The sequence below is a fragment of the Clostridium sp. LXY-7 genome (assembly GCF_056172015.1).
In genome coordinates this window covers 57,672-500,774 of sequence record NZ_JBLLJL010000005.1, presented here as the reverse complement: position 1 = coordinate 500,774, position 443,103 = coordinate 57,672, and the positions used below count along the sequence as shown (strand labels likewise).

The following is a 443,103-nucleotide window of genomic DNA, read 5'->3' as shown; positions in this document are numbered from 1 at the left end:
TCAATGGAAAATTCACATTATTATAAATATTAATAATTAAATAAATATTTATAATATAATAAATATTTATTTAATTGCTAATATTTGATAATATCATTATAGGATGGAGGGATAAAACATGTTATTAATTGATGTTAAAAATACTAATCCATACTTTAATTTAGCCATGGAAGAATACTTTCTAAAAAATTTTAGTGAAGATATTTTTATATTGTGGAGAAATGAGCCAGCAATAATAGTTGGCAAAAATCAAAATACCATTTCAGAAATAAATATAGATTATGTAAAGGAAAATTCAATTCCCGTAGTGAGAAGACTCACAGGTGGGGGAGCAGTTTTTCATGATTTAGGCAATATAAATTTTACTTTTATTTCTGTTAATGATAATGGAAGCTTTAATAACTTTAGAAAATTTACCCAGCCAATCATTGATGTATTAAGAACTTTAAAGGTTAATGCAGAATTTTCGGGAAGAAATGATTTGACTATTAATGGGAAAAAATTCTCAGGTAATGCTCAATGTAATTATAAAAATAGTGTTATGCATCATGGAACTCTGCTATTTTCTTCAGAAATTAAAGATTTATCAGCTGCCTTAAAGATAAAGCCTATGAAAATTCAAGATAAAGGAGTAAAATCAACCGCTAGTCGTGTTACAAACATAAGTGAATATTTGATAGAGTCTATTTCTGTACTTGAATTCAAAGATATGATTATGAAATATATCTCAGAATTAAACCAAGATAATATATCATATGAGCTAACGGAGAAGGATATGCATGAAATAAATAAATTAGTTGAAGATAAATATAGTACTTGGCAATGGAATTTTGGAAATTCACCTAAGTATGAACTTTTAAATGAAATTAAATACCCTGGTGGACATGTTGAATTTAATATCAACGTGGAAAAAGGTGTAATAAAAGATATAAAAATATTTGGTGATTTTTTTGGAAAATGTGACATAGAGGATATTGAAAAAAATCTAATTGGAATAAAGCATAAATCAGATGATATAAGAGAAATATTAGGAGGATTTGATATACAAGATTATTTCCTAGGAGCATCCGTTGATGAATTAACTAAGGGCATCATGGGTGAAAGTTAAACAATATTCAGCTTGGATATCTATATAAATTAATACTTATTTTAAATCATAACTAAGTTTAGTTAGCGAGACCTTTAATACAATGGGTATTCATTGTATTAAAGGTCTTATTTTATATATTATTAGGATGAAAATTAAGATATAGAAAACCCTATTAACAATTTATACTAAAAATTAAATAATTTATCATAAATTGTGGATAATATATTACGAATGAGGTAAAATTGTGGATAAATAAAAGAATATATTTAAAGATAGGACCGAAGATAAGACAGTATTTAGACAGTTATATGTAGTATATAATTGTTTTATATCACAATAAAAATAAGTACATTCTTAAGACACTACGTAATACTATAGTGCTTGAGTTGAATTTTAGGGGGTAAGAGTATGAGTAAAATAGATGAGTTATATGAACATTTTGAAAACTTAAAGAAAGATGAAGAATATATCAATTTTTTTAACTCTTTTGCCCATGAAAATCTACGTTCTAATCCTGAATATATGAAAGAAACCTTAGAAAAAGTTGTAGAGATATCTAAGGAATGTAATTATAGAATGGCCTATGCTTATGGAATGCTTTATATAGGTTGGTATTACCATGATAGATCAGATTATAATAATGCATTAGAATATCATATGGAGACAAATGCTATTTTCAATGAAATTCAATGTATTGACGGAATTATACTTAGTTATAATGCTCTGTTAGCAGATTACACCAAAATAGGATATTTAGACTTAGCTATAGAGAGTGGAATAAAGGGCATTGAGATAGCAGAAAAATATAATAAGAGGGAAGGCTTTATGAGCATATCTATTAACACCATGGTGTCATATATGGAATGTGGATATTATGAAGAAGCCTTAAAGTTATCCCAAACTTTAAATAATTTACCTTACGAAATAAATGTTTACGCTAAGCTTGTAATATACACTACTATGGCAGAGATTTATTTAAAAAATGGAGATATTGAGATAGCGGAGAATAACAGTAAACTTGCTTACGAATTAGCTGAGCAGACTGATAGTAACTTACATAGAGCTGAAGTGTTAATAATAATAGGTCAAATACATTTCGAAAAAGAACAACATGAAGAAGCAAAAAAGTGTTTTGAAAGAGCTATGGAAATTTCAGTGAAAATTAGAGATATAAGTACCATTATTAAATTGCTAATAAGTTGGGGTAAGTGCCACGGAAAGATAGGAAATTATGAAAGTGGTGAAAAAAAATTAAAGGAAGCATTAAAATATGCAGAGGAAAGCAATTCTCAAATATCATTAAGAGATATTTATCTTGAATTGAGCATTATTTATAAATGTGATAAAAGATTTGAAGAAGCATATAATGCTCAGGAAAAATATATTAAGGTGAAGGAAAAAACCTTTAGTAATGGAAGTAAGTATTGGTTTAAGGAGTTAAAAAGTAGAAATATAGTACAACAAGCTATTGTTTATAAGGAATTATATAGTCAAATTGATGTTATCTCTAAAATAGGAAAGAAGTTAACTTCAGATTTAAGAATGGAAAATATTCTTAGAACTATTCATGATGAGATAAACAAGCTAGTTAATGCAGAAGTAGTAGGTATAGCACTATATGATGAGATTGAAGAGGGCTTAGACTATAAACTGTTTGTAGATAAGGGGGAAAGGGTTGAATTAGGAACTATAAAAATCAACGAAGATTCAAGCTTTGGAGTATATTGCTTTAATAACAAAGAGTTTATAAGAATAAATGATGCATCTACAGAATATAAGCAGTACTTACAGAAGATAAGGACTGGAAGAAACAGAGATAAGTCAGAGTCAAGTCAATCTTTAATTTTTTCTCCTCTAATTGTTGAGGAAAGATGTATAGGCATATTCACAGTGCAGTGTTATGAGAAAAATGCCTATAATATAAATGATTTAAATACTGTAAAAACCTTATCATCTTATATAGCTATAGCTATTGAGAATGCTTTACTATTTGATGAAGTAGAGTATATGGCTACTCATGATAATTTAACAGGACTTTTAAGCCGTACAGAGATATTAAAAATAGGAGAGGAAAAATTCCAAGGATTAAAGCTAGGAGATAATCTATCTATACTAATTATGGATATTGATTATTTTAAAAGAATTAATGATACTTATGGACATGGTACTGGTGATTATATATTAAAAGAGATTGCAAATAATATTAAGCTATCTGTAAGAAAACATGATTTAATAGCAAGATATGGAGGCGAAGAGTTCCTAATTATTCTACCTAATACGTCTAAAAAAGAGGCTTATAATATTGCAGAAAGGATAAGAAAAAAAATTGATGAGTGCAAATATGATTATCACAAGGCAAAATGCATTAAAATAACCTCAAGCTTAGGAGTTTATAAATTTGATGATAGAGTTAATTCTTTTTATGAAGGAATTAATCTTGCAGACATTGCGTTATATAAAGCAAAAGATTATGGAAGAAACATAACTATTTGTTATAAGGAAAAATAAAATATCTAATGTAAAATAAATAGGATCTATGAGCTGCAACATTACTATTATGTGGATGATTTACATAATAGTAATGTTGCAGTTTTTTATATTATGCTAAAATAGTGCCGTTTTGAAAAATAAGTCGTATATTTTACAGGAAGCTAAATATATGAAAATTTATTCTTTTAGATAAATCACATATAGATTTATTTAAACTTTACGATGGGAGATGAGACTTATGGTATTTAGCAGTATTACTTTTCTTTATTTCTTTTTACCGGCACTAATTATTATTTATTATATTGTGCCTAAAAAGCTGAAGAATTTAGTTATGCTTATTGGAAGCTTAACATTTTATGCTTGGGGTGAGGTTAGATATATTTTCATAATGCTAGTATTGTCCTTGGTAGATTATATTTGTGGAAGGAATATAGATAAGTATCTAGATAATGCAAAAAAGAGAAAGTTATTTATGCTTATTGATGTAGGAGTAAACCTACTGGTGTTATTTTTCTTTAAATATGGTGATTTTTTTATAGTTAATATTAATTCTATGTTAGGAGTGAATATTCCAATCTTAGACATGCCATTACCTATAGGTGTTTCTTTCAATACCTTTCAATCTATTTCTTATATTATAGATGTGTATAGAGGAACCACTACCTGTGAAAAAAGCTATTATAATTATTTAACCTATACAACCCTGTTCCCGCAAATAATAGCAGGGCCCATTGTCAGGTATGTAACTGTGGAGGAAGATTTAGATGAGAGGGAAATAAAGGTAGATAATTTTTCACAGGGATTAAGGAGATTTATTTTAGGGCTAGGTAAGAAGGTCTTAATAGCAAATAATCTAGGGGCCTTGTGGAATTCAATTTATATAGGAACTATAACGGATATGAGTGTATTGCTTTACTGGATAGGAATAGTAAGCTTTGGCTTTCAAATATATTTTGATTTTAGTGGATATTCAGATATGGCTATAGGAATTGCAAAATTATTTGGGTTAACTTTTGATGAAAACTTTAATTATCCATATATAGCTAAAAATATTACAGAATTTTGGAGAAGATGGCATATAACCTTAAGTTCTTGGTTTAGAGATTATGTGTATATACCATTAGGAGGCAATAGGGTTAGCCGGGGGAAATTAATTAGAAATTTACTTATAGTTTGGACGCTAACAGGATTCTGGCATGGAGCATCATGGAATTTTATGCTTTGGGGATTCTATTTTGCAATTATATTAATACTGGAAAAATTTGTTTTATTGAGGTGTTTACATAAAACTCCAAGAATATTTCAACATATATATACTATAGTATTACTTATCATAAGCTGGGTGATATTTTCATTTGAGGATTTAGAAGTGATGAGAGAATATTTTAGTGGAATGTTTGGATTAAATGGAGTGAGTTTTTTTAATGATCTAACTCTATATTATATTACTAGTTATTTTATTATGTTTATATTAGCGGGAATTTTTTCAACTCCTATATTTAAAGGGGTATTATATAGGTTGGAGCACAGTAGTAGAAAAGTTACCATGTTTTTTGCAGCCATGATATATGTGTTTATATTTTTAGCCTCCACTGCTTACTTAGTTAATAGTACCTATAATCCATTTTTATATTTTAGATTTTAGAAAGTTCTTAAAAGTAATCATTGGCTAATTAATTATTTTATTTCACATGTATTAAGGAGGAATTTGCATATGGACAAAACATTTTTTAAGATAATTATGGGGGTGTGGGGAGGAATAATAGTACTAAATATCTTAACACCTAAGAATTCATTTTCACCCCTAGAAAATAGATTTCTAGCAAAGTTACCAGCATTTAGTGTAGAAGCTTTAGTAGATGGCAGCTTCATGCAGAAAATGGATGATTGGATTAATGACCATTTTGTGGCAAGGGATATATGGGTGGCTGTAAAGAGTGATATGGAAAAAGGTATAGGGAAGAAAGATAATAATGGAGTATTTTTCAGTGAGGATAGGCTAATAGAGGATATAAAACAACCAGATATGGAAATAGTTGATGCAAATATCCAAGGTATAAAGAAGTTTGTTGAGTCTAATAAAATTCCATCCTACTTAATGTTAGTGCCTTCTACTAGTGGAGTATTAACTCATAAACTACCCAAATATGCACCGACTTGGAATCAAGAAGAGTTTATTAGTGAGGTAAATAAAAGGTTAGAAGGAATAGTTACGCCTATTCCTATATATGATACTTTATATGAAAATAGGGATAAAAATATTTATTATAGAACTGATCATCATTGGACAACAGATGGAGCATATCTAGGTTACAAAGAAGTAGAAAAAATAATGGATTTGAAACCAAAGGATATTTCAGAATTTAAAATAGAGGAAAAACCCAATAGCTTTTATGGGACTCTATACTCTAAAGCAGCATATACACATATAACTCCAGATGTAATAAAAACCTATAATCTTAGAGAAATAGAGAAGTTTACAGTAATAGGTTCTGAAGGAGAGAAGGAATATGATTCTATGTATTTTGATAAGTATTTAAATGAGAAAGATAAGTATTCCTACTTTTTAGGAAGTAATGAGGCCTTAGTAAAGATTAAAACTAATAGTACTACAGGAAAGAAACTCTTAATGTTTAAGGATTCTTATTCCCATTGCTTTGCACCTTTTTTAACTGAGGATTACTCGGAGATAACCTTAGTAGATTTAAGATATATAAACATGAATATAGATGATTTAGTTAATATAGAGGAATATAATCAAGTCTTATTTCTATATAGCATAGATGTATTTTCACATCAGAAAAATCCTTCGAAACTAAAGTTTTTTTAATGGTAATTAGAATGGGATATTTATATAGTAACAGTACAATATTAGTTAGTAGAAAACCTATTATTGAGGGAATTATTGATGATAATGCAAATATAGCTAATTATTTAGGTGTATAATATAGATATAAATTCTAGCATCTAAAGTATAACAAAATAAGAAGAGCTCAAATGTATATGAACACATATATTTGAGCTCTTCTTATATTTCAATTGAGTAGATTCTTTTGTAATTACCCTTTACATTAGTGGATTGTTTATTTAAAATATAATTAGAAGTCTAATAGTTAGAAGTCTAATTATTAGACTTCTAACAAGATGGATCTAAATTAATAGTTAAATAAAGTGATATTATAGGGGGATATAAATGAAAAAATTGCATGCAGCCTTAATTAGGGCATCTAAAGAACATAGAAGAAGAGCATCTAGTGAATTTACTAAATATGGCATAACCGATGGACAACCAAGGATATTAAATTTTTTAGCAGAGAATGATGGTTGTATTCAAAAAGAGGTAGCAGATAGCTGTAATATTGAACCAGCAACAGTGACTAGTATATTAGCAGGTATGGAGAAGAGTGGATTTATATATAGAAGTTCAAACTCAGAAGATAGAAGAGTATTAAATGTATATTTAACAAGTGAAGGCAAGGCAGCCCAGACTGTTGTTAAAAGGGTTTTTAGTGATTTAGAAGATAAATGTTTTCAAGGTTTTAGTGAAGAGGAGAAAGACCAAGCTATTAATTTATTAAATAGAATATATGAAAACATTTCAAGGGAGAATGAAAGTAGATGATTAAGTTATTTAGATATCTAAAGGGAAGTGCAATACTTTATGCAATTATAGCACCTATTATGATGTGCATAGAAGTATTTATGGATTTAAATCAACCAAGATTAATGGCGAACATTATTGATGTGGGCATAGCTAATGGAGATTTAAACTATGTATTAATGGTAGGGGGAAAAATGATACTAATCGCCTTTATTGGATTAATAGGAGGTGCTAGTTGTTGTATTTTTTCTGCTATGGCATCTATGAGTATGGGAGGAAATTTAAGACAAGGTATATTTGATAAAATACAAACCTTGGCTTTCGGGGATATAGATAAGTTTAAGACAGGATCTTTAATTACAAGACTTACTAATGATGTAACCCAAGTGCAAAATATGGTGCTTATGGGCCTTAGAATCATGGTAAGGGCTCCCCTTATGTGCATAGGTGGAATAATAATGGCATTTTCCTTAAGTAGGCAGCTATCCAGTGTATTTTTAATAATTATTCCTATAATTTTTATTGGAGTAGTTTTTATAGTAAATAAGTCAGTTCCTATGTTTTCAAAAGTTCAAGAGAATATAGATAAGGTTAATTTGGTAATGAGAGAGAGCATTTTAGGCATGCGTGTAGTTAAGGCATTTAATATGGAGGAAAAGCAAAAGGAGCGTTTTAAAGATAGTAATGAGGAGCTTATGAATAGTAGTATAAAAGCTCAGAATACAACAATATTGCTATGGCCCCTTATAACATTAGTTATGAATTTAACTGTGGTTGCAGTATTATGGTTTGGAGGTAATTTAGTAAATATAGGTGGTATTGAAACTGGAAAGATAATGGCATTTATAAATTACCTTATTCAGATTATGAACTCCCTTATGATGGTTATTATGATAATAATAAATCTTTCTAGGGCTAAGGTGTCAGCAAAGAGGATAAATGAACTCTTAGATTCTACTCCAGCTATAAAATATAATCATGAAGGAATTTATATAGAAAATTATGATGTAGAATTTAAAAATGTACATTTCAAATATAATCCAAGTGGAGAATGTGTACTTAAAAATATAAATTTTAAGGTTAATGAAGGACAAGTTGTGGGGATTATTGGAGCTACAGGTAGTGGTAAAAGCTCACTAGTTTCGCTCATTCCAAGACTTTATGATACCACTGAAGGAAGGGTATACATTGGCGGAGTGGATGTAAGAGAGTTAAATATTAAAGAGTTAAGAGAAAATATCGGCATAGTGCTTCAGGAAAATATCTTATTTTCTGGGACCATAAAGGATAATATTAGCTTTGGAGTTATAGAAACTACCGAAGAAGAACTTAAGCAGGTATCAATAGATGCGCAGGCATATGAATTTATAGATGGCAAAGAAGATGGATATGGGAGCATAGTGGAACAGAGGGGAAAGAACCTATCAGGGGGACAAAAACAACGTCTATCAATTGCTAGAACTCTTATAAAGAATCCTAAAATTCTCATATTAGATGATTCAAGTAGTGCTCTTGATATGGCAACAGAAGCAAGGCTTCAAAGAGCTATAAGAGAGAGAATGAAAGGAAGTACTCTATTTATAATAGCTCAAAGAATTACAGCAGTTATGGATGCAGATCAAATAATAGTATTAGATGAAGGTGAAATTAGTGGGATTGGAAATCATGAAGAACTACTAAAAACTAATGAAATATATAGCAGTATTGCGGTATCACAGTTGGGAGAGAAGGTGGTATAGATGGCAGATAATAAAGGAAACTTAAATATACATAGACCAGGTGGAGGACCAGCCCAATTATTTAAACAAAAGGAAAAACTTAAGAATCCTAAGGGTACAATTAAAAGACTTATCGGGTACTTAATTCATAAAAAAGCAGTACTTATGCTAGTATTTTTTCTTACATTAGTAAGTACTATAATAACCATTGTAGGGACTAGATTAAATGGATATACTGTGGATAATTTTATTCAAACTGGAGATATGAAGGGTCTAGCATTTATTTGTATAATACTTCTTTGTATTTATTTTGTGAGTATTTTCTCTACCTACTTTCAAAATAGAATAATGGTGGGAATTGCCCAGAATATTTCAGCAAACATAAGAAAAGACTTGTTTTCAGGTATGCAAAGACTTCCACTGAAATACTTTGATACTCATTCTAGTGGAGATTTAATGAGTAGACTTACCAATGATATAGATAATATAAATATAACCTTAAGTCAAAGTGTAACTCAGTTTTTTTCAGGAATTATAAATGTAATAGGTATGTTTATAGCAATGTTATTATTAAGTCCTATTTTGACATTAATATCAATGATAACTGTACCTTTTATGTTTTTGGTTACAAAGCTTATAGCTAAAAATACTCAGGGATATTTTAAAAGTCAACAGAGAGAACTTGGAGAACTCAATGGTTATATAGAAGAGATAATTTCAGGTGAAAAAGTAGTATTACTATTTTCTCAAGAAGAGCAAGTAAAGGAAAAGTTTCACAATATTAATAAAAGGCTTACCAAAAGTTCCATGGTTGCCCAGGGACTTTCAGGAATTATGGGGCCTATGAACAACTTGATAAATAATATTTCCTATCTACTTATAGCGGTTAGTGGAGGATACTTAATTATAAATGGTATGAATATAACGGTAGGGGTAGTATTCAGTTTTCTACTGTATATGAGAAGCTTTACTAGACCAATCAATGAAATATTAAATCTTTTTAACACCATACAATCTGCCTTAGCTGGAGCTGAGAGAGTATTTAAAATAATGGATGAAAAAAAAGAAATAGATCTAGAAAATGCTCAGGAGATAAATAATATAGAGGGAAATGTTGAACTTAAGGATGTTAACTTTTCTTATATAGAGGGTAATAGAGTATTAAAGGATGCTTCTCTTAAGGCTAAATCTGGGGAAACCATAGCTATTGTAGGACCAACAGGTGCAGGAAAAACCACTATAATTAATCTCTTAACTAAATTCTATGACATAGATAGTGGAGAAATATTAATAGATGGTAAGGATATTAAAAATATAACTAGAAATAGCTTGCGTAATAATATTGCTATGGTGCTTCAAGATACTTTTTTATTTTCAGAGAGTATTCGTGAAAATATAAGGTATGGAAGGCTAAATGCTAGTGATGAAGAAGTAGAGAAGGCAGCAAGAATGGCTCATGCCCATGGATTTATAAAGCAATTACCTGAAGGGTATAATACTGTGCTATCAGATAATGGAGGAAATTTATCTCAAGGACAGAGACAGCTATTGGCTATAGCTAGAGCTATATTATCTAATTCCTCAATCCTTATATTAGATGAAGCTACGTCGTCTATTGATACTCGTACAGAGGTCTATATTCAAAAAGCAATGCTTAATTTAATGAGAGGAAAGACTACATTTGTTATAGCCCATAGGCTTAGTACTATAAAAAATGCAGATACCATTTTAGCTGTAAGTGGTGGAAAGATAATTGAAAGAGGAACTCATGATGAGCTATTACAAAAGAATGGATTCTATGCTCAGCTTTACAACAGTCAGTTTAATAAAGGATTAGAGTTATAAATTTAATTAAATCTTAGAATATATGTTATGGTTAAAGTGAGATTTGTGGTAAAATATTACGTATAATAGTAAGACAGTACTAATTTATTGAAAGGAAATATGAGGATGAAGATGAAGAAAAGAATAGTTTATATAATTCTAGTAACCATAGCCATGTTATTTGTAGCCTGTGGTCCTAAAGTTGAGAATGAGGATAATAAACCAGGAATAGGTACTGAAAAACCAGTAGTAGATAAAAAAATTGGAGATTATGTGAAATTTAAAGAAAATGAAAAGTTCTTCTACAAGGGAGAAAATATGGAATATGCAGAGTATGTAACTTATGTAGATTATACAGAGGGAGATAAGGTTCAACTAAGAGAAAATAATGGCGGAACAGAGATAGTATCAGTTTTAGAAATCAAAGATGGAGAATTAAGACAGGTATTTAGTAGAAGTGAATGCTACTATAGAGAAAATTTTCTTTCTAAAAAGGGTGAAGAAACTGAAGTATTATTGAAAGAACCATTAGTTAAAGGTACATCATGGAATTTATCTGATGGAAGTAAGAGGTATATATCTAATGAGAATGTGGAAATATCAACCCCTAGTGGAACTTATAAAACCTTAGAAGTAACAACAGAGCTAAAAAATGGAGAAAAAAATATACAATATTATGCTCTTGATAAAGGTTTGGTAAAATCAGTAATGGACACTGAAAAGATGAAAGTTACATCACTTTTAGAAAAGATTGAAGAAAATAGTAAGTTCAGTAGTTCAGTTAGATTCTATTATCCTAATATTGATGATTATAGTTTATTCTATAAGAATATTGATATGGAATTCAAAACTAATGATATAACAAAGTCAGCATTTGAAAATATATTCAAGTCATTTCCAGAAGAAAATAAAGGTGTTTTAATGAGTAAAAATGCAAAGATAAATAGCCTTTATTTAAATGATGATGGTATGCTATATGCAGATTTTTCTAGTGAATTTATCAAGGAGATGAATGCAGGGTCAGGCTTCGAATCAGCTATTCTTCAAAGTATAGTTAATACATTAGGTGGATATTATGGAGTTGAGAAGGTATATTTAACTGTTGATGGTAATCCTTATAACTCAGGACATATATTGATGGAAAAAGGTGAAGCTTTTACAGTTGATTTATCTAATACTACTGAAGCAAAATAATGACTAAAATAAAACCCTTCAGCTTAGCTGAGGGGTTTTTTATATATTTTATTTTAAAAGAGAATAATTACTACAATATATACATAATTTTTACAGTATTGCTAAATAAATAATTAATAAATATTTGATATAATTATTTATTTAACATATAAAGTGTGTATAACTTTATATGTTATAATAAGATAATTCTATAATTTTAGAACCTAGTATAAAAATTGTGGAGGTGTAGTTGTGTTAACAATAATTTCTTCAGCAAAAACTTTGGATTTTAAAAAGCAATCTATAGTTAAAGAAAGTACTATACCAAACTTTCTAAAAGAGGCATTCTACTTGGCAGATGAACTAAGTAATTATTCTGCTGAGGAATTAAGCTCTCTCATGAATATGAGTATAAAACTAGGGCAAGCTAACTATAATCGATATAGAGATTTTAAACTTAACTATCATGAAGAAGGTAAACAAGCTATTTTTAGCTTTAATGGTGATATGTATAAAACTTTGGATATTTTTAGTTATAATAAAGAACAAATTGAATTTATTCAAAATCATTTAAGAATATTATCTGGGTTATATGGAGCTTTAAAGCCACTGGATATTATCAAGGAATATAGATTAGAAATGGGATTAAAGCTAATAACTCCAAAAGGAAGAGATTTATATGAGTTTTGGAGTAAGAAGATAACAGAAGAATTTAGGATAGAAATTTTAAGACATAAAGAGAAGTCTATTTTAAATTTAGCTTCAGAGGAATATTCTAAGGTTATTAACAAAGATGAATTAAAGGATATAAATTTTTATAATATTATATTTAAAGAAAAGAATGGTGAAGATTACAAAATAGTAGGCACATATGCTAAGAAAGCTAGAGGGCTTATGGTATCCTATATAATGAAAAATTCTATAGATTCTGTAGAAAAGGTAAAAGAATTTAATGAAGCTGGATATGTATATAGAGAAGATTTAAGTTCTGTGGATAATTTAATATTTGTAAGAGAGTAATAATGATAACTAAGTATACTCAATAATCCATGAGAAGTGAAATTCTATAGAATTTCTTCTTCTAAGATTATTGAGTATTTTCATTTGAAGCTATACACAATATAGATTTGATTTTGAAGCATGAATTTATTTTAGGCTTTGTTTTAGAATAGTATTGATAATATGAATTAAGGGAAGTCATTTTTCAGACTTCCCTTAATTCATATTTTAAAAATATTCTAAAACAAATTTCGCTTAACACCCCTTAACCATACCTATTTTTTGCTTACAATTAATTTAAAATGTTTCGAAAAATATTCAGTATTCTCAATGTTATAATATTCAGTTTCCTCAACAGGGATTTTCACAAAGTTATAATCCTTAAAGTATTTCTTTATATCATCTATATCCACATAAAAATGAGGAACATCTTGTTCAGTATCATGTTCACTTCTTAATATAGTATTATTATCAATACGTTTATTCGGGTCAGCATTCTGATATGACAATGCATTTTTAGAATTTAACGTAACAAATAATTCTCCTCTATTTTTCAACACTCTCGTAATTTCTTCAAGTGACTTTATAAACCCTTCAGTGTCGGTATGGTAAATTACATTATATGCCATTATGCAATCGAATGTATCATCAGCAAATGGTAAATTAAGCATATCACATAATCTTGTGTTAATTTCCAGTTCTTCTTCCTCCGCCCACTTTTTCAAATGATTAATTCCGTCTTTAGATAAATCTGTAGAGTGAACCTCAAAACCTTTCTTTCTAAAATAGATGGAATGTCTTCCTAATCCGCAACCTAAATCAAGAAATTTGTCATAACCCTTTGATTTCCATGATTCAGCCAAATAACATGACTCAATCGTTGGGATTAACCAATAGTCACTTGTATTTTTACTCCAATTCCAAGCCTTTGATTCAATCATAGTGCTTATCCCCCAAAAACAAATTATTCTATTTTAACCCAATTTAGTTGACAATTCGAAACAATTGTGTACTAAATTATAGATTATTTACACACTAAATTATAACATTAATTTCTATATAATGTATATAATTAAACAAATATTGGTTCTCTTTCTTTATAATCAGCTATTTTTGTATAAGGATGGGCTACATTGCATTGAACCATAAAGTTTTTAATTTTTGCATAAAAATCCTATTGACACAAATCATAAATTGTACTATATTATAAATATAGACACCCCCACGGGGGGAGGGAGGTACAACATGAACGATGAAAAGAAAAAAGCATTGCAAAGTTTAAAAACATGTAAAGGTCAAATTGAAGGAATTATTAAAATGGTTGAAGATGGTAGATACTGCATAGATATTTCTAATCAAATAATAGCTTCGCAGGCATTGTTAAAGAAAGCTAATAAATGCATTTTAAAGCAACATATGAACCACTGTGTTAGATCAGCTTTTGAAGAAGGACATAATGCAGAGGAAAAGATAGAAGAGCTTGTAAATATACTAGATAAATTAATTGATAAATAGGAGAGGGTGAATATGAAAGAAAAAATATTAAGAATAGAAGGCATGACTTGTGCTGTTTGTGCAAGAAGTATAGAAAAAGTTGTTGGAAAGAAAGATGGAGTGGAAGAAGCTTCAGTAAATTTAGCAACTGAGAAGTTGAAGGTTAAATATGATGAAAGTAAGCTAAATTTAGAAGATATAATAAAAAGTGTAGAAAAGGCTGGTTTTAGAGCCTTTGATGATAGTACTGAAATGGTGCTTCAAGTAGAGGGTATGACCTGTGCTTCCTGTGCTAGAAATGTTGAAAAGGTAATAAAAAAATTTGAAGGCATAGAAAAGGCGGAAGTAAATCTTTCTACAGAAACTTTAAAGTTAAGTTATGATGTTAGTAAAGTTAAGCTTGGTGACATAAAAAGAGCTGTAGATAAGGCTGGCTTTAAGCTGGTAGAGAAAGAGCAAGAAGATGTTCATCAAAAGAAGAAAGAGCAAGAAATTAAAAATATGAGAAACAGGCTTATCTGGTCTGCTGTATTCACAATTCCACTACTGATAGTAACTATGGGACATATGGTGGGAATGCCATTACCTATGATAATAGATACACATCATAATCCATTAAATTTTGCATTGTTCCAACTAATTCTTACTACTATAGTAATGATAATAGGTAAGAATTTCTTTAAGGTAGGATTCAAAAATCTTATAAATAGAACTCCAAACATGGATTCCTTAATATCAATAGGAACCTGGGCAGCATATTTATATGGAATCTTTGCTATATACCATATAGCGAATGGTGATACTAGTTACACTATGCAATTATATTTTGAGTCAGGAGCTACAATTTTAACTCTTATAACTTTAGGAAAATATTTAGAAACATTAACTAAAGGTAGAACTTCTGAAGCTATTAAGAAGCTTATGGGTTTAGCACCTAAGACTGCTACAGTTATAGTAGATGGACAGGAAAAGGTTATTGAAATTCATGAAGTTCAAGAGGGAGATATTATAGTTGTAAAGCCAGGAGAAAAATTACCTGTAGATGGAGAAGTTATAGAAGGATATACATCTATAGATGAAAGCATGCTAACTGGTGAAAGTATTCCAGTTGAAAAACATGAAGGAGATAAGGTATTTGGAGCAAGTATAAACAAAAATGGAAGAATTAAATATAAGGCTACCAAGGTTGGAAAAGATACAGTAATAGCTCAAATAGTAAAATTAGTAGAAGAAGCTCAGGGGTCAAAAGCTCCCATTGCAAAAATGGCAGATATTATTTCAGGCTATTTTGTGCCAACAGTTATAGGTCTTGCAATATTATCAAGTTTAGGTTGGGCAATATCAGGAGAAGGAACAGTATTTGTATTAACAATATTTATATCAGTTCTAGTAATAGCGTGCCCATGTGCTTTAGGATTAGCTACTCCTACAGCTATAATGGTAGGAACTGGAAAAGGCGCTGAGAATGGAATATTAATTAAAAGTGGAGAAGCTCTAGAAACCACTCATAATATAAATACTATAGTTTTTGATAAAACAGGAACAATAACTGAAGGTAAGCCAAAGGTTACGGATATTGTAACTAATACCTATAAAGCTGATGATATATTATTATTGGCAGCTTCAGCAGAAGTTGGTTCTGAACATCCATTAGGAGAGGCTATAGTAAAAGAAGCTATGGATAAAGGATTTACTTTAAAGGATATTTCAGATTTCAAAGCTATACCAGGTCATGGTATAGAGGTTGTCATAGATGGAGAAAAACTTTATCTAGGTAATAGAAAACTTATGAATGAGAAGAATATAACTTTAGGGGATTATGAATTAAAGTCAACAGAATTAGCGCAACAAGGTAAAACTCCAATGTTTGTAGCTAAGGAAGGAAAACTTATAGGAATAGTTGCTGTAGCTGATACGCTCAAGGAAAATAGTAAGAGAGCAGTTGAAAGTCTTCATAAAATGGGCATAGAAGTAGTTATGCTTACAGGTGATAATAAAAACACTGCAGCTGCCATAGGTAAAGAAGTAGGAATAGATAGGGTAATAGCTGAGGTATTGCCTCAAGATAAAGCAAATAAGGTAAAAGAACTTCAAAATGAAGGTAAGAAGGTTGCTATGGTAGGAGATGGAATAAATGATGCTCCAGCCTTAGCCATGGCTGATATAGGAATTGCTATAGGATCAGGAACCGATGTAGCTATAGAATCTGCTGATATAGTCCTTATGAGAAGTGATATCATGGATGTTATAGGGGCAATTCAATTAAGTAAGCAAACCATAAGAAATATAAAACAAAACCTATTCTGGGCATTTGGATATAATGTTCTAGGTATACCAGTGGCAATGGGTGTATTACACATCTTTGGAGGACCATTATTAAATCCTATGCTAGCAGCTCTTGCAATGAGTTTTAGTTCAGTGTCAGTATTATTAAATGCACTAAGATTAAAGCAATTTAAAACTAGGTATTAAAAAATAAATATTAAAGATAAAGGAGAGATTATTATGAAAAAAATAATTACTATTGAGGGAATGTCTTGTATGCATTGCGTGGGAAGAGTAAAAAATGCATTATCTGGATTAGAAGGATTATCTAATATAGAAGTAGAAAAGGGTAAGGCTGTAGCTGAGGGATCAGTTAGCAATGAGGTTATTAAAGAAGCCATAGAAGACTTAGGATTTGAAGTAGTAAATATTGAAGAATAAATTTAAAGCATCTTTGAAAGATACTTAACAATTTATTGATTATTTTGATAGTGAATTTTTGAAGAACTGAAGTAAGTATTAGGTTACTCAAATGCATAAATATGCAATATGAGTAACCTATTTTTTATAAACTTATCATAACACGAAAGTTTTACCATTTATAAGTGGAGTGAATATGGTATTGCACCATCTTTCCATAGCAGTTTCAAACCATTCTTCTTTATAAAATTTGTTGTGCTGGCATGCTATAAAAAGAATTACTCCAAGCGCAAAAAAAGCTTCTATATAACATATTGGTACTTCTGTTTTCATTTCTTTTTCATACGCATTTTTTACACATCTTCGTAGGTCTTTATCATTAATGGCAGACAGCATTGTTCCTATATCCATATAATAGAATCCAACACCTGATAATGAAAAGTCAATCGGTGTAATTCCATTGTCTGCGGTTAATATCATATTGGACAGTGATAAATCAGCATGAACAATTCCTAGCATATTAGGCATTTTGGATAATTCATCCATTCGCTTCTGTATAATTGCAGCAGCGTCTAGAACTATATTTATATGCCTGCTATTAATATGATCATTACTTTCTATCACTTTTAATTCTTTGTTAATCTTCTCTAAAATCTGTTGTTTATACTGATACCTTTTCGCCTTGTAATTCATTTCTGGTAAATATAAATTTCCGTTATCATCAATTTTTACAGTTTTTGAAGCTCTATGTAAATTTGCTATCATTAAACCGATTTTCTGCGCTATCTCACATGTTATTTCGGTATCAGATAATGTCATCCCCTGTATCCATTCCAGGACAGTGACTGGCGTTTTATCTGTTAAAATACTTACTAATAGTTCTTTATTATTCCTAACTGGTTTCTGCAATTGAAAATCTATATTTTTTTGCAGATAATCCAATAAAGTCATTTCACTTTGTATATAGTCTTGCTTTTCATCTTCATTTGACAGTATTCCCAAAGAGTATCCATCAACTGGTTTGTGTATTCTTAAAACATATTGTTTTTTAATATCTTCAATTTTATATGTAATATTTTCATTATGACGTAGAAACATAATTTTAGGATTTTTAAAAGAATAAAAGCTTAACGCTTCTTGAAGTAATTTATCCATTTGGTCCTCCTTGTTATAATTATTGATTATTTATAGTTATATTTTACCAAAATGAGGAATTAATACTAGACTTTAAATTCAGCTTATAATATAGCTTATAATTAATTGTAGATAAAAGCTTCTTCATTTTTGAAGAAGTTTTTTTATTTTTAAGAGTTATATAAATAACCGATATATTAACTTATAGCTATAAAATGCTTTTAATGTGAATAGCTGCTCACAGAGTCTTGTTACTTTCTAAGAGTGCTTTTACAATTCCAGCATAATTCGGTTTAGAAAAAAACAAAATATATATTACAGTTGTAGGATGTTAGTAGCTAAGATATAATTAGGTAAATTAAGATCTAGGAGAGTATTTCATTAGTAAGGACTTTATATGAAGGAGGATATATTGTGGAAGTTAAATTAATAGAACTGTCTATGGAAGATGGACAAGAAGTGTATGATTTTTTATCTAGATTCGAGGAATATGAGAATGGTTTTTATAATCCCATAGATAATATTCCATATGAGGATTTTAAAATTTTTTTGAAGGATAATATAAAGAACTCTAAGGGCATAGATTTAAAAGAAGGATATGTACCTCAAACCATATATTGGTTAAGTGTAAATGGAAAACTAGTAGGGATTGGTAAGCTAAGGCATTATTTAAATGAAGCCTTATTAAAAAGTGGAGGACATATAGGTTATGGAATTCTTAAAAGTGAAAGAGGGAAGGGCTATGGAAATTTAATTCTTCAGGAACTTTTAAAGAAAGCAAAATATATAGGGATAGATAGAGCGTTAGTAACTTGCAATGAAGATAATTTAGGATCTAGAAGAGTAATAGAAAACAATAATGGAGTACTAGAAAGAATAAAAGATGGCACTTGTTGTTATTGGATAGAGAAAGTTTAACTACAAAGATGTATTAGGGTATATTTAAAAATATTTGTAATTAGCTATTTATTTACAACTTAAAAAGTGTTAAGATTTAAGTTCGAGCACTAAATTTTAAAGATTTAGACATGATTAGAAAGATGATATGTTAGTAGATGTATATTTTGTGGTATATCCGTCAGCATAACCTAGTAATAGAAGGTATTACTAGGTTATGTCATGTTGTCTACAATGAAATATTAGCGGCACATCTTTGACCTGTTATTTTATTTAAAATGTCTAAAAGGATAGGAGGATAAGATATGATCGAAATGAAAGGCATAACTAAAACCTTCAAAATAAGCAAAAGAAATGCTGGACTTAAAATGGCAGTAAAATCATTATTAAAGAGAGAATATGAAGAAGTTAAAGCATTGGACAATGTATCTTTTAATATTAAAGAAGGAGAAATGGTAGGATACATAGGGCCAAATGGTGCAGGAAAAAGTACTACTATCAAGATTATGAGCGGTATACTATATCCAGATGCAGGGCAGTGCACTATTAATGGAAGGATTCCTTGGAAGGATAGAATTAATCATGTAAGGGACATCGGAGTTGTCTTTGGACAGAGAAGCCAGTTATGGTGGGACGTGCCTGTAGCAGACTCCTTTGAATTGTTAAAAGATATTTATAAAATACCAGATAGTAAGTTTAAAAATAACCTTAAAATGCTCACAGATTTACTTAATATAGAAGATATCATTAAAGTACCAACAAGGCAGCTAAGCCTTGGACAACGAATGAAATGTGAAATAGCAGCCTCATTACTTCATAGTCCTAAGATTTTATTCTTAGACGAACCCACCATTGGACTTGATGCAATTTCAAAAATTGCAGTTCGAGATTTTATAAAAACCATCAATAAAGAAAATAAAACCACTGTAATACTTACAACTCACGATACTCAAGATATAGAAGCTCTTACTAAAAGAATTGTACTCATTGGAAAAGGTAAAGTTCTATTAGATGGACATTTAGATGAGCTTAAACAAAAGTTCAGCAGATATAGAACCATAACCATAGATTATTCAGGAAATTTAGAGAAGCTTCCTAAAGGATTAAAAATTATAGAAAAATACGCAGGACATATAGTAATTTCTGTAGACACAGAAGTTATTTCTATTTCCAAGGCAATAGGTATTTTAGCAGAAAAGATTGAATTAATAGACTTCAGTGTAGATTCTATTACCATGGATGAAGTGGTGGTAGGGCTTTATAAGGAGTATCAGATATGAGAGGATATATATCTTACTTTAGAATTAGATTTATTCATGGACTCCAATATAGGGCAGCTGCCTATGCAGGAATTGCAACTCAATTTGCTTGGGGATTTATGTATATCATGATGTATCAAACCTTTTATAAGAGCAATCCACAAATGGCACCTATGGAATTCTCACAACTTGCTAGCTATATATGGCTTCAGCAGGCATTTCTGGCACTGTTTATGACTTGGTTTTTAGATAATGAAATTTTTGATTTAATATCTAAAGGAAATGTATCCTATGAATTATGTAGACCTTTAGATATTTACAACATGTGGTTTGCAAAGAGTTGTGCAGGTAGATCATCAAAAGCATTATTAAGATGTTTTCCCATACTTATAATTGCACTTTTATTACCAGAACCTTATAGATTCACTTTGCCTAGTTCACCACTAAATGGAATTTTATTCATTATAGCTATGATTTTAGGTTTTATTGTAGTGGTAGCTTATTGTATGTTTGTTTATATTCTTACCTTTTATACTATTTCTCCTATGGGAGTGAGAATAGCATTAGTTATGACAGCAGACTTTTTTTCAGGAGGATTAGTTCCATTACCATTTTTACCACAATGGCTTACTAAGTACATTGATTTATCTCCTTTTGCAGCGATGCAAAATGTTCCCTTTAGAATTTATAGCGGAAATATGCATTTAAATGAAGCAATGACAGCTATAGCATTACAAATTTTATGGGGAATATCATTAGTTGTTTTAGGTAAACTTTTAATTTCTAAAACTCTAAAACGAGTAGTAGTACAAGGAGGTTAATAATGAAACTATATATGAAATATTTTTCAATTCATTTAAAGTCAGCTATGGAATACAGAACTTCCTTTATACTTACATCTATAGGACAAGGACTTACTACATTTTTCTCTTTTCTTAGCATGTATTTCTTATTCGATAGATTTGGAAGTATTAATAATTACACATTTAATGAAGTGTTATTATGTTTTAGCACTATATTTATGTCCTTTGCTCTAGCGGAATGTTTTGGGAGAGGCTTTGACTCTTTTTCTACCATAATATCTAATGGAGAGTTTGATAGAATTATGGTAAGACCTCAAAATGAGATATTACAGGTAATTGGTACAAAAATTGAACTTACAAGAATTGGGAGGCTGATACAAGCTCTTATTATATTTATATATGCAATTATAACCTGTGGAGTGAGTTGGAATGAAGGAAAGGTATTGACTTTGATTCTAATGATAATAGGAGGAGTTTGTCTTTTCTTTTCTCTCTTTATGATATATGCAGCCATATGTTTTTTCACTTTAGAGGGGCTTGAATTTATGAATATCTTTACTGATGGTGGAAGGGAACTTGCTCAATATCCACTGGACATATATAAAGAATGGGTGGTAAAATTCTTTACTTATATAGTTCCATTAGCTTTTATAAACTATTATCCATTTATATTTCTCATAGATAAATATAATGGAAATAGCTTATTTTATATGTTATCTCCAATGGTATCAATATTATTTGTAATACCAAGCTTTATATTTTGGAAATTTGGAGTGGCTCATTATAAATCAACAGGGTCATAAATAAGTATAAGATTTGGAATTTGAAATAATATTAATTCCAAGAAAAAATATGGGCTATCTTAAAATGATTATTAACGTCATTTTAAGATAGCCTTTAATAATAGATAGGTTTGATAATAATATATAGTTTAATATTAACAATTACTCTAAACAAATTCTAAAAATATTAAAATAGATTATAAAGTACATTTACAATAAAACAATGTTATGATACCATGAAATTATGGCATATTTATACAAATTTTTACTTTAATGCATATAATTTGGGGAAAAGGGTGATCATGATGAAAAAAGAGTCATATGATGTATCGGATATAGTTGGAATTCCGTTTAGATGTGCACCATGGTATTCAACATTAATAGCAGTTCAAAAAATTGCAAATGGAATAATTCCAACTTTGCAAGTAATAGTAACTGCTAAATTTTTAGATACTGCAATAGCTATTGTTAGTGGAAATAAAGTGGTTAATGAAATATTTATTCCTTTAGCTTTAGTAGTATTACTTATTGGATATGATTGGATTGCATCACAACTTATAAAGCTTGTGGAAATAAAGTTGGAGCTTAAACTTAGAGAGAATTTTAGAGTTATTATTACTGAAAAGAGAGCTAAGCTTAAATACAAACACATCGAGAATAAGGATACTTGGGACTTAATATCGAGAGTAGCTAAAGAACCAGAGATTCAATGTAAAAATGCCTATAGGGATTTATTAGATATGATGTCTATGATACTACAAATTGTGGGTCTATTACTTGTATTAGTTGCTCAAGTATGGTGGGCAGCTTTACTGATAGTTGGGATTTCTCTACCTCTCTTTGTGGTGGCATTAAAGGGGGGAAAAGCAACCTATGAAGCAAGCAGAGAAGTATCTAAGTATAAGAGAAAATATGAATATTTAAGAGAAGTATTGACTGGAAGAGAAGGGGTAGAAGAAAGAGCACTTTTTGGATATACTGAAAAAGTTAATGATAGATGGGAAGAGCAATATGAGCGTGCAAGAAAAATAGAATATAAAACTGAGTTAAAGTGGTTTATAAAGATGAAGACTAGTAGCATAATAACAGCCATAATCTCTATAGGTATTGTTATAGTTCTTATAAACCCTGTATTAAATGGATTATTAACAATTGGTATGTTTATTTCCATAGTTAATGGGGTTTTTGGACTCATTCAAATGATGTCTTGGGGACTTAGTTATAGCGTTGAACAATTGGCAAAAAATAAAGAATATTTGAAAGATTTAACGAATTTTTCACAGCTAGATGAAAGTGAAGGAGCTATAGATGAACCTTCTAGAGAGAGTTTACAATTGAAATCTCTGGAATTTAAGAAAGTGTCTTTCAAATATCCAGGTATGGATAATTATATTTTAAAAGATTTATCTTTTATTATTAGAGAGGGAAAGCACTATGCTTTTGTAGGGGTTAATGGAGCTGGAAAGACCACTATAACTAAACTTATAACTGGATTATATGAAGATTTTGAAGGTGAAATATTAATAAATGGGAAAAGTATTAAAGAGTACAAACATAGTGAATTAAAAGCATTAAGCTCGGTGGTATATCAGGATTTTGCAAAATATTTTATTTCTTTTAAGGATAATATTGCTTTAGGAAATGTCAATAGTTTAGATGATGATTTAGATACTATAAATATGAATACAGCTATAAAAACCATGGAGATGGAAGATTTAATTGGAAAATTACCTAAGGGAATAAATACACACCTAGGGAAGATTAAGAGTGATGGTCAAGACATATCAGGAGGGCAATGGCAAAGAATAGCCATGGCAAGAAGTATTATTAGCTCAGCAAGTCTTAGAATATTGGATGAACCTACTGCTGCTCTTGATCCCATAAGTGAAAGTAATATTTATGAACAGTTTGAAGAGATAAGCAGAGGGGGAACTACAATTTTTATAAGCCATAGATTAGGGTCTACTAAGCTTGCTAATGAGATTTTTGTTATTGGTAATGGAGCCATAGTAGAAAAAGGATCCCATGAAGAGCTTATGGTGTTAAATGGAGCTTATGCAGAGATGTATGAAAGTCAAAGGAGCTGGTATTTATGATAAGGGAGAATAAAAAAGAAGATATATCCTTTTTAAAAATAATGTCTAAAGTTATACCTATGGCCTTTTGGGCATGTCCTGTTTACTTCATAGTTTGGAATGTAGTGAGCATTTTTCACGGAGTATCTCATGGATTTAACACTTTTATGACTCAGAAACTTTTTGATGTAGTCACAGAAGGGGTCAATAAAGGTGGGACAAGTCAAAGAATAATATTATGGGCAATTGCCTTAGGACTAGCCTTAATATTGTGTCAAATATTAAATGGGGTTGGAAACTTCATGTTTAGCAATCAGGAAAAGATGATGGTTAGGCATGTGGGAAAAAAGATAAATGAAAAAGCAGGGAGATTAGATCCTATTGCTTTTGAAGATACAAAATATTTGGATGATATCAATAAAGCTAATGAAGGTATGCTAAATAGCGGATTTTTGGTATTTATAATTACGAGCATCTTTACTTTTTATCTTCCATACTTTCTTTTTATGGCAATATATCTTTATAGTTTAAAACCAATTTTAGCACTATCCTTAATATTAATATTTATTCCAGTTGCTTTAACTCAGCTAATCAGGGTCAAGGTGTTTGGAAAGCTAGCTGATGAATCAGCGCCTATAAGGAGGGAATATGAATATTATGAAAGGTGCATAGTTGATAGAGAATATTATAAAGAAACTAGGCTTTTAGGAGCTTTCAAATATTTTAAAGATATATATATTCTATCTTTAAACTTGCTTAATAAAAAAATATGGTCAGCGGAAAGAAAATCAAACCTCATGGAATTAGGTATGAAAATTATAACACTTTTGGGGTATGTGGGAGTACTTTATCTATTATTCGATTCACTTATAAAGGGAGATATATCACCAGGTGCTTTTGGAGCTATATTTTCATCTATAGGGCTAATGTTTGGAATAATGGAGGAAATAATATGTAGGCATATAGGTACTATCACAAGAAATATCGGAACTGTGAAAAACCTTGTAAGATTTCTTGATATGCCAGAGAGAAGTGGAGAGGAAGTAAAAATCCAAGGAATTCCTAATATATCAATACAAGATGTTTCTTTTAGTTATCCAGGATCAGATAAGAAGTCATTAAATGGAATAAATTTAGAAGTTAAATCTGGAGAAACTATTGCTATAGTTGGAGAAAATGGGGCAGGGAAAACTACATTAGTTAAACTTATTACAGGGTTATATTTACCAACAGAGGGAAAGGTATTTATAGGGGGAGCAGATACTAGTAAAGTATCACTTAAATCTTTATATGGAAATATCTCAGGGGTATTTCAAAAGTATCAGAGATATAAGATGACCCTTGAAGAAAATATTGAAATAAGTTCCTTAAATAATAAAGGTCAGTTAACCAGTGAGGATAAAAAGGAAGCTATACAGAAGGCTGCAGTAAATGCAGATTTAGAAATCGGTGAAGAAAAGTTTCCTGAGGGCTATGAGACCATGCTCTCTCGTGAATTTGATGGGGTAGATTTATCTGGTGGACAATGGCAGAGGATAGCTATTGCAAGGGGTTTTTATAGAGGACATAACATGATAGTTCTAGATGAACCAACAGCTGCTATAGACCCTGTGGAAGAAACTAAGATATACAGCAAATTTGCTGAAATGTCTAAAGGAAATACATCTATAATAGTTACCCATAGGTTAGGTTCAGCAAAAATAGCAGATAGGATAATAGTTATGGATAAGGGTGGGATAGCTGAAATTGGAACTCATGAAGAGCTTATAGAAAATATGGGTAAATATGCAGAGATGTATAATGCACAAAGTAAGTGGTATGTTGATGAGGTAGCGGCTAGTTGTTAATAAAATGAATTAATTGCATAAGGATTATACAATAGAGGTTTGTTATGAACAAACCTCTATTTTTTAAGTAATGTACAAGATTATAACTTTGAAATAAAATTAATTATAAAATATTATTGACTTGTACCTTGGGGATAATTTTATAGTTAGATTAAGGGTTAGCTAACTAGTAAATTATATGGAGGATTATATATGAATATTAAGATCGTATCAGAGATTACAAAATTAACTAAAAAAGCAATTAAATATTATGAACAAGAGGGATTAATAAGTCCAATAAAAAATGAAGAAAATAATTATAGGGAATATACTAGTGAAGACGTTATTATTTTAAACTTAATTGGGGCATTAAGACTTTTAAATATTTCAGTGAATGATATTAAGAGGATAATAAAAGGAGAGTGTAGTATTGTCGAATCTCTCAATACAGAATTAAAGAGAATAGAAAGTAAAATTGAAGAACTAGAAAATAATAAAATGGTTATTAGTATGGCAATGAAAAGAGCTAAAGTAGATTTTAACTCTATAGGAAATGATATTAAACAGTTAAGTTATAGTGTAAAGCATAAAGAAGAATATGTTAAGGATAAGATTATAGAAGTTTTTCCAGGAACATTTGGTGAAATCATGGTGCTTGGATACGAACCATTTTTAAATGTAAAAATAGATAGTGAAGAGAAAGAAAAGGCATGGGCTAGACTTGTAGAGATATTAGATAATCTTGAGGAATATAATGATGAAGATAACATATTTAAGGATTTTACCGAGGAGAAATTAGAACAATTTAAGATTCAAAACAAAGCAAACAGCAACCATTTTACTAAGATTTTAAATAGAGAAAAGGAGGCTTTAGAAGAGTATAAAAATTCTATGATAACTTTCGTAAAAAATATTAAGGAGAACCCGAAATACAATGATATTTTTGAAGGAACTTATAAAAATTCAAAGATGATGATAGCCTCTATTGGAATGGATAATGAGGATATTGAGAAGTGTTTTTTAGTTTTAAGTGAAGATTATAGAGAATATAAGAAGGTTATAGATGAGGTTATGAAAGAAGTAGATAAAGTACTTCTAAAAGAATATGGAATAACTCTAAGGGAATTTTGGAAAATTAACTAATAAGAGATGAATAAAAAATTTTGGCTTTGTTTTAATATATAGTTCTAATATCAACAACCATTTAAAACAAAGCCAAAATTTATATAAGAAAAGGCGTAGATTATTTTCTATAAATTCAATTTACTAAGTATTAAATTGAAATTTTTTACTTAAATTATATATAAATGAAAAAGTATCTCTAATTAAGAGATACTTTTTCATTTTATAGGGTTGTTTAACATTTGAACAACCTTATAATATCATATATCGACAATTAAATGCATAAAAATACACGGAAAGTACAGGGTGATTTATAACTTTATATAATAGTGAAAGGGTAGTGCTATTATATAACTAATATATAAGGAATTGTGCATTTCTTAAGGACGCATGAAAGTTTCTAGGTAAAGTGATTTTTTATAGTTATACTATAATATTTTGAAAAGAATATAAAACTGTATATGGTATTGAAAAATAATACTACTGTGAGTATAGTTAAAATAACAGTAATTTCAGAATAGTTTATAGTTTATAATGTAAAGTTTAAATTAAGGATAGAACTTCATAGAAGTTTTATTGATAATTCTATATTTTACATTCTATATTAATGAAGGGGGTTTTAAGCAAATGAAATGGGCAATAATTGCCACATGGCCTATGGCTTATGAGGGTGTATGTAAAGGAGCAGATATATTAAAAAATGGAGGAAATGCTCAAAATGCAGCAGAAGCAGTAGCTATAGATGTAGAGGATAATCCAGAATTTACATCAGTTGGTACAGGTGGGCTTCCAAATGAAAAAGGAGAAGTTCAACTGGATGGTGCTTTTATGGATGGAGATACTCTAGCAGTAGGAGCTGTAGCAGGAATGAAGGGTTTTAAAAATCCTATTAAAATTGCAAGAGCACTTATGAAAGAGAGATTCAACAATTTCTTGGTAGGAACTGGTGCTGAGGATTATGCAGATAAAAATGGCTTTGAAAGAGCTATACTACTTAGTGAAAAAGGAAAAGAAGAATGGTTAGTAGGACATGAAAAGGTTAAAAAAGGTCTTTCAGCATACGATGGACATGATACTGTAGGAATAGTAGCTCTTGATGAAACAGGAACTATTGCTTCAGCAACATCTACCAGTGGATTATTTATGAAAAAAGAAGGGAGAGTTGGTGATTCACCACTATTTGGTAGTGGATTATACGCAGATAGTGAAATTGGAGGTGCTACAGCTACTGGAGTAGGTGAAGATATAATGAAGGGATGTTCTAGTTTTTACATAACTTGCTTAATAAAAGAAGGAAAATCACCACAAGAAGCTGCAGATGAAGCTGTGAGAAATCTTCATAATAGATTAGTTAAAGCTGTTGGAAAAGCGAGAGATATATCAGTGGTGTGTTTAGGTAAGGATGGTTCTTATGGTGCATCTACTAATATTGATAGCTTTGAATTTGTAGTGGCAACTAGTGATATGAAGCCAACAATCATTAAAGCAAAATCTATACTAGAAAGTTAAGCTATATAAGAGAGTAGAAAAAGATATCTATTTCTACTCTCTTAGAGAAACTTGGAGGTGTTTTTATGATAGTAGAAATTTGTGTGGATTCTATGATTTCAGTAGAAGAAGCTAGCAAAGGAGGAGCCCATAGAATAGAGCTTTGTGCCAATCTAAATATAGGAGGAACAACTCCTTCATATACTCTTATGAAGCAAGCTAGAAAGGAATTTGAGGGTTATGTCCATGCTTTAATTCGTCCAAGATCTGGTGATTTTTGTTACGATGAATATGAAATGGAGGAAATGATATACTCTGTGGAAATAGCAAAAGAGTTAGGTCTAGATGGAGTTGTTATAGGAATACTTTCTCCTAATGGAACTTTAGATAAAGAAAAGATGAAAAGTCTTATAGCAGCAGCTCGACCTATGAAGGTAACCTGTCATAGAGCTTTTGATATGACAAGAGATTTAAAACAAGCCCTTATGGATTGTATAGAACTCGGCATAGATTACATTCTAACCTCTGGAGGAGAAAATAGTGTAATTGATGGCTTACATAACCTTTGTGAATTAGTGAAGGAGAGTAAAGGAAAAATTCAAATCATGCCTGGAGCAGGAGTGACTATAGATAACGTAGAGAACATTGTAAGGGCTACCGGAGTTGAAAATATTCATCTATCTGCAAAGCATATTTTAGAAGGTCCTATGGATTATAAAAACTCTAGGATATCTATGGGAATTAAAGGTGTAATAAATGAATATGAAAGAGTATATACTGATAGAGGCATAGTTAAAGAAATAGTTAGAAGAGTGCAATCTTAGCCTGCAAGGGAATACTTCATTTATTACTTGAGAAGTATGCCAAATACATAGGAAGATCTTCACTAAGGCCCACAGGAGGTATTTGAATTGAATTTTGAAATTTCTATGAAGTATGGTGAATTTATTAGCAAACTATGCAAAATAAGGTTATAATCTATTTAGAGTAATTTAAAAATTAACTTTAAGGGGGAATAATAATATGAAAAGCGTAAAAGGAACTAAGACAGCAGAAAATCTAATGAAGTCTTTCGCTGGAGAGTGTCAGGCAAGAACTAGATATACTTATTATTCTAGCACTGCTAAAAAACAAGGCTATGTACAAATAGCTAATATTTTTATGGAAACTGCAGAACAAGAAAAAGAACATGCTAAGAGATTCTATAAATTCTTAAAGGATGATCTTGCAGATGAGGCTGTAGAAATTCAAGCTGGTTATCCAGTTGCTCTTCATGATGATACTGCTAAAAATTTAAGAGCAGCAGCTAATGGAGAAAATGAAGAATGGTCTGAGCTATATCCTACATTTGCGAATATTGCAGAGGAAGAAGGATTCCCAGCAATAGCAGCGGCATTTAGAAAAATTTCTGAAGTTGAGCAAAGACATGAAAGAAGATATAGAAAATTATTAGAGAACATAGAAAATGGCACTGTGTTTAAAAAAGATGAAGCTGTAATGTGGAAGTGTAACAACTGTGGATATATTTATGAAGGCGCTGAAGCACCTAGTACTTGTCCAGCATGTATACACCCACAAGGATATTTCGAAGTTTTTGTAGAAAATTATTAAAAATAATATATTAATAAAATCAAAGGTAGGTCCGTAGGGGCTTACCTTTAATTTTATAACAGATATCATAAATAACATATTAAACATAGAAGCAATATATGATGAAATATAAAATTTGACACAAGTAAACATATATGCTAACATTGATTTTGTGGACGTTATATAATTTAATATACAATTGTATATTAAGACTTATAAAATAATTTAATATTCATAGGAAATAGGTTCAGTAATACTTAGTATTGTTGATTAAAAGGGAAGTTGGGTGTAAATCCCACGCGGTCTCGCCGCTGTAAGAGAGGAGTTTCCTTCTATTATGCCACTGTTTGTAAGAATGGGAAGGCAGAAGGAAATTATGATACTTGAGTCAGAATATCTGCCTGTTTTTTGCGCTGTAGCTCTACGAGTGATAGGGAGGTGTATATGATGGTATATTTGTGTGCATATTCATGACCCTTTAGCTAATTGTAGTTAAAGGGTTTTTTATTTTTAAGATATAGTAACTTTGGCTAATTTTTGATATATAAAAGCTGTATTAAGAATATTTGCTTAGTATAACAAAAAAAGAGTCATAATATTATGTATAAATTAGAATTTGAATATAAACATAAGCATAGTTACAGATTCAATATTAAAACCAGTGTTCATAGATGTTGGTAAAAGTTCAGATTTTTAGTTTGGGAATCCCATTAAATAGAAAACTGGCTGGTTTACCAATAAAATTTATTTAGAGCAATGCTCAGCATCAATGATGAGTATAAGCAGGAAATGTATTTAAAAATTTATTTGAAGAATCCCCTTCTACATGTGAATTATAGATAAAAAGTGTTTATAAATTATATATAGTTAAGAGCATAGCTATATATCAAAATATTGAAAATCTGTTTAATTAAAGTGTAGCTTTATTAAAATTAATTTAGAGGTAATTTTAATAACTAGGTTATTTTCATCTATTTATATTTAAAAAAGTTTAAGTTTTATAGTTTAGGGATTCACCTGTAATAAAAACTTAGAATTTTTAACAATAAAATTATTTAGAATAATACTTAATAGCAGCAATATTAAGTATATGGCACGAAATATTTTTTTCGGTTTATAATAGGAGCCCCCCTTCTATATGTAGATTATATATAGTGCTTATAAAAACATTAGTAATGAATGGTGAAATAATTTATTATTGATATATTACTTAATAAAAATTTAATTTTATTAAAGAGTTTATATTAAATTAATGGAGATAAAACAAGAAGTTACAAATTTAAATAAAGAACCTAATTGTTAGAAAAGGTCCACATGAAAAGGTTAGAGCAAGATAATGAAGAAGAGTTAAACATTGTTAGGAATATATGGAAATTTTTATATAAGGAGAATGTTAAGGAGTGTTTCTTAATTCATTAAAAGAAACTTGGCACTTACATTGGCTCAATGGAGAGACTCCTCATATTAAATATTCCTAACAATGATTTATATATATCAATACATAACTTGTAATAAAAAGCAATTATTTTATAGTATATTTAAATTAGCTAGTTAAAAAGGGAGATTGATTATGAGTATAGCAATAATGGCGTGTAGAAAGCTTGTAGGGAAATGTTCAGGAATAGGATGTTTCAATGCATATAATAATTCTACAGCAGCCTTTGAAATATATGGGGATAATAGACCAAGCCTTGCAAGCTATTTTTATTGTAGTGGTTGTAAGGAAACTTTGTCTGGAGATGAAGACTGGAATCACAAAATAGAGCAATTGAAAAAAAGAGAGGTTGATATAATTCATCTTGCTCTCTGTATAAAAGTAGAATGTGATAATTATGAAAAGCATGAAAAAATGCTAGAAAAGGAAGGCTTTAAAATAGTTCATGGAAGCCATTAATAATTAGCCCGTAATAAGTTTTATATATATCAATTATATCAATTAAGTCAATAATATAGCTCATGGTTATAGGTAGCCATGAGCTATATTATTTATTTGAAGAACTAATTTACAAAAATTGCAATTAAAGGTACAATTAATTTACAGCGGTATAAATACAATATGATATGAATGTTAGTGAAGTGTATATATGAGAATTTCCTATATTAAAGTTTAATGGGAGTGTGAAAAATGAAAAAGCTTACCACTAAAAAAATCATATTATTTGCAATTGGACAGCTCGGATGGTCAATTTTATCAGATATAATAATGAACTGGTTAGTGTATTTTTATCAACCAGACAATATATCACAAGAAATAATTCCAATTTTTATACCGCAAGGACGCATAATATTAGATGTTACGACTATTATAGATTTAATATGTATATTAATCTTCACCTCTATAGCTAATATAGATTTTTCAGAATTAGGATATAGACTAACAGTAGCATGTGCAGCATTCTTTTGCTTAGTAAGAAGGCTTAGTTTATTACTATATAATGAGAAATATGTAATGAAAATAGTGGGAGGAATAAGTTATGAAGGGCTATAAGTTAGCTTCAAATATGCTACTAGGTTGTGCCACTTCAGCGACTCAGATAGAAGGTGGAGATAAGAATAATAGCTGGTATCAGTGGTGTCAACGTGGAAAAATAACTGATAAATCAAGCTGCTATAGAGCAAATGAACACTGGGAGAGATACAAAGAAGATATCGATTTAATGGCCTCTATGGGTATGGAAGTATATCGTATGGGATTAGAGTGGAGTAGAATTGAACCCATTGAATGTGTCTTTGATTATGATGCTATAGCTCACTATAGAGAAGAATTATCCTATCTTATAGCTAAAGGAATTAAGCCTCTGATTACACTTCATCATTTTTCTAATCCATTGTGGTTTGAAGATAATGGGGCTTTTGAAAACAAAGATTGTGTAAGAAGCTTTGAAAGCTATGTGAACTTTGTAGTAGAGCATTTAGGAGATTTATGCAACGAATGGATTACTATAAATGAGCCTAATGTATATGTTGCTAATGGTTATGTTTTTGGCACATGGCCACCAGGGAAGAAAAGTATATTTACGGCTCTCAAGGTAGTTAGAAATTTAACTCTTTGTCATATATCCAGCTATAAGCACATCCATAAAATCCACAAAGAAAAGGGATTTAAAGGAGAAGCTATGGTAGGATTCACAAATCATTTAAAAGTTTTTACACCTTATAATTCTAAGAGTATCTTTAATAAATTATCTAGTAGAGTAGTGGAGTATATGTTTCAGGGTGCCATAACTAAAGCTATGTCCACAGGTGAGTTTAAATTTCCTATAGGCTTTGGAAGTCCATTAGGAGTGGGAAAATACTATGATTTTATTGGAGTAAATTATTATACTCGTGGTACGGTTAGAGGTTTTAAAAATGATGTAATGCTAAATACTTCCCAAAGTTATCTGAACTGGGAAATATACCATCAGGGAATAAGTGAAGTGATTAAAGAGCTATACAAAAAGTATGAAGCTCCTATATGGATTACTGAAAATGAAGCCTGTGATTGTAAGGACAATTTTAGAGTAAAGTATATCTATGACCACATCTATGAACTACAGCAATTAGAACTACCAATAGAGAGATATTATCACTGGAGTTTTATGGACAACTTTCAGTGGTTAGAAGGAGAAAGTGCATGTTTTGGATTAGTGGAAGTAGATTATGAAACTCAAAATCGCACTATAAGAAAAAGTGGAGAATTTTATTCAGAGATAATTAAGAATAAGGGTGTTACAGAAGAAATGATAGGAAAATATTTGTAATATAAAGGCTATCCTAAAAGTATTGAATTTTAATGCTTTTAGGATAGCTATTATTTTTAGATACAGCTTTCAGAGATTAATACTTGCTTTTTATCTATTCTTGAATTATAGAGAAGTCCTAATACAATAAATATCCCACCTACTATTTTTCCAGCAGATAGATTATTAGTAGTTATGAAGTCTATTATTACTCCAGTAAAGATTTGACCTATAAAAATAATTAAAGTAAGGTAGAAGGAGGAAACCTTTGGAGTTATAACAGAAGATAAAGATACCACTATAACTCCTAAAAAACCACCCATATAAACCCAAAGGGGAATAGATAAAAGATTTAAATTTCTTAGGCCTAAAAGTTCCTCACTTATAATGAGAGCCAAAAGGGAACAGGTTAAGCCAACTATATAGTTATAAAAAGTAGATTGAAACAATCCTATTTTATCTGAAAGCTTAAAGTTTATAATCCTCTGAACTACTATGGCAACACCTGCTAATATTGAAAATAAAATATAAATTAAATACATAACATCCCTCCTAAAATAGAGTCATTATAATGACACCTACACAGATTAATAATAGACCAAAGATTTTTTCTTTTTTAAACTTATCAACTTTCATACCAAGAAGTCCATAATGATCTATTATAATAGAAGTCACAGATTGGCCAAGAAGTCCCAGAGCAACAGTAAGTGAAACTCCTATATTTTGAAAAGCAACATTGGTGAAAAGTACCACGAAGATACCTATAGCACCACCACAATAAAAATATAGTGGTATGGCTTTATTGAAAGTAACCTTATATTTTTTTACTATTAAAATAAATATAATACATATGAGTCCAACTATATGGATTATAACTGATGAAGTATAATTACCAGTAGCAGTGCCTAATACTCCATTGACTAACACCATAATAGAGATTAAAATCCCTATAAAGCCTGCATATAAGTTATACATAAAAAATCCCCCTTAAATCTTATATATTTAATTTAACATAGATTATATATATTTGATTAGGACATATGTCATAATATAAATAAAGTGTGAAGCACTTTATTTCAGGTAAAAGTGCCGTAGGCATAGGTAAATACTCACTGCGTTCGTGGTAAGGCGTCACTTTGTGACAGGTAAGGAGCAACCGAAGGTTGCAGGAAAGGTGGAAAATCAGGAAAGCTGATTTTATATTTTAAAGCCACAAAGTCGAAATATAACTGCTTTTGTCTATGCAAAAGCCCCCTTTACCTGTGAGCTTTGCGAACTCCTTACCTGTGCAAAAGGCACTCCTTCCCTGCGAACAAAGTGAGCCTCTTACCTGCAACCTACGGTTGCCCTTACCTAAATAAATTGCTTCACATTTTATTTAAAGGAGTTGTTAATATGAAGAAAATAAAAAATGAAGAGCTATTAAAAAAATATATTAAAAGATATAAAATAAATGAATTCTTTTCTAATGATATGACACCTTATATGGAGTTAATTATGTTTAATAGGAATGAACATATTTGTAGAAGAGGAGAAAAAATAGAGTATCTTTTTTTCTTGGTGGAAGGTAAGACAAAGATATATAGGGATTTAAATAATGGTAAGTCTTTATTAATTTGTTTTAATTCTCCCTTAGTTATCATGGGAGATGTGGAATTCTTAGAACAAGATATAACGGATTCAAATGTTCAGACAATTATAGAGAGTTATTGTATAGCTATAAATTTTAATTATATTAGAAAATTTGCCCTTGAGGATTGTGAGTTTTTAAAGCTTATATGTAAAGGATTAGGAAATAAACTTATTAGAAGTACTAACAATAGTTCTATTAATCTTCTTTATCCTCTTGAAAATAGATTAGCTAGTTACATATTAGCATTTTTAGACTGGGAAGAGAGCAGTGACTGTGGAAGAGCAATTTTTGAGGGGAATTTAACTCAGACAGCAGAATTATTAGGGGTAAGTTATAGGCATTTACATAGGATATTAAATAAGTTTTGTGAGGAAAAAATACTTGTGAAGAATCAAGGTTATTATGAAATTTTAGATAAGATTAGATTAGAGAAATTAGCAGGAGATGTATATAAGTAAGATTTAGCATAAATTATATTTTAGTATTAAACTTGTAATTTATGGATAAATATGTAGTTAAAATTAAAAGATATGGTATAATTTAAGATAATAATGGCAATTTATTCAATAGAGTGCTTTTTATTATAAGGGGATGGTGTGATATTATGACTTTTAAAGAAGCCTATAAAAGAGTAGAGCGGTATGGCATATTTTTTATTGTTTTTAATATATGCTTTGCAATACTTGTATTTTCCTTAAACTATGCAATACCATTTGTTTTAAGTGCATTTATGGCACTATTGTTATATCCTATATCTAGAGTATTATATAATAAAACTAAAATAAATAGGGACTTAATAAACATATTTTGTATTTTACTTACTTTTGCCATAATGATAAGCTTTTTAACTTTAATTGGATATGGAATATTTTCAGAGGCCAAGGATTTAGTTATAAAGGTATCAATATTAAATATTGATGTAGAAAGTATATTTGAAAAATTTAATAGTATAAAAGAAAATACAAAGCTATTACCACCAGATGTGATAAATATAATAAATAATCAAATAGAAATGATGATAAATAAGGTTGGAGTAGTAAGTGCTACATTAGTTAATACCATTATAAAGCTGATAGCCTCAATCCCTATGGGTTTGATAAACATATTAATTACAATAATAGCTACATTTTTACTGTTGAAGGACTTTGACTATATAAAGAGAAAATTTTTAAAATCTGAGATGAATAGAAGAAATAGCATTCCACTAACCTTATTTAAGAGAGCTAATGAGTTTTTAGCTAAGTATATTCAAAGCTATACTATTATTTGGACTATGACCTTCATTGAAGGGTTAATAGTATTTAAAATTTTAGGTATAAAGTACTGTTTTACATTGGCAATTATAGCAATGATTGCAGATATTCTGCCAATTATAGGAGTTGGATTCGTATTCACACCCATTTCTGCCATATATTTTTTAATGGGTGATTATGTTAGAGGAATTATAGTTATAATTTGCTATATTATTATTACTGTCATCAGACAAATTGTAGAACCTAAGTTGTTAGCTGCTTCTTTGAAAATTCATCCATTAGTAATATTAGTCTGTATATATGTAGGCATGAGAAGCTTTGGAATCATGGGAATGATATATTTGTTATCTTTTGTGGTGTTCTTCAAAATATTAAGAGAAATAAATGCTATATGATATAAACATAAGTTTAGTATTATAATCATGAGTTAATATTATAAACAATATAATAAATAAGTAAAAAGTCATACACTATTTAGTATGGCTTTTTTATTTTATAGATTATAAGTGAAAATAAGAATACAAGTAGGGTTTATAGGTTAAATTATCCTTGTAAAACTAAAATTACTCAGAAGTAATATGAAAATAAATACTAAAGAGGAGGCATGTTAATGCTAAAGTTATTTGCATATTTAAAGATATATATATGGTCTATTTTAGCAGTTATAATATTTTTATTTTTCCAAACTATGGCTGATTTGTACTTACCTAATTTAATGTCTAATATTGTTAATAATGGTATGTTAAGGGGAGATACAGCCTATATTTGGAGAGTTGGAGGCTTTATGCTAGTCATTGCAGCAGGAAGCGCTATTTGTGCAGTTATAGGAAGTTTTTTAGCTTCAAAGGTTGGAATTGGTTTTGGAAGGGACATAAGAGAAAAGGTATTTGCAAGAGTTGAGAGTTATTCATTAAATGAGTTTGATAAATTAGGTACAGCATCATTAGTTACAAGAACCACTAATGATATCACTCAGGTTCAAATGGTGGTAGTTATGATGCTTAGGATGATGATTATAGCACCTATTACAGGTATAGGCGGGTTAATTATGGCATTATCTAAAGATAGAAAATTGGCTATTATATTAGCTATATCCATACCAGTGCTTATTATATTAATAATTTTAGTTGCAAGAATCATTGTACCATTGTTTAAAGCAATACAGAAAAAACTAGATAAGTTAAATTTAGTGGCTCGTGAAAACTTAACAGGTATTAGGGTAATTCGTGCTTTTAATCGTATTGAAGATGAGAAGGAGAAGTTCAATGAAGCTAATGTGGATTTGACAACTACATCTATTAAAGCTAATAAAATCATGGCTATTTTGATGCCAGCTATGATGCTTATTATGAATTTAACCAGTGTAGCTATCGTATGGTATGGAGCAATCTATGTAAATCAAGGCACATTACTGATAGGAGATATGATGGCATTTTTACAATATGCTATGCAAATTATGCTAGCATTTGTAATGCTTTCTATGATGTTTGTAATGATCCCAAGGGCTCAAGCCTCAGCAGTTAGAATAAATGAAGTATTAGATATGGAATCAGAAATAAGTGATCCTAAAGAAGTTATAGAAGATAATTCTAAGCGAGGATATGTGAATTTTAAAGATGTAACCTTTAGTTATCCTGGAGCGGAAGAACCCGCTCTTAAAAATATATCCTTTAGCACTAAACCAGGAGAGATAATGGCCATAATTGGAGGTACAGGTTCAGGAAAATCTACACTAATTAGCTTAATCCCAAGATTCTATGATGTTGATTCAGGAGTTATAGAGGTAGATGGAGTAGATATTAGAAAAATGAATCAGGAAACTTTAAGAGAGAAAATTGGATTTGTTCCTCAAAAGGCTGTACTTTTTTCAGGAAGTATTTCAGAGAATATTAGATATGGAAAAGAAGATGCTACAGAAGAAGAAATATTCCATGCTGCTAAAATAGCCCAGGCTACAGAGTTCATAAATAGCATGAATGAGGGATATAATTCTGAAATTTCTCAAGGTGGTGGCAATGTATCAGGAGGGCAAAAGCAACGTCTTTCTATAGCTCGGGCACTAGTGAGAAAACCTGAAATATATATTTTTGATGATAGTTTTTCAGCCCTTGATTTTAAGACTGATGCAAAGCTTAGAGCAGCCTTAAAGAAAGAGACTATAAATTCTACAGTAATCATAGTGGCACAAAGAATTAGCACGGTGATGGATGCTAACCGTATTCTCGTTTTAGATGAAGGAGAAATTGTTGGAATGGGAACTCACAAGGAATTATTAAAGAACTGTGACATCTATAAGGAGATAGCATCTTCACAGCTTTCAGAGGAGGAGTTAGCATGAGTAGTGGAGATAAGGTAAAGCCACAAGGTGGACATATGGGTCATGGTAACACAATGGGAAGGCCAGTGGAGAAGGCTAAGGATTTTAAAGGTACCTTAAAGAGATTAATAGGTTACCTAAAGCCTCAAAGGAAAAAGTTTATCTTAGTTTTTGCATTAGCTATATTGGCTACAGTTTTTAATGTGTTCGGTCCCAAAATAATGGGAGAGGCTACTAATATATTAATAGATGGACTAATGAAGAAGGGAAGATATTTCATGGATCTTCAAAAGGCCAAAGAGCTAGGGGATATGGCAGCACTTCAAAGTTTATCTTCTATTCCGGTACCAGAAGTAAACTTTAATAAAATATGGTCCATTATAGTGTTTCTTATAGTGCTGTATGTATTAGGTTCAGTATTTAACTTTATTATGGGATACATTATGTCTGGAGTTTCACAGAATACGGTTTATAAAATGCGTAATGACGTCAATAATAAATTATCAATATTGCCATTGGAGTATTTTGATGGTCGTACTAATGGAGAGATATTAAGTAGAATTACCAATGATTTAGATAATGTGGGAAATACTCTTCAACAGAGCTTAACTCAATTAATTACGTCTATGGTCACAATTGTAGGAGTAATAGTAATGATGTTGTCCATTAGCCCAACAATGACATTAGTAGCTTTGATTACTTTGCCACTCTCTGCCATAATAACTATTTTTATAGCTAAGAAGTCACAGAAGTTTTTTTCTGAGCAACAGAGCTCTTTAGGAGAATTAAATGGTCATGTGGAAGAGATGTATACAGGACATAAGGTGGTAAAGGTTTTTGGACATGAGGAGAAGGCTATTGATGAGTTTAAAAAGATCAATGAAGAGTTGTATGAAGCAGGTTGGAGAGCTCAGTTTGTATCCGGAATTATTATGCCACTGTTGAATTTTATAAGCAATTTAGGTTACGTATTTATATGTGTTATAGGTGGATTCTTGGTGACTAATGGAAGGATACAAATTGGAGATGTTCAGTCCTTTATTCAATATGCAAGGCAGTTCACTCATCCTATAATTCAAACAGCAAATATTACTAATGTTATTCAGTCAACAGTTGCATCGGCAGAAAGGGTATTTGAAGTACTTGATGAAGAAGAGGAAATAGCAGATAGTCCAAATGCTAAGGTGATTGAAAAGCCAAATGGAGAAGTAGTATTTGATCATGTTAAATTTGGATATACAGAAGATGCTATTCTTATTAAAGATATGAATATAGATGTAAATCCAGGAGAAACGATAGCTATAGTAGGACCAACAGGAGCAGGAAAAACTACGCTAATAAACTTACTTATGAGATTCTATGAGGTGAATGATGGGAAAATATTAATAGATGGAATTGATATAAGGGATATAAGTCGTGAGGATTTGAGATCTATGTTTGGTATGGTATTACAGGATACTTGGTTATTTAATGGTACCATAAGGGATAATATAGGTTACGGAAAAGAGGGAGCAACAGAGACCGAAATTGTGGCAGCAGCGAAGGCAGCTCATGCCAATCATTTTATAAGAACATTACCTAAAGGTTATGACACAATACTAAATGAAGAAGCATCAAATATCTCTCAAGGACAAAAACAACTTTTAACTATTGCTAGAGCAATACTTGCAAACCCATCTATAATGATTTTAGATGAGGCTACAAGTAGTGTGGATACTAGAACAGAGATATATATTCAAAAGGCTATGAATGAACTGATGAAAGGGAGAACTAGCTTTGTAATAGCTCATAGATTATCAACTATAAAAAATGCAAATTTAATTCTAGTTATGAATAAGGGTAATGTAATAGAAAGTGGAACTCATGAAGAACTATTAAAAAAGGGTGGTTTCTATGCAGAGCTTTATAACAGCCAGTTTGCTAAAAATAATACGGAAGAAGCATTATAAATGCTACTGTAGTTACAGTGTGATTCACATCTAACTTATGATATTGTAACATTCTACCTTAAGCTTATATATAAGACAGGAAATTAAATAATTACTTAATTAGATTCATATCTTTATACTGAGGATATGAATCTAATTTATTTGAATGAAATAAATGAAATTAACTTATATTTTACATGCATTTTTGTATATAAATAAGATGTTTATTTAGAAAATATTATAAAAATGATTGTATCAGTTAATGTAATATCAATTATTAGAAAAATGAATAAATAACATTTTGACATGCATATACAAGAATACAATAATTTAGTTATACATATTTTAATAAAAATTAAACAAATTAACAAAAAGTCGATAAATTTTCAAAAATAAATTAAGGTGCTCAATAATTCACATAATAACATAGGATTAACAATAGAAACAGGTAAAAAAAGCAATAATGTGGGTTTTAAACTATGAATGTATATTGTGTAGAATCATAACATAATTATTATGTAGTTATATTAATTCTAAAGGGGGTTATTCTGTGAAAAAGAAAATTGCACTATTGTTATCAATTTTAATGATCGGATCCACAGTATTAATAGGTTGTGGAAAGAAAAATGATGATACTAAAGATCAAGGTTCTACAAATAATCAAGATGTAATAAAAATAGGAGTTTTTGAACCACTTACAGGAGCTAATGCAGGTGGTGGAGAATTGGAACTTGAAGGAATTAAACTTGCAAATGAACTTTATCCAGAAGTTTTAGGAAAGAAAGTAGAACTTGTAGTTGCAGATAATAAATCTGAAAAGGTTGAAGCAGCAAATGCAGCAGCTAAACTTGTAGAAAAGGACAAGGTAACTGCAATTATAGGAAGCTGGGGAAGTTCATTATCAATGGCAGCAGGGGATGTAGTAAAAAAGGCACAGATACCAGCAATGGGGACATCTTGTACAAACCCATTGGTTACTCAAGGCAATGAGTATTATTTTAGAGTATGTTTTATAGATCCATTCCAAGGTACAGTAATGGCTAATTATGCACATTCAAAATTAAATGCAAAAAAAGTTGCTATTGTTCAAGAAGTCTCAAGTGATTATTCAATAGGTCTTTCTAAGTACTTTGTAGATGCTTTTAAAAAGCTTACTGGAGATGACAAGGCTATAATTGATATTGCTAACTACAATACTGGAGATCAAGATTTTACAGCTCAACTTACTAACATAAAATCTAAAAATCCTGATGCAATATTTGCTCCAGGTAATTTCACAGAATCAGCACTAGTAATTAAACAAGCTAGAGAACTTGGAATAACCTGTCCAATTATTGGAGGAGATACTTGGGAAACTCCTCAGTTTATAGAAATTGGTAAAGAGTCAGTAGAGGGAATAACTTTATCAACATTTTTTGCTACAGAAAAACCAATAACAGAGGAATCTAAAATATTCTTAGATGCATATAGAAAAAAGTACAATAAAGAGCCGGCAGCAGTTACAGCTCTTGGTTATGATGCTTATCTTATATTAATAAAAGCTCTTGAGCAAACAGGGGAAGTTAATTCAGTTAAGCTTAGAGATACATTAGCAAACATAAAGGATTTCCAAGGCGCAGCAGGAGTAATTAATTTTGATGAGAATAGAAATGCTGTAAAGGATGCAGTAATTAAAGAAGTTAGAGATGGAAAATTTCAATACTTAGACGTTGTTAAACCATCTAAATAAATATAAATATTATGGGAGAGCATTGAATAGTCATTGTTCTCCTAATTTTAAAGATAGAAAGAGGGGAACCAAATGGCTTTAGATATAACGTTTAGTATGCTTTTACAACACCTTGCCAATGGGATATCATTAGGAAGCTTATATGCTTTAATAGCTATAGGATACACCATGGTCTATGGAATACTACGACTTATAAACTTTGCACATGGAGATATATTTATGATGGCAGCATATTTTGCTTTCTATGGAATAGCTACATTTGCAATGCCATGGTACTTAGCGCTTCTAACAGCAATTATAATAACAGGAGTTTTAGGAGTTACCATTGAGCTTGCAGCTTATAGACCTATAAGAAATGCACCTAAGATTTCCATATTAATTTCTGCTATTGGTGTGTCATTTTTACTTGAAAATTTAGCTATAGTTGTATTTGGTGGAGTTCCAAAACCATTTCCACAGATTGAACTATTTACTAAAGTAATCAATATTGGTGGGATTACTTTTCAGAGGTTAACTATTATTATTCCAGTAATTACTATATTGTTATTGTTGGCATTATTATATTTAGTTAATAAAACTAAGATAGGAATGGCCATGAGAGCTGTTTCTAAAGATTATGAAACTTCCTCTTTAATGGGAATAAATATAAATAAAACTATTTCTATAACTTTTGCAATAGGTTCCATATTAGCAGCTGTAGGAGGCATAATGTGGAGTTCTAAGTTTCCTAATATTATGCCACTTATGGGAGTTATGCCAGGACTTAAGTGCTTTATAGCAGCAGTAATTGGAGGAATAGGAAATATTAAAGGGGCGGTACTAGGTGGTTTTGCATTAGGAGTTGGAGAAATCATGTTAGTAGCATTTATGCCAGCTCTTGCAGGCTACAGAGATGCATTTGCTTTTATATTGCTTATTGTCATATTGTTATTTAAACCCACAGGCATTATGGGCGAAAAAATTGCAGAGAAGGTGTAAATATGGGAAAGAACAAGAAAAGACGAAATTTAATATTAAACCTAGCTCTCATATTAGTAGTTATGTTAATTGTTCTATTACTTAATGGAACTGACGGAAGTAATGGCTTATTAGATTCATATAAGTTAAGAATCTTAAATCTTTGTGCTATAAATGTAATCTTGGCTTTAAGCATGAATCTAGTTAATGGATTTACAGGCCTATTCTCCTTGGGACATGCTGGTTTTATAGCAATAGGAGCTTATACTACTGCAATATTTACTATGTCGCCAGCAGTAAAAGAAATAAATTTTTTTCTTAAGCCAATGTTTGCTCCACTTGTAAATATTCAGACTCCATTTATAGTGGCACTTTTAGTTGCAGGATTAATATCTGCATTTATTGCCTTTTTAATTGGATCACCAGCATTAAGACTTAGGGGAGATTATTTGGCCATAGCAACCCTCGGTTTTGCAGAGATTATAAGAGTTGTAATCACTAATGCTCAGTCAGTAACTAATGGAGCCTTAGGACTTAAGTCTATTCCAACAAATACTAATTTATGGTGGACAACTATTTTAGCCATAATAACGGTTATATTTATAGCGTCACTTATAAATAGCACCTATGGGAGAGCTTTAAAAGCAATAAGGGAAGATGAAATAGCAGCAGAGAGTATGGGAATTAATCTATTTAAGCATAAAACTCTAGCCTTTGTTATATCTGCTTTCTTCGCAGGAGTAGGCGGAGGATTGCAGGCTAATCTATTAGGTACAATAGATCCAGCTATGTTTAAATTTACCCTAACCTTTAATATATTACTTATAATTGTACTTGGAGGAATGAGCAGTATTACAGGAACAGTTATAGCTTCCTTTGTAATTACTATAGCTGGAGAGCTATTAAGATTTTTAGATGAAAGCATTAACTTAGGATTTGTTACTATACCAGGAGTTCCAGGACTTAGAATGGTTGTATTCTCAGCACTTTTAATGGTAGCTGTATTATTCTTTAGAAATGGATTGATGGGCAATAAGGAGATTACTTGGGACAAGATATTTAACTTCTTTAAGAATCTGAAGAATTCCAAATGGACTAAAGGAGGTAAGCAACGTGGAAGTATTGAGAGTTAATGATATAACTATGCAATTTGGAGGATTAACAGCTGTAAATGAATTTGATTTAAGTTTAAATCAAGGAGAAATTGTGGCGCTAATTGGCCCTAATGGGGCAGGAAAGACTACTGCCTTTAATATGATAACTGGAGTATATAGTCCTACAAAAGGAACTATAAATTATGATAAGGAGTCAATTAATGGGCTAAAACCTGACTTGATAACTAAGAAGGGTATAGCTAGAACTTTTCAAAACATAAGACTTTTCAAGGAACTCACTGTATTTGAGAATGTGCTTATAGCTAACCATCTGAGAGTTAAAGCCAATTTTATAGAAGCTATAATATTAAAATTCTTCCCAGGAACAAGAGCTAATAAGGAAGAAAAAGAAATGAGGAAAAAGACCACAGAACTTTTAGAGAGAGTAGATCTTATAGATTTAAAGGACGAAAAAGCTAGTTCGCTTCCCTATGGTAAGCAAAGACGATTAGAGATTGCCAGGGCACTTGCTACAAATCCTAAAGTGTTACTTTTAGATGAGCCAGCAGCAGGCATGAATCCAAAAGAAACTGAGGATTTAACCACATTTATTAGAGAAATAAGAGATGAATTTAAGCTTACTATTCTTATGATAGAGCATCATATGCACTTAGTTATGGGAATTTCAGATAGAATTTATGTGTTAGACCACGGGGTAACTATTGCTAAGGGAACCCCTCATGAAATCCAAAATAATCCTAAGGTGATTGAGGCTTATTTGGGGGTGAGTGAAGATGCTTAAGGTAAATAATTTAGTTGTGAGCTATGGTGGAATAGAGGCACTAAAAGGTATTGATTTAAATGTAGAGCAAGGGAAAATTATAACACTAGTTGGAGCTAATGGAGCGGGAAAAAGTACTGTGCTTAGATCTATAGTAGGGCTTGTTAAAAAGAAGAGTGGCTCTATAGATTATAAAGGGAAGGACTTATCTACAATTAAAACTCAACAACTTTCAAGTATGGGTTTAACTCTCGTACCAGAAGGAAGAAGAATTTTTAGTGATTTAACTGTAGAGGAAAATTTAATCTTAGGTGCATATTCAAGAAAGGATAAGGAAGAGATTAAAAAGGATATAAAGTGGGTATATGAATTGTTTCCAAGATTACAAGAAAGGCAGTGGCAGCTTGGCGGTACTCTTTCAGGAGGAGAGCAACAAATGCTTGCAGTAGGGAGAGCTCTTATGTCTAGGCCTGAATTATTAATGATGGATGAGCCTTCCTTAGGGCTAGCACCTCTTATAGTTAAGGATATATTCTCTATAATACAAGAAATAAATAAAAAAGGAGTAACTATTTTATTAATAGAGCAGAATGCAAATTTAGCATTAAAAATTGCTGATTATGGCTATGTTCTTGAAACAGGTATAATCAAAATGCAGGGAAAAGGGCGAGATTTATTAAGTAATGAAGACATAAAGAAGGCATATCTAGGAGAAAGCGTATAAATGTAAAATAATGTAACCACCCCTAGGGTCATACCATATAATGGTATGACCCTAGGGGTGGTTACATTATTTGGGATATATTTTAAAGGGATGTTGTTATACTATTAATAGAAATATCATCAACTTGGAGGATGTCATTATGGGTGAAGCTATAGCATTTGGAATTATTGGATTTATATTGTTAATATCTCTTATAGTCATGTTATTAATAAGAAATCTAGCCTTTCGTGAACTAGTTTTAGGCAAGAAGAAGGATAAGAATATAATGTTTCAAATATTGAGAAATATGAAATCTTGCACGTTAGAAGAGTATGAAGCTTTAGATTTGAAACCAGTACAGGTTACTAGTGAGGATGGATTTAAATTAAAGGGCTATTATCTAGAGAATGAAAATTCTACAAATAAGGGTATTATAATTCTTCATGGATATACAGCTAACCATTATAGATCAACTCAATATGTAAATTTTTTAATAGAGAGGGGATTTAATATCTTGCTTGTGGATTCTAGAGCTCACGGAGATAGTGAGGGCTTATACGTAACCTATGGTGAGAAGGAAGTAAAGGATTTGGATTTATGGGTAGAATTGATGAAGAGTAAATTAGGTGAGAAAGCGATTATTGGAATTCACGGACATTCTATGGGAGCAGCTACTGTACTTATGTATCCCAAAATAGGGGAAGAAAAAATAAGTTTTATTATTGCTGAAGCTCCATATTCTACAGCAGGTGGAATTATGAAATATCAATTTAAAAAGGTAAGAATTCCTGCAAAAATTATGTATAGATTAGTTAATTTACATATAAGAAGAAAGTGCGGATTTTCAATGGAGAAAATAAATCCTGTGGAAGTAGTAAAAACTAGTAAAATTCCAACACTATTTATTCATGGAACTTTAGATCGGACAATACCTTGTGAGATGACTTTAGATATGTATAAATGTAAAGTTGGAATAAAGAAGTTACTTATAGTTGAAGGAGGATCTCATATCAACTGTTATTCTTTAGCTAAGAAAAAATATGAAATTGAAGTAGATGATTTTTTACAAGAAATACATATAATCTAAAAAAATAAAATCTATAGTAATATTGAGAAATTTTATGTAATATAGTGTAACAATATAATATATATGTCTAAACATGGGTGAGTGTAAGGTAATTACTTTTCGTTAAATGGAATTTATTTTTAAAGAAATTTATAATTAATATGTAATTTTAGTTTTTAATATACTAAGATAAATATTTTAATTATGAAGGTTGGGTTTTATATGGATTTAGGAATTATCATAAGCTTAATAATAGGATTTGGAGCTATTATTTTGGGGTTTACATTAGAAGGTGGAGCATTACATGCGTTATTTGAACCTACGGCAGCAGTTATTGTTTTTGGAGGTACAATAGGTGCTGTAGGAGTATCATTTCCTATGAAAACTATAAAGAAAATACCACATGCTTTGAAATTAGCCTTTACTCCACAGAAAAGAGATATTGATTCTCTTGTAGAATTAATGAAGGAAATGGCTATTAAAGCTAGAAAAGAAGGACTTCTTAACTTAGAGGCTTACGTTCAAAACACGTCAGTGGATCCCTTTATTAGAAAAGGACTTCAGATGGTGGTAGATGGTATTGAACCACATCTTATTAAAGGTTCTTTAGAAATAAAGGTTGAAAATATGTCTAATAAACGTAGAGAAGAAATTGCTGTATTTGATTCAGCTGGTGGATTTTCACCTACTATGGGAATTATAGGAACTGTAATGGGTTTAGTTCAAGTTTTAGGGAATCTTACAAACCCAGATGAGCTTGGACCTAAAATTTCAGTAGCCTTTATAGCAACTCTATATGGAGTTGGTACTGCTAATCTTTTGTGGATTCCAATTGCTAACAAATTAAAGGCTCTAGAAAAGGATGAAATACTTGAAAAAGAAATGATTATTGAAGGATTGTTGTTAATTCAAGAGGGGGTAAACCCAAGTGTATTAGCAACAAAATTAGAGAGTTTTATGGAAAAACAAGAAAGTGAAAAAGATAATATAAATTAATTTTATAGATAGGGGAAGACATCATGAAAAAAATTGAGGAAAAACATGAGAATAATGAAAGATGGCTATTAACCTATTCAGATTTAATAACTTTACTTATGATTTTCTTTGTAGTTATGTATGCAACTAGTAATTTAAATGCTGAGAAATATGAGAGAATGTCTAATTCTTTTAAAGGCGTTTTTGGAGGAGGAGAAAACATAGTTGGTATAGGGGGCGGTAGTTATTCTAGTAGTGAAGAGATTGGTTTAGTAGAAAAAGCTCCGAATCTATTGGACGAGCTATCCAATGTAAAAACAGAGGTAGATAAGTTGATTAATGAATCAAGTTTAAATAGTGTCATGTCTACAAAGGTAGAAGAAAGAGGACTTGTAATTAGTTTTACTGACAGAATGTTTTTTGAAAGTGGAAAAGCAGATACTACAGAGAAAATGAGAGCAGAATTAGCTGATGTTTCTAAAATATTAAAGGGAATGAGTAATTACATCAGAATAGAAGGTCATACAGATAATGTTCCAATAAAGAACTCACAGTTTGAATCTAATTGGCAGCTTTCAGCGGCCAGAGCAGCAAATGTGGTAGAAGATTTGGCTGATTTAGGGATTCCAGCAGATAGACTTTCTGCTATTGGATATGGAGAATATAAACCAATTTTCTCAAATGATACAGAGGGTGGTAGAAGTAAAAATAGAAGAGTTGATATAGTTATATTAAATTCAAAATCTACAGCTTCAGAGAATAAAAAATAGCAAAGGAACTGCTATAGCTATAGTAGTAGCCCCTATAAAGTATGAACATATATTATAATATGAGATAGTTAAATAATAAGATGGTGTCTACTGTTAACAACTTTTTCATAAGTGAATATAGTGCAAAAAAAATCTATACTTGATATACTTAAATAAGGCATTCCTTACTGTTTATTTGGATGCCTTAAGGAAAAGCTCAGTAAGTACCAGATTAGTAGGGGTGATGGAATGAAAATTGGGTTAGTGTTATCAGGTGGTGGTGGTAAAGGAGCCTATGAATTAGGTGTTTGGAGAGCCATAAAAGAACTAAAGCTAGATAAATATATTAAGGTAATTTCAGGTACTTCTATAGGCGCTTTTAATGCGGTACTGTTTGCACAGGATGACTTAGAGAGAGCCGAAATGCTGTGGGAAGAAGTCACTATAGAAAAGCTTTTACCTATTAATAATAAGGAAATAATAAAAAAAGGTATGGCTATAGCTGTAGGTATAAAGAGCTTAAACTTAGTAAAAAAGTACATGCCTAAGAAATTAGAATCTGGAGATGTACCACGAGAAGGGGTATGTGACATACTGAATAGCTATATTGATATAAAAAAGATGAAAGAATCAGGAAGAATATGCTATGCGGCATGTACAGAAATGCCAGATTTTACTCCAAAGTACTTTAGAATTAATGACTTTGAAGAAGAAGAGGGAAAAAGTGCAATTTTAGCGTCTGCTTGTCTACCATTAATCTATGAAAGTGAAGAGATTAATGGTAAGAGATATATAGATGGAGGAATGATTGATAATACACCTATTCAACCAGTATATGGAGAAGGCTGCGATGTAATAATAGTAGTATTACTTTCGAAAGAGGCAAATGTCAAAAGAAGTTTATATCCTAATGCTAAGATTATAGAGATACGTCCAAGCATAATGAAAGAGGGGGTTTTAACAGGAACTCTTAATTTATCGGAGGAATCTAAAAAACAAAGAATTCTGCAAGGTTATGAAGATTCTATGAATTTATTGGGACCAATAATGTATATGGCAAATGCTCAGTATGAAGATGAATTACAAAGAGCGCAGGAAGAAAAGAAAAATAACTCCTGGTGGAACGTGAAGAAAAATAAGATAAAGGAAGTGCTTGTTAAAGATAAGGAAAGTACTAAAGAAATATCCCGATAAAATAATTAAGAATGGAGAAAATACATGAACTCATAAGTAATTGCGGAGTTTTAAATAGTTTTAGCTACTGGACAATTCCTATAAGTTTATTAATAGAAGATAATAATGGAAGTTTAAATCTTTTCACCATAGAGGATTTAAGTCATAGAGTAGTGACTCCAGAGGAACATAAAAGGATATGGATTAACAAGTGTCAAAATTATTTAAGAGAAGAGAAAAGCAGTATTTAAATGGAAATATTTAAATACTGCTTAATTTATAACATCATATTATATTAAATTTATGTGATTCATAGAATAGAACTACCATAAGATTTTGATACATATATGATATTTTTATATTAAATTATTAATTTTTGTTACCCATTTCTATTTATAAATAGGTTGCTACTTTATACAAAAACTTAGAATTAAAATTCACAATATACAAATACTATTATAGCATAGGGTATTAAAAATATTATTTATTAGTAATTGGTGGTAGACCAGAAGCTTTGTTTACATCCATAGTGAACATTATCCCTTTAGCAGGATCATCAATATGTGTGGTGTCTTTTATAGCTGTAATTATAGCATCTGATTTTTCTTTATCAATAAGTATCATAACTATTTCCTTTTCAGGTTCAAGAGACATTGAGAAAAAGGTACTATGTTCATGTGAGCCAGCTCCCCTTGCATTAATTATGGTTGCACCTCTTGCACCTGCTGCAACAGCAGAATCTACTACTTCCTCAGCAAGTCCTCTATCTACTATAGTGAAGATTACTTCATACCCCATATTATCAATACCTCCTATTTGTGGTTTATCACTACAAATTTTACAACTTCTTAGACCTAAAACTTTATTTAACGGTAAAGAAAAAGCTATACCATGATTAGGTTTATTTAAATGAAAATCTTCAATTAGGACCTGATGAAGCTTATTTTCAAGTTCATTTTCTGAGACTATTAATACTATCTCTTTTTTTATTTCATTAAGACCCAATAGATCTAGAAGATGGCTCTTGGCAGTACCTTTTCCTAGAAAAATAGTTCCTCCTGATATCCCAATTTCTTTTGCCTCTTTTAAAACTTTGCTACCTGTACCTAAGTTTACAACGATAATAAACATGGTATATCCCTTTTTAACTGCAGCTAGTTTCAATTGATTCAACTCCTTTTTTTATAGATTTGCGTTTATATATTAAGCCTAAAATTTGTATGGCAATTAAAGGTGTTAATGCTACTAAAGCAATTATACCAAAGGCATCAATTAGTACATTAGCACCATCAATAGCTTCAGCGGCACCTTGAGCAAAGGCAAGAATGAACGTTGCTGTCATTGGACCTGAAGCTACTCCTCCTGAATCAAAGGCAATACCAACAAATATTTTAGGCACAAAGTATGACATAGCTATAGCTAGAAGGTATCCTGGTAAAAGATAATGCCATAATTTAATCGCAGGTACCATAATTCTTAGCATAGAAAGAGCAACAGCGAATGCAACTCCTATTGATAATGTATATAATATAACTTTTTTCTTTATATGTCCACTAGTAACATCTTCAACTTGCTCATTTAAAACATAAACTGCGGGTTCTGCAAATATTACTGTAAAACCGAGAATAAAACCAATAGGTATAAGAATCCAATTGTGTTCAAGAGAGGCAACAGCATGGCCTATAGCGCTTCCTGCTTCCATAAATCCTGCATTTACTCCAGTAAGGAACAAAACTAAACCTATAAATGTATATAGTAGGCCTTTTAAAGTTTTAATAAATTTCTTTTTTGATATCTTTAAAAAGAATATTTGGAATATACAAAACATGAGCAATATAGGCAATAAAGCTATTGCTACATTAAAAAATTCATGAGGAATTTCCTCTATAAAATGACGGAATACACCTTTAGTAACTGTAGAATCATAAGCTAAAGTTCCAGTTAATTTATCAACTTTGGATAATATACTCATAATAAGCACTGAAATTATAGGACCGGTGGAGGCGATTGCGGTTAATCCAAAGCTATCTTCTTCAGCCATTTTTCCACCTTTTACAGAAGAAACTCCTAAGCCTAGAGCTAGTATAAAGGGTACTGTCATAGATCCAGTTGTAGCTCCTGCTGCATCAAAGGAGATGGCCAGAAATCCAGAGGAAGAGAATATAGCTAATAAGAATATTCCTCCATATAGGATAGTTAAAATTTTAGACATTGGTATGTTAAAGATTATTCTCATTAATCCCAATACAAGTAATGCACCAACGCCAATTGAAACTACAATTAGTAGAATAGTTTTTGAGATTGCGCCTGAAGTTACTCCGCTTACTTGTAATGCTAAAACTTGTAAATCTGGTTCTGCTATAGTGATAAGGAATCCAAGAATGAATCCAAATATAACTATTAAATATATTTTCTTACTTTTTGCAAGAGATTCACCCATAAGAGAACCCATAGGCTGTATACCTATATCAGCTCCAAATAAAAATATAGAAAGTCCAATTATTACAAATATTGCACCAATAATGAATCGTAATATTAGATCTGTGCCTATAGGGGCCACAAAAAAATTAAGAATTAGCACTATGAGCGTAATTGGAAGTACAGCGAAAGTAACTTCTTTAAATTTGTTAATAAGTACGTTCAAATAGTATCAGCTCCTTTATATACTAAATAATAATTAAATATAAAAAATTTGTTTTAAATAAAGCATTTATATAGAATTTCCTATTAAAGATGGATTAACTTTAGGTCAGCGTAGGATCTGTTATTTCAACATCTTTATTTTTAGATTTTCTTTTATATAGTATTCCTAAAAGCTGAATGGCAATTAGAGGGGTTAAAGATACTAAAGCGATAATCCCAAAGGCATCGATTAATACACTAGCACCCTCAATAGCTTCTGCTGCACCTTGAGCGAAAGCTAAGATGAAGGTTGCAGTCATTGGCCCAGAAGCTACTCCTCCAGAATCAAAGGCAATACCAACAAAGATTTTAGGTGTGAAATATGACATAGCTATAGCTAATAGATATCCTGGTAAAAGGTAATGCCATAATTGAATCCAAGGCACCATTATTCTTACCATGGAAAGAGCTACAGCAAAAGCAACTCCAATTGATAACGTATACAGTATAATTTTCTTCTTTATATGACCACTAGTGACATCTTCAACTTGTTCATTTAAAACGTAAACTGCGGGTTCCGCGAATATAACTGTAAATCCAAAAATGAAACCTATAGGAATAAGAATCCAATTATATTCTAGGGATGCTACAGCAAAGCCTATAGCACTTCCTGCTTCCATAAAACCTGCATTTACTCCAGTTAAGAATATAACCAAACCTATAAATGTATAGAGCAAACCCTTTAATATCTTGATAAATTTCTTCTTTGATAGCTTAAAAAAGAATATTTGAAATATACAGAACATTATTAATAAAGGGATTAAAGCAAGTGATACATCAAACAATGCTTTAGGAAATTGATCTATAAAAGGGTATAAAATACCGTTTATTTCTGTAGAGTCATATGCTAGAGTTCCGGTTAGTGTGTTAACTTTAGCTAATATGCTCATTATAAGTACTGATATGATAGGACCAGTTGAGGCTATTGCGGCTAATCCAAAACTATCTTCTTCAGCTGCTTTTCCACCTTTAACGGAGGAAACTCCTAAGCCAAGGGCTAGTATGAAAGGAACTGTCATAGAACCTGTTGTAGCGCCTGCTGCGTCAAAGGATATGGCTAGAAATTCTGAGGAAGCAAATATTGCTAATAAAAGTATTCCTCCATATATTACGGTTAAAAGTTTAGATATAGATATGTTAAATATAATTCGCATCAATCCTACTACGAGTAAGGCTCCTACTCCAATTGATACTACGATTAGTAGACTAAGCCTTGATATAGCACCAGAGGTTACACCGCTTACTTGCCATGCTAACACCTGCAAATCTGGTTCCGCTATAGTTATAAGAAATCCAAGGATGAATCCAAATATTATTATTATATATAACTTCTTACTTTTTGTAAGAGAGGACCCCATGAGAGAACCTATAGGCTGTATTCCTATATCAGCTCCAAATAAAAATATACTAAGACCAATTATTACGAGTATAGCTCCTAGAATAAATCTAAATACTAAATCTGCTTCTATTGGCGCAACAATAAAATGAAGAATCAATACTATAATTGTAATAGGAAGTACAGCTAATGTAACTTCTTTAAATTTATTTATAAGTACATTCAAATATTATCAGCTTCCTTTCTATAATGAAATTTTCTAATCAGACACACTTATTATAGCCTAATAATTATAGTTATGTAAACAGAATCAGTTCATATTTAAGAAAATTTAAAAAATATTCATTATTACTACTAATAGTGGACTAGTGATAAAAAAATATAATTTTCTACAATATATAGTATTCATTACAATTTATAAATAGACTTATTTATTTGCTAAAATATTAAATAATGAAATTTTATATTATATATTATTCATCGAATATATTATAAATATTATATTATATATTATTCATATTATATGGATTTATTGCATATATAATAATCGAATAATGTTAAGAGTAATTGAAAAAATAAATATTTATCCTTATATTTCCACGTATAAATTGCAATAAATATATTATAATTAGTACAGTTGAGAAAGATATATACTATTTCTATCAGATTAGAGCTATATATGTAATATGTATATAGGTGCGATTAACTAATATAGAATTGAAATAAAGTAAACATAGAGGTTATAATTAAAAAAGAGTTAGTAAAGGAGACAATATTTTATGAAAAAAGAAAACATACATAGAATATTTATAACTACATTTATTATAGTGTGCTTCAGCTTTATTAAAGTGCTTGGAGCAGACCATTTATATAGATTTATGCATAACGATCAAGATGCCCTTGTTATAGGAGAAATAAGACATGTTGATGAAGATATTATTACTGTAAATGTGAGCAAGCAAATTACAAGTATTAAGGACTTAAATACACCTCCTATTAAGCAAAGTTCTATACCAGATAAAATAAAAATTGAAGATGTTGAGAAATATGCCCTGTTTTATGGAAGCACTTCTAGTGATGCTAGACCTAAAAAAGGTGATTATGTGTTAGCGTCTATCAATAAAAAAGGTAAAAATTTCAAATGGGCATGGGGAGTTTATAAGATAGATTCTACTGACCATAAAAGTCTTAACATACTTTCTGCTAAAAATGATTATGGTGCTAAAAAAGAAGCAGTTGCTATAAAAACTTTTGTTAATAGTGATGGAAAGGCTACCGAATTCGCCTTTGATAGTAGTAAGGTGTATTGCGATGGTGAGGTGATTTATGATTCAAGTAAGGACAAGTCTCTTATCTCTAATGGTGAAGAAAATTCAGAGGTGGAGTCTACAAGTAAAGAGGATGCGGATAAGGGAAATATTATATTTGGTATAAAAGAAGAATTAATCATATTTGTAGTATGTGTAGGTATAATAATGGGTGGAGTATACTATTTTAGACAGAAGAAAAAATTGTAAAATTTTAGTTTTTACTTAAATTATAGATAAAAAGATTAACTAGCTTTTAGTTAGTCTTTTCGTTATATATATATGTATATATTTTAGAGTAAAATAAATACATATATGGTATAATACTATAAAACTTTATAGTTAAGAATTATCATTAGAACTAAGGAGTGATACCCATGATTAAAAAAATTCTTTTATTAGGTAATACAAAATTGTATGAAAAAAGTATTATAGTAGAAAGGGAAGAGTTAGAATTTATAGAAGAAGTGGTACAAAATCTACATGATACCATTATAGATTTTAAAAATAGATATGGGGTAGGAAGAGCAATTGCAGCACCACAAATAGGAGTATTTAAGCGAGTAATATATATGTATATCAACAAACCAATAGTATTTATCAATCCTATATTAAGTTTTCCCGATGATGAGGTTATGGAAGTATTAGACGACTGCATGTCTTTTCCTGAATTACTAGTGAAAGTAAAGAGATATAAGAGATGTACAATTAGATTTAAGGATATGGATTGGGAAGATAATGAAATGGAGTTAGAAGGAGACTTATCAGAATTATTACAACATGAATATGACCATCTAGATGGAATACTTGCTACAATGAGAGCTATTGACGATAAAGCTTTATATTTAAAAAATGAATAGGAATTTTAAGCAGAATTATATTTAATAAGAGGAATTTGATAGATAGAATATATGTGGAGGTATTATAGATGGTAAAATCAAACTTAACCATAGAGCAAAAGAAAGCGGATATAGATTTATACATAATTATTATTACAACATTTTTGATTCTTGGAATCTTTATGATATTTCAGACCCAAGCTATAACTTTTGCAAAAGATAAAAATATCGGCATATTGATACGAACGGCAGCAATGACTTTTATGCAATTTGGGATTGCAGGTTTAGGAATTACTATTGTGGCTATTTTTAGGAAAGAAAGTTTTTTTAATTATGGGCTTAAATGGAAAAACTCTGTATCATCAATTTTTCTTTCTATATTAATGTTTGTGCCAAATGTTGTATTTAGCTTTGTAACAGGAACAGCAATTAGATATTCTCCTTTTCAGTCAGTATGGATGACAAAGGAAGTTTTATCAAATAGATTTCCTGTAAACATAGTGGGAATACTGATGATTGCTGTGGCGTGGGGATTTTTTGAGGGATTCAATTATGTAGTGATCAGTGAAAAAATTAATTTACGCTATCCTTCCTCAAATAAGTGGTTCAATAAAGGTGCTATTGTTTGTGCTATTATATGTATATTGATTCATGGAATAATTGGCATAACACCTGAAAATATCATTGAAGCAATTACAGTTTTCATTATTATCTATGGAATGTTAATGGTAAAAGAATTTACAGGCAATGCTTGGGGATGTGTATTTATATTTGTTTTTTTATGGAATGCATTTTAACATAGAATCTTATTGAAAAGGAGAATTTAGTAAATAGAGTCATAAACTATTTTTACTAAGATAATGTATGAGAAATAGAAATAAAGTATCAGTAATAATTATTACAATTATAATATTATGTTTTAGTCACATTATAGCATTTGCAGCAGATCACTTATATAGATTAATGCATAATGACCATCATGCACTTGTTATAGGAGAGGTAATGGAAATCAAAGAAGGATTTATTACTATAGATGTAAGCAAGCAAATCATAAGTTCCAAAGATATTAATTCCCCTCCCATAGATCAAATTTCAATAAAAAAGATTATAAATGTTGAAGAGGTTGAAAATTATTCTCTATTTTATGATAAAAAAGAAGTTGAAAGCAAGCCACAAAAAGGTGATTATATATTAGCCTCTATAAATAGAAGTGGAAAAGATTTTCAAAGTGCATGGGGAATTTATAAGTTAGATTCAGAGGATTATAAAACTCTCAATGTACTTTCTCCTAAAAATGATTATGGAGCCAAAATGGAAGCTGTTGCTATAAAAACCTTCGTTAATAGTGATGGAGTAGCTAATGAATTCAGTTTTGATAGAAGTAAACTATACTATGATGAAAAATTGATTTATGATTCAGCTCAAGATATGTCCTTTATTGAGAGTGATAAAGGAAAACAAGAAGCCAATGCTATTAGTAAAAACGAAGCAGCTAAGGGAAATGTAATTTTTGATGGTGATGAAAAGTTAGGGGTATTAATAATATGTCTATTGCTAGTAATAGGGGGAGCATACTACTATAAGAGAAAGAGAAGAAAAAAATAGTATTTCAATAAAAGAGATAACGATTAATTGTTATCTCTTTTATATATTAGATTTATATTGCCGTGGAAATGATTATGATTTTATAGCTATAAGATTAGAGTTTAAAGGGAAATAAGGCTGTATATAGATTTATTTTTATAGAAATCTATATAAGCCTTATAGAAATTATTAGAGTAGTGAAATATTATTTTCTTCACAATCCTTAATAATTTCATCTGTCCATACAGAAGATTGAACTTCTCCTACATGAGCTTTTTTTAGAAAAAACATACAAATTCTTGATTGTCCAATACCACCGCCAATGGTATATGGAAGCTGCTTATTTAATACAGATTGATGGTATTCTAAAATTTTTCTATCAGTACAGTCGGATACTTCTAGTTGAGCATCTAGTGCATATTCATCCACTCTGATGCCCATAGAAGATACTTCAAAGGCTCTTTCTAATACTGGATACCAAAAGACGATATCTCCATTTAAGCTCCAATCGTCATAGTCGGGAGAACGTCCATCATGTCTTTCACCTGAGTTTAAGATTCCACCAATCTCCATAATAAACACAGCACCATACTTTTTAGCAATCTTATTCTCTCTCTCTTTTGGACATAAATTAGGATATAGGTCCTCAAGTTCTTGAGAAGTAATAAAGGTAATTTCATCAGGTAATATAGGTTTTAAATTACGGTAGGTTAAGTGTAGATATTGTTCAGTAACCTTAAAAACGTCATAAATTTTTTTTACTACAGTCTTAAGGGTAGCTTTATTGCGCTGTTCTTTTAAAATGATTTTTTCCCAATCCCATTGGTCTACATACATAGAATGGAGATTGTCTAAAGTTTCATCTCTTCTTATAGCATTCATATCTGTATAGAGCCCTGTATTAGGTAAAAATTTATATCTTTGCAGCGCCATCCTCTTCCATTTAGCTAAAGATTGTACAACTTCTACTTTTTCATCTTTTATATCTAAGGCATCAAAGTTCACAACCCTTTCAATGCCACTGAGATTATCATTAATACCTTTTCCGCCCTTTACAAATATAGGTGCAGAAACTCTAGTTAGAGTTAAAGCTTCCGATAGATTTACTTCAAAAAAATCCTTAATTTTTTTTATTGCTATTTCTGTTTCAATAAGATTTAAACTAGGACAATAATCCTTTGGTACAAAAGTAGTCTCACACATAATAAATCCTCCTAACTATTATTAAATAAAAAAAACCTCTCATCCCTTTAATAAATAAAGGGACGAAAGGTAAAATTCCGCGATACCACCCAAATTAGCTGAAAAGCTCACTCATTAACAGTACAATAAAATACTGCTGAATTTTTAACGGTATTATTCCGCCTAAGCCTACTTTCAAAAAGATTTTGGTTAGGTACTCAAAGATGTTCTTCACTAAAGCTTTCATTATGGGACTTTCACCTACACCCACTCGCTGAGAATTTCTACTAAAGTTACTCTTCTTGTCATCGTAGTAAAGTATTAAATTAGTATCTATCATATTACGAAACAACAAGCATGTCAATAGATATAAAAAAAATTATAGTATTTTTATTGTATATGTCGATGTAAAAGTAAATATATTACATGTAAAATAATGTATAATAGTCATTAGAAATATAAAGTTTTGAGGTGAGATTCTTGAATAATAAAGAAATCATAGAGAAAAGTAAAGTATATGAGCTTTTTAGAGAATTTTTTGACTTAGAGATATTAAATTATTTTCTTAAGGATAATAGTCGTAGACAAGTGAATGATTATAGATATATAGCTAAGATAGAAGCTTCAAATGGTAATGGATACATATTAAAGATGTATAGTAATAGTTATAATTACTCTGAAAAAGTGGAAGGGTGGGCATATTTTACTAAAAAGTTATATGAGGAAGGTTTAAATGTGCCTATATTTTATAAAAATAAGTCAGGAAGATATAGTACGGAATTCATAATAGACAATCGTAAATATTTAGTGTGGTGTGAACAGTTTTTACCATATGAAACCTTAGAAGAGGATTTTGATAATAAGTCAACAAAAGTTAAATATAGTTTTCATTATACAATAGGAGGTTTTGTTGGGAGAATCCATACCATATCTAAAAATAATAATATAAAGGCTTCATGGAATGGTGCTATGGTATTGTTTGATACATTTTGTAAAGATGATAAATATGATGAGAATTATGAAAATGCAAAAGAAATATATGATAAATTTATAAACGTAGAAAGATATTTTAGCATAATGGATGAAATATGGAAAATCTATAATAAAAAACGAGATTATCTTAAAAATGTATATGAGGAATTACCAAAGGGAGTAGTCCAAGGAGATTTATCACTTAATAATATTATGGTAGATGAAGAAGTTAATCCAATAGCTATAATTGATTTTAACCAAAGTGGAAATGATGTGTTTGTCAATGAGATGATGCGTTGGGCAGTGTATTTATGCTTTGAATGTTTTGACAGTCTAGATAAATATGAAGGATTCAGACAATATCTTAAAGGATACAGAGAAAATTATAAATTAAACCAAAAAGAAATTATGTGCATTAATACCCTTTATAATATAATAAGAGCTTTTACAATAGTGAGGGTTGGTATTATTAATGGATATGAAGAGCAAAAGATAATGAAAAAATACATGAGGAATTATTATTTATTAAAGATGAGTTAGAAAGAAAATTGGAAGATATCTTATAATCATACAATTGTCTAAAAGATGGTTAATATTCCTAGAAGATTAAACTCCCATAGAGTCTATATATTTTTATATTTATAACAATATGTGTTTAACAAATTTAGAGATTATTTAGGAGGAAAATGAGGTGAAAAAAATAATAATAAGATTAAAAGGATTATTGTATATCTAGGATTAGCTGTCTTACTTTGGGGAGCAATTATTCCTAAGTTAGAAGAAGTTTGGATTGAAAGAGAACGTCAGGTTGAAATGGTGAATACAAGTCTCTATGGTAAAAATTTTAGCGAAGATTTTAAAAAAATCAAAGAAATACTTAATATTTCGAGGAAGTTAAGGGTAAAAGAATTTCAAATAGATTATGAGAAAGATGGAAGAATGAGGTGGGTAAGATATGTTTTAGTAGAAGAAGAGAAAAATAAAAATATAGTACACAATGTAAGTCAGAGAGGGAATAAATATGTGATTCACCCCCAAATATTTGATGACAATAAATATGAAAATTTAGTTAGTGAAGAAGAATATTTAACATGCTTAAATTCTATAGATTTCAATGCCCTAAGACAAGAAAAGGAGTATGAATACTACACCATTACTTACTCTGGAAATATGAATAATGTTAAAACGCAAACTTCAGATAATTATATTGTAAAAGATGGAAAAATCATAAAGTTAAAAGAGAATGAAGTACCTAAGGATGGATATATATTTTATTTATTTGGAAATGTGAGGGGAGGAAATAGTAGTTATGGAGCAGCGGAGAAAAGACATTATATTTTTTCAAGCAGTAAATTTGAATAAAGATTAAGTGAGGGATTAGTTATGAGAAGTGCGGTTTCTATTGATATGCAGGGGACTTTAGGAGGAAGCGGGATGGATGATGCCAGCAATTTTTCATTTTACTCATTTGCACCAGAAGCCATAAGGTTATTAAATGAAAATAATATTTTGACTATAGTTACTACTAATCAAAGTCGTATAGGTAAAGGGTATTTAACTTTAGAAGATTTTAATAATAAGGTTGAGGAATTAAAAATAGAGCTACTTAAAGAGGGAGCAATTTTAGATGGAGTATATTGCTGTCCTCATGTAAAGGGGGATAAATGCTTATGTAAGAAACCGTTAAAAGGATTAATTGAACAGGCTCAAAAGGAGTTAGATATTGACCTAGAAAAAAGTTTTGTAATTGGTGATATGGGGATCAGTGATATTGTTATGGCTAAGAATATAGGAGCTAAAGGGATTTTAGTCCTTACTGGATGTGGACAAGAGAGTCTTAGAGAATATAGGCACACATGGAGTGAATACGAGGCGGATTTTGTAGCAGACAATGTGTTAGAAGGGGTTAAATGGATATTAAAGCAGAAGGAATCTAATTGTGATGGAAAATAATTATATAAATTTGACATATAAACATAGATTATAATATAAAAAGCCTTAAATCGACAGATATATGAATTATAGAAATATATATAGTTCATATATCTGTCAATTTTATTGGCTTACCATGCGATTTGTGGTAAAATAAGGTATAGAAAAGATTAAGTTAAGAACATAATTGAACAAGTGGATTTTAATATATAGTAGTTATTAAAAATTATAATATATATAAATGATTCTATTGTTCTTAAACATAAAATTATTGAGGAGAAAAGAAATGGGTAAAATATATTTTATTAGACATGCTAAACCGGATATTTCAATACATGATGATTTAACAAGACCCCTTACATCAGAGGGTGTAGAAGATAGTAAAAAGGTTATGGAATTTTTAGTGGATAAAAATATTACGAAGGTTTATTCCAGTCCATATAAAAGGGCTGTAGATACAATAAAAACTTTTGCAGATGAGGTAAATTTAGAGATTAGAGTTATTGAGGAGCTAAGGGAGAGAAAAGTGGGCAATGAATGGATTGAAGACTTCTATAATTTTTCTAAAAAACAATGGGAGGACTTTGAATATAAATTGCAAGATGGTGAGAGTTTAAGAGAAGTGCAAGAGAGAAATATAAATGCACTAAGAAGAATACTAGAGGAAAGTAGTGAAGATAATATTGTAATAGGAACTCATGGTACTGCACTATGTACAATTATGAATCATTATAATAGTGATTTTGGATATAGTGAATTTGATAGAATAAAACATATAATGCCGTGGATTGTATGTGCTGAGATTAAAGATAATGGTATAATATCTTTAGAGGAATTTATACTATAGTAATTCTGATAAAGGAAGTTAACTTTATGCTATAGGTAGTCTTAATATAATATGCTTAAGAGGAGGAGTAATTATGAAAAGAAAAACTAAAATTATCTTAGGGATTTTATTGTGTGCATGGATTATAGCCTTTACCACTGATTATTCATTGGCAAAAGATAATAAGCCACCTGCTTTTGCTATTCCTCTTGTGAAGTATAAAGATGGTGGGTCAGCAGAATATTATGGATTTGGATATAAGGTTAATAAGTATATGACTATTACAACTGAAAGAGGAATAGAGTTAGTTAGAGTAGACTTTGGAAGTTGGTTTATGAAATTTGAAAAGTAGTATTTAGATAACTACATGAAGAAATTTAAAGTAATTTAAGGATATATGAGAGTAGAAGGGTAAAATACTATCTACTCTCATATTGGTTATAAATAGAAAAATGTAGCTTCAGTAATGATATTTTATCATTGGCTTTGTTTTAATATAGTGTTGATAATAATATGTAGCTCTAAAATCAACAACCATTTAAAACAAAGTTATATCATTAAATATCAGAATATTAAGTGGATTATGAGGTGATGAACTTGTTAAATTATACAGATAATGATATAGAGAAAATTATTTTATCTATATTAAATGTAAAAAACATTGAAATTAAGTCCGTAGGAAATCACCATTTAAAAAGGCATTTAGTGTATGAATTCTCTTTGGATAGTAGGAAAAAATATATATTTAAACTGTATTATAAAGATAGAAGGAGAAGTAGAGAAATAGCTAGTTTAAGGCTACTTGAAGATAGTGATATCATGTGTCCTAAAATATTTAGTTATGGAATTTTAGAGGATGATAGTCAGTGGCTTATAACGGAATGTATTCAAGGAGAAATACTGGATAATATTATTGAAAAAATCACTGAGGACAATAATGTGGAAATTTTTCAGCAGATGGGTGAAGAATTAGGAAGATTACATTCATTTAAGACCTTCAACTTTTTCGGTGAATGGAATGTTAATGGAAAAAGTATAAGCAATATAACAAACTATTATAAAAATTTTGTTGGATCTATAGAAAAATCTATAGATATTATAGAAAATGCAGATTTACCTAATAAAGAATTATTGATTCTTGCAATAAAGGAAATAAGAGATAAATACTCATTAATTAATATAAATATTACTTCAAGATTGGTTCATAATGATTTTGATGGGAGAAATATATTAGCCATAAAAACTAAAGAAGGATATAGATTAAATGGGATAATTGATTTTGAAGGAGCTTATCCAGGAAATCCAGAAGAAGATTTTATATCACTTTATTTTAAATACTTTTTAAACCACAGTGAATATGAAAAGGCGTTTTTTGAAGGGTATAGAAAGTTTATGGATATAAAGGATGATTTTTATGACAGATTGAGATTATACATGTTAACTTTTATAGTTGGAAACTGTAGCTGGGCTTATGTACAAGCACCAGGCTACTATGAGGATAATATAAATTTCTTGAAAAAGTTAATTTTAGTTGGTAATAATAAAGTATAATGAAAATAAAAAACATATTTTAAATTGGAGGCATCATATGGAAATTAGAAAAGGCTCCATGGAAGAACTAAAAGAAATAATGAATATAATTTAAGAATGCTAGAGCTTGTAGTCTATATGAAAAACTTGGATACAGTAGTTGTGGAATTATTGGGTTTAGAAAAGGTAGTTTTATGTGTTATGAAAAAGCACTGATTTAAAGTAGATTTTATTAGAGTCTATTAATATCAAAGGACAAAGAAAAAATAATTATATAATGTTACTTAAGGGTGAACTTCATTATAACAAGGAGTTGAGAATATGTTTAAGAAAAGAGATAAAAGAGAAGAAGAACTTAAAGTAGAGCTTGTTACTGTAGGAGAAACTAACAATTATTATCTAATACCTTTAATAAAAGGATTGTTTGATTCAGAGGAAATACCTTATTTTATTAAAGGAGAACATCTTATAAATATGATATCACCTCTTGATACAGTGGAAATTCAAGTGCATTCAGCTTATGTAGAAAAGGCACAGGAACTTTTAAAGGAATTTCAATTATAAAATATAAATATGATTAAACCAACAAAAAAGATATATAGATGAGAAAATAAAAATTTAAATTAGAGGGTTATTATGAAAGTAAAACATATAACAAAAAATCAAGCAAGAAAATTTATTTTACTTAAGCAAGGGCTTATAGGTGAATACTCTTTTCAAGGAGAAAAGGGAGTATGTGATTATATTAAACAGGCCGGATGTATTCAGTTTGATCCCATAGATGTATGTGGAAAAAATCCAGAATTAGTACTTCAATCAAGGGTAAAGGATTTTACGCCACAAATGCTATATAAGCTTTTATATGAAGAACGAAAGCTCATTGACCATTTTGATAAAAATATGTCTATATACTCTGTTAGTGACTGGCCCTTTTTTAAACGCAATAGGGATAGAGCTAAAGAATGGAAAAGGAGTAGAGAGGACATTGAAACTGTTGTTGATGATATTAGGAGCTTGATTAAAGAGAAAGGTCCACTATGTTCTAGTGATATTAATTACAAAGAAAAGATTGACTGGGGTTGGGCACCAACTTCTCTTTCAAGAGCTGCATTAGAAGTCTTGTATTTTCAAGGAGAGCTTGTTATTCATCATAAAAAGAATACAAAGAGGTACTATGACTTTGTTGAAAATCATATACCTTCTAAATTATTAAATGCCGAAGAGCCAAATAAAGAGGACAGTAAATATTATGCTTGGCATGTAGCTAGGAGAATAGGATCAATAGGGTTATTGTGGAATAAGGCTTCAGATGGGTGGCTTGGAATAAATGGATTGAAGTCAAAGGAACGCATAGAGGCATTTCGAAATCTATTAGAAGGTGGAGAAATTGTGGAAATACAGGTTGAGGGTATAGAAGAATCTCTATATATAAATAAAGGAGATGGAAAACTCTTAAACACTGTAATAAAAGATAAGTATCTAATGCCACGTACAGAATTCATTGCACCCCTAGACAATATGCTGTGGGATAGAAAGCTTATAAAGGAGTTATTTAACTTTGAATACAAGTGGGAGATTTATACTCCAGTAGCTGAAAGAAAATATGGATATTATGTGCTTCCAGTATTAAATGGGGATAGATTTGTGGCAAGAATAGAAATTATAAAAGATAAAAAGAATAAATCGTTGATGGTTAAAAATCTATGGTGGGAAGAAGAGGTAGAATTAACTTCGCAGCTTAAGCTAGACCTTCAGGAATGTATAGAAAGGTTTGGAAAATATCATCAGTGTAAGATTTGCAATATGGATAAGATAAGAGATAAATAAAAGCATGGAGCTATGGATTTAATCCATAGCTCTGTGCTTTTATTTATCTTAGTTATTCATGCCAGTATATATAAGAATAGCATCTCTTAAAAATTCAGCCCCACCAGGTTGATGTTTATCGTAGAATGCAGTAAATCTCTCATCAGCTACATACATTTGAGCAAGGCCAGCATGTGCCTCTTTGCTATAACTATCCCAAGTGAAGCATAGCCACTTACGATGTAAGTCTGCTGTTTTTTGTGCAAGTTCACTTGATGGATCACCTGTTTTAAAGGCTTCTTTTAAGGTTTCAAGCACCTCTGCTCCTAGAGCCTCAAATTCTTTAAATTGCTCCTCAGACATGTTTTTAAATTTTTTATTAGATTTATTAACTGTGTCATTACCGTATTTTTCTCTTATTTCCTCACCATATTTCACTTCATTGTCATCTATCATCTTTTGTTTAAATCCTTCAAATTTTTCTTTATTAGTCATTGTAATTCTCCCCTCGGTTAAAGCTATGGTTTTATTCACATTAGCTATTAACAAATTAAGTTGTTTTCGTTTATCAAGAAGCTTTTCACGATGATCTTTTAATGCTTCCAATCCATCAAAAGATGCTGCAGTTATAATATCCTTTATATCCTCTAGGCTTATGCCAAGTTCTTTGTAAAAGAGAATCTGTTGTAATCTATCAACCTCAGCTTGACCATATATACGATATCCTGAAGAGTTAATTCTTGCCGGCTTAAGAATTCCTATTTCATCATAATATCGAAGGGTTCTAGTACTTATACCTGCTAATCTTCCAATTTTCTGTATTGTATATTCCATGTTTTCACCTCCTGATAAACTTATAATACAGGTTTACGTAGCGTGAATGTCAATAGTTTAATTAAAAACTTTTTTAATTATGAGCATAATTCTAGAAAACTTTATGAAGGAAAGAATGCTATAGAAAAGTTTAATAATAGTTGACATTTTACAAAATAGTGAATATTATATTATTAATAGAATAAAAGTTAATCCATTGAAGAGGAGTAGTAATTAAATTTAGCTTCGTTAAAGAGAGTTAGGGATGGTGGAATCCTAGCATGAAAAAGTTTAATGAATGGACCTTAGAGGAGTAAAGGGAAATCTTTTGGAGAGTACTGGTTATCGTGGGCTGCACGTTATAGCAGATAGAGTATGTTAGTACTTGAAGTTGAGTGGCATATAGTATGTGTATAAACTTTTAGTACTTAAGGTATTATGATTTTGACTTGTACTATTTTTTTTATGTATTAAGTTAAATAAAGAGATTTTTTCTTTATAACAGCATCAAACCTTAAGTTAGTAAAGCTTAAATAACTTAGTTTATTTTATACATATGATGCAATTTAGGTGGTATCGCGGATAAACTCCGTCCTATTGATTTAGGACGGAGTTTTTTGTTTTTTAAATATCCTTTAAATACTAAAAATCCAGGTGTTTTGAGAGGATAAAATACATTATAAAATAACAAGGAAATCAAGGGGGTGAGTAATATGGCATGAAAGTATAGCTTAGAAAAAGATGAAATTAGTCAGTGGAAAAATGTTAAAAATTTTAGGAGGAGAATAGATATGAATACAAATAATAAAATAAGAAAGTTAACAATGAATGGATTACTTTTAGCTATAGGTGCATTATTGCATCAAATTACTCCAGCTTTAGGACTTCCTATGCAACCTGACTTTGCACTTTCAATGCTATTTATAATAGTAATGCTAAATAAGGAAGATTATAAAATTTCTCTAGTAGCAGGTATAGCAACTGGAATTTTTACTGCTATGACTACAAAATTTCCAGGAGGACAAATTCCTAACCTTATAGATAAGTTAATAACAGTAAACTGTGCGTATCTGTTGATGATTTTTCTTATAAAAATAAAAGCTGTGAATAAGTTAAGTGAAGAAAAACAAAATTACATAATAGCTTCTGTAATATTGCTTATAGGTACGATTATAAGTGGGATGCTATTCTTGTTATCAGCACAAGCAATAGTGGGTTTACCGGCAGAATTTACGGCTCTATTTACAATTGTAGTACTACCAGCAGCAGGGATAAATTTAGTAGCTGGAATGTTCTTATATAAGGTGGTAGCTCTATCTTTAAGAAGGGTAAATTATTCTTTAAAAGAATAGCTTGAGGGGGAATTTAAGATGAAGAAAGATATAATATTAACGGGAGATAGACCAACAGGAAAATTACATTTAGGCCATTATGTGGGCTCTTTAAGAAATAGAGTTCAATTACAAAATACAGGACAATACGAAACCTATGTACTAATTGCAGATCAACAAGCTCTTACGGATAATGCGAAAAATTCAGAAAAAATAAGACAGAGTTTAATAGAGGTGGCGCTAGATTATTTAGCAGTTGGAATTGATCCTAATAAATCAACAATAGCTGTACAATCACAAATACCAGAGCTAAATGAATTAACTATGCATTATTTGAATTTAGTTACAGTATCTAGATTGAAGCGAAATCCAACTGTAAAGGATGAGATTAAACAAAGAGATTTTAATAAAAGCATACCAGCTGGCTTCTTTATTTATCCCGTAAGCCAAGCAGCGGATATAACTGCCTTTAAAGCTACTGTTGTTCCTGTAGGTGATGACCAATTACCAATGATTGAGCAAACTAGGGAAATTGTAAGAGCCTTTAATCAATTATATGGAGAAATACTAGTAGAACCAAAAGTTATGTTGCCAGAAGGAAGCATCTGTTGTAGATTACCAGGCATAGATGGAAAAGCTAAAATGAGCAAGTCTTTAAATAATGCAATATATTTATCAGATGATGAGGACACTATAAGAGAGAAAGTAATGAAGATGTTTACTGATCCTAATCATTTAAGAGTTGAAGACCCCGGAGAAGTAGAGAATAATCCAGTGTTTATGTATTTAGATGCCTTTTGTAAGGATATATCAACATTAGAAGAAATGAAGAGTCATTATAAAAGAGGCGGCTTAGGAGATATGAAGATAAAGAAATATTTAAATGAGGTTTTACAAGCGGAATTAGAACCTATAAGAAAAAGAAGAGAAGAGTTTGCAAAAGATATACCTAGTGTATATAAGATATTGAGGAATGGTAGTGAGAAGGGGAGAGAGGTAGCAGCTCAAACCTTAAAAGAAGTACGAGCTACAATAGGAATAGAGTATTTTCAAGGAATAAATTAAAATGTCTTTTAAATTAATTAGTTTAATAGTATAGTTTAAGTAAATGTACTTTCAAAAAGGAGATATACTTATGATTACAATTAATAAGCTATTAGCTAATGATTTATCTGGACTTAGTGATGAAGAACAAGAGTATGCTATAAAATTTAATGAATCTCTTAGAGTGGGCTTAATAGATGAGTTAGTAGAGGATGTAACCCTTAAAATGATAAAGGCATTAGAAGCTAATAAAGATGAATTTAAAGATATGGTAGGAGATATTATAATTCATGGGTGCAAAGGATTAAAAGATATGAGTACCCAACAGCTTTTGGATTTATATCTTGAAAAGAAAAGTGAAGAGGAGTTTGTAAATTTAATCGAAAAGATAACCTAAAAAACATCTGGACTTCTAGATGTTTTTTATTTGTGATTAACTATAAATGAAGCATGTAATATCAAGTTAAAAATAATAGAATGTAACATATAAATTTTTTTAATCATATTGACAAAGTAACAGAAAGGTATATAATCATATACAATACAAATAAATGCCGTGAAAAGGAAAGTACCTTTAAAAATACTTTTACAGAGAGCTCCAAATGGTGAGAAGGAGCAAAGGATATTGAAGAGAAAATGGCCTTGGAGCTTTGCACCGAGATTTTAAATTTAGGCTGCAACGGATTCACCCGTTATAGTGATAGGGTATAATCATAAAGCTTTATGACGTACTTGAAGAGGCTTATGCTGCAAAGTATAGGTGAATTAGGATGGTAACACGGATATAACTTTCGTTCCTAGAGATAAATTCTCTTAGGAATGGAAGTTTTTTTTATTTGTCTTAATCTAAATTAATTTAAAGGTTAGATAATAACCTTACCTTTAGAAAAAAGAGACTAATTAGAGTGAAAAATCAGGAGGTAGTTAAGATGAATATTTTAATTGGAGGAGCTTGGCCTTATGCTAATGGATCTTTGCATATAGGCCATATATCAGCATTATTACCAGGAGATGTTATAGCTAGATATTATAGAACAAAGGGAGATAAGGTGCTGTATGTTTCAGGCAGTGATTGTCATGGAACTCCAATAGCCTTAAGGGCTAAAGCTGAAAATGTATCACCAAAGGATATCACAGATAAATATCATGATGAGTTTAAACATTGCTTTGATAAGTTAGGATTTTCATATGATTATTACTCAAGAACAGATGATGATTACCATAAACAACAGGTTCAAGATATAGTTAAAAGTTTATATGAGAAAGGATTAATCTATGAAAAAGAAGTAGAACAGCTCTATTGTGAGCATTGTAGCCAGTTCTTGCCAGATAGATATGTGGAAGGGGTATGTCCAAATTGTCAGAGTATTGCTAGAGGAGATCAATGTGATAACTGTTCTAGTTTATTAGATCCACTAGAGTTATCAAAGAGAAAATGTAAACTTTGTGGTAATGAGCCATTGGTTAAAGGGACAAAACAATTATATTTTGCTCTATCTAAATTTGAAAAGGAGTTAAGAAGTCATTTAAAAATTTCAAAAACTAAGTGGAGAGTAAATGCCATTAACAATACTGAAAGATATTTAAATGAAGGATTAAAAGATAGAGCAATTTCAAGAGATTTATCATGGGGGATAGATGTACCAATTGAAGGTTATGAGGATAAAAAGATTTATGTTTGGATAGATGCTGTGCTAGGTTATTTTACACTAAGCAAAAAATGGGGAGAAGAAAATAATAGAAATTGGGAAGAGTTTTGGGATGATAATAGTGTATCTTACTATATTCATGGGAAGGATAATATTCCTTTTCATTCTATAATATTGCCAGCATTGTTAGATGGAATAGATTATAAAAAGTTACCAGATAGAATTATTTCAAGTGAATATGTAACTCTTGAAGGAAAGAAAATATCCACCAGCAATAATTGGGTCCTTTGGATTCCAGATATAATTGGAAGGTATAATATTGATGCCTTAAGATATTTTTTTATAATAAATGGGCCAGAGAAAAGAGATACAGATTTTTCTTGGAGAGAATTTGTAAATAGCAATAATAGCGAGTTATTAGGAGCTTATGGGAATCTTGTAAATAGAACCTTAGTTTTTGTGAAGAAGTATTTTAATAGTTCTATTCCAAAAGGAAGACCAGAAGAAAAGATTCTCAATAATATAAAGGAATTATATATAAGAGTTGGAGAATATGTTGAAAAGGGAGATTTAAAAATAGCTATAGAGGAAATCTTCAAATTTATTAGGAGTATGAATAAATATTTTGATGAAAAAACACCTTGGATAAGGGTAAATAATGAAAATAGTTGTAGTAACACCATTTTTAATTGTATATTTGCCATAATAAATATTGCCAATTTATTAAATCCATTCCTGCCATTCTCTTCAGAAAAAATTAAGTCATGGCTAGGATATACTGAAGATGGATGGAAGTGTATAGAAATAGAAGGTGGAAATAGTATTGGTGATTTTGAATTATTATTTGAGAGATTAGATAAGAAGATTATAGGAAATGAAATTGTAAGGTTGAATAAAAATTTATAATATATAAGTTCCAATTAAGTTTATACATTATACAAATAGCTATATCATAAAAATTAAATTAAATAGAACTTCATATTATTACTGGCCCTCTGTGTAAGTTCAACTAGAGATTCATTTGCTTCGCATGAATCTAAGTTTACACTTATCAACCGTTTCGAAACCTTGATTTACTAAGGCTCTATTCAAGCAAAAAGCTAAAAGACAACAACTCGCTTCACTCGAACAAGTTGTCTTTCTTAACGCTTTTTACTTTCATACAGCCCAAGTAAATCTAAGATTTCTGCAAATGGTATTCACAGCAATAATATGAAGTTCAATTTCAATATTTTATAGAATAAAAGCCTATTTGTATAATGTCTAATTAATATGAATTAGCATTATTATAATATATAAGTTGTAATTGAATTTCTATATTATACAAATAGATTTGGCTATAAAATTAAGGGACTAGAACTTATATTATTTAAATTTTCTGAATAAGTGGTATAATTAAGTTTAAGATGAAAAAATTATAATAAAATGAAAATCATAGTAAATACCGAGATTACATAATAAATAATAATTTGTTGGAGGGATGACTATGTATGAATATAAATATGTATCCACAACACTAGGAGGATTTTTTATTGAAGCTGAACATCATAAAACTATAGATAAGCATGCAAAAAATGGTTGGAGATTAGTGCAGATTGTTCCTATGTATTATAATGCTCATGGGAAGCCTACAGAATATGAAATAATCTTTGAAAGAGAGATTAGTGAATAGCATAGGAGGAGTTATGTATGAGTTATATACATGTGTATACAGGAAATGGAAAAGGAAAGACTACAGCAGCCTTTGGTGTGGCAATAAGAACACTATTTAATGGTGGAAAGGTTTATGTAGGACAGTTTGTTAAAGATATGAAGTATAGCGAAACGGAATTAGAAAAGCATTTTCCTAATATAATTATAGAGCAGCTTGGAGATGGATGTTTAATAGATAGAAATCCTACTGAAAGGGACAAAGATTTAGCTAAAGCTGCTTTAAATAAAATGAAGGATATAATCAGTGGCGGAGAATATGATTTAGTTATTTTTGATGAACTTACTATAGCCTTGTATTTTAAATTTCTAACTATAGAAGAAGTGCTTGAAACCTTAAAGCATAATCATGAGAAATGTGAAATAATAATCACTGGAAGATATGCACCGCAAGCGCTAATAGACGTAGCTGATTTAGTAACTGAAATGAAGGAGATTAAGCATTACTATACCCAAGGAGTGTTATCAAGAAAAGGTATAGACTGTTAGGAGAGTGTGAAGATGAAATTAAAGTTAATTAACTGCTCGGTGCAGTTGAAACAATCTGATAGCAGATTGTGCCGAGCTAATATATAAAAAATTTGTTATCAGTATTAACTGCACCTTTATAACTATTAAAATATAAAGGAGTGTAGTTTATGAAACTAGAAGATTTAAAAAAAATTTGGATAGAGGAAGAAAAACATTCATTTAAAGGGTGGGATTTTTCTCATATAAATAACAGGACTGAAGAAGAGGGATTGCCTTGGGATTATAAAAACATAGTTAAGCTAAATATGGACAGTGAAAAGCTAATGCTGGATATGGGCACAGGGGGAGGAGAGTTTCTTTTAACCTTGGAACCAACCTCAGGAAAAACCTATGCCACAGAAAGTTATCCTCCTAATATAGTTTTAAGTAAAGAAACGTTGACGCCCTATGGTATTGAAGTTATGGCTGTAAATAATGATGAAGAGCTGCCTTTTGAAGATGACTTTTTTCATTTAATTATTAATAGACATGAATCATTTTCATTAAGAGAGGTTAATAGAATATTGAAAAAAGATGGTTTATTTATAACTCAGCAGGTAGGTGGAACTAACAATGATGAAATGAGTAAATTTTTATTAGGTCAGTGTCCTAGTATAATAGATAATTGTTTGAACCTAAGGAGAATTATAAAAGAGGCGGAAGAAAATGATTTTGAAGTATTGGGGAGTGGAGAGTATTTTCCTTATACACGTTTCAGGGATATAGGAGCCCTTGTGTTCTATGCTAAAATCATAGAATGGGAATTTCCAGAGTTTTCAGTAGAGAAATGCTTTGATAAGTTAGTAGAATTACAAAAAATTCTTGAGAGACAAGGGTATGTAGAGGCTAAAGAACATCGATATTTTATGGTAGCAAGAAAGAAGTAGTTCTTGAATACAAATTAAATTATATATAAAAAGAGTACCCGAAAATAATATTTTCGGGTACTTAATTTTATTTTGTAACAGGTGCATTAGCTTGTACTGGTTTCTTCTGAGTTAAAAATGCTATGTATTTTATTAACACATAGGTTACGATTAACACTGCAACGATCTCTTGAAATTTTACAACATATTTTAAAAGTTCTATACCTTTTTCTGCTTTAATTAAGAATCCATTAGTACCTTTCATTGCAATTGCACTAATTACCATTGGGAAAGTGAAAGCAGCAAAGCTTGGATAAAATTTTAACTTTAGAAGCTTTGGTAGATATAGTAAAACTCCTAAGTATAATATCAGCGATAACACAGCTAAGAATCCCACAATGTATATATTTTTATCGCTGAAAGAGTTTAAATATGCTGCTAAGCAAAGACTAGCTGGAGCAGCGAAAATTACTGTAGTAGGAAGTGCTGGTTCTGGAATACCTTTTACTACAATTGTCCTATAAAATAAAATAGGCAATAGAATGATAAAGGATATAAAGGAAAACCCAAAGAAGATTTGTCCTATATTAGCAAGTTTAAAAGCTGGAGCTGTTATTCCTGCTGCACCTATTCCTACATATACAACAAAGGTACTTGGAAATAACTTTTTAATGTTAAATCCTGATACAAATTTCACTGTATAGAATAATATAAGACCAATATGAATCAAAACACCAATAATCCATATGATACGTGCAATACTAAAAGACATATCCTTAAAATACACAGATAAAAGCATGATTCCCATTGAGTAAGTAGGAAACACACTAGCAATTACAGGATTATTCAACTCTTCTATGACACCTTTAGTGCAAAGAGAAATTTTAAAGGTAAGTAATAGTAGAATTATTGCTGATAATAACCCCAAAAAGTTCTTATATATAAGTCCATAGGAAACCAAAAGATTTCCTAGTGCTGCTAGAGATAACATAACTCCAGCTATGGGTAATGGTATTTTTTTTATAAATTCAACCATAGAATTACCCTACCTTATCCATCAATATTTTCAATATTTAATTCTCTAACTATGATTTCAGCAGCTTTTTCTGCCATTTCACCTGTGAATTTTATACATTGAGCTTTGTGTTCACCGGATGCCATGTCCATTCCTTTTGTTTGAACACTACAACATAGACATTTGTGTCTTTGTCTAAAAGTATCTTGAAGCTCATAAGCTAATTCTAATGCCTTTACACTCCTAGGATCTTGAGGATTACTTCCCTTAGTTCTTCCAAAGAAATATCCAAGACATAACACAGCTCCACTAACTGCTCCACAAGTACACTTTGATTTACCAATACCTACTGGGAAACCTGATGCCATAGCAATCATTTCATCTGGCATATCAATTTCAAAGTTCTTCTTAATAGATGATACTATTGCTTCTGAACAGTAGTATTCTCCCTTTCTGAAATGCTCTTCAGCATCTGCCTTTACATTTTTTACACTTATTTTGTTCACCATAAAAATTGCCCCCTTATATTTAATTCTATTCTAACCCCACACAAGTATACCATGGTAAAGGAAGGCTAGTCTAATTGATGTTTTAAATAGAAGAACGTTATATATTACTTCTACAAATAGATACCTTCGTAATAATACACAGTTTAGATCAACGGTATATAAAAACATAGATAAATGTAAAAATATTAGATTAATTAGAACTTCATATTATTACTGTTCAACTTAAATAAATTATAAGAATGTCTATTTGTATTATGTAGTTTTATTATTGAAACTTATATATAATATAAAGAAGTATAATCCCTTTAGAAAGAGGAATATCATTTATAAATTTATATAGGAGGAGTAGTGAATTGGAAGATATTAAAGAATTAAGAGAAAATATTGATAGAATAGATAGAGAAATTATAAGTCTTTTTGAAGAGCGAATGGAAATAGTACTTAAGGTAGCACAATATAAGAAGGCGAATAATATTCTTATATTCAATGAAGCTAGGGAAAAGGAAGTTATTGAGAAAAATCTTCAAAGGCTGAAAAATAAAAATCTTGGTAAATTCTGTGAGAAATTTTTACAAGAAATGATGGATGTTAGTAAGGAGTATCAAAGACAGGTATTGGAGAAGTGATAGCATGGAATGTTTTGGATTGATAGGAGAAAAATTAGCACATAGCTTGTCTCCAGTTATACATAATAGAGTTTTTAAAGAGTTAAATATAAGGGGAACATATAACCTTTTTTCTGTAAAGAGAGAAGATTTTAAAAAGGTAATAGAAAGCTTAAAGATTCTTGGAGTTAAAGGTGCAAATGTAACAATCCCCTACAAGGAAGACATAATTAATCAATTGGATTATATATCTCCAGAAGCTAAAGCTATTGGGGCAGTGAATACTATTCTAATCAAAAATGGAAAAGCTTTAGGATATAATACAGATTATTATGGCTTTGGTAAGATGCTGAAGAGAGAGTGTGTTCAGATTCAAGGAAAGAGCTGTTTTGTATTAGGGGCAGGGGGAGCAGCTAAGGCTGTTGCACAATTTTTAAAAGATAGTTGTGGAAAAGTGACAATCGTATCAAGAAATGTGGAAAGTGCACAAAATTCCTTTAAAGAATATAATATCATTGATTACAAGGAACTAGAGAGTATAGCACAGGGAGATATAATAGTGAATACAACTCCTTGTGGCATGTACCCAAAGATAGAAACCATAGCTGTCAGTGATACAGTAATTAGAAAGTTTAACACTGCAGTAGATATAGTATATAATCCACTGGAAACCGTATTTTTAAAACGAGCTAAGGCATTAGGATTGCAGGTTGTGGAAGGGCTGTATATGTTGGTAGGTCAAGGGTTAAAAGCAGAAGAAATCTGGAATGACATAACTATTGATGATGAGTTAGGAGAAGTAATATTTAAAGAACTTAAAGAAAAATTAGAATGAATATATATAATGTAGATTATTACAGGGTTCTAATAAATTGTTTTGTAATTTACTTATAGGGAGAAATAATAAATGAAAATAATATTGATAGGTATGCCCGGATGTGGCAAAAGTTCTATAGGAAAAGAACTCGCTAAAAAACTTTCTATAGAGTTTATAGATATGGACAAATATATAGAAGAGAATAGTAATAGTACCATAGAAGAATTATTTTCTCAGGGAGAGGATAAGTTTAGAAATGAAGAAACTAGAGCTTGTAGAGATCTAAGTGGATTTGAAAATGTAGTTATAGCATCTGGTGGCGGGGTAGTTAAAAGAGAAGATAATATGGCGTATTTTAAAGAATTTCATATAGTTTTTATAAATAGACCTTTAAAGTTGATTCTGGGAGATGTAGAAATAGATACTAGACCTCTCTTAAAAGGTGGAAAAGATAAGATCTATAATTTATATAAAGAAAGAAGAGAGCTTTATGATAAATATGCTACTATTGAAGTAATAAATGATAAGGAAATTAGTAAAATTGTAAATAATATTATAGAAGTTATGAATTATAATCAAGGAAACTAAGGCATCTTCAAAAAATAACTAGTCAGCATACTTCGTATATTGACTAGTTATTTCTTCAATATGTCTAATTTGATTTATTAATAAGAATAGTATTGAATTAGCTATAAAAAGCTATTTTATTAGACTTAAGTAGAGAATATGTATAGGTTTTACTTAAACTATGAAATAGTTTTTTCTAATAGATTATTATAAAAGTTATCAATAATATATATTTCGTTATGATAGCCAATTGTATTTTTCATACACCTATAGCCTATAATTCTTTTAATTGGATTAAGATTATAGTATTTAAGCAGTGATTCGCCATAGGTAAGCTCCTCTGAAAATTTATATGTAGTTATGTTAGCAGAGGAGGTTTCTAATAAGTCATTAGTTAGCTTACCGCATAAATGAATAATAGCTTTGGGACACTTTGTTTCTATAGATTTAAGTATTCTTATTAAACTATATTTATATACAGTGTTAAAGATTTCAAGTCCTATTACATCTATAGTAGCCACGGGATCACCAATAGATAATATTTTAGCACCATTTCTATAAGCTAATATAGCATATTGAATTATGAGTTCCTCAATAGAATGTAATAACTCATTAAAATTGCTTTGTTGGTATTTTAAGAATTTAAGAACTGAAGACAATTCTAATAAAGAAGTTATTACTGTGAAAGGTCCTTCTATGCGATAAATAATATTTTCATCTCTTAAACTATTGACAGCTCTAAGCATAGTTGAAGTTCTTTGAGTATTAAGATTAAAAATCCTAGGAATAGAGATTATATTATCAAAGGCATATTTCTTTAGGTTATTACAATCAAAGGATAGGAATATTTTTGAAAGCGATAGCTCTTCTTCTAGATTATTAGAAAAGGGTAGCTTAATCCAAACATCCTTATTATTTTCTTTTATGGATAAACTCAATTTGGCAATATTTTTACTATTGTAATATAAATCATCAATAGAGTTTATTCCTAAAGCTTCTATTTGATTTTTTTCAATAGGTTTATAAGTATCAATATTACATATAAAATTTTTCACAAACTCACCACCAATGTGTTAATATAAAAATAAATATTTCCTGTAAATTTTGAATTATTATTTTAATGACATAATCAGTTGATTTATTTTCAAAATCTAAGTGTAAATAAAATATATAATAAGACAATCTTATTATATATTATCTTAAAAATGACATAAATGTCTACAATACAAACACTTGTAATACAGAATATAGCTGATTAATTACAAAAAATAACTTTGAATCATTAATATAAATCTTCAGTACATACCTAAATAACTAGAATGGTGTTAGAAATAGTTTAATATTCATTATAAGTATATAGCTTTTTTATATAAATAACCACTACAAAAACTATTTCAACTATATTGGCTTATCTTTGCTTATTATTGTATTATAAGATGAATAAAGTTAATAAAGATTTAATATATATCCTGTTGCTCTAGAGAATTATTCTATATCTTGTAAGGTTAATGATATGGTGATAATATATATTACAGCTAAGGATAGCAATGGATTTAGCTATAGATATGAAGCAGGGAGATATGCTATAGGAAATAATGGGGGATTAATTCTTTGCCAGTGGATAACATGAGGGAATTTGAAATAAAGTCATAGAAAAATAATTAAATATTATTTGTATATGCTTAACAATAGGGGTTAGGCGTTTCTACGGGGGGCCGTAAACTTCCTCGCTACGAATGTGTAATTAGTTTCATTTTTTATAGATAATTAAGACATAATATATTTATTTTAATTTAAAAACTATATAATAAGTATAAAGTATATATGTTAATATTTATAAATTTGATTACATGTTCCTAAGCAAAATCTGCTTAGGAATTTTTTTGTAACTTTTTAAAAAATAATGAAACCATATAGGGATTATATTATTTAGTGTAATAATTAGAGACTATTCTAAAAGTTATTCTAGAAGGATGGCTTATATTATATAAATTTAAGGGGGAAAATTATAATGGAAATTTTAAAAAATAGAATTACTAGAGATGGAAATGTGAGAGAAGGAAACATATTAAAGGTGGATGGTTTTTTAAATCATCAAATGGATATTAAGCTTTTAAATGAAATAGGAAAAGAATTTAAGGAAAGATTTAAAGAGGAGAACATCGATAAAATTCTTACAATAGAAGCTTCAGGAATAGGAGTTGCGGCTATAGTTTCTCAATATTTTGACTATATTCCAGTGGTTTTTGGAAAGAAGACAGAGAGTTTAAATTTAGATAAAGAAGTATATGAGAGTGAAGTCCATTCTTATACAAAGAAGAAAGATTACAAGGTTAGGGTAGGGAAAAATTTCTTAAAAAAGGGTGAGAAGATTTTAATTATAGATGATTTCTTAGCTAAAGGATGTGCAGCAAGTGGATTACTGGATATAGCAGCTCAAGCGGAAGTAGATATAGTTGGAATTGGCATAGTTATAGAGAAAGGTTTTCAAGAGGGAAGAAAAGTATTAGAAGAAAAAGGGGTTAGGGTAGAATCCTTAGCTATAATTGATAAAATGGAAGATGGAAAGGTATATTTTAAATAAATTATGGAGTAATTTATTTAGTGAATTGGCTTCGCCAGTGAATTGCAACCTACGGTTACAGTGAAGTGCGCCTTTAGCGCAGAGGGTTGACTTCGTCAGAGAGAAAGTAAATCTCTTTCTGAAGGTAGTAAGTAGCTCTCTGTGAACAACATGAGTAATTCACTGTGAGTGAAGGAAACACTTCTCTGTGCCTGTGTCACAATTCACTGCGACTATAGGTCTAGATTATATAAATATAATCTAGATTATTTTAATTCGCCAATAAGATTACCGTCTTTGTCAAAAGATAGGTCTATTGTTTGAGTTTTGGTTTCTCCATTTTTAAATTTTGTGATTATAGTAACAGTGTCTCCAATGAGATCTTCATAATTTAATTCACCATAAGCCATTACAATATCAAAGGCTTTCTCAGAAGGAATCCAAGAAATGGGAGATCCTGCTTTAGCTACTACAGAACTTCCTTTTATTTTATATTTAGAAGAGCTCTCTTCATAATCAGCTTTGCTTCTAATATTAATTTTAGTGGCTATAAATTTTCCATTATCTCCATCTTTAGTTTCAAAATGAAGTCCATAATCATCTAAAGTAAGAGGCTTATCCTTAAAATACTTATTTTTATATTCATCAAAAGTTCCTGAATTCCAAAGCTTAAAAAACTCTTCGCGTAATTCGTCTAAGCTCATACCAGTTATATTATGAGACATTAAGTCTATGGAACATACATAGATTTCACCTTGTGATAGCATAAGTGAATATTTATCTGCATCAAAATATTCTAAAGTTCCATTGGATGATGAATAAGTTATACTTTCTACATTGTCACCTGATACAATAAATCCACCATCAAAATCATAGCTAGCTTCATAACCTTTGTAAACCTCTCCATTATCATAAGTGAAGGTATTAAGAGCTCCTCTTTGTATTTTACCAAAGGGCATTTCTACTTTTGTATTGGCAGTTAAGGTTAGGGTTTTAGTATTAGTTATGTCCATTGCTTCAGAACCATTGTGTTCAGCAGCATAGGCAGTAATAGTAAATAGATTACTGGATTTATTATTTACACCATTTTTTTTGCTTAAATTACTATCTTGTAGAGTATTTTTTTTAAGATTAGCAGGTAATAGAATTCCAGAAAACAGAATTATTATTGCTAAAGTGCAGCAAAGGGCATATTTAAAAAAATTTTTATTTAGGTTCGGAATTTTGAGATACATTTTATTTTCAATTTCTTTTTGAGGTAAATTTTCTTGTATCTTATTCCAATAATTAGGTGTTTCTTTGCTATATTTAATAAGAGCTTTTTTAATTTTCTTTTCTGACCATATATTCATAATTCATATTTCCTCCATTAAGTATTTTTTTTAATTTTTTAATAGCAGCTTGATATCTCCAAGTTACAGTTCCCATAGGTATATCTAGTATTTCGCTGATTTCTCTGAATTTTACTCCAGATAATAAATGCAATAGCACAATTTCTCTACTGGAAGCATCTAAGTACTCTAAAGCTTGCTCAATATCTAGCTTATAACATATGATTTCATCAATATTTGTATCATCTATGAGGGTATTACTTTCTTGACCAGATTTTGACATAAAGTCGGTATATATTAAATTTTTTCTTTTTCTTAAACTATCGATAGCAACATTTCGAGTTATTCCTAATATCCATGCCTTAGAGTTCTCTCCTTTACGAAAAGTATTAGCCTTAGTTAGCAATTTTAGAAATACCTCTTGAGAGCTATCTTCAGCTAGCTCTTTATCTTTTAATATGATTAATGAAAGACAATATACCTCTCTATGAAAGCAATCATATAGGGCTTTTAGTGCATTAACATCTCCAGTAGCTAGACGCAAAATATATTTTTCAGTATTAATTTTAATCATGCCTTTCTCCTCCTACAATTGATATACGTTTCATATAGGTATTTTTATGGAATATTTTAATGAAAAAAATTTTACGTAGATTATAATGATACATAATTTTATAATTAATAGCTATCTAAGGAATATTATAAGAGTTTTCATAATAGTAATTCATAAAATATAAATATAGTTTAAGGATATCTTATTTTGCAACTAGAAATGTTTTAAAATATGATGAAAAGTTATTCTATTTTATCTATATAAATTATATAATTGAATTCAGATAGTAATTTTCATAATAATGAATAAAATTGCAAATAAAATTTAGTATTAAATATAGGGGGAGTATTATGAGGAATTTTAAACAGTGGGAAAATATTACTATAGACGGTGTAAATAGATTGAGCAAAAGAGGAGGTTTTAATAAATTTCCTTCTAAAGAGAAAGCAATGACTAATGAAGTTAAGTATACTCATGGACATAAGTGCTTAAATGGACAGTGGAAATTTCTTTTTTTAGAAGCTCCAGAATACTCTCCTGAAGGATTCTTTAAGGAAGAATTTAATATTGAGGAATGGGATGATATCATAGTACCTGGTAACTGGCAGCTTCAGGGATATGGAAAAATGCATTACTCAGATTTATGGTATAATTTTCCGATAAATCCTCCCTTTGTGCCTACTGCAAACCCTACAGGAATATATAAGAGAAGTTTTTATGTATCAAAAGAATGGTTAAAAGAGAGAATTATATTAAGATTTAATGGAGTGGATTCTGCATTTAACCTGTGGATTAATGGAGAAGAAGTGGGCTATAGCAAGGGTGCAAGAAATGAAAGTGAGTTTGATATAACGGAATTTCTAAGAAGTGGAGAAAATCAATGTACAGTTAGAGTATATCAGTGGAGTGATGGGACATACCTTGAAGATCAAGATATGTGGTGGTTAAGTGGTATATTTAGAGATGTAGAACTTTATATAGAGCCTAAAATTGGAATAGAAGATATAACTATAGTTGCAGATTTAGATAAAGAATATATAAATGGGATTTTGGCTATTAATACTAAATTGAGAGGAGATAATATAGAAAGTTTAGGACTTACCATAGAATATAAATTGATTCATAAAAATGGAGCAATCATATTATATGAAGAAGAAAAGGTATGTTCTGAAGATATAAGCTTTAACAAAACTATAGAAGCTCCTCTTAAATGGACTGCTGAAACTCCAAATGTATATACACTTTTAATCACCTTAAAAAGAAATGGCAATATAGTGGAGGTAATACCGCACAAAGTAGGTTTTAGAAAGATTGAACTTAAAGGTGAAGTATTTACAGTAAATGGAGTAGCTATTAAATTCAAGGGTGTAAATAGACATGATTATAGCCCTATAAATGGTAGAGTGGTAGCTAGGGAAGAGATAGAGCAGGATATTATACTCATGAAGCAGCATAATATCAATGCTATAAGAACAGCTCACTATCCTAATTCAAGATGGCTATATGAATTATGTGATGAATATGGAATGTATGTAATTGATGAGGCGGATTTAGAATGTCACGGCTTTGAGCTTACAGGAGAGTATAATAAGATAAGCGATGATGCTTCTTGGGAAAAGGCTTATGTAAGCAGGCTTGAAAGAATGATTGTGAGAGATAAGAACCATCCTTGTATAATCATGTGGTCCTTGGGTAATGAGTCTTCTTTTGGTCATAATTTTAGGGCTATGGCTAAAAGATGTAGAGAAATGGATGCAACAAGACTTATCCATTATGAGGGAGACTTTGAAGCTGAGTGTGTGGATGTGTATTCCACCATGTATACTTGGCTTGAACATGAGGATTCTAAGAGATTACTAATGGATGAAATAGTGAAGAATAGTAAAAAGCCTCATATATTATGTGAATATTGTCATGCTATGGGAAATGGTCCAGGAAATTTAAAGGAATATCAAGAATTATTTTATGCTTACGATAAGTTACAAGGTGGTTTTGTATGGGAGTGGTTTGACCATGGAATACAGGAGACTCATGTAGATGGAAGAGTTTACTATAAGTATGGTGGAGATTTTGGAGATGATCCAACTAATGGTAATTTTTGCGTGGATGGATTAATCATGCCAGATAGAACACCATCACCAGGACTACTGGAGTATAAAAAGGTTATTGAACCAGTGGAAACCCAAGCAGTAGATATAAAAAATGGTTTAATCAGAATAATAAATAGATATGATTTCTCTACCTTAGATCATTTAGATTTAGTTTATTCTGTGGTAAAAGATGATACCATTTTAGAGAGTGGAACCATAGACATAAAGGGAATCAAAGGAAGAGATACTAAGGATATAAATATAGGATATAATAAAGAATTTCACGTAGAAAAGGGAACAGATTATTATCTTAATATAAGTTATAAACTAAATATAGATACACCATGGGCTAAGTCTGGGTATGAACTTGCTACTGCTCAATTTAAGATACCTGTTCAATGTGAAGAAGTATATGTAAAAAAGACTGGATATTTAAAGGTTGAAAATCAAGGATATAAATTAATTGTAATTGGTGAAGAATTTAAAGTGATCTTCGATAAGGTTAAGGGACGTTTAATTGAAGGCTATAGAGATGGGTATAAAGTTATTAATGAAGGGCCGGCATTAAATTTCTGGAGAGCTCCTATTGATAATGATATGTATCTTTTAGAAGACTACTATAAGAAATACTTTGTACATTTGTGGCATGAAGTGGTAGAGGATTTTAGGTATGAAGTAATGGAAAACTATATAGTGATTAATGTAGCTACCATGAATGGAACTACTAATTCTGCTTGGTATTATAGTTCTAATTATGAATATAAGATTTATCCATCAGGAGATATTTTATTTGCAGTAAAGGGGATTCCAGCAGGCAAAATGGAAAATGCTCCTAAGATGTTACCAAGAATAGGAGTAAAGGTAAATATAAACAAGGATTTATATAAGGTGCAGTGGTATGGTAAAGGTCCAGGAGAGAGCTATGTAGATTCTAAAGAATGTAATTTAATAGGAGTTTATAAAAATACTGTAGACGAACTATTTACTAATTATGTTAAACCACAAGAGAATGGCAACAGGACAGAAGTAAAATGGGTATCCCTAAATAATGATAGGGGAGTGGGCCTTATGGCGGTAGCTGAAGATAAGTTAAATTTCAGTGCTATGTATTATGAAACTATTGATTTAGAAAAAGCTAAACATACTATAGATTTAAAAGAGAGAGACTATATAGTTCTAAATTTAGATTATAAACAAAATGGTCTTGGAACGAACTCTTGCGGGCAGAATCAGCTAGATAAATATAGATGTAAATTTGAGCCATTTAATCTATCTATGAAAATTAGCTTATACAACAATAAAGAGATTTCAGCTATAGCACTAGCAAAGGAAAGTATATTCTAATATAAGTGCAGGTGTAGATGGAGGAGTTATAAAATGACTAATGAAGTTTTAAGAGTGATAAAAGAGAGAAGAAGTATAAGAAAATTTAAGAGTGAACAATTAAAGAAGGAAGAGTTAGATGCCATACTTGAAGCTGGACTTTATGCGCCTAGTGGACACAATGACCAGCCTTGGCATTTTACTGTGATTCAAAATAAAGATTTATTAAACAAAATTAGTGTAATATCTAATGAAGGTATGAGAAATTCAGGTATAGATTGGGTGGAGAAGTTAGGTCATAAAAATAGAGATATATTTTATAACGCACCAACAGTAGTAATTGTATCAGGAAGGCAAGGAGCTTATTCACCACTATCAGACTGTAGTGCAGCCATTCAAAATATGCTAATAGCCGCTGAAAGCATAGGTATTGGCTCATTGTGGAATGGACTTGTAGAATATTTCTTTAATATGAAGGAAGCAGAAGAGTTATGGTTGAAGGAAGGATATAGACCTTACTATGCAATAGCACTTGGGTATAAGGATTGTGAGCAGCCAAAAGCACCTAAGAGAAATGAACATACTGTATCTTATATAATTTAATTTTTTAGATGTTATTCCGAGAGAATAGTGAAAGCTAGGTTTATATTAATATAGAATGGAAAAATGTTGAAGATAAGAAGGTCTACAAACCTTCTTATTTTTTACAATTATTTTAAAAAAGTTAAGTATTACTAAACTAAAATTTCACCATTAAAAACATTTCAAGGCTTTATTCAAAGGATTCAATAAAAATCGAAAAAATAATATAAATGCATTTTATTTTATTATTAGTTTAAGTAAACAAATATATAATTAGTATTACTAAACATTAAAAATTTTATTATAAACAGGTATACTATAAACCTTGATAAACACATATATTTATTAGAAATATTTATTTTATTAAATATATAAAATTTTTCAAAAACCTATTGATTTATTTAGAAAAAAACTATAAAATAAGATTGTTTGTTTAGTAAATATAAACCCATAGTTTAGATATAATACACTATTAATATAGGGGGTGATGTAATGCAAATAGGAGAGAAAATTAGAAGACTGAGAATTGAAAAACAGTTAACACAGGAAGAACTTGCAAATAGGTGTGAGTTATCTAAAGGATTTATATCTCAAATTGAAAATGATCTAACGTCGCCATCCATAGCAACGCTTATGGATATTCTTCAAAGTTTAGGAACTAATTTAAATGAATTCTTTAGTGAAGAGCCCAATGAGAGAGTTAAATTTACAGATGATGATATGTTTGAGAAAGAGGATGAAGAGTTAAAATACAAGCTGAAGTGGCTAGTTCCAGATGCACAGAAAAATGATATGGAACCTATAATGCTTATATTACATCCACAAGGACAATATAAAGAAGAAGAGCCCCATGAAGGTGAAGAATTTGGATATGTACTGGCAGGTACAATAAATCTCCATTTAGGGGACAAAGTATATAAGATAAAAAAGGGTGAGAGCTTTTACTTTAAGCCTAAGGCTAACCACTACATATCAAATCCAGGCAAAACAGAGGCAAAGGTTATATGGGTGAGTACTCCACCGTCATTTTAAGGAAAAAGAGGTGTTACTTTCATGGAAAACATAATTGAAATTAAAAATATATCTAAGCAATTTGAAGAGCTAAAGGTCTTAGATAATATTAGTTTAAATATAAGAAAGAACGAATTCGTTACCTTGTTAGGACCAAGCGGATGTGGAAAGACTACCACATTAAAAATTCTAGCAGGATTTGAAACTTGTGATGAAGGTGAAGTTATATTTGAAAATAAAAAAATAAATAATCTCCCATCCTATGAAAGACAGATAAATACAGTGTTTCAGAAGTATGCCTTATTTCCTCATATGAATGTTTATGAGAATATAGCTTTTGGATTAAAGATAAAAAAAATTTCTAAGGATAAAATTGACATAAAGGTTAAAGAGGTTTTAAAGTTAGTTGCATTAGAGGGGTTTGAAAAGAGAAAAATTGAATCCTTAAGTGGAGGGCAGCAGCAGAGAGTAGCTATAGCTAGAGCTATTGTCAATGAGCCCAAGGTATTACTTTTAGATGAACCATTAGGAGCATTGGATTTAAAGTTAAGAAAAGAGATGCAAATAGAACTTAAAAAGATTCAGAAGCAATTAGGAATAACATTTATATTTGTAACTCACGATCAAGAAGAGGCATTAACCATGTCTGATACAGTGGTGGTAATGAATAAGGGTGTGATTCAACAGATGGGTACCCCAGAGGATATATATAATGAACCTATAAATAAATTTGTAGCTAGATTTATAGGTGAAAGTAATATATTTGATGGCGTAATGCTTGAGGATTTTAAAGTGAAATTCTGTGGAAGAGAATTTGAGTGTGTTGATAAAGGTTTTGAGAAAAACGAGGATATAGATGTAGTTATAAGGCCAGAGGATATTACAATGGTAGATGCTGAAGGTGCTGATTTAAAAGGTATTGTAAAATCTTCAGTTTTTAAAGGGGTTCACTATGAGTTAGAGCTAGAGGAGAACGGGCGTAGCTGGATACTTCATAATACTAAAAATGCTAAGGTAGGTACAGAAATAGGCATGGATATATATCCAGAAGATATTCATATCATGAGAAAATCAGGTGATGAGTAATGAAAAAGAAATCTTATTTTGCATATCCATATGTGATATGGAGTGCGTTATTTATAATAATACCACTACTATTAATAGTATTTTTTAGTATAACTGAAAAAGTTGGAGGAGAAGTTGTATTTTCTCTAAGTAATTTTCAAAAGTTAATGGATCCCCTTTACATAAAAGTATTCGGACGTTCAATATGGCTTGCGTTTTTATCAACAGTTTTATGCGTAATCTTTGGATATCCAATAGCCTATATAATTTCAAGGAAGCCAGAGCATAAAAAAGGAATATTAATAATGTTATTCATACTTCCAATGTGGATGAATTTCTTATTAAGAACCTATGCATGGATGGCAATACTAGGTAAAAATGGGTTATTAAATACATTATTAACTACTATAGGATTAAATTCTATTAATATTCTATATACAAATACAGCAGTACTTTTAGGTATGGTATATAATTTTTTACCTTTTATGGTACTACCTATATACACTTCTTTATTGAAGATAGACCAAGATTTGATAAATGCTGCACATGATTTAGGAGCTAGTAGTACGAAGGTATTTACTAAAGTAACTTTTCCACTAAGTATACCAGGAGTTGTTTCAGGAATAACCATGGTATTTATGCCAGCAGTTTCAACCTTTGTAATTTCAAGGCTTCTTGGTGGAGGGCAATATATGTTACTTGGTAACTTAATAGAACAACAGTTTACTGTGGTAGGAGATTGGAATTTTGGTTCTGCCATATCCATAGTAATGATGATACTTATATTAATCTCTATGGCCTTAACATCTAAATTTTCAGATGGCTCAGAGGAAAAGGGTGGTGGATTAATGTGGTAAAGAAGATAACCTCAAATATATATATGATTTTAGTATTTGTATTTCTATATGCCCCCATATTTGCAATGGTTTTATTTTCTTTTAATGATTCGAAATCCATGGCGAAATGGGAAGGCTTTACCACGAAATGGTATGCACAACTTTTTCATAATCAGGCTATTTTATCTGCCCTAAGAACTACTGTATTTGTAGCAGTGGTGGCATCTATTATAGCTACAATTATAGGAACTATAAGTGCTATAGGAATACATAAGATGACTGGAGCAAAAAAAGCTATAATGTTAAATGTGAATTATCTACCTGTTTTAAATCCAGATATAGTTACAGCAGTAGCATTAATGACACTTTTTGTGTTCATCAATGCAAAACTAGGTTTAATTACTATGCTGCTTGCACATATTACCTTTGATATACCTTATGTTATATTATCAGTATTGCCAAAACTTAAGCAATTGCCTTCTAATATTGAGGATGCAGCTATGGATCTAGGTGCAAAACCTATGTATGCTTTAAGAAAAGTTATATTGCCTCAGATAAAACCAGGCATAATATCAGGCTTTTTAATAGCATTTACTATGTCTATAGATGACTTTGTTATCAGTTTTTTTAATACTGGAAGTGGAGTTTCTAATCTTTCTATTGAGGTATATTCTATGGCAAGAAGAGGAATAAAGCCTGAAATAAACGCATTGTCTACATTGATGTTTGTTGCGGTATTAATTTTATTGCTACTAGCTAATAGGAAGCAGCTAGTTAATAAATAATAAAAATTTGTGAGGTGGTTAATTTTGAAAAGTGTAAAAAAATATATTTCCTTAGGAGTTGCAGCTATAATCACAGTATCTCTATTTACAGGATGCGGCTCTAAATCATCTTCAGATGTCCTTAATGTGTATAACGTAGGAGACTATATTGATGAAGAGCTTATAACTAAATTTGAAAAAGAAACTGGAATAGATGTGGTATATGAAAAATATGATACTAATGAAATAATGTATCAAAAAGTAAAAAGTGGTGGTTCAAAATATGATTTAGTATTTCCATCAGATTATATGATAGAGAAGATGAAGAATGAAGGGCTAATTCAAAAAATAGATTATGCTAACATACCTAATTATAAAAACATAGATGAGAAATTTAAAAAGCAAAGCTATGATCCAACAGATGAATATTCAGTTCCATATTTTTGGGGAACTTTTGGAATACTGTATAATAAAACTATGGTAGATGAGCCAATAGATAGTTGGGATATTCTTTGGAATGAAAAATATAAAGGGCAAATATTTATGCTAGACTCTGTAAGGGATACCATGGCAATATCATTAATGAGATTAGGATATTCTCAAAATACCACTAATGAAAGTGAATTAACTAAAGCAAAAGAAGAATTAATAAAACAGAAACCATTAGTGCTTGCTTATGGTAATGACGATATAAAAGATAGAATGTTAGGCGGGGAAGGTGCTATGGGTATAGTATACTCAGGTGATGCACTAACTTTAATGGCACAAGATGAAAATTTAGCTTATGCTATACCTAAAACAGGAACAAATAAATGGGTAGACGGTATGTGTATACCTTCTGATGCAGAGAACAAAAAAGAAGCTGAACAATTTATTAATTTTATGTTAGATGCTGAGAATGCTAAGAAAAATATAGATTATATAAATTATTCTACACCTAATAGTGCTGCATTAGAATTGTTAGATAAGGAAACAAGGTCAAATCCTGTAGCTTATCCAGCAGATGAAATCATGGATAAAAGTGAATCTTTTATTGATTTAGGAGATAAAATAAAATTGTATGATGATATGTGGCTTGAAATAAAGTCTAAATAATAGTTGAAACTGGACTGCAAATTAATTTTGAGATAATGATTTGTAGTCCAGTTTTAATTTTATTTTAGAGATATGAATTACATATTGAAACAGAGCTAAGTTTTAATATGTGATAAAAATCTCTTAGCTTTAATTATGGAAAATTAAATATAATACATATATAATAAACCCATAGGATTTAATTGGAGGGAAAATAACTATGGTTAAAATAGGACAAGTTATAGAATTACAGGAAACTAAGAAAATAAAGGTTCAAAAAGGTGGAACAGTTACAGTGAGAAAAGGTGATAGAGCTCAAGTGTTGAGAAAAGTAGATGAAGGAACAGGAGAGATTTTATATCTTACTGGGGAGGCAAAGGGGAAAAGTCAAATTATAAGAATTGATGTAGATGATAATATAGATAGTGAAGGAATTGCTAAAAAGATAATGGAAATGCTAAATAAATAGACTCAATACTGAAATAAGCGTAAAAATTAATTATAGATTATTGCCCTGAAAACCATTTGTAGGGTAATAATCTATAATTTATATTTAGTATTAATTTTAATATGAATTATTTAAAACACATTAATTTAAGGTAGTAATTGAAATTCATAACCTTCTGCTTTGGCTTGTTTAATCACATCATCAAGTATATTTGTATTAGTTTTTGATACTGCATGTATAAGAAGAACTGCCCCAGGATGAAGTCCATTTAATATAGTGGTTTTTGCTTTAGCAGAATCAGGTTGATTATTAACATCCCAATCATGATATGCGAAGCTCCAAAATATAGTTTTATAACCAAGATTTTTAGTCATTGCTAAGCTCTTCTCAGAGTATTCCCCCATAGGAGGTCTAAAAAATTTAGGAATCTCTTTTCCAGTAATTTCTTTGAATTTATTTTCTACGTCAGTAAACTCTTTATTAAAACCTTCTTCACTATGAGTAACGCTAGGCATAGAAGGATGATGATTTGAATGATTTCCAACAATATGGCCTTCATCAACCATTCTTTTAATTATATCTGGATTATCTCTAAGATAAGGTGAAGTTACAAAAAAGATTGCTTTCACATCATTAGCTTTTAGAATATCAAGAATTTTAGGAGTATATCCATTTTCATAACCTTCATCAAAAGTTAGATACAATATTTTTTTGCCTGTGTCTCCAATATAAAGAGCATCATATTTAGCTAAATCAAACCCAATTTTAGTGTTAATCTCAGGAGTAACATGTGTTTTATTAGGCTTAAACCACCAACTTATCTTAGTGTTGTTTAAATTAGAGGCAGCTATCTTAGATGGTACTTCAGGATTATTATTGACTTTATCAAAATTATTTGTACTGCTATTATAACTTTCAGTTGAGGCATTATTCTCGTTGTCCCCAGGTGTAAAGTTATCCATATCAATGTCATCCATAACTTCACTTTCCTCTGGGATAGCTGGGGTAGTATTAATTACGGACTTATCTTCAACTTCAGAATTAATACTTCCTAAAACCGATTGATTTTTGGAGGCAGAACATCCAAAAAATATTGAAGATGATGTAATAGTAAGCATTATAGCTACGGTTGTAATAAATTTATTTTTCATTTCCTTCCTCCTTGTAAGTAGTTATATAGTTAATAGCTTCATAAGGATACTATATTAGAAATATTGTATCCAATTAAAGCTTAGGAAAGTTTATCGACGACTGTACACCAAGTTATCTCCACATTGAAGAAGAGGTTTTATAGTGGTAGCCATCAAATAAAAAAATAAAAATCCTATATACATATAATACGTTTATTCATGAAAAAAATACTACAAAAAAAGAGATTTTTTCCGCAATATTAGCAAATTATACCATAGTTATATATTTTAAACATATTATCCCGTGAAAGATTCATATTGAACTTGGATATCCGTAAAATAGACCATAATTTTCAGATTACTTTGGACTTTAAATCTATATATTAATATAATATAAATAGTGACATTATATTAACAATTGTAATGGAGGGAATTATGGAAGAAATATTAGGTATTAACAAAAAAGTACTTGAAAGTAAAAAAGGGATTTTTACAGGAGAGGAGATAAATCAGCAACCAGAGGTATGGAATGAAATATTGGATAGCTTAGAAAGTAATAGGGAAAGTATATCAAAATTTATAGGGAATTTCTTAAAACTTCCTAATAAACGAATTATATTGACTGGGGCTGGAAGTTCAGCTTTTGCTGGGGAAGTTGTTTCTCCACATCTAACAAAGTTACTAGGGCTTAAAGTAGAGGACATAGCAACTACAGATATAGTTGCGGCTCCAGAAAATTATCTAGTTAGTGATATACCTACATTATTAATCTCTTTTGCAAGGTCAGGGAATTCTCCTGAAAGTGTAGGAGCTGTAAATTTAGCAGAAAAGCTAATCCATAATCTATACCAGATAGTTATTACATGTAATAAAGATGGAGCACTAAGTAAGAAGTGTATTGGTAATAAGAAGAATTTACTACTGCTTATGCCAGAAAAATGCAATGATAGAAGCTTTGCTATGACAAGTAGTTTTTCAACCATGGTATTAAGCTGTATGGCCATATTCCATATAAATGAATTAGAAAGCTTAAAGAAAGATATTAAAAGGCTAGGGTTAAATGTGGAGGAATTTATAAAGAAAAACTGCAAGGAAATAATGGAGAAATCAAAGGAGAGTTTCGAAAGGATTGTTTACTTAGGAGGAAATGCCTTAAAGGGAATAGCGAGAGAAAGTGCATTAAAGGTATTAGAACTAACGGCAGGGCAAGTTAATGCTGGGTATGATACTCCTCTTGGATTTAGACATGGTCCAAAGTCTGTAATAAATTCAAGAACAGTAACAGTGTTTTATTTATCAGACAATTCATATTCAAGAGCATATGATATAGATTTAATTAAGGAAATGATGCCTGAAAGAAAAGGAAACAAGATATTTATTATAGGCAATTCTATACCAGAAGAGGTTAAAAAAGATGTGGATTACTATATTGAATTAGAGAGCCGAGAATATAGTTTAGATAGTGAAATATATTTACCCTTACAGCATTTAATATTTGGACAACTACTATCTTTCTATAAATCATATTCATTGGGGATAACACCTGATAATCCATGCCCAACAGGAGAAGTTAATAGAGTTGTAAAGGGCGTAAATATTTATCCATACTATAAATAACATAAAGAAAAATAAATATTATAAAAGGGGGATAAATTATGGCATTACAATCTACAAAAGATATGTTAATTAAGGCTCAAAAGGAGGGGTATGCAGTACCAGCCTTTAATATACACAATTTAGAGACTATACAAACAGTGCTACAGGCTGCAGAAGATTTAAAATCTCCAGTGATATTGGCAGCTACACCTTCCACAGTTTCTTATGCAGAGAAGGAATACTTATTAGCTATAATTGAGGCTGCATCTAATAAAGTTAATGTACCTATAGCCTTTCATTTAGATCATCATGAAAATGTAGAGGATATTAAGGAAATTATAAGGCTTGGATGTAGGTCAGTTATGATAGATGCTTCTAAATATAACTTTGAGAAAAATATAGAAATAGTAAAAGATGTAGTAGATTTTGCTCATAACTATGGAGCCACTGTGGAAGCTGAACTTGGGAAATTAGGGGGAATAGAGGATGATTTAGAGGTGGATGAAAAAAATGCCTTTTTAACAGATCCTAAAGAAGCTAAAATCTTTGTTGAGAGGACAGGAGTAGATTCATTAGCTATAGCCATAGGAACTGCTCATGGACTATATAAAAGTGAACCAAAGCTTAATTATACAATATTAGAAAAAACAAGGGCATTAGTAGAGGTACCATTAGTTCTTCATGGAGCGTCAGGAGTTCCATATGATTCGGTTCAAAAAGCTATTTCATTAGGAATTACCAAGGTTAATATAGCTACAGAGCTTAAAATTCCATTTTCAGCAGCTATTAAGGATTATTTTAAGGAGCATCCAGAAGCTTCAGATCCGCGTCATTATTTTATACCAGCTAAAAAAGCTATGTATGAAGTAGTAACTGAGAAAATAAAAATGTGTAAAAGCGAAAACAGGGCATAGGTAAGAACTATGATTACTATAATAACTTTTAATCCAGCTATAGACAAGCTATACAATGTGGACAACATTAATATAGGTGGAGTGCAAAGGGCAAAAAAGGTGATATCCACTCCAGGGGGAAAGGGAATAAATGTAGCTAAAGTTTGTAAAACTCTAGGTGAAAGTGTGGTATGTGTAGGTTTTTTAGGTGGACATAATGGAGCATATATAAAAGAAGAGTTATTAAAGCTAGGAGTACAGACTAGATTTACGGAAATTCAAGGAGAGACTAGAGTGTGCTTAAATATAGTGGACAATAGTGGTAAAAGTACTGAAATATTAGAAAAAGGACCTATTATATCGGGAGAAGATTTAATAAGATTTGAAGAGAGATTAATAGAATTATTAGAGCATACCTCTATACTAGTGGCATCTGGAAGCTTTCCACAAGGAATTCCAAAAGATTATTATTTAAAAATAGGTTATCTATGTAAAGAACGAGGTATTAAATTTATTTTAGATACCAGTGGAAACTCTCTCAAGATTGCATTAAAGAGTAATCCCTTTTTAATAAAACCAAATACAGATGAGCTGAGGGCTTTAACTAATATGGATATAAAATCTAAGAAAGATGCAGTAAAAGGAGCTGCACTTTTATTAGATCAAGGGGCTACAAACGTGTGTGTATCTCTAGGAGCTGAAGGCATGATACTTGTAAATAGTGACAATGTATATGAGGTAGAAATTCCAACTATCGAAATAGAGAATACTGTAGGTTCAGGTGATGCATCTATAGCAGGTTTTGCTTATGGATTTTTAAATAATTATGATATAGAAGATATCTTAAAGCTTAGTAATGCCTGTGGTATGTCCAATAGTTGTAATGAAAAAACTGGATGTGTGAATATAGAAGAAGTAGAGAATTTTATGAAATATATAAGGGTCAGCAGAAAAAATTAGATTTGACATTTAATATATTTTATAATAACATTTAAATTAAGATAGATTTCAATAAAAATAAATGAGGTGCTGTATGAGCGTGTTAGTATCTAAATAGATAAATTTAATAATTAAATAAATCTTTAAATGGGGTATAAACATACCTTTGTTTGCTATGGATTTATTTAAATTAATCTATGAAGATACAATTAGCTAAAGAGTACCATGTAAATATATAGAGATGGTTTTGACTATCTTTATTAGAATACCTTTGAATAGTTTTACTATTTAGAGGTGTTAGGTATGAATTTTAAGCTGTGGAGTATCCATGGCTTTTTTTGTTTAGTTATATTCAAGAGATAAATAGTAATTGTACTATTGTTTTATTTCAAATACCTTAAGAGATCTATCTTAGGTATCTTCATAGAATGACCAAGTGATTGTTTTAAAAATTTAATTTCTATAGAAGGAGAGAAGAAGCTTGAATATAAATACATTTGAAAAATTACAATATAATGAATTAAAGGAAATGATAAAGTTTTATTGCGTAAGCAGTTTAGGAAAGGAATTGATTGATAAATTACAGCCAACTAGTAATTTAAAGTTAGTAGATAAGAGACTAAGTGAAACCAGTGAGGGAAGAGTAATTCTAGATATGGTTAGTCATATTCCATTAGAGGGGATATTTAATATAAAAAATAGTATAGATAGTATTGAGAAGGGTGTTATAGCTCAACCAGAAGAACTTACTATTATTTGTAATTTCTTAAGAGGATGTAGAAAAATAAAAGATTTTATGAAAGATAAAGCCTACTATGCTCCAACCTTAGGTAGCTATGGTGAATCTATAACTGAATTCAGAAGTATAGAAGAAGAAATAGAAATCTCTATAAGTGGTTCGAGAGTTGATTCCAATGCTAGTAAAGAATTGAAAAGAATAAGAAGACAGATAGACAATACTGAGGATAAGATACAGGAAAAGTTAGAGAAATTCTTACAGAGTAGTTCAAATAAAAATTATATACAGGAATTCTTTATTAGTAAAAGGAAAGATAGGTTTACTATACCTATAAAAGCATCATATAAGAATCAAGTAGAAGGAACTATTGTGGAAGCATCATCTAAAGGATCTACCGTATTTATAGAGCCTATTTCTATATTTAAATATACAACAGAGTTATCAGTGTTGAAATCGGAAGAAGCTGTTGAGGAATATAAGATACTAGCTTATTTAACTAATCTTATTTTTGAAAAACTTAGAGAAGTTAAAATAAATATAGAAGTAATAGCCGAATATGATATGATTTTTGCTAAAGCAAAATATAGTAAAGCTAATGATGGTATAAAACCTAAAATAAATACTCATGGATATATAAATATAGTTAAGGGGAAACATCCACTTCTAAAAGGCGATATAGTACCATTAGATTTTACCATAGGTGAAGAATACAGATCTTTAATCATAACAGGACCTAATGCTGGAGGGAAAACTATAGTATTAAAAACCGTAGGTATTCTAACTTTAGCAATTCAAAGTGGGTTTCATATTACAGCTAAAGAAGGCACTGATATGTCTATATTTGAAAAGGTATTTGTGGATATAGGAGATAATCAGAGTATAGAAAACTCCTTGAGCACCTTCTCATCTCATATGAAGAATTTAGCTGAAATAATTAATACCAGCAATAAATCAAGTTTAATATTATGTGATGAGATAGGTAGCGGAACAGAACCTAATGAGGGAGCAGGTCTTGCTATAGCTATCTTAGAGGAGTTTTATCATAAGGGATGTATAACTGTAGCTACCACCCATTATGGAGAGATAAAGAATTTTTCTCAAAGTCATGAGGATTTCGAAAATGCAGCAATGCAGTTTGAAAATAATACTCTAGAGCCATTGTATAAGTTAGTAATAGGTAGGTCCGGAGAGAGTAATGCTCTATGGATATCTAAAAAAATGGGTATAAGAGATTCCATACTTGAAAGAGCAAAGGGATATATAGATAACAAGGAATATAACCTCCAAAGAGTTAAAGAAAGTAAGGTTAAAAAGAAAATAGAGAATATTGATGAGCTATTATTAGATAACAAACCCATTGAATTTAACGTAGGAGATAAGGTATTGCTCTTGGATTATAATGATAGTGGGATAGTGTATAAACCAGAAGATAAATTTAATAAGGTAACGATTTTCTACAAGAAAGAGTTCATTGAAGTACCTACAAATAGAGTGAAATTAGAGTTAAAAGCGGAAGAACTATATCCAAAAGGATATGACTTAAACACCTTATTTGTAAGTTATACTGAAAGAAAGCTTGAGAGAGACATTGAAAGAGGCTCTAAAAAAGCCCTAAAGAAGATTCAAAAGGAAATCAGAAATAGAAATAATTAAAGCTAATAAAGAAATTTATACAGCTATAGAAGGTTACTAAAATAATTTTGAGAATGGCCTGCAATATTACTACCCTGAAATCAGTTCAGGATAATAATATTCAGGCCTATTTCAATGTTTATTTATAATCGCATTTATATTTCCATTTTATTTTTGACAAGGATTTTCCAGTTAAATTATACTTCTCCTTGTCAAGGATTAATAAGACTTTTCTTTCTTGAAAAGGTAATAGTTTACCATCTATAGGAATTGATTCAAAGAGATTTTTCCCAAAAATCACGTTAAATTTATCCTCAAGTTGTAAATATAGATTGGAAACTTCACTTAAGATTTTGTCAGTAGAATTGTAAAAATATCCATCTATTATTAAGTCTTCACCTTTGGTATAGATATGATTTACTAATAAATTTAATGAATCATCTTGAATATGAAAATCATTACTATAATAGTTAATAGAATTTACATCTTTTGAGGCTAAAACTGTATGAAAATTACTGAATACCATTAATAAGGACATCATTGCTATGAACCGTATATGTTTAAACTTCATTATAACACCTCCACATATATTCTTTAGATTAGTATTAACTAACATGTGAAGAAATATTATATGAAACTATAAAGGGGAAGGCCTATGAAAGAGAGCGAGTCTCTGCTTTCATAGGCCTGTTATGTTTAAAAAATTATTAGCTATTTAAGTTTTTCTATACAACCATCTACTAAAAGTTTATCCATTAAGAATCCTCTACTACCATTTAGTTCTAGGTAGTAAAAATCTGTATTGGCATCATAGGTATAAAATTTAGCTTCAACATTAGCTTTTCCTTTAATATTCAAAGTAATTAGAGGAGTAGAAGTAGATACTTCTTCAGCTATTTGTGTTTTTATAGAAAGAGAGTTTAATCCATCTAAGAAGGGTGAAATAGTATCTTTTTCTATAGCTTTATCATTTAATGTGTAAGTGGTGGTGATAGTTGCTTCATTTCCATTTATTGGTGGAGTTTCAACATGATTTAAAGTTAAGATCTTAGTTCCTAATTCCTTAGTTGAAATAGATACACTAGTTATATCTGTTTCCTTTAAACCAAAAGGAGTCTTATTTAAATAGTCATAGGTTTCATTACATATTTCTTTTGCATAGGTTGTATACATGGTATAGATGTTATTATCATTCTTAAATGTAAAGCCAGTAATATCATCGCCTAAAGTTCCAAGTTCCATGGTGTAGGAATTACTGCTATCTGAAATAATAATCTCTGCAAAAGGAATGTTCAGTCCATATTTATCCAAATTATCATTGTTTTTATCAACTACATCTATAACAGATAATCCTGTCAATTCTCCAATCAAATCAGTTATATATGTTAAATCTACAAGTAGATTATTTGCTTGGGGAGATTTAACTGTCCATATCCCATTTTTAAGAGTGCTGTCTATAGTTTCACCATTTGAATATTTAATAGAAACACGATTTACATCGTTAATATCTAAATTAGAGGTTAAAACAGTGATATCTCGTACATTTGATAAAAGTAAAAACACATTATTTATGTTTTCAGAAGAAGCTGCATATATTTTATCTTCATCTCCCAATTTTACATAATAACTACTTCCATCTAAAATTTGATTTCCAATTAAAAGCTCTCTTTTAGAGTTATCATTTAAGGTAAAAGAAATCTTTTTTACGGGATTAGTTAGTCCATATTGTGAAATATCATCAGCCTTCTCACTGATAACTTTAGTGGCAGGTAATGTAGAAAAAGTACTTAAGGCACCAGTTACAATGTCTTGCTTTAATGGGTAATCTACATTTTTTGCAATCCAGTTATCATCTTTCTTTTCAAGAGAGAGGGTGTTATCACCCTCAATATAATCAATGGCATTAATTTTAGTATAATCAAAGGTAAGTACGGATATAGAAGCCGGTGTTTCTTGATTTTCATCAGGGGTTTCAGGAGCCTTGTATTTTAGGGTAAGAAAATAAGTCCAGCCAATTATTATAAGTAGTCCTAATAAACCAAATAGCATTAAGGTTTGCTTTTTCATTGGATACCTCCTTGTATATCTATAGATGTCTACGTTTATACCACACTATAGCACCAGAAGCAATAATAATTGTTGGTATTATAAACATAGAAAGTAATGCTAAGGTATAAACCTGACCTTGATTTACAGTGATAATATCAGGTGAAATATCTTTAGCTCTTATGGTAATTTTATCTTCACGCTGACTTAACCAGCCTATGGAGTTCATAAAGAAGTCTAAATTACCACCCTTAGTTAATGATATGGACTGAGAGTCAAGAATATCGCTAGAAGATACCACAACCAACTCAGTTAATTTATCACTATTTTCTATTTTTTCTGTGACAGCCACAGCTAGATTAAAAGGTCCATCTACATCCCCAGATTCTTTTTCAAAGGTATTAATTTCTAATCCAGATTTAGCATAAGCAGAATTACTAGTAGTTAAAAGTGACTCTATATTTAACGAAGAACGAGTTATGTCCTCTGTTTTTATATATTGAGAAGTTGGTGATAATACTGGCAGTCCAGAAGTTATAAGAGGACTTACAATACTATGGTTGCCATAATCCGGAATAATATTACTAGGTAGTTTATAAATCATAGAGTTATCTCCTTCTATGACTAATCTATTATCTATAGATATTCCATAATGAGCAAGAAGGGTAGAAAAATTAGGTAGAGTTTCATTTACATATCCCATAGCCATGAAAGTTTTTCCACCATCACTTAAGTAATTTTGTAATATACCTAATTCATCTGAGGACAAATCTCTTTGAGGAGAATTAACAATTAGTACATCATCTTTTCCATATTTCCACTCTTCCCCATTAAATAAATCTAAATCTACAATTTCATAGTTTTCATTGCTAAGAGCATCTTGAATCTCACTAGGCAATTCAGGTTCATTATGACCACTTAAAATATAAGCCTTAGGTAGATTGTTTGTGGTCACATATTCAATGGCAGAGGTTAGCTTTTGCTCAGCCTTTATACCTTTTATTTGACCAGTAGAGTAATCTATTTCATAAAGATCGTATTGATTTATAACTTTGAACCTATTTCCAGAATCTACTATTACACTGCCAGAGGAAATCTCACTACCATCTTTTGAGTATTGCTTAACAGCTGCTGGACTTACTACAGGATCTACATTCTTAATTTTTATTTTATCTGAAGTTGATTTATATTTTGAAAGAATTTCTTCAATATCGCTGTTTTTATTTCCGGTTTCCATAACAGTTATAATATTTATGTCGCTAGTTAGGCCTTCCAATAATTTATTTGTATCTTCAGTTAAAGAATAGATCTTATTCTTTGTTAAGTCAAACTTTATATCAAGCTTTGTAAGCATTAAATTTGAAATAATTATAATTGCTAACAATATTATAGTGGTGGCACTTACAAGAGAGCCATGTTTACTTTGCTTTGTTTTAAAAGAAGTTTTAATATTCTTGCTCATATCTTTAAGAAAAACCTTAGACTTCCTTGATTTCTTTTTTTCAGCACCCATATTACTTGAATCTGTACTATCCTTTAAAAGTGAGACAGTAGACTGTTCCATATTGGTAATTGGAGGATCAAGAGTTGTATCTTCCTCTAGGTTTAATATCTCTTCTTTTTCAGGAGATGGATTATCATTAATATTTATTTTATCATTATCAGTATTCATTATATTACCTCCTTAACTCCATTTTCTTTTCTCTATGGTCTTAATGGTCAAAAATATCATTACAAAAATAAATGATAGATAATAAAAAACATAGGTTAAAGAAATAATACCTTGAGCAAAATTTTGGTTTTTACTTATTAATGAGAACCATTGAAGTACATTAGTTATAATACCTTCAAACCAAATTTTATTTATGAAGAATAAAACAATACTAACCGTTGAACTTATCACTGATATAGAAATAGAAATAACATAATTTTTAGTTGATTTAAATATCAAAAGACCAACTATAGCAATTAAAACTATTATGAATATAAGTCCAGAAGTAGAGTCTTGAGGTAATGTAGAAGATATTGGCTCTAAGAACCAAATCACAAGTAAGGTACCAAGAGTAGCTACAGCAGAGGCAATTTGGTTCTCAGTAAGGCTGGAAATAAATAAGCCTAGAGAGATTAAAGAACTGCCTAAAAGAATAAATCCTAAGTAACTAGAGATAAGTTCAGATAGAGATATGCTTCCGAAGAAACTCAAAATTATAGGATATATTATGGTGCATAAGGTTCCTAGCAAAAATAATGTAACTGCAGCAAAATATTTTCCACATACAATTGAACTTATACTTTGGGGTGAGGTGAATAGAAGTTGAGCTGTTTTATTTTTCTTTTCCTCAGATAATAACCTCATTGTGAATATTGGTACCATAAATAAAAATATTATAACTAAATCATATAACACATAGTTAAAAGAAGAGTTATTATAAAGTAAGTTATAGGATACAAAATATAGTCCAGTAAAAAATAAAAAAACTGTTAAAAATATATAAGCCATAGGGCTTTTAAAATAGCTTTTAAGTTCTTTCTTAAATAAAACATGCATAAAAATTTTTCTCTCCTTTACTTAGTAATTTGTAAAAATAGGTTTTCAAGGTCAAGATTGTTTTTATGAAGCATTAGAAGGGGAAGCTTGTTCTTACTAAGTTTAAAGAATAGTTCTTCTCTAATATCTTGGTTTTCTTTTACTTCAATTTCAAAATCTAGGCACCCTTCTTCTAGGCTACCTAATGGGGTAAAATCAGATAAAGAGGGGATGGACTTAAGTACATTTATTATAGAGGAGTCATCACCCTTAACACGAATTACTATTTTATTTCCTTCAGAGAGTTTTTTCTGTAAATCTTCCTTAGTACCCATGGCAACCATTTCGCCCTTATTTATAATAAGGAGCTTATGACATATTTCTTCCACTTCAGAAAGTATGTGTGAACTAAGAATTACCGTCCTATTCTTACCTATATTTCGAATGAGCTTTCTTATTTCAACAATTTCTTTTGGGTCTAGGCCAACTGTGGGTTCATCAAAAATTATAATTTCAGGATTTCCGATTATAGCTTGAGCGATACCAACACGTTGCTTGTATCCTTTGGATAGATTTTTAATAAGTCGTCCACGGACATTTAGAATGTTTACAGATTCCATGACTTCATCCAGCGTTTCTTTAATATCTTTTTTAGGAACTTTCTTTAATTCGCAAACAAAGTGCAAATATTCTTCCACCGTCATATCTGCATATAAAGGGGGAAGCTCAGGAAGATATCCTATTTTTCCTTTTATCTTGTCTCCTTCATCAACTATGTCATGTCCATCTATGAACACATTTCCACTAGAAGCAGATATGTAGCCTGTTAAAATATTCATGGTGGTTGATTTACCAGCGCCGTTAGGACCTAGTAATCCTAATATTTCACCTTCCTCAAGTGTGAAGGACAAGTCTTTTAATACGGTCTGGTTTCCATAAGATTTTACAAGATTTTCAACCTTTAGCATGACAAACCTCCTATTTATAATTATTTTTTAAACATGCCGTAGCATTATAATTAAGTATGAAGCATGAATATGTCAATTTGTTGTCAACCTAGTGAATAATTTATTAATGGAATATTACCAAAAAGGGCACAAAAATGTACTAAATTGATATCATCATGAAATTAGCTTACATATTATTACTACGAATACAATCTTCCTGCAAATGGTATTCGTAGCAATAATATTGTAAGCCAATTTCAATACGGATTAATTCAATACATTTTTCAATAACATAAAATAATTTAGAAAGGTTATTTTTTTCTGTAGTCCTTATATTTTACATCGTGCTTTTTGCACATTTTCATTACATCTTCAAGTAGTTCCTCATAATTAATGAGATGTTTAACAGAGAAAGATTCAAAGGTGAGATTGCTACCATAGGAGGAAGTTTCAGTATAGAAAATTTGGATACCATAAGAGGCAGCGGTATTTCTAGTGTCAACCTGAACTTCGCCAATGGATATTAACTCTATGGTATTCCAGTTATAGGTTATATCAGGTACATCACTTCCAATAGATTTAAAGCCTATACCACTTTCAGAAATATATATCTTATTATTAGATACAGAACTAAATTGAAAAGCAGAGAAGGTAACAAAAATTATCTCAAATAATATAAAAATTGTAATGACACTTCCATCTATATTAGGATTTATGAAAATGTAAAATATAGAGAAGGCAATACATCCTAGTAGTGCCCAGCAAATATGTTTAACAAGAATTTTTTTATCTGTTAAATATATTTTTTCATTAAAAATCATTGTATCCTTTGGCTCGTCAATATCTTTAGAGATATTGGAAAAAAAGTCACTATGAGCTTTATTATCATTAGGATCATAATGATATACCCTCTCTAAGAATTCACTCCAGCCATCTTCACTAGACAAGATAAATTCAGGTTGAGATTTACAAGAATAATCCTCATGTTTTTTTATGCAGTTAATCACATCTAACACATGGATCTTAGCCAATTCATGTATTAAAGCAATAACATTATACTCAGCTAATTTTGCTCTAGCTTTATCTTTAAATTGGCATATTTTTATGGAGATGGTTTCTCTGTCGCTTAGTGGATTACCTGTATTTAAGGTTAACCAATAACTATCGATAGATTGTACAATATTTTTGTCATCAACAGAAAAATGCCAAGAACTTTGTTTTTCTCCTAGTTCATTTTGAAATTTTTGAGTATTATGAAGATCCATTGCAGTCATATCTAAGATATCACTATTATCAATTACTATAAATTTAGGAAAGAATATATCACCAGGAACTACTTTGCCAATCCCCAATATATCATTACTTACAATAGTAGCACACCCCAATTTAGTATCATGTTTCAATATAGACATAAGAATCCTCCTAATTAAATTTTAAAATGCAGCTTAAAATCAGGAACAATCTAAAATTAAACTTAATATTTGGTTTTATATAAAATAGAATTTATATAAAATATTACAAGTTAATTATAACATAAATGGGTAAAGAAGAGGTTTTTTCTTTACTATTAAGTACATAATAAAATAGTTAATTTGTTGTAAATAACTAAATTTTAATTGAAATATAAAAGTGTATGGGTACAAAATATGATAAACTAAAAATTGTTAAAGTGTATTGACCTCTAGGTAAATTCGTGTAATAATCAAATTATAGAAGCTTTTAAATATTCAACATATTTAAATAAAATAAGCGTATCGATACAAATAGGCGGTGAATTTATGACATCAATTAAAAATGCAGTAATTATAAATGATATGTCAGGATTAGGAAGATGTTCTTTAACTGTTGCAATTCCTATAATCTCAGTATTGGGAATACAAAGTTGTCCTTTTCCTACAGCCATATTATCTTGTCATACTGGATATGATAAATTTTCTTTTTTAGATTTAACTGAAGAAATGCCCAAGTATGAAGATGTTTGGAATAATCTTCAAATAAACTTTGATTGTATATATAGTGGTTTTTTAGGATCAGAGCGGCAAATTGATATAGTTATGGACTTTATAGACAAGCATCCAGAATCTCTTGTAGTAGTAGATCCTGTAATGGCTGACGATGGCTTAATATATGCCACCTATACTGAAGCAATGTGCAATAAGCTTAAGAATTTAGTGAGTCTAGCAGACCTAGTAACTCCTAACATTACAGAATGCTGTATTCTAACAGGAAAAAAATATAATCCAGAGGAGTTTACTATGGAGTTTTTAACTCATTGTGCTATGGATATTTCTAATATGGGTCCTAAAAAGGTTGTTATAACAGGAATAGTAAAAGGCGATGAAATTTGGAACTTAGCTTATGACAAAGAGGAAGATAAGAGCTTTATAGTTAAAGCTCCTTATAATCATAAGTCTTATTGTGGTACAGGAGATATTTTATCTTCAATTATCTGTGGAATGGTTTTAAATGGTGCAGAGCTTAAGCAGGCTTTAGAAAAGGCATGTGACTTTATACATAAATCAATTAACTATACTTGTAATTTTAATACAGAACCTAGAGAAGGAATAATATTCGAACCATTTTTAAAGGAGCTGATTTTATGATGAGTAATAATTCAAAGAAACTGAAACTTTTAGTATTAACTGCACTATTTGCAGCTTTTATATGTGTAGCCACAACTATATTCCATGTGCCAACTGGACTTAATCAAGGATATATTCATATAGGGGATGCTTTTATATATTTAGCAGCATGTATTTTACCTATGCCCTATGCCATGGCAGCCGCAGCTATAGGAGCAGGTTTCGCAGATATATTATCTGGGGCTATGGTATGGGTAATACCTACTATGCTTATTAAGCCAGTATTAGTAGTATTTTTCACTTCTACTAATAATAAGATTTTGACTAAGAGAAATATTGTTGCAACTATACTAGCCGGTATTGTTGGATTATTAGGATATGGTGTATTTGGTGGATTTATGACTGGCAGCTTTCTTGCTATGTTTGCAACTTTAGCTTTTGATGCCATTCAACCAATAGGCAGTGCAATAATATTTGTAGTAATGGCATATGCATTAGATAAGATTCATATAAAAAATTCATCAACCTTATCACTAGAAAATTAACTTATAAATAACTTAAATAAATAATGGGAAGGTGAGAGTTTTGACTATACTATATACTGTGGAAAAGGGGTTTTATGTTAATATAACCAATAGATGTCCATGCAGATGCAGTTTTTGCATCAGAGAAGAAGGAGACAGTGTTGATGGAAGTGAAAGCTTATGGTTAGAGCATGAGCCTACAACTTTAGAGGTTATAGAGGAATTAAAGAAATATAATTTATTAGAGTTTAATGAATTGGTTTTCTGTGGTTATGGTGAACCGCTAGTTAGGATAGATCAGGTTATAGAGATTTGTAAATATATACGTTCCATAAGTCCTATTAAGATAAGAATTAATACTAATGGATTATCAGATCTTTTACACAATAAACCTACAGCATCCATGCTAAAGGATTTGGTTGATGTTGTTTCTATCAGTTTAAATGCACCTACAAAAGAAAGATATGCTGAGATATGTTCTCCTAAATTCGGTGAGAAATCTTTTGAGGCATTATTAGAATTCTCAAAAGAAGCAAAGAAAAATATTAAGGAGGTACATTTCTCAGTAGTGGATGAGCCCCTTTCTGAAGGTGAAATTGAAGAATGTAAAAAACTATCAAAAGAATTGGAAATTCCTCTTAGAGTTAGAATGAAAGCTTAATATATAAGTTATAATTAAGTTTCTAAGTTATACAGGCATATAATAAATTTGAATTTAAATATATAGATTTCAATAATGAAACTACATTATATAAATAGGTTTTTATTTTATGAAATATTGAAATTGAACTTCATATTATTGCTGTGAATACCATTTGCAGGAACCTTAGATTTACTTAGGCTATGTGAAAGCAAAAAGCGTTAAGAAAGACAACCTGTTCGAGTAAAGCGAGTTGTTGTCTTTTAGCTTTTTGCTTGAATATAGTCTTAGTAAATCAATGTTTCGAAACGGTTGAGCAGTAATAATATGAAGTTCTAGTTAATTTAATTTTTATAATATAGCTATTTGTACTAAAAAGAGGATGTGACTCAAAATGATTTTTAATCATTTTGAGTCAACTATTTCTAAAGATAATTTATTTCTTAATAATTAGGTGTTAATTAATTCCTACTGAAGTAAATGAATTGATTACAGCTTGAGCTTCTGTTGAATTAGCACCATATAAATCTTTTGCAGCTTGTACTAGACCCAATCTAGCTTGTGAAAAATTTGTGTTAGAGTTAAAATATACAGTCAATGCTCTATAGTATATATTAGCAGTTTTCTCACATCCTATAGATTGTGCAACAAGAAATGCAGCTTTATTTGGTATTCCGGAATTAATGTGAACTCCTCCCCAGTCTCCAGCTTGAGTATTGGGAAGATTTTTATAGTTGGTCATATGAGCAGGTTGATTATAAAGTGTTGGATTAGCTAAACTTCTTAATGCATCACCTGGTGTATTAGGAGTATAAACTTCATCGCCTACTACCCAATCTGATGAATTAAAGCTCCATTGACCACCGTTTTGAACATTATATTTGTCATAGGTTTGTACTAGGACTCCTAAAATATCTGACATGGATTCATTTAGTGCTCCTGGTTGATTAGCATATACTAAATTAGCACTTGATTCTGTTACTCCATGAGTCATTTCATGAGCTACTACATCTAGATCTCCAGAAAGTGCTTTAAACACAGATCCATCACCATCACCATAAATCATCTTATATCCATTCCAATAAGCGTTGTTATATTTTGAACCATAGTGAACAACGGAATCTATAGACATACCATTTCCATCTATACTATTTCTATTAAATAAATTTTTATAGAAATTATAAACGACTTCAGCATAGCTATGAGCACTTACAGCAGCTTTGTCAGTAAAGGTGGTTGTAGAGCTTGTAACTAAGGTGCCTGTTTCAGTATTTTTATTATTAGCAGTATAGGTCTTAATAGTTCCAGACATGGCTTTACTTACATCTTTTAATTGATATTGACTACCAGATTGATATACATTTAAAGATCTAGAAGTTCCATTGACAGCAACACCTGTGCCTGTAGTAGCGCCATCACCTCTTAATTTACTTATACTATCTATAATATCTCCACTATATACATCAACGAAAATTTCCCAACTACCTATTTCTGGCTCCTCATATACGATATTAACTTTATATACTTCATAGGCAGCTTGTCCATTAAAATATACATATTTTTTAGCTACAGGAGTTTCACTCAACTCAGTAAAACTTTTTGAAAGTTTAGCTTTTTCTATAGCATCTTTTTCATTTAGTGGAGCATTGCTTTTTTTAACTATACTATTTATTCTATTTTCAAGAGTACCTGTCATTCCACTTATAACTCCATCCTTGTTAAAATGAATAGTTATAGTCTTTCCATAAACTAATTTTCCATTGAAGGTTTGTTGTAATTTCATATGAGTAAACCCAAGATTATCTTTTTCTATTTTAATAGGGCTAAATCCATTATTTAAATTCTTCATATCAAATAAAGAAATATTATCATCTAAAAATTTAATAGCGCTATCAAAAGAAGTACTAGTTTCCTTTGATAAAATTCCGGTAACAAATAACTGCATTCCATTGTCATTTTCAAAATAGGAACTATCTTTTCCATCACTAAGCTTTTTGAATTCCTGTAAAATAGCAGATTTATTTTTTGTAGGAACTGGAGAAGCATTAGTGTCTACATAATGAAATGAAACTGTTGTAACCAAGGCCAAAGATGCTAAGATGGAAATTAATTTTTTCTTCATAAAAACACCCCTTTTAAAATTTAGTATACTTTCATTGTAGTAAGGGGAATAGTAAATAGACACATTTACTTTTTATCAAAATCTTTATAATTATTTATAAAAAAGTTAATTTATTACACATAATATTCTATTTCTCTTAAGATTTTAAAGAAAAATGTAAATGAATAAATTTACATTAATTTTTATAAATTTATGATTCAAACTACATATATTTAAGCCTATTTGTATAATGTAGTTTCATTATTACAATCTATATAATTAAATTTATTCATGTTATTAGATACACTTCTGTTCAAGTTTGATACAAAACTTTTTATGCTAGAATCAATTCTTACAATTTTCTTAAGACTTTCTTAAAGTACTCTTAAACCCCTTATAAAATCAAATTTGTTACTATATAATGACTTTAGTAATAAAAAATATGAATCTGTAAAACAACAGAAATTATATGGATACAAAGTAATAAAAACTATGAGGTGAAAAGATGGCAGTAGTATTAGAGCTGAAAAATGTTAGTAAAACTTTAGGAAAACGAAAAATTGTTGATAATGTAAGTTTTGCAGTAAATTCCGGTGAAATATTTGGATTTTTAGGACCAAATGGAGCTGGTAAAACCACTACAATTAAGATGATTACAGGACTTTTAAGTATAGATGAAGGTGAAGTTTTCATCAATGGAAGTAATGTTAAGAATAATTTTGAGAGAGCATTAAAGCATGTAGGTGGTATTATAGAGAATCCTGAGATGTATGGATATTTATCAGGACGTGATAATCTTGAGATTTATGGAAGGATGCATGGAAAGGTTTCAAAAGAAAGGATAGATGAAGTAGTTAAAATAGTTAAGCTTGAAAATCGTATTGATGATAAGGTTAAAAAATATTCTTTAGGAATGAGACAAAGACTTGGAGTAGCCCAAGCATTATTACATAAACCAAAACTACTTATTCTCGATGAACCTACTAACGGTCTAGATCCTATGGGGATAAAAGAGTTAAGGGATAACCTTAGATATTTGGCTGAAAAAGAAGGGTTAGCAGTACTAGTTTCAAGTCACCTTTTAAGTGAGATGGAGCTAATGTGTGACAGATTTGGAATTATAGATAGTGGAAAAATAATAGATATTAAAACCTTAAAAGACATTAAAGACAATAATTCAGATATCAATACTTATTCTTTAGACGTAAATGAGGTAAACAAAGTAATAGAAATTATAAAAGATAATGATAATAACATAATAATGGAAGAGTACCAAAGTAAACTAAGATTGCGATGTTCTCGTGAAGAAATAGCTAAGATAAATAGGTATTTAACCGAAAAGGATATTTCAGTATACGAGATATCTATTGTATCAAAAACCCTTGAGGATGAATTCATGGAGATAACCAATGGGTCAAAAGGGCAAATATCTTAGTTAAAGGAGAAGGAAAATGGGAAAAATAAATGGACTTATAAAAAATGAATTGATAAAACAATATAAAAAAGTCAGCGTTAAGGTTATAGTAATTTTAATACTACTTTCAAGCTTACTACTACCCTTTGGAGTGAAATTTTTACAACAGTTGGGAAATGATGATTGGTATATAGAAAATTATAAAAATCAAATTTCTTATTTAGATATGAATATGCAGAGCATTGAAAATAGTAATAAAAAAGGAGATATGCTTCAGAAACGTTATTATGAGGCAGAAAAGAAACAATATAACCTATTAATAGATAATAAGATATCCTACGAGGATTGGAGATCTGAGAGTGCGAGTCAATGGGTTGAAAAAGAGACAGAGAGTATAGCTATTGAAGCTATGTTAGATGGTTATGACAAAGAGACTATATTAACTCATTCCTATTCATTAGCTGAAGAGGATGTTACTAGATATTTTGAAATGCCAAAGGAAGAACTTCAGGGAACTCTAGACAAGGTAAATAAAGAAAAGACATCCATAGAGGAAGCAATAATAAAGAATGATTATATTAAATTTTTAGATAGTAGTATAGCATTATCTAAAGAATCAATTGAGCAGCAGAAAAAAGAAATAGTAACTATGGAAGAACAGCTTAAAAATGAGCCACAAAATAAAGAGCTAGGAAAAGCTATAGAGAGTAGTAAACTACAATTGGCAATGACAGAGGAACGTTTACAGGCTACTCAATACAGATATGATAATAAAATTCCTTATGACAATGGAGATTGGAGAAACTTAACTATTAAAGACTTAGCTTATAACATTGATTCAAAGGGACAACCTGTTTTAAGTGAAGAAGAATTTAATCAACAATATATGTATCAAATAGGTAAAGGAGTTACCTATGAAAGCTATAAGAAAACCTATGAGGAAAACCAACAGAAAATAAATGAAAGCATAGCTTTAGATTGGCATAGTTTAAAAACCGATGTACCGCAGATTGATTTTCATAAGGATGCAAGAAGCTCTGTAGATACTATATATCTTATATATGTATCAGTAGCTATAATACTATGCGTTATAATAGCTGGAGGAATTGTTTCATCTGAATACTCCACTGGAACCATAAGACTTCTTATGATAAGACCAGTGACAAGATGGAAAATACTTTTCTCAAAATTATCAGCAGTATTTATCATAGGATACACAACTCTTATCTCCACTGTACTACTAGTTATATTTTCAAGTGGACTCTTATATGGTTTTGGTGGATTTTCCACAAAAATTCTAGCATATAGCGGCGGTGCTATAGTAGAAAAAAGCTATCTTATATCTATTATACCTAAGCTTTTATTTTCAAGTATCAGCTTAATATTCATAATAGCATTAGCCTTTGCTATATCTACTATAATTAAAAATACGGCACTAGCTGTAGGACTAACTATTGTGATGTATTTAGGTTCTTCACCAGCTACTTTGGTTATGGCAAACTTAAAAATGACATGGGTTTCTAAAACTATATTACCATATATGAATTTATCATCTTTCCATATGAGTCCATATTATGCCAATATGCTTAAAGAGCAGTATAATGTTATATTAAATCCTAATATGGGAGCAATACAGCTAGCTATATTAGCTGTAATATTAGTTGCAATATCTTTTGTTATATTTGTAAAGAAAGATGTTAAAAACTGATATATAATTAGCCAGTTTAATTGTCCAATTTTTTTAGCTGTGTTAATAAAAGGACTTTTCATATGATAAATGAAAACTTACTAAAAGCAAGGCAATACTCCCCCGTAAAAAGCCTTGCTTTTACTTTTCTTTATATTTTATGAATAAAACTTAAGAGTTTAGCATTAATATGTGATATAATACAAAAAAATGGAGAGGGGAATTGATATGAGTGGATTTACTATGGACAATATTTTATTATTGTTAGTTGGATTAGGATTATTAATGTTAGCTATAAAATTTTTAAAAGGAATTTTTAAAGCAATTATAGCTATAATTCTCATTTTAACAGTGGGAATATCTGCATATAATATATTTATAGCAAAGAAACCTATAAGTTACGAGATAAATAGATATAAAACAGACTTTGCTTACACTAAAGAAGTAAAAAATATATCCTCAGAAGCATATAAGGCCATAGATGAAATAAAAGAAAATAAATCAGTGGATGAGAATATAAATACACTTATGGCTTTAAGGGAAAGGGCTAATTTACTTGAGCATAGTGAGGAAGCTAATTTTATTCACAATAGGTACATGAATAGCTTAGATGGGGTAATTTTAGCATCTAAGGGGTATGCTACTGCAAAAGGTGCAGAGGAGCAAATTAATAAACTAGAAGGACTTACTAAGGAATTAAATATTGGATTTATGGATCTGATTATGGGTGGAAATAATACGCAGTAGGCATAGATAAGCGCAGCATATACTTGCAGTGAAGTATGCCAGAGATGTAGAGAATAGGCTTTGCCAGTGAATGTTTTGAGAGAGAAAAGCGAGGGATTATATGCAATCTCCGGTTGCACTTCACTAAATAAATTGCTTCACGATTTATTTAAAGTTTCTCGTATTTTTATCAATATAAACTTTGAGAGCTCGAATGCCCCAGAAACATACAGAGATTATAGATATACAAGTTAGTATTGTAAATATAGGAACTAGAGAATACATTACTCCTAAAACCATAACATAAACCTCCTTTAAAATATATCTATATTATAACATGGAGGAAGATGGTTTCAAATAAAATCATAAATATGAAATATTATACATTATTTATAAATGTGTATTAAAATTCTTAAAAAATATATAAAAAGTTCATTGACTTATCGACTGATTTATAATAACATATGCTTAAGTTAATAGTAGATGCTTCTATATTAAAAGGGAGTAGTAATAAATGTAGTATCAACACTACGGCGACGCAAGTTCCTGGTACTATATACCTTAAAAGGTTACAAGACTTTTAATATAATCTTCATGAAATTTGGGGATTATATTAAAGGGCTTGTTTTTTTTGTTATCAATTATTGGGAGGAGTTTTAAAATGAAGCAAGTTTATAAAAAATCTAAAGAAGAATTAATGAAGTTATTAACTACATCAGATAATGGATTAACCAAAGAGGAGGTAGAAAGAAGAAGAAGTGAATATGGTTACAATGAACTAGAAGAGAAGGCTAAAAAAACAGTGTTTAAAGTATTTTTAGAGCAGTTTAAGGATTTGTTAGTATTAATACTTATTGGAGCTGCTACTATATCTATATTTTTAGGACATATTGAAAGTGCAATAGTTATATTTGTTGTAGTAATTCTAAATGCCATCTTGGGAACCGTACAGCATGTTAAGGCAGAAAAATCACTAAGTAGTTTAAAGGCAATGTCTTCGCCCATAGCTAAGGTATTCAGAAATGGTGAGAGGCTAGAAATTCCATCAAAGGAGTTGATAGTGGGTGATATTTTATTTTTAGATGCAGGTGATTTTGTGGCTGCAGATGGTAGAATACTTGAAAATTATAGCCTTCAAGTGAATGAAAGTTCTCTAACAGGAGAAGCAGAAAGTGTTATAAAGATCCAAGATGTAATAAAAGAAGATAATGTACCCATTGGAGATAGAAAGAATATGGTATTCTCTGGAAGTCTTGTAACCTATGGTAGAGCAAAGATTCTTGTTACTAATATAGGTATGACTACTGAAATTGGTAAAATTGCAGAACTTTTAGAAAATACTAAAGAAAAGAAAACCCCACTACAGATTAATTTAGATAAATTTAGTAAAACCCTTGCCATTATAATATTGTTTATAAGTGCAGGAATTTTCTTATTAAATGTATATAGAGGAAGTGAATTTATTGACTCCTTCATGTTTGCAGTAGCTCTTGCAGTAGCAGCTATTCCAGAGGCATTAGGATCTATAGTTACTATAGTTCTAGCACTAGGTACTCAAAAGATGGCTAAGGAAAATGCTATCATAAGAAAACTTCAAGCAGTAGAAGGATTAGGTAGTGTTTCTGTAATTTGTTCAGATAAAACAGGAACACTAACTCAAAATAAAATGACTGTTAAAAAATTATATGTAGATGGTAAAGAAATTAATCATGATGAATTAGATAGATCCATTGAGCTTGAAAACAATCTATTATTAATGAGTATATTATGTAATGACTCAGTAACTCTAGATGGCAAGGAGATGGGTGATCCAACGGAAGTCGCACTAGTAAATTTAGCGGATATATATAAACTAGATGAATTAAAGATTAGAGAGGAATATCCAAGATTAAGTGAAATACCCTTTGATTCAGATAGAAAGCTCATGAGTACAACTCATAAAATAGGTGGAAAAAATCTGTTATTTACTAAGGGTGCTCTTGATGTAATTATTGATAGAGTAATAAAAATAGAAGATGAAACTGGCATTAGAGAGATAACTAAAGAAGATAGAAAACAAATTGAGAGCATAAACGAAAAGTTTTCTAAAGCTGGTCTTAGAGTTTTAGCATTTGCATTTAAGAGAATGGAAAAAGTAAAAAATATTGGATTAGAAGATGAAAATGATTTAGTGTTTATGGGATTAATTGCTATGATGGATCCTCCAAGAGAAGAGTCAGCTAAGGCGGTGGAAGAGTGTATAAAGGCTGGAATCAGACCAGTTATGATAACTGGAGACCATAAGATAACGGCTTCAGCTATTGCTAAGCAAATAGGTATATTACAAGAAGGTAGTATGGCAGTAGAGGGAGCGGAAATAGATGGATTAAGTGATGAGGAACTTAGGGAAAAAGTAGAGGGCATATCAGTATATGCAAGAGTTTCTCCAGAGCATAAGATTAGAATAGTTAGTGCGTGGCAGGAAAAAGGAAATGTTGTAGCTATGACTGGCGATGGTGTTAATGATGCTCCTGCACTTAAACAAGCTGATATAGGAGTTGCTATGGGAATTACAGGTACAGAAGTAGCTAAGGATGCTGCATCTATGGTACTTACTGATGATAACTTTGCTACTATTGTAAAAGCTATATCTAATGGAAGAAATATATATGCCCATATTAAAAATTCTATTAAGTTTTTGCTTTCAGGAAATACAGGTGCAGTATTATCAGTATTATATGCATCCTTAGTAGCATTACCAGTGCCTTTTGCAGCAGTGCATCTATTATTTATAAACTTACTTACAGATAGTCTTCCAGCTATAGCTCTAGGAATTGAGCATCATAGCGATGAGATTATGAAAGAAGCGCCTAGAGATATAGATTCTCCAATATTAACTAAGAAATTTGGACTTACTATATTATTTGAAGGATTGTTAATAGCAATAGCTTCAATGACTGCTTTCCACATAGGAGTGAAAACTGGAGATAATATGGTAGGAAGCACTATGGCTTTTGGCACACTATGCCTATCTAGACTAATTCATGGATTCAATAGTAGATCTAAAGATGCTAAGTTCTTCTCAAATAGATATTTATGGATAGCCTTTAGTATAGGATTAGTATTTTTAAATTTAGTATTATTATTGCCGGGATTACATGGGGTTTTTGAAGTGGCTAGCCTTACTTGGAAACAATATTGGACTATATATGGCTTATCATTAGTTCCATTTATAGTGATACAAATAAAAAATTTATTTAATAAATAATTTTTCTAATTTCAGCAATAATAAATATGAAGCTTAATTTTAGGCATATGTAATAAAATAGACAAGAATACTGACTAGTTATTTTTTTGAATATGTCTCATTGAAGAGAGGAGAAAATTATGAGAAAATTACCAAAGGGAATGCATGAAGAAGCTGTTGAGGTAACAAAAAACATGCTTTCGCAGTATAGGGGTATGGAAGAAATAGAAGTTATGGCAGGAATAGAGCCTAAAGAAATTGAAGAAATTCATGAGAAAAAAGTAAAGCAAGGTAAATTAAAAAGATAGAATTAAAAATATAAGGATTTGTTTTAATACAGTGTTGATAATGAACTACATATTATTACTCACAGCTTTGCATAAGTTCACCCATCCGGGTACAGGCAACTAGAGATTCCTTTGCTCTGCAGGAATCTAAGTAAATCTAATCTTCCTGCAAATGGTTTGCTTCGCAATAATATGTAGTTCTAAAATCAACACTTGTTTAAAACAAATCCAAATATAATAATTAGAGACATAGCTATCTGAAGAGAAATACTAAAGATATTACTTAGCGCTCAAATAAATTTCCAAGTCCACCTAAGATACTTCCTTCATCTTTGCCATATTTTCCACCAGACATAGGCGCCGCGGCAAATACCTTTGATGCAAGTCTACTAAATGGTAAGCTTTGAATCCAAACTTCGCCAGGGCCAGTTAAAGTAGCAAAGAAAATTCCTTCTCCACCAAATAAAGTGTTTTTAATTCCACCTACAAATTGAATATCATAATGAATGTGTTGAGTCATGGCAACTAAGCAACCAGTGTCTATTTTTAAGGTTTGCCCAGGAGCTAATTGTTTCTTTATTATAGTCCCACCTGCATGAACAAAGGCAATTCCATCACCTTCAAGCTTTTGAAGTATAAAACCTTCTCCGCCAAAGAAACCAGTACCAAGTTTTCTCTTAAAGTCAATTCCTACGCTAACACCCTTAGCTGCGCATAAAAAAGCATCTTTTTGACATATTATTTTATTACCATACATAGAAAGGTCCATAGGAATAATTTTTCCAGGATATGGGGAAGCGAAGGCAACTTTTTCTTTTGCCACGCCACTGTTGGTAAAGGCAGTCATAAACAGACTTTCACCGGTAAGAACTCTCTTAGCAGCACCACCTAACTTACCCCAGAGACCTCCATTATCACCATTATTTGAACTGCCATCTCCAAATATAGTTTCCATAGTTATGCTATTATCCATCATCATCATAGCTCCAGCCTCTGCAATGACGGTTTCCCATGGATCTAGCTCGATTTCTACGAATTGCATATCATCACCGTATAAATTAAAATCAATTTGATGAGAATTCATTTTTTAAGTCCTCCTTAGATAATGTATTTTATTTTAGTATAACAATTCCACAAATGTTAGTAAATTAAAAATAATCTGTAGATAATCTAAATAAATAGACATAAATTCTAGAAGTAATTAGATTACACAGAGCAGTGAAAATTTTAGAAATAAAAATAAAAGAGCTCATTACTCTTTTATTTTTGTGCTTTTATAGGAAAATATAATTCAGGAGTTTCCTCAGTGATAACCTTAAATTCAAAACCTAAATCTTTATAGTATTTAATTACATCAGGTAGTGCTATACAGGTATTTTTATGAGTATAGTCACAGTGCATTAATAGTATTATAGGATATTTTGATACTGTAGTTGAAGTGGCCTCTTTATATAATTTGTAGGGACTGGTTTTACAATTAAGACCATCAGACATATAGGCATTCCAATCATATATCTTAAATTTTTCACTATGAAGCTGATCTAAAAACTCTTCACTTAAGCGTTTTGTGCTACCGCCAGGAAATCTTATTACATTATATCTTATTCCTGTTATGTCATAGAGTTCATCTTGACATTTCTTCATTTCATCAATAAATTTTTTCCTACTAGAATATATAGTTTTAAAGTTATGAGTATAGCTATGAAGCCCAATATTATGCCCTTCATCTTGAATTCTCTTTATGGCTGGCTCAAAGCCTTCAATTTGATTACCTATTATAAAAAAGGTTGCTTTCACATCATATTTTTTTAATATATCCAAAATTTTATAAGTAACTACACTGGGGCCATCATCAAAAGTCAAATAAATGATTTTTTCACTAGATGACAATTCCTTAGTTGAAGTCGGTACACCATAAGCAGGAATAGATGAAAATATAAAAAAACTATGGATAAGAAGTAGAAAACAAATAAATTTCAAAGTAAATTTAACACTTCTCATTTTTGACCTCCTAAATTCAGCTATAAGAAATAAAAACGTTATTAAAATTAGTTTGCTTTAATTTTATAGAAATATAGGTGGTAATTCATAACAAAATTAAAAATAAAAAATATTTAAATATATGAGTTGTAATAAAGTTTCTACATTATAAATTAATTGATATGAGCTTCATATTATCCCTGCTCAACCGTTTCGAAACCTTGATTTACTAAAGTTCTATTCAATAAAAAATCTAAAATACAACAACTCACTACGTTCGGACAGGTTGTATTTCTTAACGATTTTTTCTTTTATAGAGCTTAAGTAAATCTAAGCTTTCTGCAAATGGTATTCGCAGTGATAATATGAAGCTCAATTTCAACAATTTATTAAACATACTTGTAATATGAATTATCTTTATTGCAACTTATATATATGAAAAATACAATAGGAAATTGACAGAAAGTTATCTATTTACTAAATAATATTCCAGTAGTAAAATGAAATTATACATAATCTTTATTATGAGAATTAAATCCCATAATCGAGATTAAATATATTCAAAAAATATATGAAAACCTAATTGTAAGGAGTTTCTAAACAAAAGGGTGGTGGATATATAACATTCCTATGGTAGAGTAACCATAGGCTTAGTTAGTTGTAGCTTAGTATGGTGATTTATGCCTTACATACTAAACTAATGCAAGATTATTACACCAACACTTTGTGCTGGTGTTTTTTATTGTAAATAAATGTAACGACCCCTGGGGTGATTACATTTTATGGGATGACCCCAGGGGTCGTTACAAATTATTACAGGAGGATGTAGTTGTGGAAAAGAGAATTGCGGTGATAGGAATAATTGTAGAAGAAATAACAATGGCAAGGGAAGTAAATGATATATTGCATGAATTTAATGAGATTATTGTAGCTAGAATGGGAATACCTTATAAGGAGAAAGAATTGAGTGTTATATCCATTATAGCTGATGGGTCAGTAGATGAGATATCAGCCATGACTGGAAAGCTTGGAAAATTAAGTGGAGTATCAGTGAAAGCTGCTATTACTAAGAAATAGTTGAGGAATATGGAAAGTAAATTATTAATTAATGAAATTATTGAAAGATATGTGCCGAGGGAAGAGAGACGTGAATTAGAAGATTTTATTCGTTCTTTAGAAAGAATTATTACTAATAATAGGGGGATTTAATAAAATGATAGAATATAGTGCTGAGGATTTTATAATTAATAGCGAGATAATTAACTGTATAGAGGAAGGTAAAGAATTAGCAAAGGATAGAAATGTGATAAATAGTATATTAGATAAAGCTAAACTTGCCAAAGGTTTTACTCACAGAGAGGCGGCAATACTTCTTTCTGTAGAGGATGAAGATATTTTAAAGGACATGTTCAAAACCGCTAGAGAAGTAAAAGAAACTATATATGGAAAGCGTATAGTTATGTTTGCTCCATTATATGTTGGTAATTATTGTGTTAACAATTGTGTATATTGTGGATATAAGCACTGTAATGAGGAATTAAAAAGAAGAAAGCTCAGTATGGATGAATTAAAGGATGAAGTAAGAGTTCTTGAGAGTCTTGGACATAAGAGAATTGCCCTAGAAGTAGGAGAAGATCCAGTGAACACTCCTCTTGAATATGTGTTAGAATGCATAAAAGAAATCTATTCACTAAAATTTGATAATGGTGCTATCAGAAGAATTAATGTGAATATAGCTGCAACTTCAGTAGAGGATTATAGAAGATTAAAAGAAGCTGAAATAGGAACCTATATACTTTTCCAAGAGACATACCATAAGGAAACCTATGAGATAATGCATCCTAATGGGCCTAAACACAATTATAATTATCACACTACTGCTATGCATAGAGCAAGAGAAGCGGGAATTGATGATGTAGGTATTGGGGTACTTTATGGATTATACGACCATAAGTATGAAACCATAGCTATGCTTATGCATGCCGAAGAATTAGAGAAATCTACAGGAGTAGGTCCTCATACTATTTCAGTACCAAGACTTAGAGCAGCTGAAAATGTAAGTTTAAAGGACTATCCACATTTAGTTAATGATGAAGATTTTAAAAAGGTAGTAGCAGTGTTAAGACTTGCAGTACCATATGCCGGAATGATTTTATCAACTAGGGAGGAAGTAGGATTGAGAGATGAAATAATAGCCCTAGGAATTTCACAGGTTAGTTCTGGTTCTTGTACCGGTGTTGGTGGATATGCTGAGCATGAAAAATTTGCAGATGAAAAACCACAGTTTGAAGTTGGAGATCAGCGATCACCTATAGAAATACTTGAGAGTCTTATGGAGAGTGGCTATGTTCCAAGTTATTGCACAGCTTGCTATAGAGAAGGTAGAACTGGAGATAGATTTATGGCATTGGCCAAAAGTGGACAGATTAATAATGTATGCCTAAGTAATGCGTTACTAACATTGCAGGAATTTATTGAGGATTATGGAACAGATAGAACAAGAGAATTAGGGGAAAAGATAATAAAGGATAACTTATGTACTATACCAAATGAAAAAGCTAGAGAAGTAGCAAGAGAGAGAGTAGAAAGAATTAAAAATGGCGAAAGAGATTTAAGGTTTTAGAAAGTGTGGGAAAAACTATGATGGATACACCAAGAGCTAATAGACTTCATATAGGTATATTTGGAAAGAGGAATGCAGGTAAATCCAGTGTGATAAATAGTATTACTAATCAAAATATAGCTTTAGTATCAGAGGTGAAAGGAACTACCACAGATCCAGTATATAAAGCTATGGAGCTACTACCAATAGGACCAGTAGTAATTATAGATACTGCTGGAATTGATGATGTGGGCCATATTGGTGAACTAAGAATGGAAAGAACTAAAGATGTTGTAGATAAGACAGATATAGCACTTTTAATTTTTTCATTTGAGGATTTAATTGAGAAAAATAATGATTTATCTTTAGAACTACAGTGGTATGGATTTTTAAAAAAGAGAAATATACCAGTGATAGGAGTAATAAATAAGAGTGATGTTGCGGTCAATGAATACATCATTGAAGAAAAGCTTCAGGAGCTAAAAAAGAGCTTCAATATAAACTTTATAGATATTAGTGCTAAAAAGAGAAAAAATATAGAGGAACTTAAGAAACTTTTAATTAGTAATGTGCCTAGCGATTATGAAAGAGAGAGCATTTTAGGTGATATAGTTAAGCCAGGTTATAGGGTTTTATTAGTAGCTCCTCAGGATATTCAGGCGCCGAAGGGAAGGCTTATTCTTCCACAGGTACAGATTATTAGGGATCTACTAGATCATAAGGCTATACCCATAACTGTAACTTTAGATAATTTAGAAGAAGGATTGAGCATATTAAATGGAAAGCCAGATTTAGTTATAACAGATTCCCAAGTATTTGGCATAGTGAACTCTAAATTGGAGAAGTCAATACCCTTAACCTCTTTTTCAATTCTCATGTCAAGATATAAAGGTGAACTTGAGGAGTTTATTACAGGGGCCAAAGTAATAAGTACTCTGAAGTCAGGAGATAAGGTGCTAATAGCAGAAGCCTGTACCCATCATTCACTAAAAGGTGATATTGCTAGAGAAAAGTTACCTAAATGGATAAGAGAGAAATATGGAGAAGTACAAATAGAAAATTTTACAGGAAAAGATTTTCCTACTAACTTAAATGAATATAGAGTAGTAATACACTGTGGAGCATGTATGCTTAATAGAGCAGAGGTATTATCTAGAATAGAAAGATGTAGAGAAAATAAAATACCTATAACTAATTTTGGAACTGCTATTGCAGAGCTAAATGGAATTTTGGATAGAGTAATTGCTCCTTTAAAGTAAAAGCTTTGTTTTAAATGGTTGTTGATTTTAGCGCTACATATTAAAATAAAGCCTAAATAAAAAACTTAGGGGTTATACAATTATTTGATTAGCTGATAGATGATAGAAAGAGTATCATAAAACCAAAATTTACAAAGTGTATATTTATGGTAATATAATATTGTAATAATGTTTCCTGATTATGAAACGTTAATAATCTCTTTCCTTTGAGCTCAACATAAGTTGAGCTTTTCTATTTTATAGAAACTTTGAATATCAAGGGTGCAATATTAAAACATTGTTAAATATCTTGAAATTAAGAAAAAAATAACATATAATTAAATTATATTAACCTATAAAGTTTTCACTACATCAGGTAAGGAAAAGAAAAATTTTATTTACTATGTTTCTTGAAATCTAAAAGGTTGGTTAAGAAATTAGTTATTATGCTGTAGACAATACATTTGTATACAGCTTATCATAGGAGTTTTATTCGTATAAGGGGAGATATATCAGGATGATTTTAAAAATCACTATGATATAATCTTCCCTTTGTGTTTTTTAAAACAAACCAATCATCTACTCAACCATATTTAATGTTTACTTCATCTTCTTTCATATTAATAAACATATTCCCTACAATTTCACTTTCATGTTTTAAATGTAATAGATAGACCAATTATTAAATTAAGTAATTTATTTTATATAAGTTGTGATCAAGTTTCTACATTATACAAATAGGCTTTCTTTTATAAGCTATTTAAATTGAACTTCATATTATTACTGTGAATACCATTTGCAGGAACCTTAGATTTACTTAGTTTCTATGAAAGTAAAAAGCGTTAAGAAAGACAACTTGTTCGAGTGAAGCGAGTTGTTGTCTTTTAGGTTTTTACTAGAATAGAGACTTAGTAAATCAAGGTTTCGAAACGGTTGAACAGGAATAATATGAAGTTCTAATTAATATTATTTTATATTTAAGCCTATTTGTATAATGTAGTTTCGTTATTACAATCTATATATTATAATGATAATCATTATCAGTACGGTGATTGATTAGGCTATTTTTTTATGAATGGAGCAGAAAAACTTTCATATAGATAATATACTACATACAAGTGATATTTTCATATAAGGGAGAAGGTTTTATGGCTAGTTCAAGTGAGAAGATGGATTCAAAGGATTTGATTACTACTGGGGTATTTTGTGTGTTATTTTTTATAGCTACTATGGCTGGAGGTGTGCTGTTTGCGCCTAATCCTGTGCTGACTTTTGTCATGCCTGTATCGGTGGCTATTTTGACGGGACCTATTTATATGCTACTACTTCAGAAGGTGCCAAAGAGAGGGCCTATGATTATTCTTGGTATTATTATGGGAATTATGCTTTTTTTTACAGGTATGTTTTGGATATGGGCTGTTGTGTGCGCTGTTCTGGGTTTTGTGTCAGGTGAGATTGCAAGGGCAGGGAATTTCAAGAATTTAAAGCTGAATACCATAGCATTTATGGTATATTCTCTCAATCCTATTTCATCTTATGTGATGTTGTGGCTAGACAGACAATCATATGTGAATTATTTGGTAGGTAAGGGGACAGAGACTGAATATATGGAAGTGATGGTGCAACATGCTTATGGATTGGTGCTTCCAGCTATGGTGGTAGGTACTTTGGTGGCTTCTTATATAAGCGCTAGTTTAGGTAGGAAGTTAGTGAAAAAACAATTTGCAAAAGCAGGTGTTGTGTAATGGATATGATTTCAATAATGGATGGAGGCTCTAAGAGCCAACCTATAGAATTAGACCCAAGAACCAAAATTTTTGTTTTGGTTCTTTGTAATGTGATCATTTTTTTATCTCCAAGTATGCGATATGAGATGGTACTGATTTTTTCTGCTTTGATGTTTAGTGTTTTGTGTGGTGAGTATAAGTTTGTACTAAAGATGGGGATTGTCTATGTGATTTTAATGGGGATACAGCATTTAGCGGCTCTTTATTTACCTATAGGCGGGAAGATTTTCATAGTGACTTTTACAGCCTTTGTGAGAAAGCTGTTTCCTTGTGCTATATTGGGTAAGGCTTTGATCGCTAGTACAAAAGTCAATGAGTTTATGGCTGCTATGAATAAACTTAAAGTGCCTAAGAGTATTTTGATACCAATGGCAGTTACTTTAAGGTATTTTCCTATGGCTATGGATGATATTGGGAATATTAAAAATGCTATGAAGATTAGAGGAATTTTCCCGTCTGTTGGTGGATTTTTGAGAAGACCAGAGGAAACTATAGAGCATGTGTATGTACCTATGATTGTATCAGCATCTAAGATTGCTGATGAGATGTCACAGTCTGCTATTGCTCGTGGGATTGATAGTCCTACTACCCGAACTTCTTTAAAGGAAATAGGCTTTAATATAATGGATATAGTGTGTAGTGTTTATTTTTTAGGGCTTTTGATAAAAGTTTTAATGTAGGTGATGAATATGATAAGGATAGAAGATGTTACATATACATATAGTGGTAGTGAAGGTAGGGGAGTCCAGCACATAAACTTAGACATAGCTAAGGGAGAGTGTGTACTCTTTTGTGGAAAGAGCGGCTGCGGAAAAACTACTATTACTAGGTTAATCAATGGTTTGATTCCGCATTTTTATAGTGGAGAGCTAAGTGGAAATGTGTATTTGGATGGAGTCAATATTAGAGATGCAAAGATGCACGAGATTGCTAGTAGAGTAGGGTCTGTGTTTCAAAATCCCAAGACTCAGTTTTTTAATGTAGATGTTAGTAGTGAGATAGCTTTTGTCATGGAAAATTTGTCTTATCCTATAGCAAAACTAGTGGATAGAGTCAATGGTACAGTAGCTGATTTGGGACTAGAGGAGCTTTATGATAGGAGCATTTTTAAGATGTCAGGGGGAGAGAAGCAAAAGATAGCTTTTGCTTCTATATATGCTCTTTCACCTGATGTATATGTACTAGATGAGCCTTCTTCCAATTTAGATATACAGACTATTGAAGAGATTAGACGAATACTTATGATGTTAAAGTGTCAAGGGAAGACTGTAATTATTGCAGAGCATAGACTGTATTTTTTGAAAGATATAGTAGATAGAGTGGTGTATATGGAAGATGGAGTTATTAAAGACGAGTACAGTGGCAATGAGTTCTTTATGCTAAGTCAGCAGGATAGAGAGCGGTGTGGGCTTAGGCATTTGGATTTGAACAAAGTGGAGTTAGGGGCTAATTTGAAATCGTGTGGACATGTTTCTTTAGAGGTGAAGGGGCTGGAGCTTCATTATGGAAAGACAAATATAATGAAGGACATCAATTTTCAGGTATCAAGTGGTGAAGTAATAGGAATTATAGGTAACAATGGACAGGGTAAATCTACTCTGGCAAGAGCTCTTTGTGGTATAGATAAAAAGTCTAAGGGCAGCATATGTTATGATGGTTCTAATACCAAGCCTAAAGATAGGTTGAAGTCTTTTTATATGGTGATGCAAGATGTAAATCATCAGCTATTTTCAGATAGTGTGGAGAGTGAGTGTGCCCTTGGATATCAGTGTGAATGCCATTGCAGTATTGAAGATGTGCTGAAAGAGTTAGATTTGTACAAGCATAGAGAAAAGCACCCTATGGCTTTGTCCGGTGGAGAGAAGCAAAGATTGGTGGTGGCCACTAGTATACTTTGCAATAAGGATGTGATTATTTTTGACGAGCCTACCAGTGGGTTAGATTTTAACAATATGGAGAGAGTGTCCGCACTTATTGGAAAATTATCAGAGGCAGGGAAGATAGTTTTCGTGATTACCCATGATTATGAACTGGTGGCTAGTACCTGCCACAAGGTTATAGAGTTTAGAAATAGAAAAATAAGTGATATATATGAGGTGAGTCCTAGTAATCATAGGAAACTTAAGGAGTTTTTTATTGTTTAAGTGGAATTTACTACTATTAAAAGGAGTAGTTGGATGAGAAGAATGGATGCTGATGAGCAGTTTTTTAAAGGGATGTTGAGAAGTGTAATTGATAAAGGAGATGCAGTGATATACAATATAGCTCCTAATATGGGATTTGGGAATATGATTAGCTACAATCCTATGGATGGGATAGAGATTATTTATAATGATTTTACTATGTACGGTTCTATGAAAAAAGGCCTTGAGTTAGAAAAGAAATGTATAGAAATTAATTATTGCCTTGAAGGTCATATGGAAGCAGAACTAGTAAACAATAAATATGTATATATGACTAGTGGAGATATTAGCATATTTGGATACAATGTGGATATACTCAATTTTAGTTTTAGTGATAAACATTGCAAAGGTATTACGGTGATGCTCTATTTGCCAGAGGCTGTTAAGAGTCTTAACACTTTTTTACAGACAAATGAATTTAGGGAAGAGGACTTTTTTGATTTTATTTTTGAATCAAATACATGTATAGTGAGTCATGGAAATGAAGGACTAGACAATATATTCAAGGCCTTTTACGCCATACCAGTAGAGTATAGAAAGCATTTTTTAAAGATAAAGGTAGCGGAGTTAATTCTTCATTTAATGTCAGAGGCTGAGGATACTACTACAGAAGCTGTGTATTTTCAAAAAAATTATGTAGATAAAATCAAAAAAGCCAGAAGGATACTTGTAGATAATTTGGATAGAAAGATAACCCTGCCTGAGTTAGCAGATATGGTAGGAACCAATGTAACTAATTTAGAAAAGGGATTTAAGGGTGTATATGGGAATACTGTGTTTAACTATATAAAAAAATATCGTATGCAAAAAGCTATGGAATTACTTATCGAAAGTCAATATACGGTGCTTGAGATTTCTCTTTTGTGTGGATATGCCAATAGTAGTAAATTTGCTAAGAATTTCAAAGCGGTTTATGGTATGACCCCGTTAAAGTATAGAAATTCTATGAAATAAACGACATTGAATATCAATATCAATATGATTTTGAAACGGGCTATTTTTATCTGTGAAGAGCTGAAAACTTAATGCTGATTAAATATACTAAAGGTACCACTAGTGTTGATTAACAATAAGGTACCATGAAAAAGGTATTAAGAAAGAAGGTAATGGAATGAAAAAAAATACCCGAAAGCCTTTGAAACTTTTGTTTACTTGGGCCGGCAAGGAGAAGTACAAGCTATATGGAGCTATGGCCCTAGGACTTGTAAGTGGAGCATCTATGATGGTGCCTTATATGGGCATATATAGGATATTAGAAAGTTTATATTTAGGCCATTTTACTAGAGAGGTAATGATTAGCTACAGTTTAATTATATTTTTAGGTGTATTAGTGCGAAATGTATTTTTATCTATGGGAATCAGACTATCTCATAAAGGAGCCTACAATGCTCTGTATCAGGTTCGTTGTATGGTGATAGAACATATATCAAAGGTAGGTTTAGGAAATTTAAATGAAAAAGAGTCTGGAGATATTAAAAGAGTTATCAATGATGATATTGAAAAGTTAGAGCTGTTTTTAGCTCATCACTTGCCTGAGCTTGTGATGTATGCCTCAGGACCTATTGCGGTGTTTGTATATTTATGTACAGTTAATTGGGTATTGGCATTGGTATCTTTGACACCTATACCTATTATCGCATTAATACAGGTATATATTTTTAAGAAAATGAGCAATGAGGGAGAAAATCTAAGTAGAGTCATGGGTAATCTAAACTCCACTATGATAGATTATATTGGTGGTATGAGACTTATTAAAGCCTACAACTTAGGTGAGGATTCTTATACTAAGTTTGCAAATACAATAGATGAACATAGTAGTTTATGGAAAAAAATATCCTATACTGTAGGACCTCCATTTGCCACATTTATAGTCATATTGGAGAGTGCTGTTGCATTTTTAATACCAATAGGTGGTTATAAGCTTATTCAAGGCACTTTACAAGGTGGAGAGTTTATATTGTTTGTTTTTGTGGGATCTATGTATTTAGTAGAGTTAAAAGCTTTGATGGAATTAGGTTCTAGTTTGTCACAGGTGCTTAAAGGTATTCACAATATTATAGAAGTATTAGATATACAAAAGTTAGAAGATACACAAAGACCATTTCCTAAAAAACATGATATTGAATTTAAAAATGTAAGTTTTTCTTACGATAATAAAGTAAATGTACTAGAAAATGTAAATTTTCGTATTAAAGATGGAGAGAAAATAGCAATAGTAGGGCAATCAGGTGCAGGGAAAAGCACCATTATTCAGTTACTGGCTAGATTTTATGATATTAAAACTGGAGACATACGCATAGGTAATGAAAATATAAAGGATATTGGATATGGAAACCTACTAGAGAATATTTCTATAGTTTTTCAAAAGCCATTTTTGACTAGACAAAGTATATTTGAGAATATCAACATGGGCACAGAGGCTACTCTAGAAGAAGTGAAGGAGGCGGCTAAGAAAGCTCAAATACACGACTTTATAGAGAGTTTACCTCATGGTTACAATACTTTGGTGGGTAACTACGGCTCTAGATTAAGCGGTGGAGAGAAGCAAAGGATAGCTATAGCAAGGGCTATTTTGAAAGATGCTCCTATACTTATATTGGATGAAGCAACATCAGCGGCTGATCCTGAAAATCAGTATGAAATAGATATAGCTATTGATAATTTATGTAAAAATAAAACTGTACTTATAGTAGCTCATAGGTTAAATATTGTAAATAAATGCCATGGTGTAATGGTGGTAGAGGATCATACAGTAAAAGCACTAGGTACTCATAAAGAAGTGTTTAGTACAAACAGTTATTATCAAAAAGCTTGGACTGATTACAATCAAGCACGGAATATATCCTATGGATTGAAAGTAGGTGAGGATGTTGAATAGTAACAATTATATGAAAAAGGGAAGAAAATTTTATACAGCTATGGCTTTAAACTTATTAGAAGGTATATTATCAGGCTCTAGTATTGGAGTTATATTTATAGCTATACAATCCTTGTTTGAAAACAATCTAGATTTGGATAAATTGGTGAAATTGAGTATTGCTATAGGATGCATTTATCTTATTAGAATTGCTATTTATAGTTTGGGATATACTCAAGGTCATGTAGGTGGAGCTGATATGACTAGAGATATTAGACTTTTTTTAGGACAAAAGATGAAACAAATTCCACTTTCTAATTTTTCTAAGAGAAAGAGTGGAGATTATATAAATATTGTGACTAGTGATGTAAATAACTATGAGTCTATCCTCACTCATAAAGTAGGAGATATACTTAAAAATTCTACTTTGATAACTTTAATGATAGTCTATTTAATGCTGCATCATTTCCTCATTGGAACAATATGTTTAGTAGTGGCTTTAAGTATTATTCCGGTGATGCATTTTTCTATTAAAGTAGTATCTAAATATGGTAAGCTTAAAAATGAAATATTAGCAGAAAATGTTAGTGATGTAGTGGAGTATATTGCTGGATTACAAACATTTAAGGCATATAATATGGCAGGTGTAAAGAATAAAAAAACTAGAGAATCGTTAAAAGATATTAGTAATATAAGCTACACTTATGAAGCTAAAGTTATACCAATAGGAAGTACATTTAATATGTTGTTAGGACTTCTGATGCCAATATCTATCATATTAGCAGGAAGAGCTGTGATAGATGGAAACTTAGCACCCAGTCAGCTAGTAGTGCTGGTAGTTATACCTATGTATTTGGTTAAACTTTTGGGAGTGGTATTTATAGATTTAACATCTTACAAAAATTTAGTTATATCTAAAAAAGCAATTGCAAGTTTAGTAGATGAAAAAGAGATATTGGATAGTGGTGAAGATTTTTCTCCGAAAGGATATGACATAGATTTTGAGGGTGTAGATTTTGAATATGAAAAAGGTGAGCCAGTACTTAAAAACGTTGGTTTCAAAGCCGAAGAAGGTAAGCTTACGGCTATAGTAGGGGACTCAGGTTCAGGGAAATCCACTATTCTAAATCTTATATCTAAATTCTATGATCCTAAGTCAGGAGATATATCTATTGGAGGAGTTAGTATCAAAAATAAAAGTCCAGAGAAGATTTTAGATTTTATATCTATGGTAGATCAAGATGTATTTTTATTTCATGAAACTATTAAAAATAATATTAAATTTGCTCGTCCAAAGGCCACAGATAAGGAAATTATAGAAGCTGCTAAAAAAGCAAATTGTCATGATTTTATACAAAAGTTAGAAAAAGGATATGATACAATCATAGGTGAAAATGGAAACCAACTATCAGGTGGAGAGCGTCAGCGTATATCTATTGCAAGAGCTATACTGAAAGATAGTCCAATACTTTTGTTAGATGAGGCCACTGCATCTTTGGATATAGAAAATGAGTTAGCAGTTAAAAAGGCTATACAAAATCTTTTAAACAAGGATAGAACAGTGATTATGATAGCTCATAGTTTATCGGTAATACAAAATGCTGACAAGATATTAGTATTATCAGATGGGCGGATATTAGAGAAAGGGACTCATCAACAGCTTATTGAAAAGAGAGGAAAATATTATAATATGATAATGAGTGAGGAAAAGCTTCAGCACGGGGATATGATATCTTAAAGCTGAAGAATAATTCAAAGTGAGAGTCAGATGTGAATCTGGCTCTTTTTTTAATATAATCAGTTAATTAGCATAAAGTTTTTTCCGTTGCTCTATTTCAATATGAAGCTTAAAAATCACAATTATATTAAAACAAAGCTGTTTTTTAAAATCTTTATTAGCCCTAAGGTTTATTGACTTGTATATATAAGGTAGAAGGGTGAATAGGAGGATGGATATGAAGTATAATATTTTAGGTTTTAACCAATTAGGTGCTATGGAATTAGGATTAAGTACTGATGATTTATTGATACTTAGATGGTTCATCGATTTTAAAGAAACTGGTGCTATGAAGAGAAAATTCATGGAGAAAGAGAATAAATGTTGTTATTTAGTGAGCTATAAGAAAATTATTGAGGATTTACCTATTTTGGTTAAGGACTGCAAGGTTAAGGAGCATAGAGAAGAAGGCTTCACTGCAAGTGCAGAGGAGCGACTTTTTAATGCTCAAAAACAGAAGCTAAAGAGGATGTTTCAAGGAAATCTAGGTAACCTTTTAATTAGACATGTGGAAAGGGACAGCAAGGGAACCTTTTTATATGTTTATATCCATGAGGAGAACTATGAAAAACTACTAATGGGTAATGAGGTATCTATTAAAGGAGGTAAAGATGAGGATATGCCATCAATAGAGGGTGAAAAATGTACTACCCTTAGTACAGATTTAACAGTAGAGGATGATAAAAAATGTATTGAGGGGCAAGTCAAAGTTGACCAAACAAAGATTATTCTATTAGAAAATAACTCTATTATAGATAATAATAATATATATAGTCAGGTTGTCACCTATCTCAATGAAAAGTGTGAAAGTAATTTTAAAGTACACTCAAAGAAAACTAGGCTTTTTATAAGAGCTAGAGTTAAGGAGGGCTTTTCTTTTGAAGATTTTAAAAGGGTTATCGATAAAAAATCTGATCAATGGAGAGGAACTATCTATGAGAAATATCTAAGACCAGAAACCTTATTTGGAAATAAATTCGAAGGATATTTAAATGAAAAGAAGAGAAACTTTTATGGTTCAAGTAAAGCAGGAATCACTAGAGAGAATATTAGCAAAAGTAAGAGCTCAAAGTTCAACTTTGAAGGAATCAACAATTTATAAGTGTGAAAGCTGTAAAGATACTGGTTAGAGGAATTTATTAAGCTATTATTCAATATACTTTACTAGAAGTATTATGGAGTAGGTAGCAGTAAATGAATTTTAAAGATTGGAAGAGTGAAGATGTATTTCCTGTGATAGTTGGCATAGAAGTAATTTTATTATTTTTAATTGTAATTTATATAGGTTATGTTGGAGATAATAATAAATCTACTTTTGTTATGGGAGCAGTGTTAAATTATGAAGAATTTCATGAAGAAAAACCTAATGAAAATACACCAGAAATAAATGAAGAAAAATACTTTCGACCTTCTAAACTTCCCATTATAAATGATAAAAAAATAACTTGGAATTTTCTTGATAGTTATAATAAGAAAAAGATAAATGATATAACTATCCCATTGGATATGGTCAAGGATCCAGAGGAACTAATAATTAACTATTTTAGTATTCTAAGAGAAGCGTCAAATTACGAAAAAGGTAAGAATGCTGGATGTGGGACCATAGGAAATGTGAAGATTCCTTATCCAATAGCCTATAATTTTTTATCTTCTTCTTATAAAGAGAAGTTAAGTTATAAAGATTATTTAGATTCCTTTAAAAACATATTGCATATTAATTTAATAAGGTTAAAGGAAGTACCTACTAATGATAAATATCCTAATGACAAAGCATATTTTATAGAAATTGAGACTATAAAAGGCTCTGAGGAAGGCATAGGAAATTTTGCTTATTATTACGGATACGTGTATATAGCTAAGGAAGGACAAGGATATAGAATCTCACATGTGGACTTATATGGAGAGGATTATTTGTGCGCACCATATCATAGATGGGATTATATAGGAGAAGCTGTGGTTGATATCAAATATGGGAATTGGTGTAAATTGGTTAAAGAAAGAGGTAAAACAGAGGAAGATGATTATGTAAAGAAGGTTTACTTCAAGGGAACTGATGGAGGGGATTATTATATAGAGTTTTATAAGCTTACCAATGACTATGATGTTGAAGTAGCTCAGTATAAAAAGGATAAGAATGGACAGTGGCAACTTATAAAACTAGATCCAGAAAAATGTCTAGAGAAGAAGGATAGTAAAGTTTAAAGGTGGCATAAGTTTTAATATTATATTGATAATGAACTACATATTATTACTCACAGCTTTGCATAAGTTCAACTAGAGATTCCTTTGCTATGCAGGAATTTAAGTTTACACTTAAACCGTTTCGAAAGCTTGATTTACTAAGGCTCTATTCAAGTAAAAAGCTAAAATACAACAACTCGCTTCTCTCGAACAAGTTGTATTTCTTAACGCTTTTTGATTTCATAGAACCTAAGTAAATCTAAGCTTCCTGCAAATGGTTTGCTTCGCAATAATATGTAGTTCTAAAATCAACACTATATTAAAACAAAGCCTAATATTAAAATCAATACTAAAAATAAAACATTATTACTCCTATAATCATAATGGATATATCTGCGAAGATATGTACTAACCATGAATTACTAATACTCTTTGTTTTTGTATTTATGTAGTTAAAGATAATACCTCCTAGGAATAGTCCTAAGAGAGCTAATAGGGTCAAGCTAAGATTGAACCAAGATTTAAAAATAGCTACATGATATATAGAAAATAATAGTGCTGAAAACACATAGGAGATAATCTTATAGCCCTTATCATACAAGGTTAGAAAGATAAACCCTCTGAAGAAATATTCCTCTAAAAAGGAGTTTACAAAGGTAATATATAAGGCTACAAAGGGAAAGGTCATAGGAGTGACACCTGAAGAGGTCATTAAATCTTTAGAAATTAAGTCTAAGTCAATATAAGACTTTAGAATAAAGTAAGCAAGTAATATAATAGAAAATACACTTAATCCTAAAATAAAGCCTAGAGATAAATGTTTTTTATCTGTCCTAATTTTCAAAATTCCTAACATGCTAGTTTTAGAGATAAACATAAAATATAAGGCAGGTACAAAAGCAAAAAGAATAATTTTTAATAGTGTTGTATATAGGTAGCTAAGAGAAGTAAATTGAGAAACAACATAAAAAATGCTACAACATAAGATGGACAAAATATATATAAATTTAATATTTCTTTCCGTCATGGAATAACCTCCTTAAAACCCTTTTGGAGTATTTTCATTTATTAACTCTTTAGCTTTATTTGAATAAATACAATTTCAGGTTTATTAAATATTCTAAAAGGAAAAGTACTATTTCCAAGCCCTCTGCTTACTATCATGTTAGTACTATTCATAGAATATACCCCTTCATAATATTTTGGAAAGAAACCTTGATTGGGTGCAATTAATCCACCTATGAAAGGAAGCCTAATTTGTCCACCATGGGCATGACCACATAGTACTAAATCCATATTATATTTCCAATAGATTTTGAATACCTCAGGTTGATGAGAAAGAAAGATTTTATAACCATCATGTTGAGAAAATTCTTTTAGAACTTCATCTAGCCGTATATTACTATATTTTATATCGTCAATTCCACTGATTAGTATAGGATATTTCCCATTTGAAAGCTTAATTATATTTCCATTTAAAACCTCTACTCCGCAATCTATTAAAGTTTGTTTAATTTCGTCTTGTTTATTAGCAAACCACTCATGATTACCAGTAACATAATATACTGGGGCTATTTTCATCAGTTCTTTACCTATGTTTTCTACGTAAGCTAAGTCGAAAAATCTTCTATCAAGTATATCGCCAGTTATAACAATTATATCTGGACAGCGGTTTTTCACCATATTTACAAGAACTCTATTATCTTTGCCAAAGGACTTAGTATGTAAGTCAGAGAGATGAATTATACTAAAGTTATCTAAGGTTTTTCTAGTGTTTATCCGAACTTTAGATACTTTTAAGTCATTGTTTTGAGAATAAAGAAATTTAAATAAAAATATTATACCAAGGCTTATAGAAAACAATATAACGCTTCTAATATTCATAGCATACTCCTAAAAAAATAATATATATAAGTTGTAATTAAGTTTCTACATTATACAAATAGGCTTAAATATAAAATTAGATTAATTAGAACTTCATAAAATAAAAACCTATTTGTATAATGTAGTTTTATTATTGAAATCTATATATAGTATATCACTATAGAATGAAAACATTAACAGTAATTTTATTAACTATGCGAGATAAAATAGCTCTATTTTAATATAGTGTTATTTTAAAACTATATTAAAACAGAGCTAATAATTATTGATAAATAGGAAGGGCGTTAGATAACTATGAACTTTAACAGATATTAGAATACAATGTATCACCATGTATGTTATTATAAAGTAGTGTTTCAATAAAATATTTATCATGAGAAGAAATTTCTATGGATATAGAGCTTGTCCATGAGATATTAAATAGTTGTTTCTCATAATTTAGAATTAGAGTATCTTCATCTAAGTTGAAGTCATGGATATTAATCCATTTAACTAAGTCTCCATCTAATATAACTCCATCTACAGTTATATCTAAGTAAGATATTCCTTTAAGCAGGTCACTGCAAATCCATAGAAAGCCTGAAAAAATGTAAAAGGATGATAAAATACATAGTTGATAGAAATAAATATTAGGAGATTCAAGATTAGATACATTAAATGATTTCAATACAGTATAAGTCTCTATATTAATATTATATTTCCAGAGTTCTAAAGCTATAGCAGGGGTTACAATGAGAAGCATAAATAGAATTCTAAGTATAATATTTTTGGATATAGAATTGTGTATACTATAAATAATATCAGTATTTAGAAGCTTTCTTGATACTAATCTTAAAATGAAGAAAACCTCTACAGCTATAAATAAATAACTTAAAAAAATCATCAGATAGGAAGAATGTAGTAAGTTTAACATAATATCAACTCCTTTGTTATAAGTGCTTCATAGCTTGTCCTAATTAATAAAGAGAATGCAATGGTATTAAAAATAATAATATTGCAGTTCATTTCAATATTGAATTAAAATTATACTATGGCATTGAAAAGTATAAAATCATTATAAAGGTAAATGTAAAATATTTCCATAAACAATTTAGTCATATATTCGTCAAATAATTAAGAGGATTAAAATGATTTATGGTGGAAAACTACAAGATAAATATAATTAGATAAGAGGGTGTATTATGGCGAAGAAAAATAGCAGAAATAATCAATTATTAAATAAGGTAAGAGAAGATACTTCTCCTAAGATATATGGATTAATATTAAAATTAGTTAATGAAGATAGGGAAGATTTAGCGGAGATTGTAGTAAAAATAGACTATCTGTTAGAGTATGCTAGCAACTGCATAAAGCATAGAGATTATGAAGAAGCAAGAGAAGTTCTAGATAAAGCTAAGGATAGAATGGATAAGTTGAAGAATGAGAGGATTGACGTTGAATATCTAGAGTATTTGTATGAAGGAATAGATAAGAAGTGTAAATAAAATTTAATTAAAAACAGAATTATCTGTTATTATGACATATTTAATTAGTTAAAAACTTTGGCATTAATTATAATGAACAAAGTTTTTTTTATTTGACTTTGTTTTAATGTTGGGAATACTTTCTTTCAATGTTCCATTTAATGATGTATAATATAGAAAATATATGTGAATAGGGAATAATATGTAAGAAGTTCTTGATATGAAGGAGGAGAATATGAAGAGAATAGTATGTACATTTTTATGCTGCTTCATTATACTCATTGGAAGTATAATAGAAGTTAAGGCAAGTGAGAGTAAGGAAATGAGAGGGGTATGGGTAACTACGATTTATAACCAAGACTGGCCAAGTATAGGGTCACGGAACAATGAACAGTTACAAAAAAATGAGATTATACAAATATTAGAACAGGTAAAAGATACAGGGCTTAATGCCATAATGGTTCAAGTAAGACCTATGGCAGATGCTCTATATAAATCCAATATAAATCCGTGGTCAGATGTACTAACAGGTGTACAGGGAAAAGATCCTGGTTATGATCCATTAGAGTTCATAATAGAAGAAGCTCATAAAAGAGGAATAGAGGTGCATGGATGGTTAAATCCTTATAGAATAACCACTAGTGGCACAGATTTAAATAAATTAGCTCCTAATCATTTTGCTAGACTAAATCCATATACTGTGATGGAGTATGAGAAAAAATTATATTACAATCCGGGATTACCAGCTGTTAGACAACATATAGTGGATACCGTAGCAGAGATAGTTAAAAATTATGATGTAGATGGAATACATTTTGATGATTACTTTTATCCAGGTTCAAAGATTGATGACAGTTCTGCCTATGCATCATATGGTGGTGGAAAAAACATTGGGGACTTTAGAAGAGATAGTGTAAATCAGATGGTTAAGTCTGTATATGAAACTATAAAAAGTATAAAACCTAAAGTAGAATTTGGAATAAGTCCAAGAGGAATATGGAAAAACAAGTCAAGTGATCCAACAGGTTCTGACACTAAGGGAGGACAAAGTTACCATGATATATATGCAGATACTAGGACTTGGATAAAAAATGGTTGGCTTGATTATGTAGCGCCACAAATCTATTGGCAAATTGGCTATAATATAGCGGATTATGCTAAACTTGTTCCATGGTGGAGTAATGAAGTTGAAGGTACCAAGGTAAAATTATATATTGGACAAGCTATCTATAGACAAACTGTAGCTGTGGAGATGGATCAGCAAATTAATTTAAATAGGAATTACTCAAATGTAAATGGAAGTATACATTTTTCTTATAGAGATATTAAGAACAACACCCAAAGGGTTAGAGAGAGATTAAAGAATTTATATAGTCATTTTGCTCTACCGGCTTCAGATGTTAATGTTAAAGGAATAGCATATCAAGGTCATCTTCAAGATATAGGCTGGCAAGGATGGAAATATAATGGAGAATTAAGTGGAACTACAGATCAGAGTAAGAGATTAGAGAGTATAATGCTTACCATAAATAATGACCTTAAAGACGCTAATGTACTCTATAGGACTCATATACAGGATATTGGGTGGCAAGATTGGAAGCAAAATGGAGAATTAAGTGGTACTGTAGGCCTAAGTAAAAGAATTGAAGGGATAGAGATTAAGCTAGAAAATGCTCCAGGATATAGCGTAGAATATCGAATTTATGTAGAAGGTCTAGGATGGCAAGGGTGGAGAAGAGATGGTGAAACTGCTGGTACTGAAGGGCAATCAAAAAGATTAGAGGCCTTGGAAATAAGGTTGGTTAATAAATAAATTGAAAAGTAATTTAAATAAACGGGAATAAGTGGCATAATTACTGGTATAGCTAGTGAGAAAGACAGCAAACTGTGTAAATGAATCCTCATTATGGTGTTAAGTGATAATTTCTTCAAAGTATGAAAGAATCTCTTAACACTAATGGAAGGAATGATTATCACGGGCTAAGGCTGTCTTTTCTTTGTATAATGTAGAGATTTAATTATGACTTATATAATTAAAAGGGTAATCAGAAAATAGTGTGAAAAGAGGATTAAAAAGTACCTTCTTCTATTGCTTTGATTAGTGTTGAAAAATCAGCTCCATAGATTTCCTCATACACCCATTCATATCCATTTTGTTCCTATTTTGGAGATTGATCAGGTAACATTTTTCCAAAAGCAACTTCCGTAGTCTCAGCTAAGAATCTATAATCAAATTCGCTCTCATGCATATCAATAATTTTAAAACTTGGTAGGTTAAGCATATTTGTTGTCATTATTTCATTTTCCTTTTGCAACATTTTAGACAATAAACAAAAAGCATTACTTGTGATTAGAGTAATGCTTTTTTATGTTCAGTCTTTAACTTTTCACGTTTGAATTTGTTGTTCAACCGTCATTCCATCGCTGTTCCTCTCTATTACGGTGGAACAATTTTATATACTTTTTACTTGTTTCTCAAAGTACTCATTTTGCAGAAGCCCCATATGAATTATGTCATGCCATTCACCATTTCTAAATAAACTTTGTCTACTATTTCCTTCCTCTTGAAAACCGATCTTAGTGTACAATAGAATAGCTCTATCATTAAATGAAAATACTTTAAGAGAAACTCGATGAAGATTCATTTCGTAAAAAGCGAAATCCAGCAGTAATTTCAATCCCTCTGAACCATAGCCTTTTCCCCAATATTCCTTTTCCCCGATGTCGATAATACATTCAGCATTTCTATTTTTATAATCAATATTGATTAATGATACAATGCCAATTGGTGTTTCATTTCCTTTTTCAACAATGATGTAGCTTTTGGCTGTATGAGATCCCAAAATAACATGATCTACAAATTCTTTAGTTGCATCCATCGGATAAACATCCAAGGATGGATTGGTGGAATGCATAACTTCTATATCATTTCTCCACTTGTGGTAAAGTTCTGTATCTTCCTTTGTCATCTTTCTTAATCTCATTCTTGATGATTCAAACAACATTACGATCACTCCTTATTTTGCAGATTTGGATTAATTAATTTTTCTAAAGAGAAAAGTAAGACGGATAATTGATCCTTTACTTTTGTTTGTTCATGTCCAAGTTGAAACGTGTCCAACATTAAACCGTTTATAAACGATATGAGATACCTAGCAATAGAACGAGTAGATTGTTGAGGTCTAAATTCTCCTTTACGCATACCTTCATTTAATACTTCTTCTATAGCTTCAGTAGTTCGATTGTAGCGTTCAGAAATGTAAGGGAAATTATCTTTATCATTTGCGTAATTAGATGATAAAAAGAATTCCGCCATTGCATAGAGTAATGTTTGGTCAATTGTCTCAATATAAAATTGCTGTTCTTCAACCCAGTTTTTTAATTGTAGCCATAGTGAACCTTCATCAGATGGCACAAAATATTGAATGTCTTTTTGGTCATCATATTTTAATACCTCGATAAAAACGTGTTCAATATTATCAAAGTAACTATACAATGCACCTCTTGATATTCCAGCTTTGTCCATAATATCTTGCATAGATGTGTGAACAAATCCTTTCTCGATAAACACCTTCTTGGCTGCTTCTATTAATTCTTTTTTTCTCTCTTTTTTATATTCTTCGCCAACTTTTGGTGCCATAAATCCACCTCCATAACCATTGACAAAAGGTGTATAATAAAATATACATCATTGTCGTTTTATATTATAAATTATACCGACACCAGTGTATATTTTCAACCCTTTATATTATTATTTTTGTATATTTCCAATAGTTATGGAATTTATCTTGTAAATAAAATAGAGCAATAAGTCATAAAAAATTCACATTCTAATAAAAACGAATGTGGTTAAATTGGTAATTCCTTTGGGTTGATTTAATAATTTCATCAGTAGTACTCGCTAAAATTTATTACTTCCCAAAATTCTATTTTGTTTCTATAATATATTTTTCTACATGATAATCGGAATTAGTGCTATATGAACATTAGTTAAATAAAATGAGTTTCCACACTAAAATCCGAATACCCAATTAAAATTAATAATAAAATCATTGAACTATTTCAGAAGTTCATACGTTATACTGTTGAAGGGAATAATAAAAGAAAAATAGAAAGCTGAGGAAATTAGGGTGAAGGAAATAGATTATATTGAAGAAGCTAAAAGTGGAGATAAAAATGCCCTTAATACCTTAATTATAAATAATTATCCACTATTAAAAGGATATTCAATTAAGCTCACTGGAAATGTAGATGATGCAGGGGATTTAGTCAACGACACGGTAGTAAAGATTATTTTAAATATACACAAATACAAAACTACAGGAAGTTTTTCTAGTTGGATGTTAACTGTTGCAACAAATATATATAGGGATAAGCTTAGAAAAATGAAAAGAGAAGAGATAAGGGACGATATAGATATGGTTTCTACTTCTTCTATAGAGGAAAGCGTAATAAATAAATTAAAGATAGAACAGGTATTAAAGCTGTTACAAGAAATTCCTTATGAAAAAAGATCGGTCTTTATATTAAAGCATTATTATAACTACAAATATGAAGAAATTTCTCAAATACTTGGATGTCCAGTAGGTACTGTAAGATCTAGATTACATTACACTGTAAAATATTTATTAAAACATCTTGAAGAAAATAACTAGTTTTTTAGATGTTTAAACAGGTTAGGAGTAGATAATTAGAATGAATAAGAATGAAACATTTAGTAAAAATCAACAGGATAATTTAGAGAAGAATTTTATAGATAAATTTTATGAAGAAGAATATGATAAGGCGTTATTAGAGAAACATAGTGAAGAATTTATAGGATTTGAAAAAAAAATATACACAACTATGGAAAATTTAGAGATAAATGTGGATGATTTGGAACTACCTGTGAATGTTTCTGCTCAACTGTCAAAGGGATATAAGTTAGTTGAAAAGAAAATGGGGATTATAGATACTTTAAAATTTCTATCTCTAGCCATGGTGATGTTTAGTATTGTATTTTTAACCATAGTCTTATATCCATCAATTACAAAAGTTTATCTTGTAATAGGATTAATTTCTCCAATAGCTATGTTTGGAGTTTATAGTACAGTTATAAAAGGAAGTGATGAATATGAGTAATGAACTTCAAATGGTTTTTATAGGAATACTTATTGTTGTATTACTAATACAAGGAACTTGGGTGTTCTATGATGCTAGAAAAAGAAAAATTAAGTACTTCTGGTTTTGGGGAATGATTTGCTTAATAAATATTCCAAGCAATATAATTATATATTTATTGGTGCGCAGAAATGTAGAGAAGAAAAGAGAAATAAAGGGATACTAAGATAGAAATACAATTTAAAATTCACTGAACATTTAATACCTACTTTTACTCTTAGGGTGAAAGTAGGTATAATACTTTTATAGGAAGGAGATGAGAATCATGAAATTGATTTCTTGGAATGTAAATGGGATAAGAGCCTGTGTGCAAAAGGGGTTTTTAGACTTTTTTAAAGAGATAGATGCAGATGTATTCTGTATTCAGGAGAGCAAATTACAAGAGGGACAAATAGATTTACAGTTAGAGGGATATCATCAATATTGGAACTATGCAGAGAAAAAGGGGTATTCAGGAACAGCTATATTTACTAAACAGGAGCCTATTTCGGTTAGCTATGGAATAAATATAGAGGAACATGATAAAGAAGGTAGAGTTATAACCCTAGAATTTGAGGATTTCTATATGATAACCTGCTATACACCAAACTCTCAACAGGAGTTAGCTAGGTTGGAGTATAGAATGAAATGGGAGGATGATTTTAGAAGCTATATAATAGAACTTGACAGGGTTAAACCTGTGGTACTATGTGGAGATTTAAATGTTGCCCACAAGGAAATAGATTTAAAAAATCCTAAAAGTAACACTAAGAATGCTGGTTTTACTCCAGAAGAAAGAGAAAAATTCACGAAATTTCTAGAAAATGGATTTATAGATACCTTTAGATACTTCTATCCAGACAAAGAAGGAGCATATTCTTGGTGGTCTTATAGATTTAATGCAAGAAAGAACAATGCGGGATGGAGAATTGACTACTTTACTGTATCTAAAAAATTAGCAGATAGATTAGAGAGTGCACATATCCATACTGAGATTATGGGATCTGATCACTGCCCAGTGGAGCTTATACTTAAATAATATTGAAGTAAAAAATCAATAAGTATTTATAATAAATATGAAAATAAATGATGAGATATGAAAAATAACTCATCATTTTCTTTTGGCATTGTTTTAAATGGTTGTTGATTTTAGAACTACATATTATTACTCACAGCTCTGCATAAGTTCAACTAGAGATTCCTTTGCTCTGCAGGAATCTAAGTTTACACTTAAACCGTTTCGAAAGCTTGATTTACTAAGGCTCTATTCAAGTAAAAAGCTAAAATACAACAACTCGCTCCTCTCGAACAAGTTGTATTTCTTAACGCTTTTTTCTTTCATATAGCCTAAGTAAATCTAATCTTCCTGCAAATGGTTTGCTTCGCAATAATATGTAGTTCATTATCAACACTATTTTAAAACAAAGCTTTTCTTTTAATTTATATGAAGCCCAAACCCTGAAATGTATAAATATTAATAGGTTAAGAAAACATAAAGTTTTCATAAAATCTTATTATATTTAAAAACAGTATGTTAAAATTTACATATAGGAGTTAATTATTTATATATGTTTAAAACAAAGCAACCATGCGAAGAATCAACAGAGGGTCAAGTTGATTTTTTGAATATCGCAATAAGAGAAAGGAGAGCTCTGATATATGGAATACAATAGATTAAATATAAATTCAAAAAAATCGTGGTTAATAGCACGAGGAATAACTACTGTCATTATAACTAGTATTTTATTCATAGGAAAATGGTTTTTAAAGAGTAAGCTTGATTTTCAATGGGTAATTGATTATGAAATTTACATTAACATAGGTATAGCAATAATTATGATTATTTTATTGTTGAATACTTTTTTATATCCCATTATAGAATATAAGCAGTGGAAGTATTTAATAACAGATGATAAGGTGGATTTTACTGAAGGAATTTATAGTACAAGCAGAATAATAATTCCCATTATAAGGATTCAACATATAAAAGTGGAGCAAGGACCTATAAATAGAATATTTAACTTAGCTAATATACAAATTGTTACAGCTGGTGGAAGTCATATAATACCTAATATAGAAATGGAAAAGGCAGAAGAGATAAGTGAGTATCTAAAGAATAAAATAAGAAAAAAGGTGGAAGGTAATGAACAATGTAGAGAGAATTAATAGAAACCATTGGACATACATTGGAAAAGAAATAGTGTCGTCTCTATATGAATTTATTATTTTCCTAATACTAATTATTAAAAAGGTTCAATGGTATTATATAGCAGCAGTATTAATACTTATGGTGTTATACTCTATTGTAAAATGGAGAAAGACTTTGTTTTATATAAAAGAGGATACTTTAGTTTATGAATCAGGGATTATTAATAGTAAGAAGGAAGAAATACCTATTAGTAAAATAACCACAGTGGATACTGAGCAGGGTTTACTGAATAGAATTTTCAAGGTGTGTAAACTTAAAATTGATAATGGAGCTGTAGGAGAAGGCAAGGCAGAGTTAAAATTCACTTTAAAAACTACTTTAGCTGAGGAGTTTAGAGAAGCTTTATTAAAAAACAAAGAAAATACCTATACTGTAGAGGAAGATAAAGAAAAAAGAGAAATAAAATATATAAAAGCATCTTTTAAGGATTTAGCAATATATGCACTAACTCAAAATAAATTAGGGTGGATACTAGGGGGAGCCTTCGTAATATATGGTAAAGTAGAAGATGTTTTAGATGATAAAGCTAAGGAATTCATATCAAATAAATCTGCAGATATGATTGGAAATCTAGAGAATACAGTACTAAATAATGAATCTATGGCTTTAATAATTGGAGGTATATTGCTTTTAATAGCATTGGTATATATAATCATAACTCTTATATCAATAGCTATAGTTTTCATAAGGTATAATGACTTTAAAATATATAAAGAACAAGGGAAAATATATATAGAATATGGGTTAATTACTAAAAGGAAGTATTCCTTACCTATAGAAAAGATAAATGCATTAAAGTTAAATCAAAGTTTTTTTCAGCAGCTAATAGGAATTTATAATATTGAAGGAATTATAGTAGGATATGGCGATGATGATGATAAAAAAGCAATCATATATCCAGTAGCTAATAGAGCTTTAATGACTTATATCATAGATGAATTAATGCCAGAGTTACATTTTCAGGGAAATACTTATAAACCGCATAAAAAAACTATTAGTAAATTTATTATAAAGAGAGTTTTAATAACCATACTTATACTTATTCCTCCAATGTATTTTTTGAAAATAATGCCCATTATATGGAGGATCATCGTAATAGTTCTAGTTGTATTATGGCAGATAATTTTGGGTTATAGAAACTATAAAAATACATCTATGGGAATAAGCAGTACAACTATAGTGATGACTAGAGGCTCAAGAACAAAAACAACTCATATCATCAAACAAGATAGCGTACAATCACTTAGTAAAAAACAAAACTTTCTACAAAGAGGTATAAAAGTTTCTAATTATAATGTTGACTTATGTACTAATACTTTTGGAGAAGTAGTAACTGTAAAACATTTAGATGAGAATATTATAGAAGAATTAGAGGAGAATTTAGTATTGTAGTAATACATTAAAAGTATAGCTAACATTTCTGTAAATGAATTATTTGGACATAGTATTATTTTCTATTGCCAATGGGGATTTAAAGAAGAGTCTATTTTAGAAATCTACTGAGATGTTTAAAATAGACTCTTCTTTACTTTTAAATTATCTTAATATTGAACATTTTTTAAGCGTAATCCTTTTGCTTGAGCAATTGGACCAGCTTCAGATCTTTTAAGTTGTTCTAATATTTTTACAACATCAGCTGGTTTTAGGTCACCTTTACCAACTTCTATAAGAGTTCCAACTAGGATTCTCACCATATTTAACAAGAAGCCATCTCCATTGATTTCTATATCTATAACACCATCTTTTTCTTCAATTTCTATGTAATTAATAGTTCTTACAGTGGATTTATTACTTTTTTTCAAGCTAGTATAACTCTGGAAATCATGAGTTCCAATGAGAAATTCTGCTCCCTGTCTCATAGAAGTTAAATTTAGTTCTTCTTCTAAATGATATACAAACTTTCTATTAAATACGTTTCTAAATTTACTATTATTTATGGTATACACATAGGTTTTAGATTTTGCATTATATCTTGCGTGGAATCGTTCATTAGTATCATTTAATGATTTAACTACTATATCTTCAGGTAAAAATTCATATAAATAATCTAGTATAGCATCATTTGTTAATGTGCAATTAGTATGAAAATTTGCTATGTAATTTTCAGCATGAACTCCTGCGTCAGTTCTTCCACAACCGACTACTTGAATCTCTTCACCGGTCATCTTTGAAAGTACTGCTTCTAATTTATCTTGTATAGTTGATGTGCCTTCTTTTTGCTTTTGCCATCCTTTATATCTAGTTCCATCATATTCTATTACCATTTTTAAATTTCTCATATATGTCCACCTTTAATTTAAATTTTATTTCTAATAAAAGAACTTAAGCCTTATAAAGTCTATCATATATCTTAAGTTTTACACAATAGTTTAATTATATACGTTACATTGAAATAAAGCTATAGGGAGGTAAATATCCATTTGGACAAGAGTAATTATTATAATTTGAATTTATAGGTTGATTTATTTAATTAAGTGATATATAGTTTAATTAAGTAATTACTTAACTAAAAGGTGGATTTATGAAGGAAATAATTAATATCTTTAAGGCACTGTCTGATGAAACAAGAATGAAAATACTAATTATCATATCCAAGAGATGTATATGTGCCAAAGGAATTGCAAAACATCTGCAAATCTCAGAAGCAGCTGTATCTCAACATTTAAAGATTCTTAGAGATGCTGAAATTATCTTTGGAGAAAAGCGAGGATATTATGTACATTACACTGTGCAGAAAAAGAATTTGTCGAAAGTAATAAATATTATTAAAGAGATAAATGGAGAAAGTATTTTAAGCAAATATACATATAAGGTGGACATACCATTTGTTTGTAAGGTTCAGTGCAAAGGCAGCAACAGATGTTGCAATAAAAAATATGAGGTGTAAAAAAGTAAAAGTTTAGTATTAAAACATATCTAATTACTTTTTAATATGCCTAAATAAAAGGAGCGTTTAAATATGAAAATTTGTGTACCAGTTAATGAGAATAAGGGGCTAGAAAGTATGCCATACAATCATTTTGGCTCTGCTCCAATGTTTCTAGTGTATAATGATGAAACAGAGAAACTAAAAGAGATTAATAATGGAGATCTACATCATGAGCATGGTATGTGCCAACCTATAAAAGCTGTTGGTGGAGAAAATGTTGATGTGGTTTTAGTAGGTGGCATTGGAGCAGGAGCAATAAATAAGCTAAATGCTCAAGGAATAAAAGTATATAAGGCTTGCAATGGAACAGTAGAAGAAAATATTAAGCAATTCAAAGAAGGTAATTTATCAGAACTTTCAGTGCAAAATGCTTGCCAACATCATGATTGTAGCCATTAATCATTAGATATTTTTTCATAATGGTATTAAAAACTGCAATATTGTTGCAGTTTTTTTATAGTTACTTTATTTTTAGATAAATCATAATTCAATAGAATACTGTAAAAGCTTTTCGCCAGTATCTTTAGAAATAATAGTGTTTTTCAAGATACCACCATTTTTTTCTATAATTTTCTGGGAGCCAATATTGTCATCACTACAGGTTAGTAAAACTATATCTATATTATGAGTCTTTGCTATGGGCAATATGAGTTCTAATATTTTGGTGCCATATCCCATTTTCCTATATTTTGGTAAGATATCATAGCCAATATGGCCACCTTCTTCCATGTTCTTTGCTCCCAAGTAATGTCTTAATATAACAGTACCTAAAATATCATTATTATCATTTACTAGCCACCACTCTGTAATTGGAACATAGCCTTCAGGTAGTCCTATACCCATAGATAAATCCTCTAAATCTTTAATATAGGTTAAAAAATCAAAATCCTCAGTAAAGTATTCATTTGTAAAAGTATCTTCTTCATAATCACTATAAATCTTAATCATATCCATAAAATTATTTTTAAGTTCAAATTTAGGTTTTACTAATTTAACCATAGCAGAACCCCTCCCTATTACAATAAACATTATTTAAGATTCTCAACTTTTATCATCCCAACATAAAAATAAATAAACAATATAAGATTCCATCCTAAATAATATACAAATAATACAAAAAAATCAATTATAATTTAAATATTCAATAAAATAATTATAATAGAATAATATGTATTTTATGATATGAATATGTTAATATAAGGTAAAGTTAAGGAGGGGTTAGTATTATGAAGAAGACTTTTAATGATTACTTACTAGGATTCAAATATTATATTCCAGTAATAATTCTAACTATACTAATGAGAGTGTTAAATGAAAAGTTAGGGGTAGCTATAGTAGACAAAGAAAATGTTATTAAGAATTTATTGGGTTATATAAATATACGGAGCTTAATAAATATAATCGTTGCTATATTTTTATCATGCTATGCAACTTTAATTAGTAAGAAAGTTGTGAAAATGGAAACTATAAATCAACTACAGTGTGTTAAAGAGGCTTTAAAGCTGTATTTCAAGGTGCTAGTAATGACAGTTTTAGTAATTATCATTTTCATACCAGTTTTCATAATAGGTATGCTAGCCACTAGATTCGGAGTAATAGTAACGGTTCTATATTTCACCATGTTAATTGGAATTGTGGTATATATTTATTGTCTAATTCCTATAGGGATTTATTATAAGGATATGAAGATTATAGATTGCTTTAAATATAGCCTTAAGATAATTGATAAATATGGATTTCAAATATTAGGATTTAGTATCTGTTTTGGAATAATTACAGGATTAATTAATGTGCCAATTACCTTTATGGTTAAGGCTTGGGAACTTTCTAGCATATTCTCAATAATCATAGATGTGATTCTTATGAATATACCTATTATTTATACTATAAATATATTAAATCAAAATGAAAATAATAATATAGAAGCTGTAAAAGCCATATAGACTTTAGAGGAATACATGATAGCATAAATTATTTAATCATATCTTTCATATAATATAAAAAATAGCTACTGAAGGCTGGAGGTTTGATTTATGATAAAGAAAACATTTGATGATTATGCTAGAGGATTTAAGTATTATATTCCTTTAATAATATTAACTGTGGTAGTAGGAATTTTAGATGAGTCAAGTATTATGAAGGCTACAACTACTTATGTTAAGATGTGGTATTTAATAAGTATGCTTATAGCTTTACTTTTAGAAACCTATGGGGTATTAATAGCTAAAAAAATAGTCAGGATGGAAGATATAAATCAAAAAGAAAGTATAAAGGAAACCTTTAAGCTTTATCCTAAAATGCTAGGTATAGCAGCATTAACGCTTATTTGTCTAATACCTATAATCATGTTATTACATTTATTAACTACAGTAGGGATATCAGGACTTATCATTTTTATTGTTACTATGATTACTATTGCAGTTTATATTTCTTGTTTAATTCCTAGTGCAATTTATTATAATGAGCAAGGAGTTACATTATGTTTTAGTAAATCAATTAAAGTAGTAAAAAATAATGGATGGAGAATACTGGGTTTTATATTACTTATAGTAGCATGTTCAGAAGGTCTTCTATTTGTAGTGAACTTAATTGGTAAAGGTTGGAGGTTTTATAGTATTATAGAAGTAATTATAAATACTATTATCTATAATACACCTGTAATTTATGTTATGAATATATTAAATCGTGATGAAGAAGGTAAAAAAGATGAAGAGGAGAATATAAAGGGTATAGATTATGACTGATAGTATTTATACAGGTGTACTGAAAGGAGAAAATTATGGAACCAATAATAGAAATTAAAGATTTAAAGATGAATTATGGAGATAAGAAGGTTTTAAGAGGAATAGACTTAGATATTCATAGAGGAGAAATCATAGGATATATAGGCCCTAATGGAGCTGGGAAAAGTACCACAGTTAAAATAATGCTTGGACTAGTGGAAGGCTATAGTGGAGAAGTGAAAATTTTTGGGCAGAACATAAAAGGTGGAGATATAGAGTATAAAAGAAGAATAGGATATGTGCCTGAAACTGTTGATATATATGAAAATCTTACAGCTAGAGAGTATTTAAATTTTACTGGAGAATTATATGGTCTTAAGGGTGAGGATATAGATGAGAGAGCCATTAAGCTTATGAAAATCTTTGGAATTGATGAAGTTTATGATGCTAGAATAAGCTCTTGCTCTAAAGGAATGAAGCAAAAAATACTTATTATTTCAAGTCTTCTTCATAATCCAGATATATTATTTTGGGATGAGCCCTTAAGTGGGTTGGATGCAAATAGCGCCATAGTGGTTAAAGACATATTAGCATCCCTATCTAGTATCGGGAAAACCATATTTTATTCTTCCCATGTAATGGAAGTGGTAGAGAAGGTAAGTAATAGAATAATATTGATAAATAATGGAGAAATAGTGGCTGATGGAACCTTTGAAGAGCTTAAAAACAACTTTGAGGAGAGTTCACTAGAGAGCATTTTTAGTGATCTTACAGGTTTTAATAGTGCAAAAGCCTTAGCCGATGAGTTTGTGGATGTAGTTCAAGGAGTGAAGTTAGATGAAGGAATTTAAGATATTAGGATTTCTAGATAAATTTAAGAGTTTCTTTAAAGCCATAGGAGTAGATTATGAGGCCATGAGGAAAATACTTCAGATTAAACTTATTATGGATGGAAGAAGAACTGCTACTGTAGCTCAAAACAACAATAAAGATGAGAAGAAAGATAAGAATAACTTCTTTCGGTCCCTATGGGTATACTCTCTTATGGGTATTATATTCATACCCTTTGTGGTTATAGATATAAGCTATATATATCAAATGAGCATAATATTTGGTATGTTTATGTTTATAGTGCTAATCACAATGATATCAGATTTTTCCAGTGTACTTCTAGATATTAGGGACAAGAATATCATAGCCACAAAACCAGTAAATAGTAGAACAATAGCTATGACAAAAACTATTCATATATTGATTTATATGGTTTCCTTAACTGGAGCTTTTGTAGGTCCTTCATTAGTAGTATCCCTTGTAAAACAAGGCCCTGTTTTCTTTGTTTTATATCTTATAGGTATTATATTTATGGACATACTTATTATAGCTATAACATCTCTTTTATATTTACTAGTATTAAAGTTTTTTGATGGAGAAAAGCTTAAGGATATTATAAATTACACTCAAATAATATTGAGTATTTTATCTGTTATTTCGTATCAATTTGTGGGAAGAATATTTTCAATTGTTGATTTAAATATTATTTTTAACTTTAGGTGGTGGCAATATTTATTACCTCCAGTATGGTTTGGTGCTCCTTTTGAGATATTGATTAATGGAAACATGAATTCTTACTTTATAATCTTTTCTATATTGGCAGTTGTAGTTCCCATAATAGCAATAAGCTTGTATGTAAAATTGACTCCAGTTTATGAGAGAAACTTACAGAAGTTAAATAATGATGAAGGAAGCAAAGGTAAGAAGAGGTCACATATATCTAATTTTATTGCAAAAGTAGTGTGTCCTAATAAGCAGGAGAGAACCTTTTATAATTACAGTATAGATATGATAAAAAGTGAAAGAAATTTAAAGCTTAAAATATATCCAACTTTAGGGTTTTCTATTATTATGCCATTTATCTTCTTATTTACATCAGGATTAGAAGGGCTTTATAATAGTAGAGCATATCTATATATATACTTTTCAGGTATGTATATTGTAAATATAGGTATATTGATGAAATACTCAGATAATCATAAAGGAGCTTGGGTTTATAAATTAGCACCAATGAAAAATTTAGGACCTATATTTAGAGGAAATTTAAAAGCTATCATAGTAAAGTTAATTCTACCATTAATTGTATTTCAGAGTATAGTATTTATGTTTATATTAGGGACTAGAATATTACCAGATTTAATATTTATATTTATAAACTTCAGCTTATTACAGACCATAAGCTTTTTAGCACTACCTAAAGTATTGCCTTTTACAGAGCCATTTAATTCAGCTAATAATAGTGAAGGATGTGTATCTATGATTGGATTTGGAGTATTACTAGGAGCTTTAGCATTTATACATTATATACTTACAAAATTCACTTATGGCATTTATGGCGGTATAGGTGTGGGGGTAATTATACTTTTATTGCTATGGAAAACACAATTCAATATTATGTGGGAAAAATTGAGTATAGAATAGATACATTCTATATAAGTAAAGGAGGGTTTGTTAGCCCTCCTTTACTATATTGTGGGCTAAGTTAAGTTAGACCATGTTAGCTGGTGAAAGTCTAGTGAAGATGATTATTAATTAAAATAGTAGATATTATAGAATAATTTATAAAAATATAAATATATGTAATAATACCTGAACTTTTAATTTATAAGAATTAGGCTTCGCAATAATATGTAGTTCTAAAATCAAAAATCATTTAAAACAAAGCTAAGCATTAAAATAAATAGTTTTATCAAATATAATACATAAACTTATATATTTAAAATATTAAGTTTAAATATAAATAAATTAATATTAAAGCTTTAAAAAATTAATATTATTAAGTTAAAAATAAAATATTTTAATAAAATCATTTACAAAAGCAAAATATTGGAATACAATGTTATTAAACAGAGGTGATAAGAGTGTATAAGGTATTAACTAAATGCCCTGTATGTAGGGGAAGACTTAAGATTAAAAGGCTACAATGTGAAAACTGTAATACAGTGATAGAAAATGATTTTGAATTTTCTAGATTTGATAGATTAAATGAGGAGCAATTCAAATTCGTGGAAACTTTTCTTCAATGTAGAGGAAGCATCAAGGACGTGGAGAAAGCCTTAGGAATATCTTATCCTACAGTAAGAGCAAAATTAGACGAGGTAAATGAAACATTAGGGCTTGTAAGTAAGAAGGACACAGACAAGGAAAAAGCCAATATTCTTGAAAAATTAGAGAGTGGGGAAATAACTTCAGAGGAAGCCATAGAGCTACTTAAAAAATGCAAATAAAATAATTAGGGGGTATATTGAGATGAGCGAAAAATTGAGGGTATTAAAAATGTTAGAAGAAGGTAAAATTTCCTCACAGGAGGCTATGAATTTGTTAGAAGCTTTGGGCGATGAGGAAAGTATAAAAATGCCACCTGTTCCGCCTGTACCAACGATAATGCCAATAAAAGAAGAGAGTAAGGCAGTAGTAAAAGTCATAGAAGATGATTTTTTCAATATTCCTAAAAATAAGGGCAATATGAAAATGCTTTATATAAGGATAAAATCTAGTGATGGAGATAACGTAAAAGTCACAATTCCATTAGAGTTTGTAAGAATGATGGTGAGCTCTACTGGAGGATTAAACGGAAATTTTGAAAAGCATAATATTGATATGGATAAGATTTTGCAGGCTGTAGATAATGGAGTTATAGGCACTATAGTTGAAATTGATACTGAAGATGGGGACAAAGTCCTTATAGAAATAGCTTAGGTTATTGAGGGGGAATTTATGAGAATAATAATTAAAGATAAAAAGGAAAATAAGGAGATAGATATCAATATTCCTAGCTTTGCCGTTGGTACCTTATTATCTATGGCACCCATAGCAGCTAAATTTGGTAAGTACGAAAGAAAGTATGCTATTGAAAAAGAGGATTTAAAACTCTTTTTCAAATGTGCTAAGGAAATGAATAAGAAATATAAGGGGTTGGAATTGATAAATATACAAGAGAAAGATGGTAATGAAATAAAAATAATAATTTAGTAAATGAAAAATCACAGCACTATTCTTGGATTCAATAATGGTGCTGTGATTTTTTAAATTATAAGATAATCTTTCCTTTGGGATATATTATTTATAATTAATTATCCTCTTTGAATAAATGTAGAACCTTAGTTTTTAAATTAATTATCTTTTCATCTAAAGTTTTTTCAAGTAAACCCTCAGGATAAATATCAACTATATTCCATTGATGTTCTTTACAGAGAGATAAAATATCTAAATAAATTTTTTTAGTTTCCTTACTTTCTAAGCCAAAGTCGAATCCCCACTCAGAAGAACTACCACCTGAAATCATTTCAAGTTGAGCTTCTTTAGAAGATACCAATTTAATTATGGTGGTAATCATTAGGGTTGAGTTTATTCTAGCACAATATTCTTCTCTGCACATTATAAGCATATCATTAAAGATAGTAGTGTACATGTTAGTATCAAACATCATAGTACTGTCTATATTCTTATTTTCTTTAGTAATATCTGAAGTGGTTCTCCATTTTTTGCCTAAAATATTAATAATCTCATCTACATTTTCTCCGAGAACCTTAAAACCCGCTAAATACATAGTTAAACCTCCTTAATGAATTGATATGGAATAATATTTATAAAGTATATGTAAAAGTACACTTTATAAAATAGGTTCCGTTTTAATAATGAAAGAATATTATGTAAATAATTACGAGCGTAACTAGATTATATCATGTATGTATTCAGTTTCCTATATGGCTAAGTGTTTTTCTTAGGACTTATTGGATTAATAATATGATTACTCATTATAGCGGAGAGATGATTAGAGGAGATAGATGTGGCTATATCCTCTGCTACTAATGAAAAATTATGGATTATAAATCATTTCTACATGAGGAATATCGTCTTCTAAATATTCATCTGAAGCTGATTTAAAGCCTATGCTAGTATAAAATTTAAGTAGATATGCTTGAGCTGAAATCCTTATTTCTGTAGTATTCATATGGTCTTTAATAAAATTAATAGCTTCTATCATTATATTTTTCGCTAAGCCCTTTCCTCTATGATTCTCTGTAACTAACACTCTACCAATAGATACCTCATCATAGGAAATACCCTTTTCTAATATTCTTAGGTAGGCTATTATTTTATTATCTTCGATTAAAAATAAATGATGAGACATTTTATCTTTATTATCACAATCTTGATAAATACATTGCTGCTCTACAACAAATACTTCATTTCTTACTCTAAGAATTTCATATAATTCATCCCTATTTAATTCATCATAACTTTTTATAATATAATTCATATTCATTCCCCCTCGTGTATTTACTCTATGTTCGTTGAATAATAATTTAACTATATCATATTTTAAAGTTTAATATGACATGATATACTAAAGTTGTAATACTGATACAATAATCTTGTATAATATTCAAAGTCTTTTACTGAATTTTGTGAATCTAATAAAGATTTCAGTAATATTTATAGGAATTTTAAATATTAATAATAAAAAAATATTAAGGTGGTTGATGGAGTTGAAACTAACAGTATTATTAGATAACAATACCTTTATAGATCGTTATTTTTATGGTGAGCCAGGAGTATCATATTTTATTGAGGATGAAGGCTTTAATATATTGTTTGATACTGGATATTCAGATGCTTTTATTAAAAATGCAAATAAAATGAATATAGATTTAAGGAATATTAATTCTATAGTTATTTCTCACGGGCATATTGACCATACACGTGGATTAGTTCATTTAATTACAAATTGTATTGAAACTACAGTAGAAAAAACAAAGTATAATATGCCAAGCCTTATTGCTCATCCTTTAACATTTGTACATAAAGAAGACCCAGAAGAAGGATATATAGGTTCCATTCTTAGTGAAGAAAAATTAAGCAAATATTTCAACATGGGGTTGAGCAAAGAACCAATTTGGTTAACAGATAAACTTGTATTCCTTGGAGAAATAGAAAGGGAAAATGACTTTGAAAATAAGACTCCTGTAGGGAATACTTACGAAGATGGAAAAGAAATAGATGATTATGTGTTAGATGATTCTGCTTTAGCTTATAAATCATTAGAGGGAATAGTGGTTATAACAGGTTGTTCCCATGCTGGTATATGTAATATTATTGAATATGCAAAAAAGGTCTGTGGCGATGATAGAATAGTGGATGTCATAGGGGGATTTCATTTACTTAATCCATCAGAGAATTTAATTAAATCTACCTGCGATTATATGAGAAAAGGCAATGTAAAACAAATTCATGCAGCACATTGTACTGATTTAAAATCAAAGATAGAACTGGCGAAGGCTGCTGAATTAAAAGAAGTTGGAGTAGGACTAGTATTGGAATATAAATAAAATAAAGGCTCTGTTTTTAAATTGGTATTGAATTTGACTTCAATATTTAAAAAAAGGGCCTAAATAAATATTAAAATGTAGGAAATAAAATTTTAAAATACACCTTAGGCTAGGTGTATTTTTTCAATATTTCTTTCAAATAAGCTTCTATTTCGATTCTTAGATATTCGGGTTCAAGAATTTCACAATCCTTTCCAAAGTTTAAAAGATATTTAATCAACCCTTCTTCATAGGGAAAATAGTCTTCTACTAGTAAATTGCCATCATCCATAGTTTTAATTGCAGCTTTGGAGAAATGCTCAAGTAAATGCTCCTTTATTCTAGGAGAAAATTTTAGTGCAACTTTAATGCTTTTTTTATTGTACCCACTATCTAGAGCTTTATATATTTCATCCTTGGAAATTGGATTTTTAATAAAGTTATTTCCTAGTTTAAGATTTCTCATTCTTAATAATTTAAATTTCCTATAATCATTTCTATTATGGCAAAAGGCAACTAGGTACCACTGACCATACTTAAAGGTTATCTGAATTGGCTCTGCGGTTCTCTTTGAGTATTCCATTCGTCTGTTTATATAGTCAAACTCTAACAATCTGCATTCTTCAATAGATTTATTAATTAAAAATAAATATTCCTTAAGATCATCTTCCATATTAAAGTGAGACATGTTTATAATAAGGTTATCTTGGCCACATTTTTCTTTTTCAAAAATATTTTCTAGTTTTAAAGCCATATCATTAAACTGTGTATTTTTACCGAATAGGAGCTTATAACTATCTACTAAAGGCATTAAGGCTTGAAGTTCACTTTTGTCTAGAAATAGATTATTTAGATTATAGTTTTCCATTATATAAAAGCCCCCACCTTTTCCACCAATAGAGGCAATAGGAACACCAGCTTCACTTATCTTTTCTATATCTCTATATATTGTTCTTAAGGAAACTTCAAAATGTTCTGAAAGTTCTTGACCTGTAACAGTACCTTTGTTAGAAATAATTAATAAAATGGATAATAATCTATTCACTCTCATAAATAAGTTACGTTATTTTTAACGTGTCCACCTTTCAAAAATATTAATTACTACCTATAATTAAAGCTCCAATTATATAGAGGAGTCAATAGGATTTTTATACAAGGCTTTGTTTTAAACGATTGTTGATATTAGAAGTATATATTATTGCGAAGCAAACCATTTGCAGGAAGATTAGATTTACTTAGGCTATATGAAAGTGAAAAGCGTTAAGAAATACAACTTGTTCGAGAGAAGCGAGTTGTTGTATTTTAGATTTTTACTTGAATAGAGCCTTAGTAAATCAAGCTTTCGAAACGGTTTGCAAGTAATAATATATAGTTCATTATCAACACTATATTAAAACAAAGCCTTGTCTAAATATTAATTCTAAAAAGTTTTTTTGTATTTTTGTTAGTTTGTATTGCAACCTTTTCAAAGGAGATTCTTTTTAATTCTGCAATTGTTCCTGCAACATACTGCACATATAAAGGTTGATTTCTTTTTCGACCAACATCGGAAGGAGTTAGACAAGGGCAATCAGTTTCAATTAATAAATATTCAAGAGGAATTTCCTTAGCAACCTCTTTAAGTTTAGTAGCACTTCTATAGGTTATTGGACCCGCTATAGACAGATAAAATCCCATAGCTATATATTTTCTTGCTAACTCTAAATCTCCTGAATAACAGTGTAGTACTCCAGTCAAATTTCCATCTTGCTCTGATTTTAGAATATTATAAGTATCAATATTAGCTTCACGATCATGGACTACCACAGGTAATTTTAATTCCTTTGACAATCTTATTTGTTCTATAAACCATTTTTGTTGAACTTCCTTTGGAGAATAGTCATAATGATAATCCAGACCACATTCTCCTATGGCAACAACTTTATTATTAATGGAGAGTTTTCTTAAAGCATCTATTGTACCATAATCCATTTCATCGGTATTATTTGGATGAATACCAACAGTAGCATATAAATTTCTATATTTCTTTGATAACTCAACTGCTTTAATTGAACTTTCTATAGAGGTACCAGGTACAATAACTAGTTCAAGGCCATCATCTTTTAGTTCTCTAATAAGGGATTCCCTATCTCTATCAAATCTCTCTGAATATAAATGTGCATGACTATCTATAAGCATTATTTTTCACTCCTTTAGCTATTAACTTTATATATAAGTTGTAATTAAGTTTCTACATTATACAAATAGGCTTTTCTTTTATAAACTGTTTAAATTGAACTTCATATTATTTCTGTGAATACCATTTGCAGGAACCTTAGATTTACTTAGTTTCTATGAAAGTAAAAAGCGTTAAGAAAGACAACTTGTTCGAGTGAAGCGAGTTGTTGTCTTTTAGTTTTTTACTTGAATAGAGACTTAGTAAATCAAGTTTCCGAAACGGTTGAACAGGAATAATATGAAGTTCTAATTAATCTAATTTTATATTTAAGCCTATTTGTATAATGTAGTTTCGTCATTGAAATCTATATATTAACTTATAAGTTGTTTAATCTTTAATATTTTTAAGCCACTTATAGTCGCTTAAAGCTTCTTCATGATTTTTATATTGATTCATAAGTTTTCCAAGTTCTATAGAAAACTCTATAAATGCTTGACCTGTTGAGGTTATTATATTTGAATCAACCACTACATCTTCATTAACTATAATGGCATTGTGAAATAAAGCTATATCTTCGTCATCAGGTGCGATTCCAGAAGAGGAACCAGTACACTTTTTCTTATCAAGGATTCCAAAGCTTGCCATAAGGGAGGTTCCACCACAAATACCAGCAATGTATTTTTTCTTTTCATTTAAGGTAGTAAGAAAATTTTTGAGAACTGTATTATGAAAGAGTGGGGAAGGATCGCCACCGGTAATTATAAAAAGATCAATATCATCAGGATTTAAGGAATCTAAGGTTTTATCAGGTAGATATTTTTGCTTTTCCTCGCTTATATATACTCGATCTTCTAAAGCAACAGAAAAAACATTCTCTTTAGAAAATTGAAGCAGGGTTAGAACTAGTTCGAATTCACAGAACCCATCATAATAAAGAACACCTATATTCATAAAAATCACTCCTTAATTTATTCTATAAATCTATTATAAAAAACAATGGCTGACACCTATATGTCAGTCATTGTTTTTATATTAAATTTTAATTTATAAAAATGACCTTCAAGAAGTTTTTCTTCCCTCTTTTCAAAATAATAAAATCTTCATCTAAATCCTCTAGAGCAATGATATGCTGAGTATTTAAGATTTTTATATTATTTACATGAATACCTCCTTGTTGAATCATTCTTCTGGCTTCTGATTTAGAAGGTAGAAAGTTAGTTAGTGTTAATAAATCTAGTATATTCATGCCTTTAGCTAGAAGGGCTTTAGCTAACTCAACCTTTGGAGTATTATCTGTGGGAATTCCACTATTAAATAAAGCTTCAACAGCTTTAATAACCTTTTCAGCCTCTTCCTCACCATGAACAAGCTTCGTAATTTCATATGCCATCAATTTTTTAGCTGATATTATATCTTCATTACATAGTTTAGTTATTTTATCTAAAGGAACTCTAGTAAATAATCTTAGTAGAGGTTCTGTATCTTCATCTTTTACATTGTAGAAGTATTGATAAAAATCAAATACTGTGGTTTTTTCCCTTGCTACCCATAAGGTTCCACTTTCAGTTTTACCCATTTTGCTTCCTTCCTTAGTCATTAGAAGGGGACAGGTTAATCCATAGATTTCATCAGAATCATCTTCATTTACATAATTAAGTTTTCTAAGAAGGTTTATGCCACCTACAATATTTCCCCATTGATCACTTCCACCAATTTGTAGTTTACAGCCATAATTTTTATTTAGAGAAACAAAATCATAGGATTGCATAAGCATATATCCCATTTCTAAGAAGGTGAGGCCACCCTCTTCAAGTCTCTTTGCATATGCATCAGCAGTAAGCATTCTGCTTATATTAAAATGCACTCCTATATCTCTCATAAAATCAACAAAGCTACAAGGATTTATCCAATCGGCATTATTTAGGATAATTGCTGGATTGTCTTCATCCGTTTTTATAAATCTTTTAGCCAATTCCTTAACTTCTTCTAAATTATGCTTAACTTCCTCCTTTGAAAGCATCTTTCGCATATCACTTTTTCCACTTGGATCTCCAATAAGAGCTGTGGCGCCACCAATTACTAAGATTCCCCTATGACCAGCATCTTGTAGATATCTAAACATCATAAGAGCAAAGAAATGCCCTATATGAAGACTGTCGGCAGTAGGATCTATGCCAAGGTAAAAGGTTATAGGGTCACCATTTAGTGTCTCTTTTATTTTATCTTCATGGGTAGCTTGATAAATGTAACCTCTCTCCTTTAAAATTTCAAATAAATTAGTTGTCATTTTAAAATCACCTCTTTAATCATTAATTTGAATTTAATTTTGAATATAAAAAAACTCCCATCCTTTCACTTAGAAAGGACGAGAGGTTAATCACGTGTTACCACCTTAATTCATTGCTATCTCACAATAACAATCTTTGAAAGTATCGTAGATCTGTTAACGAGAGCTGTGTTATAGCTTATTAAAGTATCTAGTAATACCCTGCATTATAACCTATGCAACTGGGAAACCTCCTACTGGGTGTTATCTTTTGGAGTTCAGCTCAGAGAGGTATTCAAATTAGTTCATCTTGCTTCTTCCACCAACCGAAGCCTCTCTTTAAAATTACACTAATCCTACTATTTCTCATCAATGCTTTTAAATGTATATATTTCCAATATATTATAACAAAAATATAGAAGTGTCAATAAAACTTTTTTATTTAATATTAGAAGGTATATATTATTTTTTAGGTTGTAAAATTTTAGAATCATTATATATGATGGTAAAGGTAATTATGCAACCTATAATTAAGTAAGATATTAACAAAAGTTTGCTAACCTGTAGTTTCTCCAATATAGGGGTTCCGCAAAGAAAGTATAATATCAAAGGAATATAAAGTAATTTTTTTATATTTTTAGTATTTACAAATTCAAATATAGGAACTAAACATAAAAGAACAACTAACAAATCCATAAAGAGTGCCTCCTTACTAAGTTTTTTATTATATATAATTGAAAAAAGCAGATTATTATATACGGTACTTAGTTATAACAGTATGATAAAATTTACAATAACATGATAATTTAATTTAATAAGTAAAAAATTTGTAATGGAATATATAAAACCACGTATTAACTAATGAAAGTACTTAGCTAAGTAAAAAAGAAGGGAGGTTTTAAAAACATGGAGCAATTTGTTTTAGATAATGCATCAAATGCAGTATGTGAAATAGATGTTGAATCTTTAAGTAAAGAAGAAAATTTTGCTCATATTTTTGAAATCTACTATAAGAGAGTCTATAACTATATATATTATCGGATTAATGATAGAAATATAACAGAAGATTTAACCAGTGAAGTTTTTAAAAAAGTATTAATTAAAATGGAAACATATTCTGAAAAAAAGGCACCTTTTGAAGTATGGATTTTTACGATAGCAAGAAATATGGTTAATGATCATTTTAGAAGTATAAAGAAACAAAAAATTTTTTCACTGGATACAATTATGGAGTTAATATCAAGAGAAAAAAATCCAGAGGATATTATAGTTACTTCTGAAACTAATTCACAACTGTTAAAGGCGGTAAATACTTTAGATAAAAGAGAAAGGAATATAGTTGGACTTAAATTCGGAGGAAATTTGAAAAATAAAGAAATTGCACAGGTGATGAATATTACAGAAAGTAACGTTGGAGTAATACTTTATCGTTCAATGAGAAAACTGAAAAAGGAATTGGAGGGTGTTATATAGATATGAGAAATAGAAATATTGAAGATAAATTCTCGGTAGAAATGGATGCTTATTTTAGTGGAATAGAAGATAAAGATAGTAAAAAACCTTTAGAATATAGAGAACTTGTTGATTTGGGTAAAGAGCTAGGGAATTTAGATTTTAGTAGTAAAAGCAATAAAGAATATATGCTTAAAAAGATTATAAAAGAGGAAAATAGGAGTTGTGATAGTATGAAAAAATCAAGTAGAAGCAGACGTATTGGAGCTATGGTAGCATCATTAGCATTAATAGGGGGATTAAGTATATCTTTTATGCAACCATCTTATGCAAAAGAGTTAATAGATAAAGTCATAAAAACAATATCTTTAGGAAATACCTCATTTATCCAATATGAGTCTCCAAAAATAGATAAAATACCTGTACCAAGTGAGTATAAAGGTAAAATTTTTGATAAGAACGGAAATCCTATAGAAATATTCACAGAGGAAAATGCAAAAGAAGATATGTATACGGCTAACGGAGAAAAAATTGCATATTTTGAAGATGGTAAGATAATAACTGCTGAGGAAGAAAAGGAAATAGAAAAAAATAAAAATTTAATAATTAAAGATGCTAATGAAATAAATCAATATACTAGTTTTAAGGTTAATTTACCTACTTACTTGCCAGAAGGATATAAATTTGATAGAGCTACATTTTATAAAACAGGTGGGGAAGTTAAAAATAGTAAATATGCAAGTCTATATTTTACTAATGATAAGGGTAAGGAATTGTACATGCAGCTAAGAGAGAATTGTGAGGAAACAGGCTCTTCAGATGGAACTGATGGAAAGATAGAAGAGGTTAAGATAAATGGAGTTGATGCAGTAATAGTTGATAATAGGAGGATCTCTTGGGAATCCCCAGAAGTTATATATTTCTTATCAGGTAAAGGTAATATTAATAAGAATGAATTAATTAAAATTGCAGAATCAATAAAATAAAGATTAAGCTATATAGTATTTTATATCTTGGTTTACTAATATAAAAAAGATTTTTAACAGGTGGTAAGTTTTTAAACTTACCACTTTTGTGTATACGAATTAATCTAAGAATTGTTAATGTTATAGAGGAGATTGATGTGAGTATAGAGAAGTATGCTAGAGAAACTTTAAAGATAAGAGATCATTAGAGTAATCTAAGAGATGTGGAGGGATTTTTATGGAAAAGTTTGCAAAGTCGGGTGTTGGAGGCATCATTGAAAAAACAATAGATGATGTTGAGTATATATTAATTCAAGATAGATTTAAGGCGGAAGCAAAGGCTGAGGAAGGTTTGATTGAAATTCCAGCAGGTAAGATTAGAGAGTTTGAAAATATATTCGATACTTTAAGAAGAGAAATATATGAAGAAACAGGACTAGAAGTCATAGAAATTAGCGGTGAAAAAGATGTAAGTATTTTTGAAGCCAATGGATATAAAGTTATGAATTACACACCTTTTAGCTGTTCTCAAAATTTATCTGAGGAATATCCTATAATGGTACAGATATTTATTTGTAAGACTAAGGGGGAACTTTTAAAAAGGACCAATGAAAGTAGAAATATTAGATGGATATCTCTTAAAGAATTAAAATATATGCTGGAAGGTAATGAAAATAGTTTTTATCCAATGCATGTAGACACGTTAAAGAAATATTTAACCTTAAAATTACAACAATAATATAAGAAATATTTAGAATAAAAATATGGATAAGGTAAAAGGGTAGCTCCATTAATAGAGTTACCCTTCTAATGAGGATTTTCTTGAAGTTTATAGTTTGTGAAAAAGGTTTTAATAAATATATTATAGCAGGTTAATGTATAAAAATTCATATATTTACATAAAATTTACAATAAGTTATTTATTAGCATGTTTCCATGAATAGTATATTAATAAGTATGTTTTTATATAACTTATTTGTAATATTATGTATAAGTATGCATAAATATATTTAAAATATGATAAGTTAAAATTTAATTGTTTTGAGGGGGAAGAAAAAATGAAAGTATTATCTGTAATGGGAAGTCCTAATAAAAAAGGGAACACAGCTACTCTAGTAGGAGAATATTTAAATGGGGTAAAGGAAAAATATAATGAAGTAGATATAAATAGTGTATTTCTTCAAGAAAAGCAAATTCAAGGGTGTAGAGGGTGTGATAGCTGTAAAAGAGGAAATATGCGTAAATGTATTATAAAAGATAATATGAATGAGCTAGTTGAATTAGTGATAAGTTCAGATGTGATAGTTTTATCTACACCTATTTATTGGTGGAACATGTCAGCACAGTTAAAAACCTTTATAGATAGATTATATGTTTTTGATAATAGCGAATGGGAAGGAAAGAGAATTGTATTATTAACTACCTTTGGCGATGAAGATGAAATATCTTCTGGAGCTGTAAATGTGATAAATAGTTTAAAATCTATGACGGCTTATTTAGGAATTGAATTTGTTCATCATTATGGTGCAAGCTCAGGAAATGGTCCTGTTTCAGAGGATAAAAAAGCTCTCGAAGAAGCATATAAATTAGGGACGAATTTATAAAGCTGAACATAAGTATTAAAGAGGGGAAATGTTAAAATCGTATACTAAACTGGTGTGCGATTTTTATTTTTAAAACATAATTATTCAATGATAAGTTTATTCTAGAGCAGAGTAAATTTTTATTAGAAAGGAATTGAAGCTATGAAGAAGTATTTAGAGGAATACATAGAAATAATAAAAAAGTTACCCTTAAAGGAGAGATATACTAGAGAAGATATTATAAATGAAGATTTTTTAATTGAAAGAAATGGATATATAGAGATATATTATTCACCTCATAATGAGTATGTAAATCATAAGGCGAAGATTTTTGTGGTTGGTATTACACCAGGTTTTCAACAGATGAGTACAGCTATAAATACAGCTAGAGTGTGTATAGAAAAACAGGAGCCTATAGAAAATATTAGATATAAGTGCAAAGTTGCAGGGCGATTTAGTGGAGCCATGAGGAAGAATATAATAACTATGTTAGATGATATAAATTTAAATAAGGTATTGAATATAGAAAGTTGTAGAGAGCTGTTTGAAGAAGAGGATTATCTTTTGCATACAATATCATTGGTACCTTATCCTATTTTTATAAAGGGAAAAAATTATTCTGGGCATAGTCCTAAATTAATAAAGAATGATTTTTTAATGAGTTATGTATATGAAAATTTTATAAGTGAATTAGAGAATTTAGAAGAATTACTTATAATACCATTAGGAAGAGCTGTTGAAGAGGTATTTGAGGTTTTAATTGATAAAAAAATTATAAACAAAAATCAAATAGTTAATGGTTTTCCTCATCCTTCAGGGGCCAACGTAAATAGAATAATCCAACTAGAAGAGAATAAATTAGCCATGACTAGAATTATAAGAGAGTGGTTTAATAAATAACTACATTAAATAAATACTAAAATTTACTAAAAGTATTGACAAGATTTGGTCTTAGTAATATTCTAACATTAGATAAAAATTAAAACTTGTTATGTTTAGATAAATATAAAATGTTGGTGGTGGATTTATGAATAAGAATATTAATATTACTTTTAATCGAATATGGGAGTTTCAATATATATTAGCATACTTAGCCCTAGAGGATATGGATTTGCCAGCAGAAAGTGGATTTGGCATAGAAAATTTTAAAGAGAGAAGAGAGAAAATTTTAAATAATTTATCAAGTTATATAAAATGGGAGTTAAAATACTTCTTTCAAAAGGGCAACAACCTTTGTGATGGAGTGGGTCAGTTAATATATTCTGGATATATATATAGAAATCCACAGGTCTTAGAGGTAAAAGAACTTATAGATATCATTGAAAAAAGTGATGAAATTACTATGTTATCTAGAGTTGTGGAGTATGCTTTTTATGAAGTTAATAACAAGCCTATAGAAACGTTAAATGGATGGGGGACAATGAAAAATACTTTAGAAGGTCTCTTAAATGTAATTAAAGCATTGAAATTTGAAGATCTAGATAGAAAAAATAAAATAATAGAATGCATAGAAAATGCTGAGGAAGTTAAACAGAGGTATTGTATGCTTCTTAAAAGTTTCTATGACAAGGTTTATCAGAATATAGTTATAGAAATTGAAGAGGAAATCAGTGAATATATAGAAGGTTATAAAAGAGAGCTTAGTAAGGATAAAAATGCTTTTCTTAGAAAATATTCTTCAAAGGACATAAATGCCTTTGAGGAGAACTTAAACATTCATATAAGTTATAGCAAATTTTGGGGTTCAGATTATTGGGCTAAAAATGATGGAATAGATGAATGGCTTATTTTAGGCTATGAAGCTAAAAGTTTTGTTCAAGGAAAAGAAGATAGGGATAAAATTTTGGAATTTCTTAAAGCAGTAGGGGATAAAAGAAGACTAGAGATAATTGAAATATTAAAAAAAGAGCCAGCTTATGTAAATGAAATAGCGGAAAAGATGAAGATGACAGCACCCACAGCATCTTATCATCTAACAATATTACAAGAATTAGATATAGTTGATTTTGAGAGATATGAGCACAGATTTTATTATAGCCTTAATAAGGAAAAACTTAGGCAGTGGTTTGAAAAAGCCATGGAATATTGTATATAGATTTATTTTATGTCTGTGTCTAAATATAGTGAAATCTTAAAGATGTATAATATTATTTACAAATCCTTTCAAAAGAATATGCATCTTTATTAACACTATATTAAACTACAGCATTTTAAGTACATGTGCATGAAAGGGCTGAAGGAATATAATAACATTCGAAAATTATCTAATGTTAATTTAAGGAGAGGTTTATATGAGGTTAAAAAGTTTTTCTAAATTAGGTGGTTTATTAAAAGCAGAAAGAGGTTTAATTATCGCAAAAGTTTTTTTTCAGGGAGGAGAATCTCTATTATCCATCTATATAGTGTATATAATAGCAACTATCACTGATACCATTAACAGCAGAGATGTAAGAAGTTTCGCAGCATATATGCCAGTTACGGTTACAATAATAATATTAGCAACACTAGTCTTTTATGTTAATGATTATGTTGGATTAAGGTATAAAGGAAATTTTTCCTATAGGATAAGAAATTTAATAGTAGATGCACTTTTGAATACATCTCTAAAGACTAAGGAGAAATATCATTCTGCACATATTATATCTATTTTTAATAACCAGATTGATATAGTTCAAGAATTCATAGGAAGGATTCCAGACATAGTTATAAATCCAATAGTTTTTTTAGTGGCTTTATTTTACATGAGCACAATAAATGTAAAGTTATTAATAATAAGTTGTATCCTAATTCCCATATCATCCTTAGTGTTTGATAGAATATCTAAGCCACTGCAGCAAAATGCAAAGGAATTAATATATGAAAATGATAAAGTGAATGCTATTGCAAAAGATGCCATAAAAGGATTTTGTACCATAAAGGCCTTTAACCTTCAAGAAGTTTTTTTGAATAAATATAAGAATATAATAAATAATTTAGTTTCTAAAGGTAAGGAAATAGATAGAGTTAATACTAATCTAATAAGAGTATTTTTAATCTTAAGATATATTCCTCAGCTGGTAATACCTTTATATGGAGGGTATCTTGCTATGAATAATGAAATAACTCTAGGACAGCTTTTAGCTAGTACAAGTATTATATGGTATATTTTTGGACCTATCGAAAGCCTGCTAGACATAAAGAAAAAAGCGAAGGAAGCTATTCCAGCTATAGAAAATATACTAGAGTTTATAGAAATAGAAAAGGAAGAGCTGGAGTGCAAAAATAAAGAGGGATTAAAACTAGAAGAAAGTGACTATGTACTACAAGTTGAAAATCTATCCTTTCAATATGGAGAGGGAGAAAAAATATTAAATAATATAAGTTTTAAAGAAAAATTAGGTCAGCATGTTGGAATAATTGGTGAAAGCGGAGGAGGAAAATCCACATTTATTAAGCTGTTATGTGGATTATATAGTGGTTACCAGGGAGAATTTTATGTAATGGGTAAGGAATTAAAGAATAGTTCCCTAAAGGATATTAGGAAATATATATCCTATGTACCTCAAAACCCATATATATTTAAGGGGACTGTTGAAGAAAATATCTCTATGGCTCAGAAAGTAAATAGAGAAGCTATAAAAAGAGTAGCTAAATTAGCAAGGGCTCATGAATTTATAGAAGAACTTCCATTGGGATATAACACAATTATAGGTGAAGGCGGATTAAAGCTATCTGGAGGTCAAGTCCAAAGGATAGCCTTTGCCAGAGCAATATTAAAAAATGGAGATATTTTTATCTTAGATGAACCGACTTCAGCCCTTAATGTGGAGAATGAAAAATATATAAAGGAATCCTTAAAAGATATATGCCAGGATAAAGCTTCATTGATTGTAACCCATAGGATGGAAATAATTGAAGAGGATCATAGGGTTATGAGGATGGATAAAGGGCTACTTAAAAAAGAGGTGAGGAGTAGTGATGAAAGCGAAACTGCATAAAAATAACCTAGTTAGAGCTTTATATTTTATAAAAAAAAGGATATGGTTATATGGATTTACAATGATAGGAGATTCTGCACTTACCTCTATATGTTATAACATTGTATTAGCTTTCATAATGAAAAATGTAGTTAATGGTATAGCAAATGGGGATATTCGGTTGCTGAGAAATGCTCTTATTATAGCCATAGGCTCATTTTTATTAGCTTTCATAATTCAGCCAATGTTTAAAAGAATATGCAATCATTGTGTAAGAGATATCATGGGTGAAATTAAGGTTGTGGCTTTTAATCATGTGGAAAATTTAGGGGTAAGAGACTTTGAGGATAAAAGTTCAGGAGATATAATGACAACTTTAACTAAAGATATAGATAATGTAGAGGCAATATATATGGAGCACCTTCGTAATTTAACCTTTGCTATTATACACGGAAGTGTTGCTATAGTAGCAATGGTGTCCATGAACTTAATTTTAGCAGCCATAGCTGTATTTTTAGGATTATCTTCTGTTTATGTAAATTATCTTATAAGTAAAAGAGTGAAAATATGGGGACACCGATATCAACAGTGTAACAGTATAGCCACTGAAAATATAATTGATATTGAAGAAGGTTTTGTGGATATAAAAATGGGTAGTAGCGAACAGCATTTTTATGATAAATATGAGGATATCAGCAATGAAATAAGAAAGAGTTATGTAGGTAGAGAGAAATTTATGAGTTTGTTGTCTACGGCTAATACCTTTTATAGTTATTTAAATAGAATAGGATTACTAGCTATTGGGATTTATATGGTATTTATAGGGCATACAGATATAGGAACTGTTCTAGCTATTATACACCTTCAAGGAAATGCTAGCTTTTTATTTCAGAATATATCTTCATTTTTAGGAGGAATACAGAAATCAATTCCTTCCGTAGATAGGTTATTTAACCTTTTAGATATGTGTTTGGAGGATGATGAGAAAGTTGAAGGAGAAAAGCTGAATAAAAATCACTTAGGAGAAATAAAAATAAAAGATTTAACTTTTAGTTATGAATCTAATGTAAATATCCTAGAAGGAATATCAATGACTATTGAGCCTGGAGAATTTATAGGTATAGTAGGAGAAAGTGGCTGTGGAAAGAGCACTTTCATAAAAATATTACTGGGTTTTTATAATGGCGTTAGTGGGGATATAATTATAAATGGGGTAAATAAAAATAGTTTATCTCTGCGGGAATTTAGAAATAATATAGCCTATGTGCCTCAAGATTGTCACTTATTCAGTGGAACTATAGAAGAAAATATAAGATATGGAAATCAAAATGCTACTATGGAAGATGTTAAAGATGCTAGTAAAATGGCTAATGCTCATGAATTTATAATGGCTATGGATAATGGTTATGCAACCGTATTAGATGAGCTAGGGGAAAACATTTCAGGGGGACAAAAGCAGAGAATAGCCATTGCTAGAGCGCTACTAAGCAGTGCAAATATATTAATTATGGATGAAGTTACGTCAGCATTAGATAGTGATACGGAAGAGTTAATAAAGGGAACTTTAGAGGAATTAAGAGGAGATAAAACTATTATAGTAGTATCTCATAAGTATTCAACTATAGCTAAAGCTGATAGAATATATCAGTTTAAAGATGGAAAGGTTGAGGAAAATGTATGTTAAATCCCATATCATTGAACAATTAGCAAATATAAAATATAATTAACACATGTTAGTTTAATTACTAATGATTTTATAAATATTTTAAAGGAGGCTTAAGGAATGACCACTCAATATTCAAATGAGGAAGCGAAGAAAAAGGTAGTTGGTATGGGGAAATTGTCCTCGATTGTAGGATACATGTTCATTATTGGATGTTTATTAATGTTTTTCTTAGGGGATATGAAGAATCATAAGGATTCAATACCTTCAATAGCTATGTTGGCAATAATATCAATTGCTTTAATTCTATGGGGAATAAATTATAAAAAGTATATTAAATCCTATAAAAAGTATATTGAAATAATGAACCATGATAGTAGTTCGGTTATCGCAATTGAAAGAATGTCAAAATCTACAGGTGAAACAGAAGACATAGTATTGAAGAATCTCAATCGTATGATAAAAGAGAAGCTTTTAATAAATGTTCATATTCATGATGATAATAAGACTATTGTCTTAAAAAATTTTAGAAAATAAGTAACAAAGCCGGGGATGAATAAAAAACAAATCAACAACAGGGTGAAGTTAAGTACATAAATAGGTAGAGAAGTGGATTTCATAGTAAATACTTACTTAGGGAAATAATCACTTCATTTGTATAAATAATAAAACCATTAATCTAAACAGATTAATGGTTTTTGTTTTTAAGCAATAAAAAATACCACTTAAAATAGTATTATATACAGACTATTTTAGGGTAACTTCTCCAACCTAATATTAATATACAACTTATATATATACTATATAATAAAAACGTTATATAGTCAAGATAAATTTAGAAAAAGAGAGAAATATAAACTTGGGAAATTTTCATCCATTTCTCTACCTCTACAATGGTGAGATGTGAATTTTATTTTTTTATTTTCCTATATTATAATAGGATACATGAGTGAAAGCCAAAATTTTTATAATTCTCAGTTCCAAAGGAAAATTTTAATTTTGGAGGTACAATTATGCATCCTGAATACAGGGAAGAATTAGGTCGTTTAGAGTATACCCTTGATTATTTAAGAGCCTACAATGATGTAATATCAAAACAGAAGAAGAGAATAGATGAAGACGTAGACTACAGTACCAGTCACTATAACTCGGATAACGCAGAGCAGTTTAATGAACTTATAATTAATACATCAATGCAGGGTACTTTGGATCAAAAAATTAAGGATATACACATGAGTTTAAAAAAGCCTTACTTTGCTAGGGTGGACTTTACAGCAGGGGACACAAAGAAAAAGGGAAATTATTATATCGGTAAAATGTCTCTTTACAAAGAGGTTACAGATGAATTTCTTATTATAGATTGGAGAGCTCCTGTAGCCAATCTATACTATGAAGGAAGACTTGGAGAAGCAAGCTACGAATGTGTAGATGGTGAAATAGATGGAGAAATAACTTTAAAAAGGCAATACTCCATTGAAGAAGGTAGACTTAAAGACATAATGGACATAGATATAACTACCAATGATGAATTTCTTCAAGCAGCACTAGGATCTAGTAAAGATAACAGATTGAAAGATATTGTTACAACTATTCAAGCAGAGCAAAATAGGGTTATAAGAGCTAATATGTGGAATCCACTTATAGTACAAGGGGCTGCAGGAGGAGGAAAAACTACAATAGCCTTACATAGAATAGCCTATCTTATGTACAATAATGAAGCCACTTTGAAACCACAAAATTTTATGATAATAGCACCCAATAGGTTCTTTTTAAGCTATATCTCAGAGGTGCTTCCAGAGCTTGGGGTAGAAAATGTAACTCAAACTACCTTTGAAGATTTTGCCTTTGATGTGGTGGGAGAAAAATTCAAATTAATTTCTCCTCATGAAAAACTATCTCAAATAATAGATAACTACTCAAATAATAATTCAAAGGAAGCTCAAAAAATGGAGAAAATGTCCTACTTTAAATCCTCCTTGAGATTTACTAATATGATTACAAGGTATTTAAAGGAAGTTGAACTGAATTTTATTCCTAAGGAAGACTTTAAAGTACATAGTTTTGTGCTTCTTACCTATGATGAGATTCAAAAGAAATTTATGAGAGATTTTAATTATTTACCTTTTGGTAGACGGATGGATGAGATAAAAAAGAGTTTAATAAATAAGGTCACCAATGAAAAACATCGAATACTTAAGCAGGTGGATGATGATTACGAATTAAAATTAAATGAAGTTAGATTTGCCATGAAGGACTGTCAAGAGAGAAGAAATAAAATAATAGCCATTATTGATGAAAGAGACGACGTTATTTTAAAGGTTAAGAAGGGGCTTAAGACTGCAATAAAAAGCTACTTCTTAAAAATAGAAAAGAAGTCTTCTATGGAGTACTATCTAGACTTTCTTCAAAGACTTCAAGAGTATGATGAAGAGAATATAAATGCTAATTTTTTAGAGTATCTAAGAGAAAATACATTAAAGAATCTTTATAATGGGCAAGTAGAAGTTGAAGATTTAGCTCCATTGATGTATATGGCAATTTCTATATATGGACTAAAAGAAAAAATAGATGTTAGGCATGTAGTTATAGATGAAGCTCAGGATTTTAGTTTATTCCAACTGTTTGTATTAAAGAAAATTGTTAAAAGTGGAGCCTTCACCATTCTAGGAGATTTATGTCAAGGAATATATAGTTATAGAGGAATCAAAGATTGGGAACATGTATCAAAATATATATTTAAAGATGATAACTCCACCCATCTATGCTTAGAGCAAAGTTATAGAACTACAGTGGAAATAATGGATGCAGCTAGTCAAGTCATAGGAACTTTAAAAGATTCTAGACTTCCAAAAGCAAAGCCTGTAATTCGTCATGGAGAGCAAGTTAAGGTTTTTGAAAAGAAATCCTTTAAAGAAATTGCAGAAGATATAGATAAGCGAATAGATACCATGGAGGAAAAAAATTACAAGTCCATGGCAATAATATGCAAAACCTTAGAAGAATGTAAGGTGTTTAGAAAATTAATTAAAAATAAAGTATCCATGATAACTGGAGTAGAGAATGATTATTGTGGGGGAGTGGTATTAATACCATCTTATTTAGCTAAGGGATTAGAATTTGATATGGTTATATTAGCCAATGTATCTAAAGAAGTCTATGCAGAAAGAGAGCTTGATGTAAAACTTCTTTATGTAGCAATGACAAGACCTCTACATGAGCTTTATATATACTCATTAGGAGAAAAAACTAGCATTATAAGTGCAAATTAGACTTTTATTAAAGATAAATGCAAAAATAACTATAATAATATTTCTAAATAATTTTATATAACTTAAAGATAATAGTTTTTAAGATTTCTAGTTAAAAATAGGAGTTTTAACTATAGATTAAAAGAGAGCTGCTCATATAGCATATTTATGCATTATGAGACAGCTCTTTTTAATTTTAATGATTAGAATAAAATTCCACCACTAGAATCTCATTAATTTTAATTGGAATCTCATTTCTTTCAGGATATCTTAAAAGAGTTCCTGAAAATTTATCTAAATCTTTACTTAAATATTCATACTGATTAAAAGCATTATCAATAAAATTTTCTTTAAATAAGGTATTAGTTTTAGAATTTTCTTTTAAAGAAATAATACTTCCTATAGTAACATTATAAGAAGGGATATCTACTTTTTTATTGTCAATTAAAATATGACCATGCACTACCATTTGACGTGCTTGTCTTATAGAAGAAGCAAATCCTAATCGATAAACTAGATTATCCAATCTGCATTCTAATCTCTTTATTAATGCATAGCCTGTAAGTTCATTATCCTTTGTTGCTTTTGCTACATAGTTTGAAAATTGCTTTTCTAAAACGCCATAATAAGCCTTTAGTCTTTGTTTTTCTAGCAATTGAACACCATAAGGTGAAAGTTTTTTGTCAGATCTAGATGTGCCTTTTGTAGATCTATCCATTGCTTTCGGATGTCCACACACATTTAATCCTAATCTTCTAGATTGTTTAAATCTAGGTCCCATAAATTTTGCCATAATTATCATCTCCTCTTAATTAGCCGCGATAATTTAAAGCCTAAAAATAATATAGCATAAAAAAATGTAGATGTAAATGAAAATGATTATCAGTATAGTGTTTTTTTAATATATAGATTGTAATAATGACAATTCACATTAATTCAACATTATACAAATAGTTTTTTATTTTATGAAATATTTAAATTGAACTTCATATTATTAATGCGAATACCATTTGCAGAAAGCTTAGATTTACTTAGGAGCTATGAAAGAAAAAATCGTTAAGAAATACAACCTGTCGGAACGTAGTGAGTTGTTGTATTTTAGATTTTTTCTTGAATAGTGCCTTAGTAAATCAAGGTTTCGAAACGGTTGAGCAGTAATAATATGAAGTTCTAATTAACTAAATTTTATAATAAAGTCTATTTGTATAATGTTGAAATTCAATTGCAACATATATATTACTAATTAATTTGGATATTTATAATAGAAGTTGTATTATAGATAAGGTTGTTTTAATATGAGAATATAGGAAAAATAACGTTTATAAAATAGTTTTTGGGGGATTGTATGGATAAAAACAATAAGAGTTTAATAGAAATTCATGTGGCAGTATTATTGTTTGGGGTATCAGGATTGTTTGGAAAGTTAATAGAACTTCCATCAATAATAATAGTATTAGGAAGGGTTTTCTTTTCAAGCATATTTTTAATATTAATACTTAAATATCTTAAAAGAGATATAAGGTTAGGAAAAAAGAGTGATTATATTTATTTAATATTGATGGGAATAATTTTAGCAATTCATTGGACAACATTTTTTAAAGCTATTCAGCTATCTACAGTAGCTATAGGGCTTTTAACTTTTTCTACATTCCCTGTTTTTGTAACCTTCCTTGAGCCTTACTTCTTTAAAGAGAAATTAAAAATAAGAGATATAGTAGTTGCAGTAATTACATTTATAGGAGTATTGTTTGTAGTTCCAAAGTTTGAATTAGGCAATGGTATGACTCAAGGAGCAATATGGGGAATAATATCAGGCTTTACCTATGCAATACTTTCTATGCTGAATAGGAAGTATGTGAAGGAATATTCAGGTATGGTTATAGCTTTTTATGAACAGGCTATTGCCACAGTTATATTACTTCCTTTTTTGTTTTTTCAGAGGGTTGAGTTTCAACGATTGGATATATTTTTATTATTTATATTAGGAGTTGTATTTACAGCTATAGCTCACTCTTTATTTATAAATGGGCTTAAAAACATTAAAACCCAAGTAGCAGGTATTATTTCAAGTCTAGAGCCAGTGTATGGAATATTACTTGCAGCAATATTTCTAAAGGAGATACCTACTATAAGAGAGTTATTGGGAGGTATAATTATTTTAGGAACAGTATCTTATTCAACTATGAAAACTTTTTTCATTCAATATCCCAACTGAAACGTCCGGTTTTTTCGAGAGCACACAACAAATTCTCTTTCACTTCCTACAACAAACATAGAGGAAATGCCAAACTTTATATAAAAATCACGCTGCAAACAAAATTGTTCGCAGCGTGATTTTTACTGTTGCCATGTAAATTGAGTGATGTGATATAATACAGACAAAACTAAACATAAAAAATCGGGAAAAACCCCTTGGAAAATCGTAAGATATAGGTACAGACAGGAGGTGTTGAGTATGGAGTGGACTGAATGTATTAGTAAAGCAATCAGCTATATTGAGGACAATATCACCGAAGAACTCACAATGGAAGATATTGCAAAACAGGCAATGGTATCACCGTTCTATTTTCAAAAAGGATTTGCTATGCTTTGCGGGTTTACGGTTGGGGAGTATATTAAGAAACGTAGGCTTACACTTGCCGGCAGCGAGCTTGTTTCCACTGACAGAAAAATTATTGATATTGCACTCAAATACGGCTACGATTCACCCGATAGCTTTACAAAAGCTTTTACTCGGTTTCATGGTGCAACTCCCACTTCTGTACGAAAAGGCGAAACAATGATAAAATCTTTTGCTTCGCTAAAAATCAAACTTACATTAGAAGGAGGTTATACTATGGATTACAAAATTGTAAAAAAAGATGAGTTTACCATTATCGGTGTATCAAAGGTATTCAAGTATGATGAAGCGGCGACAGAAGTTCCGAAATTATGGACGGAGTATTATCAAACAGGGAAAAGCGATACTGTTTGCAGTGTGTACGGTGTGTCCATTGATGAAAATATGGGCGGCAATGAGTTTGAATATCTGATTGCGGATAACTACAACCCAATCAAGGAAATTGCCGAGGGTTTTATTACAAGGGTTATTCCTAAACACACTTGGGCTGTTTTTGCTTGCAGAGGTGCACTTCCCCATTCTTTGCAGGATATACACAAGAAGATTTTTTCGGAATGGTTACCCAACTGTAAGGATTATGAGATTGCGGCGGGTTACAATATTGAAATGTATAGTGACCCTACCGAGTATGCAAAAGGTGCGCAGGACGAAAAATATTACAGCGAGATTTGGGTTCCTGTCCAGCAGAAATAAGAACTATAAATACTCTGATAGAATGGCTATGAAATAGACAGTGTACCGCCCAGCGGATAATAAAAAAACCGTTGTTCGGCGGCAAGATTTTCATGTGCCTAACTAAATGCAAATAGCTTGACGGCGGTTTTGAAATAAAATCAAAGCCGCCGTTTTTCCTTTTCATGCCTTTGCTGCATGGTAGCCAAGAGGGCGTAAGTAGCTAACTGCTCATGCCCTCTGAAATAATGGGTTACAAGGGTAACCATCACGCAATTAGGGGCGAAATTTGTTACTTCGTTATCCCCATTTACCATGTATTAAAGTCGCCCATTTTTATGGACACGACGGTATCAGTGGAGGTATCGCTGTGTCTATTTTGTTTTTGCTTCTGTACAAGAAGAAAATTTCCTCCTTGTTCTTATTATTCATCTACAGATTTATCAAAAATATTCCCTACATTCTTCAAGAGATCTTCTTTAGTTAAATTATTTATATCAGTGTTATATAAGAAGTTAATGATCTCATCTCTAAAATCTATTTTGCTCTTATCTTTTTATATTATAGATACATCTTTTTCCTTGAGTACGAAAGCATTGATTACATGAAGTACATTTTGGTGCTTTTGGATTGCCATCTGCCCATCTGCTTACAAGGTCAGGTTCACAAATAAGTGGTCTACCCAAAGCAAAATAGGATATGTTGGTACTGTTTAAAATGTCTTCCATTACATCAAGATGTCGGTTACCACCCGTAAGGATGATAGGGATAGGAATATCCTGTGCCAGTTGTGCAGCATGGTCTTTGAAATAACTCTCTCGGTCCTTTGAAACATTAATCTTTGTTCGTGAAGGACTTAGGTTCCTATCAAAAACACTTGGTGTGGAGAGGTTGCCACCGCTAATTTCAATAGCATCTATTCCAGCTTCCGCAAGCATTTTGGAGACAACCATACTTTCCACCCTTGTCAAACCGTCCTCAATGAAGTCCTCGGAATTAATCTTGATGAAAATAGGGAAATCATTTCCAACGGTTTGACGAATCTCATTATAGACATCTAAGATAATTCTTGCACGATTTTCAATACTTCCACCATATTCATCAACGCGAGTGTTATAGTGCGGGCAAAGGAATTGGCTTAGCAGATAGCCATGAGCAGCATGAATTTCTACGCCATCAAACCCAGCTTGTTTTACTCTCCTCACTCTTAATGACATTGTCTGTATTTTTATTATATGGTACAATAATTGGAAAAGAAAGTATGCACTTTTAAGGTAGATACTATCGAAAAGGAGAGTTTGAATGAAAGAAGAAAAAGAGGTTTACTCAAAGCCATTTGAATATACTTTATCTCTAATCGGAGGAAAGTGGAAAATGCATATTTTGTTTTGGCTGTGGCACAAAGAAATTATGCGATATGGAGAGATTAAAAAGGTTATTAACGGCATCACACATAAGATGCTTAGTAGCCAATTAAAAGAGCTTGAAGCGGATGACTTAATTATTCGCAAGGAGTATCCTCAAGTGCCGCCTAAAGTTGAATATCGACTTTCAGAAAAGGGTGATTCTCTCATGCCTGTGCTGGAAGCTATGTGTAAGTGGGGACATCTATTTGTAGAGTAAGCTGTATTTTACCATTAATTATTAGCACTATTATCTAGTTTATCTGATATTCCACTAAAGCAAAACATTGCTATTACAGGTTCAGTAAATCAAATAGAAAAGTATAATAATATATTAGCTAGGGTTAAAGAAAATAATTAGGAAAATCCAAGTAGATAGTAAGAGTTATCTACTTGTTTTTAGGTTCAAAGATTTATTTTAATTTACCAAATCTATTAAATGGGTAGAGCGTAAATTTTGCTTCTCCCATGATATCCTCATAAGGTATGTAGGGGTTTTCCCAGCTTCTAGCATCTTCAGAACCAGATCTATTATCTCCAAAGAATAAGTAATTACCTTCAGGAACAGTAAAGTTTCCAGTTAAGCTACTAGGATTTTTTACATAAGGTTCTTCTAAAAAGTCTCCGTTTATATAGACACTTCCATCATATTTAATTTCAATATTTTCTCCTGGAAGTCCAATTAGTCTTTTTACTAAATCCTTATGAACTTCATCATTATGAAATACTACGATGTCTCCTCTTTCTAGAGTTTTAGCACTATGATTTTTCAGAACAAAAATTCTATCTCCTTCCTTAATGGCGGGAATCATAGATCCAGTGGGAACTTCTATATTGAAAAATACAAATTTATTTAATAGTATAGCTAAGACTATGGCAATTACTACAGGTAAACACCAATCCTTTATAAAATTTATGAATTTGTCCAATGTTAAACACTCCTTCTGTTCTAGTTAAACTTATACGATGATATATAAAATAATAAGACTACTTTATTAATCTATATCTAATATATTCTAATTCTGCCAGTAAATAAAGGATTATTTACAATAATGTATAATATTTATCATGGATAATCTAGAATTTAAATTTGATTTAGATTAAGGTAATGACTCTAGGATTAAGTAATGCTTAGAAATTTAGCTAACAAATGAAGAACATTTAACAATCTTAATCATATGATAATAAGAAAATAAATAACTATGTAGTATAATAATAGTATGGCAAAAATTTGGAATAATAAATAGGATAGAGATAAGCATATTTATTTATAATTTAGTATAGAGAAAGGTTGAGATTTAATGACATTAGTAACATATGAAGACATAAAAAATAATAAGGAGTTTAAAACCTATATAGAAATGGGAGATAAACTTTTAGGAGTGAAAGGATATACAAAACATGAGTTTGGTCATGTAGGAAAGGTAGCAGATACTGCTGGAAATATCCTTCAGATGCTAGACTATAGTAGTAGAGAAGTGGAACTAGCTAAGATTGCAAGTTACATCCATGATATAGGAAATATGATAAATAGGGATGAGCATGCCCAAACTGGAGCAATACTTTGCTTTAATATATTAACTAGACTTGGTATGGAGCCCGATGAAATTGCAGTAGTAGTATCGGCAGTGGGAAATCATGATGAAAGTACAGGAACAGCTGTAAATCCTGTATCTGCAGCACTTATTTTAGGGGACAAAACCGATGTTAGAAGATCAAGAGTAAGAAACACAGACTTTGCTACCTTTGATATTCATGACAGAGTAAATTATGCAGTTGAAAAATCTTTTGTAAATGTAGATAGTGAAAATCGAATTATTCAACTTAACCTAACCATAGATACCTCTATATGTCCAATCATGGATTACTTTGAAATATTCATGGGACGTATGATTATGTGTAGAAGATCAGCAGATTTTTTAAATGCTGAATTTGAATTAATAATGAATGGAACAAGGATATTGTAAAAAAATGTAACTACCCCAGGGGTCGTTACATTTTTTGAATTTATGATAAGAAGTTTGTTTTAATATAGAAAAAATTATATGATATAATGAAATTGCTGTGGATAATATTAACAATTCATTTATTAGTAATAGAATAGATTAAATTGGAGGATATAAATGAAAAGTAAAAAAAATCATATAAAAAAGAAGTATACTTTAGGTGGGATACTATCCATTATAGGAGGTATGGCTATAGGATTTCTAGCTGCTACAATTAATTTTAAGTTTTCTAATGTTGTACCTGATGAATATACAAGCCTTCCACTATGGGGAAATATATTAGTAGTTATAATAATGTATTTTTTCTCTGTAGCTGTACATGAATTGACTCATTTTGTTACCTTTATAAAAAATGGAGTAAAAATGAGAGCTCTTATTATAGGGTTTTTATGCTTTCTTTATGATGGAGAGAAGTGGAAGCTTAAATTAAAATATAATAATGTGACCTCTATAGGTGGAATAGCTGTTCCAAATTTAGGTGTAATTAAAGATGAAGAAGAAATAAAAAAATTACAGCAGGGATTTGCAAGAGCTATAATATCAGCTCCAATTGCTTCGATTATTTTAGGAATTACATATCCTATAATATTTATTCCAATAATGTATAGTGTACAATCAGTAATTTTAAAATCAATTATTTATACCTCTGTAGTTACAGTTATTATAGTTGCAATAATTATAACTCTATCATCTTTTGCTAAAAGTGAGCTAGCTTATGGGGATTTTCCGGCCTATAAGGAATCTAAAAACAATAGATTTTTTATATTAGTTCAACTTTATCAATATGCTATTTTCTCAACAAAACATGATGAGGTAAGAAGAAATAATACCTATCTAAAGGAAGTCATAGTAGAGGAATTAGAGAGAAAATATATGGACAAAGTAACAGATATATTTACTTTAGGAGTAATTGATACTCTTATAGTAGAATATTTAGTAGGAATAATAGATAGCATTCCTAAAGTAGTACAGGATTATGTTGAATATTTCACTGAAAATTATGATATATTAACGAGTAAAAAGTCTATAGAAAATTGTAAAATACTTGGCTTCCACATAGTATACCTATTAGAATCTAAAGGAGAAAGAGAGATGGCATTAAGTTTATATGATAAACTTAGAGAAAATGTACCAGAATCTCATGTCATGAAGTACTATAAAAAACAGGCATCAACTTTGTTAAGGTTAGAAGATCATAGGGAATTTTTAAGAGATAAAAGCAATATTAAAACCTCCTCAGCATTTAGCCTTTGGAATATTTTCGAGGGATATTATGTAGATGACATGAAGCTTAATAGTAGAATTGATTAATTAAAAATATAAAAATAGCACCAAGGTATTTTTCTATACTTTGATGCTATTTTTTATATATTTAATTATTTTTTCTCATTTTCATTGCCTTAATAAGACCTAATACGCTATCAAATACACTTATTACAATAAAGATTGCGGCAAAGCCCCATTTAATACTTATCCATTCTGGTGATGTTTGTGAAAGGGATTTATCAAAAAGATTTCCTATCTTTATTAAGAAATTTTCATTCCAAAGAGTTGTGCTAGCCACCATTATGCATATAATTACACAGGATATAGCATTAGAGCAACTGTTAAGAAGTGCAATTATCATAGTCCATCTTCCAGTTATTATCTTTATACAAGAAATAGTAAGGGCAAAAATTGCAACAATAATCAGTGGAAGTATAAATAACTTAAATTGTGATAGGTCAAATACTGGAGTGATACTTAAAAATTTTCCATCGGATAACTCATAGTAGGCTAATACATTTGGAGAAAATATAAGTATTGCGAGCCAAGGTATTGTAAAAACCATTTCAGCTATTACATCACGACGAAATGCTCTATGGTTAAAGTTTTGGGGTATGGCAGGCAAATCTTCTGGTGACCATTCATTTTTGAAGCCTGATAGAGTATGAATATCATGACAACCTGTTCGCTCCAATATAGCAAATACAACAGTTACCCATAAAAAGGCTTGGATACTACCATCAAAGGCAGAAGCTAACATATTAATAGATAACTTAACTATTATAGAACTATCAAAAATATATCCTCTTATAAAGTCTGATAGACTAGAAAAAAGTGCAATACCCGCAAAGGTACATGCCACAATTACTATAACTAGCTTTAAGGTTGAAATATAACTATCATATATTGAAGGTCCAATTAAATAGTTCTTTGTATTATTATATTCTCCAGCAAGTTTTGCTGGATTTCCAAGGGATAGAAGAACTCTTTTAATATCCTCTTCTGATGGGTCTTCAGGTAACATATCAGCAATGTTAGCACGTAGTTCCTTCGCTACTTCATCTCTAGTGTTTTCTGATAATCTCTTTGTAACAGCATAGATATAACGATCTACTAATTCCATTATTTTTCCTCCTCTAAAAGAGTATTCATTTGAGAAGCTAAACGACTCCACTCCTCTTTCAGTTTTTTAAAAACCTCTTTACCATCATTACTTAATACATAATATTTTCTAGGACGAGTTTCAGTAGTATCCCATTCACTATGCAAAATATTTTGTTTTTCCAAACGGCGGAGTAGAGGATAGAGTGTTCCAGCTTCAATCACTGTATTTTTCTCTTCAAGTAATTGTATAAGTGAATAACCATACTGAGGTGTTTGAAGTTGACTTAATACAGCAAGGGTTAAGGTACCACGCTTAAGTTCCACCATAAAAGTATCTAAAAGAGAATTTATATTATCCATTTTACCACCTCAATATTATAATAGTGTATGACGTACACTATTGTCAATAAAATAATATATAAATTTGATTAAATAGTAAGAAATAGATGAGGATATATATGAAGAGTACTTAAGTTAAAATTTATGGTTGTGTAACTGATTTCCAAGGAGCACCAATGGGACAGAGTGAAGTAAAAGAGATGAGTATAAAAAAATTCATGTGGTTTTAAAAAATAGAGAAAATGGAGAGGGGGAAGAAGGAAGCCTTATATAAAATGAGTTTAAAAGGATTAAAGCCGTTTTTTATAAGTTAATATTATTAAAAATAAAGGTACAAAAACACCTTATTTAGGATGTTTTTGTACCTCATTTATCACAATAAGCATAGCACCATAGCTCTTTAAGGTAGCTAAGATGTTCACAACTACACTTTTTTTGGAATATTTAAATCGGATATTCGGATAGGAAGCCTTTAGGAGAATGCCCTTTTCCTCTTTATTTAACCTAGTTGGCCTGCCCATATCCACCCAGTAGTTATAAGAAGAGCCTGTTTTTTCATTAATTTCATAGGTAGTAACATTAATATCTGAAGGAATGCTAGTTATATTTAAGGAAAGCTTTTTTGAAGTAGCATTCTTTATACCTCTTAATTTTGAGAAGCTATGCAGTGGTATTAATTCACTGATGCTGTCGTGATGAGTATATAGTAGTATTTGATATTGATTAGAGGCTTTAGTAACAATGTAACCATCTCCTTTTGCAACTAAGGTGTCCCCTAATTTATTTAGCAAAGAATAAGCATAAAAAGAAGGTTTCTTGATTCCTTTATCATTTATAAGACCTGGATATCCAAAAAAGACTTCATTAGTGATATTTACTTGCTTATCTAGTACATCAAAGGCTCTAAGGAAGCCTAAATTTCCTTCTTTATTAATAACATTGTGAATGATAAAAGGTATCATATAGGCAGTATCATAAATATTATTTACTTCATCTGTAATATAAAATACTTCTTTTTCAAATTCAACATTATTATCTGAGAGTATTTTTTCTATATCAATTCTTAAATCTAAGGGAAATGAAGAAGAAAATTGAAATTGAAAGTTCTTATAATTAACCGTTTCAATTTCACTAAAATATTCTATAAAAGATAGTAGTATGGTTTTAAATTCTTCATAAAAATAATTGCTCAAATCAAGGACTATTATTGGAATTATATCTAAGAAATCTAAGAATTCAAGAACATCCTTAGCCCTGTTCCAGTTGTAGAAGTTTGAACCAGGGAAAATAGCCATATCAGTGCTAAATACATTTAAAATTCTACCAAATTGAAAATTCATTTCTCCTTGTAGTTCCTCTAAAGCATCTTTATTATCTTCAATAAGTAGATCAAAAGCATCTCCAATGGTGATACACTTATTAAAATCCTTTTTAAAGACTCCTAGAGCGTTTTCCATATCAAAATTAAGTTGATGAATTTTATCTTCATAATTAAATCTATCATAATCCTCAAGGTAGTATATAAGAGAGTCGAGACTTTCTTCTATAGGCAAAAAACTTATTTTTTTCGACTTTTCTAAAGCTTGCGCTGTAGATTTATATCGCTTTCTAAATTGCAAGGGAGTAAGCTTATAGTGAAGCTTAAAATGCTTATTAAAATATCTAGTATGAGAAAAACCAACTTCCTCTGAAATTTCAGAAAGGGTCATATCAGTATCAAGAATAAGTTTTATAGACTCCTCAATTCTTGTGAAGTTTAGAAGGTCCGTAAAGGAATATCCTGTAGCATATTTAATTTCACGAGATAAGTAGTGGGTACTTAAATATTCATTACTGGATATGTCCTTTAAGGTAATATTATCTTTATAGTTAGTGTAAATGTACTTTGATATACTATGGTACCTTTGAAGTTGGGCTTTATTATCTTTAAGTTCTTCCTTTTCATAAATAAGATAATTAAAATTATTGATAAGATGATAAAGAAGCTTAACTAAGATATCTTCTATTTCCTCATCATAATTATCTTGTTTTTGTACAGTTTCACATAAAATTTGTGAAAGGAATACACGTAAATCCTCATATTCCTCACCAAACTGAGCATTCTCTGTAGAGGTTTTAGTATAGAAAAGCATATTGTCTATATCATCGTAGTATTTTTCAAAGAAGTAGGGGTCTATTTGAAATATAATAACTCTATTATTTTCATCATCACTTTGTAGGCTATGGACCTCGTTAATATTAATTATCTCTACTTGATTTTCACTTATAATAAATTTTTCTGTATTAATAAAAAGGTTAATAGTACCTTTAACAACATAAAGAATCTCAATGCAATGGTGCCAATGTATAGGATAATTTTTTATGTTAGCGTAAGAAATAGACAAAGGTATATCGGACGAATAGTTAACATATTCTTTATGCATTTTAACCTCCTTGTAATTCTTAGATTTATAATTATAAATTACATATTATTATGTTCTAAATTTAAATTCTTTCATACATTTTTTACAGGTAACAGTGATATTTCCTTTACCTCTAGGTAATCTTAGTTTTTGTTTACAGTAAGGACATTTAGTTATCTTATACTGCTTATTTTGATTAAGTTTATATTTTATACCATCAAAAGATCTAGATAAATTACTGAAATCTAAAGGGTTAACATTATAGGGAATTTTCATTCCAAATTTGCTAAAAAGCTTGTTAGCATAAGTGTAAAATGTATTATATTCCTTTTTTCGCTGAAAAATATTTCGAGAAAAGGCTCTATAGAATGCAATTATAACAAGTGCAAATCCCAGGGGGGTAGTTAATTTCCATATATTAAAAATTGCGCTTAAAAAGATTAAAAATATCGATAAGAAGTCAAAGCCATATCGACCTTGTAAAAAATTCATATAATCACTCCTAAATATAAATTACAGAATGCTAAATATTATAGCATAAGGTAGTTCTACAAAATACATATTACAATTCTAACGTCTTTAAGTTTAATAGTGTGGATTACACGTCTTTGTTTTTAAAATATTTACAAATTATATAGTATCAAAACTATTAATGAAGAACATTTATGATTTTTTCATTCCAATTGCAAAGGTATTAAAGCCCTTGTCTTTATAATAAGAAACTAAATGCTCTTCACAGAATAACTGAATGTGCAAATTATGTTCTGAACATTTATGAACTAGTAGGTTAAGTATTTCACTACCAATTCCATGATTGCGATAATCAGGGTGAACACATAAACCACATAAATATGCATTTATCATTCCATCTGATATAGCTCTCCCAGTTCCAATTAAATTATTTCTTTCATCATAGGCATATATTACATGCCAGCTTTGCTTCATAGCTTTTGATAATTCTTCCTCAGACAGTTTTAGAAAGTCATTCCATCCTAAATAATCATATAAGGCATATAATTTTTTAGAACATGGGGGATCATTTATATACTTTACTTTCATATTAAGACTCCTTCAGTATTTATTAATTTTTTAATATCCTAAATCTTTTCCTATAATAATGACCTTTATCCTTCCTTTTATAAATTGACCTTTAATAGTGACAAAATCATTGCAAATTCTATTAGGACTTTTGCAATCTATACAATCGCCTAATTTAGTACAAGGAGTATCTTTCCCTAATCTCTTAGCATCAATTGGAGCAGCATATCTCCTTACTCTTTTTTCAGCATCTTCTAAATCTTTAACTAGTTTATTAATTCCTGTAACCACAATAACCTGTTTTGGGCCATATATCATAGGAGCAACTCTACTTCCATTTCCATCAATGTTAAATAGCTCTCCATTTTCGGTTAAAGCATTGGTACTACAAAGAAAGGTATCCGCTGAAAAATTTTTTATATAAATTTCTTTCTTATCTGCACTAGTCAATCCTTCTTTATATTTATCTAAAAATATAAAATTGCCATTTCTTAGAAAGTCAATTACTCCTGTTTCAAAAAGAGTCATGGAATCTCCAACACCAACAATAGAATTCTCGTCTATAAGATTTTTTAATAAGTCTATTAATTTAGGCTCATCCTCAACATAGTAGCCATTAATATTATGTTGTTCTAAATTTTTTATAGTTTTTGAAATTTGAGTTTCTCTATACCATAATACATTCTTGTCCAATTTTCATTTCTCCTTTAGTTTCTATAATGGTGATAATAATTTTGCTATCTTAATAATTATATCCTATAATATTCATCATATCTGAAAATTCTAATTATAGTAAAGACACTTCATGTTAATTACAATCTATATATTTAAATTATAGTCTTATTTCTTAAGAAGTTTATATTAAATTAATGTATAATGAATTTCCTAATAGGCGAAGTGAATTTTGCATTGACATCATTATATGATTCAATTGTACCTATATCATAGCATTCACCAAGGAAATCATAGGTATAAATCTCTCTTATTTTATAAAGCCAAGCTGGAAAATATCCAGGAGCATCAGGATTATTACCTTCTGATAAATATTGATTGAATAATGGTAGAGTATCTTTAGTGTAAATATAGGTAGCATAAACAGCTAAATTTGACTTTGGATTTTCAGGTTTTTCTTCAAAGCCAATAATCTTATTTTTATTGTTGACTTCTGCAACTCCCATTCTTCTTAAATCCTTTAAAGAATTATTTGATTGAACGCAAATACAATTTGAATTTACCTGTAAAAAGTAATTATAAAAATCTACTAGATTATAAGTGAAGAAGTTATCTCCAGCAATAATTAAAAGATCATCATCAATATTCATTTTGTCAATGGTAAAAGATATATCGCCGATAGCACCAAGTTTATTATCATCAGAGGTACTGTCATCATCTAATATTACAATATCTTTCCCAAAAGAAGTATGATTTTTCCATTCTACAAAATTGGTATAGAACTTATGATTTGATATTACATAAATACTATCAATCACATTAATTTTTTCTATTTCCTCACAAATGTAGTCAATTATGCATTTGTTATTTATTTTAAGTAATGATTTAGGCATATTTTCTGTTAATTTTCCAAGTCTAGTAGCATATCCTGCAACTAGTATAATAGCTTTCATTTTAAAATACCTCCTAATAATTTGAGATTATAATTTAATTTTATAACTATTTTAATAATTGTTCAAATGAGAAAGTTGAAGACATGGGAGGAGTAGGAGTAAAAAGAAAAGGCATATGTTAAATAGTAGATTACGGTTTTGTAGTATTTTTAAAACTTTTAATAATAAGGTTGACGCCATTAAAGAGTTAAAAAACATCTAGATTTAATTTGCGAAATCTAGATGTTTTTTAACTATATATGTTGTAATAATGATAATTCATATTAATTAAACATTATACAAATAGGCTTAAATATAAAATTAGATTAATTAGAACTTCATATTATTCCTGTTCAACCGTTTCGAAAACTTGATTTACTAAGGCCCTATTCAAGAAAAAAGCTAAAAGACAACAACTCGGTCCACTCGAACAAGTTGTCTTTCTTAACGCTTTTTACTTTCATAGAACCTAAGTAAATCTAAATTTTCTGCAAATGGTATTCACAGGAATAATATGAAGTTCAATTTCAATATTTTATAAAATAAAAGCCTATTTGTATAATGTAGAAACTTAATTACAACTTATATAATATCTATTTTTCAAGTATATCTTTTAGTTCCATCAAGTTAGAAACCTCATAGGTAGGTTTTATTCCAGTTTTATTTACAATCTTATTAGGATTAAACCAGCAGGTGTCTATACCGAAGTTTATGCCACCTTGTATATCGGAGGTTAAGCTATCTCCAACCATCAATACCTTGCTCTTGTCAGTATGTTTTATATTATTTAAAGCCAGTTCAAATATTTTAGGGTCTGGTTTTGACACCTTAACTTCCTCAGATATTACTATATCTTCAAAGTATTTTGCTATAATAGATTTTCTTATTCTATTATCCTGAACATCTGTAAGACCATTAGTTATTATAGAAAGCCTACAATTCTTATGCAAATTTTCTATAAGGTCTATACTATTATCATATAAGAAGGAGGCAAAAGATAAATGCTTCATATAGGCTTTTGCAAATTCAGCCTCATCAAAGCTAGCATTTAATTTATCTGATAATCTTTTAAATCTTTCAACCTTTAATTTTTTTTGAGTAATAAGTCCATCCTCAAGTTCCTTCCATATAGCCGTATTTATATCTGTGTATAATTTTAAATGATAATTTTCATCATATTCTATATTAAATTCAACCATAGTATTTTTAAAAGCATCTCTTTCAGATTTTTTAAAATCGAATAAAGTTTCATCTGCATCAAATATTATAATTTCGTACTTCATAACAATTTTCCTCCATATAGTTAGTTTTTTTTATTATAACATAGAAATTTTTTTATGAAAAAGTCTTAGAGTTTTAGTGATTTAGCACTCTTCAGCCTTTTTATTTAATTTAAGATTTTCTTGCGCATATCTATTATCAACTCTAGCATTAACTACAAGACCTATAAGAAATAGTACTACTCCGAGCACCTTGCCCTGAGAAAAAACACCTAGGTACATATAATCTATAAGGGCACTGGCAAGCATTTGACCTATAAAGCGAAGTATAACTACATATACCGCTGGTACTTTAGGAACTATAAGGTTAAACAGATAGGTAGTTAAAACCCCTATGAAGCCTCCTAAAAAATAAGGAAGAGGAATAGCTTTTATATCAGAGTAGGAGGGCATAGAGTTTATCATAACGGCACATAGTAAAATAGAGGATAGGGTAGCCATTAAATAGTTTATAATAACTCCATTTATCATACCTTCTCTTTGAGCAAGCTTTCCATTTAGCATCATATTTATAACTATTGATACCCCGGTTAGAAAGGATAAAAAAATATATATCATGTTATTCCTCCTTACATAGTAATCATTACTATTATTCCAAGTGAAATTATTGAAAATCCTAATATCTTTTCTTTCTTAAATCTATTAATAGGCATTCCGAATAGTCCAAAATGTTCTACCAGACTAGACATTACAAGTTGTCCAAATAAAGTCACACCTATAGAAAGGGTTAATCCTATAGCAGGTATGGAGATATTGTTTAAAAGTATAGTTATAACACTGAATATACCTGGTAGAAAAAACATAAGTGGTAGTTTCCTTAAATTTGAAAGCTTATTTTTCTTTATTATAGATAGAATTATAATAGACACAAATCCCAGTATATGAAATATTGCGGTACTCATATAAGGACCTGTTATATTAGCTAACATACCATTTAAAAAAACCATTATGGCAAGGATAATTCCATTTATAACAGCTAAGTTTTTATACATATCTAAATTCCTCCTAATGATTTACAATACTTTATAAATAAATTATAATATTTTATATAAATTTGAACATGACTTATGTCATGTCAAGGAGGATTTATGAAAAGAATTTTTGATAATAAACTTTTGAATCATTATGTTGCTAAACATAATATAGAAGATATATTAGATGAAGATATGTTAAAATATGCTCAGCTTCATTTTTATGAAAAAGATGAATATATACTAGAAGCAGATACTGAGCTTCAATACTACTATCTACTTGTAGATGGGAAAATTAAAATCTCTTATCTTTTTGAAAATGGAAAATCTATGTTTTTAAAGTTCTATAAAGAATTTAATTCCATAGGAGATTTAGAACTTTTGAAAAATATTCCTATACGATGCAACATTGATGCAATAGAGGACACCTATTTAATAGCAATGCCTGCAGATATACTTAGAAAAAAATATCTAAATAATATAAAGTTTTTACATCATTTAATAGATTCTTTAAGCGAAAAGCTTTATGCCACCATTAATAATAGCTCCTACAACTTTGTGTATCCCCTTATAAATAGATTATCTAGTTATTTAGTCGAGCATATAACAGATAAAGACTATGTGATTTTAAGTTCATCCTTCATAGAAATTGCTCAATTCTTAGGAACAACCTATAGGCATTTAAATAGAACTTTTAAAGAGGTTGAAGCAGAGGGAATTATAAAATGTGAGAATAAAACAATACATATATTAGATGAAGATAGACTTCGAGAATTATCTAAAAATCTGTATATAAAATCTCTATAATGTTAAATAAGCAAGAATATCTTTATTAGTCAATTGGAGCTCTGATGGAAGTTCAGTACGATTAGATAATATTGCTAAATAATATTCTTTTGAAGGTAGAGAAGTTTCTTTAATTTTTACATCCTTATAGCCTAATTTTGAGATAAGATTGGTAATAAAGTCATAATAATTTATTATGTCAGTGGTTCCAAGATGAAAGGTTCCTTTTAGATTGTTTTCTATAATGTAATGAATCTGTTTTGAAATAAAGGTATCTGTATTATTGTTTATATAAAGATTAGTATATATTTCTACTTCTTCATGTGCTTTAATTTTAGATAAGAGAGAATTAAATCTTGGAGAAGGATTTCCCCATATCATAGGTAATCTAAGGATTATTGCATTGTTACCTAATATTTTTGTTATAGCTTTCTCACATTTAATTTTATAATTTCCATAATCACTTTCAGCCTCTGGAGTTTCATTTTCATAGTGAGGTTTAGTTATATCATTATCAAAAACATTGGCAGTAGAACAAAAATATAATTTTCCATTTGTGGATTTTAAATAATTTGCTATTTCTCTATGCGCTATCATTTGTTCTTCAAAATTTCCACATAGTGCAGAAATTACTATGTCGGGGTTGACGTTAAATAATATTTCCTTTATTTTATCCATATCATTTACATTAAATTGAAATAATTTTTCAGATGGAAAATCAATCTTGGTTGTACTATAGGTTCCATATACATTAAAATCTTTACTTAATTCTTTAAGTAAAGCATTTCCGACTAAACCACTAGCACCTAAAATTAATACATTGGTCATTTTATCACCTTCTCATTTAATATTTGTTGTTTTAAATAAAGTTTATCATTAAGACTTACTTATTACCTGACATAAATTGTTCAATTTTAAATAAGAAACATAAATAGAAGAATTAATACCTAAATAATATGTAAATTATAGAATAAAATGGAATAATAAGCTATAATATCTTTATAAAGGTGATTTTATAGTAAAGCTAAAACTTTATACATATGAGAACGGCAATAGACTTAAGTAAAGAATAAATGGTAGGTGATATTGTGAAAAAGAATTGGAAATATATTTTAATTGTGTTTTTAGTAGCCTTAATTTTAGGAAGCATTATAACTTCAATAAGGTACTACGGAGATGATAAAAAAGATGAAGTTATAAATGTAGATGATATTGAATTAAAACCTATAGCTAAAGATGTTAAAGGAATAAATGTTAGTATAGATCCAAGGATAGAATTACTTTCTGTAGTGCAAGCTTTAAGCGATTATGATGGAATTACTAACTATGATTTTACTTATAAAAAGAATATTACAGAATATTTTTCACAGTATTCAAATCATGAAGCTGTAAAGACTTTTAATGAGTTAAACAATAAGGGATCTTTTTTTCATTTATCGTCAGCAGCTATGTTATATTTATCTAATCCCTTAGAATTAAAGAACAACCAAGATTTTGATCAGGAACTCATTAATACCATGGGAGAAGAAAGTTTAAATAGATTTACTTTACAGCTTAAGGATTTTGCAGTAGTCACAAAATTTAATGAGTTCTATGAAAAGAACAGAGATTTCTATAAACAAGTATTAGAAGAAAATGCAAAAATAATAAATCAGGGAAACTATATAATGGATATAGAAAATTATTATGGAATGAAACAACATAGTTATAATATAATTTTAGCACCTATGTTTGACACTGGTGGATATGCCACAAGGAAGGAATATAAGGATGGAATCTATGATATTTATAGTTTTCAAGGAACGGTTCATGTACAAGAGGACATACCTATAGTTGGTGATAAGAAAACTTTTGAAGCTCTTTCATGGCATGAATTTGGACATTCCTTTGTAGATCCTATAACGGTGGAATATTTAGAAGAGATAAATAAATATAATCAGCTATATGAACCAATAGCTGATAAAATGAAGAAAGAATCCTATGGAAATTGGGAGAGCTGTGTAAATGAACATATCATTAGAGCTATAATTTTAAGATTTTCGTATTTAAATGATGGAAAAAAAGCGTATGATGGTTTGATGTATAAGGATAAACATAGTGGTTTTGCATATGTGGAAGAACTATGTAAGAGACTTGAGGAATATGAAAATGATAGAGAAAATTATAAGAATTTTAAAGAGTTTTATCCACAGCTTATAGAGGTTTTTAAAGAGTTAAACGAGGAAAATTTAGAGGAAGAAGGGCATTAAGGAAGTTTTTTAGAATAAGAAGATTTGCCTCTACTTTAATATAGTTCTAAAATCAACAGTCATTTAGAACTATATTAAAGCAGAGGCAAATTTTTAAGTATAAAACTATGAACACTATAAGTCGTTTACTTAGTACTATTATTAAGTACCATCACAATAAAATCCATTTTAAGGGTTTCAAAGGTTTTACTAAAGCTTCCAATTTCTTTGAAACCAACCCTTTCATATACTTTAATAGCACGATGATTAAAATCAGCTACCGTTAGCCGAAAGCCTTTAAAGGATGATTGATTTGTTGCAAATTCTATGCCTGTCTTAAAAAAATCATATCCTAAACCTTGTCCACATAGGTTAGGATTTATGCCTAATCCTATATCGAGAAGATCTTCATCATCATATAACCCAAAATCCTTAGCTATGGGAATCTGTGCTGCTTTTCCAAAACAATAATACCCTAAAAGATCATTAGCTCCATCTAAAACTGAATAGTAGGTTTCATTAAGTAGTTCATATAAACACTCATCGCTATCATCTAAATTATAAATAGAATAGGGTTCTGGATAAATCCAATTGCATATTTCTTTTGCATTATGAAAGTTCATTTTTCTAATATTGTAATTCATTTTAAAATTCCTTTTCTAATAGGTTTTATAAATATTTACTTAAGAATTTATCTATGTGAATATAAAGCCTATTGATAATATCTTTAATAGATATAGTATCTATAATAAAATATTTTTAGGTATGATTTCTACCTCTTTAGTACATAAATTCACAATTCTTGTCCTAGTATCTGATTTAGATACATATATTATTTCTCCATCACTATCAATGAAATATGATATAGGTAAAGATATATCACAGTTTCTATAAGAGCCATCTGCATGGCTTGTACCAATTATCATTGTATTATAGGTTTTGGCAATATTTTTTGCTTCATTTATCCATAGATCAAATTGTTCATCACTAAACATGCCAACTCCAATTGGATGAGTAATAAAATCAATTTTCTTATTTATACTTTTTAAATCTCGTAGACCCTTAAGAATTTCCATGCAAAGTAAGTAACCAATGACTTTATCATTATAATCCACCACTAAAGGGGAACATAACTTTTCATCATCATCGGATAAAGTTTTAGCTCTTTCTAAAATTTTCTTTCCATATCTATTTATTATTACAGCTCTATCTTTGCCAGCGGATCTATAGGAAGTAATAATACCCACTTTATATTTTAAAGCCAGCTGGCAAGCATTTTGTAATACGGTTTCATCTGATAAATATCCTTCAGGATATAATACCATATCTATTTCACTATTAGCCTTTATCTCAGCTTCAAGTTGAGTTATAGATTTTTCATGTATTGGTTGACCAATTAAAATTTTCATAGCTATCGCTCCTATATTTTAAAGTACATATTAGATTATTTATCAACACTTGGTGGACAGACTTCATTTACATAATCCCAATACTCTCCTGGAGTTAAGGGTTTTGGTTCAGTAAGCATCTCAGCCACCTTAGCTAGCTCTTTAATCTTATTTCGAAGCATTGGTTGTAGGCAACAGGGAACATGGTCTTGAGCAACCCTATGTAGTAAAACACATTCATGGCATTTTCCATGCCATTCACACTTTACCTTAGGGCATGGACACTTTGAATATTTTTCAGATTTTATAGTAGCCCTTAGTTCTTTAACCATATCTACATATTTTTCTTTAGATTCTAAGGTGATTTCTTTATAGTGTGTTTTTTCTTGTAGCGTATTTTCTTCTTTCATAAAAATTCCTCCTATCGAGTATTTGAGTTATATTCTAAATCGGCGTCGTATTTTATATGTCTTGAATTTCATCTAATAATATTTTTATATCCATATATGTTTTTCTATATAATAGCCTATTTATTATATGAGTACAATTATTATATAAATATATCTAATATGCTTGAAGGATATAAAATATTTACTTGAAAAGTATTCAATTTATTATTTCTTTCATTATAAAAAGCATAAATTTACAAGAATAGTAATTGAGATGATTAATCTAGAAAAGCTTTCTCGCGGGTGGTTCCTTTAAATAGCACTTCTGATGAATCATTGTAGAGAATAAACTCATAGAGTATTGAAGTAAAATAACTTTGATTAGCTTCATTTATAGCAGTTTCATTTACGACCTCATCAAAAGTAATTATTGTTAGTTCTCTATCATTAAGGCTATAAAATTTGTCTGTTTTTATAAAATCTTCTTCTATATTTAGATGTTCTTTAGCTAAATTTGGAACTCTAAATTTAATGTAAAAGTTTTGATCTTTTCTACTATAATTCTTTAGTTTAATTGAACCAGTTATCTTTGCAATTGAGTTATTACCTTCTATTTTTATATCAGTAGAAGGTCTATCTAAATAAATTGAATTTAAATCATTAAAAAAGCTCTTATAAAAACCAATAAAATAAACCCATATGTTAGATGAAAGGATTAAAATGAGGATAAGCATAAACACTCTCTTAAGAGCTGTATTAAGTAATTTATAATTTTTCAATTTATATAGTTGTTTAAATAAAAAATACATTCCAACTAAAATAAAAATATTCCCATAATAAAATCTGACGACACCCCAATTAATTGGCCTAAAAAGTCTTTCTATAAAAGATGTAGGATCATTATTGCTATTTCCAGTAAGTAAAAATACGATTACAATACCTATATAGCAAAGTATTATTTTATGTTTCTTCGATAGATTAATTTCCATTGTATACTCCTTAATATATTACAGATTAATATATCTGACAATTATCACAGTAATATATACTTCCACCTAAATAGGTTCCCTTTTTTATAATTCCACCACAGTCCATACATAAAGAACCTAAACTTTTTTTACTCATAACAGTTTTATATCCGCCTTTATTTCCAAAGAAGTCCTTTTCAGTGTCTCTCCCACCAAGGTTTGTAATTTCCTTAAGAACAGTTACAACACTGTCATATAAGACTTCTCTATTTTCATCCGTCAAAGCACTAATCTTACGTTTTGGATGAAATTTAGCTTTCCAAAGAATATCTTGTAAAACACCATTTCCAAGACCGGGTATTCTTTGTTCAGTAGCAAGAAAGGCTTTTAAACTTAATTTCTGAACAGTGTCTGAAGAGATTAGCTGATTAAAGTAAGCTTTACTGAACTCATTACATAGAGGAGAAGGCTTTTCTTTTGAAATACTATAATAATGGTACTGTAGCTGGTCATTACTATCAGAACACCAAATTCCTCCATACATTTGAACTGATGCACTAACTGAAGAAAAATCATTAAACTCCAGTAAAAGCTGGTGCTTTAATGGGGACTTTTCACCAGGGTTGTGATACCTAAAGGCTACCCCATCACTAAGAAGGAGTGTAGCACCACCAATTTTAAGGTCAATCATACCACCATATGCAGCTGCTGTTCCAACAGTCTTTTTCATAAGCAGGTTATAATAATTTTGCGGATCTCCATGATACCATGCAAATTTATGTGGAGTATGGTTAGCGACGACATTTACAATCTGTTTCCCACTAATTGTATGGTTAATTTGGCGTGAAATTGTTAAAGCTTCAGGTATTTCAAGCATTCATATCCCTCCATTTAAATATATTTAAAAACTCTTATCCTAATAAAGGTCTAAATTTAAATTAGGATACCCCCCAGAGTTTAATTTACATTTTAAATAATGTTTATTTTGAAAACTATTATTATACTTATCGTATCTCTTAAGTCACTCTATACTGCTAAATTTTTAAATTTACTAAATATTTATACAAATTATACCATAAATATATATAGACTTAAAATACATACTTGAAAAACATATAGCTATATACCAAAAAAATACATTTAAAGAGGATGAGTTCACTCCTTGAAATGTATTTTTCAATATTTAACTATATTATAAGAACCGATAGGACATTTCATCTTTTACAGACTTGAAACCATACTGTTCATACAATTTGTTGCCACAATCAGTAGAATTTAGAACAACTTTTGGGTATCCTAAAGTTTTTGCATAGTCCATAATAGCATTTAGAAGTGCTTTTCCTATACCCTTATTTCTATACTTAGGTATAGTATACATATCCGTAAGGAAAGCCATTCTGCCATCTAGCTCATTGAGTAAAGGAACTAGATTATAAAAATATATTACACTAATTGCTATAACAAAATCATCTTTTTCCGCTAGGAAGGCTACAACTTTATTATTTGGAATGGTATTATTATAAAATATTTTTAATGTTCGAGAATAATTATCCCAATCGTAAATTCCAAATTTATTTTTAACTTCTTTAAGCAATTCTATTCTCAGCTTCACAAGGGTATCTATATCTTCAAAAGTTGCCATTCTTATCATAAAATTATCCCCTTAAATTTAATCTATTACTGGATTTTTGTTTGAACAAGGTATATTAGCTAAGCATTTTCAATTTTACTTTTCATTTTATCCTCCAAAATTGTATTATATAAGTCTGAATATGTTATATTCGTATTGGTATTCTTTAAGTATCTGTATTTCTTCCATTTTAAAAATATTAAAAGAAATCATATCTATCACTTCATTTAATATGAACTGTGATTTTTACTTTGAATCTGTTTTTATATACGTATAATTTTAAATAGAATCAATAGATACTAATAATTAAGTAGTACAATTATAACATATTTTCCCATTGATTCATAAAATTATTTAATTGATTGTATATAAATTTTAATTAAGATATCTGAAGAAAAACATTATGAATTGATAAAATTTATAAAAACATAAAAGGATAATGGCATGATCTATATCTAAGTTTAATTACAACACAATTACCAATGAATTCATAAAAATAACCCTAAGTACTTTATCTACTTAGGGTTAGCTCATTATATTGAATAGAATTATAATTAAATATATGAATATGAGAAGAGTTTATCAAAGACCACAAATTTTATAATGGTTATTTAATTGTAACAGCCATATAAGTTTTTTTATTTATTATATACCAGCGATGGTCTCTAAAATTATTCTGATTTAATAGATTGAAAATTTCCTTTTGAGAATAAATTCTGACATCTCCATCTTTACTGAACTTAATGAATAAATTCATTAGTTGTCTAAAAGGGGGAAAGTATTGATAGTAGTCACATATAATCAAAGTTCCACTTTTCTTTAATACTCTATGCATTTCCTTAAGGACTTTTGATGGGTCAGGATAATGATGAAAAGAATCAGTGCATATAATCACATCGAAGGATTCATCACCATAGGGCATATGTTCTGAATCGCCAATAGTTAAGGTAGCATTATCCTTAAGCTTTTTTTTAGCAATGTTTAGCATACCTTCTGATATATCTAATCCAAAGGCTTTTATGTTTTTATTTTGTGATAACAATAAAGATAAAATGTTTCCTGTGCCACATCCAACATCTAGTATTGAATTAAAGTTAAGGGTATTTAATTTTTCAATTAATAATGAATATAAGCCTCGTGCATGAGCACCATTAGAATCTATATCATAGCTAGTAGCTTGATTATTAAAGCTGTTAATGGATTTATTTTTATAATTATTCATAACATACCTCATATAAATTTCTTTTGCTTATTGTTAAATATAAGGGATAAAGAGAAATAAGATCAATTCTGTGAAAACTCACAAACACTGATAAACACTATATAGTTATAACAATAAAATAATATAATTAGTGACTGTTTGGACATCTAGACTACCTACGGGTTAGTTCAACTCTAATTTAACTCTATTGTAACTTACAATATTGTATTTATGCAACAAAGTAGTAAAAAATTTCAAAGGAAGTTAGTGATTACGAACAGTATAAAGAGGGTTAAATTTATGTGAAATTTAACCCTCTCTGTATATTAAAACTATAAATACTTTAGGTTTACTTTAACTATTCTGTTTTGTTTTTCTTAAAATATAAAATTAAAAATGCTAATCCAAGTATTAAAGTTATTGCCTCGGAAATAGGGACTGTAAACCACACGCCATTCATTCCGTAAAATTTAGGTAAAATCAAAACTACGGGTAGAATTGCACCAAAACCTCTTAAAATTGATAATGTAAAGGCTTGCTTTGGCTTTGAAATACAAGCAAATAATGAGGTAGAAACAATATTTAATCCCATTATTAAAAATGCAATAAAGTATATATGGATACCTTGTACAGCTATTTCTGTAAGTTGAATATTGCCATCCTTATTAAAAATACTAACTATGTTTTCTGGATATAGCACTCCAAGAATATAGAAAAAGACTCCTAAAATTATAGATACTGCACAGGCGCAATAAAATACTTTTTTTATATTTTTTATTTTACCAGCACCATAAAATACACTTATAAGTGGTTGAATACCTTGTCCTATACCAGTAAATAGTGCAACGCAAACTAAAGCAATATTCGATATTATTCCATAGGCACCTACCCCGATGTTTCCAACTATATTTAAGATAACCATATTAAATATAAGCATGATTATACCTGAAGAAAACTCAGTAATAAAGGAAGGTATACCTGAGGATATTATTAGTTTCAACTCGGTTTTTAATATTGAAGCTTTTATAAACTTAAAGCTATTTTTTCTTTTCATAAAATGTATTGATAGTACACACATACTGAAAATTGGAGCTAAGCCTGTAGCAAAGGCTGCACCGAACATTCCCATTTTCATTGGAAAAACAAAGACATAATCTAGAATTATGTTGCTAATACTAGCTGTCATCATTGCCATCATAGCCAGATTAGGACTGGAGTCATTTCTGACAAAACAAACAAGAATATTATTTACAATGAAAGGCAAGGAAAAGCACATAATAGTTTTTAAGTACGTATTAGCTAAGGGTAAAATATCCTCAGAAGCACCTAATAGTCTCACAATATCTTTAGAGAAGAAAACTCCAATAAAAGTAAGAAGGAGTCCTATACCCAAGGCAATATATATTACTTGCATAAAAATCTGTGAATATTTTTCCACACGTCCTTTTCCAATTGCTATTGAAAATCTAGTGGCACCACCTATTCCAAGTAAAAGACCTATACCATTTATAAAGCTATAGATAGGAAGAACTAAATTCAAGGAAACTAAGCCATTGCTTCCAACTCCATTTGCAACGAAAAATGTATCTGCTAGGATATAAAGTGATAATCCAAGCATACTAAGGACATTTAGTGAAACATATTTAAAAAAGGTTCTATAAATATTACTATCTAAAAGATTAACGGACTCTACTTGCATTTTAAATACCTCCTAAAAATAAAAAATCGCTAGGTCTGTATATCCTAAGACCTAACGATATAACACCCTAACGCTTCATGTAAGTATCTCAATCCGGTGATTGAAAATACTAAGCAATATTCAATTGATTACATTATAACAAATATTTTATCTTTGTCAATATAGCTTTACATAATGGAGAAATAAGAATTCAAGGTTAGAAAAGTAGATCCTATATGAGTAGAATCAATTTTTAAGGAGCTAGTTAATTGAAATAATTGAGAGATTATGTACTAAATGGTACAATTAAGTTGATATATAAAGATAATAATCTTAATAATAAGGAAGAAATAATCTTAGTAAAAAAACTCAAATAGGAGATGAAATAAAATCTAATATTAAACTAAGGAGATAAATAAATATGACAACAGCAATATATGCAGGATCTTTTGATCCATTTACCATTGGACATCTTAATGTATTAGAGGAGGCTAATTGCTTATTTCATAGAGTGATTGTAGCAATTGCGGATAATCCGGACAAAAGTCGTAGGGTAGATGCAGAAATAATGGTTAAGGCTATACAAGAGACCATTGATGAGTTGTTTCCCACAAATAAAATTACTGTAGTAAGACTTCAAGGGTTAATTTTAGACCTTGCAGAAAAGAAAAATATTAAGTACCTTGTTCGTGGTATACGGAATGGTATTGACTATGAATATGAGGAAAGCTTAGCGAAGATCAATGAATCTTTTGGACTTAAGACCATATATATTAGGGCTGGAAACCTTAGTCATGTAAGTTCATCTATGGTTATGGAACTTCATAAATATAATAAAGATATTTCGAATTATGTTCCTAAGCCAGTGGAAGAAGCAATAAAAAATAATGATTTATCAAAATAGCAAAAATAACAGTACATGAAAAAATGGAGAGGATTATATGGATAATTTTCAAGGTTCTATTTTTGACGAAATAAAAACTAATACCCCCTTGGCACATAGAGTAAGACCTAGAAATCTAGAAGAATATGTTGGACAGAGACACCTTTTAGATAAAGGCAAAATGCTTAGACACTTAATTATATCCGATAGTATTACCTCTATGATATTTTGGGGACCTCCAGGAGTAGGGAAAACCACTCTTGCTATGATTATAGCAACTCTTACAAAGGCAGAGTTTATAACTTTTAGTGCAGTGACAACTAGCACAAAAGAGATAAAAGAGGTCATGGTTACTGCAGAGCGTAAAAAGATGATGGGGATTAGAACCATAGTATTTATAGATGAGATACATAGATTTAATAAAAGTCAACAGGATGTATTTTTGCCGTCCGTTGAAAAAGGAGATATTATTTTAATAGGAGCCACCACTGAAAATCCTTCCTTTGAAGTGAATTCGGCATTATTGTCAAGATGTAGAGTTTTCGTATTACAACCTTTAGATACTAAAGATATTGTAACTCTACTTAAAAATGCTATTATGGATGAAAGGGGTTTCCCTGGACTGGATATAAAAATAATAGATAATGCATTAGAAATCATTGGGGTATATTCCAATGGTGATGCTAGGACTGCTCTTAACATACTTGAAATGGTAGTGGCAACCTCATCTAAGGAAAGAAATATGGTCAAAATTGATAAAAACGCTGTGGAACAATGTATAAATAAGAGAAGTATATTGTATGACAAAGGTGGGGAAGAACATTATAACCTTATATCAGCACTACATAAATCTATGAGAAATAGCGACTGTGATGCTTCTATTTATTGGCTTGCCAGGATGCTAGAAGCAGGGGAAGATCCACTTTATGTTGGGAGAAGAATTATAAGATTTGCCTCTGAAGATATTGGAATGGCAGATCCAAAGGCCTTAGAAATCGCCATTGCTGCCTACAATGCGGCGCATTATATTGGTATGTCTGAATGTACTGTGAATTTAGCTCAAGCAGTGGTTTATATGGCATTAGCACCTAAATCAAATGCGCTTTATGTTGGATATGAAAAGGCTAAAAAGGATATACATGATATGAAATGCGAAGGAGTGCCTCTTCATTTAAGAAATGATGTTACTAAATTAATGAGTGAGTTAGGTTACGGCAAAGGGTATAAATATGCTCATGATTTTGATGAAAAAGTGACCTCTATGCAATGTCTACCAGATAATTTGGTGGGAAGAGAATATTATACTCCTTCAAATCAAGGATTAGAAAAGAACATTAGTGAAAAGGTGAAATATATTAAATCGATGAAGAATATAAAAAAGGAAAAGTAAAAAGTCATAATATATAAGTTCCAATTAAGTTTATACATTATACAAATAGCTATATCATAAAAATTAAATAGAACTTCATATTATTACTGTTCAACCGTTTCGAAACCTTGATTCACTAAGGCTCTATTCAAGCAAAAAGCTAAAAGACAACAACTCGCTTCACTCGAACAAGTTGTCTTTCTTAACGCTTTTTACTTTCATATAGCCCAAGTAAATCTAAGATTTCTGCAAATGGTATTCTCAGCAATAATATGAAGTTCAATTCAAATAAACTATAAAAAAAAGCCTATTTGTATTATGTAGTTTCATTATTGAAACTTACATATAAAAGAGTAAATATGAATATATTTACTTTTATAAATATATATAGTAATATAACTTTAATATGTATTTTGGAGGTATGTAAGTTATGAAACTAGTCAATTGCTAATATTAATTTTAAATTAATAGAATTTATAAAAGAGATTTTATTACCTTATATAGGTGTTTTTGTTGTGCTTTTTTATAAAATTAGTGATTGAAAAGATAACTTACATTAGTAAATTAATAATTATTAAAGTTCTATAGTTTATTACTAGATATTATTTTGGTGTACAATTATATCTAGATAATATCACTATAAGAATTTTTATTAACATTGATTTTTAGGCTGTAAGAGAGTAATCTTTTACAGCCTTTTTATATTTAAATTTAATGAAAAGGAGAATGAATATGATTAGAGATTATAAGAAAGAGGACATTGATGAAATTATTAAAATCTATACCTTAGAATATAAGGCCATGCCAGCGGAGGTTGAAAGCTTAAGAAATGCAGCTAAGATTTTAGTATATGAAGATAATGGAATACAAGGATTTATAAGATTAATGATTAATGGATATGAAGGCTCTATAGAAATGGGAGCTGCAAATGATGAATTAATAATGCCTGTGGGGTTAAAGCTCTGGGAAGAGGGAGTGAGTTTTCTTAAGGAGAAAGGTGTAACTAGTGTTAATGTTTATCATGTAAAGGATAACTTGCAATGGCAAAAATTTTTCAATGAAATTGGCTTTGAATATTGGTATTCTGTATATAGATTTACTTATACAGGACCTAAATTTCAAGAATCTGATTTACAAATAGTGAAATATGAGGATAAGTATTTCCATGATAAAATAAGACTTGAAAGTGAAGCTTTTTCGAGTTTAAGAAGTGAACATGATATTAAACCCTATAATTGGTATTTAGGTGCAAGTAAAGAGAACATAGAAGATGCTCGAAAATGGACTTTAGAGAATAGAGAATATATATATTTATTCTTTGGAAATAATGAGATGATTGGAGCATCAATGGTTAAAGATGCTGAAATAGATCTATTATTTGTCAATGTAAATTATCAAAAGCAAAGCTATGGTAAAAAAATATTAGAGTTCACAGTAAATAGGGGATTAGAACAAGAGAGTACTGCTGTAAATTTAAATGCATTAGCTAGTAATGAAAAGGCATTAAAGTTATATAAAAATACAGGATTTAAGGTTGTACAAGCTCAAGATATCAGAAGATTTGCATTATTATCCACAATGGTTGATTAATATTAGATGGTAATGTGAATAGTTTTAAATTTATATGAGATAGAATAATATGTGATTGAGTAATATTTATGCTTAAACATGTGAAAGGTGAAGATATTCATGAAATTTATATATGTATGTGATTTACACGGCAATAAGGAGCTTTATAATAGTTTGAAAGAATTAATATTTAACACTAAGCCAGATATACTTATTATTGGAGGGGATATATTTGCTTATTCGTCTAGTGCTAAACCGCAACTAGAATTTGCAAAAGTATATTTAGAGGAATTTATTAAAATAATTAATATTCCAGTGTATATTATTTCAGGAAATTGTGATAGACCTATAGCGGTAGAATATCTACATGAAATGCAGAAATGTGGTTTAATAAATATTCTTAATCTTTCAGGTACAATTATAAATGATATTAAATTCATTGGATATGAATATATTCAACCTAGTCCCTTTAAAATTAAAGATTGGGAAAGAAGGGACTTAATTGACGATTATAATGTCTCGGATTTTCCGTGCTTTCTATCTAATGAAAATGACCAGCTAGACTCAGTAAACAGTTATTTTTTAAATAACTTACCAAGTATTGAAGAAGATTTAAAAATAATCAATGAAAAAAAATCCATATGGGTGATGCATGCACCACCCTATGGAGGAATTTTAGATATGAATTATGAAAATGTATATAGTGGAAGCAGGGCAATACGTAAAACCATTGAAGAAGTACAACCAATATTAACATTACATGGACATATTCATGAAGCGCCTACTATGTCGCAGAAATGGGCTCAGCATATTGGAAATACTATTTCTATAAATCCTGGTAGCACTGAAGTACTTCATGGAGTTATTGGAGAGATTAATAATGATGGAGAGGTCATATCTTTAAAACACACTATATATGGAGAGCTAGCAATCTAATTGAAAAAAACCAAGTTAGACATATTCGTCTAACTTGGTTTTTTATATTTAAACTAAATTTTATTTACTTCTTCCTCAATTCTCTCTAGTGCTTCTTTAATTAGCTCTCTTCTAGTACCTAAATTCATCCTTTGGAATAATTGTCCCTTTGTTCCAAACATAGCTCCATCATTTAACCAAACCTTGCATTTATTCATGAAAAAGCTATTTAATTCCTCAGAATTAAGATTTAGAGCCGAACAATCTAGCCATAATAAATAGGTTCCTTCTGGCTCTATAACTCTTATTTTAGGAATTCTTTCTTTAATGAAGTTTAATGTGAACTCTATGTTTCCAGCTAAATATTCCATAAGCTCTTGGTACCACTGTTCTCCATGAGTATAGGCTGCTTCTTGAGCTACTACACCAAGTAAATTAAGACCTTGAACACAATGCTTATCTAATTGAATTTCAAATTCTCTTCTTAGTTTTTCATTTTTTATAATCATATTAGCTGTTTCAAGACCAGCAATATTGAAGGTTTTATTTGGTGCTGTACATATTATGGAGTTCTGACTAAAATCTTCATTTATAGCTGAGAATACAGTATGTTCATGTGGCTTGTACACTATATCAGCATGAATCTCGTCAGATATCACTAGGATATTATGCTTTATACAAATTTCACCTAGCTTTGTTAACTCTTCTTTTGTCCAAACTCTTCCTACCGGGTTATGTGGGCTGCAAAGTATCAGCAGTCTAGTTTTCCTAGTTATAATTTTTTCAAGATTTTGAAAATCCATTTCGTATTTTTCATCCTTAAAAATTAGAGGATTTTCTATTACGTGACATCCATTGTTTTTTACTAAGGTATAGAAGGGATGATATACTGGAGTTTGAAGAATAACTTCGTCACCAGGTTTAGTAAAAGCTGCAATTAAACTATTAATTCCAGGTACAACACCAGGTGTAAGTTTAATCCACTCTTTTTTAATTTTCCAATTAAATCTCTTTTCGAACCAAGCTATAGCTGCTTCATAATAAGAATCTGGTGTATAGGAATATCCAAAAACTCCATGTTTAATTCTTTTTTCTATAGCTTCAACTATTTCAGGAACAACCTCAAAATCCATGTCAGCCACCCACATAGGAATAAGGTCATCATCGCCATAAGACTTAGTACAAAGATCCCACTTAATACAATTGCTATTTTTCCTATCTACCTTTTTATCAAAATTGTATTTCATATGTTTCGCTCCTCCTTAAGATAAACATTAAAAATCTTTCTATTTCTATTATATAATCTTTATAGCAAACATCTTGGGAAAAATTTTATTTTTTGAATAAATATAAATTTGAAATCTAAATAGTTGATGACTCATATATAGTAAGTTCCTATGATTAATAATAATCGCTTATTTGTCTGTATAATCTTATACAGATAATAAATTTATTTACAGATAGGAGAATTAATATGGAAATAAGAAAAGATTTACCTGAGATATTTAATGATTTTGCAGAAGCTAGAAGAAACTCTTTCATAAAAGCAAAGGAATTAAAAGATAAGAACATACCTCTAGTTGGAGTTTTCTGTACATACATGCCACAGGAATTACCATTAGCTATGGGAGCATCTGTAGTGTCTCTTTGTTCAACTTCTGATGAAACTATAGCAGAAGCAGAGAAGGATTTACCTCGTAACCTATGCCCTCTTATAAAATCAAGCTATGGGTTTGGTAAAACTGACAAGTGTCCATTCTTCTATTTTTCTGATTTAGTTGTAGGTGAAACTACTTGTGATGGAAAGAAAAAAATGTATGAGTATCTAGGAGAATTTAAGCCTGTACATGTTATGGAATTACCTAACACTCAAGGAGCTGAAAGCTTAAAATTATGGAAAAGTGAAATAATAAGATTTAAGGAAGTATTAGAGGAGAAATTTGGAACTAAAATAACTGAAGAGGCTGTAAGAGAAAGTATAAAAGTGAAAAATGAAGAAAGAAAGGCTCTAAAGAGTTTCTATGAACTAGGTAAATTAGATCCAGTTCCAATGTTAGGACAAGATATGTTTAAGGTATTATATGGAACTACCTTTAAGTTTGATAAATCAGAAGTTCCTAATGAAATCTATCCACTTATAGATAGAATAAAAGCTGAATATGAAGTAGAGAAAAAATATGAATCTAAACCACGTATACTTATTACAGGATGTCCTATAGGAGGAGCTACTGAAAAGGTTATCAAGGCTATTGAAGATAATGGCGCTCATGTAGTTGCTTTTGAGAACTGTAGTGGAGCTAAAGCTATAGATGAATTAGTAGATGAAAATTGTGATGATGTTTATGATGCACTTGCTCGCAAATATTTAAACATAGGATGTTCTTGTATGACTCCTAACCCTAATCGTATAAAATTATTAGATAAAATGATAGAAGAATATAAAGTAGATGCAGTAGTAGATGTAATTTTACAAGCTTGTCATACTTATAATGTGGAAACTTTACAAATAAAAAGATTTGTAAATAACGATAAAAAAATCCCTTATATGAGCGTGGAAACTGATTACTCCACATCTGATATAGGACAACTTAATACAAGAATGGCTGCATTTATAGAAATGCTATAGGTAATTGTATGTATAGTTTAGGTATAGATTCAGGATCTACAACAACTAAAGCTGCACTATTTGACGGTAAAGAAATAGTAAAAACTGCTATTATACCTACCTCTGCAAATCCTAAGGAAAGTATATACAAGCTATATAACCAGCTTTATTCAAAAGATGTAGCTTTTACAGTAGCCACAGGTTATGGAAGGGACTTACTTGGAGAAGCTGATAAGAAGATTACAGAAATCACTTGTCATGCTCAAGGAGCTGCCTTTTTAAATAAAAATACAAGGGCTGTAATCGACCTAGGAGGTCAAGATAGTAAAGCTATTCTATTAGACAATGGGCTCAATGTAGTAGATTTTATAATGAATGATAAATGTGCAGCAGGAACGGGAAGATTCATAGAGGTTATGATGAGAATATTAGAAGAAGACATAAGCAATATAGATAGATTCGTGGAAAATAAATCTCCAATAAATATAAGTAGCATGTGTACCGTTTTTGCTGAAAGTGAGATAGTTAGTTTACTTGCAAAGGGAGCGGATAAGGGAGATATAGCCTTAGGAATAATTCAATCTATTTGTAGAAGGACCTCATGTTTTGCTCAAAAGCTTAACCTTCAAGAAGAAATCTTCTTTAGTGGAGGACTTGCTAATTTCAAAATATTTAAGGATACTATGGAAGAGTATTTAAATATAAAGGTGAATACTGATCCACTATCTCAGTTTGCAGGAGCTATAGGAGCTTGTGTGGTTGGATATAGGAAGATTAAAAAAATATAATTGAATATTTTAAAAGTGCTAAGGAGTTAATTCACTTAAGGAATAACTCCTTAGCTTTTTTCAAGGAATAGTTATATTTATGGGTTATTATGGTATTATAAGGTATAATTTTAAAAGAGATACCAATTTTTCGTAAGGTATATTTAGGGAGGATTAAGTATGAAAGGTAATTATGTAGAAAAAATATGTAACAAAAACTTAGAGGATTTTTTCAAGCTTTTTCAAGGAGATAAATGTGAGAGTTGTCAGTGTACCTATTTTTTAAGGGCCCATGAAGAGTCATTGCGATGGGGTGATATAACTGCTACTGATGCTAAAAGGTTCAGAGAAAAGCTAGTGAAGAAAACTTGCGATGGCTATATTTATTATCAAGAAGGGGAGCCTATTGCATGGTGCCAGTGTGTATCACCAGAGGATTCACCATATTTAAAAAGTCTATTAAATATAGAAGATAGTATAAAAGCAAGAATCATATCTTGTTTTTATATTAAAAGTGAACATAGAAAAAAAGGAATTGTAAAGAAGCTATTAGACAAAGTTATTGAAAGTTGTATTTCAGACAAGGTAGAAATATTATATGCAATTCCAGTTTTTCAAGATTACATAGAAAAAGTTGGTGTAAAAGATATAGCAGAAAAAGCTCATACAGGGTATAAAAAACACTTTGAAGAATTTAAATTCATTTGTAATGGAGATAATGGAAGATTTTACTTCATGAAAAAAACACTTGATTAATTTATAGTCTCTAGCAATTTTAAAATGGACAAGTATAATAAAATTAAGTGAGTATATTTGATAATAAACTATTTTACGGTAGGTGGGATAGAATTTATGAGCAAACAAGAAAAGAAATTTATAAGAAGTGAGATTTTAGAGAAACGTGGAAAGATTTCGCTGGAGGAAAAACTTAAATGGGATGAGAAAATCTTTGAAGAATTAATTAATAGAGAGGTCTATAAGAATGCTTCTGTAATCTTTGCCTATGTAAGTTATGATAATGAAGTTGATACACATAAGTTTATAAATCATGCTATAAAATCAGGAAAGACTATATGTGTGCCAAAAATAACTTCAAAGACTGAGGGAATGAAGATTTTTAAAATAAATAGTTTTGAAGATTTAGAAACAGGGTATTTTGGAATTCAAGAGCCCAAAAACTATTGTGTTGAAGTTAAAGGAGAAGAGGTAGATTTAATCCTAATGCCAGGAGTTGCTTTTGATAGAGATGGTGGAAGAATTGGCTATGGAGGAGGCTTTTATGATAGGTTCCTACAAAATAAGAAGGTACATGGATTTAAGCTTGCAGTTACTTATAACTTTCAAATATTAGACAATATTCCAATGGAAGATTATGATGTAAAAGTAGATGACATAATTACAAACTAAATCTAATTTTATCCCAAATAATGGGGTGACCCCAGGGCGCGTCCATTATTTTACATAGGAGGCAATGATGATTAAAAATATTATTTTTGACTTGGGTAATGTATTATTCAAATTTAATCCTTTGGAATATTTACGAGGAAAGTTTGATAACGAGGTTGTGATTCAAAAGATTCAAAAAGAAATATTTTCAAGTGAAGAATGGATAATGCTTGATAGAGGAGGAATTACTGAAGCAGAAGCTATAAGTAGAATATGTAGTAGAAATGAGGAAAATGCTAAATTTATAAAGCTAACTATGGACAATTGGTATGAAATGCTTACTCCTATTGAGGAGGTAGTAGAAGTTTTAAAGAAATTAAAGGTTATGGGATACAACATTTACTATTTATCTAACTTTCATATGTTAGCTTTTGAGAACATCGCTAAAAGATATGATTTTTTGAAAGTATTTGATGGAGGAGTCGTATCTTATGAAGAAAAATTGCTAAAACCTGAAGAAGAGATTTATGTAAGACTAGTAGAGAAGTATAACTTAAATCCAGAGGAGTCAGTTTTTATCGATGATACAGCAGCAAATGTGGAGGCTGCAAAGAAACTAGGATTTCAGGGTATACATTTTAATAGTGTTATAGATTTAAAAGACTTGTGAAATGTGAAAGAGATAATAAGGACCACAATCAATATTTTTTAGAAAACTATTATAAAAAATATAGGTAATGGAGGGGATTTTGTGGAGATATTAATACAAGAAGGTGAATTGTTATTTTCATTAACAGAACCACAGGATTTAGATGATATTATCACTATGGAAAGAGATAAAGAGAACTCAAAATATGTTTATAATTGGACAAAAGAAAAACATATAGATGCTATAGAATCTAATGAATGGATGCATATTACTATTAGAAAAACGGACTCCTTAAATATAGTTGGTTATATGTTACTTCACGGAATTAATAGTGAGGATGAGGTTATAGACCTAACAAGAATTGTTATACAGGCTAAGGGGATGGGTTTTGGTAGAAAAAGTATTAAGTTAACTAAAAAATTTTGTTTTGAAGTATTGAGATGTCATAGATTATGGCTAGATGTATATGATTATAATTTACGAGGAATTAAGCTTTATGAATCCGAGGGTTTTATCAAAGAAGGAACCTTAAGGGAGTGTAAAAAAATAGATGGGAAATATTATTCTATGTGTATATTTTCAATGCTAAAGGGTGAGTATATATAGTTAATAAAGTGTTAATACACAGTATGGAACTATTCCATTTCATTGCACAAATATATATAATAGTAAATATAGGTAACAAATTAGATGACTTGTTAAACTAAAATTATAGAGGAGGAAATAATAATGACAAAATTAAATGAAATCTATAAATGTGAGATCTGTGGTAACATAGTTGAAGTTGTAGGAGCTGCTGGTGGTACTTTAGTATGCTGTGGCAAGCCAATGACTTTAAAAAATGAAGCAACAAGAGATGGAGCAGGAGAAAAACATTTACCAGTAGTTGAAAAGGTAGATGGAGGAATCAAGGTTAAAGTTGGAGAAGTTCAACATCCAATGACACCAGAGCACTGGATTAATTGGATAGAAGTTTTAACAGAGAATGAAGTATATAGAGCACACTTAAATCCAGGAGATACTCCAGAGGCATGTTTCTGTGTAGATTATGATAAAGTTATTGCAGTAAGAGAGTATTGTAATTTACATGGGTTATGGAGAAACGATCTATAAGATTAATATAAAACAAAGGCAAAAATCATCCTAAAGATTAGGGTGATTTTTGTTTTTTACTTTCATAAATAATTTGTTTTTTTATAAGAATTTTGAATATAATAATGATTATATATCTAAAAGAAGGTGATAGCCATTAGCAGAAAACATAAATTATACATAGCCAGTGCAATAGTCTTATCAATAGTAATTATTCAAATTGTTGCAGGAGTTTATTATTTAAGCTTTGCACCTAAGACAAAGGTTGCTTATATAAATAAGGAGATTAAATTAGATAGAAAAAATCTGTTAAAAAAGTTTTTACCAAATGACTTTGATATTTCTCTTAAGGAAGTATATGTAGAATCAGATACTATATTTACCGAAGAGGAACTGGAGGATTTATTTATTAGTGCCATAAAAGATATGCCAGAACTGAAGGAGATTATAACAGGGGTAGGAGTTTATACTGATAAAGACTATATAAATTTATATTTTCGGATTAATTATAAGAAAATACCCGTAGAAGCGAAACTTGTTTTTAGTTGTAGGGCTAAAAATGGAAAGGGAATTTTCCATTATAAAGAGGGTAGGATTGGATTTATACCTATTTCAAAGAAAATGATTTTTAATCAAAGTGTTGATACATCTATAATAGAATTTGATAAGAATAATGGAGACATAATTATTTCCTTTGATGCCATTAAGCAATTAGAGGTAAAAAAGGTTACCACTACAGATAATGGAATAAATATTGCCTTTAGAGGAACCATTAAATTTTGGGATTGGCTAGAGAAATAAAACAAAAAACATTCTAAATATTAGAATGTTTTTTTGGTTGCGGGAGCAGGACTTGAACCTACGACCTTTGGGTTATGAGCCCAACGAGCTACCAACTGCTCCATCCCGCGATATTAAGTTGTTAAGTAATTTCCTTAACCTATGTTATAAGTATAGATGATTTATGAATAGAAGTCAAGGTAAATTTTATAAATATTAAAAAATGTTCAATATATTGAAAAATTAGATTTATTAGTAGCTATAATAAAAAGGAAATTTATACAATTCATAGAATATCTTTATATAGAAATTTTACTAAGAAAAAGAGGTATTGTTATGAATTTAATGAAAAAGTTAAAGGTTTACTCTGGATTCTCAAAGTCAATATACATATTATTCATAGCACGTATAGTAAATAGTATGGGAAATTTTGTTTTCCCATTTTTAACACTATTCTTAACAGAAAGATTAGGTCTTTCTCCAACAGAAGCGGGAGTGTATTTCATGATGTCAGCTCTTGCTCAGGCAGTGGGTTCTATTATTGGAGGAAAATTGACAGATAGATTGGGACGTAAGAAGCTATTTTTAAGTTTTCAAGTGCTAGCAATACTATGTTTTATACCATGTGTATTTTTAGGGAATTCATTGCTAATACCAAGATTTATTATATTATATGGAATGTTTTCAGGAGCATCCCAAACAGTTAATTCAGCCATAATAATAGATTTGACGGATAAAGATAATAGAAAACAGGTATATTCCTTTTTGTATTTTGGAACTAATATAGGTTTTTCTATAGGGCCAATGATAGCTGGATTTTTATATGAAAACCATACGAATTGGATATTTTTAGGCAATATTATATCGCTTATAATTGTAACAATAATGGTGGCATTATTTATTGAAGAAACTAAACCTAGTGACAAGGATATTGAAGACAGTAAGAACATAGAGGATGAAGAAGCAGCAGAGAGTGGAAGTGTATTTAATGCACTAATTAAAAGACCAAAGCTGTTATTATTTTTATTTGGGAAGCTATTAAATACCTTTATTTATTCAACCATTGGTTTTGCAATACCTATTCAATTAGCCAATACCTTTGGAGATGGACTAGGTTCAAAGTATTTTGGCGTTCTAATGTCATTAAATGCTTTAGTAGTGGTAGCTGGGACAATAGCTATTACAAAGGTTACCATGAAACTTAAGGCAGTAGTTGCAGTAGGGATAGCTAGCATGCTGTATGCAATAGGCTTTGGAATGTTAGGATTCGCTAATGCATTTTGGATATATATAATATCGGCAGTTATATATACTATAGGTGAAATAATTGAGGCTACTAACTCAGGAGTGTATATTGCAAATAATTCACCAATGAGTCATAGAGGAAGATTTAATACAGTAGTTACTATTATTTCAGGAGCTGGATTTGCTGTAGGACCTTATTTATTTGGAGGATTTATAGAGAGGTTTGGATTGTTTAACCTATGGGTGATGTGCTTTGGAATTGGAGTAATTGCCAGTGGGTTTATGTATTGGTTAAATAGGTGGGATAGTAGAAGCAGTTAGTGAAAATAGCCTCAATTTAAAATGGAGGCTATTTTAAGGTTTATGTATTAACTTCAACTCATAGGGAGTTGAGCTTGTACTAAAAGCTTTTAAATAGGACTTAATTTTCTAGATTACTACTTAAGAAACTTAGTTATTGCTGAAATCTATATAAGGTTATATCAACTCCACTATCATCAAAAATGCTATCTAACATAACTACGATAGTGTTCCAATCTCCTCCACCTCTATGACATCCAAGATTAAAGGGTAAAGCTACTGAAAAGTTATTTTTCTTAGCAAAGTTACAAAGGTCTTGTAGAGAATTTCGTAGAGATTCATAGTTAGTGTAGCATTTATCAACACCAAAGTCATCCTGGCCAAAAATATTTGCAACATATTTACCATCTTCACAAGCCAGTATTTGACACGTACCTAAGAGTTTACTAGGGTCATCAGGAAATATAAAACTCGTTAACATACTAGGCTTTGAATCTTTACATAATCTATTATAATCCAAAAATACTCTTGGATATTTGTTTTTAATTTGCTTTGCAATGCCGCTATCCATAACTCCTTTGCAATTAACTTGATGGCCGATTATGTTCTCTCTAGCTTTCAATAAGTCACCATCCATAATACTAATCGTCATAATCATACCTCCATTTAAGTTTCATATTATTTTTTTATAGCAACAAAAACCAGCAAAATAAGTGAATTAAATTCAATAATATACTTTATATAAGTTGCTTTTTTATAATTATGCAACTAATTATAATACAAATTAAAACTTTATACTATATTAACAAATGGATTAATGTGTTAAATTATATATATTAACAATCATATATATAATTTATGGATATTTTTTAATAAAACAATAAAATATAACTTAATAATATTATTTATAAGAATAATATTAAATTTAAATCAATATAATTTTGGAATATAGTAAAATAGCAGATTATTCAATAGGATTTGTTGAGGGTGTCAAAACAAATAAACATTAAATTATCTATACTGTTTTAAAACATAACCTTAAATAAAAACAGTATGAAACTTTAGAAAGCTTTCATACTGTTTTGCTATAAAAAATATTTCTAGCAGTTACATTAAGAATACTTTTATAGAATATATAGCAAGTAGATGAGCTGGATAGAAAAGATAGAATAACCATTTAACATTTCTACCCTTTAATCCATTGTAGAATTTAATTGGTATTAGAGCAAATATAGCTAGTAATCCATCGAATATATTAGCACTAAACAGATATGAAATTATTATATTTACTGGAGCTTGGGCTGTAATACCCATAATTATCATTTGAAGAATATACACACCTGTGGATATAAAAACAATCATTACTATCCTTTTCCCCATCTTGTTAAAGTCATCATGATATTTATAGAAGAAATAAATCATCCATACTCCGGTGAAATCTCCATCTATGGCTAATACTAAACCCAATATTGAAAGAATCCAAACATATAAAATTTTGTATTTACTTTTACTATTATCATATAACCAAATTGCAATAAGTCCTAAAACTAAATCAAATATAGTATTTAGAGCAGAAAAATATTCCCCAAAGGCAAGTTTAAAGGTCATTGAAAAAGGTAATTGTGAAATTAAAGCTATACCTAGTAGTCTTATTAAATATTTCTTCTTATCTCTTGTCTTCAAATAACCCTCAGATATCATGTAACAAAATATAGGAAAGGCTAGTTTGCCTAGAATATGAAAAATCTTTATTTGTGGAAATAGTACCCATGCTATATGATCTAGGAGCATGGTTATCATGGCTAATAATTTTAATTGTGATGAATTCATATAAATAACCTCCCAAAATATAAAATTTATGACTGTAAACTGAGCATCTAATTAGAACTAGTTGCAGCCATATCCTTAGATGACTTAATCTTGAGATTGATTATAAATGGAAATTTTAAAGATTTCATAAAGAAATAGAATTAATAATAACATTTATTTTAGACTTTGTTTTAAATGATTGTTGATTTTAGAACTACATATTATTACTCACAAACCGTTTCGAAAGCTTGATTCACTAGGGCCCTATTCAAGTAAAAAGCTAAAATACAACAACTCGATTCTCTCGAACAAGTTGTATTTCTTAACGCTTTTCACTTTCATACAGCCTAAGTAAATCTAAGCTTTCTGCAAATGGTTTGCTTCGCAATAATATGTAGTTCATTATCAACACTATATTAAAATAAAGCCAATTTTAAAATTAGACTTCATATTATTACTTCTTAATAGACTCAAAATATTTTGAAATAACAGGTATAAAATGGATTACTAGAGATAGAACAGCCATTAGGGATTATATCTAGGTATGGGATTTTGTCATTGATTATTTAAAGGCTATGGAAAACTTTCACAAGATCTTTGAATTTTTAAGCTTATAGTATAAAAAGGTAATTAACATAAATTATAGAATATATATTTAGGGGAAATGATTAATGACCAATTTAAATTAGGATTACTTTAATTAAAATACCAGGATATAATTAAGTAATTTAGTTATGGAGGAAGGGTGAAAAAATGAGAGTTGAAACAATTTTAGCTAATAAAGAAAATGAAAATATAATTAAAAACTTTTATCCACTATATCTATATGATTTATCAGAGCATTATGGAAATTTGCCTAATGAATATGGAATATATGAAGATGAACCTGTTAAAACCTTAATAGACCAATATGAGATTCAAAATATATGGTTTGAGAAACCCAATATATTATTTCCATATATTATAATGGTGGATGAAAAACCAGCAGGATTTATGTTAGTTGCAACTAAGCCCTATGTATCACAGGAAACTGACTACTATGTAAATGAATTTTTTATACTAAGAAATTATAGAGGTAAAAAGGTAGCAGAAATAGCGGCGAAGCAAGTATTTGATAGATTTTTAGGAAGATGGGAATTATTTACTAACCATCTAGAGGAGAATATAAGAGGACAGAAATATTGGAGAAGAACAGTTGGTACCTATACAGGTAATAATTATGAGGAAATCTGTGGAGAAACTGTTCATGGAGAAAAAATAATATTTAGATTCAATAATAGAAAGGAAGATTAAATATGTTAGTTGAGAATCCCATTGGAGTAATTATAATGGAAAATGGAGAGCGGATTATTTTTAGATTATATCCTAAGCAAGCTCCAAACACAGTTAATAGCTTTATATATTTAGCGAATAGTGGATTATTTAATAATAGAGAAATTAAAAGAATAGTAAAGGATTTTGTTATACAGCCAAGCTATTCTAATTTTGATGATTCTAGATGCGATTTTTCACTTGATGGAGAATTTAGAGAGAATGGATTTGAAAACAATATAGATTTTGGTAAATGGACTCTTGCTATGGGCGGAGATGGAAAAACTATAGCTTCAGGAAGTTCCTTCTTTATTACCATAGGAAATAATGAGGAAAGACTTGATGGAAAATATGCAGCTTTTGGAAAAGTTATTGATGGCTATGATGAACTTATGAGAATTGCTAATGTTAAAACTGTAAGTGTGGATAGTGGAGTTCCAGGAGTTGAAATAAATAAGCCTGTAGTTCCAGAAATAATTAAAACTGTATGGGTTGAGACCTTTGGTATAGAATACCCTGAACCTATAAAATTAGAAGAGAAAAAATAGAATTAATGCTTAGCAATAGTTATATTAAACATGATGGGAGAAGAAAGAAATGGAACATAGATTAGGAACTTCAGGAAGTGTGATTTTATCAAATCCAAAACTATATTCGGAATTATTTTGGGAATGCATTGATCATATTGAAATTGGAGAATTTCCAGATGAAGATGCACTAAATAAATTTTTAGAGATAAAAAAAGGAAAAGAGATTTCTTTTGGAATCCATTCTCCTATATTGCGGGGCGAAAGTAAGTACGATTTAATTGAAAAGGTTCAATATGAACCTAGCTATGCATGGAAACAATTAGAATTAGAAGCAGAGAAAATGTCAGCAGTAGGTGCGGAATATCTTTTAGTACATTTTCCATATTTCAAAGAAGAAGTAACTTGCAATACAGATAAATTAATTGAAGAGGGATTAAAAAAATTAAACTCTATACAAGAGAGATACTCAATTCAGCTAGTTTGTGAACCAAAGCTTGGGCTAAATCGCTCAGGGGTAGGTATAAATTATCTTCAGAACTTTCCCATAGATATTTGGAAAAAATACAATATAAAACTATGCATAGACATAGGTGATTATATGATTGCTACAGGGGATAAAATTTTGCAATATATAGAAAAATGGAGTGACTTTATAAAGGTAGTTCATTTACATAATATATACTATAAAGATGATGATTATATTTGGATACCTGTTCATCCAAGTCAAGAGCAAGATGGAAGTAAACATAAAGTAAAGAAAATAATTAAGTTCTTGGCCAGTGGTAGAGAGAAAATTTTTGTTTTTGAACATACTCCAGATACAAATCCAAGTAAAGATTTTGTAATGGGGGGAGTTCAGTGGGTAAGAAAGATTATTAATCTAAAATAATATTTTCCAGTGGAGGTTAAGGATAATGGTAACAATACGAAGGGCTAAATCAAAGGAATTTAAAGTTCTAACACAGATTGCCATAGATTCTGAGGGTTATTGGGGTTATGATGAGGATTACATGGAAAGATTTGAGGAGTTATATAATGTAACTGAAGAGTTTATAAATAACAATCCGACTTTTATTATAGAAGAAGAGAATAATATTATTGGGTTCTATAGTATCTTAATTGAAGATAATGAGAAAGCTTTAGAACATCTATTTATTGAACCTAAATATATAGGAAAAGGATATGGTAAATTATTATGGAACCATATGATTGAGAGCTGTAAAAACTTTAATATAAAAGAATTTGAAATAGTAACAAGTCCCCAAGCAAAAGAATTTTACACAAAAATGGGTGCAGTACAAATTGGAGAAGTTGAATCACTTGTTAAAAAAGGACGTAAAATTCCTCAATTGATTTACAATCTTGAAAAATAATGTAATTCACAAATTTAACATTAGCATATAGAAATTTAAAGAATCTATAGTTTAAAGTAATATAAATGTGTATATAACACTAAGATAAGGTAGTTTATCTCATCATTAATAAAATTTAGAGATAAACTACTTTTATTTTTATAATAATTCCTTAACTTGACTTTCCTTTTCAAATAGTAAGCATCCGCCATCATGGGTACCTAATAGCATTTCTGTCTCTGCTAACTTTTTGAATAGTGGTGATTGTAGTGCTTCTAGTAAAGAGCAGCTTTTTAGATTAGTGTCAGAGTAGGGGGAGAAAGGACAGGGTTCAGCGCCTCCATTAGAGTTGATATGAAAGAAGCCTCGTCCAGCGGCAAGACAACCTCCAGTATATTTTTCATCTCCTGGAAAAGATAGAAATAACATATGTTCAAAGGTATTTCGAAGTTGTTCTTGCTCTCTTTCTAAGAATTCACGCTCTTTAGTGGTAGGGGCTAGATATTTTGTAGTAGCTGCTACTGGTACATACTCAATGAAGAATACAATCTTACATCCACTGGTATATAAGTTGCTAATAAATTCTTTGCTTGTAACTGTTCCTATATTTTCAGTGGTTACAGTGATAGAAGTTCCGTAAAAAATACCATTTTCCTTTAGCTGTTTCATAAGTTTCTTTAGTGTATTATAGGTACCAATACCACGTCTACTATCGGTTTGAGCTTCGGTTCCTTCTATGCTTAGTACAGGAATAAGGTTTCTATTTTTATCAAATAATCTTATGTATTTTTTATCAATCATTGTTCCGTTTGTGAAGATGGGAAAGATGATATTTTTTATTTTAGCGGCCTTTTCAATAACCTCGGTTCTCATTAGAGGTTCTCCACCTGCAAGGAGGATAAAGGATATTCCAAGATTTTCAGCTTCTTTAAAAATTTCTGCCCATCTTTCGCTAGATAGTTGAGCATGAGGTGTATTTTCACTGCAGCTTTTGTTAGCTCTTGCATAACATCCTTTGCAAAATAGATTGCAACTACTGGTTATACTTGAGATTAAAAAGGGTGGTATATGATTACCTTCTTCTTCATGCTTATCTCTTAACTTTCTAGCCTTTTTAATAGATAGCATATATTTCATAATAAAGGCTGTTTCCTGTGGATTTTGAAGAGATGTTTTTAGTGCATTGCTTATGATTCTCTCAATAGAATTGCTCATATATTCTGGTAAATTGAGTTTATTATACATGATTTTTACTCTCCTAAAAATAGATTAAGCTGCATAGTAATAAGTTCATTGCGAGCTTTTGTGTTTATAATATCTACACCAGTATATTTTAAAAAAATCCTTTGAATCTAGGAAGCATAGTTACATAAAGTATAACATCATTAGGTCTATAGTAGCTAAAATTAGCTCCTCTCTAGCACTATTATTCTTCATAGGTATTCTTCCTAGTTATTAAATGCGTTTAATACATGTTTAATTATGAACTTAAAGTTAGAATTCGTAAATATACAATTGAAAAATCAATTGAGAAACTTTTTAATAAAGAACATCGCTCTATATTTAACATAATATGTAATATATCTCAAATATTGAATATTAGATATTAAGTATTAAGTATTAAGTATTAAATGATAAATAATTTATATTAAATAAAAGGGTGATAGCCTTGAATAATATATGTTTTTGTAATTTTAGTGGACAAGTAATTACCCCAGATGATCCAAGATATGAATATGCTAGACAAGAATGGAATAGGTCAATACAAAAATATCCTCTTGCCATTGCTTATTGTGAGAATAACAATGATGTGAGCTGTGCAATTAATTGGGCTACAACTCATGATGTTGATATCAGGATAAGATCAAGAGGGCATAATTATGAAGGATTCTCAGTAGGAAATAAAGTATTAGTTATTGATGTAAGTCCTATGAATCAAATTCAAATAAATCATTATGATAAAACAGTTAAAGTCGAAAGTGGAGTAAAAAATGCAGAACTTTATAACTGTGTTTCAGGGGAAGGATATCCATTCCCTGGTGGAACATGCCCAACAGTAGGAGTAGCTCCATATACCTTAGGGGGAGGATGGGGATTATCAGATAGATATTTTGGACTAGGATGTGATAGTCTTATAGAACTTGAATTAATTGATTATACTGGTAGATTAATAGTAGCAAACTCCAGGAAAAACTCGGATTTATTTTGGGCATGCAGGGGAGGTGGTGGAGGCAATTTTGGAGTAGTTGTTTCTTTGACCTTCAAACTTCCTAATAAAGTAGATAAAGTTAGCTTATTGACAGTATATTATGAAGACACCCCAAAGGAAATTCAGTTAGAGTTTCTTAAAGTTTGGCAGAAGTGGATTCATATTTCTGATGATAGAATAAATCTTAAATCTAGTTTATATAATTCAGCTGAAGATGGTATTGGTATTTTGGTAATAGGAATATTCTATGGATATCCGGAAGAAGCTAAGAAAATTCTAGAGCCTTTTTATAATATAGAAGGAGCCCAAATAGAGATAGAGTATATAACTTTCTTAGAGGCAATAAGTGAAATTGAAAAAATGTATCCCCCATATGAAAAATTTAAAGATACAGGGCGATTTGTTCAAAGGACCTATTCTGATTATGAGCTAGGCAGAATTATAGAATCTATAAATAAGCCTAGACCAAGGGGATCCGTATATACTGCAATAAGTTTATATGGATTGGGAGGAAAGGTAAGTGATGTGAATAAATATGACACAGCCTTTTACTATAGAGATTCAAGATATATACTAGGTATACAATCAGTATGGGAGGATAATTCCTTTAAAGCTATAAATACAAGGTGGGTAGAAGATAGTTTTAGATATATTTATGCTATAACTAAGGGTTCTTATGTGAATTTTCCTTATAGTGAGATTTGTGATTATGAAGAGGATTATTATGGAGAAAATAAGTATAGACTAAAACAAATTAAAAGAAAATATGACCCGTATAATATATTTAACTTTCCCCAAAGTATTATTGGCTATGATTATTAAATATTGATAGATTATGATATGTATTAATAAGGATTTAAAACAAAGCCTATTCTAAAAAGGACTGTAGATGTGCTTCATTTAAATAAGCATAACTATAGTCCATATATTTTTTCTAACCATTTAAAACAAAGCCTTAATATTTAATATAAAACTTATAGAATAGAAATAGGGAGTAATATATAATTAAGTAAGATATATAGTGAGATGAATTGAATTCATAGACAAGGCTTGTAAAAAATGAAAAATGGGATTTTATATGAGATAGAAAAGGAGTGAAGGATTAAATGGCGAGAAAAATTACACTTGCAGATGGAAGAGTGGTTGAAGTCGAATGTTTGAGTTGTGCCCTTACTTCAGGATTAATTAAGTCTACTGGTGGAGTAATAGTCGAAACTGAAAATTTTCATGCGCATCAAGATATTGCCTATCCAATTCCAGGCTTAGTTATTGTAGCATCCAAAAGACATGTGTACTGCTTAGATGAATTAACTAAAGAGGAGTTAAATGAATATATAAATTTAGTTCAGGACATTAGAAAGTCACAAAGAATTAAACTTGGAATTGAAGTGGTTTATTATTTTTATAATGAAGACACCACTCATCATTTTCATCTTTGGATGGTTCCTAGATATGAGTGGATGAAGGAGTTTGGAAATTCAGTAGAATCTTTAAGACCGGTGCTATTACATGCAAGAAATAACATGAACGATGAGAAGAATTTGAACAATGTTTTAGAGAGTATAGAATTATTAAAGGAGGCACTAAAGGACTATAATGAATAAATTTATTTGGTTTTCTTTTAATATAGTTCTAAAATCAATAAACATTTAAAACAAAGCCATTTATTTAATAGGTGAATAATATGAAAATTATAATAACAGGCTTAAAAGGACAAGTAGCCTCTCAGCTCATAGATATAATAAATAAGAGTAGATCAGAAATAGGAGAAATTCCTCAAGAAATTATAAAGGCAGAAATTTTGTATATACTATAATTAAGACTGCTAAAGAAAGAGGAAATCTAGTAGTTGTAAATGACCAAATAGTTAGTCCAACTAATGTTGAAGATTTAGTACATCATATTTTTAAATTAATTACTACAGAGGAATATGGAGTCTACCACTGTTCTGGTCATGGACAATGTTCATGGTATGATTTTGCATGTAAAATTATAGAATTAGCTAAGATACCATGTGAAGTAAAACCTTGTAGCACGGATGAATACCCAAGGAAAGCGAATAGGCCTAGCTATTCGTCCTTAGACAATATGATGTTAAGATGTACAATTGGCGATGAAATGAGAGATTGGGAAGACGCTTTAAAAACTTTTATAGAAAGTATCAAGTGATTCTTATCTTCAGTTGGAGTTTGCTTAAGATGAATATCAAACTCCAACTGAAGATTATTTATTATTATGGAATTCTTCAACATAAAGTCATAATCAACTTAATTTCGGATTATGCACTTATTTACGGATAGCTTCAATTAAATCAACGGGAGACAGAATTTTGCCAAGGTCATAGGTTTTATTATCTTTTCTTATAGTTATAGTTTCACCTGTTTCTAATGCTTTTTCCCAAAATATCTCTGGAGTTATTTCCGGATTTACTTGGCAACTTAAAGCGTACATACCAGCTATATAAGGTATACTCCAGCTCCATCCAGCACTTCTGTAAAATACATAATCTTCTGTACCATTAGGACTTGCCGTAGCTCTTGAATCCATTGGAACAAGTAACATTTCTTTTACATCTATACCAAGCTTTTTATATTTTTCAAGCATTGTATTATCGTAAAAATATTTATTCCACCAAATACCTGGTTCATAGGAATTAAAGTCATCTGGATTAGCCAATGGAGATCTTCCTAATCCATGAAAGAAAAATCCATTAGTTTCATATAAGGATGAGGATACTACAAAAACACCTTGCTTATTAGCTTCTTTAACGGCTTCATTCACCTCTTTAAATCCTTTTTGACTTTTATCCCAACCTACAGAAATAGATATAACTCTAATCTTTTTATTCTTTGGTAGAGATTTATTTATTTCTAAAATTCTATTAATACACTTTGCAATCCAAGTAAAGTCATAGTCAAAACCATCTGATGTCCCCGTGCCATGTTCTTCTGCAATGTAGTATAAATCTGCTTTAGGGGCAACTCCAACATTTTTCCCTACAGCAATAGAGGCTACGGCTGGACCATGCATCTGTGCGGCTGGATTATTTTTTATATTTACTTCTTCATACATTTTAAGATTATCCACATATTCTTTATGATCTACTAATAATGCTTGATCAATAATAGCAATTCCTATATTTTTACCATTAATCCCTTTTTCATGAAGTTGATTAATTTGTAATCCAGGATTTTTACCTATTTCCATAATCTCATTAGGATTAAAATCCTCTGGCATTTTTTCAGGCCACGTTGTTTTTGAATCAAAATCTGAAAATAATAAATCTGGTGTTCTTCCACTTAAATCTAAAGTTGAAAGGTTGTATCCTCTTAAATCTATTTGCCAGTAGCTATCTGCATTTGGATCGTAACTAGGGAGTCTTACTAAAGCATTTCTACCCAAATCAGCTGCTTGAGGATGTCTTGAAATTTCCAATTTTATTTCTTTAGAACTACAGGATGTCATAAGCAACATAGAACTTAAAATAATAATGGCTATTGATTTTTTCAATGTTATTCCTCCTATCACAAGATGAAGATTACATAAATAATAACTCTTAAGTATTATTTTGTCAATGAATCGCAAATAAGGGCTTTATAATACATAATAAAATATAAGGCTTTGTTTTAATATAGTGCTGATAATGAACTATATATTATTACTTGCAAACCGTTTCGAAAGCTTGATTTACTAGGGCTCTATTCAAGTAAAAAGCTAAAATACAACAACTCGATTCTCTCGAACAAGTTGTATTTCTTAACGCTTTTCACTTTCATATAGCCTAAGTAAATCTAATCTTCCTGCAAATGGTTTGCTTCGCAATAATATGTAGTTCTAAAATCAATATTCGTTTAAAACAAAGCCGAATATAAAAGCAGTTATAAGATATAATTAGGATGAAGAAGAAATAGAAAGAGAATTTGAAAAAAGTCATGCTTTCAAACTAATTAGTTTTGAGATAAAGTATAATTCATAAATAGAGTAATAAAACTATACAAAAGAACTTTAGGAGGAAATATGAATTCAAATTATAAGGTAAAACAAATAACAAGGTTATATGATAGTTGCAATCAATGTGGGCTACCTATTATAAATTGTATTTGTTCTAAAGCATCTAAAATCAAAACTGAGGCAGTAATCTGGATTCTATCTACGGAAAAGGAATTTTACAGACCTTCTAATACTGCAAGATTATTAAAATTAGCCAATCCAGACTCAACAGAGATCTTCCTATGGAAAAGAGAAAAAGTTAACGAAAAGCTAAAAGAATATCTAAACAGTGCTGAGTATGAAGCCTATTTACTATTTCCTGTAGAAGATAAAGAAAATATGATAACGGATGTTGTTCATCACAATACAGAAAAAACTAAGGCTTTTATTATAATAGATGGTACATGGAAGGAAGCAAGAAAGATATTTAGGAAAAGTAGTTATTTAAGGTCATTACCTATGATTTCTTTAGAACCAAATTTTAAGTCACAATATGATTTGAGAAGAGGTGCTGAAGAAGGCAATTTATGCACTATAGAAGCAGCTATAGAAATATTAAGGTTAAAGGGAGAAGTTGAAAACTCACAAGCATTGAAGGAGTTTTATAATTTATTTTTAAAAAGTTATAAAGCAGGATTAAGTGGACATAGATTAAAATGATAGATATGGGGTCATGAATGAATTCTAGTATTCTTTATAGAGATGTTATAGTTGAAGTTAATGTTATATTATTATATTGGATCCATAAAATGTATTGTATAATTGATATATGAGAATACAGCCTTGTGTATGGATAACTTATAGTAAGAATTATACTTTTAATAAGGAGGATTAGTTATGTTAGATGCATTAATGTCTACATTATTACAATGTACTATTTTTGTTGGACTACCGTGGATTTGTTATTTAATTTTCAATAAAAAAAGAGAAGGCTTTTCTACATGGATAGGCTTGTATGCACCAAAGAATAAGAATTGGATAAAAGGAGCAATAATAATTTTTATTATTGCAATTGTAATCATGGTAGGACCAATTATTATATATGAAAAATTGGGATATATTACAAAGGACATGCTCTATTCAAAGGAATTAAGTGGACAAGGAATAAGTTTTAATATGATTATTATAATACTAATGAAAGCAATCTTTCAGACCGCTTTTGCAGAAGAGGTATTGTTTAGAGGCTTCATAGGAAAACGCATTGCTAAGAGGTTTGGGTACCTATTTGGAAATTTAGCTCAAGGTGTACTATTTGGAATTCCTCATGGAATCTTTTTTATATTGGTATATGATAATTATATTGTTGGAATGACTTTTATTATTACCGCAACAATTGTTGGATGTCTACAATTTTATTTGAATGAAAAAATGTCCAATGGAAGCATTGTACCAAGTTTAGTAATCCATATGACTATGAATATAATCTCATTTTCCTCAAAGGTGTTGGGAGTCTAGTATATGGCCATCAAGCTAAATAGAGGAGGGTATATTATTGGATATTATAATTTTTTTAATAGTTATATCCATTTTTTTTCTTATAAAAGAAGAATATAAAACTGAAGATGAGGAATATTTGACTATTAAACTTTTGGGATATTATTTTTTAGGAGCTTTTGGAGTTAATCATAAAATTGTACCTATACCTATAGGTTTTATAGTTTACCTTTTATTAAAACCTAAAAGAAACATTAAAGTTAAAAGAATTATGGCTGTTTTTGGTTTAATAATATATATGTTAATATATTTATGGAATATATTAAGTATATGATAAAAGTTTTATCAAGAGAATTAATTTCAAAATAAATTATAGTGTATTTAGCTATACAGTAGAATTCTATAAATTACGTTAAGAAAAGGAAAGATTATTTATCTTTGGTGGGGGGATTCAATATGGAATTATGGGACATATATAATGATGAAGGCTGTAAAACAGGTGCGGTTATGGAGCGTGGTGGTATAATTCAAGAGGAAAATTATCATTTAGCTGCCGAAGTATGGATAATAAATAGAAACTCACAGATTTTAATTCAAAAAAGATCAGAAAATAGAAAGATATTGCCAGGAATATGGGGAATGACTACTGGTTGCATGGTGGCAGGAGAAGATAGTTTGAATGGATGTATCCGTGAAGCGAAAGAAGAAATAGGTATAGTACTTTTAAAGAATAATATGAAACTGATAAGGAGAATATTTCGAAAGGATACTATTTGGGATGTATATGCTATTAAGCAAGATTATGATCTATCAAAGGCTGTTTTACAAAAAGAAGAAGTAAGTGATATAAAATGGATAACCATTGGGGAGATGAAAGATATGTTATCCAGTGGTGAACTTTTTAAGTATCCTGAAATATATGAGATTTTATCAGCTATTGAAAACTTAGTGTTATTTACATAATAGTTAGTTCATTCCTCAATTTAATCGTTTTAAAGAATAGACAACCTGACCCTATATAAAGTAAAAAGGCAACTCATATTATAGAGCTACCTCTTTACAAAGAACATAAAATATAATAGTGTAAATTTGATATTTAAATAATAACATATAATTATGTGCAAGTGTATAAAAATGCACTGAAAGTGCAGTGGATATAAGAGTATGAGGTATATTCAATTTAGAATATACCTTATATTTATTTTTATATAATTATAGTAATAAATAATGGGTTCAGCTACTATAATAGAAAAGACTTGAATTATTCATATGATAGAAATTATTAAAGTCATAATAACAGTGACTTTAATTTTTTTCTACAATTATATATAATATTTTACAAAAACTATATATAATAAAGTAGAGTAATATTTGAAAAATAAAAATTTACTGCATTAGATTTGATATTACAATGAAGGAGGTGTAAAACTATGAACTTAGAGGATTTAACAAACTTAATTGGCAGTGGAGCGCGGGCTGATGTTTATTGTGTAGGTGACAAGGCTGTAAAATTATTTAAAGAGCAATGTACTAAAGAAGATGCTTTTTGTGAAGCGTCTCTTCATTCCATGGCAGAGAGTGCTAAATTGCCAGTACCTAAAATCTATGAAGTTATTCAGATTGAGAACAGGATGGCAATTGTTATGGATATGATAGATGGTGTGACCTTTAAAAATATAATATTTGAGGATTTAGATAACTTAAAGATTTATTTAGACACTTTAATTGACCTCCAAATTCAAACTCATGATATAAAGGTAATTGGGTTTCCAAGTATGAAGGAAAAGTTCATACATACAATAAGTAATTCAGAGTTCCTACATAATAGACAGAAATATAGGCTACTACTATTATTAGATAGTATGGAAATAGGAAATAGCTTGTGTCATGGAGACTTTCATTTTATGAATCTTATAAAATCTGAGAAAGATGTGAAAATTATTGACTGGATGGATGCCAAATCAGGCAGTCCAGAAGCTGATATATGCAGAAGTTATATGATTTATGCACTCTATTCTAAAGAGTTTGCTGATATATATTTAGCTACCTACTGTAAAAAAATAAGTAAACCACAAAGTGATATCCTTAGATGGTTACCAATCGTTGCAGCTGTTAGGTTATCAGAAAACAATGAAGGTGAAAGAGAGGGACTACTTCACTGGGTGGATATGGAGAATTATAAAAGTTAATTAATAGTAAAAAATATAAAAAAGAGTGGAAATCCACTCTTTAATTTTTGTAAGATGCTGTTTGGAAACATACTTACTATATTAATAACTATGTTTAGGCAATTTAACTTTACTCACAACCTTAGCTAAAGAATATAGCATTGCTGTTTCAATGGGGAGCATAACTATGTTTTTTACAATACGTACAGAAAATAGGGCAATAAATCCCTTTCCATACATCATAGAAAGCCACAGCGGTGTAAAGAATAAATGTACAATCACAGTAATGCAAAGATTTGCAATAAAAACTCGTGATAATGTTACAGGCTTTTTATAAAGAAACAAACCAAATAGGAAACCAGTTAAAAATGCATTAAATGTAAACCCAGGGAAAAATGCTCCTGTTGGGCGCATAATGTACTTAAGAATGTCTCCTAAGGCACCTGCAATACCACCTACTACTGGACCATATAGAAATCCTGTCAAAGCAAGTGGTAGGAAAGAAAAACTTATCTGTAGAAAATCACTTACTACAACGGTAAAAAAGTGAAGAACTACATTAAGGGATGTAAGCATAGCACTAACTGTTAAAGCAGAAGTACTTTTTAGCTCATTAGCTGATGTTTTAATTGTTTTTAAAAACTTAGTCATTAAGTTTACCTCCTTAAAAGCGATTATAGCTACATAGAGAGGTAAACCTCTGATATGTAGCAGCGGGATGCGAATTCTGTACCGCAAGACATCTTTTCGTCCGTCTGACAACTCCCCGTTCAAACAGCACTTAACGCACAGAATTCTACTCTGCCTTACTGCTTTATTTTAACAAATATAAATTTTTTAATCAATCAATTATGAATGTATTTTTATTATATTTATATAGTTATGGGTAACGAATTACATAGTATATAGATTGTAATAATGAAACTACATAATGCAAATAGGCTTTTCTTTTATGAGCTATTTAAATTGAACTTCATATTATTTTATATTTAAGCCTATTTGTATAATGTAGAAACTTAATTACAACTTATATATAATCTTAAATTACCGAAGATATAATGGAATACTTTTTAATAATATTTAAATATAGTAAATATAGTGTATAGGATTGTTCAATACGTTGTAATATAATATTATAATAAAGAGTATTATGATATAAGGAGCTTACATATGGAAAATAGTATAGCAAATGATGGCATATATTTTAAGGATATTGAGAAATATAAAATTGATATTGATCAGGTTATTATAAATATAATTTCTAAGGGACATAGATTGGTATTTGCAAATGTAGTTAAATATACAGATATAAATGAGTTTGTAATTCGGAAATATCCAGAACTTAGACTTTATATATTAAATAGAATTTCATATTACAAAGAAATACAAGTTATTAACGAAAAGATAGATAGGGCAGTAAAAAGTCTAATAGGGAGAAATAAAAATATTACAGTTATAGCTTTAATGAATAAATGTAAATTTAGTTCAGAGTCAATTTATGAAAATCCATACTTAAAAGAAAAAATTAGAGCTGTTGTGGTTGAAAATAGCCATAGATTTATAAAGAAAAAATAATAGGGGGAGTAATAATGTTTTTTATTGGTGGCATAAGTGATAAGAAAAGTCAGCTTAGAGTTTTTAATAATGTTATATGTAGCTGTGGTAGTTTCACATCAGCAGAGCTAGTAATATATTATAGTTATTTTCACCTGTTCTTTTTACCAATAGCAAAATGGAATAAAAGATACTATGTTATAAGTAGATGTTGTGGTCCATTTGAGTGTTCAAGCGAATATGCAAAGGAGATAATAAACGGAGGAGTTCTAGATTTTACACGACTAAGAAAATGTGAACCTAAGATTTATTACGATTTATAGGAATTTTAGGCATATGAAATAAAATAGAATGAAAATTAGTTAAAAAGAAGGTTGGGAGTGTTTTCTCCTAGCCTTCTTTTTAACTAAATAATATCTACCTTATACTTAAATTATACCATATTGTCTCTATTAAATATAGACTTATAATTTATGATATTTAATATATAATTATAAGTCTATATTATAAAAAATTCAGATACATTAGTAGAGATAAGGGAGGAATTTAATGAGTATTAATGAGAAGGAAGTAAAATTTGAAGGAGAAAGACTTGAACTGGTACGTAGAGAGATAAAGAGTCAACTAAATGAAAAGCAAAATTCAAAGCAACAATTTGTAAAAAATAGCATAGAGGAACAAAAGAATCTGTGGGAAGATGTAGGTGTTATTTCACCTTCTGGAGGAATGAATGATATTGTTACCTTTATGAGCTATATTGATGAATTGAAAAGAGTTAAAAGAGTGCATGAATTATCTAGAACTCAAGTTGAAAGACTTGAAAAGATGATGGGTACACCATATTTCGGAAGAGTTGATTTTATTGAGCAGGGTGAAGAGGAAGAAGAGAAAATCTATATAGGTATGGGTGGACTAATAAATGAAACTAATGATCTATTAATATATGATTGGAGAGCACCCATATCGAGCATGTATTATGACTATGAGCTAGGGAAAGTTCAGTACACATGTCCTCAGGGTGTAGTTGAAGGTGAGTTGACTTTAAAAAGGCAGTACAAAATTGTAGATGGGAAAGTCCAGTACATGTTTGATTCAAATTTAAAAATCGATGATGATATACTACAAGAAATTTTAAGTAATAGTGCAGATAATAAAATGAAAACTATAGTTACGACTATACAGAAGGAACAAAATAAAGCTATAAGAGATGAAGAAAATAAAGTACTAGTAGTTCAGGGTCCAGCAGGTAGTGGAAAGACCTCTATTGCACTTCATAGAATTGCTTACTTATTATATAAGCATAGAAATAAAATTACTTCAAATAATATTTTAATTTTTTCTCCTAATGAAATCTTCAATGATTATATATCAGAAGTGCTTCCAGACTTGGGGGAAGATAATATATATCAGACTACTTATACAGGCTATATGCATAAGGCTCTTAATTTATCTTTGACTAAGGAAGATACCAGTACCATGATGGAATATATTTTAAATTGTAAAAGAAACAAAGAGTTTGAAACAAGAATAGAGGGTATAAAATTTAAAGGCTCCATGGATTTTATTAACATATTGAGAAATTATGCACAGTTATTGGAGAAAAAAGAACCAAATTTTATAGATATTGTGTATGAAAATAAGGTTATTGTGGATACAGCTGAACTTAAACAACTTTTTTATCATGATTATAAACTATTTCCACTTAAAAAAAGACTAAGTAAAATAAGAGAGAGAATCTTATTTTTACTAAAACCCATAGAAAAAGAGCGCATTAAAAAGCTTACTGAGGAGCTATATGATACTGGTGAATATATGGATTTGGCAGAGGTAAAGGAAAAAAGTACTGCTACTGTAAGAGAAGAAAATAGATCATTAAAACAATCCATTTTTAATATGACAGAATTTAACCTTTTGGATATATATAAGGATTTATTTATGGATATTGAACGTATGAAGCTTTTAAATAATGGTAGAGAGCTACCAAAAAGCATCTTGGATATAAAAAAGAATACCTTAAAATCTTTAAATAATGGGATGTTAAAATATGAAGATCAACCACCAATATTATATTTAAAAATACTCCTTGGTGATATTCAAGATACCTCAACTATTAAATATATTGTCATTGATGAGGCTCAAGATTACACACCATTACAATATGATATATTAAAACAACTATTTCCAAAGGCCAACATTACAATCTTAGGTGATCTAAGTCAAGCTATTAATTTCTATATGAATGTAGGAAGGTATGAAAATATAGCAAAAATATTTAGTGAGAATAATACTAATATTATTAATTTAACCAAAAGCTATAGGTCTACTGCAGAGATAACCTCCTTTTGCAGAAATATATTAGAGGGAGAGGTAAAGGGGGAATGGGTTCAAAGAAGTGGAGAAAAGCCTAAGATTATAAAGGTAAAAAAAAGTGAATTGCATCATAGAATATTAGAAGATGTAGAAAGTCTAAAATCTCAAGGATATAAATCAATAGGTGTAATTGGGCGTAATAATAATCAGTGCTTTGAAGTATATAGGTATTTAAAAGATAGAACAGAAGTTAAACTAATAAACAAAGATGATGATGAATATTCAAAAGGCGTGGTAATAATCCCTTCCTATTTATCTAAAGGGCTTGAATTTGATGGAGTTATTGTTGTAGATGCAGGGGGAGAAAACTATGTGAATAGGGATGAGCAAAATTTACTATATACTGTATGTACCAGGGCACTTCATCAGCTTCATGTCTACTATATAGAAGAAAACTCTATAATAGATATTTTATAAAGTAAAACTACTAAATACTAAATAACATTATATTATCATGGAAGATTATACTATTATTAAAAATATTAAATTATATTGAACAATTTAAAAATATCATGTATATTTTAAAATGCATGATATTTTTTTAGTTAAATAACAAAGAAATAATAGAATGAGAGAAATAATTTAGTTAAGACAAAATAGGGGGATGGTCAATGAACATTAATAATTTGGAGAGAAGAGTTAATCAGAATATTCCATGGTATTTATCTTGGGGATTTATTATATTTATGTTTATAATATTTTTTCCAATAGCAATATATTTAACTATAAAAAGAATTAACATAAATAATCCAGAAAAGAAGGCAGGAGTAGCTCTAAAGGTTACTGGATGGGTATTTATAGGACTAGGTGTGTTTTATATTATAGGAGCTTTAGAAAATCCTGCACATACTTTAGGTAATATCCTATCTGGATTAATATTGCTTGTAGGTTGTGGAAGTGTAATGATAATGTTAAGTAATAAGAGTAAGAAGAATGCTGAGAAATATAAAAAATACACATATCTTGTCATATATCAAAAGATTACATCAATTGATAATATAGCTTCAAATATACCTACAACCTATGAAATAGCTAAAAGAGACCTTCAAAGTATGATAGATAAAGGATATTTTGAAGATGCATATATTAATGAAGGTACAAGAGAAATAATGCTACTTAGTGTCCACTTAGACAATGCTGAAATGAATAACGGAACAAAGGAATATATAGTTGCAAATTGTAGTAGTTGTGGTGCAAATAATAAGGTTATAAAAGGTTCAGTAGGAGAGTGTGAATTTTGTGGCTCACCTATAGATGGAAATTAAAATTATAAAAATATAAATAAATTTTTAAAATAAGAATTAGTAGTATTTATATCGCTAGATGAATTACTACCATGGCGTAGGAGAAGACTAAGAAATAACTATTGAGAATAATAAAATATTAAAAAAGCTGAAATAGAGATATTAATAATTCTCTATTTCAGCTTTTTGTTTTAATACTATATTAGATATGTTCAAAATTCCTAAAATAAAATTATTACCTGAATTTTCTAGGGAATTGTTTGATTATACCATTGGAAATGGTATCAGCAAGTATAGTCAAATGATTTATACCTTTGTCAAAGGCAGCTATATTGCCTTTCCAATTGCTGTTAAGTCTAGTGGTAACCTCTTCAGTAAGTATTTGTAAATGTTTATGAAGCATAGCTTTTAACTCTTCATTTGACCAATTCGGATTTGCATTACTTAAAAATTTAGCAATTTGATCCGCATTTTCATACCATAATTTATTAAATTTATCGAAATCAGCACTATTTCCAGTTTTAGCAGCATCAACTACTTGACCAGCTAGAGAAATATGCTCTCTTAAGAGTTTAGCAAGGGTATTTCCAGCTTCCTCACCATAATAAGGTTTGATTGAAGCTCCAATATCATCTTGATTTCTTAAAAGTCTCTCTAAAACGTCATTCTTGTCAGGAAGGTTAGATATATCGCTTATTATGAAATTTCTAGTCCATATTGCATGGTCACTCCAAAGTTTTCTTTCAGCCATTCTCAAATCTTCTGCTGCTTTACTGTAAGTATCTCTAGCATTAACTTGAGATGGAGTTATTAACAGTGTAAAAAATAGTAAAAATACTAATAATATTGAAAAAAGTTTTTTCATTTTCATCTGCTCCTTTTCTATTTAAGACTGTAACTTTAGTCTATGTAAAAATAAAAAATATATTTATGTATTTAGGTTTAAAGTAAAATATATAGGTTGTAATAAAGTTTCTGCATTATAAATTAATTGATATGAGCTTCATATTATCCCTGACCCTCTATGTAAGTTCAACTAGAGATTCATTTGCTTCGCATGAATCTAAGTTTACATTTATCAACCGTTTCGAAATCTTGATTTACTAAAGCTCTATTCAATAAAAAATCTAAAATACAACAACTTACTACGTTCGGACAGGTTGTATTTCTTAACGATTTTTTCTTTCATAGAGATTAAGTAAATCTAAGCTTACTGCAAATGGTATTCGCAGTAATAATATGAAGCTCAATTTTAACAATTTATTAAACATACTTATAATATGAATTAAACTTTATTAAAACATACATATATTAGAATATATGCTAATTTTATAATTTGAACACTGTTTAATTTACTGTTGAAATTTACTTTTGTAAAGAGTAAAATAAAATTAAACAGTGTTCAAATTATGGATAAAATTAAACAAGAGTAACATAAAGTAAAAGATAAATAGCTATGAGATGAAGAGGTGAAGGTATGAGTAGAAAAAGACAAATGGAGAAGCAAGAGGAAACAAGGAGAATTATTTTAAATGCAGCAAAAATCATAATTGATAAACATGGATTAGAGGGATTATCTATTAGAAAGATAACTAATGAAATAGATTATTCACCAGCCATTGTTTATCACTATTTCAAGGATAAGGATGAGATAGTTGCAACCTTAGTGGAGGAGGGATATGGGCGGATAATAGATACTATATCTAAGGTGAAAATAGAAGGTTCCAATCCTTTAGAACAGATTAAAATCACATTTATTAAATATATAAACGCATCTTTAGAGAGCCCTAATGAATATAAAGCTTTTATGCTTAGTGAAAATGAAACTATATTAAATAAAACTAGTATTCTTAGGAAGGGAATAAGCAAAGAGAGTCCAACCATAGGAGCATTAGCCAGAAATATTGAAAGAGGAATAGAGGATGGATTGATAAGACCTTGTGATGCAGAACTTACAGCTCAAATTATATGGACGTCTACCTTTGGGTTACTTATGAAGCTAATACTAGAAAAGAATATAGAAAAAGAACAAAAGGATAGATTGATAGAAGAGCATTTTAAATTAATATTTAATGGAATAGTAATTGAGAAAGGAAAATAATTATGAAAAGGGGATTTAAAATTTTAGGGGTTATATTATGCATTTTTTTAGTTCTGGGAGTTTTTATGTTTATAAAAATAAAGAATGCTCCAATACCGGAAATTAATATTAAGGATGTTAATATTAAAGATATAAATGATGGCATGTACACAGGAGAATATAAAGTAAATCCTGTTAAGGCTAAAGTAGAGGTAGAAATAGAGGGTGGAATAATTAAAAGCATAGCTATTAAAGAACATATGAATGGCTTAGGAAAAAAAGGAGAAAAAGTTGTAGATAGTATTGTTAAGAGTCAAAGTCTACAGGTGGATGCCATAAGCGGAGCAACCTTAAGCAGTAATGTGATTAGGAAAGCAGTAGAAGAAGCTTTAACTAAATAATGGGGGTATATAGAGATGAAAATAGCAATTATTTATGGAACAAAGCATGGTACTAGCAAGAAATGTGCGGAAATACTAAGTGAAAAAATAGGATTAACCGTTGATTTATTTGATGCTGGTACAACTAAAGAAATCGACTTCGGAGACTATGAGACCATTATAATAGGTGGCTCTATCCATATAGGACAAATGAATAAAGGTGTTAGAGAATTTTGTGCAAAGAACATGAATAGCCTAATAAATAAAAGGCTTGGTCTTTTTATCTGTGGTATGACACCAGATGATAAAATCGACGAAGTGTTAAATAGTGCATTTCCAAAAGAGCTTTTAGATAGTGCAGTGGCTAAGGAATGGTTTGGAGGGGAGTTCAAGTTTAAAGAAATGAATTTTTTTGAGAGGTTTATAATAAAAAAGGTAAGTAAATCTCAGACTGGAGAAAATATAGATACAGCTCAGGATGTAAGTGATATAAAAGAAGATAATATAGGAAAATTAGTGAAAAAAGTTATGGAGATATATCACTAACAAAGCCTATGGGAAAAATCAAGAATGAAATAAATGGAACTCTTTTATAAACTGTAAAGTAAATCTATTTTAAAAGGTATTAGCAAAGTTTTTTATTACTGTATAAAGCCTCTGTAGATAAGCTCTAAGGCTTAGATACAGAGGTTTGGATGGTCATAAAGGTCAAAGAAATAGTATTTACTACTCTAGTATTTTTTTTATTTCTTCTAGCTTTTCAATGGCCGAATTGTAACCGTGAAAGTAGCTCTTTCTTAATTTTTCAATATCTTTTTCAAAACTATCTATGGATTCCTCTGCAGCGGGACGTATGATTAGGGCTTTTCCTTCATGTTCTAGTTTTTCACAGTATCGAACCCTTTCGTTATAGAGAGTATGTCTAGTAAGAAGTGGCTCTTTTAATTTAGGATATTTCTTGCAGAGTAGTTTTGAAGCCATTAAGTTATTTTTACTAAACTCTTTTACATATCCTTTAGGTCGAGTAAGTATTATTAGATGTTTTTCATTACCATCCTCTATGGACTTCATTATTGGTATTGGATCACAAATTCCGCCATCATAATAATAATTATCTTTGATTTTTATAGGTGGAAAGAATAATGGTATAGCACAAGTTGCTCTAAGCATAGTACATTTAGTATCTAATTCTCTTCCATCTAAATATTCAGTCTTGCCTGTAGAGGCATTAGTTACACCAACTAAAGTTTTTCCTTCATACCTTAGAAAGGTTTCCATATCAAAAGGACTTAACTTATTAGGTATCTCATCAAAAACAAAATCCAGACCAAATAAACTTTTACATTTAAAAAAATTCCTAAAACCCAAATATCGTTTATCATTTCTATATAGTTCTAGAACATCTAAGTTTCTTCTTTTTTGTTTAGATATATAGGAAACTCCGTTAGTAATTCCAGCGGAAACACCAATACAATAAGGAAACATAATATCATTATCTAAAAGAGCATCCATTACACCAGCACTGAATATGGGTCTAAAGGTGCCCCCCTCTAGTATTAAACTTCTCATAGACCCTCCTCCTATTAAAATAAAATTCATTATAGAAATTATATACTTTACTAAAACATATTACAACTTTAAGGTTTAAAATACTATGCAGCTATTTAGTTAGTATTTTAAACCTTAAAGTTAGTAATTATTTAATTATAAAGTTGTATATCTATATATAAATTAATAGTTATTCTGAGATGAAGTACGTTTCTTTTGAAGAATCAATATAAGGATTATCCCTACAATTAATACTAGGGTAACGGCTAATCCACCTTCAGGACCAAAGGCTCCACCATTTATAATATTATTACTACTATAGGAGCTCTCCATCAATATGTTTCCTATGGTACCTGTTCCACTTACAGAAAATCCAAAGAGATTTCCTTGAGCGAAATTCCAAGAAGAGTGGAGTGCACATATACCCCAAAGGCTTTTACTATATAGGGCATAAAAAGCTGCAAAGAGGCCAAATAGAGTTAAATTTATTAAAGGCATTGTTCCAATTCCAGAATTCCCTAGATGTAATGCAGAAAAATATATGGAGGATATAAAAATGCCCACAGGAACATTAATGAGTTTACCAAACACAGGAAGGGTATATCCTCTCATCATAACTTCTTCAGTGGCGCCTTGTATCATCCACGTAAATATAACCAAAATAAAGGATGGTATCATTGAGGCAGTTAACCCAACAAATTTAAGTTCTCCATTACCCGTAACATAAATAATAGTAGCAGATAGAGCTATCATTAAAATCCCAATAATAAAGCCAACTACATATTCGGAAAACGCTTTTTTATTGAAATTAAAACCCATAGTGGATATAGGTCTCCGTTCTATGAATTTAACTATGATAAAGTAAAAAATCATAGATCCAAAGAATGAAATTAGCATGATAAGAGGACTATTGATAAATTCAGAACTATTGAGATTAATATTAAATCCTGCTAGTTCCATTAAAGGTGCAATAAACATTATAGGCATTAATAGGATACTAGAAAAAAATGAGCTTAATATAGGATATATGAGTGCAAGAAAAAGCATTAAATACTTATTAAACTTCCTTTGAACTCCGGATACTAATCCAGTGTCTTTTCTAAATAATTCATACATGGATATCCCCCCATTTCAATTATTACGGATGGATATTTATCCATCCATAATAACTGTAAAATATATCCATAAAAAAATCAACCCAGTGTTTATATTTTTTCTTTTCTTTTAGGGTAATAAATTTTAAAAGCATCATCATAATTTTCAGGTTCCTCAAAGTATTGAACCTCACTAACATGGGTATCACACTCATCCTGTATTATTTCTTGAGTTATAATCTTATTTTCATTTTGTTTATTCAAATTTATTCACCTTCTTTTCTATGATAAGTTTATTTTCTCTCAAATAGAGATTTATATTCATCCTAGCCTTGAGTAATAAGAGTTTATCGTCTATGAATTTCTCTAGAATTTTTCTTATAATCCTATCTTTATCATGAAACCCTAGAAAGGATCTACTTAGTATTTCACACTATAAGGAACCTATAGAACTTATTACCATACTCTCCGGATTCACGTAGAAAACTCTGTTGTTATCATACTTTAACTGGGTATAGGTCCCTAGAAAGTTCATGGCAAAGAGCATGGAAGGCTTATTATAAATTTAATGACAAAGGTATTTTTAGATAAAGATATAATATATGTTTAGTAAGGATGTCTCATTAAGATTAAATTTGTAAATACTTGTAAATATTATAAAAATTATGGTATAATTAGAAAAACAAAAAGATTCTGCTAGTACAGTTTTAAAAGAGGACAAGTACTACTGGTTAAGTATAATTAACAAATGAAATTACGAAGAGTATTTTAACATGGAAACCTAACAAGATTATAGTAACACTAAGAAAGGCAGGTACATACAATGAAGGTTCTAATTACAGGTGGAGCAGGTTATATAGGAAGTACAATTTGCTCTGCATTAAAGGATAATGGGCATAAGCCTATAATTTTGGATTCACTTATTAATGGAAAAAGAGAGTTTACAAAAGATTATATATTCTATGAAGGAGATATTGCAGATAGAGCCTTATTAGAGAAGATATTTACGGAACATCCTGATATAATATGCACAATACACTGTGCAGCATTGATTGTAGTTCCAGAATCGGTAGAAAATCCATATGGTTATTACACAGAAAATGTAGCTAAATCCTTAGAGTTATTTCATAATTTAAATAGCCTAGGGCATAATGATATTATTTTCAGTTCTTCTGGATCAATATATGATGATGTAGATAATTTTATGGTAACAGAAGAATCACCACTTAATCCAAGGAGTCCATATGCTCGTACGAAGTTTATGATGGAAATGATTCTTAAAGATTTTTGTGCATCTTATGGTATGAGAGGGGTTGCACTTAGATATTTTAATCCAATTGGTGCAGACCCTAAAATGCGATCTGGTCCTTATGATAAGTTTCCTACCCATGTTGTTGCAAAGCTTATTGAGGCAGCATTTGGAGATTCAGGTATATTTAAAATAACAGGAGTTCATTGGGATACAAGAGATGGTTCAAGTATTAAAGATTACCTTCATGTATGGGACTTAGCAATGGCTCATGTTAAAGCTGTAGAAAAATTTGATAGAATTTTCAGCAATGAAGAGGATGTGGATTCAAATTATGTAGTAATTAACCTTGGTAGTGGCAATGGTGTAACTGTTAAAGAATTGGTTACAGCTTTTGAGAAGGTATTTAAAGTAGAGCTCAATAAGGCTGAAACTGAGCCAAGACTAGGCGACGTAGCTGGAGCTTATGCAAATGCTAATAAAGCGCTAAAGCTCTTAGATTGGAAAACTGAGCTATCTGTTGAAAATGGCATGTCTGATGCATTAAAATGGGGACAAGTTAGAGAGTCAATTTTAGGTTATTAAAGACTTTATTTTATAGAAGGTACAATATTTCGTATATAAACAACATAAGGAGGACAGTTATGGAAAAGGATATGAATTTTAAGAAAAGCTCCAATCAGATATATATTATATGTTCTGCTATTATATGTATTGTGTATTCCTTAGGAGCCTTTTTTATGGTTAGAAGGGGTACAATAATTAAAGAAGCAGGAATATCAATAATAGCTATATTGCTATTAAGTGGAATAATAGGAGTTGTTTGCTATGTGAAAAATAATGAAAGTATGATCTTAAGACATATAATAGCTACACCTTGTGCAGTAGCGTATACTATTGTTGTGTTTAGTACAAGTATTTTAATAGCACCTATGATAATAGTTCCAATGATAGTTATTGCAGCTTTTTACTTAGAAAATAAGTTTTTAGTTATACCAGTTACGGGAACCATAACTATAAATATTGTATGGATATATATAAAAATAACCAGTGGTGGGGATGTACATATTATTTTAATACAAGAGATTATTCTAATAATTCTTTTGATAAGTATATTCTTTCTAACAAATTTTTTAAACAAAGTAAGAAATGCAACAGAAGAGTCAAGAATTAAAGTCGTAGAGAATTACAATAAACAAAGTATACTTTTAGAGGAAATTAATAATGCCGTTGAATTGTTAAATAGAAATACAGAGGGATTAAATAATAATATAAGTACTATTGAGAATTCTTCTAAAACTATATATACAGCCGTTGAAGAGATAACAGCTGGGTGTACTAATACAGCTGGAAATATAGAAAATCAAACTTCGTACTCTAATGAGATACAGATTAAACTTAATAATACTGTACAGATTTCAAAAGATATGAAGGCTTCGGCAGATGATAGTGAAAAGATATTTAAAAGTAGTTTAGAAGTTGTAAAGGAGCTATCTGAACAATCTCAATTAGTAAGTAATAAGAATAAAGAAGTCCATAGAATATCAGAAAATTTAAAGAAGAAAACTGAAAATGTACAAGAGGTAGTATCTATAATATCAAGTATAGCGGAACAGACTAATTTATTAGCACTAAATGCTGCTATAGAATCTGCTAGAGCTGGTGAAGCAGGAAAAGGATTTGCAGTTGTTGCAGATGAGGTTAGAAAGTTAGCTGAAAAAAGTAAAGAATCTACAAAAGAAATAACAGAAATGATATTAGAATTTAAAGAAGAGGCTGAAAAGATAGTTTCGTCTATAATGGAAGTGTCAAAGATTAATAGCGAAGAGAACCAACTGGTGTGTAATACAGAAGATCAACTTAATAGTATTTATAATAAGATAATTGAACTAAGAAATAAAGTTGAGGTAGTAGATGAAAGTATAAATTATATTAAGGAGTCAAATTCAAATATAAATGAATCAATAGTGAATTTAGCAGCAATATCAGAAGAAACAGTTGCCAATTCAGAGGAAGCCTTTAGTGTTATAGAAGAATATTTAAATGAAGCGAAATTTGCTAAGACTTCAATTGAATCCTTAGTAATATTAGCTTCAAAGATGAAGAAATTGGTGGAATAATAGAGATTATGATTTGTTACGAATGAAAATTTAAAAAATAAGATTAATTTTATATATTAATTAACAATTCACTTCTGTTTGTTATGACAGGAGTGTTTTTTTATTGTTGTTAAATATAAGTACTATTTGCATTTATTACACTAATCTTAGCATATATGGAATAAAATATAAAATATATAAAAAATATGATATAATAACCATGATAAGTTAAATAATAACAATGAATGGAGAGGATTATAATTGTTGACAAGAAAATCTTACAAACAAATTTTAAGTAGTATTCTTATATTGTTAATGCTACTATCTTTTAATTCACCATTAGTGCTTGCAGATGTGCCGTCGCAGCCCCAAGTTAATGAATCAAGAACATCTGTAGTTACTGCTAAAGATAATTTAACTCAATATGATATTAATGTTAAATTTGATGAACCAAATAAAACTTTTACTTCTACTGAAACAGTTAAATTTACTAATACTTATGGAAAAAATCTTAATTCCTTAGTATTTCATTTATATGCTGATTCCTATGGCAGTATAGAGACAATGCCTACTATAGGTATGCAAAAGGAAAAACTTGAAAAAGAAGAGATTGGAGATATAAATATAACTAAGGTTACTATTGGAAAGAGTGAAGTAAAATTTACTCAAGATAAGCAAATCTTAAAGATTACTCCTACAGCTGATATAAAATCAAATGAAACCATAGATATTAAAATAGAGTTTACACTTAAATTGCCTATGAGCCAAAATAGATTAGGGTATTACAATAAGGTTTACTCTGCTACAAATTGGTATCCTATAATATCAATCTATGATACTAAAACTAATACTTGGGATGAGAATCCTTTCCATCCTGTTGGGGAATCCAATTATAGCGATATAGCAAATTATAATGTTTCTATAAACGTTCCAGATAATATGGAGTTAGCTTCTACAGGTACGACTAAGTCAAGTAAAAAAGAAAATAATGGCACTAAAACTTATGAGATTACAGCAGAGAAGGTTAGAGACTTTGCATTTATTATGAGTCCTAATTTTAAGGTTATAACAAAAAAAGCTGATGATATAACAGTAAATAGCTTCTATCTTTATGATGGAAACGAAGAGACTACACAAAGAGCTGAGGAGCTACTAGATTTAACTATAGATGCAATAAAGTTTTTCGGGAAAAATTTTGGTAAATATCCATATAAAGAGTTTGATACTGTTGAAACCCATGTGCAAGGTTTTGCTATGGAGTATCCTCAATTAATCCAAATGGGAAAATATCATCCTAGATATAATGATGAAATTACTTTCGTAGAAGAATCAATTGTTCATGAAATAGCACATCAATGGTGGTATGTAACAGTAGGAAATAATGAATTCGAAAATGCTTTCTTAGATGAATCTCTAACTGCTTTTTCAACTGCATATTACTTTGAAAAAACTCAAGGTAAATATTCATCTGCTGGAGTAGCAATTAGTTTAAGAAGCGGAATGGATTATTTTAGAGGTGGTTCAACTCCCATAAACGCATCTGTTGCTGAAATGAATCCTAATGAATGGGGCATAATAGTTTATAAAATGGGTGCATTAGTATTTGAAAACCTTAGACAAAAGGTAGGGGAAGAAAAGTTTTTAGAGATAATAAAAACTTATTATGCCGAAAACTCATTAAAAAATGCTAATTTAGATTCATTATTAAGTGTAATTGAAAGAATTGGTGGAAAAGCAGCAAAAGAACAAGTATTATCAAATATTAATTCTAAAGATTTTTATCCTGAAAATCTTAAGTTAAATGAAACTGAACTAGCTGAACTTAAAGAAATAAATAGAGAGAAGGGTAAAGCTAGGAGAGAAGAAAATAAACAATGGCTTGAGCAATTTAAACAAGAAGGTAAAAGTAATTTTGCATCCTTCTTTGTACAAGCTTTAGATAATTATGATGTATATTTAGTGAAACCTTCAAAGGCTAATATGTCTAAAGAAGGAAAACAAATAGCAGATAGAACAGCAGATGTTATAAAAATGATACTAGAGAATAGTTTTGGAGTCAGTGTTACGATTAAAGAAGATAAGGATATGACGGAAAATGAGCTTAGAGAAAAAAGCTTAATATTTATTGGAAATAATAATGAAAATACAGCACTTAAATCGGTTGTAGACAAGCTTCCTATTGATCTTTCAAAGGAGGAAATTAAATTTAGTGATGTTACTATAAAAAATAAAAATATCACAGGTATGTTAATTGCTAACACTTCTAAAAATAAGAATAACAATGTACTTATTCTTTTAGGGTTAGATAAAGATGAGAACTTCAATATGTTAAATGGTTCCGATTTCTATGATAAGCAATTTAGTTTTAATTTTAATGACAAGACATTAAAGGGGAATTACGATAAATAAAATTTAAAAGCAAAAATATGCACTCTCTACAAATATTATGATGAGTGCATATTTTTCATTGAACAATATGGATGATATTATGGTTAATTAAAGAAAGGATTTTGCATTATGAGCACGGATTTTCTCTGTGTATCTGTATACACGGAAAGCATCATCGCCTACATAAAGTACAGGGTCAAGGGAAGGGTAATCTAAATAACCATTTTCATTTAAAAGTTCTGTTGCAACACATCTTCCTTTAATTTTAGCTAAGATATTAGTTATTCCATAGTATTGTTCATTTTCTATTACATCAGTTAAAGTGCATTCAATTGAAATACCGCACTCTTTTATCATAGGGGCATTAACAATATCAGACTTAACTGGAGTTAGATTAGTAAATTCGAATTTTTTACAGGTGTGACCAGAAGAAAAACCGCAGAAATCTATTTCTTTCATAAGAGTTCTATCAGGTATATTCATAACAAAATCTTTTACTTTCTTAATTTGATTTATTGCATAGCCCTTGCTACCAAAGCCTAAGGAAACCATGTCCATTAAGGTATAGGATGATGAAAGGGTAGTTACATTTGGAACTCCATTTTCATCATAAAAGCTTACAAAAAAAATTGGGAATCCGTAGTATAATTTTTTATAGCTTACTCTTTGTTTTTCCATTATAAATCCTCCTAAAAATAAAATGCTTTTGAGTCCTAAAATAATTATAGGAAATATAAATCCTCAATATTATTTATATTTAAGCATCTCTATATATTAAATTATAGTTCCATAAATTTTATTATCTGTGACTTATATCACGGTAAAAATTTTAATTAGTCAAATCTAATTTCATTTAAATCTAAGAATTATTTATTTTAAAAGGAAGTTCAAATTAAAGGATTTATACTATTTATGTGTTAAATAGAGTTTTTGGAAGGAGTATATGATAATATAATAAAGTAAAGGGTTAGGAGGATGAGAATGAAATTAAATTTGGATTTAACTTCAAAGAAAAAAACACTATCTAATGTTATAGTAGTGGCTGCAGGGATTATAATATTTTTTATTATACAAAATATAAAATCAATATTTAATGGTGTTGGAGTAGTTATAAATTTAATAATGCCATTTATATATGGATTTGCTATAGCGTATATATTATCAATTCCTATGGAACTTATAGAAAACAAATTACTGAAAGTTATGGATAAGAAGAATAAACCTAAGCTAAAGAGATTTATAGCAATTACTATAACCTATACTTTAGCTATAATTGTAATTGGGGTTATATTTTCAATATTAATTCCAGAATTAGTACGTAGTATATCCACCCTTATTGAAAATGTACCAAGCTATATTAAATCATTAGAAAAATACGCTAATGAGCTTGTCGTAGCATTAAATTTAGAGGAAAGTATAGTTAGTGGAATACAAGATTATTTTAATGACATCATGAATTATATAGTTAATTTTGCAGGAACAGCAGTAGTAAATGTTTTTGTATTTTCTGCAAGTATGACATCTTATATATTGAATATATTTATAGGGATAATCATTTCTATATATTTATTGGCAAGTAAAGAGATGTTCTTTGCTCAAGTAAAGAAGGTTCTCTTTGCTATTTTACCTGAAGGACCAGTAAATTATATGATAGAGCTTACCAAATCAAGTAATAAAACTTTCATGGGATTTATTAGTGGTAAGTTACTAGATTCATTTATAATAGCAATTATTTGTTTTGTGGGTATGAATATATTTAAAATGCCATATACGCTTTTAGTGAGCTTTATCATAGGCATAACCAATATAGTACCAGTATTTGGGCCTTTTATAGGGGCTATACCTAGTGTACTAATAATTCTAATAGTAAGTCCAATAAAGGCATTATGGTTTATATTATTTATATTTATTTTGCAGCAATTTGATGGGAATATTCTTGGCCCTAAAATTCTTGGAAATTCTACTGGATTATCTGCATTTTGGGTAATGTTTGCAATACTTATAGGAAACGGACTTTTTGGATTTGTAGGAATGATATTAGGGGTACCAACCTTTGCAGTTATATATTCTATAATCAGAGGAATTATAGAGTATAGATTAGAGAAAAAAGGATTACCAATTTCAACAAAAGAATATGCAGCGCCTGATAAACCTATAAGATTCTAGACTTAAGCTATGTTTCAATATGAAATTCATTAACCGCACTATATCAATAAACAAACAAGAGATAATGTAACACTGCAAGGATCAAGTGTATATGATATTGAGAATGGAAATGTACTAAACACATAATCACTTTAAAAAAGCTTTAAAATTTAAAGGGAGGAAATATTTATGTGGACAAGAGAACAGTTAAAGACAAGAGCTAAGGCAGTGCTAAGAAACTGCTATTGGAGTGCTTTTTTAATAAGCTTGGTTATTATGTTTGTTGGTGGAGAGAGTGGGAGAGGAAGTAGTGGAGGTAATTCTAACCTAATTAGATATAGAGTCTCTAATGATTATTTTAATTACTTTGACTATGCATTTTTCTTTAGTATTATTATAACTGTTGTACTAATTATAATATTAATTAGGTTATTTCTAGGATACATCTTAGAAGTTGGGGGTAGAAAATATTTTATACGTGCAGCAGAGAATGATGTAGATATGAACTACCTTGGATTTGGATTTAAAAAAGGGAGATATATTAATATAATTAAAGCTATGCTTTATAGAAGTGTATTAACATTTTTATGGACATTATTATTAATTATACCTGGAATTATAAAAGGTTATGCTTATAGAATGGTACCGTATATATTAGCTGATAATCCTGAGATAGGGTATAATAGAGCTGTAGAACTAAGCAATAACATGACTATGGGACATAAATTTGATATCTTTGTATTAGATTTATCCTTTATCGGATGGTATCTATTAGGAATGCTTGCACTATTTATAGGTACATGGTTTGTTATGCCTTACGAAAATGCAACAAATGTAGAACTATATTTAGTATTAAGAGCTGATGCTTTAACACAAGGACTTTGTAGCTATGAAGAGTTAAAACTTAATCCAGAGATAATATAATAAGAATTATGGATAATGCGCTCATATCGAATATGATGGAGCGCTATATTTTTAGCTTTTTACTTGAATAGAGCCTTAGTAAATCAAGCTTTCGAAACGGTTTAAGTGCAAACTTAGATTCCTGTATAGCAAAGGAATCTCTAGTTGCCTGTACCCGGATGGGTGAACTTATGCAAAGCTGTGAGTAATAATATATAGTTCATTATCAACACTATATTTAAAACAAATCCAAAAATAAAAATAAATAATAAATAAAGTTTAGTAGATAATCACATACTAGTTATAATTGGAGGTGATTATCTATGGAAATGAGTACTCGTGATAAAGTTGTGTCTAAATTATTAGCTGCTCAGGAAAATACTCGTGATTTTCAAAGATATGCTGATCAAATAGATAATAAAAAAGTATCTGAAGCTTTCTATGAATTTGCAGAAGAATGTGCATTACAAGCAAGCGAATTGCAAAAATTACTTGAAGAACTTGAATAACATCCAAAAACCTATTTTATAGGTAACAAAACTGTTGATATACAAGGTATGTCAACAGTTTTTGTTGTATAATAAAAATTAATAAATTATCAAATGAAGATTAAAAATGGTGGACAAAACTTAGTACAATAAGTTAAAGGATTTATTATATTTATAACATATATTTACAAAAGATTATATTGAAGTTATAATAATATTATATTGAAACACAAGGAGGAGTAAGTTATGACACCAGCTAATTGCTAATATTAATTTTAAGATTAATAGAATTTATAAAAGAGAGTTTGTTTTTTAAGCCTTAAATAGGTTTATTTATTGTACTCTTTTATAGAGTTAGCAATTAAAGGTAGCTTGCAGTACTAATATAATTATTAGAATTCTAAGTGTTTTATATAGATGTACTTAATATTAAGAATACATTATATCTATGTGAAATTATTTATGATTTCTATTAGTGTTGATTTTCTAGGTTGTAAGAAAGCACTTTTCTTACGGCCTTTTTCAGTGGGTAAAAAATATATTTAGTAGTATAGGCCTAATCTATAAAAGAGTAATTTAATTGGGAGGATATTTATGAGTATAGAAAAATTAAGTCACTTTGGAGAAGAAATATTGTATGAAACTCAATATGAAAATAGAGGGTTAAGTAAAGAAAGTATATTAAAAAGAATGAAATATTATAGAACACCGGCAGTGAGTATAGCCTTTATAAAGGACTACAAAGTTCAGTGTGTAAAGACTTTTGGTACTAAAAAAAGAGATGGCAAGGAGAGTATAGATGAAAATACGCTATTTCAGGCAGCGTCTATAAGTAAATCAATTTTTGCGGTGGCTATGATGAAGTTGGTTGAAGGTGGAATTTTTGATTTAGATGAGGACATAAACAAATATCTTATTTCGTGGAAGGTTCCGGCTAATGAGAGCTGGAAACCTAGAATAACCTTAAGACAACTTTTAAGTCATACAGCTGGAGTTACTGTACACGGTTTTGATGGCTATAATGTCAATGATGAAATTCCAACTCTGCTACAAATATTAAATGGAGAGTATCCTGCGAATTCAGATCCTATAAGAGTAAATATACCTCCAGAGGTTCAATTTAGATATTCAGGAGGTGGATATACCATATTACAACAGGTGATGTTGGATACTTTTAAAAGACCTTTTGATGATATTATGAGAGAGCTTGTACTTGATCCTTTAGAGATGAATAATAGTAGTTTTCAACAACCTATATCAAAAGAAAATGCAAGGAAAATAGCTTGGGGGTATGGATATACTGGAGATGAGATTGAAGCAGGGTATCACATATATCCAGAACTAGCGGCTGCAGGATTATGGACAACACCTTCAGATTTAGCTAAGTTTGGAATAGAGCTACAACTTATTTTAAAGGGTAAAGATAATGGAATATTGAAACTAGAATCTTTAGAAGATATGTTTAAAATGTCAACAGAGGTACCTTATGGATTAGGCCTTGATACCCAAGGAGATGAGCCTAATATTTTGTTTGGTCATGGGGGACATAATTTTGGATTTTTAAGTGACATGTTTTTTTCTAAAGATGGGGGAGAAGGTTTTGTACTCATGATTAATTCAAACTCAGACGGATTAACAGAAGAATTGAAAGATAATATTAAGCATATCTATGGATGGGCAACCAAAGACATAAAAAATGAATTTGATAATGAAGTAGAAGATATTAAAATGGAGAGTTATACAGGAGAATATATATCAGAAAAAGGGCTAGCATTGAGGGTCAGCAGAGAAGAGGAAAAACTTTTTGTTGAATTTAACAATCAGTTGCCTATAGAATTTTTTAAAAAAGGTGATAGTAAATTTTTATCAACACAGGTTAACGGAGAATTAAGATTTATTAAAGATGAGAAATTAGGTATTACGGATTTAGAACTTATCATCGATGAAAAAGTAGTATGCTTTAAAAACTCTAATGACAAAAAAAGGCTTTAGAAAAGCATAAATTAAGTATTTTTAACGAGATTTTTATATTCTATAATATAAAAAAATATATTGCAGAAATATTTACATTATGTTATATGAATTATATGAAGTATGTTGTATAATGGAGTGTAATATTGTAAAAATATGAATTTTTTTTATATATTCAATATAGAGTAAATTATACAACATATATAGGAGTTAATGTTAAGGGGGCGGTTAATTTATGAGTGAGATTATAGGATGTGAAATCCCATTAGCATATGAAACGATAATATTATGGGAACTAGGAAAATTGTAAGTAAAAGTATATCTTTATATTGGAAAAATAATAAAGATTAATAATAGAAGGTTATAATTTTATTTTGAATATATAGTGCAAAATGGTGGAGGGAGTAAAATGACTATCCAAATAGAAACTGAAAGAATTATATTTAAGAAGTATTGCATGAATGATTTAAGCAATATACAAAATCTTAAATCGGATGCATTAGTATGGAGATTCTCTAATAAAATGGCTACAGATGACATAGCAGAATCGAAAACTCATCTTACTACAGTATTAAAGAATTATGCTAAAAATAAGTATGACTTTCATGGACTATTTTTAAAACATTCTGAAGAGTACATTGGAGAAGCAGGAACTAGGTCCATTGATAGAGTAAAAAAATTAGCTTTAGTAGAATATAAATTGTTATCCCAATATTGGAATAATGGTTATGCTACTGAAATAGTAAAAGCTTTAGTTGAACATTTATTTGAAAAAGAAGATATTGAAAAAATAGGTGCACTGGTAATAGAAGGTAATGAATCATCAAGTAATGTATTAAAAAAAATAGGATTTGATGTAGAAGGAGTCCTTAGGAATTTTGCTTGTATTGATAATGAATACAGCGATGTATATTATTATGGATTAATTAGAAGTAATTATATTGATAATGGCAATTGTCTTTAATATAAGGCATATTCAAAAATAACTATAATGAAAACATTCCCGGGTCTTTCGATTTGGCCAGGGAATGTTTTTTATATAAGGCTTTGTTTTAATATAGCTCTAAAATTAACAATCATTTAAAACAAAGCTTTATATAAATATAAAGAATTTATAAAGTAAGTAAAATATCTGAATTTATAATATATAATTAATATATAATGTCTAAAATATGTAGAATAAATAAGATGTACAAGGGATGGTGAGTATATGTTTAATGTGTGTAATGTAACAAAGCGTTATGGTAAAGTAATTGCAAATAATGATATAAGTTTTAATGTAAAAGATAGTGAAATAGCGGTGCTTCTAGGGCCTAATGGAGCAGGAAAATCCACAATTATAAAATGTATTTCAGGGCTATTAAGATTTCAGGGAAATATTGATATTTGTGGACATCATAATAAATCTATTGAAGCGAAAAAAATTCTAGGCTATATTCCTGAAATGCCTGCTGTATATGATTTGATGACAGTGGAGGAACATTTGGAGTTTATAGGAAGAGCTTATGAGCTAACAGACTGGAAGGAGTATGCTAAATCTCTTTTAGAACGTTTTGAACTTTGGGATAAAAAGGACAAACTGGGGAAGGAACTTTCAAAAGGTATGCAGCAAAAGCTTAGTATTTGTTGTGCAATTTTGCACAAACCAAAGGTAATTATTTTTGATGAGCCAATGGTAGGTCTCGACCCTCATGCTATTAAAGAGCTTAAAAAGATGTTTTCGGAATTAAAAGAACAGGGTGCGTCTATACTTATAAGTACGCATATGATAGATAGTGTAGAGGACTATTGGGATGTTGCTCACATTATGGTAGATGGAACTTTTGCAGCAACAAAATATAATAAAGAAGATGAGGGAGAAGAAAAATCTCTTGAACAGCTTTTCTTTGATATCACAGAGAGGAAGGGCAATAAATAATGAAGGGGTTAAGGTATTTATTTTTAACTACTATAAAAAACTATTTTAAGGAGCTAAAAAGCCATCCTGCAAAGTTAATTGCTCTACTTTTCTTTGTTGCTATGCTTGGGCTAGTTATATTCTCTAGCACATTAGATAGTGGTACAGGAGCTGAGAAAGTAAGAGATATTTCAGAATTATATGCAATGATTTTAGCTCTATATTCACTTTTATTTGTATTAGGAACCATGAAAGGGTTTTCATCTGGAGCAACCTTTTATTCCATGGCGGATGTAAATCTTTTATTTTCAACCCCAATATCTTCTAATAAGATACTTATTTATGGACTTATAAAGCAGATGGGTACTTCACTTATGGTAGGATTTTTCTTGCTTTTTCAATATGCATGGTTAAATAATTCATATAATATTTCTATTGTAGAATTACTAATAATTCTTTTAGGATATTGTTTAGTGGTATTTTGTTCTCAGCTTACAGCCATGGCTATTTACTCTTTTTATAGTGGCAATGAGAGAGCAAAAAAAGTAATTAAGGGAATTATAATTGGAATATGTGCTATAGTGGTTGTTTATATTGGAATACCAGTGATTAAAAGTCAGCAGGATGTACTAGGAGCCGTTGTGAAAGCAGCTAATTCAAACTTATTGGAGTTTATACCTGTTTGTGGATGGATTAAGAGTGCGGCTATAGGAGCTTTAACATCAAATTATATGAATGTACTTATTGGTCTTGGAGTAACTGCAACATACATTTTTGTTATAATTTTTGCTATAATAAAAAGTCACTCAGATTTCTATGAGGATGTTTTAAAGGTGACTGAGGTATCATTTAGTGCTATAACTGCTAGAAAACAAGGGAAAATTGCAGATGCAATACCTGGTAATATAAAGGTGGGTAAAACTGGCATAGGAAAAGGCCTTGGAGCAGGGGTTTTCTTTTATAAACACATGTTAGAAAATAGACGTGCAAGATTATTTATTTTAGATTTTAATTCAATACTATTTATCCTTATGAATATAGGTTTTGCATTTTTTATGAGAAATCAAGGAATAGTACCAGTTTTCATATTTAGCATATATATGCAAATTTTTAGTGTAGCCATGGGAAGATGGATACGAGAACTTACATTACCTTATGTGTATATGATACCTGTAGAACCTTTCAAAAAACTGATTATGCTATGCAGAGAAAATATGCTTAAAATATGTGTTGAAGCATTGGTGTTATATATTCCTATAAGTATCATATTAAATGCATCCATAGAGGAGTTTATTGTTTGTGTTATAGCTAGAATAGGCTTTGGATTGTTGTTTATGGCAGGAAATATTTTAACAGAGAGAGTTTTAGGGTCCCTTGGAAATAAAATTATAATTATGTTTTTATATTTTATAATTATGATAGTTCTATGTATACCAGGAGTTATTTTAGGCTTCTTCTTAGGAAGTGTAATAACAATACTATCACCTATAGTAGGGGGACTTTTAGGTACATTTATTTGGAATATAGCTATTTCAGCAGTAATTATATTTTTCTGCAGAAATATATTGTCCTACGCCGAATTAAATAATAAATAGACTTTGCAAAAATCAATAGGGTATGTTTTAAATAAGTATTCATTTAAAACATACCCTATATTGATTTGAAGTTGTATTTTATTCAAATAGTGAACGAGCAAATATAATAAAGTATCCCTGAGGATGTTCACATACAGGGCAAACTTGAGGAGCTTCTTTTCCTTCATAGATGAATCCACAATTTGTGCACATCCATTGTTCATCTTGATCTTTTTTAAATAGAGAGCCTTCCTCTAAATCCTTGTAGAATCTTTCGAACCTATCACCATGAATCTTTTCAACAGAAGCTATATTATAAAATAGCTTAGATATAGGTAAAAAGCCTTCTTCTTCGGCAATTTTACCAAAATCCTTATATACTACATCCCATTCCTCATATTCATTGTGGTGAGCCGCCTTTAAACATTGAATGGTATTTGAATAGTTGTCTACAGGGTATCCACCAGAGATTTCTATAGTATCTCCGGCAAATTCTTTTAATTTATTATAAAAATATTTTGCATGAGTTTTTTCTTGATCTGCAGTATAGTTGAAAACTGATTCAACTATGTAAAGTCCTTCTTTTTTAGCTATTGAAGCACCTATATTATATCTATTTCTAGCTTGGCTTTCTCCAGCAAAAGCCTTCATTAAATTTGTTTTAGTTTTACTATCTTTTAAATTCATATTAATACCTCCATGTATACTCAATTTGATAACTAGTTTTCCATAAACATAAAGCTTTTATACTGAATAAAGAATTAAATTTATAATAATATGTGCAGTGATTTAATGGAATTTTGGTTAAAGTAAAATATATGAAGAAAAATAGATAGGTAGATTGGTTAGTTAATTTTTAAAAGGTGGACTAAATGTTAAGAAATATAGTTCAGTATTTTTAAATTGCTGTTTGTGCTAAAATATATTTACAGATAAAGAGCTGGTGATGTTTTTGGACTTTTTTCATTATGCAATAGTATATAAAAATATATTTTTAGTTAATAAATTATTGTAAAGGGTGTGTTTGGATGATTTTTCAGCGAGAGCAAATAATTAATAAGCTAAAAATGCAAATAAAACTAAATGGACATATTATGGGAGTTGCAGCTGGAGCTGGTATTTCAGCAAAATACGCTGTCAAGGGTGGTGCTGATTTGATTTTAGCATTAAATTCAGGTCGTTTTAGGCAGATGGGTCTGAGTTCTCTTGCAGGTTTATTGCCCTTTACAAATTGCAATCAACTTGTTATGCAGTTTGGAGCTAAAGAAATTATACCTGCTGTAAAAGATGTTCCAGTAATTTTTGGATTATGTGCAACAGATCCTACAATAAATTTAGAGAAATATATTGATCTAATTCATCAAAATGGCTTCGCTGGTATAAACAATTATCCAACAGTAGGAATGATTGATGGTTTATTTCGTGAAGCATTAGAAGAAGAGAATATTTCCTTCGATAGAGAGGTTGAGGCTATAAGAATAGCAAATAAGAAAAACTTATTTTCTATAGCCTTTGTATTTAATAAAGAGCAAGCTCTACAAATGGCAACTGCTGGAGCAGATGTTATTTGTGCACATTTAGGACTTACTAAGGGTGGTGTATTAGGAGCTAAGAATACATTATCATTAGAAGGAGCAGCTACTATGGCAAGGGAAATTTTTAGCATAAGTAGTGAAATAAATCCCAATATAATAAAAATGATTTATGGCGGTCCAATAAACACTCCTTTGGATGTAAAATACATATATGATAACACCGAGGCAATGGGATATTTAGGGGGTTCATCCTTTGAAAGAATACCCTCTGAGGAGATTATTACGAAAACAACCAGGGAGTTTAAAGTAGTAGGAGATTTTGAGCAGGATGAATTGTTAAATAAAACATTGGATAATGTACAAAAACAGCATGATTATGTAGGATTTATAAAGGAGTATATATCAAAAAATTACATGAATGAAATAGCCTTTACAGATTTAGCTAAAATAGCGCATGTTTCTAGAACTCATTTAAGTAATCTTTTCAATAAAGAGGTAGGGTGTACATTTCCAGAATATCTCACTAAATATCGAATAAATAAGGCTATAGACATAATAAAGAGAGAAGATTTACAGTTGTTTGAAATTGCAAATATGGTTGGATACAATGATTATTCTCATTTTAGTAAGGCTTTTAAAAGACAAACAGGAAGTTCTCCTCGTGAATATAAGCAAAAATACAAATAGACATATATTAGATACATGAATACATTTACATTAAGCATAATAAACAGTATTATTTTCTTAAGAAAATAATACTGTTTATACTTATATGGGATTTAGAAAAAAAGTATTTATGAGGAGGTTAGTTTAATGAAAACCATAGCAATTGTAGGAACCTTTGATTCCAAGGGTGCGGAGTTCTCTTATGTAAAGAATATAATTGAGTCTTTGGGTTTAAATACATTTACAATACACTCAGGTGTGTTTCAACCTATGTTTGAGCCAGATGTATCTAATGATGAAGTAGCAGCAGCGGTAGGGGAAGATATAAATCAGATTGCAGCTAAAAAGGATAGAGCATTGGCTACAGAAATATTGGCAGAAGGAATGAAAAAATTGATTCCCAAACTTTATGAAGAGGGAAAATTTGATGGAATTATCTCTTTTGGAGGAAGTGGAGGTACATCAATTGTAACTCCTGCTATGAGAGCACTACCTATAGGTGTACCTAAAATAATGGTATCTACAGTGGCGTCAGGAAATACCTCACAGTACGTAGGCACAAGTGACATAATCATGTTTCCATCTGTTGTTGATGTTTCTGGGTTAAATACTATTTCAACGAAGATATTCACAAATGCTGCCTTTGCTATTGCAGGTATGGTAAAGTTTGAAGCTCAAGAAAACATAGATAAGAAGCCACTGATAGCAGCAACTATGTTTGGTGTAACCACACCATGTGTAAATGAGGCAAGAGAGTATTTAGAGAAACAGGGATATGAGGTTTTAGTATTCCATGCCACTGGTACAGGTGGAAAAACTATGGAGAATCTAATTGAAGCAGGATTTTTTGAAGGGGTCTTAGATTTAACTACAACAGAATGGTGCGATGAATTGGTTGGAGGAGTATTAAATGGGGGACCTAACAGGCTAGAAGCCGCAGGTAGGTATAAGATACCACAGGTTGTATCTACTGGAGCTTTAGATATGGTTAACTTTGGTCCAATGGATACTGTTCCAAAAGAGTTTCAAGGTAGAACTTTTTATAAGCATAACCCAACAGTAACACTTATGAGAACTACTACAGAAGAAAATGAAAAAATAGGCAAAATAATATCAGAAAAGTTAAACATGGCAAAGGGACCAACTGCACTAATGTTGCCATTAAAGGGAGTTTCTATGCTGGATGTAGAAGGTCAACCTTTCTATGGACCTGAGGAAGATAAAGTATTATTTGATACTTTGAGAAATAATATAAACAAAGATTCAGTAGAAATTATAGAGCTAGATTATGATTTGAATGATAAAAACTTTGCTATAGCAGCAGCTAAAAAATTAGTTAAATTAATCAATAATAAGTAGGAGGTAATGAAAATGAAGTTAACACGTGAAGAGGTGCTTACTAGACTTAGAGAACAGGTGGCTAGTGGTAAAATAATTTTAGGTGCAGGAGCAGGTACAGGAATTTCAGCAAAAAGCGGTGAAGCTGGGGGAGTAGATTTAATTATAATCTACAACTCTGGAAGATATAGAATGGCTGGAAGAGGTTCTCTAGCAGGATTATTATCCTATGGGGATGCAAACCAAATAGTTGTGGAAATGGGTTCAGAGGTATTACCAGTAGTTAAACATACTCCAGTATTAGCAGGAGTTTGTGGAACAGATCCTTTCCGTATAATGGAGGTCTTTTTAAAACAATTAAAAGAGCAAGGCTTTGTAGGGGTACAGAATTTCCCAACAGTTGGATTAATTGATGGAGTATTTAGAGCTAATCTTGAGGAAACTGGTATGGGATATGATCTTGAAATTGATATGATACGTAAGGCTCATGAACTTGATATGCTTACTACTCCTTATGTATTTGATGAGGAACAGGCCAAGAAAATGGCAGAAGCAGGAGCTGATATCTTAGTAGCACATATGGGATTGACAACGAAAGGAACTATTGGTGCGAAGACAGCACTTACTCTTGATGACTGTGTAAAAAAAGTTCAGGCAATTTGTGATGCAGGTAAATCAGTTAATCCCAACATTATGGTTATATGTCATGGGGGACCTATTGCAGAACCAGAAGATGCACAGTATGTAATTGAAAGAACAACTGGAGTTGATGGTTTCTTTGGGGCTTCAAGTATTGAAAGATTTGCCACAGAGGTTGGAATTAAACAACAAGCAGAAGCCTTTAAAAATATTAAACTATAATCCTAATATAGTATATTTATAAATTTTGAATCATTTTTAAGTTAGAGTTAATAGCCATAGATTAGTATTGAAAGCTAATTTATGGCTATTTTTATAAGGCTTTATTTTAATATAGTGTTGATAATGAACTATATATTATTACTTGCAAACCGTTTCGAAAGCTTGATTTACTAAGGCTTTATTCAAGTAAAAAGCTAAAATACAACAACTCGATTCTATCGAACAAGTTGTATTTCTTAACGCTTTTCACTTTCATATAGCCTAAGTAAATCTAATCTTCCTGCAAATGGTCTGCTGCGCAATAATATATAGTTCTAAAATCAACATTCGTTTAGAATAAAGCCTTTTATAAAAGCTAATAATTAATAACATATATTTTTTACAACATATATGAAGTATAATAATATTAGTTAAGACATAGTCAAAGATAACTGGAAGTCTATTATTTATATACTCAACTAGTTAGTTTTTCAATTGCTTAAAATACATTTAAATAGAGGAGAGAGTAAATGACAATAGAAAATAATAAAGAAGAAGTAGTAAAAGTAAGTTTAGAAGGGTTAACTGCAAATGATATATGGAAGGAATTATGGGGAAAAGAGTTAAATTCTAAAAAGAATATATTAGGATATATAGATACTATTAAAGCACTTAAACAAGAAGGAATAACAACTGAGCAAATAGAGGATACATATATACTTATTTATAATAGTATTGAGGATATGACAAGCATAGTAAAACCTAACACAATAATGTATTTAAAAAATACATTGAAATCACAGTTAGGGAAGTATGTTAAGGAAAAAGATCCTAAGTCTATTAATTATTTCATTGAATTTTTTAAGGAGGCATATCCGCCGAATAATAGAAGAAAAGATTTTACTTGGGTGCTTATGGATATTAACAGTATTACAGAGGAACAAATTTGGCATACTTTAACACATATTAATACCCTATGTATGAAAAGAAATAGAAGACTTCGTAAAGAAGAGAGAGAAGATATAATAAAAATGGTGGAGATTTTAATTAAAGGTGGAAATATTAAATACATAAATCAGCTGAAAAGCATGGAAATACTACTTAAGAATTTAAAAATTAGGATAATTGGTGTAGGTAAATGGGTTGAAATTAAACCTCTATAATACATAAGAAAAAACATCTCTTGGAAGGTTAGTTTTCAAGGGATGTTTTTTCTTATTTTATAATTAAGAGGAGAAGATGCCTAGAGCATTAACCTTAGCAACAATTTTATTCCACTCTTCATTCATATTAGAAGAATACTCTTTTCCAGCTTCTGTAATTCTATAGTATTTCCTTGCAGGCCCACCAGATGGAACATCTTTCATATAGGTCTCGGTATATTTATCATTATTTAATCTACGAAGAATTGTATAAATAGATCCATCATATACATCAGGAAAGATGTCTTTTATAATTTTCATAAGCTCATATCCATACATATCCTGTTTAGTAAGCTGGAAAAGAATACACATTTCAAGAACTCCTTTTTTAAATTGTGTATCCATATTTATTACCTCACCACATCAATAACTTTAGTTCTAGCAGCTAAGTCATGTACTGTTTTATGCTCAGGAGTTCCACACCCCCAGATGAAGGAGAAAATATTAAGAATTCCAGAGGTAATGCCATTACCAATAAATTTTATAAGAGCATCTCTTAATAGTGCATCTAAGAATGTTAATTTATCACCTTTTAAAGGAACTACCTTTATTTTAACTATCCATTTTCCAAGGGTATAACCTTTAAAAATCCAAAGTTCAAAAGCCGTAATCAGGCTTGAAAATCCCAAAAGCATAAACATTATAGAAACCATGGTCATTGGAATAAAGGTAAAAAAGGACATAGAATTCATAGACATAGGTGAAGAAGTTTCAGTAGAAATAATACTATCATAGAAAATATTATTTTCTGACATATAAGCTATAAACTCTTCATTTGTTCCTTTAAAAACTCGTTTGTCATCTTTAAAAAGTTCTATTTTTTTTGCTTCACCATTTTTATCCAAGGTGATGTGTCTAGAATAGGTATCTTTTAAACTACTAATATTACCATTTTCTATGATCTCAGTAGTTTTTGTTGTCTCATGAAAAGAAAAAGTAGAAATAAAAAGTATTAGGGAGAAAAACAAAGCAATTATAAAGGTATCAATAACATATGCCCCTAAGCGTTTAGACATAGGTGCTAAATTAGAGATGTCTGTGTTTACAGGCTCACTATTAAAGTTATTATTACCTATATCATCTAAAATAGTTCTAGATATAGCTGCAGGAGAACCAATTTCCTTTGATATTTCATCTTCACTTTTACCCTCTAAGAATCCATTATCGAATATATCACCATAGTCTGATAATATTTCCTCAAGGTCAGTATTAGACAGATGACCTTGAAGAGAGTTTTTGAGTTCTTTTAAAAATTCGCACTTATTCATTAAAACACCCTCTTACTATTTAATAACTATTACTTAGTGAACAGTAGTATATTTTGAGTATAACAAACTATTATTTAATAAGCAATAGTTTTTCTTTAGAGTAAAATAAAATTTAGTACCAGAAGATAGATGTAATTTATTCCAGAACCTAAAAGAGGTCGTCAAAGACGATCTCTTTTAGGTTCTGGAGTAAATATCAGTTAGTATTTCTTAGGGGTAACTCTAATCCATACTTCACAATATTCTCTGCCGTTTTCTTTAGTATAGTACATTTCAAGGTCATAACCATCAATCTTTTCATAATTAGAGGTTGGTAACCATTCAGAGTACACACGGTTATTTAAATCTTGCATAGATTTACTTATGTCTTTTAAATCATATTCATTAGAAGTAAATATAGCCCAAGTAGAGGCTGGAATTTGGACAACAGTGTATCCTTCCATATTACAATTTGAGTTTTCTAAAGCACAAAGCATATAGGGGAAGGTAGTGCCACCAGTGTTTCTATAGCCGCATATGGCATTAACAGGGCATAGTCCACCTTTAGGGTTAATATTTTCTCCTGTAGACTTAGTAAGTTTATCGTACTCTCCATTATTTAGTTGTTCTGTCCAAAAGTCAGGAATTTCTTTTAGGGTATCATCATCTTTTAAGTCAAAAATTCTCTCAATACCGTATACTGTAAAACTATCTTTTTTTTCAATTCTATAATTCATTTCTAAATCTCCTTTAATTGAAATTTGAAAGAAAATACGAGGATAGGCTTTAAAATTCACACCCATATTGCGCGCTGATGTGGGTGTAATGCCATGCAATGTCTGAAAGGCACGGGTGAAGGCTTCAGGTGATTCATAGCCATATTTAAGAGCTAAGTCAATAACTTTTATGTTGGTGTTTTGGAGCTCAAAAGCAGCAAGGGTCATTCGTCTGCGCCTAACATATTCAGACAAAGTTACATTAGTAATAAAAGAAAACATACGTTGAAAATGATATACTGAACAGCATGCCATTTTAGCTACATTTTCATAATCAACCTTGTCCATTAAATTATTTTCAATGTAATTTATAGCATTATTCATTCTATCTAGCCAATCCATTCATAATTACCACCTTTCAATTAAAAGTATATCAAGATAAATTAAACTATACCTTGCAGTTTATGCACTATATTGCAAGGATAAGTTATTATTAAGTTCTTTATTTTATCAGTAGTTAAATAAAAGCTAAATATATTGTAACTTCTAAAATAGTACTTATACAATAGAAAGAATAGAAGAGCGAAAGTAAGAGTAATTTTGACTATTATAAAATTATACTTTTATTACAATTATGGCTAATAATTGTAATTGAATTTAAGGTGATGATATAATTATAAAAATGTAATTATAGGAGTGGAGTTTTATGATAATTAGGGAGCCAATTTTATCAGATGCTTCTAGTATAGCAAAGATACATGTAGATACTTGGCGTACTGCTTATAGGGAAATAGTACCTGATAAATATTTAGAGGAATTATCTTATGATAAGAAGGCAAAAGCATGGCAAGATATAATCAGTGGAAAACTTAGAGAAACTAGATATACTTTTATAGCTGAAGATGAAGAGTATGGTGTAATTGGATTTGCTACCTGTGGTGAAGAAAGAGAAGGAGACTCTGTATATAGAGGAGAGCTATATGCCATATATATTGCTGAGGAATACCAAAATAGTGGAGTGGGAAGTTTATTGTTTAAAAGAGTAACTGAAAAGTTAATTGAACTAAGATTTGACTCTATGCTTATTTGGGTGTTAGAAGAAAATTATAAGGCTCGTAGATTTTATGAAATAAAGGGTGGGAAGAAAATCAAAGAAAAATGTGTAGACATTGGGGGTAAGAAACTTAAGGAAGTAGCTTATGGATGGGAATTTCATCAATACAAAAAAATATAATATAAACAAAGTTATGTAATATAATTATTTTATAAAAATTGATGTAATAGTAGATCTGCGTCAATTTTTTTTAGATAATATTTAAAAGTTAAGTATTGAACAATAAAGAAATTTTAATAAATATAGCTTGCATGGTATAAATTTGACATAAAAATGAGGATAGTATAGTATATTATTTATAATTGAATATTTTAGAAATTAGGTTGAATGATATTTTGGTATCATTGATTAAAAGAGAAGTTGGGTGAAAGCCCCACGCGGTCCCGCCGCTGTAAGAGAGGAGTTTTCTTCTAGTATGCCACTGTTTTTAATGGGAAGGCAGAAGAAAATTATGATACTTGAGCCAGAAGAACTGCCTATTTTTGCGCTAGAATTCTACGAGAGATAGGAGGGTGTATTTGGAATCTGTGTATATACAAGATTTGCAACCTTTTAGCTTTGGTAGCTAAGAGGTTTTTTATTTCCACATTTTTAAACGTATCTAATTAAAATTGTATAAATTTTAAATTATAAGTTAGGAGTGGTTGTATATGAAAAGATTTGAGTTTGATGGAAAGAAATTATCTATGGTTACATCGGATGTATTAAGGGTCCTTAAAACTTTAGATGAAATTATAGATTCATATAATAATGAAAAACCGATAACACAAAAATATATGGAAGCAGTGTTTAAGTTAGAATTTGATAGATTTAGAAATCTTCTTGGGAAGTATATGAGCAAGTGCTTAGTTACAATCAGTGAGCCATATAATGAAGCACTATATACTGTAAGTATTGATAAATGCATTGGTGCTGGTTTTTTACCAGAGCTCACAGCTGAATTTTATAATTATTTTAAAACTCTTAGCTCTAGTGATTCATCAATAGATGAAACATCCTATGAAGACTTAGTGAAATTCTATGAGAAGAATCATGATAATATATTGAAGTTATATAATCATATGATAGAATTCTCTAATAAATATGTAGAGAAATAAGGCTTTGTTTTAATATGGTGTTGATAATGAACTACATATTATTACTCACAAACCGTTTCGAAAGCTTGATTTACTAAGGCTCTATTCAAGTGAAAAGCTAAAATACAACAACTCACTACGTTCGGATAAGTTGTATTTTAGCTTTTCACTTTCATAGAATCTAAGTAAATCTAATCTTCCTGCAAATGGTTTGCTTCGTAATAATATGTAGTTCTAAAATCAACAACTATATTAAAACAAAGCCAAAAATAAAAAATATAATTACAAATATTTGACAACTTAGAGTATTCTCTGCTATTATATATTTATAATTGAGAGAGGTAGGTGTTTAATGCACAGATAAGCAATAAAGTATCAGGATAATAGTGAACAAAATTAAGGGTATTTATCATTACCTTTTATTTGTGATGTGTTATTCTAAATCTTGGGATTGCTTATTGTGATTAAATACAGGCAAGATTATGGTATTTAACACAATTCTTTAGTTAAATCTATAATCTTTTTATATTTAAAGCAACTTAAGATATGAAAAACCTATTTGTTCTTCTATTATTAACTGATTTCAGATGTATAATAGGTAAAAATTAGAAAGAAAATCATGTTGAAGGGAAGTTGTTTTAAAATGATAAGAGCAATAAATAAAAATGAAAAAGAAATAAATGAAATTATGGGGATATGGAAAGATTCAACTATAAAAGGGCATAAATTTATACCCGAGCAGTATTGGATAGATAGTTATGAGAAAGTTAAAAATCAATATATTCCTGCATCTGAGACTTATGTCTATGAAGAGGATGGAGTGATACAAGGATTTATAAGCATATTAGAAAATAATTTTATAGGTGCCTTGTTCATTCATGTAGATTATCAAAATAAGGGGATAGGAAGAAAGCTCATAGAATATGTAAAGGATAAATATTTTGAGCTTCAACTAGCTGTATATAAAAATAATGAAACTGCAGTTAAGTTTTATACTAATAATGGATTTAAAGTTCAAGCTACGAATTTTGATGAAATCACAGGAGAAGAAGAATATATTATGAAACTTTAATATGTTTTTAAAAAATTCATAAAATAATTTAACATCCGTAACTTAGGTTACGGATGTTAATTGAATTTAGAGGTATACTATAAATAACAAATGAAACGGAGGTAATTGATTATGAAAATAGCAAAAGAAATGACAATTGGTGAAGTAATAAGAAATAATGAGAAAGCTATAGAGGTTTTAATGAGTTTTGGAATGGGTTGTGTTGGATGCCCATCTGCACAAGCTGAGACTCTTGAAGAGGCATGCATGGTTCATGGATTAGATGTGGAGGAACTTTTAACTAAGCTTAATGCTATATAAAGGGGGTAATTTATAGTGAGTGCGTTTCTTGGTAAAATACATTATTGGTTATACAACAAGATAGAGTTACATGAAAAGTTAATAGAAGAAGTACTAAAAGGAACCAAAGAAAAAAATTATCCGCTAAATGAACTGAGAGAGAAAAGCTATGAACTCTATGGTAAAGCACCAGAGGGAAGATTAGAGGATATAATAGAGCATGAAAATATTCATGGATGGCTTCAAAGAAGAATTGAGAGTGTAGAATATAGATTGGCGTATATTGTTTCAACACTATTAAAAGAAAATATATTATCCATTGATGAATTAAAGAGAATCTTTAATAAAAATGGAATAGAAGTTATGAGCAGCATAGATAAGATTAACTTTACTCTAGAGCAATTATATAATTTGATATTTGACTATATGCTAGAAGGTATGCCCTGCGATAGAGTAAATAAAGTTATAAGTAGTACTGAGGATAAGATCCTATGGGAGAAGACTTGCTGTATTCATGAAAAATATTGGAATGAAAATGGTGGAGATGTAGCTAACTTCTACAAATTGAGAGAAGCTTGGATAAATGGGTTCTTAATGGCTTCAGGAATGGATGTAGAATATGGTATAGCTTCAGACAGAAACAGTTATATCAAAAGGAGACAATAATATGGATTCAATTGATTTAATGATGGAAGAGCATAAAAATATTAAAAGAATGCTTAAAGTTGTACGAATTGCTTGTTATAGTGTGTTAAATGGAGAATCAATAAAATATGAAGACTTCTACAAAATTATAGATTTTATAAGAAACTATGCAGATAAATATCATCATGGAAAAGAGGAGAAATTTCTCTTTAAAGAGATGGTAGATCATCTAGGATCTCTTGGTGAAAAGTTAGTTAATTATGGAATGTTAGTTGAGCATGACTTGGGAAGACTTTATATTAAAGAGCTTGAGGAAGCCCTAGAAAAAGTAAAAGATGGGGATGAAGAAAGCAAACTAGATGTAATTGCCAACGCCATATCCTATACACATCTTTTAACAAGACATATAGAAAAAGAAGATAACACTGTTTATACCTTTGCACAGCGTCAATTATCTAAAGAAATATTGGATAAAGTAGATGCACAGAGTGAAGAATTTCAGATAAACAATAGTGACATAGATAAAAAGTATTTATCATTATTGACTGAGTTAGAAAAGAAATATGGTTTGCAATGATGAACTTTTAATTAGTGATGACATATAATTGAGATAGCTCCATTAAGGGGTTATCTCAATTTGTATATTATTAAACTGAGGTTTAAAGTAGTGATGGAACTGGAGTGTAACATTATTTATTTAAGGTTCTTGACAAGAAATAATATAAGGTTCTGAATCCGCCTTAAATTTTAAGTTTTACCTTAAAAAAGTTATGAAGGTGATTAGTATGGAAGAGAAATATATCAAGAGTATCGCTAAGGCACGATTATTTACAGGAATTAAAGTTGAAGACATAAATCATTTAGTTCAGTGCTTTGAGTGCAATGTGCTTAATTATAAAAAAGGAGAATATATTGCCTTAGTTGATGAGAAATTTCAAGGAATAGGAGTTGTACTATCTGGTGAAGTGGCAATTTTAAAGGAAAATTATTCTGGAAATCGTACAATACTTACAGTACTTGAAGGGGGAGATACCTTCGGAGAAGTTGCAGCTTTTACTGGGGATGGAGTTTGGCCATCTAGTGTTCAAGCCCAAAGTGATAGTAGCATTATATTCTTAAAGCCTGAAAGGATAACAAATTACTGTGGTAATGCCTGCGGGTTTCATAAAATCATTCTTGCTAATTTAGTTGCAATCATAGCGGAAAAGGCTCAGCTCTTGCATAAAAAGGTTGGGTATTTATCCGTGAAAAGTACTAGGGGAAGGGTCAGTAAATATTTAATTGAAAAATATAAAAAGACAGGGAAAATAATGTTTTCACTAGGGATAAATAGAGAAGAGTTAGCGGATTTTCTCAACATTACAAGACCATCCCTATCAAGAGAGTTATGTAAGATGAGAGATGAGGAGATTATTGAGTTCTATAAGGATACTATAAAAATAATCCAAATTGAAAAATTACAAGAAATGATAGAATAAGGGAGTTCAGTTAATATGCTGAACTCTTTTTATTTTCATCACTTAGCTATCACATTCTAAATATATAATTAAAGATGAAAGTCACTTAGATTAAAGTATATTTCATAAACATATTAAAATAGAAAATCCAGCTAAGAAATGTCAATAAGAATTAAAAAAATAATTGATGTTTTATAAACTTAAAAAGGGGAGTGAAAGAATGATACAAAATATTGGCGCTTATAGCTATGCTTCAAGTAATATAACTTCATTAACACAGAAATCAAATGCATCTATAAGTAAAGAAACTAGTAGTGATGAGAAAGTTATTAATACAAAATCACAAACAGACACTATAGAGATAAGTGATGAGGCTAGACAAATCCTTAATAAAGAAATGGCGGACAATAAAAATATATCTAAGCCAGTAACAGAAAGAACTACTGTAGAGAATTTAGAAACAGATGATACTAAAAAATTTGCAGCTAATGCAGTAGAGGAGAATTCAAAAAAAGCTACTGTAAAGGAGATGTCAGAACAATCTAGTGAATTACAAGAAACTAGCAAAACTATAATAGCTTCTTCTCAAACAACAAGTACAATTGAAACTACTCCTATACTTTCAACACTTTCAGAAGCTCAAATAGATAATTTAGTCGCAGAGGGAACTGTTACAAAGTCAGAAGCTGATGCTGAAAAGGCAAGTAGAATTAAAGATAAATCAGAAGAAGACAATTCTGTAGGCAATACGGATTTTAAAAATCCAAATAAAAATTTTATTCAAGGTATAAAGGTCTATACTGATCAGATGAATTCTGCAAATGGTTTTGCAGAAGTTAATATTTCAAAAATAGCTTAATGTATAAATAGTTTCATTAAGAGATATTTATAATGAATATTTCGATTTAATAGCAAGGTTAGTATTTATACTTAATTAAAATAGTGAGAGATACTTTATGTTCATGGTGACTTAAAAATATACAAATTAAAGTGGGCTGTCCATAGAGACAGCCTATTTTTGCGAAAAATTTTGATAATATATAAATCAATATATAGTTTTACTGGAGAATTATCAAAACAACTGCTAGAATAATAGTATAGAATTAAATATGTAAGGGATAGAAATGGAAGCTACATAAAGCGGCACAGTAATTACTTTAAGGGGGGAAATAATTGCTATGTTACTCATTAATAAAAAGGAAAATATGGATCTGAGTATATTTGAAAAGTATCTAACTATATGGGTTTTAATATGTATAATCATGGGGATTCTAATTGGCGAGCTAGTACCTATAATACCAGAGATCCTTAATAAATTTGAATTTTATAAAGTGTCTATTCCTGTAGCTATCTTAATATGGCTTATGATTTATCCAATGATGCTTAAAATAGACTTTAAAAGTATAGTTAGTGCAATGAAAAATCCTAAAGGCTTGATAGTTACATGTACTACGAATTGGCTTATAAAGCCTTTTACTATGTATATAATAGCAAGCTTTTTCTTCTTGGTAGTATTTAAAAGCTTTATACCAGAAGAGTTAGCTAAAGAATATATGACAGGAACTATACTTTTGGGAGCTGCACCTTGTACCGCAATGGTATTTGTATGGTGTCATCTAATTAAAGGAGATCCAGCTTATACCTTAGTACAGGTAGCTATTAATGATCTGATAATTTTAGTAGCATTTGCACCAATAGTGACATTTTTACTAGGGATTGGAAAGGTAGATGTGCCACTAGGTACATTAATGCTATCAATAATGTTATTTGTGGTAGTACCACTTGCTATGGGATTAATTACAAGGAACATAGTTATTAAGAAAAAAGGAATAGAATATTTTGAAAATATATTTTTAAAAAAGTTTGATAATATTACTATTATAGGATTATTATTAACTTTAATTATTATATTTTCTTTTCAAGGTCATACACTATTGAACAATCCACTACATATTGTTTTAATTGCTATACCACTAATTATTCAAACCTTTTTAATATTTGGAATAGCTTATATAATAGGAAAGTTATTAGATTTACCCCATTCCATAGCCGCACCAGCAGCTATAATTGGGGCAAGCAATTTTTTTGAACTAGCAGTAGCAGTAGCTATAGCACTATTTGGATTGCAATCTGGGGCAGTATTATCTGCTGCGGTTGGTGTCTTAGTAGAAGTTTCTATGATGCTTACCATTGTTAAAATTGCAAATAATACAAGAGGATGGTTTATTGAATAAAAGTAAGGATTAAAATAAGGGCAGTATTAGCCATCGTAGAGGGAGTATTAGTAGAGGTACCTGTAATGCTAACCATTGATAAAATTAAAAATAGTACAAGAGAATATTTAGGTTTTGTTTTAAATGGTTGTTGATAATGAACTACATATCATTACTCACAAACCGTTTCGAAAGCTTGATTTACTAAGGTTATATTCAAGTAAAAAGCTAAAATACAACAACTCGATTCTCTCGAACAAGTTGTATTTCTTAACGCTTTTCACTTTCATATAGCCTAAGTAAATCTAATCTTCCTGCAAATGGTTTGCTTCGCAATATATGTAGTTCATTATCAACACTAGATTAAAACAAAGCCAATGCTTAAAATATAAGAAGAAAAATAAATTTAAATACCAGAACTTAAAAAAGGAGTATAGCTAGAAAAAATAATTTAGTCTAGCTATACTTCTTTGTATTAAAAAACTTCTTATTTTAAAATTAATCTATTGTATTTATATTGCTAGATATGGTAGTGAGAGGCATTTTATAGGTACCTAGAATCTTTTCTATGTCTTGTGGATTTGCTGGATATGTCTTTATGGTTTCTCGAATTTTTTCTTTTGAAGGAAGATTGGATGCACTAAACAAACCAAAATAAGATTCATTTTTCTTGTTGTCATGCCATGTATACCAATGAAGTCCTTGCTCAGAAGGTAAATTACCATAAATTTCTGTCAATTTAGAGAAGTAAGTATCTCCATTTATTTCTTCCACAATACTAGCGAATTTTTTACCCTGCTTAGGACTGATATCTAGCCATTTGCCACCAGCTTCTTTGAGAAATGCATTTTCTAGCTGTAGATATTCTTTTTTTGTACCATCAGTATAGTGAATTTTTATTGTACGGGTTGTTCCTTCAAATGGACTAGGGTTATCTTTAGATTCTGATAGATTTAAGGAAGTAAGGTAGTCAACTATTTTTTTAATATCTCCAACATCTTCAGTAGTTTTACTAAATGTATTGTTATTTGGTCGTCCTGTAATTTCAACTTTAGTAACATTTTTTGTTTCTATATTTAGATTTTGTGCTGAGCTACATCCTACTAATAAACTACATGCCATAGTAATTATAAGAAGTATGCAAAAAGGGAAAATACCTTTTTTCTTTTTACTCATATCTAATATATTTGTAAGTCGCTGTTTTATATTATTTTTATCTTTATAAAAACAATTAGAAAGAGAGCTGGTTTTTAGATTGGATTCATGTATCATACCCAAAAGCATTTTACTATATTTTTTTCGGAAACTTTGATCCATATCCTTCACTAGTTCAGCATCACAGGAAAGTTCAATATCTTTATTAGCTTCCCTTGCCATAAGATATATCATGGGATTAAACCAATGAATTGCATTAGCACACAATATCAACAATTTATACCACACATCATGTCTTTTATAGTGAATTAATTCATGCTTTAGTATAATTAATAAATCTTGATTTCTATAATTCTCCTTTGGTAGGAGCAATATAGGCTTAATAAAACCTGTTATCATAGGACTGGATACCTTTTTACAAACTTTTATATCTATATTTTTCGTAATTTTCATATCAATTAATAGTTGCTTAAATATAAGAATTATCCTCTCATCTTTTATGGAAGAACTCCATCGCTTTATAGAATTTTTAAAAGAAACATAGGAAAAAAGTTGATAGGAAGTAAAAATACTAATTCCTAATAACCATATAAAGGTAGACACTTTATTCACTGAAAAATTCTCCAGTATTTTAGGCTTAGCTTCATCTAGAACATTATATTTTTCTGGTTCTTTATCCTTTGTTGAAGCAAATAAATCATGTCTCATCTCTAAGTCAGTATAATAAGTAATCCTATTTTCAAGGGTAGGCAGAGTAATTGGTGCCTGGGGCAAAGAAAAACTTAAGGGAATAATCAATCGCACTGCAAGTATAAGCCATATCCAATATGGTAATTTTGAGTTATAATTTCTATTCAATAAGTTAGAGAGTAAAAATAGTATCAGAGTTATCATTGACACTATTAAGGTTACTTCTATAGTACTGTTTAGCAAATATTCAAACATATATTAATCCTCCTTTGTCTTTTCCTCAATAAATTCTTTTAATTCCGTTAAGTCCTCATCAGTAATAGATTGGCTATTATAAAGAGAAGCAACGAATTTCTTAAGTGAATTACTGTTTAATTTCTCTAAAAAAGATTTGTTCTCAGCTGCAAGATAGGAATCTTCACTTATTAAAGGTTCATAGTACCGATTTTTTCCCTGTTTATCAGTACTTAGAAAACCTCTCGAGATTAATCTGTTGAGAAGAGTTTGAAGAGCTGAGATGTTCCAAGGTCTCTTTTCATCAAGATAATCCTTTACTTCTTTGGTAGAGATAGGGGTGTTATTATCCCATATTACTTTCATAATTTCCAATTCAGTATCTGGTAAACGGTCAATTTTATTATTCATATTATCAACTCCTACAAATGTATGTTTATAATCATATACTACATTTGTATGTTATCATTGTCAAGAGTATTTTTACTGTAAATGGAATGTGAGTATGAATCATAAAGAATTAAGATATTTTAAGAAATTAGATAAAAGTAAGTTTATATATTTTGATAAGTCACAATATCACTTCAGGTAAATATGCATAATATGTATTGTATGAAAATATATTCAATACTAAATAAAAAATTAATTTTTTATTATAAGCTATTGGCTTTAAATAAAACATTTAATTTTTTTAATATCAAGAAGTTGAAAATAAGTAAGGATCAGGAGGGATATTGTGAATAAATATAAAATTGCTGTATATGCAATTTGTAAAAATGAGGAGAAATTTGTTGAGCGATGGATTGAGTCTATGTCAGAAGCAGACTCAATATATGTGTTAGATACTGGTTCAACAGATAATACGGTTGAAAAATTAAGGGAACTTGGAGCTATAGTAGTAGTGGAAGAGGTTAAACCTTGGAGATTTGATATTGCAAGAAATAAATCTCTCGAATTGGTTCCAGATGATGTAGATATCTGTGTTTGTACAGATCTTGATGAAGTTTTTGAAAAAGGATGGAGAAATAAACTTGAAGCCGCATGGAAAGAGGATACAAAACAAGCTAGTTATCGCTATACATGGAGTTTTAATGAAGATAAAAGTGAAGGGATTGTATTTTGGATTGAGAAGATACATGCAAATAGAAAGTTTAAATGGATACATCCAGTACATGAAGTATTAAAGTATATAGGAGATAAGTCACATAGGACTGATTTAGCTATGGGAGTACAACTTAATCATTACCCAGATCCAAGCAAATCGCGATCTCAATATCTTGGATTGCTTGAACTGGCTGTAAAGGAACGACCAAATGATGATAGAAATATGCATTATCTTGGTAGAGAATATATGTATAAAGAGATGTGGGATAAAGCTATAGAAACTTTACAGAAGCACCTTGCAATGCCAGAAGCAACATGGAAAGATGAACGCTGTGCTTCTATGAGATATATATCTAAATCTCTAGTAGGGAAAGGAGACCTAGAGGGAGCTAAATGGTGGCTCCATAGAGCTATAGCTGAGGCACCGCATCTTAGAGAACCATACATTGAAATGGCATTACTTCTTTCAAAGTGTGAAGAGTGGTATGGTGTTATATTTATGGTCAATTCTGCTTTGAAGATAGAAAATAGACCAATGACTTATATAAATGAAGCTGTTTCATGGGGAAGCTTCCCTTATGATTTAGCTTCAATTTCATACTATTGGATAGGACAATTAGATAAATCCTTAGAATTTTTACAAAAAGCTATTAGTTTATCTCCAGATGATGAAAGGTTGAAAAAAAATTATGACTTTATAAAAGAAAAAATTCCTCATAGAATTTAATCAATTGAACAAACTAATTCTAAGGAGGGATAAATATGACCGAAAATAGAGTTAAAGAAAAATTTATGGCAATGCCTATAGAAAATCACATAACTGCAGCTTGGGCTAATATTGAGAACGTAAAACCTATCTCAAATGTATCATTGCCTAATGAGAGTCAAGTAAGAGATGCTAAGGATTATGTTGATGCAAATCAAAAATAATTATATTAATGAATGGCTTTGTTTTAAATGATTTGTGAGTAATAATATGTAGCTTATTATCAACATTATATTAAAACAAAACCTAATAAATAAAGAAGTGAGAATCAACATCTCACTTCTCTATTTATTTAAATCAATTATAATTTTTTTAATTTTGAAAAGTCTAAACTTAAAATTTATTGATTAAAAGTTAATTTCAGAAAGTCTCCTATAGTTTTCATATCTTTCGCGAGCATGTTCTTCTGCTACTTTATATAACTCTTCAGCAATATCTGGGAAAGTATTTGCCAGAGAAGAATAACGTATTTCACCTAGTATGAAATCTCTAAAGGAACTGGTAGGTTCCTTGGATTCTAATAAAAATGGATTCTTTCCTTGAACTTTTAACTCAGGATTATATCTATATAGATGCCAGTATCCAGCTTCAACAGCTCTCTTTTCTTGAAGCATACTAGTTCCCATACCAGTTTTTATACCATGACTTATGCATGGAGCATAAGCAATGATTATAGAAGGACCATTATAAGCTTCTGCTTCAGCAATAACTTTTAGAGTATGATTCATATTTGATCCCATGGCGATTTGTGCTACATATACATAACCATAGCTCATAGCTATTAATCCTAAGTCTTTTTTTCTGATTTTTTTACCAGAGGCAGCAAATTTAGCAACAGCTGCTGTTGGAGTAGCTTTAGAAGACTGACCACCTGTATTAGAATATATCTCAGTATCCATAACAAATAAATTAACGTCATCACCGGTGGATAGAACTTGATCTAAGCCAGAGAAGCCGATATCATAAGCCCAACCATCACCACCAATTATCCAATGAGATTTTTTAATTAAATAATCCTTCTTTTCCATAATTTCTTTTAGAAGTGGATTTTGATTATAATCTTCCTTTTTAATAGCTTTTATAACATTAGCAGAGGCAATCTTTGAATTTTCACCATGATTCATAGTAGCTAGCCATTCTTCAAAAGAAGCTCTAAGCTCAGAGGAAATTTCAGTATTAATAGCTTCCTTCATAAGGTCAGATAATTTTTCTCTAATTTGTCTAACTGCCAAGAACATTCCATAACCATATTCTGCATTATCCTCGAAAAGTGAATTTCCCCAAGCTGGTCCTTTACCTGCTTCATTTGTGCTATAAGCAATTGATGGTGCACTTGCTCCCCAGATAGATGAACAACCAGTGGCATTAGCTATAAGCATTCTATCACCAAATAATTGAGTTAATAATTTGATATATGGAGTTTCACCACAACCAGGACAAGCTCCGTTAAATTCCATAAGAGGTCTAATAAATTGACTGCCCTTAAGAGTATTAGGATTTTTAGCTACTTCTTTATCCTTAACTGTGATACCATATTCCCAGTTATCTGATTCAGACTTAATTTCTTCTTCAGCCTTATTCATAATTAATGCTTTACCAGGAGCAGGACACACATCAGCACAATTTCCACAGCCGGTACAGTCAAGTGGACTGATCTGTATGCGATAATGCAATTGTTCCAAACCTTTTCCAAGAGGTTTTTTAGTTTCAAAAGATTCTGGTGCAGCAGCTTTTTCTTCATCATTTAATAAAAGTGGTCTAATTACCGCATGTGGACAAACGTAAGAACATTGATTACATTGAATACATTTATCAATTTGCCACTGAGGTATATTAGGAGCGATTCCTCGTTTTTCATAGGCTGTAGTGCCTAGAGGATAGGAACCATCTTCCATGCCTTCAAAAGCACTAACAGGAAGGGTGTCACCTTCATTTTTGGACATAGGTCTTTGAATGTTTTTAACAAAGGCTGGTTCCTCCTTAGTTGGAGTTTGTTCATCCTGAGCATTAAGCCATGAATTAGGAATAGATACTTTATGTAATAGTTCTATTCCTTTATCAATAGCAGTTTTATTCATATCTACTATCTTTGCACCCTTTTTACCATAAGTGTTCTCTACTGAATCCTTTAAATATTTAACTGCATCTTCTATAGGAATTATATTAGCTAGTTTAAAGAAGGCAGCTTGCATAATCATATTTATTCTAGCGCCTAAACCAATTTCACCAGCCAATTTAATAGCATTGATGGTGTAAAAATTTATATTATTTTTAGCTATATATATCTTTAAAGATGCAGGTATTTTTTCATTAAGTTCATCATCGCTCCAAGGGCAGTTAAGTACAAAAGTACCATTTCCCTTTAATCCTTTTAATAAGTCAAAGTGAAATACAAAGGTTGAATTATGACAAGCTATATAGTCAGCATTATACACAAGATAAGGTGACTTAATTGGCGTTTTACCAAATCTTAAGTGAGAAATTGTGCTTCCACCAGACTTTTTGCTATCATAGGAGAAATAAGCTTGTGCGTATAAATCAGTTTTATCTCCTATAATTTTCACAGCAGCTTTATTTGCGCCAACAGTTCCATCTGAACCTAATCCCCAGAATTTACAGCTAATATTTCCAGCAGGAGTGGTATTAATTATATCTTCTTCAGGGAGAGAGGTATTAGTTACATCATCAACTATTCCTATGGTAAATCCATTCTTAGGAACATCCTTCTTTAAGTTATTATAAACTGCAAGAATTTGTGAAGGTGTTGTATCTTTTGAGCCTAAACCATATCTTCCTCCCACAATAATAGGTTTTTCATCTTCAGCATAAAACAAGTTGCATATATCTAAATATAGTGGTTCACCAAGTGCACCAGGCTCTTTTGTACGATCTAATACAGAAATTTTCTTTACACTCTTAGGTAACACATTAAAAAAATGTTTTGGTGAAAATGGTCTATATAAGTGGACTTTAATTAACCCTACTTTTTCACCTTTATTCGATAGATAATCGATGGTCTCTTCAATGGTATCACAAACAGAACCCATAGCTACAATTATGTGTTCAGCATCTGAATCTCCATAGTAGTCAAATAAGTTATAGCTTCTACCAGTTATTTTTTCAATTTCTCGCATGTAGCTTTCTACTATATCTGGAATAGCTACATAGAATTTATTAGAAGCCTCCCTTCCTTGAAAGTAGATGTCTGGATTTTGAGCTGTACCTCTAACAGTAGGATGTTCTGGATTTAAAGCTCTATTTCTAAAATCATTTATAGAATCATAATCCACAATGCTCCTTATATCTTCTTGATTAATTAACTCTATTTTTTGATATTCATGGGATGTTCTAAACCCATCAAAAAAATGAATAAAGGGGAGTCGGCCTTTTATTGAAGATAAATGGGCTATAGTTCCAAGATCCATAGCCTCCTGAACATTAGAGGAAGCCAAAAGTACAACTCCAGTTTGTCTTGTTGCCATAACATCCTGATGATCTCCAAAAATTGAAAGAGCATGGGTTGCAATAGCACGTGCACTTACATGAAGCACGCCAGGGAGGAGTTCTCCTGCCATTTTATAAAGATTAGGGATCATTAATAGAAGTCCTTGAGAAGCTGTATATGTAGTTGTTAATGCCCCAGCAGCAAGAGAACCATGAAGAGCACCAGCGGCTCCAGCTTCAGATTGCATTTCAACTACCTTTACCTCTTGATTAAAGATATTCTTTTTTCCATGGGCTGACCAATCATCTACATTTTCAGCCATAGGGGTAGAGGGGGTAATAGGATAAATGGCAGCTACTTCTGTAAATGCATAGGATGCTTCTGCAGCAGCTTGATTTCCATCCATAGTTTTCATAACTTTTTTCATAAAAATCCTCCTTTAGAATGTTAGTTAAAAATCATAATATTTATATAGAATATTTAATCACTAACAAAAATTTATTATTCTATATAAGTATCTTAAAAGAAGGAATAATTTATACAATGTTTCATACAATATAAAAATTTTAGTTTGATTTTTTAGTATATATAGATTGTAATAATGAAACTACATTATGCAAATAGGCTTAAATATAAAATTAGATTAATTATCAATATATTTATGTAAATAGATATGAATATTTTTATATATATGGGTTAGAATATTAATAAATAGATGGCTATATTTTATTATGCAAGCAGCCCAAGTTGACTAATAAAAAGCTATTTATAGTTAAAAAGAGTGTGATAAATTCACACTCTTTTAAGCCTGTTTATTTTTAGAGAGTTGATTTTGAAATTGTTATATATATCCAACAGATGGATTAAGATTTTTTATAAATAAAACTGCAAGGTACAATTATTCCTGTAGTTTCATTATATACTTGTGTTCGTTGGTTGAAAAAGCCCTATAAATATAGAAAAATATATCAATTTCTATATTTATAGAACTAACATTATCGAGAGTAGGATTAAATGTAGCTAAGAAAAAGGAGAAGGAGTATAATGTAATTGTAGCTAAGATGTCAGCAATGGCAATACCAAGAGATAAACAAACTAGTGCTACATATGGAATAATTTAAAGTGTAATTAAATTTAGGTGGAGGTGTTGTCTATGAAAATAATTGATTTACATTGTGATACAGCATTAAATTTTGTGGGTGATAAGAAATATTCTCTAAAAAGTAATCCCTGTGCTGTAGATATTGATAAATTACAAAAAGCAAATTCAATAGCTCAATTTTTTGCTTGTTTTGTATTTTTAAAAGAAAATCCTGATCCATATTTAACATATTTAGAATTGGTAAAGGAAATAAAAAATCAGATAGAAGAAAATAAGAGTTATATAAAATTAGCCACAAATTATAGAGAACTTATAGAAAATGAAAAAGCAGGATTAATATCAGCTTTTTTAACCATTGAAGAGGGTGGTGCATTAAAAGGTGATATAAATAACTTATATAAGGTCTATGAAGAGGGAGTAAGATTAATTACCCTTACGTGGAATTTTGAAAATGAAATAGGTTTTCCGGGATGTGAACTAAGCTTTGTAAATAGTGGTCTTAAAGATTTTGGGATAGAAGTAGTATCAAAAATGAATGACTTAGGTATGATTATTGATGTATCTCATTTATCTGATGGTGGTTTCTATGATGTAGCTAAGTTCTCAACTAAACCTTTTGTTGCTTCTCATTCAAATGCTAGAAGTATTTGTAAACATACTAGAAACCTAAATGATGATATGATAAGAGTGCTTGCAGAAAAAGGTGGAGTAATGGGAATAAACTTTGAAAAAGAGTTTATTTCAGATAGTGGTATTACAACAGTTGATAAAATAATAACTCAAATAAAACACATATACAACATAGGTGGCATTGATGTAGTATCTTTAGGTAGTGATTTTGATGGTATAGATTCTAGAGATTATGAAATTAGCCATATAGGGGACATTGATAAACTAGTTCAAGGTCTTTATAAAAGTGGTTTTAAAACAGGAGAAATTGAAAAAATATGTTATGGTAATAATATGAGAATTATAAGAGAAGTGATGAAATAACTACCCTCTTAAGTTCTAAGTGGAGAAGAGAATAAGTGGACAGGGCTATTTTGAGAGAATAAAGATATCAGAACTATTTAATAAGGTAGCTATAAGGGAGGCATAAGAAGATAGAATGATTTATATAGAAACTTCACGATTAATTATAAGATCTTGGGAAGAGGAAGACTTAAAAGAATTTAGAAGGCTTAATTCAGATGAAGTAGTCATGCGATATTTCCCTAAAACTCTTTCGGAAGGGGAAACAGATGCTTTTTATGAAGCTATTCAGGAAGAATTTAAAACACATAATTATGGGTTGTATGCAGTGGAAGTAAAAGAAAATAGAGAGTTTATTGGATTCATAGGTTTTCACGAGGCAACTTTTGATATGGATTTTACACCTTGTATAGAGATAGGATGGAGACTAAAAAAAGAAGCATGGGGGCATGGGTATGCTACAGAAGGAGCAAAAGCTTGTATAAAATATGGGTTTGAGCAATTAGGATTTAGAGAAATATTTAGCTTTACGGCAGAAATAAATAAGCCTTCAGAAAATGTGATGAAGAAGTTAGGTATGAGTTATATAAAGGAGTTTAATCATCCTAGGGTTGAAAACAAGAGTCCATTATATAAACATGTATTGTATAGTATCAAAATAAAAAATTAGTTAACTGAAAGAACATTAGTCCAGAGATCGTAAAAAGTTTCATAATTAAATATATAACGTTTGTTTATAAGTTAAGAAAAAATCTGCAAATATCTATAATGGGTATAGGCAGATTTTATGTTATTTATATATAAAAATTATATGGCTTTACATATAACACTTTGTCATTTTTACCAGATGACTTCATTATGCTATATTTTATAAAAATAGCTTCTAAATAGGTAAAATATAAAAAATATTATATATTAAAACAAATGAAAAAAATGTAAAATTATAAGAAGTCATGATGATTATAGAAATAATTTAAAACAAATTTCTACAAAATATTGCAATGAAAATCACAATTAGCAAAAAAAATAGTAAATATCGTGAAAACTATTATTTGGTTCTTGCAGCATGTATAAATTATTTGAATTTAATGATATAATTGTATATATAGGATTTTATTCCTAAATATAGGATTAAGTTTATGGAGGAAAATATGAAAATTTTACGAAACTTGAAGGTATCGACTCAATTAATCACTAGTTTTGTAGTTATGTGTATTTTAATGTGTATTATTAGTGTGGCAGGGGCAATTGGTATGAAAAATGCCCATGATGTAGCTGATGAACTATATAATGATAACATGATTGGAGTTTCAGCAATTAATATAATAGATAAGAACTTATCAAATGTTAATTTAAACTTAAGATTAATTATGAGTGAAAATGATAAAAGTATAATAAAGGAATTGATGAATGAAATTGAGGAGATGAAGTTAGAGGCAGATGAAAACATTAAAATATATAAATCAGGAATTACTAGAGATGAAGACAAAGAACTTTCTGCTCAATTTGAAATAGAACTCAATAAATATAGAGATGTTAGAGGGGAATACTTAACTTTAATTTCATCAGGAAATAGGGAAGAAGCAATAAGGAAGTTTGACGAGGTTACACAGATAAAAAAAGGAATGGATGAAAAACTAAGAAAATTAGTTGAATATAATAATCAATGGGCGAAAGAGGATATAGATAATAGTACAACAGCCTATAAGAATTCAATTAAGATCACAGTAATCATTATAGCTATTTCAATCATTCTAGCGACCTTACTTGCAACTATTTTAACAAAATCCATAATGAGATTTTTAAATAAAACAAAAGCGTTTGCTGATAGATTATCAGATTATAACTTTTCAATGCCAATAGTAATAGAATCAGCTAATGAATTTGGAAAATTAGGACTAGCCTTGAATAAGGCTCAAGAAAATGTTGCTAACTTAATTACAGAAGTTATGAATAGTGCACAAGATATAGGTGCATCTAGTGAAGAGTTGTCAGCTACAGTAGAAGAGATGGCTTCAAATTTTGAGAATATTAATGAAGCGACAAAGCAAATCAATACCGTAGCTCAAGAAACAAGTGCAACTGCTCAGGAGATATCAGCATCTGTAGAAGAAGTAGACTCAAGTATTGTTATACTATCAAATAAAGCTTCTGATGGAAGTACTAATGCAATACAAATAAAAAATAGAGCTATAGAAATAGAAGAGAATAGTAAAAATTCATTGGAAAATGCTTCAAAGCTTTATAGAGATGTGGAGAGGGAAATATTAAAAGGCATAGAAAAGGGGAAAGTTGTTGAAGAAATTAAATTAATGGCTGAAACCATTGAGCAAATATCAGAGCAAACAAATTTATTAGCACTCAATGCAGCTATTGAAGCTGCTAGAGCAGGAGAAGAGGGAAGAGGCTTTGCGGTAGTAGCAGAAGAAGTTAGAAAACTGGCAGAACAATCATCAATTGCAGTTAAAAATGTTAAATCCACTATAAATGAAGTTAAAGATGCATTTAAAAGTTTATCAGATAATAGTAATGAGGTATTAAAATTTGTAGATAGTAAGGTTTCACCTGAATTTAAGAATTTTGTTCAAGTGGGAGAACAATATGAAGAAGATGGAGTTTTTGTAAGTAGTATGTCTGAGGACATAGCATCTATGAGTGAAGAAATTTCAGCAACCATAGATCAGGTGAGTGAAGCAATCCAAAACATGGCAGAAATGACTCAAACATCATCAGATAATTTAAATGGTATACAAGAAAGTATTAACGAATCAACTAAGGCTGTTGAACAAGTAGCAATTACAGCTCAAAGTCAAGCAGAGCTTGCAGAAAAGCTTAATGAGATAATTTTAAAATTTAAAATTTAAAGTGTTAAGTATAATATTAGAATTTTAGGCTTAGTTCTAAAATCAGCAACCATCTAAAACAAAGCCAAATTTTAAAAGAGTAAAAATTAAGGCATTTTTTAAAATATACTAGAAGATTACTAGTTATTTAAAAGATGCCTTAATTAAATATTTTCTAAATCAAAATCCTTAATAAAATCAACAAAGGCTTTGACCACATTTATATCTAAGGATTTTTTATGAAAAAGCATCCAGGTTTTTCTTAATAAAGGCTCCCCATTCTTGTTGGTTAAATTAATAATATACAAATCCTTGGTATCATTTATTACCGTCCTTGGTATGATGCTATAACCTAGATCATTTATAATCATTTCTTTAGATGTATCTGCATTATCTACTTTCATACTAACTATAGGTGGGGAAGAGTAATTATCTGACCACCAATTATCAATCATTAATTTTGATAAAATATCTGTCTGATAATCTATCAGAGGTAATTTAGGAAGGTCTTCTAAGGATATTTTATTTTTAGATACCACACACATATTTTCTTCAAATAGTAGATGTTTTTCATCGCACCATCCATAATCACCACGAACGAAACTGATGTGTACTTCGTGGGTATATACTAAATTAAATATATCTCTACTCCAGTCTGCCACTATTTTAAATTCCACATTAGGATATTGTTTTTTAAAAAGTTTTAATATAATGGGAAGTTTATACTTCATAATAAATCTAGATACTCCTAGTTTTAAGGTGCCAGAAATTACTTCTTTATTCATATTTATTACAGTTTCTTTTATGGTTTCAAGTTTTATTAACATTTCTGTAGCACATTTTGATAAGTATTCTCCTTCAGGGGTAAAAGATATACCTCTTCTTCCTCTATTTACAATTGTAACTCCAAATTCTTTTTCTATTTTTTGAAGACGATTAGTAAGTGCAGGTTGAGAAAGGTACAGACTGAGGGCAGTTTTACTAATATTCTTTTTTTTAGCAAGAATTTTCAAAATAAGCCAATCTTGATTATCCATCAGGTTCCTCCAGGGTAGCCATAAATTTTTTTTATAGCTAAACATAAAATTTAAATATTTTATTTATTTCTACCAGTGTACTAAACTACTACTAAGAGGTCAACCAACTGTTTATTGAATTTCATAATTTTCAGAAGAGTTATATCAAAGAAAGTGCATATTTATCTATTTCAGATTCAGGATTAAAAATTTTATCTATAGAAGATATAGAACTGAATGTTATGAAGTCATCATGAATTATATTATGTATGGAGGTATGGCTATGAAGCTTATTAAAAACGGAATGTGTGGTACTGTGGAGTCAAGTGACATTTTAGTTACTATTGAACCTAATGCAGATAAGGGGATAGAAATTCAATTAAAGAGTTCTGTGGAAATGCAGTTTGGCATGCATATTAAAAAGATTATTACAGATACCTTATTGGAATTACATATAGTGGATGCATTAGTAATTGCTAATGATAAGGGAGCGCTAGACTGTGTTATCAAATCTAGAGTGCAGACTGCGGTGTACAGAGCTGCAAATAGTGAAGATTATAAGTGGTAGGGAGTGAGAGTTTTGGAAAATATAAAATTAAGAAGAACTATGATGTATGTTACCGCAAGCAATCCAGCGAATGTTAAAGATGCACATATTTATGGTTCAGATTCCATTATGTTCGACTTAGAAGATTCTGTATCAATAGATCAAAAGGATGCCGCAAGATTTCTTATATATAATGCTTTAAAAACTGTCAATTATAGAGGTAAGGAATTAGTAGTTAGGGTTAATGGACTGGATACACCTTTTGGAAAAGAAGATTTTAAAGCCATGGTTAAGGCTAAGCCTCACATTATTAGGTTACCTAAAACCGAATCTCCAGAAGATATAAGAGAGGCGGATAAACTTATAACTTCTATAGAAAAAGAATCGGGAATGGAAGTAGGAGCTGTAAAACTCATGGCAGCTGTAGAGAGTCCAATGGGAATTATAAATTGTTTTGATATAGCAAAATCAAGTCCAAGACTAGTGGCAATGGCTATAGGAGCAGAAGACTTTGTTACCAGTATGAAGACTAATAGATCTTTAGATGGAGAAGAACTTATAGTTGCCAGGGGACAGCTACTTCTTGCCTGTAGAGCAGCTGGAATTTATGCTCTTGATACAGTTTTTTCAGATATCAATGATGACCAAGGTCTAGAAAATGAAACAAGGAGAATTCACAAATTGGGTTTTGATGGAAAATCTGTTATACATCCTAGACAAATACCTATTGTACACAAGGTTTTTGAACCCACACAAAAGCAGATTGACTTTGCACTAAGGACTTTTAAGGCCATTGAAGAAGCAGAAAAGAATAATTCTGGAGTTATTGCACTTGATGGAAAAATGATAGATAAACCAATAGTGGAGAGAGCAAGAAGAGTAATAAGTCTTGCAAAGGCTACAGGTATGTATAAAGGTGGTGATTTATATGAATAAAAATAGAGTAGAAAGATTAATTCCAGAGGAGCTTGGGGGTAGAATTCTTGAGTCCTATGAGGGAGCTTTCACAAAAGAACCAGTAGGTAGAAGGACTGGAAAGCTTCAGAGAAAAATAGAACCAGGTGAGAGTAAACTTGTAGAAAATATTGAGAAGGCAGTTTTTGCAGTAGGGTTAAAGGATGGAATGACCATATCTTTTCATCATCATTTTAGAGATGGAGATTATATAATACTAAAGGTGTTAGAAGTAATTAAGAACCTTGGGATTAAGGATTTAGTTTTAGCACCTAGTTCCTTGACAGATGTTCATGACCCTGTAGTAGAGTATATTGAGGCTGGTGTAATTAGAAGAATTGAGACTAGTGGTTTAAGAGGAAAATTAGGTCAAGCTATATCTAAGGGAATATGCAAGGAGCCTGCAATTCTTCGTTCTCATGGAGGAAGAGCGAGGGCAATTGAAGCTGGTGAAATTAAAATAGATGTAGCTTTCTTGGGAGTTCCAACTTGCGATGAATATGGAAATGGAAATGGTTATTTTGGGAAAAGTATATGTGGTGCTTTAGGCTATGCATTAATAGATGCTAAATATGCAGAAAAGGTAATACTTTTAACGGATAATTTAGTTCCCTATCCATGTTCACCTATAAGTATTGAACAGACTAATGTAGACTACGTGGTTGTGGTGGATGAAGTAGGTGATGGATCTAAAATCAGTTCAGGAGCGGTGAGAGTTACAAAAGATCCAAGATCACTGTTGATTGCAAGAAATACTACAGAGGTTATTACAGAATCAGGTTACTTTAAGAATGGTTTTTCTATGCAGACTGGCTCTGGAAATATATCCATAGCTGTTACTCAATTTGTAGGAGAAAGAATGAAAGAAGAGAATATCAAGGCTAGTTTTGCATTAGGAGGCATAACAGGCACCTTTGTAAAACTACATGAAGAAGGATATATAGACACCTTAATAGACACTCAAACCCTTGATTTAGACGGCTGCAGATCAATAAAGGAAAATAGTAAGCATATTGAGGTGGATACTAGCTTCTATGCAAATCCTCATAATGGAGGAGCAATAGTAAATAAACTTGATGTAGTAGTATTAAGTGCATTAGAAATAGATGTAAATTTCAATGTAAATACTTTAACTGGAGTAAATGGAGAAATAAGAGGAGCTGTTGGTGGACATCAGGATACTGCTGCAGGGGCTAATTTAGCAATTGTTGTTGCACCATTAGTTAGAGGGCGAATCCCTTCTGTTGTAAAAAAAGTAAACAACATTAATACTCCTGGAGAAAGTATAGATGTACTTGTTACGGACTATGGAATTTCTGTAAATCCGCTAAGACAAGACCTACTAGAAAGATATAAAAAAGCACAGCTACCGCTAATGACTATAGAGGAGTTACAAAGAGAAGCAGAGGAAATTGTAGGAATTCCCGAATCTATTAAGTATACAGAGGATATTGTAGCATTAGTGGAATATAGAGATGGAACAATCATTGATGTAGTAAAGAAGTTGGATGTAAACTAGATTAATTAACAAATATTCACTACAAAAAACTCCATTGTCATAATGATAAAAGTTAATGTAACGGTTATAAAATAATATAGCTTAAGAATATTTATTTAAATCTCTTTAAAAAAAATTATGAACAAGTCCCTATCTATTAAAAATATTATACAATAATATTGAATAATTATATATTATTGCAATTTAAAATTAAGAGATATGTTATAAATTTAATAAGTTGAAAAGAAATAAAAATATTATTTTATGTATAATAATTTCAATCTAACATAAAAATATTACTAAAGAGTTTAGATAAATTGATATGTAATTTATTTAAGTTTTGCATCAAAGTAGATGTGTATTGACATTTTATTTTCAAAATAGTATATTAAGATTGCATACAGTGAAGTGTGTAACATAGTGAGCATCGAAGCTCCATAGGAAATTCCTATGGAGTTTTTTTGACTTTTATAGGGTAAATTGCTTCGATATCATGATAAAAATTAGTATTAATGATATGCAGTTTTACATCAAGTCTTGTTAGAATAGCTTCCAAAGCGAAAAAAGAAAGGAGATTACATATGCAAGATTTTAAAATAAAAACCCATGTCTACTTTGGTGAAGGTGCCTTAGATAGATTAAAGGAAATCGGAAATAAAAAGGTATTTATTGTTACTGACCCATTCATGGTTAAATCAGGTATGATAAATAATATTACTGAAAAATTAACAGAAGCACAGGTGAGCATTTTTAGTGAGGTGGTTCCAGATCCTCCTATTGATCTTATAGTTAAGGGAATAGAAGAGTTACAAAAAGCAAATCCTGAGGTTTTAATAGCATTAGGAGGCGGATCATCTATTGATGCGGCTAAAGCTATTATGGATTTTGCAAAGAAAATAACTGATGTGAAAAATATAGAGTTTATAGCTATACCAACCACCAGTGGAACCGGATCAGAGGTAACCTCCTTTGCTGTAATTACAGATAAGGAGAAGGGCGCAAAATATCCGTTAGTCTCTGATGAACTGCTTCCTAATGTGGCTATTCTTGATCCACAGTTAGTTAAAACAGTTCCAAATTTCATAACAGCAGATACAGGCATGGATGTAATCACTCATGCGTTAGAGGCTTATGTGTCAACTAATGCCACAGATTTTTCAGACGCACTTGCTGAAAAAGCTTTAGTCTTATCTTTTGGGAATTTGTTAAAGGCTTATGAGAATGGTGAAGATATGATAGCTAGAGAAAAAATGCATAATGCTTCTTGTCTTGCAGGAATTGCATTCAATTCAGCATCCCTTGGAATAAATCATTCAATGGCCCATATAATAGGTGGAAAATTTCATGTTCCTCATGGAAGAACAAATTCTCTTTTATTACCACAGGTAATTGAATTTAATGCTGAAATAGTAGGATATGAGAATAACAATTATTCTTTAGCTGCTAGAAAATATAATAATATAGCAAAACTATTGGGACTTCCAGCATCGAACCCAAGAATGGGAGTAAGAAGCTTGATAAATGAAATTAAAAAGCTTCAAAAGGCAATGAAGATGCCAGTTAACTTAAAGGCTTGTGGAGTAGATTTAAAAGCTTTAGACAATCTGAAAAATGAAATGGCAGAGATAGCTCTTCAAGATGCTTGTACTATAACTAACCCGAGAGTTCCTGAGAAGTTAGACATTATTACAATTTTTGATAAGATTAAAGAATAGGTAAATAATATAGTCTTAAAACATTGACAAGGATATTTGATGAGTATATAATTATAGATGCACAAAGGTGTGCATAATGATGATAGCAATGGAGCTTCTTAAAAATATTACATATTTTTAAGGGGCTTTTGATTTTTAAAATTACAGAAAATTTACTTATATCTTAAAATAAAAATTTATAATCCTTAGTATGAGTAAAAAATACTTTTCATAAGCATACTAAGTGTGTAAATGTAAGTGGATAAGGCTAGGTGATATAAATGCATGAAGACAAACAAAGGGTAATACAAGAATATGTACCTGGAAAACAAGTAACACTTGCCCATATAATAGCTAATCCTAGTGAAGATATCTATAAAAAATTAGGGTTAGTTATGGATAAGAGAGATGCTATAGGCATTTTAACAATTACACCTAGTGAAGCTTCTATTATTGCTGCTGATGTGGCAACTAAGTCTGCAGGAGTTAATTTAGGCTTTGTAGATAGGTTTAGTGGTTCAGTAGTTTTAACTGGAGATGTTAGTTCAGTTGAAGCGGCACTGAGAGAAGTAGTAGATGTACTTGGAAGTTTATTAAATTTTACTTCACCTACTATCACAAGGACATAGGTGGAGCAGATGAAAAAAGTTATATTTGTTGGCACTACAGGAAGTGGGAAAACTACTCTCTGCCAAAAACTTAATGAGGAGAATATTGAGTATAAAAAGACTCAAGCAGTGGAATTCTATGATAAATCCATTGATACTCCTGGAGAATACATAGAAAATAGAGTTTACTATAAGGCTTTAATCGTTACAGCAGCAGAGGCAGATGTTATTGCCATAGTTTATGATTGTAGCGATGAGGCAAACTACATACCGCCTGGTTTTGCAAGTATGTTTGCAAAAGAGGTAATTGGTATAATAACGAAGATAGATCTTGCAATGGATAATTCTCAGGTTGAAAGAGCTGAGGAGATTTTAACATTAGCAGGAGTTTCAAGGATTTTTAAGGTTGACACCTTAAAAGAGACTGGTATTAAAGATCTACTTGAATATCTAAACTCACCAAGTAATTCATAACGTCAAGTTGAGATTTAATAGTAGGAATACTTTTTCTAATTTGAACTTAGAAAAACTTATACACATAAGTGCACAAGTCTAGGATATTAATCATCAGATAAATTGAGGTGAATTTTAAAAAATGAAAAAAAGCATTATAATAGTCGATGATGAGCCTATTATTAGAATGGATATTATGGATATTTTACAGGCTGAAGGTTACGATGTAGTAGGAGAAGCCGCAGATGGATTTAGCGCTATTGAACTTTGTAAAAAGCATAATCCAGATTTAGTCATAATGGATATTCAAATGCCAGTTTTAGACGGATTGAAAGCAAGCAAAAGGATTAGTATGGAAAGTTTAGCAGGAGGAATACTGCTACTTACCGCATTTAGCAGTGGAGATTTCATTGAAAAAGCTAAAAATGTTGGAGCTTATGGGTATTTAGTAAAACCTCTAGATGAAAAATCTTTTATACCTACTGTAGAAATGTGCTTATCACGAGCTCAAGAATTTAAAAAATTAAAAACTGATTTAAAAAAAATAACACTGAAGCTAGATGAAAGAAAACTTCTTGAAAAAGCAAAAGGTATTCTTATGAAGGAATTAAATACTGATGAGGAAGAAGCTTATAAATTTATTAGAAAGCTAAGCATGGACAAAAGATGTTCTATGACTGAAATTGCTAAGACGGTGATAATAGGATATGAAGAATAGTGAAACTATAAAAAATTTGTGTAATAGATGTAGCAATCTTAATTATAAGGATGTAGAAAAAATTTTAGATATTGCTAAATCCATAGAACTTATATGTAATGTGGAAGAGAGTGATGTGTTTATAGATATACCTACTTATAATAAGGATATTGCATTAGTGGTGGCAGAAGCAAAGCAGGAAAAAACACCATATAGTTACTCTGTTGTAGGGAAAAAAGCTCTGAGAGAAAATGAACCCGGAGTATTACAAACTTTAGAAACAGGAATTGCTAGTAAAGGAATAAGAGCTATTACTCAAGAAAATAAATTTGTTAGACAGAAAGTTTATCCTATAGAAAATGATGAAAAAACCATAGCAGTGCTAATTATAGAAGAAGATATCAGCAAGGAAATTAAAGAAGATTTTAAAATTGATGAGGATAATTTAAATAAAGTTAATACGAAATCACATCAACTTATGAATTTAATAAACTCTAATCAGCTGATAAATAATAATCTTAATGATGCAATCTTAGTATTTGACGAAAGTGGAATTCTTAAAATAAAAAATACTAAGGCTAATATGCTGTATGGCAATTTAGGATATGGAGATATAGAGGGAAGTCACTATGATGATCTATCACTAGATAATAGTACTTTTACTAGCTATAAAATAGAGATATCTGAAAATAGTGAAGAGAAGGTTATAAGAAAAGAGATTAAAATAGGGGAAATTTATTATAAGTTGAAGACTATTTTAATAAATGAAGATGACTTAAGGGTGATAGAAATTATACAGGATATAACAGACATAAAAAATAAAGAGGCAGAGATAATTTCTAAATCTGTTGCCATAAGGGAAATACATCATAGGGTTAAAAATAATTTACAAACAGTAGCATCCTTACTTAGAATACAAAGTAGAAGATGTAGTAGTGTAGAAGCTAAGATTAGCTTGAATGAAAGTGTTAATAGGATATTAGCAATTGCAGCAACCCATGAACTTTTATCTAGAGAGATGAGAGACGAGGTAAAGATACTAGATGTAATAAATGCAATAGTAGATAATGCAAAAAGATGTTTTAATAACAGTACACAAAAAATTAGAATTAAAGTTAAAAGTGAAGATTTCTATTTGGATACGGATAGAATAACAGCAGTTTCTCTAATAGTTAATGAGCTTATACAAAATTGTTATGATCATGGCTTTGAGGATAGGGAATCTGGCAATATTTCTATAGAGATTTCAGGAGATGAAATTACAAAAAAAATATTAGTAGTAGATGATGGTATAGGATTTAAGGATTTAGAATCAGTGAATTCTAGTCTAGGATTATCTATAGTTAACAGTTATGTTAAAGATAAATTAAGAGGAACCTTGGATATAACATCCAACGAACATGGAACAAGAGTGGAAATTACTTTTCCAATGAAATTTTAATAGGTACTATAAGCTACGATGATAGGTAGCTTGAATTAAGCAAAGAGGCTTAAGGTTATAGAAGAGATAAGCTAAGTTATTAGTATTATTTCTGTAACTTTAAGCCTTTTTATTTAGACATTTTTAATAAAATAAGTGCAAACATGTAAGGATTTTATTTGAGATGTCATGGAGGTGAATGTATGAGAGAGGAATTATTAAGTGTTGGAATCGATATTGGAACTAGCACAACTCAATTAATATTTTCAAAGCTGATTATTGAAAATACAGCCTCAAGCTTTTCGGTGCCAAGAATATCTATAGTAGATAAAGAGGTGATCTATAGGAGCAATGTTTATTTTACACCACTTATATCAAATACAGAGATTGATGCAGAAAAGGTAAAGGAAATAGTTGATTTAGAGTATAAAAAGTCTGGAATAGAAAAAGACGATATAAAAACAGGGGCTGTAATTATTACAGGAGAAACTGCAAGAAAAGAGAATGCCAATGAGGTACTCCATACCTTAAGTGGGTTTGCAGGTGACTTTGTAGTTGCTACGGCAGGACCAGATCTTGAAAGTATAATATCAGCTAAGGGAGCAGGAGCTCATATTTATTCAAAGGAGCACTCAACTAGTGTTGTAAACATGGATATTGGCGGAGGAACAAGTAACCTTGCAGTATTCACTAGGGGAGATGTAAAAGAAACAGGATGCTTAGATATAGGTGGAAGACTTATAAAGCTAAATCCTGATAATAATGAAATAATATATATTGCTCCTAAGGTACAGAGGATTATCAATGAAAATAATCTGGATATAAAACTGGGTTATAAGGCTACTATAGAGATGCTTACTCCAGTAGTTAAAGAAATGGTTAAGTATTTGGAGGAAAGCGTAGGAATTCATACTAAAGATTCATTATTTGATTACATAGTAACTAATAAATCTATAGGTTTGAATGAGGAGATAAAATGTATATCCTTTTCTGGTGGAGTAGCTGACTACATCTATTATGATGGTGTTATTGATGACTATTTCAAATATGGAGATATAGGAATACTTTTAGGTCAAGAAATTAAAAAGTCAAATTTGTGCAAGAAGCTAAAGGTTATAAAGTCTATAGAGACTATTAGAGCCACAGTGGTAGGAGCTGGTTCCCATACCACAGAAATTAGTGGAAGTACAATTACATATACTCAAGAGAACTTTCCAATTAAAAATCTACCAATATTAAAATTATCTCTTGAGGATGAAAGTAAAGGTTCACATGAATTATCTAAAGCAATCAGGGAAAAACTTAATTGGTTTAAACTTGAAAATGACTTACAGAGAATAGCCATAGGAATCAATGGGAAGAAAAATCCTTCCTTTACGGACATACAAGAATATGCAAAAGGTCTCGTAGATGGGATGGAAGAGCTTATCAAGAGGGAGTTACCACTAATTATTATAGTGGAAAACGATATGGCAAAGGTATTAGGTCAGGCAATATATTTTCTAATGAACTTTGAAAAAGATGTGGTTTGTATTGATGGAGTTAAAGTGGAAAACGGAGATTACATCGATATAGGCAAGCCGATAGCAGAGGGTAAAGTATTACCTGTAGTTATAAAGACATTAGTATTCAACTAAATGGAAGGAGGATTATCGTGATTCTAAAAACTAAGTTATTTGGAAAAACATATCAATTTAAATCTGTAATGGATGTAATGGCGAAGGCCAATGAGGAAAAGTCAGGTGATAGATTAGCAGGAGTTGCTGCTGAATCATCTGAAGAGAGGGTGGCAGCTAAGGTTGTATTATCACACCTTACTATGTCAGACCTTAGAAATAATCCAGCTGTACCTTATGAAATAGATGAGGTAACTAGAATAATTCAAGATGCAGTAAATGAAAAAATATATGGTGAAATTAAGAACTGGACAGTATCAGATTTAAGAGAGTGGATATTAGATGAGAACACTACAGGAACTGATATAAGAAGAATATCAAGAGGTTTGACTTCAGAGATGGTAGCTGCAGTAGCTAAGATTATGTCTAATATGGATTTAGTATATGGAGCTAAAAAAATAAAGGTTACTGCTCACTGTAATACTACTATAGGAGAGCCGGGAACATTATCAGCAAGATTACAACCAAATCACCCAACAGATGATCCAGATGGAATATTAGCATCACTACTTGAAGGTTTAACTTATGGAATAGGGGATGCGGTTCTTGGATTAAATCCAGTTGATGACTCTGTTGAGAGTGTAACTAAAGTATTAAAGAGATTTGAAGAAATCAAACAAAAATTTGAGATTCCAACTCAAACTTGTGTACTTGCACACGTAACTACACAGATGGAAGCTATCAGAAAAGGTGCTCCAGCTGATCTTATATTCCAATCTATAGCAGGTTCAGCTAAAGGAAATGAAGCTTTTGGATTTGATGCTGCAACTATAGAAGAAGCAAGACAACTTGCATTAAAAGAAGGAACTGCAACAGGTCCAAACGTAATGTACTTTGAGACAGGTCAAGGTTCAGAACTTTCTTCAGATGCTCACTATGGAGTAGACCAAGTAACTATGGAGGCTAGATGTTATGGATTTGCTAAGAAATTCAATCCATTCTTAGTTAACACAGTTGTTGGATTTATAGGACCTGAGTATCTATATAACTCAAAACAAGTTATAAGAGCAGGACTTGAGGATCACTTCATGGGTAAATTAACAGGAATACCAATGGGAGTAGATGCTTGCTACACTAACCATATGAAGGCTGATCAAAACGATATAGAAGACTTATCAATATTATTAACAGCAGCAGGATGCACATACTTTATGGGAATTCCTCATGGTGATGACGTAATGCTTAACTACCAAACAACTGGATATCATGAGACTGCTACATTAAGAGAAATGTTTGGATTAACAGCAATAAGTGACTTCCATAAGTGGATGGAAAAAATGGGATTAGTTGAAAATGGTAAATTAACTAGCAGAGCGGGCGACGCATCAATATTCTTAGGATAGGAGGACCTCTTGATGAACGAACAAGAATTAAAATTAATGGTTGAGAAGCTACTAGGAGAAATGGTTGGAAAAGTAGCTACAGAGGATATAGTAAAGCAGGTTGTAAATGGTACATCTACATCAATAGATGAAAATGGATGCATACCTGATATTACAGAAGTTGATATAAAGAAACAACTTTTAGTACCGAACCCAGCAGATAGGGAAGGGTACTTAAAAATGAAAGAAAGAACTCCAGCAAGACTGGGTATATGGAGAGCAGGTACAAGATATAAGACTGAAACTGCATTAAGAGTTAGGGCAGACCATGCTGCAGCTCAAGACTCAGTATTCTCTTATGTTTCAGAAGACTTTGTAAAAGAAAATAATTTAGTACCAGTAAACACAATGTGTAAAAGTAAGGATGAATACATAACTCGTCCAGACCTTGGAAGAAAATTTGATGAAGAAACAACTAAATTCATCAAGGATAGATTTGGAAAAGGTCAGAAAGTACAGATAATGGTAGGAGATGGTTTAAGTTCAGCTGCTATAGAAGCTAACTTAAAAGACGTAGTTCCTGCAATTAAACAAGGACTAAAAATGTATGGAATAGAAACTGGAGAAATTTTATTTGTTAAACACTGCAGAGTTCCATCAATGGATGCTGTAGGAGATGCTACAGGAGCAGAGGTTGTTTGTTTACTAGTTGGAGAGAGACCAGGTCTAGTTACAGCGGAGTCAATGAGTGCTTACATAGCTTATAAGCCAACAGCAAACATGCCAGAAGCAAGAAGAACTGTTATATCAAACATTCATAAGGGTGGTACAACAGCAGTTGAAGCTGGTGCTCACATAGCTGAGTTAATCAAGACAATGCTTGATAAGAAAGCTTCAGGAATAGATTTAAAACTATAATCTAGGGGGAATTAACTGTGATAAATGAAGCAATACGTCCAACAGTACTTAGTGTTAAGATAATTTCAAATGTAAGTCCAGAAATGGCAGCTAAATTAGAACTTGAGCCCCATCATAAAAGCTTAGGACTAATAACAGCAGATGTAGATGATGTAACTTATACAGCATTAGATGAAGCTACAAAAGCTGCTGAAGTTGATGTAGTTTATGCTAGATCAATGTATGCTGGTTCAGCAAACGCATCTACAAAACTTGCTGGAGAAGTTATAGGAATTATAGCAGGACCAAGTCCAGCAGAAGTTAGAAGCGGATTAAATGCTGCTCTTGATTTTATGGAAAATGGAGCACACTTTGTAAGTGCTAATGAAGATAATTCAATAGCTTACTATGCTCATTGTGTATCAAGAACAGGAACATACCTTTCTAAAGTAGCAGGAGTAAAAGAGGGAGAGGCTATTGCATACTTAGTAGCTCCACCACTTGAAGCTATGTACGGATTAGATGCAGCATTAAAGGCAGCAGATGTTCAGTTAAAGGAGCTATTTGCACCACCAACTGAAACTAACTTTGGAGGAGCACTATTAACAGGTTCTCAATCTGCATGTAAAGCTGCATGTGATGCCTTTGCAGAAGCTGTTAAATCAGTAGCTCAAGAGCCAATAAACTTTTAATAGGTTTATTTAGATGAGTGATGCATTAGGATTAATAGAGGTAAATGGTTATGTAGCAGCTATAGGAGCTGCCGATGCTGCGCTAAAGTCTGCAAATGTACATTTACTTGGATTGCAAAAGGTAAAAGCAGGAATAACTACAGTTAAGATAACAGGGGATGTAGGTGCTGTTATGGCAGCGGTTGAGGCTGGAACAGCCTCAGCAAATGTCCTTGGTAAACTTAGAGCAAGTCATGTGATTCCAAGACTTCATGAGGATGTATACAAAATTCTGCCAGACTTTGAGAAAAGAGTGGCAGAAGAAGAAAAAGTAGAAGTTCTTGAGAGTGAAGTAGTAGTTACAGAAAAAATAAGCCCTAAAAAGGAAACTGAAGTAGTTAAAGAAGCTGCAATAAAAGAAGCTAAAGATGAAGAGATTCTAGAAAAAATTGAAGAAATAGATGAAGTAATAGATGAAGAAAAACATGAAGCAGTGGTAGATTTTAACTCCATGAAAGTGGAAGAATTAAGACGATTGGCAAGGAGTTTAAATTTACCTAACATGACTAATAAGCAAATAAAATTCGCTAAGAAGGATATTTTGCTTAAGGTCATATCAGAATTTTATAAAGAGGGTGACAAGTAGTGGAATTAACAGATAAGGATTTATTATCAATTCAAGAAGTTAGATGTCTTATGAAAAAGTCAAAAGAGGCTCAGTTAAAACTTGCTGAAATGTCTCAAAGTCAAATAGATGCTATAGTAAAGGCTATTGCTGAAGCAGCAATTGCAAATGCAGAAAGATTAGCTAAAATGGCTAATGAAGAAACCGGTTTTGGAATATGGAAAGATAAAACATTTAAAAATATATTCGCATCTAAATTTGTTTATGAAGCAATAAAAGATATGAAAACAGTAGGTGTAATTAGAGAAGATAACGACAACAAAGTTATAGACATAGCTGTACCTATGGGAGTAGTAGCTGGATTAATCCCATCTACAAATCCAACTTCAACAGCTATATATAAAACGTTAATTTCTTTAAAGGGTGGAAACTCAATAGTGTTCTCACCACATCCAAATGCTAAAAAATGTATATTAGAAACAGTGAGAATCATGAAGGAAGCAGCTATAAAGGCAGGATGTCCAGAAGATGCTATAACATGCATTACTATTCCTACACTACAAGCTACAGATACCTTAATGAAACATGAGGATACAGCGATGATCCTTGCAACTGGTGGATCTGCAATGGTTAAGGCTGCATATTCTTCAGGAACTCCAGCTCTAGGAGTTGGTCCAGGAAATGGTCCAGCATTTATAGATAAGAGTGCTAATGTAGAATTAGCAGTTAAGAGAATCATAGCTTCTAAAACTTTTGATAATGGTAGTATTTGTGCATCAGAGCAATCAATAGTTATAGAAGAATCTATGAGAGAAAAAGTAACAGCTGAGCTTAAAAAGCAGGGAGCTTATTTCTTAAATAAAGAAGAAGCTGCACAACTTGGAAAGTTCATCATGAGAGCTAATGGAAGCATGAATCCACAAATAGTTGGAAAAAGTGTAGAAACTATAGCAAAGCTTGCAAGCTTAAACAATGTACCATCATCAGCAAAAGTATTAATAGCTGAGGAAACAGAGGTTGGACCTAACGTTCCATATTCAAGAGAAAAGCTTACTCCTATATTAGCTTTCTATGTAGAGAAAAATGTAGATGCAGCTTGTGAAAAATGTAGATTAATACTTCTTAATGAGGGAGCAGGGCATACATTCTCAATTCATGCTGAAGATAAAGATGTAATTATGAAATTTGCTCTTAAAATGCCGGTATCAAGAATACCAGTTAATACACCAAGTACACTAGGAGGTATCGGAGCAACTGTTAATTTAATGCCAGCACTAACATTAGGTTGTGGAGCTATAGGAGGAAGTGCAACTTCTGCCAACGTAGGGCCATTGGACTTAATTAACATTAAGAAAGTAGCTTACGGAGTTAGGGAATTTGAAGATTTAAAAGCTGAAAATAATTCAAATACCTGTGTAACTAGCAATCAAACTGAAGAACTTATAGAGTTATTAGTTAAAAGAATTATCAATGAGTTAAAATAATTTGATATTTTTTAAATAAATAACATACTACTAAATTATTTAGTAGTAGATGCTTAATTTTAAAATTTATTATATATGGCATATTAAAATTAATTTTATATGCAAAGTAATAGCTTAATTATGAGGAGGAATTTATAATGGCAAACGCAAATGCATTAGGAATGATTGAAACAAAGGGATTAGTAGGAGCTATAGAAGCTGCTGACGCAATGGTTAAAGCTGCTAATGTACAATTAGTAGGAAAAGAGCAAGTTGGAGGCGGACTTGTAACAGTTATGGTAAGAGGAGACGTTGGAGCTGTTAAAGCTGCAACAGATGCTGGTGCAGCTGCTGCAGAAAGAGTTGGAGAACTAGTATCAGTTCACGTAATTCCAAGACCACACTTTGAAGTAGACGCTATATTACCAAAAATAAAAGAGCAATAAAAAATATTTTTAGCATTTTCAAAACAAAACTAGTTGTTTTGTTGGAGGTGCAGTAGAGATGTACTGTGGTCTTTGGTCATAGTACATCTCCTACATCTAATAAGGGATGTGAATATATGGCGGTAATTACAGAAAGTGAATTAAGAAGACGCTTGAAGGGGAAGGACTTTAAAGAGTTTAAAGAATTTAAGGTTCTAAAGGGAGAAATTATAACTCCTTCTGCAAAATCTTTTTTAATAGAAAATAATATTGTATTAAAATATATAGATTCTTTAGAGGATTCTATAGAAGAAGCAGAAGTTAAAAAACCAGTTAAGAAGGAACTTCAGTTAAAAAGTAAAGAAAAATCTGTAATTTATAAGTATAAGACCTTATTTGGAGCAGAGTTAGCTGAGAAGCCAGAACATATGACTCAGTTATATGGAGATCTTCTTGTATTTAAAGATCATAAGAGAATAATACTTAGAGGGAAGATGGATTCTTTGGAGGGTAAGATTTTAGAAATTCAAGTGTTGTGTTCAAAATTAGAACATAATAAGTTAGTACAGGACCTTCAAGAAGTTTTAGATTTCATAAGAAAGTTAGTGAGATGTGAAGTACTAGATGAACCAGTAGGAGAATTTTCACTTCAAAATATGACATTAGCAGATTTAAGAGAAAAATCTCATCATCCTCAAAAATATTTTGGTATAGGACACTTTTTTCCAGACTATTCTATGGGAGAAGTGGTAGTAGAGTTAAATAGCTGTAGAACTCTTATAAGAGAGACTGAACTTGTTGCCTATGAAGCTTTTAAGGGACAATATGGAGAAGTTGATAGAGAAGATATAATTACAGCTTTAAATAGGCTATCATCCCTATTCTGGATAATGATGTTTAAATATAGAACTGGAAAATATAGTGAACAGGAGAAAGTAAATGGATAATTCTTTTTTAAATATAGTAGTAGATGAAGTAATCCAAAGAGTAAAAAAAGAGGCATTCATAGAAGTTGAAGCTTCAGGAAGACACGTTCATTTAAATAGAGATCATATAAATATACTTTTTGGGGAAGGATATGAGCTTACAAGGCTTAAAGACCTATCTCAACCAGGACAATATGCATGCAAGGAAAGAGTAACTGTAACAGGACCTAAAGGAACTCTTAAAAATGTTGTAGTCCTTGGACCAGAAAGACCAGATACTCAAGTTGAAGTTTCTTTAACAGATGCACTTCCATTAGGATTAAAGGTGCCTGTAAAAGAAAGCGGAGATATTTCCAACACTCCAGGTATAACTATTTCAACTGAAAGAGGATCTATAACTATTGATAAGGGTGTTATAGTAGCAAAAAGACATATTCATATAACTCCAGAGGATGCAGAAAAATTTGGAGTTAAAGATAAAGAAATTGTTAAAGTTAAAGTCTTTGGCTCTAGACCATTAATATTTGATGACGTAGTTATAAGAGTAAGTCCAAAGTTTGCCACATATATGCATATAGATTATGATGAAGCAAATGCATGTGGATTTACTAAAGGAACCCTTGGAAGAATAGTTAAGTAATAAAATCTCTAGGGGGGAGATAGTTAAATGAATTATAGTGAATTAGTAGATTTAATAGTAAAAGAAGTTTATAACAAACTACAACAACCATTAAGCACCATAAAGTCAGAAACAATTGATGATAGGAAAACACTGGTAGTCTTTGATGAAGAAAATATAGAAAAATACAATTCTATAGTAGGTCATAGCTACAAAATACTTCCTTATACTGTGGATGTAAAGGATTGTGATGTAATCTTCGTATCAAAATTGTGTTTAAAGGGATTAGCTAATTTAGCTACTTTAAACTTAGATACCCCAGAACAGAACTTCATGGTAAAGATGCTTATGAAGGGAAAAAAAGTATATATATTAGAAGATGGTATTCAATACAGAAGGTATAAGAATACAGCTCCTAAACCACTATATAATAAATATATTGAGTTTGAAAAAGAATTAATAAAACATGGAATGGATATAATAGAATCAATAAGTTCAATAGAAGATAGAAAATCTACTATTGAAGCAAAAGAGAAAAAAGTTGAAGCAGTAGTTTCTGCAATAGAAAATTCTATGGTGGAAGAAAATTCTTTTGAGATAAGAAATAAAAAACTTATTACAGAAGCAGACTTAAAGAAGCCTTTTATGAATGGAATGAAATCAGTAGTTATAGATAAAAAGAGTATAATAACTCCTCTCGCTAATGATTTTATAAGACTCCATCACTTAAAGGTGAAAAGAGTATAGTGGAGGAATAAAATGGTTATAGGAAGAGTTGTGGGAAGATTATGGGCTACTAGAAAAGATGAAAAGTTAAATGGACAAAAGTTCTTAATAGTTAGACTATTAAAGGACAAGGAACAGGAAATGGAAGGTTTTTTTGTGGCAGCAGATAATGTAGGAGCAGGTACTGGAGATATGGTTCTAATCACTAAGGGAAGCTCAGCAAGAGTTTCCCTAGGTGAGAGCCATGTGCCAGTAGATGCTGCTATAGTAGGAATTATTGATTCCATGGAGGTAGAAGATGAATAAGAGCCTTGGTTCAATAGAGTTTAGAAGCATTGCAAAAGGTATCGAAGTAGCAGATGGTATGGTTAAAAAGGCATCTATAGAGATACTTCTTTTAAAGACTATATGTCCTGGTAAGTTTCTGTTAATCTTATCTGGTCATGAGGATGAAGTTAAAGAGGCCGTGGACTATGGTTTAGATGCTGCTCATGGATATGTAGTAGATAGTTTCACAATAAATGCTGTCCACAATGATATTATTCAAGGATTTAAAAATAAATATGGAGAATATAACAGAGGTGCTCTAGGAATAATGGAGACTATTAATGTTTGTAGTGGGATTTATGCTTTAGATAAAGCATTAAAAAGCTCTAATGTTACTCTAGCGAAACTTCAACCTGCCTTTGGTATAGGTGGAAAGTTAGTATATATTGTTTCAGGAGAAGTTAGTGATGTAGAGCATGGAATGAGTATAGCTAGAGAATCATTAGAAGATAAGAAAATAGTAAATATAAGTGTTATAGCTTCACCGGATGAACTTATAATTTCAAAATTACTTTAATTGGGAGGAAATGAAACAATGGGAATAAATGAAATTATTATATATATAATGGTTGTTTTCATGGCTTTAGGAGCAATAGATAAATGCATAGGTAATAAATTTGGCTTAGGTGAAAAATTTGAAGAAGGTTTCATGGCTATGGGATCACTAGCACTAGCTATGGTTGGAGTTATATGTCTTGCACCAGTACTTGCAAATATATTGAAACCAGTAGTTGTGCCTGTATTTGACCTATTAGGTGCAGATCCAGCGATGTTTGCTGGTTCATTACTTGCTAATGATATGGGTGGAGCTCCACTAGCAGCCGAGCTTGCTAGAGATCCACAAGCAGCATTATTCGGAGGACTTATAGTAGGAGCTATGATGGGACCTACTATAGTATTCACAATACCAGTTGCACTAGGAATAATTAATAAAGAAGATCAAAGATTTTTAGCTACAGGAGTATTAGCAGGAGTTATCACAATTCCAGTTGGAGCTTTTGTAGGAGGATTAGTAGCTGGATTCCCAGTTATGATGGTATTAAGAAACCTAATTCCAATAGTTATATTTGCAGCTATTATAGCAATAGGATTATGGAAGTTTGAAAAAGCCATGATAACAGGATTTACATATTTTGGTAAGTTTGTAGTTATATTAATTACATTAGCATTAGCAGCAGCAGTTATAGAACAATTAACAGGAATAGTATTAATTCCAGGAATGAATCCAATTCATGAAGGTATTGCAATTGTTGGAGATATAGCTATAGTTCTTGCAGGAGCATTCCCACTAGTACTTGTTATAACTAAAGTATTCAAGAAGCCATTAATGGCATTAGGAAAAGTTTTAGGAATGAACGATATAGCAGCAGCTGGTATGGTTGCTAGTTTAGCTAACAGTATTCCAATGTTCGGCATGATGAAAGATATGGATAATAGAGGAAAAATCATCAATGTTGCATTTGCAGTTTCAGCAGCTTTTGTATTTGGAGATCACTTAGGATTCACAGCTGGATTTAATTCAGAAATGATATTTCCAATGATAGTTGCTAAATTAGTTGGAGGAATAGCAGCAGTAATACTTGCTATATTCATTGCTAATAGTATGTTAGGTAAAGAGGAAGCAAAATAATAATTATACATTATTAGCTATTATTTCTTAAATACCTACAGAGGAGGAAAGTAATTATGCAAAATATTGATAAAGATTTACTAGAGAAGTTAGTAAGACAAATTATAGAAGAAAAGATTAGTGGAGCTAAAGATTCAGTAGACTTCGTTAGAAATAGGGATATAAGTGGAATTACATCAGTAAAACTTCCAACAGTTAAGGTTGATGAATCAAATAGATTAGATACAGGAAATCCTAAAGATGTAGTTTATACTAAGGATATTTTTACAATAGAAGAAAGCCCAAGACTAGGTTGTGGAATGATGGAAATGAAAGAAACAACTTTCGATTGGACACTAAATTATGATGAAGTTGACTATGTAATTGAAGGACATCTAGATATAATCATAGATGGAAGAAAAATATCAGCAGATGCTGGAGAACTAATTTTAATACCAAAAGGAAGTAAGATTCAGTTCTCAGTTCCAAATTATGCTAGATTTATATATGTAACATATCCAGCAGATTGGGCAAACCAAAATTAAGTAAAATAGAGAAGTAAGATAAAAATTTCTTACTTCTCTTTTTTTATTAATAATATGTTTTTATGGGCAATAGTAGCGATAAATTAATTTTTAGTATTTTGCTAATTCAAATTATTGGAGGTATATTAAAATGTTATTCTAAAAAACTATAAAAATATTTAAGAGTAAATTAAAAGAGAGAAGTAAGACAAAAATTCTTATTCCTCTCTTTTTTTCTACATTTGTAACTAATTCTTAATAAAATAAACCATTAACAGTAATACAATAATAACTGTGGCGTAATATATTAAAAATAAGAAAGAAGAGATCAAAGTTGAATATTGAAGCAAGAAATCATGGCAAAAGAGAGATAAGAAAATATAATGTTATAAAGTGGAGGTTTGTAGGGGTTTTAACAGTAGTATTTTTAATAATTATTGGATATAAAGCTATTAAAAACTCAACTATATATGCCAAAGAGAATTTAAACATTCAGGAAGGAATAAACACTTTAAGGACATTAGAGAATAAAGATATAGCGACTATAGAAATTAATATAAATAAAGTAAGAGAAGAATTAAATAGGAAAAGTAAACAAGAGGAAAAAGTAGAAATAAAAGATGAAAGAGATTTTAATACAATATTTAAAAATACAGTATTTATGGGAGATTCCATTTCGGAGGCACTAAGTGAATATGAGCTACTTCAAAAATCTTCTGTAGTAGCAATAAAAGGAAGGGATGTAATAAAAGCAACACAGGATATAAGCACTGTAGCTAATCTAAATCCTCAAAATATAATTATGTTCTATGGAATGAATGACCTGCTTTTATTTAAAGACACAGAGAGTTTTGTAAAACATTATGAGAAACTGATTAAAGAAATAAAAGATAAATTACCTAATGTAAGAATATACATAAACTCAGTATTTCCAGTTCAATCTAAGGTTAGTAATAAGGAGCCAAGCTATGAAAATTATGATGATTTTAATGTAGGATTACAAGACATGTGTAGCAGACTTTCTATTAATTTTATTGATACTGCATATCTAGTGAAAGAAAATAATGAATTATATGAGCAAGATGGAATACATCTAGTACCTAAATTTTATACACAATGGTTAGATATTATAAAGGAAAAAATAGAGCTGTAAGAGGTGAAACAAATGAAGAAAAGCATAGTAAGAAATTTATTAGTAGTATTTTTTATACTTACTACAGCTATGACTATAAGTGGATGTAATAATGAACCAGAAGCATCTCTAAAGGAGATAATTACATCTATGAAAGTCAATATAGATTCAGAAAGTATGAAACAAGGAGATAATAAGGCATTGAAAAGATTTTATGGATTAAATTCCAATGATTTTCAAGAAGTTATCTTATATGTACCAAAAACATCCATGGATGTTAATGAGCTACTTATTATAAAAGTTAAAGATAGTTCCCAGGTTGAAGGTATAGAAGCAGCTATAGAGGAAAGAGTTGATAGACAGCTTGAGAATTTTAATGGTTATGGAGTAGAACAATGTGCATTGCTTGAAGATTATGAAACTAAAGTAGTGGGTAATTATTTTTTTTATACAGTAGCAAAAGATTCAGAAGGCTTAAAAGTTAAATTTACTGAAGCGATGAAATAGATATCCTTAAATTTTAGACTAGTATATTGAAGTAAAAAATTTACTATACTAAAATCTAAACAGATTAAGCTTTTACAACATAATAAAATACATAAGAGAAGAGGAAAAACTATGGTTTTTAGCAGTATATTTTTTATTTTTACGTTTTTACCTATAACATTAATACTATATTACATAACTCCTAAAGGTTTTAGAAATATAGTATTACTAGTAATGAGCTTAATGTTTTATGCATGGGGTGAACCTACATATATATTTCTTATGGTGTTTACTACTGTATTTGATTATTTTTCAGCACTATATATAACTAAAAATAAAGAGGATAAATTAAGGAAAAGGAATATTTTTATATTTACAGTAATAGTAAATTTAGCTATATTGGGATTTTTTAAATACTATGGATTTTTTATAGATAATATAAATAGTATTTTTCATTTAAATATAGAATATAAAGGATTACCATTACCTATAGGAATATCTTTTTATACCTTTCAAACCTTATCTTATATAATTGATGTATATCTAGGAAAAGTGAAGGTTCAAAAGAGTCTTATAGATTTTAGTCTATATGTCACTATGTTTCCTCAGCTAGTAGCAGGGCCTATTGTAAGATATTCTGATATTACAGAGCAATTGAGATATAGAGAAGAAGGAATAAATAGCTTTGGAGAAGGTGTAGAAAGATTTATTCAAGGATTAGGAAAGAAAGTGCTTTTAGCAAATAATATAGGTATGCTTTGGACTACTATTCAAAGTACAAATTTTGGGAATTTATCAGTAGTAACTGCTTGGTTAGGTATAGCGGCTTTTACTTTCCAAATATATTTTGATTTTAGTGGATATTCAGATATGGCTATAGGACTTGGAAAGATGTTTGGATTTGAATTTATAGAGAATTTTAATTATCCATACATATCACAAAGTGTAACAGAGTTTTGGAGAAGATGGCATATATCTTTAGGCTCCTGGTTTAGAGAGTACATATATATACCATTAGGAGGGAATCGAAGAGGATTTTTAATGCAGTGTAGAAACTTGTTTGCGGTTTGGATACTAACTGGATTATGGCATGGAGCTAGTTGGAATTTTGTGGCTTGGGGATTATATTATGGAATTATACTATTTATAGAAAAATTATTTTTAAAGAGAGTTCTAGAATTATTGCCTAAATTTTTATCTCATATTTATACAATGGTAGTAGTAATGGTAGGATGGGTATTTTTCGGAATGGACAAACTATCCCATGGAGTAGATTACATAAAGGTTATGTTTGGTTTTGGATCTAATCCGATAATAGATAGTTCAGCTATATATTATCTAAACACCAATTTAATTCTATTCATAATTCTAGTTATAGCATCTACCCCTGTAATGAACAGTATATTTGAAAATATTAAAAGATATAAGAAAAATAAAGGAGTAATAATTGCTACAGCAATCCTTATGATTATAAATATACTAGCTATAGCTTATTTAGTTAACGAAACTTATAATCCTTTTTTATATTTTAGATTTTAAATCTATAAATAATAGTAGGAAGAAATTACTTCAAGACTTTCGTAAATAGACTTTAGGAAGAGATGATTTCATAGAACGTATTATTTATATAAAAATATGTACTTTACACCTATATTGGGAAGGACAAGATAATTATGAAGAATAGATACAATAAGAAGTTATATTCATTTAGTTTGACATTTAGTTTTTTACTACTTTTAGCTACAATTGGAGTATTAAATATAGCTTCTAAGGATAAAACTTTTTCTGAAAATGAAAATAGAAAATTAGCTAAAAAACCTAAATTTTCAATAGAGAGTATTTTTGATGGAAGATATACAAAAAAAACTGAAAAATATGTAGCAGATCAATTTATAGGAAGAGACGGATTTATAAAAATTAAAACTAATACAGATAAATTATTAGGCAAAAAGGAAGAAAATGGAGTTTACATTGGTGATGAGGGATATTTAATAGAGCAATTTAAAGTTCCATTAGAAGAGAATCTCAATAGAAATTTAGAGGCTATAAATAAGTTCTCAAATAAGTATAAGGATATGAAACAATATATGGTCATAGCACCTAATGCTGTAAGTATACTTAAAGATAAGCTTCCTAGTAATGCGCCTGTAGTATCCCAAAAACTATATCTTGATAAACTTAAGAAAACTATAGGGAAAAATGTGGAATTTGTAGATGTTTTTAATAGTTTATATGAGCATAAAGATGAATACATATATTATAAAACAGATCATCATTGGACCACTTTAGGTGGATATTACACCTTTTTAAAATTGGCGGAAAACATGAAATTAGAGGTTAAACAGAATTATTATGATTTAAAAATAGTTGAAAATAGATTTTATGGTACTCTTTCTTCTAAAGTAGGAATAAAAAATAAAGAGCCAGATAGTATAAATATTTACCTGCCCAAAAACGGAGCAGATGAAGTGTCTGTTAACTATGTAGAAGAAAAAAAGAAAACCACCTCTTTATATAATAGCAAAAAGCTTAATACTAAAGATAAGTATGGTGTATTTTTAGAAGGAAATCATCCCTTAGTGAAAATAAATACAATAGCTAATAATAATGATAGATTATTATTAATAAAAGATTCCTATGCAAATTCTTTTGTGCAATTTCTAACTCCATATTTTAGTGAAATAGTGTTAGTAGATCCAAGATATTATTATGAGGATTTATATAAGCTAATAAGTGAAGAAAAAATAACTCATACTTTATTTTTATATAATGCAAATACCTTTTTTCAAGATAATTCACTATCAGCAGTATTGAATAATGAATAATGAATGAAATACAATAGATGGCTAGAGTATAAGGTATAATCCTGAAAATATGTAAATAATTTTGTGAATTAATATAGGATAAATTTAAAAGAATTTTTCACTTAAAAAGGCTAATGGTGCAAATATATATTTTCACCATTAGTCTTTTTAAGTGGTTGTTAACTAATTTTTTTATTATTCTTATTATATAAAAACATATATAATGAAGCAGAAAAAATAACTATGTAACCTGTAAAGCTCAATATGTCAGGAATTTGATCAAATAGTAACATGCTTATTATAGCTGAGAATATTATGTTTGAATAATCAAATATAGATATCTCTTTAGCAGGTGCATACTTATAGGCTAATGTTACTCCAAACTGTCCAATAGTAGCAAATACTCCAGCTAGAAGCAGGTAAGTAAATTGGATAATTGTCATAGGTTTATATATAAATAGAGCAAAGGGAAGTATTGTAACTATAGAGAATAAGGAAAAATAAAAAACTATGGTATAGTATTTTTCTTTTTTACCAAGCACTCTAAGGCAAGTATAGGCACCAGCAGCAAAAACTGCAGAGAAAATTCCTATTAAATAAGGAAACATATCAATATTAAAGGCTGGCTTTATAATTAGTACGGCTCCAAGAAAAGCAACAAGCACTGAAATAATTTGTTTTAGACTTAGGTTTTCCTTTAAAAATAGAGCAGAAAATATTATTACAAAGAAAGGACTTAATTTATTCAGCATATTTGCATCAGATAATATTAAATGATCAATAGCATAGAAGTTAAGAACTATACCAACAGTTCCTAAAGCTGATCTTAAAAGTAATGTTTTTTGATTCTCACGTTTACCAAAGAAACTTTCTTTATGATAAATAACCATACCGAAGGCTATAATACAAGAAACAGCATTTCTGAAAAGAGTCTTTTGAAGTGAAGGTATATCTCCAGACAACTTTACAAAAGCTGACATCATAGCAAATCCAAAGGCTGAAAGTATTATAAATAGAATTCCTTTATTTCTATTATTCATTTGTATTCCTCCATAAAATAAAGTGTGAAGTAATTTATTTAGGTAAGGGCAACCGTAGGTTGCAGGTAAGAGGCTCACTTTGTTTACAGGGAAGGAGTGCCCTTGGCACAGGGAAGGCGCTCGCTTCGCTCACAGGTGAGGGTAGTTTTTGCATAGGCAAAAGCAGTTATATTGCTACTTTGTGCCTCTAAAATATAAAATCAGCTTTGCTGGTTTTCTACTTTTCCTGCAACCTTCGGTTGCTCCTTACCTGTTACAAAGTGACGCCTTACCACGAACGCAGTGAGTATTTACCTATGCCTACGGCACCTTTACCTAAAATAAAGTATTTCTCACTTATCTTATATGATGAATAAGAAATAATCAAACAAAAATTACTTTATAATAGTATATGCGTTTTGAAGATACATAAACTAATGAAAGTTTTATACGTGTTTATAAAATATAAGAAAATAACTTTTTTTATGTTAAAATATTAAATAAAGCATACATAGATATTGAACTTCATCAAGTATATTTCAATAATTCTATAATGATTAAGAGGAGTAATAAGGATATGGATATAAAAGAAATATTAGAAACTGAATATTCAGAGAGGTTTGATGAGATAAGAAAAAATATGATGGCTACATCCTACTATAAATATGGGTCTGTAAAGGAGAATTATTTTAAATTTAAATCATTAGATGCCATTGGTAATTTAGAGGAGAGGCTTAAAAAATATAAGGAAACAGGAAATACAGAATTATTAGCAGATATTGCAAACTACGCAATGATAGAATTTATGTATCCTCAGCATGAGAAAGCTCATTATAGACCTACCGATAGTGGAGATCACAAAGTTATTGGGTTTGGGGTACAAGAAATTAGAGATTTTAGGGATAAAGAAATTTATGATAGATAGTTATAAATTTTTATCTTAACATAGTGTAAAAGAATGAACGTTTTTGCGGATTAAATCAGTATTTGTATTTATAGGAAAAATGTAACTCAAATAAAATATAATTGCTGGATTACATTAATATATGCTTTTAAAATAGAACAATGTGAAAATAGAATATATTAATAAAAAAATAGTCATCTAAAATAACTATTTTTTATTAATATATTCAGCAATCTCTCTATCTTTTATTTGGATATGATTAAATATCCAATCATATAAAAAATGTTTAATGGAATAAATTTCATTATAATTCTCTTTATAGATAGTATTCATATCTATACTCAATATTTCATTTTTAAATTTATCATGATCTATTTTGTGACTATAGAACTCACCAAAATCTATATTCTTCATGTAATTTTCTTCAGTATAAAAATGGAAGGTAGTATACTCGCGCAAATCACATATTATCTTAATAGTTTCATCAAGTTTATAAACTCCATTTGGTGTTTCAAGCAGCATTTCAATCTGTCGACAGAGATGGAATAGGTACTTGTTTTGATCATCAATTATTTTTATTCCAGTACTAAAACTATCATCCCATATTATCATAATTATCACCTATCTTAACTGTATATCATAATTATACAATATTTTAAATACAATATTCAAGATGTTTATGATAACATACAATTTTAAATCTTAAGCAATTCTATATTAAACGTTATTTCATGCCTGATATAGGCTGAACATAGTTTTCCATTAAGATATGAATTATGATTAATCTAGTCATGAAGCTTCACTTTTACATAATCTAGATTATATTGTCTATAAAACTTTAAAAATAATTTGGTGAATTTTTTCTTTAGAAATTTTATAAATTTAATTCTGGAGATATATTTAGAATATATTCTTCATTACGAAAAAGTTAAGCTATATATGTGTGACTAAATCACAGTGAAATTAACACAATCCTCATATAATTTAATTAGAATAGGTGAGTAAATAAATTACTGTTTATAGGAGGATTAAATGAATAATAAAGTTACAGCTAAAAGAAAATCAGTGGTTGATGAAAGTAGATGTGTGGCTTGTGGAGTCTGTGCCAATATATGTAGAAGGGATGCTATAGGAATATTTAAAGGAATAGTAGCTAAAGTTGAGGAGTATAAATGTGTAGGATGTAAACTATGTGAAAAAGTCTGTCCTGCATCAGCTATTAAAATGGTAGATAGGGGTGGTAACGAATGAAGATGAGGAAGAGTTGGAGTGAATATCTATGGATAGTATCAGCAATTTATTTATTCTTAGGTTTTTTTAATATACTATTTGCATGGATTGGCATGATATGTTTTTTAGTGCCCTTATTAATATCCATAACAGGAGGTGGAAAAATCTATTGTAATAAATATTGTGGTAGAGGACAACTTTTAAATCTATTAGGGGATAAGTTTAAACTCTCCAGATATAAGACTATACCTAGATTTATATCTAGTAAGTATTTTAGATATGGGTTTTTAACATTTTTCTTGATTATGTTTGGAAGTATGATATTTAATACCTATTTAGTTCTGAAAGGTGCACAAAGTCTAAATCAAGTTGTAACTATTTTATGGACGTGGAAGCTACCTTGGAATTTTGTAGAGGTGGGAAACGTAACTCCTTGGGTAGCACAATTTGCCTTTGGATTTTATAGTTTAATGCTGACTTCTACATTACTTGGGGTAATAACTATGATTATATATAAACCACGTTCATGGTGTGTATATTGCCCTATGGGAACCATGACTCAAGGTATAAGCATAATAAGAGAGAATATTCGTAAAAATATTTAGATAAAAATTATTCCATATTAAAATTAGAAAACATAGAGGGCTTTTCAGGGCTTGAGATCATTGATTCAGATTTAATGGAGAATATAAATAAATTAAAAGTAGCTAGAAAAATTCATCTAGCTACTTTTAATTTACTGTACTTTGGATTACTATTGGATTTTATAAAGTATTATTAATTTCAACTATTTACATCTAATTTAGTTATTTTAGAGGTTTTTTTAGGGGTTAGTGAGTTAATTATAACAGCAGTGAGTACAATTACTCCGCCTATAAGGGCATATAGGCTAGGGATTTCTCCTGTTATTAAAATTACCCATACTGGATTAAGTAGAGGTTCTAAAACAGGAATTAATACTGCTTCCACAGCAGACACATGCTTTATGGCCTTAGTAAATAAAATGTAGGAAATTCCAAGTTGAAACACACCTAAAAATATAAGGCCTAATATGCTAGTTCCACTTGGTACCTGAAGAAAGCAAAAAGGTAGACCAATAATAAAAGCCATTAAGTTACCTATTATGGTTATATTTATAGGATCACTATGCTTTTCAAGTTTCAAGCAGATTATCATAGCAGCCATGGCTACTCCGCTTAGGGTTGCAAGAAAATTTCCAAGTAGATTTCCACTGTTTAAATCTCCTATAAAAAATAATACCATCCCTAATATAACTATGATTATAGTAATCCAATCACGCTTTTTAATGTTCTCTTTTAAAAACCACTTAGAGAAAAGTGCTACCCATATGGCAGAGGTAAATTGAAGCAATATTGCATTGGCGGAAGTTGTAAGCTTAGTGGAGGTAACAAAGAGAAAAACTAGAGATGTATAGGATAAACCTCCAACTATCATATTTTTATTTAATCTGACCATAGGTTTTCTTATATATAACATCATTATTAAGGCTGCAATTCCACTACGGATTCCAGCAATAGCAAAGGGATTTAAATCTACTAGTTTAATAAAAAGACCACCAGTACTCCAAAGAATTGAAGCTACAACTAAGAACAATAATGATTTTTTTCTTAACTCCATAAAATATAATCTCCTTATAAAAATAAGCATTCTTAATATAATAAAAGTTTTACTATAATATATAGTGATAATTTTAAATAACTCCCATATTAATTATACATTTGGATACAATGGATTAAAATATGAAATTGAAAAATTTTCTATATAGATATAAAATTAAGGTATTAAATTATTAAAAGATTTAGTGATAGAGAAAAAATTAATACACATAATAAGTTTATAAATAAAACATAGGAGGTAGATGGTTATGGATGGAGAAAAAATGACCCTTAGGGTACAACAAAGTTTAAATGATGCCTATAGTGAGGCTGTGAAATATAATCATCAACAATTAGATGTAGTTCATCTATTTTCAGCGCTTTTAAATCAAAAAGATGGGTTAATTCCAAATATTTTTGAGAAAATGGGAATAAGTGTAGAGGCATTAAAGCAGAAAACCCATTTAGAGTTAGATAAAATGCCTAAGGTTTTAGGCGATGGAGCTAGTGCTTCTGGAGTTACAGCCACAAGGAGAATTAACGAGGTCTTAATTAAGGCTGAAGAGGTTGCAGAGAAATTTAAGGATTCCTACATTAGTGTAGAACATGTGATGTTATCCATAATGGATATAGAATCTAAAGGTGTGGTAGGAAAAATTCTTAAGGAATTTAAAATAGATAAAAATAAATTTCTAGAGGTATTGTCTCAAATTAGAGGGAATCAAAGGGTAGATACCCAAGATCCAGAGGGAACCTATGATGCTCTAATTAAGTATGGAACTAATTTAGTGGAGTTAGCTAAGGCTCATAAGTTAGATCCTGTTATAGGAAGAGATGAAGAGATTAGAAGGGTGATAAGAATATTATCAAGGAGAACTAAGAATAATCCTGTACTTATAGGAGAACCAGGAGTTGGTAAAACTGCCATAGTTGAAGGATTAGCTGAGAGAATTGTAAGAGGAGATGTACCGGAAGGATTAAAGGATAGAATAATATTTTCTCTAGACATGGGAGCATTAATTGCAGGTGCTAAATATAGGGGAGAATTCGAAGAGAGATTAAAAGCTGTATTAAAAGAGGTTCAAAGTGCAAATGGGAAAATTATATTATTTATAGATGAAATTCATACCATAGTAGGTGCAGGTAAAACTGAAGGATCTATGGATGCAGGAAATTTAATTAAACCAATGTTAGCAAGAGGAGAATTAAACTGCATAGGTGCTACTACCTTTGATGAGTATAGAAAATATATTGAAAAAGATAAAGCATTAGAGAGAAGATTCCAACCGGTAATAGCAGATGAACCTACAGTACAGGATACTATATCCATATTGAGAGGATTAAAAGAGCGGTTTGAAATACATCACGGAATAAGAATTCATGATTCAGCTATAGTGGCAGCAGCAAAGCTATCTCATAGGTATATTCAAGATAGATTCTTGCCAGATAAAGCTATAGATCTTATAGATGAAGCAGGGGCAATGATTAGAAGTGAAATTGATTCTCTTCCAACAGAGTTAGATGTAGTGAGAAGAAAATTAGTTACATTGGAAACTGAAAGAGAAGCTTTACTTAATGAAAAAGACAAGGAATCTAAAACAAGATTAGAGCATCTACAAAAGGAATTAGCAGATCTTAGAGAGAAAAATGATGAAATGACCTCAAAATATGAAAAGGAAAAATCACAGATTCTCGATATTAGGAGATTAAAGGAACAGTTAGATTACGCGCGAGGTAATGTTGAAAAGTATGAGAGAGATTATGATTTAAATAAGGCTGCTGAGCTTAAATATGGAATAATACCTAAGCTTGAAGAAGAAATAGTGGAAAAAGAAGAAGCTATGAAGATAAATTATGATTCAGCTCTTTTAAAGGAAGAGGTTACAGAGGAGGAGATTTCACAGATAGTCTCCAATTGGACTGGAATACCTGTAACTAGACTAGTAGAAGGAGAAAGAGATAAATTATTGAGACTAGAGGATGATCTTAAAAAAAGGGTAATTGGCCAAGAAGAAGCTGTAACTGCAGTGGCCAATGCAGTTATTAGGGCAAGAGCAGGTTTAAAAGATGAAAACAAGCCTATAGGCTCATTCATATTCTTAGGACCTACAGGAGTTGGTAAAACTGAGCTTGCTAAAACTTTAGCTAGGAACTTATTTGACAGCGAAGAGAATATTATAAGAATTGACATGTCAGAGTACATGGAAAAATATGCTGTATCTAGACTTATAGGAGCTCCTCCAGGATATGTAGGATATGAAGAAGGGGGGCAGCTAACAGAAGCTGTTAGAAGAAAACCTTATTCAGTTATACTATTTGATGAGATTGAAAAAGCTCATGAGGATGTATTTAATATATTCCTTCAAATATTAGATGATGGTAGATTAACAGATAATAAAGGAAAAACAGTAGACTTTAAAAACACTATAATAATTATGACCTCTAATATAGGTAGCAGTTATTTATTGGAAAATGAACACCAGGTTTTAGAGGAAACTAAAAAAATTGTTATGAATGAAATGAAACACAGATTTAAGCCAGAGTTTTTAAATAGAGTTGACGATATCATTATGTTTAAGCCGCTAGATATGGAAGGAATTAAGAGAATCATTGATATCTTCATTAAAGATGTGAAGAACAGACTTGTGGAAAGAAATATTACAATGGATATAACAGATAATGCTAAAGAAATTCTAGCTAGAGAAGGCTATGATCCAATTTATGGAGCAAGACCACTTAAACGATATATAGGAAATACTTTAGAAACAGCCATTGCTAAAAAGATAATATCAGGGGAAGCGTACAGAGGATGCCACATTATCATTGATGGAAAAGAGGATGATATTCATATATTGGTGGAAGGCAAAGCAAAGCTAATAGGAGAATAAACTTTATTAATTAAAGTTATCTTTGTTTAAATTGATTATTATTTTAAAATGTATATTGTAACTTTATTGAAGATGGTATACTAAAAGGTACATTAGAGTTTTAGGAGGTTTTAACATGAAAAACATCGCTTGTTTTGATGTAGGGGGAACTTTTATTAAGTATGCAATTATCAACTTTCAAGGAGATATAATAATTAAAGATAAGTATGAAACTCCTATAGTGGATTGTAAAAATACTATACCATCTTCTATTATAGAAAAGATTAGGGAATTGAGGGAAAGCTATGATATACATGGAATAGGTATATCTACTGCGGGAATAGTAGATGCAGAAAGAGGAATAGTAACCTACGCACCAAATTTAAATAACTATAATGGAACAACTATGGTAGACACAATTAAGAGTGCGATAGATTTGCCAGTAGCTGTTGAAAATGATGTTAATGCAGCAGCTATTGGAGAAATGTGGATGGGTAGTGCTAAAGGAAGAAATACATTTGTATGCATAACTATTGGAACAGGCGTTGGTAGTGGAATTGTTGTTAATGGAAAAGTTTTAAGGGGAGTTAATGGAGCAGCTGGAGAGCTGGGACATGTTATCATAAATGAAGAAGGAAAGACCTGCAATTGTGGACATATTGGGTGTTATGAGAGATATGCTTCAACTTCTTCCTTTGTTAGAAGTTATGCTGAAGCTTCAGGTATTAAAGAAATTAATGGAGAAGAGATAATGAAAAGGGTTGATGCTGGAGAGAAACTGGCAATAGATATATATAATGAGTTTTTAGACCATATAACTACAGGAATTGTAAACTTAGTTCACCTATTAGATCCAGGCTTAGTAGTAATAGGTGGAGGCATATCAGCTCAAGGAGATAGATTTTTTAATGAAATAAGAAAGCGATTTAGTGAAAGAGCCTTAAATATATATAGTAAAAACACAGATATAATTCAGGCAAAATTAGTAAATGATGCAGGGATGTATGGAGCTTGTTATCTAGCATTATCAATTGGTAAGTAATTTTTTAATCTATCTGAAAAAACTTAAAATATTTAGAGGAAAATGAATTTTAATTTAGACATGCATATTATTTCTATTTTCAACATAATTTTAAGATTTAGCCTAAAAAATAGATAAATAAATTTTAAAAATTACTTGCAATAATTAGGATACTATGCTATATTAAAAGAGTAATAAAAATTAATTAAAGATTTAGTACAGATAATAATTTTCTCCATTTAGAGGACTTGTTAATCGTATATGAATCTTTGAAATGGAGGAATTGAAATGGCAGATAAAAACTTAACATGTAAAGACTGTGGTAAAGAATTCGTATTCACTGAGGGAGAGCAAGCTTTCTACAAAGAAAAAGGATTCGAAAACGAGCCAACTAGATGCGTTGATTGCAGAAGAGCAAGAAAACAAGAAAGAAACAACAGAAGATAGTAATATCTTAAAGAAAAGCTATGAGGTAACTCATAGCTTTTTTATATTTGTAGAAGTTTTAAAGTATGCTATAGCTATAATTGGTTTTAAGTTTATAAAATTTAATATAAAGATGTATTTTCAATTATATTGCAGTGAGCTATATAAAATAATGATTTTATGTAAATAATGGAATAAAAATCTGTTTTGAGATACAATGTAGGAGGAGAAAATTATTACAAGGAGGGATTCTTATGAAAAAAATAGGTCTTATTTTGGCTTCAATCATGATTACCACTACAATGATGTTTGGATGTGGAAATAAAGCAGAGAAGCCAGCAGGAAAAACTGAAGTAAAGGTAATAGTACCTGATGGTATACCAGCAGTATCTATAGCTAAGATGATAAAAGAGAATATACAAGTAAATGAAAATACAAATATTACATATGAGGTTCAAAAAACTACAGATAATCTTGTGACCGAGGTGATGAAAGGTGGAGCTGATGTAGCCATAGTTCCATCAAACTTAGCCGCTCAATCCTATAATAAAGAGTTAGGATATAAACTTGTTGGGACAGTAGGTTGGGGTTCAACATTTTTAGTATCTACAGATAGCACAGCAAGCCTAGATAATTTAAAAGGCAAAGAGGTATACAACACAGGCAAAGGGTTAACGCCAGATATAGTTTTTAGAAGTATATTAAAGAAGAAAGGCATAGCTGAAGGTGAAATAAATTTAAGCTATGTAAATGCGGCAAGTGAACTTGCACCTTCAATTATAGGAGGGAAAATAACCAATTCCGTAGTGCCAGAACCAGCATTATCGACTATAATGATGAAAAAAGGCGATGGAATTAACATACTTTTAGATATTAATGAGGAATGGAAAAGTATATATGGCTCTGAATATGGATATCCACAATCTAGCTTAATAATAAAAGAGGAACTGATAGAAAAAAATAAAGGATTTGTAAAGGACTTTACCAAAGCTATAGACGAAAGTATAAGTTTTGTATATGATAGCCCAGAAAATGCAGGGGTTTATTGTCAAGAGGTAGGAATAAATACTTCAAAAGAAGTGTTGTCAAAGGCTATAGAAAGAATTAACTTAAAATATATATCAGCAGAAGATTGTAAGGATGAATATATAACTTATTTTAGTGAATTGAATAAATTTGAACCTAAAACCATAGGAGGAAAAGTGCCAGATGAGAACATATTCTACAAAGAATAAGAAATATGTTCTTATATCCGTAGTAATAATAATAATTTCTTGGGAAATAATAAGTTTTTTTGTCAGTAATCAGGTCATAGTACCCTCAATAGTAAATATAGTTAACAAATTGTACTTTATAGTTGGTGAAGAAGGATTCTGGAAGATTATATTTAGTAGTATATTTAGAGGATTTTATAGTTTTATAATAGCAATAATATTAGCCTTCGTTATAGGAGGGATAAGTGCCTTTAATGAGTTTATATATAATTTTATGTTACCTGTAATGGGAATTTTAAAATCTGTTCCAACCATGGCCTTTGTAGTTTTAGCTTTAATATGGATGAAAAAAGAAAATGCACCCATATTAATAGGTATAGTTATTGGAGTTCCCCTATTTTATGATATGGTATTAGGAGGAATAACCAATGCTGACAATAATCTTTTAAGAATGCTGAAAATTTATGGAGTTAAAAAGAAAAAGATTTCTTTTTATGTGTATCTACCTAGTATTTTATTTTCAATAATCCCATCACTATCTTCAACTTTATGCTTAATTTTAAAGGTAGTAATAGCAGGAGAATTATATGGACAACCATCCTATGGTATAGGTGCACAAATTAATATTGAGAAGCTTAGCTTAAATACAGATGCTATCATTGGGTGGATCATAATAGTAGGGATTATAAGTGTATTTATTGATTTTATAGTAAACATAATAAATAAAAAGTTTTTTACATGGAAGGGCATTGAGTAATATGAAACTGCAAAACATAAATATAAGTTATGGAGAAGATATAATTTATAAAGATTTTAATATGGAATTTGTAGAAGGTAAAATAAATTGTTTACTAGGAAAATCAGGTTGTGGAAAAACCACTCTATTAAATTATATTTCATCTTATTATATAAATAATGGCGTTAAAGTTAGTTATGTTTTTCAAGATAGTAGTTTGATAAACTGGATTAATGTAAAAAAAAACCTAGAGGTTATTTTACCTGATACTTTATCAAAGCAAGAGAAAAAAGATAAGATTTACGAAGTATTAAAACTAGTTGACTTAAGTGATAGCGAAAAGAAATATCCTTTGACCCTCAGTGGTGGAATGAGGCAGAGAGTAAATATAGCAAGAGCTATTGCATATCCGAGCGAAGTACTAATTATGGATGAGCCATTTAAATCTCTTGATGTTAATATCAAGAATAAAATAATTAAAAACATAGCACAGACAAATGCTGTGGAGAAAAGAACTATAATTTTTGTTACCCATGATATTGAAGAGGCTTTAGAATTAGGGGACGAATTATTAATTTTAGGGAATAGGCCTGTAGCGATTAAAGCGAAATTTTCAAATTTAACTGGAGATATAAGGAAAGAAATAATAAAAATTATGGGTGATTAATATTAAAGTATAGTATGTATTTTATATATCATAATACTAGTAAATAGAATTTTAGTTTCTTTGAATATTATGATAGTATTAATATATAAATTATTAAAATATATATTTCAAATTAATAAATTCAGATGAGGGGGAAAAAATATGTTAGTAAAAAAATTATCTGATGCCTTTGGAGTTAGCGGATATGAGAAAGAAATAAGAAATATAATAAAAGAAGAAATTGCACAATATGCAGATGAAATCACAGTGGATGCCTTAGGCAATCTAATAATATTGAAAAAGGGCTGTGGCGAAAATAAGAAAAGAATTATGGCTTCAGCACATATGGATGAAATAGGTTTTCAGATTGTTAAAATTGAGGATAAGGGATTAATTAAGGTAAGAGCTCTTGGAGGAATTCCAGTAACTGCAACTTATATGAATAGAGTTAAGTTCAGAAATGGTGTTATGGGAATAGTATCAAGTAGTGTAAAGGAAAAAGAGTTAGATAAAGATACTAAGAAATTATGTATAGATATTGGTGCAAGTTCAAAGGCTGAAGCCGAGAAATACTTAAGAGTTGGAGATGTGGCTTGTTATGTAGGTGAATATTTAGAATTAAAAGAAAATAACATAACTGCTAAAGCGTTAGATGACAGAATAGGATGTTATATTTTAATTGAAGCATTGAAGAAGATAGAAAAGCCATATAATGATTTATACTTTGTTTTTTCTACTCAAGAGGAAGTTGGGTTAAGAGGAGCTACAGTAGCGGCTAATAGAATAAATCCCGATTTAGGAATAGCTTTAGATGTAACCGTAGCAAATGATACCCCTAATGCACCAGAGGGGAGCAACACTGTAGGAGGAGGAGCAGCTATAAAAGTATCAGATGGTTCAGTTATATGTGATGAATATTTAGTAGAAGAACTAATTTCATGTGCTAAGGATAATAACATAAAATATCAACTTGATGTTATTGACGGAGGAGGTACAGATGCAGGAGCTATTAATAAATCTAACTTTGGGGTTAGAGCAACAGGATTATCTGTAGCTACTCGTTATGTACACGGACCTAATGCGTTAATAAGCATGGATGATACAAATGCTTGTGTAGATTTGTTAGCACTATATGTAAATAGAGAATTTAATTTTGAAGAATAAATAACACTATAAAATAAAGATTATGGGTATCCATAGTCTTTATTTTATAGTGTATGATTTTATAATTTGTCTAAAATATCTTATTAGCTTTTCTTCAGCTGTAGCTAAGTCATAGGGTAAACTATTATTTAAAACGTCGCTGAGCATACTTCTATATATAAAGATAATCATTTCATTAATATCATCAATATCTTCTTTATTTATGAACCCCTCACTAGCACAAGAGTTTAGAATATGGGTATTTCGCTTATATATAGAACCTTCTAAAAACAAGTTTTCAACGTAGTGAGAATTTTCAAGATCTTCAGGAAACATATCATAATATTCTTTAACGATATTATTCAATGAATCACTAAAATGAGATAAAAATATAAGATTATAAACCTTAGGATTTCTGAAAGATGAATTTATAAAACATCTCCATATAGCAAAATATTTATCTAGAGCATTAGATTTACCCTTTAAATAATCAGGAAGTAAGCTACTATATTCTTTTAAGCATTTCATTGAAGCGAATATTAGAAGATGGTCAAGATTTTCAAAGTAGTTATAGAGGGTAGCGCTGTTATAACCAGCAGTTTTGGCTACTTTTCTTAAAGTAACATGCTCGATTCCTTCTTCTTTTATTATTATATTTGCTGCATCAATAAAATACATCATAGTTCTTTTCTTTAGATTAGACTTGTCATCCACAATAAACACCACCATATTATTTTTGGTAAAAATTAATTATATCATAAAATTTAAAAGTATGACATGAAACAATTAGCAAATTTCAACATAATTAGAAAATCATAATAATATGAAGTGTTTTATGACATAATGTACTTATATTAGAAGTGGAAAATAATTTTACTTTTTCTATGATATATGGGAAAATGTATTTAAAAGTAAGTTACTGTTTTAATACAATATTGAAGTAAATTATATAATTGGTTAAAGCAGTACTAGAAATCACAGGGAGGGATATAATTATGTTAAATTTTACGCTATATAATCCAACTAAATTAGTTTTAGGAAAAGATACTATAAAAGATATAGGAGAACATATACAAAACAATGAAGTTAAAAAAGTATTATTTCTATATGGTAAAAATTCTATAAAGACAAATGGAGTATATGAGCAGGTAGTAGCTTCTCTTAAAGAGCATAATATAGAGTTTGTAGAGGTGTCTGGAGTAAAGCCAAATCCAGTTCTATCTAAAGTAAAAGAAGGAATTGAAACTGTAAATAACTATGGATTAGATGGAGTATTAGCTGTTGGTGGTGGAAGTGTTATAGACTCTGCCAAAGCAATTTCAGCTGGAGCTTGCTATGATGGTGATGTATGGGATTTTTTTGAAGGAGAAGCTAGTGTGAAAAATGCATTGCCTTTATTTACAGTTTTGACACTATCTGCAACTGGATCAGAAATGAACTCAGGTGGAGTTATAACTAATGAAGCTGAAGGAAAGAAATGGGCCTTTGGGTCTCCTCTGCTTTATCCTAAAGTTTCAATACTAGATCCATCAATTCAGAGTTCATTACCATCTATACAGACAGCAAATGGTGCTATTGATGCTATAAGCCATGTTTTTGAAGCTTATTATGGAGGAAGTAGTAATACAGATATGCTAGATGAGTTGTCAGAGGGAATTATAAAGACTATTTTAAATCATACAAGAATATTATTGAGAGATCCAAGCAATTATGAGTCTAGAAGTGAATTTGCATTTGCTGCAACATTAGCATTAAATGGATTGAATGGAGTTGGAAGAAATGGAGATTGGGCTTCTCATTGCATTGAACACTCTCTATCAGTACTAAATGATATAGCTCACGGCTCAGGGTTAGCTATAATTATGCCTGCATGGATGAAGTATGTGCATAAACAAGATACACCTAAGTTTGCAAAATTTGCAGAACATGTATTCAATGTTAGTGATGGAAGTGATGAAGAAAAAGCATTAAAAGGAATCGAAAAATTAAGAAGTTTTTATAAGGAGATAGGAGCTCCTATCACATTAAGTGAAGTAGGAGTAAAGAGAGAAGATTTAGATTTTATCGCTGACAATGCAGCAAAGCAAGCACCACTAGGCACATTGAAAGAATTATATAGAGAAGATATATATAAAATACTAGAAATAGCATATGAATAGTATTTTATAAAACGTAAAAGGCACACCGATAGGTGTGTCTTTTATGTTTTATAAGAGTATTAATGAAGAAGGTATAAAGATGATAAGCAAGTATTTCTATGTCACAAATCATCATAACCATAAATATTATATAGAAGGACAGATAAGCTAAGGAGAATAGGGAGGGGTACCTTTTGAACAATCTAGTGTTTAATCATGTTGCTAGTAGGTTACAGGTACTAGTCAATGGTGTTGACGGTAGCAATAACACGGTTCCATTAAGCCTTGATAGTGAAGGGAATATATATATAAGAGAATTAACTGCAGCGACCGATAGCATAACCATATTTGCAGGAGGAGCAGGTCTAACCGTAACAGGAACCGTAACAGCAAATATAAGAGATTTAAGTGGAACAACAGACAGTGTAACCGTATTTGCAAATAATTTAGATATAAGAGACCTAAATGGAACTACTGATAGTGTGACTGTATTTGCAGGAGGGGCAGGCTTAACCGTAACAGGAACCGTAACAGCAAATATAAGAGAGTTAAGCGGGACAACAGACAGTGTAAGCGTATTTGCAAATAATTTAGATATAAGAGACTTAAATGGAACTACTGATAGTGTAACAGTATTTGCAGGAGGAGCAGGGTTAACCGTAACAGGAACAGTAACAGCGAATATTAGAGATTTAAGTGGAACAACAGACAGCGTAACTGTATTTGCAAATAATTTAGATATAAGAGACTTAAATGGAACAACCGATAGCGTAACAGTGTTTGCAGGAGGAGCGGGCTTAACCGTAACAGGAACCGTAACAGCAAATATAAGAGAATTAAGTGGAGCTACTGATAGCGTAACTGTATTTGGAACAGTGACAGTGACAGCGACAGATCTAGACATAAGAGATTTAAGTGGGACAACCGACAGTGTAACAGTATTTGCAACAAATCTAGATATAAGAGATTTGAACGGAACCACAGATAGCGTAACTGTATTTGCAGGAGGAGCAGGCTTAACCGTAACAGGGACAGTAACAGCGAATATTAGAGAATTAAGTGGAGCTACTGATAGCGTAACTGTATTTGGAACAGTGACAGTGACAGCAACAGATCTAGACATAAGAGATTTAAGTGGGACAACCGACAGTGTAACAGTATTTGCAAATAATTTAGATATAAGAGATTTGAACGGAACCACCGATAGTGTAACAGTGTTTGCAGGAGGAGCAGGCTTAACCGTAACGGGAACTGTAACAGCAAATATAAGAGAGTTAAGCGGAGCTACTGACAGCGTAACTGTATTTGGAACAGTGACAGTGACAGCGACAGATCTAGATATAAGAGAATTAAGTGGAACAACAGACAGTGTAACAGTATTTGCAAATAATTTAGATATAAGAGATTTGAACGGAACCACCGATAGTGTAACAGTGTTTGCAGGAGGAGCAGGCTTAACTGTAACAGGAACAGTAACAGCAAATATAAGAGAGTTAAGCGGAGCAACCGATAGCGTAACTGTATTTGGAACAGTGACAGTAACTGCAACAAATTTAGATATAAGAGATTTGAACGGGACCACAGATAGCGTAACAGTATTTGCAGGAGGAGCAGGGTTAACCGTAACAGGAACAGTAACAGCAAATATTAGAGAATTAAGTGGAGCTACTGATAGCGTAACTGTATTCGGAACAGTAACAGTAACAGCAACAGATCTAGATATAAGAGAATTAAGTGGGACAACCGACAGTGTAACAGTATTTGCAACAAATCTAGATATAAGAGATTTAAACGGGACTACCGACAGTGTAACTGTATTTGCAGGAGGAGCAGGGTTAACCGTAACAGGAACAGTAACAGCGAATATAAGAGAGTTAAGCGGAGCTACCGATAGCATAACAGTATTTGGAACAGTGACAGTAACTGCAACGAATTTAGATATAAGAGACTTAAATGGAACCACAGATAGCGTAACAGTATTTGCAGGAGGAGCGGGCTTAACCGTAACAGGAACAGTAACAGCAAATATAAGAGAGTTAAGCGGAGCTACCGATAGCGTAACTGTATTTGGAACAGTGACAGTAACTGCAACAAATTTAGATATAAGAGATTTGAACGGGACCACAGATAGCGTAACAGTATTTGCAGGAGGATCAGGGTTAACCGTAACAGGAACAGTAACAGCAAATATTAGAGAATTAAGTGGAGCTACTGATAGCGTAACTGTATTCGGAACAGTAACAGTAACAGCAACAGATCTAGATATAAGAGAATTAAGTGGAACAACAGACAGTGTAACAGTATTTGCAAATAATTTAGATATAAGAGATTTGAATGGAAGCACTGATAGCGTAACAGTGTTTGCAGGGGGGGCAGGCTTAACCGTAACAGGAACAGTAACAGCAAATATAAGGGAGTTAAGCGGAGCTACCGATAGCATAACAGTATTTGGAACAGTGACAGTAACAGCAACCAATCTAGATATAAGAGACTTAAGTGGGACAACCGACAGTGTAACAGTATTTGCAGGAGGAGCAGGCTTAACTGTAACAGGAACAGTAACAGCAAATATAAGAGAGTTAAGCGGAGCTACCGATAGCATAACAGTATTTGGAACAGTAACAGTAACAGCATCAAATTTAAGTATCAGAAATTTAAGTGGAATTACAGATAGTATTAATATATCTGCTACAACAAATGTAACCGATAGCACAGTTTTAACAGCAGTTACTAACTCAGCAGCAGTTCTTGTCAAAGATGCTAGTCAACAAGGAAAATATTCTTATTATGTAAGAAACACTGGAAGCAACACAGTAACTGTTCAGATACAAGTAGCACCACTTAATAGTACAGCATATTTTACTAATGATGATGTAAGTGGTCCTATGGCAGTGGGACCTGGAACTAATAAGGTTATAGTTCCAGCATACTATATGAATTTTACTAGATTATTCTATGAAACCTCAGGGGCTGCTAATACTTTTGAGGTATTCTATACAGCTAAGATATTAGGATAAAATAAATTTATTTATAGTGAATTTTTAATCTACTAGACTATTATAATGGCTAGATATGGATGAAGAGTGACTTGCAGAGTAGTCTGCAAGTCTATGTTATATATAAGGCATCTTAAATTATTTTCATAGCGATTAAAGTTTTAGATGTCTTAGTTAATTTTGGTTAGGAGGTTTGTTATGGAAAAATTAAAGACTGTGAGCTTATGTATGATTGTGAAGAATGAAGAAAAGTTTTTAGCACAATGTTTAAATAGTGTTAAAGATATTATAGACGAATTTATAATTGTAGATACTGGTTCTACAGATAATACAGTATCTATAGCCAATAGTTTTGGGGCTAAAGTATATTTCTATACTTGGAATAATGATTTCTCTGCAGCAAGAAATTTTTCATTATCAAAGGCAACTAAGGATTGGATATTATTAATGGATGGAGATGATGTTTTAGAGGAAGGGGATAAGGGAAAGGTAATAAATTTAATCAATACTTCTAAAAAGCATGGACATTTTTTTAACACCTTAAGTGTAGTGAAGGAAGATTCAAAAGACTATTTATATAATCTAAATATACGTTTAATAAGAAATACAGGAGAATATGAGTTTGAAGGGGCTATTCATGAACAGATAACTCATAAGTTTCAGCCTACTAATTATGCTAACTTCACATCAGAGGATATTAGAATATATCATAGAGGATATATTCCAGAGGTATCTGATAGTAAAAAAAAGAGAGAGAGAAATATAGGAATAATAAAAGAAGAATTAAAAAAATACCCTAATAGTTCTTTCCATAATTTCAATTTAGCTAGTGAATATTTCGCATTGATGGATATGAAAAATGCTTTGATATATTATGATAAGGCTTATCATAATATGAGTGTAACAACTGGATATGCAACAAAGCTTGTATTAAAGAGGGCATTATGTCTTATAGAGATGAAAGAATATGATAAGGCAATAGATGCATTAGAAGAAGGATTAAGTAATTTTAAAGAGTTTACGGACTTACAGTTTTATAAAGGCTATACCTATCATAAGGCAAAGAAATATACTTTAGCTATAAAGTCTTATAACAAGGCTTTAGAATTAGGAGAAGCTCCAATAGAATGTGCTTTTTTAAATGGATGTGGAAGTTTTAGAGCCTATCACGCATTAGGCGATATTTATTTAGATTTAGAGGATTATGAAGAGGCAATTTTAAATTATAAAAAGGTATTAGATTACACAAGGGATAATAATATCATTTATTATCAATTAGGAACTGCATATAAAGGCTTGTATAGTGATAGTGATAAAGTAGTATATGAGTTAGAGAAAAACTTTAATCTAAGTGATATAAGGGAAATATTTTTATTGGCAGCTGTATTAATCAACATTCAGTGTAATGAACATGCTATAGGTTTTATAGAAAAAGCAAGTGAAAATGAAGCAAGCGACATATCTTGTATTTTAATGGGGAAGGCACTTTTTAATTTAAATAAATATAATGAGAGTTTTATAAGCTTTTCTCGTGTATCATATAAGTCTATTTACTATGATGAAGCTATAATATATTTGTTAATGATAAAGATATTAGAAAAGGCCAATATTAACGAAGGGGAATTTGCGCTTATTGAAGATGAAATTGTAAGAACTCTTATGGAGAAAATAAACATGCTCAATAGTGATAAAAATATAGAAGAGTTTACATTTAAAAATTCTTATTTAGTGCTAAGTGAGTTTATAAAACTTTTAGGTATTCTTATAAGTGCAAAGGAATTTGAAGTATTCGAAAAATTACTTCCAATGCTAAATTATATTGATAATGAAAAGATATTAGTTGAATTAAGTAAATTATATTATAAACATGGATTTAAATCTTTGGCAGTAGAAGAAGCTATAAGGTCAATCAAAGAATTAGGCGTAATAGATGAGGCTAGCATTAATATACTGTATAAGGAGATATAAAGGATTATGAAAAAGAACAGAATTTTAGTAGCTTCTATTGTGAAGGAAAAATCAGATGTGTTGAAGGTGTTTTTAGAGTTTTTAGATAAAATAGAAAGCAATTTTATAGTTGAGTACTATTTTGTGGATATCAATGATGATTTTAATAGTAGTGATATGTTACAGAAGTTTAGCGAGGTCCATAAAACAATTGTTAAAAAAAGTGAAAAATTGCACATAGATACTAACAATTTGAATAATGAATACATCTATAGTCTGTCAAAATTCAAGGATTTTATAATAGAGCATACTATTAGAAACAATTATGATTATGTTATGTTTATTGATTCAGATATATTAATTAATCCTAAGTTAATAGATCATTTAATTAGTAAAAGAAAAGATATAATTAGTGAAATAATTTGGAGTTGTAGTAAAGAAGAATCACTACAGCCACAGGTTTATGATATAGGACAATGTTCAATAGATGATGAATTCATAAAAAAATTAAATTGTGAAGGTATATACAAAGTTGGGGAGGTAGGAACTATAACCCTAGTTGCTAGAAGAGTACTGTTAAGAGGGGTAAAATTTGCACCTATTTACAATATTAAAGCCTTAAAAGAAGATAGATACTTTTCTATAAGAGCTGCAGTATTAGGAATTGATTTGTATGCAGATACCACATTGCCTGCAATGGATTTGCAGGGAGGAAAATATTTAAATTATATACAGAATTTTAGAGAAAGAGGAAATATTTTTAAATATGATGATGTCTACAACATGTTAAGATGTGAAAAGGTAAGGGCGTTTATAAGCAACTATCTAAATGAGTATCTCAATGTAGATTATAGATTAATAACTGGCTATGAGGGTGTGGATAAAGTAAGTCAGAAATTCAAAACTCTACTTTTAAATAGTAAGATTTCTTATAAAGAATTTCTTAAGGAAAAGAAAATTATCTTACAGATAAAAGAGCAAAGTATAGAATATATAAAAGTAAATAATAATGTCTTCCATGTTTGTTCGAAAGTTAGTTTTCTAGATGATGATAACCAATATGAATTTCATGTTGATATTATAGAAGAAAACAGAAAATTATTTATAGAATCACTTCATTGTAAGAAAAATGAAGAATATATTTTAGGTCAAAGTCTATATAATATTTTGCAGTGGAATAAAAGACAGGTTAGTAAAACCAACAAATTAACTTTAGCCATGATAGTTAAGAATGAAGAGGAACACATATTAGAAAAATCATTAAGAGCGTCACTTCAATATATAGATGAAGGAATAATTCTTTGTCACCATGCAGAAAAGAGAGTATTAGATAAATGCAAAAGTATTTTTAAAGAATTTAATAAGCCTTTAGTATTAATTGAAAAGCCTAAGGATGTGAATACTTCAGAGGAAGAATTAATGAAAGAGTTGTGGCAAAAATGTATAGAGTATAATGCTCAGTGGGTCTTAAGAATAGATAGTGATGAAATATTTGAAGACAATATAAAAGATACTATAAAAACATTATTAGAAAATGAATTTATAGATAATTATGGATTTTATGTATATGACATGTGGAATGAAACTCAATATAGAGAGGATGAATATTGGCATAGTAATTATAATCCTAAAATTTTATTAACAAGAATTCAGAACTTTATAGATTATGATTGGAAGGGTGTTAACGAAAGGGGAAATAGATTTCCAGAAGATATATTTAAATTAGAGACAGCAATATGTAATATTAGAGTAAAGCATTTAGGATGGAATACTAAGGAGTTAAGGAGAAGAAAATATGAAGGGTATAGTCAGTATCATAAAGAACCTATAACCGTAGAACAACAAGATTCTTTATTAAGAGAAAATCCAAATTTAATAGAGTTTTAAAAGTATAGGACTAAAAGATATATTAAATATCTTTTAGTCCTATACTTATCCTATGACTACCACTTATAATGCTCCTATGTTATTTAGGTTAACAGCTATGAATAGTAGCCTTTGAATAAGTTATTTTAAGCATTAGTTTATAAAGTTAAAATATTTAATTGATATTAAGTTTGTATCTGAACAAATATTCTTGCAAAAATTGGAGAATTTGAATTGCCGCATATTCTAATATATTTAGACCAAAAATAAGGCGTCAAGAAATTGAATTCATGACCTTGTAGAATCAGCTCTTCAGAAGAAAGCATATAACTAATATTGTCTGGACTGGATTGCAAATAGAATTTCACAGGAGATGTAGATAGATTTCTTATATAGAAAGATACAACCTTAAATTTAGATATATCTACAGGCGGTGAACAATAGTTGGCTGTAGTTCCATTTACATCATAAATAAGCTCATGAAATTTAGGATAGCAACATTCATCTTTTCTAGAACAATTAATAACTATACGCATACCATTTGTAGAGGTAAAGTTTGTATTAACATTTATTTCATTATGAGCTTTTTCATTACAAGTAATCAAAATTCCATGATTTGATTCAGGATTTTTAACCCATCGTTGAATTAAACTTGTCAAGTTAACACATACATAAGGAAAAGAAATAGGGGTATCGGCTATTTTAGTAGTTGGTACTCCTTCAAAGGAATTCCAAGATATACGACCGGAATTTAGTGGACCATCTACACTATATACTAATATTCTTGCAAATTTTTCATTACATGCGCTTAGTATGGGGATATAAAGATTTGCTTGAATAACATCACAATCATAGGGTAGTAAAATATCTGACATTTTAACATATAGTCTGCTTATTAAGCAGTTTGTCTTACTGAGCATAAAAGTTTTTGGATTAAATATACTATCATCTTTTATATATGAGGAAATTCCATACACCGTTAGGTTAGGTGCTAAAGTAGTCGAAGACAATAAAATCACCTCTTATAAACTTATCAAAGGATAAGAAACTTAAAAATAAATAACTTTATATTATAAGTATATTAAGGCAAAGAATTTCGGTGATATAAAATAGAGTTTTAGTAAATACTAATGTCAGTAAATACAAATATAAATAAATTTCAAATAGGAAGTGAGTGTTATGAACGTACTAACTAAAGATATAAAAAAGAATTTAGAGGAGATAAAGAGTAGGGTAAACATAGAAAAGAGTTTTGATTTAATTAAAAGGGATATAATCATAGGAGAAAGAAATGCATGCATAATATTCATAGATGGATTCATTAAAGATGATGTAATGGAAAGAATATTAGATGCATTTTTTAAACTTTCAAAGGAACAAGTTGATAGTATGACCACTTCTAAGGAATTTGCTGATTCTACCATTCCTTACGTGGAAGTAGATACTACTAATAGTATTGAAAAAATTATCACAATGCTATTATCAGGACCGACAGTATTGTTAATTGATGGTTTTGAGGAGGCCTTTATACTAGATTTAAGAACATATCCAGCTAGAACCACAGCAGAACCTGATAAGGAAAAAGTAACTAGAGGATCTAAAGATGGCTTCGTGGAAACTGTAGTATTCAATACAGCACTTATAAGAAGAAGAATAAGAGATCCTAAGCTTACTTTTGAAATGTATTCTATAGGGAAGAGGTCAAAGGCTGATGTGGTCTTAGGATATATTGATGGAGTAGCAGATTCAAAACTACTTAATGAAGTGAAAGATAAATTATCTTCATTAAAAGTTGAGTCATTATCTATGAATCAGCAGAGTTTAATAGAAGCGTTAACCAACTATAAATATTATAATCCATTTCCAAAGGTTAAATATACAGAGAGGCCAGATGTAGCAGCAGCACATATTCTAGAAGGAAAATTAGCCATTATAGTTGATAATAGCCCAAGTGTAATTATGCTTCCAACCTCAATTTTTGATTTTTTACAAGAAGCGGAGGAGTTTTACTATCCTCCAGTAACGGGGAATTATCTTAGGATATCTAGAAATTTTGTATTATTATTAACTTTAATATTAACACCTACTTGGATTTTATTAGTACAAAATCAAGATATGCTTCCACAATGGTTATCTTTTATTGGGGTAAAGGAGATGAATAAGATTCCTTTGGTTCTTCAGTTTCTTGCATTAGAGCTAGCCATCGATGGGCTAAAGATGGCATCCTTAAGTACTCCTGGCTCATTAGGTACCTCCTTAGGTGTTATAGGAGGATTAGTTTTAGGCGATTATGCTGTACAGGTAGGATGGTTTGTGCCAGAGACTATTCTTTATATGGCATTTATAGCCGTAGGAAGTTTCGCTCAGCCTAATATAGAACTAGGATATGCAATGAAATTTTGTAGAATTTTTTTACTACTAACTACATGGTGGTTAAATTTTATTGGATATTTCGGTGGTTTAATTATAATTATACTTTTAGTAGCATTTAACAAGACTTTAACTGGAGATGCATATTTATATCCATTAATTCCCTTTAACTGGAAAGATTTAAAGGCCGTACTTTGGAGAAGCGAGTTAAAACAAGGGAAAAGAGTAAAATAAATTAATGAGGAGTAGTTTATTACTCTTTAATTTATTTTGTTTTAATTAACTTTTTGTAAATATGTATGACATTATAATAAAAACATATTGATTATATGGTGAAATTAGTCATAATTATACGTAGATATATAAATATACGTATAGGAAGGAATTTTTTATGTGGGATAAATTCAGGGTTGATAAGAGATTAGGTATAGAAAGAAAATATGTAAATATAGCTATATTGGTTGTTATAGTAGGAGTATTACTTTTTGGAGCTTATGAAATTATTAGCAGAAGTAATGTGTTTTTAGCTGCGGCAAATAGCTTTTTATTTAGATTATGGGACATATTAACTCCTATTACGACTGCTTTTGTTATGGCTTACTTACTATTTGGACCAGTTATTTATCTGCAAAAAGTACTTCAAAGAGTATTTAAGAAAGAAAATCAGAGTAAATACAATGGAATATTTAGAATTATAAGTGTTACTTTAGTGTTTCTAATTATAATCTTAGGGATATCTTTGATATTTAATTTTATAATTCCACCACTTTTAGAAAATGCAAAATCCTTAATAAATAATATACCAGAATATGAAGAAGTAGTTATGGGCTGGATTAATTATGGCAATGAATATTTTAAGTCACTAAATATTGATTATAGTACAATTAAGCCGGTAGTAGATAAAATGGGATCAATGATGTCTATATTTAGTCAAAACTTAGTGGTTATGATAACTAATGGTATAACTAGCGTTAGTTCATTTATTATTGATTTTGTATTAGCTATTATACTTACTTTCTATTTTTTAAAGGATAAAGAAAATCTGTTTAGGAGCTTTGATAAATTTGGTAAAGCCTTTATGCCAGGGAAGATAGGAATTGGATTTAGAAGATTCTTAAAGGATTTAGATGAGGTTTTTGGTGGTTTTATAAAAGGTGTTATTTTAGATGCAGTGATAGTAGGTATTGTATCTTCTATATTAATGCTTTTAATAAAGCATCCATTTGCCATACTAGTAGGAGTTATAGCTGGTATATCTAATGTTATACCCTACATTGGACCTCTCATTGGTGGGTTAGTAGCTTTAATATTAGGAGCTTTTACAAATGTAAAGCTTGGAGTATTAGGATTCGCATTACTTATTTTATACCAACAAATAGATGGAAACATTGTTCAACCTAAAATTGTTGGAGATAAAGTAGGATTAGCTCCAGTTTGGACATTGATGGCCCTTACCATAGGAGGAGCATATTATGGAGCTATGGGAATGATTCTTTCGATACCTATAGCAGCTTTAGTAAGTGTATATATTAATAGATATTATAAAAAGAAATCAATAGAATAAAAAATAAAAGTGGTTTAGAGGTTATAAATATTAATATTTATAAAATAAAAATATAATATGATTTTATAGTGAATTCTTGAAATAATAGGTCCTTTGATAAAAATAGGTTTGGATAATACCCCTTATTTTATTCAAAGGACTTATAAAATTTACATGAATTCACTATTTTGTTGTTTATATATTAGTGATAATATTATTAGAAAAAAAATTCACTAAATTGTCTATATTATCAATAGATTTTATACTACCGGGATCATTAGCTATAGCTTGAATTGAGAAGTAAGGAGAAAGCCTAAAACCTTTATTTATATTCAGTGCACCTATTAATTGCTTTGATAAGGAGTCACTGCCAGAATTACCAGAGATAATAACAGCAAATATAGTTTTATCATAAAAATTAATTTTTCTATAAAGTACTGTTAATCTATTTATTACAGCAGTTAGATTTGCAGCTATGGCATCATTATAATTGGGACAAAGCCATACAATCACATTACTTTCTTCTATAGAAGGTAACACATCTTCTGTCATAATTCCTCCATAGAAACATGTATTTTTCTTTGCATAGTGAAGGCAGAGGGTATAGGGACACCCTTTGCAGTCTAGCACCTGCCCACTCTCAATTTGAAGTTCCTTTATTTCAGTTTGATCTAGATGTTTTGAAATCATATGCCATAGGTCTAGAGTATTGGAGGATTTATGAGGGCTGGAATAAAGTACGAGAAATTTTGGATGTTCTAATGAGTTAAATTCATAATCTAGAATTCTATTAGATAGTTTAAAGCACATATCAGCACATATATTTTCAAGAGGTAGTTTTAAAGTTTTTTGCCAAGTATGAAAGTTTCTTAATTCATTGATAGCTTCTACTAGGGGATGACCAATAAAAGTACAACCTAAATTATTAGCTAAGTATATAATATCTTGAGCAAACCTTTTAGTTCCTTCCTCTGTGCTACTATGGAGCAGAATTCCACCTACAGAGCCAATTAATGCATTATTACCTCTTTTTATTATCTCCTTAAAGAAATTAAGGAGAGGAATATCATATCCAACTTCATCGATCTCACCAATAAATAAAAGTTTTTTATTGGTGAGATTAGGAATATTATTTATATCATTTATAAGTATATATGGAATGCTACTAGTGGCAGCTTGAATCATTTTTTTAAGTTGAGAAGTTATGTTTATATTAGGAGAAATTAAATATAAATACTCTATAAAATCACCTCCAATAATATTATCTTATAAGAAGTATTATATTAAAAATGTTAAGATTGATTAGTGTTAAACATATTGTTTAATAAACTATATGTTTGAGCTAATTTATCAAAAAGCTTTGAGTTAAGGGGCAGTGTTTCTAATTCGGTAGTTCCGTGTATAAATCTATTTCTACAGCCCATAAAGGTTCCACCTACGAAGGTGGCAGAATAGTGCCAATTACCCCTTATGGTATCTAATAGGGAAAGGGTGCCAGAAGATAAAGCTGGAGCAATATAAGGCTTGAAGCCTGTGCTCCTAACTTCTAAATTTGCACTTTTAGCTTTCTCAGTTAAGTAATCAGAAGCTTCTACATTATAGTTATCGACACTATCTGCAATAATTAACCCCTCTCCATGAGGGCCAAATGCTCTTCCTTCAGTTAAATAGTGAAGAGTTTCTTTTTTTAGAGAAGCATAATAGGCAGCACGACCATTCATAACGCCTAGACCATATCCTCTAATTTGTTCAGGTGCAAGACCTTTAAAGTCTAAAACTCCATCATTATTTTTATTACTTTCCATATATAGGGATTTACATAGTAGGTCTACAGGGTCAGATACAACTGCAAATACGCCTTTAAAATTTTTAGCTCTAGCTAGTTTACCATAGTATGATATAATTTTTGAATTTCCTTTAAATTGTATTAGTCTAACATCTGTATGTTCTTTACCAATTTGAGGAACACCTATGGATACAGAAAAAATAAATAGATCACAATCAAAGAGGTCCTTTTCTTCTAATGTATTTATACTTATTTTATGTTCTTTTCCATCACAAGAAAGAATTTGAGAAAGCTCAAGATGCCATCTATTTATCTTATTAATATCTAAATCAAATATGCCTAAGGAAGATATATTTTCATAACCTAAGAGCTTTAGCCCAGTAAGAAGAGTACCACCAACATCACCAAGGCCAACCAGGTTAATCTTCCACTTAGTAGGCTTAACATAGCTTAAAGCATCCTCCCAATTAGGAAAGTTTGTGTTTAATGAAATAACTTTTCTTTCATTTATAGCAGTTTTTAGCCAGCTAGGTATGTCCTTAACTGTAAGAGTAGGGGACTTGAGTAAGGTCAAGTCCTCTACATTTAAAAATAATAAATTCTCATTACTAACAACGAAGGTCCTTCTTGATTCACTACAATCAAGAGGATTCATTATAAAGATAGTATCTACATAACTTTTGCAAAAATCCTCATTAACACTTTGAAAATTTTGATCATCATATTGAGATTTAGATATTATAAGTTTATTTTTATATAAATAGTAATACATTAGTTTTTTTCCTTTCTAAGTTATTATATTTTCTAATCTAGATAGAAGCTCTAAGTCTTTTTGAATGTAGCTAGAGGGACTTATATTTAAATTATATTCTAGGTCTTTCCCAATTTCAGGACTTCTTGGGATTGTAAGTACCTCTCCTAAGGTAGCTAATGTTAAATTACGCCCATATAAATTATGATACTCATTTTCAAGAGATCTTAATATGTCCAGAGAATTTTCCAAACATACCTTAGATAGATTATAGATATTTTTATGAGAAGTATCCCTTATAAAAGTAGGATAAGTATAGGGTAATATGGTATTAATAGAGGGAATTAAATTACGCTTTGGAAAAGCACCGCGCCATACTCCATCTCCCCCTATAAAGGGATAGAGCGCATTTTCATTAAACCATATCCTAAACTTAGGAATAAAGTAAACACTATCAACTTCTCTACCTTGCATATCCATTAGATCTTTACCTCTACCAGATAGTATTCCAGCTATAAATTTTTTCACTAGAATATCTTCTCTTTTCAGAAGAGGATCTAAAGCTTTAATTCTATAGCCTTTATGAAGAATGTTATCTACTAATAGAACAGGTTTATTAAAGGATTTTATCATTTTTACTTGGTTATCTAAAGATAAGTAATAAGGTGATTCTCCAATAAAAAAGCTTTTTATATCTCCACTATAATATTTCTCTGTATGCAGTGATTTAGTTATAGTATTAGGAACTATATATCTATCTAATATATCTCCATAGGGTACACACATAGATTCTCCATATTTATTTGTATCATGTATCTCAATAGGTACATGATTTTCTTTGCATATTTTATCAATCATCTTCTGATGTAGTATATGGCTATCAAAGGATAATACAAGTTCTCCTGGATATAGTGAGTTAAGCACAGTTTGAAGTGATTTCCTAGTAGTGTTAATGGTTTGTTTAATTTTGAAATTGCTTCTAAAAGGCTCCTTTATTATATTTTCTACATCTAGATTGAGTATACAAGGATTATTCATATTAACTACTAAAGTAAGGTAGTCTTTGTTAGAAGATGGTATCTCTATAAAACCTTGCAATTTTAATAGTTCTATTAAAGAAGTATTAAGAGTATCTTCTTTTAGACATCTAAATATAGTATAATCATAATCCTTCGATAGGGCATAAGCTAAGGTTTCAGTTATAATAGTTTGTTCAATAAATTTGTTTTTATATTTACTGTTTATATAAAAGCCATCTATAAGAATTAATCTACCTGTAGGATTTCTTCTAATATAGTGACATACTAACTCATCATCTAGTTCCTTAAATACATTGCTACTACGAATCCAGTGAAAAGAAGAAAGAGCTATTATATCTCCTTTTAGTTTATTCCTTATTATTACAATCTTAGGGGCGGTTTTCTCCAAATGAGAGTTAAGAAGTTTGCCCAGAGTACTATTCGGACCTCCAGTACTAATTAAATCATTAATAATATTTTCATCTAAATCTTCTAAGGATTCAAAGGATATTTCTCTAGGTATTAAAGAGGTCTTCTCCATAGGCTCCCTCTGATAAAACCCGTTTTCATAAATATACTCTTCTACTAGTGGGTCTATTAAAGTAGATATATCTCTATTTTGATCTATATAAGTTCTTATTTGAGTTGAACTTATGGTTGAATATTTTTGGGGAAGATTGATAATTTTGACTTCGCCAGTTATAAGGTTTTTACGTTGCTGTAACTGCTTTGAATTACCACGTTCAAAGATAATGTGGTTAAAGCTGTGTATAGAATTTTTTTCAGGTTCAGTTCCATAACATGAGGAATTTAATAGAACATCACTTCCGGAAACAAAATAAATTTTTGAATTTTTAAAATTATTTTTTAATATTTCTAAATCAAGAGGATTAGAAATATTTGTTTGGAAGCTTTCTGGATATACATATATGTGCAATTCATCGCATATAGATAAATTTATTAGAGCTTTCCTTAACAAGTTTGGTAAGGTTTTTTTAGACCAAGAAAATTCATCTACTGCTAAATATACTTCAAATCCCATATCTCTAATAGTTTTAGCTATATTTTTATGGGATAGAGAAAAAGGATCAAAAGTTCCAGGGAAAAAAGCTATGTTTTTAGGAGTATCTATAGAGAGTTCTCCCACAAAAAAGTTATAGTCAGCTATAAACCTATATATGTGGTTTAAGGAAGCTGCATTTGTTAAAAATAAAAGTGATTCCTCACTATCATCACTAATAAGAGTAAGAATTTTCTTGCCAGCAAGGGCAAATATTTTATATTTATCAGTTAGGGATAAAATATTGCTACCCAAAATATCTTTACCTAAGGTTATAATTGCTGCTTGCTTCACCTTGGATTTATAGTTACCTAGTCCATTTAAAATTATAGATAGCATATCTACTGTTCTACTACTATACTTTTCCTCATTTTCCTTAAAGCGATTCTCGTATTGTCTATAATTAGCTATAGTTATACCTATGGTTTTTAATATAAGAATTTTAATATCTTCGTTAGAAGTTTTAATTTTTAATTTTAAATCGTCTAAGATTTCATCAAGCTCTTTGGGTTCAAGCCATAGAAGAGATTCTCCTAAAAATCTAGGAATATATTCGGTGAATTTTTGTCCCTCTATTTCAAGCCCTCTAAGAAGTTCAATAGCAACTTCATTTCTTTCTGTGGAATTTAATATAGGCATTATTTTAAGAATAGAGGCACCAGCTTTGTTTCTTACAGATTCTATAGCACTAACCTTAAGCATGTTGCAAAAATGTATACAGGTATGAAGGCCAGTAGAAGGAGCTATAGTTAAAGTATAGTTAAGTAATAGTTCTATTTGAATTTTTTTTCGGATCCAATTAGTAGAAGTTTTTAAATTGCTAAGAAATATATCAGGTATTTTACTATAATCCGTTTCACAATAGTATTTAAATTTTTTCTCTTCGCAATTTAAGTCTAAAGAAGAAAAAATTTTTAACAATAGTAAGTTTTCGAGAGGAGTTTTACTTCTAATTTGATTATTTCTAAATAAATCTATTAGAAGGCTTCTTAAATAGTGATCCACAGGAAGATTATCCATTATCTTTCCGATTACTTCCAAAGAAGTAATTCTTAAGATATTATTTCGTTTTTTGCTCATAGATATAATGAAGTCTATAAGAATATCTATATTAATATCATAATCAATAAGTGGTATATATTTTGCAGTTTCTAATAAAAATAACTGGGTGTCTATATTATTAGGTGTATGTGCTGAATAATATTTAAGTAATATATCTCTATATTTTTTAATTGAGGATTTTTTACAATTAGAAAATGTAGAATCTACCATGATTTTTGCGCTATATCCAATCCAAGTTCTATGGCTAGGTATTATTTTAGAGCTGGGATATAGAATTAATGATAAGTACTTATCGAATAGTTCATAACTAGTTGGAGAAGGTTGTTCTAAAGTGACATTTTTAGGTATTTCTTTATTATAATATTCATCATAAAGTGCAATTAGTATTCCTATAAGTTCTGCACAGTGTCTTCTAATATCATCCTCGCTATGAGAAAGGTTTTCATAGAGAAATTTTATAGTTTGAAGTTTTTGTTGTTGAGTAAAATAGGTTGAATATTCTTCTAATACTCTAATGTATTGTCTTAGATTTTTCCAATGAATTTCAGTTCTAGCTTGTTCTAATATATCTTCTAATGAAAATTCATCACGAAGCATATGCATTAGATTAATATTATGATGTATAGCTAAAAATTTCATTTCAGTTGAAATTTCGCTTCCAGAAATTAATGGGTAAATAGGAGTATTCACTTTTGGTGCTTTGTTATTTTTATCAATGGATATATTTATTCCAAGACTTAAAAGATAATCCTCGAAATCTTTTAATTTTCCATATACTCTTCTATAGCGTTTTTCTTTTTTATTATCTAAATTCTCTAGTTTAGCCAATATTACTTGAAAAGATTCTTGAAGAGAATAAATATGCATATTAGCACCATTATTCTTAACTCTAAAATCACAATATATCAAAATTAGAGATTCTAGAGAGAGATTTTCAAGTTCTAAATCCCAAGTGGAATGGTTAATAGCTACATTTCTTATATAATTTATACCGTGATTTTTAAACCAGTGATCAGTATAGTAATAATGTAGATGGGGAACCCTTTTAAGTTCTTCACCTTTGCATCCATACTTTCCAATATCATGACCGGCAGCAGCACCAGATACTCTACCTAAATCTATTGATACACCATTTTTTTTAAGCTGGATAGCAATAAACATACAAAGATAATGAACTCCACAAATATGGTCTAGGGTATTGTAACCATATATTTCTCCATTTAGTTTCATCATCTCGTATACGTAATTTTTATTAAAAATCTTAATGAATTTTAAATATTCATCATTTTCTAAGGCGTTAATATAGTCCTCTTTTAAGAATTCTAGAGGATATTTACATTGCCAACTGCTACAACCACTTTCTTTTTCGAATTCACAAATAATTTTGAAAATTATAAAAAATAACTCACAAACAGGTTTTAAGGAATCCTCTATTATTAGAGTAGTAGCTTCTTTAAAATTTTTACTTAGAACATAGTTATAGAGATAATTTAGCCAGTCCTTAGGAGGATTAGAGCTTAACTCCTTAAGTAGAGGCTCACACATAAGAAGGGTGCGAGTACCACTATAATCTTCCTTGCGAAGCATAATTTCCAAATTATTTATAAAATCATGAGAATTTATATGTTTTTCAATTATATACGAAGATATATTATTATTCTTTAAATAATGAGAATTAAGTAGTTTCTTATACAATTTTCTCTTTAATTCTTTTAATTGTTGAATATTCATAAAGCCCTCCATAAATTACTTTTATATATTCTATTATATAATTATTATGTAATACAAACAATTAAAATACTTATGTACAACTTGTGAAGATTATGGTATATTATTTTAAATGCTTCAAAAGTGTTTTGTTTTTTTATGCAATCTATTCAAAAATATAGAAAATTAAGGAGGATGGCAATGATGAATAAAATAAGAAAATGCGATATATATTTATTACATTTTATTAATGAAACATTAAAATGTAAGATACTAGATTTAGTTATGCCTTTACTAACATTTTTAGGCTCAGCTACATTTTGTGTCATATTTGCACTAATGACATTGACATCTGAGCTGAAGCAACTTAAGCAATTAGGGATTTTAACATCTCTCTCTATTGTAACATCGGGGGTACTTACATATCTTATTAAAAGATTTATAAATAGGATAAGACCATATATCAATTTTCCAGATTTAAATATTAAAAAAATAGGAGTAGATGATTATTCCTTTCCATCAGGACACACCACTGCAGCTTTCTCAATAGGGGTTAGTATAGCTGTAACCTTTACAGGTATAAGTGCTATTGTTGTAATAGGTGCTTTTTTAGTAGGAATATCAAGAATATATTTAGGGGTACATTATCCTACAGATGTTTTTGGAGGAATTTTAATTGGAACTATTAGTACTGTATTTATGTATATATTAATATAAAAACTATGGGGATGTTAAATTTCCATAGTTTTTTTATATAAGTTATGAATTTATAACTAAGGAGCTATTTAATATTGAATGAATATGGTGAACTTATTATTTAGTATGATATACTTGTTTTATTACAATTACTCAACAAAAAAGTTTAATAAAAACATAGAATATACAAAAAATGTTTTGTTTAATTGAATTTTATATTAGAAATAAAGTTAGCTTATATGACAAAACTTCACTGCACCATGTGAATTAAACTTTAAATAATAGATTTATGTATGGAGGATAAGATTTATGAGTGAAAAATATAGTGAGAAATACAGTGAAAATTTTTATATTGATTTCCATGAAACAGATTTCAAAGGAGAATTAACTATACATGCAATGGAAAATTATATACAACAAGTGTGTGAAAATCATGCCAGAAAAGTAGGTGTAGATTTTGATAGCATGAATAAAGCAAATTTATTTTGGGTAGTTTCTAGATTGCGATTATCAATGAATAGAATGCCTACGAAGGGTGAAAATATTTCTGTAGAAACTATAATGTCAGGAGTAGAAAGATTATTTTTTAAAAGAAGATTTAATATATGGGATGAAAATAATAATCTGATTGGAACAGGACTCAATTATTATCTAATATTAGACAAAAGTTCTAAATTTCCTCAAAGACCAGGAGTATGTCCAGTAGATATTTTGAACATAAAAGATAACGGGCAAGGGAAATTAGATAAAATTAAAATGGGAAAGAGCCTAATTGATGTTAAGAAGAGACAAGTTTATTATAGTGATTTGGACCTAAATGGACATGTTAATAATGTTAATTACATAAAGTTTGTAGAAGATTTATTTTCACCCCAGTGGCATAGTGAACATAGAATTAAAGATATCCAAGTCAATTATATGAAGGAAATTTCAGGTGACACTATAGTTACAATAAAAATATATGAAGATGCCCCCCATACTTATTGCATAGAAGGCATAAATGATGATATTCAATTTTTCCAAAGTAGAATATTGGTTGAGCAATTATAAGTTTTTTATTATATCAAATAAATTTATAGCAGCCTGCTTTGGCCCATCTTTTTCCTTTCCAGGGATGCCCAGGCAGGTTTTTATTTGGCCAATTTTTACTCCAGTATTAAAAAATTCATTAAAGTATTGAGATATCAATATATCAGTTTCCGCTTGTTTCTGATGAGGTCCAAAAGGATTAGCAAAATAAGATTTAACTAAGCCCGTTTCAGAAGTTGTACCTTTGGCCATCCTTGCACCATCTTTAAATACCTTTATAGCTGTGTCTATATCTTCAAAGTACTCTATGGCATTTTCTCCAGTTTTAATGTCATCATAGTTATTAGCATAGAGAAATAAATCCACAGGATAACCTTTAATAATTTCTTTATAAGTAGCCACGGGCATTACTAATCTAGCATTAGTTTTATCAGGATTCATAAAAATACTTCTATCAATTTCCTTGAAAGCATAACCTTGATCCAAATCATCTAATCGTACAAAGGCACCTATTTCAGTACCGTAGCCAAAAGGCTTGGAATTATTTTCACTAGATTTTATAAAACCCATATCATCAAATATTATGGTCATATCACTTATATAATCTTCACTAAGTCCTCTAAAAGCCTCTAAACTTTCTGATTTACCAGCTCCACTATCACCCATTATAAGTACATTAGCAGATTTACCATTTTTCATTATCATGTTAACCATAGCACCATGAATTGGTAAATAACCACGTTTAATCATTATTAAATTATGAAGGGTTAAAGTCATTTTTTTCATATATCCAAAATAATCTATAGCCTCACTATAGCTTACGTAGCCAAGCATTAAATGATTTTTTACATCGTCATAAAAAATAGTCTTAACTTCAGCGTGCTCATTTTTAGCACCAAACACATAAATTATATCAGGCTTCTTTCCTCTATATTCTTCCTCCTTAGCCATTTCAAATAAGTTACATAATGTTATACCGTGAGCCATTAAATCTCTATGGAAATAAATGAAAGCCATTAACTCACCAACTTTTGCGGGATAACAAAAAAAGTGATCCTTATTTATAGTAGAATCGGTTAATGGATTGCTAAAAGTTTCTTCAAAGAATCCACTCCTAGTATTTTTTTTAGGATAATTTATAAATGGTGCTTGTAACATTATAGTATTTATGAATGGAATTTCTTCTAAAGCTTCGTATTCATAAGGACAAGGCCATACTGTATTGCTTAGGATTACACCTGCATTTGCGCCTGCTGATATTTGACGATATACATTGGGTTCTGATGAAAGCACACTTTCTTGAAGCTTTCGATAAAAATCAAGTATGAGTTGTGCAAATTTACTATTTGCCTCTAAGAAACTTACAGAGGCAAGGCCATCAGCTATCTTTGTATTTTGAAGAATTGAATATCTCTCAAGTTTTCGCCAATAACCATAGAAATCATCAACAAAATCAAAAAAATCATCAGTATCCTCTAAAATTTTTTCATATTTATTATTTAGTTTTACTATTTCCTTTGATTTTAGGACAGTAAGTAATCTAAATAAATCAATCATTTCATCTATCATAGATTCTTCATTAGAGGTGTAAGCTAAGGCTTCCTCTAAAAATTTATATACATTGGAATTTCTGTTTTTAATTCTAGTACAATAAGATATTATAACTCTCCTAAATCCATAACTGTCTAGTAATTTTTCTATAGTATCGCAGTATTTAGCAGAAAAATTTATCATCACCTTGTCATTACTTAAAGAAAATTCTTTTTTCATATAGTTAGTCCCCCTTTATTAAATTCTAAAATAAAAATAAATATAGTTACATGAAATTATAAGTATTTGTTTTGAGAGATTATAATTTCATATTATTATGCAGGAAAAAAAGTGTATATATTCGCATTGTGAAAATATAGATGTGAAAACACACATGAATTCTAAGAAAAGTGGTATCAATAAGTTGGATTATAACATAATTTTTAGAAAAATGAAATATTTAAAAAATAAAAATTCATAAATAAAATTAAATAGGCAGGAAAGATAACTGAGAAATATATCACAATATTTTGAATTAAGTTGAAATATTGTAATATAATTGACAAAATTTATTAAATACAACATAATGAAAAAACAAATATACTATAAAAATTTTATAATATTAAGGGGCGATATGATGGTAGAAAAAAAGATTAAAAAAGCTATAAGTGCAGAAGGGTTCATATGCATAATTATATTTGTTGGATTATTTGCATTTATTGGTAGTGTAATGGGTGGAATAAATATGGTAAATACCCTTATGAATACAGCATATAGACTACTAATGGATACAGTGTTTTATATAATGGCAATAGCGGTACTAGCAGGAGCAATATCTAGTTTACTCTCAGAATTTGGGGTAGTATCAATAATAAACAAGATATTATCCCCACTAATGAAGCCTATATATGATTTACCAGGAGCTAGTACTGTTGGAATTTTAGCAACATATTTCTCGGATAATCCAGCTATACTTACATTGGCCGATGATAAAGGGTTTAGAAGATACTTTAAAAAATATCAACTTCCGGCATTAACTAATTTAGGAACGGCATTTGGTATGGGGCTCATAATCACTACTTTTATGATGGGACAAAAATCACAAGGTGCTGAAAATTTTATATTAGCAGCTATAATAGGGAATGTAGGAGCTATTATAGGAAGTATTGTAAGTGTAAGACTCATGTTGTCACAAACTCGCAAGCATTATGGAAAAGACCAGTGGTGCGTAGTAGAGCTAGAAGATACTTTAGATATTATAAACTATAGAGAGATTAGAGAAGGAAGCATAGGGTCAAGGCTTATGGAATCTGTTTTAGAAGGCGGGAAATCTGGTGTTGAAATGGGATTAACTATAATTCCAGGAGTATTAATTATTTGTACATTGGTATTAATGTTAACCAATGGTACTTCAGAGGCGGGTGTTTATACAGGAGCAGCGTTTGAAGGCATTGCACTACTTCCTAAAATTGGAGGAGCATTAGGATTTATAATAGAGCCATTATTTGGATTTACTAGCGCTGAGGCAATTGCCTTTCCTATAACTTCTCTTGGAGCTGTAGGTGCAGCCATGGGTTTAGTACCACAAATGTTACAAAAAGGATTAATAGGAGCCAATGATATTGCGGTATTTACAGCTATGGGAATGTGCTGGAGTGGATATTTAAGTACTCATGTGGCTATGATGGATGGTTTAAAATGCAGAGAATTAACAGGAAAAGCTATTTTAAGTCACACTATTGGTGGTATGGTAGCTGGGATATCCGCGAATTTAATTTTTAAACTATCGATTCTAATTATAAATATCATATCTTAAACGAATATTATAAGGATTTTAAATTATTATTTTTGATGCTACTTACAACTAATAGTAATTTAAAATCCTTATTTAGTTCATATTATTATAGAACTACTTACATAATTTTGTATTCATTTCAGTATTTATATAATTTATCAAGATACCACTTCGAAGGCCGCCACTGCATATGTGTATGTTAGAAAATTCACTATAGGTTAATAGAGAAGATATTATTTCACAACCTCCAAGTATATTATCTCTTCTTTTTTTGGACAATCCATAAATATTGTCTCTTTCCTTGTAGGAGGAATTCTTTAAATATTCGTGTAAAATTTTAAATTCATTAATAGATATAGAGAGAGTATTAGTTACACTATATGTGTAATTTTTATTATTATATATTTTTGCTAAGTTTTTAAAGGAACCACCTATACCTATAAGTGGAAAGCCATTAGTACCTTTTAACCAAGAAATTTGGTTAAATATATTATTGAAAAAATTTTGATCATAACTACACTCTATATAATTGCCTAAAGAATTAAACTTTATTGTTTCACTGACATTTATAGCTCCATAGGGTAAACTAATGGAATCCACAAATGTTTTATTGCTTACATGAATTAGTTCTGTGCTACTTCCTCCAGTGTCCATAATAACTCCATTATGTATAGGGCATTCTTCCATAACTCCAAGGAATTCAAAAAATGCCTCTTCCTTAGGTGATAGTATTTTAATTTTAAGATTTGATTGTTTTTCTATTGTATCTATAACATAGTCGCTATTTTCAGCTTTCCTTAATGCTTCAGTACCAACAGCAATTATGGTACTCACATCATTTATGATGCAACATCTAATATACTTTTTAAGCAAACTTATTGCAGCCGCTAATTTATCATGAGAAATACTTTTATTGATATTCAAATTTTCACCGAGCATTAAGTGCTCTTTGTCTTTATCAAGTATCCTAATATTATTTTTTGCAATAATATCAACTATAAGTAAATGAATAGTATTTGAGCCTATATCAATAATTCCAACTCTATGCACATAATTCACCCTTTCAAAGGATTAGTTATATATAAATATATAGTAAAATAGCGAAAAATAAAATAGATATTATGTTAATACTTATGCAATATAAAGATGTTATATTATATGAACTTTTTTAAATTATAATCGTATTACTCTATGTGAAAAATAATTTGTTAAACATTAGGAGGAATGAAGTTTGAAGAAATTTTTAAGTGTCATATTAGGGGGACTAATGATGATTTCATTAGTGGGTTGTTCACCGGGAAATAAAGAAATTGTGAAGGATGTTCCTACTGCAGATTTAATGGAGACAGCGTTAGGTGCTGGTGAGTTTCCTGGACTTAGAGATGTTCAAGAAGAAGAATTAATTCAGTTATATCATTTAAATAAGGATGATATAGAAGAAGCTAAAGTAAATATGCCTATGATGAATGTTCAAGCTCATGAAATAGCAATTATAAAAGCTAAGGATGGAAAAGTAGATGCAGTTAAGGAATCAATAGAAAAAAGACATGAAGATATTTATAATATTTGGTCACAATACTTGCCAAATCAATTTGAAATGGTTAAGAATAAAATTATAGGAACAAAAGGTAATTATGTATATATGATTATAGCAGAAGATGCTACTAAGATCGAGAATGCTATACTAGAGAAACTTAAATAATGTGTCATTTATAAAAATCGAGGTATTTATCTCGATTTTTTGCTTTGGCTTTGTTTTAATACAGTATTGATAATATATAGTTCTAAAATCAACAACCATTTAAAACAAAGTCTTTATTTTAAAAAATATTTTCATATTATATAAGTTACAAATTAGAATTATAAGAAACATAATACAGTAATCATAAATTTTGTGATACAATATATTAAAGAATATATGGTGCGCAACAGTATTAAGTAATTTTAAAGTATCTATGTTGTAGAAAGTTTATGAATTGTTGAAGTAAATTTACTTTAAATTTGATGTAATGGAGTGGGAAATTTGTTTAATGAAGTATTACCATATAAAATTTTTATAACCTTCTTATTTTATGGAGTTATGGGATGGATATTAGAGGTTATATATCATATTTATACAGATAAAAAATTTATTAATAGGGGATTTTTATATGGTCCCATATGTCCTATATATGGCATATCCGCTATTGTAATAGTATATATGCTAACACCTGTAAACCATAATATCTTTTATGTGTTTATTGGGGGAGCATTAACAGTATCCTTAATAGAGTATATTACTGGAGCTATATTAGAAAAAAACTTTGGGACAAAGTGGTGGGATTATAGCGAAGAAAAGTTTAATATTAAGGGATATGTATGTATGAAGTTCTCTATTATTTGGGGTATATTAAGTGTTTTTTTTATAAAATTTATTCATCCAGAAGTAAATAAATTAATCTTAAATGTATCAAATAATATGTCCTTATTTTTTTATTCACTTTGCTTAATTGTATTATCTGCAGATATGGTATTAACAATAATACATTTATTTGAATTTAAAAATATATTAGAAGAATTAAAACAAATAGCAGGGGAGATTAAAAAGAATTTAGATATGTTAAAGGAGAGTGCACAGGATAAGAGCGTAATAATAAATATAAAGAATAAGCATAATATATTGTCAGAGAGATATAATGGAGTATTTCTTAGAATCAATAGTGGACATAGACATTTTATTAAGGCTTATCCAAGAATAACATCTATTAAATATGAGAAATCATTACAAGATATAAAAAATAGAATATATAATAAGTTAAATAAAAAAAATAAACACTCATAACTTTAAATAAGAGTTATGAGTGTTTTGAGAATATAATCATTAAAATCTTTCCATTTCCATTAGTAATAAGTTACATTTATCTAAAGCTTTTATAAATATTTCCTCTTCATATATCTCAATACCATCCTTATGATTCATATTTATTTCCCGATTATCCATAGTATTTATTTGAATTTTTCCATGGCATAGGAATAAATATCCTTGTCTATTTTTTCTTATGTCAAAATTATAATTCTCATTAATATCTAAAGAAATCTTATATAAATTTATATCATTACCACATTTTATGGGAGCTAGTCCATTATTATTACTTACAATATACGTACATGTCTCATTGGTATTAGGTGGTGAATAAATTTTTATATATTCTGTAAATAATTTATTGTTTCCAATCATAGACAACTGCAGAAATTCTAATTTATCATCATCCATATTTGTAACGTAAAAGGTTAAGTCTTCACCACCATTAAGATATAGTAGATCATTTTTGTGCAAAATTTCAATATTGCCTTTATTATCATTATAAATTAAGGATCCTTTCTCTATAAAAATTATACATTCCTTTCCAGAAGCTACATTATTATGAATACCACTTCTAACATTTAAAGTAATTTCTTTCATATCACAGATAATTCCAAAGTTAATTGATTTATTATAGGAGAAGTGATTTGTGAGCTTGCAGTAATGAATATCTTCTTTATGCATTTCTTCAGAAATCTTTTGTTTCAACATATTAAAATCTCCTTTAACATATTATATTTTTTTATCTATATATATTATTTGTAGTTTTTAAAATTAAATAGGTGGTATGTTTTTCACAATAAACATATACTTAATAAAGTAATATATATAATTCAAGTGTTACAAGTATTTTATTGAATAATTAATAAATACTTAAGCTAAAGTTTATAGACAATAAAATAAATATGCTTTATTATATACATATGTTAATTTGAGTTAGAGTTTTTAAAAATTTTCATGATTGAAAGGGGAATTGGCATTGAATGGAATAATAAAATTTTTGAAAGATTGGATAGTGCCAATAATTGTGGCTGTAATTCTAGCTACATTAATTAATAAATTTTTATTTTTTAATGTTAGAGTACCGACAGGCTCTATGTTTCCAACTATTAAACCTGGGGATAGAATTTTAGTTTTGAGAAATCATAGCAAAAATTCGTTACAAAGAGGAGATGTAGTCGTGTTTCACAATGATGAAACAGAAGATGATTTAATTAAAAGATTAGTTGGTCTTCCAGGAGAGAGTGTGGAAATTAAATCTGATGGGTCATTGTATATAAATGGGACTTTATTAGATGAGCCTTATGTTAAATATCCTAGTGAATTAACTGGTAATTTTAATGTACCTGAAGGTCATTATTTATTTTTAGGAGACAACAGGGCAGATTCTGCAGATGCAAGATATTGGGAAAATCCTTACATACCATATGAACAAATAATGGGAAAAGGAAAATTTATAATATATCCATTTGATAGATTAGATAGTTTTAAATAATAATGAAAAGCATAATATAACTTTATAGAGTTATATTATGCTTTTCATTTTATAAAATATTAATTTATAGTTATAATTTATTGGGTTTTGCGGATAATAAAATTATTCAAATCAAATATAATTTAGAACAATATTAAATTTAAATTAAAGATGATTAACATTATGTTTGGTTTTTCTTCAAAAAAATATTTTTTTATTGAATTGTAAAGAGCAAATGATGAGATTAGAAGGGAGTCTTAAGTGATGGAAAAAGAAAAGAGGCTGTCTCATACGGCCTATGGCGGTGTACATGGTGATGACTATATTCCATTTGTGGCCACTGATGTAGCAATGCCAGAGTTAAGTATACATTCACTAATTCTTGGAATAATATTTGCTACGATATTTGCAGCTGCTAATACTTATTTGGGATTAAAGGTAGGGCTTACAATAGCAGCAGGTATACCAGGAGCAATACTTGCTACAGGAATATTAAAAGGATTATTTAGAAGAAATAATATTCTTGAAGCTAACATGGTGGCATCTATTGCGGCTGGAGGAGAATCAATTGCAGGTGGAGTAATATATATTTTACCAGCTGTCATATTATGGGGAATGGAACTTAAAGTATCAACTATATTTATAGTTACAGCTCTTGGAGGACTTTTAGGAGTGTTTTTTGTTACTCCATTAAGAAGATTTTTAATTGTAGAAGAACATGGTAACCTTATATATCCAGAATCTATGGCTGCAGCTGAAGTCCTAGTAAACGGTAGTGAAGGTGGTGCTGGATTCAAAACTGTTTTAGCAGGGCTTGGAATTGGAGCAGTTTATAAGGTATTATCAGGTGGCTTTAAACTTTGGTTAGAAGAACCAGAGTGGGTTATAACGCCATATCAGGGAACTATATTTGGTGTTAATGCATTAGCATCACTATTAGGAGTTGGTTTTATTGTTGGAACTAAAGCTTCAGCTTTTATGTTTGGTGGTGCATTAATTGCTTGGTTAGGTCTGATTCCTCTCATAAAGTATATTGGAGCAGGATTGACACAGCCACTATTCCCAGCTGACACTATAATAGCTGATATGGGAGCTTGGGATATATGGGGTAAGTATATTAGATATATTGGGGCGGGGGCTGTTGCAGCAGGAGGATTTATATCTTTAGGTAAATCTATGCCAACCATAATTAAATCTTTTAAATCAGCTATGGCTGGTATTGGTGGAAATGCAAATGTCCAAGAGAATAGAATTAATCAAGATGCACCAATAGTGTGGGTAATAGGAGCCGCTGTATTAGTATTTATATTAGCTTGGTTATTACCACAAACTAGAACTGGACCATTAGGGGCATTATTAGCTATAATATTTTCCTTTTTCTTTGCAGTAGTATCTGCAAGGATGGTAGGTATAATAGGAGCATCTAACAATCCAGTTTCAGGTATGACAATTGCTACCTTATTATTTGTAACAACTATTTTAAGAATAACTGGTCATGTTGGGGAAAAGGGCATGATGTTATCGGTTATAGTTGCGGGTATTGTATGCGTAGCTATAGCTGTTGCAGGAGGAACAGCTCAGAGTTTAAAGACTACATATATAGTTGGAGGTTCTCCAAAAAATGTTCAAGTAGGTATGTATATAGGCTTATTGGTTTCTGCAGCTGCAGTAGGATATATTATATTAATGTTGCATAATACTTATGGTATGGGTTCTAAAGATGTTCCTGCACCACAGGCAAATCTCATGGCAATGATAATTGAAGGTGTTATGACTGGTAAATTGCCTTGGGAGCTTGTATTTGTAGGAATCTCTATCGCTGTATTTTGTGAGATTTCAGGTCTTCCAATATTACCTGTAGCCTTAGGGTTATATTTACCAATCCATTTAAGTGCAGCTATATTATTTGGAGGCTTAGTGAGAGTAGTTGTTGAAAAAAGATTTAAAAATAATGAAGAATCACAAAAGGCAAGTGTAGAAAAGGGTATATTAATATGCTCTGGGCTTGTAGCAGGAGATGCATTGATGGGGATAGTAGTTGCTGTATTTGCAGGGATAGGGGTAAATATAGGCTTTGGAGCAAATATAATTCCAGCAGTGACGCAGAGTCCAATATTTTCTATAATAATATTCTTTCTATTAGGATCACTAGTTTATAATATCGCAACAAGAGAAGCTTAAAGTATAGAGGTTTTATATTAATAAGAAATTTAATAATAAGCTAAGAGCCCTATGGCTCTTAACTATTTTGTGGGTGATGTAATGAATAATTTAAATAAAAATAAAGAAAAAGATAATTTTCTTTTATATGTACCTGAAATAAAACATAGGGAGTTTGGAATTCAAGATGGTAAGGTAATTTTATATTTTCAGCATAATAAATTAATTGAGAGGTTTGCTAGATGGCTAGTGAAAAAAAGTAATAACAGTGATATAACTTTAGATGATCAAGGATCAACAGTTTGGATACTTATAGATGGCAATAGAAATATTTATGATATTGCTGTAGAAATGTCAAAGAAATTTGGAGACAATAAGGATGTGGCTATTGAGAGAGCAGTGAGATTTTTATCTTACTTAGCAAGAAGAGGTTGGATAAAATTCAAAGTATCAAGAACCGCTGAGAATAGTATAAATTAGCAAACTTTCTTTTATATAATTTAAATAAGAATAACATAAGAAAGTCTTAAACTATAATATGAAGTTCTAATTAATCTAATTTTATATTTAAGTCTATTTGTATAATACATAAACTTAATTGAAATTTATATATTATTAAAAATAATTATCTTTAAAATTAAGGAACTTTTTAGTTCCTTTAATTTTTTAAGAATATGAATTGTAAAATTTTAATAAACTACTATAATAGATTATATATAAGTTGCAGTAATAATACTTCATAAATAATTAACAATGTAATAAATCATTATTTTAGCATTAGAATGAGGTAGTATTATTGAAAATATATAATTATTAAAATAAGATAGTTGAGGTAAGTGATATGATTATTGGAGATATTAAAATTGGCAGAATAGTAATCCCTTTAAATAAGCCATTTAAAACAAGAACAAGAATATGTAAATATTCAGAAGAAGTTGTAGTAAAATTATATAGTGATGATGGGCTGGTAGGGTTCGGAAGCGCGGCTCCTGCACCTACAGTTACAGGGGAGACTGAAAGTTCAATAGTTGGAGCAATTAAGCATATAGGTGAACATATTAAAGGTATGGATTTAGATCATATACAATATGTTATAAATACAATGGATGAATGCATGAAAGGTAATAATAGTGCAAAAGCAGCACTAGAGATGGCTATATACGATTTGTGGAGTAAAAGAATGAATACACCACTTTATAAATTACTAGGAGGGTATAATTCCACAATTCTTACAGATATGACAATACAGCATGATTCAATGGATGCTATGGTAAATAATGCTTATGAAGCAGTTAGAAATGGATATACTACACTGAAGATTAAATTAGGACATGATCCAGAGAAAGATTTAGAGAAGGTTACATTCTTAAGAAAAGCTATAAGAAAAGGAATAAAATTAAGAATTGATGGAAATCAAGGATGGACACCTAAAGAAACAATTAAAATAATTAAAAAGATAGAAGAGATGGACATAGACATTGAATTTGTTGAACAACCAGTAAAGGCATGGGATATAGAGGGCTTAAAATTTGTGAAAGATCATGTAGATACAATGATTTTAGCAGATGAATCTGTCTTTGGATCGCCAGAAGCTTTTAAAGTTATTCAAAATAGAGCTTGTGATTTAATCAATATAAAATTAATGAAAAGTGGCGGAATACAAAATGCAATAAAAATATACAATATGGCTGATACCATGGGTATAAGATGTATGGTAGGATGTATGCTCGAGAGCAAAATAGGTATCACTGCAGCAGCTAGTTTTGCAGCTTCAAGAGGGAATATGATAATATCTGATTTAGATACTATGATATACTTTGATCAGGATCCTATTATTGGAGGAGCAACTTTTGAAGGCAATAAAATTATTTTATCTGAGGAACCAGGGCTAGGTATTACAGATATATTAGGCTGGGAAGAAATAAAATAAGGCATATAACACAAAATAGACCAGAATACTGACTAGTTATTTTTTTGAATATGCCTGATATAAAAGGATGTGGTTGAGTGGATAAAACTGTACAAGAAGAATTACAAAAACAGTTAGAATTTTCCATGGAGGAAGAGCGACTAAAGGAAATTATAGAAATTATTAATGATGAGATACTGAAATATATTGATAAGAGAAAAGCTGTTTTAGAGTATATTCTAGATTACAGAAAAAAGGTAATTGAAGAATTTAAAGATGATGAAGATAAGCTAATTGAATACTTTGACCATGAAAGATATGTAAAAGAAGAAAATTTTAAGTTAATAGATAGGAAGCTCAAGGAATTAACAGTTTTAAAAAGTTCTCCGTATTTTGGTAAAGTAAGTTTTAGAGAAGAAGATTTTGGAATTGAGAGCATATACATAGGAAGATTTGGCGTAACTCTTGAGAATTCCTTTGACCCATTAATAGTAGATTGGAGAGCACCTATAGCATCTTTGTTTTATAATGGAGGTGGAGAAAATGCACATTATGAGGCACCAGTAGGTGAGGTATGGGTATCTATATTAGCAAGATACCAATATATTATCAAAAAGGGAATTTTGCAAGGTCTCTTTGATTCGGAAGTTGACATAAAAGATGATATACTTCAAATGGTATTGAGTAAAAACTCATCTGATAAGCTTAAAGATATAGTTATGACTATACAAAAAGAGCAAGATATTATAATAAGACAGCCCAAAAACAAAATAGTAGTAGTGGATGGAGTCGCAGGTAGTGGAAAAACCACTATAGCTCTACACAGAATAGCATATTTAATCTATAACTATAGAAAGATCTTAGAGGGAAAAGTACTTATACTTGGACCTAATACAATCTTTATGGAATATATATGCAATGTTTTACCAACGCTGGGCGAAACAGGAGTTTTTCAGACTACCTTTAGAGATTTAGCTATGGATATTTTAGATGTTGATAATGTTATGGATATGAAAGATGTAATGGAACGAGTATTCTCTAAAGATGAAAAGTTCATTAAAACTCTTCAATATAAAAAATCCTCTCAATATGTAGAATTTTTAGATAGATATATAGAGGATCTAAATCATGAATATTTCGCTTGTAAGGATGTTGTATATAGAGGTTTGGTGGCTGTGACTCAAGTAGATATGGAAAAAATGTTTAGAGAAGATTTCTTATCATTACCATTGTTTAGAAGAAATAAAAAAATAAAAAGAATTGTATTTTCGAAACTAAAAGATATTAGAGATGAAAAAATTAGAGAGATTGAAGAACACTTTAAAAAAGAGAAGGAAAGCTATAATAAAGAAGAGCTTAATCTTCATATTAATAATATTGAATTTAGAAGAAAATTAGCTATTAAGGAATTAATCTATGATTTGATTAAAGTAAAAAACTCTCTAAAGTATTTAAATGGACAGAGTATAGAGAGCTTGTATAGTATTTTAAATTGTGATGAAACGTATACAGAAGAAGATTTAATAGCTATGTTATATCTGAAAATTAAACTACAAGGATTAAAGCTAAAGCAGGAAATTAAACATGTGGTTATTGATGAAGCTCAAGATTATTCAGAACTTCAATTTAGAGTTATAAGAGCAATTACGGGTGTGAAATCTATGACTATTGTGGGAGATGGAAATCAAAGACTTTTATCTAATGGTGAAGAAGTTCCATTAAAGCATCTAAAGGACATATTTAAAGATGTAGAAGTAGATACATTTAAATTGGATAAGAGTTATCGATCTACAAAGGAAATTATGGAGTATAGTAATAGATTTATTAAGGATACTAATTTAATTCCTATGGTAAGAAGTGGAGAGGTAGTTGAGGAAATCACCATAAGTCAACAGGGAGAGTTGAAAAATTTCCTTAAGAGTTATATTAAAGATATGAAGGAGAACGGGCTAGAAAATATAGCTATAATTTGCAAGGACTTAAAGAACTCAGAAATAATTAATGAATTAGTAAGTGATGAGTTTAATACTAAATTCATAAATAAGGACCATGCTCATGGAGGTGAGGGAATATTTATAATACCTAGTTATTATGCAAAGGGATTAGAATTTGATGGAGCTATAGTAATAGCCGATGAAAGTGAAATGATTAATCCTAATAATATAATGTATGTAATGTGTACTAGAGCACTTCACAAGCTATATATAATAAAAACAAATAAATAATACTAAAATAATCAGGGTTAGAAGTAAATTCTAACCCTGATTATTTTAGTATTATTCATATTTTAGTATTTTATTAATTATTTTTTCAGTATATTCATTAGCTTTAATAAAGTCCATATTTGGCACATAAAGTGCTTCTAAGTCATCATGAAAGGATTTAGCTGTGCTTATGCATTTTAATCCTTTGCTCATCAAGGAATAGAAAAATTCTTTTGATTCATCTATGAATTTTTGATTTTTTTCAAGGAATTCTTTATTTAGAAAATCATTCATATCATAAACTTTACCATTAAAGTCCTTTTGATTTATTTCATTTGAAGTAACAATTGCAACATTTAACTCAGGAATTATAATATGCTCTATTTTTTCAGGAATTAGCGGAGTGTGTAAAATTTCTACATAAAGTCCTCTTTTTACAGCTTCATCAGAAATATATTGAAGAACTCGCGTTTTACCAGTGCCAGGACCTCCATTAAGTACATATATATTTGGAATATCTTCTATAATATTATCTATAAAGGTGATAAAGCCTTCATTTGTAAAGGCACTAGCGAATAGATGACGTTCCTTACCAATGGGACCAAGTTCTTGAGAAAGAATTTCATTTTTAAGATTATCCATAAATATATTAAAATTTTCTCTATCTAAAGCTTTATTATTATAATAGTGCCAATCATCATATAGAGCTTTTGCTGATGCGAAATATCTGTAAGCACGTTTAAAGCATTCTCCAATTTCCTTATTAGTATTTAGTATAGAGAATTTGGTATTCTTGAAATTTCCTTCTATTAAACAGTCTCCCATATTTAAAATTTCATCTATGCTGCCTGGAGTTATTGGATCTATCATATGAGGAGATGTTCCATCCAACAGTGCTACATTTAGTCCTTTAATAACTAATCCATCAAGAGAATTTAAATCAGAGGAACAATGATGCAGTTCTACATCGTATCCTTTATCAGAAAAATATTTACCAACAGTTTTCATTAATGATGATTTACCAGTACCAGGTCCTCCTTTTAAACATATTATACGCCTAGCCTCTTGTTGAGAAAGGATATAATTAAAATGTGAGTAGAACCCTTTATGGGTGTTTCCACCTAAAAAATAGTGAATAGTTTTATGAGACATATATAATAATCCTCCTAACAATTTTTGCTATTACATATTATTCTATAGATGCTTAAATGTTAATATATATTAGTTAATATTTTACAATATTTACATTTTAAATAGTAACAAGAAAATTTATCATAATAAAAAGAAGAATCCATATAATTAAATATGAATTCTTCTTAGCAAAATTAATTTATTTTATAAGAGAGTTTATGTTAATAAATAGAAGAATAATCGCTATCCACTGTGATTATAGCATTATGATTTGGCGAAATTTTTTTTAGCTTTTCATTGATTAGTCTTTGTAGTTTTAATTCATCTTCCTTTGTATTAACTTCACTTCTTTTTACAACGACATCAAAGATAAGGTTTTTATAATCACCTTCACCAACTACTCTAAAATCATGAAAAGAAATAACTGTGGAAATCTCTTCTAGTACTTGAGAAATTTCTTCTTTAGCATTTAAAATTTCTTCATCATTAGTGGTAACTGGATCCATATGAATAAGTAAATATATACCTAGCTCTGCAGATATTTCTTTCTCAGCCCTATCAATGATTTCATGAGCTGTAATAACAGATATATCAAGAGGAATCTCTGCATGAATAGATGCTATGGTTCTACCAGGACCATAGTTATGAACTAATAGATCATGGACTCCATCTATGTGATCGTAAGATAGAAGCATTCTTTGAATCTCTTCTACTAATTCCTTATCTGGTGCATTTCCTAATAGTGGATTAAGGGTTTCTTTTATTAGACTATAGCCAGCATATATTATAATTCCAGACACGATTAAGCCTATATATCCATCTATGGGTAAATCTGTATACCTTGAGATAAACAGAGAAATAAGTACTGTAGAAGACGAAATTACATCACTTATAGAATCTATGCTGGATGCTTTAAGTGCTGAAGAATTAATTTTATTACCAACATTTTTATAGAACCTACTAAGCCAGATTTTAAATCCTATAGAAATAAAAAGTAGTATAAAAGCAACAGTAGAAAACTCTACGGGAGTTGGATTTTTAATCTTAGTTATGGAGGTTTTTACAAATTCAAAACCTACAGACAGAACTAAAAAGGCCACGATTAATCCTGAGATATATTCGAGCCGACCATGACCAAAAGGATGTTCTTTATCAGCGGGTTTGTTAGAAAGTTTAAAACCAAAAATAGTGACTAGTGAACCTCCTACATCAGAGAGGTTATTTACTCCATCAGCTATAACTGCAATACTATTTACAAGTAAACCAACACTGAGTTTTATAGCAAACAATATTATATTAACTACAATTCCAACAATTCCACCTAGATAACCATATTTTTCTCTAACTTTTTTACTCTTAGTGTTGTTGCTATCTTTTACAAATGTTTTAATTAACATATTAGAAATCAATATACTTACCTCCTTATATACATAATTCCTATTATAGCATAAACAGATTGTACAATATACATTAGTGAATGTTTATTTATTTGAGAATATTTATAGAAAGAGTTATAATTATTTTAATATACTATTATCAAATTTTATTTTAAGGGGGTTAAGTTATGACAGTAGAATTAAAGTTTGCTCATGAGCTTATAAATTTTTTATATGAGAGCCCTACAGCTTTTCATGCAGTTGAAAATGTAAAAAGCCAATTGCAAATGGCTGGATTTATAGAGTTGAAGGAGGAAGATAGCTGGAGTTTAACAAAAGGAGGTAAATACTACACTACCAAAAATGGATCTGCATTAGTTGCATTTACTATAGGAACTGGGGAAATAGAAGAGGAAGGCTTCAAAATTGTTGGAGCTCATACTGATTCACCGACGTTTAGAATTAAACCAAATTGTGAGATGACATCAGAAAATAATTATATAAAATTAAACACAGAAATTTATGGAGGTCCTATAAGAAATACATGGATGGATAGACCACTTTCAGTAGCCGGCAGAGTGGTTATAAAAGGAGATAATCCGCTATTTCCAGTGCATAAATTACTAAATATTAAAAGACCTATTCTTATAATACCTAATTTAGCTATACATATGAATAGAGAGGCTAATTCAGGATTTGAATTAAATCCACAGAAGGACACATTGCCATTACTTGCAATGGTAACTGAAGAACTTGAGAAAGAGAACTGTCTTGTAGAAGTCATTGCTAAAGAGCTAGGGATAAAAAGAGAAGATATAATAGATTTTGATTTATTCTTATATGAATTTGAAAAAGGTTGTATTGTAGGATTAAATGAAGAATTCATATCTTCAGGAAGATTAGATGATCTTCAAATGGTGCATGCAGGAATCGAAGCTATTAAAGATGCTCCCATATCAAAGGGAACTAATGTTATGGTTTGCTTTGATAATGAAGAAGTTGGAAGCTCTACAAAACAAGGAGCAGACTCTGATATGTTAGCTAATATTTTAGAGAGAATATTAATAAATTTAGGTAAAGGTAGAGAAGGGTTATTTAGAGCGCTATCTAAATCTTTCATCATCTCTGCTGATAATGCTCATGCAGTACATCCTAATAGTGGTGAAAAGCACGATCCAACTAGCAGACCAATAATTAACAAAGGACCTGTTATAAAGATCAATGCTAATTGTGCTTACACTTCTGATGCTGATTCCTCAGCAGTTTATGAAAATATATGTAACTTAGCAGGGGTACCAGTACAGAAGTTTGTAAATCGTTCAGATGCTAGGGGAGGTTCTACCATTGGACCAATATCCGCTACCCATCTTAATATTCGTTCAGTAGATATTGGAAATCCTACACTTTCAATGCATTCTATTAGAGAGTTAGCAGGTGTCAAGGATCACGTTTATGTAATGAAGACCTTCTTAGAATTTTATAAGCTATAATTTAGTATGGGAGGCTGTCTCAAAATGCATAAATATGCATATGAGCAGCCTGTTTTCCATCATATGCCTAAAATACCTATTTTATATCCCGAAATATTCTGCAAAACCATAATTTTTAAAATAAAATTAAGGCTGTTTCAAAAATTTTTGTATATCATACTCATTTTGAGACAGCCCCTTTACTTAAAGGAGCTAGATATGAATAATTTAGAAAAGTTATATGAATATTATCCACCGTTAAAAAAAATTAATAATGAGAATAGAGGAGTAATTGAAAATAATGTTATTTTTAAAACCTATAATTTTCATCAGGAAACCATAGAAGAATATAATAGTTGTGCAGGATTTATGTTTGTAGTTAAGGGGAAAATTAATATATTTAAAGTTAATGAAAATGGAGAAGAAACACATCTTTATACTATTGGAGCTGGTGAAATTTGTCACGGAGCATTATCTTGTATATTATTTAATAAACCAATAAATATTAGAGGAATAGCTTTAGAGAAAACAGAAGCATTTTTTATGCCTATGGAAATATTAAAAGGTTATTTATTAAAAGATGAGATATTTTTAAAATATATATATATTAGTCTTCATGATAAGTTTCAACTTCTTATTGAAAGTATGGAGAATATAACTCATGACAGCGTGGAAAATAGACTGGTAAAGGCTATGAGAAAAAAAGAAAGCAATATTATATATACTACTCATGAAAGTTTAGCTAAGGAAATTGGTTCATCTAGAGAAGTGGTTAGTAGAAAGCTCAAATCTTTAGAGAGAGCGGGATATTTAAAACTTGAAAGAGGAAAGATTCAAATTATAAAGAAATTAATAACCATCAAAGATATATAAATTAATAGCAACATATGACAAAATACGACCATTTTATGGCTAGTTTTTTTAACTTATGATATAGTGTTTTAAGGAGGTGCACTTATGAAGAGATTTAGTAATTTTAAAAATATAATAGGAGCTCTATTAGTAATAATTTTAGGAAGCTTATTTATAGTTGGATGTAGTAGTGAAGTAGGTAAGGACAACCAAAATGAAGCAGTTAATAGCGTTGATGAATTGAAAGTACATTTTATTGACGTAGGGCAAGCAGATTCTATTTTGATAGAAGGTAGTGAAAAAATTATGCTTATAGATGCTGGAAATAATGCAGATAGTGAGTTAGTAAAGGAATATCTAAATGCACAAAATATTGAAAAAATCGATTATTTAGTTGGAACTCATCCTCATGAAGATCATATAGGTGGGCTTGATTATGTAATAAATAATTTTAACATAGGAAAAATTTATATGCCTAAAGTTACTGCAACAACAAAGACTTTTAGGGATGTAGTTGCAGCTGCTAAAAATAAGGGATTGAACTTTACAACGCCTAAGGTTAGAGAGGTTATAGACTTAGGTGATGCTAAGTGCACTATATTAGCTCCAATAAGTGAAACCTATGAAGATACAAATAATTATTCAATTGTTATTAGATTAGAGCATGGAAACAACTCATTTTTATTTACAGGAGATGCTGAGGAAGTAGTAGAAAAAGAAATGATAAATAGTGGAGTTAATCTACAATCCACAGTACTTAAGATAGGACATCATGGAAGCAATAGTTCTACAAGTAAAGAATTTTTAGAAAAGGTTAATCCTAAGTATGGAGTTATTACCGTTGGGGTAGATAATGATTATGGTCATCCAAGACAGGATGTAATGAATAAATTAAAAGAAAAAAATGTTGAAGTTTATAGAACGGATGAGAATGGAACAGTTATAGCAACTAGTGATGGTAGCATAATTAAATTTAATACTTCACCAGGGAGTTATAATGGATTAATAAAGGGTAAAAGCCCTAATTCAGAAAATAATAGTTCTATGAATAATGAAGAAGAAAACAAGTCGGACAAAGATACTGTGGTTTATTGGACACCTAATGGTAAATCTTATCATTTGAATAAGAAATGTAGTGCTTTATCTAAGAGCAAGGTTATAAATTCAGGAGTATTAAAAGATTCTCCTAAAACAGATCCTTGCGATAGATGTGCAATTTAATAGAATCAGATTATAAGGCTATATAGTTTTAATTAACTATATAGCCTTAATTATACTATCCTTATTACAGGATAGTTTTAGATATATGCAAAGTAGGTAACAAAAAATATTAACGAATATCATGATTTATATAGATCATAAGATGGGGCTTTGAAAAGTAAAAATATCATAATAAAGAAGAGGTAGAAAAATAAAATAATCTATCTCTTTTTTATTATGATATTTTTGGATAAGAAAAGAACATATGGTAATAATACAAAAGAAGAAATCGAAAGAAAGGAAGAGTATAATGAGGAGTTTCATAGCAGTTACATTATTTATACTTATGATTATACTTTACAGACGTACTGTTAGTAAGAGTGAACGTGTACAAAGTGTTAAAATTCAATGGAATATAAGAAATAAGACAGTGTTAGAAATAGAAAAATTAGCTCAACAACATAGAGAGATAGAAGAAGTTAGATTTAGTAAAAAGTTAATGTATGATGTAGAGAATAGTTATAACAATATAATCCTATGTCATAATTTTTTTAAGAGAGAATATCAAAAGGGATATAGAAGAATTCAAGGCAGTGAATGGATTTTAGATAACATCTATGTTATAGAAAAAGAATATAAAGCATTGATAAAGAGTATAAGAAAAAGTTATGTTAAGAGTTTGCCAGCTATTAGACATGAAGGTGAAGAGCGGTTTCCTAGGGTTTATGACTTAGCTAGAGAAATAATAAATTCAAGAGAGTTAATGAGTGAATCTTTCTTGATAGAATATTTAAATAAATATCAAAGTATAACTGTTTTAACTAATAGAGAATTATGGGCATTATGTGCAATGATGAAAATGTATTATATTCAAATTATAAGTAGAGTATGTTCAGAAGTTACCCTAAAGGAAAAAGATAGTAAGAAGGGGGGAGAGATAGGGAATATTTTTATAGCAAATCGTGAAAATGGATCCTTAAGCAATATAATTAACCAATTAAATTCAAAAGAACTCCCTACTAGTGAATATTTTTGGGAAGCATTATTAAAAACATTAAGAGACAATGGAGTCACTGATGATGAAGTAGAATTATGGATTGAAGATAGATTAAGAGAAAGAGAAATAAATGAGAATAAAATTTTTATTATGTCAGAGCAAGCTAATATAAGCTATTCTAAAGCTATTAGCCATTCTATATTAAATCTTAGAGCAATTGAAAATTTTAATTGGATAAAAATATTTCAATTAACTAGTAAGGTTGAGGAAATATTGGTTAAAGATCCAACGGAAACATATATAAATATGGACTTTTATTCAAAGCAATTATATAGAAATATAATAGAAGAAATATCTAGAGGAAATAACATACCTGAAATTTTTATTGCTCATAAGCTATTAAGTTGTGCTCAGGGCACTAAGAAGTTTCAATTTGAAAATCATATAGGTTATTATCTTATAGATGAAGGACGAAGAGAATTAAATAAAGTTTTAGATATTGATTTCAAGGGATTTGAGAAAGTAAAAAATATAGTAAAAGGAAAGGCCGTAGGGACATATTTATTAGCTATAGGAAGTATAATTCTTTTACTTTCTATGGGATTTATCACATGGAGTTATTACAATGATAATGATGTGAGATTTTTCAAATATGTATTGGCCTTTATAGTTACATTGATTCCTTTAAGTGAAGTGGTTATATCAATATTTAATTGGAGTGTTACTCATATGTCTAAGCCTAGAACTGTCTGTAAAATAGATTTAGAAAATGGAGTTCCAGATGAATATAGTACAGGAATTATAGTTCCTACAATAATCTCTTCAGTTAAAAGAGGTAAAGAGTTAGTTGATAATATGGAAGAGTACTACTTAGGGAATAGAGATGAGAATTTATATTATATCTTACTCGGTGATTATGTAGATAGTGATGAGGAAGACGAGAAAGAGGATAAATATATATCAGAGGCTTGTAGTTCATATGTAAATCTTTTAAACAGTAAATATTGCGCTAAGAGTAAAGAAAGGTTCTTTTTTTTATGTCGGAAAAGAATTTTTAATAAAAAAGAGAATAAATGGATGGGATGGGAAAGAAAAAGAGGAAAGGTAGAGGAATTTAATAGATTTATAAGAGATGATAAAAATACTAGTTATATGACTTTTAATCAGAATATAGAAACACTAAAGAATATAAAATTTATCATCACTTTAGATGCAGACACCATATTGCCAAGAGATACAGCAAAGTTGTTGATTGGAGCTATGATACATCCACTGAATAGAGCTTATATAGAGCAGGGGGAAAATAGAGTTTGGAGAGGTTATGGTTTAATGCAGCCAAGGATAGCTGTATCATTGCAAAGTGCCAATGAAACTTATTTTTCTAAAATTTTTTCAGGTAATACAGGAATAGATGTTTATACCACTGCGGTGTCTGATGTATACCAGGATTTGTTTGGAGAAGGCATTTATACAGGCAAAGCCATATATGATGTAGATGTATTTAATAGTGTATTAGGTGGGGTTATTAAGGAAAATACAGTGTTAAGTCATGATTTGTTAGAAGGATGCTTTTTAAGAACAGCGCTATTAACGGATGTTGAACTTATTGATGGATATCCTGCTTATTATAATTCCAGCGCCAAAAGGCTTCATAGATGGGTAAGAGGGGATTGGCAGTTAATTCCATGGATATTCAGAAAAAATAGTATAGATGGATTGTCAAAATGGAAGATTATTGATAACTTACGAAGAAGTTTAGTAGCACCTTCAATGATTTTGCTTTTAATATGTTCATTATGTATGGTAATGCCCGATGGGTTGGATAAATGGTATATGTCGGCATTTATAGCGCTAATCACTCCTATATTATTTGACATCTCTGAAAATGCTGTTGTTCCTCTTAAAAGTATAAGTTTGAGTGGAAAAGTAGATAGTTTTTCCATGGCTTTGAAGCAGGTGTTTTTTATATATGCCTTCTTACCATTTCAGGCTTATTTGATGATAGATGCAATAGTTAGAACTCTTTGGAGAATGGGAGTGACAAAATGTAATTTATTACAATGGCAAACTGCGGAAGAAGCGGAGAGAACTTCAGGAAAAGATATAGAGAGCTATATAAGGTATATGTGGAGTGGAAGCTTAATAGGCTTAATAATTCTGTGTATGGCATTTATAAATAGTATGGATACTTTTCTTGTTATGTTACCAAGTGGATTATTATGGTTTATAAGCCCTTGGATTGCTTATAGAATTAGTAAAACTAATAAACATAAGATTTATCTAGAAGAACATCAAAGGAATTTAATAAGAAGAGTTTCTAGAAAAACTTTTGCGTATTTTCAAGATTTTATTGGAGAAGAAACTAATTATTTAGGGCCTGATAATTTTCAGGAAGAACCATATAGAGGTATAGCTATGAGGACATCTCCAACTAATATAGGATTAGGTCTAATGAGCAATATTGTTGGAGTGGATATGGGATATTTAGGAATCATAGAAGCCATAAGTTCTATAAATAAAACCTTAGATACTATGGAAAAATTGGAGAGTTACAAAGGACATTTTTATAATTGGTACGATATTGGAACCTTAAAACCACTTTTTCCTAGATATATTTCTACGGTGGATAGTGGTAATTTAGTTGCTTATTTATATGTAATACAACAAGGGTTAAAAGATTTTATAGAGAAGCCTTATGCCAATGGAAGAGTAAAAGGAGTAAAAGATACTATAGAATTAGCATTATTAGAAGTTAAAGATGAATCAGTACAAGAAAGATACAAGGAAAGTTATAGAAAGATTATTAGATCCCATAAAAATATAGAAGAAATATATCAAATACTATTAGATTTAAAGGGAATTATGGAGGCTAATATATGTAAAGGATATTGGAATAGCAAACTATTACATGAAATAAATAGTTATATAGAAGAGATAACATACTTTTTTCCTTGGATAAAAATAGCTAATGAAAAATTTAATAAATTAGAAGAGTATAATATCTTAAACATAGAGAATAAATGTAGTTTACAGAATATATGTAATAGTATTGAAAAAGTTTTAAGCGCAGAGGGGAAAGATATAGTTTCCGATATTATGATAAGTTTATCTATAGGAAGAAAAAATATATGGGAATTTATAGAGAAATGTAATGATACAATGAAAAGAATTGATGAGCTTATTAATAAGACGAATTTTTCCATGCTATATAATTCTAAAAGAAGGTTGTTTTATATTGGATATGATATAGAAAATCAAATGTTTACTGATAACTATTATGATCTATTGGCTTCAGAGGCCAGAATTACAAGCTATATAGCTATTGCAAGAGGGGAAGTTTCTAAGGAACACTGGTTTACTTTAAGCAGGGCTTTAACTAAAATGGGAAATAGAAATGGATTAGCTTCTTGGAGTGGAACTATGTTTGAGTATTATATGCCTAGGTTGATTTTGAAGAATTTTGAAAACTCACTATGGAGTGAGACTTATAATTCTGTAGTAGATTATCAGATGGAATATTGTATGAATAAGGGCATTCCTTTCGGAATATCAGAAAGTGGATACTATACCTTTGATTTAGATTTAAATTATCAGTATAAAGCTTTTGGAGTACCTAAAATAGGTTTAAAAAGGGGATTAGAAGATGACTTAGTTGTTTCTCCATACTCTTCAGTTATGTCTCTTATGGAAAATATACCTAATAGTATAAAGAATTTAGAACTTTTAATTTCTTTAGGTATGGAAGGCAAATATGGATTCTATGAAGCTTTAGATTATACTAAAGGGAGAAGAAAAAATGAGAAGTACAAAATTGTAAAATCTTTTATGATACATCATTTAGGTATGAGTCTATTAGCCATAGATAATGTAATAAATCATGATATATTGCAAAGAAGATTTCATGATATACCTATAATGAAGAGCTGTGAATTATTACTTCAAGAGAAAAATTGTAAGAATGTAGTTTTTGATAGAGTAGAAGATAACAAATACTGCGAAGAAAAATCTGATAATACAATGATATATATAAGAAATTACAATAAACCAATAACTAAGTTTCCTAAAACTCAATTATTATCAAATGGCAAATATAGCATCATGATAGAGAGTTGTGGTAGTGGATATTCAAAGATAGATAATACATTTGTATATAGATGGAGAGAAGATATTGTAAATAGAAACAATGGAATGTTCTTCTACATTAAGGATTTAACTACAGAAGACTTTACGTCCACAACATTTGAACCCTGCATGGAGGCAGATGATAGTTATAAAGTTAAATTTTATCCATATAAAGCAGAATTTATTAAATCTTGGAGAGGGGTTTCAATAAATACATCTGTATATGTACTTCCAAAGGATGATTGTGAATTAAGAAGAATAACTTTAGAAAACAACTCCAAGGAAGAAAGAAAGCTTCAATTGACTAGTTATTGTGAAATTGTATTACAGACATATGACGGAGATTTAGCACATCCTGCCTTTGGAAATCTATTTGTTACTACTGAATATATCAATGAGTTAAATGGTGTAATAGCAAGAAGAAGAACAAGAAGTGAAAGAGATAGGGAGAAATATGTATTACAAAGACTATTGATAGAAAATGGAATTAATCATTTGGAATATGAAACTGCTAGATTGAATTTTGTTGGAAGAGGGAACTCAAAGAAAAATCCTATATCTATCACTAATGATTTAAAACTCAGTGAATCGGTAGGAAACGTATTAGACCCAATTATTTCACTAAGAGGAAGCATAACTTTAAAGCCTGGTGAGAAATGTATATTTAATTATATTACGGTAGTTGGAAACTCCAAGGAACATATATTAACTATAGCAAGTAGATATGATAACAATTATATATTGGATGAGGCTATAGATAATCTTCAAAGAGAAACTAAAAAGAAGCTTTTAAATAGAGGTATAAAACCTCCTCAAATGGAGCTGTATGAAAGTGTTGGAAGTAGTATTATATATTTAAATTCTAGCTATAGAAATAGAGAGGGAGCAATAGAACGAATAAATAAAAACCAAAGTTCTCTATGGGCATATGGAATTTCAGGTGATTTACCAATAATACTAGTTATTTTAGAGGATGAAAAGCATAGTGATATAGTTAGGCAAACTATATGTTGTAATGAATATTTAGGACACCATGGATTAAAAGTAGATTTAGTAATAATAGTTAGTGAACCAATAAGCTATGAGAAACCACTACAAACTTCGATAAAGCAGATTGTTTTAAACAGTAGCTTTAAGGATATGGAAAATAGACCTGGAGGAATATTTATTCAAAGTAGTGCTACCATGAACAAAGAAGATATTGAATTGCTCAAGGGAATAAGTTCTCTAGTGTTGTATGGCAATAAGGGAAGTTTATGGGATCAAGTATCTCTATTAATGAAAAACACCTATTATGATACCAGAAATCATGGAAAAATTGAGGCTGGGGTATGCAAAGTGAATTCACCATTACAATATGATGTAAATACCTTAAAATTTTTTAATGGGTATGGTGGATTTAATGAAATTGGAGAATATATTATTGTTTTAAAGGATAATATTAGCACACCAGCACCTTGGATAAATGTAATAAGTAATAAAGACTTTGGATTTCATATAAGTGAAGTTGGAAGTAGTTATACTTGGTATAAAAATAGTAGAGAATTTAAAATAACTCCATGGAACAATGATTTTATTGAGGATACCTTAAGTGAAGTTACTTATATTAAGGATGAAGAGAGCAGTGATGTGTGGACTATAACTCCTGAGCCTATAAGACACAAGGGTGAATATGTGATTACACATGGTTTTGGTTATTCAAAGTTTAATTGTAACTATGATAATATATTTGGAGAACTGAAAACTTTTGTGCCAAGTGATGATACAGTAAAAGTATTGATAGTTAAACTTAAGAATAACGAGAGTAGGAGAAGAAATTTATCCGTTACCTATTATGCAAAGTTAGCAATGGGAGCTATGAGAGAACATAATTATAAAAAGGTTTATACTCATATAAATAAAGGTCAAGGGTATATATATGCTAGAAACCCATATAGCTCAAACTTTTCTGGCAGCAGAGTATTTCTTAAAACATTTGGAGGAGAAAGTAAATCTTTTACAGGTGATAGAAGCAGCTTTATAGGTATGTTAGGAAGCCTCTCTAAGCCTGAAATGATGGATGAGATTGATTTAAATAATCTTGCGGGAGAAGGATTAGATCCTTGTTTATGTAATAAAGTTCATATTGTGTTAGAGTCTTTTGAAGAAAAGGAAGTAGTAATAATTTTAGGAACGAAAGAACAGGTAGAAGATATAGACATATCTATTAATAGATATAAAGATTTATCGTACGTTAAAAGAGAATTTGAGAATTGTACTGAACAGTGGAATAAGTTATTAGGTAAAATTAAGGTAACTACTCCGGATCAAAGTTTTAATTTAATGTTAAATGGCTGGTTAATGTATCAAACCATAAGCTGTAGATTATTTTCTAGAACTGGATTTTATCAAAGTGGAGGGGCGTTTGGATTTAGAGATCAACTTCAAGATGTAATTCCATTGATATATGTAGACCCAACCATAACAAGAGAGCATATTTTGTATGCCGCATCTAGACAGTTTGAGGAAGGGGATGTAGAGCACTGGTGGCATCCTGTAGTGGATAGTGGAATAAGAACTAGATTCAGCGATGATTTATTATGGCTACCCTATGTAACGAGTATTTATGTGAAAGCAACTGGAGATTATACTATTCTAAATGAGAATGTAAGATATTTAAGCGGCGAGGAACTGCAAGAAGGAGAAGATGAAAGATATGATATCTATGGTAAATCAAGTTTAGAAGAAGAGCTTTATTTACATTGTATAAAATCTATAGAAAGAGCTTTAAATTTTGGTACTCATAACATACCATTGATGGGAAGTGGAGACTGGAATGATGGAATGAGTGAAGTCGGTAATAAGGGAAAAGGAGAAAGCGTATGGCTAGGTTGGTTCCTGTATGATTTATTAAATCGGTTTATAGAGGTTTGCGACTATAAGAAAGATCTTGATAGAAGCAAAAACTATAAACATGTAAAAGAATTTATAAGAGATAATATAGAAGCTAATGCTTGGGATGGAGAATGGTATAGAAGAGCTTATTTCGACGATGGAACTCCGCTAGGATCTAAAGATAATAGTGAATGTAAAATAGATGCTTTGGCTCAATGTTGGTCTGTAATTTCAGATGGTGGAGACCATGAAAGAACAGAAATAGCCATGGAGTCTTTGAAGAAGAACTTAATAAAGTCTAAGGAGCAATTAATACTTCTTCTTACTCCACCTTTTAATAAAAGCAAACTTAACCCAGGATATATTAAAAGCTATGTTCCAGGAGTGAGAGAAAATGGTGGTCAATATACTCATGGAGCTACTTGGGTTATACTAGCTTATGCAAAAATGGGGAGAAGTAACGAAGCGTATAGACTCTATTCTATGTTAAATTCTATAAATCATGGGGATACTACAGAAAAAATAGAAAATTTTAAAACAGAACCCTATGTAATGTCAGCAGATGTCTACTCTGAGCCACCTCATGTAGGAAGAGGAGGGTGGAGTTGGTATACAGGAAGCTCTGGATGGATGTATACTATAGGACTTCAATATATATTGGGGATGGAATTAGTTCAAGGAAAAGGCTTTACTATAAAACCGTGTGTACCTATTGAATGGAAGAATTACACTATTGAATATAATATAAATGAAGCTCATTATATTATAAATATCAATAGAGGTGAAAATGACAAAATTTTATTCAATGGTGAAGTTATGGAAGGAGATATGATACCAATAATGGAAAGTGGAGAGTATATAATAGAGGTAACATTTAAATCGTAGATATTTAGGTTAATTATATTAAGAATGAAATCGAAAAAATAAACAGTATAAAAAGTAAAAAGTATAGCCAGAGATCTCTGGCTATACTTTTATTTTGGGGTGTTTTTATTTATCGAAGTCAATGGTTGGTCTTTTAAATCTAGTAGATCAGAGCCACCATTGTAGGTATAATCAAATTCAACGTTAGATATATTATTAGCAACTACAGGATCCACCACATGATTTGGAAGAAGTACAGAATCCTCTAAGGAATAAGATTTTACAGGTTTTAAGCTAGCATCAAAAAAATCACGCTCATTAGGACCATAGGTAGTTTTATTTTCATTGTGTTTTTTTTCCATATAAATTCCCTCCTAAATTTGAAAATTGTACTGATGTTAGTGTACGTTAAACTCTTAAATAAATACTAGGTATAAAATGTAAAAGGACTTGACTATTTTTAAAAAATATGATATGATAACTTAAAATATTAAATAAAATCGTTGAAGCGAAGTAAGTAAACCTAAAAACAAATTTTCAGAGAGTGATATGTGGTGAAATTATCATAATTATGTTTAGGTTGAATGGGTCGTGGAGATATTGGATGAATTATATTTAGTAGTCTTAATCGTGTCTCTCACGTTATAGAGAGAAGATATTTTATGTATCTTATAGAGATAAGGCTATTAATTGCCTTAAAATAGGTGGTACCGCGTATTTTATGCCCTATGGAGTTTTTCCATAGGGTTTTATTTTTATAAACATTATATGAGAGGAGCAATAATTATGGAAGAAAAAAGAAAAGTAATTTTTAGTGGAATAAAACCTTCAGGAGATTTAACTTTAGGAAATTATTTAGGAGCTATAAAGAATTGGGTAAAACTTCAAGAGGATTATGAATGTTATTTTTGTGTAGTGGATCTTCATGCTATAACTGTAAAGCAAGTTCCAGCACAATTAAGAAAGAGAACATTGGATATATTAGCTATTTATATAGCATCAGGAATTGATGTAGAAAAGAATACACTATTTATACAATCTCATGTACCAGCACATTCAGAAGGAGCATGGCTTTTAAATTGCTCTACCTATATGGGGGAGTTAAGCAGAATGACTCAATATAAGGATAAGTCTAAGAGTAGTGGAGAAAGTATACCAGCGGGACTATTTAATTATCCAGTATTGATGGCAGCAGATATCCTATTATATGGAGCAGATTTAGTTCCAGTAGGTAAGGATCAAATGCAACATCTAGAATTATCTAGAGATATTGGAGAAAGATTCAATAAGTTATACAGTCCTACATTTACCATACCAGAGGGATATGTTCCTAAAGCAGCAGCAAAGATAATGGACCTTCAAAATCCATCAAAAAAGATGTCAAAATCAGACTCTGATAGTGAAAATGCTAATGGATATATTTTAATAATGGATCCACCAGAAGTTATAAGAAAAAAAATATCTAGAACTGTTACAGATAGCATAGGTATCGTTAAATACAATGATGAACAGCTAGGAATTAAAAATTTAATCAATATTTTAAGTGCTATTAGGGGAATTTCGCCACAGGATATAGAAAAGAACTATGAAGGTATAGGATATGCTAAATTTAAAGAAGATGTGGCAGAAGCAATAGTAGAAGAGTTGGCGCCTATTCAAGAAAAAGTTAAGGCCTTATTAGAAGATAAAAACTATTTAGAAGGAATATATAAAAAAGGTGCTGACAAAGCTAATTATGTAGCAAATAAAACATTAAGAAAAATGCAGAGAAAAATTGGGCTTATTCAATTATAATATAATGCTTAAAATAAAAAACCTATGAGAAAGGAAATTTTCTCATAGGTTTTTTAAAGATAAAGGTAGCATAGTCTATTATTGTATATTCAAATGAAGATAATTTCTCTTCAAGCTAAAATATCTATTTTAGATATCATCTTTATAGTTTCCATAGTAATTTCTAGACAATAATACATTATAACAATATATACGAATTTTTTCAACAATAAACAGGATAAAAATCAATTTTTCTATTTGTTTTAGTATTATCTATATGTTATTATATAAATTGTGCTTAACATAGAAATACTATAATTACAATAGTAATTTATATAATAACAAGGAGTGAATATGGTGGTTGATTACATAAAAGAGATTGAAAAGAGAAGAACCTTTGCAATAATTTCTCACCCAGATGCAGGTAAAACCACACTTACAGAGAAATTGCTTTTATACGGAGGAGCTATTAGGTTAGCAGGTTCGGTTAAGGCAAGAAAAGCGTCAAAGCATGCCGTTTCAGACTGGATGGAAATAGAAAAGAAGAGAGGGATATCTGTAACCTCTTCAGTAATGCAGTTTAATTATGAAGGATATTGCATAAATATATTGGATACCCCAGGACACCAAGACTTTAGTGAAGATACCTATAGGACATTAATGGCAGCAGATAGTGCTGTAATGGTTATTGATGGAGCAAAAGGGGTAGAGGATCAGACTAGAAAGCTATTTCATGTATGTAGCTTAAGGGAAATTCCTATATTTACCTTTGTAAATAAAATGGATAGAGAGACAAGAGATCCTTTTGAATTAATGGAGGAACTTGAGAATGAACTAGGTATCAAATCCTATCCAATGAATTGGCCAATAGGAATTGGAATGCATTTTAAGGGTGTATACGATAGAAAAGCTAGAGAGATTCATATATTCAAGGCTGGAGATCATGGTCAAACAGAGATATCAGATACTATTATTTCCATAGATGATGAGGCCACAGTTAGAGAAGCTATAACTGATAGTCTATATGAGAAATTATTAGAGGACATAGAGTTGTTAGATATTGCAGGAGATGATTTTGATTCAGAGAAGGTAAGAAAAGGAGAATTGACACCTGCATTTTTTGGAAGTGCTTTAACTAATTTTGGAGTAGAGCCATTTTTAGAACACTTTTTAAAACTTACAACTGCACCATTGGGAAGAAAATATGATGATGGAATTATAGATGTCTTTGAGGATAACTTTTCAGCTTTTGTATTTAAAATACAAGCGAATATGAACAAAGCTCATAGAGATAGGATTGCATTTATGAGAATTTGCTCAGGAAAGTTTGAGAAAGGAATGGAAGTTTTTCATTATCAAGGTGGAAATAAGCTTAGACTTGCTCAACCTCAACAGTTTTTAGCTCAAGATAGAGAAATAGTAGAAGAAGCCTATGCAGGAGATATAATAGGGGTATTTGACCCAGGTATATTTAGTATAGGGGATACAATATGCTCTCCAAGTAAAAAATTTAAATTTGAGGGAATACCGACCTTTGCACCAGAGCATTTTGCAAGAGTTAGAACTGTAGATACTATGAAAAGAAAACAATTCATAAAGGGTATTACTCAGATAGCTCAAGAGGGCGCAATTCAAGTGTTTAAAGAACTTCATATAGGTACTGAGCAAATTATTGTTGGTGTTGTTGGAGTACTTCAATTTGAGGTTTTAGAGTTTAGACTTAAAAATGAGTACAATGTCGACATTAAGATGGATATGTTATCATTTAGAAATATAAGATGGATTGAAAAATATGATGGTAAAGTTGAGGAGTTAAGCTTAACCAGTGATACCAAAATAGTAAAAGATTTAAAAGATAGAGATCTTCTGATCTTCCAAAGTGATTGGGGAATCAGTTGGGCACTGGAACACAACAAGAGTTTAGTGCTTTCAAATATAGGTAAAGATAATTAACAAAAAACAAGCTAAAATTTAGCTTGTTTTTAATAGTTATATTTACTTTTTCTTCTATTTTTTTCTTTTAAGTAATCTATAATTAATAGTATTACTGAAATAGATATAATTAGGTTTATTAGATTTCCGCCTATTAAATAAAATAAATATATAAGTGAAAGCAACATTATAAATCCTCTAAACCATGTGATGTAATTCATAATATACCTTCCTTTGTTTGAACCAGTATTTTTTACGTGTCTAAATATATATTTTTCAATAATGAAATTACATAATACAAATAGGTTTTACTTGAATAGAGACTTAGTAAATCAAGGTTTTGAAACGGTTGAGCAGTAATAATATGAAGTTCTAATTAATTTAATTTTATATTTAAGCCTATTTGTATAATGCATAAATTTAATTGAAACTTATATATATTAAAGCAATAAAGTTATTATGTTCAAATATAAAAATATTATTCTAATATGAGAAATAAAAAAAGAGTAGATTTAAAATCTACTCATGAATTTTAATGCTATTTTGTTGGGAAACTGTTTCTATTATTTTTTCTAGCTTTCCTACATTCTGGGCATCTTACTGGGTCATTTTCAAAGCCTTTTTCTTTATAGAAAGCTTGCTCTCCCTCAGTAAATACAAATTCTTTTCCACAGTCTTTGCAAGTAATGTTTTTATCAGCCATTACGATAACCTCCTTTAATCTAGGGACTAATTAAACTAAGAAACTATCATACAAAAAACTCCTTGATTAAAGGGGTCGATAAGTTGCCTGGTTAATTAATCTTAAAATAATCTTAATTACATTATACCATATTTACATTATAATACAATACATATTGGCTGAAATATATTGTATTATAATGTAAAATAAAAACTTTGAAGCCAACAAAAAAATCATGGAATTTGAGTTGTAAAAATATTCAGAATATTATATACTATTTATAATAATATATCATTATATTAAATATAGTTTGGGGGCGTTTAGAATGATTCATGTATTTTGTAAACAAAAAGGCTCTGGGAAAACAAAGGCACTGATTGACCTAGCAAATTCTAAGGTCAAGGATTCTAAAGGCAGTTTGGTGTATATAAATGATAATAATAGAGTATTATTAGAAATACACAAAAACATAAGATTTATTTGTGCACAAGACTTCAATATTTATAATTATAAAGAGTTCTATGGGTTTCTATGCGGTATAATATCTAAAGATTATGATGTAGATAATATTTTCATTGATGGAATATTAAATGATTTATGGAGAGAGAAAGAGGCATTGGAGTTAGTCTTATCTAAAGTAGAATATTTATCAGAAAAATTTAATATAGACTTTTATATTAACATAGGTTGTGAAGAAAATAATATACCCAATTGTATAAGAAAATATATTGCTTAAAGTAATTTTATATAAATTCCACTTGATAATTTTCCGTAATAATAGTAATATGTATTTAAATCGATATAATTAAAGGTAATGATGGAAAGAAGTAATTATGGAAATCTTAAAGAGAGCTAATGGTGGTGGAAATTAGTGGAGGAACATAGTGAAATACATTCCTGAACTTTAGGCTGAACTTTAAGTAGGCTGATACGGGTTCCTGACGTTATTAAGGAAAAGTGGATATCTATATTTTAGATGTCAATTTGGGTGGTACCACGGAAAATTTTCGTCCCTAGTTTTATAACTAGGGACTTTTTATTTTGCTTTTTATTAAAGTATTATCGAAGCACATAGTTAATTTAAAAATGTATATATATTACATTGGACATTAGAACAAATTAGTCATAAGATAAAGTGTTAAGAATGAGGAGGATTTAGATATGGCAAACGTATATGATATTTTAAAAGAACGTGGATTCTTAAAACAATTAACTCATGAAGAAGAAATGAGAGAAATTTTTGAAAAAGAAAAGGTGACTTTTTATATAGGATTTGACCCAACTGCAGATAGTTTACACATAGGTCACTTTATAGCTATGATGTTTATGGCACATATGCAAAAGGCAGGGCATAGACCAATAGCACTAGTTGGTGGAGGAACTGCTATGATTGGAGATCCATCGGGCAGGACTGATATGAGACAAATGCTTTCTAAAGAGCAGATAGATCACAATATTTCTTGTATAAAGAATCAATTATCAAGACTTATAGATTTTACCGATGATAAGGCTATATTAGAAAATAATGCAGATTGGCTTTTAGATTTAAATTATGTTAATTTCATTAGAGATATAGGAGTTCATTTCTCAGTAAATAGAATGTTAACTGCTGAATGCTTTAAGCAGAGATTAGAGAAAGGATTATCCTTTTTAGAATTTAACTATATGCTAATGCAAGGGTATGATTTTCTAGTATTAAACCAAAAGCATGGATGTACTATGCAATTAGGTGGGGATGACCAGTGGTCTAATATTTTAGCTGGTATGGAACTTATAAGAAGAAAAGAAGGCAAATCGGCTTATGGAATGACCTGTAGCTTATTAACTAATAGTGAAGGAAATAAGATGGGTAAGACAGCAAATGGAGCTGTTTGGTTGGATCCAGAGAAAACTTCACCTTATGATTTCTACCAATACTGGAGAAATATTGATGATGCTGATGTAGAAAAATGTTTATGTCTACTTACTTTTGTGCCAATGGAAGAGGTAAGAAGATTATCAGCACTAGAAGGTTCTGAAATAAATCAAGCCAAAACAGTTCTTGCATATGAAGTTACAAAGTTAATCCATGGAGAAATGGAAGCTGAAAATGCGAAGAAAGCTGCAGAAGCATTATTTGCAGGTGGAGCAGATATGGAAAATGTTCCAACAGTAGAAATATCAGAAGACATGAAAAATTCCTTAATTCTAGATATATTAGTGAGTACAGCTATAGTACCATCAAAGAGTGAAGCAAGAAGACTTATACAACAAGGTGGACTTACAATAAACGATGAAAAGATAATTGATGTGAATGCAAACTTTAATGAATGCTACTTAAAAGATGGTTTTGCTCTAATTAAAAGAGGAAAAAAGAAATTCTACAAATTGATAATAGCATAGAATTTAGGAGTATGCCTTAGGTATACTCCTATTTATTAATATTTATATAGATTACATATTCATAAAAATATTAAATATACGATTAATGTAAGTAAGGAGGTGTACTTATGACAGGATTATGGAAAATAAACATGGTACAAAATTATACTACAAAACAAGAGTTTAATAAACTATCTTTTAAGAAAGATGATACTTTTTCAGCCAGAGTATTGAGACTTGATGGAGATACTAAGGATGTTATAATAAAACTATTAGATGGAAGAGTATTCCCTGCCAAAGTGGAAGGCTTTTTAAATAATCCGCTAGATAACTATTTATTTAAATTTGTAGTAGATGGTTTTGACGGAGGAAATTTAATACTAAAAATTTTATCTGAACAAAATAAAGGCACTGGAGAAAAAAATAGTGAAATTCTTGGTGATTTAATAGACGATTTAATGAAAAATTTAGATTTTACTGTAGATAAAGAAGATATAAACATCCTTAAAGGAATGCTAAAGCATAGCATACCTCTTAATGAAGAAAATTTTGTAGAGATTAAAGCTCTAAATGAATTCATTGAAAAGGCAAATTCATCTGATGACGAAGTTAATAGTTTTATTAATAAATACCTAAACTCTAAGGGCGTAGATGAGAACACTCCTAAAGGAACGTTTATAAAAGAAACATTACAAAGCTTTTTTAAAGAAGTTGGAGGTTTAGATTTAAACAAATTGCTTTTAATGAAGGAAAATGGCATAGAATTTACTGAAGATAATATAAAAGCTTTTAAGAATATAGTGGACAAGGATTTTAACTTGTTTAATAATATAGATGACGTAAAAGAATTTATTAAAAATGAAATTCAAGGCAATAATAAGACTATGACCAATACAAATTATAACGATGCAATGACAAAAAACAATATATTGAACAAGGATAATAACAATATATTGAACAAGGATAATAATCTATTTTATAAGGATAATAATATAGAATCTAATAATTCAATGCAAAACCCTGTTAAAGAAGAAGCAATTAAACAGAAAAATGAAGCAAAGATATCTCAACTAGCTATTGAAGTAGAAGAGAAATTAGAAGGATTTATTAAAGAAGATAAAGCTATTAATAGGAATGATGCTATTGTTAAAGAAAATAAAATGACTCATAAGAGTGAAGTTGTAGTTAAGAATGAAAATAGTATTTTACCATCAAAAGAGGATAGTATGGTTAATAGTCAATTAAATAGAAATTCTATAACGGAAAAGCTACTTAAGGATGTTAATCAGTTGTTTAATTTTGATAATAAAATTAATGAGAGTATAGTTAAAGAAGAAATAAAGGATAAATTGAATCTATTAAAAACCAATATAAGTGAAATGTTAAAACTATCTAATAATGATAGTGAAAATATTTCTAAAATATTTAACTTGTTAGAAGGGCGATTTAATGAATTTAAATTGTTTAATACCCTTAATAATAATTATTACTATTTAGATATACCTATAAATGTGAAAGAAGAGAACTACGATTGTAAACTAGTTATAAAAGATGAGAGAGCAAAAGGGAAAAAAATAGATTCTAATAACATAAAAATAGCTACTAGTGTTTCAACCATATATATGAACACGGTAGATGCATATATAACAGTATTAAATAATTCAGCTAGTATAGATATAGAGGCTGAAGCTCAATTTGTAAAATTGTTAGATATATTCAAAGAAAAATTATTAGAGGATTTATCTACGAATAAATATAACTTCAAAGTGAAAATTAAAGAAAGAAAACAAGATTTTTCATTTGCTAACTGTAGAACATTTTTTGAAGATGAGGATTTTTCATCTTTAAACGTAAGGGTATAGTGAAGGGAGTTTTATATGAATAATTCCAATAAGAAAAAAGCTGCAGCCCTTAAATATGACTACGGGCAAACAGCACCAAAGGTTACAGCAAGTGGGATGGGAAGAGTTGCAGATAAAATTATTGAAAAAGCAGAAGAGAATAAGGTGCCCATAGTATATAATGAAGAACTTGCTAATATGCTTACTAAGGTTGATATAGAAGATGAAATACCGTATGAATTGTATGATGTAGTTGCTAAAATAATAGCTTATATTATGGAAGTAGATAGTAAATATAGATAGTAGGTGATGTAAATATGGCTTTATATGCAATAGCGGATCTTCATTTAGCGTTAACAGAGGATAAACCCATGGATATTTTTGGATACAAATGGTGCAATCATCATGAACAAATAAAAGAGAATTGGATGGAAATAGTTTCAAAGGATGATACAGTATTAGTGGCTGGAGATATTTCTTGGTCCATGAACGTGGAGAATGGAAAATTGGATCTAGAATTTATCAATAAACTTCCTGGAAGAAAGGTTTTTGTTAGGGGAAATCATGATTACTGGTGGACTAGTATTACAAAATTAAATGCTATGTTTGAAGGAATGGATTTTATTCAAAATAACTTTTTTACATATGAGGACTATGCAATTTGCGGAAGTAGAGGGTGGGTTACAGAAGATAATTCAAAATTTACTGCTCATGATAAAAAAATATATAACAGAGAATTAATTAGATTGAAATTATCTTTAGATAGTGCAGTAAAGGCAGGATATAAAAAGATAATAGCAATGCTTCACTATCCTCCCACATCTCAACAGGGGGAAGATACTGGATTTACAAGATTGTTAGAGGAGTATCCAGTGGAAAAGGTTATATATGGACATCTTCATAGTGCAGGTCTAGCAAATGCCTTCTGTGAAGAGAAAAATGGGATACAGTATATATTGACATCCTGTGATTATATAAGTTTTTCACCTATAAAGATATTAGATTAAGGAGATCCTTATTTCTCAAAGTGGATCAAGTCATCAGAATAAAAATAACTGGTCAAATATACAATTAGATTGACTAGTTATTTTTTTTGAAGACGCCTTATAGGAATATAATTCATTTTCTTCTAAAAAATTGCAATATAGATGAAGTTCTTTCCTCTTTTTCCTCTGGTTCTATTTCAGATAACTCATCACTTAATTCTAAAGAAATATCTCCAGAAAGAGATGAAGTTTTGATCTTTTCTCTTAATGATAGTTCTTCTTTTATAGCATCTCTTTCAGTTCTTGCTAATTCTTTTAGATTTTGTTTTACATTTTTGCCAATTATTACACCACTAAGCCAGCTTAAGGCCTCGTCATAATTTCCTATTTTTTTATTTAACTCTCCAATAAGATACATACATAAGAATTTATCCATACCATATAATGGGAAATATTCCGTTGAGTAAGCATTTTCAAAACCTTTTAATGCCTGTTCTAAAAATTTTGTTTCATCTTCGTTAGGTTTATCATTATTCAGCAATCTATGCATCCATGCAAGTTTTAGACAGATCATAGCTTTTCGGCTAGCTTTACTTTCCATAAATACAGAATTAATAAGAGCTAACTTATATCTTTCAATAGCTATATTTACATCATAGGGTGCAGTATATGTTTTATTTCTAAATTTTGGAGAAACATTTTTAAGAATAAGTTCTTTCTGATTTTGATTTATTTTATGAAAATCTACTTTGATAGAGCTATATCCACAGCTTGGACAAATCCATACTTCATAAAAATAGGGATTTATAATACTATATCGGATAAACAAATCTGAATCCTTACTATCTATTTTATAGCTAGATGTTTTTACAGCTTTTTCTTTAAATATATGATCACATATAGGGCAAGTTACAGTGACATCATAAATTAGAGTGGTAGAAGTGGAGGGGCGGGGAAGTTGAGATTCTTTCTTATCTACATCATATATATCTTCAATATTTATATTATTAAATCCTAAATTTTCAAGTCCAGAAAATAAATCTTTCATACTACTATCCCCTTAATATTGCAAAATTCTACAAAAAAAATCTATTCTATATATTATATCATATAAGATTACTTTATTACATAAAATTACTATACTATAGAAAAGATATGATATAATATTATGTGTTATTAAGTTTAAATAGGAAGTAAAGGAATGACGAGTATGGCTGCAATGGAATGGAAAAAATTCTTAATCCCTTATGAACAAGCAGTAGAGGAATTAAAAGTTAAATTCAGGAGTATAAGAAGAGAATTAAGGAGAAAGAATGAATATTCACCTATAGAATTTGTCACAGGAAGGGTGAAGGAAGTTTCAAGTATATTAGAAAAGTCAAATAAATTTAATATTCCTCTTGATAGAATACAATATGAAATGGAAGATATAGCTGGAATAAGAGTGATGTGCCAGTTTGTAGATGATATCGATAAGGTAGTAAATTTAATTAGACAGAGAAAAGACATGAAGATTATCTATGAAAAAGACTATGTAACTAATGTAAAACCTAGTGGATATAGGAGCTATCACATGATTATTAAATATCCCGTTAATATGTCTGATGGTATGTGTGAAATTTTAGCAGAATTTCAAATTAGAACTCTTGCTATGAACTTTTGGGCTACGGTGGAACATTCTTTAAATTACAAATATAAGCATGATATACCCCCAGATATAAGATATAAGCTTAAAAATGCTGCAGATGCAGCATTTCAGTTGGATCAACAAATGTTAGTCATAAAAGATGAAATAAAAGATGCTCAAAAATTATTTGAGGTAAAGTCTTCTCTTGTAAGTAACATAGTAGAAAATATTTTAACACTATCCTCTTTGGGTAAGATAGCAGAGGCATCAAGATTTACAGAGCAGCTAAATAAACTTTTAGAGGTTGGAGAAGTATTTGAGCTTACTAGTCTTTTGGGGGAAACCAAAAAAACTTTAGAGCGTTATAAATAATAATTTATATATAGTTTCAAAACATAGAAGCTCTTCATATAATAAAATTAAATCAATTAATAGAGGTATTTTATGACAGAGCAGCTTTTAAAAGTAGATGGAGATATTAGAGAGAGAGAATTTGACACAATTATATTACATAGAAAGAATCATAAAAAAGTTATCTATGGAGTAGTTGTAGATGAAGATAGAACCCCTGTGGAAGATGCAGTGGTTAAGTTAGTGTTGTTAAGGGATCAAAATGATCCAAGTAGTCTAGATCCTATAGGACACACTTTTACTGATGAATTTGGTCAATTTTTATTCGGACCTTTAGATTGCGAGGATACTTATTTATTAAAGGTATGGCATAAGGACAGCTCTAAGGGTAAGATTAAAAATACAAGAATTCAACCAGGCGAAGATGAGGAGAGTAAATATATACTGGTATATAGAAATACTTCATTAAATAAAAATAGTGAGCATGTATATAGAAAAATTCCTGTATCTCAAAGTAGTAAATAATAAGTTAATATAACATTAAGAGGATATCAAACATAAAAAAGAAGTTCACATTAACGGTGAACTTCTTTTTTACTAATTGGCAACTATATTAACAAGTCTTCCTTTTATTACTATAACTTTTCTAACAGTCTTTCCTTCAAGGGCTGTTTTAATATTTTCATTGTTAAGGGATGCCTCTTTAATTTCATCTTCTCCTAATGATGTAGGTACATAAATTTTAGTTTTAATCTTACCGTTAATTTGAATTGCTATTTCTACTTCATCTCTGATTAAAGCTGAAGGATCAAATATTGGCCATGATTCATTAAAAACAGAATAACTCATACCAAGATTTTCCCATTGCTCTTCACTAAAATGTGGAGCAAATGGAGCAAGCAATTTAATATAATCTATAAGAGTTTCTTTTAAGAAACTAGTGTTTTTAATGTCTTCATTTAGATATTTAGAAAGAGTATTAGTGAATTCCATCATTCTTGCAATAGCAGTGTTAAATTGAAGCTTTTCAGCATCTTCACTAACACCTTTTATAGCAAAATGTCTCCAATAATTAAGTTCTTTTTCGGCAGCATCTACAGTGTCTTTAACAGATGTTTTACAATTTATCTCTGATATAGAATTTTCAATAGTTCTTTCAATTCTATCAATAAATCTACCTATAGATTTTATTCCATCATCGCTCCAAGCACCACCATCAGTGTAGCCAAAACCAAACATTAGATACATTCTAAATACATCGGCACCAAATTCTTTAATGTAATCATCAGGAGAGATAGTGTTTCCTTTAGATTTACTCATTTTCTGTCCATCTGGCCCTAGAATTAATCCTTGATGAGTAAGTGATAGGAATGGCTCATCAAAGTTTACATAACCCATATCTCTTAATGCTTTTGTAATAAATCTAGCATATAGAAGATGCATACATGCATGCTCAGGTCCACCTACATATTTATCAACTGGGAGCATACTGTTTGCAAGTTCAGTATCAAAGCATTTTTCATTATTCTTATTATCTATATATCTTAAATAGTAGAAAGAAGAACATACAAAGGTATCTAGAGTGTCTGCTTCTCTATGAGCTGTGCCTCCACATTTTGGACAAGTTGTGTTAATAAATTCATCACATTTTGCAAGAGGAGATTTACCATCTGGTGCAAATTCTACGTCATATGGAAGTTCTACAGGAAGTTGTGATTCTTGAACTGGAACTATTCCACATTTATCACAATGAATTATCGGAATAGGAGCGCCCCAGTACCTTTGTCTAGAAACAAGCCAATCGCGAAGTCTAAAGTTAACCTTCTTTTTACCAAGTCCTTTTTTCTCTAATTCAGTTACTACAGCTTCTTTAGCTTCATCACCCTGTAAGTCGTTAAATTCACCACTATTAACCATAGGACCATACTCAGTGAATGGAAGACCTTCTCCACCTTTTATAACTCTTTCTATAGGTAGATTATATTTTTCAGCAAAGGTAAAGTCACGTTCGTCATGAGCAGGTACGGCCATAACAGCTCCAGTACCATAGGTATTTAATACATAATCACCTATCCAAATAGGTACTCTTCTTCCGTTTATAGGATTTATAGCATAAGAGCCAGTGAATACACCAGTTTTTTCTCTGGTTATAGATTGTCTTTCGATATCTGATTGCTTTTTAGAAGCTTCTTTATATGCTTCTATGGCATTTTTATTTTCTTCTATAGTTAATTCATCTACCATTTCATTTTCAGGAGCTATAACTACATAGGTAACTCCAAATAATGTGTCTACTCTTGTAGTAAATACATCGAAGGAAAGGTTAGAGTTCTCAACTTTAAAGGTTACTTCAGAACCTATAGATTTTCCAATCCAATGCTTTTGCATAGCCTTTGTTTTTTCAGGCCAGTCAAGGGTATCAATCATTTCTAGAAGCTCATCAGCATAATCAGTGATTTTTAGGAACCATTGAGTAAGATTTTTTTTAGTAACTTCGCTACTACATCTTTCACAAACTCCATCTAGCACCTGTTCATTAGCAAGTACGGTATTACAACTTGGGCACCAGTTTACTGGAGCATTCTTTCTATAAGCAAGTCCTTTTTCATATAGTTTTAAAAATAACCATTGAGTCCATTTATAGTAATCAGGGCTACAGGTAACCACTTCATTTTCCCAGTTAAACATAGCTCCCATAGCTTTAAGTTGCTTTTCCATAGTTTCTATATTTTTATCTGTTGAATCTTTAGGATGAACACCTGTCTTTATAGCATAGTTTTCAGCTGGTAGACCAAAGGCATCGAATCCCATAGGTTGGAATACGTTATATCCTTGCATTCTTTTCATTCTAGCCCAAGAATCCACAGGTCCATAGTTAAACCAGTGACCAGCATGCAATTGGCTGCCAGAAGGATATGAAAACATCTCAAGAACGTATAATTTTTTATCCATTTTACTTTCATCAAATTTATAAAGTTCTGTTTCTTCCCATTTTTGTTGCCACTTATTATCAACAACAGTTCCGTATTTTGCCATATTTTTTCCTCCTATTAAACATTGATATATTTAAATTATTTTTTTAATATGCCTTAAACAAAATAAAAAGCTTTCGTCTCAAAAATAAGAGACGAAAGCATAGTTCCGCGGTACCACTCTAATTAGACCCAAGGGTCTCACTTATATAATATAACGGTTTTAGCCGTACTTGTTTATCACAAGTAAACTCCTAGACAAGTTCCTAAGCTTTCATTACTACATCTCACCAAACTGTAGCTCTCTGAAAATAAAATATCTTAGTACTACTTCTAATCACTGCATTAATTTATTAACTTTTCACAAATTATACATTAAATTATGACTTAATGTCAAGCTATTTGAATCTTCTATTTGCCATACTTTGAATAAATACAGTAAGTACATAATCAAATATAAAAAATGCTATGTTACCTACTATTATTATTAAAATTATAGAATAGGTTACAGGCAGATCTGGAGCAAATAATAATTTATATATAAAGAAAAACAAGATGGTAGAACAGTTATAGTATAAAAGTTTGAGACCAATTTCTAATGGGGTGTTACGCATACTTTCAATGTAATATTTAGCAATACCATAGGGTCCAAAAATTATCACATATAAAAGCCATATACTTTTATCAGGTAAAATAAAGTAAGATAGCATTAAAGAAGCTAAATATACTAGTATGGCATTTTTAACATCCGTAGTAATTACTGTTAGTGGTATAATTGCAGCTGTTAGCCCTAGTAAAAATAATGTATTAAACTTTAAAAAAGTAGCCGAGTATAATACTACTAATGTTAAGGCTACAAATAATCCTCCCAAGGCTATATTAGATGACTTACTTTTATGCATTGTTCTCCCTCCTCATTAAATTATGTATAATATCAGACATTACAAGCAACTTATGCAATCTCCACCCATACACTCACAACATGTATCTAGCATCCATAGATTTAGACAAGTTCCACATAAATCATTAGAACTATTTCTTTGACCATAATATGTATTTCTATAGGAATTTTGTCTATTATGAAGTTGATTTAATGCTTGCTTATACTCAAAGTTGTTAGGCTCCATTCTACAAGATGTATTTATTAAATTATATGCACTATCATACCAACCTTTTCTTAAATGTACCATCCCCATTAAAAATTGCCACTCAGCATTTCTATTAGAAATAGAGTTAAGTCTATTTTCAGCTGAATGTATATCTCCACGATTTATATCCATTCTGACCTGTTGAAATTCATTAAGATCACTGGAATTAGAATGATTCTGAGAATAGCTGCTACTTTGATTATATCCAGAATTTGAGTTGCTATATCCGTAATTATTAGAAGAAGTTTTTTTCATTAGAGTATCGTAGGCTTCATTTATCTCTCTAAGTTTTTCTTCTGCTAAGTCCTTTAAGGGATTGTCACCATATTGGTCTGGATGATATTGTTTAACCTTTTCTCTATAAGCTTTTTTTATTTCTTCTTGGGAGGCATTTTCTTTAATTCCTAAAACCTCATAAGGGTTAATCATGATTCTCTTCACTCCTTAATTTAATACTCTCTATTTTATTCATTAGACCTAATTGTAAAATGTTATATAACAAATCTTTATTTTTAGTTAAAGTAAGATTGTTTAAAGCTTCTACAGTTGCGTTAGCACTGAGAATTAAATTAAACTCTATTCTATCTCTATATTGGGATAGAAATTCATTATAATCTAAATTGTCAATATTAAAAGATTTATTAAGGGCATTAAATTTATTTTTTTTCATATCTTCCTTCAAATCATCATAGGCATCAATTATATAAATCCAACGACCTAAATTATACCCTAAATTATATAAGGAATCATAAAATTCACTATCTTTATAATAATAAGATATAATAAAGCCAGTTAAAGTTGCAAACTTGTCACTTATCTCATCAAGAGATATAGATTCATTATTTCTTTCAAGGGAACTTAGTTCCGTCAGTTTATTTTCTATAACTTCAACTATAGGAGAAAGCTCTTTAGTTGTGGTTATGTACTTTTTAAGACCTAAGGAAGTTAGCTTTTTAAATACAGCTTTATCATCAGTATAATCATCTAATAGTTTATAGTATACTAGGGCTAGATTACAAAAGCTAGCATAATTTAATGCATTATTATTTATAATTTTAGCCCTTTTCTTTAGCGGATGGGCAATGCAAGAGCTAAGGGTAGATTCTACTTTAGAATCCTCAAGACTATCTATAAGTATTGCCAAAAATGTCATATCATAATTTAAAGCCATTCTACATAAGTTATTTGAATTGTTTTTTAATGCCAAGCACAAGCCACAGTAATATGCTTTAAAAACTTCATAATCTTTAATTTTAAGCTCCATTTTACATGGAGTAACATATCCGAACATTATATTCCCTGTACATGGCCTTCATCATTTAGTAATTCATATATAGTTTTAGAAGTAGTATCTTTCATAGTATACCCAAGAAGCATTACTATTTCTTTTATTTCATCTTCATTATAGGATTCAATCTCTAAATAAGGAAATGGGCAAAAACTTACATCATTTATATCAATTTCGATTAGAGAATCCTTATATTTATAGCTCTCTCTGTGTTTTTTAACGGATTGAACTAATTCAAGACCTAATGAGGTAAAGATTAATGTGCCTTCTTCACTATTATCTATAACAATTTCATGTTCTTCCATTATTTTATACTTATCCTGACTAAGTAGTTTTTTAGTAGTCATATAATTTATTGTAGTATTCCTTAAGTTATCTTCAACAATGCGTATTCTTGCATATCCTTTATTGTTTAAGAGTCGTCTATCAGGAAAATCATATATATTATTTGTTTGATTTTCGTCCTTTACTCTCTTGCAGCCTAAGGAATTCAATTTATATTTTATTTCCTCTACATTTATTTTTATTATTCTAGTTTCAATTTCTTTCAAAGGTAACACTCCTTTATGTAATTAGATATATAACTATTTTACCATTAAAATTATAACAAATTTATGATAATTATATAAACAAATTTGTTATAATAGTTAAAGAAATAAAAAATAATTATTAACTATCATTAATTTATATAAAATACAAGGCGAATTCCTGTATTAATTGGTTATTAATGTTATTTTGAAGGAGGAGCAATTTTGGAATATATTAATGAAATAAATATAAATGAAGCTGTAATACACGTGTTAGATAATAATGCTGATGAACCCGTATTAAATGAATATCATCTTGAGTTAAATGAGGAAATATATAATTTTATATTTAAGCATATACAAAGATGTTTAAAAGATGAAGAATTAAAACATGGGATTTTTAATAAAGAGAGAAACATAGTAAAGGAGCTGTCCCAAGAATATTTAAGTGGAGAGAATTCTTTAATGAATGTATCTAAGGAATTGGCTAGCCAGATGTTTATACTTATGAGATCTAAAGGTAGCATACCCTCTTGCGATCTTTTAACGGTTTCTTTTACCACTGAATTTGGTGCATTTTTAGGTATATTTAAAATGGATTATATTAAAAACTATATGCATAATATTGAATACTTAGAGGGGAAAATAGGTATAGGAATAGTACCACAATTTACAGGTCTACCAGCAAGTAGCTCTAGAATACAAAAGTGTGCTTTTATAAAGAATCTAAGTCCAGATAATAGTTATGATTTATTAGTTATTGATAAGAAAACTAAAAATAAAGATGATAATGATTATGGAACAAACTACTTTATTGATAACTATTTAGGATGTACAATTATTGATAATGAAAGAGATCAAACTAAGCAGTTTGTTAAGGTAGCTGAGAAGTGGACTCAAAATGTATTAGAAGAAAATGCGGATAAACAAGAAGAGATTAGAAGAGAAGTTAAAAAAAGATTAAAGGAAGATGAACATATAAATTTAAATTCCTTCTCTGAAGAAGTATTTAATGACAATAGTGAAATGAAAGAGAGTTTTAGAACCTTTGTAAAGGAAAGTGGAGTTGGAGAAGAAGTTCAAATTGATAAGCAATGGGTTGATAAGAAGCTTAAAAGAGTAAGGCTTAAAATAGATAAGGATATTGATTTATATATATCCGAAGAGGCCTATAATGATATAAATAGATTTGAAATTGAGAGAGTAGGAGATGGAAGTATAAATATGATAATAAAACACATAAAAAATTACATAGAAAAATAAGAAAATGGGATGTGTCACATCCCATTTTCTTATTTTTATTTCATTGAATCAGTTGAACCTAAAACATCTTTTATTTTGTCTTCAACTAGAGATTGTAGGTTAGTTCTTCCTACTCCAAGATATTTTCTTGGATCAAACTCAGATGGCTTATCATTAAATACTTTTCTGATTGAAGCTGTCATACATAGTCTTATATCAGTATCCATATTTATTTTACATACAGCCATAGAAGAAGCTTTTCTTAACATTTCAGCAGGAACACCTTTAGCTCCATTGATTGCTCCACCATTATCATTGCACATTTGTACATATGTTGGATCTACAGAAGAAGCCCCATGAAGAACTATTGGATATTCTTTAAATCCAACTGCTTCTAATTTTCTTGTTATAGTCTCTAATCTATCAAAGTCAAGCTTAGCCTCTCCTTTGAATTTATAAGCACCATGGCTAGTTCCTATAGCTATAGCCAAGGAATCAACACCAGTTCTCTTTACAAAGTCCACTGCTTGATCTGGATCGGTGTAAGTAGCATCCTTAGCAGATACATTAACATCATCCTCAACACCAGCAAGTTTACCAAGCTCAGCTTCAACTACAACACCTTTTGAGTGAGCATAATCAACTACCTCTTTAGTTAATTTTACATTTTCCTCATAGTCATAGTGAGAACCATCAAACATGATTGATGTAAATCCTATATCTATACATTTTTTACATATTTCAAAGGAATCGCCGTGATCAAGATGCAATGCAATATCAATTCCGCTCTCTTCAACAGCAGCTTTAACTAAGTGTATTAAATATTCTGGTTTCATATATTTAATAGCTCCAGCAGAACATTGAAGAATAACTGCAGAATTTTGAGCTTTAGCTCCATCTACTATTCCTTGAACAATCTCCATGTTATTAATGTTAAAAGCACCAATTGCATAATTACCTTGAAAAGCTTTTTTAAACATCTCTTTAGTAGTTACTAATGCCATAATCATTCCACCCTTCAAAACTTGATTTATAAACATTACTATTTTATTATAAATGAAATAGTAACTAATTACTAGAGATAAAAACCATTAATATTATAAATACATATGAATTTGGTAAATGAACTTTTAAGAAATATAGTAAAATAGAAAACTAGAAATAAACATCAATGAAACACTATAAAATATTTCTAATGTTTACATATTCTATGGTTTTAACATCATGGATCATAGTTTTTATCATATGAATAGTAGCTAGAGACTCATCTTTATTATTAGATTTTGCATATTGTGTTAACATCATTACTTGCTTATATATATTATCAAATTCAGAATGGTTCAAGAATAAATTTAGATTGTTTACATGCCCCTCATAAATATGAAGAAGCTTAAAGGAGAGGATATAGGAATCATCCCATTCATCATTAAGTATATGCTGTTCTATTTTCATGGAAGTATCAAGCATTTTGTCACAGGTTAGAACTACATATTTACTGGCAAAAAAGAGAAAAATACACATAACTATAAATAAAATATAGGAAACAAAAAAATTTTTCATAGAAAACCCTCTCTTTAACTTTTCTTAAATTCCTTATCTTTACTTTGAATATAAAGCTTATTATCTTTTGAATATACTATTGCTACAAAAACATCTTTTATATCCATAATTCTTTTGTTCTTTAACTCTTTAAAGAGCCACTTTTCGTCAAGTTCTAGAAGCTCTAAATTTTTATAATTTATATTACCATCTAATACCACAGGGGTAGGCAGTGGCTCATCAGGGACTTTTAATTTCATATCTTCTCTATTAGGAGGAGAACAGTAATTTTTAGGAATTATAGATAGACTACCATTGGTTTCTAATATGGCATAGTGAATATCTCTTATATTAAAATATCCTTTAACTCTAAGTTCCTCTAATAAGTCATCTAAATTATATCTAAGATGTTTTAATTCTTTTACATTTACAGTCCCATCCCTAATTAGGATACTAGGTTCTCCATTCAACAAACTTCTAAAGCACTCACTTTTAAGCTCTATAAAAGAAGTTGTCATTTGAAAAAATACTAATGTAGTAATAGGAACAATAGAGTAGAGTAAGGGCATTCTATTATCAGCCATTGTAAGAGAGGCTAACTCTGAAATCATAAGAGCTACAACTAAATCCACAGGCTCTAGTTGACCTATCTGTCTTTTACCCATAATACGCATTATAAATATTAAATAGAAATATAAAATTGCAGTTCTAAAGACTAATATAAACATAAACAATACCACCTAATTTAAATATTATTAATATCTATTGTGTGCATATAATAGTTTATTTATGAATTTATATATAAAATAAAATTAAGACTTTAAGTAAATTTTTTATGAAGCAAATGTAGAATGAGCTAATATAATATAATTAATAATTGTTAAATTGTAGGGTTTAAAAGAAAATTTGACTCAAATAGACATATATGATAATTAATAGTTAACAATAAAGATAGCTATTATGCTATAAATGAAAAAGAGGTGAAGGGATGAGTATAGTAAGAGTTAAAGTAAAAGGTAAAATATTAGAAGTTCCAAGAAATATAACTTGCAATGAAATAATAAATAAATATAATTTAAGCGATGAAATACCTATAGTTCTTGTAGAAATTAATGGACAATTAAGTGAATTAGGAGAAAAAATACAAGAGGATTGTGATTTAAAGATTGTAGATATATCTACTAAAATTGGTATGATGACCTATATAAGAACTCTGCAGTTTGTTTTAATTGAGGCTGTTAAATCATTATTTCCGCAAAGTAGAATGGCTATTGAGCATTCTTTAAGTAAAGGATTATTTGGTGAAATTTATAAAGAGCCTCATTTATGTGTTGATGATATTTATGTAATAAAAAATAAAATGAAAGAACTTATAAATAAAGACATTATTATAGAAAAAGCTATTTACTCTAAAGAAAAAGCATTAAAGGTTTTAGAGGAAAATGGATTAGATTCTAAGGTGAAGTTATTCTCACATGCAAGAGAAGAGAGGATAACTTTATATAAACTTAATGAAGATTCAAATTATTTTTATGGTCCTATGGGTTACTCTACAGGTGTATTAAAATATTTTGATTTAATATATTATGAGCCTGGATTTATTTTGAGATTTCCAACTATTGAGAATCCTACTAAAATACCTAGATTTGAAAATCATAAAAAGTTAGCAAAGGTTTTTTATGAAGCAGAAAAATGGGGGAGAATATTAGATGTATCAAATGTTGCGGCTTTAAATAAATTTATTGACCAAGGGGAGGAAGTTACCCTAGTAAGAGTAGCGGAGGCATTGCAAGAGAAAAGAATAGCTAACATAGCAGATAAAATTTTTAAGAAGAGCGATATTAAACTTGTATTAATAGCTGGTCCGTCCTCTTCAGGAAAGACAACATTCACTCACAGGTTAGGAATACAACTAAGAGTTAATGGATTGATACCCATCCCTATTTCATTAGATGATTATTTTGTAAATAGAGAGGAAAGTCCTAAGGATGAAAATGGGGAGTATGACTTTGAAACTATTTACGCTTTAGACTTAAAACTCTTTAATGAACATTTAGAACGTTTATTGAATGGAGAAGAAATAGAAATTCCTAATTACAACTTTAAAACAGGAAGGAGAGAGTGGAACGGTAATAAAATTAAGCTACCGTCCAATGGAGTAGTCCTAGTAGAGGGTATTCATGGATTAAATGAAACCTTGACTTCCTCAATTGAACATAAACATAAGTTTAAAATATATATAAGCCCTCTTACTCAAATAAATATGGATGATCATAATAGAGTAGCTACTACTGATGTAAGAATGCTTAGAAGAATTGTGAGAGATTATCTATCAAGAGGGTATGATGTGGAGTATACATTGAAGATGTGGCCATCCATAAGAAGGGGAGAAGAAAAGAGTATTTTTATATATCAAGAGCAAGCAGATGCTATGTTTAATTCAGCTTTAATATATGAATTAGCGGTATTGAAAAAGGATGCATTGACAGAACTTTATAAAGTACCAAAAGATAGCTCTATTTATAATGAAGCGAGAAGACTTATAGAATTTTTACACTTTTTTAAGGAGATAGATAAAGATGTGGTACCAACAAACTCATTAATGCGGGAGTTTATTGGAGGAAGTTGTTTTTATCAATATTAAAAGAAATATATAAGTTTCAATTAAGTTTCTACATTATACAAATAGACTATATTATGAAAATTAGATTAATTAGAACTTTATATTATAAGAATGTCTATTTGTATTATGTAGTTTTATTATTGAAACTTATATACAAATAAAAATGAGAAAAATTTCATTTGAGATTATAAAACACAAAATGGAATTCTTCTCATTTTTGTTTTAATTGATATTGAAGAATTTTAACTTAAAGCATTAAAGAATATAGGAAAATATGATTGGAAATAAAGCATGGGCGGAATGATGGTGCTAGTATAGTATTATAGACACAGAAAGCCGAACACTTTAGAATGTTAATAAGAATATGTTACTACAAAAGCCTACGGCTCCTGTAATACTTCACAGTGATCTTAGATGCCAATATACTAGCTATGAATTTCAAGCATATATAACAAATTCAAAGATTCTCAACCATTCATTTAGTGGTAAAGTATGTCCATATGACAATGCTTGTATAGAATTATTTCACGCTTCATTAAAAAAAGAAGAAGTAAATATTGCACTATCAAGCGATGATTTACTAAAAACTTGTGAAATTTTTATATCTATTATACAATAGAAGTACTATTTTATTAAGGAGTGAACTTTTTGTTAATTGTAGAATTCTAATCTGAATCAACGTAATAGCTTAATTTTGTCAAACAAACCACCCGCCTGAGGTGTTATTTGTTGCGCAAAAAATAAGATTAGAATTAGTTAGTTTCCTATAAACATTTGGCGCGACTAATTTTAATCGCGCTTTTTCTATTCGTTGATTTAGACAATTTTAATTTTTTACTTATTAAAATTGAGAGGAAGAATCTACAATGCAAAAACAATTACAACAAATTACAGCTGATATGCAGCTTGAAGAACATTATCACACATTAGAAAAAGCTTTACTTGCTTTATATTTCCATAAAAATTGCACAACTAAATCTTTAGCTCATACGACAGACTTACCAATACCTATCGTTTCAGCAATGAAGAAAGAATTTGCCAAGCAAGGTTGGGGCAAACATAGCTTAACGAAAAAGGGCCAGCTTGCTATCTTGCAATATTTTCAACTCTTAGGTGCTGATGCTAAACTCTACCTTCAATTAACGACAGATGATGCATTTCGTACGGAATGGATTACAGAAAATATAAGGGAATTAAGCACTATTTATGATGCTAGACCCATAGCTGACGTGGCAATTGATCAAGCAAAATGTACAGTTGAGACAGCCTTAAAACGTGCATTGCTCGCACTAGACTATACTATGCTGCTCAATAAGCGCATTTTGTGTTTAGGCGATGATGATTTCATCAGTATTGCATTAGCGTTTTTACTAAAGAAAATTGCTCCACATTCCACAACTGAAATTGTTGTGTTAGATATTGATAGGCGAATTTTATGTACGATTAGCAAAATAGCTAAGAACTATGAGCTTGCGATTAAAACAGATTATTATAACGTTCAGGAGCCTTTACCTAAAACATACGCCCATCAGTTTGATTGCGTATACACAGATACACCATATACATTGATTGGCGCACAGCTTTTTTTATCACGTGGGATTAACGCACTAAAGCCAGAAGCAATGCGGCATGTGTTTTTTTCCTACGCTAAGCGTAGCTATCAAAAGCAGTGGCAACTACAGCAAAGTTTATATGCTATGGGTTTCGTTATTGACAGTATTAAATACGACATTAACACCTATGAAGGTGCACAAATTTTAGGTGCTAAAAGCCAATTGTTCGTATTACAAACAACAGAGCAAATGACTTCATACATTCCTAATCAGCGAAAGTTTACGCGACTAATTTACACAGGAGAAATTGAGCGGAAATCCGTCGTTTATCGGTGTATCCATTGTCAGCACGCACTTACAGTCGGCGCTGGCTATCAATACACCACCATTGCTCAACTTCAATCCAATGGTTGCCCGAGTTGCAAAAATAAAAAGTTTTCACAAATTAAGAGAACGGTACAAAAGACACAATTCCAGCATACATTAGGGCATCATATTTTATTAGAGTTGCACGATTGCAATGTTGCATTACTCAATGACGTACAACAAATTAAAACGATTATGTGTCAAGCTGCCTATAAAGCAAAGGCAATGATTGTGACCGAAAATTTCCATCATTTTTCACCTTACGGGGTTAGCGGTGTAGTAATTATTCAAGAATCACATTTAACGATTCATACGTGGCCAGAGTACGGTTATGCGGCAATAGATGTTTTCACTTGTAGCAGTAAATTAGCTCTACAAGAGGCTGTTAAATATATTACTGAGCAATTTAATGCAGGAAATGTCACGCAGCATTACCTGCATCGAGGTAAATAGAAAAATGGAGGAGGCTGTCCCATAAGCCCTTAAAATGAAACAGGAAAAGAAAAACAAGTTGTTTTTCTTTTCCTGTTTTTGTAGTTTACTTGATTGAAGCGAAAGTAGCTGAAATAAATAGTATAAACTGATTTTATTTAGAAGAAGTTTCAATTAAGGATATGTTACAAATCAGAATTGCCTAGAACTTTAAAATTATATAAAACAAAAATTTTAAATATACTGATTATTCGCAATAAGGAGGAATATTAAAAGCTTTTATGGATGAAGAAAACGTAAATATTTAAAATGTATTTAAAAAGTAAATTTTCCTTATAATTTAAATATTTTTTATCCTTAAATAATGGTAATATATTATTGGAATAATATATTAATATATAATAAATTCGAATGGTGATTTATATATCTAATATTTTCCATAGGAGGATATAATAATGAAGAGTTATAGTGCATTTGATATTTTAGGTCCAATAATGATAGGACCATCAAGTTCTCATACTGCAGGAGCAGCAAGACTTGCTAAATTAGCAGCAAAAATTGCAGAGAATAATGTTAAAGAAGTTAAATTTCTTCTTCATGGTTCTTTTGGAAAGACCTATAGAGGTCACGGGACTGACAGAGCTTTGGTTGCTGGAATTTTAGGTATGGATCCATGGGATGATAATCTTAGATGTTCCTTTGAAATAGCTAAAGAGAAAGGGTTGGAATTTTCTTTTGAGGAAGTTGACTTAGGAGATGTACATCCTAATACAGTAAAATTTATAATTATGTCTGAAGATGGGTTAGAAACTACTATAACAGGTTCATCCATTGGAGGAGGAAATATTGTCATATTTGAGTTAGATGGACAAAAGATACAGTTTACAGGAGAATATCCTACTTTAATAATAGGACATATTGATGCTCCAGGAGCTATATATAAAGTGAGCACTTTATTGTTTAATGAAAATATAAATATAGCATCTATGAATGTTTATAGAAAATCTAAAGGGTCAGAGGCTACAATGGTAGTAGAAACCGACGGAATTGTTGATGAAGATATAATCGAAAAGATAAAATTCTTAGAAAACATTACTAATGTAGAAGAAATTCATCCACCAATGAAAGGAGAATAGAGAATTATGTTTGTATCTAAAGCAAGTGAAATGATTGAAATATGTAATAAAGAAAACATATCTATTGCAGAATATACTATAAGAAGAGAAATAGAGGATACAGGTATTTCAAGAGCAGAGTTAAATAGAAAGATGAGAGAAAACCTAAAGGTTATGATAAATTCTTCTAAAGAGGCTATGGAGAGAGAAGTTATATCAATTAGTGGGTTAATTGGTGGTGATGCCTTAAAATTAAGAAAATACTTTGAAGAAAAAGAAACACTTTGTGGTGATTTTACAGTAAAAGCTATGGCTAGAGCTCTATCTTGTTCTGAGGTTAATGCAGCTATGGGAAAAATAGTTGCAGCACCAACTGCAGGGAGCTGTGGAATTATTCCTGCGGTAGTTATAACAGCTGGAGAAAAACTTAAAAAGAGTGAAGATGATATGATTAAAGCTCTTTTCACAGCTTCTGGAGTAGGAATATTAATTGCCAAAAATGCTACTTTAGCTGGCGCAGAAGGTGGTTGCCAGGCAGAGTGTGGTAGTGCAGCTGCTATGGCGGCTGCAGCTGTAGTAGAGATGATGGGAGGAACACCTAAAATGGCCTTTGATGCAGGTGCCATGGTATTAAAAAATATTGAAGGCTTAGTATGTGATCCTATTGCTGGCTTAGTAGAAATTCCTTGTGCTAAAAGAAATGTATCTGGTGCTGTAAGTGCTCTAGCTATGGTGGATGTAGCTATGGCTGGTGTTGAAAGTAAAATACCTTTTGATGACACTGTTTTATCTATGTATAAAATAGGGAAAAATCTACCAATGGAGCTAAGGGAAACTGCTTTGGGGGGATTAGCTGTTACACCTTGTGGCTTAAAATTAAAGCAAAAAGCATTAGCTGGAGATAAATAATAATTTATAAAATATCACAGGTCAAAATTAGATATCATTGACCTGTGATATTTTATTTTGTAACTAATTATTTCAATGTTGAATAGAGTAAATGTAGAACTACTTACTAGGAGGAAAAAATGAAGTATGATTTTATAAAACAAATTATGCTTAAAAGGAATGTTACCAGAGAGTCTATTATTATATGTAGTATTTTATTAGTAGCTATATTTATAGTATTTATTCCAATCACTTCAAATATATTGGGTTGTATTGTGTATTCTATAGCTATGATACCATTAGCTATTGTTTTAGGGAGAAGCACATCCAAAATATCTGAATCTATAGGAGAGAAGCGTGGAGGGCTAGTAGCAGCTACAGCTGGAAATGTACCTGAACTTATGATGGGATTTTGGTCTATAAAATATGGGATGATATCTATGGCTAAAGCAGGATTACTAGGTGCTATAATTACAAATATGTTATTGGCAATAGGTATATCAGTATTTTTAGGAGGAATAAAATATAGAGAACAAAGGTTTAATAAGGTTCTAGCAAGAACAAATTTTAATATGCTATTTTTATTAATGTGCACTATAATAATCATAGCAGCTTTAGATAGATATTCTGTTGTAGGAGCCATGCAAATTGATAAGATAAGCAGTATTGTATGCTTTGTATTAATAGGAGTATATATATTAGGGCTCATATTTTCTCTTTATACACATAGTAGTTTATTTGTAGTAAAAGAAGAGGGAGAAGTACGTGGTGAGTATAATAGTAGCACCATAAGAAGATTATTTTTACTTATAATAATTATAACGATAATTCTTTATTTTATAAGTGAAAAGCTAATAGGAAATATTAATATTGTTACTCTACAATATAATATTTCGGAAGAATTTTTAGGTATAATACTCATTCCGCTGTTAGGTTCCTTTGGAGAAAATGCTTCAAGTATTGTTTGTGCTATTAATAACCAAATTGATGCAAGTCTTGAAACTGCTATAGGGTCGAGTATACAAATAAGTATGTTTGTAATTCCACTTTTAATAATATTTTCTTCCTCTATGGGTATAGAAATAGATCTGTTGTTTTCTACTTTTCAAATTATTATGTTAGCAATATCAATAGGCATGTCATATTTTGTTTTTCAAGATGGAAAGACCTATTGGTTTGAAGGAGGATTGCTTATAGCCACCTATATAGTTATAACTATGGCTTATTATTATATAACATAATTATAAGAATATAAATCTTGATTTTATAATATATATTATAAAGAGAAATAGATGAGTAGGTGCTTATATGTCTCAAAGAAGAGTGATAAATGATTATTGTCAAGATATAAATTGTCTAGTAGAAATATTAAATAAAACGGTATTTTCTTATAGAACACTAATAGGGGGAGCAAATGAATTAAATGGTATTGCATTAGCAAGTAAGCGAGAAGTTAAGGATGCATTAAAGAGAGCAAGGGCACTTGGCCAAGTTATTGATGAAGTTATAGATACATTAGGTTGTGTTATAGAGGATTATGATTGTTATTGCAAATTAAAATCAGAGGTAATAAGGTGCAGAGTAGATATAAATTGCATTGAATTAGAAATCCAAGAAGAATTAAAGGCCCAAAATTGACATATGAAATCTAAAAAAGAGATAAAACCAAAGGTTTTATCTCTTTTTTATTTTAAATTTACTAACCATCAAATAAGAAAATAAAATCATAATTACAATTATTGCTATGGTTGGTAGTGAGCGCATGCTATTAAAAATAGCTAAAATAGCTAAAATACTACCGGAGATAGTTATAGGAATTCCAGTGAAAACATTATTAAACTCTGAGCAATTATAACGAGCTAATCTAAATGCACCAGCTACAGGGAATATAATTAAAGGTATATATCCGATAGCACCAAATGAATCGAGATTATACATAGAGAAAATCAATATGGATGGAGCAACACCGAAGGAAACTAAATCACATAGTGAATCTAATTCTTTCCCTAAATCGCTATTTATATTTAAATATCTTGCAACAGTTCCATCATATCTATCTAAAAGTCCTGCTATAAGAATAAAAAGCGCTGCAGTTGTAAAATCATTATTGATAGTAAATTGGATAGACAAAACTCCGCATACTAGATTGCCTAAAGTCATAGCATTAGGTATAAATGCTTTATTCATATTATCACCTCTTAATTTAAAATAAGTTCTTGAAATAATATATTATATAATAAGCCATACATAATTATACTAAAGATTTACTAAAAAAGCTAAGGATTTCAATAATAATATTTTCTTTATAAACATTAAGATAATATTATTATGATTTAGTGTTAATATATATGGGATAAATAGAATATTATTTAGCAATATTTGAAAAAATAATGAATAGATGATAATATGAAATTTAGTAATAAGTTTGTATTATAGTAGCTTGGGGAGGATAATATGAAGAGAGTTAAATTTATTTATAACCCATTTTCTGGTGAAAACTCAATAGTTAGTGAGTTAGATAATGTAATTAGAATCCATCAAGAATACGGATTCATGATTGAACCTTTTAGAATAAGTAATACTGTAGATTTAAATGATGCATTTAAAGGTATTGATGAAAGTTATAAGTATATATTAATAGCTGGTGGAGACGGAACTATAGATTGTGTTATCAATAAAATGAAAGATAATAACATAGATTTACCTGTAGCCATTTTACCAGTAGGAACTGCAAATGATTTTGCTAAATATTTAGGAATGCCAAGTGATATATCTAAAGCATGTAAGCAGATATTGGAAGGTAAAATTAAAAGATTTGATCTTGGAAAAATAAATGATAAATATTTTATAAATGTAGCTAGTACAGGTATATTTACTGATATATCTCAAAAAACAGATTCCTCACTAAAAAATACTATGGGAAAATTTGCATATTATTTAAAAGGAGTGGAGGAAGTAACCAATTTTAGAAGAATACAGGTGAAAATAACCTCTCCAGTAGTAACTTTTGAGGGCAAAATATATACACTACTAGTATTTAATGGGCAAACTGCTGGAAACATAAAATTTACAGATCTATCTGAAGCTGATGACGGATTATTAGATGTAATTGTAATAAAGAGAGAAATATTTAAAAATGCCATTAATAACATATTGATTATGATGAAGAAAGGACAAATTGTGGATATGGATGGTGTGTTATATTTTAGAACTAAAGAATTAAAAATAGAATGTGATGAAGATATTAATACAGATATAGATGGTGAAAGAGGCCCTGATTTTCCACTTGAAATTAGTTGTGAAAGAAGAGCTCTAAGAATAATAGGGTATAGAGAAGTATAGTATTTATAAAAGTTACATCATAAAATAGTAATTATAAAAATATATATAATTAATAGTATTTTATGAGGAGAAAATTTTGGAAGGATATATATATATAATATGTTTACTATTAATGTTTATAGTACTCTATTTAGGAGTAACACGAGTATTTAGTTATGCTCCAGTTAAAATAAAGAGCATATGTATCATCACTTTTTTACTTGTTTTATTAAGATATTCCACCCTATTAATTTTTCTTTTGTTCGATAACATTAAGCATGTATATATATTAAAACATCTAACTTTTTTAAATATAATATATATACCACTATTGATATTTATAAGTTTTTATATAGGGTACAGAAATTCTAAGATGAATATCGTGTATTTTTATTATATTTTTTATATAGCAATAATTTTTTACGGCATATCAATATTTAAAATCCCTATTCAGGCTTATATATCACCTGTATATGGATATAACTTGATTATGTTAAGTATTTTACCCTATATAGTATTAATTATAGTAAATGTTTTTATGTTTATTGTTCTAGTAAAAGTGTATAAATACCCATATTGTATTAAAGTAAGTATTCTATATCAATGTTTATCAAGTATTTTTATGGTGATAACTATCTGTATTGCTTTAATGAATGCAGAATTTATGGGCATTATTATAATTGCTGAATTAATGTGGATGGCTACTTTAAATTATAACCTAAAGAGGTTTAAAGGAAAGTAGTGTGTGGCACAGAATTTTCATGGTATAATATGGGTTATAATTAACTTGATGGGAGTGATAATGTGACCCAATATATATATAATATTCTAACTTATCTAGTTCTCATTATACCATTTCTGTTTTTATTATATTATGTTATAAAGAAGGCAGTTAAAGATGGATTGTATGAATATGATAAAGAAAATAAGAATAGAATGAAGTGAAATATTTCACTATTAACTAAAAGCTAATCTATATGCATAAAAATTATGACATGTAGCTTAGCTTTCTCTTATAAATATACTATTGTAAGAGAAAAATAATTAATATGAGTTGATAGCAATACTTAGCAATTCATAGGAAATAAGAAAAATATTATGAAAAATCAGTCTAATTTACTTTTTTAAATAAATATAGACTTATTTTAAATAGAATAGTTACAAATTTGGAGTTTTCGATTATAATAAAAGTAGAGAATTAATATTTATTTAACTAAATTTTCATAATTACAGGTGGTGAATTTTTAATGGACGGTGGGCCTCGAAAGTATGGCTTAAACAATAAAATTTACAATTTAATAAAGGTATTAGAGGAATATTGTTCTATTAAGAAATAAAATATATTAACATATTCCTCTAGGATATAGGAGGAATATCTATGGAAAGACTAACTGAGTTTCATTTAAGCAATATTCTTAATAAACGAGTTTATGATGAGTTAGAGTATTGTATAGGAAAAATACAGGATATTTATGTAACTACAGAGGAAGGATATCCAAAGGCCATAGGATATAAAATTAAAAATGGCAGAGATATAGGGCATTTTGAGTTTAGAAACATAGATGTTTATAAAGATAATGGAAAGTTTATAATTAAGGTAGTCCAAGTTAAGGATATAATTCCAAGAAAATACTCATATTTATTATCTAAACACCTACTTGATAAAGATATAGTAGATGTAAATGGGAAAAAGATAGTTAGAGTTGTAGATTTAAAGATGATAAAATCTAATGGATATTTGAAGGTAGTAGGAGTTGAATCTGGTTCTCTAGCCATAGCTAGAAAATTAGGTATAGAAAAGGGATTAAATAAAGTTTTAAATGTATTTAATAAGGATGCAAAAGAAAATATTATATCTTGGGAAAGCGTTCAATCCTTAGAAATGGTAGATTCCTCATTGAAACTTACAACGACCTATAATAAGATCAGTAAATTACACCCTGTTGATATAGCAGAAATTGTAGCGGATCTATCACCAGAAGACAGGGTAAGGCTAATAGAAGGATTAGATATAGATTTAGCAGCAGATACTCTAGAAGAGCTTGATAAAGAGATAAAACAAGAAATTTTAACTAATCTCAATGAAGATAAGGCTAGAGAAATTCTTAATAATATGCCTAATGATGAAATAGCTGATATTTTAGATGAATTAGATGAAGAGACTGCAAATAGAGTATTAATAAATCTAGATGATGATGATGAAGTAGAGATAAGAGATTTAATGAAATATGAGGATGAAGTTGTTGGAAGTATTATGAATACAGATTTTATATCTTTTAATATAGATATTACTGTAGGTGAGACCATAAATATTTTAAGAGAATTAAAGCCAGAAGATGAGGTATCACACTACATTTATATAGTTGATAAAGGTGAAAAACTTCAAGGTTTCATATCGCTAAGAGACTTAATTGTATCTGATCCTGGAAATAAGTTAAGAGCTATTATGAATGAAAATTTGTTTAAAGTTAAGGATACTGATGAAATAGAAAAAGCTATTGGAGTAGCAATAAAGTATGATCTTTTTTCATTACCAGTAGTAGATGAATGTGATAGATTATGTGGAATTGCAGTGATGAATGATATTATTGATGAAATATTATCTCCTAGTTGGAGAAGAAAAATTAAAAAATCCAGTTGAAAAACATACCCTATCTTCAAAATTATGAAGGTAGGGTATGTTTTTCCATAAGCAATATATTTATATACAATATTAAAATTATAAATCAGCCATTCTCTTCATATATATGGTGTATGAAGGTGGTGAATTGAATGATAAAAATAATAAAAAGTATAGTAATAGCATTAATTACACTGGTGGCAATCTGTTTAATATATATATGGATACAAATATCCAAGTATGAGAATCTTATATATCCAGGAGTTTATATTGATGGAGTAGATGTTGGAGGGGATACAAAGTTAGAAGCTGAAAAAAAGCTGAGTAAATATTTCGAGGAATTTAATAGAAATAAGGAAATAAATATAAATATTGATGGAAAAGTATATAAATCAACCTTTGAAGAATTATGTATAAAAGTTAGTGAAGATGAAGTAATAAAGGAAGCACATGAATACGGTAAAGATTTCAATATTATTAAGAAGTATAAGCTTATAAAGTTAGATAATACTTATAAGTTATATAGTTCTGTATCTATAAATGAAGAATGTTTTAATAAATTTATTTCAAAAATAGAGAAAGAAGTTAATATTCCTTCAGTGAATGCTTTGATTGAGCATATTGAAGGAAGAGGATTTGTGGTTACACCACATAAAATTGGTAAGTTTTTGGATAGAGAAGGATTAAGAAATAAGATTCTTGATGAAGTTAATAAAAAAGAAAAGACAAATGAAATTGAACTTATCATAGGGCTAAAGGAAAAATTACCTTCTATAACAGAGGAAGAATTAAAAACTGTAAATACACTAATTGCATCTTATACAACATCATTTAGTAATTCTTCCTTTGCAAGGGGTAGGAATATAGAAGTAGCAACAAGATATATTAATGGATATGTGCTTATGAGCGGAGAGGAATTTAGTTTTAATAAAGTTGTAGGCAGAACCACAAGGGAAAAAGGTTATGAAAGTGCTAAAGTTATAGTTGGAGGAGAATTTGTAGACGATATAGGAGGTGGAATATGTCAAGTATCTAGTACTTTATATAACACTATACTTAAAACAGAATTACAGGTAAGTGAAAGAAGAAATCATAGTAAGCCAATTAAGTATGTACCACTAGGCCAAGATGCAATGATTTTCTACGGATATTCTGATTTTAAATTTATAAACACCTATGACTTTCCTATCTACATAGAAGGTAAAATTACTAATAATACAGTAACTTTTAAGTTATATTGCAATTCTGATGTGGCTGGAAAGGCTTATGTGGTAAAAACACCTGTAGTAAAAACTATTCCCCCTAAAATAAGGTTTATATATGATTATAATTTGAGAAATGGGGAAACAATCATAGAAGAAAATGGGAAAAATGGTTATATGCTTGAGACTTACAGAGAAACATATGAAAACGGTAAATTAATAAATAAAGAGTTAATAAGTAAGAGTAAATACAATGAGAAAGATCAAATAATCAGAAAAGGTCGATAATATATAACCTTCTTCTTTCTTTTATAGGGAAAGAAGAAGGTTAATTTGTTAAAAAAGAAAAAAAGGAAAAATCCTGTATAAGTAGAATAAATATACTATTGCATTTTAAATATAAGGAGGTTGGTTATGAATAACTATATAGCATGCATTGACAGTATAGTAGATAACGTTGAAAAGGTAGTTTTAGGGAAAAGAAGTGAGATTTTTAATTTATTAAAAGGTATAATAGCTGGAGGACATATATTGATTGAAGATGTACCTGGAGTTGGAAAAACTACATTAATAAAAGCTATAAAAGCTACTTTTGATTTGACCTTTAGTAGAATTCAATTTACTCCAGATTTACTACCATCTGATATTACAGGTGTATCTATATATAATAGCAGTAATGGGGAATTTATCTTTAAGAAGGGACCAATATTTTCCAATATAGTATTAGCGGATGAAATAAATAGAACATCGCCTAAAACTCAATCTGCACTCTTAGAGGTAATGGAAGAACTTCAAGTATCTGAGGGCGGGAGTACATATAGTTTAGAAGCTCCTTTTTTTGTTATGGCTACTGAAAATCCTATTGAATATGAGGGAACTTTTCCATTGCCAGAAGCTCAATTAGATAGATTCATGATTAAATTAAATTTAGGATACCCAGGTAAAGAAGAAGAGATATCAATATTAAATTTATATAGAGAGAAAAATCCATTGGCCACATTAAAGCCTGTGGCTAGTAAAAATGATATTTTAAACTTACAGCAGGCAGTTAGGAATGTAAGTGTTAATAGAGAAATAAATAAATATATAGTTAATATAGCAGATGGAACAAGGAATCATGTAGATATAGCATTAGGTGTAAGCACAAGAGCCACCCTAGCACTTCAAAGAATTTCACAGGCAACAGCTCTCATGAAGGGAAGGAATTATGTTATACCAGAAGATGTAAAAGAAAATGTGGAATTAGTGTGGTGCCATAGAATAATATTAAAAAATAGCGCAATTTCAAAAGGGTTAAAACCAGAAAAAGTATTATCTGAGTTACTAAAAGTAATACCAACGCCTAAGGTGAGTACAAATGATTAAGTTAAGGAAATCTTATATATTTGTACTTTTATTATCCTTAGGATTTGCTGTTTTTTCTGGAGGAAATTATCCTTATGTTATATTTTATACTGTTCTCTTAATGGGAGTATTTTCTTTAATATATGGAGAGGTAATTATGGAAAATATATACATAAAAATGAAATTTGATAAGATGGAGAGTATAGTAGGGGATGAGATAAAAACAACATTAAAAATAGAAAACTATTCTATAATGCCTATACCCTATCTAGAGATATTAAATTCATTCTTAATGGAAAACACGTATAGATATAATGGGGAAGTATTTTCTTTAAATATGAATTCTAATAGATTAATAAATAGAAGTGTAACTATCAATAAAAGAGGAGTATTTTCAGGCGGAACAACTTATGTGGTGATAAAAGATTTATTTGGATTAATTAAGTGTAAGGGTGAATATAAAAGTAATGGCTTAGTAAAGGTTTATCCTAGAATATATGATTTGCCTAATATCTATATAAAGGGAACAAATTATAAAAATCCAATTGTTAAAAATAGAAGTATGGGACGATATAATGGAGATAGTCTTGATAGTATAAGGGATATAAGAGAGTATCAGATTGGAGATAATGTTAAAAAAATTCATTGGAAGCTTACAGCAAGGCAAGGTAAAATTTTTGTGAAAAATTATGAAAGTGAAGAAGAAGCACTTGTCAATATCTTTGTTGACATGAGAGAAAAGCCTTATTATTTAGATAATGATGGAAAAGTAGAAGAACTGATGATAGATTTCGCCTTATCTCTTATACGTAATCAATTACGAAACAATATAAAGCCATATGTATATTTGTGTAACAGTGAAGCTAAAAGTGAAAAAATATATGGAGCTATGGAATATATGATGCTAAAAGAATATCTTTTAACTCATTATAGCGATGGAAAGCAAGAATTGGAGAAATTCATTCAAAATGGATTGACCAATATACAAAGAAAATCATCGTTAGTTATCATAACCAGTGATCTAAGCCAAAAGAATATGGAATATTTTTTGGCTTTAGCACTTTCAGCATATAAGGTTACTATATTTTATTATGAAAATCCGAAGGAATCCCAATTAAAGAACTTTGATACTTTTATTCAAAGAGGTATAGAATTTTATAGTATAATGGATTTATTACATTATAAAGGGAATTAGGTGTAAGTATGAGAAAAGAAAGAGAATATGGTTTAACCATAGCTATTGTTCTACTGAATTTATTGTTACTATTAAAATTAATCATAGAAAGCTTTCAGATAACAAATGTGAATTATATGTTTTTGATAATTTTAGTTTTACTCTCTATAACAATATTTTTAATGTATAAAAAGTATTTGTACAATAAAAAGCGTAAATTTATATGTTTTTTATTTGTAATTTTTATAGGGGGATATATAATATATAAAAATCAAAATTTGATTATTGAAGAGCTTAACTTTTTATGGGTTAATATAAAAGCTATAAATCAGGCAGCGCTATATGAGAGGAAAACAAATTATAGTCAATTTACGCATTTATTTATAATGATAATTCCGATAATAACATGGCTTATGTTTGTTGTTAACATTAAATTTAAGAATTTTATATTATTATTTAATGGACTAGTATTTTTATTATTTTGGTACTTAATATTAAATAAGTATGTTTTAAATAATCTAAATTGGTTCATATATGTGTGTATAATAACCATAATACTTAATCAACATGTCAGTAATAGCAATGAGGTTAAGGCAAGAGAACTGAAAAGTAGTATAAACATTAAACATATAATAATAAGCTCAGTGGTTATATCAGTAATTATTACAAATATAATTAAAATACTCCCTCAAGAAGCAAAGGGAAATACTGTAGAAGGAATTATAACGCAGTTTGAAAATAGGTTTGCTAAAAAAGATTCAGGAAACGGCGATGCACTATTAGCAGCAGAGCAAGGTTCTTACAATTTAACTTATTCAGGATATAGCGATAGTACTAAGAGATTAGGAGGGCGCATTAAGCTAGATAAGAAGGAAGTATTTAAGGTTAAATCAGATGCTAGCTACTATTTAAAAGGCACAGTTAGAGATTATTATAATGGAATATGTTGGACGTCAACACAAAGTACAAAGGAACTAAAGAAAAAAAGTAAAGATTATAATTTTTACACATCGAATTTAAGAAATGATAAAGAAGGGATAGATGATAGATATTTTAAGATAAAGAAAAAGAGTCTTACAATTTATCCTTCAAATACGCTTCAGGCCACATCTTTTTTTACTCCTAATAACACTATTAATATAAATAGTGGATATGAAAATATATATTATACAGATATACCTACTTTTTCATCAAATAACTATGTAAAGGAAACTTATATAGTAGACTATTATACCTATAGTAATTATAATAATAAAAGTTATGCACCTTATTTTGAAGGTATAGAAAATGGTGAGAAAATCAAGATTCCTGAAGAGGAAGATTATATATTACCTATGGATATTAAAAATGCTGACACTAAACTATCTAATAGCAGGTTAGAAAAGGTTTTAAACAAATATGAAAAATATTTGCAGATATCTTCTGTGGATGAAAAAGTATTTGAGTTAGTTGAGTCTATAATAAATGAAGAGAAAGAAAGTAAGGGGAGAGAGCTTTCAAATCATGATAAGGCTTTAGCTATAAGAAATTATTTAACAGATAATTATCCTTATACTTTGGATGTGTCAAATGTGCCTGAAGGTAAGGACTTTGTAACTTACTTCTTATTTAGTGAGAAAAAAGGATATTGCACTTACTTTGCTTCAGCCACCACTATGATGTGTAGAATTGCAGGAATTCCTACTAGATACGTAGAAGGTTTTAAAATGAGTGATAAACAAGATGAGACAGGTAAATATGTTGTCACCAATGGAGAAGCACATGCATGGAGTGAAATATTAATCAATCCAGATAGAGATCAATGGATAGTGGTAGATCCTTCACCTACGCCCACAGAACTTGAAGAGCAACAAAAAGAAGAGGAGATTAATAAACCTGATGTTAACGAAAATAATTTAGATAGTAATATAAATACTCCTAATAGAAATAATAAACCGATAATGGAAGAAGAAGGAGATTTTGTAGAGAAGAAAAAAGTGAATAAATTGGTTCTTGTTATAATAACAGTTTTATTGATTTTAGGTATCATAAAATCAATTAATATAATGAGAATAAATAAAGTTATAAATAGTAAAGGTACTACTTCATTATACTTGTATTACCTGCAAAGATTAAAAACTATAGGGATTATAAAACCTACAGGCAGTGGAGATTTAGAATTTGGACATTCAATGAATGAAAATGAATTAAAAAAACGAATACTAGTATTAGTCAATTCTTATTATGAAGAATTTTATGGAGGAGTTGAAGGTAGTAATTTAGATAAAAGAGAATACATTAAATTTATAGAGAGGTATATAAAAAATAGAGATAAATGGTATAAATATATATTATATAAATACCTAATAGTGAAATAGGAGGTCATAATGAAATATAAACTAATATGCGTCGATATGGATGGGACTTTATTAAATAATAATAAGGAAATAAGCAGTAGGAATAAAAAAGCTATAGAAAAAGCTAGTGGATTAGATGTGAAGTTTGCTATTTCTACAGGTAGAATATTTACATCAGCTAATTATTATGCAGATTTAGTTGGACTCAAGGCTCCAATAATTGCGTCTAATGGAGCTTATATAAGAGAAAAAGACATAAATAAAATAATATATAAAAGTTTACTAGGAGTAGACAGATGCAATTTGATATTAAAGATGTTTAAAGCTTTTGATATCGTTCCACACTTTTATACAAGCAATTCAATATATGCAGGGGAAATTGTGCACTCCTCTGCATATTATTCAGCTATTAACAAGAAAATGCCTAAGGAAAGAAGAATTCATATAGAAAAAATAGAGAACTGGGATGATTTATTTTATTCACAAGAGGAAGAACTGCTTAAGGCTGTAGCTATAGATGACGATATCAATAAAATAAGGCAGGCGAAGAATGCATTTTTAAATTTAGAGGGTTTTGAGGTTGTAAGTTCTCTTGAAAATAATTTTGAAGTAATGGTAAAGGGTACATCAAAGGGTCAAGGGGTTAAAATTCTATGTGATTATTATGGATTCACTAGAGATGAAGTCATATGTATAGGGGATAATGAAAATGACTTATCAATGATTGAATTTGCTGGGCTTGGAGTTGCTATGGGGAATGGTGAGGATTTTGTTAAACTTAAGGCAGATTATGTTACAACTTCTAATGAGGATGATGGCGTAGCAAAAGTCATAGAGAAGTTTATATTATGTGAGTAGAAGAATGATTATAATCTAGAAATATTATTGATTACCTATGATATTAAATACATGTGAACAGGTTGAGAATAAAATATTCATACTATACAAAAACTTTACTTGAAAATAGAATTAGAGTATTATAATTTTATGCATATTTTTATAGTTCTATTTATTAGGAGGTTATAAAGTGAATTTAAATATAGTATTGTTTCAGCCAGAAATTCCACAAAACACAGGGAATATCGGTAGAACATGTGTGTTAACAAATTGTAAGTTACATATAATAAAACCCATGGGATTTAGTTTGGATGAAAAAGCAGTTAAAAGGGCAGGACTTGATTATTGGCCACAATTAGAATTAGAAATTCATGAGAGTTATGAAGAACTAAGAGAAAAATATTTGGAGAATACGTTTTATTTTTGCACTACGAAGGGTAGCAAAGCCTATAGTGAAATCAATTTTAAAGAAGGGGACTTTTTGGTGTTCGGAAGAGAATCAAAAGGATTACCAGATTATATAAGAGATGAAAATAAAGATACTCTTATTAAAGTTCCTATGATTGAAACAACAACAAGGTCATTAAATCTCTCCAATACAGTTGCAATTATAGCATATGAAGGATTAAGGCAATTAGGATTTCCTAATATGAAGTAAGGAGAGTGGAATTTTGAACAAGATAAAAATAATAACAGATAGTACTTGTGATCTGCCGAAAGAGTTAATTAAAAAATTAAATATAGAGGTATTACCACTGGAAGTGACGGTAAATAATAAAACATATTTAGATGGTGAAGATATAACAATAAGTGAGTTTTTTGATGAAATGGATAAAAGTGAAGAGTCTCCAAAAACAAGTCAGATAACTCCTGTTAGATTTGAAGAAGTATATTCAAGATATATAAGCGAAGGATACAAAATCATTTCGTTGCACTTATCTTCTAAAATGAGTGGAACTTATCAATCAGCGTGCATTGCTAAAGATATGGTGGATAGTGAGAATATATATGTAATAGATTCTCAAAATGTTACTTGTGGATTAGGAATGCTAGTACTAAAAGCACACAAATTGGTTAGTAAAAATTCTATGAGCGTAGAGGAAATTGTTAAAGAATTAATAAAGACTATACCAAGAATAAAGAGTACACTTAATTTTGAGTCTTTAGACAATCTGGTAAAAGGTGGGAGATTGAGCAAGACACAAGGATTTATAGGTGGACTTTTAGGAATTAAACTAAATTTAGCAGTAGAAAATGGTGAAATGATTGTAAGGGACAAAGTGAGAGGAAGTAAAAAAGCATTAAGATATTTATTAGATTATATAGGCAATCAAGGAGTAAGTAATGAGGTTACTCCTATAGTTTTAAATGCGGCATCTGATGAAGAGAATAGAGATGTTTTAGCTGGTATTATAAATTATTTAATAGAAAACAATATAGAATATATAGAATCAGAAGTTGGATGTGTGGTTGGAACTCATTCAGGTAAAAATGCATGTGGAATATTTTTTATAGAAAAGAATTAGAACTTTTTAAGGGGTTATCTCATAAACTAAAGGAGAAACCTCTTTTTTATAACGTTAAAATTCAAATGGAAAGTTCAATATTTTTTAATAATATTTTATATTTTGAAAATTCTATAATTACTATAGGCAATTCAAATAGTGAAAATTAAAAAATATGTGGAATTTTAATTTATAGTATTGTATACTTTGATTGTAAGATAAATTTATAACAAATGGATGATGTTCGAAGGGAGATAATCTATTAAGTTAGATAGCCGAAGAAGCAAGTGATATTTTAGCCAAAGCTCACGAAACTTTCAGGCAAAAGGACCGAGAACGGACATAACTCTGGAAAGCGAAAAGCACCGAAGGAGTAAAGCTCTCAGGTTCAAATACAGAGGACGTATGGCAATGGTTTTGTCATATGTCCTTTTCGTTGTGTTAAGGAGGTTTTTAAGTGGTAGAGCCATTATTTATTGTTACAAATAATCCAATGTCTAAGATAAAGTTTGAAAGCAAGTACATAGTAGAATTCATAGAAGGACCTCAAATGGATGTAATAAAAAAAGTGAGGGATTATATACATAAAGGTCACAGATTACTAACACATCCACTTATGGGAAGTGTAAAACCTAATGAAACACCATATAGGACCATTTGTGTATCTAAGGATGTAATAATAGGCACAGACCTTAAGTCATTAGACATAATAGAAAATAGTATATATACTACTGAAAAATTTTTAAAGGATTTTAAAACTCCAAATTGGAGTGAAAAAATATTATTAGATTTTCAACTAATAGATTCAGACTTAATAGATCATGCTATTAATTAAGGAGGTAGGAATAATGTCACAAATTTATGATACTATTATAATCGGAGGGGGTCCTGCAGGATTATCAGCAGGATTGTATGCTTCAAGATCAAGAATGAAGACACTACTAATTGAAAGAGCTAAGTTTGGAGGTCAGGCTACAACTACTGACGAGCTTGAAAACTATCCAGGTTCAATAGAAGAGTGTACAGGAACTGCTTTAAGCCAAAGAATGAGAAAACAAGCAGAAGAGTTTGGTACAGAATTTGTAAAAGATGAAGTTGTAGAGGTGGAGTTAGAAGGAGAAGTTAAAACTATTAAATGTAGAGGTGGAGAATATCAAGCCAAAACTATAATTATAGCTACAGGAGCGACTCCAAGGTTAGGTGGATTTAAGAACGAAATTGAATTAAGAGGAAGAGGAGTTTCTTATTGTGCTACATGTGATGCAGACTTCTTTACAGATTTAGATATAGCAGTTATAGGTGGAGGAGACTCAGCTATTACAGAGGCAATATACTTAGCTAAGTTTGGTGAGACAGTAACAGTTGTTCATAGAAGGGATGCACTAAGAGCTGCAAAATCTTTACAAGAGAAAGCTTTCGCGAATCCAAAAATAAAGTTTGTTTGGGATTCTACAGTAGAAGAAGCTAAAGGTGAAGAAATACTTGAAAGCTTAGTTCTTAAAAATGTTAAAACTGGTGAAATTAGTGAATTAGCTGTAAATGGATGCTTTGTATTCGTTGGGTACTTACCAATATCTGAATTATTTAAGGGAAAAATAAATATGACAGATAGAGGAGATATTATCACTGATGAGGAAATGAGAACTAATATTAAAGGAGTATTTGCTGCAGGAGATGTTAGGGAAAAGTCTTTAAGACAAGTTATAACAGCTGCTGCTGATGGAGCTATTGCAGCTACTAATGCAGAGCATTATATAGAAGGGAATCTGCACTAGTTTTATAATAATGTGTAAAATTTAGTGTAAAAAGAAATAATAATATAAAACTACTTATAAGATATGAAGGGAAGGGATTTAAATGTTAGAATTAAACAAAGATAATTTCGAGGCTGAGGTGCTTCAAAGTGATAAACCAGTATTTGTGGATTTTTGGGGAGATAAATGTGAAATTTGTATTGAATTAATGCCAGGGGTTCATGGATTAGAGGAAAAATATTCAGATAAGATAAAGTTTGGTAGCTTAAACATAGGAGGCGCAAGAAGAGTAGCAATAGGACAAAAAGTTTTAGGCTTACCTACTATGAAAATATATAATGGTGGAGAATGTGTAGCTACAATAACTCCAGATAAAATAACTACACTAGCTGATATTGACAACTTTATAAAAGCATATTACGAATCTATTTAGTAAAGGTTTTTAGATGTGGAGGTACAGCCTCCCATCTTGAAATAAAATACCAAAGTGTACCTATTATTTTAGGAGGTGAATGTTTTGCGTCTAGAGATTGGAAATATATTAATAAAAGATCTTCAATTTGGACCAGAAACAAAAGTTGAGAATGGAGTCCTTTATGTAAATAAAGAGGAATTATTAAAAGAGGTATCCGGAGATGAAAAAATAGCTAGTATCAACTTTGATATAGCAAGACCAGGTGAGGAAGTAAGAATAATCCCTGTTAAAGACGTAATTGAACCAAGGGTAAAAGTAGAAGGGGATGGAGGAATATTCCCAGGTTTTATAAGTAAAGTAGATACAGTAGGTTCAGGAAGAACTCATGTTTTAAAGGGTGCTGCTGTAGTTACAACTGGAAAAATCGTAGGTTTTCAAGAGGGAATTGTGGATATGTGTGGAGAGGGTGCTAAATATACACCATTCTCAAAAACAAATAATTTAGTAGTTATTTGTGAACCAAAAGAAGGCATACTTCAACATGATCATGAAGAAGCAGTTAGAATGGTAGGCTTTAAAACTGCTGTTTACCTTGGAAAAGCTGGGAAAAATGTTGAACCAGATGAAGTTAAAATTTTCGAAACATTGCCATTATTACAACAAGTAGCTCAATATCCAGAGTTACCAAAAGTAGTATATGTTTATATGCTTCAAACCCAAGGATTATTGCATGACACTTATGTATATGGAGTAGATGCTAAGAAAATAGTACCTACAATAATATATCCAACAGAAGTATTTGATGGCGCAATAGTAAGTGGAAATTGTGTGTCTGCTTGTGATAAGAATCCATCATATGTCCATATGAATCATCCTATTATAGAAGATTTATATGAAAGACATGGTAAAGACATAAACTTTATTGGTTGTGTAATCACTAATGAGAACGTATACCTTGCTGATAAGGAAAGATCTTCAAGCATGGTTGCTAAATTAGTAGAATTTTTAGGAGCAGATGCAGCTATAATTTCTGAAGAAGGATTTGGAAACCCAGATGCCGATTTAGTTATGAATTGCAATAAAGTAACTGATAAGGGAATAAAAACTGTGCTATTAACTGATGAGTATGCTGGGCAAGATGGCATGTCACAATCATTAGCAGATTCAACACCAAAAGGCGATGCAGTAGTAACTGGTGGAAATGCTAACCAGGTTATAGTTTTATCCCCAATGAAGAGAGTTATTGGACATATAGAAGCTGCGGATATAATAGCTGGTGGACACGTTGGAAGCTTAAGAGAAGATGGAAGCATAGAAGCTGAAATACAAGTTATAACTGGAGCTACTAGTGAGGTAGGATTTAACTATTTAACAGCAAAAGGTTATTAATCACAGAACACAATTGACAGAACAAAAATATTTATGAATTTCAAAGGAGAGAGAGAAATGTTACAAGGAAAAAAGGCTATATGCATAGGTGATAGAGATGGAATACCAGGACCAGCTATAGAAGCTTGTCTAAAATCAGCAGGAGCAGAAGTAGTTTTTGCATCAACAGAATGCTTTGTCTGAACTGCTGCAGGTGCAATGGATCTGGAGATCCAACAAAGAGTTAAAGATTTAACAGAAAAATATGGTGCAGAAAACATGGTAGTAGTTATCGGCGGAGCAGAAGCAGAAGCATCAGGATTGTCTGCTGAAACAGTTACAGCTGGAGACCCAACTTTCGCAGGTCCTTTAGCAGGAGTTGAATTAGGATTGAGAGTTTATCATGTTGTTGAGCCAGAAATTAAAGATGAATGTGATGAAGCAGTTTATGATGAACAATGTGGAATGATGGAAATGGTTCTTGAAGTTGAAGAAATCACAAATGAAGTAAAATCTGTTAGAGACCAATATTGTAAATATGTTTAAATTCAATATAAATACAAAATATTTGTTCTAAAGTAAAAGGAATAAGACTTTACTTAAGGTCAATTCCCATGAAAGGGGGAAAATCCATGTTAAAAATAGTTCACTATATAAACCAATTCTATGCAGGAATAGGTGGAGAAGATAAAGCGGATATAAAACCAGAGGTTCGTGAGGGTTTTGTTGGTCCAGGTATGGGACTTAATGGATTACTAAAAAAAGAAGGTGTGGAGATAGTTGCCACTGTAATATGTGGAGATTCATACTTTGCTGAGAATACTAAAGAAGCAGAAAAAGAAATACTAGAGATGGTGAAAAAATATAATCCTGATTTATTTATAGCTGGGCCAGCATTTAATGCAGGTAGATATGGAGTAGCATGTGGTGAGATATGTAAGGTAGTTAAAGAAGAATTAAATATTCCAGTATTATCAGCTATGTATATTGAGAACCCAGGTGCAGATATGTATAAAAAAGAATTATATATAGTATCTACAAGAAACAGTGCAGTAGGTATGAGAGATGCACTTCCTAAGATGGCTAAACTTGCATTAAAGCTAGCTAAAGATGAAGAAATAGGAAGCCCAGTAGAAGAAAACTATATCGAAAGAGGAATAAGAAAGAATTACTTTGCTACAGAAAGAGGTTCTAAGAGAGCCGTTGATATGCTTGTTAAAAAGCTAAAGGGAGAAGAATTTGTAACAGAATTCAAAATGCCTAATTTTGACAGAGTAGAGCCAAATACTCCAATTAAAGATATAACTAAAGCTACAATAGCTATAGTTACCTCTGGTGGTATAGTTCCAAAAGGAAACCCAGATCATATTGAATCTTCTTCAGCTTCTAAGATTGGTAAATATGATATAGAAGGAATAGATGATTTAACTTCTGAAAACTTCGAAACAGCACACGGTGGTCATGACCCTGTATATGCGAATGAAGATCCAGATAGAGTTATTCCTGTAGACGTATTAAGAAGCTTAGAAAAAGAAGGTAAAATAGGTAAATTGCACAGATACTTCTATTCAACAGTAGGTAATGGAACAGCTGTTGCTTCATCTAAAAAATATGGTGAATTTTCAGCTAAAGAGTTAATTGCTGATGGAGTAGATGCAGTTATACTAACCTCTACGTGAGGAACTTGTACACGTTGCGGTGCAACGCTAGTTAAAGAAATAGAAAGAGCTGGATTACCTGTAGTACACATGTGTACAATAACTCCAGTTTCAGTAACAGTTGGTGCTAATAGAATAATACCAACTGTGGCAATTCCTCACCCACTTGGAAACCCTGCATTAACCAAGGAAGATGAGTATGCATTAAGAAGAAAATTAGTTGAAAAAGCATTATTGGCTCTTGAAACAGAAGTTGAAGGCCAAAAGGTTTTTGAGTAATAATTAAATGAATAATTAGGGGACATAATAGTTCCCTAATTATTTGATAATATTCTAGTGCATATTGCATAATGAATAATTATAAAAAATTATTTATTATGGGGTGTGCAAAAATAGGGTTTATTTTAATATAGACCTTTCTTGAAAAAAATTATTAACAACATAATTTTCAAGAGCAAAAAGCACATTAATAAGGAGGTTGGATCATAATGAATTTTCCAGTTATTAAGAAGGCATCTTATATTTTAGTAAATACTCCAGATATGGTAATACATAATGGAACTACACAGACATCAGAGAGAATAACAAACCCAAATTCAGAGTATTTAAAAGCTTTAAGAAATCATTTAAGACCATTTGAAGAGGTAGTAGCTTATGCTCCAAATCAAGCTTACATTGGAAATGTTACTCCAGAGGAATTAGCAGAAATACCAAGACCATGGTTTGGTAAAAATGCTTGCAATGCAAATAGATTCGGTAAATTTGGCGAAGTTATGCCACAAGATGAATTTTATGGACTAATGAAAATATCAGATGTATTTGATTTAGTGTTACTAGAAACATCATTTGCAGAAGTTGTTAAAGAGAAATTAGCTAAACACCCACTTATAAAGGATAAGGCAGAAAAAATAGTGGGAGATGATTTAGAAAAGATAGAAAAATTAGTAAGAGAAATTGGTGCAGAAGGACTATATGAAGGGGATAAACTTGTTGGATGTGTTAGAAGAGCACACGAAATAGACCCAAACCTTTCAGCTCACTACATGCTTGAAAACTTAGCTGTAAAAGCATCTGGTGTTTTAGCAGGAATGCATCTTGTAGATGGCCTAGATATACCGATAAATGAAATTGAATATATAATTGAATGTTCAGAAGAAGCTATAGGTGATATGAACCAAAGAGGTGGCGGAAACATCGCTAAAGCAATAGGGGAAGTTGTTGGATTAACTGGAGCTACAGGTGCTGATATGAGAGGCTTCTGTGCGGGGCCAGCACATTCATTAGTCACTGCAGCATCATTAGTTCAAAGTGGAATATATAAAAATGTGTTAGTTATAGCAGGTGGAGCTACAGCTAAACTCGGAATGAATGGTAGAGACCATGTTAAGAAAGAAATGCCAGTACTTGAAGATTGTTTAGGTGGATTTTCTATACTTGTATCTCAAAATGATGGAGTGAGCCCTATTTTAAGAACTGATGTAATAGGTAGACATACTATTGGACATGGTGCATCACCACAAGCTGTTTTAGAAGCGCTTGTATTAGATCCTCTTGCTAGAAATGGATTAAAGGTTACAGACGTAAATAAATATGCTCCAGAAATGCAAACACCAGATATCACTGAACCAGCAGGAGCAGGGGATGTTCCTACTCAAAACTATAAAATGATAGGAGCACTAGCTGTTAAAAAAGGGCAATTAGATAAGAAAGAATTACCTAACTTTATTAAACAGCATGGTTACCCAGGATTTGCACCTACACAAGGACACATACCATCAGGAGTGCCTATAGTAGGTCATGGTATTGAACACATTAAGAGCGGAAGATTAGATAACTTTATGATAGTAGGAAAAGGAAGTTTATTCTTAGGAAGAATGACAAACCTATTTGATGGTGTTTCTATATTAGTTGAAAAGAATAGTGGAAATGTTGACAGTGGTTCAGGGGTAAGCAAAGATGAAGTTAAATCAATGGTTGCAGATGCAATGAAAGATTTTGCTAACTTCTTGGTTGCTTCACAAAATAAATAAATTATGAAGTAATTTATTTAGGTAAGGGCAACCGTAGGTTGCAGGTAAGAGGCTCACTTTGTTCGCAGGGAAGGAGTGCCTTTTGCACAGGTAAGGAGTTCGCAAAGTTCACAGGTGAAGGTAGCTTTTGCATATGCAAAAGCAGTTATATTTCGACTTTGTCGATTTAAAATTCAAAATCAGCTTTGCTGGTTTTTCACCTTTCCTGCAACCTTCGGTTGCTCCTTACCTGTCACAAAGTGACGCCTTACCACGAACGCAGTGAGTATTTACCTATGCCTACGGCACCTTTACCTTAAATAAAGTGTTTCACACTTTATTTAAATTATGAAAAGGGGTGTAATGATGAGTGGAAATGCTACTAAAGCCATGATTGCTGAAGTATTTAGTGATATAGCTAATGGAATTAAAAGCGGACAATTTAAGAAAAAAGTTAAAATAGGTTTAACTATATTAGGCTCTGAGCACGGCATTGAAGAAATGATAAGCGCTGCTGAGCTTGCAAAAGCTAAGTATGGTGATTTCGATATAGTTTTAATAGGATCAAAAATAGACAGTGAGTTTGAAGTAGTAGAGGTAGAAACAGCAGAGGAAGGTCATAAAAAAATGACATCAATGCTTGAAAGTGGAGAGATTCAAGGTTGTGTAACTCAGCATTTTGATTTCCCTATTGGAGTATCTACAGTAGGAAAAGTTGTAACTCCAGGAAAAGGAAGAGAAATGATAATAGCAACAACTACAGGAACTACTTCCACAAATAGGGTAGAAGGAATGGTGATGAACGCTATTTCTGGTATATCTGTAGCAAAAGCTAATGGAATTAAAGATCCTAAGGTTGGAATTTTAAACATAGATGGTGCAAGACAAGTTGAGAGAATTTTAAAAGAGATTCAACAAAATGGATATAAATTTTCATTTACCGAATCATTAAGAGCCGATGGTGGTGCTGTAATGAGAGGAAATGATTTATTAGCTGGAACTCCAGATGTTATGGTTTGTGATTCCTTAACAGGAAATCTTCTTATTAAAATGTTTTCTTCGTTTACAACAGGTGGAAGCTATGAAACTGTAGGTGCAGGATATGGACCGGGTATCGGTGAAGACTATGATAAACTTGTAAATATAGTATCAAGGGCATCTGGAGCTCCACTTATAGCTGAAGCATTAAAATATTGTGCTATTTGTGCTGAAAATAAAGTTTTGGATATAGCAAGAGATGAGTTTAAAGCTGCTAATGATGCAGGATTAAAAGAAGCTATTGAAAAGACTCTTAAAAAGGCTAATAAATCAGAAGATTCAGTAGAAGTGAAAATGCCAGCTAAAAAAGTAGTTACGTACTCAATTGCTGGAATTGATATTTTGGAATTAGAGAATGCTTGCAAAGCATTATGGAAAGAAAATATATACTCTGAAAGTGGAATGGGATGTACAGGACCTATAGTATTAGTTGCTGAAGAAGATGGTATTAAGGCAGAAGAAATTCTTAAGAAAGCAGAATTTTTAGGGTAGGTATATAAATAAAATTGATTGATATGCGTATCAGTCAATTTTATTTTATATATTTAAAAATTAAATTTTTGGTTTTGCTGTCGAAAAATTAGTGATATTGAGATTTTATATAACAAGATTTAAAAAAAATCTTATTACATTATTAGTAATTAAAAGTTAAAAATTTGTTTAAATATTAGAAATATTTATTTGATTTGAAGATTTTTCTATGCTATACTAATGCTGCTGCCTTAATTATGCATTGAACTATTATGCTACACAATATGTCGAATTTTAGGCAAATAGAGAGAAAATTTTTGAAAAAATATTGTGGAATAAAATTAATCATAAAGCATAATAATAATTGTACATAATAAGAGGAATTTTTGAATCTATGTAGAAATTAATTTATGTCTAAAAGATTTTTAGTTTTGGGAGGTAAAAAACTATGAAAATGAAAAGATTAGTTGCAATGCTTGCAACAGTGGCTATGACAGCTTCATTATTAGTAGGTTGTGGTTCTAAAGATGGTGGAGCTGCTTCAAGCGATGGCGGAGATAAGAAGCCAGACAAACAATATATTATAGGACTTTCTACAGATGAGGGTGGTTTAAATGATAAATCATTTAACCAATCTGCAGATACTGGAGTAAAAAAAGCAGTAGATGAATTTGGCGTTAAATATACACCAATCGAGTCTCAAAAGAAAGAAGATTATGAACCAAACTTACAATCTTTGATTGATTCTGGTTCAGATTTAACATTTGCTATAGGTTTCCAAATGGCTGAAGCTACAGCTAATGTAGCTAAAAATAATCCAGATGCAAAACTTGCTATAATAGACTCAGTAGTAGAAGAGCCAAATGTAATGTCTATTACATTTAAAGAAGAAGAAGGTTCTTTCTTAATGGGAGTTATAGCTGGAAAAATGACTAAGACTAATAAAATAGGTTTTATTGGTGGAAAAGACTTTGATACAATTAATAAATTTGAAGCAGGATTTGCAGCAGGAGTAAAAGCTGTTAACCCTGAAGCTGCTAAAGGATTAATTAGTCCAAATGGTAAGACTCCAGGAACAACTGTAAAATATGCTGATTCTTTTGGAGATGTTAATAAAGGTTATGAGTTAGCTAAATCCCTTTATGAAGGTGGTTGTGATGTAATATATCATGCTGCTGGTGGAGTAGGAATAGGAATGTTCAAAGCTACAAAAGAATTAAAAGATGCAGGTAAGGAAGTTTGGGCTATTGGAGTTGATATGGATCAAGCGGTATCAGTTCCAGAGTACAAAGAGGTTATACTTTCCTCAATGATTAAAAGAGTTGATATGGGAACATACGAAGCAACTAAAGATGTAGTTGGAGGTTCATTCAAAGCAGGACATAAAGAACTTGGAATTGCTGAAGAGGGAATAGGTATGGCTGAAACTACTAAAGATAACACTCCAGAAGCAGTAGTAACAGTTGCTGAAGAGTATCAAGGAAAAATTAAGAGCGGAGAAATAAAAGTTCCAGCTGATAGACAAGGTGTTATAGATTTTAAATAATAAATCTTTACCTAAAAATTAATAAACGTTATAATAAGGCTAGGTTATATATCTAGCCTTTTTTATTTAAAAAATAATATAAAAAGTTAATATAAAATCTATAAAAATAAATACAATATATATATTTTATGATATAATGTAAATCTGTAGGCTAAAAAAATAATGTAGCACAATGTAAAGTTAAATTGAATTTTAAATTTTATTGTAATTTTGGGAAGTTTAGGCATTTTTTAAGGAGGAAGGGAAATGAAAAAGGTAATTGAAATGAAGGGTATAACCAAAGTTTTCCCAGGCACCGTGGCTAATGATGATGTAAATTTTGAACTTTTAGAAGGCGAAACTCATGTATTATTAGGAGAAAATGGTGCGGGAAAAACTACCTTGATGAATATCCTGTATGGTCTTTATCAGCAGGAAAAGGGTGATATTTATGTAAACGGTAACTTGGTTAAAATCACAAACCCTAATCATGCAATACAATTGGGAATTGGCATGGTTCACCAACATTTCATGTTAATTCATAATTTTACAGTTGCGGAAAATATAATTTTGGGATGTGAACCCAAAAAAGGCGTAGCTATTGATATGAAGAAAGCTATTGAAAATGTAAAAGAAATTTCAGATAGATATGGCTTTGCTATAGACCCTAATGCGGTTATAGAAGATATATCTGTTGGACAGCAACAAAAAGTTGAGATTTTAAAGGCCTTATATAGGGGAGCTAAAATATTAATACTGGATGAACCTACTGCAGTATTAACACCGCAAGAAATTGAAGAATTAGGGAAAATAATAGAAAATCTGAAAAAAGAGGGTAAATCTGTAATACTTATTACTCATAAGCTTAAAGAGGTAATGAGTATGAGCGATAGAGTTACAATAATTAGAAGAGGTAAAGTTACAGGAATAGTTAATACTGTGGATACAGATATTGATGAATTAGCTGAGTTAATGGTTGGAAGAAAAGTTAATCTAGTAGTTGATAAGGAAAGTGCACAAGTTGGAGAAGTAGTTTTGGAGATTAATAAATTATCAGCTAACGATCAAAGAGGATTGCCAGCAGTAAAAGATGTAAGTCTTTCTGTTAGAGCAGGAGAGATTTTAGGAATAGCTGGAGTTGATGGAAATGGACAAACGGAATTTCTAGAAGTGTTAACTGGACTTAGAAAACCAACTAATGGAAGTATAAAACTAAAGAACAAGGACATATATGCTAAATCTACTAGGGAAATTATGGATTTAGGTGTTGGACATATTCCGGAAGATAGACAAAAAAGAGGACTAATACTTAATTACTCCTTAATAGAAAATTCTGTATTGGGATCTCATAGAAGTAAATCCTTTAGTAAAGGATTTATTATGAACTATGGAACTATAAAAAAACATTGTGATAAACTTATTAAAGAATTCGATGTAAGAACACCTAATAGTGAGGTTAAGTCTTCAGCACTATCTGGGGGAAATCAACAAAAACTTATAGCTGCAAGGGAGATATCAAAGAATCCAGATTTATTGATAGCAGCTCAACCAACAAGAGGAATAGATGTTGGAGCTATAGAATATATTCATAAAAGACTAGTTGAAGAGAGAGACAAAGGTAAAGCTGTGCTTTTAGTTTCTCTTGAACTAGATGAAATACTAGCATTATCAGACAAAATTGCAGTTATGTATGATGGTGAAATAGTAGATATATTAGATAGAAGTAATGCTGATGAACAGAAATTAGGTATACTTATGGCTGGTGGTAGCCTTAATAAAAAGGAAGGAGTTGTGAAGAATGAATAATAAAGCTAAAGAAATTGCAAAAGCTTTGCTCTTTCCTATAGTAGCAATTATTATATCACTATTTGTGTCTGTATTCTTTGTTATGTGGGCAAAAAATTATCCAATAACTCAATATTTTAGTGCATTAAAAGATTTGGTAGGCACGATATGGAAAGGTAGTTTTGGAACTCCAAGAAATGTCATGAATACATTAGCAGAAGTTACTCCACTTATCTTCACAGGAGTTGCTAATGCAATAGCATTTAGATGTGGACTATTTAATATTGGAGTTGCGGGACAATTTGTTCTTGGAATGATTGCTGCTGCAATAGTTGGAACAATACCAGGACTAAGTCCTATAGTTCATATACCATTAATCGTTATAAGTGGTATAATAGCAGGAGGAATGTGGGGAGCAGTACCAGGGTTTCTTAAGGCTAAGTTTGGAACTAGTGAAGTTATAAATACTATAATGATGAACTATATATCTTTAGCTTTAGCAAACTATATTATTCTGAGAACTTCTTTTGGAGTGCAGGGAAAAGCCGCTACTCCAATCATAGAAAAAAGTGCTATGTTTACCAGATTTATGCAGGGAAGTGCAGCTAATACTAGTATATTTATAGGGATAGTAGTTGCTATATTCATAGGATTCTTATTGTGGAAAACTACAGTCGGATATGAAATAAGAGCTGTTGGACTTAATCCTCATGGTGCTGAATATGGTGGTATTAATATAGCTAAAAATGCTGTTCTAGCTATGCTTTTATCTGGAGCTATAGCAGGACTTGGTGGTGCTGTTCACGTAGCAGGAGTAACGCTTATGATACAAGATTTTATGGTTGTACCAAGTTATGGATTTGATGGTATAGCTGTTGCACTACTTGCTAAAAAAAATCCAATTGCATGTATTGCATCAGCAGTGTTATTTGGTGCCTTAAACAGTAGTGCCAGAACACTTCAAATTAGTGGAATACCAAAAGAAATAGTATTTTTAATTCAATCTATAATTATTATATTTGTAGCTACTGACTATATTATGAAATATTTCAGTGATAAGAAAAAGAAGGGGGCGGTAATGAATGGATAATTTTAACTTGATTTCATTATTAACTGCTACGTTAAGAATAGCTACGCCTCTAATATTTGCAGCACTAGGAGGAGTATTTTCTGAGAGATCAGGTGTAGTTAATATAGGACTTGAAGGTATGATGACCATAGGTGCTTTCTTTGCTGTTTATGGTACTCATGTTTCAGGAAGTCCATTTATAGGAATAGTATTTGCAATGATAGCAGGTGGAGTATTAGCTTTAGTTCATGCAGTGTTAAGTATTAATCTTAAAGCTGATCAAGTAATTTCAGGTACAGCTATTAATCTTTTTGCTACAGCACTGTCTAGTTTTCTAATATTTACACTATTTAATACTGGAGGACAAACTGATATAGTTAAAGCTCTTCCATATAACTTACCGCAGTTTATTAAAAACATACCTGTATTAGGCAGCTTCTTAGCTGGATTAAACTGGTTTGTAATTCTAGCTATAGTACTAGTGTTTGTAACACATTATGTTATGTATAAAACATCTATGGGTCTTAGAATTAGAGCTGTAGGAGAGCATCCTAAGGCAGCAGATACACTTGGGATAAACGTTTATAAAATTAGATATATGTGTGTGGTGTTATCAGGAGTTTTAGCAGGTCTTGGTGGAGCTGCATTATCTATAGGGATTACACCTGTATATAGAGAAGGAATGGTTGCAGGTCGTGGATTTATAGCACTTGCAGCTATGATATTTGGTAACTGGACGCCGATAGGATCTTTAGGAGCATGTTTATTATTTGCACTTGGAGAGTCATTCCAAATTGTAGCACAAGGCTTTGGATGGGCATTGCCATCAGAGGTATTTACAGTAATACCTTATGTGTTAACAATGCTTGCCCTTACAGGTTTTGTTGGTAAAACTAGTGCACCGGCAGCAAATGGTGTTTCTTATGAAAAAGGATCTAGATAAAAGAGAGAGAAATCTCTCTTTTTTTATGCCTAAATATATTAGAAAATACTATTTAAACTATATATCTATATATGAATACAATAAATATATACAAATGTAGTATATTTAACCCTATTTCTTATTTTAATATATTAAATAATATGTTAAAATTAATAATAAGAAGTTTTTAGTTTATCAATGTTCTGAAAATGTGTTATTATTAAGTCATAACTTAGAATATTATAAATATTCATATAGTATGGGGTGGTATAAAGTGAAGGTAACAGGTATAGAGATTTGTGATGCAGGTTGGTTATGCGTTTGCATAGAAAATGATATATGGGAAATTAATATTTTAAGTAGCATAGAAGAAATAATAAATCAATACGGAGATAGTGAGTTATTTTTAACAAACATTCCAATTGGATTAATGGACGATAAAGAAGAAAGACGATGCGATTTGGGGGCAAGAAAGATATTTTCAGCTGTTAACATGGTAAAATTACCACCAACACCATGTAGAGAAACTTTATATGCAGAGAATTTTGGAGAAGCTAATAGGATTAATAGAAAAATTACTGGTAAGCAGTTACCATCAAAAATTTGGGATATTGCAAAAGAAATTATTTGCATTAATGAATTTTTAGTTGAAAATCATGGATATAGAAGTAGATTTAAAGAATGTAATACTGAATTAACCTTTGCTATGCTAGGACATAAACCTATGAGATATAATAAAGTTGTTTTAGCAGGATATAAAGAAAGAAAAGCAATTTTAGAACAAATATATCCTAATGTAACAGATATATTAGATCATGCTATTGAAAACTTTAGAAGAAAAGATGTGAAGGCACATAACGTATTAGATGGTATTTGCTTAGCTCTTAGTGGTTACCTTGGATTGAAAAATGGATTTTATATTATACCAAGTGAGCCACAATATGATAGTAAAGGTCTTAAGATGGAAATAAGCATAGGAAAATATGATGATTTGGATTATAGTAGGCTATTATCAGAATGAATAATTTTATAAAAAGCAGTCATAAATATATATTTATGACTGCTTTTTAAATTTAACTAATCAATTAACTAGATACATAAGTATGCTTATTAAAGAACAGTATAAATATATATAAGTCAAAGAAATTTCATAATACAAGAAATTTTCTATTTAATTTATTTTAATATGAATGAGAAGAACAACTTTCACAAATTAATCTTATAAAGATAAAGCGATATGTTATAATAAATGAGTATGGAGGGGATGATATGAATTTAGATTTTCAATTAAGATTATCTCAAGAACAAAAATTAGTAATGACTTTGCAAATGCAACAATCTATAAAGTTACTTCAAATGTCCTCTTATGAATTGCTTCAACATATAGATAAAGAATTACAAGAAAATGTGGTGTTAGAGGTAGATAATTCAAGGGAGGAAATGGGGCAACAGAAGGAAAAAAATGAACTTAAAGAATATAAAGATTTAATTAAGTATTTAGAATTTGATAGTTACAGTAGTAATTCATACTTTCAAGATGAGGAAAAGGAGAACTTATCTCCATTTAACTTTATAAGTAGCAAGTCAACAATTAAAGATTACTTAAAAGAGCAATTAATAGAAAGTGATATAAGGGATAACACATATCTAATATGTGAATATATAGTAGAGAGCATAGACAATAGAGGATATCTATATGAAAACGTTATAGAAGATTTAATGAATGAATTAAATATTTCTAAGGAGTTAGGGGAATACTGTTTACAAATAGTTCAGGGGTTAGAACCTAGTGGTATTGGAGCGAGAAGTATAAGCGAGTGTCTAATACTTCAACTGCATAGGAAGGGAATTCTTGATGAAGTTTTAGAAAGATTAATAACAGAGCATTTAGATTTATTATCTAAAGGGAAATATAATAATATATCTAAAGAGCTTAACATAACTCCTAAAGAAGTTCAGCAATATGAAGATATGATTAAAAAACTTGAACCAAAACCTACAAGGGGATTTTTTACAGGAGAAGAAATAAGCTATGTTACCCCAGATGCATATATAAAGAAAATTGATGACGAGTATGTAATAATAATGAATGATACTTTAATTCCAAGGTTAACTATTAATAATTTATATAAAAATGTTATAAACAATAGCAAGGATGAGAACACTGTAAATTATGTAAAAGAAAAAATTAATAGCGCTATGTTTCTAATTAAAAGTATACAGAGTAGAAAAAACACATTATATAATGTGATTGAAGAAATAATTAAAATACAAAAGGAATATTTAGATTTAGGAGATAATTATTTAAAACCTATGACTATAAAGATTATTGCCAGTGCTCTAGATATGCATGAATCTACCATAAGTAGAGCTATAAGAGATAAATATATTGCATTGAATACGGGGGAAATTAAAAGAATAAAAGATTTATTTACTAATTATATAAATTCTACTAATGAAGAACTTTCTACACTTAATGTAAAATCTATGATAAAAGATATAATTGCTAATGAAAATAAGAAAAAACCACTATCAGATGCAAGTATATGTAATGTGCTAAATGAAAAAAATATAGATATATCTCGTAGAACAGTAGCTAAATATAGAGAAGAAATGAGAATAAAGCCATCAACTCAAAGGAAAAGATTATAAGGGGTCTAATTTTTATAAATTTTAAGAAAATTTAAAAAAGGACTTCACAAAATGAAGATTTTAGAATACAATCTTAGTAGGGAACAAAAATAGCCACAGGGACAGAAAAGGTCCAGCGAGGTAATGTATGGAGGATTTATTAAAATTACAACAGAAGATTATACCGGAGCTCTTAGAGATTTTAAGTGTTAGATATAATATATTACGTAATATAAAATATAACCAGCCTATTGGAAGAAGACTATTGTCAGAAAAAGTTAATATAAGTGAAAGAGTTGTAAGAAGTGAAACTAATTTCTTAAAAGAGCAAAGATTTATTGATGTAAATTCCATAGGTATGGCAATAACAAAAGATGGAGATGAAATATTAGATGGACTTAAGCACTTAATTAGAGAACTTATGGGAATAAGCGATTTAGAACATGAATTGAAAAGTGCACTTAATATTAAGGAAGCTATAATAATTCCAGGAGATGTTGATACTGATATAACATTATTTAATGAATTAGGAAAAGCAGCGGCTAATTACATAAAAGAAATACTTAAGGATAATATCATAATATCTATAACAGGAGGACATACTGTTAAAGAGGTTGTAGATAATTTCCCAAAGGTTTCAAAATTCAAGAATATAAAAGTTTTTCCTGGAAGAGGCGGAATGGGAAAAGAGACTGAGGTGCAATCAAATACCTTAGTTGAGATTTTGGCTAATAAGCTTGATGCTACTTATGACTTGTTACATGTACCAGATAATTTAAGTCATAATTCCTTTGCAGCTCTTTTAGAAGAAGAAACAATAAAAAATATATTCTGTTGCATAGAGAATTCTTATATATTAATACATGGTATTGGAAATGCAAAAGTCATGTGTGATAAAAGAAATTTGCCACAGTATATAAAAGAGAACATTGAGCAAAAAGGTGGAGTAGGAGAAGCTTATGGACATTACTTTGATGTAGATGGAAATATAATATATTCAATGCCATCTATAGGTATACAAGAAGAAAAGGTTCACAAAATAGAAAATATGATAGCCATAGCAGCTGGTGTTGAAAAATATGAAGCAATTATAGCAGTAGAAAAGAATAAACATAATGGAATATTGATTACGGATGAATCTACAGCTAAGGCAATCATTAATATGTTAAACAATGTTTAAGGTTAGAATAATATTTAGATTGTTAAGTTAATTTAGGAGGTATTAAAATGATTAAAATTGGAATTAATGGTTTTGGAAGAATTGGTAGAAATGTATTTAAAGTGCTAGTTGACAAATATAAAAATGACATAGAGGTAGTTGGAATTAATGATTTAACTGATCCTAAAACTCTTGCTCATTTATTAAAGTATGATTCACTTTATGGAAAGTTTAATGGAACAGTAGAATCTACAGAAAATTCTATAATTGTTAATGGAAAAGAAATTAGAATATTTGCAGAAAGAGATCCTAAAAATATACCATGGGGATTACAGGGAGCTGAAATAGTAATAGAATCTACAGGATTATTTACTAATGCTGAAAAAGCTAAAGCTCATATTGAAGCTGGGGCTAAGAAGGTAATAATATCAGCACCAGCAAAAGATGAAGATATTACTATAGTTTTAGGTGTTAATGAAGAAAAATACAATCCAGAAACTCATCATATTATTTCTAATGCATCTTGTACTACAAACTGTTTAGCACCATTTGCTAAAGTACTTGATAGGGAATTTGGAATTGTTAAAGGATTAATGACTACAGTGCACTCTTATACTAATGATCAAAAAATATTAGATGCACCACATAAGGATTTAAGAAGAGCAAGAGTAGCAGCAGAGGCGATGATACCAACAACCACAGGAGCAGCAAAGGCAGTGGCGCTTGTATTACCACAACTTAAAGGGAAATTAAATGGAATGGCAGTAAGAGTTCCTACTCCAACTGTTTCAATGACGGATTTAGTTTGCGAACTAGAAAAACCTGCAACAGCTGAAGAGATAAATGCGGCATTTAAGAATGCAGCAGAGGGAGAACTAAAAGGAATTTTAGGATACAGTGACGAACCATTAGTATCTATAGATTTTAGAGGAGATGAGAGATCTTCAATAGTTGATGCTTTATCGACTATGATTATTGATGGAAGCTTAGTAAAGGTAGTTTCTTGGTACGATAATGAATGGGGATACTCAAATAGGTTAGCGGATTTAACCAAATATGTTGCTGAAAGGCTATAATTTAAGATATACTTATATAGTAAAGTAAAGATTACTAAAATCTAGTTCTGGAAGCCTTCTAAGAACTAGATTTTTGTTTGAGATTAACAAAAAGGAGTTGGTATAAGTGACATTTAACAAAAAGACTATAGAAGATATAGCAGTAAAAGGGAAAAAAGTGTTAGTGCGATGTGACTTTAATGTGCCTATAGTGGATGGAGTTATAACAGATGAAAGCAGACTTGTAGGGGCTGTACCTACAATTCAATACTTAGTACAAAATGGTGCTAAGGTTATTTTATGTTCACATTTAGGAAAGCCAAAGGGTGAGAATAAGGCACAATTTACTTTAAAACCCATTGTAAAAAGATTAAGTGAACTTTTAAAAGTAGAGGTTAATTTTGCAGATGATGATGTTGTAGTAGGGGAAAATGCAAAAAAAGCAATAGATGAAATGCAGGCAGGAGAAGTTGTACTTCTTCAAAATACAAGATTTAGGGCTGAAGAAACAAAGAACATAGAAATATTTTCAAAAGAGCTTGCTTCTTTATGTGACATATTTGTTAATGACGCTTTTGGTTCAGCTCACAGAGCTCATTGTTCTACAGTAGGGGTAACTGAATTTGTAGATACATCAGTATGTGGCTATTTAATTCAGAAAGAGCTTAAATTTTTAGGAAATGCTGTAGAAAATCCAGTGAGACCGTTTACTGCCATTTTAGGGGGTTCTAAAGTTTCTGATAAAATAAATGTAATAAATAATCTTTTAGAGAAAGTAGATAATTTAATTATAGGTGGAGCAATGGCATATACATTCTTGAAAGCTAAAGGCTATGAGATTGGTATATCAAGGGTAGAAGAAGACAAAGTAGACTACGCTCTAGACATGATGAACAAAGCAAAAGAAAAGAATGTTAACATGTTATTACCTATTGATCACATAGTTGCATGTGAATTCTCAAAAAATGCAGAGCCAGTAGTTACCAGTGGAGCAAATATTGAACCAGGCTTTATGGGGTTAGATATCGGCCCTAAAACAAGAGAAGAATATAAGAGAGTTATTGAAAATTCAAATACAATTGTTTGGAATGGACCAATGGGAGTTTTTGAGTTTGAAAACTTTAGTAAAGGAACAATTGCAGTTGGAGAAGCTATGGCTAATTCTAATGGAACAACCATTATTGGCGGAGGAGATAGTGCAGCGGCAGTGAATATATTCGGATTAGGTAATAAAATGACACATATTTCTACAGGGGGAGGAGCTTCATTAGAATTTTTAGAAGGAACTCCACTACCAGGAATAGTGGCATTAAATAATAAATAATTTTAAACCATAGTAATTAATTTTACTAAAGAAACTTTAGGAGGGTTAACTATGAGAAAGGCAATTATTGCTGGAAATTGGAAGATGAATAATACTGTAAGTGAATCGGTGGCTCTTGTAAAGGAGTTAAAACCATTAGTAAAAAATGCTAGCTGTGATGTTGTTATATGTCCAACAGCGGTATGTTTACCTGCAGTAGTAGAAGAATGCAAGGAAACCAATATAATGGTAGGAGCTCAAAATATGCATTTTGAGGATAATGGTGCATACACAGGAGAAATTTCTCCTATAATGCTTAAGGATTTAGGAGTACAATTTGTTATTATAGGGCATAGTGAAAGAAGACAGTATTTTAATGAAACAGATGAGACAGTAAATAAAAAATTAAAAGCTGCTTTTAAATACAATATTACTCCAATCTTATGCGTTGGAGAAACTTTAGAAGAAAAAGAATTCGGGATTACAGAAGAAACTTTAGCGACGCAAATAAAGCTGGATTTAAATGGACTTACAAAAGAGCAGATAGAAAGACTTGTTATAGCCTATGAACCAATATGGGCTATAGGAACAGGGAAAACAGCTACAGCAGAGGATGCAAATGATACCATAGGTTTTATAAGAAGCATAGTAGGTAGGTTATATGGAAGTGATATAGCAGAAAAAACAAGAATACAATACGGTGGATCAGTTAAACCTTCAACTATAAAAGAACAAATGGACAAAGAACATATAGATGGAGGGTTAATTGGAGGAGCGAGCTTAAAGGCTTCAGATTTTGAGGCAATAGTAAATTATTAGTTAAAGGTAGGTACTAGGATATGCAAAAAAAACCAGTAATGCTAATGATTCTAGATGGTTTTGGAATTAGTGACAATTTAGAAGGTAATGCTGTTAGAGAAGCTAAAAAACCTAATTATGATGCGTTAAAAGAAAAATATCCTCATACAAAAGTTTCTGCTAGCGGATTAGATGTTGGACTTCCAGAAGGTCAGATGGGGAATTCAGAGGTAGGTCATCTGAATATTGGAGCTGGAAGAATAATATATCAAGAACTTACTAGGATATCTAAGGAGATAAAAGAAGGCAACTTTTTAGAAAATGAATCATTAAACTTTGCAATAGATAAAGCTCTTGAAAATAATTCAGCTGTTCATTTAATGGGACTTTTATCAGATGGAGGAGTGCACTCTCATATAGACCATTTAAAGGCACTTATAACTCTTTGTAAAAATAAAGGTTTAGAGAAGGTTTTTGTACACTGCTTTCTTGATGGACGAGATGTACCTCCATCATCAGCTAAAGGATTTATTATGGATTTAGAGGAATATATGGACGCTGAGGGCGTAGGTGTCATAGCCACAATAAGTGGTAGATATTATGCTATGGATAGAGACAACAGATGGGAAAGAATTGAACTTGCTTATAATGCACTAGTGAAGGGTGAAGGGCATAAGAGCAATTCGTCTATTGAAGCTATAGATGAAGCATATCATGATAATAAAACTGATGAATTTGTTATACCAGCAGTTATTATGAGAGATAATAAGCCTATAGCTACTATAAAGAATAAAGATTCAGTAATCTTCTTTAATTTCAGACCAGATAGGGCAAGAGAACTTACAAGAGCTCTAAATGATAAAGAATTTAGTGGATTTAAAAGAGATAAATTAGATTTAACTTATGTTTGTATGACACAGTATGATAAAACTATTGAGAATGTAAAAATAGCTTATAGACCTGAAAGTTATGAAAATACTTTGGGAGAGTATGTTAGCCATCAAGGCTTAAATCAACTTAGAATTGCAGAAACTGAAAAATATGCTCATGTAACCTTTTTCTTTAATGGAGGGGTAGAGGAACCAAATAAAAATGAAGATAGAGTATTAATACCTTCTCCTAAGGTAGCAACTTATGATTTACAACCTGAGATGAGCGCTTATGAGGTTACTGAAAAAGTTTTAGAGAGTTTAGACAGTGACAAGTATGATATAATTATATTAAACTATGCAAATCCTGATATGGTTGGACATACAGGAGTTATACAGGCTGCTGTAAAAGCTATAGAAGTAGTAGATAGTTGTCTTGGAAAAGTAGTAAATAAGGTTTTAGAAAAACAAGGTAGTGTATTCATAACAGCAGATCATGGAAATGCTGAATGTATGATTGATTACTCTACAGGGAAACCTATGACGGCACACACTACTAATTTAGTACCATTTCTATATATAAGTAGCCAAAGTAGAGAACTTAGAGATGATGGAATACTTGCAGATATGGCACCAACAATTTTAGAAGAACTAGGACTTAAAAAACCAAAAGAAATGACAGGAAAATCTTTATTTAAATAGTATAAAACGATATAATAGTATTATAATACCTAAGGGTTTAAGGAGGATAAAGTAATGAAACAATATATTGAAATTATTGACGTATTTGCAAGACAAATACTAGATTCAAGAGCTTTCCCAACAGTAGAGGTAGAGGTTGTTCTAGAAGATGGTACAGTAGGAATAGCTGCAGTTCCATCAGGAGCTTCTACAGGTCAATTTGAAGCAGTGGAATTAAGAGATGGGGATAAAGAATTATATAATGGTAAAGGTGTTTTAAAAGCAGTTGATAATGTTAACAATTTAATTGCCGAGGAATTAATAGGAATGAATGTGTTTGATCAAGTTGCAATAGATAAAGCTATGATAGAACTTGATGGAACTGATAATAAAGGAAAATTAGGTGCTAATGCAATGCTTGGAGTTTCACTAGCTTGTGCTAGAGCGGCGGCAGAGTATTTAGGATTAGGATTATATCAATATATAGGTGGGGTAAATGCAAAAGTGTTACCAGTTCCTATGATGAACATATTAAATGGTGGAAAGCATGCTGATAATAATGTGGACTTACAAGAATTTATGGTAATGCCTTGTGGAGCTAAATCTTTTAGTGAAGCATTAAGAATGAGTGCAGAAGTTTATCATACATTAAAATCATTATTAAAATCTAAAGGCTTAGGTACAGGTGTAGGTGATGAAGGTGGATTTGCACCAAATTTAGAATCAAATGAAGATGCTATAAAAATTATTATAGAAGCTATAGAAAAAGCTGGATATAAACCAGGAGAAGAAATATTCATAGCACTAGATCCTGCTTCATCTGAATTCTTTGAAAATGGAAAATACAATTTAGCTGGAGAAGGTAGAATATTAACTCCAGAAGAGATGGCAGACTACTATGTTGAACTTGTAAATAAATATCCAATCATCTCTATTGAAGATGGTATGGCTGAAGAAGATTGGGCAGGATGGAAATACATCACTGAAAAATTAGGTGGTAAAATTCAATTAGTTGGAGATGACCTATTTGTAACTAATACTAAGAGATTAGAAATGGGAATTGAAAGAGGAGTTGCTAACTCAATTCTTATAAAATTAAACCAAATAGGAACATTAACTGAGACTATTAATGCTATAGAAATGGCTTCAAGAGCAGGATATACAGCAGTAGTTTCTCATAGATCAGGTGAAACAGAAGATACAACAATTGCTGATTTGGTTGTAGCTATGAATGCTGGACAAATAAAAACAGGAGCTCCAGCAAGAAGTGAAAGAGTTGCTAAATACAATCAATTATTAAGAATAGAAGAAGAACTTGGTGATATGGCAGAATATAGAGGATTAAAATCATTCTATAATCTTAAAAGATAAGAGAAATATATAAAGCAGAGGGGTTTTTCTCTCTGCTCTATTTCATTTATTGTAAAAGTACTTTTACTATGATAAAATATATAAATATATGAAGGCTCAATATAATAAGGGGGTGCAGTATGTTAGCAGCACTTAAAATAGTTTTAATTGTCTCTACATTGATAGTTATTGTTTCAATAGCTCTTCAACAGAGTAAATCATCTGGATTAGGCGGATTAGTAGCAGGAACTTCTGAAACTTTTTATAGTAAGAATAAAACTAAAACAAAAGAATCTTTCTTAATGAAATTGACTATAGTATCATCAATAGTATTTGTTTTATGTGCTATCGGAATTAATATATTAATATCTTAATTTATAGAAATATGGTATAATTGCTTTGAGCTTTTATACCATATTTTTATTTATAATGCTTAAAGAAAACTTAAAGTTAAGTTTTTAACTTATGTGTTTACACTTTAAACTAATAAATTTATAATAGAGGTATAAAAATTGATTTATTTTATAGGTGGTGAACATTATGGGGGATTATAAATCAAAACTTCAAAGTAAAGAAGTGGATTTTTTATTTGATGCAATAAAGTCTTTAGAAACAAGAGAGGAATTATATAGGTTTTTTGAAGATGTATGCACAATAAATGAAATAAAAGCAATGGAGCAAAGGCTTCAAGTTGCTAGGATGTTAAAAGCAAGAAGGACATATTTAGATATAGCAAGCACTACTGGTGCAAGCACAGCTACTATAAGTAGAGTTAATCGTTCTTTAAATTATGGAAATAATGGATATGATATTATTTTTGACAGAGTTAAGTGGAAGGATTATGAAGAGAAAGAATAAATTTTAAATTAATACTCATGGATTTTTAATCCATGAGTTTTGTTTATATTTGAATTTATATGGTATATAATAAAGAATAGTTTAATTTAAATTTTAGGAGTGATTAAATGGATCTAAAAAATCTATTAAATAAAGAGCAATATGAGGCTTCTATAACAGTTAATGGGCCTCTTCTTATATTAGCAGGAGCGGGATCAGGAAAAACTAGGGTTTTAACCTATAGAATTGCACATATGATTAATGATTTAAATATATATCCCTCTCAGATATTAGCAATAACTTTTACGAATAAAGCAGCAGGGGAAATGAAGGATAGAGTTAGAGCATTGGTTGGAGATGTAGCTAATAATATGTGGGTATCTACATTTCACTCAAGTTGTGTAAGAATTCTAAGAAGAGAAATCGATAAATTAGGATATAATAAAAACTTCACCATATATGACAGTTATGATTCTAAAGCATTGGTTAAGCAATGTATAAAAGAGCTCAATATAAATGATAAGGATATAACTGAAGGGGAAATATTAAGCAAAATTTCAGAAGCTAAAAATAAACTAATATCGGCTAAACAATATAAAGTATTAAATGAGAGTAATTTTAGAATTAATAAAATAGCAGATGTATATACCCTTTACGAGAAAAGATTAAAGGCTAGTAACTCTCTAGATTTTGATGATTTAATATATCTAACAGTAAGGTTATTTAAAGAGAATGAAGATACTAGAGATTTTTACAGAAGAAAATTTAAATATATATTAGTAGATGAGTATCAAGATACAAATAAATGTCAATATGAGCTTATAAAGCTTTTAGTAAACGAAAATGAGAACATATGTGTAGTAGGCGATGATGACCAGTGCATATATGCCTGGAGAGGAGCAGATATTAATAATATACTAGATTTTGAAAAAGATTTTCCAAATGCAAAAGTAGTTAAACTAGAGCAAAACTATAGATCAAAATCTAATATATTAGAAGCTGCAAACACAGTAATTAGAAATAATTCTCAAAGAAAAGATAAACAACTTAGAACTGAAAGTGAAGCTGGTGAGAGTTTAAAAGTATATAGGGCATACAGTGATATAGATGAAGGAAATTTTGTAGCAGGAGAAATAAAAAGACTAATTTCAGAAAAGGATAAGAGTTACAGGGATTTTGCAGTACTTTATAGAATGAATTCTCAGTCACGTATATTTGAGGAGTCCTTTAGAAGAAGTGAAATACCTTACAAAATCGTTGGTGGACTTAAGTTCTATGATAGAAAAGAAATAAAAGATATTATGGCATATTTAAAGCTTATAAATAATCCATTAGATGATATAAGCTTAAGAAGGATAATAAATGAACCTAAGAGAAGTATAGGTGATGCTACAGTTGAAAAGGTACAAAATTTTGCTAGTGAAAACAATATCTGTATGTATGATGCACTTCTAGATGTAGAGTTTGTTCCAAACTTGACACCAAGAGCAGTTGCATCTATAAACAAGTTTATATCCTTAATAAACAAATTTATAACATCTTGTGATGATATTAAGGTTTCAGAGCTTATAGAGTGTGTTTTAGAAGATAGTGGATATATGAAGATGCTAAAAGAGTCTAAAACAATAGAGGATGAGAGTAGAATTGAAAACTTAAAGGAACTTGTATCTGATGCAGTAGATTTTGAAAGTACTTCAGAGGATAAAACCTTGCAGGCATTTTTAGAAAAAGTGACCTTGGTGTCAGATATAGATAATCTTGAAGATGATGGTAATGCGGTAGTTATGATGACAGTACACAGTGCTAAGGGTCTAGAGTTTCCTGTAGTATATTTAGTTGGTATGGAGAATGGAATATTCCCAGGTATGGCTTCATTAAATAGCTTCAATGAAATGGAAGAGTCAAGGAGACTTTGTTATGTAGCTATTACGAGAGCAGAAGAGCTTTTATATATAACTTCAGCAGAACAAAGGATAGTCTTTGGAAGGACTGTAGCTTATTCATTATCTGATTTCGTCAGTGAAATTCCTAAGGAATTGAAAGAAAATATAAATGACAGAAATAGGACACAAAATACTGGAATGTTTAGGAATAATGCTAAACATTCTAGTGAGGCGACTTCTTTTAGAAATAGTTTTTTTAACGGGAATTCTAATGTTAATATGACACAATCTAAAAATTCTATAACAGGCATTAAAACTGAAGAATTATCTATAGGAAGAAAAGTAAAGCATGATAAGTTTGGTATAGGTACAGTAGTTGCTATTTCAAATGATGGTACAGAAGCGATTTTAACCATAGCCTTTAATAATATGGGGATAAAAAAATTAATGGCTAGTAAGGCACCATTAGAAGTTATATAACATCATATCAAAATAGAGAAAGGATGAAAATTCTTGGATGATATTAAGTATAATAGAATGTTGGAGTTAGTAGAGGAGCTAAATAAACATTCCTACAATTACTATGCCCTTGATAATGCTACAATATCTGATGCGGAATATGATAAGCTCTATGATGAGTTAAGAGCTTTAGAGGCGGAGCTAGGGGAATCACTTCCTCATTCTCCTACTCAACGTATTGGAGATATTACTTTAGTAGAATTTAAAAAATATTATCATAAAGCACCACTTTGGAGTCTAGATAAGTCTCAATCTATAGAAGGAATTAAAGAGTGGCATAATAGGAATTTGAAAGCTATAAAAGAATATAATTTAAATAATGAGGAAGAATTGCCTCCAATAAAATATGTAGTTACTAAAAAATTTGATGGGCTTGCTATAAATTTAACCTATGATGAAAATGGATATTTAAAAGTAGCAGCGTCTAGAGGTACTGGTGAAGTTGGTGAAAATATAACAGCTCAAGTAAAAACTATAAAATCTGTGCCACTTAAAATTAACAATGGTCATGTAATCGAGGTTCATGGAGAAGCTATAATGACTAAAGAAGCTTTTAATAATTATAACGAGAGTACTGAGATTCCATTAAAGAATCTAAGAAATGGTGCTGCAGGAGCCTTAAGAAATCTCAATATAAATGAAGCCGCAAGAAGAAACCTATCAGCCTTCTTTTATGATGTTGGATACAATGAAGGTGAGAACTTTGAAACTTACAATGAGATGATAACCTTTATTAAAGCTATGGGATTGCCTACAGATAATTATTTTAAAACTTGTACTTCTATTGAAGAGATACAGAATGAAATAAAGCACATTGAAGGAATGCGGAGTGAGTTAAACTACGATATAGATGGAGCAGTTATAGCTGTGGATGATATTAGAACTAGAGAGGTATTAGGATATACTATTAAATTTCCTAAATGGGCTATAGCTTATAAATTTGAAGCAGAAGAAGCCACTACTAAGCTTATATCTGTAGAATGGAATGTAGGTAGGAGTGGAAGAGTTACACCTACAGCTATATTAGAACCAGTAGAACTTGCGGGAGCTACAGTTAAAAGAGCAACTCTTAATAATATGGATGATATAGCAAGAAAAGGAGTGAAATTAGGTTCCACAGTATTTGTGCGTCGTTCCAATGATGTTATTCCAGAAATTATGGGAGTGGTTGAAGAATCCTTAGAAAATGCTATAGAAATAGAAGATCCTAAGATGTGTCCTAGTTGTGGAGAAAAACTGCTAAAAGAAGGGGTACATTATTTTTGTGAAAATACTTTATCCTGTAAGCCTCAAATGGTGAAAACTATAGTTCATTATGCCAGCAGAGAAGCAATGAATATAGAGGGATTTAGTGAGAAGACTGCTGAGCAATTGTTTGAAAAGCTAGGTATAAAATCCATTGCAGATCTATATAGGATAGAGAAAGAACAATTATTACCATTAGATAAATTTGGAGAGAAAAAGGCAGTTAATCTTATAAATGCATTAGAGAAGAGTAAGAATTGTGAGTTAGCATCTTTTATATATGCACTAGGTATACCTAATGTAGGAAAGAAAACAGCCAAAGATTTATCAAAGAAATTCAAATCACTCAAAGGCATTGAGGAAGCAACATTTGAACAGCTGGTGAATATACAGGATATTGGAGATATTGTAGCAAATAGTATAGTGGAGTTTTTTAATTCTGAAAAAGTGAAAGCAACTATAGAAGAGCTATTAGAATTAGGTGTAAAACCTGTTCATAGTGAAATGGAAGAAGTTGAAGTAGGAATATTCAAAGATAAAACTGTAGTTGTAACAGGTAGTTTAAAAAGTTTTTCAAGAAGCGAAGTAAAAGATAAACTAGAAAGTTTAGGAGCTAAGGTTTCAGGGTCAGTAAGTAAAAAAACTGATTATGTTCTTGTAGGAGAAGAACCGGGTTCAAAATATACTAAAGCAATAGAACTAGGAATAAAAGTTATTACAGAGGAAGAGTTTATTTTAATGATATAAAAAAATATCCATAGATCTTTAGGGTCTATGGATATTTTATGTTAACGTTCATTAATATTATCAATTAAATCTGGTTAGTATCTTTTTTCGATATCTTTTCTTCTTTTTTCTTTTCTCTTACATTAAGGTAAGATATATTTAAAATATGAGAAATTTTTTCTAACAGGTAGTTTGTATATCTTATTTGACTATATAAATAATTAAAAACTACAAATCCCCATATTGTTATTGTCATAAAAACAACAAGTGCTAATATAGCTAAGATTTTTAAAGTAATATCTAAATAAATCATGGCAACCTCCTGTATTACTACTGAAATAATTATACACATTATATCACATCTGATATCTATAATCATTAATTTTATGTAAATTAGCAATTGTAGGGTTAATTACATGAATTTATGTAAATAATTTATCTAGGTATAAGTTTAACTTGATATGAGGTGCTGCTATGAAAAAAATAATTTTCATTATATTTGCGGTAATTATAATTTCATTTACCATAAAAATACAGAAAGAGAGTTTGCAAGTTCAAATAGATTCAAAGGAGAATATAACTTATTCTATAAATGAAAGACCTTCTGATTTAAATATGACTGAATCACAGAATTTAAGAGAAAAGGATTTGTTATTATCTTTATTCCAAGGATTAGTTAAAGAAGATAAAAATGGAGAAATAATTCCAGCATTAGCAGAAAGTTATAAAATATCAGAGGATGGGTTAGAATATAGTTTCAAGTTAAGAGAAAATGCTTACTATAGTACTGGGGAAAAAATTCAAACAGAAGACTATATAGAGTTTTATAAGGAATTTTTAGAAGATAAGGGGAATTTATATGCTCAGTATTTAGATTGTATATTTGGAGCAAAAGATTTTAGGGAGGGTAAAGGTGATTTTTCTAAAGTTGCAATAATGAAAAGAGAATCAAATAACTTAGTATTTAGATTAAATTATGTTACTCCTTATTTTATAGAGATGTTAGCGCATCCAGTATTTGCACTTAGAGATTATGAAAAACTTAAAGTCAAATATGAAGATTGTTATAAAAATATTAGATATACAGGTCCATTTATTATTAATAATATAGAAAATAAAGATATTTATTTAAGTAAAAATGCGAAATATTACAATGAAAAAAGTATTACTGATGAAAGTATTAGATTTATATTTAATGAAAATTCTGAAGAAGCGTTGGCACAGTTTCAAACTACTGAAAATGAAGAGTATAAAGACTCTATAGATATACTTTCAGATGTACCTGCTAATGAGTATGCTAGACTTTCAGAAGAAGGTAGTATTCAAAGCTTTAAGGGGAGTACAGTTTATTATTTAAGTTTTAATTTAGATAATAAAATGAATAAAGATATTAATTTTAGAAAGTCAATTAATGAATTACTATCAAAGGAATATTATTCACAACAGATTTCATCAGATATAGTAAAGCCAGCATGGTCTTATATATATGAGGATTATCAACAAGAGAAAAGTTTTCCTACCTTTGGCAATAGTAAAAGGGCATTAGAGTATTATGAAAGTTGTAAAGTTAAAGACGAAGAGATTATATTGATATATGAGGATAGCTCACTAAATAAGAGAATTGCAGAAACTATTTCCAAAGATATAGAAGAGGATTTAAATATAAATATGAGGATTAAAGGTGTAAGTGATGAGGGGTGGAAAGAAGTAATTAAAAGTGGAGAATATCATCTGATACTACAAAAGGTAACTCCAATTTTTAATGATTCAATAGAATACTATAATACATTCAAAAGTAATGATATAAATAATTTAATTAAATATAATAATCCCACATATGATGAGGTAATAAAAAGTATGTGGAATGAGGTAAATAAGGAGAAAAGATACGAGATTTATAGACAATGTGAAGAAATATTAAAAAGTGATTTACCATCAATACCTGTATATTATCTAGACACAGGATTATGTGTAAACAAAGAAATTATAGGTATTCATACTACAAATTCTGGGAATGTCATACTAGATAATATAAAAAAACTACCTAATAAAAGGTAGTTTTTTATGTTGATTATAAAAATGTATTTATATATATAAGTATAAAAAATGAAAGCATATTTTTATAGGAATCAAAGCTATGTTTATAATGTTTGTAGCTTTCCTTTTTTCTATTTAAGGTTATATTTTTTACTAAAATTGGAGCAAATTCATAGCTGTTAGAACTGGTTGAAGAAGAAATATTAAAATAATCATCATTTAAAAAG

402 protein-coding genes, 1 tRNA gene, 3 pseudogenes, 5 riboswitches and 6 other annotated features (1 of these 417 cut by a window edge) are annotated in these 443,103 nt (G+C 30.1%); of the genes and pseudogenes, 298 read left to right on the top strand and 108 right to left on the bottom strand.

What is annotated here, in order from left to right; genetic code table 11:
- Positions 1-118: 118 nt before the first annotated feature.
- The 9 genes from ACI48Q_RS18710 to yaaA all read left to right on the top strand — a co-directional run bounded on the left by ACI48Q_RS18710 (position 119) and on the right by yaaA (position 12,916).
- Complete coding sequence (locus tag ACI48Q_RS18710) at positions 119-1,108, top strand: lipoate--protein ligase (RefSeq protein ID WP_474920644.1); 990 nt, start codon at positions 119-121, stop codon at positions 1,106-1,108.
- 390 nt (positions 1,109-1,498) lie between these two features.
- Positions 1,499-3,598, top strand: a complete 2,100-nt coding sequence (locus ACI48Q_RS18705; RefSeq protein ID WP_474920643.1) for a sensor domain-containing diguanylate cyclase — start codon at positions 1,499-1,501, stop codon at positions 3,596-3,598.
- Between the two features lie 220 nt (positions 3,599-3,818).
- A complete protein-coding gene (locus ACI48Q_RS18700; RefSeq protein WP_474920642.1) occupies positions 3,819-5,225 on the top strand; it encodes an MBOAT family O-acyltransferase in 1,407 nt (468 codons plus the stop codon).
- Positions 5,226-5,294: 69 nt separating this feature from the next.
- A complete protein-coding gene (locus ACI48Q_RS18695) occupies positions 5,295-6,410 on the top strand; it encodes a DHHW family protein (protein ID WP_474920641.1) in 1,116 nt (371 codons plus the stop codon).
- 363 nt (positions 6,411-6,773) lie between these two features.
- On the top strand, positions 6,774-7,202 hold the full coding sequence (locus tag ACI48Q_RS18690; protein ID WP_474920640.1) for a MarR family winged helix-turn-helix transcriptional regulator: 429 nt from the start codon (positions 6,774-6,776) through the stop codon (positions 7,200-7,202).
- Positions 7,199-8,920: an ABC transporter ATP-binding protein gene (locus ACI48Q_RS18685; RefSeq protein WP_474920639.1), complete on the top strand. Its 1,722-nt coding sequence runs from the start codon at positions 7,199-7,201 to the stop codon at positions 8,918-8,920. Before ACI48Q_RS18690 ends, ACI48Q_RS18685 begins: the two co-directional genes overlap by 4 nt.
- The gene (locus ACI48Q_RS18680; protein ID WP_474920638.1) at positions 8,921-10,744 is read left to right on the top strand and encodes an ABC transporter ATP-binding protein; all 1,824 of its coding nucleotides are present in this window, start codon (positions 8,921-8,923) and stop codon (positions 10,742-10,744) included.
- Positions 10,745-10,855: 111 nt separating this feature from the next.
- Entirely contained in the window at positions 10,856-11,917 is a 1,062-nt protein-coding gene (locus ACI48Q_RS18675) for a GerMN domain-containing protein (protein WP_474920637.1), read from the top strand.
- A gap of 231 nt (positions 11,918-12,148) precedes the next feature.
- Positions 12,149-12,916: a peroxide stress protein YaaA gene (gene yaaA, locus ACI48Q_RS18670; RefSeq protein ID WP_474920636.1), complete on the top strand. Its 768-nt coding sequence runs from the start codon at positions 12,149-12,151 to the stop codon at positions 12,914-12,916.
- Between the two features lie 254 nt (positions 12,917-13,170).
- On the opposite strand, the gene ACI48Q_RS18665 is transcribed toward yaaA, so the two are convergent.
- Complete coding sequence (locus ACI48Q_RS18665; protein WP_474920635.1) at positions 13,171-13,836, bottom strand: class I SAM-dependent methyltransferase; 666 nt, start codon at positions 13,834-13,836, stop codon at positions 13,171-13,173.
- A 304-nt stretch (positions 13,837-14,140) separates the two neighbouring features.
- On the opposite strand from ACI48Q_RS18665, the gene ACI48Q_RS18660 reads away from it, so the two are divergent.
- Genes ACI48Q_RS18660 through ACI48Q_RS18650 form a run of 3 tightly spaced genes read left to right on the top strand, consistent with a single transcriptional unit; the run spans position 14,141 to position 17,095 of the window.
- Positions 14,141-14,410: a metal-sensing transcriptional repressor gene (locus ACI48Q_RS18660; protein ID WP_474920634.1), complete on the top strand. Its 270-nt coding sequence runs from the start codon at positions 14,141-14,143 to the stop codon at positions 14,408-14,410.
- A 12-nt stretch (positions 14,411-14,422) separates the two neighbouring features.
- Positions 14,423-16,861, top strand: coding sequence for a heavy metal translocating P-type ATPase (locus tag ACI48Q_RS18655; RefSeq protein WP_474920633.1), 2,439 nt, complete (start codon positions 14,423-14,425; stop codon positions 16,859-16,861).
- A 33-nt stretch (positions 16,862-16,894) separates the two neighbouring features.
- Positions 16,895-17,095 (top strand): heavy-metal-associated domain-containing protein, encoded by a 201-nt coding sequence (locus tag ACI48Q_RS18650; RefSeq protein WP_474920632.1) that lies wholly within the window; start codon positions 16,895-16,897, stop codon positions 17,093-17,095.
- A gap of 135 nt (positions 17,096-17,230) precedes the next feature.
- On the opposite strand, the gene ACI48Q_RS18645 is transcribed toward ACI48Q_RS18650, so the two are convergent.
- A complete protein-coding gene (locus tag ACI48Q_RS18645) occupies positions 17,231-18,229 on the bottom strand; it encodes a phosphotransferase (RefSeq protein ID WP_474920631.1) in 999 nt (332 codons plus the stop codon).
- A gap of 393 nt (positions 18,230-18,622) precedes the next feature.
- Between ACI48Q_RS18645 and ACI48Q_RS18640 the strand changes: the two genes are divergently transcribed.
- From ACI48Q_RS18640 to ACI48Q_RS18580, 13 genes are all read left to right on the top strand, one after another.
- Complete coding sequence (locus ACI48Q_RS18640) at positions 18,623-19,126, top strand: GNAT family N-acetyltransferase (protein WP_474920630.1); 504 nt, start codon at positions 18,623-18,625, stop codon at positions 19,124-19,126.
- A gap of 284 nt (positions 19,127-19,410) precedes the next feature.
- Positions 19,411-20,385 carry an ABC transporter ATP-binding protein gene (locus tag ACI48Q_RS18635; protein WP_474920629.1) on the top strand — a complete coding sequence of 325 codons (975 nt, stop codon included), beginning with the start codon at positions 19,411-19,413 and terminating at the stop codon, positions 20,383-20,385.
- A complete protein-coding gene (locus ACI48Q_RS18630; protein WP_474920628.1) occupies positions 20,382-21,185 on the top strand; it encodes an ABC transporter permease in 804 nt (267 codons plus the stop codon). Before ACI48Q_RS18635 ends, ACI48Q_RS18630 begins: the two co-directional genes overlap by 4 nt.
- Before the next feature lie 2 nt (positions 21,186-21,187).
- Positions 21,188-21,970: an ABC transporter permease gene (locus tag ACI48Q_RS18625; RefSeq protein WP_474920627.1), complete on the top strand. Its 783-nt coding sequence runs from the start codon at positions 21,188-21,190 to the stop codon at positions 21,968-21,970.
- A gap of 284 nt (positions 21,971-22,254) precedes the next feature.
- Positions 22,255-24,045 (top strand): ABC transporter ATP-binding protein, encoded by a 1,791-nt coding sequence (locus ACI48Q_RS18620; RefSeq protein WP_474920626.1) that lies wholly within the window; start codon positions 22,255-22,257, stop codon positions 24,043-24,045.
- Complete coding sequence (locus tag ACI48Q_RS18615; protein WP_474920625.1) at positions 24,042-25,871, top strand: ABC transporter ATP-binding protein; 1,830 nt, start codon at positions 24,042-24,044, stop codon at positions 25,869-25,871. Before ACI48Q_RS18620 ends, ACI48Q_RS18615 begins: the two co-directional genes overlap by 4 nt.
- A 192-nt stretch (positions 25,872-26,063) precedes the next feature.
- Positions 26,064-26,993: a MerR family transcriptional regulator gene (locus tag ACI48Q_RS18610; RefSeq protein WP_474920624.1), complete on the top strand. Its 930-nt coding sequence runs from the start codon at positions 26,064-26,066 to the stop codon at positions 26,991-26,993.
- Between the two features lie 606 nt (positions 26,994-27,599).
- On the top strand, positions 27,600-28,481 hold the full coding sequence (locus ACI48Q_RS18605; protein ID WP_474920623.1) for a glycosylasparaginase: 882 nt from the start codon (positions 27,600-27,602) through the stop codon (positions 28,479-28,481).
- A 65-nt stretch (positions 28,482-28,546) separates the two neighbouring features.
- Positions 28,547-29,284: a copper homeostasis protein CutC gene (locus tag ACI48Q_RS18600; protein WP_474920622.1), complete on the top strand. Its 738-nt coding sequence runs from the start codon at positions 28,547-28,549 to the stop codon at positions 29,282-29,284.
- Between the two features lie 199 nt (positions 29,285-29,483).
- Entirely contained in the window at positions 29,484-30,071 is a 588-nt protein-coding gene (gene rbr / locus ACI48Q_RS18595) for a rubrerythrin (protein WP_474920621.1), read from the top strand.
- 205 nt (positions 30,072-30,276) lie between these two features.
- Positions 30,277-30,469, top strand: a riboswitch (cobalamin riboswitch).
- Positions 30,470-31,620: 1,151 nt separating this feature from the next.
- Positions 31,621-31,944, top strand: a complete 324-nt coding sequence (locus ACI48Q_RS18590; RefSeq protein WP_474920620.1) for a CGGC domain-containing protein — start codon at positions 31,621-31,623, stop codon at positions 31,942-31,944.
- 231 nt (positions 31,945-32,175) lie between these two features.
- Positions 32,176-32,538, top strand: coding sequence for a hypothetical protein (locus tag ACI48Q_RS18585; protein ID WP_474920619.1), 363 nt, complete (start codon positions 32,176-32,178; stop codon positions 32,536-32,538).
- Entirely contained in the window at positions 32,525-33,793 is a 1,269-nt protein-coding gene (locus ACI48Q_RS18580; RefSeq protein ID WP_474920618.1) for a glycoside hydrolase family 1 protein, read from the top strand. The genes ACI48Q_RS18585 and ACI48Q_RS18580 overlap by 14 nt, the downstream gene beginning before the upstream one ends.
- A 56-nt stretch (positions 33,794-33,849) precedes the next feature.
- On the opposite strand, the gene ACI48Q_RS18575 is transcribed toward ACI48Q_RS18580, so the two are convergent.
- Together ACI48Q_RS18575 and ACI48Q_RS18570 are read right to left on the bottom strand one after the other, a co-directional pair.
- Entirely contained in the window at positions 33,850-34,314 is a 465-nt protein-coding gene (locus ACI48Q_RS18575; protein WP_474920617.1) for a DMT family transporter, read from the bottom strand.
- A gap of 10 nt (positions 34,315-34,324) precedes the next feature.
- Positions 34,325-34,747: a DMT family transporter gene (locus tag ACI48Q_RS18570; protein WP_474920616.1), complete on the bottom strand. Its 423-nt coding sequence runs from the start codon at positions 34,745-34,747 to the stop codon at positions 34,325-34,327.
- A gap of 420 nt (positions 34,748-35,167) precedes the next feature.
- Between ACI48Q_RS18570 and yeiL the strand changes: the two genes are divergently transcribed.
- From yeiL to ACI48Q_RS18500, 14 genes are all read left to right on the top strand, one after another.
- Entirely contained in the window at positions 35,168-35,863 is a 696-nt protein-coding gene (gene yeiL, locus ACI48Q_RS18565) for a transcriptional regulator YeiL (protein WP_474920615.1), read from the top strand.
- 146 nt (positions 35,864-36,009) lie between these two features.
- On the top strand, positions 36,010-37,053 hold the full coding sequence (locus ACI48Q_RS18560; RefSeq protein WP_474920614.1) for an AI-2E family transporter: 1,044 nt from the start codon (positions 36,010-36,012) through the stop codon (positions 37,051-37,053).
- Between the two features lie 215 nt (positions 37,054-37,268).
- The gene (locus ACI48Q_RS18555; protein WP_474920613.1) at positions 37,269-38,996 is read left to right on the top strand and encodes an ABC transporter ATP-binding protein; all 1,728 of its coding nucleotides are present in this window, start codon (positions 37,269-37,271) and stop codon (positions 38,994-38,996) included.
- Positions 38,993-40,924, top strand: a complete 1,932-nt coding sequence (locus ACI48Q_RS18550; protein WP_474920612.1) for an ABC transporter ATP-binding protein — start codon at positions 38,993-38,995, stop codon at positions 40,922-40,924. Before ACI48Q_RS18555 ends, ACI48Q_RS18550 begins: the two co-directional genes overlap by 4 nt.
- A gap of 529 nt (positions 40,925-41,453) precedes the next feature.
- Positions 41,454-42,632, top strand: a complete 1,179-nt coding sequence (locus tag ACI48Q_RS18545) for an ABC transporter substrate-binding protein (RefSeq protein ID WP_474920611.1) — start codon at positions 41,454-41,456, stop codon at positions 42,630-42,632.
- Between the two features lie 72 nt (positions 42,633-42,704).
- Positions 42,705-43,610, top strand: coding sequence for a branched-chain amino acid ABC transporter permease (locus ACI48Q_RS18540; RefSeq protein WP_474920610.1), 906 nt, complete (start codon positions 42,705-42,707; stop codon positions 43,608-43,610).
- Positions 43,611-43,612: 2 nt separating this feature from the next.
- A complete protein-coding gene (locus ACI48Q_RS18535; RefSeq protein WP_474920609.1) occupies positions 43,613-44,722 on the top strand; it encodes a branched-chain amino acid ABC transporter permease in 1,110 nt (369 codons plus the stop codon).
- Positions 44,703-45,485, top strand: coding sequence for an ABC transporter ATP-binding protein (locus tag ACI48Q_RS18530; RefSeq protein WP_474920608.1), 783 nt, complete (start codon positions 44,703-44,705; stop codon positions 45,483-45,485). The genes ACI48Q_RS18535 and ACI48Q_RS18530 overlap by 20 nt, the downstream gene beginning before the upstream one ends.
- Positions 45,478-46,188, top strand: coding sequence for an ABC transporter ATP-binding protein (locus tag ACI48Q_RS18525; protein WP_474920607.1), 711 nt, complete (start codon positions 45,478-45,480; stop codon positions 46,186-46,188). Before ACI48Q_RS18530 ends, ACI48Q_RS18525 begins: the two co-directional genes overlap by 8 nt.
- 139 nt (positions 46,189-46,327) lie before the next feature.
- Positions 46,328-47,254, top strand: coding sequence for an alpha/beta hydrolase (locus tag ACI48Q_RS18520; protein WP_474920606.1), 927 nt, complete (start codon positions 46,328-46,330; stop codon positions 47,252-47,254).
- Between the two features lie 201 nt (positions 47,255-47,455).
- Complete coding sequence (locus ACI48Q_RS18515; protein ID WP_474920605.1) at positions 47,456-48,229, top strand: flagellar motor protein; 774 nt, start codon at positions 47,456-47,458, stop codon at positions 48,227-48,229.
- A 23-nt stretch (positions 48,230-48,252) separates the two neighbouring features.
- Positions 48,253-48,978: a flagellar motor protein MotB gene (locus ACI48Q_RS18510; RefSeq protein WP_474920604.1), complete on the top strand. Its 726-nt coding sequence runs from the start codon at positions 48,253-48,255 to the stop codon at positions 48,976-48,978.
- Positions 48,979-49,206: 228 nt separating this feature from the next.
- Complete coding sequence (locus ACI48Q_RS18505) at positions 49,207-50,151, top strand: patatin-like phospholipase family protein (RefSeq protein WP_474920603.1); 945 nt, start codon at positions 49,207-49,209, stop codon at positions 50,149-50,151.
- Positions 50,152-50,162: 11 nt separating this feature from the next.
- On the top strand, positions 50,163-50,381 hold the full coding sequence (locus tag ACI48Q_RS18500; RefSeq protein WP_474920602.1) for a hypothetical protein: 219 nt from the start codon (positions 50,163-50,165) through the stop codon (positions 50,379-50,381).
- 229 nt (positions 50,382-50,610) lie between these two features.
- On the opposite strand, the gene ACI48Q_RS18495 is transcribed toward ACI48Q_RS18500, so the two are convergent.
- The 3 genes from ACI48Q_RS18495 to ACI48Q_RS18485 form a co-directional block, all read right to left on the bottom strand.
- A complete protein-coding gene (locus tag ACI48Q_RS18495) occupies positions 50,611-51,294 on the bottom strand; it encodes a P-II family nitrogen regulator (RefSeq protein ID WP_474920601.1) in 684 nt (227 codons plus the stop codon).
- Positions 51,275-52,774, bottom strand: a complete 1,500-nt coding sequence (locus ACI48Q_RS18490) for a DUF1538 domain-containing protein (protein ID WP_474920600.1) — start codon at positions 52,772-52,774, stop codon at positions 51,275-51,277. The genes ACI48Q_RS18495 and ACI48Q_RS18490 overlap by 20 nt, the downstream gene beginning before the upstream one ends.
- A gap of 100 nt (positions 52,775-52,874) precedes the next feature.
- On the bottom strand, positions 52,875-54,374 hold the full coding sequence (locus tag ACI48Q_RS18485) for a DUF1538 domain-containing protein (protein WP_474920599.1): 1,500 nt from the start codon (positions 54,372-54,374) through the stop codon (positions 52,875-52,877).
- 553 nt (positions 54,375-54,927) lie between these two features.
- On the opposite strand from ACI48Q_RS18485, the gene ACI48Q_RS18480 reads away from it, so the two are divergent.
- The 4 genes from ACI48Q_RS18480 to ACI48Q_RS18465 all read left to right on the top strand — a co-directional run bounded on the left by ACI48Q_RS18480 (position 54,928) and on the right by ACI48Q_RS18465 (position 57,899).
- Complete coding sequence (locus ACI48Q_RS18480) at positions 54,928-55,665, top strand: hypothetical protein (protein ID WP_474920598.1); 738 nt, start codon at positions 54,928-54,930, stop codon at positions 55,663-55,665.
- A gap of 167 nt (positions 55,666-55,832) precedes the next feature.
- On the top strand, positions 55,833-56,315 hold the full coding sequence (locus ACI48Q_RS18475; protein ID WP_474920597.1) for a peptide deformylase: 483 nt from the start codon (positions 55,833-55,835) through the stop codon (positions 56,313-56,315).
- A 68-nt stretch (positions 56,316-56,383) separates the two neighbouring features.
- The gene (locus tag ACI48Q_RS18470) at positions 56,384-57,091 is read left to right on the top strand and encodes a hypothetical protein (protein ID WP_474920596.1); all 708 of its coding nucleotides are present in this window, start codon (positions 56,384-56,386) and stop codon (positions 57,089-57,091) included.
- A 67-nt stretch (positions 57,092-57,158) separates the two neighbouring features.
- Positions 57,159-57,899, top strand: a complete 741-nt coding sequence (locus tag ACI48Q_RS18465; protein WP_474920595.1) for a hypothetical protein — start codon at positions 57,159-57,161, stop codon at positions 57,897-57,899.
- 168 nt (positions 57,900-58,067) lie between these two features.
- On the opposite strand, the gene asnA is transcribed toward ACI48Q_RS18465, so the two are convergent.
- Positions 58,068-59,081, bottom strand: coding sequence for an aspartate--ammonia ligase (gene asnA, locus ACI48Q_RS18460; RefSeq protein ID WP_474920594.1), 1,014 nt, complete (start codon positions 59,079-59,081; stop codon positions 58,068-58,070).
- Between the two features lie 55 nt (positions 59,082-59,136).
- Positions 59,137-59,378 (bottom strand) — a binding site (T-box leader).
- A gap of 162 nt (positions 59,379-59,540) precedes the next feature.
- On the opposite strand from asnA, the gene ACI48Q_RS18455 reads away from it, so the two are divergent.
- The 8 genes from ACI48Q_RS18455 to ACI48Q_RS18420 all read left to right on the top strand — a co-directional run bounded on the left by ACI48Q_RS18455 (position 59,541) and on the right by ACI48Q_RS18420 (position 66,147).
- A complete protein-coding gene (locus ACI48Q_RS18455) occupies positions 59,541-60,572 on the top strand; it encodes a phosphotransferase (protein WP_474920593.1) in 1,032 nt (343 codons plus the stop codon).
- 273 nt (positions 60,573-60,845) lie between these two features.
- Complete coding sequence (locus tag ACI48Q_RS18450) at positions 60,846-61,394, top strand: hypothetical protein (protein WP_474920592.1); 549 nt, start codon at positions 60,846-60,848, stop codon at positions 61,392-61,394.
- A 21-nt stretch (positions 61,395-61,415) separates the two neighbouring features.
- Positions 61,416-61,985 carry a D-glycero-alpha-D-manno-heptose-1,7-bisphosphate 7-phosphatase gene (locus ACI48Q_RS18445; protein ID WP_474920591.1) on the top strand — a complete coding sequence of 190 codons (570 nt, stop codon included), beginning with the start codon at positions 61,416-61,418 and terminating at the stop codon, positions 61,983-61,985.
- A 265-nt stretch (positions 61,986-62,250) separates the two neighbouring features.
- Positions 62,251-62,811: a histidine phosphatase family protein gene (locus ACI48Q_RS18440; RefSeq protein WP_474920590.1), complete on the top strand. Its 561-nt coding sequence runs from the start codon at positions 62,251-62,253 to the stop codon at positions 62,809-62,811.
- Between the two features lie 73 nt (positions 62,812-62,884).
- A complete protein-coding gene (locus tag ACI48Q_RS18435) occupies positions 62,885-63,142 on the top strand; it encodes a hypothetical protein (RefSeq protein ID WP_474920589.1) in 258 nt (85 codons plus the stop codon).
- Positions 63,143-63,387: 245 nt separating this feature from the next.
- Positions 63,388-64,341, top strand: a complete 954-nt coding sequence (locus ACI48Q_RS18430) for a phosphotransferase family protein (RefSeq protein WP_474920588.1) — start codon at positions 63,388-63,390, stop codon at positions 64,339-64,341.
- Between the two features lie 300 nt (positions 64,342-64,641).
- Positions 64,642-64,884 carry a putative signal transducing protein gene (locus ACI48Q_RS18425; RefSeq protein WP_474920587.1) on the top strand — a complete coding sequence of 81 codons (243 nt, stop codon included), beginning with the start codon at positions 64,642-64,644 and terminating at the stop codon, positions 64,882-64,884.
- A 72-nt stretch (positions 64,885-64,956) separates the two neighbouring features.
- Entirely contained in the window at positions 64,957-66,147 is a 1,191-nt protein-coding gene (locus ACI48Q_RS18420; protein ID WP_474920586.1) for a winged helix-turn-helix domain-containing protein, read from the top strand.
- Positions 66,148-66,195: 48 nt separating this feature from the next.
- On the opposite strand, the gene ACI48Q_RS18415 is transcribed toward ACI48Q_RS18420, so the two are convergent.
- A complete protein-coding gene (locus ACI48Q_RS18415) occupies positions 66,196-66,960 on the bottom strand; it encodes a MerR family transcriptional regulator (RefSeq protein WP_474920585.1) in 765 nt (254 codons plus the stop codon).
- 770 nt (positions 66,961-67,730) lie between these two features.
- On the opposite strand from ACI48Q_RS18415, the gene ACI48Q_RS18410 reads away from it, so the two are divergent.
- The 7 genes from ACI48Q_RS18410 to ACI48Q_RS18380 all read left to right on the top strand — a co-directional run bounded on the left by ACI48Q_RS18410 (position 67,731) and on the right by ACI48Q_RS18380 (position 74,070).
- The gene (locus ACI48Q_RS18410) at positions 67,731-68,291 is read left to right on the top strand and encodes a tryptophan transporter (RefSeq protein ID WP_474920584.1); all 561 of its coding nucleotides are present in this window, start codon (positions 67,731-67,733) and stop codon (positions 68,289-68,291) included.
- A gap of 18 nt (positions 68,292-68,309) precedes the next feature.
- Entirely contained in the window at positions 68,310-69,335 is a 1,026-nt protein-coding gene (gene trpS, locus ACI48Q_RS18405; protein WP_474920583.1) for a tryptophan--tRNA ligase, read from the top strand.
- A 70-nt stretch (positions 69,336-69,405) separates the two neighbouring features.
- Positions 69,406-69,711, top strand: a complete 306-nt coding sequence (locus tag ACI48Q_RS18400) for a hypothetical protein (RefSeq protein ID WP_474920582.1) — start codon at positions 69,406-69,408, stop codon at positions 69,709-69,711.
- 150 nt (positions 69,712-69,861) lie between these two features.
- Positions 69,862-70,116, top strand: a binding site (T-box leader).
- A gap of 127 nt (positions 70,117-70,243) precedes the next feature.
- Positions 70,244-71,869: a methionine--tRNA ligase gene (metG, locus tag ACI48Q_RS18395; protein WP_474920581.1), complete on the top strand. Its 1,626-nt coding sequence runs from the start codon at positions 70,244-70,246 to the stop codon at positions 71,867-71,869.
- 580 nt (positions 71,870-72,449) lie between these two features.
- Positions 72,450-72,635 (top strand): DUF4177 domain-containing protein, encoded by a 186-nt coding sequence (locus tag ACI48Q_RS18390; RefSeq protein ID WP_474920580.1) that lies wholly within the window; start codon positions 72,450-72,452, stop codon positions 72,633-72,635.
- 17 nt (positions 72,636-72,652) lie between these two features.
- Positions 72,653-73,162 carry a cob(I)yrinic acid a,c-diamide adenosyltransferase gene (gene cobO, locus ACI48Q_RS18385; protein WP_474920579.1) on the top strand — a complete coding sequence of 170 codons (510 nt, stop codon included), beginning with the start codon at positions 72,653-72,655 and terminating at the stop codon, positions 73,160-73,162.
- 149 nt (positions 73,163-73,311) lie between these two features.
- A complete protein-coding gene (locus ACI48Q_RS18380) occupies positions 73,312-74,070 on the top strand; it encodes a class I SAM-dependent methyltransferase (RefSeq protein ID WP_474920578.1) in 759 nt (252 codons plus the stop codon).
- Positions 74,071-74,137: 67 nt separating this feature from the next.
- Here the strand turns inward: ACI48Q_RS18380 and ACI48Q_RS18375 are convergent, their stop codons facing one another.
- Both ACI48Q_RS18375 and ACI48Q_RS18370 read right to left on the bottom strand, forming a co-directional pair.
- On the bottom strand, positions 74,138-75,085 hold the full coding sequence (locus ACI48Q_RS18375) for a TDT family transporter (protein WP_474920577.1): 948 nt from the start codon (positions 75,083-75,085) through the stop codon (positions 74,138-74,140).
- A 14-nt stretch (positions 75,086-75,099) separates the two neighbouring features.
- Positions 75,100-75,573 (bottom strand): C-GCAxxG-C-C family (seleno)protein, encoded by a 474-nt coding sequence (locus ACI48Q_RS18370; RefSeq protein WP_474920576.1) that lies wholly within the window; start codon positions 75,571-75,573, stop codon positions 75,100-75,102.
- A gap of 353 nt (positions 75,574-75,926) precedes the next feature.
- Here ACI48Q_RS18370 and ACI48Q_RS18365 point away from each other — a divergent pair, with 353 nt between their 5' ends.
- From ACI48Q_RS18365 to ACI48Q_RS18355, 3 genes are all read left to right on the top strand, one after another.
- Positions 75,927-76,199 carry a chorismate mutase gene (locus tag ACI48Q_RS18365; RefSeq protein ID WP_474920575.1) on the top strand — a complete coding sequence of 91 codons (273 nt, stop codon included), beginning with the start codon at positions 75,927-75,929 and terminating at the stop codon, positions 76,197-76,199.
- 4 nt (positions 76,200-76,203) lie between these two features.
- Entirely contained in the window at positions 76,204-77,013 is an 810-nt protein-coding gene (gene aroE / locus ACI48Q_RS18360; protein ID WP_474920574.1) for a shikimate dehydrogenase, read from the top strand.
- 72 nt (positions 77,014-77,085) lie between these two features.
- On the top strand, positions 77,086-77,583 hold the full coding sequence (locus ACI48Q_RS18355; protein WP_474920573.1) for a shikimate kinase: 498 nt from the start codon (positions 77,086-77,088) through the stop codon (positions 77,581-77,583).
- A gap of 158 nt (positions 77,584-77,741) precedes the next feature.
- Here ACI48Q_RS18355 and ACI48Q_RS18350 read toward each other — a convergent pair whose 3' ends face one another.
- The gene (locus ACI48Q_RS18350; protein ID WP_474920572.1) at positions 77,742-78,617 is read right to left on the bottom strand and encodes a uroporphyrinogen decarboxylase family protein; all 876 of its coding nucleotides are present in this window, start codon (positions 78,615-78,617) and stop codon (positions 77,742-77,744) included.
- Between the two features lie 597 nt (positions 78,618-79,214).
- Positions 79,215-79,315: riboswitch (purine riboswitch) on the top strand.
- Between the two features lie 258 nt (positions 79,316-79,573).
- Between ACI48Q_RS18350 and ACI48Q_RS18345 the strand changes: the two genes are divergently transcribed.
- Complete coding sequence (locus ACI48Q_RS18345) at positions 79,574-80,146, top strand: xanthine phosphoribosyltransferase (protein ID WP_474920571.1); 573 nt, start codon at positions 79,574-79,576, stop codon at positions 80,144-80,146.
- Between the two features lie 245 nt (positions 80,147-80,391).
- Here the strand turns inward: ACI48Q_RS18345 and ACI48Q_RS18340 are convergent, their stop codons facing one another.
- A complete protein-coding gene (locus ACI48Q_RS18340; protein ID WP_474920570.1) occupies positions 80,392-81,477 on the bottom strand; it encodes a hypothetical protein in 1,086 nt (361 codons plus the stop codon).
- Positions 81,449-82,030, bottom strand: a complete 582-nt coding sequence (locus ACI48Q_RS18335) for an RNA polymerase sigma factor (protein WP_474920569.1) — start codon at positions 82,028-82,030, stop codon at positions 81,449-81,451. Before ACI48Q_RS18335 ends, ACI48Q_RS18340 begins: the two co-directional genes overlap by 29 nt.
- 329 nt (positions 82,031-82,359) lie before the next feature.
- Between ACI48Q_RS18335 and ebgA the strand changes: the two genes are divergently transcribed.
- From ebgA to ACI48Q_RS18295, 8 genes are all read left to right on the top strand, one after another.
- Positions 82,360-85,443: a beta-galactosidase subunit alpha gene (gene ebgA, locus ACI48Q_RS18330; protein ID WP_474920568.1), complete on the top strand. Its 3,084-nt coding sequence runs from the start codon at positions 82,360-82,362 to the stop codon at positions 85,441-85,443.
- A gap of 33 nt (positions 85,444-85,476) precedes the next feature.
- Entirely contained in the window at positions 85,477-86,025 is a 549-nt protein-coding gene (locus ACI48Q_RS18325) for a nitroreductase family protein (protein WP_474920567.1), read from the top strand.
- 471 nt (positions 86,026-86,496) lie between these two features.
- Entirely contained in the window at positions 86,497-87,036 is a 540-nt protein-coding gene (locus ACI48Q_RS18320; RefSeq protein WP_474920566.1) for a helix-turn-helix domain-containing protein, read from the top strand.
- A 21-nt stretch (positions 87,037-87,057) separates the two neighbouring features.
- Positions 87,058-88,101, top strand: coding sequence for a spermidine/putrescine ABC transporter ATP-binding protein (gene potA / locus ACI48Q_RS18315; RefSeq protein ID WP_474920565.1), 1,044 nt, complete (start codon positions 87,058-87,060; stop codon positions 88,099-88,101).
- On the top strand, positions 88,101-88,937 hold the full coding sequence (locus ACI48Q_RS18310) for an ABC transporter permease (protein WP_474920564.1): 837 nt from the start codon (positions 88,101-88,103) through the stop codon (positions 88,935-88,937). The genes potA and ACI48Q_RS18310 overlap by 1 nt, the downstream gene beginning before the upstream one ends.
- The gene (locus tag ACI48Q_RS18305; RefSeq protein ID WP_474920563.1) at positions 88,931-89,701 is read left to right on the top strand and encodes an ABC transporter permease; all 771 of its coding nucleotides are present in this window, start codon (positions 88,931-88,933) and stop codon (positions 89,699-89,701) included. Before ACI48Q_RS18310 ends, ACI48Q_RS18305 begins: the two co-directional genes overlap by 7 nt.
- A gap of 24 nt (positions 89,702-89,725) precedes the next feature.
- Positions 89,726-90,775, top strand: a complete 1,050-nt coding sequence (locus ACI48Q_RS18300) for an ABC transporter substrate-binding protein (protein WP_474920562.1) — start codon at positions 89,726-89,728, stop codon at positions 90,773-90,775.
- A gap of 199 nt (positions 90,776-90,974) precedes the next feature.
- Positions 90,975-91,223, top strand: coding sequence for a hypothetical protein (locus tag ACI48Q_RS18295; protein WP_474920561.1), 249 nt, complete (start codon positions 90,975-90,977; stop codon positions 91,221-91,223).
- Positions 91,224-91,348: 125 nt separating this feature from the next.
- Here the strand turns inward: ACI48Q_RS18295 and pdaA are convergent, their stop codons facing one another.
- Positions 91,349-92,353, bottom strand: a complete 1,005-nt coding sequence (gene pdaA / locus ACI48Q_RS18290; RefSeq protein ID WP_474920560.1) for a delta-lactam-biosynthetic de-N-acetylase — start codon at positions 92,351-92,353, stop codon at positions 91,349-91,351.
- Between the two features lie 414 nt (positions 92,354-92,767).
- Here pdaA and ACI48Q_RS18285 point away from each other — a divergent pair, with 414 nt between their 5' ends.
- The 4 genes from ACI48Q_RS18285 to ACI48Q_RS18270 all read left to right on the top strand — a co-directional run bounded on the left by ACI48Q_RS18285 (position 92,768) and on the right by ACI48Q_RS18270 (position 98,152).
- Positions 92,768-93,949 carry an SIS domain-containing protein gene (locus ACI48Q_RS18285; protein ID WP_474920559.1) on the top strand — a complete coding sequence of 394 codons (1,182 nt, stop codon included), beginning with the start codon at positions 92,768-92,770 and terminating at the stop codon, positions 93,947-93,949.
- 38 nt (positions 93,950-93,987) lie between these two features.
- Entirely contained in the window at positions 93,988-94,842 is an 855-nt protein-coding gene (gatY, locus tag ACI48Q_RS18280) for a tagatose-bisphosphate aldolase subunit GatY (protein WP_474920558.1), read from the top strand.
- A 9-nt stretch (positions 94,843-94,851) separates the two neighbouring features.
- Positions 94,852-95,781 (top strand): 1-phosphofructokinase, encoded by a 930-nt coding sequence (gene pfkB / locus ACI48Q_RS18275; protein WP_474920557.1) that lies wholly within the window; start codon positions 94,852-94,854, stop codon positions 95,779-95,781.
- A 460-nt stretch (positions 95,782-96,241) separates the two neighbouring features.
- Entirely contained in the window at positions 96,242-98,152 is a 1,911-nt protein-coding gene (locus ACI48Q_RS18270; RefSeq protein WP_474920556.1) for an endonuclease MutS2, read from the top strand.
- Between the two features lie 118 nt (positions 98,153-98,270).
- On the opposite strand, the gene ACI48Q_RS18265 is transcribed toward ACI48Q_RS18270, so the two are convergent.
- The 6 genes from ACI48Q_RS18265 to ACI48Q_RS18240 all read right to left on the bottom strand — a co-directional run bounded on the left by ACI48Q_RS18265 (position 98,271) and on the right by ACI48Q_RS18240 (position 105,063).
- The gene (locus ACI48Q_RS18265) at positions 98,271-98,702 is read right to left on the bottom strand and encodes a hypothetical protein (protein WP_474920555.1); all 432 of its coding nucleotides are present in this window, start codon (positions 98,700-98,702) and stop codon (positions 98,271-98,273) included.
- A gap of 140 nt (positions 98,703-98,842) precedes the next feature.
- Positions 98,843-100,198 carry a DUF4340 domain-containing protein gene (locus ACI48Q_RS18260; protein WP_474920554.1) on the bottom strand — a complete coding sequence of 452 codons (1,356 nt, stop codon included), beginning with the start codon at positions 100,196-100,198 and terminating at the stop codon, positions 98,843-98,845.
- 19 nt (positions 100,199-100,217) lie between these two features.
- A complete protein-coding gene (locus ACI48Q_RS18255; RefSeq protein ID WP_474920553.1) occupies positions 100,218-101,849 on the bottom strand; it encodes a GldG family protein in 1,632 nt (543 codons plus the stop codon).
- A gap of 12 nt (positions 101,850-101,861) precedes the next feature.
- Positions 101,862-102,725, bottom strand: a complete 864-nt coding sequence (locus ACI48Q_RS18250) for an ABC transporter permease (protein ID WP_474920552.1) — start codon at positions 102,723-102,725, stop codon at positions 101,862-101,864.
- Between the two features lie 17 nt (positions 102,726-102,742).
- Positions 102,743-103,672, bottom strand: coding sequence for an ABC transporter ATP-binding protein (locus ACI48Q_RS18245; RefSeq protein ID WP_474920551.1), 930 nt, complete (start codon positions 103,670-103,672; stop codon positions 102,743-102,745).
- Between the two features lie 290 nt (positions 103,673-103,962).
- A complete protein-coding gene (locus tag ACI48Q_RS18240) occupies positions 103,963-105,063 on the bottom strand; it encodes a hypothetical protein (RefSeq protein WP_474920550.1) in 1,101 nt (366 codons plus the stop codon).
- Positions 105,064-105,429: 366 nt separating this feature from the next.
- On the opposite strand from ACI48Q_RS18240, the gene ACI48Q_RS18235 reads away from it, so the two are divergent.
- The 3 genes from ACI48Q_RS18235 to ACI48Q_RS18225 are packed head-to-tail and all read left to right on the top strand — an operon-like array spanning position 105,430 to position 107,418.
- Entirely contained in the window at positions 105,430-106,254 is an 825-nt protein-coding gene (locus ACI48Q_RS18235; protein WP_474920549.1) for a pyridoxamine kinase, read from the top strand.
- Entirely contained in the window at positions 106,251-106,778 is a 528-nt protein-coding gene (locus ACI48Q_RS18230; protein WP_474920548.1) for a TIGR04002 family protein, read from the top strand. The genes ACI48Q_RS18235 and ACI48Q_RS18230 overlap by 4 nt, the downstream gene beginning before the upstream one ends.
- A 40-nt stretch (positions 106,779-106,818) precedes the next feature.
- Positions 106,819-107,418, top strand: coding sequence for a TIGR04100 family radical SAM protein (locus ACI48Q_RS18225; protein ID WP_474920547.1), 600 nt, complete (start codon positions 106,819-106,821; stop codon positions 107,416-107,418).
- Positions 107,419-107,854: 436 nt separating this feature from the next.
- Here the strand turns inward: ACI48Q_RS18225 and ACI48Q_RS18220 are convergent, their stop codons facing one another.
- A complete protein-coding gene (locus ACI48Q_RS18220; protein ID WP_474920546.1) occupies positions 107,855-109,519 on the bottom strand; it encodes a M4 family metallopeptidase in 1,665 nt (554 codons plus the stop codon).
- 484 nt (positions 109,520-110,003) lie between these two features.
- Between ACI48Q_RS18220 and ACI48Q_RS18215 the strand changes: the two genes are divergently transcribed.
- From ACI48Q_RS18215 to ACI48Q_RS18195, 5 genes are all read left to right on the top strand, one after another.
- Complete coding sequence (locus tag ACI48Q_RS18215; RefSeq protein ID WP_474920545.1) at positions 110,004-110,933, top strand: ABC transporter ATP-binding protein; 930 nt, start codon at positions 110,004-110,006, stop codon at positions 110,931-110,933.
- Positions 110,934-110,949: 16 nt separating this feature from the next.
- Positions 110,950-112,620, top strand: a complete 1,671-nt coding sequence (locus ACI48Q_RS18210) for an ABC transporter permease subunit (protein ID WP_474920544.1) — start codon at positions 110,950-110,952, stop codon at positions 112,618-112,620.
- A 207-nt stretch (positions 112,621-112,827) separates the two neighbouring features.
- The gene (locus ACI48Q_RS18205; protein ID WP_474920543.1) at positions 112,828-113,346 is read left to right on the top strand and encodes a hypothetical protein; all 519 of its coding nucleotides are present in this window, start codon (positions 112,828-112,830) and stop codon (positions 113,344-113,346) included.
- A gap of 640 nt (positions 113,347-113,986) precedes the next feature.
- A complete protein-coding gene (locus ACI48Q_RS18200; RefSeq protein ID WP_474920542.1) occupies positions 113,987-116,572 on the top strand; it encodes a cation-translocating P-type ATPase in 2,586 nt (861 codons plus the stop codon).
- 119 nt (positions 116,573-116,691) lie between these two features.
- Positions 116,692-116,859 (top strand): hypothetical protein, encoded by a 168-nt coding sequence (locus ACI48Q_RS18195; RefSeq protein WP_474920541.1) that lies wholly within the window; start codon positions 116,692-116,694, stop codon positions 116,857-116,859.
- A gap of 262 nt (positions 116,860-117,121) precedes the next feature.
- On the opposite strand, the gene ACI48Q_RS18190 is transcribed toward ACI48Q_RS18195, so the two are convergent.
- Positions 117,122-117,922: a TIGR00266 family protein gene (locus ACI48Q_RS18190; protein ID WP_474920540.1), complete on the bottom strand. Its 801-nt coding sequence runs from the start codon at positions 117,920-117,922 to the stop codon at positions 117,122-117,124.
- Positions 117,923-118,098: 176 nt separating this feature from the next.
- Positions 118,099-118,839: a polysaccharide deacetylase family protein gene (locus ACI48Q_RS18185; RefSeq protein ID WP_474920539.1), complete on the bottom strand. Its 741-nt coding sequence runs from the start codon at positions 118,837-118,839 to the stop codon at positions 118,099-118,101.
- 810 nt (positions 118,840-119,649) lie between these two features.
- Here ACI48Q_RS18185 and ACI48Q_RS18180 point away from each other — a divergent pair.
- From ACI48Q_RS18180 to ACI48Q_RS18125, 12 genes are all read left to right on the top strand, one after another.
- A complete protein-coding gene (locus ACI48Q_RS18180; protein WP_474920538.1) occupies positions 119,650-119,895 on the top strand; it encodes a TM1266 family iron-only hydrogenase system putative regulator in 246 nt (81 codons plus the stop codon).
- 9 nt (positions 119,896-119,904) lie between these two features.
- Positions 119,905-120,027 (top strand): hypothetical protein, encoded by a 123-nt coding sequence (locus ACI48Q_RS18175; protein ID WP_474920537.1) that lies wholly within the window; start codon positions 119,905-119,907, stop codon positions 120,025-120,027.
- Between the two features lie 4 nt (positions 120,028-120,031).
- Positions 120,032-121,441 (top strand): [FeFe] hydrogenase H-cluster radical SAM maturase HydG, encoded by a 1,410-nt coding sequence (hydG, locus tag ACI48Q_RS18170; protein ID WP_474920536.1) that lies wholly within the window; start codon positions 120,032-120,034, stop codon positions 121,439-121,441.
- 17 nt (positions 121,442-121,458) lie between these two features.
- Complete coding sequence (gene hydF, locus ACI48Q_RS18165; protein WP_474920535.1) at positions 121,459-122,679, top strand: [FeFe] hydrogenase H-cluster maturation GTPase HydF; 1,221 nt, start codon at positions 121,459-121,461, stop codon at positions 122,677-122,679.
- A gap of 1,127 nt (positions 122,680-123,806) precedes the next feature.
- Positions 123,807-124,403, top strand: a complete 597-nt coding sequence (locus tag ACI48Q_RS18160) for an MptD family putative ECF transporter S component (RefSeq protein WP_474920534.1) — start codon at positions 123,807-123,809, stop codon at positions 124,401-124,403.
- On the top strand, positions 124,403-125,125 hold the full coding sequence (locus tag ACI48Q_RS18155; protein WP_474920533.1) for an energy-coupling factor transporter transmembrane component T: 723 nt from the start codon (positions 124,403-124,405) through the stop codon (positions 125,123-125,125). The genes ACI48Q_RS18160 and ACI48Q_RS18155 overlap by 1 nt, the downstream gene beginning before the upstream one ends.
- Before the next feature lie 9 nt (positions 125,126-125,134).
- Positions 125,135-126,589: an ABC transporter ATP-binding protein gene (locus ACI48Q_RS18150; protein ID WP_474920531.1), complete on the top strand. Its 1,455-nt coding sequence runs from the start codon at positions 125,135-125,137 to the stop codon at positions 126,587-126,589.
- Positions 126,590-126,622: 33 nt separating this feature from the next.
- Complete coding sequence (locus ACI48Q_RS18145; protein WP_474920530.1) at positions 126,623-127,582, top strand: helix-turn-helix domain-containing protein; 960 nt, start codon at positions 126,623-126,625, stop codon at positions 127,580-127,582.
- A 157-nt stretch (positions 127,583-127,739) separates the two neighbouring features.
- On the top strand, positions 127,740-129,506 hold the full coding sequence (locus tag ACI48Q_RS18140; RefSeq protein WP_474920529.1) for an ABC transporter ATP-binding protein: 1,767 nt from the start codon (positions 127,740-127,742) through the stop codon (positions 129,504-129,506).
- Entirely contained in the window at positions 129,499-131,223 is a 1,725-nt protein-coding gene (locus ACI48Q_RS18135) for an ABC transporter ATP-binding protein (RefSeq protein ID WP_474920528.1), read from the top strand. Before ACI48Q_RS18140 ends, ACI48Q_RS18135 begins: the two co-directional genes overlap by 8 nt.
- A 217-nt stretch (positions 131,224-131,440) precedes the next feature.
- Complete coding sequence (locus ACI48Q_RS18130; RefSeq protein WP_474920527.1) at positions 131,441-132,364, top strand: conserved phage C-terminal domain-containing protein; 924 nt, start codon at positions 131,441-131,443, stop codon at positions 132,362-132,364.
- 92 nt (positions 132,365-132,456) lie between these two features.
- Positions 132,457-133,464 carry a hypothetical protein gene (locus tag ACI48Q_RS18125; protein WP_474920526.1) on the top strand — a complete coding sequence of 336 codons (1,008 nt, stop codon included), beginning with the start codon at positions 132,457-132,459 and terminating at the stop codon, positions 133,462-133,464.
- 328 nt (positions 133,465-133,792) lie between these two features.
- Here the strand turns inward: ACI48Q_RS18125 and ACI48Q_RS18120 are convergent, their stop codons facing one another.
- From ACI48Q_RS18120 to ACI48Q_RS18110, 3 genes are all read right to left on the bottom strand, one after another.
- Positions 133,793-134,470, bottom strand: coding sequence for a CPBP family intramembrane glutamic endopeptidase (locus ACI48Q_RS18120; RefSeq protein ID WP_474920525.1), 678 nt, complete (start codon positions 134,468-134,470; stop codon positions 133,793-133,795).
- Between the two features lie 41 nt (positions 134,471-134,511).
- Positions 134,512-135,327, bottom strand: a complete 816-nt coding sequence (locus ACI48Q_RS18115; RefSeq protein WP_474920524.1) for a metallophosphoesterase — start codon at positions 135,325-135,327, stop codon at positions 134,512-134,514.
- A gap of 301 nt (positions 135,328-135,628) precedes the next feature.
- Complete coding sequence (locus tag ACI48Q_RS18110; RefSeq protein ID WP_474920523.1) at positions 135,629-136,240, bottom strand: hypothetical protein; 612 nt, start codon at positions 136,238-136,240, stop codon at positions 135,629-135,631.
- A gap of 268 nt (positions 136,241-136,508) precedes the next feature.
- On the opposite strand from ACI48Q_RS18110, the gene ACI48Q_RS18105 reads away from it, so the two are divergent.
- On the top strand, positions 136,509-136,811 hold the full coding sequence (locus ACI48Q_RS18105; protein ID WP_474920522.1) for a hypothetical protein: 303 nt from the start codon (positions 136,509-136,511) through the stop codon (positions 136,809-136,811).
- A gap of 214 nt (positions 136,812-137,025) precedes the next feature.
- A complete protein-coding gene (locus ACI48Q_RS18100; RefSeq protein WP_474920521.1) occupies positions 137,026-138,603 on the top strand; it encodes a family 10 glycosylhydrolase in 1,578 nt (525 codons plus the stop codon).
- A gap of 346 nt (positions 138,604-138,949) precedes the next feature.
- Here ACI48Q_RS18100 and ACI48Q_RS18095 read toward each other — a convergent pair whose 3' ends face one another.
- The 3 genes from ACI48Q_RS18095 to ACI48Q_RS18085 all read right to left on the bottom strand — a co-directional run bounded on the left by ACI48Q_RS18095 (position 138,950) and on the right by ACI48Q_RS18085 (position 140,430).
- Entirely contained in the window at positions 138,950-139,084 is a 135-nt protein-coding gene (locus ACI48Q_RS18095; RefSeq protein WP_474920520.1) for a hypothetical protein, read from the bottom strand.
- A gap of 159 nt (positions 139,085-139,243) precedes the next feature.
- On the bottom strand, positions 139,244-139,795 hold the full coding sequence (locus ACI48Q_RS18090; RefSeq protein ID WP_474920519.1) for a GNAT family N-acetyltransferase: 552 nt from the start codon (positions 139,793-139,795) through the stop codon (positions 139,244-139,246).
- A 5-nt stretch (positions 139,796-139,800) separates the two neighbouring features.
- On the bottom strand, positions 139,801-140,430 hold the full coding sequence (locus ACI48Q_RS18085; RefSeq protein WP_474920518.1) for a TetR/AcrR family transcriptional regulator: 630 nt from the start codon (positions 140,428-140,430) through the stop codon (positions 139,801-139,803).
- A gap of 490 nt (positions 140,431-140,920) precedes the next feature.
- On the opposite strand from ACI48Q_RS18085, the gene ACI48Q_RS18080 reads away from it, so the two are divergent.
- The 6 genes from ACI48Q_RS18080 (at position 140,921) to ACI48Q_RS18055 (ending at position 145,530) form a co-directional block, all read left to right on the top strand.
- Positions 140,921-141,445 (top strand): sigma-70 family RNA polymerase sigma factor, encoded by a 525-nt coding sequence (locus ACI48Q_RS18080; protein WP_474920517.1) that lies wholly within the window; start codon positions 140,921-140,923, stop codon positions 141,443-141,445.
- Between the two features lie 40 nt (positions 141,446-141,485).
- Positions 141,486-141,911, top strand: coding sequence for a hypothetical protein (locus ACI48Q_RS18075; protein WP_474920516.1), 426 nt, complete (start codon positions 141,486-141,488; stop codon positions 141,909-141,911).
- Positions 141,904-142,116 (top strand): hypothetical protein, encoded by a 213-nt coding sequence (locus ACI48Q_RS18070; protein WP_474920515.1) that lies wholly within the window; start codon positions 141,904-141,906, stop codon positions 142,114-142,116. The genes ACI48Q_RS18075 and ACI48Q_RS18070 overlap by 8 nt, the downstream gene beginning before the upstream one ends.
- Before the next feature lie 99 nt (positions 142,117-142,215).
- Positions 142,216-142,968: an exodeoxyribonuclease III gene (locus tag ACI48Q_RS18065; RefSeq protein ID WP_474920514.1), complete on the top strand. Its 753-nt coding sequence runs from the start codon at positions 142,216-142,218 to the stop codon at positions 142,966-142,968.
- 620 nt (positions 142,969-143,588) lie between these two features.
- Entirely contained in the window at positions 143,589-144,095 is a 507-nt protein-coding gene (locus ACI48Q_RS18060; RefSeq protein ID WP_474920513.1) for a PH domain-containing protein, read from the top strand.
- Positions 144,073-145,530 (top strand): PH domain-containing protein, encoded by a 1,458-nt coding sequence (locus ACI48Q_RS18055; RefSeq protein WP_474920512.1) that lies wholly within the window; start codon positions 144,073-144,075, stop codon positions 145,528-145,530. The genes ACI48Q_RS18060 and ACI48Q_RS18055 overlap by 23 nt, the downstream gene beginning before the upstream one ends.
- Before the next feature lie 149 nt (positions 145,531-145,679).
- On the opposite strand, the gene truA is transcribed toward ACI48Q_RS18055, so the two are convergent.
- The gene (gene truA / locus ACI48Q_RS18050; protein ID WP_474920511.1) at positions 145,680-146,417 is read right to left on the bottom strand and encodes a tRNA pseudouridine(38-40) synthase TruA; all 738 of its coding nucleotides are present in this window, start codon (positions 146,415-146,417) and stop codon (positions 145,680-145,682) included.
- A 242-nt stretch (positions 146,418-146,659) separates the two neighbouring features.
- On the opposite strand from truA, the gene ACI48Q_RS18045 reads away from it, so the two are divergent.
- Both ACI48Q_RS18045 and ACI48Q_RS18040 read left to right on the top strand, forming a co-directional pair.
- Complete coding sequence (locus ACI48Q_RS18045) at positions 146,660-147,025, top strand: ArsR/SmtB family transcription factor (RefSeq protein ID WP_474920510.1); 366 nt, start codon at positions 146,660-146,662, stop codon at positions 147,023-147,025.
- A 72-nt stretch (positions 147,026-147,097) separates the two neighbouring features.
- Complete coding sequence (locus ACI48Q_RS18040) at positions 147,098-147,466, top strand: NifB/NifX family molybdenum-iron cluster-binding protein (protein ID WP_474920509.1); 369 nt, start codon at positions 147,098-147,100, stop codon at positions 147,464-147,466.
- Positions 147,467-147,547: 81 nt separating this feature from the next.
- On the opposite strand, the gene ACI48Q_RS18035 is transcribed toward ACI48Q_RS18040, so the two are convergent.
- Positions 147,548-148,066, bottom strand: coding sequence for a GNAT family N-acetyltransferase (locus ACI48Q_RS18035; protein ID WP_474920508.1), 519 nt, complete (start codon positions 148,064-148,066; stop codon positions 147,548-147,550).
- Between the two features lie 227 nt (positions 148,067-148,293).
- Between ACI48Q_RS18035 and ACI48Q_RS18030 the strand changes: the two genes are divergently transcribed.
- The 7 genes from ACI48Q_RS18030 (at position 148,294) to ACI48Q_RS18000 (ending at position 153,813) form a co-directional block, all read left to right on the top strand.
- Positions 148,294-149,010, top strand: a complete 717-nt coding sequence (locus tag ACI48Q_RS18030; RefSeq protein WP_474920507.1) for a hypothetical protein — start codon at positions 148,294-148,296, stop codon at positions 149,008-149,010.
- Between the two features lie 90 nt (positions 149,011-149,100).
- Positions 149,101-149,811 carry a hypothetical protein gene (locus ACI48Q_RS18025; RefSeq protein ID WP_474920506.1) on the top strand — a complete coding sequence of 237 codons (711 nt, stop codon included), beginning with the start codon at positions 149,101-149,103 and terminating at the stop codon, positions 149,809-149,811.
- A gap of 35 nt (positions 149,812-149,846) precedes the next feature.
- On the top strand, positions 149,847-150,641 hold the full coding sequence (locus ACI48Q_RS18020) for an ABC transporter ATP-binding protein (protein ID WP_474920505.1): 795 nt from the start codon (positions 149,847-149,849) through the stop codon (positions 150,639-150,641).
- On the top strand, positions 150,628-152,262 hold the full coding sequence (locus tag ACI48Q_RS18015; protein ID WP_474920504.1) for a hypothetical protein: 1,635 nt from the start codon (positions 150,628-150,630) through the stop codon (positions 152,260-152,262). The genes ACI48Q_RS18020 and ACI48Q_RS18015 overlap by 14 nt, the downstream gene beginning before the upstream one ends.
- Before the next feature lie 440 nt (positions 152,263-152,702).
- Entirely contained in the window at positions 152,703-153,068 is a 366-nt protein-coding gene (locus tag ACI48Q_RS18010; protein ID WP_474920503.1) for a DUF2089 family protein, read from the top strand.
- A 22-nt stretch (positions 153,069-153,090) separates the two neighbouring features.
- Positions 153,091-153,540: an SHOCT-like domain-containing protein gene (locus tag ACI48Q_RS18005; RefSeq protein WP_474920502.1), complete on the top strand. Its 450-nt coding sequence runs from the start codon at positions 153,091-153,093 to the stop codon at positions 153,538-153,540.
- Positions 153,541-153,558: 18 nt separating this feature from the next.
- Entirely contained in the window at positions 153,559-153,813 is a 255-nt protein-coding gene (locus ACI48Q_RS18000) for a hypothetical protein (protein WP_474920501.1), read from the top strand.
- A gap of 97 nt (positions 153,814-153,910) precedes the next feature.
- Here ACI48Q_RS18000 and ACI48Q_RS17995 read toward each other — a convergent pair whose 3' ends face one another.
- The gene (locus tag ACI48Q_RS17995) at positions 153,911-154,390 is read right to left on the bottom strand and encodes a hypothetical protein (RefSeq protein ID WP_474920500.1); all 480 of its coding nucleotides are present in this window, start codon (positions 154,388-154,390) and stop codon (positions 153,911-153,913) included.
- Positions 154,391-154,660: 270 nt separating this feature from the next.
- A complete protein-coding gene (locus ACI48Q_RS17990; protein ID WP_474920499.1) occupies positions 154,661-155,104 on the bottom strand; it encodes a GNAT family N-acetyltransferase in 444 nt (147 codons plus the stop codon).
- Positions 155,105-155,333: 229 nt separating this feature from the next.
- Here ACI48Q_RS17990 and ACI48Q_RS17985 point away from each other — a divergent pair, with 229 nt between their 5' ends.
- Positions 155,334-156,173 (top strand): MBL fold metallo-hydrolase, encoded by an 840-nt coding sequence (locus ACI48Q_RS17985; protein WP_474920498.1) that lies wholly within the window; start codon positions 155,334-155,336, stop codon positions 156,171-156,173.
- Positions 156,174-156,282: 109 nt separating this feature from the next.
- Here the strand turns inward: ACI48Q_RS17985 and ACI48Q_RS17980 are convergent, their stop codons facing one another.
- From ACI48Q_RS17980 to tyrS (ACI48Q_RS17965), 4 genes are all read right to left on the bottom strand, one after another.
- Positions 156,283-157,203 carry a helix-turn-helix transcriptional regulator gene (locus ACI48Q_RS17980; RefSeq protein ID WP_474920497.1) on the bottom strand — a complete coding sequence of 307 codons (921 nt, stop codon included), beginning with the start codon at positions 157,201-157,203 and terminating at the stop codon, positions 156,283-156,285.
- A gap of 356 nt (positions 157,204-157,559) precedes the next feature.
- Positions 157,560-158,330, bottom strand: coding sequence for a TatD family hydrolase (locus ACI48Q_RS17975; RefSeq protein WP_474920496.1), 771 nt, complete (start codon positions 158,328-158,330; stop codon positions 157,560-157,562).
- Positions 158,331-158,697: 367 nt separating this feature from the next.
- Positions 158,698-159,261, bottom strand: coding sequence for a DJ-1/PfpI family protein (locus tag ACI48Q_RS17970; RefSeq protein WP_474920495.1), 564 nt, complete (start codon positions 159,259-159,261; stop codon positions 158,698-158,700).
- Positions 159,262-159,349: 88 nt separating this feature from the next.
- On the bottom strand, positions 159,350-160,597 hold the full coding sequence (gene tyrS, locus ACI48Q_RS17965) for a tyrosine--tRNA ligase (RefSeq protein ID WP_474920494.1): 1,248 nt from the start codon (positions 160,595-160,597) through the stop codon (positions 159,350-159,352).
- A gap of 71 nt (positions 160,598-160,668) precedes the next feature.
- Positions 160,669-160,958 (bottom strand) — a binding site (T-box leader).
- A gap of 524 nt (positions 160,959-161,482) precedes the next feature.
- Between tyrS (ACI48Q_RS17965) and ACI48Q_RS17960 the strand changes: the two genes are divergently transcribed.
- The 10 genes from ACI48Q_RS17960 (at position 161,483) to helD (ACI48Q_RS17915) (ending at position 173,464) form a co-directional block, all read left to right on the top strand.
- Positions 161,483-162,049 (top strand): sigma-70 family RNA polymerase sigma factor, encoded by a 567-nt coding sequence (locus tag ACI48Q_RS17960; protein ID WP_474920493.1) that lies wholly within the window; start codon positions 161,483-161,485, stop codon positions 162,047-162,049.
- A gap of 2 nt (positions 162,050-162,051) precedes the next feature.
- Positions 162,052-163,014 carry a DUF4367 domain-containing protein gene (locus ACI48Q_RS17955; RefSeq protein ID WP_474920492.1) on the top strand — a complete coding sequence of 321 codons (963 nt, stop codon included), beginning with the start codon at positions 162,052-162,054 and terminating at the stop codon, positions 163,012-163,014.
- Positions 163,015-163,231: 217 nt separating this feature from the next.
- A complete protein-coding gene (locus ACI48Q_RS17950; RefSeq protein ID WP_474920491.1) occupies positions 163,232-163,732 on the top strand; it encodes an NUDIX hydrolase in 501 nt (166 codons plus the stop codon).
- Between the two features lie 319 nt (positions 163,733-164,051).
- Positions 164,052-164,597 carry a flavodoxin family protein gene (locus ACI48Q_RS17945; protein WP_474920490.1) on the top strand — a complete coding sequence of 182 codons (546 nt, stop codon included), beginning with the start codon at positions 164,052-164,054 and terminating at the stop codon, positions 164,595-164,597.
- Between the two features lie 141 nt (positions 164,598-164,738).
- Entirely contained in the window at positions 164,739-165,476 is a 738-nt protein-coding gene (locus tag ACI48Q_RS17940) for a hypothetical protein (RefSeq protein ID WP_474920489.1), read from the top strand.
- Positions 165,477-165,603: 127 nt separating this feature from the next.
- Entirely contained in the window at positions 165,604-166,671 is a 1,068-nt protein-coding gene (locus ACI48Q_RS17935) for an ArsR/SmtB family transcription factor (RefSeq protein ID WP_474920488.1), read from the top strand.
- 196 nt (positions 166,672-166,867) lie between these two features.
- Positions 166,868-168,553: an ABC transporter ATP-binding protein gene (locus ACI48Q_RS17930; protein WP_474920487.1), complete on the top strand. Its 1,686-nt coding sequence runs from the start codon at positions 166,868-166,870 to the stop codon at positions 168,551-168,553.
- The gene (locus tag ACI48Q_RS17925) at positions 168,534-170,216 is read left to right on the top strand and encodes an ABC transporter ATP-binding protein (RefSeq protein ID WP_474920486.1); all 1,683 of its coding nucleotides are present in this window, start codon (positions 168,534-168,536) and stop codon (positions 170,214-170,216) included. The genes ACI48Q_RS17930 and ACI48Q_RS17925 overlap by 20 nt, the downstream gene beginning before the upstream one ends.
- A gap of 99 nt (positions 170,217-170,315) precedes the next feature.
- Positions 170,316-170,732 (top strand): hypothetical protein, encoded by a 417-nt coding sequence (locus ACI48Q_RS17920; RefSeq protein WP_474920485.1) that lies wholly within the window; start codon positions 170,316-170,318, stop codon positions 170,730-170,732.
- Between the two features lie 476 nt (positions 170,733-171,208).
- Entirely contained in the window at positions 171,209-173,464 is a 2,256-nt protein-coding gene (gene helD, locus ACI48Q_RS17915; RefSeq protein ID WP_474920484.1) for an RNA polymerase recycling motor HelD, read from the top strand.
- A gap of 175 nt (positions 173,465-173,639) precedes the next feature.
- Here helD (ACI48Q_RS17915) and rpsD read toward each other — a convergent pair whose 3' ends face one another.
- A complete protein-coding gene (rpsD, locus tag ACI48Q_RS17910) occupies positions 173,640-174,236 on the bottom strand; it encodes a 30S ribosomal protein S4 (RefSeq protein ID WP_474920483.1) in 597 nt (198 codons plus the stop codon).
- A gap of 552 nt (positions 174,237-174,788) precedes the next feature.
- On the opposite strand from rpsD, the gene ACI48Q_RS17905 reads away from it, so the two are divergent.
- Both ACI48Q_RS17905 and ACI48Q_RS17900 read left to right on the top strand, forming a co-directional pair.
- Positions 174,789-175,658 (top strand): DMT family transporter, encoded by an 870-nt coding sequence (locus tag ACI48Q_RS17905; protein WP_474920482.1) that lies wholly within the window; start codon positions 174,789-174,791, stop codon positions 175,656-175,658.
- A gap of 240 nt (positions 175,659-175,898) precedes the next feature.
- Complete coding sequence (locus ACI48Q_RS17900) at positions 175,899-176,756, top strand: AraC family transcriptional regulator (protein WP_474920481.1); 858 nt, start codon at positions 175,899-175,901, stop codon at positions 176,754-176,756.
- 527 nt (positions 176,757-177,283) lie between these two features.
- On the opposite strand, the gene ACI48Q_RS17895 is transcribed toward ACI48Q_RS17900, so the two are convergent.
- Positions 177,284-177,952, bottom strand: a complete 669-nt coding sequence (locus tag ACI48Q_RS17895; RefSeq protein ID WP_474920480.1) for an oxidoreductase — start codon at positions 177,950-177,952, stop codon at positions 177,284-177,286.
- Between the two features lie 85 nt (positions 177,953-178,037).
- On the opposite strand from ACI48Q_RS17895, the gene ACI48Q_RS17890 reads away from it, so the two are divergent.
- Positions 178,038-178,358: a winged helix-turn-helix transcriptional regulator gene (locus tag ACI48Q_RS17890; RefSeq protein WP_474920479.1), complete on the top strand. Its 321-nt coding sequence runs from the start codon at positions 178,038-178,040 to the stop codon at positions 178,356-178,358.
- 193 nt (positions 178,359-178,551) lie between these two features.
- Here ACI48Q_RS17890 and lepB (ACI48Q_RS17885) read toward each other — a convergent pair whose 3' ends face one another.
- Complete coding sequence (gene lepB, locus ACI48Q_RS17885; RefSeq protein WP_474920478.1) at positions 178,552-179,067, bottom strand: signal peptidase I; 516 nt, start codon at positions 179,065-179,067, stop codon at positions 178,552-178,554.
- A gap of 372 nt (positions 179,068-179,439) precedes the next feature.
- On the opposite strand from lepB (ACI48Q_RS17885), the gene ACI48Q_RS17880 reads away from it, so the two are divergent.
- Together ACI48Q_RS17880 and ACI48Q_RS17875 are read left to right on the top strand one after the other, a co-directional pair.
- Entirely contained in the window at positions 179,440-180,105 is a 666-nt protein-coding gene (locus ACI48Q_RS17880; RefSeq protein WP_474920477.1) for an HD domain-containing protein, read from the top strand.
- A 156-nt stretch (positions 180,106-180,261) separates the two neighbouring features.
- A complete protein-coding gene (locus tag ACI48Q_RS17875; RefSeq protein WP_474920476.1) occupies positions 180,262-181,455 on the top strand; it encodes a site-2 protease family protein in 1,194 nt (397 codons plus the stop codon).
- Positions 181,456-181,516: 61 nt separating this feature from the next.
- On the opposite strand, the gene ACI48Q_RS17870 is transcribed toward ACI48Q_RS17875, so the two are convergent.
- The 10 genes from ACI48Q_RS17870 to ACI48Q_RS17825 all read right to left on the bottom strand — a co-directional run bounded on the left by ACI48Q_RS17870 (position 181,517) and on the right by ACI48Q_RS17825 (position 190,169).
- Positions 181,517-182,533 carry an HAAS signaling domain-containing protein gene (locus tag ACI48Q_RS17870; RefSeq protein WP_474920475.1) on the bottom strand — a complete coding sequence of 339 codons (1,017 nt, stop codon included), beginning with the start codon at positions 182,531-182,533 and terminating at the stop codon, positions 181,517-181,519.
- Positions 182,533-182,874 carry a PadR family transcriptional regulator gene (locus ACI48Q_RS17865; RefSeq protein WP_474920474.1) on the bottom strand — a complete coding sequence of 114 codons (342 nt, stop codon included), beginning with the start codon at positions 182,872-182,874 and terminating at the stop codon, positions 182,533-182,535. The genes ACI48Q_RS17870 and ACI48Q_RS17865 overlap by 1 nt, the downstream gene beginning before the upstream one ends.
- A 323-nt stretch (positions 182,875-183,197) precedes the next feature.
- On the bottom strand, positions 183,198-185,276 hold the full coding sequence (locus ACI48Q_RS17860; RefSeq protein ID WP_474920473.1) for a helix-turn-helix domain-containing protein: 2,079 nt from the start codon (positions 185,274-185,276) through the stop codon (positions 183,198-183,200).
- 48 nt (positions 185,277-185,324) lie between these two features.
- On the bottom strand, positions 185,325-185,747 hold the full coding sequence (locus ACI48Q_RS17855) for a hypothetical protein (RefSeq protein WP_474920472.1): 423 nt from the start codon (positions 185,745-185,747) through the stop codon (positions 185,325-185,327).
- A gap of 171 nt (positions 185,748-185,918) precedes the next feature.
- Positions 185,919-186,314, bottom strand: coding sequence for a GNAT family N-acetyltransferase (locus tag ACI48Q_RS17850; RefSeq protein ID WP_474920471.1), 396 nt, complete (start codon positions 186,312-186,314; stop codon positions 185,919-185,921).
- A 30-nt stretch (positions 186,315-186,344) separates the two neighbouring features.
- Positions 186,345-186,986 carry a lactate utilization protein gene (locus ACI48Q_RS17845; protein WP_474920470.1) on the bottom strand — a complete coding sequence of 214 codons (642 nt, stop codon included), beginning with the start codon at positions 186,984-186,986 and terminating at the stop codon, positions 186,345-186,347.
- A gap of 173 nt (positions 186,987-187,159) precedes the next feature.
- The gene (locus ACI48Q_RS17840) at positions 187,160-187,918 is read right to left on the bottom strand and encodes a nucleotidyltransferase family protein (RefSeq protein ID WP_474920469.1); all 759 of its coding nucleotides are present in this window, start codon (positions 187,916-187,918) and stop codon (positions 187,160-187,162) included.
- 572 nt (positions 187,919-188,490) lie between these two features.
- Complete coding sequence (locus ACI48Q_RS17835; RefSeq protein ID WP_474920468.1) at positions 188,491-189,180, bottom strand: YjjG family noncanonical pyrimidine nucleotidase; 690 nt, start codon at positions 189,178-189,180, stop codon at positions 188,491-188,493.
- Between the two features lie 81 nt (positions 189,181-189,261).
- Positions 189,262-189,735, bottom strand: a complete 474-nt coding sequence (locus ACI48Q_RS17830) for a DMT family transporter (protein WP_474920467.1) — start codon at positions 189,733-189,735, stop codon at positions 189,262-189,264.
- Positions 189,736-189,746: 11 nt separating this feature from the next.
- The gene (locus tag ACI48Q_RS17825; RefSeq protein ID WP_474920466.1) at positions 189,747-190,169 is read right to left on the bottom strand and encodes a DMT family transporter; all 423 of its coding nucleotides are present in this window, start codon (positions 190,167-190,169) and stop codon (positions 189,747-189,749) included.
- 96 nt (positions 190,170-190,265) lie between these two features.
- On the opposite strand from ACI48Q_RS17825, the gene ACI48Q_RS17820 reads away from it, so the two are divergent.
- A complete protein-coding gene (locus tag ACI48Q_RS17820) occupies positions 190,266-190,955 on the top strand; it encodes a Crp/Fnr family transcriptional regulator (RefSeq protein ID WP_474920465.1) in 690 nt (229 codons plus the stop codon).
- Here the strand turns inward: ACI48Q_RS17820 and ACI48Q_RS17815 are convergent.
- Positions 190,950-191,762, bottom strand: coding sequence for a sugar nucleotide-binding protein (locus tag ACI48Q_RS17815; RefSeq protein ID WP_474920464.1), 813 nt, complete (start codon positions 191,760-191,762; stop codon positions 190,950-190,952). The genes ACI48Q_RS17820 and ACI48Q_RS17815 overlap by 6 nt on opposite strands.
- 260 nt (positions 191,763-192,022) lie before the next feature.
- Between ACI48Q_RS17815 and ACI48Q_RS17810 the strand changes: the two genes are divergently transcribed.
- The gene (locus ACI48Q_RS17810) at positions 192,023-193,183 is read left to right on the top strand and encodes a DUF4932 domain-containing protein (RefSeq protein WP_474920463.1); all 1,161 of its coding nucleotides are present in this window, start codon (positions 192,023-192,025) and stop codon (positions 193,181-193,183) included.
- 125 nt (positions 193,184-193,308) lie between these two features.
- On the opposite strand, the gene ACI48Q_RS17805 is transcribed toward ACI48Q_RS17810, so the two are convergent.
- The 8 genes from ACI48Q_RS17805 to ACI48Q_RS17770 form a co-directional block, all read right to left on the bottom strand.
- Positions 193,309-193,806, bottom strand: a complete 498-nt coding sequence (locus ACI48Q_RS17805; protein WP_474920462.1) for a GNAT family N-acetyltransferase — start codon at positions 193,804-193,806, stop codon at positions 193,309-193,311.
- Positions 193,807-193,905: 99 nt separating this feature from the next.
- Positions 193,906-194,571, bottom strand: coding sequence for a hypothetical protein (locus tag ACI48Q_RS17800; RefSeq protein WP_474920461.1), 666 nt, complete (start codon positions 194,569-194,571; stop codon positions 193,906-193,908).
- Positions 194,572-194,606: 35 nt separating this feature from the next.
- Positions 194,607-194,960: a hypothetical protein gene (locus ACI48Q_RS17795; RefSeq protein WP_474920460.1), complete on the bottom strand. Its 354-nt coding sequence runs from the start codon at positions 194,958-194,960 to the stop codon at positions 194,607-194,609.
- A gap of 257 nt (positions 194,961-195,217) precedes the next feature.
- Positions 195,218-195,928: a hypothetical protein gene (locus ACI48Q_RS17790; RefSeq protein WP_474920459.1), complete on the bottom strand. Its 711-nt coding sequence runs from the start codon at positions 195,926-195,928 to the stop codon at positions 195,218-195,220.
- Positions 195,929-195,953: 25 nt separating this feature from the next.
- Complete coding sequence (locus ACI48Q_RS17785) at positions 195,954-196,784, bottom strand: endonuclease VIII (RefSeq protein WP_474920458.1); 831 nt, start codon at positions 196,782-196,784, stop codon at positions 195,954-195,956.
- A gap of 315 nt (positions 196,785-197,099) precedes the next feature.
- Complete coding sequence (locus ACI48Q_RS17780) at positions 197,100-197,558, bottom strand: GNAT family N-acetyltransferase (protein WP_474920457.1); 459 nt, start codon at positions 197,556-197,558, stop codon at positions 197,100-197,102.
- Positions 197,559-198,144: 586 nt separating this feature from the next.
- On the bottom strand, positions 198,145-198,759 hold the full coding sequence (locus tag ACI48Q_RS17775; protein WP_474920456.1) for a class I SAM-dependent methyltransferase: 615 nt from the start codon (positions 198,757-198,759) through the stop codon (positions 198,145-198,147).
- 337 nt (positions 198,760-199,096) lie between these two features.
- Positions 199,097-200,437 (bottom strand): MATE family efflux transporter, encoded by a 1,341-nt coding sequence (locus ACI48Q_RS17770; protein WP_474920455.1) that lies wholly within the window; start codon positions 200,435-200,437, stop codon positions 199,097-199,099.
- A gap of 400 nt (positions 200,438-200,837) precedes the next feature.
- Here ACI48Q_RS17770 and coaD point away from each other — a divergent pair, with 400 nt between their 5' ends.
- From coaD to ACI48Q_RS17750, 4 genes are all read left to right on the top strand, one after another.
- Complete coding sequence (gene coaD, locus ACI48Q_RS17765) at positions 200,838-201,320, top strand: pantetheine-phosphate adenylyltransferase (protein ID WP_474920454.1); 483 nt, start codon at positions 200,838-200,840, stop codon at positions 201,318-201,320.
- A 37-nt stretch (positions 201,321-201,357) separates the two neighbouring features.
- Complete coding sequence (locus tag ACI48Q_RS17760; RefSeq protein WP_474920453.1) at positions 201,358-202,689, top strand: replication-associated recombination protein A; 1,332 nt, start codon at positions 201,358-201,360, stop codon at positions 202,687-202,689.
- 711 nt (positions 202,690-203,400) lie between these two features.
- A complete protein-coding gene (locus ACI48Q_RS17755; protein ID WP_474920452.1) occupies positions 203,401-204,258 on the top strand; it encodes a GNAT family N-acetyltransferase in 858 nt (285 codons plus the stop codon).
- Positions 204,259-204,357: 99 nt separating this feature from the next.
- Positions 204,358-205,173, top strand: coding sequence for a metallophosphoesterase family protein (locus tag ACI48Q_RS17750; protein ID WP_474920451.1), 816 nt, complete (start codon positions 204,358-204,360; stop codon positions 205,171-205,173).
- Positions 205,174-205,226: 53 nt separating this feature from the next.
- Here ACI48Q_RS17750 and ACI48Q_RS17745 read toward each other — a convergent pair whose 3' ends face one another.
- Positions 205,227-206,399 (bottom strand): MalY/PatB family protein, encoded by a 1,173-nt coding sequence (locus tag ACI48Q_RS17745; RefSeq protein WP_474920450.1) that lies wholly within the window; start codon positions 206,397-206,399, stop codon positions 205,227-205,229.
- Positions 206,400-206,626: 227 nt separating this feature from the next.
- Here ACI48Q_RS17745 and ACI48Q_RS17740 point away from each other — a divergent pair, with 227 nt between their 5' ends.
- The 8 genes from ACI48Q_RS17740 to ACI48Q_RS17705 all read left to right on the top strand — a co-directional run bounded on the left by ACI48Q_RS17740 (position 206,627) and on the right by ACI48Q_RS17705 (position 212,452).
- Positions 206,627-207,778: a double-cubane-cluster-containing anaerobic reductase gene (locus tag ACI48Q_RS17740; protein ID WP_474920449.1), complete on the top strand. Its 1,152-nt coding sequence runs from the start codon at positions 206,627-206,629 to the stop codon at positions 207,776-207,778.
- Between the two features lie 8 nt (positions 207,779-207,786).
- Entirely contained in the window at positions 207,787-208,545 is a 759-nt protein-coding gene (locus tag ACI48Q_RS17735) for an acyl-CoA dehydratase activase (RefSeq protein ID WP_474920448.1), read from the top strand.
- Positions 208,546-208,704: 159 nt separating this feature from the next.
- Positions 208,705-209,280 carry a GNAT family N-acetyltransferase gene (locus ACI48Q_RS17730; protein ID WP_474920447.1) on the top strand — a complete coding sequence of 192 codons (576 nt, stop codon included), beginning with the start codon at positions 208,705-208,707 and terminating at the stop codon, positions 209,278-209,280.
- Between the two features lie 96 nt (positions 209,281-209,376).
- Positions 209,377-209,931: a 5-formyltetrahydrofolate cyclo-ligase gene (locus tag ACI48Q_RS17725; RefSeq protein ID WP_474920446.1), complete on the top strand. Its 555-nt coding sequence runs from the start codon at positions 209,377-209,379 to the stop codon at positions 209,929-209,931.
- A gap of 67 nt (positions 209,932-209,998) precedes the next feature.
- On the top strand, positions 209,999-210,580 hold the full coding sequence (locus ACI48Q_RS17720; RefSeq protein ID WP_474920445.1) for an HAD family hydrolase: 582 nt from the start codon (positions 209,999-210,001) through the stop codon (positions 210,578-210,580).
- 81 nt (positions 210,581-210,661) lie between these two features.
- On the top strand, positions 210,662-211,165 hold the full coding sequence (locus tag ACI48Q_RS17715) for a GNAT family N-acetyltransferase (RefSeq protein ID WP_474920444.1): 504 nt from the start codon (positions 210,662-210,664) through the stop codon (positions 211,163-211,165).
- Between the two features lie 123 nt (positions 211,166-211,288).
- Positions 211,289-211,672 (top strand): desulfoferrodoxin, encoded by a 384-nt coding sequence (locus tag ACI48Q_RS17710; RefSeq protein ID WP_474920443.1) that lies wholly within the window; start codon positions 211,289-211,291, stop codon positions 211,670-211,672.
- 126 nt (positions 211,673-211,798) lie between these two features.
- A complete protein-coding gene (locus ACI48Q_RS17705) occupies positions 211,799-212,452 on the top strand; it encodes a hypothetical protein (protein WP_474920442.1) in 654 nt (217 codons plus the stop codon).
- A 34-nt stretch (positions 212,453-212,486) separates the two neighbouring features.
- Here ACI48Q_RS17705 and ACI48Q_RS17700 read toward each other — a convergent pair.
- Positions 212,487-212,562 (bottom strand) — tRNA-Met (locus tag ACI48Q_RS17700).
- Positions 212,563-212,767: 205 nt separating this feature from the next.
- Between ACI48Q_RS17700 and ACI48Q_RS17695 the strand changes: the two genes are divergently transcribed.
- A complete protein-coding gene (locus ACI48Q_RS17695; RefSeq protein ID WP_474920441.1) occupies positions 212,768-213,997 on the top strand; it encodes an MDR family MFS transporter in 1,230 nt (409 codons plus the stop codon).
- 133 nt (positions 213,998-214,130) lie between these two features.
- Here ACI48Q_RS17695 and ACI48Q_RS17690 read toward each other — a convergent pair whose 3' ends face one another.
- Together ACI48Q_RS17690 and ACI48Q_RS17685 are read right to left on the bottom strand one after the other, a co-directional pair.
- Entirely contained in the window at positions 214,131-214,628 is a 498-nt protein-coding gene (locus tag ACI48Q_RS17690) for a macro domain-containing protein (RefSeq protein WP_474920440.1), read from the bottom strand.
- Positions 214,629-215,083: 455 nt separating this feature from the next.
- Positions 215,084-215,806 carry a TraX family protein gene (locus tag ACI48Q_RS17685; protein WP_474920439.1) on the bottom strand — a complete coding sequence of 241 codons (723 nt, stop codon included), beginning with the start codon at positions 215,804-215,806 and terminating at the stop codon, positions 215,084-215,086.
- 732 nt (positions 215,807-216,538) lie between these two features.
- On the opposite strand from ACI48Q_RS17685, the gene ACI48Q_RS17680 reads away from it, so the two are divergent.
- Genes ACI48Q_RS17680 through ACI48Q_RS17665 form a run of 4 tightly spaced genes read left to right on the top strand, consistent with a single transcriptional unit; the run spans position 216,539 to position 218,999 of the window.
- Positions 216,539-217,078, top strand: a complete 540-nt coding sequence (locus ACI48Q_RS17680; RefSeq protein ID WP_474920438.1) for a GNAT family N-acetyltransferase — start codon at positions 216,539-216,541, stop codon at positions 217,076-217,078.
- A 2-nt stretch (positions 217,079-217,080) separates the two neighbouring features.
- Positions 217,081-217,644 carry a peptidylprolyl isomerase gene (locus ACI48Q_RS17675; RefSeq protein WP_474920437.1) on the top strand — a complete coding sequence of 188 codons (564 nt, stop codon included), beginning with the start codon at positions 217,081-217,083 and terminating at the stop codon, positions 217,642-217,644.
- A gap of 49 nt (positions 217,645-217,693) precedes the next feature.
- Entirely contained in the window at positions 217,694-218,515 is an 822-nt protein-coding gene (locus ACI48Q_RS17670; protein WP_474920436.1) for a TIM barrel protein, read from the top strand.
- 25 nt (positions 218,516-218,540) lie between these two features.
- Positions 218,541-218,999, top strand: coding sequence for a GNAT family N-acetyltransferase (locus ACI48Q_RS17665; protein WP_474920435.1), 459 nt, complete (start codon positions 218,541-218,543; stop codon positions 218,997-218,999).
- A gap of 138 nt (positions 219,000-219,137) precedes the next feature.
- Here ACI48Q_RS17665 and ACI48Q_RS17660 read toward each other — a convergent pair whose 3' ends face one another.
- A complete protein-coding gene (locus tag ACI48Q_RS17660; protein ID WP_474920434.1) occupies positions 219,138-220,223 on the bottom strand; it encodes a radical SAM/SPASM domain-containing protein in 1,086 nt (361 codons plus the stop codon).
- Positions 220,224-220,647: 424 nt separating this feature from the next.
- On the opposite strand from ACI48Q_RS17660, the gene ACI48Q_RS17655 reads away from it, so the two are divergent.
- The 4 genes and pseudogenes from ACI48Q_RS17655 to ACI48Q_RS17640 all read left to right on the top strand — a co-directional run.
- The gene (locus ACI48Q_RS17655; protein ID WP_474920433.1) at positions 220,648-222,009 is read left to right on the top strand and encodes an FAD-binding oxidoreductase; all 1,362 of its coding nucleotides are present in this window, start codon (positions 220,648-220,650) and stop codon (positions 222,007-222,009) included.
- A gap of 284 nt (positions 222,010-222,293) precedes the next feature.
- Complete coding sequence (locus ACI48Q_RS17650) at positions 222,294-222,791, top strand: HIT family protein (protein WP_474920432.1); 498 nt, start codon at positions 222,294-222,296, stop codon at positions 222,789-222,791.
- An 80-nt stretch (positions 222,792-222,871) separates the two neighbouring features.
- Positions 222,872-223,003, top strand: coding sequence for a hypothetical protein (locus tag ACI48Q_RS17645; protein ID WP_474920431.1), 132 nt, complete (start codon positions 222,872-222,874; stop codon positions 223,001-223,003).
- Positions 222,973-223,356 (top strand): annotated as a pseudogene (locus tag ACI48Q_RS17640) (SDR family oxidoreductase); the annotation flags it as partial. The gene ACI48Q_RS17645 and the pseudogene ACI48Q_RS17640, both read left to right, overlap by 31 nt.
- Positions 223,357-223,473: 117 nt before the next feature.
- Here the strand turns inward: ACI48Q_RS17640 and ACI48Q_RS17635 are convergent.
- On the bottom strand, positions 223,474-224,697 hold the full coding sequence (locus ACI48Q_RS17635) for a S8 family serine peptidase (protein ID WP_474920430.1): 1,224 nt from the start codon (positions 224,695-224,697) through the stop codon (positions 223,474-223,476).
- A 507-nt stretch (positions 224,698-225,204) separates the two neighbouring features.
- On the opposite strand from ACI48Q_RS17635, the gene ACI48Q_RS17630 reads away from it, so the two are divergent.
- From ACI48Q_RS17630 to ACI48Q_RS17610, 5 genes are all read left to right on the top strand, one after another.
- On the top strand, positions 225,205-225,837 hold the full coding sequence (locus ACI48Q_RS17630) for a tRNA-uridine aminocarboxypropyltransferase (RefSeq protein WP_474920429.1): 633 nt from the start codon (positions 225,205-225,207) through the stop codon (positions 225,835-225,837).
- A 177-nt stretch (positions 225,838-226,014) separates the two neighbouring features.
- The gene (locus ACI48Q_RS17625) at positions 226,015-226,632 is read left to right on the top strand and encodes a lysostaphin resistance A-like protein (protein ID WP_474920428.1); all 618 of its coding nucleotides are present in this window, start codon (positions 226,015-226,017) and stop codon (positions 226,630-226,632) included.
- Between the two features lie 37 nt (positions 226,633-226,669).
- Positions 226,670-226,945, top strand: a complete 276-nt coding sequence (locus ACI48Q_RS17620) for a hypothetical protein (protein ID WP_474920427.1) — start codon at positions 226,670-226,672, stop codon at positions 226,943-226,945.
- A 122-nt stretch (positions 226,946-227,067) separates the two neighbouring features.
- Positions 227,068-227,574, top strand: a complete 507-nt coding sequence (locus tag ACI48Q_RS17615; RefSeq protein WP_474920426.1) for an NUDIX hydrolase — start codon at positions 227,068-227,070, stop codon at positions 227,572-227,574.
- 467 nt (positions 227,575-228,041) lie between these two features.
- Positions 228,042-228,800, top strand: a complete 759-nt coding sequence (locus ACI48Q_RS17610) for a phosphotransferase family protein (protein WP_474920425.1) — start codon at positions 228,042-228,044, stop codon at positions 228,798-228,800.
- 81 nt (positions 228,801-228,881) lie between these two features.
- Here the strand turns inward: ACI48Q_RS17610 and ACI48Q_RS17605 are convergent, their stop codons facing one another.
- Positions 228,882-229,430 (bottom strand): folate family ECF transporter S component, encoded by a 549-nt coding sequence (locus ACI48Q_RS17605; protein WP_474920424.1) that lies wholly within the window; start codon positions 229,428-229,430, stop codon positions 228,882-228,884.
- Positions 229,431-229,488: 58 nt separating this feature from the next.
- Positions 229,489-229,585: riboswitch (THF riboswitch) on the bottom strand.
- A 364-nt stretch (positions 229,586-229,949) separates the two neighbouring features.
- On the opposite strand from ACI48Q_RS17605, the gene ACI48Q_RS17600 reads away from it, so the two are divergent.
- From ACI48Q_RS17600 to ACI48Q_RS17585, 4 genes are all read left to right on the top strand, one after another.
- Positions 229,950-230,354 carry a hypothetical protein gene (locus ACI48Q_RS17600; RefSeq protein WP_474920423.1) on the top strand — a complete coding sequence of 135 codons (405 nt, stop codon included), beginning with the start codon at positions 229,950-229,952 and terminating at the stop codon, positions 230,352-230,354.
- Positions 230,355-230,368: 14 nt separating this feature from the next.
- On the top strand, positions 230,369-230,656 hold the full coding sequence (locus ACI48Q_RS17595; protein WP_474920422.1) for a zinc-ribbon domain-containing protein: 288 nt from the start codon (positions 230,369-230,371) through the stop codon (positions 230,654-230,656).
- A gap of 226 nt (positions 230,657-230,882) precedes the next feature.
- On the top strand, positions 230,883-233,120 hold the full coding sequence (gene helD / locus ACI48Q_RS17590) for an RNA polymerase recycling motor HelD (protein WP_474920421.1): 2,238 nt from the start codon (positions 230,883-230,885) through the stop codon (positions 233,118-233,120).
- A gap of 194 nt (positions 233,121-233,314) precedes the next feature.
- Positions 233,315-233,968 carry a hypothetical protein gene (locus tag ACI48Q_RS17585; protein WP_474920420.1) on the top strand — a complete coding sequence of 218 codons (654 nt, stop codon included), beginning with the start codon at positions 233,315-233,317 and terminating at the stop codon, positions 233,966-233,968.
- Positions 233,969-234,182: 214 nt separating this feature from the next.
- On the opposite strand, the gene ACI48Q_RS17580 is transcribed toward ACI48Q_RS17585, so the two are convergent.
- Complete coding sequence (locus ACI48Q_RS17580; RefSeq protein WP_474920419.1) at positions 234,183-234,812, bottom strand: glycosyltransferase; 630 nt, start codon at positions 234,810-234,812, stop codon at positions 234,183-234,185.
- A 612-nt stretch (positions 234,813-235,424) separates the two neighbouring features.
- On the opposite strand from ACI48Q_RS17580, the gene ACI48Q_RS17575 reads away from it, so the two are divergent.
- The 3 genes from ACI48Q_RS17575 to ACI48Q_RS17565 all read left to right on the top strand — a co-directional run bounded on the left by ACI48Q_RS17575 (position 235,425) and on the right by ACI48Q_RS17565 (position 236,953).
- A complete protein-coding gene (locus tag ACI48Q_RS17575; protein WP_474920418.1) occupies positions 235,425-236,048 on the top strand; it encodes a TetR/AcrR family transcriptional regulator in 624 nt (207 codons plus the stop codon).
- A gap of 65 nt (positions 236,049-236,113) precedes the next feature.
- Positions 236,114-236,428 carry an FMN-binding protein gene (locus ACI48Q_RS17570; RefSeq protein ID WP_474920417.1) on the top strand — a complete coding sequence of 105 codons (315 nt, stop codon included), beginning with the start codon at positions 236,114-236,116 and terminating at the stop codon, positions 236,426-236,428.
- Positions 236,429-236,443: 15 nt separating this feature from the next.
- The gene (locus tag ACI48Q_RS17565; RefSeq protein WP_474920416.1) at positions 236,444-236,953 is read left to right on the top strand and encodes a flavodoxin domain-containing protein; all 510 of its coding nucleotides are present in this window, start codon (positions 236,444-236,446) and stop codon (positions 236,951-236,953) included.
- A gap of 180 nt (positions 236,954-237,133) precedes the next feature.
- On the opposite strand, the gene ACI48Q_RS17560 is transcribed toward ACI48Q_RS17565, so the two are convergent.
- From ACI48Q_RS17560 to ACI48Q_RS17550, 3 genes are all read right to left on the bottom strand, one after another.
- Positions 237,134-237,976, bottom strand: coding sequence for a patatin-like phospholipase family protein (locus ACI48Q_RS17560; RefSeq protein WP_474920415.1), 843 nt, complete (start codon positions 237,974-237,976; stop codon positions 237,134-237,136).
- Between the two features lie 162 nt (positions 237,977-238,138).
- Positions 238,139-239,071, bottom strand: a complete 933-nt coding sequence (locus tag ACI48Q_RS17555) for a CPBP family intramembrane glutamic endopeptidase (protein ID WP_474920414.1) — start codon at positions 239,069-239,071, stop codon at positions 238,139-238,141.
- 89 nt (positions 239,072-239,160) lie between these two features.
- Complete coding sequence (locus tag ACI48Q_RS17550) at positions 239,161-239,313, bottom strand: hypothetical protein (RefSeq protein ID WP_474920413.1); 153 nt, start codon at positions 239,311-239,313, stop codon at positions 239,161-239,163.
- 559 nt (positions 239,314-239,872) lie between these two features.
- Here ACI48Q_RS17550 and galE point away from each other — a divergent pair.
- From galE to ACI48Q_RS17535, 3 genes are all read left to right on the top strand, one after another.
- Positions 239,873-240,883: a UDP-glucose 4-epimerase GalE gene (gene galE, locus ACI48Q_RS17545; RefSeq protein ID WP_474920412.1), complete on the top strand. Its 1,011-nt coding sequence runs from the start codon at positions 239,873-239,875 to the stop codon at positions 240,881-240,883.
- A gap of 59 nt (positions 240,884-240,942) precedes the next feature.
- The gene (locus tag ACI48Q_RS17540) at positions 240,943-242,418 is read left to right on the top strand and encodes a methyl-accepting chemotaxis protein (RefSeq protein WP_474920411.1); all 1,476 of its coding nucleotides are present in this window, start codon (positions 240,943-240,945) and stop codon (positions 242,416-242,418) included.
- A gap of 240 nt (positions 242,419-242,658) precedes the next feature.
- The gene (locus ACI48Q_RS17535) at positions 242,659-244,806 is read left to right on the top strand and encodes a M1 family metallopeptidase (protein ID WP_474920410.1); all 2,148 of its coding nucleotides are present in this window, start codon (positions 242,659-242,661) and stop codon (positions 244,804-244,806) included.
- 87 nt (positions 244,807-244,893) lie between these two features.
- Here the strand turns inward: ACI48Q_RS17535 and ACI48Q_RS17530 are convergent, their stop codons facing one another.
- Positions 244,894-245,463: a flavin reductase family protein gene (locus ACI48Q_RS17530; RefSeq protein WP_474920409.1), complete on the bottom strand. Its 570-nt coding sequence runs from the start codon at positions 245,461-245,463 to the stop codon at positions 244,894-244,896.
- A gap of 303 nt (positions 245,464-245,766) precedes the next feature.
- On the opposite strand from ACI48Q_RS17530, the gene ACI48Q_RS17525 reads away from it, so the two are divergent.
- From ACI48Q_RS17525 to ACI48Q_RS17495, 7 genes are all read left to right on the top strand, one after another.
- Entirely contained in the window at positions 245,767-246,951 is a 1,185-nt protein-coding gene (locus ACI48Q_RS17525) for an AI-2E family transporter (protein ID WP_474920408.1), read from the top strand.
- Between the two features lie 168 nt (positions 246,952-247,119).
- Positions 247,120-247,854 carry a DUF975 family protein gene (locus ACI48Q_RS17520; protein WP_474920407.1) on the top strand — a complete coding sequence of 245 codons (735 nt, stop codon included), beginning with the start codon at positions 247,120-247,122 and terminating at the stop codon, positions 247,852-247,854.
- Positions 247,855-248,156: 302 nt separating this feature from the next.
- Positions 248,157-248,342: a hypothetical protein gene (locus ACI48Q_RS17515; RefSeq protein ID WP_474920406.1), complete on the top strand. Its 186-nt coding sequence runs from the start codon at positions 248,157-248,159 to the stop codon at positions 248,340-248,342.
- 573 nt (positions 248,343-248,915) lie between these two features.
- Positions 248,916-250,313, top strand: a complete 1,398-nt coding sequence (locus tag ACI48Q_RS17510) for a serine hydrolase domain-containing protein (protein ID WP_474920405.1) — start codon at positions 248,916-248,918, stop codon at positions 250,311-250,313.
- A 388-nt stretch (positions 250,314-250,701) separates the two neighbouring features.
- On the top strand, positions 250,702-251,256 hold the full coding sequence (locus tag ACI48Q_RS17505; protein WP_474920404.1) for a GNAT family N-acetyltransferase: 555 nt from the start codon (positions 250,702-250,704) through the stop codon (positions 251,254-251,256).
- 246 nt (positions 251,257-251,502) lie between these two features.
- Entirely contained in the window at positions 251,503-252,210 is a 708-nt protein-coding gene (locus tag ACI48Q_RS17500) for an ABC transporter ATP-binding protein (RefSeq protein WP_474920402.1), read from the top strand.
- Positions 252,210-253,784 (top strand): putative ABC exporter domain-containing protein, encoded by a 1,575-nt coding sequence (locus ACI48Q_RS17495; protein WP_474920401.1) that lies wholly within the window; start codon positions 252,210-252,212, stop codon positions 253,782-253,784. The genes ACI48Q_RS17500 and ACI48Q_RS17495 overlap by 1 nt, the downstream gene beginning before the upstream one ends.
- Positions 253,785-253,862: 78 nt before the next feature.
- Here ACI48Q_RS17495 and rbr (ACI48Q_RS17490) read toward each other — a convergent pair whose 3' ends face one another.
- On the bottom strand, positions 253,863-254,450 hold the full coding sequence (rbr, locus tag ACI48Q_RS17490; protein ID WP_474920400.1) for a rubrerythrin: 588 nt from the start codon (positions 254,448-254,450) through the stop codon (positions 253,863-253,865).
- 341 nt (positions 254,451-254,791) lie between these two features.
- Here rbr (ACI48Q_RS17490) and ACI48Q_RS17485 point away from each other — a divergent pair, with 341 nt between their 5' ends.
- The 4 genes from ACI48Q_RS17485 (at position 254,792) to ACI48Q_RS17470 (ending at position 259,305) form a co-directional block, all read left to right on the top strand.
- Positions 254,792-255,985, top strand: coding sequence for a phosphoenolpyruvate hydrolase family protein (locus ACI48Q_RS17485; RefSeq protein WP_474920399.1), 1,194 nt, complete (start codon positions 254,792-254,794; stop codon positions 255,983-255,985).
- Between the two features lie 126 nt (positions 255,986-256,111).
- The gene (locus ACI48Q_RS17480; protein ID WP_474920398.1) at positions 256,112-257,323 is read left to right on the top strand and encodes a Tm-1-like ATP-binding domain-containing protein; all 1,212 of its coding nucleotides are present in this window, start codon (positions 256,112-256,114) and stop codon (positions 257,321-257,323) included.
- Between the two features lie 12 nt (positions 257,324-257,335).
- On the top strand, positions 257,336-258,163 hold the full coding sequence (locus tag ACI48Q_RS17475) for a phosphoenolpyruvate hydrolase family protein (RefSeq protein WP_474920397.1): 828 nt from the start codon (positions 257,336-257,338) through the stop codon (positions 258,161-258,163).
- Between the two features lie 509 nt (positions 258,164-258,672).
- A complete protein-coding gene (locus ACI48Q_RS17470; protein ID WP_474920396.1) occupies positions 258,673-259,305 on the top strand; it encodes a hypothetical protein in 633 nt (210 codons plus the stop codon).
- 63 nt (positions 259,306-259,368) lie between these two features.
- Here the strand turns inward: ACI48Q_RS17470 and ACI48Q_RS17465 are convergent, their stop codons facing one another.
- The 3 genes from ACI48Q_RS17465 to ACI48Q_RS17455 form a co-directional block, all read right to left on the bottom strand.
- Entirely contained in the window at positions 259,369-259,689 is a 321-nt protein-coding gene (locus tag ACI48Q_RS17465) for a PadR family transcriptional regulator (protein WP_474920395.1), read from the bottom strand.
- A 5-nt stretch (positions 259,690-259,694) separates the two neighbouring features.
- A complete protein-coding gene (locus tag ACI48Q_RS17460; protein WP_474920394.1) occupies positions 259,695-260,612 on the bottom strand; it encodes an RDD family protein in 918 nt (305 codons plus the stop codon).
- A gap of 200 nt (positions 260,613-260,812) precedes the next feature.
- Positions 260,813-261,709, bottom strand: a complete 897-nt coding sequence (locus ACI48Q_RS17455; RefSeq protein WP_474920393.1) for an AraC family transcriptional regulator — start codon at positions 261,707-261,709, stop codon at positions 260,813-260,815.
- A gap of 304 nt (positions 261,710-262,013) precedes the next feature.
- Between ACI48Q_RS17455 and ACI48Q_RS17450 the strand changes: the two genes are divergently transcribed.
- The 9 genes from ACI48Q_RS17450 to arsB all read left to right on the top strand — a co-directional run bounded on the left by ACI48Q_RS17450 (position 262,014) and on the right by arsB (position 269,184).
- Entirely contained in the window at positions 262,014-262,541 is a 528-nt protein-coding gene (locus ACI48Q_RS17450; protein WP_474920392.1) for an N-acetyltransferase family protein, read from the top strand.
- A gap of 183 nt (positions 262,542-262,724) precedes the next feature.
- Positions 262,725-262,915, top strand: a riboswitch (cobalamin riboswitch).
- Between the two features lie 156 nt (positions 262,916-263,071).
- Positions 263,072-263,518, top strand: a complete 447-nt coding sequence (locus ACI48Q_RS17445; RefSeq protein WP_474920391.1) for a hypothetical protein — start codon at positions 263,072-263,074, stop codon at positions 263,516-263,518.
- A 622-nt stretch (positions 263,519-264,140) separates the two neighbouring features.
- Positions 264,141-264,569: an N-acetyltransferase gene (locus tag ACI48Q_RS17440; RefSeq protein ID WP_474920390.1), complete on the top strand. Its 429-nt coding sequence runs from the start codon at positions 264,141-264,143 to the stop codon at positions 264,567-264,569.
- 111 nt (positions 264,570-264,680) lie between these two features.
- Complete coding sequence (locus tag ACI48Q_RS17435) at positions 264,681-264,869, top strand: DUF1858 domain-containing protein (protein ID WP_474920389.1); 189 nt, start codon at positions 264,681-264,683, stop codon at positions 264,867-264,869.
- A 15-nt stretch (positions 264,870-264,884) separates the two neighbouring features.
- Positions 264,885-265,514 (top strand): hypothetical protein, encoded by a 630-nt coding sequence (locus tag ACI48Q_RS17430; protein ID WP_474920388.1) that lies wholly within the window; start codon positions 264,885-264,887, stop codon positions 265,512-265,514.
- 1 nt (position 265,515) lies between these two features.
- Complete coding sequence (locus tag ACI48Q_RS17425) at positions 265,516-266,070, top strand: hemerythrin domain-containing protein (protein WP_474920387.1); 555 nt, start codon at positions 265,516-265,518, stop codon at positions 266,068-266,070.
- A gap of 208 nt (positions 266,071-266,278) precedes the next feature.
- Complete coding sequence (locus ACI48Q_RS17420) at positions 266,279-266,971, top strand: Crp/Fnr family transcriptional regulator (protein WP_474920386.1); 693 nt, start codon at positions 266,279-266,281, stop codon at positions 266,969-266,971.
- 199 nt (positions 266,972-267,170) lie between these two features.
- On the top strand, positions 267,171-267,809 hold the full coding sequence (locus ACI48Q_RS17415) for a hypothetical protein (RefSeq protein ID WP_474920385.1): 639 nt from the start codon (positions 267,171-267,173) through the stop codon (positions 267,807-267,809).
- 319 nt (positions 267,810-268,128) lie between these two features.
- Positions 268,129-269,184, top strand: a complete 1,056-nt coding sequence (gene arsB, locus ACI48Q_RS17410; RefSeq protein WP_474920384.1) for an ACR3 family arsenite efflux transporter — start codon at positions 268,129-268,131, stop codon at positions 269,182-269,184.
- Positions 269,185-269,661: 477 nt separating this feature from the next.
- Here arsB and ACI48Q_RS17405 read toward each other — a convergent pair whose 3' ends face one another.
- Positions 269,662-271,263 carry a M56 family metallopeptidase gene (locus ACI48Q_RS17405; RefSeq protein WP_474920383.1) on the bottom strand — a complete coding sequence of 534 codons (1,602 nt, stop codon included), beginning with the start codon at positions 271,261-271,263 and terminating at the stop codon, positions 269,662-269,664.
- Between the two features lie 3 nt (positions 271,264-271,266).
- Positions 271,267-271,653: a BlaI/MecI/CopY family transcriptional regulator gene (locus ACI48Q_RS17400; RefSeq protein WP_474920382.1), complete on the bottom strand. Its 387-nt coding sequence runs from the start codon at positions 271,651-271,653 to the stop codon at positions 271,267-271,269.
- Between the two features lie 325 nt (positions 271,654-271,978).
- Here ACI48Q_RS17400 and ACI48Q_RS17395 point away from each other — a divergent pair, with 325 nt between their 5' ends.
- Positions 271,979-273,073 (top strand): tetratricopeptide repeat-containing glycosyltransferase, encoded by a 1,095-nt coding sequence (locus ACI48Q_RS17395; protein ID WP_474920381.1) that lies wholly within the window; start codon positions 271,979-271,981, stop codon positions 273,071-273,073.
- Between the two features lie 35 nt (positions 273,074-273,108).
- On the top strand, positions 273,109-273,276 hold the full coding sequence (locus tag ACI48Q_RS17390; protein ID WP_474920380.1) for a CDIF630_02480 family spore surface protein: 168 nt from the start codon (positions 273,109-273,111) through the stop codon (positions 273,274-273,276).
- Between the two features lie 183 nt (positions 273,277-273,459).
- Here the strand turns inward: ACI48Q_RS17390 and nifJ are convergent, their stop codons facing one another.
- On the bottom strand, positions 273,460-276,984 hold the full coding sequence (nifJ, locus tag ACI48Q_RS17385; RefSeq protein WP_474920379.1) for a pyruvate:ferredoxin (flavodoxin) oxidoreductase: 3,525 nt from the start codon (positions 276,982-276,984) through the stop codon (positions 273,460-273,462).
- Positions 276,985-277,710: 726 nt separating this feature from the next.
- Here nifJ and ACI48Q_RS17380 point away from each other — a divergent pair.
- From ACI48Q_RS17380 to ACI48Q_RS17370, 3 genes are all read left to right on the top strand, one after another.
- Complete coding sequence (locus ACI48Q_RS17380) at positions 277,711-278,652, top strand: dipeptidase (RefSeq protein WP_474920378.1); 942 nt, start codon at positions 277,711-277,713, stop codon at positions 278,650-278,652.
- 115 nt (positions 278,653-278,767) lie between these two features.
- Positions 278,768-279,301 carry a GNAT family N-acetyltransferase gene (locus ACI48Q_RS17375; RefSeq protein WP_474920377.1) on the top strand — a complete coding sequence of 178 codons (534 nt, stop codon included), beginning with the start codon at positions 278,768-278,770 and terminating at the stop codon, positions 279,299-279,301.
- 481 nt (positions 279,302-279,782) lie between these two features.
- Positions 279,783-281,495 (top strand): methyl-accepting chemotaxis protein, encoded by a 1,713-nt coding sequence (locus ACI48Q_RS17370; protein ID WP_474920376.1) that lies wholly within the window; start codon positions 279,783-279,785, stop codon positions 281,493-281,495.
- Between the two features lie 143 nt (positions 281,496-281,638).
- Here ACI48Q_RS17370 and ACI48Q_RS17365 read toward each other — a convergent pair whose 3' ends face one another.
- A complete protein-coding gene (locus ACI48Q_RS17365; RefSeq protein WP_474920375.1) occupies positions 281,639-282,511 on the bottom strand; it encodes a LysR family transcriptional regulator in 873 nt (290 codons plus the stop codon).
- A 262-nt stretch (positions 282,512-282,773) separates the two neighbouring features.
- Between ACI48Q_RS17365 and citD the strand changes: the two genes are divergently transcribed.
- The 26 genes from citD (at position 282,774) to ACI48Q_RS17235 (ending at position 306,614) form a co-directional block, all read left to right on the top strand.
- Positions 282,774-283,058, top strand: a complete 285-nt coding sequence (citD, locus tag ACI48Q_RS17360; RefSeq protein WP_474920374.1) for a citrate lyase acyl carrier protein — start codon at positions 282,774-282,776, stop codon at positions 283,056-283,058.
- Positions 283,059-283,097: 39 nt separating this feature from the next.
- Entirely contained in the window at positions 283,098-283,973 is an 876-nt protein-coding gene (locus ACI48Q_RS17355; protein ID WP_474920650.1) for an aldolase/citrate lyase family protein, read from the top strand.
- Positions 283,966-285,510 (top strand): citrate lyase subunit alpha, encoded by a 1,545-nt coding sequence (gene citF / locus ACI48Q_RS17350; RefSeq protein WP_474920373.1) that lies wholly within the window; start codon positions 283,966-283,968, stop codon positions 285,508-285,510. Before ACI48Q_RS17355 ends, citF begins: the two co-directional genes overlap by 8 nt.
- 560 nt (positions 285,511-286,070) lie before the next feature.
- Positions 286,071-287,204 (top strand): 1-propanol dehydrogenase PduQ, encoded by a 1,134-nt coding sequence (locus tag ACI48Q_RS17345; protein ID WP_474920372.1) that lies wholly within the window; start codon positions 286,071-286,073, stop codon positions 287,202-287,204.
- A gap of 260 nt (positions 287,205-287,464) precedes the next feature.
- The gene (gene eutS, locus ACI48Q_RS17340) at positions 287,465-287,812 is read left to right on the top strand and encodes an ethanolamine utilization microcompartment protein EutS (RefSeq protein ID WP_474920371.1); all 348 of its coding nucleotides are present in this window, start codon (positions 287,465-287,467) and stop codon (positions 287,810-287,812) included.
- Between the two features lie 9 nt (positions 287,813-287,821).
- Complete coding sequence (locus ACI48Q_RS17335) at positions 287,822-288,265, top strand: EutP/PduV family microcompartment system protein (protein ID WP_474920370.1); 444 nt, start codon at positions 287,822-287,824, stop codon at positions 288,263-288,265.
- A gap of 121 nt (positions 288,266-288,386) precedes the next feature.
- Positions 288,387-288,962, top strand: a complete 576-nt coding sequence (locus ACI48Q_RS17330; RefSeq protein WP_474920369.1) for an ANTAR domain-containing response regulator — start codon at positions 288,387-288,389, stop codon at positions 288,960-288,962.
- Positions 288,952-290,382, top strand: a complete 1,431-nt coding sequence (locus tag ACI48Q_RS17325; RefSeq protein WP_474920368.1) for a sensor histidine kinase — start codon at positions 288,952-288,954, stop codon at positions 290,380-290,382. The genes ACI48Q_RS17330 and ACI48Q_RS17325 overlap by 11 nt, the downstream gene beginning before the upstream one ends.
- Before the next feature lie 182 nt (positions 290,383-290,564).
- Complete coding sequence (gene eutA / locus ACI48Q_RS17320; protein ID WP_474920367.1) at positions 290,565-291,998, top strand: ethanolamine ammonia-lyase reactivating factor EutA; 1,434 nt, start codon at positions 290,565-290,567, stop codon at positions 291,996-291,998.
- A 17-nt stretch (positions 291,999-292,015) separates the two neighbouring features.
- Positions 292,016-293,380, top strand: a complete 1,365-nt coding sequence (locus ACI48Q_RS17315) for an ethanolamine ammonia-lyase subunit EutB (protein WP_474920366.1) — start codon at positions 292,016-292,018, stop codon at positions 293,378-293,380.
- A gap of 12 nt (positions 293,381-293,392) precedes the next feature.
- Positions 293,393-294,277 (top strand): ethanolamine ammonia-lyase subunit EutC, encoded by an 885-nt coding sequence (gene eutC / locus ACI48Q_RS17310; protein WP_474920365.1) that lies wholly within the window; start codon positions 293,393-293,395, stop codon positions 294,275-294,277.
- Between the two features lie 17 nt (positions 294,278-294,294).
- A complete protein-coding gene (gene eutL / locus ACI48Q_RS17305; protein ID WP_474920364.1) occupies positions 294,295-294,948 on the top strand; it encodes an ethanolamine utilization microcompartment protein EutL in 654 nt (217 codons plus the stop codon).
- A 13-nt stretch (positions 294,949-294,961) separates the two neighbouring features.
- Positions 294,962-295,573 (top strand): BMC domain-containing protein, encoded by a 612-nt coding sequence (locus tag ACI48Q_RS17300; RefSeq protein WP_474920363.1) that lies wholly within the window; start codon positions 294,962-294,964, stop codon positions 295,571-295,573.
- Positions 295,573-297,036, top strand: coding sequence for an acetaldehyde dehydrogenase (acetylating) (locus ACI48Q_RS17295; protein WP_474920362.1), 1,464 nt, complete (start codon positions 295,573-295,575; stop codon positions 297,034-297,036). Before ACI48Q_RS17300 ends, ACI48Q_RS17295 begins: the two co-directional genes overlap by 1 nt.
- A gap of 137 nt (positions 297,037-297,173) precedes the next feature.
- Positions 297,174-297,461 carry an ethanolamine utilization microcompartment protein EutM gene (gene eutM / locus ACI48Q_RS17290; RefSeq protein ID WP_474920361.1) on the top strand — a complete coding sequence of 96 codons (288 nt, stop codon included), beginning with the start codon at positions 297,174-297,176 and terminating at the stop codon, positions 297,459-297,461.
- A 116-nt stretch (positions 297,462-297,577) separates the two neighbouring features.
- Positions 297,578-298,387 (top strand): cobalamin adenosyltransferase, encoded by an 810-nt coding sequence (locus ACI48Q_RS17285; RefSeq protein WP_474920360.1) that lies wholly within the window; start codon positions 297,578-297,580, stop codon positions 298,385-298,387.
- Positions 298,380-299,006 (top strand): ethanolamine utilization phosphate acetyltransferase EutD, encoded by a 627-nt coding sequence (gene eutD, locus ACI48Q_RS17280; RefSeq protein WP_474920359.1) that lies wholly within the window; start codon positions 298,380-298,382, stop codon positions 299,004-299,006. Before ACI48Q_RS17285 ends, eutD begins: the two co-directional genes overlap by 8 nt.
- A 27-nt stretch (positions 299,007-299,033) precedes the next feature.
- Positions 299,034-299,732, top strand: a complete 699-nt coding sequence (locus ACI48Q_RS17275; RefSeq protein WP_474920358.1) for a TIGR02536 family ethanolamine utilization protein — start codon at positions 299,034-299,036, stop codon at positions 299,730-299,732.
- Between the two features lie 12 nt (positions 299,733-299,744).
- Positions 299,745-300,017, top strand: coding sequence for a EutN/CcmL family microcompartment protein (locus ACI48Q_RS17270; RefSeq protein WP_474920357.1), 273 nt, complete (start codon positions 299,745-299,747; stop codon positions 300,015-300,017).
- On the top strand, positions 300,010-300,555 hold the full coding sequence (locus ACI48Q_RS17265; RefSeq protein ID WP_474920356.1) for a BMC domain-containing protein: 546 nt from the start codon (positions 300,010-300,012) through the stop codon (positions 300,553-300,555). Before ACI48Q_RS17270 ends, ACI48Q_RS17265 begins: the two co-directional genes overlap by 8 nt.
- An 18-nt stretch (positions 300,556-300,573) precedes the next feature.
- Positions 300,574-301,668, top strand: coding sequence for an ethanolamine utilization protein EutH (eutH, locus tag ACI48Q_RS17260; protein ID WP_474920355.1), 1,095 nt, complete (start codon positions 300,574-300,576; stop codon positions 301,666-301,668).
- 56 nt (positions 301,669-301,724) lie between these two features.
- On the top strand, positions 301,725-302,192 hold the full coding sequence (locus ACI48Q_RS17255; protein WP_474920354.1) for a cupin domain-containing protein: 468 nt from the start codon (positions 301,725-301,727) through the stop codon (positions 302,190-302,192).
- Between the two features lie 313 nt (positions 302,193-302,505).
- Positions 302,506-303,324: a GDSL-type esterase/lipase family protein gene (locus ACI48Q_RS17250; protein ID WP_474920353.1), complete on the top strand. Its 819-nt coding sequence runs from the start codon at positions 302,506-302,508 to the stop codon at positions 303,322-303,324.
- Between the two features lie 12 nt (positions 303,325-303,336).
- The gene (locus ACI48Q_RS17245; RefSeq protein WP_474920352.1) at positions 303,337-303,810 is read left to right on the top strand and encodes a DUF4358 domain-containing protein; all 474 of its coding nucleotides are present in this window, start codon (positions 303,337-303,339) and stop codon (positions 303,808-303,810) included.
- Positions 303,811-303,921: 111 nt separating this feature from the next.
- Positions 303,922-305,328, top strand: a complete 1,407-nt coding sequence (locus ACI48Q_RS17240) for an MBOAT family O-acyltransferase (RefSeq protein ID WP_474920351.1) — start codon at positions 303,922-303,924, stop codon at positions 305,326-305,328.
- Between the two features lie 134 nt (positions 305,329-305,462).
- Entirely contained in the window at positions 305,463-306,614 is a 1,152-nt protein-coding gene (locus ACI48Q_RS17235) for a DHHW family protein (protein ID WP_474920350.1), read from the top strand.
- 158 nt (positions 306,615-306,772) lie between these two features.
- Here ACI48Q_RS17235 and ACI48Q_RS17230 read toward each other — a convergent pair whose 3' ends face one another.
- Complete coding sequence (locus ACI48Q_RS17230) at positions 306,773-307,633, bottom strand: DMT family transporter (protein ID WP_474920349.1); 861 nt, start codon at positions 307,631-307,633, stop codon at positions 306,773-306,775.
- Between the two features lie 556 nt (positions 307,634-308,189).
- Here ACI48Q_RS17230 and ACI48Q_RS17225 point away from each other — a divergent pair.
- Complete coding sequence (locus tag ACI48Q_RS17225; protein WP_474920348.1) at positions 308,190-308,537, top strand: hypothetical protein; 348 nt, start codon at positions 308,190-308,192, stop codon at positions 308,535-308,537.
- Positions 308,538-308,723: 186 nt separating this feature from the next.
- On the opposite strand, the gene ACI48Q_RS17220 is transcribed toward ACI48Q_RS17225, so the two are convergent.
- Positions 308,724-309,128: a bacteriohemerythrin gene (locus ACI48Q_RS17220; protein ID WP_474920347.1), complete on the bottom strand. Its 405-nt coding sequence runs from the start codon at positions 309,126-309,128 to the stop codon at positions 308,724-308,726.
- A 420-nt stretch (positions 309,129-309,548) separates the two neighbouring features.
- Here ACI48Q_RS17220 and ACI48Q_RS17215 point away from each other — a divergent pair, with 420 nt between their 5' ends.
- On the top strand, positions 309,549-309,767 hold the full coding sequence (locus tag ACI48Q_RS17215) for an ATP-binding protein (protein ID WP_474920346.1): 219 nt from the start codon (positions 309,549-309,551) through the stop codon (positions 309,765-309,767).
- Positions 309,764-310,351 (top strand): 4Fe-4S binding protein, encoded by a 588-nt coding sequence (locus ACI48Q_RS17210; RefSeq protein ID WP_474920345.1) that lies wholly within the window; start codon positions 309,764-309,766, stop codon positions 310,349-310,351. Before ACI48Q_RS17215 ends, ACI48Q_RS17210 begins: the two co-directional genes overlap by 4 nt.
- A gap of 178 nt (positions 310,352-310,529) precedes the next feature.
- Here ACI48Q_RS17210 and ACI48Q_RS17205 read toward each other — a convergent pair whose 3' ends face one another.
- Positions 310,530-311,384, bottom strand: coding sequence for a DMT family transporter (locus ACI48Q_RS17205; RefSeq protein ID WP_474920344.1), 855 nt, complete (start codon positions 311,382-311,384; stop codon positions 310,530-310,532).
- A gap of 247 nt (positions 311,385-311,631) precedes the next feature.
- On the opposite strand from ACI48Q_RS17205, the gene clpB reads away from it, so the two are divergent.
- From clpB to ACI48Q_RS17170, 7 genes are all read left to right on the top strand, one after another.
- Positions 311,632-314,250, top strand: a complete 2,619-nt coding sequence (clpB, locus tag ACI48Q_RS17200; RefSeq protein ID WP_474920343.1) for an ATP-dependent chaperone ClpB — start codon at positions 311,632-311,634, stop codon at positions 314,248-314,250.
- A gap of 115 nt (positions 314,251-314,365) precedes the next feature.
- Complete coding sequence (locus tag ACI48Q_RS17195; RefSeq protein ID WP_474920342.1) at positions 314,366-315,271, top strand: ROK family protein; 906 nt, start codon at positions 314,366-314,368, stop codon at positions 315,269-315,271.
- Between the two features lie 267 nt (positions 315,272-315,538).
- Positions 315,539-315,697 carry a zinc-ribbon domain-containing protein gene (locus tag ACI48Q_RS17190; protein WP_474920341.1) on the top strand — a complete coding sequence of 53 codons (159 nt, stop codon included), beginning with the start codon at positions 315,539-315,541 and terminating at the stop codon, positions 315,695-315,697.
- Positions 315,698-315,930: 233 nt separating this feature from the next.
- A complete protein-coding gene (locus ACI48Q_RS17185) occupies positions 315,931-316,911 on the top strand; it encodes an ABC transporter substrate-binding protein (RefSeq protein WP_474920340.1) in 981 nt (326 codons plus the stop codon).
- Positions 316,886-317,647, top strand: a complete 762-nt coding sequence (locus ACI48Q_RS17180) for an ABC transporter permease (protein ID WP_474920339.1) — start codon at positions 316,886-316,888, stop codon at positions 317,645-317,647. Before ACI48Q_RS17185 ends, ACI48Q_RS17180 begins: the two co-directional genes overlap by 26 nt.
- A gap of 1 nt (position 317,648) precedes the next feature.
- Positions 317,649-318,293: an ATP-binding cassette domain-containing protein gene (locus ACI48Q_RS17175; RefSeq protein ID WP_474920338.1), complete on the top strand. Its 645-nt coding sequence runs from the start codon at positions 317,649-317,651 to the stop codon at positions 318,291-318,293.
- 141 nt (positions 318,294-318,434) lie between these two features.
- Entirely contained in the window at positions 318,435-319,436 is a 1,002-nt protein-coding gene (locus tag ACI48Q_RS17170; protein WP_474920337.1) for a M42 family metallopeptidase, read from the top strand.
- Positions 319,437-319,475: 39 nt separating this feature from the next.
- On the opposite strand, the gene ACI48Q_RS17165 is transcribed toward ACI48Q_RS17170, so the two are convergent.
- Positions 319,476-320,129 (bottom strand): TetR/AcrR family transcriptional regulator, encoded by a 654-nt coding sequence (locus tag ACI48Q_RS17165; RefSeq protein ID WP_474920336.1) that lies wholly within the window; start codon positions 320,127-320,129, stop codon positions 319,476-319,478.
- A 281-nt stretch (positions 320,130-320,410) separates the two neighbouring features.
- Between ACI48Q_RS17165 and ACI48Q_RS17160 the strand changes: the two genes are divergently transcribed.
- From ACI48Q_RS17160 to ACI48Q_RS17145, 4 genes are all read left to right on the top strand, one after another.
- A complete protein-coding gene (locus ACI48Q_RS17160; RefSeq protein WP_474920335.1) occupies positions 320,411-321,574 on the top strand; it encodes an iron-containing alcohol dehydrogenase in 1,164 nt (387 codons plus the stop codon).
- Between the two features lie 173 nt (positions 321,575-321,747).
- Positions 321,748-324,570, top strand: coding sequence for a beta strand repeat-containing protein (locus ACI48Q_RS17155; protein WP_474920334.1), 2,823 nt, complete (start codon positions 321,748-321,750; stop codon positions 324,568-324,570).
- Between the two features lie 177 nt (positions 324,571-324,747).
- A complete protein-coding gene (locus tag ACI48Q_RS17150; protein WP_474920333.1) occupies positions 324,748-326,517 on the top strand; it encodes a tetratricopeptide repeat-containing glycosyltransferase family 2 protein in 1,770 nt (589 codons plus the stop codon).
- A gap of 6 nt (positions 326,518-326,523) precedes the next feature.
- Positions 326,524-328,383: a glycosyltransferase family protein gene (locus ACI48Q_RS17145; RefSeq protein WP_474920332.1), complete on the top strand. Its 1,860-nt coding sequence runs from the start codon at positions 326,524-326,526 to the stop codon at positions 328,381-328,383.
- 164 nt (positions 328,384-328,547) lie between these two features.
- Here the strand turns inward: ACI48Q_RS17145 and ACI48Q_RS17140 are convergent, their stop codons facing one another.
- Positions 328,548-329,372, bottom strand: coding sequence for a DUF6385 domain-containing protein (locus ACI48Q_RS17140; protein ID WP_474920331.1), 825 nt, complete (start codon positions 329,370-329,372; stop codon positions 328,548-328,550).
- A 169-nt stretch (positions 329,373-329,541) separates the two neighbouring features.
- Between ACI48Q_RS17140 and ACI48Q_RS17135 the strand changes: the two genes are divergently transcribed.
- Positions 329,542-330,966, top strand: a complete 1,425-nt coding sequence (locus tag ACI48Q_RS17135) for a spore germination protein (protein ID WP_474920330.1) — start codon at positions 329,542-329,544, stop codon at positions 330,964-330,966.
- A gap of 157 nt (positions 330,967-331,123) precedes the next feature.
- The gene (locus ACI48Q_RS17130) at positions 331,124-332,296 is read left to right on the top strand and encodes an AI-2E family transporter (RefSeq protein ID WP_474920329.1); all 1,173 of its coding nucleotides are present in this window, start codon (positions 331,124-331,126) and stop codon (positions 332,294-332,296) included.
- Positions 332,297-332,470: 174 nt separating this feature from the next.
- Here ACI48Q_RS17130 and ACI48Q_RS17125 read toward each other — a convergent pair whose 3' ends face one another.
- The 3 genes from ACI48Q_RS17125 to ACI48Q_RS17115 are packed head-to-tail and all read right to left on the bottom strand — an operon-like array spanning position 332,471 to position 339,684.
- Positions 332,471-333,517, bottom strand: coding sequence for a flavodoxin family protein (locus ACI48Q_RS17125; protein WP_474920649.1), 1,047 nt, complete (start codon positions 333,515-333,517; stop codon positions 332,471-332,473).
- A 50-nt stretch (positions 333,518-333,567) separates the two neighbouring features.
- Positions 333,568-334,833, bottom strand: a complete 1,266-nt coding sequence (locus ACI48Q_RS17120; RefSeq protein WP_474920328.1) for a lactate/malate family dehydrogenase — start codon at positions 334,831-334,833, stop codon at positions 333,568-333,570.
- A gap of 15 nt (positions 334,834-334,848) precedes the next feature.
- Positions 334,849-339,684 carry a cytidyltransferase gene (locus ACI48Q_RS17115; RefSeq protein ID WP_474920327.1) on the bottom strand — a complete coding sequence of 1,612 codons (4,836 nt, stop codon included), beginning with the start codon at positions 339,682-339,684 and terminating at the stop codon, positions 334,849-334,851.
- Positions 339,685-339,861: 177 nt separating this feature from the next.
- Here ACI48Q_RS17115 and ACI48Q_RS17110 point away from each other — a divergent pair, with 177 nt between their 5' ends.
- Both ACI48Q_RS17110 and ACI48Q_RS17105 read left to right on the top strand, forming a co-directional pair.
- Positions 339,862-340,377, top strand: coding sequence for a phosphatase PAP2 family protein (locus ACI48Q_RS17110; protein WP_474920326.1), 516 nt, complete (start codon positions 339,862-339,864; stop codon positions 340,375-340,377).
- A gap of 288 nt (positions 340,378-340,665) precedes the next feature.
- A complete protein-coding gene (locus tag ACI48Q_RS17105; RefSeq protein WP_474920325.1) occupies positions 340,666-341,406 on the top strand; it encodes an acyl-[acyl-carrier-protein] thioesterase in 741 nt (246 codons plus the stop codon).
- Here ACI48Q_RS17105 and ACI48Q_RS17100 read toward each other — a convergent pair.
- Positions 341,401-343,155: a phosphoenolpyruvate carboxykinase (ATP) gene (locus ACI48Q_RS17100; RefSeq protein WP_474920324.1), complete on the bottom strand. Its 1,755-nt coding sequence runs from the start codon at positions 343,153-343,155 to the stop codon at positions 341,401-341,403. The two genes, ACI48Q_RS17105 and ACI48Q_RS17100, sit on opposite strands and share 6 nt — an antisense overlap.
- A 397-nt stretch (positions 343,156-343,552) precedes the next feature.
- Here ACI48Q_RS17100 and ACI48Q_RS17095 point away from each other — a divergent pair, with 397 nt between their 5' ends.
- Positions 343,553-344,731: a CD0519/CD1768 family membrane protein gene (locus ACI48Q_RS17095; RefSeq protein WP_474920323.1), complete on the top strand. Its 1,179-nt coding sequence runs from the start codon at positions 343,553-343,555 to the stop codon at positions 344,729-344,731.
- A 93-nt stretch (positions 344,732-344,824) separates the two neighbouring features.
- Here the strand turns inward: ACI48Q_RS17095 and ACI48Q_RS17090 are convergent, their stop codons facing one another.
- Positions 344,825-345,760: a Ppx/GppA phosphatase family protein gene (locus ACI48Q_RS17090; protein ID WP_474920322.1), complete on the bottom strand. Its 936-nt coding sequence runs from the start codon at positions 345,758-345,760 to the stop codon at positions 344,825-344,827.
- A gap of 181 nt (positions 345,761-345,941) precedes the next feature.
- Here ACI48Q_RS17090 and ACI48Q_RS17085 point away from each other — a divergent pair, with 181 nt between their 5' ends.
- The gene (locus ACI48Q_RS17085; RefSeq protein ID WP_474920321.1) at positions 345,942-346,412 is read left to right on the top strand and encodes a DUF4358 domain-containing protein; all 471 of its coding nucleotides are present in this window, start codon (positions 345,942-345,944) and stop codon (positions 346,410-346,412) included.
- A gap of 321 nt (positions 346,413-346,733) precedes the next feature.
- Positions 346,734-347,531, top strand: a complete 798-nt coding sequence (locus tag ACI48Q_RS17080) for a putative ABC transporter permease (protein ID WP_474920320.1) — start codon at positions 346,734-346,736, stop codon at positions 347,529-347,531.
- A 39-nt stretch (positions 347,532-347,570) separates the two neighbouring features.
- Here the strand turns inward: ACI48Q_RS17080 and ACI48Q_RS17075 are convergent, their stop codons facing one another.
- Complete coding sequence (locus ACI48Q_RS17075; protein ID WP_474920319.1) at positions 347,571-348,263, bottom strand: pirin family protein; 693 nt, start codon at positions 348,261-348,263, stop codon at positions 347,571-347,573.
- Between the two features lie 268 nt (positions 348,264-348,531).
- Here ACI48Q_RS17075 and lepB (ACI48Q_RS17070) point away from each other — a divergent pair, with 268 nt between their 5' ends.
- The 5 genes from lepB (ACI48Q_RS17070) to ACI48Q_RS17050 all read left to right on the top strand — a co-directional run bounded on the left by lepB (ACI48Q_RS17070) (position 348,532) and on the right by ACI48Q_RS17050 (position 355,320).
- Entirely contained in the window at positions 348,532-349,047 is a 516-nt protein-coding gene (lepB, locus tag ACI48Q_RS17070) for a signal peptidase I (protein ID WP_474920318.1), read from the top strand.
- Positions 349,048-349,290: 243 nt separating this feature from the next.
- The gene (locus ACI48Q_RS17065) at positions 349,291-351,207 is read left to right on the top strand and encodes an OPT family oligopeptide transporter (protein WP_474920317.1); all 1,917 of its coding nucleotides are present in this window, start codon (positions 349,291-349,293) and stop codon (positions 351,205-351,207) included.
- 81 nt (positions 351,208-351,288) lie between these two features.
- The gene (locus ACI48Q_RS17060) at positions 351,289-351,666 is read left to right on the top strand and encodes a PqqD family protein (RefSeq protein ID WP_474920316.1); all 378 of its coding nucleotides are present in this window, start codon (positions 351,289-351,291) and stop codon (positions 351,664-351,666) included.
- A 361-nt stretch (positions 351,667-352,027) separates the two neighbouring features.
- Entirely contained in the window at positions 352,028-353,116 is a 1,089-nt protein-coding gene (locus ACI48Q_RS17055) for a dipeptide epimerase (RefSeq protein ID WP_474920315.1), read from the top strand.
- A 77-nt stretch (positions 353,117-353,193) separates the two neighbouring features.
- Positions 353,194-355,320 (top strand): HelD family protein, encoded by a 2,127-nt coding sequence (locus ACI48Q_RS17050; protein ID WP_474920314.1) that lies wholly within the window; start codon positions 353,194-353,196, stop codon positions 355,318-355,320.
- Between the two features lie 51 nt (positions 355,321-355,371).
- Here the strand turns inward: ACI48Q_RS17050 and ACI48Q_RS17045 are convergent, their stop codons facing one another.
- Both ACI48Q_RS17045 and ACI48Q_RS17040 read right to left on the bottom strand, forming a co-directional pair.
- Positions 355,372-356,451, bottom strand: coding sequence for a PRK06851 family protein (locus ACI48Q_RS17045; RefSeq protein WP_474920313.1), 1,080 nt, complete (start codon positions 356,449-356,451; stop codon positions 355,372-355,374).
- A 200-nt stretch (positions 356,452-356,651) separates the two neighbouring features.
- Positions 356,652-357,839: a cation diffusion facilitator family transporter gene (locus ACI48Q_RS17040; RefSeq protein ID WP_474920312.1), complete on the bottom strand. Its 1,188-nt coding sequence runs from the start codon at positions 357,837-357,839 to the stop codon at positions 356,652-356,654.
- Positions 357,840-357,994: 155 nt separating this feature from the next.
- Between ACI48Q_RS17040 and ACI48Q_RS17035 the strand changes: the two genes are divergently transcribed.
- The 4 genes from ACI48Q_RS17035 (at position 357,995) to ACI48Q_RS17020 (ending at position 370,205) form a co-directional block, all read left to right on the top strand.
- On the top strand, positions 357,995-359,296 hold the full coding sequence (locus ACI48Q_RS17035) for a M18 family aminopeptidase (RefSeq protein WP_474920311.1): 1,302 nt from the start codon (positions 357,995-357,997) through the stop codon (positions 359,294-359,296).
- A 198-nt stretch (positions 359,297-359,494) separates the two neighbouring features.
- A complete protein-coding gene (locus tag ACI48Q_RS17030; protein ID WP_474920310.1) occupies positions 359,495-360,148 on the top strand; it encodes a Crp/Fnr family transcriptional regulator in 654 nt (217 codons plus the stop codon).
- A gap of 84 nt (positions 360,149-360,232) precedes the next feature.
- Positions 360,233-361,348, top strand: a complete 1,116-nt coding sequence (locus ACI48Q_RS17025; protein ID WP_474920309.1) for a ComEC/Rec2 family competence protein — start codon at positions 360,233-360,235, stop codon at positions 361,346-361,348.
- Positions 361,349-361,637: 289 nt separating this feature from the next.
- Positions 361,638-370,205, top strand: a complete 8,568-nt coding sequence (locus ACI48Q_RS17020; RefSeq protein ID WP_474920308.1) for a glycoside hydrolase family 94 protein — start codon at positions 361,638-361,640, stop codon at positions 370,203-370,205.
- Between the two features lie 89 nt (positions 370,206-370,294).
- Here ACI48Q_RS17020 and ACI48Q_RS17015 read toward each other — a convergent pair whose 3' ends face one another.
- On the bottom strand, positions 370,295-370,546 hold the full coding sequence (locus tag ACI48Q_RS17015) for a hypothetical protein (protein WP_474920307.1): 252 nt from the start codon (positions 370,544-370,546) through the stop codon (positions 370,295-370,297).
- Between the two features lie 132 nt (positions 370,547-370,678).
- Positions 370,679-370,916: a binding site (T-box leader), on the top strand.
- A gap of 54 nt (positions 370,917-370,970) precedes the next feature.
- On the opposite strand from ACI48Q_RS17015, the gene trpS (ACI48Q_RS17010) reads away from it, so the two are divergent.
- Positions 370,971-371,978 (top strand): tryptophan--tRNA ligase, encoded by a 1,008-nt coding sequence (trpS, locus tag ACI48Q_RS17010; protein ID WP_474920306.1) that lies wholly within the window; start codon positions 370,971-370,973, stop codon positions 371,976-371,978.
- A gap of 336 nt (positions 371,979-372,314) precedes the next feature.
- Positions 372,315-373,910, top strand: coding sequence for a peptide chain release factor 3 (locus tag ACI48Q_RS17005; protein WP_474920305.1), 1,596 nt, complete (start codon positions 372,315-372,317; stop codon positions 373,908-373,910).
- Between the two features lie 29 nt (positions 373,911-373,939).
- On the opposite strand, the gene ACI48Q_RS17000 is transcribed toward ACI48Q_RS17005, so the two are convergent.
- Complete coding sequence (locus tag ACI48Q_RS17000; RefSeq protein WP_474920304.1) at positions 373,940-374,110, bottom strand: hypothetical protein; 171 nt, start codon at positions 374,108-374,110, stop codon at positions 373,940-373,942.
- 317 nt (positions 374,111-374,427) lie between these two features.
- On the bottom strand, positions 374,428-374,592 hold the full coding sequence (locus ACI48Q_RS16995; protein ID WP_474920303.1) for a zinc-ribbon domain-containing protein: 165 nt from the start codon (positions 374,590-374,592) through the stop codon (positions 374,428-374,430).
- A gap of 304 nt (positions 374,593-374,896) precedes the next feature.
- On the opposite strand from ACI48Q_RS16995, the gene ACI48Q_RS16990 reads away from it, so the two are divergent.
- The 5 genes from ACI48Q_RS16990 to ACI48Q_RS16970 all read left to right on the top strand — a co-directional run bounded on the left by ACI48Q_RS16990 (position 374,897) and on the right by ACI48Q_RS16970 (position 379,780).
- Entirely contained in the window at positions 374,897-375,307 is a 411-nt protein-coding gene (locus ACI48Q_RS16990) for a hypothetical protein (RefSeq protein WP_474920302.1), read from the top strand.
- A 69-nt stretch (positions 375,308-375,376) separates the two neighbouring features.
- Positions 375,377-375,589: a binding site (T-box leader), on the top strand.
- A 143-nt stretch (positions 375,590-375,732) separates the two neighbouring features.
- Positions 375,733-376,953 carry a tyrosine--tRNA ligase gene (gene tyrS / locus ACI48Q_RS16985; RefSeq protein WP_474920301.1) on the top strand — a complete coding sequence of 407 codons (1,221 nt, stop codon included), beginning with the start codon at positions 375,733-375,735 and terminating at the stop codon, positions 376,951-376,953.
- A 107-nt stretch (positions 376,954-377,060) separates the two neighbouring features.
- Positions 377,061-378,794 (top strand): hypothetical protein, encoded by a 1,734-nt coding sequence (locus ACI48Q_RS16980; protein ID WP_474920299.1) that lies wholly within the window; start codon positions 377,061-377,063, stop codon positions 378,792-378,794.
- A 15-nt stretch (positions 378,795-378,809) separates the two neighbouring features.
- Positions 378,810-379,076: an EscU/YscU/HrcU family type III secretion system export apparatus switch protein gene (locus ACI48Q_RS16975; protein WP_474920298.1), complete on the top strand. Its 267-nt coding sequence runs from the start codon at positions 378,810-378,812 to the stop codon at positions 379,074-379,076.
- A 14-nt stretch (positions 379,077-379,090) separates the two neighbouring features.
- Complete coding sequence (locus ACI48Q_RS16970; RefSeq protein ID WP_474920297.1) at positions 379,091-379,780, top strand: metallophosphoesterase; 690 nt, start codon at positions 379,091-379,093, stop codon at positions 379,778-379,780.
- 112 nt (positions 379,781-379,892) lie between these two features.
- On the opposite strand, the gene ACI48Q_RS16965 is transcribed toward ACI48Q_RS16970, so the two are convergent.
- Positions 379,893-380,807, bottom strand: a complete 915-nt coding sequence (locus tag ACI48Q_RS16965; protein WP_474920296.1) for a DUF2225 domain-containing protein — start codon at positions 380,805-380,807, stop codon at positions 379,893-379,895.
- A gap of 162 nt (positions 380,808-380,969) precedes the next feature.
- Here ACI48Q_RS16965 and yjbM point away from each other — a divergent pair, with 162 nt between their 5' ends.
- A complete protein-coding gene (gene yjbM, locus ACI48Q_RS16960; protein WP_474920648.1) occupies positions 380,970-381,758 on the top strand; it encodes a GTP diphosphokinase in 789 nt (262 codons plus the stop codon).
- Positions 381,759-381,830: 72 nt separating this feature from the next.
- On the top strand, positions 381,831-382,262 hold the full coding sequence (locus ACI48Q_RS16955) for a carboxypeptidase-like regulatory domain-containing protein (RefSeq protein WP_474920295.1): 432 nt from the start codon (positions 381,831-381,833) through the stop codon (positions 382,260-382,262).
- 72 nt (positions 382,263-382,334) lie between these two features.
- On the opposite strand, the gene leuS is transcribed toward ACI48Q_RS16955, so the two are convergent.
- From leuS to ACI48Q_RS16930, 5 genes are all read right to left on the bottom strand, one after another.
- Complete coding sequence (gene leuS, locus ACI48Q_RS16950; protein WP_474920294.1) at positions 382,335-384,773, bottom strand: leucine--tRNA ligase; 2,439 nt, start codon at positions 384,771-384,773, stop codon at positions 382,335-382,337.
- 84 nt (positions 384,774-384,857) lie between these two features.
- Positions 384,858-385,059, bottom strand: a binding site (T-box leader).
- A gap of 48 nt (positions 385,060-385,107) precedes the next feature.
- Positions 385,108-385,611, bottom strand: a complete 504-nt coding sequence (locus ACI48Q_RS16945; RefSeq protein WP_474920293.1) for a hypothetical protein — start codon at positions 385,609-385,611, stop codon at positions 385,108-385,110.
- Between the two features lie 39 nt (positions 385,612-385,650).
- Entirely contained in the window at positions 385,651-386,283 is a 633-nt protein-coding gene (locus tag ACI48Q_RS16940; protein ID WP_474920647.1) for a J domain-containing protein, read from the bottom strand.
- Positions 386,279-387,148: a DUF5685 family protein gene (locus tag ACI48Q_RS16935; protein WP_474920292.1), complete on the bottom strand. Its 870-nt coding sequence runs from the start codon at positions 387,146-387,148 to the stop codon at positions 386,279-386,281. Before ACI48Q_RS16935 ends, ACI48Q_RS16940 begins: the two co-directional genes overlap by 5 nt.
- Positions 387,148-387,696 (bottom strand): class IV adenylate cyclase, encoded by a 549-nt coding sequence (locus ACI48Q_RS16930; RefSeq protein WP_474920291.1) that lies wholly within the window; start codon positions 387,694-387,696, stop codon positions 387,148-387,150. The genes ACI48Q_RS16935 and ACI48Q_RS16930 overlap by 1 nt, the downstream gene beginning before the upstream one ends.
- 201 nt (positions 387,697-387,897) lie before the next feature.
- On the opposite strand from ACI48Q_RS16930, the gene ACI48Q_RS16925 reads away from it, so the two are divergent.
- On the top strand, positions 387,898-388,935 hold the full coding sequence (locus tag ACI48Q_RS16925; RefSeq protein WP_474920290.1) for a nucleoid-associated protein: 1,038 nt from the start codon (positions 387,898-387,900) through the stop codon (positions 388,933-388,935).
- A gap of 35 nt (positions 388,936-388,970) precedes the next feature.
- Here ACI48Q_RS16925 and fba read toward each other — a convergent pair whose 3' ends face one another.
- The 3 genes from fba to ACI48Q_RS16910 all read right to left on the bottom strand — a co-directional run bounded on the left by fba (position 388,971) and on the right by ACI48Q_RS16910 (position 391,181).
- The gene (gene fba, locus ACI48Q_RS16920) at positions 388,971-389,918 is read right to left on the bottom strand and encodes a class II fructose-1,6-bisphosphate aldolase (RefSeq protein ID WP_474920289.1); all 948 of its coding nucleotides are present in this window, start codon (positions 389,916-389,918) and stop codon (positions 388,971-388,973) included.
- 175 nt (positions 389,919-390,093) lie between these two features.
- The gene (locus ACI48Q_RS16915; protein ID WP_474920288.1) at positions 390,094-390,474 is read right to left on the bottom strand and encodes a DUF4363 family protein; all 381 of its coding nucleotides are present in this window, start codon (positions 390,472-390,474) and stop codon (positions 390,094-390,096) included.
- A 14-nt stretch (positions 390,475-390,488) separates the two neighbouring features.
- Positions 390,489-391,181: a DUF421 domain-containing protein gene (locus ACI48Q_RS16910; RefSeq protein WP_474920286.1), complete on the bottom strand. Its 693-nt coding sequence runs from the start codon at positions 391,179-391,181 to the stop codon at positions 390,489-390,491.
- Between the two features lie 260 nt (positions 391,182-391,441).
- Here ACI48Q_RS16910 and ACI48Q_RS16905 point away from each other — a divergent pair, with 260 nt between their 5' ends.
- The 8 genes and pseudogenes from ACI48Q_RS16905 to ACI48Q_RS16870 all read left to right on the top strand — a co-directional run bounded on the left by ACI48Q_RS16905 (position 391,442) and on the right by ACI48Q_RS16870 (position 399,068).
- Complete coding sequence (locus ACI48Q_RS16905) at positions 391,442-393,097, top strand: nucleoside kinase (RefSeq protein WP_474920285.1); 1,656 nt, start codon at positions 391,442-391,444, stop codon at positions 393,095-393,097.
- 367 nt (positions 393,098-393,464) lie between these two features.
- A pseudogene (locus ACI48Q_RS16900) lies at positions 393,465-393,629 on the top strand (IS3-like element ISBce13 family transposase); the annotation flags it as partial.
- A 313-nt stretch (positions 393,630-393,942) separates the two neighbouring features.
- Positions 393,943-394,821, top strand: a pseudogene (locus ACI48Q_RS16895) (bis-aminopropyl spermidine synthase family protein); the annotation flags it as partial.
- A 252-nt stretch (positions 394,822-395,073) separates the two neighbouring features.
- Positions 395,074-395,448, top strand: coding sequence for an adenosylmethionine decarboxylase (gene speD / locus ACI48Q_RS16890; RefSeq protein WP_474920646.1), 375 nt, complete (start codon positions 395,074-395,076; stop codon positions 395,446-395,448).
- A gap of 434 nt (positions 395,449-395,882) precedes the next feature.
- Complete coding sequence (gene sdaAB / locus ACI48Q_RS16885; protein ID WP_474920284.1) at positions 395,883-396,563, top strand: L-serine ammonia-lyase, iron-sulfur-dependent subunit beta; 681 nt, start codon at positions 395,883-395,885, stop codon at positions 396,561-396,563.
- Positions 396,564-396,569: 6 nt separating this feature from the next.
- Positions 396,570-397,451: an L-serine ammonia-lyase, iron-sulfur-dependent, subunit alpha gene (gene sdaAA / locus ACI48Q_RS16880; protein ID WP_474920283.1), complete on the top strand. Its 882-nt coding sequence runs from the start codon at positions 396,570-396,572 to the stop codon at positions 397,449-397,451.
- Positions 397,452-397,570: 119 nt separating this feature from the next.
- Entirely contained in the window at positions 397,571-398,671 is a 1,101-nt protein-coding gene (gene cax / locus ACI48Q_RS16875) for a calcium/proton exchanger (RefSeq protein WP_474920282.1), read from the top strand.
- 67 nt (positions 398,672-398,738) lie between these two features.
- Positions 398,739-399,068 (top strand): hypothetical protein, encoded by a 330-nt coding sequence (locus ACI48Q_RS16870; protein WP_474920281.1) that lies wholly within the window; start codon positions 398,739-398,741, stop codon positions 399,066-399,068.
- Positions 399,069-399,104: 36 nt separating this feature from the next.
- Here ACI48Q_RS16870 and pssA read toward each other — a convergent pair whose 3' ends face one another.
- Positions 399,105-399,617, bottom strand: coding sequence for a CDP-diacylglycerol--serine O-phosphatidyltransferase (gene pssA, locus ACI48Q_RS16865; RefSeq protein ID WP_474920280.1), 513 nt, complete (start codon positions 399,615-399,617; stop codon positions 399,105-399,107).
- A gap of 267 nt (positions 399,618-399,884) precedes the next feature.
- Between pssA and ACI48Q_RS16860 the strand changes: the two genes are divergently transcribed.
- The 33 genes from ACI48Q_RS16860 to ligA all read left to right on the top strand — a co-directional run bounded on the left by ACI48Q_RS16860 (position 399,885) and on the right by ligA (position 440,860).
- A complete protein-coding gene (locus ACI48Q_RS16860) occupies positions 399,885-400,772 on the top strand; it encodes a YegS/Rv2252/BmrU family lipid kinase (RefSeq protein ID WP_474920279.1) in 888 nt (295 codons plus the stop codon).
- 1,357 nt (positions 400,773-402,129) lie between these two features.
- Positions 402,130-403,392, top strand: coding sequence for a magnesium transporter (locus ACI48Q_RS16855; protein ID WP_474920278.1), 1,263 nt, complete (start codon positions 402,130-402,132; stop codon positions 403,390-403,392).
- Between the two features lie 131 nt (positions 403,393-403,523).
- Positions 403,524-404,861, top strand: coding sequence for a VanW family protein (locus ACI48Q_RS16850; protein WP_474920277.1), 1,338 nt, complete (start codon positions 403,524-403,526; stop codon positions 404,859-404,861).
- Positions 404,862-404,987: 126 nt separating this feature from the next.
- Complete coding sequence (locus tag ACI48Q_RS16845; protein WP_474920276.1) at positions 404,988-405,938, top strand: AAA family ATPase; 951 nt, start codon at positions 404,988-404,990, stop codon at positions 405,936-405,938.
- Positions 405,931-407,112, top strand: coding sequence for a DUF58 domain-containing protein (locus ACI48Q_RS16840; protein WP_474920275.1), 1,182 nt, complete (start codon positions 405,931-405,933; stop codon positions 407,110-407,112). Before ACI48Q_RS16845 ends, ACI48Q_RS16840 begins: the two co-directional genes overlap by 8 nt.
- Positions 407,113-407,120: 8 nt before the next feature.
- A complete protein-coding gene (locus ACI48Q_RS16835; RefSeq protein ID WP_474920274.1) occupies positions 407,121-409,448 on the top strand; it encodes a transglutaminase-like domain-containing protein in 2,328 nt (775 codons plus the stop codon).
- 9 nt (positions 409,449-409,457) lie between these two features.
- Positions 409,458-410,285 (top strand): Cof-type HAD-IIB family hydrolase, encoded by an 828-nt coding sequence (locus ACI48Q_RS16830; RefSeq protein WP_474920273.1) that lies wholly within the window; start codon positions 409,458-409,460, stop codon positions 410,283-410,285.
- Between the two features lie 169 nt (positions 410,286-410,454).
- Positions 410,455-410,922, top strand: coding sequence for a tRNA (cytidine(34)-2'-O)-methyltransferase (locus ACI48Q_RS16825; protein ID WP_474920272.1), 468 nt, complete (start codon positions 410,455-410,457; stop codon positions 410,920-410,922).
- A 13-nt stretch (positions 410,923-410,935) separates the two neighbouring features.
- The gene (locus ACI48Q_RS16820) at positions 410,936-411,790 is read left to right on the top strand and encodes a DegV family protein (RefSeq protein WP_474920271.1); all 855 of its coding nucleotides are present in this window, start codon (positions 410,936-410,938) and stop codon (positions 411,788-411,790) included.
- Positions 411,791-412,006: 216 nt separating this feature from the next.
- Positions 412,007-412,112: riboswitch (glycine riboswitch) on the top strand.
- Between the two features lie 114 nt (positions 412,113-412,226).
- Complete coding sequence (locus ACI48Q_RS16815; protein WP_474920270.1) at positions 412,227-412,604, top strand: GrdX family protein; 378 nt, start codon at positions 412,227-412,229, stop codon at positions 412,602-412,604.
- 13 nt (positions 412,605-412,617) lie between these two features.
- Positions 412,618-413,544 (top strand): thioredoxin-disulfide reductase, encoded by a 927-nt coding sequence (trxB, locus tag ACI48Q_RS16810; protein ID WP_474920269.1) that lies wholly within the window; start codon positions 412,618-412,620, stop codon positions 413,542-413,544.
- Between the two features lie 82 nt (positions 413,545-413,626).
- On the top strand, positions 413,627-413,956 hold the full coding sequence (locus tag ACI48Q_RS16805; protein WP_474920268.1) for a thioredoxin family protein: 330 nt from the start codon (positions 413,627-413,629) through the stop codon (positions 413,954-413,956).
- An 84-nt stretch (positions 413,957-414,040) separates the two neighbouring features.
- On the top strand, positions 414,041-415,327 hold the full coding sequence (locus tag ACI48Q_RS16800; RefSeq protein ID WP_474920267.1) for a glycine/sarcosine/betaine reductase component B subunit: 1,287 nt from the start codon (positions 414,041-414,043) through the stop codon (positions 415,325-415,327).
- Between the two features lie 57 nt (positions 415,328-415,384).
- Positions 415,385-415,852, top strand: a complete 468-nt coding sequence (gene grdA / locus ACI48Q_RS16795; protein ID WP_474920266.1) for a glycine/sarcosine/betaine reductase complex selenoprotein A — start codon at positions 415,385-415,387, stop codon at positions 415,850-415,852.
- An 86-nt stretch (positions 415,853-415,938) separates the two neighbouring features.
- Positions 415,939-417,243 (top strand): glycine reductase complex selenoprotein B, encoded by a 1,305-nt coding sequence (gene grdB / locus ACI48Q_RS16790; RefSeq protein WP_474920265.1) that lies wholly within the window; start codon positions 415,939-415,941, stop codon positions 417,241-417,243.
- A gap of 209 nt (positions 417,244-417,452) precedes the next feature.
- Entirely contained in the window at positions 417,453-418,994 is a 1,542-nt protein-coding gene (gene grdC / locus ACI48Q_RS16785) for a glycine/sarcosine/betaine reductase complex component C subunit beta (protein WP_474920264.1), read from the top strand.
- Between the two features lie 345 nt (positions 418,995-419,339).
- A complete protein-coding gene (grdD, locus tag ACI48Q_RS16780; RefSeq protein WP_474920263.1) occupies positions 419,340-420,503 on the top strand; it encodes a glycine/sarcosine/betaine reductase complex component C subunit alpha in 1,164 nt (387 codons plus the stop codon).
- Positions 420,504-420,930: 427 nt separating this feature from the next.
- On the top strand, positions 420,931-422,028 hold the full coding sequence (locus ACI48Q_RS16775; RefSeq protein WP_474920262.1) for a BMP family lipoprotein: 1,098 nt from the start codon (positions 420,931-420,933) through the stop codon (positions 422,026-422,028).
- Positions 422,029-422,274: 246 nt separating this feature from the next.
- Positions 422,275-423,813 (top strand): ABC transporter ATP-binding protein, encoded by a 1,539-nt coding sequence (locus ACI48Q_RS16770; RefSeq protein WP_474920261.1) that lies wholly within the window; start codon positions 422,275-422,277, stop codon positions 423,811-423,813.
- Positions 423,806-424,882, top strand: a complete 1,077-nt coding sequence (locus ACI48Q_RS16765; protein ID WP_474920260.1) for an ABC transporter permease — start codon at positions 423,806-423,808, stop codon at positions 424,880-424,882. Before ACI48Q_RS16770 ends, ACI48Q_RS16765 begins: the two co-directional genes overlap by 8 nt.
- Positions 424,875-425,804 carry an ABC transporter permease gene (locus ACI48Q_RS16760; protein WP_474920259.1) on the top strand — a complete coding sequence of 310 codons (930 nt, stop codon included), beginning with the start codon at positions 424,875-424,877 and terminating at the stop codon, positions 425,802-425,804. Before ACI48Q_RS16765 ends, ACI48Q_RS16760 begins: the two co-directional genes overlap by 8 nt.
- A 253-nt stretch (positions 425,805-426,057) precedes the next feature.
- Entirely contained in the window at positions 426,058-426,804 is a 747-nt protein-coding gene (locus tag ACI48Q_RS16755; RefSeq protein ID WP_474920258.1) for a DUF429 domain-containing protein, read from the top strand.
- Between the two features lie 248 nt (positions 426,805-427,052).
- Entirely contained in the window at positions 427,053-428,435 is a 1,383-nt protein-coding gene (gene rpoN / locus ACI48Q_RS16750; RefSeq protein ID WP_474920257.1) for an RNA polymerase factor sigma-54, read from the top strand.
- Between the two features lie 127 nt (positions 428,436-428,562).
- Positions 428,563-429,594 (top strand): sugar-binding transcriptional regulator, encoded by a 1,032-nt coding sequence (locus ACI48Q_RS16745; RefSeq protein ID WP_474920256.1) that lies wholly within the window; start codon positions 428,563-428,565, stop codon positions 429,592-429,594.
- Between the two features lie 47 nt (positions 429,595-429,641).
- Positions 429,642-430,649: a type I glyceraldehyde-3-phosphate dehydrogenase gene (gap, locus tag ACI48Q_RS16740; RefSeq protein ID WP_474920255.1), complete on the top strand. Its 1,008-nt coding sequence runs from the start codon at positions 429,642-429,644 to the stop codon at positions 430,647-430,649.
- Between the two features lie 106 nt (positions 430,650-430,755).
- On the top strand, positions 430,756-431,952 hold the full coding sequence (locus tag ACI48Q_RS16735; RefSeq protein ID WP_474920254.1) for a phosphoglycerate kinase: 1,197 nt from the start codon (positions 430,756-430,758) through the stop codon (positions 431,950-431,952).
- Between the two features lie 51 nt (positions 431,953-432,003).
- The gene (tpiA, locus tag ACI48Q_RS16730) at positions 432,004-432,750 is read left to right on the top strand and encodes a triose-phosphate isomerase (RefSeq protein WP_474920253.1); all 747 of its coding nucleotides are present in this window, start codon (positions 432,004-432,006) and stop codon (positions 432,748-432,750) included.
- 20 nt (positions 432,751-432,770) lie between these two features.
- A complete protein-coding gene (gene gpmI, locus ACI48Q_RS16725) occupies positions 432,771-434,300 on the top strand; it encodes a 2,3-bisphosphoglycerate-independent phosphoglycerate mutase (protein WP_474920252.1) in 1,530 nt (509 codons plus the stop codon).
- Positions 434,301-434,354: 54 nt separating this feature from the next.
- Positions 434,355-435,650 carry a phosphopyruvate hydratase gene (eno, locus tag ACI48Q_RS16720; protein ID WP_474920251.1) on the top strand — a complete coding sequence of 432 codons (1,296 nt, stop codon included), beginning with the start codon at positions 434,355-434,357 and terminating at the stop codon, positions 435,648-435,650.
- Positions 435,651-435,769: 119 nt separating this feature from the next.
- Positions 435,770-436,003 carry a preprotein translocase subunit SecG gene (gene secG / locus ACI48Q_RS16715; protein ID WP_474920250.1) on the top strand — a complete coding sequence of 78 codons (234 nt, stop codon included), beginning with the start codon at positions 435,770-435,772 and terminating at the stop codon, positions 436,001-436,003.
- A gap of 166 nt (positions 436,004-436,169) precedes the next feature.
- Entirely contained in the window at positions 436,170-436,487 is a 318-nt protein-coding gene (locus ACI48Q_RS16710) for a YerC/YecD family TrpR-related protein (protein WP_474920249.1), read from the top strand.
- A gap of 107 nt (positions 436,488-436,594) precedes the next feature.
- Positions 436,595-438,829 carry a DNA helicase PcrA gene (gene pcrA, locus ACI48Q_RS16705; protein ID WP_474920248.1) on the top strand — a complete coding sequence of 745 codons (2,235 nt, stop codon included), beginning with the start codon at positions 436,595-436,597 and terminating at the stop codon, positions 438,827-438,829.
- Positions 438,830-438,886: 57 nt separating this feature from the next.
- Positions 438,887-440,860 carry an NAD-dependent DNA ligase LigA gene (gene ligA, locus ACI48Q_RS16700; RefSeq protein ID WP_474920645.1) on the top strand — a complete coding sequence of 658 codons (1,974 nt, stop codon included), beginning with the start codon at positions 438,887-438,889 and terminating at the stop codon, positions 440,858-440,860.
- 64 nt (positions 440,861-440,924) lie between these two features.
- Here the strand turns inward: ligA and ACI48Q_RS16695 are convergent, their stop codons facing one another.
- Complete coding sequence (locus tag ACI48Q_RS16695) at positions 440,925-441,152, bottom strand: hypothetical protein (protein ID WP_474920247.1); 228 nt, start codon at positions 441,150-441,152, stop codon at positions 440,925-440,927.
- A 161-nt stretch (positions 441,153-441,313) separates the two neighbouring features.
- Between ACI48Q_RS16695 and ACI48Q_RS16690 the strand changes: the two genes are divergently transcribed.
- Entirely contained in the window at positions 441,314-442,897 is a 1,584-nt protein-coding gene (locus tag ACI48Q_RS16690) for a peptide ABC transporter substrate-binding protein (RefSeq protein WP_474920246.1), read from the top strand.
- A gap of 13 nt (positions 442,898-442,910) precedes the next feature.
- On the opposite strand, the gene ACI48Q_RS16685 is transcribed toward ACI48Q_RS16690, so the two are convergent.
- Positions 442,911-443,103, bottom strand: partial view of a hypothetical protein gene (locus ACI48Q_RS16685; protein ID WP_474920245.1) — the end only. It continues 1,193 nt past the right edge of the window; only the last 193 of its 1,386 coding nucleotides appear in the window; its start codon lies off the right edge, out of view; it ends in the stop codon at positions 442,911-442,913.

Coding starts and splice junctions, on each gene's coding strand:
- ACI48Q_RS18710 (WP_474920644.1), top strand. CDS start 119: ATGTTATTAATTGATGTTAAAAATACTAATCCATACTTTAATTTAGCC.
- ACI48Q_RS18705 (WP_474920643.1), top strand. CDS start 1,499: ATGAGTAAAATAGATGAGTTATATGAACATTTTGAAAACTTAAAGAAA.
- ACI48Q_RS18700 (WP_474920642.1), top strand. CDS start 3,819: ATGGTATTTAGCAGTATTACTTTTCTTTATTTCTTTTTACCGGCACTA.
- ACI48Q_RS18695 (WP_474920641.1), top strand. CDS start 5,295: ATGGACAAAACATTTTTTAAGATAATTATGGGGGTGTGGGGAGGAATA.
- ACI48Q_RS18690 (WP_474920640.1), top strand. CDS start 6,774: ATGAAAAAATTGCATGCAGCCTTAATTAGGGCATCTAAAGAACATAGA.
- ACI48Q_RS18685 (WP_474920639.1), top strand. CDS start 7,199: ATGATTAAGTTATTTAGATATCTAAAGGGAAGTGCAATACTTTATGCA.
- ACI48Q_RS18680 (WP_474920638.1), top strand. CDS start 8,921: ATGGCAGATAATAAAGGAAACTTAAATATACATAGACCAGGTGGAGGA.
- ACI48Q_RS18675 (WP_474920637.1), top strand. CDS start 10,856: ATGAAGAAAAGAATAGTTTATATAATTCTAGTAACCATAGCCATGTTA.
- ACI48Q_RS18665 (WP_474920635.1), bottom strand. CDS start 13,836: ATGATTGAATCAAAGGCTTGGAATTGGAGTAAAAATACAAGTGACTAT.
- ACI48Q_RS18660 (WP_474920634.1), top strand. CDS start 14,141: ATGAACGATGAAAAGAAAAAAGCATTGCAAAGTTTAAAAACATGTAAA.
- ACI48Q_RS18655 (WP_474920633.1), top strand. CDS start 14,423: ATGAAAGAAAAAATATTAAGAATAGAAGGCATGACTTGTGCTGTTTGT.
- ACI48Q_RS18650 (WP_474920632.1), top strand. CDS start 16,895: ATGAAAAAAATAATTACTATTGAGGGAATGTCTTGTATGCATTGCGTG.
- ACI48Q_RS18645 (WP_474920631.1), bottom strand. CDS start 18,229: ATGGATAAATTACTTCAAGAAGCGTTAAGCTTTTATTCTTTTAAAAAT.
- ACI48Q_RS18635 (WP_474920629.1), top strand. CDS start 19,411: ATGATCGAAATGAAAGGCATAACTAAAACCTTCAAAATAAGCAAAAGA.
- ACI48Q_RS18630 (WP_474920628.1), top strand. CDS start 20,382: ATGAGAGGATATATATCTTACTTTAGAATTAGATTTATTCATGGACTC.
- ACI48Q_RS18625 (WP_474920627.1), top strand. CDS start 21,188: ATGAAACTATATATGAAATATTTTTCAATTCATTTAAAGTCAGCTATG.
- ACI48Q_RS18620 (WP_474920626.1), top strand. CDS start 22,255: ATGAAAAAAGAGTCATATGATGTATCGGATATAGTTGGAATTCCGTTT.
- ACI48Q_RS18615 (WP_474920625.1), top strand. CDS start 24,042: ATGATAAGGGAGAATAAAAAAGAAGATATATCCTTTTTAAAAATAATG.
- ACI48Q_RS18610 (WP_474920624.1), top strand. CDS start 26,064: ATGAATATTAAGATCGTATCAGAGATTACAAAATTAACTAAAAAAGCA.
- ACI48Q_RS18605 (WP_474920623.1), top strand. CDS start 27,600: ATGAAATGGGCAATAATTGCCACATGGCCTATGGCTTATGAGGGTGTA.
- ACI48Q_RS18600 (WP_474920622.1), top strand. CDS start 28,547: ATGATAGTAGAAATTTGTGTGGATTCTATGATTTCAGTAGAAGAAGCT.
- rbr (WP_474920621.1), top strand. CDS start 29,484: ATGAAAAGCGTAAAAGGAACTAAGACAGCAGAAAATCTAATGAAGTCT.
- ACI48Q_RS18590 (WP_474920620.1), top strand. CDS start 31,621: ATGAGTATAGCAATAATGGCGTGTAGAAAGCTTGTAGGGAAATGTTCA.
- ACI48Q_RS18585 (WP_474920619.1), top strand. CDS start 32,176: ATGAAAAAGCTTACCACTAAAAAAATCATATTATTTGCAATTGGACAG.
- ACI48Q_RS18580 (WP_474920618.1), top strand. CDS start 32,525: ATGAAGGGCTATAAGTTAGCTTCAAATATGCTACTAGGTTGTGCCACT.
- ACI48Q_RS18575 (WP_474920617.1), bottom strand. CDS start 34,314: ATGTATTTAATTTATATTTTATTTTCAATATTAGCAGGTGTTGCCATA.
- ACI48Q_RS18570 (WP_474920616.1), bottom strand. CDS start 34,747: ATGTATAACTTATATGCAGGCTTTATAGGGATTTTAATCTCTATTATG.
- yeiL (WP_474920615.1), top strand. CDS start 35,168: ATGAAGAAAATAAAAAATGAAGAGCTATTAAAAAAATATATTAAAAGA.
- ACI48Q_RS18560 (WP_474920614.1), top strand. CDS start 36,010: ATGACTTTTAAAGAAGCCTATAAAAGAGTAGAGCGGTATGGCATATTT.
- ACI48Q_RS18555 (WP_474920613.1), top strand. CDS start 37,269: ATGCTAAAGTTATTTGCATATTTAAAGATATATATATGGTCTATTTTA.
- ACI48Q_RS18550 (WP_474920612.1), top strand. CDS start 38,993: ATGAGTAGTGGAGATAAGGTAAAGCCACAAGGTGGACATATGGGTCAT.
- ACI48Q_RS18540 (WP_474920610.1), top strand. CDS start 42,705: ATGGCTTTAGATATAACGTTTAGTATGCTTTTACAACACCTTGCCAAT.
- ACI48Q_RS18535 (WP_474920609.1), top strand. CDS start 43,613: ATGGGAAAGAACAAGAAAAGACGAAATTTAATATTAAACCTAGCTCTC.
- ACI48Q_RS18525 (WP_474920607.1), top strand. CDS start 45,478: ATGCTTAAGGTAAATAATTTAGTTGTGAGCTATGGTGGAATAGAGGCA.
- ACI48Q_RS18520 (WP_474920606.1), top strand. CDS start 46,328: ATGGGTGAAGCTATAGCATTTGGAATTATTGGATTTATATTGTTAATA.
- ACI48Q_RS18515 (WP_474920605.1), top strand. CDS start 47,456: ATGGATTTAGGAATTATCATAAGCTTAATAATAGGATTTGGAGCTATT.
- ACI48Q_RS18510 (WP_474920604.1), top strand. CDS start 48,253: ATGAAAAAAATTGAGGAAAAACATGAGAATAATGAAAGATGGCTATTA.
- ACI48Q_RS18505 (WP_474920603.1), top strand. CDS start 49,207: ATGAAAATTGGGTTAGTGTTATCAGGTGGTGGTGGTAAAGGAGCCTAT.
- ACI48Q_RS18500 (WP_474920602.1), top strand. CDS start 50,163: ATGGAGAAAATACATGAACTCATAAGTAATTGCGGAGTTTTAAATAGT.
- ACI48Q_RS18480 (WP_474920598.1), top strand. CDS start 54,928: ATGAAAAAAGAAAACATACATAGAATATTTATAACTACATTTATTATA.
- ACI48Q_RS18475 (WP_474920597.1), top strand. CDS start 55,833: ATGATTAAAAAAATTCTTTTATTAGGTAATACAAAATTGTATGAAAAA.
- ACI48Q_RS18470 (WP_474920596.1), top strand. CDS start 56,384: ATGGTAAAATCAAACTTAACCATAGAGCAAAAGAAAGCGGATATAGAT.
- ACI48Q_RS18465 (WP_474920595.1), top strand. CDS start 57,159: ATGAGAAATAGAAATAAAGTATCAGTAATAATTATTACAATTATAATA.
- asnA (WP_474920594.1), bottom strand. CDS start 59,081: ATGTGTGAGACTACTTTTGTACCAAAGGATTATTGTCCTAGTTTAAAT.
- ACI48Q_RS18450 (WP_474920592.1), top strand. CDS start 60,846: ATGGTGAATACAAGTCTCTATGGTAAAAATTTTAGCGAAGATTTTAAA.
- ACI48Q_RS18445 (WP_474920591.1), top strand. CDS start 61,416: ATGAGAAGTGCGGTTTCTATTGATATGCAGGGGACTTTAGGAGGAAGC.
- ACI48Q_RS18440 (WP_474920590.1), top strand. CDS start 62,251: ATGGGTAAAATATATTTTATTAGACATGCTAAACCGGATATTTCAATA.
- ACI48Q_RS18435 (WP_474920589.1), top strand. CDS start 62,885: ATGAAAAGAAAAACTAAAATTATCTTAGGGATTTTATTGTGTGCATGG.
- ACI48Q_RS18425 (WP_474920587.1), top strand. CDS start 64,642: ATGTTTAAGAAAAGAGATAAAAGAGAAGAAGAACTTAAAGTAGAGCTT.
- ACI48Q_RS18420 (WP_474920586.1), top strand. CDS start 64,957: ATGAAAGTAAAACATATAACAAAAAATCAAGCAAGAAAATTTATTTTA.
- ACI48Q_RS18415 (WP_474920585.1), bottom strand. CDS start 66,960: ATGGAATATACAATACAGAAAATTGGAAGATTAGCAGGTATAAGTACT.
- ACI48Q_RS18410 (WP_474920584.1), top strand. CDS start 67,731: ATGAATACAAATAATAAAATAAGAAAGTTAACAATGAATGGATTACTT.
- trpS (WP_474920583.1), top strand. CDS start 68,310: ATGAAGAAAGATATAATATTAACGGGAGATAGACCAACAGGAAAATTA.
- ACI48Q_RS18400 (WP_474920582.1), top strand. CDS start 69,406: ATGATTACAATTAATAAGCTATTAGCTAATGATTTATCTGGACTTAGT.
- metG (WP_474920581.1), top strand. CDS start 70,244: ATGAATATTTTAATTGGAGGAGCTTGGCCTTATGCTAATGGATCTTTG.
- ACI48Q_RS18390 (WP_474920580.1), top strand. CDS start 72,450: ATGTATGAATATAAATATGTATCCACAACACTAGGAGGATTTTTTATT.
- cobO (WP_474920579.1), top strand. CDS start 72,653: ATGAGTTATATACATGTGTATACAGGAAATGGAAAAGGAAAGACTACA.
- ACI48Q_RS18380 (WP_474920578.1), top strand. CDS start 73,312: ATGAAACTAGAAGATTTAAAAAAAATTTGGATAGAGGAAGAAAAACAT.
- ACI48Q_RS18375 (WP_474920577.1), bottom strand. CDS start 75,085: ATGGTTGAATTTATAAAAAAAATACCATTACCCATAGCTGGAGTTATG.
- ACI48Q_RS18370 (WP_474920576.1), bottom strand. CDS start 75,573: ATGGTGAACAAAATAAGTGTAAAAAATGTAAAGGCAGATGCTGAAGAG.
- aroE (WP_474920574.1), top strand. CDS start 76,204: ATGGAATGTTTTGGATTGATAGGAGAAAAATTAGCACATAGCTTGTCT.
- ACI48Q_RS18355 (WP_474920573.1), top strand. CDS start 77,086: ATGAAAATAATATTGATAGGTATGCCCGGATGTGGCAAAAGTTCTATA.
- ACI48Q_RS18345 (WP_474920571.1), top strand. CDS start 79,574: ATGGAAATTTTAAAAAATAGAATTACTAGAGATGGAAATGTGAGAGAA.
- ACI48Q_RS18340 (WP_474920570.1), bottom strand. CDS start 81,477: ATGAATATATGGTCAGAAAAGAAAATTAAAAAAGCTCTTATTAAATAT.
- ACI48Q_RS18335 (WP_474920569.1), bottom strand. CDS start 82,030: ATGATTAAAATTAATACTGAAAAATATATTTTGCGTCTAGCTACTGGA.
- ebgA (WP_474920568.1), top strand. CDS start 82,360: ATGAGGAATTTTAAACAGTGGGAAAATATTACTATAGACGGTGTAAAT.
- ACI48Q_RS18325 (WP_474920567.1), top strand. CDS start 85,477: ATGACTAATGAAGTTTTAAGAGTGATAAAAGAGAGAAGAAGTATAAGA.
- ACI48Q_RS18320 (WP_474920566.1), top strand. CDS start 86,497: ATGCAAATAGGAGAGAAAATTAGAAGACTGAGAATTGAAAAACAGTTA.
- potA (WP_474920565.1), top strand. CDS start 87,058: ATGGAAAACATAATTGAAATTAAAAATATATCTAAGCAATTTGAAGAG.
- ACI48Q_RS18310 (WP_474920564.1), top strand. CDS start 88,101: ATGAAAAAGAAATCTTATTTTGCATATCCATATGTGATATGGAGTGCG.
- ACI48Q_RS18295 (WP_474920561.1), top strand. CDS start 90,975: ATGGTTAAAATAGGACAAGTTATAGAATTACAGGAAACTAAGAAAATA.
- pdaA (WP_474920560.1), bottom strand. CDS start 92,353: ATGAAAAATAAATTTATTACAACCGTAGCTATAATGCTTACTATTACA.
- ACI48Q_RS18285 (WP_474920559.1), top strand. CDS start 92,768: ATGGAAGAAATATTAGGTATTAACAAAAAAGTACTTGAAAGTAAAAAA.
- gatY (WP_474920558.1), top strand. CDS start 93,988: ATGGCATTACAATCTACAAAAGATATGTTAATTAAGGCTCAAAAGGAG.
- pfkB (WP_474920557.1), top strand. CDS start 94,852: ATGATTACTATAATAACTTTTAATCCAGCTATAGACAAGCTATACAAT.
- ACI48Q_RS18265 (WP_474920555.1), bottom strand. CDS start 98,702: ATGAAGTTTAAACATATACGGTTCATAGCAATGATGTCCTTATTAATG.
- ACI48Q_RS18260 (WP_474920554.1), bottom strand. CDS start 100,198: ATGAAAAAGCAAACCTTAATGCTATTTGGTTTATTAGGACTACTTATA.
- ACI48Q_RS18255 (WP_474920553.1), bottom strand. CDS start 101,849: ATGAATACTGATAATGATAAAATAAATATTAATGATAATCCATCTCCT.
- ACI48Q_RS18250 (WP_474920552.1), bottom strand. CDS start 102,725: ATGCATGTTTTATTTAAGAAAGAACTTAAAAGCTATTTTAAAAGCCCT.
- ACI48Q_RS18245 (WP_474920551.1), bottom strand. CDS start 103,672: ATGCTAAAGGTTGAAAATCTTGTAAAATCTTATGGAAACCAGACCGTA.
- ACI48Q_RS18240 (WP_474920550.1), bottom strand. CDS start 105,063: ATGTCTATATTGAAACATGATACTAAATTGGGGTGTGCTACTATTGTA.
- ACI48Q_RS18235 (WP_474920549.1), top strand. CDS start 105,430: ATGACATCAATTAAAAATGCAGTAATTATAAATGATATGTCAGGATTA.
- ACI48Q_RS18230 (WP_474920548.1), top strand. CDS start 106,251: ATGATGAGTAATAATTCAAAGAAACTGAAACTTTTAGTATTAACTGCA.
- ACI48Q_RS18220 (WP_474920546.1), bottom strand. CDS start 109,519: ATGAAGAAAAAATTAATTTCCATCTTAGCATCTTTGGCCTTGGTTACA.
- ACI48Q_RS18215 (WP_474920545.1), top strand. CDS start 110,004: ATGGCAGTAGTATTAGAGCTGAAAAATGTTAGTAAAACTTTAGGAAAA.
- ACI48Q_RS18210 (WP_474920544.1), top strand. CDS start 110,950: ATGGGAAAAATAAATGGACTTATAAAAAATGAATTGATAAAACAATAT.
- ACI48Q_RS18205 (WP_474920543.1), top strand. CDS start 112,828: ATGAGTGGATTTACTATGGACAATATTTTATTATTGTTAGTTGGATTA.
- ACI48Q_RS18200 (WP_474920542.1), top strand. CDS start 113,987: ATGAAGCAAGTTTATAAAAAATCTAAAGAAGAATTAATGAAGTTATTA.
- ACI48Q_RS18195 (WP_474920541.1), top strand. CDS start 116,692: ATGAGAAAATTACCAAAGGGAATGCATGAAGAAGCTGTTGAGGTAACA.
- ACI48Q_RS18190 (WP_474920540.1), bottom strand. CDS start 117,922: ATGAATTCTCATCAAATTGATTTTAATTTATACGGTGATGATATGCAA.
- ACI48Q_RS18185 (WP_474920539.1), bottom strand. CDS start 118,839: ATGAGAAGTGTTAAATTTACTTTGAAATTTATTTGTTTTCTACTTCTT.
- ACI48Q_RS18175 (WP_474920537.1), top strand. CDS start 119,905: ATGGAAAGTAAATTATTAATTAATGAAATTATTGAAAGATATGTGCCG.
- hydG (WP_474920536.1), top strand. CDS start 120,032: ATGATAGAATATAGTGCTGAGGATTTTATAATTAATAGCGAGATAATT.
- hydF (WP_474920535.1), top strand. CDS start 121,459: ATGATGGATACACCAAGAGCTAATAGACTTCATATAGGTATATTTGGA.
- ACI48Q_RS18160 (WP_474920534.1), top strand. CDS start 123,807: ATGGCTAGTTCAAGTGAGAAGATGGATTCAAAGGATTTGATTACTACT.
- ACI48Q_RS18155 (WP_474920533.1), top strand. CDS start 124,403: ATGGATATGATTTCAATAATGGATGGAGGCTCTAAGAGCCAACCTATA.
- ACI48Q_RS18150 (WP_474920531.1), top strand. CDS start 125,135: ATGATAAGGATAGAAGATGTTACATATACATATAGTGGTAGTGAAGGT.
- ACI48Q_RS18145 (WP_474920530.1), top strand. CDS start 126,623: ATGAGAAGAATGGATGCTGATGAGCAGTTTTTTAAAGGGATGTTGAGA.
- ACI48Q_RS18140 (WP_474920529.1), top strand. CDS start 127,740: ATGAAAAAAAATACCCGAAAGCCTTTGAAACTTTTGTTTACTTGGGCC.
- ACI48Q_RS18130 (WP_474920527.1), top strand. CDS start 131,441: ATGAAGTATAATATTTTAGGTTTTAACCAATTAGGTGCTATGGAATTA.
- ACI48Q_RS18125 (WP_474920526.1), top strand. CDS start 132,457: ATGAATTTTAAAGATTGGAAGAGTGAAGATGTATTTCCTGTGATAGTT.
- ACI48Q_RS18120 (WP_474920525.1), bottom strand. CDS start 134,470: ATGACGGAAAGAAATATTAAATTTATATATATTTTGTCCATCTTATGT.
- ACI48Q_RS18115 (WP_474920524.1), bottom strand. CDS start 135,327: ATGAATATTAGAAGCGTTATATTGTTTTCTATAAGCCTTGGTATAATA.
- ACI48Q_RS18110 (WP_474920523.1), bottom strand. CDS start 136,240: ATGTTAAACTTACTACATTCTTCCTATCTGATGATTTTTTTAAGTTAT.
- ACI48Q_RS18105 (WP_474920522.1), top strand. CDS start 136,509: ATGGCGAAGAAAAATAGCAGAAATAATCAATTATTAAATAAGGTAAGA.
- ACI48Q_RS18100 (WP_474920521.1), top strand. CDS start 137,026: ATGAAGAGAATAGTATGTACATTTTTATGCTGCTTCATTATACTCATT.
- ACI48Q_RS18095 (WP_474920520.1), bottom strand. CDS start 139,084: ATGACAACAAATATGCTTAACCTACCAAGTTTTAAAATTATTGATATG.
- ACI48Q_RS18090 (WP_474920519.1), bottom strand. CDS start 139,795: ATGTTGTTTGAATCATCAAGAATGAGATTAAGAAAGATGACAAAGGAA.
- ACI48Q_RS18085 (WP_474920518.1), bottom strand. CDS start 140,430: ATGGCACCAAAAGTTGGCGAAGAATATAAAAAAGAGAGAAAAAAAGAA.
- ACI48Q_RS18075 (WP_474920516.1), top strand. CDS start 141,486: ATGAATAAGAATGAAACATTTAGTAAAAATCAACAGGATAATTTAGAG.
- ACI48Q_RS18070 (WP_474920515.1), top strand. CDS start 141,904: ATGAGTAATGAACTTCAAATGGTTTTTATAGGAATACTTATTGTTGTA.
- ACI48Q_RS18065 (WP_474920514.1), top strand. CDS start 142,216: ATGAAATTGATTTCTTGGAATGTAAATGGGATAAGAGCCTGTGTGCAA.
- ACI48Q_RS18060 (WP_474920513.1), top strand. CDS start 143,589: ATGGAATACAATAGATTAAATATAAATTCAAAAAAATCGTGGTTAATA.
- ACI48Q_RS18055 (WP_474920512.1), top strand. CDS start 144,073: ATGAACAATGTAGAGAGAATTAATAGAAACCATTGGACATACATTGGA.
- truA (WP_474920511.1), bottom strand. CDS start 146,417: ATGAGAAATTTAAAAATGGTAATAGAATATGATGGAACTAGATATAAA.
- ACI48Q_RS18045 (WP_474920510.1), top strand. CDS start 146,660: ATGAAGGAAATAATTAATATCTTTAAGGCACTGTCTGATGAAACAAGA.
- ACI48Q_RS18040 (WP_474920509.1), top strand. CDS start 147,098: ATGAAAATTTGTGTACCAGTTAATGAGAATAAGGGGCTAGAAAGTATG.
- ACI48Q_RS18035 (WP_474920508.1), bottom strand. CDS start 148,066: ATGGTTAAATTAGTAAAACCTAAATTTGAACTTAAAAATAATTTTATG.
- ACI48Q_RS18030 (WP_474920507.1), top strand. CDS start 148,294: ATGAAGAAGACTTTTAATGATTACTTACTAGGATTCAAATATTATATT.
- ACI48Q_RS18025 (WP_474920506.1), top strand. CDS start 149,101: ATGATAAAGAAAACATTTGATGATTATGCTAGAGGATTTAAGTATTAT.
- ACI48Q_RS18020 (WP_474920505.1), top strand. CDS start 149,847: ATGGAACCAATAATAGAAATTAAAGATTTAAAGATGAATTATGGAGAT.
- ACI48Q_RS18015 (WP_474920504.1), top strand. CDS start 150,628: ATGAAGGAATTTAAGATATTAGGATTTCTAGATAAATTTAAGAGTTTC.
- ACI48Q_RS18005 (WP_474920502.1), top strand. CDS start 153,091: ATGAGCGAAAAATTGAGGGTATTAAAAATGTTAGAAGAAGGTAAAATT.
- ACI48Q_RS18000 (WP_474920501.1), top strand. CDS start 153,559: ATGAGAATAATAATTAAAGATAAAAAGGAAAATAAGGAGATAGATATC.
- ACI48Q_RS17995 (WP_474920500.1), bottom strand. CDS start 154,390: ATGTATTTAGCGGGTTTTAAGGTTCTCGGAGAAAATGTAGATGAGATT.
- ACI48Q_RS17990 (WP_474920499.1), bottom strand. CDS start 155,104: ATGAATTATATTATAAAAAGTTATGATGAATTAAATAGGGATGAATTA.
- ACI48Q_RS17980 (WP_474920497.1), bottom strand. CDS start 157,203: ATGAGAGTGAATAGATTATTATCCATTTTATTAATTATTTCTAACAAA.
- ACI48Q_RS17975 (WP_474920496.1), bottom strand. CDS start 158,330: ATGCTTATAGATAGTCATGCACATTTATATTCAGAGAGATTTGATAGA.
- ACI48Q_RS17970 (WP_474920495.1), bottom strand. CDS start 159,261: ATGAATATAGGTGTTCTTTATTATGATGGGTTCTGTGAATTCGAACTA.
- tyrS (WP_474920494.1), bottom strand. CDS start 160,597: ATGACAACTAATTTATTTGAAATTTTAAAGGAGAGAGGTTACATTTAT.
- ACI48Q_RS17960 (WP_474920493.1), top strand. CDS start 161,483: ATGGAGCAATTTGTTTTAGATAATGCATCAAATGCAGTATGTGAAATA.
- ACI48Q_RS17955 (WP_474920492.1), top strand. CDS start 162,052: ATGAGAAATAGAAATATTGAAGATAAATTCTCGGTAGAAATGGATGCT.
- ACI48Q_RS17950 (WP_474920491.1), top strand. CDS start 163,232: ATGGAAAAGTTTGCAAAGTCGGGTGTTGGAGGCATCATTGAAAAAACA.
- ACI48Q_RS17945 (WP_474920490.1), top strand. CDS start 164,052: ATGAAAGTATTATCTGTAATGGGAAGTCCTAATAAAAAAGGGAACACA.
- ACI48Q_RS17940 (WP_474920489.1), top strand. CDS start 164,739: ATGAAGAAGTATTTAGAGGAATACATAGAAATAATAAAAAAGTTACCC.
- ACI48Q_RS17935 (WP_474920488.1), top strand. CDS start 165,604: ATGAATAAGAATATTAATATTACTTTTAATCGAATATGGGAGTTTCAA.
- ACI48Q_RS17930 (WP_474920487.1), top strand. CDS start 166,868: ATGAGGTTAAAAAGTTTTTCTAAATTAGGTGGTTTATTAAAAGCAGAA.
- ACI48Q_RS17925 (WP_474920486.1), top strand. CDS start 168,534: ATGAAAGCGAAACTGCATAAAAATAACCTAGTTAGAGCTTTATATTTT.
- ACI48Q_RS17920 (WP_474920485.1), top strand. CDS start 170,316: ATGACCACTCAATATTCAAATGAGGAAGCGAAGAAAAAGGTAGTTGGT.
- helD (WP_474920484.1), top strand. CDS start 171,209: ATGCATCCTGAATACAGGGAAGAATTAGGTCGTTTAGAGTATACCCTT.
- rpsD (WP_474920483.1), bottom strand. CDS start 174,236: ATGGCAAAATTTATGGGACCTAGATTTAAACAATCTAGAAGATTAGGA.
- ACI48Q_RS17905 (WP_474920482.1), top strand. CDS start 174,789: ATGGATAAAAACAATAAGAGTTTAATAGAAATTCATGTGGCAGTATTA.
- ACI48Q_RS17900 (WP_474920481.1), top strand. CDS start 175,899: ATGGAGTGGACTGAATGTATTAGTAAAGCAATCAGCTATATTGAGGAC.
- ACI48Q_RS17895 (WP_474920480.1), bottom strand. CDS start 177,952: ATGTCATTAAGAGTGAGGAGAGTAAAACAAGCTGGGTTTGATGGCGTA.
- ACI48Q_RS17890 (WP_474920479.1), top strand. CDS start 178,038: ATGAAAGAAGAAAAAGAGGTTTACTCAAAGCCATTTGAATATACTTTA.
- ACI48Q_RS17880 (WP_474920477.1), top strand. CDS start 179,440: ATGACATTAGTAACATATGAAGACATAAAAAATAATAAGGAGTTTAAA.
- ACI48Q_RS17875 (WP_474920476.1), top strand. CDS start 180,262: ATGAAAAGTAAAAAAAATCATATAAAAAAGAAGTATACTTTAGGTGGG.
- ACI48Q_RS17870 (WP_474920475.1), bottom strand. CDS start 182,533: ATGGAATTAGTAGATCGTTATATCTATGCTGTTACAAAGAGATTATCA.
- ACI48Q_RS17865 (WP_474920474.1), bottom strand. CDS start 182,874: ATGGATAATATAAATTCTCTTTTAGATACTTTTATGGTGGAACTTAAG.
- ACI48Q_RS17860 (WP_474920473.1), bottom strand. CDS start 185,276: ATGCATAAAGAATATGTTAACTATTCGTCCGATATACCTTTGTCTATT.
- ACI48Q_RS17855 (WP_474920472.1), bottom strand. CDS start 185,747: ATGAATTTTTTACAAGGTCGATATGGCTTTGACTTCTTATCGATATTT.
- ACI48Q_RS17850 (WP_474920471.1), bottom strand. CDS start 186,314: ATGAAAGTAAAGTATATAAATGATCCCCCATGTTCTAAAAAATTATAT.
- ACI48Q_RS17840 (WP_474920469.1), bottom strand. CDS start 187,918: ATGAAAGCTATTATACTAGTTGCAGGATATGCTACTAGACTTGGAAAA.
- ACI48Q_RS17835 (WP_474920468.1), bottom strand. CDS start 189,180: ATGAAGTACGAAATTATAATATTTGATGCAGATGAAACTTTATTCGAT.
- ACI48Q_RS17830 (WP_474920467.1), bottom strand. CDS start 189,735: ATGATATATATTTTTTTATCCTTTCTAACCGGGGTATCAATAGTTATA.
- ACI48Q_RS17825 (WP_474920466.1), bottom strand. CDS start 190,169: ATGTATAAAAACTTAGCTGTTATAAATGGAATTATCCTTGCCATAATG.
- ACI48Q_RS17820 (WP_474920465.1), top strand. CDS start 190,266: ATGAAAAGAATTTTTGATAATAAACTTTTGAATCATTATGTTGCTAAA.
- ACI48Q_RS17815 (WP_474920464.1), bottom strand. CDS start 191,762: ATGACCAATGTATTAATTTTAGGTGCTAGTGGTTTAGTCGGAAATGCT.
- ACI48Q_RS17805 (WP_474920462.1), bottom strand. CDS start 193,806: ATGAATTACAATATTAGAAAAATGAACTTTCATAATGCAAAAGAAATA.
- ACI48Q_RS17800 (WP_474920461.1), bottom strand. CDS start 194,571: ATGAAAATTTTAATTGGTCAACCAATACATGAAAAATCTATAACTCAA.
- ACI48Q_RS17795 (WP_474920460.1), bottom strand. CDS start 194,960: ATGAAAGAAGAAAATACGCTACAAGAAAAAACACACTATAAAGAAATC.
- ACI48Q_RS17790 (WP_474920459.1), bottom strand. CDS start 195,928: ATGGAAATTAATCTATCGAAGAAACATAAAATAATACTTTGCTATATA.
- ACI48Q_RS17785 (WP_474920458.1), bottom strand. CDS start 196,784: ATGCTTGAAATACCTGAAGCTTTAACAATTTCACGCCAAATTAACCAT.
- ACI48Q_RS17780 (WP_474920457.1), bottom strand. CDS start 197,558: ATGATAAGAATGGCAACTTTTGAAGATATAGATACCCTTGTGAAGCTG.
- ACI48Q_RS17775 (WP_474920456.1), bottom strand. CDS start 198,759: ATGAATAATTATAAAAATAAATCCATTAACAGCTTTAATAATCAAGCT.
- ACI48Q_RS17770 (WP_474920455.1), bottom strand. CDS start 200,437: ATGCAAGTAGAGTCCGTTAATCTTTTAGATAGTAATATTTATAGAACC.
- coaD (WP_474920454.1), top strand. CDS start 200,838: ATGACAACAGCAATATATGCAGGATCTTTTGATCCATTTACCATTGGA.
- ACI48Q_RS17760 (WP_474920453.1), top strand. CDS start 201,358: ATGGATAATTTTCAAGGTTCTATTTTTGACGAAATAAAAACTAATACC.
- ACI48Q_RS17755 (WP_474920452.1), top strand. CDS start 203,401: ATGATTAGAGATTATAAGAAAGAGGACATTGATGAAATTATTAAAATC.
- ACI48Q_RS17750 (WP_474920451.1), top strand. CDS start 204,358: ATGAAATTTATATATGTATGTGATTTACACGGCAATAAGGAGCTTTAT.
- ACI48Q_RS17745 (WP_474920450.1), bottom strand. CDS start 206,399: ATGAAATACAATTTTGATAAAAAGGTAGATAGGAAAAATAGCAATTGT.
- ACI48Q_RS17740 (WP_474920449.1), top strand. CDS start 206,627: ATGGAAATAAGAAAAGATTTACCTGAGATATTTAATGATTTTGCAGAA.
- ACI48Q_RS17735 (WP_474920448.1), top strand. CDS start 207,787: ATGTATAGTTTAGGTATAGATTCAGGATCTACAACAACTAAAGCTGCA.
- ACI48Q_RS17730 (WP_474920447.1), top strand. CDS start 208,705: ATGAAAGGTAATTATGTAGAAAAAATATGTAACAAAAACTTAGAGGAT.
- ACI48Q_RS17725 (WP_474920446.1), top strand. CDS start 209,377: ATGAGCAAACAAGAAAAGAAATTTATAAGAAGTGAGATTTTAGAGAAA.
- ACI48Q_RS17720 (WP_474920445.1), top strand. CDS start 209,999: ATGATTAAAAATATTATTTTTGACTTGGGTAATGTATTATTCAAATTT.
- ACI48Q_RS17710 (WP_474920443.1), top strand. CDS start 211,289: ATGACAAAATTAAATGAAATCTATAAATGTGAGATCTGTGGTAACATA.
- ACI48Q_RS17695 (WP_474920441.1), top strand. CDS start 212,768: ATGAATTTAATGAAAAAGTTAAAGGTTTACTCTGGATTCTCAAAGTCA.
- ACI48Q_RS17690 (WP_474920440.1), bottom strand. CDS start 214,628: ATGACGATTAGTATTATGGATGGTGACTTATTGAAAGCTAGAGAGAAC.
- ACI48Q_RS17685 (WP_474920439.1), bottom strand. CDS start 215,806: ATGAATTCATCACAATTAAAATTATTAGCCATGATAACCATGCTCCTA.
- ACI48Q_RS17680 (WP_474920438.1), top strand. CDS start 216,539: ATGAGAGTTGAAACAATTTTAGCTAATAAAGAAAATGAAAATATAATT.
- ACI48Q_RS17675 (WP_474920437.1), top strand. CDS start 217,081: ATGTTAGTTGAGAATCCCATTGGAGTAATTATAATGGAAAATGGAGAG.
- ACI48Q_RS17670 (WP_474920436.1), top strand. CDS start 217,694: ATGGAACATAGATTAGGAACTTCAGGAAGTGTGATTTTATCAAATCCA.
- ACI48Q_RS17665 (WP_474920435.1), top strand. CDS start 218,541: ATGGTAACAATACGAAGGGCTAAATCAAAGGAATTTAAAGTTCTAACA.
- ACI48Q_RS17660 (WP_474920434.1), bottom strand. CDS start 220,223: ATGTATAATAAACTCAATTTACCAGAATATATGAGCAATTCTATTGAG.
- ACI48Q_RS17650 (WP_474920432.1), top strand. CDS start 222,294: ATGGCGAGAAAAATTACACTTGCAGATGGAAGAGTGGTTGAAGTCGAA.
- ACI48Q_RS17645 (WP_474920431.1), top strand. CDS start 222,872: ATGAAAATTATAATAACAGGCTTAAAAGGACAAGTAGCCTCTCAGCTC.
- ACI48Q_RS17630 (WP_474920429.1), top strand. CDS start 225,205: ATGAATTCAAATTATAAGGTAAAACAAATAACAAGGTTATATGATAGT.
- ACI48Q_RS17625 (WP_474920428.1), top strand. CDS start 226,015: ATGTTAGATGCATTAATGTCTACATTATTACAATGTACTATTTTTGTT.
- ACI48Q_RS17615 (WP_474920426.1), top strand. CDS start 227,068: ATGGAATTATGGGACATATATAATGATGAAGGCTGTAAAACAGGTGCG.
- ACI48Q_RS17610 (WP_474920425.1), top strand. CDS start 228,042: ATGAACTTAGAGGATTTAACAAACTTAATTGGCAGTGGAGCGCGGGCT.
- ACI48Q_RS17605 (WP_474920424.1), bottom strand. CDS start 229,430: ATGACTAAGTTTTTAAAAACAATTAAAACATCAGCTAATGAGCTAAAA.
- ACI48Q_RS17600 (WP_474920423.1), top strand. CDS start 229,950: ATGGAAAATAGTATAGCAAATGATGGCATATATTTTAAGGATATTGAG.
- ACI48Q_RS17595 (WP_474920422.1), top strand. CDS start 230,369: ATGTTTTTTATTGGTGGCATAAGTGATAAGAAAAGTCAGCTTAGAGTT.
- helD (WP_474920421.1), top strand. CDS start 230,883: ATGAGTATTAATGAGAAGGAAGTAAAATTTGAAGGAGAAAGACTTGAA.
- ACI48Q_RS17585 (WP_474920420.1), top strand. CDS start 233,315: ATGAACATTAATAATTTGGAGAGAAGAGTTAATCAGAATATTCCATGG.
- ACI48Q_RS17580 (WP_474920419.1), bottom strand. CDS start 234,812: ATGAAAAAACTTTTTTCAATATTATTAGTATTTTTACTATTTTTTACA.
- ACI48Q_RS17575 (WP_474920418.1), top strand. CDS start 235,425: ATGAGTAGAAAAAGACAAATGGAGAAGCAAGAGGAAACAAGGAGAATT.
- ACI48Q_RS17570 (WP_474920417.1), top strand. CDS start 236,114: ATGTTTATAAAAATAAAGAATGCTCCAATACCGGAAATTAATATTAAG.
- ACI48Q_RS17565 (WP_474920416.1), top strand. CDS start 236,444: ATGAAAATAGCAATTATTTATGGAACAAAGCATGGTACTAGCAAGAAA.
- ACI48Q_RS17560 (WP_474920415.1), bottom strand. CDS start 237,976: ATGAGAAGTTTAATACTAGAGGGGGGCACCTTTAGACCCATATTCAGT.
- ACI48Q_RS17555 (WP_474920414.1), bottom strand. CDS start 239,071: ATGTATGAATTATTTAGAAAAGACACTGGATTAGTATCCGGAGTTCAA.
- galE (WP_474920412.1), top strand. CDS start 239,873: ATGAAGGTTCTAATTACAGGTGGAGCAGGTTATATAGGAAGTACAATT.
- ACI48Q_RS17540 (WP_474920411.1), top strand. CDS start 240,943: ATGGAAAAGGATATGAATTTTAAGAAAAGCTCCAATCAGATATATATT.
- ACI48Q_RS17530 (WP_474920409.1), bottom strand. CDS start 245,463: ATGGAAAAACAAAGAGTAAGCTATAAAAAATTATACTACGGATTCCCA.
- ACI48Q_RS17525 (WP_474920408.1), top strand. CDS start 245,767: ATGAAATTAAATTTGGATTTAACTTCAAAGAAAAAAACACTATCTAAT.
- ACI48Q_RS17520 (WP_474920407.1), top strand. CDS start 247,120: ATGTGGACAAGAGAACAGTTAAAGACAAGAGCTAAGGCAGTGCTAAGA.
- ACI48Q_RS17515 (WP_474920406.1), top strand. CDS start 248,157: ATGGAAATGAGTACTCGTGATAAAGTTGTGTCTAAATTATTAGCTGCT.
- ACI48Q_RS17510 (WP_474920405.1), top strand. CDS start 248,916: ATGAGTATAGAAAAATTAAGTCACTTTGGAGAAGAAATATTGTATGAA.
- ACI48Q_RS17505 (WP_474920404.1), top strand. CDS start 250,702: ATGACTATCCAAATAGAAACTGAAAGAATTATATTTAAGAAGTATTGC.
- ACI48Q_RS17500 (WP_474920402.1), top strand. CDS start 251,503: ATGTTTAATGTGTGTAATGTAACAAAGCGTTATGGTAAAGTAATTGCA.
- ACI48Q_RS17495 (WP_474920401.1), top strand. CDS start 252,210: ATGAAGGGGTTAAGGTATTTATTTTTAACTACTATAAAAAACTATTTT.
- rbr (WP_474920400.1), bottom strand. CDS start 254,450: ATGAATTTAAAAGATAGTAAAACTAAAACAAATTTAATGAAGGCTTTT.
- ACI48Q_RS17485 (WP_474920399.1), top strand. CDS start 254,792: ATGATTTTTCAGCGAGAGCAAATAATTAATAAGCTAAAAATGCAAATA.
- ACI48Q_RS17480 (WP_474920398.1), top strand. CDS start 256,112: ATGAAAACCATAGCAATTGTAGGAACCTTTGATTCCAAGGGTGCGGAG.
- ACI48Q_RS17475 (WP_474920397.1), top strand. CDS start 257,336: ATGAAGTTAACACGTGAAGAGGTGCTTACTAGACTTAGAGAACAGGTG.
- ACI48Q_RS17470 (WP_474920396.1), top strand. CDS start 258,673: ATGACAATAGAAAATAATAAAGAAGAAGTAGTAAAAGTAAGTTTAGAA.
- ACI48Q_RS17465 (WP_474920395.1), bottom strand. CDS start 259,689: ATGGATACACAATTTAAAAAAGGAGTTCTTGAAATGTGTATTCTTTTC.
- ACI48Q_RS17460 (WP_474920394.1), bottom strand. CDS start 260,612: ATGAATAAGTGCGAATTTTTAAAAGAACTCAAAAACTCTCTTCAAGGT.
- ACI48Q_RS17455 (WP_474920393.1), bottom strand. CDS start 261,709: ATGGATTGGCTAGATAGAATGAATAATGCTATAAATTACATTGAAAAT.
- ACI48Q_RS17450 (WP_474920392.1), top strand. CDS start 262,014: ATGATAATTAGGGAGCCAATTTTATCAGATGCTTCTAGTATAGCAAAG.
- ACI48Q_RS17445 (WP_474920391.1), top strand. CDS start 263,072: ATGAAAAGATTTGAGTTTGATGGAAAGAAATTATCTATGGTTACATCG.
- ACI48Q_RS17440 (WP_474920390.1), top strand. CDS start 264,141: ATGATAAGAGCAATAAATAAAAATGAAAAAGAAATAAATGAAATTATG.
- ACI48Q_RS17435 (WP_474920389.1), top strand. CDS start 264,681: ATGAAAATAGCAAAAGAAATGACAATTGGTGAAGTAATAAGAAATAAT.
- ACI48Q_RS17425 (WP_474920387.1), top strand. CDS start 265,516: ATGGATTCAATTGATTTAATGATGGAAGAGCATAAAAATATTAAAAGA.
- ACI48Q_RS17420 (WP_474920386.1), top strand. CDS start 266,279: ATGGAAGAGAAATATATCAAGAGTATCGCTAAGGCACGATTATTTACA.
- ACI48Q_RS17415 (WP_474920385.1), top strand. CDS start 267,171: ATGATACAAAATATTGGCGCTTATAGCTATGCTTCAAGTAATATAACT.
- arsB (WP_474920384.1), top strand. CDS start 268,129: ATGTTACTCATTAATAAAAAGGAAAATATGGATCTGAGTATATTTGAA.
- ACI48Q_RS17405 (WP_474920383.1), bottom strand. CDS start 271,263: ATGTTTGAATATTTGCTAAACAGTACTATAGAAGTAACCTTAATAGTG.
- ACI48Q_RS17400 (WP_474920382.1), bottom strand. CDS start 271,653: ATGAATAATAAAATTGACCGTTTACCAGATACTGAATTGGAAATTATG.
- ACI48Q_RS17390 (WP_474920380.1), top strand. CDS start 273,109: ATGACCGAAAATAGAGTTAAAGAAAAATTTATGGCAATGCCTATAGAA.
- nifJ (WP_474920379.1), bottom strand. CDS start 276,984: ATGAAAAAAGTTATGAAAACTATGGATGGAAATCAAGCTGCTGCAGAA.
- ACI48Q_RS17380 (WP_474920378.1), top strand. CDS start 277,711: ATGAAAATAATTGATTTACATTGTGATACAGCATTAAATTTTGTGGGT.
- ACI48Q_RS17375 (WP_474920377.1), top strand. CDS start 278,768: ATGATTTATATAGAAACTTCACGATTAATTATAAGATCTTGGGAAGAG.
- ACI48Q_RS17370 (WP_474920376.1), top strand. CDS start 279,783: ATGAAAATTTTACGAAACTTGAAGGTATCGACTCAATTAATCACTAGT.
- ACI48Q_RS17365 (WP_474920375.1), bottom strand. CDS start 282,511: ATGGATAATCAAGATTGGCTTATTTTGAAAATTCTTGCTAAAAAAAAG.
- citD (WP_474920374.1), top strand. CDS start 282,774: ATGAAGCTTATTAAAAACGGAATGTGTGGTACTGTGGAGTCAAGTGAC.
- ACI48Q_RS17355 (WP_474920650.1), top strand. CDS start 283,098: ATGATGTATGTTACCGCAAGCAATCCAGCGAATGTTAAAGATGCACAT.
- citF (WP_474920373.1), top strand. CDS start 283,966: ATGAATAAAAATAGAGTAGAAAGATTAATTCCAGAGGAGCTTGGGGGT.
- ACI48Q_RS17345 (WP_474920372.1), top strand. CDS start 286,071: ATGCAAGATTTTAAAATAAAAACCCATGTCTACTTTGGTGAAGGTGCC.
- eutS (WP_474920371.1), top strand. CDS start 287,465: ATGCATGAAGACAAACAAAGGGTAATACAAGAATATGTACCTGGAAAA.
- ACI48Q_RS17335 (WP_474920370.1), top strand. CDS start 287,822: ATGAAAAAAGTTATATTTGTTGGCACTACAGGAAGTGGGAAAACTACT.
- ACI48Q_RS17330 (WP_474920369.1), top strand. CDS start 288,387: ATGAAAAAAAGCATTATAATAGTCGATGATGAGCCTATTATTAGAATG.
- ACI48Q_RS17325 (WP_474920368.1), top strand. CDS start 288,952: ATGAAGAATAGTGAAACTATAAAAAATTTGTGTAATAGATGTAGCAAT.
- eutA (WP_474920367.1), top strand. CDS start 290,565: ATGAGAGAGGAATTATTAAGTGTTGGAATCGATATTGGAACTAGCACA.
- eutC (WP_474920365.1), top strand. CDS start 293,393: ATGAACGAACAAGAATTAAAATTAATGGTTGAGAAGCTACTAGGAGAA.
- ACI48Q_RS17300 (WP_474920363.1), top strand. CDS start 294,962: ATGAGTGATGCATTAGGATTAATAGAGGTAAATGGTTATGTAGCAGCT.
- eutM (WP_474920361.1), top strand. CDS start 297,174: ATGGCAAACGCAAATGCATTAGGAATGATTGAAACAAAGGGATTAGTA.
- ACI48Q_RS17285 (WP_474920360.1), top strand. CDS start 297,578: ATGGCGGTAATTACAGAAAGTGAATTAAGAAGACGCTTGAAGGGGAAG.
- eutD (WP_474920359.1), top strand. CDS start 298,380: ATGGATAATTCTTTTTTAAATATAGTAGTAGATGAAGTAATCCAAAGA.
- ACI48Q_RS17275 (WP_474920358.1), top strand. CDS start 299,034: ATGAATTATAGTGAATTAGTAGATTTAATAGTAAAAGAAGTTTATAAC.
- ACI48Q_RS17270 (WP_474920357.1), top strand. CDS start 299,745: ATGGTTATAGGAAGAGTTGTGGGAAGATTATGGGCTACTAGAAAAGAT.
- ACI48Q_RS17265 (WP_474920356.1), top strand. CDS start 300,010: ATGAATAAGAGCCTTGGTTCAATAGAGTTTAGAAGCATTGCAAAAGGT.
- eutH (WP_474920355.1), top strand. CDS start 300,574: ATGGGAATAAATGAAATTATTATATATATAATGGTTGTTTTCATGGCT.
- ACI48Q_RS17255 (WP_474920354.1), top strand. CDS start 301,725: ATGCAAAATATTGATAAAGATTTACTAGAGAAGTTAGTAAGACAAATT.
- ACI48Q_RS17245 (WP_474920352.1), top strand. CDS start 303,337: ATGAAGAAAAGCATAGTAAGAAATTTATTAGTAGTATTTTTTATACTT.
- ACI48Q_RS17240 (WP_474920351.1), top strand. CDS start 303,922: ATGGTTTTTAGCAGTATATTTTTTATTTTTACGTTTTTACCTATAACA.
- ACI48Q_RS17235 (WP_474920350.1), top strand. CDS start 305,463: ATGAAGAATAGATACAATAAGAAGTTATATTCATTTAGTTTGACATTT.
- ACI48Q_RS17230 (WP_474920349.1), bottom strand. CDS start 307,633: ATGAATAATAGAAATAAAGGAATTCTATTTATAATACTTTCAGCCTTT.
- ACI48Q_RS17225 (WP_474920348.1), top strand. CDS start 308,190: ATGGATATAAAAGAAATATTAGAAACTGAATATTCAGAGAGGTTTGAT.
- ACI48Q_RS17220 (WP_474920347.1), bottom strand. CDS start 309,128: ATGATAATATGGGATGATAGTTTTAGTACTGGAATAAAAATAATTGAT.
- ACI48Q_RS17215 (WP_474920346.1), top strand. CDS start 309,549: ATGAATAATAAAGTTACAGCTAAAAGAAAATCAGTGGTTGATGAAAGT.
- ACI48Q_RS17210 (WP_474920345.1), top strand. CDS start 309,764: ATGAAGATGAGGAAGAGTTGGAGTGAATATCTATGGATAGTATCAGCA.
- ACI48Q_RS17205 (WP_474920344.1), bottom strand. CDS start 311,384: ATGGAGTTAAGAAAAAAATCATTATTGTTCTTAGTTGTAGCTTCAATT.
- clpB (WP_474920343.1), top strand. CDS start 311,632: ATGGATGGAGAAAAAATGACCCTTAGGGTACAACAAAGTTTAAATGAT.
- ACI48Q_RS17195 (WP_474920342.1), top strand. CDS start 314,366: ATGAAAAACATCGCTTGTTTTGATGTAGGGGGAACTTTTATTAAGTAT.
- ACI48Q_RS17190 (WP_474920341.1), top strand. CDS start 315,539: ATGGCAGATAAAAACTTAACATGTAAAGACTGTGGTAAAGAATTCGTA.
- ACI48Q_RS17185 (WP_474920340.1), top strand. CDS start 315,931: ATGAAAAAAATAGGTCTTATTTTGGCTTCAATCATGATTACCACTACA.
- ACI48Q_RS17180 (WP_474920339.1), top strand. CDS start 316,886: ATGAGAACATATTCTACAAAGAATAAGAAATATGTTCTTATATCCGTA.
- ACI48Q_RS17175 (WP_474920338.1), top strand. CDS start 317,649: ATGAAACTGCAAAACATAAATATAAGTTATGGAGAAGATATAATTTAT.
- ACI48Q_RS17170 (WP_474920337.1), top strand. CDS start 318,435: ATGTTAGTAAAAAAATTATCTGATGCCTTTGGAGTTAGCGGATATGAG.
- ACI48Q_RS17160 (WP_474920335.1), top strand. CDS start 320,411: ATGTTAAATTTTACGCTATATAATCCAACTAAATTAGTTTTAGGAAAA.
- ACI48Q_RS17150 (WP_474920333.1), top strand. CDS start 324,748: ATGGAAAAATTAAAGACTGTGAGCTTATGTATGATTGTGAAGAATGAA.
- ACI48Q_RS17145 (WP_474920332.1), top strand. CDS start 326,524: ATGAAAAAGAACAGAATTTTAGTAGCTTCTATTGTGAAGGAAAAATCA.
- ACI48Q_RS17135 (WP_474920330.1), top strand. CDS start 329,542: ATGAACGTACTAACTAAAGATATAAAAAAGAATTTAGAGGAGATAAAG.
- ACI48Q_RS17130 (WP_474920329.1), top strand. CDS start 331,124: ATGTGGGATAAATTCAGGGTTGATAAGAGATTAGGTATAGAAAGAAAA.
- ACI48Q_RS17120 (WP_474920328.1), bottom strand. CDS start 334,833: ATGTATTACTATTTATATAAAAATAAACTTATAATATCTAAATCTCAA.
- ACI48Q_RS17115 (WP_474920327.1), bottom strand. CDS start 339,684: ATGAATATTCAACAATTAAAAGAATTAAAGAGAAAATTGTATAAGAAA.
- ACI48Q_RS17110 (WP_474920326.1), top strand. CDS start 339,862: ATGATGAATAAAATAAGAAAATGCGATATATATTTATTACATTTTATT.
- ACI48Q_RS17105 (WP_474920325.1), top strand. CDS start 340,666: ATGAGTGAAAAATATAGTGAGAAATACAGTGAAAATTTTTATATTGAT.
- ACI48Q_RS17100 (WP_474920324.1), bottom strand. CDS start 343,155: ATGAAAAAAGAATTTTCTTTAAGTAATGACAAGGTGATGATAAATTTT.
- ACI48Q_RS17095 (WP_474920323.1), top strand. CDS start 343,553: ATGGTAGAAAAAAAGATTAAAAAAGCTATAAGTGCAGAAGGGTTCATA.
- ACI48Q_RS17075 (WP_474920319.1), bottom strand. CDS start 348,263: ATGTTGAAACAAAAGATTTCTGAAGAAATGCATAAAGAAGATATTCAT.
- ACI48Q_RS17065 (WP_474920317.1), top strand. CDS start 349,291: ATGGAAAAAGAAAAGAGGCTGTCTCATACGGCCTATGGCGGTGTACAT.
- ACI48Q_RS17060 (WP_474920316.1), top strand. CDS start 351,289: ATGAATAATTTAAATAAAAATAAAGAAAAAGATAATTTTCTTTTATAT.
- ACI48Q_RS17055 (WP_474920315.1), top strand. CDS start 352,028: ATGATTATTGGAGATATTAAAATTGGCAGAATAGTAATCCCTTTAAAT.
- ACI48Q_RS17045 (WP_474920313.1), bottom strand. CDS start 356,451: ATGTCTCATAAAACTATTCACTATTTTTTAGGTGGAAACACCCATAAA.
- ACI48Q_RS17035 (WP_474920311.1), top strand. CDS start 357,995: ATGACAGTAGAATTAAAGTTTGCTCATGAGCTTATAAATTTTTTATAT.
- ACI48Q_RS17030 (WP_474920310.1), top strand. CDS start 359,495: ATGAATAATTTAGAAAAGTTATATGAATATTATCCACCGTTAAAAAAA.
- ACI48Q_RS17025 (WP_474920309.1), top strand. CDS start 360,233: ATGAAGAGATTTAGTAATTTTAAAAATATAATAGGAGCTCTATTAGTA.
- ACI48Q_RS17020 (WP_474920308.1), top strand. CDS start 361,638: ATGAGGAGTTTCATAGCAGTTACATTATTTATACTTATGATTATACTT.
- ACI48Q_RS17015 (WP_474920307.1), bottom strand. CDS start 370,546: ATGGAAAAAAAACACAATGAAAATAAAACTACCTATGGTCCTAATGAG.
- trpS (WP_474920306.1), top strand. CDS start 370,971: ATGGAAGAAAAAAGAAAAGTAATTTTTAGTGGAATAAAACCTTCAGGA.
- ACI48Q_RS17000 (WP_474920304.1), bottom strand. CDS start 374,110: ATGAATTACATCACATGGTTTAGAGGATTTATAATGTTGCTTTCACTT.
- ACI48Q_RS16995 (WP_474920303.1), bottom strand. CDS start 374,592: ATGGCTGATAAAAACATTACTTGCAAAGACTGTGGAAAAGAATTTGTA.
- ACI48Q_RS16990 (WP_474920302.1), top strand. CDS start 374,897: ATGATTCATGTATTTTGTAAACAAAAAGGCTCTGGGAAAACAAAGGCA.
- tyrS (WP_474920301.1), top strand. CDS start 375,733: ATGGCAAACGTATATGATATTTTAAAAGAACGTGGATTCTTAAAACAA.
- ACI48Q_RS16980 (WP_474920299.1), top strand. CDS start 377,061: ATGACAGGATTATGGAAAATAAACATGGTACAAAATTATACTACAAAA.
- ACI48Q_RS16975 (WP_474920298.1), top strand. CDS start 378,810: ATGAATAATTCCAATAAGAAAAAAGCTGCAGCCCTTAAATATGACTAC.
- ACI48Q_RS16970 (WP_474920297.1), top strand. CDS start 379,091: ATGGCTTTATATGCAATAGCGGATCTTCATTTAGCGTTAACAGAGGAT.
- ACI48Q_RS16965 (WP_474920296.1), bottom strand. CDS start 380,807: ATGAAAGATTTATTTTCTGGACTTGAAAATTTAGGATTTAATAATATA.
- yjbM (WP_474920648.1), top strand. CDS start 380,970: ATGGCTGCAATGGAATGGAAAAAATTCTTAATCCCTTATGAACAAGCA.
- ACI48Q_RS16955 (WP_474920295.1), top strand. CDS start 381,831: ATGACAGAGCAGCTTTTAAAAGTAGATGGAGATATTAGAGAGAGAGAA.
- leuS (WP_474920294.1), bottom strand. CDS start 384,773: ATGGCAAAATACGGAACTGTTGTTGATAATAAGTGGCAACAAAAATGG.
- ACI48Q_RS16945 (WP_474920293.1), bottom strand. CDS start 385,611: ATGCATAAAAGTAAGTCATCTAATATAGCCTTGGGAGGATTATTTGTA.
- ACI48Q_RS16935 (WP_474920292.1), bottom strand. CDS start 387,148: ATGTTCGGATATGTTACTCCATGTAAAATGGAGCTTAAAATTAAAGAT.
- fba (WP_474920289.1), bottom strand. CDS start 389,918: ATGGCATTAGTAACTACTAAAGAGATGTTTAAAAAAGCTTTTCAAGGT.
- ACI48Q_RS16915 (WP_474920288.1), bottom strand. CDS start 390,474: ATGAAAAATTTTTTTGTTTCCTATATTTTATTTATAGTTATGTGTATT.
- ACI48Q_RS16910 (WP_474920286.1), bottom strand. CDS start 391,181: ATGTTTATATTAGTCTTTAGAACTGCAATTTTATATTTCTATTTAATA.
- ACI48Q_RS16905 (WP_474920285.1), top strand. CDS start 391,442: ATGAGTATAGTAAGAGTTAAAGTAAAAGGTAAAATATTAGAAGTTCCA.
- sdaAB (WP_474920284.1), top strand. CDS start 395,883: ATGAAGAGTTATAGTGCATTTGATATTTTAGGTCCAATAATGATAGGA.
- sdaAA (WP_474920283.1), top strand. CDS start 396,570: ATGTTTGTATCTAAAGCAAGTGAAATGATTGAAATATGTAATAAAGAA.
- cax (WP_474920282.1), top strand. CDS start 397,571: ATGAAGTATGATTTTATAAAACAAATTATGCTTAAAAGGAATGTTACC.
- ACI48Q_RS16870 (WP_474920281.1), top strand. CDS start 398,739: ATGTCTCAAAGAAGAGTGATAAATGATTATTGTCAAGATATAAATTGT.
- pssA (WP_474920280.1), bottom strand. CDS start 399,617: ATGAATAAAGCATTTATACCTAATGCTATGACTTTAGGCAATCTAGTA.
- ACI48Q_RS16860 (WP_474920279.1), top strand. CDS start 399,885: ATGAAGAGAGTTAAATTTATTTATAACCCATTTTCTGGTGAAAACTCA.
- ACI48Q_RS16855 (WP_474920278.1), top strand. CDS start 402,130: ATGGAAAGACTAACTGAGTTTCATTTAAGCAATATTCTTAATAAACGA.
- ACI48Q_RS16850 (WP_474920277.1), top strand. CDS start 403,524: ATGATAAAAATAATAAAAAGTATAGTAATAGCATTAATTACACTGGTG.
- ACI48Q_RS16845 (WP_474920276.1), top strand. CDS start 404,988: ATGAATAACTATATAGCATGCATTGACAGTATAGTAGATAACGTTGAA.
- ACI48Q_RS16840 (WP_474920275.1), top strand. CDS start 405,931: ATGATTAAGTTAAGGAAATCTTATATATTTGTACTTTTATTATCCTTA.
- ACI48Q_RS16835 (WP_474920274.1), top strand. CDS start 407,121: ATGAGAAAAGAAAGAGAATATGGTTTAACCATAGCTATTGTTCTACTG.
- ACI48Q_RS16830 (WP_474920273.1), top strand. CDS start 409,458: ATGAAATATAAACTAATATGCGTCGATATGGATGGGACTTTATTAAAT.
- trxB (WP_474920269.1), top strand. CDS start 412,618: ATGTCACAAATTTATGATACTATTATAATCGGAGGGGGTCCTGCAGGA.
- ACI48Q_RS16805 (WP_474920268.1), top strand. CDS start 413,627: ATGTTAGAATTAAACAAAGATAATTTCGAGGCTGAGGTGCTTCAAAGT.
- grdC (WP_474920264.1), top strand. CDS start 417,453: ATGAATTTTCCAGTTATTAAGAAGGCATCTTATATTTTAGTAAATACT.
- grdD (WP_474920263.1), top strand. CDS start 419,340: ATGAGTGGAAATGCTACTAAAGCCATGATTGCTGAAGTATTTAGTGAT.
- ACI48Q_RS16775 (WP_474920262.1), top strand. CDS start 420,931: ATGAAAATGAAAAGATTAGTTGCAATGCTTGCAACAGTGGCTATGACA.
- ACI48Q_RS16770 (WP_474920261.1), top strand. CDS start 422,275: ATGAAAAAGGTAATTGAAATGAAGGGTATAACCAAAGTTTTCCCAGGC.
- ACI48Q_RS16765 (WP_474920260.1), top strand. CDS start 423,806: ATGAATAATAAAGCTAAAGAAATTGCAAAAGCTTTGCTCTTTCCTATA.
- ACI48Q_RS16760 (WP_474920259.1), top strand. CDS start 424,875: ATGGATAATTTTAACTTGATTTCATTATTAACTGCTACGTTAAGAATA.
- rpoN (WP_474920257.1), top strand. CDS start 427,053: ATGAATTTAGATTTTCAATTAAGATTATCTCAAGAACAAAAATTAGTA.
- ACI48Q_RS16745 (WP_474920256.1), top strand. CDS start 428,563: ATGGAGGATTTATTAAAATTACAACAGAAGATTATACCGGAGCTCTTA.
- gap (WP_474920255.1), top strand. CDS start 429,642: ATGATTAAAATTGGAATTAATGGTTTTGGAAGAATTGGTAGAAATGTA.
- tpiA (WP_474920253.1), top strand. CDS start 432,004: ATGAGAAAGGCAATTATTGCTGGAAATTGGAAGATGAATAATACTGTA.
- gpmI (WP_474920252.1), top strand. CDS start 432,771: ATGCAAAAAAAACCAGTAATGCTAATGATTCTAGATGGTTTTGGAATT.
- eno (WP_474920251.1), top strand. CDS start 434,355: ATGAAACAATATATTGAAATTATTGACGTATTTGCAAGACAAATACTA.
- secG (WP_474920250.1), top strand. CDS start 435,770: ATGTTAGCAGCACTTAAAATAGTTTTAATTGTCTCTACATTGATAGTT.
- ACI48Q_RS16710 (WP_474920249.1), top strand. CDS start 436,170: ATGGGGGATTATAAATCAAAACTTCAAAGTAAAGAAGTGGATTTTTTA.
- pcrA (WP_474920248.1), top strand. CDS start 436,595: ATGGATCTAAAAAATCTATTAAATAAAGAGCAATATGAGGCTTCTATA.
- ligA (WP_474920645.1), top strand. CDS start 438,887: ATGTTGGAGTTAGTAGAGGAGCTAAATAAACATTCCTACAATTACTAT.
- ACI48Q_RS16695 (WP_474920247.1), bottom strand. CDS start 441,152: ATGATTTATTTAGATATTACTTTAAAAATCTTAGCTATATTAGCACTT.
- ACI48Q_RS16690 (WP_474920246.1), top strand. CDS start 441,314: ATGAAAAAAATAATTTTCATTATATTTGCGGTAATTATAATTTCATTT.